This is a genomic window from Natrinema pallidum, assembly GCF_005890195.1.
Lineage (GTDB): Archaea > Halobacteriota > Halobacteria > Halobacteriales > Natrialbaceae > Natrinema > Natrinema pallidum.
The window spans coordinates 2294229-2750996 of sequence record NZ_CP040637.1; the positions used below are offsets into that span (position 1 = coordinate 2294229).

At 63.9% G+C, this 456768-nt stretch carries 422 protein-coding genes, 6 tRNA genes, 1 other RNA gene and 6 pseudogenes (2 of these 435 running past the window's edge); 194 read left to right on the forward strand and 241 right to left on the reverse strand.

Annotated elements, in window-relative coordinates; all coding sequences use genetic code 11:
- Positions 1–74 carry the 5' portion of a phosphoribosylamine--glycine ligase gene (purD, locus tag FGF80_RS11445; protein WP_138654098.1) on the reverse strand. The gene continues 1219 nt to the left of window position 1, outside the view, so only the first 74 of its 1293 coding nucleotides appear in the window; its start codon is at positions 72–74; the stop codon falls past the left edge of the window.
- Between the two features lie 139 nt (positions 75–213).
- Between purD and FGF80_RS11450 the strand changes: the two genes are divergently transcribed.
- Positions 214–1041: a hypothetical protein gene (locus FGF80_RS11450; RefSeq protein ID WP_175417026.1), complete on the forward strand. Its 828-nt coding sequence runs from the start codon at positions 214–216 to the stop codon at positions 1039–1041.
- A gap of 210 nt (positions 1042–1251) precedes the next feature.
- Here FGF80_RS11450 and FGF80_RS11460 read toward each other — a convergent pair.
- Positions 1252–2111 (reverse strand): annotated as a pseudogene (locus FGF80_RS11460) (Zn-binding domain-containing protein); the annotation flags it as partial.
- Between the two features lie 69 nt (positions 2112–2180).
- Between FGF80_RS11460 and thyA the strand changes: the two are divergent.
- The 4 genes from thyA (at position 2181) to FGF80_RS11480 (ending at position 7263) form a co-directional block, all read left to right on the forward strand.
- On the forward strand, positions 2181–3197 hold the full coding sequence (gene thyA, locus FGF80_RS11465) for a thymidylate synthase (protein ID WP_138654102.1): 1017 nt from the start codon (positions 2181–2183) through the stop codon (positions 3195–3197).
- A complete protein-coding gene (locus tag FGF80_RS11470) occupies positions 3194–3739 on the forward strand; it encodes a dihydrofolate reductase (protein ID WP_138654104.1) in 546 nt (181 codons plus the stop codon). Before thyA ends, FGF80_RS11470 begins: the two co-directional genes overlap by 4 nt.
- Before the next feature lie 703 nt (positions 3740–4442).
- The gene (locus tag FGF80_RS11475; RefSeq protein WP_006186647.1) at positions 4443–4970 is read left to right on the forward strand and encodes a twin-arginine translocation signal domain-containing protein; all 528 of its coding nucleotides are present in this window, start codon (positions 4443–4445) and stop codon (positions 4968–4970) included.
- Between the two features lie 109 nt (positions 4971–5079).
- On the forward strand, positions 5080–7263 hold the full coding sequence (locus tag FGF80_RS11480) for a thioredoxin domain-containing protein (RefSeq protein WP_138654106.1): 2184 nt from the start codon (positions 5080–5082) through the stop codon (positions 7261–7263).
- Between the two features lie 82 nt (positions 7264–7345).
- On the opposite strand, the gene FGF80_RS11485 is transcribed toward FGF80_RS11480, so the two are convergent.
- On the reverse strand, positions 7346–7720 hold the full coding sequence (locus FGF80_RS11485) for a thioredoxin family protein (RefSeq protein ID WP_138654108.1): 375 nt from the start codon (positions 7718–7720) through the stop codon (positions 7346–7348).
- Positions 7721–7818: 98 nt separating this feature from the next.
- Complete coding sequence (locus FGF80_RS11490) at positions 7819–8148, reverse strand: VOC family protein (protein WP_138654110.1); 330 nt, start codon at positions 8146–8148, stop codon at positions 7819–7821.
- A gap of 190 nt (positions 8149–8338) precedes the next feature.
- On the opposite strand from FGF80_RS11490, the gene FGF80_RS11495 reads away from it, so the two are divergent.
- Both FGF80_RS11495 and FGF80_RS11500 read left to right on the forward strand, forming a co-directional pair.
- Positions 8339–9322, forward strand: coding sequence for a PLP-dependent cysteine synthase family protein (locus tag FGF80_RS11495; protein ID WP_138654112.1), 984 nt, complete (start codon positions 8339–8341; stop codon positions 9320–9322).
- Between the two features lie 124 nt (positions 9323–9446).
- Positions 9447–10130: a hypothetical protein gene (locus tag FGF80_RS11500; protein WP_006186642.1), complete on the forward strand. Its 684-nt coding sequence runs from the start codon at positions 9447–9449 to the stop codon at positions 10128–10130.
- Positions 10131–10189: 59 nt separating this feature from the next.
- On the opposite strand, the gene FGF80_RS11505 is transcribed toward FGF80_RS11500, so the two are convergent.
- The 6 genes from FGF80_RS11505 to cyaB all read right to left on the reverse strand — a co-directional run bounded on the left by FGF80_RS11505 (position 10190) and on the right by cyaB (position 15898).
- Positions 10190–10795 (reverse strand): DUF5804 family protein, encoded by a 606-nt coding sequence (locus FGF80_RS11505; protein ID WP_049908186.1) that lies wholly within the window; start codon positions 10793–10795, stop codon positions 10190–10192.
- A 187-nt stretch (positions 10796–10982) separates the two neighbouring features.
- A complete protein-coding gene (locus tag FGF80_RS11510) occupies positions 10983–12161 on the reverse strand; it encodes a tRNA sulfurtransferase (protein WP_138654114.1) in 1179 nt (392 codons plus the stop codon).
- Positions 12162–12232: 71 nt separating this feature from the next.
- A complete protein-coding gene (locus FGF80_RS11515) occupies positions 12233–13486 on the reverse strand; it encodes an MFS transporter (RefSeq protein WP_175417027.1) in 1254 nt (417 codons plus the stop codon).
- Between the two features lie 125 nt (positions 13487–13611).
- Complete coding sequence (locus FGF80_RS11520; RefSeq protein WP_138654116.1) at positions 13612–13896, reverse strand: hypothetical protein; 285 nt, start codon at positions 13894–13896, stop codon at positions 13612–13614.
- 79 nt (positions 13897–13975) lie between these two features.
- On the reverse strand, positions 13976–15181 hold the full coding sequence (locus FGF80_RS11525) for a methionine adenosyltransferase (protein WP_006186638.1): 1206 nt from the start codon (positions 15179–15181) through the stop codon (positions 13976–13978).
- A gap of 171 nt (positions 15182–15352) precedes the next feature.
- Positions 15353–15898 (reverse strand): class IV adenylate cyclase, encoded by a 546-nt coding sequence (gene cyaB / locus FGF80_RS11535; RefSeq protein WP_138654120.1) that lies wholly within the window; start codon positions 15896–15898, stop codon positions 15353–15355.
- Between the two features lie 88 nt (positions 15899–15986).
- Here cyaB and FGF80_RS11540 point away from each other — a divergent pair, with 88 nt between their 5' ends.
- Positions 15987–16946, forward strand: a complete 960-nt coding sequence (locus FGF80_RS11540; protein ID WP_138654122.1) for an FKBP-type peptidyl-prolyl cis-trans isomerase — start codon at positions 15987–15989, stop codon at positions 16944–16946.
- 270 nt (positions 16947–17216) lie between these two features.
- Here FGF80_RS11540 and FGF80_RS11545 read toward each other — a convergent pair whose 3' ends face one another.
- Entirely contained in the window at positions 17217–17843 is a 627-nt protein-coding gene (locus FGF80_RS11545; protein WP_138654124.1) for an RAD55 family ATPase, read from the reverse strand.
- 148 nt (positions 17844–17991) lie between these two features.
- Here FGF80_RS11545 and pyrB point away from each other — a divergent pair, with 148 nt between their 5' ends.
- The 4 genes from pyrB to FGF80_RS11565 all read left to right on the forward strand — a co-directional run bounded on the left by pyrB (position 17992) and on the right by FGF80_RS11565 (position 21953).
- The gene (gene pyrB, locus FGF80_RS11550; RefSeq protein ID WP_006186634.1) at positions 17992–18936 is read left to right on the forward strand and encodes an aspartate carbamoyltransferase; all 945 of its coding nucleotides are present in this window, start codon (positions 17992–17994) and stop codon (positions 18934–18936) included.
- Positions 18929–19417, forward strand: a complete 489-nt coding sequence (gene pyrI, locus FGF80_RS11555) for an aspartate carbamoyltransferase regulatory subunit (protein ID WP_006186633.1) — start codon at positions 18929–18931, stop codon at positions 19415–19417. The genes pyrB and pyrI overlap by 8 nt, the downstream gene beginning before the upstream one ends.
- A 250-nt stretch (positions 19418–19667) precedes the next feature.
- The gene (locus FGF80_RS11560; RefSeq protein WP_138654126.1) at positions 19668–20513 is read left to right on the forward strand and encodes a hypothetical protein; all 846 of its coding nucleotides are present in this window, start codon (positions 19668–19670) and stop codon (positions 20511–20513) included.
- A 258-nt stretch (positions 20514–20771) separates the two neighbouring features.
- Entirely contained in the window at positions 20772–21953 is a 1182-nt protein-coding gene (locus FGF80_RS11565) for a hypothetical protein (RefSeq protein ID WP_138654128.1), read from the forward strand.
- A 152-nt stretch (positions 21954–22105) separates the two neighbouring features.
- On the opposite strand, the gene FGF80_RS11570 is transcribed toward FGF80_RS11565, so the two are convergent.
- The 18 genes from FGF80_RS11570 to FGF80_RS11655 all read right to left on the reverse strand — a co-directional run bounded on the left by FGF80_RS11570 (position 22106) and on the right by FGF80_RS11655 (position 42895).
- Complete coding sequence (locus FGF80_RS11570; RefSeq protein ID WP_138654130.1) at positions 22106–22552, reverse strand: hypothetical protein; 447 nt, start codon at positions 22550–22552, stop codon at positions 22106–22108.
- A 96-nt stretch (positions 22553–22648) separates the two neighbouring features.
- Positions 22649–23413: an enoyl-CoA hydratase/isomerase family protein gene (locus tag FGF80_RS11575; protein WP_138654132.1), complete on the reverse strand. Its 765-nt coding sequence runs from the start codon at positions 23411–23413 to the stop codon at positions 22649–22651.
- A gap of 193 nt (positions 23414–23606) precedes the next feature.
- A complete protein-coding gene (locus tag FGF80_RS11580; protein WP_006186627.1) occupies positions 23607–24275 on the reverse strand; it encodes a helix-turn-helix domain-containing protein in 669 nt (222 codons plus the stop codon).
- 132 nt (positions 24276–24407) lie between these two features.
- Positions 24408–25280 carry an ABC transporter permease gene (locus FGF80_RS11585; protein ID WP_138654134.1) on the reverse strand — a complete coding sequence of 291 codons (873 nt, stop codon included), beginning with the start codon at positions 25278–25280 and terminating at the stop codon, positions 24408–24410.
- Positions 25277–26230 carry an extracellular solute-binding protein gene (locus FGF80_RS11590; protein ID WP_138654136.1) on the reverse strand — a complete coding sequence of 318 codons (954 nt, stop codon included), beginning with the start codon at positions 26228–26230 and terminating at the stop codon, positions 25277–25279. Before FGF80_RS11590 ends, FGF80_RS11585 begins: the two co-directional genes overlap by 4 nt.
- Positions 26231–26372: 142 nt before the next feature.
- Positions 26373–26921, reverse strand: a complete 549-nt coding sequence (locus FGF80_RS11595; protein ID WP_138654138.1) for a molybdopterin-guanine dinucleotide biosynthesis protein B — start codon at positions 26919–26921, stop codon at positions 26373–26375.
- A 104-nt stretch (positions 26922–27025) separates the two neighbouring features.
- Positions 27026–28303, reverse strand: a complete 1278-nt coding sequence (locus tag FGF80_RS11600) for a P-loop NTPase (RefSeq protein ID WP_138654140.1) — start codon at positions 28301–28303, stop codon at positions 27026–27028.
- Position 28304: 1 nt separating this feature from the next.
- The gene (locus FGF80_RS11605; RefSeq protein ID WP_138654142.1) at positions 28305–28970 is read right to left on the reverse strand and encodes a hypothetical protein; all 666 of its coding nucleotides are present in this window, start codon (positions 28968–28970) and stop codon (positions 28305–28307) included.
- Positions 28967–29863, reverse strand: coding sequence for a HEAT repeat domain-containing protein (locus FGF80_RS11610; RefSeq protein WP_138654144.1), 897 nt, complete (start codon positions 29861–29863; stop codon positions 28967–28969). Before FGF80_RS11610 ends, FGF80_RS11605 begins: the two co-directional genes overlap by 4 nt.
- A complete protein-coding gene (locus FGF80_RS11615; RefSeq protein ID WP_006186620.1) occupies positions 29860–30897 on the reverse strand; it encodes an ethylbenzene dehydrogenase-related protein in 1038 nt (345 codons plus the stop codon). Before FGF80_RS11615 ends, FGF80_RS11610 begins: the two co-directional genes overlap by 4 nt.
- A complete protein-coding gene (locus FGF80_RS11620; protein WP_006186619.1) occupies positions 30894–31595 on the reverse strand; it encodes a TorD/DmsD family molecular chaperone in 702 nt (233 codons plus the stop codon). Before FGF80_RS11620 ends, FGF80_RS11615 begins: the two co-directional genes overlap by 4 nt.
- 7 nt (positions 31596–31602) lie before the next feature.
- Positions 31603–32784 (reverse strand): 4Fe-4S dicluster domain-containing protein, encoded by a 1182-nt coding sequence (locus tag FGF80_RS11625; RefSeq protein ID WP_138654146.1) that lies wholly within the window; start codon positions 32782–32784, stop codon positions 31603–31605.
- Entirely contained in the window at positions 32784–35945 is a 3162-nt protein-coding gene (locus FGF80_RS11630; protein WP_138654148.1) for a molybdopterin-containing oxidoreductase family protein, read from the reverse strand. The genes FGF80_RS11625 and FGF80_RS11630 overlap by 1 nt, the downstream gene beginning before the upstream one ends.
- Before the next feature lie 289 nt (positions 35946–36234).
- Complete coding sequence (gene hemA / locus FGF80_RS11635; protein WP_138654150.1) at positions 36235–37536, reverse strand: glutamyl-tRNA reductase; 1302 nt, start codon at positions 37534–37536, stop codon at positions 36235–36237.
- A 4-nt stretch (positions 37537–37540) separates the two neighbouring features.
- A complete protein-coding gene (locus FGF80_RS11640) occupies positions 37541–38761 on the reverse strand; it encodes a radical SAM/SPASM domain-containing protein (protein ID WP_138654153.1) in 1221 nt (406 codons plus the stop codon).
- A complete protein-coding gene (locus tag FGF80_RS11645) occupies positions 38758–39897 on the reverse strand; it encodes a YncE family protein (protein ID WP_138654155.1) in 1140 nt (379 codons plus the stop codon). Before FGF80_RS11645 ends, FGF80_RS11640 begins: the two co-directional genes overlap by 4 nt.
- Positions 39894–41036, reverse strand: coding sequence for a beta-propeller fold lactonase family protein (locus tag FGF80_RS11650; RefSeq protein ID WP_138654157.1), 1143 nt, complete (start codon positions 41034–41036; stop codon positions 39894–39896). The genes FGF80_RS11645 and FGF80_RS11650 overlap by 4 nt, the downstream gene beginning before the upstream one ends.
- A gap of 26 nt (positions 41037–41062) precedes the next feature.
- Complete coding sequence (locus FGF80_RS11655) at positions 41063–42895, reverse strand: cytochrome D1 domain-containing protein (protein ID WP_138654159.1); 1833 nt, start codon at positions 42893–42895, stop codon at positions 41063–41065.
- Positions 42896–43145: 250 nt separating this feature from the next.
- Here FGF80_RS11655 and FGF80_RS11660 point away from each other — a divergent pair, with 250 nt between their 5' ends.
- Complete coding sequence (locus FGF80_RS11660) at positions 43146–43580, forward strand: hypothetical protein (RefSeq protein WP_006186612.1); 435 nt, start codon at positions 43146–43148, stop codon at positions 43578–43580.
- Positions 43581–43705: 125 nt separating this feature from the next.
- Here the strand turns inward: FGF80_RS11660 and FGF80_RS11665 are convergent.
- Positions 43706–43779, reverse strand: a tRNA-Lys gene (locus FGF80_RS11665).
- A 164-nt stretch (positions 43780–43943) separates the two neighbouring features.
- Here FGF80_RS11665 and FGF80_RS11670 point away from each other — a divergent pair.
- Entirely contained in the window at positions 43944–45404 is a 1461-nt protein-coding gene (locus tag FGF80_RS11670; RefSeq protein ID WP_006186608.1) for a DHH family phosphoesterase, read from the forward strand.
- Between the two features lie 21 nt (positions 45405–45425).
- On the opposite strand, the gene FGF80_RS11675 is transcribed toward FGF80_RS11670, so the two are convergent.
- The 6 genes from FGF80_RS11675 to FGF80_RS11700 all read right to left on the reverse strand — a co-directional run bounded on the left by FGF80_RS11675 (position 45426) and on the right by FGF80_RS11700 (position 52166).
- Positions 45426–45719 (reverse strand): PRC-barrel domain-containing protein, encoded by a 294-nt coding sequence (locus tag FGF80_RS11675; RefSeq protein WP_006186607.1) that lies wholly within the window; start codon positions 45717–45719, stop codon positions 45426–45428.
- 129 nt (positions 45720–45848) lie between these two features.
- Positions 45849–46994 carry a phosphotransacetylase family protein gene (locus FGF80_RS11680; protein ID WP_138654161.1) on the reverse strand — a complete coding sequence of 382 codons (1146 nt, stop codon included), beginning with the start codon at positions 46992–46994 and terminating at the stop codon, positions 45849–45851.
- The gene (locus FGF80_RS11685; RefSeq protein WP_006186605.1) at positions 46991–49102 is read right to left on the reverse strand and encodes an acetate--CoA ligase family protein; all 2112 of its coding nucleotides are present in this window, start codon (positions 49100–49102) and stop codon (positions 46991–46993) included. Before FGF80_RS11685 ends, FGF80_RS11680 begins: the two co-directional genes overlap by 4 nt.
- Positions 49103–49339: 237 nt before the next feature.
- A complete protein-coding gene (locus FGF80_RS11690; RefSeq protein ID WP_138654163.1) occupies positions 49340–50359 on the reverse strand; it encodes a metal ABC transporter permease in 1020 nt (339 codons plus the stop codon).
- Entirely contained in the window at positions 50359–51096 is a 738-nt protein-coding gene (locus FGF80_RS11695; RefSeq protein WP_006186603.1) for a metal ABC transporter ATP-binding protein, read from the reverse strand. Before FGF80_RS11695 ends, FGF80_RS11690 begins: the two co-directional genes overlap by 1 nt.
- Positions 51093–52166, reverse strand: a complete 1074-nt coding sequence (locus tag FGF80_RS11700; protein WP_138654165.1) for a metal ABC transporter substrate-binding protein — start codon at positions 52164–52166, stop codon at positions 51093–51095. The genes FGF80_RS11695 and FGF80_RS11700 overlap by 4 nt, the downstream gene beginning before the upstream one ends.
- A 392-nt stretch (positions 52167–52558) precedes the next feature.
- On the opposite strand from FGF80_RS11700, the gene FGF80_RS11705 reads away from it, so the two are divergent.
- The 4 genes from FGF80_RS11705 (at position 52559) to FGF80_RS11720 (ending at position 56891) form a co-directional block, all read left to right on the forward strand.
- The gene (locus FGF80_RS11705) at positions 52559–52933 is read left to right on the forward strand and encodes a cupin domain-containing protein (RefSeq protein WP_006186601.1); all 375 of its coding nucleotides are present in this window, start codon (positions 52559–52561) and stop codon (positions 52931–52933) included.
- A 139-nt stretch (positions 52934–53072) separates the two neighbouring features.
- Complete coding sequence (locus tag FGF80_RS11710; protein ID WP_138654167.1) at positions 53073–53498, forward strand: hypothetical protein; 426 nt, start codon at positions 53073–53075, stop codon at positions 53496–53498.
- An 80-nt stretch (positions 53499–53578) separates the two neighbouring features.
- On the forward strand, positions 53579–54730 hold the full coding sequence (locus FGF80_RS11715; RefSeq protein WP_006186599.1) for an acyl-CoA dehydrogenase family protein: 1152 nt from the start codon (positions 53579–53581) through the stop codon (positions 54728–54730).
- Between the two features lie 187 nt (positions 54731–54917).
- Entirely contained in the window at positions 54918–56891 is a 1974-nt protein-coding gene (locus tag FGF80_RS11720) for a PAS domain S-box protein (protein ID WP_138654169.1), read from the forward strand.
- On the opposite strand, the gene FGF80_RS11725 is transcribed toward FGF80_RS11720, so the two are convergent.
- A complete protein-coding gene (locus FGF80_RS11725) occupies positions 56876–57448 on the reverse strand; it encodes a HalX domain-containing protein (protein WP_138654171.1) in 573 nt (190 codons plus the stop codon). The genes FGF80_RS11720 and FGF80_RS11725 overlap by 16 nt on opposite strands.
- A gap of 284 nt (positions 57449–57732) precedes the next feature.
- Positions 57733–59706, reverse strand: coding sequence for a 3-hydroxyacyl-CoA dehydrogenase/enoyl-CoA hydratase family protein (locus tag FGF80_RS11730; RefSeq protein WP_006186596.1), 1974 nt, complete (start codon positions 59704–59706; stop codon positions 57733–57735).
- A 115-nt stretch (positions 59707–59821) separates the two neighbouring features.
- Here FGF80_RS11730 and FGF80_RS11735 point away from each other — a divergent pair, with 115 nt between their 5' ends.
- The gene (locus FGF80_RS11735; RefSeq protein ID WP_006186595.1) at positions 59822–60967 is read left to right on the forward strand and encodes an acyl-CoA dehydrogenase family protein; all 1146 of its coding nucleotides are present in this window, start codon (positions 59822–59824) and stop codon (positions 60965–60967) included.
- Between the two features lie 31 nt (positions 60968–60998).
- On the opposite strand, the pseudogene FGF80_RS11740 reads toward FGF80_RS11735, so the two are convergent.
- Together FGF80_RS11740 and FGF80_RS11745 are read right to left on the reverse strand one after the other, a co-directional pair.
- Positions 60999–61729, reverse strand: a pseudogene (locus tag FGF80_RS11740) (IS6 family transposase).
- A 355-nt stretch (positions 61730–62084) separates the two neighbouring features.
- Positions 62085–62711, reverse strand: a complete 627-nt coding sequence (locus tag FGF80_RS11745; RefSeq protein ID WP_138654173.1) for a hypothetical protein — start codon at positions 62709–62711, stop codon at positions 62085–62087.
- A gap of 272 nt (positions 62712–62983) precedes the next feature.
- Here FGF80_RS11745 and FGF80_RS11750 point away from each other — a divergent pair, with 272 nt between their 5' ends.
- From FGF80_RS11750 to FGF80_RS11770, 5 genes are all read left to right on the forward strand, one after another.
- Positions 62984–63733, forward strand: a complete 750-nt coding sequence (locus tag FGF80_RS11750; protein WP_006186592.1) for a helix-turn-helix domain-containing protein — start codon at positions 62984–62986, stop codon at positions 63731–63733.
- A gap of 66 nt (positions 63734–63799) precedes the next feature.
- Positions 63800–66301, forward strand: a complete 2502-nt coding sequence (locus tag FGF80_RS11755) for a heavy metal translocating P-type ATPase (protein ID WP_138654175.1) — start codon at positions 63800–63802, stop codon at positions 66299–66301.
- A gap of 276 nt (positions 66302–66577) precedes the next feature.
- Positions 66578–68458, forward strand: a complete 1881-nt coding sequence (locus tag FGF80_RS11760; RefSeq protein ID WP_138654177.1) for an L-aspartate oxidase — start codon at positions 66578–66580, stop codon at positions 68456–68458.
- 76 nt (positions 68459–68534) lie between these two features.
- Positions 68535–69125: a DNA-3-methyladenine glycosylase family protein gene (locus FGF80_RS11765; protein ID WP_006186589.1), complete on the forward strand. Its 591-nt coding sequence runs from the start codon at positions 68535–68537 to the stop codon at positions 69123–69125.
- A gap of 230 nt (positions 69126–69355) precedes the next feature.
- Positions 69356–70630, forward strand: coding sequence for a hypothetical protein (locus FGF80_RS11770; RefSeq protein ID WP_138654179.1), 1275 nt, complete (start codon positions 69356–69358; stop codon positions 70628–70630).
- A 94-nt stretch (positions 70631–70724) separates the two neighbouring features.
- On the opposite strand, the gene katG is transcribed toward FGF80_RS11770, so the two are convergent.
- The 5 genes from katG to FGF80_RS11795 all read right to left on the reverse strand — a co-directional run bounded on the left by katG (position 70725) and on the right by FGF80_RS11795 (position 77508).
- A complete protein-coding gene (gene katG / locus FGF80_RS11775; protein ID WP_138654181.1) occupies positions 70725–72863 on the reverse strand; it encodes a catalase/peroxidase HPI in 2139 nt (712 codons plus the stop codon).
- 287 nt (positions 72864–73150) lie between these two features.
- Positions 73151–73408, reverse strand: coding sequence for a PRC-barrel domain-containing protein (locus FGF80_RS11780; protein WP_006186586.1), 258 nt, complete (start codon positions 73406–73408; stop codon positions 73151–73153).
- 90 nt (positions 73409–73498) lie between these two features.
- On the reverse strand, positions 73499–74845 hold the full coding sequence (locus FGF80_RS11785) for a RimK family alpha-L-glutamate ligase (RefSeq protein WP_006186585.1): 1347 nt from the start codon (positions 74843–74845) through the stop codon (positions 73499–73501).
- An 85-nt stretch (positions 74846–74930) separates the two neighbouring features.
- The gene (locus FGF80_RS11790; protein WP_138654183.1) at positions 74931–76400 is read right to left on the reverse strand and encodes a flippase; all 1470 of its coding nucleotides are present in this window, start codon (positions 76398–76400) and stop codon (positions 74931–74933) included.
- A gap of 355 nt (positions 76401–76755) precedes the next feature.
- Positions 76756–77508, reverse strand: coding sequence for a GNAT family N-acetyltransferase (locus FGF80_RS11795; protein ID WP_006186583.1), 753 nt, complete (start codon positions 77506–77508; stop codon positions 76756–76758).
- A 182-nt stretch (positions 77509–77690) separates the two neighbouring features.
- Between FGF80_RS11795 and FGF80_RS11800 the strand changes: the two genes are divergently transcribed.
- The 7 genes from FGF80_RS11800 to FGF80_RS11830 all read left to right on the forward strand — a co-directional run bounded on the left by FGF80_RS11800 (position 77691) and on the right by FGF80_RS11830 (position 84443).
- Entirely contained in the window at positions 77691–78785 is a 1095-nt protein-coding gene (locus FGF80_RS11800) for a succinylglutamate desuccinylase/aspartoacylase family protein (RefSeq protein ID WP_006186582.1), read from the forward strand.
- Positions 78786–78947: 162 nt separating this feature from the next.
- The gene (gene sdhC / locus FGF80_RS11805) at positions 78948–79379 is read left to right on the forward strand and encodes a succinate dehydrogenase, cytochrome b556 subunit (RefSeq protein WP_006186581.1); all 432 of its coding nucleotides are present in this window, start codon (positions 78948–78950) and stop codon (positions 79377–79379) included.
- A complete protein-coding gene (locus FGF80_RS11810) occupies positions 79379–79744 on the forward strand; it encodes a succinate dehydrogenase hydrophobic membrane anchor subunit (RefSeq protein ID WP_006186580.1) in 366 nt (121 codons plus the stop codon). Before sdhC ends, FGF80_RS11810 begins: the two co-directional genes overlap by 1 nt.
- A 1-nt stretch (position 79745) precedes the next feature.
- Positions 79746–80618: a succinate dehydrogenase/fumarate reductase iron-sulfur subunit gene (locus tag FGF80_RS11815; RefSeq protein ID WP_006186579.1), complete on the forward strand. Its 873-nt coding sequence runs from the start codon at positions 79746–79748 to the stop codon at positions 80616–80618.
- Between the two features lie 2 nt (positions 80619–80620).
- Positions 80621–82459 (forward strand): FAD-binding protein, encoded by a 1839-nt coding sequence (locus FGF80_RS11820; protein ID WP_138654185.1) that lies wholly within the window; start codon positions 80621–80623, stop codon positions 82457–82459.
- Between the two features lie 81 nt (positions 82460–82540).
- Positions 82541–83845: a 5'-deoxyadenosine deaminase gene (locus FGF80_RS11825; protein WP_138654187.1), complete on the forward strand. Its 1305-nt coding sequence runs from the start codon at positions 82541–82543 to the stop codon at positions 83843–83845.
- A 352-nt stretch (positions 83846–84197) separates the two neighbouring features.
- Entirely contained in the window at positions 84198–84443 is a 246-nt protein-coding gene (locus FGF80_RS11830) for a helix-turn-helix domain-containing protein (protein ID WP_006186577.1), read from the forward strand.
- 127 nt (positions 84444–84570) lie between these two features.
- Here FGF80_RS11830 and FGF80_RS11835 read toward each other — a convergent pair whose 3' ends face one another.
- Together FGF80_RS11835 and FGF80_RS11840 are read right to left on the reverse strand one after the other, a co-directional pair.
- Complete coding sequence (locus tag FGF80_RS11835) at positions 84571–85386, reverse strand: HD domain-containing protein (RefSeq protein WP_138654189.1); 816 nt, start codon at positions 85384–85386, stop codon at positions 84571–84573.
- Positions 85387–85450: 64 nt separating this feature from the next.
- The gene (locus FGF80_RS11840) at positions 85451–85930 is read right to left on the reverse strand and encodes a redoxin domain-containing protein (RefSeq protein ID WP_006186575.1); all 480 of its coding nucleotides are present in this window, start codon (positions 85928–85930) and stop codon (positions 85451–85453) included.
- Positions 85931–86218: 288 nt separating this feature from the next.
- On the opposite strand from FGF80_RS11840, the gene tatA reads away from it, so the two are divergent.
- Positions 86219–86569 carry a twin-arginine translocase TatA/TatE family subunit gene (gene tatA, locus FGF80_RS11845; protein ID WP_138654191.1) on the forward strand — a complete coding sequence of 117 codons (351 nt, stop codon included), beginning with the start codon at positions 86219–86221 and terminating at the stop codon, positions 86567–86569.
- 15 nt (positions 86570–86584) lie between these two features.
- A tRNA-Arg gene (locus FGF80_RS11850) sits at positions 86585–86657 on the forward strand.
- A gap of 248 nt (positions 86658–86905) precedes the next feature.
- On the opposite strand, the gene FGF80_RS11855 is transcribed toward FGF80_RS11850, so the two are convergent.
- Both FGF80_RS11855 and FGF80_RS11860 read right to left on the reverse strand, forming a co-directional pair.
- Positions 86906–88147, reverse strand: a complete 1242-nt coding sequence (locus FGF80_RS11855) for an acyl-CoA dehydrogenase family protein (protein WP_138654193.1) — start codon at positions 88145–88147, stop codon at positions 86906–86908.
- 159 nt (positions 88148–88306) lie between these two features.
- Positions 88307–89074, reverse strand: a complete 768-nt coding sequence (locus FGF80_RS11860) for an SDR family NAD(P)-dependent oxidoreductase (RefSeq protein ID WP_138654195.1) — start codon at positions 89072–89074, stop codon at positions 88307–88309.
- A 187-nt stretch (positions 89075–89261) separates the two neighbouring features.
- On the opposite strand from FGF80_RS11860, the gene FGF80_RS11865 reads away from it, so the two are divergent.
- The 7 genes from FGF80_RS11865 to FGF80_RS11895 all read left to right on the forward strand — a co-directional run bounded on the left by FGF80_RS11865 (position 89262) and on the right by FGF80_RS11895 (position 99232).
- Complete coding sequence (locus FGF80_RS11865; RefSeq protein ID WP_138654197.1) at positions 89262–93146, forward strand: ATPase, T2SS/T4P/T4SS family; 3885 nt, start codon at positions 89262–89264, stop codon at positions 93144–93146.
- Positions 93143–95218 (forward strand): type II secretion system F family protein, encoded by a 2076-nt coding sequence (locus FGF80_RS11870; RefSeq protein ID WP_138654199.1) that lies wholly within the window; start codon positions 93143–93145, stop codon positions 95216–95218. The genes FGF80_RS11865 and FGF80_RS11870 overlap by 4 nt, the downstream gene beginning before the upstream one ends.
- A gap of 1 nt (position 95219) precedes the next feature.
- The gene (locus tag FGF80_RS11875; protein ID WP_006186570.1) at positions 95220–95747 is read left to right on the forward strand and encodes a DUF7287 family protein; all 528 of its coding nucleotides are present in this window, start codon (positions 95220–95222) and stop codon (positions 95745–95747) included.
- A 4-nt stretch (positions 95748–95751) separates the two neighbouring features.
- The gene (locus FGF80_RS11880) at positions 95752–96372 is read left to right on the forward strand and encodes a DUF7288 family protein (protein ID WP_006186569.1); all 621 of its coding nucleotides are present in this window, start codon (positions 95752–95754) and stop codon (positions 96370–96372) included.
- 32 nt (positions 96373–96404) lie between these two features.
- The gene (locus FGF80_RS11885; protein WP_238705282.1) at positions 96405–97745 is read left to right on the forward strand and encodes a bactofilin family protein; all 1341 of its coding nucleotides are present in this window, start codon (positions 96405–96407) and stop codon (positions 97743–97745) included.
- Between the two features lie 186 nt (positions 97746–97931).
- A complete protein-coding gene (locus tag FGF80_RS11890; RefSeq protein WP_138654203.1) occupies positions 97932–98444 on the forward strand; it encodes a DUF7266 family protein in 513 nt (170 codons plus the stop codon).
- Positions 98441–99232 (forward strand): DUF7289 family protein, encoded by a 792-nt coding sequence (locus FGF80_RS11895; RefSeq protein WP_138654205.1) that lies wholly within the window; start codon positions 98441–98443, stop codon positions 99230–99232. The genes FGF80_RS11890 and FGF80_RS11895 overlap by 4 nt, the downstream gene beginning before the upstream one ends.
- 100 nt (positions 99233–99332) lie before the next feature.
- On the opposite strand, the gene FGF80_RS11900 is transcribed toward FGF80_RS11895, so the two are convergent.
- The 10 genes from FGF80_RS11900 to FGF80_RS11945 all read right to left on the reverse strand — a co-directional run bounded on the left by FGF80_RS11900 (position 99333) and on the right by FGF80_RS11945 (position 111879).
- A complete protein-coding gene (locus FGF80_RS11900) occupies positions 99333–100622 on the reverse strand; it encodes a hypothetical protein (protein ID WP_138654206.1) in 1290 nt (429 codons plus the stop codon).
- 120 nt (positions 100623–100742) lie between these two features.
- Positions 100743–101651: a CheR family methyltransferase gene (locus FGF80_RS11905; protein ID WP_138654208.1), complete on the reverse strand. Its 909-nt coding sequence runs from the start codon at positions 101649–101651 to the stop codon at positions 100743–100745.
- Positions 101648–102163: a chemotaxis protein CheD gene (locus FGF80_RS11910; RefSeq protein WP_006186563.1), complete on the reverse strand. Its 516-nt coding sequence runs from the start codon at positions 102161–102163 to the stop codon at positions 101648–101650. Before FGF80_RS11910 ends, FGF80_RS11905 begins: the two co-directional genes overlap by 4 nt.
- Complete coding sequence (locus FGF80_RS11915; RefSeq protein ID WP_006186562.1) at positions 102160–103428, reverse strand: chemotaxis protein CheC; 1269 nt, start codon at positions 103426–103428, stop codon at positions 102160–102162. Before FGF80_RS11915 ends, FGF80_RS11910 begins: the two co-directional genes overlap by 4 nt.
- Positions 103425–104030 (reverse strand): chemotaxis protein CheC, encoded by a 606-nt coding sequence (locus FGF80_RS11920; RefSeq protein ID WP_006186561.1) that lies wholly within the window; start codon positions 104028–104030, stop codon positions 103425–103427. The genes FGF80_RS11915 and FGF80_RS11920 overlap by 4 nt, the downstream gene beginning before the upstream one ends.
- Positions 104031–104064: 34 nt before the next feature.
- Positions 104065–107856 carry a chemotaxis protein CheA gene (locus FGF80_RS11925; protein WP_138654210.1) on the reverse strand — a complete coding sequence of 1264 codons (3792 nt, stop codon included), beginning with the start codon at positions 107854–107856 and terminating at the stop codon, positions 104065–104067.
- A complete protein-coding gene (gene cheB, locus FGF80_RS11930; protein WP_138654212.1) occupies positions 107849–109066 on the reverse strand; it encodes a chemotaxis-specific protein-glutamate methyltransferase CheB in 1218 nt (405 codons plus the stop codon). Before cheB ends, FGF80_RS11925 begins: the two co-directional genes overlap by 8 nt.
- Positions 109063–109425 (reverse strand): chemotaxis protein CheY, encoded by a 363-nt coding sequence (cheY, locus tag FGF80_RS11935; protein ID WP_006181855.1) that lies wholly within the window; start codon positions 109423–109425, stop codon positions 109063–109065. The genes cheB and cheY overlap by 4 nt, the downstream gene beginning before the upstream one ends.
- Positions 109426–109560: 135 nt before the next feature.
- Positions 109561–110349, reverse strand: coding sequence for a chemotaxis protein CheW (locus FGF80_RS11940; protein ID WP_138654214.1), 789 nt, complete (start codon positions 110347–110349; stop codon positions 109561–109563).
- Between the two features lie 294 nt (positions 110350–110643).
- Positions 110644–111879, reverse strand: a complete 1236-nt coding sequence (locus tag FGF80_RS11945; RefSeq protein ID WP_138654216.1) for an RNA-guided endonuclease TnpB family protein — start codon at positions 111877–111879, stop codon at positions 110644–110646.
- Positions 111880–111933: 54 nt separating this feature from the next.
- Here FGF80_RS11945 and FGF80_RS19220 point away from each other — a divergent pair, with 54 nt between their 5' ends.
- Positions 111934–112071, forward strand: a complete 138-nt coding sequence (locus FGF80_RS19220; RefSeq protein ID WP_006182022.1) for a hypothetical protein — start codon at positions 111934–111936, stop codon at positions 112069–112071.
- Positions 112072–112137: 66 nt separating this feature from the next.
- The gene (locus FGF80_RS11950) at positions 112138–112593 is read left to right on the forward strand and encodes a chemotaxis protein CheW (RefSeq protein WP_138654218.1); all 456 of its coding nucleotides are present in this window, start codon (positions 112138–112140) and stop codon (positions 112591–112593) included.
- A 151-nt stretch (positions 112594–112744) separates the two neighbouring features.
- Here the strand turns inward: FGF80_RS11950 and FGF80_RS11955 are convergent, their stop codons facing one another.
- Genes FGF80_RS11955 through tfe form a run of 3 tightly spaced genes read right to left on the reverse strand, consistent with a single transcriptional unit; the run spans position 112745 to position 114727 of the window.
- A complete protein-coding gene (locus tag FGF80_RS11955; protein ID WP_138654220.1) occupies positions 112745–113515 on the reverse strand; it encodes a DUF5803 family protein in 771 nt (256 codons plus the stop codon).
- Position 113516: 1 nt separating this feature from the next.
- The gene (locus FGF80_RS11960) at positions 113517–114203 is read right to left on the reverse strand and encodes a DUF2110 family protein (protein WP_006186555.1); all 687 of its coding nucleotides are present in this window, start codon (positions 114201–114203) and stop codon (positions 113517–113519) included.
- Positions 114203–114727 (reverse strand): transcription factor E, encoded by a 525-nt coding sequence (tfe, locus tag FGF80_RS11965; RefSeq protein WP_006186554.1) that lies wholly within the window; start codon positions 114725–114727, stop codon positions 114203–114205. Before tfe ends, FGF80_RS11960 begins: the two co-directional genes overlap by 1 nt.
- A 243-nt stretch (positions 114728–114970) precedes the next feature.
- On the opposite strand from tfe, the gene FGF80_RS11970 reads away from it, so the two are divergent.
- On the forward strand, positions 114971–115981 hold the full coding sequence (locus FGF80_RS11970) for an MBL fold metallo-hydrolase (RefSeq protein ID WP_138654222.1): 1011 nt from the start codon (positions 114971–114973) through the stop codon (positions 115979–115981).
- A 21-nt stretch (positions 115982–116002) separates the two neighbouring features.
- Here the strand turns inward: FGF80_RS11970 and FGF80_RS11975 are convergent, their stop codons facing one another.
- Positions 116003–117580: a class I adenylate-forming enzyme family protein gene (locus FGF80_RS11975; RefSeq protein WP_006186552.1), complete on the reverse strand. Its 1578-nt coding sequence runs from the start codon at positions 117578–117580 to the stop codon at positions 116003–116005.
- Positions 117581–117711: 131 nt separating this feature from the next.
- Here FGF80_RS11975 and FGF80_RS11980 point away from each other — a divergent pair, with 131 nt between their 5' ends.
- Positions 117712–118368, forward strand: coding sequence for a hypothetical protein (locus FGF80_RS11980; protein ID WP_138654224.1), 657 nt, complete (start codon positions 117712–117714; stop codon positions 118366–118368).
- 53 nt (positions 118369–118421) lie between these two features.
- Here FGF80_RS11980 and FGF80_RS11985 read toward each other — a convergent pair whose 3' ends face one another.
- On the reverse strand, positions 118422–118979 hold the full coding sequence (locus tag FGF80_RS11985) for a tRNA (cytidine(56)-2'-O)-methyltransferase (protein ID WP_138654226.1): 558 nt from the start codon (positions 118977–118979) through the stop codon (positions 118422–118424).
- A gap of 161 nt (positions 118980–119140) precedes the next feature.
- Here FGF80_RS11985 and FGF80_RS11990 point away from each other — a divergent pair, with 161 nt between their 5' ends.
- On the forward strand, positions 119141–119623 hold the full coding sequence (locus FGF80_RS11990) for a cupin domain-containing protein (protein ID WP_049908181.1): 483 nt from the start codon (positions 119141–119143) through the stop codon (positions 119621–119623).
- Positions 119624–119709: 86 nt separating this feature from the next.
- Positions 119710–119937: a hypothetical protein gene (locus tag FGF80_RS11995; RefSeq protein ID WP_138654228.1), complete on the forward strand. Its 228-nt coding sequence runs from the start codon at positions 119710–119712 to the stop codon at positions 119935–119937.
- 54 nt (positions 119938–119991) lie between these two features.
- Here the strand turns inward: FGF80_RS11995 and FGF80_RS12000 are convergent, their stop codons facing one another.
- The 31 genes from FGF80_RS12000 to FGF80_RS12150 form a co-directional block, all read right to left on the reverse strand.
- On the reverse strand, positions 119992–120210 hold the full coding sequence (locus FGF80_RS12000) for a hypothetical protein (RefSeq protein WP_006186547.1): 219 nt from the start codon (positions 120208–120210) through the stop codon (positions 119992–119994).
- An 85-nt stretch (positions 120211–120295) separates the two neighbouring features.
- Positions 120296–120757 carry a universal stress protein gene (locus FGF80_RS12005; protein ID WP_006186546.1) on the reverse strand — a complete coding sequence of 154 codons (462 nt, stop codon included), beginning with the start codon at positions 120755–120757 and terminating at the stop codon, positions 120296–120298.
- A gap of 2 nt (positions 120758–120759) precedes the next feature.
- Complete coding sequence (locus FGF80_RS12010; RefSeq protein ID WP_138654230.1) at positions 120760–122505, reverse strand: sodium:solute symporter family transporter; 1746 nt, start codon at positions 122503–122505, stop codon at positions 120760–120762.
- On the reverse strand, positions 122502–122954 hold the full coding sequence (locus FGF80_RS12015; protein ID WP_138654232.1) for a DUF4212 domain-containing protein: 453 nt from the start codon (positions 122952–122954) through the stop codon (positions 122502–122504). The genes FGF80_RS12010 and FGF80_RS12015 overlap by 4 nt, the downstream gene beginning before the upstream one ends.
- 68 nt (positions 122955–123022) lie before the next feature.
- Positions 123023–125002, reverse strand: coding sequence for an acetate--CoA ligase (gene acs / locus FGF80_RS12020; RefSeq protein WP_138654234.1), 1980 nt, complete (start codon positions 125000–125002; stop codon positions 123023–123025).
- 267 nt (positions 125003–125269) lie between these two features.
- Positions 125270–127483: a bacterio-opsin activator domain-containing protein gene (locus tag FGF80_RS12025; protein ID WP_138654236.1), complete on the reverse strand. Its 2214-nt coding sequence runs from the start codon at positions 127481–127483 to the stop codon at positions 125270–125272.
- Positions 127484–127616: 133 nt separating this feature from the next.
- Positions 127617–129617: an acetate--CoA ligase gene (gene acs / locus FGF80_RS12030; RefSeq protein WP_006186541.1), complete on the reverse strand. Its 2001-nt coding sequence runs from the start codon at positions 129615–129617 to the stop codon at positions 127617–127619.
- A gap of 102 nt (positions 129618–129719) precedes the next feature.
- Entirely contained in the window at positions 129720–130220 is a 501-nt protein-coding gene (locus tag FGF80_RS12035; RefSeq protein ID WP_138654238.1) for a universal stress protein, read from the reverse strand.
- A 50-nt stretch (positions 130221–130270) separates the two neighbouring features.
- Positions 130271–130693 carry a universal stress protein gene (locus FGF80_RS12040; RefSeq protein WP_138654240.1) on the reverse strand — a complete coding sequence of 141 codons (423 nt, stop codon included), beginning with the start codon at positions 130691–130693 and terminating at the stop codon, positions 130271–130273.
- Positions 130694–130807: 114 nt separating this feature from the next.
- A complete protein-coding gene (locus FGF80_RS12045) occupies positions 130808–131515 on the reverse strand; it encodes a TOBE domain-containing protein (RefSeq protein WP_006186538.1) in 708 nt (235 codons plus the stop codon).
- Between the two features lie 63 nt (positions 131516–131578).
- Positions 131579–132382, reverse strand: a complete 804-nt coding sequence (locus FGF80_RS12050; RefSeq protein ID WP_138654242.1) for an ATP-binding cassette domain-containing protein — start codon at positions 132380–132382, stop codon at positions 131579–131581.
- 49 nt (positions 132383–132431) lie between these two features.
- Positions 132432–133103 carry an ABC transporter permease gene (locus tag FGF80_RS12055; protein WP_006186536.1) on the reverse strand — a complete coding sequence of 224 codons (672 nt, stop codon included), beginning with the start codon at positions 133101–133103 and terminating at the stop codon, positions 132432–132434.
- A 36-nt stretch (positions 133104–133139) separates the two neighbouring features.
- Positions 133140–134057, reverse strand: coding sequence for a substrate-binding domain-containing protein (locus tag FGF80_RS12060; protein ID WP_138654244.1), 918 nt, complete (start codon positions 134055–134057; stop codon positions 133140–133142).
- Between the two features lie 300 nt (positions 134058–134357).
- On the reverse strand, positions 134358–135209 hold the full coding sequence (locus FGF80_RS12065) for a hypothetical protein (RefSeq protein ID WP_175417028.1): 852 nt from the start codon (positions 135207–135209) through the stop codon (positions 134358–134360).
- Between the two features lie 69 nt (positions 135210–135278).
- A complete protein-coding gene (locus tag FGF80_RS12070; RefSeq protein WP_175417029.1) occupies positions 135279–136022 on the reverse strand; it encodes a hypothetical protein in 744 nt (247 codons plus the stop codon).
- Positions 136023–136051: 29 nt separating this feature from the next.
- Positions 136052–136495, reverse strand: coding sequence for a hypothetical protein (locus FGF80_RS12075; protein WP_138654246.1), 444 nt, complete (start codon positions 136493–136495; stop codon positions 136052–136054).
- The gene (locus FGF80_RS12080; protein WP_138654248.1) at positions 136492–137580 is read right to left on the reverse strand and encodes a hypothetical protein; all 1089 of its coding nucleotides are present in this window, start codon (positions 137578–137580) and stop codon (positions 136492–136494) included. Before FGF80_RS12080 ends, FGF80_RS12075 begins: the two co-directional genes overlap by 4 nt.
- A gap of 103 nt (positions 137581–137683) precedes the next feature.
- Positions 137684–138961, reverse strand: a complete 1278-nt coding sequence (locus FGF80_RS12085; protein WP_138654250.1) for an outer membrane protein assembly factor BamB family protein — start codon at positions 138959–138961, stop codon at positions 137684–137686.
- A 2-nt stretch (positions 138962–138963) separates the two neighbouring features.
- Complete coding sequence (locus FGF80_RS12090) at positions 138964–139335, reverse strand: DUF3209 family protein (protein ID WP_138654252.1); 372 nt, start codon at positions 139333–139335, stop codon at positions 138964–138966.
- Positions 139336–139378: 43 nt separating this feature from the next.
- Complete coding sequence (locus tag FGF80_RS12095) at positions 139379–140611, reverse strand: CbiX/SirB N-terminal domain-containing protein (protein ID WP_138654254.1); 1233 nt, start codon at positions 140609–140611, stop codon at positions 139379–139381.
- Positions 140612–140642: 31 nt separating this feature from the next.
- Positions 140643–141335 carry a hypothetical protein gene (locus FGF80_RS12100; RefSeq protein WP_006186527.1) on the reverse strand — a complete coding sequence of 231 codons (693 nt, stop codon included), beginning with the start codon at positions 141333–141335 and terminating at the stop codon, positions 140643–140645.
- Complete coding sequence (locus tag FGF80_RS12105; protein ID WP_006186526.1) at positions 141332–141598, reverse strand: ferredoxin; 267 nt, start codon at positions 141596–141598, stop codon at positions 141332–141334. The genes FGF80_RS12100 and FGF80_RS12105 overlap by 4 nt, the downstream gene beginning before the upstream one ends.
- A 37-nt stretch (positions 141599–141635) precedes the next feature.
- A complete protein-coding gene (cobJ, locus tag FGF80_RS12110) occupies positions 141636–142670 on the reverse strand; it encodes a precorrin-3B C(17)-methyltransferase (RefSeq protein WP_138654256.1) in 1035 nt (344 codons plus the stop codon).
- A gap of 18 nt (positions 142671–142688) precedes the next feature.
- Positions 142689–143585: a precorrin-3B C(17)-methyltransferase gene (locus FGF80_RS12115; RefSeq protein WP_138654258.1), complete on the reverse strand. Its 897-nt coding sequence runs from the start codon at positions 143583–143585 to the stop codon at positions 142689–142691.
- A complete protein-coding gene (gene cbiG, locus FGF80_RS12120; RefSeq protein ID WP_006186522.1) occupies positions 143582–144571 on the reverse strand; it encodes a cobalt-precorrin 5A hydrolase in 990 nt (329 codons plus the stop codon). The genes FGF80_RS12115 and cbiG overlap by 4 nt, the downstream gene beginning before the upstream one ends.
- Positions 144572–144574: 3 nt before the next feature.
- Positions 144575–145495: a cobalt-precorrin-4/precorrin-4 C(11)-methyltransferase gene (locus FGF80_RS12125; RefSeq protein WP_138654260.1), complete on the reverse strand. Its 921-nt coding sequence runs from the start codon at positions 145493–145495 to the stop codon at positions 144575–144577.
- Positions 145492–146298 (reverse strand): cobalt-factor II C(20)-methyltransferase, encoded by an 807-nt coding sequence (locus FGF80_RS12130; protein ID WP_138654262.1) that lies wholly within the window; start codon positions 146296–146298, stop codon positions 145492–145494. Before FGF80_RS12130 ends, FGF80_RS12125 begins: the two co-directional genes overlap by 4 nt.
- The gene (cbiT, locus tag FGF80_RS12135; RefSeq protein WP_049908179.1) at positions 146295–146909 is read right to left on the reverse strand and encodes a precorrin-6Y C5,15-methyltransferase (decarboxylating) subunit CbiT; all 615 of its coding nucleotides are present in this window, start codon (positions 146907–146909) and stop codon (positions 146295–146297) included. Before cbiT ends, FGF80_RS12130 begins: the two co-directional genes overlap by 4 nt.
- A 227-nt stretch (positions 146910–147136) precedes the next feature.
- Positions 147137–147919 (reverse strand): 3-oxoacyl-ACP reductase family protein, encoded by a 783-nt coding sequence (locus FGF80_RS12140; RefSeq protein WP_006186517.1) that lies wholly within the window; start codon positions 147917–147919, stop codon positions 147137–147139.
- Between the two features lie 259 nt (positions 147920–148178).
- Positions 148179–148529, reverse strand: a complete 351-nt coding sequence (locus FGF80_RS19610) for a hypothetical protein (protein WP_238705283.1) — start codon at positions 148527–148529, stop codon at positions 148179–148181.
- Positions 148530–148609: 80 nt separating this feature from the next.
- A complete protein-coding gene (locus FGF80_RS12150; protein ID WP_138654264.1) occupies positions 148610–149926 on the reverse strand; it encodes a cobyrinic acid a,c-diamide synthase in 1317 nt (438 codons plus the stop codon).
- 423 nt (positions 149927–150349) lie between these two features.
- On the opposite strand from FGF80_RS12150, the gene FGF80_RS19225 reads away from it, so the two are divergent.
- Positions 150350–150517, forward strand: coding sequence for a hypothetical protein (locus FGF80_RS19225; protein ID WP_006186512.1), 168 nt, complete (start codon positions 150350–150352; stop codon positions 150515–150517).
- Positions 150518–150545: 28 nt separating this feature from the next.
- Here the strand turns inward: FGF80_RS19225 and FGF80_RS19785 are convergent, their stop codons facing one another.
- The 4 genes from FGF80_RS19785 to cobN form a co-directional block, all read right to left on the reverse strand.
- A complete protein-coding gene (locus FGF80_RS19785) occupies positions 150546–150680 on the reverse strand; it encodes a hypothetical protein (RefSeq protein WP_006186511.1) in 135 nt (44 codons plus the stop codon).
- Positions 150681–151052: 372 nt separating this feature from the next.
- A complete protein-coding gene (locus FGF80_RS12160) occupies positions 151053–151955 on the reverse strand; it encodes a cobalt-precorrin-7 (C(5))-methyltransferase (protein WP_138654266.1) in 903 nt (300 codons plus the stop codon).
- The gene (locus tag FGF80_RS12165; RefSeq protein WP_138654268.1) at positions 151952–152701 is read right to left on the reverse strand and encodes a precorrin-8X methylmutase; all 750 of its coding nucleotides are present in this window, start codon (positions 152699–152701) and stop codon (positions 151952–151954) included. Before FGF80_RS12165 ends, FGF80_RS12160 begins: the two co-directional genes overlap by 4 nt.
- Positions 152702–152761: 60 nt before the next feature.
- Positions 152762–156715, reverse strand: a complete 3954-nt coding sequence (cobN, locus tag FGF80_RS12170; protein ID WP_138654270.1) for a cobaltochelatase subunit CobN — start codon at positions 156713–156715, stop codon at positions 152762–152764.
- A gap of 34 nt (positions 156716–156749) precedes the next feature.
- On the opposite strand from cobN, the gene FGF80_RS12175 reads away from it, so the two are divergent.
- From FGF80_RS12175 to FGF80_RS12210, 7 genes are all read left to right on the forward strand, one after another.
- Positions 156750–158984: a VWA domain-containing protein gene (locus FGF80_RS12175; RefSeq protein ID WP_138654272.1), complete on the forward strand. Its 2235-nt coding sequence runs from the start codon at positions 156750–156752 to the stop codon at positions 158982–158984.
- Positions 158985–159049: 65 nt separating this feature from the next.
- A complete protein-coding gene (locus FGF80_RS12180) occupies positions 159050–160633 on the forward strand; it encodes a uracil-xanthine permease family protein (RefSeq protein WP_138654274.1) in 1584 nt (527 codons plus the stop codon).
- A 99-nt stretch (positions 160634–160732) separates the two neighbouring features.
- The gene (locus FGF80_RS12185) at positions 160733–161560 is read left to right on the forward strand and encodes an alpha/beta fold hydrolase (RefSeq protein WP_138654276.1); all 828 of its coding nucleotides are present in this window, start codon (positions 160733–160735) and stop codon (positions 161558–161560) included.
- 210 nt (positions 161561–161770) lie between these two features.
- Entirely contained in the window at positions 161771–162418 is a 648-nt protein-coding gene (locus FGF80_RS12190) for a MaoC family dehydratase (RefSeq protein ID WP_138654278.1), read from the forward strand.
- Positions 162419–163212: 794 nt separating this feature from the next.
- On the forward strand, positions 163213–164226 hold the full coding sequence (locus tag FGF80_RS12200) for a tyrosine-type recombinase/integrase (RefSeq protein WP_138654280.1): 1014 nt from the start codon (positions 163213–163215) through the stop codon (positions 164224–164226).
- A 214-nt stretch (positions 164227–164440) separates the two neighbouring features.
- Positions 164441–165946 carry a ParB N-terminal domain-containing protein gene (locus FGF80_RS12205; RefSeq protein WP_138654282.1) on the forward strand — a complete coding sequence of 502 codons (1506 nt, stop codon included), beginning with the start codon at positions 164441–164443 and terminating at the stop codon, positions 165944–165946.
- Complete coding sequence (locus FGF80_RS12210; RefSeq protein WP_138654284.1) at positions 165946–166779, forward strand: HNH endonuclease; 834 nt, start codon at positions 165946–165948, stop codon at positions 166777–166779. Before FGF80_RS12205 ends, FGF80_RS12210 begins: the two co-directional genes overlap by 1 nt.
- 2 nt (positions 166780–166781) lie before the next feature.
- Here the strand turns inward: FGF80_RS12210 and FGF80_RS12215 are convergent, their stop codons facing one another.
- From FGF80_RS12215 to FGF80_RS12225, 3 genes are all read right to left on the reverse strand, one after another.
- The gene (locus FGF80_RS12215) at positions 166782–167927 is read right to left on the reverse strand and encodes a tyrosine-type recombinase/integrase (protein ID WP_138654286.1); all 1146 of its coding nucleotides are present in this window, start codon (positions 167925–167927) and stop codon (positions 166782–166784) included.
- A gap of 260 nt (positions 167928–168187) precedes the next feature.
- A complete protein-coding gene (locus tag FGF80_RS19415; protein ID WP_202978775.1) occupies positions 168188–168394 on the reverse strand; it encodes a hypothetical protein in 207 nt (68 codons plus the stop codon).
- The gene (locus FGF80_RS12225; RefSeq protein WP_202978776.1) at positions 168384–168866 is read right to left on the reverse strand and encodes a hypothetical protein; all 483 of its coding nucleotides are present in this window, start codon (positions 168864–168866) and stop codon (positions 168384–168386) included. The genes FGF80_RS19415 and FGF80_RS12225 overlap by 11 nt, the downstream gene beginning before the upstream one ends.
- 362 nt (positions 168867–169228) lie before the next feature.
- Between FGF80_RS12225 and FGF80_RS19935 the strand changes: the two genes are divergently transcribed.
- Positions 169229–169426: an ADP-ribosylglycohydrolase family protein gene (locus FGF80_RS19935; RefSeq protein ID WP_394348253.1), complete on the forward strand. Its 198-nt coding sequence runs from the start codon at positions 169229–169231 to the stop codon at positions 169424–169426.
- A gap of 204 nt (positions 169427–169630) precedes the next feature.
- Here the strand turns inward: FGF80_RS19935 and csa3 are convergent, their stop codons facing one another.
- Positions 169631–170290: a CRISPR-associated CARF protein Csa3 gene (gene csa3, locus FGF80_RS12235; protein ID WP_138654290.1), complete on the reverse strand. Its 660-nt coding sequence runs from the start codon at positions 170288–170290 to the stop codon at positions 169631–169633.
- 439 nt (positions 170291–170729) lie between these two features.
- On the opposite strand from csa3, the gene FGF80_RS12240 reads away from it, so the two are divergent.
- The 7 genes from FGF80_RS12240 to FGF80_RS12270 are packed head-to-tail and all read left to right on the forward strand — an operon-like array spanning position 170730 to position 189450.
- A complete protein-coding gene (locus FGF80_RS12240; protein WP_138654292.1) occupies positions 170730–171596 on the forward strand; it encodes a hypothetical protein in 867 nt (288 codons plus the stop codon).
- Positions 171593–172519, forward strand: coding sequence for a hypothetical protein (locus tag FGF80_RS12245; protein WP_138654294.1), 927 nt, complete (start codon positions 171593–171595; stop codon positions 172517–172519). The genes FGF80_RS12240 and FGF80_RS12245 overlap by 4 nt, the downstream gene beginning before the upstream one ends.
- Entirely contained in the window at positions 172516–175641 is a 3126-nt protein-coding gene (locus FGF80_RS12250) for a hypothetical protein (RefSeq protein ID WP_138654296.1), read from the forward strand. The genes FGF80_RS12245 and FGF80_RS12250 overlap by 4 nt, the downstream gene beginning before the upstream one ends.
- 1 nt (position 175642) lies before the next feature.
- Positions 175643–176473: a hypothetical protein gene (locus FGF80_RS12255; RefSeq protein ID WP_138654298.1), complete on the forward strand. Its 831-nt coding sequence runs from the start codon at positions 175643–175645 to the stop codon at positions 176471–176473.
- A 2-nt stretch (positions 176474–176475) separates the two neighbouring features.
- Positions 176476–182004 (forward strand): DEAD/DEAH box helicase, encoded by a 5529-nt coding sequence (locus FGF80_RS12260; protein WP_138654300.1) that lies wholly within the window; start codon positions 176476–176478, stop codon positions 182002–182004.
- A gap of 26 nt (positions 182005–182030) precedes the next feature.
- On the forward strand, positions 182031–187481 hold the full coding sequence (locus FGF80_RS12265) for a DEAD/DEAH box helicase (RefSeq protein ID WP_138654302.1): 5451 nt from the start codon (positions 182031–182033) through the stop codon (positions 187479–187481).
- A complete protein-coding gene (locus tag FGF80_RS12270) occupies positions 187474–189450 on the forward strand; it encodes a phospholipase D-like domain-containing protein (RefSeq protein ID WP_138654304.1) in 1977 nt (658 codons plus the stop codon). The genes FGF80_RS12265 and FGF80_RS12270 overlap by 8 nt, the downstream gene beginning before the upstream one ends.
- A gap of 1084 nt (positions 189451–190534) precedes the next feature.
- On the opposite strand, the gene FGF80_RS12275 is transcribed toward FGF80_RS12270, so the two are convergent.
- Together FGF80_RS12275 and FGF80_RS20000 are read right to left on the reverse strand one after the other, a co-directional pair.
- Complete coding sequence (locus FGF80_RS12275; RefSeq protein WP_238705284.1) at positions 190535–190822, reverse strand: hypothetical protein; 288 nt, start codon at positions 190820–190822, stop codon at positions 190535–190537.
- A 233-nt stretch (positions 190823–191055) separates the two neighbouring features.
- On the reverse strand, positions 191056–191316 hold the full coding sequence (locus FGF80_RS20000; protein WP_455429715.1) for a DUF7344 domain-containing protein: 261 nt from the start codon (positions 191314–191316) through the stop codon (positions 191056–191058).
- Positions 191317–191795: 479 nt separating this feature from the next.
- Here FGF80_RS20000 and FGF80_RS12280 point away from each other — a divergent pair, with 479 nt between their 5' ends.
- From FGF80_RS12280 to FGF80_RS12300, 5 genes are all read left to right on the forward strand, one after another.
- Entirely contained in the window at positions 191796–194699 is a 2904-nt protein-coding gene (locus FGF80_RS12280; RefSeq protein WP_138654306.1) for a DNA ligase-like domain-containing protein, read from the forward strand.
- Between the two features lie 97 nt (positions 194700–194796).
- Positions 194797–195831, forward strand: a complete 1035-nt coding sequence (locus FGF80_RS12285; RefSeq protein WP_138654308.1) for a tRNA-guanine transglycosylase — start codon at positions 194797–194799, stop codon at positions 195829–195831.
- Positions 195828–196724: a hypothetical protein gene (locus FGF80_RS12290; RefSeq protein ID WP_138654310.1), complete on the forward strand. Its 897-nt coding sequence runs from the start codon at positions 195828–195830 to the stop codon at positions 196722–196724. The genes FGF80_RS12285 and FGF80_RS12290 overlap by 4 nt, the downstream gene beginning before the upstream one ends.
- Positions 196724–197881 (forward strand): BREX system ATP-binding domain-containing protein, encoded by a 1158-nt coding sequence (locus FGF80_RS12295; protein ID WP_138654312.1) that lies wholly within the window; start codon positions 196724–196726, stop codon positions 197879–197881. Before FGF80_RS12290 ends, FGF80_RS12295 begins: the two co-directional genes overlap by 1 nt.
- Positions 197882–198126: 245 nt before the next feature.
- Positions 198127–198510 (forward strand): DUF7344 domain-containing protein, encoded by a 384-nt coding sequence (locus tag FGF80_RS12300; RefSeq protein ID WP_138654314.1) that lies wholly within the window; start codon positions 198127–198129, stop codon positions 198508–198510.
- A 72-nt stretch (positions 198511–198582) separates the two neighbouring features.
- Here FGF80_RS12300 and FGF80_RS12305 read toward each other — a convergent pair whose 3' ends face one another.
- A complete protein-coding gene (locus FGF80_RS12305) occupies positions 198583–200151 on the reverse strand; it encodes a pentapeptide repeat-containing protein (protein ID WP_175417030.1) in 1569 nt (522 codons plus the stop codon).
- Positions 200152–200928: 777 nt separating this feature from the next.
- Here FGF80_RS12305 and FGF80_RS12310 point away from each other — a divergent pair.
- The 5 genes from FGF80_RS12310 (at position 200929) to FGF80_RS12330 (ending at position 204101) form a co-directional block, all read left to right on the forward strand.
- Complete coding sequence (locus FGF80_RS12310; RefSeq protein WP_138654318.1) at positions 200929–201168, forward strand: hypothetical protein; 240 nt, start codon at positions 200929–200931, stop codon at positions 201166–201168.
- Entirely contained in the window at positions 201168–201512 is a 345-nt protein-coding gene (locus FGF80_RS12315) for a hypothetical protein (RefSeq protein ID WP_138654320.1), read from the forward strand. Before FGF80_RS12310 ends, FGF80_RS12315 begins: the two co-directional genes overlap by 1 nt.
- A 38-nt stretch (positions 201513–201550) precedes the next feature.
- Positions 201551–201850, forward strand: coding sequence for a hypothetical protein (locus FGF80_RS12320; RefSeq protein ID WP_138654322.1), 300 nt, complete (start codon positions 201551–201553; stop codon positions 201848–201850).
- Between the two features lie 112 nt (positions 201851–201962).
- A complete protein-coding gene (locus FGF80_RS12325) occupies positions 201963–203249 on the forward strand; it encodes an MBL fold metallo-hydrolase (protein ID WP_138654324.1) in 1287 nt (428 codons plus the stop codon).
- A 132-nt stretch (positions 203250–203381) separates the two neighbouring features.
- On the forward strand, positions 203382–204101 hold the full coding sequence (locus tag FGF80_RS12330) for a hypothetical protein (protein WP_138654326.1): 720 nt from the start codon (positions 203382–203384) through the stop codon (positions 204099–204101).
- A gap of 475 nt (positions 204102–204576) precedes the next feature.
- Here the strand turns inward: FGF80_RS12330 and FGF80_RS12335 are convergent, their stop codons facing one another.
- The 3 genes from FGF80_RS12335 to FGF80_RS12345 form a co-directional block, all read right to left on the reverse strand.
- Complete coding sequence (locus tag FGF80_RS12335) at positions 204577–205680, reverse strand: tyrosine-type recombinase/integrase (RefSeq protein WP_138654328.1); 1104 nt, start codon at positions 205678–205680, stop codon at positions 204577–204579.
- Positions 205673–206017: a hypothetical protein gene (locus tag FGF80_RS12340; RefSeq protein ID WP_138654330.1), complete on the reverse strand. Its 345-nt coding sequence runs from the start codon at positions 206015–206017 to the stop codon at positions 205673–205675. The genes FGF80_RS12335 and FGF80_RS12340 overlap by 8 nt, the downstream gene beginning before the upstream one ends.
- Positions 206018–206682: 665 nt before the next feature.
- Positions 206683–206757, reverse strand: a tRNA-Arg gene (locus FGF80_RS12345).
- A gap of 147 nt (positions 206758–206904) precedes the next feature.
- On the opposite strand from FGF80_RS12345, the gene FGF80_RS12350 reads away from it, so the two are divergent.
- From FGF80_RS12350 to FGF80_RS12365, 4 genes are all read left to right on the forward strand, one after another.
- A complete protein-coding gene (locus FGF80_RS12350; protein WP_138654332.1) occupies positions 206905–207087 on the forward strand; it encodes a DUF7511 domain-containing protein in 183 nt (60 codons plus the stop codon).
- A 157-nt stretch (positions 207088–207244) separates the two neighbouring features.
- Complete coding sequence (locus tag FGF80_RS12355) at positions 207245–208099, forward strand: geranylgeranylglycerol-phosphate geranylgeranyltransferase (protein WP_138654334.1); 855 nt, start codon at positions 207245–207247, stop codon at positions 208097–208099.
- 172 nt (positions 208100–208271) lie between these two features.
- Positions 208272–208904, forward strand: a complete 633-nt coding sequence (locus FGF80_RS12360) for an RAD55 family ATPase (RefSeq protein WP_006186498.1) — start codon at positions 208272–208274, stop codon at positions 208902–208904.
- A 79-nt stretch (positions 208905–208983) separates the two neighbouring features.
- Positions 208984–209394: a CoA-binding protein gene (locus FGF80_RS12365; RefSeq protein ID WP_006186496.1), complete on the forward strand. Its 411-nt coding sequence runs from the start codon at positions 208984–208986 to the stop codon at positions 209392–209394.
- A 39-nt stretch (positions 209395–209433) separates the two neighbouring features.
- On the opposite strand, the gene FGF80_RS12370 is transcribed toward FGF80_RS12365, so the two are convergent.
- Together FGF80_RS12370 and FGF80_RS12375 are read right to left on the reverse strand one after the other, a co-directional pair.
- Positions 209434–210414 (reverse strand): PLP-dependent cysteine synthase family protein, encoded by a 981-nt coding sequence (locus FGF80_RS12370; protein ID WP_138654336.1) that lies wholly within the window; start codon positions 210412–210414, stop codon positions 209434–209436.
- 95 nt (positions 210415–210509) lie between these two features.
- Positions 210510–210833 carry a DUF5798 family protein gene (locus tag FGF80_RS12375; protein ID WP_138654338.1) on the reverse strand — a complete coding sequence of 108 codons (324 nt, stop codon included), beginning with the start codon at positions 210831–210833 and terminating at the stop codon, positions 210510–210512.
- On the opposite strand from FGF80_RS12375, the gene FGF80_RS19790 reads away from it, so the two are divergent.
- Together FGF80_RS19790 and ffs are read left to right on the forward strand one after the other, a co-directional pair.
- Positions 210832–210954 carry a hypothetical protein gene (locus FGF80_RS19790; RefSeq protein ID WP_269150329.1) on the forward strand — a complete coding sequence of 41 codons (123 nt, stop codon included), beginning with the start codon at positions 210832–210834 and terminating at the stop codon, positions 210952–210954. The genes FGF80_RS12375 and FGF80_RS19790 overlap by 2 nt on opposite strands.
- 144 nt (positions 210955–211098) lie before the next feature.
- An RNA gene (gene ffs / locus FGF80_RS12380) (signal recognition particle sRNA) lies at positions 211099–211410 on the forward strand.
- Between the two features lie 801 nt (positions 211411–212211).
- Here ffs and FGF80_RS12385 read toward each other — a convergent pair.
- The 3 genes from FGF80_RS12385 to FGF80_RS12395 form a co-directional block, all read right to left on the reverse strand.
- Positions 212212–213129: a mechanosensitive ion channel family protein gene (locus tag FGF80_RS12385; protein WP_006186492.1), complete on the reverse strand. Its 918-nt coding sequence runs from the start codon at positions 213127–213129 to the stop codon at positions 212212–212214.
- Positions 213126–213374, reverse strand: a complete 249-nt coding sequence (locus FGF80_RS12390; protein ID WP_006186491.1) for a YhbY family RNA-binding protein — start codon at positions 213372–213374, stop codon at positions 213126–213128. Before FGF80_RS12390 ends, FGF80_RS12385 begins: the two co-directional genes overlap by 4 nt.
- Before the next feature lie 96 nt (positions 213375–213470).
- Positions 213471–213749 (reverse strand): ribonuclease P protein component 4, encoded by a 279-nt coding sequence (locus FGF80_RS12395; protein WP_138654340.1) that lies wholly within the window; start codon positions 213747–213749, stop codon positions 213471–213473.
- Between the two features lie 202 nt (positions 213750–213951).
- On the opposite strand from FGF80_RS12395, the gene FGF80_RS12400 reads away from it, so the two are divergent.
- From FGF80_RS12400 to FGF80_RS12410, 3 genes are all read left to right on the forward strand, one after another.
- Entirely contained in the window at positions 213952–215751 is a 1800-nt protein-coding gene (locus FGF80_RS12400; protein WP_238705285.1) for an ABC transporter substrate-binding protein, read from the forward strand.
- 5 nt (positions 215752–215756) lie between these two features.
- Positions 215757–216620 (forward strand): phosphatase PAP2 family protein, encoded by an 864-nt coding sequence (locus FGF80_RS12405; RefSeq protein ID WP_006186487.1) that lies wholly within the window; start codon positions 215757–215759, stop codon positions 216618–216620.
- 221 nt (positions 216621–216841) lie between these two features.
- Positions 216842–218548, forward strand: a complete 1707-nt coding sequence (locus FGF80_RS12410) for an ABC transporter substrate-binding protein (protein WP_138655529.1) — start codon at positions 216842–216844, stop codon at positions 218546–218548.
- Between the two features lie 90 nt (positions 218549–218638).
- On the opposite strand, the gene FGF80_RS12415 is transcribed toward FGF80_RS12410, so the two are convergent.
- Complete coding sequence (locus tag FGF80_RS12415; RefSeq protein WP_138654342.1) at positions 218639–219010, reverse strand: hypothetical protein; 372 nt, start codon at positions 219008–219010, stop codon at positions 218639–218641.
- Between the two features lie 136 nt (positions 219011–219146).
- Here FGF80_RS12415 and FGF80_RS12420 point away from each other — a divergent pair, with 136 nt between their 5' ends.
- On the forward strand, positions 219147–219833 hold the full coding sequence (locus FGF80_RS12420) for a hypothetical protein (RefSeq protein WP_138654344.1): 687 nt from the start codon (positions 219147–219149) through the stop codon (positions 219831–219833).
- Positions 219834–219895: 62 nt separating this feature from the next.
- On the opposite strand, the gene FGF80_RS12425 is transcribed toward FGF80_RS12420, so the two are convergent.
- A complete protein-coding gene (locus FGF80_RS12425) occupies positions 219896–220651 on the reverse strand; it encodes a DUF2797 domain-containing protein (protein WP_138654346.1) in 756 nt (251 codons plus the stop codon).
- 211 nt (positions 220652–220862) lie between these two features.
- On the opposite strand from FGF80_RS12425, the gene FGF80_RS12430 reads away from it, so the two are divergent.
- The 4 genes from FGF80_RS12430 (at position 220863) to FGF80_RS12445 (ending at position 225756) form a co-directional block, all read left to right on the forward strand.
- Entirely contained in the window at positions 220863–223097 is a 2235-nt protein-coding gene (locus FGF80_RS12430; RefSeq protein WP_138654348.1) for an alkaline phosphatase D family protein, read from the forward strand.
- A 67-nt stretch (positions 223098–223164) separates the two neighbouring features.
- Positions 223165–223509, forward strand: coding sequence for a BsuPI-related putative proteinase inhibitor (locus tag FGF80_RS12435; protein ID WP_138654350.1), 345 nt, complete (start codon positions 223165–223167; stop codon positions 223507–223509).
- Positions 223510–223667: 158 nt separating this feature from the next.
- On the forward strand, positions 223668–224585 hold the full coding sequence (locus tag FGF80_RS12440; RefSeq protein ID WP_006186480.1) for a CbiX/SirB N-terminal domain-containing protein: 918 nt from the start codon (positions 223668–223670) through the stop codon (positions 224583–224585).
- Between the two features lies 1 nt (position 224586).
- Positions 224587–225756 carry a DR2241 family protein gene (locus tag FGF80_RS12445; RefSeq protein WP_138655530.1) on the forward strand — a complete coding sequence of 390 codons (1170 nt, stop codon included), beginning with the start codon at positions 224587–224589 and terminating at the stop codon, positions 225754–225756.
- An 83-nt stretch (positions 225757–225839) separates the two neighbouring features.
- On the opposite strand, the gene FGF80_RS12450 is transcribed toward FGF80_RS12445, so the two are convergent.
- The 3 genes from FGF80_RS12450 to FGF80_RS12460 form a co-directional block, all read right to left on the reverse strand.
- On the reverse strand, positions 225840–226430 hold the full coding sequence (locus tag FGF80_RS12450) for a DUF7524 family protein (RefSeq protein WP_138654352.1): 591 nt from the start codon (positions 226428–226430) through the stop codon (positions 225840–225842).
- Between the two features lie 15 nt (positions 226431–226445).
- Positions 226446–226640 (reverse strand): methytransferase partner Trm112, encoded by a 195-nt coding sequence (locus FGF80_RS12455; protein WP_006186475.1) that lies wholly within the window; start codon positions 226638–226640, stop codon positions 226446–226448.
- Positions 226641–226765: 125 nt separating this feature from the next.
- Positions 226766–228130 carry an adenylosuccinate synthase gene (locus FGF80_RS12460; protein ID WP_007108200.1) on the reverse strand — a complete coding sequence of 455 codons (1365 nt, stop codon included), beginning with the start codon at positions 228128–228130 and terminating at the stop codon, positions 226766–226768.
- Positions 228131–228510: 380 nt separating this feature from the next.
- On the opposite strand from FGF80_RS12460, the gene FGF80_RS12465 reads away from it, so the two are divergent.
- Positions 228511–228816: a hypothetical protein gene (locus tag FGF80_RS12465; protein ID WP_006186473.1), complete on the forward strand. Its 306-nt coding sequence runs from the start codon at positions 228511–228513 to the stop codon at positions 228814–228816.
- A gap of 239 nt (positions 228817–229055) precedes the next feature.
- On the opposite strand, the gene FGF80_RS12470 is transcribed toward FGF80_RS12465, so the two are convergent.
- From FGF80_RS12470 to FGF80_RS12490, 5 genes are all read right to left on the reverse strand, one after another.
- On the reverse strand, positions 229056–231818 hold the full coding sequence (locus FGF80_RS12470) for a DUF7527 domain-containing protein (RefSeq protein WP_006186472.1): 2763 nt from the start codon (positions 231816–231818) through the stop codon (positions 229056–229058).
- Between the two features lie 48 nt (positions 231819–231866).
- Complete coding sequence (locus FGF80_RS12475; protein WP_006186471.1) at positions 231867–232145, reverse strand: UPF0058 family protein; 279 nt, start codon at positions 232143–232145, stop codon at positions 231867–231869.
- Between the two features lie 69 nt (positions 232146–232214).
- Positions 232215–232859 carry a DUF998 domain-containing protein gene (locus FGF80_RS12480; RefSeq protein ID WP_049908169.1) on the reverse strand — a complete coding sequence of 215 codons (645 nt, stop codon included), beginning with the start codon at positions 232857–232859 and terminating at the stop codon, positions 232215–232217.
- A gap of 193 nt (positions 232860–233052) precedes the next feature.
- Positions 233053–234219, reverse strand: coding sequence for an ABC transporter ATP-binding protein (locus tag FGF80_RS12485; RefSeq protein WP_138654354.1), 1167 nt, complete (start codon positions 234217–234219; stop codon positions 233053–233055).
- A gap of 99 nt (positions 234220–234318) precedes the next feature.
- Positions 234319–234789 carry a DUF5793 family protein gene (locus FGF80_RS12490; RefSeq protein WP_006185244.1) on the reverse strand — a complete coding sequence of 157 codons (471 nt, stop codon included), beginning with the start codon at positions 234787–234789 and terminating at the stop codon, positions 234319–234321.
- Between the two features lie 331 nt (positions 234790–235120).
- Here FGF80_RS12490 and FGF80_RS12495 point away from each other — a divergent pair, with 331 nt between their 5' ends.
- From FGF80_RS12495 to FGF80_RS12510, 4 genes are read left to right on the forward strand one after another with little or no spacing between them, the layout of a single operon-like run.
- A complete protein-coding gene (locus FGF80_RS12495; protein ID WP_006185245.1) occupies positions 235121–235594 on the forward strand; it encodes a 30S ribosomal protein S15 in 474 nt (157 codons plus the stop codon).
- Between the two features lie 6 nt (positions 235595–235600).
- On the forward strand, positions 235601–236818 hold the full coding sequence (locus tag FGF80_RS12500; protein WP_138654356.1) for an exonuclease: 1218 nt from the start codon (positions 235601–235603) through the stop codon (positions 236816–236818).
- The gene (locus tag FGF80_RS12505) at positions 236815–237129 is read left to right on the forward strand and encodes a KEOPS complex subunit Pcc1 (RefSeq protein WP_138654358.1); all 315 of its coding nucleotides are present in this window, start codon (positions 236815–236817) and stop codon (positions 237127–237129) included. The genes FGF80_RS12500 and FGF80_RS12505 overlap by 4 nt, the downstream gene beginning before the upstream one ends.
- Positions 237122–237760, forward strand: a complete 639-nt coding sequence (locus tag FGF80_RS12510) for a 30S ribosomal protein S3ae (protein ID WP_006185248.1) — start codon at positions 237122–237124, stop codon at positions 237758–237760. Before FGF80_RS12505 ends, FGF80_RS12510 begins: the two co-directional genes overlap by 8 nt.
- 106 nt (positions 237761–237866) lie before the next feature.
- Here FGF80_RS12510 and FGF80_RS12515 read toward each other — a convergent pair whose 3' ends face one another.
- Positions 237867–238298: a cupredoxin domain-containing protein gene (locus tag FGF80_RS12515; RefSeq protein WP_006185249.1), complete on the reverse strand. Its 432-nt coding sequence runs from the start codon at positions 238296–238298 to the stop codon at positions 237867–237869.
- Positions 238299–238405: 107 nt separating this feature from the next.
- Here FGF80_RS12515 and FGF80_RS12520 point away from each other — a divergent pair, with 107 nt between their 5' ends.
- The 3 genes from FGF80_RS12520 to FGF80_RS12530 all read left to right on the forward strand — a co-directional run bounded on the left by FGF80_RS12520 (position 238406) and on the right by FGF80_RS12530 (position 242458).
- Complete coding sequence (locus FGF80_RS12520) at positions 238406–239131, forward strand: protein sorting system archaetidylserine synthase (RefSeq protein ID WP_138654360.1); 726 nt, start codon at positions 238406–238408, stop codon at positions 239129–239131.
- 66 nt (positions 239132–239197) lie between these two features.
- On the forward strand, positions 239198–240538 hold the full coding sequence (locus FGF80_RS12525; RefSeq protein ID WP_138654362.1) for a HEAT repeat domain-containing protein: 1341 nt from the start codon (positions 239198–239200) through the stop codon (positions 240536–240538).
- Between the two features lie 117 nt (positions 240539–240655).
- Positions 240656–242458: a phospholipase D-like domain-containing protein gene (locus tag FGF80_RS12530; protein WP_138654364.1), complete on the forward strand. Its 1803-nt coding sequence runs from the start codon at positions 240656–240658 to the stop codon at positions 242456–242458.
- A gap of 292 nt (positions 242459–242750) precedes the next feature.
- On the opposite strand, the gene FGF80_RS12535 is transcribed toward FGF80_RS12530, so the two are convergent.
- The 6 genes from FGF80_RS12535 to FGF80_RS12560 all read right to left on the reverse strand — a co-directional run bounded on the left by FGF80_RS12535 (position 242751) and on the right by FGF80_RS12560 (position 251729).
- Entirely contained in the window at positions 242751–243185 is a 435-nt protein-coding gene (locus tag FGF80_RS12535; protein ID WP_006185253.1) for a metal-dependent transcriptional regulator, read from the reverse strand.
- Between the two features lie 133 nt (positions 243186–243318).
- The gene (locus FGF80_RS12540) at positions 243319–243813 is read right to left on the reverse strand and encodes a tumor suppressor TSBF1-like protein (protein ID WP_006185254.1); all 495 of its coding nucleotides are present in this window, start codon (positions 243811–243813) and stop codon (positions 243319–243321) included.
- A gap of 91 nt (positions 243814–243904) precedes the next feature.
- The gene (sufD, locus tag FGF80_RS12545; protein WP_138654366.1) at positions 243905–245125 is read right to left on the reverse strand and encodes a Fe-S cluster assembly protein SufD; all 1221 of its coding nucleotides are present in this window, start codon (positions 245123–245125) and stop codon (positions 243905–243907) included.
- 1 nt (position 245126) lies between these two features.
- A complete protein-coding gene (sufB, locus tag FGF80_RS12550; RefSeq protein WP_006185256.1) occupies positions 245127–246557 on the reverse strand; it encodes a Fe-S cluster assembly protein SufB in 1431 nt (476 codons plus the stop codon).
- 60 nt (positions 246558–246617) lie between these two features.
- Positions 246618–247529 (reverse strand): ABC transporter ATP-binding protein, encoded by a 912-nt coding sequence (locus FGF80_RS12555; RefSeq protein ID WP_138654368.1) that lies wholly within the window; start codon positions 247527–247529, stop codon positions 246618–246620.
- Between the two features lie 225 nt (positions 247530–247754).
- Complete coding sequence (locus FGF80_RS12560) at positions 247755–251729, reverse strand: DNA polymerase domain-containing protein (protein WP_138654370.1); 3975 nt, start codon at positions 251727–251729, stop codon at positions 247755–247757.
- Between the two features lie 134 nt (positions 251730–251863).
- On the opposite strand from FGF80_RS12560, the gene FGF80_RS12565 reads away from it, so the two are divergent.
- From FGF80_RS12565 to FGF80_RS12575, 3 genes are read left to right on the forward strand one after another with little or no spacing between them, the layout of a single operon-like run.
- Positions 251864–252049 carry a DUF7331 family protein gene (locus FGF80_RS12565; RefSeq protein WP_081603331.1) on the forward strand — a complete coding sequence of 62 codons (186 nt, stop codon included), beginning with the start codon at positions 251864–251866 and terminating at the stop codon, positions 252047–252049.
- Between the two features lie 50 nt (positions 252050–252099).
- Complete coding sequence (locus FGF80_RS12570; RefSeq protein WP_138654372.1) at positions 252100–252627, forward strand: DUF7322 domain-containing protein; 528 nt, start codon at positions 252100–252102, stop codon at positions 252625–252627.
- On the forward strand, positions 252624–253085 hold the full coding sequence (locus FGF80_RS12575) for a DUF7346 family protein (protein WP_006185261.1): 462 nt from the start codon (positions 252624–252626) through the stop codon (positions 253083–253085). The genes FGF80_RS12570 and FGF80_RS12575 overlap by 4 nt, the downstream gene beginning before the upstream one ends.
- A 272-nt stretch (positions 253086–253357) precedes the next feature.
- On the opposite strand, the gene rad50 is transcribed toward FGF80_RS12575, so the two are convergent.
- The 3 genes from rad50 to FGF80_RS12590 all read right to left on the reverse strand — a co-directional run bounded on the left by rad50 (position 253358) and on the right by FGF80_RS12590 (position 258258).
- The gene (gene rad50 / locus FGF80_RS12580; RefSeq protein ID WP_138654374.1) at positions 253358–256042 is read right to left on the reverse strand and encodes a DNA double-strand break repair ATPase Rad50; all 2685 of its coding nucleotides are present in this window, start codon (positions 256040–256042) and stop codon (positions 253358–253360) included.
- Positions 256039–257379 carry a DNA double-strand break repair protein Mre11 gene (gene mre11, locus FGF80_RS12585; protein ID WP_138654376.1) on the reverse strand — a complete coding sequence of 447 codons (1341 nt, stop codon included), beginning with the start codon at positions 257377–257379 and terminating at the stop codon, positions 256039–256041. Before mre11 ends, rad50 begins: the two co-directional genes overlap by 4 nt.
- Positions 257380–257988: 609 nt before the next feature.
- Complete coding sequence (locus tag FGF80_RS12590; RefSeq protein ID WP_006185266.1) at positions 257989–258258, reverse strand: MarR family transcriptional regulator; 270 nt, start codon at positions 258256–258258, stop codon at positions 257989–257991.
- 126 nt (positions 258259–258384) lie between these two features.
- Between FGF80_RS12590 and pan1 the strand changes: the two genes are divergently transcribed.
- Positions 258385–259602, forward strand: coding sequence for a proteasome-activating nucleotidase Pan1 (pan1, locus tag FGF80_RS12595; RefSeq protein ID WP_006185267.1), 1218 nt, complete (start codon positions 258385–258387; stop codon positions 259600–259602).
- A 224-nt stretch (positions 259603–259826) separates the two neighbouring features.
- On the opposite strand, the gene FGF80_RS19230 is transcribed toward pan1, so the two are convergent.
- The gene (locus FGF80_RS19230) at positions 259827–259964 is read right to left on the reverse strand and encodes a hypothetical protein (protein WP_006185268.1); all 138 of its coding nucleotides are present in this window, start codon (positions 259962–259964) and stop codon (positions 259827–259829) included.
- Between the two features lie 215 nt (positions 259965–260179).
- Between FGF80_RS19230 and FGF80_RS12600 the strand changes: the two genes are divergently transcribed.
- The 3 genes from FGF80_RS12600 (at position 260180) to FGF80_RS12610 (ending at position 263665) form a co-directional block, all read left to right on the forward strand.
- Positions 260180–260734 (forward strand): GMP synthase subunit A, encoded by a 555-nt coding sequence (locus FGF80_RS12600; protein WP_006185269.1) that lies wholly within the window; start codon positions 260180–260182, stop codon positions 260732–260734.
- Positions 260735–260829: 95 nt separating this feature from the next.
- Positions 260830–261336, forward strand: coding sequence for an LUD domain-containing protein (locus tag FGF80_RS12605; RefSeq protein ID WP_138654378.1), 507 nt, complete (start codon positions 260830–260832; stop codon positions 261334–261336).
- A 1-nt stretch (position 261337) separates the two neighbouring features.
- Entirely contained in the window at positions 261338–263665 is a 2328-nt protein-coding gene (locus FGF80_RS12610; RefSeq protein WP_138654380.1) for an LUD domain-containing protein, read from the forward strand.
- Between the two features lie 51 nt (positions 263666–263716).
- Here FGF80_RS12610 and FGF80_RS12615 read toward each other — a convergent pair whose 3' ends face one another.
- From FGF80_RS12615 to FGF80_RS12675, 13 genes are all read right to left on the reverse strand, one after another.
- Entirely contained in the window at positions 263717–263965 is a 249-nt protein-coding gene (locus tag FGF80_RS12615) for a DUF3194 domain-containing protein (RefSeq protein WP_138654382.1), read from the reverse strand.
- Positions 263966–264361, reverse strand: coding sequence for a prefoldin subunit beta (locus FGF80_RS12620; protein ID WP_006185273.1), 396 nt, complete (start codon positions 264359–264361; stop codon positions 263966–263968). It lies immediately after the preceding gene.
- A gap of 65 nt (positions 264362–264426) precedes the next feature.
- Entirely contained in the window at positions 264427–264969 is a 543-nt protein-coding gene (locus tag FGF80_RS12625) for a DUF2243 domain-containing protein (RefSeq protein ID WP_138654384.1), read from the reverse strand.
- 106 nt (positions 264970–265075) lie between these two features.
- A complete protein-coding gene (locus tag FGF80_RS12630; protein ID WP_138654386.1) occupies positions 265076–265342 on the reverse strand; it encodes a KEOPS complex subunit Pcc1 in 267 nt (88 codons plus the stop codon).
- A gap of 5 nt (positions 265343–265347) precedes the next feature.
- Positions 265348–265482, reverse strand: a complete 135-nt coding sequence (locus FGF80_RS12635) for a DNA-directed RNA polymerase subunit P (protein ID WP_006181151.1) — start codon at positions 265480–265482, stop codon at positions 265348–265350.
- Positions 265483–265500: 18 nt separating this feature from the next.
- Positions 265501–265764 (reverse strand): eL43 family ribosomal protein, encoded by a 264-nt coding sequence (locus tag FGF80_RS12640; protein WP_006185277.1) that lies wholly within the window; start codon positions 265762–265764, stop codon positions 265501–265503.
- Between the two features lie 97 nt (positions 265765–265861).
- A complete protein-coding gene (locus tag FGF80_RS12645; protein WP_006185278.1) occupies positions 265862–266068 on the reverse strand; it encodes a hypothetical protein in 207 nt (68 codons plus the stop codon).
- A 239-nt stretch (positions 266069–266307) separates the two neighbouring features.
- Positions 266308–267069, reverse strand: a complete 762-nt coding sequence (locus tag FGF80_RS12650; RefSeq protein ID WP_138654388.1) for a DUF2103 domain-containing protein — start codon at positions 267067–267069, stop codon at positions 266308–266310.
- Between the two features lie 132 nt (positions 267070–267201).
- On the reverse strand, positions 267202–268809 hold the full coding sequence (locus FGF80_RS12655) for an Ig-like domain-containing protein (RefSeq protein WP_138654390.1): 1608 nt from the start codon (positions 268807–268809) through the stop codon (positions 267202–267204).
- A gap of 2 nt (positions 268810–268811) precedes the next feature.
- Entirely contained in the window at positions 268812–271025 is a 2214-nt protein-coding gene (locus FGF80_RS12660) for a type II secretion system F family protein (RefSeq protein ID WP_138654392.1), read from the reverse strand.
- A gap of 3 nt (positions 271026–271028) precedes the next feature.
- Positions 271029–272870, reverse strand: coding sequence for a type II/IV secretion system ATPase subunit (locus tag FGF80_RS12665; RefSeq protein WP_138654394.1), 1842 nt, complete (start codon positions 272868–272870; stop codon positions 271029–271031).
- Between the two features lie 82 nt (positions 272871–272952).
- Positions 272953–273792, reverse strand: coding sequence for a 5'/3'-nucleotidase SurE (surE, locus tag FGF80_RS12670; protein ID WP_006185283.1), 840 nt, complete (start codon positions 273790–273792; stop codon positions 272953–272955).
- Between the two features lie 68 nt (positions 273793–273860).
- Positions 273861–274292, reverse strand: coding sequence for a zinc ribbon domain-containing protein (locus FGF80_RS12675; protein ID WP_138654396.1), 432 nt, complete (start codon positions 274290–274292; stop codon positions 273861–273863).
- A 98-nt stretch (positions 274293–274390) separates the two neighbouring features.
- On the opposite strand from FGF80_RS12675, the gene FGF80_RS12680 reads away from it, so the two are divergent.
- A complete protein-coding gene (locus FGF80_RS12680; protein WP_006185286.1) occupies positions 274391–274912 on the forward strand; it encodes a hypothetical protein in 522 nt (173 codons plus the stop codon).
- 13 nt (positions 274913–274925) lie between these two features.
- Here the strand turns inward: FGF80_RS12680 and FGF80_RS12685 are convergent, their stop codons facing one another.
- From FGF80_RS12685 to FGF80_RS12705, 5 genes are all read right to left on the reverse strand, one after another.
- Positions 274926–275252 carry a hypothetical protein gene (locus FGF80_RS12685; RefSeq protein ID WP_138654398.1) on the reverse strand — a complete coding sequence of 109 codons (327 nt, stop codon included), beginning with the start codon at positions 275250–275252 and terminating at the stop codon, positions 274926–274928.
- Between the two features lie 86 nt (positions 275253–275338).
- Positions 275339–275635, reverse strand: a complete 297-nt coding sequence (locus tag FGF80_RS12690) for a hypothetical protein (protein WP_138654400.1) — start codon at positions 275633–275635, stop codon at positions 275339–275341.
- 146 nt (positions 275636–275781) lie between these two features.
- Positions 275782–277143: a tRNA pseudouridine(13) synthase TruD gene (gene truD, locus FGF80_RS12695; protein WP_006185290.1), complete on the reverse strand. Its 1362-nt coding sequence runs from the start codon at positions 277141–277143 to the stop codon at positions 275782–275784.
- Between the two features lie 88 nt (positions 277144–277231).
- Positions 277232–278005 (reverse strand): ABC transporter permease, encoded by a 774-nt coding sequence (locus FGF80_RS12700; protein WP_138654402.1) that lies wholly within the window; start codon positions 278003–278005, stop codon positions 277232–277234.
- The gene (locus FGF80_RS12705; protein ID WP_138654404.1) at positions 278002–279000 is read right to left on the reverse strand and encodes an ABC transporter ATP-binding protein; all 999 of its coding nucleotides are present in this window, start codon (positions 278998–279000) and stop codon (positions 278002–278004) included. The genes FGF80_RS12700 and FGF80_RS12705 overlap by 4 nt, the downstream gene beginning before the upstream one ends.
- A gap of 183 nt (positions 279001–279183) precedes the next feature.
- On the opposite strand from FGF80_RS12705, the gene FGF80_RS12710 reads away from it, so the two are divergent.
- Complete coding sequence (locus tag FGF80_RS12710) at positions 279184–280140, forward strand: TIGR03557 family F420-dependent LLM class oxidoreductase (protein ID WP_138654406.1); 957 nt, start codon at positions 279184–279186, stop codon at positions 280138–280140.
- Positions 280141–280200: 60 nt separating this feature from the next.
- Here FGF80_RS12710 and FGF80_RS12715 read toward each other — a convergent pair whose 3' ends face one another.
- Positions 280201–281829, reverse strand: coding sequence for a potassium channel family protein (locus FGF80_RS12715; protein WP_138654408.1), 1629 nt, complete (start codon positions 281827–281829; stop codon positions 280201–280203).
- Positions 281830–282092: 263 nt separating this feature from the next.
- Here FGF80_RS12715 and FGF80_RS12720 point away from each other — a divergent pair, with 263 nt between their 5' ends.
- Positions 282093–283112: an aldo/keto reductase gene (locus tag FGF80_RS12720; protein ID WP_138655531.1), complete on the forward strand. Its 1020-nt coding sequence runs from the start codon at positions 282093–282095 to the stop codon at positions 283110–283112.
- Positions 283113–283197: 85 nt separating this feature from the next.
- Positions 283198–283662 (forward strand): cupredoxin domain-containing protein, encoded by a 465-nt coding sequence (locus FGF80_RS12725; protein WP_394348240.1) that lies wholly within the window; start codon positions 283198–283200, stop codon positions 283660–283662.
- Between the two features lie 115 nt (positions 283663–283777).
- On the opposite strand, the gene FGF80_RS12730 is transcribed toward FGF80_RS12725, so the two are convergent.
- The gene (locus FGF80_RS12730; RefSeq protein ID WP_138654410.1) at positions 283778–284974 is read right to left on the reverse strand and encodes a M24 family metallopeptidase; all 1197 of its coding nucleotides are present in this window, start codon (positions 284972–284974) and stop codon (positions 283778–283780) included.
- A 101-nt stretch (positions 284975–285075) separates the two neighbouring features.
- Here FGF80_RS12730 and FGF80_RS12735 point away from each other — a divergent pair, with 101 nt between their 5' ends.
- From FGF80_RS12735 to FGF80_RS12745, 3 genes are all read left to right on the forward strand, one after another.
- On the forward strand, positions 285076–286221 hold the full coding sequence (locus tag FGF80_RS12735) for a LolA family protein (RefSeq protein WP_049908036.1): 1146 nt from the start codon (positions 285076–285078) through the stop codon (positions 286219–286221).
- Between the two features lie 120 nt (positions 286222–286341).
- The gene (gene aroA, locus FGF80_RS12740; RefSeq protein WP_138654412.1) at positions 286342–287646 is read left to right on the forward strand and encodes a 3-phosphoshikimate 1-carboxyvinyltransferase; all 1305 of its coding nucleotides are present in this window, start codon (positions 286342–286344) and stop codon (positions 287644–287646) included.
- A 353-nt stretch (positions 287647–287999) separates the two neighbouring features.
- On the forward strand, positions 288000–289142 hold the full coding sequence (locus FGF80_RS12745) for a thiolase family protein (RefSeq protein ID WP_138654414.1): 1143 nt from the start codon (positions 288000–288002) through the stop codon (positions 289140–289142).
- 205 nt (positions 289143–289347) lie between these two features.
- Here FGF80_RS12745 and FGF80_RS12750 read toward each other — a convergent pair whose 3' ends face one another.
- Positions 289348–289923: a DoxX family membrane protein gene (locus FGF80_RS12750; RefSeq protein WP_006185301.1), complete on the reverse strand. Its 576-nt coding sequence runs from the start codon at positions 289921–289923 to the stop codon at positions 289348–289350.
- Positions 289924–290154: 231 nt separating this feature from the next.
- On the reverse strand, positions 290155–290988 hold the full coding sequence (locus tag FGF80_RS12755) for a ZIP family metal transporter (protein WP_006185302.1): 834 nt from the start codon (positions 290986–290988) through the stop codon (positions 290155–290157).
- A gap of 356 nt (positions 290989–291344) precedes the next feature.
- On the opposite strand from FGF80_RS12755, the gene aroC reads away from it, so the two are divergent.
- The 10 genes and pseudogenes from aroC (at position 291345) to FGF80_RS12805 (ending at position 303362) form a co-directional block, all read left to right on the forward strand.
- Complete coding sequence (gene aroC / locus FGF80_RS12760; RefSeq protein WP_006185303.1) at positions 291345–292496, forward strand: chorismate synthase; 1152 nt, start codon at positions 291345–291347, stop codon at positions 292494–292496.
- A gap of 906 nt (positions 292497–293402) precedes the next feature.
- Positions 293403–294707, forward strand: a complete 1305-nt coding sequence (locus FGF80_RS19615) for an eCIS core domain-containing protein (protein WP_238705287.1) — start codon at positions 293403–293405, stop codon at positions 294705–294707.
- Between the two features lie 68 nt (positions 294708–294775).
- On the forward strand, positions 294776–295663 hold the full coding sequence (locus FGF80_RS12770; protein WP_006185308.1) for a hypothetical protein: 888 nt from the start codon (positions 294776–294778) through the stop codon (positions 295661–295663).
- Between the two features lie 88 nt (positions 295664–295751).
- Positions 295752–296972: an eCIS core domain-containing protein gene (locus FGF80_RS19620; protein ID WP_238705288.1), complete on the forward strand. Its 1221-nt coding sequence runs from the start codon at positions 295752–295754 to the stop codon at positions 296970–296972.
- Between the two features lie 2 nt (positions 296973–296974).
- On the forward strand, positions 296975–297934 hold the full coding sequence (locus FGF80_RS12780; RefSeq protein WP_138654416.1) for a hypothetical protein: 960 nt from the start codon (positions 296975–296977) through the stop codon (positions 297932–297934).
- Positions 297935–297955: 21 nt separating this feature from the next.
- Entirely contained in the window at positions 297956–298696 is a 741-nt protein-coding gene (locus FGF80_RS19235; protein ID WP_175417031.1) for a hypothetical protein, read from the forward strand.
- Between the two features lie 164 nt (positions 298697–298860).
- Complete coding sequence (locus tag FGF80_RS12790; RefSeq protein ID WP_138654418.1) at positions 298861–299658, forward strand: hypothetical protein; 798 nt, start codon at positions 298861–298863, stop codon at positions 299656–299658.
- Between the two features lie 122 nt (positions 299659–299780).
- A pseudogene (locus FGF80_RS19420) lies at positions 299781–300127 on the forward strand (eCIS core domain-containing protein); the annotation flags it as partial.
- A gap of 392 nt (positions 300128–300519) precedes the next feature.
- The gene (locus tag FGF80_RS12800) at positions 300520–302424 is read left to right on the forward strand and encodes a 2-oxoacid:acceptor oxidoreductase subunit alpha (RefSeq protein WP_138654420.1); all 1905 of its coding nucleotides are present in this window, start codon (positions 300520–300522) and stop codon (positions 302422–302424) included.
- Between the two features lie 2 nt (positions 302425–302426).
- Positions 302427–303362: a thiamine pyrophosphate-dependent enzyme gene (locus FGF80_RS12805; protein ID WP_006185315.1), complete on the forward strand. Its 936-nt coding sequence runs from the start codon at positions 302427–302429 to the stop codon at positions 303360–303362.
- A 185-nt stretch (positions 303363–303547) separates the two neighbouring features.
- Here FGF80_RS12805 and FGF80_RS12810 read toward each other — a convergent pair whose 3' ends face one another.
- Both FGF80_RS12810 and FGF80_RS12815 read right to left on the reverse strand, forming a co-directional pair.
- On the reverse strand, positions 303548–304714 hold the full coding sequence (locus tag FGF80_RS12810) for a LolA family protein (RefSeq protein ID WP_138654422.1): 1167 nt from the start codon (positions 304712–304714) through the stop codon (positions 303548–303550).
- A 109-nt stretch (positions 304715–304823) separates the two neighbouring features.
- Positions 304824–305138: a hypothetical protein gene (locus tag FGF80_RS12815; protein ID WP_006185317.1), complete on the reverse strand. Its 315-nt coding sequence runs from the start codon at positions 305136–305138 to the stop codon at positions 304824–304826.
- A 153-nt stretch (positions 305139–305291) separates the two neighbouring features.
- On the opposite strand from FGF80_RS12815, the gene lrpA1 reads away from it, so the two are divergent.
- The 6 genes from lrpA1 (at position 305292) to FGF80_RS12845 (ending at position 310075) form a co-directional block, all read left to right on the forward strand.
- On the forward strand, positions 305292–305720 hold the full coding sequence (gene lrpA1 / locus FGF80_RS12820) for an HTH-type transcriptional regulator LrpA1 (protein WP_006185318.1): 429 nt from the start codon (positions 305292–305294) through the stop codon (positions 305718–305720).
- 79 nt (positions 305721–305799) lie between these two features.
- A complete protein-coding gene (locus tag FGF80_RS12825) occupies positions 305800–306279 on the forward strand; it encodes an SRPBCC family protein (RefSeq protein ID WP_006185319.1) in 480 nt (159 codons plus the stop codon).
- An 81-nt stretch (positions 306280–306360) separates the two neighbouring features.
- Positions 306361–306966 (forward strand): nitrous oxide reductase accessory protein NosL, encoded by a 606-nt coding sequence (locus FGF80_RS12830; RefSeq protein ID WP_138654424.1) that lies wholly within the window; start codon positions 306361–306363, stop codon positions 306964–306966.
- A gap of 55 nt (positions 306967–307021) precedes the next feature.
- Complete coding sequence (locus tag FGF80_RS12835) at positions 307022–307921, forward strand: DMT family transporter (RefSeq protein WP_138654426.1); 900 nt, start codon at positions 307022–307024, stop codon at positions 307919–307921.
- A 56-nt stretch (positions 307922–307977) separates the two neighbouring features.
- Entirely contained in the window at positions 307978–308610 is a 633-nt protein-coding gene (gene mobA / locus FGF80_RS12840; RefSeq protein WP_049908033.1) for a molybdenum cofactor guanylyltransferase, read from the forward strand.
- Positions 308611–308848: 238 nt separating this feature from the next.
- Entirely contained in the window at positions 308849–310075 is a 1227-nt protein-coding gene (locus FGF80_RS12845; RefSeq protein WP_138654428.1) for an iron-containing alcohol dehydrogenase family protein, read from the forward strand.
- Between the two features lie 90 nt (positions 310076–310165).
- On the opposite strand, the gene queC is transcribed toward FGF80_RS12845, so the two are convergent.
- The 4 genes from queC to FGF80_RS12865 form a co-directional block, all read right to left on the reverse strand.
- Positions 310166–310900 (reverse strand): 7-cyano-7-deazaguanine synthase QueC, encoded by a 735-nt coding sequence (gene queC, locus FGF80_RS12850; RefSeq protein WP_138654430.1) that lies wholly within the window; start codon positions 310898–310900, stop codon positions 310166–310168.
- 35 nt (positions 310901–310935) lie between these two features.
- Complete coding sequence (locus FGF80_RS12855; protein ID WP_138654432.1) at positions 310936–311730, reverse strand: 7-carboxy-7-deazaguanine synthase QueE; 795 nt, start codon at positions 311728–311730, stop codon at positions 310936–310938.
- A gap of 1 nt (position 311731) precedes the next feature.
- Positions 311732–312199 carry a 6-pyruvoyl trahydropterin synthase family protein gene (locus FGF80_RS12860; protein WP_006185326.1) on the reverse strand — a complete coding sequence of 156 codons (468 nt, stop codon included), beginning with the start codon at positions 312197–312199 and terminating at the stop codon, positions 311732–311734.
- Positions 312200–312521: 322 nt separating this feature from the next.
- Complete coding sequence (locus tag FGF80_RS12865) at positions 312522–312878, reverse strand: winged helix-turn-helix domain-containing protein (protein WP_006185327.1); 357 nt, start codon at positions 312876–312878, stop codon at positions 312522–312524.
- A 187-nt stretch (positions 312879–313065) separates the two neighbouring features.
- Between FGF80_RS12865 and FGF80_RS12870 the strand changes: the two genes are divergently transcribed.
- The gene (locus tag FGF80_RS12870; protein WP_138654434.1) at positions 313066–313767 is read left to right on the forward strand and encodes a competence/damage-inducible protein A; all 702 of its coding nucleotides are present in this window, start codon (positions 313066–313068) and stop codon (positions 313765–313767) included.
- Here FGF80_RS12870 and FGF80_RS19795 read toward each other — a convergent pair.
- Positions 313764–313898: a hypothetical protein gene (locus FGF80_RS19795; protein WP_006185329.1), complete on the reverse strand. Its 135-nt coding sequence runs from the start codon at positions 313896–313898 to the stop codon at positions 313764–313766. The genes FGF80_RS12870 and FGF80_RS19795 overlap by 4 nt on opposite strands.
- A 152-nt stretch (positions 313899–314050) precedes the next feature.
- Here FGF80_RS19795 and FGF80_RS12875 point away from each other — a divergent pair, with 152 nt between their 5' ends.
- The 6 genes from FGF80_RS12875 (at position 314051) to FGF80_RS12900 (ending at position 318476) form a co-directional block, all read left to right on the forward strand.
- On the forward strand, positions 314051–315229 hold the full coding sequence (locus tag FGF80_RS12875; protein ID WP_138654436.1) for an ATP-NAD kinase family protein: 1179 nt from the start codon (positions 314051–314053) through the stop codon (positions 315227–315229).
- 150 nt (positions 315230–315379) lie between these two features.
- A complete protein-coding gene (locus FGF80_RS12880; RefSeq protein ID WP_006185331.1) occupies positions 315380–316411 on the forward strand; it encodes a phosphate signaling complex PhoU family protein in 1032 nt (343 codons plus the stop codon).
- A 99-nt stretch (positions 316412–316510) separates the two neighbouring features.
- On the forward strand, positions 316511–316696 hold the full coding sequence (locus tag FGF80_RS12885; protein ID WP_006185332.1) for a DUF7525 family protein: 186 nt from the start codon (positions 316511–316513) through the stop codon (positions 316694–316696).
- A gap of 113 nt (positions 316697–316809) precedes the next feature.
- Positions 316810–317034: a DUF7123 family protein gene (locus FGF80_RS12890; RefSeq protein ID WP_006185333.1), complete on the forward strand. Its 225-nt coding sequence runs from the start codon at positions 316810–316812 to the stop codon at positions 317032–317034.
- A 125-nt stretch (positions 317035–317159) separates the two neighbouring features.
- Positions 317160–317594 carry an SRPBCC family protein gene (locus FGF80_RS12895; RefSeq protein WP_138654438.1) on the forward strand — a complete coding sequence of 145 codons (435 nt, stop codon included), beginning with the start codon at positions 317160–317162 and terminating at the stop codon, positions 317592–317594.
- A gap of 27 nt (positions 317595–317621) precedes the next feature.
- On the forward strand, positions 317622–318476 hold the full coding sequence (locus FGF80_RS12900; protein WP_138654440.1) for a carbon-nitrogen family hydrolase: 855 nt from the start codon (positions 317622–317624) through the stop codon (positions 318474–318476).
- A gap of 390 nt (positions 318477–318866) precedes the next feature.
- On the opposite strand, the gene glmU is transcribed toward FGF80_RS12900, so the two are convergent.
- Together glmU and FGF80_RS19625 are read right to left on the reverse strand one after the other, a co-directional pair.
- Positions 318867–320048: a bifunctional sugar-1-phosphate nucleotidylyltransferase/acetyltransferase gene (gene glmU / locus FGF80_RS12905; RefSeq protein WP_138654442.1), complete on the reverse strand. Its 1182-nt coding sequence runs from the start codon at positions 320046–320048 to the stop codon at positions 318867–318869.
- A 92-nt stretch (positions 320049–320140) separates the two neighbouring features.
- Positions 320141–320313 (reverse strand): annotated as a pseudogene (locus FGF80_RS19625) (aldehyde dehydrogenase family protein); the annotation flags it as partial.
- 194 nt (positions 320314–320507) lie between these two features.
- Between FGF80_RS19625 and FGF80_RS19245 the strand changes: the two are divergent.
- Positions 320508–320681, forward strand: a complete 174-nt coding sequence (locus tag FGF80_RS19245) for a hypothetical protein (protein WP_006185338.1) — start codon at positions 320508–320510, stop codon at positions 320679–320681.
- Positions 320682–320853: 172 nt separating this feature from the next.
- Here FGF80_RS19245 and FGF80_RS12915 read toward each other — a convergent pair whose 3' ends face one another.
- Complete coding sequence (locus FGF80_RS12915) at positions 320854–321663, reverse strand: RIO1 family regulatory kinase/ATPase domain-containing protein (RefSeq protein ID WP_138654444.1); 810 nt, start codon at positions 321661–321663, stop codon at positions 320854–320856.
- Between the two features lie 154 nt (positions 321664–321817).
- Between FGF80_RS12915 and FGF80_RS12920 the strand changes: the two genes are divergently transcribed.
- Positions 321818–323077, forward strand: coding sequence for a DUF7544 domain-containing protein (locus tag FGF80_RS12920; RefSeq protein WP_138654446.1), 1260 nt, complete (start codon positions 321818–321820; stop codon positions 323075–323077).
- 89 nt (positions 323078–323166) lie between these two features.
- Here FGF80_RS12920 and FGF80_RS12925 read toward each other — a convergent pair whose 3' ends face one another.
- The 3 genes and pseudogenes from FGF80_RS12925 to FGF80_RS12935 all read right to left on the reverse strand — a co-directional run bounded on the left by FGF80_RS12925 (position 323167) and on the right by FGF80_RS12935 (position 326550).
- Positions 323167–323979 (reverse strand): DUF6517 family protein, encoded by an 813-nt coding sequence (locus tag FGF80_RS12925; RefSeq protein ID WP_138654448.1) that lies wholly within the window; start codon positions 323977–323979, stop codon positions 323167–323169.
- Between the two features lie 126 nt (positions 323980–324105).
- Positions 324106–325362 carry a Glu/Leu/Phe/Val family dehydrogenase gene (locus tag FGF80_RS12930; protein ID WP_138654450.1) on the reverse strand — a complete coding sequence of 419 codons (1257 nt, stop codon included), beginning with the start codon at positions 325360–325362 and terminating at the stop codon, positions 324106–324108.
- Between the two features lie 574 nt (positions 325363–325936).
- A pseudogene (locus FGF80_RS12935) lies at positions 325937–326550 on the reverse strand (HD domain-containing protein).
- Positions 326551–326810: 260 nt separating this feature from the next.
- Between FGF80_RS12935 and FGF80_RS12940 the strand changes: the two are divergent.
- On the forward strand, positions 326811–328097 hold the full coding sequence (locus FGF80_RS12940) for a Cdc6/Cdc18 family protein (protein ID WP_006185346.1): 1287 nt from the start codon (positions 326811–326813) through the stop codon (positions 328095–328097).
- Between the two features lie 235 nt (positions 328098–328332).
- Here FGF80_RS12940 and FGF80_RS12945 read toward each other — a convergent pair whose 3' ends face one another.
- Entirely contained in the window at positions 328333–328545 is a 213-nt protein-coding gene (locus FGF80_RS12945) for a hypothetical protein (RefSeq protein ID WP_138654452.1), read from the reverse strand.
- Between the two features lie 464 nt (positions 328546–329009).
- Here FGF80_RS12945 and FGF80_RS12950 point away from each other — a divergent pair, with 464 nt between their 5' ends.
- Positions 329010–329639: a PH domain-containing protein gene (locus FGF80_RS12950; RefSeq protein WP_138654454.1), complete on the forward strand. Its 630-nt coding sequence runs from the start codon at positions 329010–329012 to the stop codon at positions 329637–329639.
- An 86-nt stretch (positions 329640–329725) separates the two neighbouring features.
- On the opposite strand, the gene FGF80_RS12955 is transcribed toward FGF80_RS12950, so the two are convergent.
- On the reverse strand, positions 329726–330076 hold the full coding sequence (locus FGF80_RS12955; RefSeq protein WP_006185353.1) for a DUF5658 family protein: 351 nt from the start codon (positions 330074–330076) through the stop codon (positions 329726–329728).
- A 790-nt stretch (positions 330077–330866) separates the two neighbouring features.
- On the opposite strand from FGF80_RS12955, the gene FGF80_RS12960 reads away from it, so the two are divergent.
- Positions 330867–332117, forward strand: a complete 1251-nt coding sequence (locus tag FGF80_RS12960; RefSeq protein ID WP_138654456.1) for a hypothetical protein — start codon at positions 330867–330869, stop codon at positions 332115–332117.
- Between the two features lie 53 nt (positions 332118–332170).
- Entirely contained in the window at positions 332171–332407 is a 237-nt protein-coding gene (locus FGF80_RS12965) for a hypothetical protein (RefSeq protein ID WP_006185356.1), read from the forward strand.
- 37 nt (positions 332408–332444) lie between these two features.
- Here FGF80_RS12965 and FGF80_RS12970 read toward each other — a convergent pair whose 3' ends face one another.
- From FGF80_RS12970 to FGF80_RS12980, 3 genes are all read right to left on the reverse strand, one after another.
- Complete coding sequence (locus tag FGF80_RS12970; protein ID WP_006185357.1) at positions 332445–333314, reverse strand: class 1 fructose-bisphosphatase; 870 nt, start codon at positions 333312–333314, stop codon at positions 332445–332447.
- A 1-nt stretch (position 333315) separates the two neighbouring features.
- A complete protein-coding gene (locus FGF80_RS12975; protein WP_006185358.1) occupies positions 333316–334110 on the reverse strand; it encodes a class I fructose-bisphosphate aldolase in 795 nt (264 codons plus the stop codon).
- 260 nt (positions 334111–334370) lie between these two features.
- Positions 334371–335102 (reverse strand): hypothetical protein, encoded by a 732-nt coding sequence (locus tag FGF80_RS12980; RefSeq protein WP_138655533.1) that lies wholly within the window; start codon positions 335100–335102, stop codon positions 334371–334373.
- 207 nt (positions 335103–335309) lie between these two features.
- Between FGF80_RS12980 and FGF80_RS12985 the strand changes: the two genes are divergently transcribed.
- A complete protein-coding gene (locus FGF80_RS12985; RefSeq protein WP_138654458.1) occupies positions 335310–336620 on the forward strand; it encodes a hypothetical protein in 1311 nt (436 codons plus the stop codon).
- Positions 336621–336656: 36 nt separating this feature from the next.
- On the opposite strand, the gene FGF80_RS12990 is transcribed toward FGF80_RS12985, so the two are convergent.
- Both FGF80_RS12990 and FGF80_RS12995 read right to left on the reverse strand, forming a co-directional pair.
- Positions 336657–337076: a thiol-disulfide oxidoreductase DCC family protein gene (locus tag FGF80_RS12990; RefSeq protein ID WP_006185361.1), complete on the reverse strand. Its 420-nt coding sequence runs from the start codon at positions 337074–337076 to the stop codon at positions 336657–336659.
- A gap of 61 nt (positions 337077–337137) precedes the next feature.
- Complete coding sequence (locus tag FGF80_RS12995) at positions 337138–338184, reverse strand: phytoene/squalene synthase family protein (protein WP_138654460.1); 1047 nt, start codon at positions 338182–338184, stop codon at positions 337138–337140.
- Between the two features lie 130 nt (positions 338185–338314).
- On the opposite strand from FGF80_RS12995, the gene FGF80_RS13000 reads away from it, so the two are divergent.
- From FGF80_RS13000 to FGF80_RS19250, 4 genes are all read left to right on the forward strand, one after another.
- Positions 338315–338983, forward strand: a complete 669-nt coding sequence (locus tag FGF80_RS13000) for an SDR family oxidoreductase (protein WP_006185363.1) — start codon at positions 338315–338317, stop codon at positions 338981–338983.
- Positions 338984–339273: 290 nt separating this feature from the next.
- On the forward strand, positions 339274–340926 hold the full coding sequence (locus tag FGF80_RS13005; RefSeq protein WP_006185364.1) for a long-chain fatty acid--CoA ligase: 1653 nt from the start codon (positions 339274–339276) through the stop codon (positions 340924–340926).
- A 200-nt stretch (positions 340927–341126) separates the two neighbouring features.
- The gene (locus FGF80_RS13010) at positions 341127–342272 is read left to right on the forward strand and encodes an acyl-CoA dehydrogenase (RefSeq protein WP_006185365.1); all 1146 of its coding nucleotides are present in this window, start codon (positions 341127–341129) and stop codon (positions 342270–342272) included.
- Positions 342273–342396: 124 nt separating this feature from the next.
- The gene (locus FGF80_RS19250) at positions 342397–342558 is read left to right on the forward strand and encodes a hypothetical protein (RefSeq protein ID WP_175417033.1); all 162 of its coding nucleotides are present in this window, start codon (positions 342397–342399) and stop codon (positions 342556–342558) included.
- Between the two features lie 39 nt (positions 342559–342597).
- On the opposite strand, the gene FGF80_RS13015 is transcribed toward FGF80_RS19250, so the two are convergent.
- Positions 342598–342885, reverse strand: coding sequence for a PadR family transcriptional regulator (locus FGF80_RS13015; protein WP_006185367.1), 288 nt, complete (start codon positions 342883–342885; stop codon positions 342598–342600).
- 46 nt (positions 342886–342931) lie between these two features.
- Positions 342932–343834, reverse strand: a complete 903-nt coding sequence (locus tag FGF80_RS13020) for a DUF3267 domain-containing protein (protein WP_138654462.1) — start codon at positions 343832–343834, stop codon at positions 342932–342934.
- A gap of 104 nt (positions 343835–343938) precedes the next feature.
- Here FGF80_RS13020 and FGF80_RS13025 point away from each other — a divergent pair, with 104 nt between their 5' ends.
- The gene (locus tag FGF80_RS13025) at positions 343939–344235 is read left to right on the forward strand and encodes a DUF7111 family protein (RefSeq protein WP_049908040.1); all 297 of its coding nucleotides are present in this window, start codon (positions 343939–343941) and stop codon (positions 344233–344235) included.
- A 33-nt stretch (positions 344236–344268) separates the two neighbouring features.
- Here the strand turns inward: FGF80_RS13025 and FGF80_RS19630 are convergent, their stop codons facing one another.
- Complete coding sequence (locus FGF80_RS19630) at positions 344269–344619, reverse strand: DUF7410 domain-containing protein (protein WP_138654464.1); 351 nt, start codon at positions 344617–344619, stop codon at positions 344269–344271.
- A gap of 116 nt (positions 344620–344735) precedes the next feature.
- Here FGF80_RS19630 and FGF80_RS13035 point away from each other — a divergent pair, with 116 nt between their 5' ends.
- Positions 344736–346157: a heme o synthase gene (locus FGF80_RS13035; RefSeq protein ID WP_138654466.1), complete on the forward strand. Its 1422-nt coding sequence runs from the start codon at positions 344736–344738 to the stop codon at positions 346155–346157.
- Between the two features lie 184 nt (positions 346158–346341).
- Here FGF80_RS13035 and FGF80_RS13040 read toward each other — a convergent pair whose 3' ends face one another.
- Together FGF80_RS13040 and FGF80_RS13045 are read right to left on the reverse strand one after the other, a co-directional pair.
- The gene (locus tag FGF80_RS13040) at positions 346342–347853 is read right to left on the reverse strand and encodes an SLC13 family permease (protein WP_006185372.1); all 1512 of its coding nucleotides are present in this window, start codon (positions 347851–347853) and stop codon (positions 346342–346344) included.
- 164 nt (positions 347854–348017) lie between these two features.
- Positions 348018–348263 (reverse strand): hypothetical protein, encoded by a 246-nt coding sequence (locus FGF80_RS13045; protein ID WP_006185373.1) that lies wholly within the window; start codon positions 348261–348263, stop codon positions 348018–348020.
- A 160-nt stretch (positions 348264–348423) separates the two neighbouring features.
- On the opposite strand from FGF80_RS13045, the gene FGF80_RS13050 reads away from it, so the two are divergent.
- The 3 genes from FGF80_RS13050 (at position 348424) to FGF80_RS13060 (ending at position 351293) form a co-directional block, all read left to right on the forward strand.
- The gene (locus tag FGF80_RS13050) at positions 348424–349479 is read left to right on the forward strand and encodes a M20/M25/M40 family metallo-hydrolase (RefSeq protein WP_138654468.1); all 1056 of its coding nucleotides are present in this window, start codon (positions 348424–348426) and stop codon (positions 349477–349479) included.
- A 258-nt stretch (positions 349480–349737) separates the two neighbouring features.
- A complete protein-coding gene (locus tag FGF80_RS13055; RefSeq protein ID WP_006185375.1) occupies positions 349738–350904 on the forward strand; it encodes a thiolase C-terminal domain-containing protein in 1167 nt (388 codons plus the stop codon).
- The gene (locus tag FGF80_RS13060; protein ID WP_006185376.1) at positions 350901–351293 is read left to right on the forward strand and encodes a Zn-ribbon domain-containing OB-fold protein; all 393 of its coding nucleotides are present in this window, start codon (positions 350901–350903) and stop codon (positions 351291–351293) included. The genes FGF80_RS13055 and FGF80_RS13060 overlap by 4 nt, the downstream gene beginning before the upstream one ends.
- 71 nt (positions 351294–351364) lie before the next feature.
- Here the strand turns inward: FGF80_RS13060 and FGF80_RS13065 are convergent, their stop codons facing one another.
- The 4 genes from FGF80_RS13065 to FGF80_RS13080 form a co-directional block, all read right to left on the reverse strand.
- Positions 351365–352309, reverse strand: a complete 945-nt coding sequence (locus FGF80_RS13065) for an alpha/beta fold hydrolase (RefSeq protein WP_138654470.1) — start codon at positions 352307–352309, stop codon at positions 351365–351367.
- A gap of 67 nt (positions 352310–352376) precedes the next feature.
- Positions 352377–352589 carry a hypothetical protein gene (locus FGF80_RS13070; protein WP_006185378.1) on the reverse strand — a complete coding sequence of 71 codons (213 nt, stop codon included), beginning with the start codon at positions 352587–352589 and terminating at the stop codon, positions 352377–352379.
- A gap of 122 nt (positions 352590–352711) precedes the next feature.
- Positions 352712–353803 (reverse strand): methylmalonyl Co-A mutase-associated GTPase MeaB, encoded by a 1092-nt coding sequence (meaB, locus tag FGF80_RS13075; RefSeq protein WP_138655534.1) that lies wholly within the window; start codon positions 353801–353803, stop codon positions 352712–352714.
- Positions 353804–353805: 2 nt separating this feature from the next.
- Positions 353806–354222 (reverse strand): cobalamin B12-binding domain-containing protein, encoded by a 417-nt coding sequence (locus tag FGF80_RS13080; protein ID WP_006185380.1) that lies wholly within the window; start codon positions 354220–354222, stop codon positions 353806–353808.
- A 229-nt stretch (positions 354223–354451) separates the two neighbouring features.
- Between FGF80_RS13080 and FGF80_RS13085 the strand changes: the two genes are divergently transcribed.
- The gene (locus FGF80_RS13085) at positions 354452–355126 is read left to right on the forward strand and encodes an HD domain-containing protein (protein ID WP_083864560.1); all 675 of its coding nucleotides are present in this window, start codon (positions 354452–354454) and stop codon (positions 355124–355126) included.
- Positions 355127–355621: 495 nt separating this feature from the next.
- On the opposite strand, the gene FGF80_RS13095 is transcribed toward FGF80_RS13085, so the two are convergent.
- The 4 genes from FGF80_RS13095 to FGF80_RS13110 form a co-directional block, all read right to left on the reverse strand.
- Positions 355622–356155 carry a hypothetical protein gene (locus FGF80_RS13095; RefSeq protein WP_138654472.1) on the reverse strand — a complete coding sequence of 178 codons (534 nt, stop codon included), beginning with the start codon at positions 356153–356155 and terminating at the stop codon, positions 355622–355624.
- 370 nt (positions 356156–356525) lie between these two features.
- Entirely contained in the window at positions 356526–356975 is a 450-nt protein-coding gene (locus FGF80_RS13100) for a DUF5518 domain-containing protein (protein ID WP_138654474.1), read from the reverse strand.
- A 693-nt stretch (positions 356976–357668) separates the two neighbouring features.
- Positions 357669–358349, reverse strand: coding sequence for a LysE family translocator (locus FGF80_RS13105; RefSeq protein ID WP_049908042.1), 681 nt, complete (start codon positions 358347–358349; stop codon positions 357669–357671).
- 105 nt (positions 358350–358454) lie between these two features.
- Positions 358455–358637 carry a hypothetical protein gene (locus FGF80_RS13110; protein ID WP_238705290.1) on the reverse strand — a complete coding sequence of 61 codons (183 nt, stop codon included), beginning with the start codon at positions 358635–358637 and terminating at the stop codon, positions 358455–358457.
- A 369-nt stretch (positions 358638–359006) separates the two neighbouring features.
- Between FGF80_RS13110 and FGF80_RS13115 the strand changes: the two genes are divergently transcribed.
- Positions 359007–359627 (forward strand): TlpA family protein disulfide reductase, encoded by a 621-nt coding sequence (locus tag FGF80_RS13115; protein WP_138654476.1) that lies wholly within the window; start codon positions 359007–359009, stop codon positions 359625–359627.
- A gap of 63 nt (positions 359628–359690) precedes the next feature.
- Here FGF80_RS13115 and FGF80_RS13120 read toward each other — a convergent pair whose 3' ends face one another.
- Positions 359691–362222, reverse strand: a complete 2532-nt coding sequence (locus FGF80_RS13120; protein ID WP_138654478.1) for a DNA topoisomerase I — start codon at positions 362220–362222, stop codon at positions 359691–359693.
- 379 nt (positions 362223–362601) lie between these two features.
- Here FGF80_RS13120 and FGF80_RS13125 point away from each other — a divergent pair, with 379 nt between their 5' ends.
- Positions 362602–363531: a sulfide-dependent adenosine diphosphate thiazole synthase gene (locus FGF80_RS13125; RefSeq protein ID WP_138654480.1), complete on the forward strand. Its 930-nt coding sequence runs from the start codon at positions 362602–362604 to the stop codon at positions 363529–363531.
- An 859-nt stretch (positions 363532–364390) separates the two neighbouring features.
- Here FGF80_RS13125 and secY read toward each other — a convergent pair.
- The 6 genes from secY to rdfA all read right to left on the reverse strand — a co-directional run bounded on the left by secY (position 364391) and on the right by rdfA (position 371124).
- The gene (secY, locus tag FGF80_RS13130) at positions 364391–365854 is read right to left on the reverse strand and encodes a preprotein translocase subunit SecY (RefSeq protein ID WP_138654482.1); all 1464 of its coding nucleotides are present in this window, start codon (positions 365852–365854) and stop codon (positions 364391–364393) included.
- A 212-nt stretch (positions 365855–366066) separates the two neighbouring features.
- Positions 366067–366753 (reverse strand): hypothetical protein, encoded by a 687-nt coding sequence (locus tag FGF80_RS19855; protein ID WP_006185390.1) that lies wholly within the window; start codon positions 366751–366753, stop codon positions 366067–366069.
- Between the two features lie 121 nt (positions 366754–366874).
- A complete protein-coding gene (locus FGF80_RS13140) occupies positions 366875–367771 on the reverse strand; it encodes a DUF106 domain-containing protein (protein WP_006185391.1) in 897 nt (298 codons plus the stop codon).
- Positions 367772–368209: 438 nt separating this feature from the next.
- The gene (locus tag FGF80_RS13145; protein WP_006185393.1) at positions 368210–368428 is read right to left on the reverse strand and encodes a hypothetical protein; all 219 of its coding nucleotides are present in this window, start codon (positions 368426–368428) and stop codon (positions 368210–368212) included.
- A gap of 153 nt (positions 368429–368581) precedes the next feature.
- Positions 368582–370369, reverse strand: coding sequence for an archaea-specific SMC-related protein (locus tag FGF80_RS13150; RefSeq protein WP_006185394.1), 1788 nt, complete (start codon positions 370367–370369; stop codon positions 368582–368584).
- Positions 370366–371124, reverse strand: coding sequence for a rod-determining factor RdfA (gene rdfA / locus FGF80_RS13155; protein ID WP_138654484.1), 759 nt, complete (start codon positions 371122–371124; stop codon positions 370366–370368). Before rdfA ends, FGF80_RS13150 begins: the two co-directional genes overlap by 4 nt.
- Positions 371125–371833: 709 nt before the next feature.
- Here rdfA and FGF80_RS13160 point away from each other — a divergent pair.
- Together FGF80_RS13160 and FGF80_RS13165 are read left to right on the forward strand one after the other, a co-directional pair.
- Positions 371834–372601 (forward strand): DUF7001 family protein, encoded by a 768-nt coding sequence (locus FGF80_RS13160; protein ID WP_138654486.1) that lies wholly within the window; start codon positions 371834–371836, stop codon positions 372599–372601.
- Positions 372602–372663: 62 nt separating this feature from the next.
- A complete protein-coding gene (locus tag FGF80_RS13165) occupies positions 372664–373074 on the forward strand; it encodes an acyl-CoA thioesterase (protein WP_138654488.1) in 411 nt (136 codons plus the stop codon).
- Between the two features lie 28 nt (positions 373075–373102).
- On the opposite strand, the gene FGF80_RS13170 is transcribed toward FGF80_RS13165, so the two are convergent.
- The 5 genes from FGF80_RS13170 to leuS form a co-directional block, all read right to left on the reverse strand.
- Positions 373103–373828, reverse strand: coding sequence for a class I SAM-dependent methyltransferase (locus FGF80_RS13170; RefSeq protein ID WP_138654490.1), 726 nt, complete (start codon positions 373826–373828; stop codon positions 373103–373105).
- A gap of 20 nt (positions 373829–373848) precedes the next feature.
- Positions 373849–374748: a thiamine-phosphate synthase family protein gene (locus tag FGF80_RS13175; protein WP_138654491.1), complete on the reverse strand. Its 900-nt coding sequence runs from the start codon at positions 374746–374748 to the stop codon at positions 373849–373851.
- Between the two features lie 135 nt (positions 374749–374883).
- Positions 374884–375489: a DUF420 domain-containing protein gene (locus tag FGF80_RS13180; RefSeq protein WP_138654493.1), complete on the reverse strand. Its 606-nt coding sequence runs from the start codon at positions 375487–375489 to the stop codon at positions 374884–374886.
- A gap of 161 nt (positions 375490–375650) precedes the next feature.
- Entirely contained in the window at positions 375651–375944 is a 294-nt protein-coding gene (locus tag FGF80_RS13185; RefSeq protein ID WP_006185401.1) for a HalOD1 output domain-containing protein, read from the reverse strand.
- Positions 375945–376062: 118 nt separating this feature from the next.
- The gene (gene leuS, locus FGF80_RS13190) at positions 376063–378810 is read right to left on the reverse strand and encodes a leucine--tRNA ligase (RefSeq protein ID WP_138654495.1); all 2748 of its coding nucleotides are present in this window, start codon (positions 378808–378810) and stop codon (positions 376063–376065) included.
- Between the two features lie 217 nt (positions 378811–379027).
- Here leuS and FGF80_RS13195 point away from each other — a divergent pair, with 217 nt between their 5' ends.
- Positions 379028–379753, forward strand: a complete 726-nt coding sequence (locus tag FGF80_RS13195; RefSeq protein ID WP_138654497.1) for a cell surface protein — start codon at positions 379028–379030, stop codon at positions 379751–379753.
- A 117-nt stretch (positions 379754–379870) separates the two neighbouring features.
- Positions 379871–380857, forward strand: coding sequence for an SDR family oxidoreductase (locus FGF80_RS13200; RefSeq protein ID WP_138654499.1), 987 nt, complete (start codon positions 379871–379873; stop codon positions 380855–380857).
- Positions 380858–380896: 39 nt separating this feature from the next.
- Here FGF80_RS13200 and FGF80_RS13205 read toward each other — a convergent pair whose 3' ends face one another.
- A complete protein-coding gene (locus tag FGF80_RS13205) occupies positions 380897–381358 on the reverse strand; it encodes an SPW repeat protein (protein ID WP_006185405.1) in 462 nt (153 codons plus the stop codon).
- 600 nt (positions 381359–381958) lie between these two features.
- Here FGF80_RS13205 and FGF80_RS13215 point away from each other — a divergent pair.
- The gene (locus FGF80_RS13215) at positions 381959–382951 is read left to right on the forward strand and encodes a carboxypeptidase regulatory-like domain-containing protein (RefSeq protein WP_006185407.1); all 993 of its coding nucleotides are present in this window, start codon (positions 381959–381961) and stop codon (positions 382949–382951) included.
- 481 nt (positions 382952–383432) lie between these two features.
- Here FGF80_RS13215 and glmS read toward each other — a convergent pair whose 3' ends face one another.
- The 3 genes from glmS to FGF80_RS13225 form a co-directional block, all read right to left on the reverse strand.
- A complete protein-coding gene (glmS, locus tag FGF80_RS13220) occupies positions 383433–385244 on the reverse strand; it encodes a glutamine--fructose-6-phosphate transaminase (isomerizing) (protein WP_138654503.1) in 1812 nt (603 codons plus the stop codon).
- A complete protein-coding gene (locus tag FGF80_RS19255; protein ID WP_175417034.1) occupies positions 385244–385387 on the reverse strand; it encodes a hypothetical protein in 144 nt (47 codons plus the stop codon). The genes glmS and FGF80_RS19255 overlap by 1 nt, the downstream gene beginning before the upstream one ends.
- A gap of 471 nt (positions 385388–385858) precedes the next feature.
- Positions 385859–386506: a helix-turn-helix transcriptional regulator gene (locus tag FGF80_RS13225; RefSeq protein WP_138654505.1), complete on the reverse strand. Its 648-nt coding sequence runs from the start codon at positions 386504–386506 to the stop codon at positions 385859–385861.
- A 348-nt stretch (positions 386507–386854) separates the two neighbouring features.
- On the opposite strand from FGF80_RS13225, the gene FGF80_RS13230 reads away from it, so the two are divergent.
- From FGF80_RS13230 to FGF80_RS13245, 4 genes are all read left to right on the forward strand, one after another.
- Positions 386855–388258, forward strand: coding sequence for a nucleotide sugar dehydrogenase (locus tag FGF80_RS13230; protein ID WP_138654507.1), 1404 nt, complete (start codon positions 386855–386857; stop codon positions 388256–388258).
- A gap of 117 nt (positions 388259–388375) precedes the next feature.
- Positions 388376–389446, forward strand: a complete 1071-nt coding sequence (locus tag FGF80_RS13235) for a DUF354 domain-containing protein (RefSeq protein WP_138654509.1) — start codon at positions 388376–388378, stop codon at positions 389444–389446.
- Positions 389446–390408, forward strand: coding sequence for a glycosyltransferase (locus tag FGF80_RS13240; RefSeq protein ID WP_138654511.1), 963 nt, complete (start codon positions 389446–389448; stop codon positions 390406–390408). Before FGF80_RS13235 ends, FGF80_RS13240 begins: the two co-directional genes overlap by 1 nt.
- Positions 390398–392374 (forward strand): glycosyltransferase family protein, encoded by a 1977-nt coding sequence (locus tag FGF80_RS13245; protein WP_138654513.1) that lies wholly within the window; start codon positions 390398–390400, stop codon positions 392372–392374. Before FGF80_RS13240 ends, FGF80_RS13245 begins: the two co-directional genes overlap by 11 nt.
- A gap of 322 nt (positions 392375–392696) precedes the next feature.
- On the opposite strand, the gene FGF80_RS13250 is transcribed toward FGF80_RS13245, so the two are convergent.
- Both FGF80_RS13250 and FGF80_RS13255 read right to left on the reverse strand, forming a co-directional pair.
- Positions 392697–393281 (reverse strand): metal-dependent hydrolase, encoded by a 585-nt coding sequence (locus FGF80_RS13250; RefSeq protein WP_138654515.1) that lies wholly within the window; start codon positions 393279–393281, stop codon positions 392697–392699.
- Complete coding sequence (locus FGF80_RS13255; protein WP_138654517.1) at positions 393282–394271, reverse strand: DUF1616 domain-containing protein; 990 nt, start codon at positions 394269–394271, stop codon at positions 393282–393284.
- Between the two features lie 389 nt (positions 394272–394660).
- Between FGF80_RS13255 and FGF80_RS13260 the strand changes: the two genes are divergently transcribed.
- On the forward strand, positions 394661–395272 hold the full coding sequence (locus FGF80_RS13260) for a DUF7344 domain-containing protein (RefSeq protein ID WP_138654519.1): 612 nt from the start codon (positions 394661–394663) through the stop codon (positions 395270–395272).
- 53 nt (positions 395273–395325) lie between these two features.
- Here FGF80_RS13260 and FGF80_RS13265 read toward each other — a convergent pair whose 3' ends face one another.
- Complete coding sequence (locus FGF80_RS13265) at positions 395326–395691, reverse strand: hypothetical protein (RefSeq protein ID WP_238705291.1); 366 nt, start codon at positions 395689–395691, stop codon at positions 395326–395328.
- A 241-nt stretch (positions 395692–395932) separates the two neighbouring features.
- A complete protein-coding gene (locus tag FGF80_RS13270) occupies positions 395933–397645 on the reverse strand; it encodes an asparagine synthase-related protein (RefSeq protein ID WP_138654523.1) in 1713 nt (570 codons plus the stop codon).
- Positions 397646–397868: 223 nt separating this feature from the next.
- Here FGF80_RS13270 and FGF80_RS13275 point away from each other — a divergent pair, with 223 nt between their 5' ends.
- Positions 397869–399197 (forward strand): polysaccharide deacetylase family protein, encoded by a 1329-nt coding sequence (locus FGF80_RS13275; RefSeq protein WP_138654525.1) that lies wholly within the window; start codon positions 397869–397871, stop codon positions 399195–399197.
- A 38-nt stretch (positions 399198–399235) separates the two neighbouring features.
- Here the strand turns inward: FGF80_RS13275 and FGF80_RS13280 are convergent, their stop codons facing one another.
- Both FGF80_RS13280 and FGF80_RS13285 read right to left on the reverse strand, forming a co-directional pair.
- Positions 399236–400378 (reverse strand): PKD domain-containing protein, encoded by a 1143-nt coding sequence (locus FGF80_RS13280; RefSeq protein ID WP_175417035.1) that lies wholly within the window; start codon positions 400376–400378, stop codon positions 399236–399238.
- Positions 400379–400527: 149 nt separating this feature from the next.
- Positions 400528–401502 (reverse strand): glycosyltransferase family 2 protein, encoded by a 975-nt coding sequence (locus tag FGF80_RS13285; RefSeq protein ID WP_138654527.1) that lies wholly within the window; start codon positions 401500–401502, stop codon positions 400528–400530.
- Positions 401503–401678: 176 nt separating this feature from the next.
- Between FGF80_RS13285 and FGF80_RS19260 the strand changes: the two genes are divergently transcribed.
- Positions 401679–401819, forward strand: coding sequence for a hypothetical protein (locus FGF80_RS19260; RefSeq protein ID WP_175417036.1), 141 nt, complete (start codon positions 401679–401681; stop codon positions 401817–401819).
- Complete coding sequence (locus FGF80_RS13290) at positions 401819–402877, forward strand: glycosyltransferase family 2 protein (RefSeq protein ID WP_138654529.1); 1059 nt, start codon at positions 401819–401821, stop codon at positions 402875–402877. The genes FGF80_RS19260 and FGF80_RS13290 overlap by 1 nt, the downstream gene beginning before the upstream one ends.
- A 107-nt stretch (positions 402878–402984) precedes the next feature.
- Here the strand turns inward: FGF80_RS13290 and FGF80_RS13295 are convergent, their stop codons facing one another.
- From FGF80_RS13295 to ribH, 8 genes are all read right to left on the reverse strand, one after another.
- Positions 402985–404607: an oligosaccharide flippase family protein gene (locus tag FGF80_RS13295; protein ID WP_138654531.1), complete on the reverse strand. Its 1623-nt coding sequence runs from the start codon at positions 404605–404607 to the stop codon at positions 402985–402987.
- Positions 404608–404779: 172 nt separating this feature from the next.
- On the reverse strand, positions 404780–406288 hold the full coding sequence (locus FGF80_RS13300) for a right-handed parallel beta-helix repeat-containing protein (protein WP_138654533.1): 1509 nt from the start codon (positions 406286–406288) through the stop codon (positions 404780–404782).
- Between the two features lie 425 nt (positions 406289–406713).
- On the reverse strand, positions 406714–407376 hold the full coding sequence (locus FGF80_RS13305) for a helix-turn-helix domain-containing protein (RefSeq protein WP_138654535.1): 663 nt from the start codon (positions 407374–407376) through the stop codon (positions 406714–406716).
- Positions 407377–407484: 108 nt separating this feature from the next.
- Entirely contained in the window at positions 407485–409170 is a 1686-nt protein-coding gene (locus FGF80_RS13310) for an alkaline phosphatase family protein (RefSeq protein WP_138654537.1), read from the reverse strand.
- 255 nt (positions 409171–409425) lie between these two features.
- Positions 409426–410763, reverse strand: a complete 1338-nt coding sequence (locus FGF80_RS13315) for a phosphohexomutase domain-containing protein (protein WP_138654539.1) — start codon at positions 410761–410763, stop codon at positions 409426–409428.
- Between the two features lie 625 nt (positions 410764–411388).
- Positions 411389–411491 (reverse strand) — tRNA-Gln (locus tag FGF80_RS13320).
- A 158-nt stretch (positions 411492–411649) separates the two neighbouring features.
- Entirely contained in the window at positions 411650–412795 is a 1146-nt protein-coding gene (locus FGF80_RS13325) for a pyridoxal phosphate-dependent aminotransferase (RefSeq protein WP_138654541.1), read from the reverse strand.
- Positions 412792–413226, reverse strand: coding sequence for a 6,7-dimethyl-8-ribityllumazine synthase (gene ribH / locus FGF80_RS13330; protein WP_006185416.1), 435 nt, complete (start codon positions 413224–413226; stop codon positions 412792–412794). The genes FGF80_RS13325 and ribH overlap by 4 nt, the downstream gene beginning before the upstream one ends.
- Before the next feature lie 279 nt (positions 413227–413505).
- Here ribH and FGF80_RS13335 point away from each other — a divergent pair, with 279 nt between their 5' ends.
- The 17 genes from FGF80_RS13335 (at position 413506) to FGF80_RS13415 (ending at position 430027) form a co-directional block, all read left to right on the forward strand.
- A complete protein-coding gene (locus FGF80_RS13335; protein WP_138654543.1) occupies positions 413506–414669 on the forward strand; it encodes a 5-(carboxyamino)imidazole ribonucleotide synthase in 1164 nt (387 codons plus the stop codon).
- A 77-nt stretch (positions 414670–414746) separates the two neighbouring features.
- A complete protein-coding gene (locus FGF80_RS13340; RefSeq protein WP_006185418.1) occupies positions 414747–415385 on the forward strand; it encodes an AIR carboxylase family protein in 639 nt (212 codons plus the stop codon).
- 291 nt (positions 415386–415676) lie between these two features.
- Positions 415677–416081: an NADH-quinone oxidoreductase subunit A gene (locus FGF80_RS13345; RefSeq protein ID WP_006185419.1), complete on the forward strand. Its 405-nt coding sequence runs from the start codon at positions 415677–415679 to the stop codon at positions 416079–416081.
- The gene (locus FGF80_RS13350) at positions 416078–416785 is read left to right on the forward strand and encodes an NADH-quinone oxidoreductase subunit B (protein WP_006185420.1); all 708 of its coding nucleotides are present in this window, start codon (positions 416078–416080) and stop codon (positions 416783–416785) included. Before FGF80_RS13345 ends, FGF80_RS13350 begins: the two co-directional genes overlap by 4 nt.
- Positions 416782–418437, forward strand: coding sequence for an NADH-quinone oxidoreductase subunit D (locus FGF80_RS13355; RefSeq protein ID WP_138654545.1), 1656 nt, complete (start codon positions 416782–416784; stop codon positions 418435–418437). The genes FGF80_RS13350 and FGF80_RS13355 overlap by 4 nt, the downstream gene beginning before the upstream one ends.
- 1 nt (position 418438) lies before the next feature.
- Positions 418439–419560, forward strand: a complete 1122-nt coding sequence (locus FGF80_RS13360) for a complex I subunit 1/NuoH family protein (RefSeq protein ID WP_138654547.1) — start codon at positions 418439–418441, stop codon at positions 419558–419560.
- Positions 419557–420018: a NuoI/complex I 23 kDa subunit family protein gene (locus FGF80_RS13365; protein ID WP_006185423.1), complete on the forward strand. Its 462-nt coding sequence runs from the start codon at positions 419557–419559 to the stop codon at positions 420016–420018. Before FGF80_RS13360 ends, FGF80_RS13365 begins: the two co-directional genes overlap by 4 nt.
- Before the next feature lie 39 nt (positions 420019–420057).
- Complete coding sequence (locus FGF80_RS13370) at positions 420058–420330, forward strand: NADH-quinone oxidoreductase subunit J (protein ID WP_006185424.1); 273 nt, start codon at positions 420058–420060, stop codon at positions 420328–420330.
- Positions 420327–420764, forward strand: a complete 438-nt coding sequence (locus FGF80_RS13375) for a hypothetical protein (RefSeq protein ID WP_006185425.1) — start codon at positions 420327–420329, stop codon at positions 420762–420764. The genes FGF80_RS13370 and FGF80_RS13375 overlap by 4 nt, the downstream gene beginning before the upstream one ends.
- Positions 420761–421066 (forward strand): NADH-quinone oxidoreductase subunit NuoK, encoded by a 306-nt coding sequence (gene nuoK, locus FGF80_RS13380; RefSeq protein ID WP_006181260.1) that lies wholly within the window; start codon positions 420761–420763, stop codon positions 421064–421066. The genes FGF80_RS13375 and nuoK overlap by 4 nt, the downstream gene beginning before the upstream one ends.
- Before the next feature lies 1 nt (position 421067).
- On the forward strand, positions 421068–423116 hold the full coding sequence (nuoL, locus tag FGF80_RS13385) for an NADH-quinone oxidoreductase subunit L (protein ID WP_138654548.1): 2049 nt from the start codon (positions 421068–421070) through the stop codon (positions 423114–423116).
- Complete coding sequence (locus FGF80_RS13390; RefSeq protein ID WP_138654550.1) at positions 423113–424636, forward strand: complex I subunit 4 family protein; 1524 nt, start codon at positions 423113–423115, stop codon at positions 424634–424636. Before nuoL ends, FGF80_RS13390 begins: the two co-directional genes overlap by 4 nt.
- On the forward strand, positions 424636–426174 hold the full coding sequence (locus tag FGF80_RS13395) for an NADH-quinone oxidoreductase subunit N (protein WP_138654552.1): 1539 nt from the start codon (positions 424636–424638) through the stop codon (positions 426172–426174). The genes FGF80_RS13390 and FGF80_RS13395 overlap by 1 nt, the downstream gene beginning before the upstream one ends.
- A gap of 46 nt (positions 426175–426220) precedes the next feature.
- On the forward strand, positions 426221–427720 hold the full coding sequence (locus FGF80_RS13400; RefSeq protein WP_138654554.1) for a DHH family phosphoesterase: 1500 nt from the start codon (positions 426221–426223) through the stop codon (positions 427718–427720).
- A 155-nt stretch (positions 427721–427875) separates the two neighbouring features.
- Positions 427876–428259, forward strand: a complete 384-nt coding sequence (locus FGF80_RS13405) for a DUF4870 domain-containing protein (protein WP_138655536.1) — start codon at positions 427876–427878, stop codon at positions 428257–428259.
- A 97-nt stretch (positions 428260–428356) separates the two neighbouring features.
- Positions 428357–429184, forward strand: a complete 828-nt coding sequence (locus FGF80_RS13410; protein ID WP_006185431.1) for a CBS domain-containing protein — start codon at positions 428357–428359, stop codon at positions 429182–429184.
- 102 nt (positions 429185–429286) lie between these two features.
- Positions 429287–430027 carry an NAD(P)-binding oxidoreductase gene (locus FGF80_RS13415; RefSeq protein ID WP_138654557.1) on the forward strand — a complete coding sequence of 247 codons (741 nt, stop codon included), beginning with the start codon at positions 429287–429289 and terminating at the stop codon, positions 430025–430027.
- A 266-nt stretch (positions 430028–430293) separates the two neighbouring features.
- Here FGF80_RS13415 and rpl12p read toward each other — a convergent pair whose 3' ends face one another.
- Positions 430294–430632 (reverse strand): 50S ribosomal protein P1, encoded by a 339-nt coding sequence (gene rpl12p, locus FGF80_RS13420; RefSeq protein WP_138654562.1) that lies wholly within the window; start codon positions 430630–430632, stop codon positions 430294–430296.
- A gap of 194 nt (positions 430633–430826) precedes the next feature.
- Between rpl12p and FGF80_RS19265 the strand changes: the two genes are divergently transcribed.
- Complete coding sequence (locus tag FGF80_RS19265) at positions 430827–430970, forward strand: hypothetical protein (RefSeq protein ID WP_006185434.1); 144 nt, start codon at positions 430827–430829, stop codon at positions 430968–430970.
- 16 nt (positions 430971–430986) lie between these two features.
- On the opposite strand, the gene FGF80_RS13425 is transcribed toward FGF80_RS19265, so the two are convergent.
- From FGF80_RS13425 to FGF80_RS13440, 4 genes are all read right to left on the reverse strand, one after another.
- Positions 430987–431247 (reverse strand): DUF6684 family protein, encoded by a 261-nt coding sequence (locus tag FGF80_RS13425; RefSeq protein ID WP_049908046.1) that lies wholly within the window; start codon positions 431245–431247, stop codon positions 430987–430989.
- A 65-nt stretch (positions 431248–431312) separates the two neighbouring features.
- Positions 431313–431711 (reverse strand): DUF7541 family protein, encoded by a 399-nt coding sequence (locus FGF80_RS13430; protein ID WP_138654564.1) that lies wholly within the window; start codon positions 431709–431711, stop codon positions 431313–431315.
- Between the two features lie 36 nt (positions 431712–431747).
- Complete coding sequence (locus FGF80_RS13435) at positions 431748–431987, reverse strand: HAD hydrolase-like protein (protein ID WP_238705292.1); 240 nt, start codon at positions 431985–431987, stop codon at positions 431748–431750.
- 234 nt (positions 431988–432221) lie between these two features.
- Positions 432222–433286 (reverse strand): polyprenyl synthetase family protein, encoded by a 1065-nt coding sequence (locus tag FGF80_RS13440; RefSeq protein WP_006185439.1) that lies wholly within the window; start codon positions 433284–433286, stop codon positions 432222–432224.
- Between the two features lie 138 nt (positions 433287–433424).
- Between FGF80_RS13440 and FGF80_RS13445 the strand changes: the two genes are divergently transcribed.
- Entirely contained in the window at positions 433425–434735 is a 1311-nt protein-coding gene (locus FGF80_RS13445) for a M28 family peptidase (protein ID WP_138654567.1), read from the forward strand.
- A gap of 78 nt (positions 434736–434813) precedes the next feature.
- Entirely contained in the window at positions 434814–435626 is an 813-nt protein-coding gene (locus FGF80_RS13450) for an NAD(+)/NADH kinase (RefSeq protein ID WP_138654571.1), read from the forward strand.
- Between the two features lie 38 nt (positions 435627–435664).
- On the opposite strand, the gene nth is transcribed toward FGF80_RS13450, so the two are convergent.
- Positions 435665–436348 carry an endonuclease III gene (gene nth / locus FGF80_RS13455; protein WP_138654574.1) on the reverse strand — a complete coding sequence of 228 codons (684 nt, stop codon included), beginning with the start codon at positions 436346–436348 and terminating at the stop codon, positions 435665–435667.
- A gap of 218 nt (positions 436349–436566) precedes the next feature.
- On the opposite strand from nth, the gene mvaD reads away from it, so the two are divergent.
- Complete coding sequence (mvaD, locus tag FGF80_RS13460; protein ID WP_138654577.1) at positions 436567–437550, forward strand: phosphomevalonate decarboxylase MvaD; 984 nt, start codon at positions 436567–436569, stop codon at positions 437548–437550.
- A 236-nt stretch (positions 437551–437786) separates the two neighbouring features.
- Here mvaD and fen read toward each other — a convergent pair whose 3' ends face one another.
- Positions 437787–438764, reverse strand: coding sequence for a flap endonuclease-1 (gene fen, locus FGF80_RS13465; RefSeq protein ID WP_006185444.1), 978 nt, complete (start codon positions 438762–438764; stop codon positions 437787–437789).
- A 123-nt stretch (positions 438765–438887) separates the two neighbouring features.
- Between fen and FGF80_RS13470 the strand changes: the two genes are divergently transcribed.
- Together FGF80_RS13470 and FGF80_RS13475 are read left to right on the forward strand one after the other, a co-directional pair.
- A complete protein-coding gene (locus FGF80_RS13470) occupies positions 438888–440279 on the forward strand; it encodes an outer membrane protein assembly factor BamB family protein (RefSeq protein ID WP_138654579.1) in 1392 nt (463 codons plus the stop codon).
- Positions 440269–441126 (forward strand): hypothetical protein, encoded by an 858-nt coding sequence (locus FGF80_RS13475; RefSeq protein WP_138654581.1) that lies wholly within the window; start codon positions 440269–440271, stop codon positions 441124–441126. Before FGF80_RS13470 ends, FGF80_RS13475 begins: the two co-directional genes overlap by 11 nt.
- Positions 441127–441139: 13 nt before the next feature.
- Here the strand turns inward: FGF80_RS13475 and FGF80_RS13480 are convergent, their stop codons facing one another.
- A complete protein-coding gene (locus FGF80_RS13480) occupies positions 441140–441688 on the reverse strand; it encodes a GNAT family N-acetyltransferase (protein WP_138654583.1) in 549 nt (182 codons plus the stop codon).
- A gap of 119 nt (positions 441689–441807) precedes the next feature.
- On the opposite strand from FGF80_RS13480, the gene FGF80_RS13485 reads away from it, so the two are divergent.
- Positions 441808–442356, forward strand: coding sequence for a DUF6789 family protein (locus FGF80_RS13485; protein ID WP_138654585.1), 549 nt, complete (start codon positions 441808–441810; stop codon positions 442354–442356).
- A gap of 88 nt (positions 442357–442444) precedes the next feature.
- On the opposite strand, the gene FGF80_RS13490 is transcribed toward FGF80_RS13485, so the two are convergent.
- From FGF80_RS13490 to FGF80_RS13500, 3 genes are all read right to left on the reverse strand, one after another.
- Positions 442445–442515, reverse strand: a tRNA-Gly gene (locus tag FGF80_RS13490).
- Positions 442516–442678: 163 nt separating this feature from the next.
- A complete protein-coding gene (locus tag FGF80_RS13495; RefSeq protein ID WP_138654587.1) occupies positions 442679–443623 on the reverse strand; it encodes a beta propeller repeat protein in 945 nt (314 codons plus the stop codon).
- A gap of 298 nt (positions 443624–443921) precedes the next feature.
- Positions 443922–444608 carry a class I SAM-dependent methyltransferase gene (locus tag FGF80_RS13500; protein WP_138654589.1) on the reverse strand — a complete coding sequence of 229 codons (687 nt, stop codon included), beginning with the start codon at positions 444606–444608 and terminating at the stop codon, positions 443922–443924.
- Positions 444609–445290: 682 nt separating this feature from the next.
- Between FGF80_RS13500 and FGF80_RS13505 the strand changes: the two genes are divergently transcribed.
- Positions 445291–445362, forward strand: a tRNA-Ala gene (locus tag FGF80_RS13505).
- 115 nt (positions 445363–445477) lie between these two features.
- Here FGF80_RS13505 and FGF80_RS13510 read toward each other — a convergent pair.
- Both FGF80_RS13510 and FGF80_RS13520 read right to left on the reverse strand, forming a co-directional pair.
- Positions 445478–446485, reverse strand: a complete 1008-nt coding sequence (locus FGF80_RS13510; RefSeq protein WP_138654591.1) for a tyrosine-type recombinase/integrase — start codon at positions 446483–446485, stop codon at positions 445478–445480.
- Between the two features lie 189 nt (positions 446486–446674).
- Positions 446675–447031, reverse strand: coding sequence for a helix-turn-helix transcriptional regulator (locus FGF80_RS13520; RefSeq protein WP_331250835.1), 357 nt, complete (start codon positions 447029–447031; stop codon positions 446675–446677).
- Positions 447032–447482: 451 nt separating this feature from the next.
- Here FGF80_RS13520 and FGF80_RS13525 point away from each other — a divergent pair, with 451 nt between their 5' ends.
- Positions 447483–447794: a winged helix-turn-helix domain-containing protein gene (locus FGF80_RS13525; RefSeq protein ID WP_049890508.1), complete on the forward strand. Its 312-nt coding sequence runs from the start codon at positions 447483–447485 to the stop codon at positions 447792–447794.
- A 286-nt stretch (positions 447795–448080) separates the two neighbouring features.
- On the opposite strand, the gene FGF80_RS13535 is transcribed toward FGF80_RS13525, so the two are convergent.
- Positions 448081–449082: a hypothetical protein gene (locus tag FGF80_RS13535; RefSeq protein ID WP_138654599.1), complete on the reverse strand. Its 1002-nt coding sequence runs from the start codon at positions 449080–449082 to the stop codon at positions 448081–448083.
- Positions 449083–449236: 154 nt separating this feature from the next.
- Here FGF80_RS13535 and FGF80_RS13540 point away from each other — a divergent pair, with 154 nt between their 5' ends.
- Entirely contained in the window at positions 449237–450328 is a 1092-nt protein-coding gene (locus tag FGF80_RS13540) for a hypothetical protein (protein ID WP_138654601.1), read from the forward strand.
- Positions 450329–450331: 3 nt separating this feature from the next.
- On the opposite strand, the gene FGF80_RS13545 is transcribed toward FGF80_RS13540, so the two are convergent.
- Positions 450332–451315 carry a hypothetical protein gene (locus FGF80_RS13545; protein WP_138654603.1) on the reverse strand — a complete coding sequence of 328 codons (984 nt, stop codon included), beginning with the start codon at positions 451313–451315 and terminating at the stop codon, positions 450332–450334.
- Between the two features lie 279 nt (positions 451316–451594).
- Here FGF80_RS13545 and FGF80_RS13550 point away from each other — a divergent pair, with 279 nt between their 5' ends.
- Complete coding sequence (locus FGF80_RS13550; RefSeq protein WP_138654605.1) at positions 451595–451873, forward strand: hypothetical protein; 279 nt, start codon at positions 451595–451597, stop codon at positions 451871–451873.
- Positions 451874–451877: 4 nt separating this feature from the next.
- Here FGF80_RS13550 and FGF80_RS13555 read toward each other — a convergent pair whose 3' ends face one another.
- The 3 genes from FGF80_RS13555 to FGF80_RS19640 all read right to left on the reverse strand — a co-directional run bounded on the left by FGF80_RS13555 (position 451878) and on the right by FGF80_RS19640 (position 454251).
- Positions 451878–452552, reverse strand: coding sequence for a hypothetical protein (locus FGF80_RS13555; protein WP_175417037.1), 675 nt, complete (start codon positions 452550–452552; stop codon positions 451878–451880).
- Between the two features lie 114 nt (positions 452553–452666).
- Positions 452667–453323 (reverse strand): tyrosine-type recombinase/integrase, encoded by a 657-nt coding sequence (locus FGF80_RS13560; protein ID WP_238705293.1) that lies wholly within the window; start codon positions 453321–453323, stop codon positions 452667–452669.
- A 754-nt stretch (positions 453324–454077) separates the two neighbouring features.
- The gene (locus FGF80_RS19640; RefSeq protein ID WP_238705294.1) at positions 454078–454251 is read right to left on the reverse strand and encodes a hypothetical protein; all 174 of its coding nucleotides are present in this window, start codon (positions 454249–454251) and stop codon (positions 454078–454080) included.
- Between the two features lie 35 nt (positions 454252–454286).
- Here FGF80_RS19640 and FGF80_RS19645 point away from each other — a divergent pair, with 35 nt between their 5' ends.
- The 3 genes and pseudogenes from FGF80_RS19645 to FGF80_RS13575 all read left to right on the forward strand — a co-directional run bounded on the left by FGF80_RS19645 (position 454287) and on the right by FGF80_RS13575 (position 455151).
- Positions 454287–454598 (forward strand): hypothetical protein, encoded by a 312-nt coding sequence (locus FGF80_RS19645; RefSeq protein WP_238705295.1) that lies wholly within the window; start codon positions 454287–454289, stop codon positions 454596–454598.
- A 66-nt stretch (positions 454599–454664) separates the two neighbouring features.
- Positions 454665–454751 (forward strand): annotated as a pseudogene (locus tag FGF80_RS13570) (IS6 family transposase); the annotation flags it as partial.
- 55 nt (positions 454752–454806) lie between these two features.
- Positions 454807–455151: a hypothetical protein gene (locus tag FGF80_RS13575; RefSeq protein WP_006187144.1), complete on the forward strand. Its 345-nt coding sequence runs from the start codon at positions 454807–454809 to the stop codon at positions 455149–455151.
- Positions 455152–455185: 34 nt separating this feature from the next.
- Here FGF80_RS13575 and FGF80_RS13580 read toward each other — a convergent pair whose 3' ends face one another.
- The 3 genes from FGF80_RS13580 to FGF80_RS13590 all read right to left on the reverse strand — a co-directional run.
- Positions 455186–455791, reverse strand: a complete 606-nt coding sequence (locus tag FGF80_RS13580) for a trimeric intracellular cation channel family protein (protein ID WP_138655538.1) — start codon at positions 455789–455791, stop codon at positions 455186–455188.
- A gap of 104 nt (positions 455792–455895) precedes the next feature.
- Entirely contained in the window at positions 455896–456564 is a 669-nt protein-coding gene (gene rnhB / locus FGF80_RS13585) for a ribonuclease HII (protein ID WP_138654609.1), read from the reverse strand.
- A gap of 188 nt (positions 456565–456752) precedes the next feature.
- Positions 456753–456768 carry the 3' end of a tRNA pseudouridine(54/55) synthase Pus10 gene (locus FGF80_RS13590; protein ID WP_138655539.1) on the reverse strand. The gene runs 1334 nt beyond the window's last position, so 16 of the gene's 1350 nt are visible here — the last part of the coding sequence; its start codon lies off the right edge, out of view — the gene reads right to left on this strand; it ends in the stop codon at positions 456753–456755.

The following is a 456768-nucleotide window of genomic DNA, read 5'->3' on the forward strand; positions in this document are numbered from 1 at the left end:
TCGCTGTCCTCGAGCGCACGGGCGATGGCGTGTTCGCGGCCACCGCCGCCGATCAGGAGCACGGTCTCTCGCATGGTCGATAGCGGAACGCACGAACCTGTAAGCGTTGCTCTTTCCTCGAGTCGAAAGTATACACGATCATGGCTACGCGACCGATCGCGTTCCGCTCGAATCGATAGAAAATATATGCCGCTTGGTTGTGATATCCCGTTCATGAACCGCCGCCCGTTCCTGCAGGCCCTCGCCACTGGTGGTACCCTCCTCTCGGCCGGCTGTACCGAGTCGCTTCCGCTCACTCGGTCGGGGTTGGAGACCGACGACGTGTTCGAAGAGTACTGGTACGAAGAGACGGATCTCCGCGTCCAGTTCCGCGATGACGTCGACGTAGAGCGGGCGATCCTCGTCGATTCCACGACCGACGAGGAATTCGATCGCGTCGAGGGACCGGGCGGAACCGTTCGCTTCCCCGTGATCTTCCCGAATCGGCTCGAGACGGTCTCCTCCAGTTACCCGGGACTTCGCGTCCGAGCCGAGACGCCGGACGGGACGGCGCACCTCTCCGTCTGGGAAGTGATCCACGGCGTGACGAGAGCCGTCGAACCGCTCCCGGACGGTCGCGCCAGGTTCACGCTCGAGAAACAGGGCGATGCGCCGCTTCTCGCGCGCTTCGTCGCGATCTACGGCGACGTTCCGAACCCGACGGTCGATCCGCAGGCCGACTCGTTCGACCCGTCGACGTTCGACCCGGGGCCGGGCGTTATCGGTATCGAGGAGAATCGACCGCTCTCACCGTCGAGAACCGATCTCGTCGTCCCGCCGGGCGAGACGAAACCGTTCGAAACGACCTACGCGCCGTTCGCGTTCCCCGACGGTGTCGACGCGGCCGACTGTGCCGGGGACGAGCGAACCGGCAAAATCACCGTCGTTCCCGGTTCCGGCGGCAGCATGGCCTACGACTTTACGTATCGCCTCGAAGGCGAGCCGGTCAACCTCGAGGGACGAGCGGCGGCCTGTCCCGACTCCGTCGTCGACTCGAACTGACGCACACGCGGCTTCAGGTCCTGAAGCTGCGGGGGCTACCTTACGGCATCCGAAACGGAGTGTCACGTATGGGCGAGGATTGCGACGTCGAAACTATCAGGAGCGTTCTGGAAGACGCCGTCGCCCGGTCGATCCTCGTTCACGCTCACGGGGTTCGAAGGATGGAAACTGCGGGGCGCATCCTTGCCGTACCGCGGTCGAACGATCTCGTCAGGCGTAGAACAGCGGCGGTCGCCGATCGCCTCCGTACTCCTCGTCGGGGAGGTGGGACTCGAGCGCCCCCTCGTCCGCGTCGCCCAGCAACTGATCCAGCACGTCCACGGCCGCGTCGCGGTGTAGCGGCTGGTTGTCGTTCCCACACTGGTCGTCCATCACGCAGGCCGGACAGCCGTCGACGTTCCCGCAGTCGCAATCCGCGATGAGTTCTCGAGCGCGCTCGGCGACGGCCTCGTAGTTCTCGTAGATCGCCCGTGCGAAGCCCAGTCCGCCCTCGATGCCGTCGTAGATGAACCAGCCACTGGCGGGGGGACGCTCGAGACCGCTCGCGATCTCCCGTACCGTGGCCTCGGCGGCGGCGATGTTTCGCGGCGCACCGTCGCCCCCACTGCCCGCGGTTCCGAACTGGGACCTCGCGTCCGCATCCGTGTCTGTCTCCTGATCGAGATGCGAGTCGATCGTCAGGGTCGCGAGCCCACCGAGGTCGCGCTTGTCGACCATCAACTCGAGGGGTGCAACGCCGATCGTCGCGTGCTCGGCGGCGTGGAGCCCGCCCGCGTAGCCCAGATGGGCCGCCCCGCCAGCCCGTCCTCGAGTTCGGGCACCTCGAAGCTCCGGTATTTCTCTCTCAGCGCAGCCTCGACGCGCGAGGGTACCTCGAGCCAGCACAGTTGCGTCTCCATCTCGAGCGGCGGGTTCTCGGTTGGGATTCCCTGCTCCGTGCGCTTGCCGCCGTGAACCGCGACCTTGTCGTAGCTGCCGTGATAGACCAGCACCCGGCCGCGGCCGAAGTGCAGCGTGAACTCGCCGATGTCGCGGGACTCCTCCGAGACGGCGTCCAGCACCGTCACGTCTCCGATTATCTAGCTGACGACTTCCGGATCGTGCGTTATTATAGTCGTTCGGTCGCTACAGTACGGGTAATGCGACAGTATCTCGATCTCGTCGAGACGGTCCTCTCCGAGGGCACGCACAAGCCCAACCGGACCGGCGTCGACACGATTTCGTCGTTCAGCGAGCATTACGAGGTCGATTTGCGGGAGGGGTATCCCCTGCTCACGACCAAGGAGATGGACGGCTACCGCTGGAACTCGATGCTGCATGAAGTCTGCTGGTATCTCTCCGGCGCGGAACACATCCGCGACCTCCGCGAGGAAACGAAAATCTGGGACGCCTGGGCCGACGACGAAGGACGGCTCGACACCGCCTACGGTCGCTTCTGGCGGCGGTTCCCGGTTCCCGAGGACGACGCCCGCCTCGAGGGCGAGTCCTGGCCCGACGAGACCCACCAGTGGGTCACCGAGGAGGGAGACGGTCGGAAGACGTTCGATCAACTGCAGTACGTCATCGACACGCTCTCCGACTCGCCGAACTCCCGGCGGCTGGTCGTCAACGCCTGGCATCCCGCCAACGCGGCCGTCTCGACGCTCCCGCCCTGTCACTACTCGTTCGTCTTCAACGTCCAGGGCGACCGGCTGAACTGCCATCTCACCCAGCGCTCGGGCGACACCGCACTCGGCATCCCGTTCAACATCGCGGCCTACGCGCTCCTGACGAAAGTGATCGCCCAGCAGACCGGCTTCGAACCCGGCACCTTCGCCCACACCGTCGTCGACACGCACGTCTACTGTGGCCGCGGCGAGCGCGGCAAGTGGTACGCCGACAACCTCGCGGCGCTCCAGTCGAGGCTGGCCGACGTCGACGACCGCGATGAGTACCGCGAGGTCCGCGAGTGGCTCGAGTCCGAAGCCCCGCCCGAAGCCGAGGGCGACGAGCGACTCGATCACGTCCCCGGCCTGCTCGAGCAACTGTCGCGAGCGCCGCTCGCACGGCCCACGCTCGAGGTTGCGGACGTCCCGATCGACGAACTCTCGCCCGAGGACGTCGAGCTTCGGGGCTACGAGTCCCACGACGACCTCACGTTTTCGGTGGCCGAATGAGCGACACGCGGGACGCGACCCTGGCTTTCGAGACCGACTGCGAACTCGTCGGTATCGTCGCCGTCGCGGACAACGGCGTCATCGGACGCGACGGCGACATGCCCTGGCACGTTCCGGCCGACCTCCAGCACTTCAAGGAGACGACGATGAACCACCCGGTCATCATGGGCCGGGTGACCTACGAGGGGATCCTCGAGACGCTGGGGGAGCCACTGCCAGGGCGGACGACCGTCGTGTTGACGAGTCGGGACCTCGAGACGCCCGACAACGCCGTGGTCGCGAACGGACTCGAGGAAGCCGTCGATCGGGCCGACACGGCCGCGCAGGAGCACCACGGCGACGCCGATCGGATTTTCATCGCCGGCGGGGCGACGGTCTATGAGGGGTTTTTCCCCGTGCTCGATCGGCTGGTCGTGACCGAAGTCCACGACGAACCTGACGGCGACACGTTCTTCCCCGCCTGGGATCGGGGGTCGTGGAGGGAGGCGTCTCGAGACGAACACGACGGGTTCGCGTTCGTGGAGTACGTCCGCGAGCGGTAACCGGACCCGCTGGCCGCGACGACGGACTCGCGACGCGTTTCGGCGGCGGTGTGTCCACACTGCCGACCCACGCGTGCTCTTTCCGGGGACATAATGCGATGTTTCACGACCGGGCCCCTCGACCCCCGGCACATGCTCGCGCCTCGAGCGGCTCCTCGAAGGGTATGCCCCTCGTCGGCGGCGGACCAGGACGGGAAGGCGCTCGATGTGGCCACTGAGAGAGTGAAACGACGGGCGCAAACCGTTGCTCGGGCGCGGAACCGGACCCGGGATTCGTCGCTCGTCTCGCGGCGTTCACGTTCGCTGAACTGTCCGGCGAAAGCACCTCTTGGTCCCCGAAACGGTCCGACCGAATCGTGACGGTGACTACAGGTGCTGACTCACCTGCCCCGTTCGAGGAGGGGAGACCGGCATCGATCCTGCTCTCGACACCGATGGGGCAGTCAGAGCGTCTTTGCCCGGTTTCTCACGGGACTTATCCAACTTTGATGAGACCTCTCTCGAGGGTCACGTTCCTGTCGGTGCCGCCGTCTTTCAGCACAGTCCGACATCGATAGCGACCGCTTCAATATTCCGGTGTTTGAGCCCCAAAAGGGGCTGTTTCTGGAGTATAGGCCACCATAGAATGTGAAACGATCGGGCTCCCTTTTCCGATACTCCGGTCTACGGTCATGTGCCCCGATCGAGGGGACAAGTGAGAGACATGACAGACGAAACCGATAGCGGACTATTCGACGACTCGCGGCGATCGTTCATGAAAAAGAGTGCCCTTACTGCGGGCGCAGTAGCGCTCGGAACCGCAGGTGCGGGGACTGCAGCAGCTCAAGACGGTGGCAGTGTCGTCGTCTTCGGAGACGACTACGAGCCCGGCGTCGACCTCACCGTTGTCTCGGCGCTGAACGACGGAACGAAAGACGAACTGTTCAGCGAGGCCGGTCTGGAAGACGAGTTCGACACGCCGGACGACTGGGATGTCTACATCATCAACTACGACGTTGGCGGCTCCGCCCCGTCGCTGGGATTCCTGATGTCGGAAGACGTCGACCTCAGCGCCGGTGATAGCGAGACGATGGGCGCGGACGGGCAGTTCCGCGATTCCGAACTGAGTCTGGTCGAGGCTACCCCCGGCGAGACCGGCGGCGGTGGCGATGGCGGTGGCGGCGGCGACAGCGAGACCGAATCGGATGAACCGATGGGAGACGGCGGCAACGAGAGCGGCGGCGGCAACTAGAGCGCGGTTTCCGTTTTCTCCGTTTTGATCGCCGTCGACAGCGAGCAAGTAGCGGTGTTCGGTGCCGGATCTCCTGTTGTTTTTAGCCGCGTCGGCCGTAGGTCCGTCCATGACCGATCCGACCCGGCGCAATCGGCTCGACGAGGAGGAGAGCCCGTATCTGCGCCAGCACGCGGACAACCCCGTCAACTGGCAGCCCTGGGACGAAACTGCTCTCGAGGCGGCCCGCGAGCGCAACGTACCGATTTTCCTCTCGATCGGCTACTCGGCGTGTCACTGGTGTCACGTTATGGCGGAGGAGAGCTTCGAGGACGAGGCGGTCGCAGAGGTGATAAACGAGAACTTCGTCCCGATCAAGGTCGACCGCGAGGAGCGTCCCGACATCGACAGCATCTACATGACCGTCTGTCAACTCGTGCGCGGACAGGGCGGGTGGCCGCTCTCGGCGTGGCTCACGCCCGAAGGCAAACCGTTCTTCATCGGGACCTACTTCCCTCGCGAGGGCCAGCGCGGTCAGCCTGGCTTCCGCGATCTCTGCCAGCGCATTAGCGACTCCTGGGAAAGCGAGGAGGACCGCGAGGAGATGGAGAACCGCGCCCAGCAGTGGACCGACGCCGCGAAAGACCAACTCGAGGAGACCCCGGACACCGCGGGAGTCGGTGCTGAGCCGCCCTCGAGCGCCGTGCTCGAGACGGCCGCGGACATGGTGCTCCGCAGCGCCGACCGCCAATACGGTGGGTTCGGCTCCGGCCAGAAGTTCCCCCAGCCCTCGCGACTGCGCGTCCTCGCACGGGCCTACGACCGCACCGGTCGCGAGGAGTACCGCGAGGTCTTCGAGGAGACGCTGGACGCGATGGCCGCGGGCGGGCTCTACGATCACGTCGGGGGCGGGTTCCATCGGTACTGCGTCGATCGGGACTGGACGGTCCCCCACTTCGAGAAGATGCTGTACGACAACGCCGAGATCCCGCGGGCGTTCCTTTCGGGTTACCAACTGACGGGCGAAGACCGCTACGCCACCGTCGTCTCGGAAACGCTGGAGTTCGTCGATCGGGAACTGACCCACGACGAGGGCGGCTTCTTCAGCACTCTCGACGCCCAGAGCGAGTCGCCCGAAACTGGCGAGCGCGAGGAGGGGGCGTTCTACGTCTGGACGCCCGCGGAGGTCCACGAGGCACTCGACGACGAGACCGACGCCGCCCTCTTCTGTGCCCGGTTCGATATTTCGGAGTCGGGCAACTTCGAGGGACGGAACCAGCCCAACCGCGTGGCTACCGTGTCGGAACTCGCCGACCAGTTCGACCTCGCGGAACACGAAATCCTGAAGCGACTCGACTCGGCCCGCCAGCGGCTGTTCGAGGCCCGCGAGGAGCGGCCGCGACCCAACCGTGACGAGAAGATCCTCGCGGGCTGGAACGGGCTGCTGATCTCGACCTACGCCGAGGCGGCGCTGGTACTCGGCGCGGACGACTACGCCGACACTGCCGTCGACGCACTCGAGTTCGTCCGCGATCGCCTCTGGAATGAGGACGACCAGCGGCTCTCGCGGCGCTATAAAGATGGAGACGTCAAAGTCGACGGCTATCTCGAGGATTACGCCTTCCTCGCCCGTGGCGCACTCGACTGCTACCAGGCGACCGGCGAGGTCGACCACCTCGCGTTCGCCCTCGAGTTGGCTCGCGTCATCGAGGCCGAGTTCTGGGACGCGGACCGCGGGACCCTCTACTTCACGCCCGAGAGCGGCGAGTCGCTGGTCACCCGGCCGCAGGAACTCGGCGACCAGTCGACCCCCTCGGCGACCGGGGTCGCGGTCGAAACCCTCCTCGCCCTTGACGAGTTCGCCGCGGAAGACTTCGAGGACATCGCCGCGACCGTCCTCGAGACCCACGCGAACGAACTCGAGTCGAACGCGCTCGAGCACGCGACGCTCTGTCTCGCCGCCGACCGACTCGCGGCCGGCGCGCTCGAAGTGACCGTCGCGGCCGACGACCTGCCGACCGCGTGGCGCGACCGCCTCGCCTCGCAGTACTACCCCGACCGGCTCTTTGCGCTGCGGCCGCCGACCGAGGACGGACTCGAGGCGTGGCTCGAGACGCTCGGCCTCGAGAACGCGCCGCCGATCTGGGCGGACCGGGAGGCCCGTGACGACGAGCCGACACTGTACGTCTGTCGGGAACGGACCTGCTCGCCGCCGACTCACGACGTGGCCGACGCGCTCGAGTGGCTCGGCGAGAACACCGATGCCGGTGGCTCGAACGAGACGACGGCCGACGAGTCGGGCAGCCCGTTCTAGGGCCGGGACTCGAGGGCCGACGCGGATGGACGCGTGGAGAGCGATTCAAAAGACGATCCGTTCGAGGCTGACGCCGGCGGCGTTACGCGAGTTCGTCCTCGAGTCGATCGGCCAGCCAGACGGCCGGTGGCACGTCCTCCTCCTCGACGAAGCGGACGAGTTCCTCGCCGTCGTCGGTTTCGACGACGATCGTCGGAATGTACTCGATGCCGTATTCCTCGACCCCCGGCCCTTGTTTGTCCTGATCGACGCTGACCTCCTCGATACGGTCCTCGGGGACCGCGGCGGCCTCGAGCGCCGCGCCGAAGTCGGGCAGGAGCGCGCGACAGTCCGTACACCAGTCGCCGCCCCAGACCGTGTACATCAGTTCGTCGCTATGGGCCGCGAGCGTGTCGACCGCGTCCTCGTAGCTGGCCGCATCCCACGTGGGGTTCGGCCGCATGGTCTCGAGACTCATGTGAACGGCTTGCGTCCGGGCGGGCTTAACGGCGATGCTTCGACGGCGGTCCGGCTCGGGCCGCTTGCCGACCGCCGGGATTCGTGGCGGGGCGGCGATCACTCGAACGTCTGGAACTCGACGGTTCGCCCCTCGGGGTCGGACGCGAAGAACTGGTAAATATCGTACGTGTCGTTGAACCGTGGTTCGCCGTCCGCACGGGCCTCCAACTGCGCGTACAGTTCGTCGACACCGTCGCGGTCGTCGAAGACGAACGTGATGATCCCCTCGGTATCCGCCTCCGAGCCGGCGCAGAAGCCAACGCGGAACGAGCCCGCTTCGAGGATGGTACATCCCGGCTGCTCGAGCCAGATGTCGGCACCGAGATCGCGATAGAACTCGATCACGTCGTCGTGGTGTGCCGTCCGAAAGAACACGATACCGTCCATACCGGCTACCTGTGTCACAGTGACACAAATCGGCTGCGGTTGGCGGGCGGTCATCGCCGGCCGTGTCGGGCCGGGGCGCGAGCACCGACCGCCGTCACTCTCCGGCGGGTTCGACCGGTCGCGCCGATACACCGGCACGTCCTGCCTCTGTCCAGCATGGGTTTACGTCTGGAAACCGTATCGCGGGCCAATGAAAGGGAGCATCCTGGACACGATCGGCTCGCCGCTGGTCCAGGTCGACTCGCCAGCGGGTGCGACGGTCGCCGCGAAGATCGAATCGTTCAACCCTGGCGGCTCGGCGAAGGACCGGCCGGCCCGCGAGATGATTCGGGCCGCCGAGCGCGACGGGCTGATCGAACCCGGCGACTGGCTCGTCGAGCCGACGAGCGGCAACACCGGCATCGGACTCGCGCTCGTCGCGGCCGCCCGCGACTACGACCTGACGATCGTCATGCCGGCGGACAAGTCCACCGAACGCCAGCAGCTGCTGTCCGCTTACGGAGCCGACCTCGAACTCGTCGAGGGGGAGATGGCCGACGCCCGCGCTCGAGCCGAGGCACTCGAGGCCCAGGGCGCGGTCCAGCTCGGGCAGTTCGAGAACCCCGCGAACCCTAAGGCACACTATCAGACGACCGGCGAGGAGATCGTCGAACAGGTCGGCGACCGCGAGGTCGACGCCTTCGTCGCCGGCGTCGGAACCGGTGGCACGATCTCGGGCATCGGCCGCCGGCTCCGCGAGGAGTTCCCCGACGTCGAGATCGTCGCCGTCGAACCCGAGCGCAACGCCGTCCTCTCGACCGGCGAAGCCGGCGGCGACGAGTTCCAGGGGATGGGGCCCGGTTTCGTCAGCGACAACCTCGACCTCGAGCTGCTCGATCGCGTCGAGACCGTGCCACTCGAGGACGCCGAAGACGAGTGTCGTCGTCTCGCTCGCGAGGAGGGTGTCCTCGTCGGTCAGTCGAGCGGTGCGACGAGTCTCGTCGCCCAGCGTGTCGCACGCGAGATCGCCGAGCCGGACCTCGACTGTCCGGAGGTCCCGACCGCGTTCGACGAGGGCCAGCGGCCGGCCTCGCCGGAGACCGACGGCGGACGGACGGCCGACGACTGCCCGCTCGTCGTCACCGTCTTCTGGGACAGCGGCGAACGGTATCTCTCGACCGGCCTCTTCGACTGACGCCTCGGCCTTGCGGCCGTCAGTGACGCACGGAAGCGCGGCCGAAAACGCACCCGCCGTAACGAAAACCTTTCTTTCAGCTAGCCGAATGCCTTTTACTTACGAGTGCGTATTGGGTAGTACTATGACAGCCCCCTCGAGACGCGCCCTGCTCTGTGGAACCGCATCCGTGATCGCGCTGTCCGCCGGTTGTCTCGGCGACGACACCGAGGACTCGCCGTCGAACGAGACCGAACCCGACGACGGCGATCCCGGAACGCCGTCGGGCGATGACGACGGCCCCGAGGACGGTGACGACGCCGACGGGAAAGCCACCGAGTTGGCCGGCTCCGACTCCCGAACGTACCGGTACTCGAAGCGGTCGACGTCGCCCCGGCTGAACATGCTCGGGGACGATGCAGCAGCCACCGACTGGCTCGCCGAGCACGATCGAACCGGCGACTCCCTCGAGACGTTCGTCGACGAGACCGATTTCGAGACATCGGTCCTCGTGTCACTCGAGGCCGGCGCTCCAAACCCCTGCCACGAACTGGCGCTCGAGTCGATCGCTGCCGAGGACGAGCAGGTCGTCCTCGATGGGGCAGTCCGCGAGACGAGCGACGACGACGAGGCCTGTATCACTCAAGAGACGACCGTCGGACGCCTCGTTCGGGCGACGTTCGATGGACAGCGCCTGACGAACGTCTCGGTGACCATCGTGGACCGGAACGGCGAGTCGCACCAGGTGTCTGTGTCGCACGATACCGCGTCCGAGAGCGCGGGTGCCGAGTCGTCGAATAGCTCGACCGAGACAGCCGACGACGAGTAGGGTCGCACGTCACCGAGACAGTCGTCGGGATGTCCGTCGAGACCGGCCTCGAAGCCGACTTACGAGTATTCGGCTTCGGTCACCCGGACGACGAGGGTGTCCTCGACGTCCCGGAGATCGTACTCGGGGACATCGCCGTCGACCCGGCGTACGTACAGCGGTTCGACGAGTCTGTGTGTCGGCTCTGCGACGCCCGCCCGCTCGGCCTCGCCCGGGTCGCCCTCGGTCCCCGTCTCGGGGCCGACGGACGCCTTCGCGCCGCCATCGGCGTCCGCCCTCGAGTCGCCGGTCCCGGTAGCGTCGTCGGCAGCCGGCTCCGAACCCGCGCCCACTCGCTCGAGGCCGTAAACCTTGCAGAATTCGGCGGTGGCCGCGGGCTCGAGGTCGCCGTTCCGGAGCTGCGTGGCCAGCGACCGCGAGAGCCAGTCCTCGTCGCTGATGCTGGGGTCCTGAACGAGCGCCTCGTCGACGAACCTGGTGAGATACCAGTTCAGGTCGTTCAGCAGCGAGACGGCAGCGCCGATACTGACCGTCCGGACGGCCAGCGAGTTCTCGACGGGGCGCTCCAGGTCGTAGGTCGACAGCGCCTCGCGAGCCGTTTCGCGCGAGAGGAGTTCGTACTGGAGGTTGGTCCCGGCCTCGCCGATGAGACAGACGCGAGTCACTATCATGTGGTGGGAGCGACGACGTAATGTCGGTTTCGGCTTGTAAACGGGGCCATCGCGACCACCGCTCGCTGCGGAGCGACGGGCTCCCTGACTGCGACGGTGATCGACGTCCTCTTCGGTCCTATCCCGGCAGTGGCTCGTCGGGCTGTCTCCGAGCGGAGGACACGGCGTGTCGCGGACCGGTTCAGGGGTCGACCAGTTCCGCAGCCGCCGCCGCGTCTTCGGCGCGCTCGAGCAGGTCGTCGGGCTCGGCGTCCAGCAGCGGTTTCAGTCGGGCGTTGGTCTCGACCTGATCGGGAGTGACGCGGTTGCAGCCGGCGTCGATCGTCGAGTCGGTGAAGGTGCCGATCTCGCGGGCTTGGGCGACGATGTACTGTTTGTCGCTGGTCAACAGCGGGCGGTGGATCGGAAGGCGGGTCGCACGGCTTGTGACGCCGAGATTGCGGATCGTCTGGCTCGACTTCTGGCCGGCCGCCTCGCCGGTGACGATGCCGTCCGCGTCGATGCGTTCGGCCAGCGTCTCGGCGGCGCGGTAGAAGAATCGCCGCAGGGAGAGCATACGACCCTGTTCCATCTCCTCGACCAGCAGAGCCACCGTTTCGCCGCCCGGAACCCGATAGACCTGCATGTCGAAGTTCGGCGCGTACGCAGAGAGGATGCGCACCGTTTCCATCGCGCGGGCCTCGTGGTCGATCCCGCCGTAATCCCCGAGGGCGACGTACGCCGGGACGACCGGACTCCCGCGTTTCATCATTTCGTAGGCTGCGACCGGCGAGTCGATCCCGCCGCTGACCAGCGCGATGACCGGCTCCTGGGAACCAAGCGGGAGCCCGCCCGGCCCGTCGACCTGCTCGAGGTAGACGAACGCGATGTCGGCGCGTACCTCGATGCCGAACGTGAGATCGGGATCGTCGAGGTCGACCGCGGGCTCGAACTCGTCGTCGACGGCCTCCCAGATCGCGTTCCCGGCGTCGCGAGCCAGATCCTCGCTGTCGTAGGGCAGACTCTTGTCCGCCCGGCGGGCGTCGACCGCGAACGTCCCGCCGTCGTAGTGTTCGCGGGCCGTTTCCACGACCGCCTCGAGGATGCGCGCCTGCTCCGTGCTGACCGTCAGGGCGGGGCTGGCGGAGACGACGCCGAAGGCGTCCGTTGCGGCAGCAGTCGCCGCTTCGACGGCGTCCTCGGTCGTGTGGATCAGCGGCCGGTTCCACCGGCGCTCGACCTCGCCCGGAACCGACCGATCCGCCAGCAAGGCCTCTATGTTCTCCGCGAGGAGGTCCTCCATGTACCGCTTGACAGTATTGCTCTTTGTGTTGAGGTCCCCGTGGCGGATGAGGACGGTGTCGGCTCCCGGTGGGTGCATGGACTGTGATAGATGGTTGAGGCTATAAGGGCATTACGAGGACGGGATTCGGCCGAGGAGCCGCCAGCAACTCAGACGATGGAGTCGTCGACCGTCGGGCTCAGGTGGCCGGTGTAGGAGTAGATACCGGCGACCAGAACGGCCCCGGCCAACAGCGGGATGAGCGCGCTGAGCGCGTACAGCACGTCGTACCCGACCGCGGTAGCGAAGGGGAGCGATACCAGCGGCCCGAGACCGCCGCCGACGTCGCCGAAGATGTTGTTCGTTCCCATCGCCCTGCCCATCCGATCCTCGGGCGTGAGGTCGGCGAGGAGGGCCGTCAGCGGGCCGCCGACGCCGCCCTGTCCTGCCCCGATAAGGGCACACGCGAGGACGACGGCTCCGAACGAAGGGGCGACCGTGAGCACGGCGAACCCGGCACAACTGATCGTCAGAAAACCGATCAGGACGGGCACGCGGGCACCGACGACATCGCTGAGCTTGCCGCCGACGATAGTAAAGGCCGCACCCGAGAGCGCGGAGACCGCCATCAGCAGCCCCGAGGTTCCCTGTTCCCCGTAGTCGATGCCGTGGCCCGCGACCGCGAGCGACAGCGTCAGCGACTCGGCCTCGAGATAGAGGACGAGCGTCGAGAAGAGGACGCCGATGTACGCGAAATAGAGCCCGAAGTTGACCAGGCCGACGGTGAGTGCGGGGAGCGTCGTCTCGAGGTCCCAGGGGCTGATCGACGACCCGGCGGCTTCGACGTGGGTTTCCGGAACGATGAAGAAGGCGATGACGCTCGCGAGGGCGGCGAAGGAGGCCGCGAGAACGAACGCCGTCGCGTTGCTGTAGGCCTCGCTGACGAGCCCGCCGAGAACCATGCCGGCGGGGAAGCCGAACGTGATCCCGGCTCGGACGATGCCCATGCTCGTCCCGCGCGAACTGGCGTCGCTGATGTCGGCGGTGATCGTGTAGGCCGTCGCGAACACGAGCGCGCTCCCGACGCCCCAGCAGACCCGCGCGAGGACGAACCAGAACTCGGGCACCGACGACGTGATCGCGACGACGTAGCCCGCGGTCGCGGCCCCCTCGATCGCCAGCCCCGCGACGAACGGTTTCCGGGTCCCGATCCGGTCGACGAGCGCGCCGGCCGGGCCGTTCGCGACCAGCCGCGTCCAGCGATTCGCCGAGAGGATGACGCCGACCATGAACGCCGAGATGCCGAGCACCTCGCCGAGGTTCGGGAGGATCGGGAAGACGACGCCGCCACCGAAGCCGACGAAGAAGGTACTCGCGACGACGGCGTAGACGATGCGGTTCGAACTGGCAGATATCCGTGACATCGGTGATCGTTCTCGAGTACTGTTTCGAAACGGCAATCGCGACGGCAAGAAATGTGTCGGTACATAAATACATGACCGAATCCGACAGTTCTGTCGCCGCTCGAGTTATCACTCAAAACCGTGGCTCACGTTGGATCGCTGCTCGGCAGTCCGAGCACGAGCGATGAGTGAGATCGGGTGACCTGTATCCCCGTACAATAGAGCACGTACGCAGAACTGAAGAAGAGAAGCAGCCCGAAAAGAAGGAAAAGCGTATGGATCGTTCCTCCCGCGCTCAGACCGCTGCCGACAGTGAATACGAATCCGATACATAGTCCGAAAGCGCCGAGAATGGTTTTGAATACCACTGCAAAACGGGTTCCATTGCCCTGTGGTGGTTCGTCTCCGCCGGTTGACTCTGCTGAATCCATCCAGTGATACGTATTACTACAGCGATGAAAGACTTTGCCGAGAAGGGGGTGTGTTAATAGGCGGCCAACAACTACGTTCTCAGAACGTCGAGAGGTCGCCCTCGATCACGCTACGCGTGATTTCGGTCACGTTCGCGAGTTCCCGATCGACGATCGCGGCGGCGTCGTCCTCGACATCCGACACCGCGACGCCCTCGTCGGTGACGACCTGCACGTCGGCGACGTGGGGCTGGTCGATCGGCCGGCCGATCTGTGACAGGAGCCGCACGCGCAGGTCGCGGATGCCGTCGACCTCGCTGACGACCTCTTCGGCGATCTCCGTCGAGAGCAGGTTGTAAATCTTCCCGATGTGATTGACCGGGTTCTTGCCGCTGGTCGCCTCCATCGACATCGAACGGTTGGGCGTGATGAGTCCGTTCGCGCGGTTCCCGCGGCCGACGGAGCCGTCGTCGCCCTGCTCGGCGGACGTTCCGGTGACCGTGAGATAGATCGACCCCTCGTCGTAGTCGTCGGCCGTGTTGACGTGCACGTCGACATCGCGGTCGGTGTGTGCGCGCGCAACGTCGTCGACGAAGTCCCGGACGGACTCGACGGCCTCGGCGTAGTCGTCGAGATCGGCGACGTACTCGTCGACCATCGCCGCCGCGACGGTGACATCGATCTCGTCGCCCTCGCGCTTGCCCATGATCTTCACGTCCGGGCCGAGTTCGGGGTTCTCGTCGGCGTACTCCCCGTTCAGTCGTCGCTCGGCCTCGAGAACGATCCGTTCGGTTTCGGTCAGCGGCGCGTGGCCGACGCCGAAACTCGTATCGTTGGCCATCGGGACGCTCACTTCGTCCTCCCCGAAGACTTCCTGCAGGTCGCCGCTCCCCTCCCCGAGTTTGACGTCGACCACGACGTCCTCGCCGACGGTCAGTTGGGGGATGTTCTCCTCGAGGTACTCCCGTGCCGCCCGCAGGGCGATGGTTTCGGCGGGGATCGTCTGGCCTTCGTAGTGTTTGGTCGCGCGGCCGACGATCAGCAGATAGATCGGGTCGACGACCTCGCCGCCGCCGAAGGCGGGCGCTGCCTCGCCGGCGACGAGTTGCGTCTCGTCGGTGTTGAAGTGTAGTACTTCACCGACGCGATCCAAGTACTCGCGTGCGAGCGCCCCCGCGACGCTCTCGGCAATGCCATCACAGATAGAGTCGGGATGTCCGATCCCCTTTCGTTCGACGATTTCGACCTCCTGATCCTCGACCGCTTGCCGATCGATAGACTCGATCCGGATATTCCGCTCGCTCATTGGCGGCTCTAAACGGAGCGAGGTGGTATAACTTGCGAAAACAGACACGAGATGGAAAATGCTTATCGGTTATGTATCTGTCGGCGAACGGTCGATAGCAACTGAAACGATTCACATACTGATCGTAACACCGTCCTGCGATCAGGTGTGCATTGACGTTCAGTTACTACTCTATTCGGCCCCCAGCAGCAAGCCGAGATAGGACGTCCGAAGCTGGTCGTCTGGCTCCAGTTCGAGCCGCTCGAGTACGTCGTAGGCACCGTCGCGAGCCGCCTCGAGATCGGACTCGTCCGCGACGTCGGTTTCGACTTCGACGTACTCGCCGACGTCGTCGACCGAATCGAGGGTGACGGTGTACCCCTCGAGCGCGAACCGTTCGCGCTCCTTGCGGACCGTCGCGGCGGCCTCGAAGCCGAGGTTCGTCAGGATCGCGTCGGCCGTCTCGCGATCGCCGACGGCGGTCTCGAGTTCCTCGCGGGTCTTGGACTCCTCGTCGACGAGCGGACCCTTGTAGGTAATACGGGTGTCCGCGGACCCGCTGTCCGGCCGTTCCGATCGAATCCGCAACGCCTCGTCGGTCTCGGTGAACTCGCGGTGGGGGGCGTCGTAATAGGTGTCGACTTGCACGACGCTCCCGCGAGACTGCGCCTCGATGGCCGCGAGGCGGTCGCGGACGGCAGCGAGATCGGCGGGGACCTTCACTTCGACCTCGTACATGCCCGGGGGGACGGCCGGCGGTCGTAAGTATCGGTCGCTCTCGTTCGAAAACGTCGTACTTAAATGTCGACGGCGGGACGTACAACGTATGACTGAGGATCAAGAGGCCGAGCTCGAGGAGCAGGCCGATGACGTCGACGAAGCAGGAGCCGAAGAAGACGCCGACGGACTGCAGGAAGGCGACTTCGTCGAACTGGAGTACACCGCGTACACGACCGAGGACGAACAGCTGGTCGATACGACCGACCCCGAAGTCGCCGAGGAGGAAGGCGTCGACGAGCAGGGCCAGGAGTTCAAGCCGCGAACGATCGTCGTCGGTGAGGGCCACATCTTCGAGGCCGTCGAGAACGACATCGTCGGCTCCGAGCCCGGCGACTCCGGAACCGTGATCGTCCCCGCCGAGGACGCCTTCGGCGAGTACGACCCGGACGACGTCCAGACCGTCAGCGCCGAAAAGATCGACGAGGACGACCGCTACCCCGGTGCGAACGTCCAGATCGACGGCCAGCAGGGCTACATCAGTACCATCATCGGCGGGCGCGCCCGCGTCGACTTCAACCACCCGCTGGCGGGTGACGATGTCGAGTACGAGTACACGATCGCCGACGAGGTCGACGACCGCGAGCAGCAGGCCGCCGGCCTCTTCGAGATGTACCTCGGGATGGAGCCCGAACTCTGGATCGAGACGGACGAAGTCGAGGAAGAGGTCCCCATCGAGCCCGACGACGACGAGGACGAAGACGCCGAGCCCGAGTTCGAGACCGAAACCGTCGAGAAGGAGACGCTCTATCTGGAGGCCACGCCCCAGATGACGATGAACCAGCAGTGGATGATGGGCAAACAGCAGATCGGCCAGGACATCATCGAGAAGGTCGGCGTCGACCGCGTCATCGTCCAGGAAGTCATCGACGGCATGGGTGGCATGGGCATGGGCGGTATGATGGGTGGCATGGGCGGTATGGGCGGCGGCGATATCGAGGAGGCTCTCGAGGACGCCGACGTCGATGCCGACGAGATCGTCGACGAACTCGAAGGCGCAGAGGAGTAACACGCCGCAGTCGCCGGCCGGTTCGGCTCGGAGACGACCACGAGCGTGCGTTCGCGACTTTTTCCCACCCCACTCGTGAGGCTAGCCGATGATGGGCAGTTCGATAGGCGACGCTCCGGGGCCGGGGTCACCCACTGAGACCGGCGAGTTCAAACAGCGACGCCGCCTCGACGGTCACCGAACGGACCGCTGCGATCACGCCGTTTCACGCCCGAACAGGAGGGCCGACGGAAGCGACTGGTTCCGTCCGGCGGCGTCGAGTAGTCCCACTCACGCGATGTCGCGGCTCGTGTCGATCGCGACCTCCTCCGTCAACTCGAGTTTGATCGCGTCGGTCGGTTGGCTGCCGCCGCGGAACTTGGGGATCGTCAGGTGGTTCTCGAGTTCGGTGCCGGCGATCTCGGTTCGGAGATCGAAGACGGCGTCGGCGGCGTGGTAGGTCCGGGACCGGTTTTCGGGTTCGTCGTCGGCTTTCAGGCAGTGGAGGACGGCGATGCTCCCCGTCTCGAGCATCTTGGTTTTGAGTTCGTTGAGGAAGGTGACGTACGCGTCGGTCTCACACCGCTCTAAAACGTCCATCGTGTCGATGATGAGGTTGGCCCCGTCGGGGAGGGCTCCGATGAGCCGGGTCGCCTCCTCGAGCGGCGTGTCGCTGGTGACGTGTCTGACCGTCGGGCTTCCGACCGAGGACGGCGAGGCCTCGATGGCGTGGCGGACGGCGTCGTCGGAGCGTTCCGTCGAGAGGTAGAGCGTCCCGCGGGCGGCGGTGAGTTCGTAGAGAAGGAGCTCGGATTGGCTGGCCGGGTCGGCCGTGTAGGCGACGATACACCCCGGCGGGAGCCCGCCGTCGAGCTTTCGATCGAGGACGTCGATTCCAGTGTCAAGCCGGCCGACCATACAGTTGTTTCCAATTGCTGCAGTGTCTGTATAACTCTTTGCCTTAAGTTTTGCTCCCTGACATCGGCGCTGACGGCGCGCTCGGGCACCGCGAGTCATCGCATCGAATGGAGAGATTCAAGGGGCACGCCACAGCCTACACGAACGAATGCGTCACGATCACCTCATCACGAGCAAACAACTCTCGCGGGGGGACATCGAGACCGTCCTCGACTACGCGGCCGAGATCGACGCCGATCCGTCGGCGGTCGCCGACCGCCACGCCGACACCCTGCTCGGCCTGCTCTTCTTCGAACCGAGTACGCGGACGAAGATGAGCTTCGAGACCGCGATGAAACGACTCGGCGGCGATGTCGTCGACATGGGCTCGGTCGACTCCTCGAGCGTGAAGAAAGGAGAAACGCTCGCCGATACCGTCCGGGTCATCGAGGGGTACACCGACGGACTCGTCCTGCGCCATCCCAAACAGGGCGCGGCGACGATGGCCAGCGAGTTCGTCGACGTGCCGCTGGTGAACGCGGGGGACGGTGCCGGCCACCACCCTACCCAGACGATGCTCGATCTCTACACGATCCGGGAGAACGCCGGCCTCGACGACCTGACCATCGGTATCATGGGCGACCTGAAGTACGGCCGGACCGTCCACTCGCTGGCCTACGCGCTGACGAATTTCGACGCCCAACAGCACTTCATCAGTCCGGAGAGCCTCCAGTTGCCCCGCGAGGTCGTCTACGATCTCCACCAGCAACAGGACGGCACGGGGATCAAGGAACACGACTCGCTCGAGGGGGTGCTGCCCTCGCTCGACGTGCTCTACGTCACGCGGATCCAGCGCGAGCGATTCCCCGACGAAAACGAGTACCAGAAGGTCGCCGGCGAGTACCAGATCGACGCCGAGACGCTCGCGGCCGCGAGCGACGAGTTGACCGTAATGCATCCGCTGCCCCGCGTCGACGAAATCGCGCCCGAGATCGACGAGACGCACCACGCGGCGTACTTCGAACAGGCGCACAACGGCGTCCCGGTCCGGATGGCGCTGCTCGATCTCCTGTTGAGCGACGACACGCGTATCGGCGGTGATAGCAATGAGTGACGATCACGATCACCACGACGGGAACGACGACCACGAACTGCGGGTGAGCAAGATCCGCGACGGCACCGTCATCGATCACGTCCACGGCGGGCAGGCGCTGAACGTCCTCGCAATCTTGGGTATCGACGGCACCGAGGGTGAGGAGGTCTCCGTCGGGATGAACGTCCCCTCGGATCGGCTCGCGCGCAAGGACATCGTCAAGGTCGAAGGTCGGGAACTGAGCCAGGACGAGGTCGACGTCCTCTCGCTGATCGCGCCCGACGCGACGATCAACATCGTCCGCGACTACGACGTCGTCGAGAAACACCGCGTCGAACGCCCCGACATCGTCGAGGGCGTCCTCTCGTGTCCTAACGCCGGCTGTATCACGACCGGCGACGAGCCCGTCACCTCGCGGTTCTCGGTGCTCGAGGACGGCGTCCGGTGTTCGTACTGCGGGACGATCGTTCGCGACGAGATCGCGTCGCTGATCGATACCTGATCCGGGGGGTCGCGGCCGACGGGTTCGATTCTCTCGCCGAGACGAGTATCCAGAATACATAAGTATTTGCCGGCCGTTTTTCCCGACGTACATGTCACGTACCGCCAAGATTGCGCTCGCCCTGTTCGTCATCGCCGTCCTCTACAAGGTCGCGTTTAGCGGCTCGTCGGACGTCGAAGTCGACTACGAACCGACCGAAGAATAGCACCGATTCCGAACGGCTTACGGGGACGGCGGCGTACACTGAGCTATGTACGGCGTCGTCACCCGGAACGCCGAAGAAGTACGGTGGCCGGAGTTCGACCGCGGCTTCTACGAAGTCAAGGACGTGACCGGCCGGTCCGCCGAGCCGATCGCCGACGGGGTAAACATGGTCTCGTGTTTCGGCGACAACGCTGCCGCCGACGCCGACCCGTCGCTGGTGCCCGTCGACGACATGGGTCGGCCGGCCGACCGCGAACGGTCCTATTTCGACTGGGCGTATATCTGTCCCTCCCGCGAGGACTACCGGCAGGGCCTGTTCGAGGTCATCGACGACTGCGTCGCGGAAAACGAGGACGTCCGCCTCGACGACATCGGCTTTCCCCGCGCGGAGTACTGCCGGTGTGGCGTCTGCGAGCAGGCCTTCGACGCCAGCGAGTACGACGACCGCATGGCGTGGCGGGCGAGCGTCATCACCGATTTCGTCGCCGCGGCCGCCGACCGGATTCCCGGGACGGTCTACATGACGCTCTACCCCGACCCGTACCCCGGCCACCTCTACGAGCGCGCCGGCATCGACCTCGAGGCGATCGCCGACCACGTCGACGAGTTCGTCGTCCCGTTGTACGATACGGCGTACGGTACGACCTACTGGCTCGAGACGATCGCGAAGGGGTTCGAGAGTGCGCTCGAGACGCCGTTTAATATCGAATTGTACGCCGTAAACGTCGATGTGGATAACCTGATCCACGCGCTCGAGGTCGCCGAGGAGTACGCCGAGGGCGTCTTCTTCGGCTACGAGGCGAGCAACGGGCGCGCGGCACTGCGCCGAATGCAGGCCGACCAGCGCGACGGCGTGACACACGGCGACCCGGGGACGGAATCGGACCCCTGACCGGGGCGAGCCGCTTACGATCGGTCCGACGCTCGCTCGAGCCGATCGTAAGCGGCTATTACACGCCCGTGGCCGGTCGTATCACGGATTACTCTGGCACGATGCGATGGGATCGCCAGCCCGGTTTTTCGATCCGGCGTCTGTCGGTTACGAGTGATTGGGCCGGCCGAGCGACTGCAACCGACGACGCCCTTTATTTGCGTCTCGGTCGCCTGCAGTCGTGACCGAGGATCGGCGCTCATCGTGGATCCTCAGGTGATGACTATGAGAGAGCAACAAAGCCAGCAGTCGACGGACACGAACGCCGAACGGATGGCGGAGTCGACGATGAACCAGAGCCAGCAGGCCATGGAACAGCTCTTGGACCTCCAGCGAAACGCGGCTCGGATGACGCTGAGCGCGCTCGAGTGGCAGGAGACCGCCCAGCAACAGGGTCTCGAGATGACGAAATCGATGCTCGAGAGCGTGCCGGGGCCGCAGTTTACCGAGTCGATGATGCAGAGCTATCTGCAGGGTATGGAGGCCGTCATGCCGGAGATGGAGCAGGTGATGGAACAGGGGATGCAGGCCGCCGCTCAGCCACAGATGGAACAGATGGAGCAGATGGGGACTCGGATGCAGGGGATGGGGTCGCCGAGCGGGATGGCAGGGCAGGAGGGTCGCCAACAGGGACCGCAATCACAGCCGCAGACTCGAATGCAGCCACAGCCACAAGGCGGGCAACGGTACCCACAGCCGCAAACGGAACAGGGGCCGAGCGGCCGTCCGCAGCCTCAACAGTCACAGCAGTTCCCACAGACGGGTGAGTGGGTTACGCCACAGGAATACGGCGGCGAGTCGACCGGCACCGCCGCCCCGCAGCAACAGCCGCAGCAACAGCCGATGGCGGCTGCACCCACACGCTCGAGCGATGTCGGGACCGGACAGTTCGGCGGCCAGTCACAGGGTGGCGAACCCGACCGGCCACAGCGGGGAGCCGAAGAGGGGCGGGGCACCGGACAGGGCCAGTTCGAGGGGGAACGACAGCCCCAGCCACAGGAGTCACAGCCGCGACCGGGGGCACAACAGGGCTCCGGACAGCCCGGGGGGCAGCCCCGCAGCGGTGCCCGGACACAGCGCGGGGGCGAGCACGAGCGCCAACAGTCGCCCCCGGGACGGACCGACCAGGGCCGTTTACGGGACCAGTATTCACAGCGAATCGATACTGACCGGCCCGAGAGAGGGGAACGAGGCCGCCAACGGCGCAGCGGCCGATCGGCCGCGCGCGAGCGACCCGGCCAGGAGCCGGAAGCCGATACCGGCCGCGACCGGGACCGCGATGAAACGACCCGATCCCGCGAGCGGCGGGCGAGAGAGGAGACCGACGTGACGTCGGAGCAACCCCGGCGGCGGACCGAAGAGAACAGCGGGAACGAAACGCGAGGCTCGAATCAGCAGTGAGTCACGGGGTCGACGCTTCCCGGTACCCAGTCGCCGCTCGAGGAGCGTGACACCGACGTGTACGGCGAGGTCACTCGGATCGATGGTGTCGAACCGAAAACGGAAACGGAGCAGGGTCGCGATCGCCGGCTCGAGGGGGCGGAAGGAACGAGTTACCGGGTGTCGTGGCCGCTCGCGCCGTCGTCATCGTCGTCGCCGATGAGCTGATCGTCGTCATCGTCGCGGATCACGCCCTCGTCGTCCCGGCCGCTGATATCGGCTTCGTCCCGATCGATGCCGCGGTCCTCGGTGCCGGTGTCAGCCCCGGTCCCGCGCCCCATCTCACCGCCACCGGTGGCTCCCGTATTGCGGCCGGAGGGGTCGGTCTCGAGATGGATTTCGTCGTCGGTCACGCGACTGACTGCCTCCGTCTGGAGCGGATAGGTACGCTCGCCGCTATCGCTCCAGCCGAGTGTCGCCTTGATCGAGTCCGTGATTCCGGGGTCCGGTTCGACGTGGGCCGTCCCGTGTTCGATGTCGACGACCATCCCGACTTCGTCACCGTTGGCGTTGACGACGCGTTTGCCGATGTCGTCGTCGTCGGTAAACTGTGCGGACATTGCACGTCGGTTGACGGTCGATTCGCGCAAGGTCGTGGTGCTTGCGGGTGCTTGCGGCCGGCTACGTGTGTGAGTGACCGAGACCGACGCGCGGCGTTACTCGAACGCCGGGTCGCGCCCCGCCAGGAAGGCGGCGACGCCCTCCTCGTGGGCGTCGGACGTCCGGGCCTGGGCCTGGAGCAGGTTCTCGTAATCCAGGGCTTCGTCCCAGGAGCGGCCCAGGTTCTCGTGCATGGCCTGTTTCATCATCCCGATCGTGGCCGTGGGACCGTCGGCGAGTCGCTCGACGGTCTCGGCGACGCGGTCGTCGAGCTCCGCCGCAGGGATCGCCTCGTTGACCAGGTCGAGGTCGGCCGCGCGCTCGGCGTCGAAGAACTCGCCGGTGAACGCGAGTCGTTTCGCGGCTCGCAGCCCGACGATGTGGGGGAGCATGACAGTCCCGCCGGTGTCGGGCACTAGACCGACTCTGACGAACGCGCAGGAAAACGTCGCGTCGGCGGCGGCGTAGGCGATGTCGGCGAGTGCGACGACCGAGAGCCCCGCACCGATGGCGTCGCCGTTTACCTTCGCGACGATCGGCACCCGACACTCGAGCATCGCCTCGACGACGCGGCCGAAGGTCTCGGTGACATTTTCGTAGGCGTCCTGTGAGCTATCGGGGGTCTCCGACAGCATCTCGAGGTCGCCGCCGGCGCTGAATGCCTCGCCCGCGCCCGTGAGGACGATCGCGTCGTGCGCCTCGGGGGTCGCGTCCGCGATCGCATCGGCCAGTTCGGCGGCCGTCTCCCCGGTGAGCGCGTTGAGCGCGTCCGGTCGATCGAACGTGAGTCGCAACACGCCATCGTCGTCAGTGATTCGCATGCCACACACATCGGCCCCCCGGATAGTAACTGTGGGCGGTTCGCTGGCGGGCCGCCGTGCAGCATCGCTCGCGGGGCGTAGTAGGCGTGGCGCTCGAGCGGCGACCCACGAACGGCGAGACCGTTCGGGCTCGCTCGAGCGGGACACAAGCATCGAGTCGGCCGTCCGGCGGGACGAGGGGGGCGGAGCGGAGTCAGTTCGAGGGGATCGGCGGGGCGGCGGTGTCCTCTTCGGTCACGTTGAGTTCGGCGGTAACCAGCGCGCGGTAGGCGCGGCGCAGCCGTTCGGAAAGCGCCTGATGGGAGATATCCAGTTCCTCGGAGAGTTCCTGCATCGAGACTTCGCGAGGGATCTCGAAGTAGCCGTGGTCGATCGCTGCGACCAGCGTCTCGTACTGGCGGGCCGTCAGGCCACACTGGGAGTGACTCTCCTCGGCGAGATCGAACAGGCGGACGATCGTCGGCGTGACGTCGTTATCGTCGAGCCGATCGTACAGCGAACTGACGCTCTCGCGGTCGACCACGCGGACGCTGAGCAGCCACGTGCCGTTCGACGCTGAGGCGCTCAGCACCGTGCCGTTCTCCTCGAGCGTGAGCTCGAACGGGTCGACGGTGTCGGGTTTGAACTCGATGTCGTAGAGCCAACGGTCCTCGTCGCTGCTGATCAGGGAGTAGGTGCCGATCGCCGAGGCCTCGTCGAGGGCCGATTCGATCTCCGCCTGGGAGGGGCCCGACAGCCAGAGTCCGTGGCCGCTCGAGGCGATCACCCGTTCCATTTCGCACGTGAGCGAAGGGACGGCCTCGAACAGTTCGCCGGTACCGGTTCCGTCGGCCGGAATCTCGATGTCTGCGATGGATGTCATGAGTCTCACCCGTTGATTGAACCACCATGTCCATAATCCCACTTCCAAACCACTTAGAGACGGTTAGAGCGAATTACACGCGTTCTGATCGGTTCGAACGCGAGCGTGCGACAGCGTCGCGAACGCGGCAGTTCAGCGGCGACGGGGGGTCCCGACCAGCAACTGGACGGCGACGACGACGATCACGGCGACGGCGAGCAGGGCGAGCGCGATCGGCACGATCGCGTCGATCCCGCGGGTGATAAACGAGACGCGAATCTGGGTCGGCATGGTACGTGGAGTGTACGCGACCATCATCGTCGCGCCGAACTCGCCGAGCGCCCGGACGAACGTCAGCACGATCCCGGCGGCGATGGCGTTGCGCGCCAGCGGGAGCGAGACCAGCCACACCGTCCGAAGGCGGCCGTATCCCATCGTCCGCGCGGCCTCCTCGAGTCGGGGATCGACGCCGTCGAAGCCCGCGCGGGCGGTGACGACGAGAAACGGGGCGGCGACGAACGTTTGGGCGAGGACGACGCCGGCGCGGCTACCGGTCAACGGCAGTCCGACGGCTGCGGCGGCTGCACCGATCGGCGTGTATCGACCGACGACGGTCAGGAGCATCACGCCGCCGACGATCGGGGGGACGACCAGCGGGAGCAAAACGAGCGCTTCGACCAGCCGCTTGCCGCGAAAGGACGCCCGTGAGAGGACGTACGCCAGCGGTACGCCGAGGACGGTCGCGATGGCCGTCGAGATCGGTGCCGTCAGCAGCGAGGTCCCGATCGCGTCCCGAACCGCCGGGTCCGCGAGCCCGGCACCGACAGCGACGTCTCGCATGCGGAGCAGAAAGACCGCGAACGGGACGACGAAGTAAGCGAGCAACAGCGCACCGAGCAACGCCGGGACGGCGAGCCCGCTTGGCAGCCACTCGCGGCCCGCGCGATATCGGGGGTCCGCATCGGCTCCTGCCGCGTCCCCGTTTCGATCCGGTGTATCGGTCCGGGTACGGTCCGTGTGACTCATGGCTCGATCGCCTCCGGGGGAGCCCCGTGAAACCGGGGCAACGAATCGTCGACGCGCAGACCGTGCTCGGTCAGTAGCGTACCGTTCTCGAGCAGAAAGGAGACGAACTCGCGGCCCGCAGCCGGAGCGTCGGCGTCGGAGCACACCGTCGCGTTGTAGACGACCGGCGTCCCCTCGACCGTGTGGCCGCCGTCGGTGGTGTAACTCGCCCGCGCGTATCGGTCAGCGAACGCGGCATCGCCGAAGTTGTAGGCATCGTCCAGCCGCCGGACGGCGACATCGCGCTCGGCCGCCATGTTGCTGTAGGCGACCGCACACGCCCGATCGCCGTTCTCGAGGCCGGCGAGCAGTTGGGGTTCGTCGGCGACACGGGCGACTTTGTCGGCCATCGCGTCGCGAAAGCCCTCGAGTTCGTGTGCGCGTTCGGCGAGTTCGAACAGGAGGAGCGCCCGGTAGCCCAGCGGGTCGAGGTCCGGGTCGCTGATCGCGATCGCGCCCTCGTCGGCGGTCGCGAAGACCTCGTACCACGGCTCGCCGGCCGCGAGCCGCGAACCGAGGGCGGTCTCGGGCGCGTAGGCGATCACGACTTCGTTGGCCGCGAACTCGGCGTCCCAGTCGGCGTGGTCGGGATAGAGGCGCTCCCGCAGGAGTTCGACGTCGGCACCGATCACCACGTCCGGATGCTTCGTCCCGTCTTCGACCAGCCGCAGCACGGCGTTGGTCCCGTAGTACTCGCCCTCGTACCGCAGACCGGACGCGGACTCGAACGCCGGGCCGATGCCGTTCTCGAAGGCGGCGGCCAGACTGCCGGCGGCGAGCACCCGAACGCCGTCAGTGCTGCCGAGACAGCCCGCGACCCCGACCAGCCCCGCCGCGAGTCCGCCCGTCGCGGCGAGGACGCGCCGGCGGCTCCGCGGGCCGGACTCGATGCGGCCGTCGCGACTGTGCATACGTCCCGTTGGAGGAAGCGCACAAATACAACTGGTTTCGGTTCCTATATCGTGAGAATACAACCGGGAGTAGTTACTCCCGACGGACATTGCCGTCTCCGTCCGTCGCTCCGCCAGCGTCACCTCCGGCCGGTCGGTCGGTTCAGTCGTCCGGATCGTCGCCCGGCCGGTCATCGGTCACTCCCTCGAGTCCGTCGAGCGAGCGGATCGTTTCGACGAGGTCCTCGATCGGGTCTTCGCCGCGCCCGACGATCGGGCCGCCGACGGCGGCCGGCTCTCGACTCCCGACGAGGATCGTCGGCAGCGGCGACTCGGCGAACCCTTCGACCAGGACGGTGTCGTACCCGCGTCGGGCGAGGCGCTCGAGCGTACTCGCGAGCGCCCGTCCTTCCGGATCGTCGGACTCGAGGAGCCCGTCACCGGCGGGTTCGGGCGGGTCCCGCTTGCCCCGCGTCGTGATATCGAAGGTCAACGCCGGCGTGATACCGACGACGGTTTCGGCACCCGCGGTCCGGTGGCGGTGGGTGTCGCTGCCCGGTGTATCGATCTCGATGTCGTGGTGGATCGACTTGACGGTCGCGACGCGGCCATCGGTTGCCAGCCGCTCCACCAGTTCCTCGACGAGCGACGTTTTGCCGGCGTCGCTCGGTCCCGCCAGACAGACGGCACGCAGCCTCGCGTCCTGACTCATACGTGTCCATCGTCGGTTCGTGGGGAAGACCCGTTCGGATGGCGCGTCGCGGCGTGCCGACTGTGGCATCCCGCGTCGCCGCTCCCGGTCGACTCACGGCCCGGCTACCGTGTGACGGCCAACACCCACTCGTCGGGGGCCCGTCTGTGGACCTCGTACTCTTCGAAGGCGGCACCGGGCGGTCCTTCGCGACCGACCGCCTCGACGAGCTCCGCGGCGAGCGGCGAGGGGTCGTGGTCGTTGAGCAGGTAGAACGTCTCGCCGGGCTCGGTCGCGCGGAACTCCTCGGTGGCCTGCTCGTGGCGGATCGGTTTCGGCAGCCCGCGCAGATCGAGCGCGTGGTCGGGCACCGAGAGGTCGCCGACCGCCGCGAGTCGCTCGCGAACGGCGTCGGCCAACTCGAGCGCTGCCGGCGGGACGTCGTCGCCGAAGTCTCGGACCCGTTCGTCGAACGGAAGGTCACACAGCACCGGCTGGTCGAGTGCGGCCTCGACGTCGGTGTCCGGGAAGAGATCGTGTTCGCGGCCGCACTCGCAGGTGAATCCGCGCATGTTGACGACCGTTCCCAGTAGCGGGACGCCGTTTTCCTCGAACAGCGTGGCGCTGCGGGACGTGTCCCCGACGCTCGTAGGATGCGGCGTACTGACCAGTACCGCCCCGTCGATCGGGAGCGACTGCAGCGCCGTCAGGACGATGTCGCCGGTCCCCGGCGGCAGGTCGACGACTAGCGTGTCCAGATCGCCCCAGGCGGTGTCCTCGAACAGTTCGCTGACGGCTTCGTGGGCCATCGCACCCCGCCAGGCCAGCGGCTCGTCGTTCGCGATCAGGCCGACGCTCATCGCGGTGAGGTCGCCGGCAGCGATCGGCTCGGCGTCGCCCGCTTCGGTGGCCGACACCGGCCCCTCGAGATCCAGCAGTTCCGGCACGTTCGGTCCGTAGAGGTCGGCGTCGAAGATGCCGACATCGTGGTCGGGATCGGCGGCCAGCGCGCGGGCGAGTTGGGTCGAAACCGTCGTCTTGCCGACGCCGCCTTTGGCGCTGGCGACGGCGATCACGGTATCGACACCAGTCGGCCCGTCGATCGCGTCGGCCGCACCCGCGTCGGGCGTCTCGCCCTCGATCGTCGCCCGCTCGACGCCGGGCGTCGAAAGCGCCCGTCGGCGGAGCGCCTCGGTGACGTCCTCCGCCGTCGGGTCGTCGAGCCCGGTGAGATCCGCGCCGATCCGCACGACCCGCTCGTCGACCGAGACGTCGGTCACCAGCCCGGACTCGAGCACGTCGCTTCCCAGATCGGGGTCCGCGACGGCGCGCAGGCCGTCCCGAACGCGCTCCGCGAGGTCGTCAGTCGGTACGTCGTCCGGAACGATGTCGTGTTTTGCCATGTTACCAGGCCTCGAACGATTCGGCGTCGTCGTCGGGTTCGCGCTCGGTCATCAGGGTCCCGCCGTAGGGCCGGAACTCGAGGTCGTACGCGTTGGCGACGGCGTCTAACGCGTCCTCTCGCGCGGCGATCGTCGCGGTATCGAACTCGAAGGCCTCGACGGCGGCGACCAGTTCGTCGTCGCTGACTCGGCCCTCGGCGTAGCCCGCCGCGATCCCGTCGCGGAGGATATCCGCGTTGCGACGCAGCCGCTTTGCCTCCTCGAACCGCTCGCGCAGGTCGTCGTCGAGCCCGCCCCGATCGAGGGGAATCTCCTCAAGCAGCGCGGTCGCTTGCTCGTCGAACCCGTCGGCGATCGTCAGCAGTTCGACGACCTGCTTCCGCGCCGAGAGTGACCGCCAGGCGTCGCGGGCGTCGTCGTCGACGACGGCGTCGATGGCTTCGGTCCACTCCGTCGAGCGCTCGACGTCCTCGAACGCCTGCGCGACGAACGCGCCCACGTGGTCGTCGGGGATCGTCACGCCCAGCGACTCCTCCGGGCTCGAGCCTGCAGCGCTGTGTTCGGTCGTACAGTCCGCAGCCGACTCGTCGTGGTCGTGATCCGCGTGCGATTCGTCCCGCGCCTGCGATCCGTCGGCCGTCGGTGTGCTGTCGAGTTCGTAGGTCATCGTCGATCACGCTGTCCCTGTGTGAGTCCGTCGATCGAGCCGGCCGGCCCCCGATTCGGCCCGGGGCCCTGCCGTTGCCGTTCCCTTTCCCGTTGCGATCCCGGTCCGCCCCCGGGCGCAGCGTCGCCGTCCAGTCCGGCGTCGATCTGCTCGGGATCGACACCGCGAGCCGTCGCGAGCGCCCGCTTTGCCGACCGTCGAACGTCGTCGCTGCGGTCGTTCAAGCCGTGGCGCTCGAGGACCGCCTCGGCGCGGTCGGTGCCGAGATCGCCGAGGCTGGTCGCGGCCTTCGCCCGAACGAACGCCTCCGGATCGCGAGCCAGGACGGCCGCGAGGATTCGGACCGCCGCTTCGATCTCGTCAGCGTACTCGCGGAGGTAGTCGGCCGCGTACTCCCGGACGCCGGAGTGTGGGTCGTTCTTGATCCGTTCGATCAACAGTTCCTGTGAGGCCGCCCCGGTCTTCGAGAGGGCGATGACGGCGTTGCGCCGCACCCAGCCGCTGTCGTCCTCGAGGGCCCCGCGAAGCGGCTCCTCATTCCCGGGTTCGGCCCGCGATTGCGCGACGACGGCCTCCGCGCGGACCCACTCGTGGTCGTCGGCCAGCGCCGTCCGGATCGCCTCGGCGGCCACGTCCGAGTCGGAGACGCTCGCGGCGAGTCCGAGCGCTTCGACGGTGAACTGTCTCACGTCCGCCGCCTCGTCCTCGAGCGTTCGCTCGGCGAGCCCCGCGATCGTCGCCGGTTCCAGCCCACCCTCGTCGGCCAGGTCGACCAGCCCGAGCGCCCCGCGCCGTCGGTCGCGTTCGCGATCGGACTCGAGTCGCGATCGGAGCGATGCCTCGTCGTCGTCGGGTGCCCGGCCGCGGGCACTTCGGTTCGCGTAGTCGGTCATTCTCGGAGCCTCCAGTAGCTGACGAGCCACGCCGCGATCGTCGCGATCGCGAGGAGGGCTGGCCAGTTCGTCGCGGCCCCGACCAGCCAGAGCGCCGAGTCGGTGACACCGGCCACGGCACCGCCGTCGGTACCGTCCGTTTCGTTGCCGCTACCGTCGTCGGAATCGGCCGCACTGAGCGTCCCGTCGTCGGTATCCAGGGTGAGGAACTGGTACGACAGCGACTTCTCACCGTTGACTTCGTCGGCATCGCCGTCCCAGATCGCGTACGTGAGATACATCTGTTCGCCGTCCGTGAACGCGGCGTCGTACTGGCCGCTGGCCTCGTGCTCGCGCTGGAACACGACCGCCCAGCCGTCGTCGGTCCGCTCGCCGTTCGCCGCGACGGGCTGGGTTTCCGCGTTGGTCAGCGAGCCGTAGCCGGTGGCATAGTAGTTCTGTGCGTATCGGTTGTAGCTCGACTTCGAGAGCGGGTTGCCGGCCGCCTGCCCCGGCTTCGTCTCGTTGTCCGGATGCGGGTACGAGTACATGTCGCCGCCCGGATCGGACTCCGAGTGCTGCCAGCTCGAGCGCCAGTACCAGATGTTGACCGGGTCGCCGCTGGCACCCATGGCGACCGGCGGCTGGCTCCCGCTACGGAGCATGATCGCCGCAGCGTCGCTGTAGGCCTTTGGCTCGTTGATCTCCGTGTCCGCGGTCGGGTCCTCCCATTCCATGCGGAAGGCGACGTGCGTGTCATTGGTCACCGCCTGAACCGTCACCTCGTCGACGCTCCCGCCACCGTACGGCAGCGCCATCTGTTGTGGGTCAAGCGACACCGTCTCGGTCGGCGCGTCGTCCCACGCCGCGGCGTCCGGCTCCGCGGGCACCTTGTCGACGGAGCGCAGCGGCTGCGGGCCGACCGTGAGGACGGCGACCACCGCGACCTGAAGCACCATCATCAGACACAGCACGATAACGGCCAGTTTCGTCGCGCCACGCGCCGCGTTGCGGTCGATCGAAACCGACCCGATCTCGATGGACTGTGAACTCACGGGGCTTCACCTCCGTTCGCGGCGTCCGCCGAGACGGTCGGATCGGGATGTTGCCCGTTGTCGTAGCTTACCAGCGCCTCGACGAGGTTCGCCGCGGCGACGTACGCGTCCTCGTCCGTCGCCCGGCGCAGGTCGTGGGCGAACGCCGGCACGAACTCGACGAGATGTTCCGCGAGCACCGTCGCCTCGGCCTGGCCGACGCGCTCGGCGGCGACCGACTCGCCGGAGTCGAGCGCGACGGCCCGCTGGCCGGCGAGCACCTGCGCCAACTCGAGTTCGGCGGCGACGTGATCCTGGCGCTCGGCGAAATCGTCGCTGGGCTCGAGGCCGAATTCCTCCATCAGCCCGACGACGGTCGCGATCCGGCGTTGCTCGCTGCTGATCTCGTCGCGGGTCGTGTAGTGGGCCTCGTAGGGGATCACGGGGTACGTGCCGTCGTCGCTCGGGAGGCCGAACAGGCGGTTGTATGCCGACTCGAGGTCCTCGACGGGGGTCTCGGCGAGCGCCTCGAGCAGTGCAGTCGCCTCCTCGGCGACGGTGAGTCGCTCGGCGGCGCGCTCGATTCCCTCGCGGGCCTCGGGGTCGAGCAGTTCGCGGACGGTCTCGTCGGTCGGGTAGGTGAACACCGCGGCGGCGGCACAGTACAGCGTGGCCCGCGCGGCGTGGTACTCGGACTCTGGTGTGGCGTTCGGTGTCATTGGTCTGTTAGGGCTGATTGGTCCACATCTCGCCCTCGCGGACCTCCATCTCTTCCTCGAAGGGCATGTCGACGACCTTGTTCCCCTTGCGGTCCCACCCCTTCACGCGGTGTTCTTTGACGGTGTAGGTCTCGATGAGGCGGGTGGTCGCGCCGAACAGTTGGAGGATACCGAGCGTGTGGTGGCTCGGGTTCCGGACGCGGTCCTGGACGATCTTGATCGATTCCTCGAACGTGTCGCCGGGCCAGTCGTTGCGCTTCTCGTCGGTGTTCGGCGTGAACATCTGGGTGAGGAACTCCGGTGGCACGTGGTAGGGGGGCATGTAGAACACCTGCGGCCGGGTGCCGAACTGCGGGTACAGCGGGAGCGCGATCTTCTCGTCGCTCTTCGCGAGGTAGTTGACCGGGCTCCGGCCGGCCGCCGCGGACGCGTTTCCGCCGGGATGGCCGGCGTCGGGGCCGCGATTGATGTTGCCGTGCAGACGCGTTTTCCCGATACAGGAGGATACACACCGCGGAACGTTGCCCTCCTCGATGCGCGGGAAGCAGCCGACCGGCTTCTCCGAGACGCCCGTTTCGGGGTTGTACATCGGCTTGTGGTACGGGCACGACTTCACGCACTTGCGGTAGCCCCGACACCGCTCCTGATCGAGCAGGACGATCCCGTCCTCCTCGCGCTTGTAAATCGCCTTCCGCGGGCACGCGGCCAGACAGGCGGGGTTCTTGCAGTGGTTGCAGAGCCGCGGCAGGTAGAACTGCCACATGTCGTGGTACTCGTCGTTCTCGAGGTCGCTCTCGACGACGTCCCCGGTGGGATACTCGCCGTGGACCTGATCGTCGCCCAGCGCGGGATACTCCCACTCTTCCTTCTGAGCGACGTAGCCTTTGACCCGTTCGCCCTCCTCGGCGGCCTCGAAGATCGTCTCGTCTTGTCCCAGGTCGTCGAGCAGCCGCATATCCCACCCCATCGGATAGCCGCCGTAGGGCTCGGTCTCGACGTTCATCCACCACATGTACTCCTCGCCCTCGCCGCTCGTCCAGGTGGACTTGCAGGCGAACGAACAGGTGTTACAGTTGATACACCGGTTGATGTTGATGATCATCCCCCAGTGCCAGTCGCGTTCCTCTTCCTGGTGCTCGTAGGGGTAGCTGTGCTCGCGTCCGAGTTGTGGGTTGTACGTTTCCGGCATCAGCTGTCACCTCCCTGCAACGAACCGCCGATGTAGTCCTGCACCAACTCGTCCTTCCGCGCGTCGCCCGGCCACCAGTCGGCCTCCTCGTACTTCTCGACTTCCACGAGGTCGTCCCGGTTCGTGCCGGTCGGTGCCCAGACGGTCTCTTCGTAGCCGTGCTCGAGTTCGGCCCCCTGCCAGACGATGTCGTCCTCGACGTGCTCGGAGATGTTCGGATCGCCGAAGACGGACTTGTGGACGAGGTCGTCGGTCTCCTGGGCCGGATCGAGCCAGATGTTCGTCGTCACGTTGTACCCCTTGACGCCGTCCCCTTGCTCCTCGTCGTCGGGGAACTGCTGGGGCCACCAGCCGTGCCAGAGGGTCAGTTGACCCATGTCGCCGGCCGAGCGCGGCCGCTGGCGTTCACTGACCATCACACGGACGACGAGGTCCCCACGCTTGCCGGTGATCCGGACGTAATCGCCGTTTTCGACGTCGATGTTCGCGGCGTCTTCGGGATGCATCTCGACGAACGCCTCGCCGAGCGGCGGCATCTCCTCCGTCTCGCCCTCGCCCTGCGGGAACGAGAAATCGTCGACCAGCCGCTCGGTCCCCTCGGGATCGGCGTTGGTCGAACCGAAATCCCGCGACGACCAGATCAGGTTCCAGTCGGTCATCCCCCACGATGAGTGGGTCCGATACTTGGGGTGAGGCGTGTTGTAGTAGAACTGGTACTCCTCGTCGTGATACAGCGGGTTCTCCTCGTCTTTCGCCTCGTCCCACTTCTTGTTCACACCGTAGGGCGTCCCCTCGGGGCTCTCGATGTGGTCCAGATCGTCTCGACCGAGCTCGAGGAACCGATCCTCCTCCTTGTGGAACTCCATGCGGCCGGTCTTGGTGTAGAACGGCCGGTCCTCGTTGATCTGGGAGTAGAAGGGGATCCGCGGGTACGTCTTCAGCTGGAGCCGCTCGGGGCCGTCCTCGATGTCCTCGACGTCGATGTCGCGGGTCGTCATCCCCGCGTCCAGCGTCTCCTGGATGTAGTCGCGGACGTCCTTGTCGTCGTCGAGGAACTTGTCGAAGTACGCTCGGTAGGAGTCGACGTTGCGCTCCTCGGGCGGAATCTTCTCGTCTAACTTTTCGGCGACGAGCGCGATGGCCTCGCCGTCCTGCTTCGTATCGTAGAGCGAATCCATGACCCCGTGGTCCATGTGGATGAACGGGTTCTCCGGCCCGACCGTGATGTCGGGGTACTCACACTCGAGCCAGGAGGGGACCGGGAGCACGATGTCCGCGTGGCGCGCGGAGTAGGTCATGTGCATGTCCGAGACGATCGAGAGTTCGTTGCTCGTGTCGGGGTGTTTGACGAAGTTCTCGATGACGTGCTCCTGATGTTTGGTCTGATTCAGGAGATTGCAGTTCATCGTCCACAGGATCGTCGGCTTCGACATCGTGTACGACTCGGCGTTCGTCGGCATCACCGGCTCCTCGGCGTCGCCCTGTGGCACGAGGTCGAGTTCGCGGTCGAAGTCGCCGCGAATCTCGTGGGCGTCCAGCTGCTCGCCGCCGAAGAACGCGAACGCGTAGCCGGGATACATCCCGTGGGCCGCGTTGCCGTCGGGGTTGACGTAGGAGGGGTAGCCGTCCAGCAGTTCGATCTTGTACTGGCCGGAGTAGTTGTAGTAGCCGGCCCCCCGCTCGCCGATGTTGCCCAGCATCGACTGGACGAAGAAGATCGTCCGCTGGAGCGAGTCGTTCGAGTGGAACCAGTGGTTGATCCCCTCGCCGGTGAACCACTGGGCCTTCTCTGCGTCGGCGAACTCCCGGGCGGTTTTCCGAAGCGCGTCGGCCGGAATCGTCGTGATGTCTTCGACCGTCTCCGGATCGTAGTTCGCCATGATGTTCGACCGCTGCCGGACGAAATCGGTGTGGACGCCGACCGACTCGCCGTTTGCCAGCTCGAGTTCGGTGTCGACCTCGAGCCGGGGTGTCACGGGCGTCTCGTCGCCGACTTCTTCGCGAGTGACGGGGACGGGGTTGCCGTTCTCGTCGAGGGCGACGAAGTCGCCCCAGTCGTTCTCCTCGTGGCGCTGCTCGCTGTCTTCGGCGGGCGGCTCGTGATCCGCGAAGACCTCGTGGGCGCGGAGGTACTTCCCGTCGTCCTGCCGGATCAACAGCGGTAGGGTCGTGAACTTCCGCATGAACTCCTCGTCGTACAGGTCCTCGTCGATGATGACGTGAGCCACGCCCAGGGCGAACGCGGGGTCGCTGCCCGGGCGGACGGGGAGCCAGCGGTCGCACTTCTGGACGGTCGGCGAGTAGTCGGGGTAGACGCCGACCATCTTGCCGCCGCGCTCGCGGGTCTCCTGGAGGAAGTGGTTGTCCGCGAGCTTGTTGTGGATCAGGTTCTTCCCCTGAATGATGGTGTAATCGGCGGCTCGCCACGCCGATGCGTCGGCATCGCTGGTCTGATAGCCCGTCGTGACGACGTGGCCCGGCGGCAGGTCGGCGTACCAGTCGTATTCCGTCCACTCGCAACCGCCGAAGACCGACGCGAGCCGCCGGCCGGCCCCGTGGCGGGTGATCAGCCCGTCGGCCTTGATCGCGTTGAAGATGTGGAACCGTTTCTCGTCTTCCAGACTCGCCATCTTCTCGGCGATCAGATCGATCGCCTCGTCCCAGGAGACGCGCTCGAACTCGTCCTCGCCGCGGCCCTCGGGGTTGGGGTCGTCGGGGCTCCACCCCTTGCGAACCATGGGATACTTGATCCGACTGGGCTCGAACGTCCGGCGGTGAAGCGTCAGCCCCTTCATGCAACCGCGCGGGTTCCAGTGGCGGCTGACGCCCGCTTCCTCGTAGCCGCCGGGGCTCCCCGGGCCGGGGCTCCCCTCCTCTTCGTGGTAGATCTGCTCGGCCCTGATCGGCACGCCGTTTTTCATGTAGAAGTTCAGCGCACACGACTGCGTACAGTTGGGGTGACAGACCGTCCAGTCGACCCTGTCGTACGAGTAGATGTCGTGGTAAACCTCTTCCCAGTCCCGGTTCGGATAGGACTTGAGGGGATTGTCGACCTGCGTGATGGTGTCGACGGATTGCGTCGCTCCCCACGCGGACCCGAGCAGGGCACCGACTGTCCCCGTCCCGGCGGCCGCCAGGAAATCGCGTCGCGAGAGACTCATCGCCGACCACCTCGTGTGGCGGAGCGTTTCAGTAGCATACACGGTGACCTTGTCCCTCTCATCTTTAACCGGTCCCCGGCTGTTCCCACGCTCTGAGGACGCTACCGCCGAAATCCGGCTAATGGCGGGTTTTCAAATGGGGGCCGAAACACGCCGATCGCCGGCCGTACCCACCCTCTCCCGCCGCTCGAGGACGGAGACACGGGCAACGGACGGCGAAACCGACGGCTGCCGGGGCGGACGACACGCGATCGGAGACCGCCGCGTGGCCGGATACCAACGGACGCAGTCACTCCGACCGTTCGCGATCGCCGTCCAGGTCGAACAGCCGGTGGGTGGCGTCGATGACTGCATCGTCGCCGTCGCGCGCGGCCGTCCGGAGGCGTTCGGTCGGCGTGCCGAGGAGCGAGCCGGTCAGCGCGCTGGCGAAGTCCGCCAGGACGATCTCGGGATCGGCCCCGTTTTCGAGTCGGGTACGGGCCTGTTCGAGTTCGCTCTCGCGGATCGCGGCCGCCGCCCGGTGGAGTTCGCGGAGCGTGTCCTCGGCGCGGTTCTCGCGTTCCCGGTCGACGAAGGCCGCGACCGCGTCGGTGACTGCATCCTCGACAGCCGGGACCGCCGCCCGCCGATCCGCCACGGCCGCCTCGATCCGACGCTGGATCACGTCGAGGGCCACGACCGGTACGGCCGATCGCCGAACGGCCTCGGCGACATCGGGCGGGCTCGCCAGGTCCACGACCGGCGTCTCCGGCCCGACTCGCCGCATCGCCTCGGTGGTCACCACCGGGTTCGGCGCGCCCGTCGCCGTCACGATCGCGTCGGCGTCGGCGAGCGCCCGTTCGAGGGCCTCGAGCGGCCAGTCCCGACCGTCGTCAGTCGGCAGCTCCGGGGCGGCCGAGCGGTTGACGGCGTCGACGCGGCAGTCCCAGCGGTGGCCGGCGGCGTTCGCCACCTCGGTCGCCATTTCGCCGGCACCGACGACGACGAGGCGATCGGGGACATCGCCCTCGTCGGCGATGGCCTCGCAGGTCGCGCTCCCGTAGCCGACCGTTCCCTCGGCGATGCCGGTTTCGTCGCGACAGCGCCGTCCCACCGAGACGGCAGCGTCCGCGGCCCGGGTCACCACCCCGCCGGCGAGGTCCGCGTCGAGCGCCGTCTCGAACGCTCGACGGACCTGTCCGAGGACGTGTGCCTCGCCGATGACGGCGCTCTCGAGGCCGCAGGCGACGCGAAACAGGTGGTCGACGACTGCGAGTCCGGTCTCGGTCCACGCGCCGTCGGGATCGCCCAGCACCTCGCGTGCGGCATCGAGCCCCGCGTCCCGGTCCGCCGGCGTGCGCGTGCTGAGATACGCCTCGACGCGGTTGCACGTCGAGAGCACGACCGCCTCGGTAACACGGTCGTGGGCCGCGATCCGCCGGGCGGCGGCGACGGGGTCGTCCGGAGCGACCGCGCCCAGTTCCTCGGTCGATCGGGTCTCGTGGTCGAGCCGATAACACGCGAGTCGGCGGACGCTCTTCGGCACCGCCGCGACCGGCGACGGCCCGGGCTCGGGTCTCGCATCCGGTGGCGCTGCGTCGGGTACGTGCATCGGCCTACTCGAGTGCTGCGGTCGCGTCGACCGGTGGCGCGTGGTCGGTCGGCAGTTCGTCGGTGCTGTACTCGGCCTCGGTGAGGTAACACCGGGGGTCTTCAGCCCAGAGGTCGTCGTGGACCGCCGCGGCGCGGGCCCGGGAGTTCCCGCCACAGACCTCCTTCCAGGGACAGCGACCGCATTTCCCCTTCAGGTGATCGGTCGGTTCGGCCAGTTCGTCCCAGAGGTCGCTGTCAGCGAGGATCTCGTCGAGGCGGCGATCGCGGACGTTCCCGAGCGTGTACTGCGAGAGGAACATGCTCGGGTGGACATCGCCGCGGTGGTCGACATTGACGACCTTGGGACCGGCGTCGCCGTTCTTGACGACGCGACCGGGGCCGTCGTCGAACAGGAGTTTTCGCGCCCGATCCGCGTGGGCCGGCATGTCCTCCCGAATGCGGTGGTAGAGGTAGACCGCGTCCGCGTAGTTGCCGGCGGTCAGGAGCTGCATGTCGGGATGGGTTTCGGCGAGCGTTTTGGTGCGCTCGTAGAGGGAGTCGACGACCGCCCGCGTCCGCTCGACGGAGAGGTCGGCGTCGGTGATGTCCCCGCCGCGACCGGAGTAGATCAGGTGGAAGACGTTCACCCGATCGATCCCCTCCTCGACGGCGAGGTCGATCACATCGGGGACGTCGTCGACGGTCCCCTCGGTCATCGTACACCGAATGCCGGTCCCCATCCCGGCGTCGCGGGCGTTGCGGAGCCCGTTGCGGGCCCGTTCGAAGGCCCCATCGACGCCGCGGAACTCGTCGTTGGTCGCCCCGACGCCGTCCAGCGAGACGCCGACGTACTGCATCCCCGCGTCGGCGACCGCTTGCGCGCGCTCCTCGGTGAGGAACGTACCGTTGCTCGAGGCGATCGGCCGGATTCCCCGCGCAGATGCGTGCCGAGTGAGTTCGGCGATGTCGTCGCGGAAGAACGGCTCGCCCCCGCTGAACACGAGCACCGGGACGTTCACCGCGGCCAGCGAGTCGATGAACGCCTTGGCCTCGGCCGTCGACAGCTCCTCGCTGTCGCGCTCATCGCAGGCCCCGAAGTAGCAGTGTTTGCACCGCAGGTTGCAGGCGGGAGTCGTGTTCCAGACGACCAGCGGGACGAGCGCGTCGCTCGCGCGGCGGTTCTCGTATCGGATCTGTTCCGGTCGGTTGTCGAGGCCTCTGATGAGTCGCGTGAGATCGATCATTGGTCCACCTCCGGGCGGAAGATACCGCTCGGTTTCTCGCCGAGTCCGTCGATTCGGCGGTCGACGGCAACGTCCGCCGGGCGACCGTCGGCGAGCGGTCGCGCGTCCAGTACCGCGATGTCAGTCCGCGTCATGTTCCCGACGTAACACTCCTCCCCGTCGGGGCCGAAGACGACATGGAGCGGTTCCCCGCCGACCTCGACGCGGCCGGCGACCGCGAGGTCGGCCAGGTCCAGGATCGTCACGAACGGCTCCTCGTAGGAGTCGACGATCGCGTAGCGGCCGTCCGGCGTCGTCGCGGCGAAACCGGTCGTCGTCCCGACATCGAGCAGCCGGTCGGTCGGCGAGTCGTCGCCGGCCGCGACCGCCTCGAGGTCGACGACGGCGACGCGGTCGTCCTCGCGGGCCGGAAACAAACCATACCGGTAGTCGGGGCCGTCGGCGACGGCGAACCCGTGGGGGTTCGCCCCTGTCTCGGCGGTACAGCGAACCCGCTCGGCGGCGGGGTCGACGAACGCAGCCGACGCCCCGCCGGCGTGGTTGGCGACCACCAGCCCCTCCGCGAGGACGTACAGGTCGTGTGGCTCCGGCCCGACCGGAATCTCGGCCGCGAGGTCGAGGCCGGGATCGGCACCGAGGACGGCGATCTCGTTTTCGGTCTTCTGGCCCACGTAAAGCCGCTCGTCCGGGCCGATTCGCATGCCGGAACTCCGCGAGAGCGGGCGCGTTCCCGCGGGCTCGAGTCGGCCATCCTCGCCGATCACGAACGCGAGGACGCCCGGCTCCGACGACGCGGGCAGGTCGACTGCGGTCCCGACGAACAGCACGTCGCCGCCCGGGCCGAGCGCGCTCCCGACGGGCATCGTCCCGAGCCGGTCGATGCGCTGGACGGTCTCGAGCGCCTCGAGATCGACCACTTCGAGGTGGGCGCTGGCGATGTACAACAGGTACGCGACCGGTTCGTCGGGGTGGAACACTGCCGTGTGCGGGTATCGGCCCTCCCCGAACTCCGCGACGACCTCGCCCGCGGCGAGATCGACCGCGCTGAAGTGGCTGCTCGCGGCGTTTTTCACGATCGTCGGCGCGCCGGACGAGCGGTCGCTCGCAACGGTGTCGGTCTCAGTCTCTGATGTCATGTGTCTCTCCCTCTATCGGTACGAAAACAGCCCGCAGGGGCGGCTCCCTCGGGTACGTCGATGCTCGTTACGATCGGATCGGGTTCGTCGGCTCGAACGTCGTCGACGTCGATGACGGTGACCGCGTCGGCGTCGACGCTGGGGACGTAACAGACCCCGCCGTCCGCGCTGAACCGTGGATGACGCGGCGTCGCTCCGGTCTCGACCCGTTCGAGGACATCCAGACTCGAGGGGTCGAGGAACGTGACCCGGTCGTCGTCGTACGCGTCGACGGCGAGGACGGCACCGTCCGGGGTAACGTCGGGAAAGGCCGTCGGCGTTCCCAGCGAGACACGGTCGGCGACCGCCCCCTCGCCGTCCCCGCGTCGGACCGCCTCGAGATCGATGACCGTGAGGCCATCACCCGCCGTGTCGCCGACGACCCAGCGGTCGCTGCCCGGCACGGCGGTCCCGCCCCTCGGGTTCGGGGCGGGGACCGTCCCGAGGACCGTCGCCGCGCGCGTATCGACGACGGTCACGCTGTCCCCGTCGGCGTTGTTCACGCCAAGCAGTCCTCGGCTCGATTCGGAGGCCAAGTCCTGCGGACCGGCACCGACCGCGAACCGATCCAGGACGTCGAACGGGGGCGTTCCATCGATCCGGAGCAACTCATCGTCGTCTCGCAGCGCGACCCACACGTCGTTGCCGGCGTCAACGGCGAGGCCGGCGGCCTTCCCGACGGGGCGTCGCGCGATCAGCTCGACCCGCTCGCCGGCCGTCCGAAAGACGGCCAGTCCCGGGCGGTCGTTGCCCGGGAGATCGCCGTAGGTACTGATGAACAGGTACCGCCCCGTTCGGCTCAGCACCGCTCCCACGGGCGCGGTCCCGACCTCATCGACGCGACCCGCGACGGACAGCGTCCAGAGGTCGACGATCTCGAGCGCGTTCGACGCCATGTACGGGACGTACGCCCAGCGGCCGCCGGGACGGACGGCGAGTGCGTGGGGCTGGCGACCGTCGCCGATCCGACCGAGCGGTTCGTGGGCGGCCGCGTCGATCACCGTCAGCCCCGTACCGCGGAGGTGCTTGACGAGTGCGAGCGGTCCCGGTCCTCGTCGCGCCGGTGTCGTCGTCATCGCGTCGGAATGTCTCTCGGGCATGGGCCTGTGGGAGCGATCGACCGCGATCAGTGCCCCTCCGCGCGGACGCCGAGGAACTTGCCGGTCGGTGCGAGCAGGTCTTCGATCTGGGTGAGCAACTCGCCCGTGTTCGGATCGAACACGAGGATCGATTCGTTCTCGCCCTTCCAGACGCTGATATAGACCTTCTCGCCGTCGCGGCTGAACTCCGGATGGATCGCCGCCGCGGCTCCCCACTGGCTACAGTCGATCTCTTGATCGACCTCGAGAGTATCGGGATCGATGGTGTAGACGTAGGCGTCGTCCTCGGTATCGGTGAGGATGACGTCGGCCCAGACGTAGTCGCTGTGCTCGTGTTTCCGGATGAACAGCCCGGAGCCCCTGACATCGATCATTGTCTCCGCCTCCCAGGTCTCCGTGTTCCAGACGCCAACGCTCGACGAACCGGCGTGGGTGGTGAAGGCGAGATCCTCGTCGGGGTACAGCGCGCCCGGACCGGGATGGGGGACCCCGTTCATCGGGATCGCGGCGACGTGGCTGCGCTCCTGCGTGTCGATGATGTCCATCTGGTTGTCCGTCTGCGAGGCGATCATGAAGTAGCGGCCGTCCGCCGTGAAGAAGCCGTCGTGGAGGGTCCGGCCGCACTCGATGGTCGCCACGACCGGGAAGTCCTCTTGGGTATAATCGATGAGCCACACCTCTCCCCCCTCTTTCAGTCCCGCGAGGAACAGCCCCTCCTCGGGGACATCGTACAGCGAGCAGACGCGACTCCCCAGGCTCTCGCCGTCCGGATTGACGGTGTGGGTCGGAATCCGCTTGATCGGCTCCATCGTCTCGGCGTCGCAGATGACCAGATGGTTCGGGTTGTAGAACCCGCCGATCACGTAGTTGCCGTCCCGGGAAACGGCGATGTCCCGGGCGTCCGTCCCGGCGTCGGCGACGGCGACCCGTTCGAAGTCGAACAGGTCGATTTTGTACATCTCACCCTGCCGGGATTGCGTGTACACGTACGCGCCCTCCCGAGTCTGCTCGGGCAGTTCCGGATGAAAGTCGTGGACGTGGATCGCCTTCCCCACGTTCTCGACGCGCTCCATGAGCCGATCGTTGACCGTATCGATCATCGCGACCGAGGCGTTGTTGCGCTCGGTGACGACCATGATGTCCCGCAGGTCGAGGTCGTGTTGGGGCTCTTGAACCAGTTCGCGTTCCTCTTTGAGGATCTCGTGGCGCTCCTTCAGCGTCCCCATGTCGGTGAAGTCCACCTCGTCGACGGACTCGCCCTCCGGGACGACGTACAGTTGGCCGTTCATCTGTGCGTGACCGTCCCCGCAGTAGGCGCTACACTCGAAATCGAACGTCCCCTCCTCGTCGGTGACGAACGTGACCGAATCGATGGGGCCGTCGTCCGTGTTCTCGGGGAGTTCGATGGGGCCGATGTCGTACGGGTCCTCGAGGTAGAACGTATGCATCGTGAACTCCTCGTTCTTCTCGAAGGTCGACTGTGTGAACTCGATCGTGAGTTCCGTGTTCGGCGGGACCCGGATCTCCTGTGGCTGGAACTCGTACTGCTTGGCGGTCAACTGCACTGTTTCGCTCCGTTCGGCCTCCGGCGTTTCCTCGTCGGGCGACTCCTCGTCGTCCGTCGACTCCGGCCCGTCGTCATCATCGTCGCCGGCACAGCCCGCCAGTGCTGCCGACGCCGCCACGACGCCACTGGTCTTGATGAACGTCCGACGGCCCGGACTGGGCAACCCCATCTCGAAGCTGAGTTCGTCGTCGAACTCCAGACGCTCCGCGATCTCCCGCGACGCGCTCAAGTGGCGCTTGATTCGCTCCTCCTGCTCCGCAATCGACTCGGCCGGTGACTCGGGTCGTGACATTGTGGGCACCTCTTCAATCGACCCTCTGGAGCACGCACCTATAACCGGACCACAACGTTTCGAGTTCGTGAGAGATCACGGGAAGATGTTCGTCGCGGGGTTTTTCCGTTCCGCGAACACCTACTCCGGGTGGAAAATTCACCCTCTCAGACCTCAAAAGTCGGTCTCAGATCAGCCACACGCAGCTGCGGTTCCCAGCGCATAGGAGTCGTCGGTACAGCCTTCTATAACTCACCCGATAGTTGGACCTATGTCGCCTGATCACTCGGACTCGAAACTGCGAGGCGATCGGATGACGACCGATTTCTTCGAGGATGTGCTGGCGGAGTATCTCGAGGCCGACCGCATCGACGCGGGCGTCGTCAGACTCCGACTCGATGACGGACGCACCCGCCGGTTTGTCATCGGCGACGAGACCGAGTCGATGGCCCCCTACGAGTACGTCCGTCGCGAACTCGCCGAGGTCAAATCCCTAATCGACGGAAATGAGGACCGCTTCGACCAGCCGGTCGAGTTCTCGGTTCCCGTCCGCGACGCCGAGCGGGTCATTACGGAGGCCGAAGACGAGGGGGCGGTCACGACCTGGATCAAGCCGGAGGGGGTCGGCCTCCTGCTCGAGCACCTTCACGCGATGGCCGACGAAACGGATGTGGACCCGCCCGCGGAGACGAACACGACGGAGTGAGACCGACGGCGAGGCCGGGCGCGATTGTGAGCTCCGCCCAGAAATGCTCGCTTTGCTGTGCCTTTCTGGTCCGGTTCAAATCGCCGTCGCCGCTTCGCTCTGTACGAAACCGGTCGTCGAAAAAGCGGGCCGGGCGCGATTTGAACACGCGACCGTCTGATTAAGAGTCAGACGCTCTGCCGGACTGAGCTACCGGCCCTGTACCTCCGACTTTCCCTCGGTCGTTCAAATACGTTTCCCTTGGCAGCCGCCGTGACAGTAATCCACGCGGGACGGGCATCGCCCTCGAGTCGTGGGGCCGCCGCTCTCATCGCATCGGAGCCTTCGGGAGCGTTAAGTGCGACCGGTCCGACCACTCGGGCAATGAGCACGGGGGTTACGATTTCGTCAATTTCTGACTACGCTATCTTAGGCTGTGGAAGCGTGGGATATGCGGTTGCAGAGGAACTCGTCGAACAGGGTAAAGACGTCTCCATCATCGACCGCGACGACAGCCGCGTCGAATCGCTTCGGGATCAGGATCTGGACGCCAAGACGGCCGACATTCGCGACGCCGAGATCGCCGATCTGGTGGCCGACCGCGATGTCGTCCTCATTCTCGCCTCGAACGTCGAATCGAACAAACGCGCCGTCGGACACATCCGCGAGAGCGGTGCCGACCAGTTCATCGTCGCCCGCGCGAGCGATCCCGTCTCCGGCGACGAACTCTCGGAGCTCGGTGCCGACATCGTCATCAACCCTTCCTCCGTCATCGCCGAATCCGCACTGCGAGCCCTCGAGTCGGGCGAACTCGAGTACAACGCCGGCAAACTCGCCGATCTGGTCGAGGAGACGGCGACGCGGCTGGCGATCATCACCCAGGACAGCCCCGATCCGGACTCGATCGCCAGCGCGGCGGCACTGCAGGCGATCGCGACACACCTCGGCGTCGAATCCGACATCATCTATCTCGGCGATGTCGGCCACCAGGAGAACCGGGCGTTCGTCAACCTGCTCGGCATCGATCTCGTCCAGTGGGACGAGGTCGAGGACCACTCCGTCTACGATACCGTTGCCCTGGTCGATCACGCGACCTCGGGCGAGATGGAACTCCCGGTCGACATCGTGATCGATCATCACGAAACGGAGACCGAGGAGGGGGTCGAACCCGAGTTCGTCGACATCCGGCCGAACATGTCCTCGACGTCGACGATCATGACGAAGTACATTCAGGAATTCGACATGAACGTCTCCGAGGAGGTCGCGACCGCCTTGCTCTACGGCATCCGCGCGGAGACCCTGGATTTCAAACGCGACACGACTCCCGCCGACCTGACCGCCGCCGCCTATCTCTACCCCTTCGCCAACCACGATACCCTCGAGCAGGTCGAATCGCCGTCGATGTCCCCCGAAACCCTCGACGTGCTCGCGGAGGCGATTACGAATCGGGACGTCCAGGGGAGCCATCTCGTCTCCAACGCCGGCTTCGTCCGCGACCGTGAGGCGCTGACCCAGGCCGCAAGCCACCTCCTGAACCTCGAGGGCGTCACCACGACCGCGGTGTTCGGAATCGCCGACGAGACGATCTTCCTCGCCGGCAGGTCGAAGGACATTCGCATCAATATCGGGAAAGTGCTGGCCGACGCCTACGGCGAGATCGGCGAGACGGCCGGCCACTCGACCCAGGCCAGCGCGGAGATCCCGCTGGGTATTTTCACCGGGATCGAGATTTCGGAGGATACGCGGGACACGTTGCTCGAACTGACCGAAGAAGCGGTCAAGCGGACGTTGTTCGACGCGATGGGCGTCGAGGGAAGCAGCAGCGAAAGCTCGAACGGGAGCTAAATCGCGAATTCGGGGCCGCAATCAGGCCAGCAGTTCGTCCTCTTCCTCGTCGGGATCGCGGACGCGCTCGACCACGTCGTTGATGAGAATGACGTCGCCGACGGCGCGGACCCAGCGGTAGGGCACGATGATACCCTGTCCGCTGCGGGCTTCCTCCGCGAACAGTTCGCCGTTCAACTTCGCCAGCGCCAGGCCGGTGACGGCTTCGCCGTCGACGTTCAGTCGAAGGTCCTCGACTTCGCCGACGAAGACGCCGTTGTTGGAGTACACCTCGCGGCCGACGAGAGACGTGATTTCTTGGGGAATGTCGTCCATAACTGGCCTCATGCGTGGCGGACTCTTAACTTTTGGTCAGACACGACAGTCAGCGGCGCGAAGACGACGCGGCCGACTCGCCCGAGGGGCGGCCCGGACCGGGTCGCGTCCCGGCTCGGGACGCGAGCCCTACTCGAGAATCGAGTCGACGGCCGCGTGATCGGACAGCAGCCGTTCCATCCGGTCGACGGTCTCGGCGTCCCGTGTGCGCCCGCTGCGAACGATATCCTCGGCGCGCTCGACGGTCGTGAGCGTGTCCGTCTGGACCGACAGGATCGGCACGTCTTTCTCGCTGGCCTGCCCGAGGATCGCTCCCGACGGCCGGTGGCCGCCGGTGAGGATGAGACAGCGAATGCCGGGGGCCTCGAGCGCGGCAGTGTGGATCTCGGCACGGTCGCCGCCGGTGATGACGGCGGCGTCTTTCGTCCGCCGGAAGTGCCGGAGGGCGCTGTCGGGCCCCATCGCGCCGACGGTAAACCGTTCGACGTAGTTGTCCTGTCCATCGTCGACGAGCGTCGAGGCACCGAGTTCGTCGGCGAGTTCGGCGACCGTCACGCCGGACAGCTCCCGCTCGCTCGGGAGCACGCCGTAGACCGGGATGTCCCGGCCCTCGAGGAACGGGACGATGTCCGTCTCGAGGCTGTCGTAGACCGCGTCGGGAACGTCGTTGAAGACGACACCGGCGAGGCGGTCGCCGAACGTCTCGGCGGCGGCGACGATGTCGTCGATGTCCGATGGCATCTCGTAGGGCGCGACCAGCAGGACGCGCGCGTCCAACAGATTCGCGATGTCGGCGTCGGCGAGGTCGACGATCCCGCCAATGTCGTACCGGCCGCCGCCCTCGACGAACAGCCGGTCGTGATCCGCCGCGAGCGTCTCGAACGCCTCGCGGACCCGGTCGCGGAGTTCGGCCGGGTCCTCGCGGCCGCGGATCGCCTGCTCGACGAACGTCGGCGAGTAGACCACCGGCTCGAGGTCGTGCATTTCGGCGTCGAGGTCGAGCAGTTCCCGAGCGAGCAGCGGGTCCTCGTCCAGGGTCTTCCCGACGTTGCTCTGCAGTCGGGTGCCTTTCGGTTTCATGTAGCCGACGCGCTCGCCGTCGGCGGCCGCGAGGCGGGCGAGCGCCAGCGTAATGGCCGTCTTGCCGGTGCTCTCCTCGAGCGAGCTAACGAGCAGCGTCTCGGAGTCACCGCTGGCGGCGACGGGATCGCTGTCGGCGGTGTCGGTACTGGGTTCGGCGTCCGTGGAGTCGGGTTCTGAGTCGGTGTCGGTCATGGTTCCTCCGTGTCGAGTTCGTCCGGATCGACGGTGAGTCGCAGGTCGATCGCCTGTACGCCATCGGGGCCCGCCACGAGCGGGTTGATATCGAGTTCGAGGATCGACGGGAAGTCAGTCACCAGCTGTGAGAGTCGCTGGATCGTTTCGACGACGCCGTCGACATCCGCGGGTTCGCGGCCGCGAGCACCGCGCAACAGCGGGGCGGCCTGGATCTCGTCGACCATCTCGCGAGCCGTTCCCTCGTCGACCGGGGCCACGCGAACCGAGGTGTCCTCGAGTATTTCGACGAAGATGCCGCCGAGGCCGAACAGCAAGAGCGGGCCGAACTGCGGGTCGCGGTTCATCCCGACGATGGTCTCGGTCGACGCCTCGAGGTCGAGCAGTTCCTGTACCTGGACGCCGGTAATCGTCGCATCGGGCTGGTAGTTGCGCGCTCGAGCGACGATATCCTCGTAGGCGTCGTAGACGTCGGCCGCGGCCACGCCGACTTTGACGCCACCGATGTCCGACTTGTGGGTGATGTCGGGACTGACGATCTTCATGACGACATCGCCGTCGATGCTCTCGGCGACCTCGCGCGCGCGGTCGGGATCGTCGACGATCTCCCCCTGTGGGGTCGGGATGCCGTAGGCCTCGAGCAGGTCCATCGATTCGACCCCGAGTCGGTTGTCGTTCCGTCGTCGCGCGCGCTCGAGCACCTCGCGAGCGCGCTCGCGGTCGACGTCGAACGTCCGAGGGTCGGCGACCGTCCGCTCGCTGCTGTCCCGGTACCGGGCGAGCGCGTCGAGCCCCGAGACGGCCCGCGAGGGATCGAAGTAGTTCGGAATGCCGGACTCCCGGAGCGTCGTCTCCGCGTCGCGAGCGCGTTTCCCGCCCATCAGGCAGGTGACGACCGGCGTATCGTGCGCCTCGACGTTCTCGATCACCGTCTCGGCGAGGTCGTCGTAGGGCAGTACCGCGGTCGGGGCGGCGACGACGACCGCGCTGCCGACGTTCGGGTCTTCGAGTGCGATCTCGAGGGCCTCGCCGAAGCGCTCGATGTCGGCGTCGCCGATCGCGTCGATCGGGTTGTAGACGTTGGCCTCGTCGGGCATCGCCGCAGCGAGTCGGTCGATCGTCTCGTCTGCGAAACTGGCCATCTCGAGGGTCGAATCGCCGACGGCGTCGGTCGTGAGCACGCCGGGACCGCCGGCGTTGGTCACGACGGCGACGCCGTCCGACTCGGGTTCCGGTAGACCGGCCAACGCCCGCGCGTAGTCGAACAATTCCTGCACCGAGCGGGCGCGAAGCACGCCGGCCTGCTCAAGTCCCGCCTCGTACGCCCGTTCGCTGCCGGCGATCGCGCCGGTATGTGAGGACGCGGCCTGGGCACCGGCGTCCGTACGGCCGGACTTGACGAGGACGATCGGCGTCTCCGCCGTCACCTCGCGAGCGGCCTCGATGAACCCCTGTCCGTCGTCGATGTCCTCGAGGTAGCCGATGATGACATCGGTCTCGGGATCGTCGCCCCACTCCCGGACGAAGTCCGTCTCGTCGAGGACCGTCTTGTTGCCGAGCGAGACCACGTCCTGAAAGCCGATCCCCTGTTCGTTGGCCCAGTCCAGTACGGCGGTGATGAACGCGCCGGATTGGCTCATAAAGGAGATCGAACCCGAACGGGCGTCCTCGGGGCCGAACGTGGCGTTCATGCCCGTCGGCGTCGACATGATCCCGAGGCTGTTCGGGCCGACGACGTTGAGGTCGTTTTCGGTGGCGATCTCGCGCAGTTGCCGTTCGCGCTCGGCACCGTCCCCGCCCGTCTCGGCAAAGCCGGCGGTGATGACGACGATGTCGTCGGTGCCCGCCGCGGCGAGTTCGCGGATCGAGTCGAGTACGATATCGGGCGGTACGACGACCACCGCCAGATCGATCGGCGGCGCGTGCTGCACATCCTCGTAACACTCGAGCCCGAGCACCTCGTCGCGCGAGGGGTTGATCGGGACGACCTCGCCGTCGAACCCCGCCTGGAGGTTTTCGAGGATCGCCCGTCCGACTGCGCCCTCGCGGTCGGTCGCACCGACCACGGCGACGGTCTCGGGATCGAAGAGTGTGGATAACCGTCCCATCGGGCTATAGTTGATCGAGTAGGCTGTTAAGGATGTACCATGTTCCCGCCGTCGGGGAAACCGAATCGGGGTTCACGTGACCGCCGACGGTTTCGGCCGGGATCGGGTGCCGGAAAGCATGGCTCGGGGTCGAGCCGTCGCTGTCGTCGGGTGTGAGCACGAACGGCAACCGGACGGTGGCGTTCGATGTATCGCCTGGATCGACGGTTACGAACCGAAACCCGGCCGTGCCGGGACTCAGTGCGTCGATATCGGTGCCGTCGACCGACTCGAGGCGAGGATCGCGAGCAGGTAACAGGCGATGGCGACGACGACGATCGAGCCGCCGGTGGGCAGCCCCTGGGAGATCGAGACCACGAAGCCGCCGATAACCGACACCTGCCCGAAGAGAATCGACAGCGAGAGCGTCTCTCGGAAGCTGTGGGCGACCTGCGTGGCCGCGGCGACGGGGACGACGAGCATCGCGGCGACGAGGATGACGCCGAGGATCTGCATCGCGCCGACGACGACGATCGCCGTCATCACGATCAGCAGCGTGTTGTACCAGGTGACGTTGAGCCGCGCGACGCGGGCGGCCTGCTCGTCGAACGTGATGAAAAGCAACTGTTTGTACGTCGCGACGATGACGCCGACGACGAGGACGCTGATGACGGCCATCAGCCGTGCCCCCGACGGAGTGACGACCGAGATGTTCCCGAAGAGGTAGCCCTCGACGTTGAACCCGCTCATCCCGCGGCCGTAGCTGATGATGAGCGTCCCGACGGCGAAGCTCCCGGTCAGCATGATCGCGATCGGGACATCGCCGTAGGTGTTGGTCCGCTCGGCCAGCCACTGGACGCCCAGGGCACCGAGGATTCCCACGACGAGCGCGACGAGCATGAGCGATCCTTCCCAGCCGGTCGTCGCGCTCACGAGGAGACCGACGGCGACCCCGGCGAAGGCCGTATGCGCCAGCGTCTCGCCGATCAGGGCCATCTCGCGGTGGACGAGATAGGTGCCGACCAGGGGCGCGACGACTCCGATCAGGATTCCGGTCGCGATCGATCGCCACATGAACGGATGGGAGAAGACGTTCGTCCCGAGGAGGGAGTCGAGCAATCGACCCGCGATCCGAGCCTGATCGTAGAGGCCGCCAACGAGGGGGTACGATCGCAGTGCATCGACGGTCAGCAGGCCGATCATCGCGACCGCGAGGATCGCGGTCAGTCCGAGCCCGATCTGCTCGAGTCGGCGGCGGAGAGGTCCGGTCCGTCCCATTAGTGGTGGTGATGAAGGACCTGGCCCGTCGCACCGTAGGCCTCGGTCAGGGCGTCGCTTTCGACGAACGATTCGGTGTCACCGTGGTGGTAAAGCTCCGTGTTGATGCAGGCGATCCGATTTGCGCGATCCGTGACGACGCCGATGTCGTGTTCGATCAGAATGATCGTCATCCCCGACGCGTTGAGCGACTCGAGCAACTGGTAGAACGCGTCGCGGGATTCGGCGTCGACGCCGACGGTCGGCTCGTCCAACGCCAGCAGGTCCGCTTCGGAGGCCAGCGCGCGTGCGATGTAGGCCCGCTGGCGTTGGCCGCCGGAGAGTTGGTTGACCTGTCGGTCGGCCAGGTCGGCGATGCCGACCGTCTCGAGCGCGTCGTCGACGGTCGCGCGGTCCGCGTCGGTCAGTCGCCCGTGGCCCGCGTGCGCGAACCGGCCCATGGTGACGGCCTCGCGGACGGTGACCGGCATCGAGCCGCCGCGGCTGGTCGCCTGTTGGGAGACATAGCCGATCCGCTCGCCGTCGTCGAACGCGGCGACCGGTTCGCCGAAGAGTTCGATCGAGCCGCTGTCGGGACTGTGCAGGCCGAGCATGAGATGCAGGAGGGTCGTCTTCCCCGACCCGTTGGGTCCGACCAGCCCCAAAAAGTCACCCTCCTCGACCGTCAGCGAGACGTCTTTGACGGCCGGCTGCTCGGCGTAGGCAAACGTCACGTTCTCGAGGTTGACGACGGTCACTGTGCTCCTAGTGCCTCTCTGAACGCGGGGAGGTTTATTTCTTCCATCTGGGTCCGGTAGCCCCAGCCCTGCTCGTGCCACTTCGCGAGGGTACCCGAGAGATGGGTCAGCGGCATCGCGTCGGTGGCGTTGCTCCCCTCGAGGATGGTATCGACGAGCGGCGGATACTGGCTGTTGGGTGCCTCGAAGGGATCGTAAAGGATCGTCTCGATCCCGTCCGAATCGACCAGATCGATCGTCTCGGAGATTTCCTCGGCGGACGGGTTCTCCTGGGGCGAGACCCCGACGGGCGTGTGAAGCTCGAACCCGTATCGCTCCTGAAGGTAGGTAAAGGAGTCGTGGCCGGCGAAGACGGCGGTCCGTCGATCCGCCGTCTCGAACAGTTCGCGAAGCGTTCGGTCGAGGGACTCGAGGCCCGACGTGTACTCGTCGGCGTTGGTCTCGTAGGTCTCGGCGGCGTCCGGGTCCGCCTCTGCGAGTCCATCGGCGATGGTGGTGACGATGTCCTGTGCGAGGACCGGATCGAGCCAGGCGTGGGGATCGATCGACGACCGGTCGTGGTCGTGTCCATCGTGAGCATCGGCTCCGTGGTGATGCCCATCGTGATCGTCGTGCTCATGGTGATGTCCGTCGTCATGGTCGCCGTGGCCGTCGGGATGAGCGCCGACATCGACCTCGTGATCCCAGCCGAGGAGTCGGTCGTCCAGCCCGTCGAGCCCGTCGATCACGGTGACCGTGTCGTAGTCGGCCTCGAGCGTCGCCGCGATATCCTGCGCCCACGAGAACTCGGGCGTATCGAAGTAGACGAACACACCGGAGTCCGCGATGTCTCGCGTGAGGTCGCCGCTGGGTGACCAGCCGTGTCCGGCCTGGCCCGTTCCGATCGGATTCCGGAAGTCGACCGCGTCGCCGCTCACTCGGTCGGCCCAATCCCACAGGGTGAAGAAGGCGGCGTAGCCGCTATCGAACGCCGCATTCACGTTGCCGACGTCGTCGAGGCAGCCGGCGAGTGCTCCAGTCGCAACTGCGCCGGTCCCCCCTTTCACCAGCGCACGTCGTGTCAGCTTCATACAGGTGAGTCGTCCCAGCGGAGTATAAGAGTTATTATCTCGTTAGTGGATATTATTAATTCTGGGCGCTGGATGGCCTCTCTGTTAATAACATGTCGTGCTATAGCGAGCCGAGTTATTACCGCACTCGAGAGAACGGGAGGCGAGTCGACCCAACGGGAGCGGGAGCGTGTTCCCGACGCGAGTGCACGCGTGCCGCGGCCGACCTGCGATGGATGCCACCACGTGCGACGTGGACTCCCATCGAAGAGGCCGGGACGCTACCGTCCCGCGGAGGGCGTCTCGATCGTCTGCTACCGGCCGCGTGAGCGATTCGTCGACCTGCTCGTCGACCCGCTACCTGATTGCAGTCGATAGTATGGTTTTACTGTTGTCCTCGCGAATGTGGCAATATGACATACCGAAAGGTCAACTACGAGGAGGTCGAGCAGGTCTCGAGCGCGATGCACGTTCTCAGCGATCCCCTCGAGACCGAGCAGGTGGGGGTAACGGTCGCCCGCTGCGATCCCGGCTGGAACAGCAAGCCCCACGACCACACGGACAACGACCACGAGGAGGTCTACGTTCTCATCGAGGGGACGGCGACGGTCGTCGTTGACGACGAACCGGTCGCGATGGAGACCGGCGACGCGCTGTGGATTCCGCCCGAATCGACGCGCCAGATCCGCAACGGCGACCGCGAGAGTGCGTTCGTGCTCGTGAGCGCGCCGAGTATCGCGGACGAGGACGGCGACGAGGAGTGGTCGCTGTCCGGCTTCGCCGGCTAGTCGAGTCGTCGACGGGCCGATTTCGGGCCACGGGACCGACCGACTGCGTGACGACTTAGTAGTCACACGGTGTCGTCACCGTGGGTGACTCCCGATTTACTCGAAACACCACGCAGCGATCTCGCTGGTCGTCGCCGGCGTGCTGGTGGTCCTGCTCCCGCCGGTTTCCGTGCTTGGCCACTCGATCCCGTCTGCGGCGGTCGTCGCCTACGGCACCGCCGTCGGCGTCTGCATCGATTTCGATCACGTCCTCATCGCCCGGTTCAAGACCGGGCGCTGGGACGCCGTACGGTTCTGTCTCTCGAACCCGCGTGCAGCGGTCACCGATCAGTCGGAAATTTTCGAACCCGGCGATGTGGGCGTCCTCTCGCGACTGTTGAGCCACGTGGTGATCGCCGGCGTCGTCGTTCCGGCGACCGCCGCCGTCAGTCTCCCCCTCGCGATCGTGACCGGCGTCGTCCTCTATACCCACCTGCTGGCCGATCTCGTCTGGGACATCCACCTGCTCGAGGCGCACGCGGATCGGGCGGTTTCGACGGACGACCTCGTCCGCAGGCTCCGATAATGGGAGCGCGCCGCGAAAGCGCGGGTTCGGGTTGCACTATTCGCCCCCGACTATTTCCACCGCCGGTCCGTCTTGCGAGTATGGAACTGCTCGACGATAGCATCGTCCCGGAACACGCACGCGACATCAAGGCAGAGGCCCGCGAGTTCGCACAGGACCATATCAAACCCAACGCCCAGGAGTACTTCCAGTCGGGGGACTATCCCGAGGAGATCCTCGAGGCGGGTCGCGAAGCGAACCTCGTCGCACAGGATATCCCCGAAGAATGGGGCGGTCGGGGACTCGATCTGGCCCAACTGCTCGCGATGACGGAGGAGTTCTACCGAGCCGACGCGGGGATCGCACTGACGCTGCAGTTGGCGAGTTTCGGCTGTGAGATTACCTACGAGCACGGCTCCGAGGAGCAGTGCGAACGATACGTTCGACCCGTTGCGGAGGGTGAGCAACGGTCCGGTCTGGCGGTCTCGGAGCCGGAGACGGGCAGCGACCTCGCGGGGATGCAGACCACGGCCGAGAGAGACGGCGACGAGTACGTCATCAACGGCGAAAAATACTGGATCGGCAACGGCGTCGAAGCGGACTGGATAACGCTCTACGCGCGCACCGGCGACGACGAGGACAACCGCTACGGCAATCACTCGATGTTCATCGTCCCGACGGATACGGACGGCTACGAGGCCGAACACATCCCCGAGAAGATGGCGATGCGCGCCTCGAAACAGGCACACATCGAGTTCGACGACTGCCGGATTCCCGCGGCGAACCTGATCGGGTCGGAGGGTGACGGCTTCATGCTGCTCGCGGACTTCTTCAACCACGGCCGCGTCGCCGTCGCCGGCCACGGCATCGGTATCGCGGCGGCCGCCATCGAAGAAGCCTGGGAGTTCACTCACGATCGCGAGGAGTTCGGCCGGACGATCAGCGACTTCCAGTCCGTCCAACACGGCCTCGCGGACATGTTGGTCGAGTTCGAGAGCGCCCGGACCCTCGTCTGGCGCGCCCGCGAGAAGGTCGCCGAGGCGGACAACGCGGGCTACTGGGCTGCGATGGCGAAGACGAAGGCGACCGAGACGGCCGTCGACGTCGCGGAGCAGGGGATGCAGTTCCACGGCGGCCGATCGGTCCTCGACGAGCGACGGATCGCCCGCGTCTACCGCGACGCACGAATCCCCGTCATCTACGAGGGTGCAAACGAGATTCAGCGCAACCTGATCTACGGCCAGGCTCCCTGAGCGAGCGCGAGCGGCGGCCCGTCGCCTGTTCTCCCCGGACGTTCGCCCCGTGAACCGACCGGGGCCGAGCCCCGAGCCGTCCGGCGATAGACCGATCAGCCGAAAGAACGATCCCGTTCGGGGTCATGTCCCTCGTCAAACACGCTATCGTCGCGCTAGAGATGTTTCACGCCAGCTTTCCACCGATATGAGTCGGTCACGCGTACTCTGTGTCAGTGCCGATCGCTCGACGCGGGCGTCGCTTACGCTGTCGCTGACGGACGCACCCGTCGATGTCATCATCGCACAGCGATTCGTCGACGCGATCGACCGGCTCAATCACGAGTCGATCGACGCAGTCGTCATCGATGCGAGAACGATCGCAAACACCGCCGCGCTCGTCGATGCCGTCGAGTCGGGGACGCCGACGTTCGTCTACCAGGAGACGGATGGCGATACCGGCGCCGTGCTGGCACGGGTCACCACTCCGGCAGCCGACGACGAGTCGGCGACGCGCCTCTCGAACACGATCACCGAACACATCGCAGCAGGGACGGATGCCGAACTGCCGACCGAACCCGAGGGCGACGCCGGCGGGAGCGCCACGGCCGACGGGACCGTCGCCGCGGAGCGGGACCTCCCCGACGACCTCGAGCGACTCGTGAGTCGCGTCCGGAGTCGGTTGGTCGACGCCACATCGTTGCTGACCGTCGAACGCGTGCTCCGCGAGGAACTGACGGACGGCGATCGATTCGCGTTCGTCTGGCTCGGGGAGTACGACCGCCGCGAACGGGCGATCATTCCGTGGCTGTCCGATCCCGACGCCACCGAGTGGCCGCTCCAGCAAACGTTCGATATCGGCACCGGCGACCACCCGCTGCTCGAACGCGTGATCCGAACCCGAACCCTTCGGACCCACCAGTACGACGCGGACACCAGCGGTGCGGTCCCCTTCGACGATCGTGCGTTCGAGCGGGGTGTTCGGTCGGTCGCAGCCATCCCACTCGCCGCAAACGGCGACCTGTACGGCGTCGCCGTCATCTACGCGACGGAACGACTCTCCGAACACGAACGGGACGCGGTTCGGGCGATCGCCGAGGCCGCGTCCCACGTCCTCGAGACGATCGCCGTCCGGGGGCGGCTCGAGCAACGGGAACGAACGCTCAACCGGTACGAGCGACTCGTCGAGACGGCCGGCGACGGAATGTACGTGCTCGACGACGCGGGCCACCTCATGACCGTCAACGACGCGCTCGTCGAGATGACCGGATTCAGTCGTGAAGGGCTACTCGGCGAGCACGTCTCGATTCTGTTCGATCCCGAGGATATCGAGGCCGGCAAGACGATCATCCGTTCGCTCCTCGCAAGCGGCGAGAGCACCGACACGCTCGAGTTGAGCGTGGAGACGAAAGCCGGAGCAACGATCCCCTGTGAAGTCCAGATTGCCGTTCTGGTTCCCGACGGCGAGTTCCGTGGCTCGGTCGGCGTGCTTCGCGATGTCACCGAGCGGAAACGGCAGGAACGGAAGCTTCGCGAACGTAACGAGCGACTCGATGCCTTTGCACGGATCGTCAGCCACGACCTCCGGAACCCGCTCGGCGTCGCACAGGGCTATCTGGACCTGTTCGAGGAAACCGGCGACTCCGGATACGCCGCGAAGACTCGCAACGGACTCGACCGGATGGAGTCGATCATCGATGACGTCCTGGCCATCGCCCGCGAGGGGGAGTGGGCCGCCGACACCGAACCCGTCGACCTCGAGTCGGTCGCTCGCGAGGCGTGGGCTCACGTCTCGACCGCCGGGGCGACGCTGTCGGTCACGGAAACGATGACGCTCTCGGCCGACCGGTCGAGACTCTTGCGACTTCTCGAGAACTGTTTCCGGAACAGTATCGAACACGGCGAGACGACCGAAACCGTTCGCATCGGTCCCCTCGAGAACGACGAGCGGCCGGACGCGGCGCGGGGGTTCGTTATCGAGGATGACGGTGAGGGACTCCCCGCGAAACTCCGGGACGAACTCTTCGATCCGTCGGCATCCACGTCGACGGAAGGGTTAGGGATCGGCCTCTGGATCGTCAGAGAAGTCGCTACCGGGCACGGGTGGTCGGTCGTCGCGACGGAGAGCGAGAGCGGAGGAGCACGCCTCGAGTTCGAACTCGACGCTCAGTTCTCGGACTGAAGGTCCTGAAACGCGCCGACGAAGTCGTCGTGGGTGGACATGTCCGAGACCGTCTCGTCGACTCGCTGCTCGAGCGCTTCGACCTGGTCACAGAGGTCCTGATACTCCGTGTTGTCCGCGAGTTCGCGGTCGGCTTTCTCGGACTCCAGTAACGCCTTCTTCGAGACGAGGGCGTAGTACTCCTGAATGTCGGCTTCGTAGTCCGATCGATCGGCCACATCCGCGACCATCTCGACGAGTTCGTCCTTCGAGACCGGTTTGACGAGGTAGTCGTCGAAGCCCATCTCGATGATATCGAAGTCGGGGTCGACCGCCGTCACCATGACGACCCGCGAATCGTATCCCTGCCCGCGGATTTGCTCGAGTACTTCGTCACCGGAGAGTCCCGGCATCCGCCGGTCTAACAGGACGACCTCGACGGAATCGGCCATCTTCTCGAGTGCCTCCTCGCCGTCGTACGCCGTCTCGATGACCCACTCGCCCTGCAGCCACGCGGCGAACAGGTCCGCAAGTCGGGCTTCGTCGTCGACGACGAGCACCTCGGGCCCGTCATTCATTGGGTTCCCCCTCCGTTCTCTTCATCGATTACAGCCACGCGTCACCAATGGTACCTCTGGGTGATAAATCTCGCGACCAACCATCAGATTTTGTTGGTGGAGATGATATATAGTCGACACGGACGCGAGATCGTTCGGCAAGCGGCGTCGCGTTCACTTCGAACGCTGACATATCGTCGGAGCGGCGGCCGGTTGCCGACGGCCGGACGGGGGTACCAACGCGACGAACTCGGTCGGACGGTTCGGACCGACCCCGCCGTTCAGTCGCGATCGGTCGGCATCGCTTATTTGCCTTCGAACTCCGGCTCCTCGTCGCCCATGAAGGCCGTAATACCCTCCATCAGGTCGTCGGTCGCCATCAGGTGCCCGAAGGCGGACGCCTCGTACTCGAGGCCGGCCGCCGTGTCGTCGCGGCCGGCGAGCATCGCGCGCTTGGTGAATCGCTGGGCGATCGGCGGGCCGCCGGCGAGTTCGGTCGCCATCTCGAGCGCGCGGTCCTCGAGTTCGTCGTTGCCGACGCGTTCGTTGACGAAGCCGTAGTCGGCCATCGTTTCGGCGTCGTAGCGCTCCGCGGTGAGGATGATCTCCTTGGCTCGCCCCTCGCCGACGATGTGCTTGAGCCGCTGGGTGCCGCCCCAGCCGGGAATGAGTCCGAGATCGAGTTCGGGCTGGCCGAACTCGGACCGGTCACTCGCCACGCGCAGGTCGGCACACGTTGCGAGTTCCATCCCGCCGCCGAGACAGAAGCCGTCGATGCCGGCGACGACGGGCATATCGCAGGCCTCGAGTTCGCCGAACGTCGACTGCCCCAGCCGCGAGAGTTCCTGTCCCTCGATCGGATCGGCACCGTCGCCGGCCATGCTCTGGACATCCGCTCCCGCCGAGAAGGCCTTCTCACCCTCGCCGGTGACGAGGAGCGCTCGAACCTCGTCGTCGGCCTCGAGGTGCTCGATCGCCGTCGACAGTTCCTCGAGGAGGTCGTCGCTGATGGTGTTCATCCGGTGGGGTCGGTCGAGGACGACGTGGCCGACCATGTCACCGGGGTACTCGACGCGGATCGTCTCGAAGTCCATCGCGTCCGCGTCCTCCTCGTCGTCGTAGAACCCGCCCGCCTCGGCCCGGTCCGCGAGGTACGACGCGGGCGCGTACCGCTCGTGGCCGGTCTCCTCGTAGGCCTCAGTGAGCGTTTCGTGGAGCGCCTCGAGACCGTAGTCGTCGACCATTTTGACGGGCCCGTCGGGGAAGCCGGCCCCGAGCTTGACGGCCTCGTCGATCGACTCCGGCGGGGCGACGTCGCCGCCGATCAGCTTCGCGGCCTCGTTCGCCATCGTCGCGAGGAGCCGTTCCGTGACGAACTCCGACTGTTGGTCGGTCGGGATATCGACGCCGTCGCCGTCCTCGTAATCGTAGAAGCCCTTGCCCGTCTTCTTGCCGAACTCCTCGTTTTCGACTTTCTCCGCGAGCAGCGGGGCCGGCTCGTAGGCCTCGCCCAGCACCTCGTTCATGTACTCGAGGACGTGGTAGCTGACGTCGTTGCCGACCTGGTCGCCGAGTTCGAAGCTCCCCATCGGCAGGCCCATGTCGTACTTCGTCGTCGAGTCGACCTCGGCGATGGTCGCCTCGTCCTCGCTGACGAGCCACGCAGCCTCGTTCATCAGGGGAACGAGAATGCGGTTGACGATGAACCCGGGCGAGTCCTTGTGGACCCGCACCGGCGTCTTACCGAGGTCCTCGGCGAGCTCCGCCGTCAGATCGAGCGTTTCTGCGGCGCTCTCGGCACCCGCAATCACTTCCACGAGCGGCATCCGGACCGGTGGGTTGAAGAAGTGCATCCCGCAGAACTGCTCGGGACGGTCGGTGAATTCCGCGAGATCGGTGATCGAGAGGCTCGAGGTGTTCGTCGCGAAGATAGCGTGCTCCGGCGCGGCCTCCTCGAGTTCGGTGTACACGTCACGTTTGATCTCCATCTGTTCGGGGACCGCTTCGATGACGAAATCGGTGTCGGCGACGGCCTCCTCCATGTCGACCAGCGGCGTCACCCGCTCTTTGGCGGCGTCGGCCTCCTCGTCGGTGAGCTGGTCGTTCTCGGCGAGCTTGTTCAGCGACCACTCGATCTGTTCGTAGCCGTTCTGAACGAACTCGTCTTTGATATCCCGCATGTTCACGTCGTAACCCGCCATCGCGGCGACCTCGGCGATACCGTGACCCATGTTGCCCGCACCCAGAACTGTGATGGTGTTGATGTCCTCGATGTCCATGGTCAAAAATCCTATTCGAACCCGTTTCAACGTTTCCCTCTCACAGAGTAGAAACGATAATTCGGTTTACTACCGGTTACAAAGCTCTTTATCGTTTGCATCGTAACGATTGTCCATGGAATTCGGACTCAGCGAAGAACAGGAACAGATCCGCGATGAGGTTCGCCGGTTCGCCGAAAACGAGATCGTTCCGAACGCCGAGGAGTACGACACCGAAGAGAAGTTCCCCCACGAGATCGTCGACAAGGCCGCCGAAATGGGGCTGGTCGGCTCCTCGATCCCGATCGAGTACGGCGGTGCCGGCTACTCCACCCTCGAGTCGGCCATCATCGCCGAGGAACTGTTCTCCCACGACCCCGGGATCGCGCTCTCGATCATGGCCTGTTCGTTCGGGACCGAAGCCATCCGCGAGTTCGGGACCGAAGACCAGAAAGAGCGGTTCCTCGAGCCGGTCGCGACGGGCGAGAAGATCTCCGGCGCTGCGATCTCGGAACCCGATACCGGCTCGGACGTCTCGTCGGTCTCGACCCGCGCCGAGAAGGACGGCGACGAGTGGGTGATCAACGGCAACAAGATGTGGATCACCAACGGTACCGTCGGCGACTTCTTCGTCGTCTTCTGTAAGACCGACCCCGACGCGGACGGCCGCTACGACGGCTTCAGCCAGATCATCGTCGAGGCCGACCGCGACGGCGTCAGTTCGGACAAGATCACGGGCAAACTCGGCATCCGCGCCTCCGACACCGCCGAACTCATCTTCGACAACGTCCGCGTGCCCGAGGAGAACCTCGTCGGCGACCGGGACGCCGCGTTCCTCCAGCAGATGCATTTCTTCGACGCCACCCGAACCGGCGTCGCCGCACAGGGGCTCGGGATCGCCAAGGGGGCGCTCGAGGCGGCGCTCGACTACGCCGAGGACCGCGAGCAGTTCGGGCAGTCCATCTCCGAGTTCCAGGCCATCCAGCACAAGCTCTCTGAGATGGCCACCGAGACGGAGGCCGCGCGGAACCTGACCTACAAGGCCGCCTGGAACGTCGACCAGGGCAACGACATCACCAAGCTGGCATCGATGGCCAAGGAGTACGCCTCGCGGATCGCCGTCGAGGTGTCCAACGAAGCCGTCCAGATCCACGGCGGCTCCGGCTACGTCAACGACTTCCCCGTCGAGCGCTTCTACCGTGACTCGAAGATCACCCAGATCTACGAGGGCACCACCGAGATCCAGAAGAACGTCATCGCGCGGGAACTGCTAAACGACTAATTCCGGAGGTGCTACTCGAGATGGGCACTGTCTAGTTTAGCACCTCCGCTGGCGTCTGTCCGTTGAGTGAGTGGTGCGGTCGCTGTGTGTTGTAGTAGTGTACAAATTGTTCAAGCCATTCTCTGACGCTCGCCCGACTTCCCACCCACGAATTATGGAAGCGGTCGGTCCGCATTTTGAGCGTGTGAAACCACTTTTCCATGTGGTTTCGATCGACATAGTCGAGGAGACCGCTCAATCCCAATCGAGAGAGGGCAGTCAGATAGCCAGCACCATCGACGAGAAACTCAGCGTCGGAGAGATCGTGTTTCTCGGTGAGTCCATGCAGAAACGCAGCAGCTGGATCGGTGCCTCGCCGCCCAAAGAGCGCGACATCGAGAATGAGTTTCGTGTCAAGGTCTATTGCAGCGCACATCCAAGATCGATCGCCGTTAATCCTGACAACAGTTTTATCTACCGCGACCCGCGACGGCTTCGCCGTCCTCAGAACGCGAAGCGTTCTGATGGGCCGCACGAGAACTGTGTTCTCGTGGACGTCGGCGGGTCTGGCACACTGTCAGCTAGCCGATGCACCCAGTGCCAGATTGCTTGATGAGAGCGTTCAATGCCGAGTGAGCGAAGAATCGCTTGTGTCTCTCGGAGCGAACAACCAGCCGCGTGGAACTGGACGGCGAACGCCCTGACGGGCGTCGCCGTCCGCTCACGCTCCCAACATTCATCAAATTCCGCCGCGTAGCTCTCGCTGAGCAGGTCTGCGAGCATTGATCCAAACTAACTCTACGACCTGCTCGTTCCTCAAACTGTGCTAACTAGACGGTGCCCCGAGATGGGTAATGTATTCATTCAATGGCGAGGAAAAATATTGCAAGAATAATAGTTATAATTGTCAATAGAAGACCAAAAATATAATATATATTCTCAAAATTTGGATTTGATATGAATAAAAGTAGAATAAATATTGAACTGATAGCAATGATCTTCAGTGCTTGAGGATCGGGATTATACATCGTATGGAAATATTCCCTGATCTGGTTTAGCATGATTCACAATACTGTAAGATAGGTAATAAAACCTTGTGTGTGGTTAAAATACGGACTTTTGAATGGGTAGCATAGCCTCACTGTGGGTCAATACCTGGAACACCAATAACATTAGGGAGGAAGAAGACAATTTCAACGCCTTCTCCCTCCGCATTGTTGTCAAGTATCTGCCACCCTGTAGCTAGAAGGACGGCAGCACATTCGCTAATTACGAAGGCAGGTGCATTTACTGGTCCACCAGTGAGGATTGCAGCGATTTGAGCGGCACCCGCCCCAGCAAGCATTGCATCAATAACATCATTAGTAAGACAATGATCTATTTTGATAGTGTGCTTTACTCCATTTAATTGAGCAGAATTAGAGTAACTATTCTCACCAGGGCAGTCATCAGAAGTTGTGAATTGCGATTGCTGCTCGGATTGTACTACAACTTGACCGTCCTCGATCGTAAAACTAGCCTCACCAGTTTGTTTAGCCTTGTTCATCCCCTCAACCGCTTTCTTGATGTACTTCTCGTCTTTATCGCCCTGGTACTCCATGTATCCATCTTCATTAATTACGTAACCTTCACTGCCAGATGTTATCGTTTGAGCGCTTCCAACACCTGTTGCAAACAATGAGGCCACACTCAAGCCCCCAACACCGGTTGCTGCTTTTAGAATTTTTCTACGTCCACATCCATCATCGAATTCGTTGCTTTTCATCTGCGATTATATCTATATTAGATATGTATAAATAACTTATGTATATTCCCATATATAAAGAGAGAAGGCAATTCTTCACTCACTCGGTGCTGAACTCTCTCATCAAGTGTCGTCGCGAACGTCGAACTAATTCGCCCAGTCAGGCGATCACGATCGCCACCGATAGCGCGACGAAGACCACGTGCGCGAAGACGTGTTCGAACATCGCGGCCCCGGGTCTGACGATGGAAGCGAGCGGGAAACCCTTTGTCGCAGCGGTCCCTACCGTCGGTATGCGAGAGTTCGTCTTCGCCCTCGAGTACGAACCCGGCTGTAACAGGGTGGCGGACGCGCTCGCCGACCATCCCGACGCCAGAATCCGGTCGCTATCGCTGCACGCCACCGACGAGCGCCTCTGGCGGGTCGACCACGTGACCGGCACGGCGGCGGCCCTCGCGGATATCGAGGAGGCCTTTCTCAACAGCGACTACTACGCCGACTGTCTGGCGACCGACGACTGCGGCGCGACCCAGGCCACGCAAGTCCTCGACCGCACCGACGACACGCTCGTCCTCTACTCCGACTGGGAGCGCACCCCGACCTGTGCATCAGTCCCGCACATCGCCCGCGATCACCTCGGCGACGGCGTGCTGTTCGAGACGCGGCACGAGGGCCGCCACTACACGTGGCGGGTCGTCCACTCCGGCGAGGGCGACGCGGCGGGGTTCTTCGACGCTCTCGAGGCGGCGATCGGCGACAGCGCCCGGATGGAGATGCTCCGAACGGCCGACGCCGCCGCGTCGACGGGCGAACCGAACGACGGGGCGAACGGCCTCGCCCCCGAACAGGAGGCCGCGCTTCGGGGCGCGGTCGAACACGGGTACTACGAGTCGCCTCGAGAGATCGATGTCGGCGACCTCGCCGCCCATCTGGACGTACCCCGGTCGACGCTCACCTACCGGCTCCGCCGGGCCGAGGAACGGTTGGCCAAACGGTACGTCGCGGACGACGGATTTGCCGACGGGACGTCGACGCCACTCTAGCGGTGCCGCAGCGTCTTGGAATATTCCAACCAAGGCTTATCGAACTGACGCCCGTACCTCGACGTAATGAGTACTGAATCGGACGCGACGAGGGAGTCGGACGGTGGCGGCCAACGACGGGAGTTGACCGCCCGGCTCGCCGTCCCCGAGATGGACTGTCCGTCCTGTGCGGGGAAGGTCGACAAGAGCCTGGGACGAGTCGACGGAGTCGTCGACGCCGACCTCAATCCGACAACCGGGACGGCCACGGTCACGTACGATCCCGATCGAGCCGCCGAGGCCGACGTGGTCGAGGCGATCGAGGGTGCCGGCTACGAGGTCACCGGGGGAACGGACGGCGGTGACGGGGCGACCGAGTCGGACTCGAGCGCCGGCAGCGTCAACGTCGCGCCGCCCTCGGAGGTCTGGACGAGTCCCCGCGCGAAGAAGACGTGGCTCGGCGCGGTGTTCGTGGCCCTCGGGCTGAGCTTCGAGTTCGTCCTGACGGGCGGGAACGCCGCGGTAGCGAGCGTTCTCGAGTACCCGCTTCACGTCGCGGACCTGCTCTTCCTCGGGGCGGTCGCCGTTAGCGGCGTTCCCGTCGTTCGGAGCGGCTACTACTCCGCGACGAACCGGAGCCTCGACATCGACCTCCTGATGGGAACGGCGATCATCGCCGCGACCGGCATCGGCTACTTCGTCGAGGCCGCGACGCTGGCCGTCCTCTTCAGCATCGCCGAACTGCTCGAGGACTACGCGATGGACAGGGCCCGAGACTCGTTGCGCGAACTGCTGGAACTCTCGCCGGACGAGGCCACGGTCGTTCGCGACACCGGGTCGTCGGAGACGCCCCGAGCAGACGGCGAAGCCGTCGACGGCGCGGAGGTGACCGTCGACGCGGACGACGTGGCGGTCGGCGAGACCGTCGTCGTCCGGCCCGGCGACAAGATCCCGCTCGATGGCACGGTCCGCGAGGGCGGAAGCGCGGTCGACGAATCGCCGATTACCGGCGAGAGCGTCCCCGTTGACAAGTCCGAGGGCGACGAGGTGTACGCCGGTTCGATCACTGAGGATGGCTATCTCGAGGTCGAGGTGACCTCGACGGCGGGCGACTCGACGCTTTCGCGGATCATCGAGATGGTCCAGGGCGCACAAGCGAAGCAGACCGAGACCGAGCAGTTCGTCGACCGGTTCGCGGGGTACTACACGCCCGTCGTGGTCGTGCTGGCGATCCTGACCGCCGCCGTGCCGCCGCTGGTGATCGGCGATCCGGTCACCGCGGGCGTCGCCGGCTACGAGATCGCGTTCGCCGGCGACTGGGGGACGTGGTTCGTTCGCGGACTCACGTTGCTGGTGATCGCCTGTCCCTGTGCGTTCGTCATCTCGACGCCCGTGTCGGTGGTCTCGGGGGTCACGAGCGCCGCGAAGAACGGCGTCCTGATCAAAGGCGGCAACTACCTCGAGGCGATGGGCGAGGTCGATGTCGTCGCCGTCGACAAGACCGGGACGCTCACGAAAGGTGAGCTGGCCGTCACCGGTGTCGTCACGGTCGGCGACACCGACGAAGCGACGCTGCTGCGCCGCGCTGCCGGACTGGAGCGACGCAGCGAGCACCCCATCGCAGACGCGATCCTCGCCCGCGCCGACGAGGCGGGCGTCGGCGATCTCCCCGAACCGACGGGATTCGAGAGCCTGACTGGCAGAGGAATCCGCGGGGAGATCGACGTCTCCGGCGAAGCCGGAGGCTCGGCGGACGCGTCCGACGGTGGCGAGACCTACTACGTAGGCAAGCCCGCGCTGTTCGAAGAGTTAGGCTTCGATCTGTCGCGGGCCCATGCGGCCGCTGACGGCTCGTCGGACCCGCGGACTGACGGTGGCGTCGCCCCCGAGGGTGCGGTCGAGGCCGTCGAGGCGACGTTCGACGAGGGAACGCTCGCCGCGCTCGAGCGGGAGGGCAAAACGGTCGTCCTCGTCGGAACGGAGACGGCGTTGCTGGGCGCGATCGCGATCGCCGACGAGGTCCGACCCGCCTCGCGATGGGCGGTCGAGCGGCTCCACGCCCTCGGTGTCGAGCGCGTCGTGATGCTGACCGGGGACAACGAGGGGACGGCGCGGGCGATCGCCGAACAGGTCGGCGTCGACGAGTACCGCGCCGAACTCCTGCCCGACGAGAAGGTCGCGGCCGTCGAGGAACTGCAGGCGGCGTCCGGCGAGGTGGCGATGGTCGGCGACGGCATCAACGATGCGCCCGCGCTCGCGACCGCCGAGGTCGGCATCGCGATGGGCGCGGCCGGCACCGATACCGCCCTCGAGACGGCGGACATCGCACTGATGGGCGACGATATCGGGAAGTTACCGTATCTGTACGACCTGTCTCACACGGCCAACGGCGTCATCCGGCAGAACGTCTGGGCGAGCCTGGCCGTGAAGGCCCTGCTCGCGATCGGCGTGCCGCTGGGACTGGTGAGCGTCGCGCTGGCTGTCGTGGTCGGTGACATGGGGATGAGTCTCGGTGTCACTGGCAACGCGATGCGCCTCGCAAGCGTCGACCCCGAGCGGCCCGCGGATGCCGCGAGGGACGATCGGTAACGCCGCATCGTCCGGTCCGGAGTGAGGGGTGGCAGGCCCTCGAGATGCCCGGCGACACGATTGCCGTGGCTCGCGTCTCCGTGGACGGACGAGCCGATCGGGCGCGTCGAGTGTCGCTGACGGGCCGTCGCAGTTGGGTGATCGGTACGCGAGTCGACTTTCTCCGCAACGCTTGGCGACGATCGAAACACGAAAGTCGGCTCCAGAGTCGTTGAGGCGCGCGTTCTGCATCGTTCGGGACGATGCCTAAATCCGGCCGGCGGGTACGTTCACTCGATGACAAAAACACCAGCGAACGGTAACGGGACGACGGGCGATGAGCGCCGACCGACGAGCCACGACCCGTCGACCGCGGGCATCGAGAACCGCATCGAGACCGAGGGTGACCCCGGGTCCGGCGGTGGCCTCCCGTACGAGACGGTGACGACGCCCGTGCTCGTTGTCGGGGCGGGTGCGGCGGGCGCTCGCGTCGCGATCGAACTCGCCGAATCGGGGATCGATCCGCTCGTAATCGGCAAACGCGATCACGGCGATGCACACACGACGTGGGCGGCCGGTGGCATCAACGCCGCGCTGGGCTCGCTCGATCCCGAGGACGACTGGACGATCCACGCGGCGGACACGTTCACCGAGGGCCATCACCTGAACGACCCCGAAGCGGTCGAGTTGACGACCCGAGAGATGCCCGACCGCATCCGCGAACTCGAGGCGTGGGGGATGCCGTTCGACCGGACCGCGGACGGCGACATCAACCAGCGGTACTTCGGCGCGCAGTCCTACCGGCGGACCTGTTTCGTCGGCGACCGGACCGGCGAGGCCATGCTCGAGACGCTCATCGAGCGCGCGCAGGCCCTCGACGTACCCTACCGCGAGAACGTGCTGATCACGCGCTTGCTCTCGGACGGGGAGCGCGTCGACGGTGCCGTCGGCTTCGATATGGAGTCCGGCGAGGGACTGCTCGTCCGAACGAATCACGTCGTCCTCGCGGCGGGTGGGTTCTCGGCGCTCTATCACCGCCACTCCTCGCGGGACGACGAGAACAACGGCGACGGGCAGGCGCTGGCGCTCGAGGCGGGGGCGCGGCTGGTCGACCTCGAGTTCGTCCAGTTCCACCCGACCGGGATGGTCGGCGACCGCTACGGTGAGGAGTGGGACGGCCGACTGGTCACGGAGGCGGTCCGCGGCGAAGGCGGGCGACTGTACAACGCGCAGGGCGAGCGGTTCATGGAGCGATACTCGCCCGACCAGATGGAACTCGACGCCCGCGACGTCGTCGCACGCGCCATCGCACAGGAGGTCCGCGAGGGACGAGGCACCGACGACGGTGGCGTCTTCCTCGATATCTCCCACCGGGACGCCGCGTACATTCGCGAGCGGCTGCCGTCGATGGTCGAGCGCTTCGAGTCGCTGGGCGTCGACATCACCGCGGAACCGATGACGGTCGCCCCGACGGCCCATTACACGATGGGCGGCGTCGACATCGACTTCCGGACCGGTGAAACCGGCGTCGACGGGCTCTACGCCGTCGGCGAGACGGTGGCGGGCGTCCACGGCGCGAACCGCCTCGGCGGGAACTCGCTCGCCGAGACCGTCGCGATCGGCAAGCTCGTCGGCGACCATGTCGCGAGCGCGGTGACCGATGGCGACGCTGACCCCACCGTGACCGACGGCCAGCGAGCGCTCGCCGAACGTGAATTCGGCGCGCTCCGAGCGCTCGCCGATTCGGACGGGAGCGTCGCGCCGACGGCCCTTCTCGCGGAACTCGGCGACCTGCTGTGGGACCACGCCGGCATCCTCCGCGACGAGGCAGGGCTCCGCGAGGGGCTCGCGACGCTCGCGGACCTGCGGACGCGAACGGCCGACCTCCGCGTCGACGGCGACCTCACCTCGAAGTCCGTCGAGTACGCCGTCGACCTCTCGGCGAGCCTCACCGTCGCCGAAGCGATGCTCCAAGCGGCGCTCGAGCGATCCGAATCCCGCGGCGCTCATTATCGGACGGACGCCCCCGAGACGGACGCCGACTGGCGGGCCAATCTGGTCATCGCCGCCGGCACGGACGGCCTCTCGATCGGTCGGCGCGGCGTCGGCGAACCCAGCCCGGCCGTCCGAGAGGCGCTCGCGGAGGGGTACGAACTCGACTACCACCACCTCGAGTGAGCCGTCGGTTCGACCGTCCGTCCAACCGAGACGCATATGCGTTCGCGGCTCCCTACTCCCGTATCCACACCACCGTATGAACGAAGCGGCACACGCCGTCCTTCGCGACGATCCCGTGATGGCGGCGCTCGTCGATCGGCACGATCCCTACGTCGAACCGGACTGGAACGAGTACGAACGGCTCTGTATCTCGATCATCAACCAACAGCTCTCGACGGCGAGCGCGGCGGCGGTTCGAGAGCGCGTCTTCGACTTGCTCGAGGGGGACGTAACCCCGGCAACCGTCCTGGCTGCGGACGAGGCGGCGCTCCGCGATGCGGGCCTCTCCCGAAGCAAGGTCGAGTACATCCGAAACGCCGCGCGGGCGTTTCAGGAAACCGACTACACGCGGGCGGGGCTGGCCTCCTACGCCAACGACGAGGTCATCGACCTGTTGACCGAGATCAAGGGGGTCGGCGCGTGGACCGCACGCATGTACCTCCTGTTCGTCCTCGAGCGGCCCGATGTGCTTCCTCTCGGCGATCTCGCCGTTCGGCGCGGAATCGAGGAGTTGTACGCCGACGGCGACGAGTTGACCCGGGCGGAGATGCGCGAGATCGCCGAGCCGTGGCGGCCGTATCGGAGCGCCGCGACGCGATACATCTGGGCCGAGTACGAGTCCGATTGAACCGGGCGGGAACACGTCTCGTTCACTACGCGAGATGCGGACCGACCCCCGCAAGCGGTAAGCACGTGCTACGCGCGAGTCGAGCGATGAAACGGTTGCCAGCGGAGACGGCAATAGCGGATTACGACCCGGCCCGTGCCGGCCGCCAGCGGGGGGTCGAGAAACGAGACACTGACCCGACGGGACGGCCCTGGTGACTCAAGTGCGGGTCGGTCACATGGTCTACCGAGATGGCAGACGATACACCCCCGTCCGAGACACCGGCGCAGCGACGACTGACGACCGATCCCGAGCGCATCAGGGAGTGGGCCGAGGCCCGCGACGCCGTCCCGGTCAGGGTCCGGGACAGCGAGGGGCACGGCCACTCCTTCGCTCGCCGCGACGAGATGGGCGAGCGACACGAGGAGGCCACCTGGGACGAGTTCACGGAGCGGTTCGAAGACGACGACCTCGTATTCGTCTACCACGAAGAGGAGCCGGCCGGAGAGGGGATGGGCTTCTTCGAAATCGTCGAGCGCGACCGGGCGTTCGAACGCGCCGACCTCGGCCGGGACGAACTCGAGGATTCGCTGCGACGCGGCGAAACGGTGACGACGGAGATCGTCGAGACGCAGGTCGTCGAGACCGAGGTCGTCGAGCGGGACACGATCGAGAGCGAGGTGATCGACACGGAACTGGTCGAACGCGAGGTCATCGACTCCGAACGCCTGTCCCGCGACATCGTCGACACCGAGTTCGTCGGCGACGACACCATCGAGGTAGCCGTCGACGAGACGCGCCTCGATACGATCGAGGAGATCGAACGCTACATCGTCGAGAGCCGCATCATCGATATCGATATCGAACAGGATCAGGAGATGGAACGCGATGTCGTCGAAACGGATATTCAACTCGAGAGCGTCCAGCGGTCGATCCTCGAGAGCGATGTCCTCCGGTCCAGCGTGGCAGCCGACGACGTCCTCGAGCGGGAGGTCATCCAGAGCCAGCGGACGGAAGGCGACGCCGTCCGAAGCGAACTCATCGAGCGGCGGACCGTCGAGGAGGAACTCGACGAGCGGCGACGGCTGGTTTACGTGTTCGAGGAGTCGGAACTGCTCGAGTCCGAGGTCGTCGGCAGCGAGGTGCTCGACGGGGAGATCATCGATATCGAGGAGTACGACAGGCTGGAGGCCGGCGAGATGGAAACCGGAGCCATGGGCGACGAGTCGACGGCGAGTCCCGAGTCCGAGGCCGGCGTGGGGTCGACGAACGAACCGGCGGACGCGTCGCCGATCGAACTGTCACACCACGAGCAGGGGAAAGACGTCGTCGACGAGTCGGGCCAGCAGATCGGCATGGTCGCCGCGGTCGAGGGCCAGACCGCGTACGTCGATCCGGAGCCCGGACTAACGGATCGGCTCAAAGCACGTCTGGACTGGGGCGGCCACGGTGACGAGGACTATCCGGTCGACTCCTCGCAGATACTGGAGATCACGGACGACGCAATCGTCGTTCGGAGCGAGTAAGGCGGGACACCGGTCGGAGCCCCCGACCGAGCGAGACGTCGTCCAGCGAAAACGGTCGCAGTAGGCCTTCAGCGATCGTGTCGTGTCGGCGCGATCACTCGAGGTCGAAGCGGTCGTTGGTCATCACTTTGTGCCACGCGTCCACGAAGTCCTGGACGAACGTCTCCTCCTCGCTCGCGTAGACTTCCGCGATGGCGCGGAGTCGGGAGTTCGAACCGAAGATGAGGTCGGCACGGGTCCCCGTCCACTCGACCTCGCCCGTTTCGCGGTCGCGCAACTCGTAGAGTTCCTCGGACTCCGACGCCTGCTCCCACTCGTAGCCCATGTCGAGCAGGGTCACGAAGAAGTCGTTGGTCAGCGTCCCCGGCTCGTCCGTGAAGACGCCGTGGTCGGAGGTCTGATAGTTCGCGTTGAGCGCGCGCATGCCGCCGACCAGCACCGTCATTTCCGCGGGCGTCAGGTCCAGCAGGTCGGCGTGGTCGACCAGCAGGTCCTCGGCCGGCTGGTCGTACTCGCCGCCGAAGTAGTTACGGAAGCCGTCGACGGCCAGCTCGAGCGCCTCGAACGACTCCTCGTCGGTCTGTTCCTGCGAGGCGTCCGTCCGTCCGGGTTCGAACGGGACCGTCACGTCGTAGCCGGCGTCCGCCGCGGCCTGTTCGACGGCCGCGTTGCCGCCCAGCACGATGAGGTCGGCGAGCGAGACCCGAACGTCATCGGATCGCGAGCCGTTGAACTCCTCCTGGATCGCTTCGTAGGTCGCCAACACCGTCTCCAGTTGCTCCGGCTCGTTGACCTCCCAGCTCCGCTGTGGCTCGAGGCGGATGCGAGCGCCGTTCGCGCCGCCGCGTTTGTCGCTGTCGCGATAGGTCGACGCCGACGCCCAGGCGGTCTTGACCAGCTGGGAGATAGACAGCTCCGAGTCGAGGATTTCCGCCTTGAGGTCGGCGGCTTCTTCCTCCCCGATCAGCTCGTAGTCGGCATCGGGGACGGGGTCCTGCCAGACGAACGTCCCCTCGGGCACGTCCGGGCCGAGGAACCGCTCCGGCGGGCCCATGTCGCGGTGGATCAGCTTGTACCACGCCCGCGCGAAGGCGTCCAGGAACTCCGGGGGACGCTCACGGAAGCGCTCGATGATCTCCCGGAACTCCGGATCGCGCTTGAGGGCGATGTCCGTCGTCATCATCATGGGGGCGTGCTTCTCCGACGGATCGTGGGCGTCCGGCACGGTGTCTTTCGCCTCCTCGTCTTTCGGTTCCCACTGCTTTGCGCCGACGGGACTCTCCGTCAGCTCCCACTCGTAGTCGAGCAGGTTGTCGAGATAAGAGGTGTCCCACATCGTCGGCCAGGCGTTCCACGCACCCTCGATGCCGCTGGTAGTCGTTTCCGAACCCTTGCCGGAGTCGGGCCAGCCAAGCCCCTGCTCCTCGATGGGTGCAGCTTCGGGCTCGGGACCCATGTCGTCGTTGGCGGCACCGTGGGCCTTGCCGAACGTGTGTCCGCCGGCGATGAGGGCGGCGGTCTCCTCGTCGTCCATCGCCATGCGGCCGAACGCCTGCCGGATCCGCGTCGCCGACTCGAGGGGCTCGGGGTTGCCGTTCGGTCCCTCGGGGTCCACGTAGATCAGCCCCATCACGGTCGCCGCAAGCGGCTCGTCGAGCTCGTCGTCCTCGCCGAAGCGTGCGTCTTGGGGCGCTTCCCACTCGCTCTCGGGCCCCCAGTAGACGGCCTCGTCGGGTTCGAACTTGTCCTCGCGTCCGCCGGCCCAGCCGAGGGTCTCCATGCCCATCGACTCGAGGGCGGTGTTCCCCGCGAGGACGATCAGGTCGCCCCACGAGAGCTTGCGGCCGTACTTCTGCTTGATCGGCTCGAGCAGGCGTCGCGCCTTGTCGAGGTTCCCGTTGTCGGGCCAGCTATTGAGCGGTGCGAAACGCTGGGTCCCGCCGGAGGCACCGCCGCGGCCGTCGGTGGTGCGGTACGTGCCGGCGCTGTGCCAGGCCATCCGGATGAACAGCGGACCGTAGTGGCCGTAGTCGGCAGGCCACCAGTCCTGCGACGTTGTCATCAAGTCCTTGAGGTCAGCCTTTACCTCTTCGAGGTCGAGTTGCTGGAACTCCTCGGCGTAATCGAAGTCCTCGCCGTACGGACTGACATCGGTCGCGTTCTGATCGAGAACGTCAAGGTTTAATTGATTCGGCCACCACTCGTGGTTCCGATTCCGTTTGTTGTCGCTCATAGATGGTTCGTACGTGTGGGAAAACGGATTGAGTAATAATATATGTACCGATCACAACCTCATCTTCAGGTTTCGGACACTATATTTTCGATAGCGGAAAGGGACGTGGCGTGTCCAGAGAAGTGCGGCGGCAGACGGACGATAGCATGCGAGCACGTCAATCCGAGAGCGCGAGCAATACGCTCCCGTCACCACCGCCACCCCGATCGCGGCGGCTCTCAGTCCCGAGTCGGGACGGACCGGTCGGTGGCGTCCCGAGACGGCGGGGGATAGACCGTAACAGCCGATTACGTCCCGGACTTTCGGCTCGTCAGATCGACGATCAGGTAGTCGTCAATGTCGTTCATACGGCTGGCCGGGACGACGAGTTTTCCGTCGTCGTTCGTGTCGAACCCGCGAACGTCGTCGGTCGTCGGGGTAACGAGCAGTCGTTGGAGCTCGCCGGTTTCGACGTTCATGGTGATATTGTGAACCGTTCCGATTTTCGTCCCGTCGGAGCCCATTACCGGCGTGTCGGAGAGCGTGGAAGCGAGAACCGTCGTCATGTGAGTCGCCTTTCGCAAAACAGATCAATAAAATAACCGGAAGCGGCGGCGACGGACGACGGCGCACGGGGAGCGGTCCGTCCCCGCGGCTTACTCTTCTTCCTCCTCCGGCGTCTCGGCGGCGTCGCTATCGATCCGACGGCTGACGTCGACCTGATAGTTCTCGAGGATGTCACGGCCGAGCAAGACGGGGTAATCCATGTGACTGCGGTCCTCGACGCTGGCCGTGACGGTGTGTTGGTTGCCGCCGACGCCGACGACGACGTCGACGACCGGTCGGCTCTTGGACTGTTTGCTGCTGCCGGAGCGAATCCGAGTGATGGACTTGATCGGCCCGGCACCGATATCGGCGGCGAGGCTGGTATCGATGCTCGTCCGCGTCGCGCCCGTGTCGGACTTCGCGAGCACCGACTTCGAGCCGCTCGTTCCGGAGAGCACGACCTCCTCGGTATATCCGATGACCGCGGGCTCCGTATTCTGGGACACCGATTCCGGGGGCTGGGCGGTCGGTCGGGAATCGTCGAGGACGTTCGCGATGTCGCGCACGCGGTCGTCGTCCACTTCCCCGCCGGCGCGTTCGATCGCCAGCTTTGCGATGTAGGGTGCCGGACTCACCTGCGTCGCCTCGTACAGCCCTTTGAACCCCGCAGTCGGGTTGACCTCGAGAACGAACCATCCCTCGTCGCCCTCGACGAGGTCGACGCCGGCGTAGTCGAGGTCGACGACAGCCGCCGCTCGCTTGGCCATCTCGCTTGCTTCCGCGGGGAGGTCCTCGGTCGCGTCCTCGACGGAGCCGCCGAGAGCGACGTTGGTTCGCCAGTCGTTGTCCGGCGCGTAGCGGTACATCGCGGCGACGATCTCGCCGCCGACGACGTAGACCCGCAGGTCGCGGTGGCGAACGTCCTCCTGATCGACGAGTTCCTGCAGGAAGGCATAGCGGTTGCCGACCTTCGCGTTGACCGGATCGTCGGGCCCCACCTTCCAGGTGCCGCCGCCGTGAGTGCCGATCGCCGTCTTGTACACCGCTTCCTCGCCGTACCGTTCGCGCGCGGCGTTGAGCTTCTCGCCGCTGAGCGCGAGGGTCACGTCCGGCGTTCGAACGTCGTTCGATGCCAGCGCGGTCGCCGTCGAGAGCTTGTGCATCGCCGTCATCACCGCGCTCGGTTCGTTGAGCGTCGGCACCAACTGCGAGAAGGCGTTGACCAGCCCGAGTTCCTCGGCGGGCTGTTCGGTGTTCGACAGCAACATTCGGTTCGCGATCACGTCGACCTCGGGCTCGAGGAGCGGACTCCCGTCCGCGACGCTGATCGACGTGTTTTCGTTCCGGAGCCACTCGCTATCGTGCCCGAGCTCCTCGACGGCATTGAGAATCGCTTTCGTTTCCTTGCTCGTATGCAGACTCAGTACCCCGACGGTCACGGGATCGGCAACAGCCATACGAACTAGACGCCCACTCCCCGGATAAGTATTGGCAGTTCGTTCAGTTTCGGTTGCGTCACTGATAGGCCGACGGCCGGACCGCTCAGCCGATGACGGACCGCACCTGCCCCGGATCGACGAGTCCGCTCAGTACCGCCAGCGCACCCCACGTGATCGCACCCACGGCGATCGCGCCGCCCAGCATGAGCAGACTCGAGACCAGCGGCGTCACGAGCAACACCGTAACCGCCATCACGCCCGTAATCGCGCAGATCAGCGCCGTCGTCCGGGCGATCCGTATCACGTTCAAGCCGAGTTCGGTGTGGACGATATAGAGGTTCACGGCGACGTACACCGAATGCGTCGCGACCGTCGCGATCGCAGCGCCGACGACGCCGATCGTCGGAATCAGCAGGACGTTCAACCCGAGGTTGGCCAGCGCCGTCCCGCCCTTCGCGACGGCGCGCGCTCGAGCGCGTCCGAGATAATCGAGGCTGTCGCTGGTCAGGTTCGTGATCGCCTGGAGGACGACGAAGCCGGCGAGCACCTGTAACACGGGGACGGCCCCGGCGTAGTCCTCCCCGATGACCATCGTCAGGAACGGCTCCGCGACGATCGCGAGGCCGACCGCCGCCGGAATATAGAGCAACAGGACGTTCGTCAGCGACGTCTGATAGATCCGTCTGGCTTCCTCGAGTTCGCCGGCCGCTTTCTGTTCGCCGAAGTTCGGCGAAATTGTGAAGCCGAGCGACTCCGCGGGCGCGAGCACGAAGTCGGTAATCTGCTTTGCGAGGGTGTAGAAGGCGACCGCAGCGGGATTGAGAAACACTCCCACCAACACGATATCGATCTGCTTGTCGATGACGTTCGCGCTTCGGGTCGCCGTCAGCGGAATGCTGTACTCGAGCAGCCGACGCGAGAGCCCGGCTTCGTACTCCACGGCGGTCTCGTATCGCCTGTAGAACCCGTAGTAGAGGATGCCCATGCCGACGGTGGCGGCGATGGCGTAGCCGACGATATAGCCGAAGAACGCGCCGAGGGCACCGAGGCCCGCCAGGACGAAGGCGACGGCAAAGAGGAGCCGACCGGCCCCGCTGATCGCCTGGACGATCGCGCTGTAGCCGAGGTGGTTGAATCCCTGCAACGCCACCTGTGCGAAGGTGCTGCCGGAGAAGGCGACCAGATAGAGGACGCCCGCGGCGAGAAACGGGGCCGCGCCGGGATCACCGAGCGTGGCCGCGATCTGCTCGTGAAAGAGCAACAGGGCGTAGCCGACGACCGTCAGCAGGATGATCTTGGCCGTGATCACCGATCCGAGGAGGTGTGGTACCTGCCCCGGATCGGACTCCCGGTACTCCGAGATGTACCGCGCGACGGATCTACTGAGCCCGAGGTCCGCGAACAACTGGACGATAGCCAGGATGCCGATCGCCCAGTACAGCGCGCCATACCCGTCCGGATCGAGCAAGTACCGCGCCAGCACGAACATTAACAGCGCGCTCGAAAGCATGTAGATGGCGCGCGCAACGAGCGTTGCTTTGAAGCCGTGGATGATGTGGTCTTCCCTGTTCATGGTAGACGCGGACGGTGTGACACTCGTGACTGACCGACATCGAGAGCGACCAACGTGGTCGGAAACTCGCGGTCTCGGTCAATTGTAATGGGGAGACAACAGCCCGAAAGCGGCCACAACAGAATCGGTGGGGGAGTTCGGTCCGGGACGTGGCTCCATCGACGGCGACGGTCCGACTGCATCCGGAGACGGACTCCCTGTAATGCCACTCAAATGGCCGAAACATGCCCGTACAGGTAACTGAGACAATGACTCCGCCGTCGCGAACAGAGACGCGGGTTGAACGGAACGGCGAGGAGAGCGAAGGAGCGATCGCGTCCGTGTCCCGTCCGTGACGTGCGACGGGGACGCCGATCTACAGGTACGAGGCGTCCCACCGCGTCGCTTTCCGCCGATTGCCACACTCGTTGCACTCGATCCGTCCCATCGCGTCCATCGCGTTGTCGATCGAATCACAGTTCCCACAGAACCACGCGTACAGTTCGTGTCGGTCCGGGCTCTCGTAGGCCGTGTAAAACGGGGCGCGCGTCCCGCGGGTGGCCTCGCCGTAGCTCACGTAGAGCGTCCGGCCGTCGACCGTGACTTCGTCGATCGCGCCCCACTCGCCGTCGTCCTCGAGATCGGACTCGACGTAGACGTTCTCGGTGAACGTTTCGTCACCGATCTCGACCTCGCGCTGGCCGGCCTGTTCGAAGCCGTGGCTCCGGTAAAACTCGTTGCCGCCCTCGTTGTCCTCGAGGACGAAACAGCGAATCTGATCCGCGCCCGTCTCGAGGAGTGCCTCGCGAGTGCGGACGAGCAGTCGCACGCCCGTGGCGTCGCCGCGGTGGTCGGGATGGACGTGCAGCCAGAGGAGGCGTCCGGTCTTCGACTGCTGGCCGACCAGTTCGCTCTGGGAGAACGCGACGACGTCGCCGTCGCGTTCGACGATCAGGAAGAGCGAGCGGTCGTCCGTGAGTTCGTCGGAAAACGCGTCGCCGTACCATTGCTCGATCGCGTCGTCGATGGTTCCTTCATCGATGAAGGCCGTGTACGTGGAACTGAGCGAATCGCGGGCGATCGAGCGAATCGCATCGGCGTCCGAACGGGTCGCTTCGCGGATGTCCATGCGTGTCCATATCACACCGAGATACAAAACGTATGCCCACGGCCGCAAATTTTGATCGCCGTTGTTCGAGGGAACGCCCCGTTCCCCGCGAAAAGTACCACCGACGACTCGGAAGCGGGTCGGACACTCATCGTGGACGGTGAAGGGAGAAGATTCACGGTGATGCCCCCGGAGAACGTCATATGAGCGACGACGCGGCGACCGAACCGCCCGACCGGGCAGCGGATTCCGAACCGATGGCCGAAGCGTTTACGTACAACGGCGGCCGGGTCGACCCCGGCGAGTCGGCGAACATCCGCTACGGCATCAGTGAAACGTATCTCGGGGACCCGGTCAGGATTCCGGTTACGGTCATCAACGGCGAGCATCCGGGTCCGACGGTCTTTCTCTCCGCGGCGGCACACGGCGACGAACTCAACGGGATCGAAGTCGTCCGTGAGGTGGCCCACGACTGGGACCACTCCGTACTCCACGGAACGCTGGTCTGTCTCCCGGTGATGAACGTACCGGGCTTTCTCGCACAGGAGCGCTATCTGCCGATCTACGACCGCGATCTGAACCGGTCGTTTCCCGGCCGCGAGGGGTCGACCAGCGCCAGACGGATGGCCCACCGGATCTACACGAACTTCATCGAACCCTGCGACCTCGGGGTCGACTTCCACACGTCGACGCGCGGCCGAACGAACATGCTCCACGTCCGTGCGAACATGGAGCAGTCGGGCGTCGCCAGGCTCGCGAAGGCGTTCAGTTCCAACGTCATCATCGCGGGCGAGGGGCCGTCCGGGACGCTCCGGCGGGAGGCGACCGAAGACGGCATCCCGACGATCACCGTCGAAATGGGCGAGGCCCACCGGTTTCAGCGCCGCCTGATCGACCGCGCGCTCACCGGCGTCGCGAGCGTCCTAGCCGAATTCGGATGCCACCGCGAATCGTCGGTCCACTGGCCCGGCTGGCGGACCATCATCGACGACGACAACGAGAAAACCTGGCTCCGCGCGGACGCCGGTGGCATCGTCGACATGAAACGCGGCCGCGGCGCGCTCGTCGAGGCCGGCGAAGCGATCTGTACCATCACCAACCCGTTCAAGGAAGAGGAAGACATCGTCACTGTCGAGGCTCCGTTTACCGGCCTCATCGTCGGCGTTCTCGAGAACCCAGTCGTCTATCCGGGGAACCCCCTCTGTCACCTCGTTGGGCTCTCGCCGGACACGCTCACTGCCCTCGAGCGCGAGCGGACGACTGAGAGTTCGCGATCCGACCTCCGGCAGAACGACTGACGGTCCCCGGCGATAGACCTGGCGGTAACTGCCGCCCGAACGACTTCGGGAATCCGCCGCAACAGTGGTTCCGTCCCGTCTCTGGTGGACCGAACCGAGGCTGCGAGCGGAGCGATAAAAGTAACTTCTATACCCCCACGGTCAAACGGTCCACATGAGCGCATGAGTCAGTCTTACAATCGCGGTCTCGTCGAGGACTTCGGTCGCTGGAAGGAGTTCTCGGCCGGCATGTGGGCGTGGATCTTCCACAAGTTCACCGGGTGGGTGTTAATCGGCTACTTGTTCACCCATATCGCCGTGCTGAGCACTTCTATCGGTGGCGCACAGGGCGAAACGACGATGGTCGGCGGCGAGGAACTCAACGTGTACACTGCGACGCTGCAGGGACTCGAGGGGTTGTTCCTCATCCGACTGCTCGAGGTCGGCCTGCTCGCGGTCGCCGTCTTCCACATCCTGAACGGGCTGCGCCTGCTGATGGTTGATCTCGGCGTCGGGCTCGAGGCCCAGGATAAGAGTTTCTACGCCTCGCTGGTCTTGACGGGCGCGATCACCGTCGCGAGCGTCCCGACCTTCCTGACGGGGGTGACCATCTAATGGCGGAACGATACTCCTCGTTTACCCCGGGCGGCACCGGCTGGTTCCTCCAGCGGATCACGGCGGCGTTTCTCGTCGTCGTTCTCGCCTTCCACTTCTTCCTCCTGCACTTCGTCAACCACGCGTACGAGGTAACCTTCATGGGGACGCAGACCCGAATGCAGAACGTCGGATACTTCCTGACGATGGTCCTGTTCCTGATTACCGCCACGTTCCACGGCGTCAACGGCGTCTACAACGCCCTCGTCAATCAGGGACTCGAGGGGGGACGAAAGAAGGCCGTGCTGGCAGTACTGACCCTCGCCAGCGTCGCACTCGTCGCACAGGGTATCTACGTCGCGCTCGCGATGCGAGGAATGATCTAATATGAGTACACAACAAGCCGAACCCGAAAGCCAGGAGGCACCGGAAGACCCGGCGATGAAAGGGGCAGAATCGCCGGCGGCCGACGAACAGACCGGCGGCGGTATGGTCGACGACCACGCCGAAAAACGAGCGGAACTCGAGGGGGAGACGGTCCACATCAAGGTGTTCCGGTACGACCCCGAAGTCGAGGGCAAGCAGGAACCCCGCTTCGACGACTTCCACGTGCCCTTCGAAAAGGGGATGACCGTTCTCGACGCGGTCATGTACGCCCGCGACGAGTACGACTCGTCGCTGACGTTCCGCCACTCCTGTCGGCAGGCCGTCTGTGGCTCCGACGCCTTCTTCGTCAACGGCAAACAGCGACTCGGCTGTAAGACCCAGATCTCCGACTTGGAGCAGCCGGTTCGCATCGAGCCGCTGCCTCATCAGGAGGTCGTCAAGGACCTGGTCGTCGACATGGACCACTTCTACGACCAGATGCACACCGTCGAGCCCTACTTCCAGGACGAGGACACGCCCGCGACCGAGGACCTCGAGGAACAGCGCCAGACCCCCGAGAACCGCGAGAAGATCAAGATGTCCTCGCGGTGTATCTGGTGTGGCGCGTGTATGTCCTCGTGTAACATCGCGGCCGGCGACAACGAGTATCTGGGCCCCGCGGCGATCAACAAGGCCTACAAGTTCGCGATGGACGACCGCGAGGACGAGCAGATCAAGGAGCACCGACTCCGCATTCTCGAGCAGGAACACGGCGTCTGGCGGTGCCAGACGCAGTTCTCCTGTACCGAGGTGTGTCCGAAGGACATTCCGCTCACCGAGCACATTCAGGAGCTCAAGCGGGAAGCAGTCAAGAAGAACCTGAAATTCTGGTAATCATGTACGAACACGACGTTATCGTGGTCGGCGCCGGCGGCGCCGGCCTCCGGGCCGCGATCGCAGCGCACGAAGCAGGAGCGGACGTGGCGATGGTCTCGAAACTCCATCCCGTCCGTAGCCACACCGGCGCGGCGGAGGGTGGCATCAACGCCGCCCTCCAGGAGGGAGACGACTGGGAACTCCACGCCTACGACACGATGAAGGGGTCGGACTACCTCGGCGACGCGCCGGCGGTCGAGACCCTCGCCAAGAACTCCCCCGAGGAGACGATCAACCTGGAGCACTGGGGTATGCCGTTCTCCCGCGAGGAAGACGGCACCGTCTCCCAGCGGCCGTTCGGCGGACTCTCCTATCCCCGGACCACGTACGCCGGAGCCGAGACGGGGCATCACCTGCTACATACGATGTACGAGCAGGTCGTCAAACGGGGCATTCAGGTCTACGACGAGTGGTACGTGATGAACCTCGCGACGACCGACGAGGCCGACCCCAACGACCGCGAGTGTCACGGCGTCGTCGCCTACGACGTTCAGTCCGGTACTATCGAGGGCTTCAAAGCGAACCAGGGCGTCGTCCTCGCGACCGGCGGCCCCGGTCAGGCCTTCGACCACACCACCAACGCCGTCTCCTGTACGGGCGACGGACACGCGATGGCCTATCGCGCCGGCGCACCGCTCGAGGACATGGAGTTCATCCAGTTCCACCCCACGTCGCTGCCGTCGACGGGTGTCCTCATCAGTGAGGGTGTCCGCGGCGAGGGCGGTATCCTCTACAACAGCGAGGGCGAGCGGTTCATGTTCGAGCACGGCTACGCGAACAACTCCGGCGAACTCGCCTCGCGCGACGTCGTTGCCCGGGCCGAACTCACCGAAGTCGGCGAGGGCCGGGGCGTCGAGGACGAGTACGTCCATCTGGACATGCGCCACCTCGGCGAGGAACGCATCATGGATCGGCTCGAGAACATCCTGCATCTCGCGGAGGACTTCGAGGGCGTCGACGGACTCGTCGAGCCCATGCCGGTCAAGCCCGGACAGCACTACGCGATGGGCGGCATCGAGGTCGACGAGAACGGCCAGACCTGTGTCGACGGGCTCTACGCGGCCGGCGAGTGTGCCTGCGTCTCGGTCCACGGCGGCAACCGACTCGGCGGGAACGCCCTGCCGGAGCTGATCGTCTTCGGCAAGCGCGCCGGCCGCCACGCCGCAGGCGAGGATCTCGGCGAGCCCGAAATCCGGACCGGCTACGGCGACGATGTCGAGGACGAGACCGAGACCGAGCTGCCGGTCACACCGGGCGACGCGGGAGTCGACACGGCCGGCGGCGTCGCTGCGGACGGCGGCGTCACGGCCGACGCCGAGGGGGTCCTCGAGCGCACCGTCGAGACGGCCCGCCAGCGCGTTGACCATCTGATGGACAAAGAGGACGGCGTTCAGCACGCCGAAATCCGCGCGAAACTCCAGAAGGCGATGACCGACTACGTCAACGTCTTCCGGACCGAGGAGGGCGTTAAGAAGGCGCTGCGGCTCATCCGCGAGTGCCGCCAGGAGTATCAGGACGTCTACGTCGACGACCCGTCGCGGACGTTCAACACTGACCTCCAGCAGACCATCGAGACGCGCAACCTGATCGATGTCGCCGAAACGATCGCGCTCGGCGCGCTCGTCCGCGACGAGTTCCGCGGCGCACACTGGCGAAAGGAACACCAGGAACGCAAAGACGAGGAATGGCTGAAACACACGCTCATCTCGTGGGACGACGGCGAACCCTCGATCTTCTATCGCCCCGTAATTCTCGAGGGCGAGAACAAGACCTACGAGCCGAAAGAACGTAGCTACTGACGCCGTGGGCCGGCCGTTCGGCCGGTTCCGCCCTGCCGTACCAGCAAAGCTAAACGTTATGCCACGCTATCGTGGCTCGGTATGTTATTGTCGGGGACGGTCGTCGCCGATGCCGAAACCGTGATTCACGACGGTGCTGTCGTCGTCGAGGACGACCTGATCGTCGCCGTCGGAGACCGGTCGACATGTCTCGAGGAGTATCCCGATCACGAACACGACTCGTACGACGTGCTCGCACCGGGTACCGTCGGCGCACACGTCCACTCCGTCCAGAGTCTCGGACGCGGTATCGCTGACGATACCGAGTTGCTCGAATGGCTTTACGAGTACGTGCTGCCGATGGAGGCGTCGCTGTCACCGGCCGCGATGCGCACTGCCGCCGAACTCGGCTACCTCGAGATGATCGAGAGCGGGACCACGACCTGTATCGATCACCTTTCCGTCGATCACGCGGCACAGGCGTTCGAGGCGGCTCGCGAACTCGGCATCCGCGGCCGCCTCGGGAAGGTCATGATGGACAAGGAAGCGCCGCCGGGGCTGCTCGAGGACACCGACGAGGCGCTCGCGGAGAGCGAGCGGCTCGTTCGCCAGTACCACGGCATCGATGGCGGCCGCATCCGGTACGCCGTGACCCCACGGTTCGCCGTGAGCTGTACCGAGGCCTGTCTGCGCGGGGCTCGGCACCTCGCCGACGACTATGACGATGTAATGATTCACACGCACGCGAGCGAGAACCGGGGTGAAATCGAGACCGTCGAGGACGAAACCGGCTGCCGGAATATCCAGTGGCTCGACGAGGTCGGGTTGACCGGCGAGGATGTCGTGCTCGCACACTGTGTCTGGACCGACGAGTCCGAACGCGAACTGCTCGCGGAAACCGGAACGAACGTCACCTATTGTCCCTCTTCGAACATGAAACTCGCCAGTGGCGTCGCACCGGTGCTCGACTATCTAGATCGGGGGATCAACGTCGCGCTGGGCAACGACGGGCCGCCGTGTAACAACACGCTCGATCCGTTCACGGAGATGCGACAGGCGAGCCTCCTCCAGAAGGTCGATCGACTCGAGCCCCGGGCGCTGCCGGCGCGGACGGTGTTCGAAATGGCGACGATCAACGGCGCACGGGCAGCGGGATTCGATCGCGTCGGGAAACTACGCGAGGGCTGGAGCGCCGACATCATCGGCCTCGAGACGGGGATCACCCGTGCGACGCCGATTCACGATGTCCTCTCACATCTGACGTTCGCCGCACACGGCGACGACGTGCAGTTCACGATGGTCGATGGAACCGCGTTGATGCGCGATGGCGAGGTACTCGTCGCGGACGCCGCGGCAATCAGATCACGAGCCCGCGACTTCGCTTCCGAACTGGACGTCACCTGCTGACGAGACCCGATTCGACGATCGACGTTTGGTGGTGGATAGCTCCCGGTACCGATGCTCGCGCCGGTCGCCGTCCGTCCGATGTTGGCTCCTGGAGCGATACCGACGATCCCTAACCCTCCGATAGCGCCGGCAATACCGCAATCAGACCGTCGAAAAGGGAGAGAAGACGGCACTGGGCGTGCCGATCAGTGTCATGAGTACGATCGGTTGGTGCAAGCACTTACGCGGAGCAGACCCGAGTGTCGCGGTCCGATCGAGTCGCGTTTCAGCCGGACGGAACCGGTACCGGGCACCCGATTTCGACAAATGACGATGCGCAATTTTAATATCGTCGAACCATCGAACCAGTAATATGACTCAGAGCGGAACGTCACGCTCGACGGTATCGATTCCCGACGACATCGAGTCCGCACAGGCGAAACTCGTCTACCTCTACGTCTCCGTGTGGCCGGCCGCGACGCCGGGGGATATCTGTACGGCGCTCGCACTCAACAAGGGAACCGTTCTCTCGATCGCCGGCACGCTTCGGGACCGCGGCTACCTCGAGCGGCGGGACGGGGGGTACGAACTCGCTCGAGAGAGTGCCGCCTCGTCGTGACCGGCGGGAGTTCGATCGCCGTTTAGGGGTCCCGACCGACGGGAAACGGTCAGCTACTGTGTGACTGTTGTGGTCCGACGGCCCCGCACTCGCTTTCGAAGCAGACCGCGGGCAAAGGCGAGGGCACTTAGAGTTCGATTCGCTCGACCAGTTGCTCGCGGTTTTCGTTCGTGTTGAGCGCGACGATCCGGATCTGGTCTTCGAGTCCGGAGTCCTTGAGCTTGGCCTTGAGCAGGTTGTCGACCTGGTAGACGCCCGCGGCGTTGGTCATCTCGATTTCGACCATGACGGGGGTGGTGTCGCCCCCCTGGAGCGAGACGCGACTGATAGCCTGACTCGAGAGGGTGTTGATCCCCCGGCCGCCGGACTCGTAGGGGATTCGGGAACGGCCTCGTTCCATGTCGAGGGCGTCGGCGACGCGGATGACGCCGGCTTCGGTCGTCAGGGGCGTCTCGGCGGTGTGATGACAGAGGATCGCATGGAGGGTCTCGCCTTTCATCCGGACGGTGTCGGCGGCGTCGTAGAACTCGGGGAGGATCCGCTCGAGGATGTCCGCGGCCAGCGGGATCGAGTAGTAGGCGTGGCTGTCGCGGTGGACGACGTGGCCGACGTCGTGGAGGGTCGCCGCAAGCGCGATGATGACCGATTCGTCCGCCTCGTCGAGACCCTGCTGGCGCGCCCCGTTGAAGTCGACGTCACCGGCCTTGAGGAGGTCGTACAGACACAACGCCCGGTTGCGAACGATCTCGATGTGCTTCGTTCCGTGATCGTTGTACCGCATCCGGTCGACAGCGTTGACGTTCTGCGCCTCGAGATAGGCCGTGATCTCGGCGTCGTCTTCGATATACTCGAGGACGGCGTTTAGTTTCTCGTCGGGGAAATTGTGGTGGTCGTCGGGAACGTAGACGCGGCGAGGGTCTTCGTCGGCGGCGGAATCACTCATACCGGAACGTGGGTTGCGGACTAAAAAAGCCCTGCGGCGGTCGTCTCGGCAGTCTCGAGGCGAGTTAGGAGAGGTCTTCGACCGCGGCCTCGACCTCGTCGTAGTCGGGTTCGACGCCGGGGTCGTCGCTGACCCAGGAGTAAGCGACCTGGCCGTCGCCGTCGATGACGAACACCGACCGCTTGGCGACGCCGTGGACGCCCAGGTCGGCGAAGTCCATCGAGAGCCCGTAGTCGGCAATGATTTCCTTGTTGTAGTCGCTGATGAGATCGAACTCGAGGTCGTTCTGTTCGCGGAACTCGTTCAGCGTGAACGGCGAGTCGCGGCTGACCCCGTAGACGGCGGCGTCGAGGTCGTTGAACGCGGCGAGTCGGTCCTGGAACGTACACATCTCGGTCGTGCAGACGCCGGTAAAGGCGCCGGGGAAGAACGCGAGGACGACCGGTGCCTCGTCCGCGAGGCGCTCGGACAGCGTAAACTCCTCGATGTCGCCGTTTGCGAGCGGTGCAGTGAAGTCGGGTGCGGCATCTCCGGTTGCTACCATCGTCTCAGTATTGCGTGTAACGCCGAAAGACAGTTTCGTTATCGGAACCGACGGAGGCCGGGACGTCGGGGCCGGACGACTCGAGACGGCCGCCGGCGACGACCGCGCGGCCGCGTTCACGGTCGCGAGAGTGCCGGGCGGCGGGGAAAATCAGGGGTCGCCGTCGGATAGCGAACAGTTCGCTGTCCAGCTGGACGAATTTCCTCCACAAACGGACTGTCGCGGCCGCTTGCTTACCTTAGTGGTCCAAAAAGGTTATAATTGCCAGCGGATAAGCCACGTATAGAGATGGTAGCCGAAACCGCACCGCTGTTCATCCCCGGCGGAATGGGGCCTCCCGAGCTCGCGATCATTCTCATCATCGCGATTTTGCTCTTCGGGGCCAACAAGATCCCAAAACTGGCACGCTCGACCGGCGAGGCCATGGGTGAGTTCCAGAAGGGGCGCGAGAAAGTCGAATCGGAACTCGAAGAAATGCGCGACGGAAGCGGCAACGTCAGCGAAGGTAGCGTCAAGGACGACGAGGAGTTCGTCGACACGGAGCCCGTCACCACCGAGGAGGAGACGAGCACCGAAACTGGAACCGGAACCGAAACCGAAACCGGAACCGGAACCGAAACTGAAACGGAAACCAACTAAGTTCTTTTTGCGGCGGGGCGTGTGGCCTAGCGGACAGGGCAGGAGGTTCCTAACCTTCTGATCGTGGGTTCGAATCCCGCCACGCCCGTGCAGCGAACCCAGTGAGCGAACCGGCATGGCGGGATTCGAATCAGGGAAGACACGCGCAGCGAGCACGTCTGAGCGCGGCTCGAATCCCGTCACGTCCGTGCAAGGAGGAGCGACTCTCGAGGCGGACCGACGCCGGACTGATTCGGCCCGTGACCGACGTCGCTGTCCGACCCGATCGGCCACTCGAGCCATCGGAAAGCGGGCTTCTTCGGGAGCCAGACGAAAAGCGGCGCGGCGAACGGTCCGTCAGTGGTTCGCGCTTCGGTCCCGGTTCGGATCGCCGAAGCGGGTCAGCGGCTCGAGTTCCTCCTCGGGGACGTCCTCGAAGGCGGCGCGGGCGATGACGCGGCGGTGGACTTCGTCGGCACCGTCGACGATGCGGAACTGGCGGACGGATTCGTAGAAGTCCGACAGGGGGAGGTCCTTTCCGATGCCGTTGGCACCGCAACATTGGACTGCGAGGTCGATGGCGTCCTGGGTGATGTTGGCGGTGAAGACCTTACACATCGAGACGGGGACGCGAGCCTCGTCGCCGGCGGCGATCCGGTCGGCGGCGTCGCGGATGCCGGTTCGGGCCATGTGGAGTTTCGTCTCGGCGTCGGCGATCCGATGGCGTAGCGACTGCTTGTCCGACAGCGTCGAGTCGAAGCCGCGTCGGTCGCTGATGTAGGCCTTCGCGATGTCCAACGACCGCTGCGCCATTCCGGAGTAGCGCATACAGTGGGTAAGCCGGGCGGGACCGAGCCGTGCCTGCGCGTGGGTGAAGCCTTCGTTCAGTTCGCCCAGCAGGTGTTCCTCGGGAACGCGGACGTTCTCGTAGCGGATTTCGGCATGGGACACGCCGTGATTGCCGCCGCCCATGTGGGGGACGTCACGGATAACGTCGACCCCGTCGGCGTCGGCGGGTACGAGGAAGAGCGAACAGGCCTCGTAGGGGTGGGCTTCGGGATCGGTTCGAGCGAGGACGATCAGGACATCGGCCTCGACGCCCTGTGTCGTCCACCACTTGTGGCCGTCGATGACCCACTCATCGCCGTCTTTCTCGGCGGTTGTCCGGATCATCTTCGGGTCCGAGCCCGCACCCTGCATCGGCTCGGTCATCGAGAAGCCGGACTTGATCTCACCGGCGACCAGCGGCTCGAGATAGGTCTCCTTCTGCAACTCGTCACCCACCAACTCGAGCAGGTGCATGTTCCCCTCGTCGGGGGCGTCGACGCGCATGGCGACCTGTCCAAGGAGACTGCGACCGGCTTCCTCGAACGCGGGGAGCGACTCGCGGAAGCTCAATCCCATCCCGCCGTACTCGTCGGGGATCTGTGGAGCGTAGACGTCGTACTCGCGGGCCGCCTCGCGAAGGTCCGTGACGGTCCCGCTCGAGACGGTCATCCCGCCGGCTCGCTCGCGCTCGAGCGGCAGGACGACCTCTTCCATCAGGTCGGCAGCACGGGCGGCGACCTCGCGGGCCTGGTCACTGTCATTGTAGCGCATAGTGGGGGTACTCCCGATCGACGGCTAAGCGTTCGGAGAACGCCCACGCGATCGCAACTATCCCCGTGATTTTTGCTGCTGAACGAACACGACCGAACCTGATCGGTGCGGGACGGCATCCCGGTGTGGAACGGAGAGTCGGCAACGATCGGCAGTAGCCTACCGTGCCGTCCATCCCCCGTCGGCCGCGAGTACGGAGCCGGTCACGTAGGTCGCGGCATCGCTCGCGAGGAAAACGACGGGGCCGGCGATCTCCTCGGGGTCGGCAAACCGCTCGAGCGGGGTCCGGTCGATGATCGATCGACGCAGCCGCTCGTTGTCCTCGAGGTCCTCGGTGAGTGCCGTCGAGACGTAGCCCGGCGCGACGGCGTTGACTCTGACCGCGGGTGCCCAGTCCAGCGACATGCTCTTGGTGAGGCCGACGAGTCCGTGCTTCGAGGCGACGTAGGGGTGTTGCCGCGGCAGGCCGACCAGTCCGCCGACGCTGGCGACGTTGATGACCGACCCGCCGTCGCTCGCGAGGAGGTGGTCCGCGGCAGCGCGGGTGACTTCGTACGCACCGTGTAGGTTGACATCGAGCACGCGGTCGAGACTCTCGGGTTCGACCGCCTCCGGTCGGCCGAGCGCGTCGTCAGGGTTGAAGCCGGCGTTGTTGACGACGATATCGATGCCGCCGAACTCGTCGGTGGCGCTGTCGATGACATCGCTGACCGCGTCGCCGTCGGTCACGTCCGCGGGGACGGCGATCGCGTCGCCGCCGTCGTCTTCGATAGCGGCGGCGACGGCTTCGATTTCGTCGCTCGAGCGGGCGCTCGGAACGACCGCAGCCCCCGCGTTTGCCAGTTCCACTGCGATCGCGCGACCGATCCCGCGTCCCCCGCCCGTGACCACTGCGACCCGCCCGTCGAGATCGAATAGTTCGCTCATCGCTCCCCCGTTTCGTCGGTAGCGATGTCAAGGTTTTCGCGCCCTCCCCCTGCAATATCGTATCAATTTTAAAACCAATAACGTCCTGCCGAGTAGACGAATCGATCGAAAACGAGCGGGCTCTGAGTTATCAGAAATAGTAATCGGCGGATGAATTTTTTGAGGGGTGAACGTCAGGGTGGATGCAATGGCTATTGACGAGGCCGACCAATCGGATGCTGGGGACTTTTCTGAGGGGGAGGCATCCGACCCTGCGTCGGAAGGCGAGCGGTCTCAAGAAGCTGACCTGACGTCGAATTCGGCGATCAGCGTTGGTACGTACACCTGGGAAGAGTTCATGAACGAGTACGGGTACGGCGACGAAGTGGCCGACCTGTACCCCGACGACGGGACCGAGGGGGACCAACTCGGACTCGATACCGGCGAAGACGTCGGATCGAGCCCGAGCGGGGACGACTGGGACCGAGTGACGTTCGATCCGGAATCGTACCTCGGGTATCATCCCGACGACCTCGAGGAGCAGGTCCTGCCGACCGCCGGCGACAGCGCTGCCACGCTCCGATCGATCGTCGACGAGTACCTCGATCCGGAGACGACGCCGGTCGTCAAGGACATCTGGACCTGGGAACACTACAAGCGGGCGTACGGTCACGACGACTCGTCGCCGCTAGACAAATCCGACGCGCTCGGCTTCGACCCCGAGACGTTAGAGGGTCGTCTCGCCGCCGCTAACGACGTCGCCTTGGAACTTGACGATGTCGTGGAAGAACGCACCGTCAACGTTCAGGAGGACCTCGATGAGGACGAATTCTTCTCGACGGCCGGGGGAAACACGACCGTCTCCAATCGCTACGATCTCGAGAAGGCGGTCCCCTTCGAAAAGAAGACCCACTTCCGGGAGGTCGAGCGCTACTGGGTGAACAAGCCCTACGCCTACGTCGTCATCTTCCACTCGGAGAAGGAAAACGAGAAGAAGTACTACATGATCGAGCCCTACCAGAACGAGATCGAGGCGGAGCTCAAGGAGTTCCTCTCGGGTAAACTCAGGAAGGCGATCAAGTACTCCGAGGACGGTATCAAGGAGAAGGCGACGGAGGGCGGTCGCCGAACGGTAATCGAGGACGAAACCAGACGGTTGTTGAAACGGTACGACCTCTTCGAAGCGACGTCCGGCAGTACGTCGGAAGGCGTCGTCGAGACGATTCGGGGACTGCTCGACGATGACGAGTCGACCGTGGTCGAGGCCGAGGACACCGGGCCGAGCCGACTCGGCGGGATCGAAGCCCGACCCGAACCGGCCATCCTCGCGGACGATCCGGACACGCTGAGCGAGTATCAGGTCGAAAAGCTCCTGTACCTGCTTACGCGGGACTTCATCGGCTACGAGCGTATCGACGGGATCAAACACGACATCAACGTCGAAGACATCTCCGTCGACGGCTACAACTCGCCGGTCTTCGTCTATCACTCCGAGTACGAACAGATCATCTCGAACATCTACCACGGCGAGGACGAACTGGACGACTTCGTCGTCAAACTCGCCCAGCGGTCGGGCAAAGGGATCAGCAAACGGCTCCCGCAGGTCGACGCGACGTTGCCCGACGGCTCGCGTGCCCAGCTGACCCTCGGCAAAGAGGTCTCCGATCACGGGACCAACTACACCATCCGTCAGTTCAAGGACGTTCCGTTCACCCCGATCGACCTCATCAACTGGAACACGTTCTCGCTCGACGAGATGGCGTTCCTCTGGCTCGCCATCGAGAACCACAAGAGCCTGATCTTCGCCGGCGGTACAGCATCCGGGAAGACGACATCGCTGAACGCCGTTTCGCTGTTTATTCCCTCGAGCGCGAAGATCGTCTCCATCGAGGACACCCGCGAGGTCGAACTGCCACAGCGAAACTGGATTGCCAGCGTCACCCGCCCCTCGTTCTCCGACGACGAACAGGGGGACGTCGACGAGTTCGACCTGCTCGAGGCCGCACTGCGCCAGCGCCCCGACTACATCGTGATGGGTGAGATCCGTGGTGAGGAGGGCCGAACGCTCTTCCAGGTCATGTCGACGGGGCACACCACCTACACGACCTTCCACGCCGACTCTGTCGACGAGGTGCTCAAGCGGTTCACGACGGACCCGATCAACGTCTCGAAGACGATGTTCACCGCGCTGGATCTGGTGTCGATCCAGACCCAGACCCGCGTCCAGGGTCGGAAGGTCCGCCGGAACAAGTCCCTGACCGAGATCAACCACTACGAGGCCGAACACGACGAGATCAACGTTCAGGACGTCTATCAGTGGCAGGCCGAGACCGACGAGTTCCTCAAGATGGGGGATTCGAACACGTTAGAGGAAATCCAGTTCGATCGCGGGTGGAGTCGGGAGAAACTCGAGGACGAACTGTTCAAGCGGGAGGTCATCCTCGCGTACCTCATCAAAAACGGACTGAACACGTACGCACAAGTCGCCGCAACCGTACAGGCGTTTATCAACGATCCGGAGACCATCCTCACGCTCATCGCGAACGGTCAACTCGAGGACAGTCTCGAGGACCTCCGGGAGATGGAGAGCGTCCTGATCGACGTCGATCCGGAGAAAGAGGAACTCGTTCCGCGACCCGAGGCGACGAGCGAGACGTACAACCTTTCGACGGACATCTTGGAACGGGCCGAGGAGTCGCTGTTCGAGGAGTTCCGCGGAGAGGTTCCCAGCGGACTCGCGAGTTCGCTCGGCGATGTCGAAGCCGAGAGCACGATCGAGGTCGACCGCGCCGACAGCGACGAGTTCGAGTTCGGCGGCGAGGTCGACGAGACCGTCGACGAAGACGAGTGGGAACTGGGTGACAGTTCGACCGCGTTCGCCATCGACGGCGACGACGGCGGCGGTGACGAGCCAGCGTGGCTGAGCGAAGGGGCCGAGGCCGGCGTCGCTACCAACGCCGATACCGGACCGGGACCGGAGGGAGCCGACGAACGCGCGCCTGCCGGTGAATCGCCCGCAGCGAGTAGTACGCCGGCGGAGACGACGGCCCAGGACGCCCCGCCGAACGCGGGCGACCGGCTCCCGGCGGACGAGACAACCGACTCGAGCGACGGGACGGGATCGACGGCGAGCGATGCGACGATACTGCCGTCCGACGACGCCGGTGACAGCGATCTGGGTGGCTTGTTCGACGATATGGGAGAGACGATCGACGGGATCGACGATCCGCAACCGGGGCAGACGGCTGGCGGCCCCGAACCGACGGCGAGCGATCACGGGGAAACGTCAGGATTCGATTCGATGTTCCCGGACGGCGATCTCGATTCCATCTTCGATCCCGATTCGGAGGACCGCACATCGACGGCTGCGTCCGGGACACAACCCGCAGCCGAGACGGATGCGGCCCCGGACGACGAACCGGAGCCGCCGACGATCGACCTCGGGACCGGGTCGGCCGATTCGGATGTGGCGGAATCCGATTCCCCTGCGGCGGACGGGACCTCGGACGATGATCCGGAACCACCGACGATCGATCTCGATAACGGGGCGACGGACTCGGATGCAGCGGATTCCGACACGCCTGCGGCGGACTCGGCTGCTGACGACGAACCGGAACCACCGACGATCGATCTCGATGACGGGACGACGGACTCGGATGGCACTGAATCGGGGTCGCCTGCGGCGGGCGCAACGGAGTCGGACGGTTCGCCTGCCGGTCGTCGGGACGACGGAACCGACGACACGGACACGGGAAGCGACGACCAGTCGGCAACACCCGAAGCCGGGAGCACCGACCCGCCGACGATCGATATCGACGACGGGGGTGTCGACTCGTCGGCCGAAACCGCCGCCGATGACGAGCCGGAAGCGGACTCGGACGACGAAGCCGGCGACGACTCGATATTCGGCGACGATTCGGAGTCGGTCTTCACGGACGATGAGACCGACAGGGTCGACGATGACGGATCACTGTTCGACGCCGACTCGAGCGATGACGAGTCGATTTTCAAAGGTGATGATGACGGAAACGCGGCGGACGGAAACGGCGGCATCTTCGACGCCGACGAAAGTGACGAGGAGACCGACTCATGAGCCTCCAAACGAAGGACAGCGGCGGCTCGGGCATGTCGGGAAGCTCCGACGTACTCGGTGATCGGTTCTACCCGCTCTACGATCGGCTGTTCGGGGACGACAGCGAGTTCGTCGCCGATGTCGAGACGAAACTCGCGCAGGCCCGGATGACGGATACGGTCGAACTCTACCTCTCGCGAGCGCTCGGGATCGGATTCATCAGCGGTCTCACCCTCTGGCTGATCGGACTCATGCTCGGCTACGGCGTCTTCGCCATCGGGCTCCTCTCGAACGAGACGCTCATCGGTATCCCGGTCGGCAACGGACTCCTCCTGCAGATCATCGAGATGCTTCGGGTCCCGGCCATCGTCTTCTTTACCGGGCTGATACTCGGTACGATCGGCTTCGGGATCGGCTTCGGATCGATGGTCGCGATCCCCTACTCGCGTGCGTCCTCGCGCAAACGCGAGATCAACATGCTCCTGACCGACTCGGTCTCGTTTATGTACGCCCTGTCGGTCGGTGGTCTGAACCAACTCGAGATCATCGAGGCGATGGCCCAGGCCGACGACACCTACGGCGAGGTCGCAAAGGAGTTCCAGAGTATCGTCAAGGAGACCGAATACTTCGACATCGACTACCGAACGGCCATTCGGAAACAGGCGCTGGAGACGCCGAGCGACGACCTCGCGCAGTTCCTGACCGACATGCTCTCGATCGTCAATAGCGGCGGTGACATGCAGAGCTTCCTCGAGGACAAGAAAGAAAAGCACATGCGCACCGCAAAGCAGGAACAGGAACTCACCCTCGAGACGCTCGAACTGTTCGGGGAGATGTACATGACGCTATCGCTGTTCCCGCTTCTCCTGATCATCATCATGGTCATCATGCAGATGATTCCGGGCGCGGGCGTCTCGAATCAGATGCTCTACATGACCGTGTACGGTTTGATCCCGATGATCGGGGTCGCCTTCATCGTCCTCGTTTCGACGGTCAAACACGACGAACCCGGCGACGGCTTCCTCACGATGGGGAACACGGACCAACGGACCGAAACCGGCAAGGAAGACGGCCTGTTGGGCCTCGGGCTCGTCGAACAGTTCACCGGCGATCACAGCGTTTTCGATCGAATCAAGAACCGCGAGGGGACCTACGAGACGATCGAGGTTCTGCGGAAGCCACATCACTTCTTCAGGGACAATCCGCTGATCACCCTTGCGTTGACCGTACCGATGGCACTCGTCGTCGTCGTTACGGCCGTGGTAAACGGGGCGACACCGATGTCGTGGGAGGAACTCCTCGAGAAACCGATCTGGGGAACGGTCATCTACCTCTACGTCCCGCTGTACATCGTCGCCCTGCCGCTGGCGATTTTCCGCGAGTGGAACTTCCGCCACCGAACCGCCGTCGTCAACAAACTCTCCGAAGACCTCCGGAAACTCTCGAGTTCGAACGACACCGGGCTCACGCTGCTCGAGTCGTTCAAGGCCGTCTCCGACACGACGAGCGGCAAGTTGGCCCGCGAGTTCGAGATCGTTCACACGAAGGTCAACTACGGGACGAGCATGAAGGAAGCGCTCATCGAGTTCAACAACAAGTACCACATTCCGCGCCTCGCCCGAACGATGCGCCTGATCACCGAAGCACAGGAGGCGTCAAACGAGATTTCGGACGTCCTCCGAACGGCTGCAACCGCGAGCGAGAACCACGACGATATCCAGCGCGAACGCAAGTCCCGAACCCGGATGCAGATCGTGATCATCATCATGACGTTCATGACGGTGCTCGCGGTGATCGCCATTCTCAAAACGCAGTTTATCGACACGATGGCGGGTCTCGAAAGCAGCAGCGGTGGTGGTGGCGGCGGTGGCGGAGCTCCCGGCGGTGCCGGCGGTGCAATGCAGGGTGCGAACCTCAGCGAGAACATCAACGTCGACATGCTGTCGGTGCTGTTCTTCCACGCGGTAACCCTGCAGGCGATCATCTCCGGGTTTATCTGTGGATATATGCGCGACGCCAGTATACTGAGCGGGTTGAAATACGCGGTCGGACTGTCCGCGATCGCACTCATCGGCTGGACCCTGGTGGCCTGACATGAGCGACCAACGCCCATGCGACCGAAAGCAGGATCGACAACGACGACCCCGTACGATCTCGATCTCCCTCGCGGATCGGGGCCAGACCACGCAGGATTTCGCCGTCGGGATCGGTGTGTTCCTGCTAGCGATCGCCTTCGTCTTCTCGTTTCTTCCGTCGCTCGTAACCCCGTACGAGTCGTCGAACGGTGCGAAGACGGCACAGGCCGACCGGATCGCGGACCGGATCGTCGACGATCTCGGAACGGGATCGGGTAACGAGATCGACTTTACGGAGTATGCCGGAGAGGAGAACCTGACCCACCAGCTCGGACTCCGGGCGAGCGGTGACCAGGATCACGTTTACGATAGCCTGAACGTGACGATAAAATACGTGAACAATAGTACGACGCTCAAACACCCCGATACCACCGCCGGGGAACCGTATAGCAACCAGTCGGCGGCCAGTTCGGCACGGATCGTGACGCTCGAAGGTGATGTCGACGAGTGTGACCCCGCCTGTCGGCTCGTCGTGAGGGTCTGGTGATAGCATGGCTGGAACTGATATTCCATCCGGCGGCGATCGCGGACAGGCCTACACGCTCGAGGGGTTCATCGGCGCGATGGTCGTACTGATGGCGACCCTGTTCGCACTGCAGTCGGTCGTGATCATGCCGTCGACCGGCGGGATCGACCGCTCCGACCAGGCACAGAGACAACAGGAAGCACTGGACGCACTGGTCGTCGCAGCGGAAGACGGAAACCTCTCGGAGACGCTCCGTCGCTGGAACGGTGAGGGTGGATTCGAAGGTACCGACGGCCAGTTGGCAGAGAGCGGGGACTATCGGCAGTACCATCCCGATACCTTCGCCAACAAATCGACGCTCGGGAGCATATTGGACGATCGATTCAACGAGCGTGGTGGCGGATACAACGTCGAGATACATCCGAAAGGGAGCGAGAACAAAACGCTGGTTCACCAGTCCGGGCCCCCACCATCGAGCGTCACGGCCAGTTATACCGTAACGCTGTACGACGATCAGTACGTGACTCCGGACCGGGAGCGAACGCTGAGCGACCTCAACGAGAGCGAGTCGGCGATTTCGGAGTTGAGCAACGGCCCGAATAATCCGGTCTACAACGTCGTCGAAGTCCGGGTGGTCGCATGGTAACCATCTCCCACCGACACCGCGATCGCGGGCAGTTGCTCCTCGTCGGCGCGATTACCCTCGCGTTCATCATTCTGGGTGCCGTCGTCGTCTACAACGGTGTGCTCGCCACCGAAACCGTCGCCTCCGGCCCGACCGGCCAGACCGGCCCCGGTGCCAAAGTGACGAACGATGAACTCGAGGACGGACTCGGGGGCCTCGCCCATCGCGGAAATGTCAACTGGGACAACAGCAGCGGCGGGAGCTATGGCAACGCTCTCGAGACGGCGATCACCGGAGATTCGGAATACGCGGACTCGTACCTGAACACGACGGTGAGTAGCCGTCCGACAGCCACGCGGATCGAGACCGTCGATGTCGTCATGGAGGCACGGGTTGCAACGAACAGCATCGGTAACGAATCCGTCGACTTGATGAACAACGAGTCCGCGATCAACACGACTCGACACGTCGGTCACTTCGCCCTCGAGTTCGATCCGGACGACAGTGACGGTGACATAACCGTTCGATCCGTTAACAGCAGTGGCGGAACGAAGGAGGTGACGATCGCAGACTCCGGCAGCGACTATACGATACAATCCGAGCCGTGTTCCATGTCTCAACCCGTTCGAATCGACTTCGTTCGTGGAACGATCAACGGAACCGAACGGGAGTGCGGACTCGAGTTGATCGACCCGGACGAGTCGTACGACGAAGTCGAACTATCTCAGGGGGACGACGCCGACGGCTCGTACGAACTCGTGGTCAAAGGGGACCAGGATATCGACGGAATCGTCGATGTCGACTACGGCGCGTGGGATATCGCGGCGGACGTCACGTATACCTCGAATGAGGTTTCGTATACGCGGTTACAGCGAGTTCCTATCTACGGTGAAGGGAGTCAAAATCCCTTCGGGCTAGTTCCAAACGGGTTCTGCGATAATCTCAATCTTACTGGTGGTTCGACGACGATTGATGATGGTAAGATAACTGAGTGTGATATCAAAAAGGCCGATGGAAGCGGCTTTACGGTCGATATTGCTGATGAAAGTACCCTCGTTGGGGAAGTGGAGATCGATGGTGATCTGGATATAACCGATGAAAGCACACTCTATGGTCGTGTGATCCGGGCACAGAATATCGATATTGATGATGGAAAGCTCATCGGCGATATCAACAATAAAGAATCCATAACTATGGACAATGGGGCGAAAGTAAGTGGAGATATATCCAGTGACAAGACCATCTCTATGGGAACAAACAGTGTTGTTCGTGGGGATATATACTCGAAAAAAGATGTTGACATTGACGGTGGCAGCGTCGTCTACGGTGACGTGACTGCTGACGGAACTGTTACTGTCAACGACGGAACCGTCCACGGAGAGATCAACGATTGAGAACAAGAAACAGCAACCACATGAAAATACCACTCGAAACAACCCATGCGTATGTTCGAGACACTATAGTTGAATCCGGACTAATTCATCTTTCCGAAACGAACCCGATTGAAGTCATATATCGAATTATATCAGCAACTCATCGATTCGGATGTGTTACTCTCCGCCGGTCGGAGGTGTCGGTCGATGCGTGACCGGTTCCGTCGGGCTGACCGCGGCGTTTCGATCACGGTCACGCACGCGCTCACCATCGCCATCACGACGGTCCTCATCGCGATGCTCCTGATGGCCGGTGGCACGCTCCTCGAGAACCAAAAGGAAAACAGCGCGCGGCTGTCACTCGAGACGGTCGGCGAGCGCCTGAGCGATGAACTGTCGAACGTCGACCGGGCGGCGATCGGGACGAACGACGAGGTGACCGCTACTGCCGACCATCCGCAAACGGTTGCAGGCTCGTCGTACACGGTCGAATTGCTCCCTGCGATCGAATGCGGGGACGGACGGTTTCTCGATGGCTCGACCGAGTGTCTGAAACTGACGGCGACGGACGCCGATACCGTCGTCTACGTCCCGGTCAAGATCGACGCGGAAATCGACGACGACTCGAAGACAGTGTCGGGCGGCACGATCGAAATCCGCCATCGGTCCACCGGTGACCCGACCACCAGTGAAATATCGATCCACGGAGGAACACGATGAGACGAAACCGAAACGGCGAGCCGAGCGCTGGACGTGCCGGCCCCGATCGTGCAGTCTCCGATGTCCTCGCGTTCATCCTCGTCTTCGCGACGATCATCGGCTCCGTCATGTTGCTGTCCATGACCGGATTCCAAGCGATGACCGATTACAGCGACGGCGAGCAGCTACGGAACTCCGAGCGAGCGATGGAGGCACTCACGGAGAACTTCAACGACGTGCTGCGATACGACGGGATCGACAAGCGACGCGGCGAACTATCGCTTCGCGAAGGGACGTTTGCGGCCGGCTCCGACGGGACGGTACTCGAGATCGAACTCGATACCGGTGCCGGTACCGCTTCCGCTGACGCCAGTCCCGTGACGCTCGGCGAATTCGCGTATACGACCGGGTCAGATCGGATTATCTACGAGGGTGGCGGCGTCGTTCGCTCCGCCGAAAACGGTGGTAGCGTCGTTCTCAAACGACCACAGCTGGCGTGTGACGAGGGGAACGAATCGGTCCTTATTACGATTCCGTCGGTCCAGGCCACCAACGGGTCGATCCAGAGTAGTGGCACGCTCGAGGTGACGATGAACGAAACGGAGCGCAAGACACAGATCGAAAGCGGTGTCGATGAAGTGACGGTAACGGCGAATACGGACTACGACAACGCCTGGAACGCGACGCTCGAACGGTCCGGCTGGGAGCGCGACACAGCCAGTCCGACCCCCAAAGCGACCTGTGGTGAAAGCACGGGCAGCGACCTCCAAGTCGTCATAACGGTCGTCGAGACCCACGTCAAGTACTGACCGCGCCGTCACTTCTCCGAAGAGTCGTCGAGAGCGATCGGCCATTGAACGTCACTGCACACCCGATCCAGACGGCTGGCCGATCGGCGTCGCAATCGCTTCAGGAGGTTCGACCGTCCCAGTCCCCCGTGAGCATCGCCCGCAATCCCGCTCGAGCGGCGAGCGCCTCGACGCGTGCGGCGCGTTCGTCCGGCTCGCCCCCGGTCGCGAGATAGAGCCCGTTCGAGAGCTGTGTCGGGGCGGCCATCGGCGAGCCGTCGGCGTGAGTGGGGGCGGAGTTCAGAACCGTGCCGTCGGCGTCGTCGGGGCTCCACGGGACATCGATACCGGAGAGGCCGCGCTCGAACAGGTACTCGGCGGCCTCGACCAGTGCCCCCGCCGCCGTCGAGTGGCCGATCGCGCCGATCGAACCGCGATCGTTGAAGAATCGGACGACGTATTCGCCGTCGTCGGTACCGGTGTCGGCGTCAACGGTCGATCCGTCCGATCCGTCGTCGGGAGTCGACGCCGACGGGTCGTCCGATTCCGTCCCACTTGCGTCTCCCGCACCGGTTTCGCGGGCAGCGTCGGCGTTCGAGCCCGAAGCGCTCCCGCGTTCGGCTCGAGTCGCGTCCGTTCTCGGGTCGGTAGCGTCGCCGCCGGAGTCGGCGGGCAATCCGGACCGAGAGTCGGATGCACAGGTCTCATTCGTCTCCCCGTCTCCGGTTACCGCCGATTCGTTGAATCGAATCGAGACGTCCGTCCGGCTCTCCCCCGATTCCGGCCTGCCATCGGCGAACGCGACGACGAGCTGGTCGAGGAGTCGGTCGACCGCGGCGTCGAACTCGTCGGCATAGGCATCGCCCTGCACGGCGGCCGTCGTCAGTTGCTCGACGATCGAGTCGACGAGACATGGCCGCTCGAGTGCGAGTCGCCGGGCGACGTGGTCCCGGGAGTGGTGCTCGAGTCGGCGAGCCAGGGCCGCCCTCGAGTAGTTGTCCAGTGTCGACTCCGCGTCGGCGAGTTCGGAGAGGGTGAGGGCGTGGTAGTCGACATCGGACGCGCCCGCGAGCAGGAGATATTCGCGGCCGTTCGTGTAGATCGCACGGTCGATACCCGTCCAGGTCATCGCCCCCCGCAGCGCGGTGGCACGTGACTCTTCGAGGGACGCATCGTAGGCCTCGACGGCGACGAGCAGCGCGGGCACCGAATCGATCATCGGCACGTATTCGACTCGCGTCCCGTCGACGGTCCGGTCGGTCACACACGAATCGGCACGACAGTCCCAGCCGAGGGCCTCGAGGAAGGGCTCGACGAGCCACGTGCGGGTTTCACCGCGGGACGTCGGCGGCGACGAGTCGATCAGCGCCGCAGTGCGGGCGACGAACGGTCGAAGGTCGAACGGAGGCATTCGTCGGGAGTATTCGGCGAACCGTCATGTAACGAGTGGTTGTTCTCCGCACTGTGAACAGACCCAACGGGTTCTCGCGGACAGCCCGATAACCGCCATCGTATCCTCCGTTCGTCGCCGCTACGACGTGAAGTTCGGGTCCGTGCGGCGGTCGGTCGTCCCGCCGCCCGTGTTGCGTCCGTCCCGCTGGTAGATTCGCAAGCGAGCCTCGCGGACGGCGAACGCCGACTGGAGCGACGGCGGGATCGTCTCGGCCTTGCCGATGACGAGGTAGCCGTCCGTTCGAAGCGACCGGGCGATCGTTTCGAGCATCGGTCGTTTGTACGCGTTGTCGATATATATGAAGAGATTTCGGCACGTGACGAGATCGAACCCCGACTTCGGGTCGTCGTTGATCAGGTCGTGGCGCTGAAAGCGTACGTTTCGCTTGATTTCGTCGCTGATACGGTAGGTCCGCCCGTCGACATCGACGTACCGCCGGTAGTTGTCGAGAAAGGAGAGTTGGTCGTCGAAATCAACCGTCCGGGATTCCTCATAGACGCCGTTCCGAGCCGTTTCGAGCGCCGGTGTACTGATGTCGGTCCCGAGAACGTAGACGCTGGACTCGTCGATCTTGGGATCGTCACGCGCGAGCATTGCAAGCGAATACGGCTCTCGGCCGTCGGCACACGCGGCACTCCAGACTCGGACGGTCGTCTCTTTCGCGGACAGTTTCCGGAGAACGGTCCGGATCCCCGACCAGACATCCGGGTTCCGAAAAAAGCCGGTTACGTTGATGCTCATCGCCTCGAGCAACGCCTCCTGTTCGTCGGCATCAGTTCGCAGGTGCTCGAAGTAGTCCTGGTACGTCTCGTTTCTCGTCCGCCGCATCCGGGAGGAGATACGCCGGTCGAGGTAGCTGTCGTTGTAGTGACTGGTCGCGAACGACAGTTCGTCTTCGACGAACGCGAGGAGGTCGGCGAACACCTCGTCGTCACGGTCACCGTCGTCGGGGTCGGTGCCGGCGTCGCCAGCGCCGTTGCCGATCACAGTTCCATCACTCCGTTATCTCCGTCGGACGTTTTCACCACGAGCGTCCCCGTCCCGGGCGTGAATTCGACGGTTCGACCGTATTCGCCGCCGACGTCTTCCGCCTCGAGCGGGACGCCGAGTTTCTCGAGTTCCGTCTTTGCGGCGGCGATGTTTCGCTGTCCGACGCCGTCGCCGAAACTCTCGAACTCGAACATGTCGCTGCCGCCGGCGATTTTCGCTTCGACGGCGGTGTAGTTTGCGCCCTGCTCGACCATGCGCCGGAGGAGCGCACGGATCGCCGTATCGGCGTACTTGCCCGGTTTGCGCTCGCTGTTGTCCGCAGTGTCGCCGTCGGGCAACATGACGTGTGCCAAGCCGCCGATATTGGTGTTTGGGTCGTACAGGGCGATGGCCAGACACGACCCGAGGCCGTAGGACTTGAGCGTGTCGTCGCCGTCGCTGACGACGAGTTCGGAGATGCCGACCTGGACCGGCGTCGGTGCGCCCGGTTCGGTGCCGTACGTTTTCATGTGTTATCGACTTCCTGGAACTCCGCCGTCGTCGGCGTCTCCTCGATCCGATCGACGTCTAAATTGTTCAGCGCCCGCTCGAGATCGGACTCGTCGGGGATCGCGTACACTTCGCAGTCGAACTCCCGACCGTCGGCCATAACGACCGTGTCGAAGACGAACGCGAAGTCCTGATTCTCTCCGAGCTGGATGATGACCGGGTCGACGGCCGCGGCACCGATGTCGTGGATGAACTCCGGCGTCGAATGGTCGATCGTCGTATCGAGGACGTTCGCCCAGCCGTCGAGGAACCCGCTTGCCATGATGTTCCCGAGCTCCTTGATCGCGCTGGTGCCCATCTCGCCGAACCCGTCCTCGTCGACCTCCATGGGAACCATCGCGTCGACGATCTCGTGGGCCGACTCCTCGTCGAACAGGAAGAGGAGATAGCCGCTTGGCATGCCGTCGAATTCGAAGGCGACCCCGACGAGTTTCTCGTTTGCCACCTGCTCGGGAATCGCCTCGAGCGAGACGAAGTTCAGCCGGCGGATGTCGACGCTGGTATCGATGCCGGTCAGCGTGGTCGCCGTCTTGGCGACCTCCTCGGCACCGCGTTCCGCCATTCGATCGAAGCCGTCGAGTTTGTCGTACTCGATGCCCTCGCTGGTGCGCAGTTGCTCGAGGAGCTTCGACATCGACTCGCGTTTCGGGAAGAGGTAGTGACTGAAGCCGACCTCGGTCCCGACGGTCTCGATCTGGCTCTGGAAGAGCAAGGCGAGGTCGTCGTCGGCCGGTGCCTCGTCAATGTCGCCGAAGAAGGGCTCGGCGGTCTGTCCCTCGACGAACTCCGGCGTGGAGACGTCGATGACGGTCTCCAAGACGTCGGCCCAGCCATCGATGAAGCCGCTGTTCATGATGTGGCCGACTTCGGTGGCCGCGCTCTCGGTCATCTCGTCGAAGCCGTCGATCTCGTCGACATCGGCGTTGACATCCGCGTCGGGACCGGCTTCCGCGAGCAGGGTTTCGACGATTCGAAGCGCGTTCTCGCGCTCGAAGACGACGACCGAGTAGCCCTCGATCCCGCCGGTCAGCTTGACGCGGACGCCGACCTTCTCCGTCGAGTCCTCGAAGTCGCGCCGGATCTCCTGGCCGCGCATGAAGTTGAGCTTCGTTACGCCGACCTTCGTCTCGACGCCCAGCATATGGGTGAGTCGGCCCGCCGCCAGTCCGGCCCCCTCTCGAGCCATCCGGTAGAACGTGCCGAGTGCGTTGACGTCGAGTTTCATGCGGATTGGACTTCGATGCCGTTGACCATTTCCACGAACTCTCCCAAGTCGGGGAAGGCGTAGATCTCGGCTTCGATCTGGTAGCTGGGGACCGACAGATCGGAGTCGAAGAACAGTGCCAGATCGTCGCCGCCGAGACTGGCCGTCCGGGTGACGATGTCACCCGTTTGCGCGTAGACGAGCTGTGGCGCGGCGATATCGATCGCGCGGCCGAGCACGTCCGCCCAGCCGTCGATGAAGCCACTTGCCATCATGTTGCCCATCTCTTCGACGGCGCTGCGGGCCATCTTCCCGGAGACATCGCCCATGTCGTCGACGACGTCGCGAAGCATGATCGCCGTGATCTTCTTCGCGCTCGCCTCGGGGAAGAGGATAAGGATGTGCCCGTGTGGTGGGTCGAGCAGCCGGACGCGGACGCCGACCCGTTTCCCGGCATCGAGCTGTGACTCGATGTCGTCGACGTCGATGAAGTTGGTCTTGGTCACCTCCATCTGGGCGTCCTCGCCGGTCAGTTTGCTCATGTTGTCGGCGACGCCGTTCGTCCCGACTTTCGCCATCTCGTTTATGAAGCTCAGCTTTCGTATATCGACCATCATCGTCATGAATTTCTCCGTAGGTGTGGGTGTTCGCGTTCGTTCATAGTGTCGTCACGTCCAGGATGTTGACTACTTCCCCTCTCCCCCGCACCGTTGCACCGCTGAGCCCCGGGATACCGCTCATAACGCCCTCGTAGGGCTTGACGACGACCTCCTGTTGGCCCTGCACGTGATCGCAGTGCAGCGCTACCTCGCGGACCTCGTCGCGAATGCGGACGACCATCCCGTCGCCGTTCGCACCTGGAGCCGGCGTCTCGAGAACGTCGGCCAGTTCGACGACGGGATAGTCGCCGTCGTCGCCGTGGAGCGTGGGTTCGCCGGCGGCCGTTTCGATCGCGGTCGCGGATTCGATGTCCTGCACGGCCTTCGTCGGGATACCGAACTCCTCGCCACCGCTCTCGACGAACAGGATTTCGTCGATCGCAACCGTCACTGGAAGCGTCATGGTGACGGTCGTGCCCTCGCCCTCGTCGCTGTCGATCGAGACCGTCCCGTCCAGGTCCTCGATCGTCCGCTTGACGACATCCATGCCGACGCCGCGGCCGCTGACGTCCGTCACCTCGTCGGCCGTCGAAAGGCCGGGATGGAAGATGAGGTCGTACGCCTCCCCCTCGGAGAGGGCGTCGGCCTCGGCCGCGTCGAGAACCCCCGCGTCGACTGCTTCGTCGCGAAGCCGATCCGGATCGAGTCCGTTCCCGTCGTCCGCGACCGTGATCGTCACGCGGTCGCTCGAGCGATCGGCGTGGACCTCGACGGTCCCTTCGCGCGGTTTGCCGATCTCCTCGCGCCGCTCCGGGGCTTCGATCCCGTGGTCGACGGCGTTGCGAACCAGATGGATCAGCGGATCGCCGATCCGATCGAGGATACTCCGGTCCAGTTCGACGGTTTCGCCGCTCATCTCGAAGGCGACCTGCTTGTCCTGATCGCGAGCGATATCGCGAACGACCCGCGGCAGGCGACTCGTCACCGTCTGGAGCGGCACCAGTCGGATGTCCATCACCGTCTCCTGCAGATCGCCCGTCAGATCCGACAGCGCGTCGAGTTCCTTGTCGAGAGCCGTGCCATCGTCGTCCGCATCGGCCGCGTGGCGGAGGCGGACGCGACTGGTTACCAGTCCCTCCACGAGCGTGAGCAGGGAGTCGACTTGTTCGATGTCGACACGAACCGACTGGATCTCGTCGTCCTCGTCGGCGGCGTCCGACCGGTCGCTCGTCTCCGGAAGCGAGACATCCGGAATCTCCATCTCGGGCTCGTCGATGGTCCGGACGATGTCGGCGGAATCGTCGGTTTCGGGCCCGCTCCCGTCGTCGCCGAACGATGTGGCAGCCGACAGGCTCGAGTCCGACTCGGACTCGACATCCGACGCGGGTTCCCCGAAGCCGGTCTCGTCGGTATCGAACGCGGAGGCTTCGGGGAACGCCTCGTCGTCGGACTGTCCGTCGGGTTGCTCGTCGAACCCGCTGTCGAAGCCGTCGACCGGCTCCGGCTCGGAGTCGGTCGCATCGGCCGAGAAGTCCGCGAACGAGTCGTCGACATCGGCCGCGAAGCTGCCGTCGTCGAAGGGGTCCGACTCGTCGTCGGCCGTCCCGAAGTCGTCATCGACGGCCGGCGTCGGCTCGACCTCGTCGTCGGCCCCGCCAAACGAGTCGGCCGTCGCCGCGTCGTCGGTACCGGACCCCGTACCGTCGTCGGGTCCATCGGCGACAGCCCCGTCTCCCGCGTCGGCCATCGCATCGTCGGCCTCGAGATCGGTCTGCGGGGACGAGTCGTCGGACGCTGCGGGTGCATCGGCTGCAGGGGCAGTTGCGTCCTCAGCCGACCCGGCGTCGTTCGAATCGGGACGCTCGTCGACAGCGACCGACTCGTCCGAACTGACCGCATCGGTGTCCGTCTCGCCGGTATCGACATCGTCAGAGTCGGTTGCAGCGACATCGTCGACAGCGCCATCCGCTACAGCACCGTCGTCGGTGGCCGGCTCGTCGGGACCCGCTTCGTGGGTTCCCGTTTCACCGTGCTCCGCTTCGGCCACCGCCGAATCGTCGACACCGTCTTCGGCGGTCGTCTCCGCATCCGGATCGGGCGCGGCGGTCGCTTCATCGCTCGGTCCCGCGTCGTCGGCCATCGACGCCGCAGTCTCGTCGGAATCGGCTCCGATCTCGTCGACTGCCTCGTCGAGCGCGGTGTCGGCTTCGGAATCGGCTCCGATCTCGTCGACTGCCTCGTCGAGCGCGGTGTCGGCTTCGGAATCGGCTCCGATCTCGTCGACTGCCTCGTCGAGCGCGGCGTCGGCTTCGGAATCGGCTCCGATCTCGTCGACGGAATCGTCGAGCGCGGTGTCGGCTTCGGAATCGGCTCCGATCTCATCGACGGCATCGTCGAGCGCGGCGTCGGCTTCGGAATCGGCTCCGATCTCATCGACGGCATCGTCGAGCGCGGCGTCGGCTTCGGAATCGGCTCCGATCTCGTCGACCGCCTCGTCCGTGTCTGGCTCAGCGTCCGCCTCCGAGCCGACCAGGATATCGTCGACCGCATCCGCTGACGGCTCCTCGTCGTCGAGGAACGAGTCGTCGTCGGCGTCCTCGCCGAGGAGTTCGTCCATATCGACTTCCTCTTCTTCGTCGAACTCGTCGAACTCGAGTTCCTCGAGTTCGTCCTGGAGCTCGTCGAACCCGACCATCTCGACCTCGTCTTTGAGTTCGTTGAAGACCGCGCCGGCATCGTCGACTTCGTCGTCGGCGTCGGTGTCGGCCGAAGACGATGCGTCGCCTCCGGCCGCGTCGTCGGCCGTCGACGCCGCGGTCCCGTCGGTCGGGCTGTCATCCGCATCGCTGGCCCCACCTGGCGGTTCGCCCGGATCGGCATCGAGTTCGTCGATGTCCTCTTCGTCCAACAGATCGTCGAACGACCCGGCTTCACCCATGTCCTCGAACGCGTCGAGCTCCTCGTCCTCGACGTCGTCGACCATCTCGTCTAAGTTATCGAACTCGTTGAATTCGTCGAGGAGATCGTCGACTTCGAGGTCCTGGGCCTCATCGGAAGAGATCCCGTCACCCGGCTCGGAATCGGCCGCCGACTCCGCCCCGGGCGCGCCTGCGACTGCGTTTTCGCCCTCGAACCGATCGGAGACATCGACGATTTCGAACTCGTCGACCTCCTCGACCGGGTCGAGTCCCGAGGCGATCGCAGCCTCGCCGACCGCGGTCCCGAAGACCGCGTCGAAACTCCCGCCGTAGTCCCCGGTCTCGATCGTTTCGCGGGGCGGGTCGGTTCCGATCAGATCGAAGGCGTCGATCAGTGCATCGACGACCAGTTCCCCGTTGTTGATGCCCGCTTCCTGTGCGATCACGAGGCGGGCGAGATAGACGTCGTGGCCGTCGTCGGCCGGCGGCTCGAATCGGGCACAGACGTCGTCGATTTCGTCTGCCGTCGGCGGTTCGACCCCTTCGCTCGCCCCGTCAGCATCGGGGAGGTGTTCACGAAGCGCTTCGATCGTCGCCGACGGATCGGTCCGGATCTCGCCGGTCTCGGCGACCTCTCCGATCATCGTCTCGAGTTCATCGACGCCGTCGAAGACGATGTCCATCAACGACGCAGTCACCTCGAGATCGTCGCGGCGGACGGCATCGAGCAGATCCTCGATCGCGTGGGCGAGGTCGCTGGCCGATTCCAGCCCCATCGCCCCGCAGTTCCCCTTGAGGGTGTGTGCGATCCGGAAGATGTTCTCCATCGCCTCCTCGTCGTCGGGCTCGCGCTCGAGGGTGAGCAAGGCGTTGTTCAGTTCGGTAATCCGTTCTTCGCTCTCCTGAACGAAGTCTGTCAGATAATCACTCATCGTTCTCACCGTCCGTCGTGAACGCGTCGACGATCGCCTCGGCGATGCCGTTTGCGGGCGCGATGGTATCGACACAGCCCGTTTCGATTGCCTGACAGGGGATGCCAAAGACCGGACTCGTCGCCTCGTCCTGTGCGATGGTCCGACCGCCGGCGGCCTTGATCGCCTCGATCCCGGCCGCCCCGTCGCGGCCCATCCCAGTCAGGACGATGCCACAGAGCGCATCGGAAACCCGCTCGGCGGCACTCTCCATCGTCACGTCGATCGACGGCCGCACGCCGTGGACGCGCTTGCCGTCGTCGAGTCGCAGCCGAAGGGCACCGTTGACGTTACGCGCGACCTCGAGATGGTGGTCGCCCGGTGCAACCGCGGCCTCGCCGGCCCGGACCCAGTCCCGATCCGCCGCCTCGCTGACGTCGTACGCGCTGTTCGCGTCGAGTCGGTCGGCGAACCGCTCGGTGAACCCGGGTGGCATGTGCTGGACGACCAGCACTTTCGCCTCGAGATCGGCCGGGAGTCGTTCGAACAGTCGTTCGACGATCTTCGGCCCGCCGGTCGACGCGCCGAGGACGACCGTCGGTGCATCGGCGCGATCCCCGTCGACGGCGACGGGAGTCGCGTCCTCCTCCGGAACGACGGGAGCGCCGATCTCCGGTCCCGTCTCGGGACCGATTGTCCCGGAGTCGGGGTTCAGTCGGGCCTCCGCCCCGCCGCCGGCGACCGCGTTACCGGTCGTCGATCCACGTCCCGCACTGTCGGCGCGTCCCGAGCGAGTCGCGTAGGCCGCCGCCGAGGCCCGCGCGAGTGCCACCGACGAGACATCGGCCTCGGCGAGTTCGCCGACTGCGTCGACGACATCGTCGCTGAGGTGGGCGATGTTTCGCGAGTCCGAACCGTCGGGCTTGTGCAGGAAGTCCACGGCTCCGCGCTCCAAGGCATCGAGCGTCGCCTCAGCGCCGCGTTCGGTGTGGACGCTGAGCATGAGAATCGGAGTCGGGTTCGTCGCCATGATTCGCTCGACGGCATCGATACCGCCCATCTCGGGCATCTCGACGTCCATCGTCACGACATCCGGATCGAACGTGGCGACGGTCTCGACGGCCTCGGAACCGTTCGAAGCCGTTTCGAGATCGTAGCCAGCCGCCTCGAGCGCGTTGCCGATGACTGTCCGCATAAACCTCGAGTCGTCGACAACGAGTACTCTCGTCATGCAGCGACGACGTCTGAAAGGGCCTTTCTGACGCTGGGTTCCTCGAACGGTTTCGTGACGTAGCCGTCCGCGCCAGCTTTCACGGCGAGTTTCATTTTCTCACGCTGTCCGACACTCGTACACATGATGACGCGGGCGTCCGGGTCGATCTTCTTGATCGCCGCGGTCGCCTTGATGCCGTTGCATTTGGGCATCACGATGTCCATCATCACGATGTCGGGATCGTGTTCTTTGTACAGTTTAACGGCCTCAGCGCCGTTGGACGCCTCTCCGAGAATGCGGTAATCTTGTTCCAAGATCTGGCGCAATAGATTCCGCATAAAATGAGAGTCGTCCACGATGAGCACCCCTGTCGACATTCAGTAGTACACCAAACTCTCGTAGAGATACAACTACCATAAATGCTGTCTCTCGATTATCAGACGTGATAAGCGTTGAATACGCCCCGGAGAGCCCAGTCACCGTGGGGGATCCCGATCCGCAGGTTGCGGCAATTATTGCGACTGCCCGGACACTAGTAACAGTTTGTTGACATCGATCAGTGCAGTCGCCTCGACGACGACTTCCCGCGTCGAATCGTCGTCTTCCTCTTGGGCCGGTTCGGCGGCCGCGTCGTCGGTCGGTTCGACCTCGAAGGCCTCCCCCATCGACTCCTCGATGCCACCGCTCATCCCGCGTGCCGACGACAGCGCCGTCGATCCGCCCGTCCCCGCAGGGCCGCCGAGTGCGGGTCCGGCCGTCGTGTCGGTGGCGTCGTCCGTTGCGCCATCGTCGGCATCGGTGTGTAGTTCCCGTTCCTGTGTAACGAGCGCGGCGATCAGGGGATGCTCGAGGACATCGCCGGAGAGATCGCTGTTCTCGATGGTGTCCTCGTCGAAGATGTTGCTTTCGGGGACCGACTCGACGCCCATAACGTCGTCGACCCGGATCGCAACCGATTGCTGGTCGCTCGCCCGGTCGAGCACGAGGAGTCGCTCACGCCCCAACCGGGATTCGGTGACGGGAAAGTGAACCGAGGGGTCGATAACCGCGGTGACCTCCCCGCGGAGGTCCATCAGTCCCTCGATAGCCGGGGGTGACCGCGGGACTCGAGTGAGTTCCGTCGGCGGTTCGGTGATGGTCCTGACCGCGCCGACCGGCAGCGCGAGCCGGTGTTCGCCGAGGCCGACGAAGAGAAACTGGAGATGGAGTTCCTCCTCGCCGTCGCCGGTGGCTGCATCGCCGCTCCGATCGGCGTCGTCGATATCGAGTCCGAGAAGTTTTTCCGAGAGGTCCGGGGCCATGGTCCTGTTCGTGTATCAGGTTCCACCAATAAAACGTTGACTCCACCGTGATTGTTCCGTTCGTTGATAGCTTCGGTCGCGGACCGAACCCGATCGCACGCGTTTCGTCGCTCGACGGGAACGACGTCGCCGGTCGGCGCGATCGCTCACTCGGGGCTCTCAAGTGTATCCCGCGCGAACATATTGCCTATCAGAACGCTTATTTCCCGTCCACCCATCCGTTAGGCGAAGTGACATCCTCCCCGCCGTGAACGGCGGGGCTTCCCACACGGTGGGAATCCAGCTTGGCAGGTTTCAGTCCGAGTACGCCGAGAGCGTCATCTGCGAGGATTTCTCGCTCGTCTCCCGGTGGACTGTGGCGCTGTCACAGGCGCTCCTATCCCGAGGTGAGTCATCGCGTTCCGGTTCCCAAGGAACGCTCTCTCCCCACGGGTTAGCGCGACCGGCGATGTTCGCCGCCGCGTTAATATCTGCTTGGAACTCAGAAACGTGGCAGTCGTCGTGCGGACACACGAACTCCGCTTGCTCTTTCCGCCGACCGAGCCGGTTGCAGGCGTAGCAGGTTTGTGAAGTGTACGCCGCGTTGATGTACTCGACGCGAATGCCTGCCTCGGTCGCTTTGTCCTCGATTCGACCCTGTAGCCGGGCGAACGCCCACGCGTGAAGCCGCCGGTTCATGAACTTCCCGCAGTCCAACCGCTCTCGGATGTACGACAAGTCTTCGAGGACGATAACGGGATTCTCGAACTGTTGGGCGTATTCGACGGCCTGCCGAGACGCCTTCTCGACAACATCCGTCAGGGAGTTTTGGTAGTGATCGAATCGTTCGTCCACGCGCCACTCGGCGGCGTCTCTCGACTGTAGCCGCCGGAGCGTGGTGAACATTTCTTTGCGAAGGTGTCGCGCTCGACTGCCGCTGACGAGCATCGGCTTCCGTGGCACGTCGCGTTTGAGGGCACAGCCCGTAATCAACGCGCTCTCGCCTACGTCGAAACCGATGTACGTCGGGTCGTCCGAATCGGTCGGTTCTTCGACCGGGTACTCGGCGGTGACGTGCAACTCCCACGACATGCGGTGTCGCTGTAGCCGCAACTCGCCCACCGTCGCATCTTCGGAGAGCAGGTCGAACCATAGGGATTCTTGCTCCGGGTTGATACGGAGTGGAATCCAGAAGTTCGTCCCGCGTCCGGGTTGCGGGGCCTGCCACACGAAGCCGTGTTCGCGCTCGTCGGAGTAGTCGAACTTCGCGGCCCGATTGACGAGTCGAAGCGGATGCTCGTCGTCCAACTCCTCGGCGTTGTACGTCGAACGGAGTTTCGGGACGTAGGATTTGAGCGCGTCTTTTGCTTGGTACGGCAGGTCGTAGGGCGTCACAATGTCGTTGACGGCTGACATTGTGTCAGCCTTGTTGTCGAAGGCGTCGTGGAGCGCTTCGCGGTAAGTGTCTAAGAGTCGCTGTAGGCGTTGCTCTTTGCCCGTGGTGGGTGTGACGAGCGTGGCCTGTAGCGTCTTCGTCACCGTCTCGGACACACCCGTAGATAGAGCGTAGACAAAGTTAAGTGTGCCGGAGTGCGAGAATGACTTATGCCACACATCAACTTCGAGGTAGACGAAGAACAGTACGAGTCGCTGAAAGAGACGAAGAAGCGCCACGGGCTGACGTGGAAGGGTATGCTACTCCACGCACAACGGGAGTTGGATTCCGGCCCGGCCACCGAGTAGCCGTTGGTCAGCACCGTGTCGCATTCCCTCCCGCCCTAAAGGGCGGGATTCCCTGCTTGTAGAAAGATGGATCCGGTTTCGACCGAACGGACCGAACGCGACGAGCGCGTCACAGTCCTGACGTTCGCCCTCGAGGACACACTGTACTGCGTCGCGGCTGCATCGATCACCTCCGTGCTCGGCATCACGGAGGACGATTCCCTCGTCAACGCCGACGATCCGTGGAACGCGGGGACCGTCCACGTCGCCGGCGAACGGATCAGAGTCGTCGATCTACCGCGGGTGTTCGGGTCGTCGTTCGAAACGACGGCTCGCGTCGCCCATCCGAAACTGCTCGTCTTTTCGACCACCGACGGCGACGGCCGCAACTACGGCTGGCTCGTCGATGGCGTCGACGTGACCACGGATATCCACACCGACTCGCTCGAGCCCCCACGGATACGGACGCGCCACGTCAGGGGACGGCTCGAGATCGACGAACGCGAAGTCATCTGGCTCGACGAGCAGGCGATTCACGGGTAACGTCCGGGTGCCGGGCCGAGGACCGGAACCGACGAGCGATCGCCCGGGTTCGACGGGCAAAACGAGAGTGGTCTCTCGGGGGCGGGCGGAAATCGATGCGATCCGTCACACTGAGACCCGCAGCGTCTCGATCCGCTCGTCCCCGCGGGCTTCACAGGAGTCCGGGTGGGCCGCCGTCCGAGTCATCGTCGGTGTCGATATCGAGACCGAACTCCTCGCGCTCCTTTTGGAGTCGCTTGACTTGGCGGTAGTAGTAGCCGATGCCAACGCCGCCGAGCAGGACGACGACGCCGATGAGGCCGAGGAACAGGGGTACGTCCCGCGCGAGGTAGTACCGGAGCGAGATCGTGCTGTCGAGGTCGTCCCAGGAAAGGCGCTCGCGGCCGTCGACGACCTCCCGTTCGTACTCGTTGGGCGAGACATCACCGAACAGGAAGTTCGACGTCCGATGCCCCTCCGGAACCGTCACTTCGTACGACCCCTCGACGTAGGCCGGCAACTGGAACGTCTTCCGGCCGGCGTCGCCGGAGAACGCGAGCGTCCCGTTCTCGTCGGGTACCTGGACGGTCGTCTCCGACCGACCCTGTTCGACATCGAGTTCCGAGCCCGTGAGCTCGGTCCCGTTGGGATACCAGTAGCGGACGCTGTTGATCTCCAAAGGTTCCTCGCGGAAGAGCGTAGACCGGTACAGCGACAGTTCTTCGGACCCGTTGAGATCGTAGACCGCCCGGAATTCGCCGTCGCTGATCAGATTGCCGTCCTCGAGATCGATCGCGACATCCGCCTCGCTGTCACGCAACTCGCTGTAGTTCCCGTCCCGATCGAGCTGTTCGTCCGAAATGTCGCCGGAAAGCGCCGAACAGCCCGCAAGCGTCGCGAGCAGCGCGATCGCGAGTGCCGCGAGAACGAGCCGTCGATTCATACTAGGGAACGACACAGCGGAGTTCGGCCGGGAGATACTCGCCCACGCTCGCGAGCAGTCCGGGCGGATCGGTGTTTTCGGTACAGATGACGCTCTGCTCGAGCAGCCCGAGTCGCTCGACGGTGACGTAGTCCTGTGCGTGCCCCGCACGGTTGAGCGTGGCGCGGACTTCCGCCCGCGTCGCGCTGTTGACGTTGAGCCGACCGTCGCCGCGGGTCCACTCGTAGAGACGATCCTGCTCTGCCTCGGCGAGTCGCGACGGCTCCTCGCCGTCGTCACCGCCGTAGACGAACTCCAGGGGCAGGTGCTGGACCAGTCCGTAGCGCTCGCGGATCTGCGTCGCCGACCCCGGGCCGAGCCCGAGTTCGTCGGTCGGGATCCGGACGCCGTCACCCTGTCCGGCGTCGAGAACGAACCCGTCTTCGTCCCAGGACTCGAGGGTGCCGACGTAGGTGTCGCCGGCCTGCAGATCGGGGACGATCTCGCCGAACTCCTCGCGGAGGACGTTACGCGCGACGGTGGCGTCGTCGCCTTCGATCGTTACCGACGGGAAGTCGTCGTGACGAATCCCGATCTCGAACTCCGCGTCGAGTTCGCCGATCTCGTTGGTCACCAGCGAGCGCAGCGAGTCCAGCGATCGCTCGCGGGCCTCGCCTTCGACGTAGAGTTTCGTTGCAAGTACGACCATTAGGCGTCCGCGTCGATGTTGAGTTCGTCCTCGAGGGCGTCGAGGCGGTCGTCCATCGCGTCGACCAGGCGGTTGTTATCCATCGATTCCAGCGGCGAGCCACATTCGGGACACTCGAAGTTGAAGTCCATCGCCTCGCCGAACTCGAACCGGATAGAGCAGATCTCACAGAGGTAGAACTCGTGGTTGCGCTCGTACTCCCGGCGCTCGTCGAGGGCCTCGTGGAGCCGATACATCTCCTCTTCCAAGTTCTCAGGGATGTTGTCGTACTCGAAGGTCCAGAGATAGGTTAGCCACCCCGAGTCCTCGTCGCGCAGTCGCCGATACGTGGCGAGATCGTTCTCATAGAGAATGAACAGCGCGCGCCGCACGTCGTTCAACTCGAGGTCGAGTTCCTCCGCGAGCTCCTCGTCGGTCACCTCGCCGTCAGGGGGGGCCGCCGCGACGGGCATCCCCTTGGGACCGACCAGCTCGTGCAAATATTTCTGGATCACCGGGTCCTCGAGCAGGTCCTCAAAAGCCATTACCCGAATGTAACGGCATGGAGCCATTAAAGCTTGCCAAGTGGACCCGCCCCCGTGACACGCGTATCGGTCGCCTGCATAGAACCGACGGCAGCCACCGCTGCCGAAAGCCATACCCGTCGGCGGAAGGCGGCAAAAGCAGTCCGGAAGGCCCTCTCGCCAGGTCGGGAAGGGGCTGACCGACACGACCGCCGGCGCGTTCGAGCGCGATGCTTATGATGCTGGCTCGGCGTTTTCGAGACAATGACTCCCGATGCTTCCTGCGGTGGCGCTCGTCTGGAGACCGCCTGCTCGCGGATCTATCGCCTCGAGTTCGACGTTCCCTGGCCGCCCAAACACGTCGCCGCCTACCTGCTCGAGGGACCCGAACCGATCCTGATCGACGCGGGCGCGCCCGACGAGACCGGCGGCTCGGACCGCGTCGGCGAGACGGAGCTGCGCGAGGGACTCGCCGCAGTCGACGCCGTCCCGGCCGACATCGACCACGTTCTCGTGACCCACATCCACAGCGACCACATCGGCCAACTCCCCACGCTCCGGGCGGCCGGCGCGACGGTTCACGCACCGAAAGCGGGGCTCGCCCGGCTCGAGACCGATCTGGACAGCGTCCGCGACGGCCTCCGGGAGACGGCACGATCGGCAGGGTACGACGACGACCTCGAGACGGTACTCGAGGAGGAACTCGACTCGCGTCGCCGGGACCGCCGACTGGTCGACGGCGAGCGCGCCCGGCCGATCGATCCGACCGAACCGTTCATCGTCGGCGGTCGCGAGTTCCGGGTCTTCGAAACGCCGGGCCACGAAATCGATCACCTGTGCTTCGAGACGACCGTCTCGGGGACTGACGTGCTTTTCGCCGGCGACGCGCTCATCGAGCCGTTTCGCGCTGGGGCCTTCCACGTCGGCTTCGACCGCGGTGCCTACGAGGCCGTCGACGCCTACTACGAGGCCATGGACCGACTACAGGGAACGTCCGCGACACACGTCTTCCCCGGCCACGGCCCCGTCTTCGAGGACCCCCAGCGAGTCGTCGAGACGACGCGGGACCGGTTGGACACGTTGCTCGCGGAGACGCGGACGGCGCTCGAGGCGATCGAGCCGGCGACGCCATGTGCGATCGCCGAGGAACGCGTCGGGACCGTCCGCTATCATGCGCCGGTACTCGATACGCTCGGGGCGCTGGGGACTCTCAAGCGGCGGGGGGCGGTCACGTTCGAGACGGCGAACGGCGTCCGGCACTACAGAACGGCGTAGAACCTCGAGACAACCGGTGTCCTACTCCGCTCGCTCCTCAAGTTTGTACTTCTGAATCTTGCCGCTCGTCGTCCGGGGCAGTTCCGCGACGAACTCGACCTCGCGGGGATGTTTGTAGCTGGCCACCGCCGCCAGACAGAACTCCGTGATCTCCTCGGCGGTGACGTCGCTGCCGGGAGTAACGCCCTCGGACGTAACCACGAACGCCTTCGGCACCTCGTTGCGCCGCTCGTCCGGAATCCCGACGACGGCGACGTCCGCGACGGCCTCGTGTTCCAGGATGAGCTCCTCGAGTTCGCTGGGATAGACGTTGTAGCCGGCGGTGTTGATCATGTGTTTCTTCCGGTCGACGATCTCGTAGTAGTTGTTCCTGTCGCGACGGGCGATATCGCCCGTGCGAAGGAATCCATTCTCGGTGAAGGCGGCCGCGGTCGCCTCGGGCAGTTCGAGATAGCCCGCCATGACCTGCGGGCCGCGGACGAGGAGTTCGCCCTCCTCGCCGGAGCCGACGTCCGCACCCGAGTCGTCGACGATCTTGCAGTCGGTCATCCGGAGCGGTTGGCCGATCGTCCCGTGTTTCAGCCCAAAGGTCGACCCCGACTGCGTGTGGGTCGCGCCGTGGGTCTCGGTGAGACCGTATCCCTCGGCGATATCGACGCCCGCGGTCTCCTCGAATCGCTCCTGAACTGCCGTCGAAAGCTTCGCACCGCCCTCGGAGGCCGACTCGAGGCTGGTGAGATCGTACTCGCCGAAGTCGTCGAGTTCGACCATATCCGCGTACATCGTCGTGACGCCGACGAAGTGAGTGATCCCCTCGTCCTCGATGAGTTGCAGACACTCCCGGGCGTCCCACTCGAGTGCGCTCCGGAAATAGAGCCGCCCGCCGCCGACCAGCGGCTGGAGGGCGGTGTGGGTGAAGCCGGTGATGTGGTAGAGGGGGAGCCAGGTCAGGCTGCGGACGTCCGCTGGCTCGACATCGACGTTCGAGGCGGTCAGCGGCCACATCAGCTGTGCGCGGGTATTTTCGTGGGTGAGCTTGACCCCCTTCGGATCGCCGGTCGTCCCCGAGGTGTACGGTAACAGCGCCACGTCGTCGTCGGCCCGCTCGACCAGCGTCGGCTCGCCACGCAGCTCCTCGAACGCGTGATCGTCCGGATCCCGCTCCCAGTCCTCGCTCCGGATGGTGATCACCGCAGGCTCCATGTCGGCGTCCGCGGTCGCCTGGGCCACGACATCCCGGAGTGCGGGGTGGGTGATGACCGCGCTCGCGTCCGTATCCGCCAACTGATAAGCCACTTCGCGGCGCTTGTACTGGGGATTGACCGGCGAGATTTCGACGCCGGCTTTGAACGCGCCGATCGAGGCGATCAGGTACTGCGGACAGTTCGGCAAGAAGAGCAGGGCACGATCGCCGGGCTCGAGGCCGATCCCGTGGAACCCGCCGGCGAGTTCGGCGGTCCAGTCGCGGACGTCCGCGTGGGTCCAGCGCCGGCCGTGATGTTCCATCGCCTGTGCGTCCCCGTGGTGGGCTGCCGTCCGATCGAACAGGTTCGCGACGTTGCCCGTTCGCGCAGCGTCGTCGATCGCCGTCAGGTCCATGTATTGTGGTACCGCCGGCCACGTTTAAAACATTAGCTCTCTAACACCCGCCGGTCGGAAGCAAGCCGGGGAGCCGAGCCGGTCCGTGACGAGCGATACACTTAGGGGCGGGACTATTATATCTCTGACAGATGGCTCTCGAGTCCGTAACTCGACTGCGTGACTGCATCGACTCGGTCGATGTCGCCGTCGCTGCCGTCGACACCGGAGCGGCCGTCGATCTCGGCGTAGCGCCGAGCGTGATCGGATCGATCCTCGGGATCGTGGTCGGTAGAGCGGTTTTCGAGGCCGCGCTCGACGAATTCGACGTCGATCCGGCGCTGTGCTGGCTCGCCTTCGGGATGGTCGCCGTGGCGGCGGGTATCGTCCAGTTACGGGCGGGAAACTGCTGGGTCGGTCCTGCGCTACTGGCGGCTGGCTGCTGGATCTGCCTCGACGGCCTGGCCGCGCGGCGGATGGACGACGACACAGCAGAGACCGACGAGCCCGACCTGACGAACGACGAGTACCACCTCGTCACACTGCACAGTCGCTGGCTGCTCGCGGCACTGCGCGAGGCCGACCGGCCGCTCACGAAGGCGGAACTCTGTGATCGGACCGGACTCATGGAGCCCGATTTCGATCGGGTCCTCGAGACCCACGACGGCTCGAGCCCGATCAAACGGGTCGGCAACGGCTACGTCCTGAACGAGGATGAGACCGGCATCCTCGCGGCCGTCCGGACAGCGCTGGGACCGGTATGGGGGCGGCTCGTCCGACCGGTTCGGTTGCTCAACTCGAGCGGCTGAGGCGGCGGCCAGGCGGTGTCACGGCTCTCGCGGGCGGTCGGCGCTCGGCTGGCTCACTCTTCGGCGTCCGAATCCGCCGATTCCACGCGCTTGCCCGTTTCCGTGGGGATCACGCGCCGGTCGGCGTCTTCCCACTCTTGCTCGAGTTCCCGCCCCTCGAACAGGCGGTCGAGGAAGACTGCCAGTCCGGCCACTTCGGAGTGGGGCTGATTCGTGACGCCGACGTTCCAGTCGGCTTCCTCGTAGACGTCGAACGGGACCTTCTCGGAGCCGACGACGAGCAAGAGCGGCTCGCCCGCGTCGACGTGAGCCGCCCGGATGTCGTCCTCGATGTCCTGGACGCGCTCGCCGTACATCGTGAGGTGGACGACGCTCCCCTCCCAGTTGCGGATGATTCCCTGTGGCCCCTCGATGAGTTCAGCCTCGAAGGGACCGCCGAAACGGTCGGTGATATCCGCGACGGTCTCGAGCGATTGGCCGGCGTTGTCGGGAAAGAGCACGCGGTCGGCCCCCAGCGCCCGCGCGGTCAGTCCGACGTGGGTCGTCATCCGGTCGTCCCGGCCGGGGCGGTGGCCGAGTCGAAGGACGGCGACCTCGGTGTCGTCGTGCATGCCCGTATTCACTCTCGGGCGAGGTTAGGGGGTTTCGTTTTCCGCTGCCGACGATCGGTCGAGCCCGCTCCGTGCGACCCCCAGCGCGGACGGCCCACGTGTCGCTCGAGACCGGACTCGTCACGGAACGTTCACTACGCGAGGTGACGGACAGCCGTGGGATGGAGAAACGCAACGAGGCCGCCATCGAGTGGGATGAGTACGACCGCGAGGAAACCGCGTTCCGCCGGACGGAACTCTCGAACGCCGTCGACGCTTCGGCCCTCGGCTGTAGCCTCTATGAACTCCCGCCCGGCGCTCGCTCCTGGCCCTCCCACTACCACACGGCAAACGAGGAAGCGCTCTACGTGCTGGCGGGCGACGGCCGACTGAAAACGGCGGACGGCCTCGAGCCGCTGACGGCCGGCGACTACGTGACCCTCCCGGCGGACGAACGCGGCGGCCACAGAGTCGTCAACGACGGCGCGGCACCGCTCCGGTATCTGGCGATATCGACGATGAACGAGCCGGACGTGACGGTCTACCCGGAATCGGACAAATTCGGCGTCTTCGTCGGCTCGCCGCCGGGGGGCCGCGACGAACGGCCGCTCGAGGGCTACTATCGCATCGACGATGAGACGGACTACTGGGACGGGACGGAATAGTGCTACGCCGCTCCGACCGAGCACCTGCCCCGCAACCGCCACTGGGACACCCATAGCTATTTGATAGCATCCGACTAACCGCCGGTATGACCAACGAGGGGGACGACGACCGATGGGCGACGTTCACCGACGGGTTCGTCGTTCCGATCGCCGGCCTGTTGGCGCTTCTGTTCGCCGTCATGGCCGGCATGACCGTTCGACCAGCCCTGTCCGGCTCCGCGTCGGATCTCTCGACGCCGCTCATTTTCGCCGGCGGAGCCCTCCTGTGTTTCCGTCTCCGCCAGCGGGCGGTTGCGGCTCGAGACGACGACTGAGACGGGAGAAACGACGCCGGCTCCGTCGACCCGGGTTCACGTCCGGTCCCGCCGTCACTGCCGGGTGACCTGCTCGAGCGAGAAGAAGAAGCCGAAGTAGGCGACGATGCCCGCGAGCATGAACATGTAGAAAGCCCATCTCGGAGCGTCGACGAAGACGAAATCGAAGAGGAATCGTACGAGCGCGACCCAGACGACGGCGAACAGCAGGTCGTAGATCATTCCGGTCCCGTTGTCCGCGATGTGTTCGCGCACTCGATCGATGACGCTCATCGCGGCTGCCCTCCCGAACGCCGTGATACTGATTGGCTCATGGTGACGAATCGTGTCGATGGTGTCGCGGTCGTGTGTGGCCGCGTCAGTCCTCGGCCGTGTAGTCGACGACCAGGACGGGAACGTGCGTCGAGCGGAGCACGCGCTCGGTGACGCTCCCGAGTAACGCTCGGCGGACGCCGGAGCGGCCGTGACTGCCGATCACGATGAGGTCGATATCGTTGTCCGCGGCGTAGTCGGCGATCATCCGGTGGGGCTGGCCCCCGGCGTGACGCTCGGTCGCGGTCAGGCCGGCTGCCTCGGCCGCGTTCGTGACGTAGCCGGTCGCCTCCTCGGCGTCCTCGCGTAGCTCCGTCATGCCCTCGAACTGGCCCTGTCGGATTCGGTCGACCTGTTCGGCCCCCAGTCCGTACGCGATCGCGTCGGTGTCGGCAACGAACAGCGCGTGAATCTCCGCGTCGTACTTCGTGGCGATATCGATCGCCTGCTCGACCGCTGCTTCCGCAACGTTGCTCCCGTCCGTCGGCACGAGTATGCGTTCGTACATGGTTAGTCGTCCGCAGGTGCGCTTCCGTCTCGGTTCTTCTCGGCGACGATGTCCGCCGCAGTCTTATCACTTGGCATCGGATCGGGACTGTGACACTGTCGGACCATCCGTTTGGTCCGCAGCGGCGGTTCGGTGGTCACGAGCGAGACGGCGATCGTCACCGCGAACACGATCGGCGTCCCGACGAGCGCCGAGCCGATGGCCGGCATCCACGTCGAGATGACCTCGATACCGAGCCCTGCGCCACCGTTGACGAGACCGAAGTTCCCTTCGTTGATCATGGGAACGAACCAGACGACCAGGCCGGTCACCATGCCGCTGAGCGCACCCGGGCGGTTCGTGTTCTCCCACCAGAGCCCGAGGAAGAACATCGGGAACAGCACGATGGCCGCAAGCGAGAAGGCGAACCCGACTAGGGCTGCGATCGGCTGCTGGGGGTTCAGCGCGAAGACGATCGTGAGCGCGCCGATCAGGATGATGCTCAGGCGGCCGACGAGAACCTGCTGTCGCTGCGTCGCGTCTTCGTTGATGATGTTCGCGTAGATGTCGTGGGAGATCGCGGATGAGGCGGCGATGAACAGCCCAGCCGTCGTCGCGACGGCCGCGGCGATACCGCCGGCCGCGACGAATCCGACGAACCACGACGGTAAGTCAGCGAGCTGTGCGGCCAACACGACGAGCACGTCGCCGGCGGCGCTGGTCATGCCCGGATCCCCGTACACGGCACCGATCTCGTCGCCGTACAGCGCGGTTCCGATCGCGGCGAAGGCGGGCGCACTCAGGTACAGCAGCGAGATGAAGAACAGCCCCCAGGTACACGACCAGCGGGCCACACGTTCGTTTTTGACGGTGTAGAACCTGACCAACACGTGGGGGAGCCCACACGTCCCGAAGACCAGACTGAAACACGTCGCGACCCACAGGTAGTAGCTCCCGCCAGCGAACGGGGCCGAGAACTGCGTCCCGAGGCTGTCGATCATCATCCCGTACTCGAGTTGGGGCAACACGGTCGTGTACCCCGCGGACCAGCCCGTGACGACCAGTCCAAGCAGGAACGCGACGATGAGGATGACGTACTGGAGGACCATGTTCTTCGTCGCGCCGAGCATCCCCGACAGCGAGAGGTAGCCGACGGTGATGACCATAAATATCACCATCATCGTTTGGTACGCGGTCAACAAGCCACCGGTGAGCGCCGACCAGTCACCGAGGATGTACAACCCGACGAGCCCCATCCCGCGAGCCTGTCCGAGCGCGTAGACGAACCCGATCAGGAACGTGGTCACCGCCGCGAGTGCGCGTGCGGTATCGGAATTAAAGCGGTCGCCGACGAAGTCCGGCGCGGTGTACTTCCCGAACCGGCGCATCTGGGCGGCCATGAAGATAAGCAGGATGAAGTAACCGGTCGTCCAGCCGATGACGTACGCCAGGCCGTAGACGCCCGAAATGGCGACGGTCGCTGCCACACCGAGGTACGTCGCGGCCGACATCCAGTTGGCCCCGATCGCCATTCCGTTCTCGAGGTTCCCGATCGACCGGCCCGCCACCCACATGTCGTCCGTGTCGGCGACCTTGAACATGAAGCCGGCCACGATGAACAACAGCATCATGCCGATGACGATGATCGACGGGAGGAGTTTGAACGAGACGTGCAGGTTCTCCGGGAGTAATTCGGAACCCGCCTGTAGCGGCATCAATTCCGCCGCGTCGATCGCGAGCGCCGCCGTTAGTGGGGCAGCGTCGATCATTCGTCGACACCTCCATCAGTCGCGGCCGCGTCGTCCGGGACGGTGTCGGTCGTCTCCGGTTCGGTAACGCCCTGTTCCATACCGTACTTCTCGTCGATCTGATCGCGCTTCCGTGCGTACCACACCGAGAGGACGAGCGCCGCTCCCGGCCCGACGATGGCAAGCAAGAAGTAGTGTAACGGGAACCCAATCAGCGGCATCGACTGCGTCATCAGATCGGGCGCGAGACGTGTCGCCGTGATCGGTGCGAACGTCGTCAGAACCCAGATACCGAAGCCGATCCAGATGATCCGCAAGTGATCCCGCATGAACGGGGTCGCCGGCTTGAGTAGGTTGATCTCGACGTTCATGTAGTCGATCTGTTGTTCGCGCTCAACGTCGCTTATCCCGCCGTCGGTCGCGACGTCGCGGGTATCGTCCGTCGTATCGTGATTGTTGTTATCTGCCATGGGTCTGTCAATCTCCCTCGGTTAGCGTGTCGGTTCGAATCGGAAAACGTCAGTTCCGATCGGCGGTCTCAGTCCGTGTCGACCTGTGCTGCGATGTCGTCGACTACATCGGGATTGCGCAGCGTCGAGGTGTTCCCGAGTTCGTTCCCGCTCGCGATGTCCTCTAACAGCCGGCGCATGATCTTGCCCGACCGCGTCTTGGGCAGTTCGTGCGTGAAGACGATCTCTTCGGGCTTGGCGATCGGTCCGATGGAGTCGAGGACGGCCTCCATGGCCTCCTCCTCGAGTTCGGCGTCACGGTCCTCGTAGCCGTCTTCGGGGATGACGTAGACGTAGACCGCCTCACCTTTGACCTCGTGGTCGCCGCCGACGACGGCGGCTTCGGCGATCCCCTCGACGCCGACGACGGCCGATTCGATCTCCATCGTCCCCAGTCGGTGGCCGGAGACGTTGATCACGTCGTCGACCCGACCGAGGATGGTGATGTAGCCGTCGTCGTCGATCTTTGCGCCGTCCTCGGGGAAGTAGACCCACTCGTCGGTCTCCTCGTCGGAGTACTCCTGCCAGTACTCCGAGATGAACCGCTCGTCGTTGTCGTACAGCGTGCGGAGCATGCCGGGCCACGGGTTGTTGACCGTGACGTAGCCGGCCTGTCCGGCGTCGACTTCCGCACCCTGTGCGTCGACGACGCGGGCGTCGATCCCCGGAAGGGGTGGTCCCGCCGAACCGGGTTTCATCGTGTTGATCCCCGGCAGCGTCGTGATCATCATGCCCCCGGTCTCGGTCTGCCACCAGGTGTCGACGATCGGGCACTCCTCGTTACCGATGTGTTTGTAGTACCACTTCCACGCCCGCGGATTGATCGGCTCCCCGACGGTGCCGAGCAAGCGCAGCGAGGACAGGTCGTGATTCTGCGTGTACTCCTCACCCCACTTCATGAACGCGCGAATCGCTGTCGGCGCGGTGTAGAAGATGTCGACCCCGTTCTTTTCGACGATCTCCCAGAGCCGGTCCTTATCGGGGTAGTCGGGCGTGCCCTCGTACATCACGCTCGTCGTCCCGAGCGCGAGCGGGCCGTAGACGATGTAGGAGTGGCCGGTGATCCAGCCGATGTCAGCCGAGCACCAGTAGGTGTCGTCGGCCTCGATGTCGAGGACGGCGTGGCTCGTCCAGGCACTGTAGGCGAGGTAGCCGCCGGTGGTGTGTTTGACTCCCTTGGGCTTGCCGGTCGTGCCCGACGTGTACATCAGGAACAGCATGTCCTCGGCGTCCCGGGAGACCGGCTCGACCGTCGACCCCTCGTGGTCGGCCACGAGTTCGTCGTAGTCGTGCTGGTTGTCCGCGAGGTCGTGCTCGAGATCGTCGCCCAGTCGGTCGACGACGACGACATCGGAGACTTCGTGGTCGACCCCCGCGAGCCCTTCGTTGGCCTTCGAGATGTGATCGAGGGCATCGCCGCGGCGATAGTAGCCGTCGCAGGTGACCAGATACTCGCTGTCGGCCGAGTTCATTCGGGTCGCCAGCGCGTCGGCCGAGAAGCCGGCGAAGACGACGCTATGGGGTGCGCCGATGCGGGCACACGCCAGCATGGCGATCGGCAACTCCGGCACCATCGGCATGTACAGCGTGACGACGTCGTCCTCTTCGACGCCGAGGTCGCGCAGCGTCGCGGCGACAGCCTCGACCTCGGCCAGGAGTTCGTCGTAGGTGTACGTACGCGTCTCACCGAGTTCACCCTCCCACTCGAGCGCGACGCTGTCGCCGCGACCCTCCTCGACGTGCCGGTCGAGGCAGTTGTACGACGCGTTGAGTTCGCCGCCGGTGAACCACTCGTAGAACGGTGCGTCGCCGTCCTCGAGAACGGTATCGTACTCTTCCTCCCACGAGAGCAACGCGGCTGCACGCTCCCAGCACTCCGGCCAGTTCTCCTCGAACTCGTCGTAGATCCCCGGATCGGTGACGTTTGCCTGCTCGACGAACGACTCGGGTGGCTCGAAGGCCGCCTGCTCCGCGAGTCGTGCCTCGAGGTTGGCATCCTCCTGTGACATGGTACACCCACTCAATCGGGTACCCACATAGTAAAGCCGGCCTCTAGCTGTGCAAAACCGACTCGAGACTCCCGGCGATCCTTCGTCTCTATTGACTCTCGACGGCCGTGACAGGGGGTTCGTCGACCGGTCGGCCCCCCGGTATCGGGGCGCGACGCGTTGCGGAACGACGGCATATGAGTTTCAATTGACTGGTGTGCCAAACGAGATGCCCGGATCGGGCGGACCGTCTAGAGACTTAGTCCCAGTCCCCACGTGATCGGCCGCCTACTCCTCAGGATCGTCGAGGAACGTTCGGAGCAGTTCGTGTTGGCCTTTCCGCAAGTGATTGTGCAGCGTCGGGGAGGAGACGCCCATGGCGTCGGCGACTTCCTCGGCCGTGCTCTCCCGAGGCCAGTCGTAGTAGCCGCCGAAGTAGGCCGCGCGGAGGGCGGCCTCCTGGCGGTCGGTTAACCGATCCTCGAGCCCTTCGCGGAACTCGCGGGCGGTCTGGACGGTCCGCTCGGTCTCGCGTTTCCCGACCAGTTCGGAGTCGGGGAACGCCGAACGGAGACCGTCGAGGATCGTCCTGAGGTCGGCGTCGGCCGCGCAGTCGCCGGTGATCGCCGCCGACCCGCCCTCGAAGAGCGCCTCGTGGACGGTCACACCGTACTCGGTCAGCGTGACGATCGGACAGGAGCCCTCGACGACGAACTCGACGCGCCAGCCGTCCTCGTCGGTCTCGATCAGCCGGCAGTCCTCGATCCCGGCGGCGGTGTCGGCGAGATCGAAGACATCGGCCGGCGACGCCCCCTCGAGTCGAACGTAGTAGAGGTGGGTCGATTCGTCGATCGGAACCAGCGAGTCGAGCTCGAAGCGGCAGTCGAGTCGACGCGAGGTGTCGACGAAAAAGGAGCGCTCGTCCCGACAGGCGACCTCGAGTTCGAGCAGGCGGTCGGACAGCAGCAGGTTCCGGCGACGGATGGCACCGATCGCGTAACCGACTTGCCGGCCGATCGTCGCCAGCCACGTGCGTTCGTCGTCCGCGAACGCATCCGTGCGCTCGGTCGCGACCGATAGCGTTCCGTAGACGGTATCACCGTACTCGAGCGCGACCCTCGCGACGGCTCCCTCGAACTGGTTGTCTGCCTCGAGCGTCGCCGTGACATCGTCGGCGACCAGCACCGTCCCCTCCTCCGGAACGGCCTCGGCTGCCGACGCCGAGCGCTCGAGTGGCGCGGTCGGATCGGCCGCTTGCCAGTCATCGGGGACGACGCGCTCGATCGCATCGGGATCGATGCCGCTGGACGCGAGTCGTCCTCGTCGGTCCGCGATCGTCGCCCGGTCGATCCAGGCGAACTCGTAGGCCCGGCCGTCGGCGAGCGCGTCACATGTCCGCATCTCCACCCCCTCGTGATCCGTCGATTCGAGCAACGCTGCGGTCAGGTCCCGATGTCGCCGGGCGACGGCGTACAGCCGGTCGAGTTCGTCACGGCGCTGGCGGGCGGCCTCGAGTGTCTCGTGTGCGGCCGTCCCGTCGCGGACGAAGACGGCGAAGCCGCGGTGGCGGCCCTGATCGTCCCGGAGCGGCGAGACGACTTCGGTCGCGCGAAACCGCGAGCCGTCCTCGTGGACGCGCCACCCCTCGGTTTCGCAACCGGATTCGTCGAGCGCCGTCGAGAGCGTGCGTTCGGGAGCGCCCGATTCGACGGCGTCGTCGGTGTAGAACGCGGAGACGTGGGTGCCGACGATCTCGCCGGCCCGGTAGCCGAACAGTGCGGCCGCGCTGCGGTTCCAGCGCTCGACGTAGCCGTCCGCGTCGAGACGGACGAGCGCGTACCGATCGCTGGCGGCCAACAGGAGCCGCACGACGCTGTCGTCGCTCACGGCGGGTCCGGACTGGGGGTCGCCGGAGCGAGGGCCGGACGGCCCCTCGACGGCGTCGAAGGCGTCGACGATCTCGGTGTCGGTCGGCTCGGGCAGATAGGACTCGAGGGCTTCGAAACTGCGCCAGCCGCCCGCGGTTTTGACCACGCGAGGATTGACGTTGTGGTCGACCAGCGCGGTGTGGGCGAAGTACCGGCGGAGATCGCTCGTCGAAACGTCGGCGAGTGCGGACTCGTCGAACAGCTCGCTCGCCCGATCGGCGACGTCCGAGACCAGCATCTGGAGCCGACGGGGCGTAACGGTAAACACCCGGTCGTCGCTCGAGAGATCGTTGCTCCGGGCGTATCGGCGGAGCTCCCGTTCGACGCGGGTCGGGAGGTACGCGGTTCGAGTTCCCCGATCGTCGGCAGTCGGCACGCGGATCAGGTATCGCGGCGGGTCGATCCGTACCTGCTCGATGTCGTCGATCGAGAGCCGGGTCAGTTCGGTCGGTCGAAGCCCGACGTCACCGCAGAGTCGGATCACCAGCGCTTCACGGTAGGTCTCGGCCGCATCGAGCAGCGACTCGTACTCCCGCCGGGTGAGTACCGCCCCCACAGTCCCCTCGAAGCCCATCGAATCTGATTCGCCTATTCTGGCGACGCGAACATAATTGTATCGTCTATTGCGGTCAGTCGCGGGAGAGCGACGGGTGGAGCGGCGGCAGCCGGTGTGCGACCGGTTTCGCATTCGTGATATCCGCGAACCGCTACCGGTCCGCGTCCTCGCGATCGTCCGCGTCGCCGATCTCGGCCTGGATTTCGCCGACGATTTCGGGATTACGAAGCGCCGAAGTATCACCCAGTTCCTCGCCGTTGGCGACGTCCTCGAGCAGGCGGCGCATGATCTTGCCCGACCGCGTCTTGGGGAGTTCCGGGGTGAAGATTACCGCTTCGGGCCGGGCGAGCGGTCCGATCGCGGACTCGACGTTGTCGCGGATCGCCCGTCGAATCTCCCGGCCGGAGTCGTGCCCGCTCTCCGTGCTGACGTAGGCGTAGATATCCGTCTCGCCGGTCTCGCTCGAGCGGCCGACGACGGCGGCCTCGGCGACGCCGTCGGCGTCGGCGATCGCGCTCTCGATCTCCACGGTTCCCAGCCGATGGCCCGAGACCGAGATCACGTCGTCGACCCGCCCGAGAACGGTGATGTAGCCGTCCTCGTCGACGCGGGCCGTGTCACCACTGAAGTAGCGCCAGTCGTCGGATGCGGGCTCGGAAAACCGCCGCCAGTACTCCGCGACGAAGCGCTCGTCGTTGTCGTACAGCGTCCGGGCCATCCCGGGCCAGGGCCGGCCGATCGTGAGGTAGCCGGTTTCGCCGGGCGCGACGTCGTCGCCGGCCTCGTCGACGACCCGGGCGTCGATCCCCGGTAGCGGCGGGCCGGCGGACCCGGGTTTCATCGCGTCGATGCCGGGGAGCGTGGAGATCGTCACCGCGCCGGTTTCGGTCTGCCACCAGGTGTCGACGACCGGGCAGTCCCCGCCGCCGATATGTTCGCGATACCAGTTCCAGGGGCGCGGGCTGATCGGTTCGCCGACGGTCCCGAGCAGGCGCAGCGAGGATAGATCGTGGTCGCCGGGGTAGTCCGACCCCCACTTCATGAACGCGCGGATCGCCGTCGGCGCGGTGTAGAAGACGTCGACGGCGTTGCGGTCGACGATCTCCCAGAGCCGATCCCGGTCGGGATAGTCCGGCGTCCCCTCGTACATCACCGTCGTCGTCCCGAGCGCGAGCGGGCCGTAGACGATGTAGGAGTGGCCGGTGATCCACCCGATGTCGGCGGCACACCAGTAGGTATCGTCGGGCTTGACGTCGAGAACGGCGTGGCTCGTCCACGCGACGTGGGCGAGGTAGCCGCCGGTCGAGTGGACGACGCCTTTCGGCTCACCGGTCGTTCCCGACGTGTACATCAGGAACAGCATGTCCTCGGCACCTCGGGACACCGGCGCGACGGTCTCGCCCGCGAACTCATCACGGAGATCGTGGTAGTCCCACTCGTCGTCGCCGAGAACGTGGGGCAAGTCGTCGCCGAGCCGATCGACGACGACGGTTCGAACGTCCTGCTCGAGGGCGATGCGGGCGTTGTCCGCCTTGCTCTTCTGGTTGAACGCATCGCCCCGTCGGTAGTAGCCGTCGCAGGTGACCAGATACTCGCTGTCGGCGGCGTCCATCCGCGTCGCGAGCGCGTCCGCCGAGAGCCCGGCGAAGACGACGCTGTGGGGCGCGCCGATCCGGGCGCAGGCGAGCATCGCGATCGGCAACTCCGGGATCATCGGCAGGTAGATCGTCACGACGTCGTCTTCCTCGACGCCGCGGTCCCGCAGGGCCGCCGCGAACTCGTTGACCTCGACGTAAAGGTCCCGGTAGGTGTAGGTTCGGCGCTCGCCCCGTTTGCCCTCCCAGCGGATCGCGGCGTGGTTCTTTCGCCCCGACTCGAGGTGCCGGTCCAGGCAGTTGTACGAGGCGTTGAGCCGTCCGTCGGCGAACCAGCGATAGAATGGGGCGTCCCCGTCCGCGAGGACCGTCTCGTAGGGCTCGTCCCACGAGAGGAGAGCGGCCGCACGCTCCCAACAGTCCGGCCAGTTCGTCTCGAACTCGTCGTGGACCCCCGGATCCGAGACGTTCGCCTGCTCGACGAACGACTCGGGTGGGGCGTGGGTGGTGCCGCTGGACGTGGACGCGTCTCGACCCCACCCGTTCCGATCGACCATGTCTCGTCCGAACCGTGGATGGTCAGGGGAATAAACGTTCCTCCGAATCGCCGTGCAGTGGACGTGTCGCACCCGGCCGCCCCGGGGCGGTCCTCGCGTCGATCAGAGGCCGCCCTGCGTCGAATCGATGTCGGCTATCTCCTCGGGATCGACCTCGTGTTCGGGTGCGCGAACGACGTAGACGTCGTAACGGTGATCGCTCGCGACCGGCCCGCCGACGCTCGACTGCGGCGCGATGACCGAGCCCGCGTTCTCCGAGCCGATGAACACGACCGACGCCTCGATATCGGCGGCGACGCGTCGTATCTCGCGGACGACGTTCGTCGTCGACGTCGCGGTCGGTTCGTCCGAACTGACCCGCTCGGTCCGGACCGTCGCCGCCGGCGCGACCTCGTCGGCACGGCGCTGCATCCCCGCGGCGATCGCTTCCGTATCGAACGGCTCACCCTGCGTGATCCAGCCTCGGTCCCGCGCGTAGTCGGCATCGTCCGGAATCACCGTCAGAACGACGACCTCCTCGTCAAGCAGGTCGCCGAACGTCGACGCCCGTTCGAGCGCTTTCGTCGCCAGTTCCGACCCGTCGAAGGGAACGAGCAGTGACATACGACTATGTCACACGACAGGAGAGGTAAACGTTCGACCCGTGACACCGGCTAGCCGACGACCAGTACCGGCCGATCCGCGATCCGGACGACCCTGTCGACGGTACTGCCGAGCAACGCCCCCTTGAACGACGACCGGCCGCGGGAACCGAGCACGATCGCGCTCGCCTCCCGTTCGGCCGCGTACTCGAGGATTTCCTCGTGGGGGACGCCCGATCGAACCGCCGTTTCGACGGCCACGTCGGCCGCTGTCGCCGCCGACTCGAGGGCCGCGAGCCGGGCCGCCGCGCGCTCTTCGAGGTGCTGTCGTACCTCGTCGGGATCGACGATGCCGGTATCGTACGCAGTCCGTTCGTCGATGACGGCGATACCGTACAGCGGCGCGTCGAACCGGTCCGCGAGCGCGATCGCGTGCTCGACCGCGGTCGCCGCGGCCTCGCTCCCGTCGGTCGCGACCAGAACGGAATCGTACATGGGCATCGATACGAGTCCCCTCGAGAAAGGGTTATGGCTCGGAACGGTGACGGACACCGCGGGTCCCATATGGTCACCGAACGCGGGTTCGTTCGTCCCCTCGCCGTCCGTCGCTCACTCTTCGGTCCGCTCGTCCCTCGCGACGCCCCGCGCTGCCGTCGCCTTCACCGAAGCGACGATCGACCGCCCCGGCTCGAGTCCCAGGGCCGCGACGCTCCGCCGCGTAACCAGCGCCACGAGGTCGCTCCCCTCGTCGCCGTCCGCGAGCGTGACGCCCACTCTCGCGACCGCGTCGCCGGTCTCGAGCCACGAGACGGTCCCCGGAAACCGGTTCCGGACGCTCGTCCCCTCGGCTCGAGGGACATCCCTCGGCGCGTGCAAACTGACCGCGTCGGAGCGGATCGTCACGGACGCGGTGGCGGCGTCGGTCGGGACGACAGCCAGCACATCGCCGGCACCGGTTTCGACGGTCGCGAGTTCACCGTCGCGGTCGACGACCGGTCCCGTGAGCACCGTCTCGTCAACGCGTGCGACGCCCTCGTAGGCCGCGACCAGCCGATCGAACCGCGCCAGCAGGTCCCTGGCGGTCCCCGTCAGGGAACTCCCGCCGCCGTCGGCCCCGCCCCGGGTCCGCTCGACTAACGGTCCGGCCGCCGCCTCGAGTTCGACCACCCGCTGCTGGAGGCGCGGGTACGACCGTTCGAGGGCCGCCGCCGCACCCGACAGCGAGCCACGATCGTCGATCGCGCGTAACATCGCGACATCGCTGCGGTCGATGCTTACGTCGTCGATCCGTAGGTAGGGGTCGAACTCCTTTTCCATGGGTATCGGTCGCCGGTGGGAGCCCCGTCGAGGCCGACGGGGGTCTCGAGTCCCCCTTCGCGGTCAGACGAGAAGTTCGTTGTCATCGTACAGCAGATCGCCGCGGACGAACCGCGCGGTCCGTTCGTCCCGTGGGTCCTCGAACACCCGCTCGGGCGGGCCGATCTCGATCAGTTCGCCGTCGAGCAGGAAGGCGACCCGATCCGAGACCCGCTCGGCCTGGTGCATGTCGTGGGTCGCGAGCAACACGCCGTGATCGCGGTCGCGTGCCTGCGCGATCGCCCGCTCGAGGATGGCCGTGTTCCGCGGGTCGAGATCGGACGTCGGCTCGTCGAGGACGAGCAGTTCCGGGCGGGGTGCGAGCGCGCGGGCGAACGACACCCGCTGGGCCTCCCCGCCCGACAGCGACGCCGCGTCCCGGTCCCACTCGTCCCCGAGACCGACGAGTTCGAGCGCCTCGAGCGTCCGATCGTCGACCGTCGGCGACCCGTGAATCCAGCGGGCCGCGAGCCGCTCGGCGAAGCCCCGGAGCCGGCTGGCCCACGGCCGGCGAATCCGCCGTCCGGCGTCGACGTTGCGCGCCACCGAGGTCCCGAACAGGCTCGCCTGCTGGAAGACGACCCCGATTCGCCGCCGGAGCGCGAGGCGATCGTCTCGCGGGAGCGACCACGGCTCCGTCCCGTCACAGCGGACCGCGCCGTCGGACGGTCGCTCGAATAAGGCGGCCAGCCGCAAGAGCGTCGACTTGCCGGCTCCCGACGGGCCGATCACCGTCACGACTTCGCCCGCGCCGACGGTCAGCGAGATGTCGGTCAGAATTGGCGTCCCGTCGACGCCGTAAGACGCACACTCGAGCTCGAAGTTCATGGCCGTCTCACCGTGATCGTGGTCGGGGCGACGGGGTGCGCTCGCACGGTCATCGGCCCCCGAGCCGCAGGACGATCCCGTTGACGAGCAACACGAGGACGAGCAACACGGCACCGAGGACCAGCGCCGTCTCGAACTCGCCTTTCCGGACCTCGAACTGGATCGCGGTCGTCAGGGTCCGGGTTTTCGAGGTCCCGTCGGCGTAGGCGATGTTGCCGCCCACGATGAGGACGGAGCCGACCTCGCTGATCGCGCGGCCGAAGCCCGCGAGAATACCGGTGATGACGCCGTATCGTGCCTCCTTGAGCGTAATGAGGGCGACGTCCGCTCGAGTCCCGCCGATCCCGTAGGCTGCGTCTCGAACGGCATCGTCGACGCTCTCGACCGCCGAGAGGGCGACGCCGGTGATCACCGGTGTGGCGAGCACGAGTTGCGAGATGATCATGGCCTCCGGCGTATAGATGAGGTTCAGCGTTCCCAGCGGGCCTCGATTCGAAAGGACGTACCAGACGAGGAGCCCAACGACGACGCTCGGAAACCCCATGCCAGTGTTGATGACGGCCGTGACGAACCGCTTTCCCCGGAAGTCCGCGAACCCGACGGCGAAGGCGATCGGGAGGCTCACGGCGGTGCTCAGCAGGATTGCGAACAGACTGACCGTCAGCGATAGCCGGATAACGCTTCGGAGGTAGGTCGGATCGGAGAGGGCATCGATTGGCATTGGTAAGTCCCCGGAGGCGGTCGGGTGGCGGCTACGTCACTCGTCCGCGGAGTCCGGCTGCCATCCCTCCGGAACGTACTGCTGGAAGTTCGGTTCCGCGGACAGCGCCTCTGGATAGAACAACTGCTCCCCGTTTGCCGTAAACTCCGCGATGATCTCCTGTCCCTTGGGGCTCGTCACGAAGCCGATGTAGGTCATCGCGAGCTGGTAGTTGACGTTCGAGTGAATCTCGGGATTGACCGCCATGATCCCGTACGGGTTCGCGAGCAACTCCGGCCCGTCCTCGATCGGGCCTTGAACCAGAATCTCGAGGTCGATGTCGTCCCGCGAGAGGTACGTCCCCCGATCCGCGAGCGTGTAGGCTCCGGCCTCGTTGGCGTGGGTCAGCGTCTCGCCCATCCCCTGGCCGAGGCTCCGATACCACTCGCCGCCGGGTTCGTTGTCCGCGTGCTCCCAAATGACGAGCTCTTTCGTGTGTGTCCCGGACTCGTCTCCGCGAGAGACGAACGGCGCGTGCGCACTCGCGATGGCGTCGAAGGCGGCCGCCGCCCCCTCGGTGTCGCTTGCACCCGCCGGATCGTCGCTCGGACCGACGATCACGAAATCGTTGAACATCAGGTCCCGCCGGTTGACGCCATACCCCTCCTGCATGAACTCGTCCTCGCGCGACCGGGCGTGGACCAGAATGACATCGGCGTTCCCGTCTCGAGCCGAGCGGATCGCGGCTCCCGTCCCTTCCGCGTTGGCCGCAACGCGCGTCCCGAAGCGCTCCTCGAACGCTACGTTGATCTCGTCGAGCAGTCCCGTCGCTTCCGTGCTGGTCGTCGTCGCGAGCGCGAGTTCCTCCCCGGCGATCGATCCCTCGCCCTCGGCGTCCGATCCGAGGCAGCCCCCGACGGCCGCGGCGATCCCCGCCGCACCCGCTCCGAGTAGCGCCCGCCGTCGATATTCCATCTATGGAACAACGATGGAATACAGTGGGATAAACGTACCGCCCAAGGAACCCGTCGATGGTTACGAACCGCTCTCGAGGACCCACTGCGGGCGAACGCGTAATGGGATTCGGTTACCCGCCACCGCGATCACGACGTTCTGGACGCACCGTCCTCGTCGAGGAACGGGTGAAATCCCGGCGTCGCCGCCAACATCGGATCGATGTCTGCGAGTAATTCGCCGCGTTGCTGATCGTCGCGACGCAGGGTCCTGGCTCGTTCGGTGTCGACTCCGCTTCGATCGACGATTCGAACCGATCCGCTACCCGTGCTTGTCCGGCATCGTCGAGTGACGCGTGACCCCGCGCATGTCCGCCCGCTCGGACGGGGGCGGTGCCATCGTCGAATGGCGACTCGGACCGCCCGCCGTTCCGTGCGCCCAGTCACCGCCGAGCCCCGATCCCAGAACCCCCTCGTCTTCCGCTTCGTCCGCCGTTTCTTCCTCGTCCGCCACTTCCGTTTCGTCCGCTGCTTCTTCGGTACCACCTTCGTCCGCGGATCGAGCGTCGGCAGCCGTCCCGTCGGCCGCCGACGTGTCGCTGCGGGCGGGTCCCTCACTCGCGGATTCGAGTCGGTCTCTGAGTTGCACGACATCGTCGCCGAACCGCTCGACGGAGGACCGCATCGACGAGCGGAGCCGATCCCCGAGGTCGTCGGCCGTCTCCGCCGCCGCGTCGCCTCCGGATGCCGCCGTGTCCGCATCCGCTGTGGTGTCCGCGTCCGTCCTCGCGGATGCCTCCCGGTCACCGATCGTCCCCCGAAGGCCGTCGGCGGTCGCCTCGAGATCGCGGTCGTTCGCCCGGTCGGCAAGTTTCGCGAGGTGAAGCAACCGCTGCAGGTCCTCGAGGTTCTCCTGGTCGCCCCGGGCGATGGCCTCCGGAATCGACTCCGGTTCGGTTCCGTCCGCGAGCGTGTCCAGCCCCACCGCTGCGAGCAGGGCGTCGGGGTCGGCCGTCTCGAGTAGCTCGTTTGCTTCCGCGGCGGCCTCGAGCAGGGTCGTCTCGGGGGACTCGTCCCCGTCAGCCGAGCCGTCGTCGGCGATGATCGCGGTGCTCGACGCGGCGGCCTGGTTCAATACCTCGTCCACTCGATCCCGTCGTTGTGCGTCGGTCATAGCTGTCACCTGGTGTGACTACACCGGCGTCGGTCCCGCGATCCGTGGTTGGGGGCGCGTGTCGGTCGACTACTCGGCTGCTGCCTCGGCTTCTGACTCCGAATCCGAGTCATCGCCCTCCTCGTCGATCACTGCCTCGATGATCGCGTCGGTCATCTCCTCCCGGCTGAGGTTCGCCTTTACGCCGACGTCCTTCGCGACCGACTGCAAGTCGCTGTAGGACATCACTCCGAGGAAGTCCTCGAGGGTGTCCCTCCTGTGGTCCGCGACGTCATCCATCGACGGCTCCGCCTCGGTCTCATCGGGCGCATCGCCTTCATCGTCGGCGTCGCTCTCGGACACGTCCTCCTCGGGTGCCGCCCGCGCATCGCTCTCCGCCTCGTCTTCCGCAGGTTCGTCGCGTCCGTCGCCGCCGATGCTATCGAGGACCCCCTCGGCGCTGCTGCCGTCGGTCACGCTCCTGGCTACCGACTCGAGCGAATCGCGACCCGTGATCTCCGAGACCGAATCCCCGAGCGCGTCCCGAATCGCCGCCGCTAATTCGGTTCTGATCTCGCCGAGGTCGTTCCCCTCGTCGACGCCTTCGGCGATCGTCTCGTGGACTTCTCGGCCGACCGCCGCCCCGACTTCCCGTCCGAACTGTTCGCCGAACTGTCGACCGACCGCTGCGCCGACCTCGCCGCCGTCGATGCCGTCCTCGATGGACCCGTCGCCGAGCATATCTGCGGCGTCGAGTTGATTGCTCACCTCGTTGGCCACCATCCCCTTCAGTCCGGACCCGTCACTCACGGCGACCACCTCGAGCCGGGTCATCGAACGAGAGCGTGTGTTGCATCACAATATTACTCCTCGGCCGCCTGTTCCGAGTCTTCGTCCGCCGATGCTTCGCCTTCCTCGCCCGATTCGGCGTCGTCTTGGGCCTCGCCTTCGCCGCTCCCGTCGTCCCCCTCGGTCTCGGGCTCGTCCGCTTCGGTAGCCTCTTCGTCCGCTTTCGCACCTTCCGCAGCCGTTTCCGTGCCCTCCTCGGCAGCCTCCTCGCCTTCTGCCTCGTCCTCGTCGCCGGAACTGAGCAGTTCGTCGACGACCATGTTCCCGATCGTTCGACCGAGGGATTCGCCGATCGCTCGCCCGAGGATCGCGCCGATCTGTCCGCCAAGCACCTCTCCGAGTGGCTTGCCCCCGTCGATCTCCTCTTCCCACTGGGTCCCCTCGACCAGCTCGTCGACGTCGACGTTTTCGGTGATCTTCTCGGTATCGATCCGCTGTGTGAGTGAATCGTCGCTCATGATGATGCCTCCGCCTGTGACGGCTCCGCCTGTCCGCCGGCCTCTTCCTCACGCTCCGGCTCGAGCCGTTCGATCAACTGTTCGATGACTTCGCTGACGATCATCGCCACGATCTCCTCGGTCGGGAAGCTGGGAACGAGCCCGGACAGCTTCCCGCTGAGCCAGCTGGCCACTCTGGAGATGCGGCCCGGCGTCTCGTCGCCCTCGCTCGGTTCCGCTTCCCCGTCGTCGGCTGCTGCTGGTTTCGCTTCCTCGGCGTCCGGTTCGTCAGTTTCCGCCGGCTCGCCAGTATCACCGCCAAAGCGTCCACTGAGCCACGCCCTCGGCTTGCCGAGTGCGCTACTGAGCCACTCTCTGGGCTTGCCAAGCACGTTGCTGAGCAGTTCTTTTGGCTTGCTAACCAGGGAACTGAGCACCTCTTTTGGGTCGCCCAGTAGCGACTGGACCTTGTCCAGCACGGCACCGGGGCCGTCGAGAAGTCCCGTGACTGCCGACAACACGTTCCCGAGCAGGTTGTTCCCGCCGGGCCGCGCCGAGACGTCGAGCGTGACCGGATTCAGGTTCACCTCGAGGCCGAGCAAATCCAGGAAGAGGCCGTCGAGATCGAGGTGGAGGACGCCGGCCGTTTCGTCGCCCTGATAGACGTCGTCGGCGTCTTCGACGTGGTACTCGTCCTCCTCGCCGTCCGCGTCCGCCCCGTCCGTTGCAGTTTCGTCGTCGCCCTCTCCCACCTCAGCTTCCGTTTCGTCCTCGCTCTCCCCGTCCGTGACTTCCGCTTCTTCCTCGGCGTCTCCTTTTTCCTCCTCGTCTTCGCTTTCGACTGCCCCTTCGGATTCGTCGTCCCCTCCCTGGACCTCCTCGCTTTCGGCAGGGTCCGTCTCCCCCTCCCCGGGGGCCACGTCGGCGTCGCTCGCGTCCTCGGGCTGGTCGTCGACCTCATCCATCCCCGCCTGTCCGCCGTCGGTTATCACCCGGGGTGGCGGTCCCGTCGTCCGCCCAGTTTCGTCGAGACGGCTCGAGGAGCGTTCGACCCGCCCGGGATCCGAACGCACCTCGCGACCGTCGCGTGCAGAACTCGCGGTCATTATACGGGAACACGGACGCTCGTGAGCGTTGTGGGGGTTGGCCTTGCGTATGCGACTAGCCAACGCGCCGGCGAACCGTTCCGAAAACGACCGATCGACGACGCTACTCGAGCGAGCCGGCCCAGAGTGCGTACTCGCCGCGCGTCTCGCCGTCGTCGTGGTATGCAACGGGCTCCTCGATGGCTACGACCGTGCCGTCCTCGACAGCGGCCGCCGTCGCGATTCCCGCGAACCGCTCGTACCCGCCCGCGCCGGACTCGAGGTCGTACCAGCGGACGGCGTGGGTGCTCGGGTCGCGAACGCGGAAGTTCTGGGCGCAGGGAGCGACGAATCGTCCCCCGTCGGCGGCGAGGCCATGGACGAAGCCCCGAACCTCGTCGTCCCATAGGTGGTCACCGTCGGCGTCGAACACGGCGACCCGGTGTTCGTTCGGATGGCGATGCTCCGTCTCGCGGCTCTCGATCGCATAGGTGTTGCCGGTCACGAACGCCACGCGGCCGTCGTCCGCGTAGGTGTGGTTCGGATAGGCGTACAGCGTCTCGTCGTCCCGTTCGGTCTCGACTGCGAGGTCGACCCGCCAGCGCTCGGCACCACCGGGACCCAACAGGTAGCCGCGTTTGTCGCCGTGACTCGAGACGGCGATCGAGTCCCCGTCGAACGATAGGTCGCCGACGCGGCGGTCGCCTTCGGTCCCGGGGTCCCAGGTCCACTCGAGGTCGCCCGACTCGGGGTCGAGGACGACGAGACCGGTGTCGTGGTCGCCCAGACAGCGGTTGTAGCCGACCGCGAGGCGCTCGCCGTCGGCGTCGAGATCGAGCGCGATGGGCGAAGCGTCGGTCTCGTAGGTCCAGCAGACAGCGCCGTCGGCATCGAACGCGTAGACCGTGCTGTGCCACCGTCGGATCTCGCCGTCCCGCTCGTAGCGCCGCGCAGCGGCGTAGAGCCGCTCGTCGCCGTCGGCGTCGGGTCCCGTCTCGCAGGCGACGACGTAGGGCAGGTAGAAGACGGTGTCTTTGACGGCCTCGCCGACGTCGTCGACGGTGTCGTAGCGCCACCGTCGGTCGCCGGTCTCGGCGTCGTAGGCCGCGATCGTCCCCGTCCGGCCGCGGCCCGCGACGACGATCGTATCACTCGCCGGGAGCGACGCGATCCCGACCGCGTGATCCGGATGGGCGGCCGACCAGCGGGTCTCGAGCGAGTCGACATCGCGGGCGGTGACGGTGCCGTCCCACTCGCCGGTGACGACGAGATCGCCGGCGGCGGCGAAGCCGACCGCGGATCGGTTCCACATGTGACGGCTCCGGGCGGTTTCGATCTCGCCGAGCGGAACCGACCGGAACTCGAGGGCGTCCTCGCGTTCGGTATCGGCAGTTTCGGCCATCGTTACTCCTCGATCGGGAACGTCTCGTGGAGGGTGTCGTGAGCGTCGCCGAGCCCATCGACGATGCTCTCGCCTTGCGCGTGCAGTCGCTGGACCGCCCGCTCGGCGTCGCGGACCGCGAGCAGTCGCCCCCGCGTGTAGTCGTACTCGGGGTCGTCGCTGTCCATCGATGCGACCTCCTCCTCCAGATCGACCAACGCCGCGTCCAGATGGCGTTCTACTTCGGCGAGGCTATCCGCCTCCGAGAGGCCCTTGATCGGCCCCTCCAGGTGGCCCTCGAGTTCCTTCTCCGCGTGATCGCGGGTGCTGTCGTCCCCGACGCCGAGGACGTTCATCAGTCCGAGTCGTAGTGCTTCGATTTCGTGGCAGCTCATGGGTTGCTGTATGATGTGTCGAATTCGTGTGTTTCGGTCAGCGTTACAGCGTCTGATCGACGAGTTCGCTCACGATACGGTCCCGATCGAGGTGGTCGCCGACGATCCGTTCGGCGTCATCGTCCTCGACGCCGCCGTACCAGATTCCGTCGGGGTAGACCGCGACCATCGGCCCGTCGCCGCACCGACCCAGACAGGACGACCGCGTGATGCGGGCGTCGCAGTGGTCGGAGTCCCGCACCGCCTGGCGCAGGCGTTCGAGGACCGCCGGCGACCCCATCTTGGCACAGGTCTGGTTGGTACAGACGGCCACGTGCTTTTCCGGGGCGTCGTGGCTGTCGGGTTCCTCGTCGATGTCGTCGCGGTCGGCGTGGGCCTCCTGATGGGCCAGCGCACGGAGCATGGCCCGCGCCCCGCCGACGTCCTCCTCGTAGCCCTCGAGATCGACCTTGTACTTGCACGTGTCACAGGACATCTCCACGCTCTCCGTGCGGGCCTCCTGCCAGCGGTCGGCGAAGACGTCCAGCAGCCGCGAGTCCGTTCCGAGCGGATCGCCGGCCAGCGCGTCGACGTAGGGATAGTCCGCGTCGAACTCCGCCGTCCAGTCGCGGACCCGCTGGGTGAGGACGCCGTCGCCGAGCATGTACGGCAGGACGACGACCGCGTCGGGACGGTGTTTCGAGAGTCCGTGGAGCGTCTCCTCGAGCGTCGGTTCGGTGACGCCGATGAACGACGCCTCCACGCGGTCGAACTCGCGACCCTCGTAGAGCAGTCGGGCCAGCTTGTGCACGTCGCCGTTGGCGTCCGGGTCGCTCGAGCCCCGGCCACAGACGACGACGGCCACGTCGTCGGTCGCCCGATCGACGCCGAGGTCGGCCTCGACCGCGGCGGCGCGGTCGTCAAGCAGGTCCAGAATCGCGGGATGGACACCCAGATGCGCGCCGTTGTTGATCTCCAAATCGTGTTCGGCGCGGGCCTGCTCGATCGCCAGCGGGACGTCGTTTTTGACGTGGCTCGCGGCGAACAGCGAGCAGTGGACGACCGTTACCTGCGACGTGACGGCCGCGAGTCCCGCGAAGGCCTCGTCGATCGCCGGCTCGGCGAGTTCGAGGAACGCGGCGTCGACCGGTATCCCGAGTCGGGACTCGAGGTCGGCAGCCAGTTCGCGGACCTGTTCGTTGGACTTCTCGCGTCGGGAGCCGTGGCCGATCAGGAGGACGGCCTCGTCGTCGAATCCGGCTGTCGGTGCGGGCGTGGTCTGGTCGGGTGTGCTCATCGGTATCGTGGGGTGTCGATCTGTCGGGTGGTTACTCGTCGTACGCCTCGGCCTGCTCGAGGCTCCGCTCCAATTTGCGACGGCGGCTCGGCGCGAACAGCCCCGTTTCGTCGCAGTTCTCGTAGAGCCACGCGCCGAAGTCGGGCGCGGCGTCGTCGTCGACGCCGAACCAGTAGCCCCCGGCGGACGTCTCCGACAGCTCCCCCATCGGGGCATCGACCGGGCACTCGGCGATCAGTTCCCGTGCGAGTTCGAGCAGGTCCGCGTCGTCGTGGACGAACGAGATGCCCACCGTGCCGCTCGAGGATTTGAAGCAGACGGTGCCACAGCCCTCGAGCAGTCCGCGGAGCAGTTCCCGGTCGTAGTTCGAGAACGCGCCGAACCGGTAGTTCCCGCGGCCGTCGACGGGGAGCCCGAGTGTACCGCTACGGCCGAGGAGGCCCGAGTCGTCGTCACCGTCGATCGAGAGCGTGTACTCGTCTTCCGTCCGCGTAATCGACGTATCGTGGGCGTACTCGCGGCTGGTCGTGTCGTGCTCGAGGTCGCCCCCGGCGACGGCGGCCAGCACCTGTGCGGACGCCTCGTCGTTGGCGACGATCTCGATGCCGTCGTCCGAGACGTCGCCGCTGCCGGCGACGTGGCCCCAAAAGTACGCGGTCGCGGCGTGGCCGGCCAGCGGGTCCGACGGAACCTCGATCTCGGTCGCGGATTCCGCGTCGCTCATTCGCCCACCTCCTCGACGACGATCGCGTCCGTCGGACAGGCCGCGGCGGCCTGCCGGGCTTCGTCGATTCGGTCGTCGTCGAACGTCGCGACGACGCGCTCGGCATTGTCGGTGACCTCGCCCTCGCAGTCGTAGACCGGGTCCGCGCCGGGATCGATCGTCGCGAGACCGTCCCCGCCCTCGACGAAGCGCGGGTCGCGGGTCAAACAGGCGAAGATGCCGTCGCAGGCGTCTTTCTCGATCGTAACTTCGTATCGTGACATTGGTGAATTGCGGCTGGTCGGCGGTCGGTCGAACTGGTCAGTAGTCGTACTTCGTCTCGTAGCCACGCGGCGTGACCATCCGGTCGTCCCAGACGTAGGTGTCCTCGTTGCCGACGACGATCGTCGTCGTCATGTCGATGATCTCGTCCTCGCCTAACTCCTCGAGTTCGCCGAGTTCGGTGATCATCACCTGCTCGTCCTCGCGGCCGGCACCGTGGACGATGCCGACGGGCGTGTCCTCGTCGCGGTGAGCCAGCAGGATCTCGCAGGCCTTCTCGAAGTTCTCCCGGCGCTTGCGGCTCCACGGGTTGTAGATCGTGATCGTGAAGCTCTCCTTGGCCGCGGAGTGGAGCCGCGACTCGATCTCCGGCATCGGGACGAGGTGGTCCGACAGCGAGATCGAGACGGTGTCGTTGACCAGCGGTGCGCCCAGTCGGGCCGCACAGGACTGGGCCGCCGGGACGCCCGGCACGGCCTCGAAGTCGACCATCGACGCCGTCGCGCCCTTGGACTCGAGGATCTCGAGTGCCAGCCCGCCCAGCGCGTAGACGTTGGGGTCGCCGCTGCCGACGATGGCGACATCGTTGCCCGCCAACGCGCGGTCGATGGCTTCCTCGGTGCGGGAGACTTCGCCGCACATCGGCGTGTCGTACAGTTCGTCGGCTTCCTCGGTGATCTCGTCGGGAATGAGGTCGATGTAGGTCGTGTAGCCGACGATATGCTCGGCCTCGAGCAGCGCCGACTTCGCGCGGTCGGTCATCCCCTCCGGATGGCCAGGGCCGAGGCCGACGGCGCTCAGTTTGCCGGGATCGGCGTCGAAGTCGTCGACGGTGGAGCCGACCTCCTTCTCGTTCGAACTGTCGTCGTCGGAACTCGAGGCCCCGCAACTACTCGAAGACGAGGAGTTCGAGGACGCCCCGCACTTCGAGCTACTCGAGTCGTCGCTGCCGCTCGATGCGCCACAGCTACTCGAGCGGTCGGTGCTCGCCTCGCTGGTGCTCTCGCTGCTCGAGGAGGCTCCGCAGTTGGAACTCGATTCGGCGTCGGCGTCCGCGTTAGTGTCCGTACTCATGGTTGTGTAGTATCGATCTCAGAAGTCGTCGACGTCACGCCCGCCGCGCGGGGTGACGAGGTACGTTCGGTCGTCGTTGCGCCAGGTCTCGGTCTCGTGGTTGCCGATGATCAGCGAGGTGCCCATCCCGGAGACCTTGTCGTCGTGGTCGACGGCCTCGCCCAGCGTCGTAATGTGTTTGCTCTCGCCGTTTCGGCCCGCATCCGCGCGGCCCGCGTCGTTGACGATGGCCACGTAAGCGTCGTCGGTCCGTTCCTCGCGGACGATCTCGACGGCCTTCTCGTAGTTGCGCCAGCAGTTGTAGAGGACGATCACGAAGTCACTGACCGCGGCCGCGCGCAGTTTCTCCTCGATCTCGTCCCAGCCGCGCCACTTGTCCGACAGCGAGACCGTACAGAAGTCGTTGCACAGCGGCGCGCCGACGTTCGCCGACCCGCCGAGCGCCGCGGTGATGCCGGGGACGATCTCGATCGGAATATCCGTCGCGTCGTCCTCCTCGGCCATCTTGAATATCAGGTCGGACTTACCGTAGACCGACGGATCGCCGCCCGAGACGTGGGCCACGTCCTTTCCATCGCGGACGTGGTCGAACGCCGCGCGGGCGAGTTCGATCTGTCGGCCCATCGTCGAGCGAACGATCTGCTGCTCGAAGCCGTCCTCGCGGGTTGCAATGCCGTCCTCGTCGGTTTCCTCCTCCGGCAGCAGGGTGCCGTCGTCGCGCAGGAACTCCTGATAGAGGCTCGAGGCGATGACGACGTCCGCGGTCTCGATGACCTCCTTCGCCCGCTTGGTCATGTGGTCGGGCAGCCCGGGGCCGATGCCGACGACGTAGAGTGTGCCGTGGCCGTCGGGCGTGCCGCCGGCCGTCGCGTCCGCAGACGTCTCCGTCTCGGCGACTTCGTCGCCCGAACTCATCGACCGATCGCCACCGTGACCTCGTTTTCGTAACTCAACTTCTCGAGGAGCAGTTCCTGCTCGGCCCCGCCCGCAATCGCACTCGCTTCGGAGACGCCCGGCCAGCCGATCAGCTCCTTCGACTTCGAGGGCGTCGGGCCCTCGTGCTCGAGCAGGGTCTCCTTGTCGAAGGCGACGACGCCGAGATCGAGTTCCTGCGCGGCCTCGAGCAGCCCTTCCTCGTCTTCTTTCCGGGTCGCGGTCCCGACGAACTCCACGTCGTCGATATCGTAGTCCGTCCGCTCGAGGGCTTCCTCCCACGCCGCGAGGAAGGCCTCCTTGCTGGCCCCCGAAACGCTACCGGTCCCCAGGACGACGCCGTCGTCCTTGTTCCGTTTGAGGACCGTCACGTCGTCACCGACGAGGACGGCCTTCGGCCCGTCGAGTCGGGCGACGGGGCCGAGGTTCTCGTCCAGTACGGCGAGGTTCGTCTTGACCGTCGAGTCGCCGTTGACGACGTGAGTGTCCATGGCCTTCGCGCGGGACTCGACGCCCTGCTTGCCCGCGGCCTCGCTCGCGGTTGTCATCGCCGGGACAGCGCCCATCGTCGCCAGGTCCTGTGCGACTTGATTCGCGCCGTGGTGGCCGCCCGTGATCGGGATCGCCCACGTCAGTTCCTCGTCGACGACGCAGATCGCGGGGTCCTCCCACTTGTCATCGAGCAGGTGGGCCGTCTTCCGCATCGCGATACCCGACGCCATCAGCCCGATGAAACAGTCGTACTCGCCCCAGTGCTCCTCGAAGACGTCGCCGTGGTACTCGATGATGTCGATCGCCTCGTAGCGATCGCCGATCTCGGCTTTGATCTCCTCGGCGGTGTCCATCTTCCGGCCGAAGGAGATGATCGCGATCTCCTCGGCGACCTCGCCGTCCGAATCCGCCGTCGAACAGTGGCCGCCGTCGGAATCCGACTCGTCGTTCGCGTTGTCAGCGTTGTCCGTACTCATGTGTCAGTCGTCTCCCGCTTGCGTTTCGTTCGCCTGTGCGTCCGATTCGTCCGCGTCGCTCGAGTCGGGGCCGCGGTCGGCCCAGTCGCCGTAGAGGAACGAGCGCTCGTAGCCCGCGCCAGTCACGGCGTCGCCGATAACGACCAGCGCCGAGGCGCGATAGCCCGCCTCCTCGACCTTGTCGGCGATGTCGCCGATCGAGCCGACGATGACGTCCTCGTCCGGCCACGAGGCGTGGTAGATCACCGCGACCGGCGTCTCGGGGTCGTGGTCGTCCTCGAGCAGCCGGTCCATCGTGTCCCGGACCGCGTGGGTCCCCAGATAGATGCAGGTCGTCACGTCACCCATCTCGACGAAGTCGGAGATGTGGTCCTCCTCGGGCGTCAGGGTCTTGCCCTGCGGCCGGGTGAACGCGACGTGGTTCGAGACCTCGTTGAGCGTCAGCTGCGTCCGCAGCGTCGCGCTGGCTGCGAAGGCCGACGTGACGCCCGGGACGAAATGCGTCGGCACGCCCTCGTGTTCCAGCGCGTCCATCTGTTCCAAGGCGGCACCGTAGATCGCGGGGTCGCCGCTGTGCAGGCGGACCACGTTTCGGCCCTCCTCGTAGGCATCCCGCATCAGCGGGATCAGCTCCTCTAAGTCCTTCCCGACTGAGTTCACCAGTTCGGCGTGGGCACAGTACTCGTCCAACAGTTCGCTGTTGACCAGCGAGCCGGCGTGGACGACGAGGTCGGCCTCCTCGAGCAGTTCCTTCCCGGCGACGGTTAGCAGCCGCGGGTTGCCCGGGCCGGCACCGACGAAGGGAATTCCGGCCTGTTCGTCGCCGGCGCTGTGCTCGAAGATCCGGTCGTCCAGTTCTTCGCGGCGCCGTTCGCCCTGCGAATCGATCGCGTCCTGTGGGTCGTTCCCAGTTTCGTCGGTCATCGGTGGCCTCCACGGTCGCCGCCGTCACGACCCTCGGCGCGCTCGCTGGCTCGTCGCTCTCCACCGTCAGTCACCGGCTCCCCGTCCGCGGTCGTCTCGTCCGCCCCAGTCTCCTCGTCGGTCTCGAACGCCGCCGTCGCCTGCTCGACCTCGAGACCCTCCTTCTCGGCGTAGGCGAGCGTGTAATAATCGCGCTCGTCGATATCGTCGGGGTCGTCGGTGACGATCGTGTCGCCCTGCTCCATGAACAGCCGGCGGCCGTATGTCACGTCGTAGCCGGCCTCGACGAGGCCCTCGTGGGTGGCCGGCGCGTCGGTGACCTTGAACAGGATCATCCGGTCCGGGCCGGTCGGGCTGTGGCCGGCGGCGGCCTCTCGCAAGGAGAGCCCCGCGCCGGCTTCGATTTCGACTCCCATCGCGGTCGCAAACGCCGTCACGGCGCTCACGCCGGGGACGATCTCGAGGTCTACGTCGGAGTGGAAAGCGTCGATCGTCCGGCGCAGGTGGCCGAACGTCGAGTAAACGTTCGGATCGCCCAGCGTGACGAAGGCGACATCGCCGTCCCGTGCGTTCGGGGCGATCTCCGCGGCGGCCTCCTTCCACGCCGTTCGCAGTTTCTCCTCGTCTTTCGTCATCGGGAAGTCCAGATCCCCGATCTTCGACTCGTCGACGTGTTTCAGCGCGACCGTCCGCGACAGGCGGCCCGGGGAGTAGACCACGTCTGCGTTCTCGAGAACGTCCTTCCCGCGAACCGTGACGAGATCGGCCTCGCCGGGACCGAGTCCGACGCCGTACAGCGTCATTGGGCAGTGCTCCCTCCGTCGGCGGCGACGGTCTCGCCGTCGCCTTCGTCAGTCTCCTCGTCGGGCGTCGCACTCCCGACCAGCATGTAGACCGGGTTGTCCGAGTTGAAACTCGTCGCCCCGGCGAGTTCGTAGCCGTGGCTCACCTGAAACTGGACGACCTCCTCGAGAATGTCGCGCTCGCGGAAGGCCTTCGTGGCTTGGCCAGCGACCTCGAGCCGCGAGACGTTCATCACGACGCGGTCGATTTCGGTGTCGACGGCGTGGTCGAGGACGGCTTCGAAATTCCGACTGCCGCCCAGAAAGAGCGCGTCAGCATCGTCGGGCAGTCCGTCTGGCGCTTCCGCGTTGCGTAGGTCGACATCGGCGCGTACCGACGCCTCGTTCGCGGCGAGGTTCCGCTCCGTCGTCTCGAGTCGCTCGGGTTTCCGCTCGACGGCGGTCACTCGCCCGGCTCGCTGTGCGGCTTCGATGGTGACGGCCCCCGTACAGGAGCCGACCTCCGCGAAGTGGTCGTCCGGCTCGAGCGCGAGCTTCGAGCGGACAACGGCCCGGACCTCGGACTTCGTCGGGCCGGCCTTCGCGTCGTGTGGAAGCGCGATGGGTGGCATCATCCGTTGGAACAGAGTCCGTCCCTAAAACAATTTTGTTTGGGGTAGAACAACTGCGATTGCCCACATTGGATTGGAGTAAAACAACGAGAATTGTCGAACGCGAGCGGACTGTCAGTTCGGCCCAAACGGTATATCACGCTGCGTCGGTTGCTACTTCGAACCGGAAAAGCCGCGAAACGGAAGCGTAGCTAAGGGGTGGCTCCAGTCGGGTTAACAGCGATTCGTTACCACTCCAGCCCGCCGTTGATGCCCAGCACCTGCCCGGTCATGTACTCCGCCTGATCGCCGGCGAGAAAGCGGACCATGCCGACGATGTCCGCGGGGTCGGCGAACCGGCCCAGCGGGATCTCCTCGCGGAGCTTGTCCTGTACTCGGTCGGGAACCTGCTCGAGCATCTCCGTTTCGGTAAACCCCGGTGCGACGCAGTTGGCCGTGGAGCCGTGGCTGGCGAGTTCCAGCGCCAACGTCCGCGTAAAGGCAAATAGGCCGCCCTTCGAGGTCGCGTAATTCGCCTGGCCGTAGTTGCCCTGCTGGCCGACGACGCTCGAGATGTTGATGAGTCGGCCGTGGTCGGACGTCTTGATGTCCTCGTAGAACGCGTTCGTACAGTTGAACGTCCCGTTCAGGTTAATATCGATGACCGTCTGCCAGTCCTCGTAGGTCATCTCCTCGAACGTGCGATCGATGGTGATCCCCGCGTTGTTGACGAGCACGTCGATTTCGCCGAGTTCCTCGCGGACTTCCGCTGCCATCCGCTCGACCGCCGCCGGGTCCGAGACATCCGCCTGTACAGGGACGGCCGTGTCGCCGTTCTCCGTGATCGTCTCGGTGACTTCGCGCGCCAATTCATCGGACGAGCGATAGTTCACGGCTACGTCGGCCCCGCAGCGGGCGAGTTCGAACGCGATTTCGCGACCGATGCCCCGGGAGGACCCCGTCACGAGACAGGTGCGATCGGTCAGTGGACGACGCGACAGCGGTTCGAGACGCTGAACTGTTTCCGACATACGAGGGCTGCTACCACGAACATCGTGTTAAATACTTGTTCGGTTCGCATCGAGATCAACACCACTCGAGGAGCGCGAGCGGCACGACGACTCCGCGGAATCGGTCACCCGCTCGCGTTTCACCATGATCGTCCCGGCCGCGATATCGCCGAGTCGCTGGCCGTAGTCGGTCGTGGCGGCGACGATGGCACCGAGGGGAGACCTGCCAGGAGGCACCCGAGTGGGAGCAGTGCCGGAGCGGAGAACGCGAGCAGCGCGATCACGACCAGTCGATTCCGGTCGCCACGAGTCGGCGGCGGAGCACCGTTCCGGCCGGTTCCATGTTCAGCCGAACATCGGCATCGTCGCGGTCGAGGACTGCGTTCGGCTCGAGGACCTCTCCCGACGCGCGCCAGTGCGGTTCGAAGACGTCCGCCGTCAGTAATCCGTGTTCGGACGCACGCTCGACCATTCCTGGCAGGTGTTTGGACCCGGTCGCGAGACAGACTCGATCGTAGTCGTTGGCCGTCCCAGCGCGGCGACCGCCGCGAGCATCGCCTCGTTGCGTGCCTCGAGCGTGCTCCTGCTGAGGAGGTCCCCCGTCCCAGATAGAGCAGGACGACGCTTCCAACGGTATCGGATAGGACAGCGAGCGGATGACGGTCGACCTCGTGGACCGGCCGCTCCCCTGCCACCGAGCGCTGCGGGTCGTCACCGGCCGAGACGCGCGAGGAACCGATCGAACGCCCCGCTTTCCGCGTGAACGTGGACGTACGTACCGAGCGACTCGTACTCGGTCAGGCCGTCGTGATCCCCGTCGATGCCGTCGCCACGAACCGTCTCGAAGGCGAAGCGAGCGTCGCCGTCGACGTCGGCGCTCGAGTAGTGGAACTCGTGGCCGCGAATCGTCTCCCCGGCAGCCGCGGTCAGCGTTCCCTCGGTGGCCTCGAGTTCGACGTGATCGAGCGCCTGATAGCGGTCGTGCATGGTCACGTCCGCGGGGAGGATTCCGGCCAACTCGTGGCGCTCGCCCTCGGCCGTCGTCAGCGACTGACTCATAGCCATCAGGCCCCCGCACTCTCCCAGTACGGGCAGTCCGTCGCTGGCCCGTTCGCCGAGTGCGTCCAGTGTGCCGGCCGACTCGAGTGCGTCGGCGTGGAGTTCCGGATAGCCGCCGGGCAGATAGACCCCGTCGCAGTCGGGGACGGAATCGCCGGCGACCGGCGAGAACGTGACCAGTTCGGCCCGTTCGCGGAAGCACTCGATCGTCGCCGGATACCGGAAACAAAAGGCGGTATCGCTGGCAACGGCGACGGTGGCGTCGGCCGGATCAGCCGGGTCGACAGCGGGTGACGGAGCGTCGGGAGCCGATGGTTCGCTCGCGACGGCGGCGAGCCGTTCGGCCGCGAGCGACTCGGCGGCCTCCCGTAGTGCCGCCTTCGGCAGCGCCGCTTCCCCTCCCATCTCGAGGCCCAGATGTCGATCCGGAATCTCGAGGTCGTCGTTCGGCGGGATTCGGCCGAAGAACGCCATGTCGTCGGGCAGGGCGTCCCGAATCCCCTGCTCGTGGCGACCGCCGTGGGCGCGCTGGGCGACGACGCCGGCGACCTCGATGTCGCGACCGATGGTGTCGGCGTACTCGCGGAAGCCGAGGGCGGTCGCCGCGACGCTTTCCATCCCGGCTTTCGCGTCGACCACGAGAACGACCGGGAGGTTGAGGGCTTCGGCGACCATGGCGGTGCTCGAGCCGTCGCCGTCGTACAGGCCCATCACGCCCTCGATGACACAGATGTCGCCCTCACCGCGGCGGTAATTTCGTCGGAGGCCGTCTTCCCCCTCGAGCCACGAGTCCAGCGTGCGGGACGGCCGACCCGCGATCGCCTCGTGGTGGCTCGGATCGATGAAGTCCGGCCCCGCCTTGGCGGGCTGGACCTCGTGGCCGGCGTCTGCGAGTGCCTGAACGATCGACAGTGTCGCAACGGTCTTCCCGACGCCGGAGCTGACGCCGCCGAGGACGAATCCATTCATGGTCCGTATCCCGTGTTCCGACCCGCTGCTCCGGCGAGCCGTTCGTCTCGGGTCGACGTCTCGAGGTCGTTCATCACTACGATTGAATTAGAACAACTGAACTTGAATCCATCGGTGGCATCGGCCGGTCAGAGCACCGCTCGTGGCAGCGATGATACACCCTGATCGGGGGCAACCCCAGGACGGAGGGCCAGCGGCACCCAAGCGACGGACCCTCATATCCGATACAAAAACCGTGTTTTGGAAATCGGGTTACAAAACATCGCTTTGGCGATTGTGTTAGGAGTACGCTTGATGGCGGGCTGTCCGTCGTCGAGACGCAGCGACTCCGAGTCGTCGGCAGTCCGGAACGCCCTCGAGTGACGGGGTCAGACCACCGACGACCTTAAGCGCTCGAGTCGGTTACGACCCGCCGCTCGAACTATGAACGACCAGAACGGGAGCGACACCGAACGCCACCTTCGCGAGGCGCTTCGACACCTGGGTGAGGCACGAGATGCCGACGACCTCAGGAAGACCAACGCCGTCGCGCTCGAGGAAGTATCGAACACCGTCTCATCGGTGTTGCGGGAGTACGAAGGCCACGAGTGACGGCCGTACTGGTCCGGCAGGGGGATCGTCACCAGAGACCGGGAACGAGGCGATACGGCGTTCGGTTCGCATACGCTTCGGAGGGTGCGCCCAATTGTTCCCGCAGGACGCGCCCTTCGACGCGGATGCGATAGCCGTAGCCGGTCAGGCCGGCGAGAGCCACAGTGTGATCCCGATCCAGAACGCGGCCGGCGGACGTGGGAGTTCCGGAGCGGGCATCACTTCGGGAAGGAGTGCAGCGCCAAAAGTACCGCCAGAGATGGCGACGGCGATCGCGAGTTTCGATCCCCGACCCTGCGAAGCAGTGGCTCTACCGCGAGACCGAAATCCGACGCTCAGGTCCGATACGGCCCAGACAGCGAGCGCCCCGATGAAGACGTACAGGTACGGCCGTTGCGAATAGAACGGCATCGCTGTATGCGCGAGTCGGTTCCCAATAATTGTTTCCAAACTGTCTATTTCGGACGATTCAACCCCGTACGAGAACGGTGGAGGGCCGCTCGAGTATCGTTCGAAACGCGGATGCTACACCTGCCTATTCCTCGGCGACCGGCTGCCGAACCGCGAGCACGACCAGATCGGAGAACGGCGTGTCGTCTGTCCCGTTCCCGCCAGCGTGCTCTGCCAGTTCCGCAAGCGTGAACCGATGGGTCTGCTCGTCGTCGTGGGTCAGCTTCTCGAGCACCAGCACCTCGAGTTCGGGGTCGGCACCCTCCTCGAGCAGGAAGGCCGCGATGTCGCCGGGCATCCGGTCGTACGGCCGCGGGAGCACGAGCAGGTGCCGTTCGTCGACCGTGGCCGCGGCGGCGAGGCGGTCCATGTCCGACTCGAGGTCGCCGCTCTTGTGCAGCGTGACGAACTCGGTGTCCTCCATCGGCGTCCGGGCACGGCTCGCCGCCATCTGGATCGCGGAGATGCCGGGAACGACGCGAACCGGAACGTCGGAATCGTGCTCTTGGACCGTGTCCTGTACTTTGCCGACGAACTGGTAGCCCGAGTGATTGGGGTCGCCCATCGCGACGGCGGTCCCCGACTCGCCGGCGGCGACGCGCTCGCCGAACTCCTCGAGCGCTTCGGCCTCGTCCTTGTAGCCGCAGGTCAGCAGGTCGGCGTCCGTCTTGTCCTCGACAAACTCGACGACCGTCGTGAAGCCGACGACGACATCGGCCTCGCGGATCGCCCGTTCGCCACGGGGCGTGAGATACTCGGGGTTTCCGGGGCCGACGCCGACGGCGTAGACTGGATCGTCGGCCGCTCCGGCGGTTTCACCGTCCTCTCGCGGGCTCTGCCCGCTCGAGTGGTCCGCGGAACGTCGTTCCGCGCTACCTTCGCCGCGCTGCCCCTGCGGCGCAGCGCCCTCGTCGATGTCGGGCTCCGCCGCTGCCGCCGCGAACGTCGCCGGGTCCGGCCCCGAATCGAGGTCGTACTCGCCGCTCATCGGTTCCGGCCGTCCGCGGCCCGGGTTTCGGCGTCGAGCTCGAGGTCGATCTCGTCGGTCCGGACGTCTTTCGCGACGTGGATCAGTTCGTTCGTCAGCGCAGCGGCGAGGCCGCTCCCGCCGCGGCGACCGACGTGGGTGATCGCCGGCACGCCGAACTCCTCGCTGACCTCGCGAATTCGCCCGCGGCTCTCCTCGGCCTTGACGAAGCCGACCGGGTTCGCGACGACGACCGCCGGCCGGGTCCCCTGCTCGATGCAGTCCGCAAGCGCCAATGCGGCCGTCGGCGCGTTCCCGATCGTGACGATCGATCCCTCGAAGGCGTCTTCCTTGTCCAGCTCGAGCATCGCCGCAGCGGTCCGGGTCATCCCGGTCTCGGCGGCGAGTTCCTTCCCGTGACCGATGGCTTTCGAGACTTCGCAGTCGTGGCCCCGGCCCGTGACGCCGGCTTTCACCATCGTGATATCGGTGAAGATGTCGGCCTCCTCGAGGACGGCCCGCGCGCCGGCCCGGACCGGCGCGTCCTCGTCGTCACCGATCTCGTCGCCGCCGGTGAACTCGATCAGGTGCTGGAACTCGATGTCGCCCATCGAGTGGACCGACTTCTGGCGCACCCGGTCGGCCAGCGTCTCGTCGGGCGTGAACCCCCGGACGATGTCCATGCTCGTCTCCGCGATGTCCATCGCGTTCTGCGTCGTTGCTCCCAGATCGGCGTACTCCTCCTCGAACTCTTGGCTGTCGCTCATTTGGTATCACACTCCGGGCTCCGACTATCGATCGTCGGGCGAACCCGTTCGCTCCCGTCGTCAGTCATCGGTCGATACCTCCGTACCGACGGCCTCATTGGTCGTCCGCGCCTCGAGGTCACCCTCGACCGCGAGGTTCAGATCGCGCAGTTGGTCGACCGTCTGGTCGTCGGCGTCCCAGAGGTCCCGCTCGATCGCCTCGAGTAAGGTGTCCGTGATCGACTCGAGCGCCCACGGGTTCACGTCGCGCATCCAGTCCTGTCGGTCCTCGTCGAAGGCGAACTTCTCGGCGACCTCCGCCCAGAGCGTATCCGAGACGACGCCGGTGGTCGCGTCCCAGCCCAGCGTCACGTCGACCGTCGTCGAGAGGTCGCCCGCACCCTTGTAGCCGTGGTCCTCCATGGACTCGAGCCAGTCGGGATTCAACACGCGCGAGCGCATGGCCTTGCGGACCTTCTCCTCGTTCGTGTAGACGTCGACGTTGTCCGGGTCGGAAGAGTCGCCGACGTAGGAGGCGGGCTCCGCGCCCGAAATCTCGCTCACGGCGGAGATGAAGCCGCCGTGGAAGGCGTACCAGTCCGAGGAGTCGAACTCGTCCTGTTCCATCGTGTCCTCGATCTTCACCGTCGCGTCGACGGACGAGAGGCGACGCTCGAAGGCGTCGTGGGCGTCGGAGACGCGCCCTCTCGAGCCCATCGCGTAGCCGCCCCACTGGACGTAGACATCGGCGAGGTCGGCGCGGTCGTCCCAGTTGCCCTCGTCGACCGCCTTGTTCGTCCCGGCACCGTAGCCGCCGGGCCGGGTCGTGAAGACGCGGTGTTTGGCCGCTTTGCGGGCGTCCGATTCGTCGAGACCATCTTCCGCCTCGAGTTCCGCCTGCTCTTCCTCGACGTGCTTTTTGACGTAATTCATTTCGTGGGGCTCGTCGAGGTCGACGACGGCGTCGACGGCGTCGTGGATGACCCCCGCCGCGGCCGGGAAGGCGTCACGGAACAGACCCGAGACACGGGTCGTCACGTCGATGCGGGGCCGGTCGAGGTCCTCGAGCGGGATCGGCTCGACGTCGTCGATCCGGCCGGCGTCTGTCCACTGCGGTTCGACGCCCATCATGGCAAGCACCTGCGCGATCGTCTCGCCGCGAGTGCGGACGGTCGGGGTCCCCCACGCGACGACGCCGATCTCCTCGGGGTACTCGCCGTTCTCGTCGTGGTGGCGCTCGAGGACCCCCTCCGCCACTTCGCTCCCGACCTGCCAGGCGGCCTTCGCCGGCACCTTGCGCGGGTCGAGCGTGTAGAAGTTCCGCGCGGTCGGCAGTAGATCGACGCCGCCGCGGGTCGGCGCGCCGGAGCCGCCCGGGGGCACGTACTCGCCCGAGAGGGCGTCGGCGGTGCGGGGAATCTCGTCTTCGGCCCCCTGCACGCGCGGCTGGGCTTCCTCGCAGATGTACGCGAGTGCCTCCCGCAGGTCGTTGTGCGCACCGGATTTCGCGCGCCCGTCGCCGATCGTCTCGAGGTCGACGACGAGGAGGTTCATATTCACCTCGTCGTCGGGGCCGGCCTCACGCTCCGAGACCGGAATGTCGAAGTCGTGTTCGGCGAGCGTCTCGATCAGGGCGACGCTGGTCTCGTAGACCTCGTCGGCGGCCTCGGCGTAAGTCATCCCGAGGGCGTCGTCGTACTCGCCGGGCGCGTTCAGCATTTTCTCGTAGTCGACGCCCAGGACGCCGGCCACGCTCTCGCGCAGGCTCGGCGCGCCGGGGTTCTCGAGTCGCGTCAGCGCGACGAGGTACTCCACGAGGCGCTCGTCGGCCGGCGGCTCGGACATGGTGTGGAGTCCGAGCCGGATCTGGGTCGTCTTGACATCAGTGAGGTACTCGTGGACGCGTTCGACGAGCTCATCGATGTCGACCTCGTCGCCGTCAACGTCGCCCTCCGCAGGTGTCGAGCCCGCCTCGTCGGGGCCGCGGACATCGGCTTTCTCGTCGATAGAGCCCGTGATCCCCAGCTCGACGGCGAGATCGAGTTCGTCGACTTTTTCGCGGATGAGGGCTTCGAGGTGCTGGCCGTCGTCGGCGCGGGCGTCCTCCATCCCGGCCTCGCGGTATTGATTCGCCAACTCCTCGAGTTCCGAGAGTTCGTCGTAGGTGCCGGCCGATCGCATGACCGGCGTCAGATAGTCGACGATAGCAGCGTAGGAGCGGCGCTTGGCCTGGGTCCCCTCGCCGGGGTTGTTGACGATGTAGGGGTAGACGTTCGGGATGTCGTCTATCAATTGATCGGGCGCGCTCTCGCCGTCGAGCCCGACGGTCTTGCCGGGGAGCCACTCGAGGCTGCCGTGGGTGCCCAGATGGACCACGGCGTCGCTCTCGAACGTATTGCGCAGCCAGCCGTAGAACGCATAGTAGTCGTGTGGCGGCTGCAGGTTCGAGTCGTGGTAGACCTTCGAGGGGTCCATCCCGAACCCGCGCGGCGGCTGGACGGTGACGAGCACGTTACCGAACTCGACGCCCGGGATCGCGAACGGGCGGTCGGGGACCTCGCCCCACTCCTCGATGATGTTCTCCTGAAAGCGCTCGTCGGTGTCGGCGAACCACTCCGCGTAGGTGTCCGGCGAGACCACGTCGACGGCGAGGTCGCGGACGTCTTCCGGCGCGACCCAGCGGTCCTCGAGCGTGAGCTGGGCGGTCAGTTTCTCGACGAGGGACTGTCCGCTGTCCGGCATGTCGTCGTCTCGCGGGTCGCTCTGCTCCCCGCTCGACGTTTCCGAGGCGCTTCGCGCCTCGCCGCCCAGATCGTAGCCGCGAGCCTCGAGTTCCGCGAGCAGGTTGACCGTCGATTCGGGCGAATCGAGTCCGAACGCCGTCCCGATGCCGTCGTCGCTGGGCGGGTAGTTGTGGAGGACGACGGCGATCTGCTTGTCCTCGTTCGGCGTGTGTCGGAGTTCGGCCCAGTTGACCGCCAGCCGGGTCGCGTGGTCGATGCGGTCTTCGATCGGGAAGTGGTGTTTCGGCGCGGAGCCGATGCCGGCCTCGTCGTCGGTGCGTTCCTTGCCCGAGATCGGGTGCGTAATCACGTTGCCGTCGAACTCCGGCAGCGCGACCGAGAGCGCGAGTTCGAAGCCCATCACGCCCGTGTCGCTGGACTCGTACCGGGAACGCGAGCGCATCGTGGTAACCGTCTGGAGGACCGGCACGCCGAGCCGATCGAGAAAGACATCCTCCGCGGAACTGCCTTCGTCGTCGGCGCTGCGGCCGCGCTCGTCCATCGAGAGGGAGAACATAAAGGAAGAGAGTACGGCGTCGACGTCCGGCCGGCCTGCGTCGTCGAGCAGCCAGTTGTCGGTGACCCACTCGGCGTCCTCCTGCTCGTCGGTGTCCGTGGCCGGATTACAGAAGATCGGCAGGGCGTTGGCCCCCTGTTCCTCGAGCGCCCGGACCTGTGCGTCGACGTACCGGGTGTTCTCGTGGGTCCAGTGGGACTCGTAGAACCAGACCGCGACCGTCGGCTTGTCGGGGTCGTGGGTCTCGAGCAGGTCCTCGTACTCGATGCCCGGATGATCGGGGTGGTAAACGCCCTCCGTGGGGAGTTCGGTTGGCTCATCGTATTCGATATCGCGGCCCTCGTACTCCGCAGCGAGAAACCGACACAGGTTCGCGACGTTGATCGTGCCACCCTTTTCGAGGTAGTCGTAGACCCGGTCCCGGTGGGCGTCCGCGACCGTCGTATCTTCGAACGCGAAGGCGTCGCCGGTCGCCTTGACGATCAGCGGGACGCCCGCCTCGGCGAGCGCACCCGTCGCGTAGTCGTAGCCCGGCATGCTGTCTTCGGCCCCGTGCAGCCAGAAGATCGCCGCCGCGGCGTCGTGCAATTCCTCGACGAACTCCTCGACGTCGGCCTCGTCCTCGAGGTCGCTCTCCGAGCGGACGACCAGTTCGACGTCCTCGAGTCGCTGGGCGGCCCGGCCGATCGAGCCGAGTTCGTTCTCCGTCGCAGTATAGATCCCGATCCGTGTCATCGTACTTTTAAACCTCTGTTGTATTAGCTCAAGCATGGTTGTAAACGCCGGGGGCAAAAAGCTATCGTCACTCCCTTTTCCGGCGATCGTCGGACAGAACGAGCTAAAGCGCGTGCTGCTCGCCGTCGCGGCCAACGACGGTCTCGACGGGGCTCTGATCGTCGGCGAGAAAGGGACCGCGAAGTCGACCGCGGTTCGGGCGCTCGTTGATCTCCTGCCCGACCAGCGGGCCGTGGCGGACTGTCCGTACGGCTGTTCACCCGACGACCCCGACCTGCAGTGTGCCGACTGCCGCGAACGTGATCCCGCGGACCTGCCGGTCGAGACGCGACCGGTCCCGCTCGTCACGCTTCCGCTCGGGGCGACCCGGGACCGCGTCGTCGGCACCCTCTCGGTCGAGGACGCGCTGGCCGGCGAGGCCGACTTCGATCCCGGCCTGCTGGCCCGCGCCCATCGGGGCATTCTCTACGTCGACGAGGTCAACCTGCTCGATGACCACCTCGTGGACGTCATCCTCGACGCCGCCGCAAGCGGCGTCAACACCGTCGAGCGCGACGGGATCAGCGTCTCCCATCCGGCCGAGTTCACCCTGATCGGAACGATGAATCCGGAGGAGGGTGACCTGCGCCCGCAACTGCGGGACCGCTTCGCCCTCCAGGCCAGCGTCGAGGGCTGCCGGGAGATCGACGACCGCGTCGAGATCATCGACCGCGCGCTCGAGGCCGACGGCGGCACCGAACCGGGCCCGGACCGGGAGTACGCCGACGCAGTGGAGACCCTCCGAAACGATCTGGCAGCGGCTCGGGACCGCCTCTCGAGCGTCGACCTCCCACCCGACTTCAAGGCCGAGATCGCCGAACTCTGTCTCGAGGCCGGCGTCGACGGCCACCGCGGCGACGTGGCGACGGCTCGAACCGCGATGACGCTGGCCGCGCTCGAGGGCCGCGAGACGGTCATCGAGTCCGACGTCCACGAGGCGGCGACTTACGCCCTCCCCCATCGCCTCCGGAGTACGCCCTTCGAGGACGAACCCGATCTCGACGACCTGCTCGAGGATCGGTTCGACGAGGAGTCGCCGGACGAGGCCGACGGGGAAGAGAAGGGTGACGCGGACGACGGTGACAGCGCGGAGGGAACGGACGGCGAGGACGGCGACGCCGAGTCCGATCCGGGCGACGGTGCCGACCGCGGTGATCGCGACGAGGGAAACGGGCACGGGGGAGACGACGGCCCGGACGGTGAGGACTCGAGCGACGGTGCGGGTCCCGATGGCGACGGGGACAGCGCCGGCACTGACCGCGGTCCCGAGCACCGCCCCGACGACGGTGACCGCCCCGACTCGGTGGACCAGTCGCCCGCCGAAGCCGGCGACGGCGGGTCGGATGACGGCTCGAGCGACGGGGAATCGGATTCGGAGGCGTCGCCCGATGACGAGGTCGAGGAAACCGCCCAGCCGCTCGTGCCGGGCCAGCGGCGGGCCGGCATCGGCGAAGCACGGGCTCCTGACCTCGAGTCGCCGACCGTCGACGGCGACACGGCGACCGCGACCGGAACGCGTGCGAGTTCCTCGCCGAGCACGGCCAACCGGGGCGCTCGCGTGCGCACCGAACCCGCCTCGGGCGAGGGCTCGATCGACGCCGCGGCGTCGGTCCGGTCGGCCGCCGCCCGCGGGGCGTCCCGCGTCGGCGAGGACGATCTCCGGCAGTCGGTCCGGACCGGCGACACCTCGGTGACGATCGTCTTCGCCGTCGACGCCAGCGCCTCGATGCGGCCGGCGATGCGCACCGCGAAAGGGGTCGTGCTCGAACTCCTGCGGGACAGCTACGAACACCGCGATCAGGTCTCGTTCGTCGCGTTCGCCGGCGAGGACGCCGACGTCTTGCTCCCGCCGACCGACAGCGTCTCGCTGGCGGCTCGGCACCTCAAGGACCTCCCCTCCGGCGACCGCACGCCGCTGCCGACCGGCCTCGAGACCTCGCGCCGCGTGCTCGAGCGCGCCGATACCGACGCCTCGGTCGTCGTCCTCGTCACCGACGGCCGGGCGAACGTCGCCGACGGGAGCCCCACCGAGGCGACCCGGACTGCGGCTCGAGCGCTGGCGTCCAGCGATACTCGAGTCGTCGTCGTCGACGCTGGCGACGATTCCCGGGCCGGCCTCTCGGAACTGGTTGCGACCGAAACCGACGGCGAACTCGTCGATCTCGCCTCGCTGTCGGTCGAGACCGTTCGGGCCGCCGCCGAGACCGCCGCGGACGAGACCCGACGGTAGGCGGGACTGCCAGGGACGGACCAACACCCCTTTGAACACCCTCCGCCGTTATCCGACGAGAATCGATGACGGGGGACGAGCCAGTCGCCGACGGGGCCGTCGGCGACGATATCGAGTATGGAATCGACGAGCAGCCGCCGCTCGGCGAATCGATCGTGCTGGGTATCCAGCACTATCTGACGATGGTGGGTGCGAACATCGCGGTACCGTTGATCCTGGCGAGTGCCATGGGAATGACGGACTATCCCGGCGTGACCGCGCGGTTCATCGGAACGTTCTTCGTCGTCTCCGGGATCGCGACGCTGGCGCAGACGACGTTCGGCAACCGGTATCCGATCGTCCAGGGCGCGCCGTTCTCGATGCTCGCACCCGCGCTTGCGATCGTCGGCGTCGTTACCGCCGGCGGCGTCTCCGGGGGCGCGGGCTGGGAAGCCGCATTGCTGCAGTTACAGGGAGCGATCATCGTCGCTGCGGTCGTCGAGGTCGCAATGGGATACTTCGGGCTGGTCGGGAAACTCCGACGGTTCCTCTCGCCGGTCGTCATCGCCCCGACGATCGCACTGATCGGGCTGTCGCTGTTCAGCGCACCGCAGATCACGACACCCGATCAGAGCTGGTGGCTGCTCGGCCTCACGCTCGGCCTCATCCTGCTGTTCTCGCAGTATCTCGACGTCAAACACAGGGCGTTCCGTCTGTATCCGGTCATTCTGGCGCTAGTCATCGCCTGGGTCGTCGCAGCGGCGCTCTCGGTCGCCGGCGTCATCGGGGGGAGCCATCCCGGCTTCGTCGACCTCGAGCAGGTCGCGGACACGCGACTGCTGTTGCCGATCTACCCCTTCCAGTGGGGCGTTCCGCAGGTGACGACCGCCTTCGTCATCGGGATGTTCGCCGGCGTGCTGGCCTCGATCGTCGAGAGCATCGGCGACTACTACGCGGTGGCCAACATCACTGGCTCGGGCGCGCCGAGCGGGAAACGGATCAACCACGGCATCGGCATGGAGGGGTTGATGAACATCTTCGCCGGCGTGATGGGAACCGGCGGTTCGACCTCCTACTCCGAGAACATCGGCGCGATCGGCCTGACCGGCGTCGCCTCGCGGTACGTCGTCCAGATCGGGGCCGTCGTCATGCTGTTCGTCGGCTTTATCGGCTACTTCGGCCAACTGATCGCGACGATCCCGGACCCGATCGTCGGCGGCCTCTTCATCGCCATGTTCGGCCAGATCGTCGCCGTCGGGGTCTCGAACCTGCGCCACGTCGATCTGGACTCTTCGCGCAACACGTTCGTCATCGGCTTTGCCCTCTTCGTCGGGCTGGCTATTCCGGCGTACATGGGCAACTTCGAGAGCACGCTCGCGTTCCGCGAGGCCGTCGGGCTCGAGGCGACGGTCGACTCGCTGGTCGGCACGGGCGGATCGAGTGCGATCTGGATCGAAGCCGCCGCACAGGCCGTCGTCGACACCGTCTTCATCATCGGCTCGACCGGCATGGCCGTCGGCGGCCTCGCCGCGCTCGTACTCGACAACACGATCCCCGGCTCCCGAGAGGAACGCGGGCTCGCGGAGTGGGACCGGCTCACCGAGGACGAGACCGATTTCGACTCGTTTTGGGACCGCTGGGTGCGGACCGAGACGGGTACCGAAGACTGACCGCGTCGCCGCTCGCGCGACCCCGATATTCTTTTGGCACCCTCGCAACACGTCGAACGCAACCCGGTATTGTAAGAGCGCGCGCGTTCCAGAGGGCGTATGGCGGAACTCGAACTCGCGGACGGGACCATCTGGTACGAGACGAGCGGCGACGGCCCGCCGCTGGTGTTCGTCCACGGCGGCTGGATGAACGGCCGGGCCTGGGACCCCCAGGTCGAACGCTTCGCCGACGACTACCGCGTCGTCACGCTCGACGTTCGGGGCCACGGCGAGACCGGCAGCACCGACCCGGACGAGTATTCGATCGGCCTCTTCACCGACGATCTCGAGGCCCTGCTGTCGGCGCTCGACCTCGAGCGGCCGACCCTCTGTGGCCTCTCGCTGGGCTCGATGGTCGTCCAGGAGTATCTGGACCGCCACCCGGACGATACGGCGGGCGCGATCCTCGGCGGCGCAGTGCGGTCGATGCCACCGATCGAGTTGCCGGCGGGACTGAAGTCGTTCTGGTCGCCGCTGCCGGCGCTGTCCATGTCGCTGTCGGTCTCGGGCTCGAAAGGGACGTTCCGGTCGATGCTGTCCTCGATTCAGGCGACGACCGGCCAGCGGTGGCTGGCAGTCGATCCCGCGGTCAGAGCCGAGGCGATCGAAGCGGTCGGCGACATCCCGTCGACCGAATTCCGGAAGATCTTCGACGCGCTCTATCGGTACGACCCGCCGGCGCTGACCGGTGTCGAAACGCCGACGCTCGTTGTTCACGGCGAACAGGAAGCGCCGCTGGTCAAGCGACAGGGCCGGCAGATCGCCGCGGCGGTCGCCGACGGCGACCAGCGGGAACTCGCCGGCTCCGGCCATCTCGTCAATCAGGACCGGCCGCTGGCGTTCAACGCGATCGCGGCCGACTTCCTCGACCGGCTCCCCGCGGCCTAGCTCCGGTCGCGCCGCCGCGAGGGAACGCTGCCCGGCGTTACGGGACGGCTCGGATCGGCCTCCTCGGGTGTTCGACGCCGAATCAGTCACCGCTCGAGAGAGCTCCCGTTGGTCGCCCAACATGCTTTGGCGACACGCCAAAGACGGGGACCGTACTAGCTGTACGCGGAATCGACCCCCGTCGATCGGGACGGTCCCAGATTCACACCTATGAGCAGCCAATGTCCGGACACCGACAGCGCCACCGCCACGCCAGCGGCCGAACAGTGGACCAGCATCTCGAAACACGTCGTCAATAGCTATCTCGAGGCGAACAACGCGCTCCTCGCCGCGATGGGGTTCAGTTCCGCGGGGATGGACGCGTCAGCGGCGGCCGAAACGACGACGCCGTCGCCGACCGCCGATGTCTCGTTCGGCGACGAAACCTGGGTCATGGAGCGCTCGACCGACGACTACGACTCGCTCGGCGTCGGCGACTACGTTCGGTTCAGCAAACTGATCGCGGATACCGACGTGACCGCGTTCGCACAGGTCTCCGGGGACACCAACCGACTCCACCTCGAATCGGACTTCGCCGAGGACACCCAGTTCGGCGGCCGGATCGCCCACGGCACGCTCGTCGCCGGAACGATCAGCGCTGCGCTGGCCCGACTCCCCGGCGTGACGGTCTACCTCTCCCAGACCCTCGAGTTTACGGGTCCGGTCCGAATCGGTGGGCGAGTCACGGCGGAGTGCGAGATCGTCGAGGACCTCGGTGGCGACCGCTATCGGTTGCATACGCGGGTCGTCGACGAGGCCGACGAGACGGTCATCGATGGCGAGGCAGTCGTCATCATCAACGAACTGCCCGAAACGTAATGTCAGGCGTTGGATCGCCGTTTCCCGGGGTTAGCGGCTGCGACACGCATTGCGTCCGGTCTCTCGAGATGTCCCGCGACCGCGGCGCTTCGGTTCCCGCCGCTCCCTCGTGTCCGGGAGGATCGCAGCCCTATTACCGCTACGTCCGGTGTCGGATCATGACCAACCGGCCGCCGTCCCGGCCAACCCCGTCATCGGCCCACAGACTCACGATATCGACCGCGAAACCGGCATCGTCGCCACGACTGAGCAACTGGCCGCGGCCATCGAGGACGCGCTGGGCTGTCGCCCCCGACGACGCCGTGCTCGAGTCCCTCCTGCTCGAACTCGACCGCCACGGCTACGTCGACTGGATGACCGTCACCCGAACCGGAGCCCACGTCTGGGACTGCTCCGAATCCGCCGACCGCATCGGCGCGGCCATCGCAACGGCCGTCGCCGATCGACTCGCGTCGTGCTCGAAAAAGTCGACTGCACGCCTAACAGCGTCTCGAGCGTCACGGCGACCACCCCTCGTTTGCGAAGGAAAACGCCCGACGTAACGGGTCCGCGAGTGGTTTCCGTCTTGTATCCGATTTAGACCCCTGATTTAGAACAGGCTGAAATGTCGGATAATGAGGTATACAGGACCGATATTGGCTGATTAAGATTAGTCCCGAAACGGGCGGGAACAGGATGGGCGCTACAGGCTCACAGGCACTCAGATGCCCGCAGAATTACTCTCGTTCGGTCTGACGAACGCGGGGAAATCGTGGTGCTCAGATCGACCCGTTATCGGTTCGCGACTCACGACTATGAGTCTCGAGCCAATCGATCCGGAGACAGCACTCGAGCTGTACCTCACGGACAAGGAAGCCGAACTCGCTGAGAGTTCGATTCAGTCGCACAGGTACCGCCTCAAGCACTTCCTGCGCTGGTGCGAGATGGAGGACATCGACAACCTCAACGACCTTACCGGTCGCAAACTTCAACAGTACCGCCTCTGGCGGCGCGACGACGGTGATCTCTCGGTTGCCAGCGAGAAGACCCAGATGGACACGCTGCGCGTGTTCATCCGCTGGGCCGAGTCGATCGACGCCGTCGAGCAGGACCTCTCGACGAAGGTCCGTTCGCCGTCAATGACGCCAGAGCAAAACACCCGCGACGAGATGCTTGAGACCGAAGAAGCCGAAGCGGTTCTCTCGTACCTTGCCAAGTACGACTACGCATCCCGTGAACACGTCACCGTCGCGCTGATGTGGCATACGATGATGCGTGTCAGCAGCGTCAACGCCCTCGACATCGACGACTACAATCCTGGCGAGCAGTACATCGAGGTCCACCATCGCCCAGAGACTGACACGCCAATCAAGAACAAGAAAGATGGTGAGCGCATGGTCGCGCTATCGGATGACATCTGCATGCTGATCGACGACTGGATCGAAGAGAAGCGTCCGAACGTGACCGACGACTTCGGGCGTGAACCGCTTGTCGCGACGAGGGAGGGTCGCGCGAACAAGACTACGCTCAGGAAGTACGTCTACCAAGCAACCCGGCCGTGCTTCCGTGGGGCAGAATGCCCCGAGGATCGGGACCCAGAAGAGTGTGAGGCTGCTGTCAACGACCAGGAGGCATTCAGGTGTCCTGCGAACGTCAACCCCCACGCCATCCGCAGAGGCAGCATCACGCACTCGCTCAACAGTGACCTTCCAGACAACGTTGTCAGCGATCGCGCGAACGTGAGCCCCGCAGTCATCGAACAACACTACGACCGGCGTACTGAGAAAGAGAAGATGGAACAGCGGCGGGACTATTTGGATCGACTCTGACCCCAGCATAACTTTACGCCCTCACTTTATTTCTGCTGTATAATAGCCGGATCCGTATCGGTGGGATCCACTGTAAGCTAATATAGTATTTGACAATATGATTGCGATGCTCGGAAACGAAGATTCGCTAGCAGTTGGCGGCTGAAGATTGCTTGAGTATCGTAATTTAGCAGACCCAAAGACCTTTATCGCTTTTCCTGCCAGTTAACCAATAATGCCAGACGACGATAGCGAAACCACGGAATATCACGGTCTGGACGTGGACCACCGAGAGAACGATGATGCACCAGACCTCTATGTCCTGACCTCTGGGGCCTCTGAGTTAACTGATTGGGCAGAAGTTCCCCGTTCTAACGCGGACTTCATGAATGGGTATCAAAGACAACTCAAGGAGCACAGATTAGAAGAGATTAAAGACTTTCTATCAACAGATATTAATATAATTCCTGGTGCTATTCTTGTAACTGTCAACGAAGAATACCTTGAAATAGAAGAGCAAGAGGGGGACAGAGTAGACATAACAATTTCTTCCCCACCGGAGCGAACAGTCAAAGAATTGCTCGAGGAGGCCTATGAGAATCTTTATCACCGACTTGAAGAGACTGGGCAGGAGTATGTAGATCAGGTGGGTGAGGATTATGAGCCCGATGCAGAGGATGGGGTTGATGAGGAAGACATGTCGGATGGAAACGGTGAGGATCCTGTTTCATACTTAGCAAGAAAAACTGGCGAACTTAAAAAGTCTCTAAATAATTGGGACCATATAGATCAGGATAAAAAAGACCTACTGGGTGAATATGCCGAGAGAGTACACAAACCAGGGTTAATTATCGATGGTCAACATAGAGTATTTGGGGCAAAAAAGTATCAAGAGGAAATTCGCTATCCGATAGTTCTCATCCCTGGTCTTGAAGAGAAAGAGCAGGTCTATCACTTTTATATAATTAATGACAAGGCAGAACCGATTTCTCAAGAAGAACTCCTGATTACAGTTGCGACTGCTCTTTCAGAGAAAGAGTCTAATGAACTAATGGATCGACTTCTTAGGGCGGGTGTAGATGTTGATAAGGCCCGTTATCCTTACATGGCCGATGTGGAAGAGCGATCTCCTTTCCACCAGATGATAAATTACGAAGAGAAGGTAGGTGAGCAAACAGGTGCTATTGATTTCAAAGATATGTATATGCTTATGAACCGATTTGTAGAGATGAAGGGAGGCCATGATGCCCTCTATGAAAACATAGAGGAGTGGGACGATGTGTCCTATAGAATAAACAAATTCTATACTTTCTGGTCTGCAATTAAGGACCACTATGATGATCTTTGGGAAGATGCAGAAGCAGCAAGAGAAGGAAGAGAAGATTTCGATGAGGAATATCCAGAACAATTCTTCCGGAAGGATCCTATGCGAGTCCTCCAAGAATATATTCTTGAAGAGTTGGCAGATAAGCAGGAAAATAGACAGGAGTTCTTAGATGAACTCGAAGAAGATGTTAGAGATTCTTTGTGGGAATACGTTTTGGAAGATGATGAGGTGTTTACTGAAGAGATACAAAATATAGTTGATGATATTCCTGAAAAATTCTACCGTGACAAGTGGAATACCGGTGGTCTAAGTACCAGCGAAAATCGACGGAACTTCCGAGAAGAATTAGAAAAGGCAGCAGATACTAATGAAAAAGGCCTCCCTCGACTGCGAATTTTCAATAAAGGGTTCTAATGTCAGGTGATGAGGTGTTCTCTCGTCTTCATGAGAAACTTGGAGGTGATCTCACTGACTATTCAGTAGATGATTTAGCTGCATTTGATCGCTATCTCTCTTTGACCGACCACCAAAGAGTAAGGGAGTCAGTCCTTCGAATAGCAGCACATCTGACACCAAGAGATGCTCTGGCGAAACATAATGGCGAAGCGCTAGTAAGTGGACAATTTGATGAAGAATATGAGCCTTATGAGATGATTATTGAATATTTGGAACAGGATTTTGATTTAGAGGATAACCTCGCAAAGAGTTTAGGGCAGAATTTGGGCCGACTTTGGGACGACTGGGATGAAAGTAGCAGAAGCATCTCGTATTCAGACACGATCAAGAAGAAACTTCTGAAAGATCAGTCAAATAGATGCGAGAATTGTAATGTAAGGATAGGAAATGAGAATAATTCAAAAGCCTTCGAGAATAGGGATGAGTACAAACCAATACATGAATATTCACAGAAGCAAACCGCACCAGAATTAGATCATATCGAGCCTCTCTCGCATTTTGGAGATAATTCCTTAGATAATTTCCAAGTATTGTGCAGATTTTGTAATCAAGGAAAAGGGAACAAGAAGAGTGTCGATATTGTTGACCAACTTGAATTAGCGACGTCCCCTATAGAAGATATTGATAGAGCACATCGTCGAAGAATATTCTTCGCTGTAACGGCGGACACAGAAGAATGCGCTCGGTGTGGGGATATGAGAAAGGAACTTACAATACGAAAGGAGAATCCCTTGGGATGCTATATAGTATCAAACCTTCAGCCAGTGTGTGTCGAATGTGTGTATGGCTGAATTCAGTACGGTCCGATACCTAACTTGAAGACGTTCTCACGGTAGATGTCCTCGATGTCGTCGTAGTACGTGTGGAGATACACGTCGATCGCTTCACCGTAGTCGACTGCTGCGTCGCCGATCGCGTCTCCGCGCATGTACTTTACTAGCTCTCGGTTGAGATCCTGGTCGATACGCCAGAAGCTGGAGAACCAGTGTCGTCCGAAGTGACTCGTCACTGCTTCGTGGTGCTCGGTTTCGGCGTACTCAGGATGGAACCCGGTCTTCCACGCCTCGTTGATCCTTTTCGGCCACAGTTGGTCGTGGCGCTGGTCGGAGAGGAACAGCCATGGCTCACCGTTGTCTGGTCGAATGAGCAGCCACTGGACTAGGAGTTGACGCATTTCGTCGTCCAGCGGTAGGACGCGCCCTCGTTTGGACTTGTTTCCATCCCGCTCGTCTGCGGGCGGGATGTAGATCGCATTTTCGTAGTCACGAATCTGGGGATGAGTTCCCAGTTCCGGATAGCTCTCCTTGATGTCTGGATGCTGGATGCTCACGTCTTTGAGCTTACTGTTGCAGACAGCTTCTGCTCGCATCCCGAGTTTGAGTTGCGTGCCGACAAAGCATCTGTCTCTGATGTACTTGATCGTCCTGACTCCCTCTTGCAGGTCTTCGAGGGGAACATTTGGATGATCTATGTCGGGTTCTTCACTCTTCCACTCCCGGAACGGGATCTTTTCACGAGCGGCCTCGATCGGGTTGAAGTCCTCACCGTGAGGAAACACCGATTCGCGCTGCCAATACTGATAGGCGGGGTTCAGCGAACGTAGGTGTGATTTGATAGTTCCGACATCATGGCCTCGATCGGTCCGCTGCGCTTCGGCGAAGCTCGTGATGTGGCCTGTGTTTGCACACGTGTAGTGCCGACCCTGCTGCCACATGTGCTCTTTGAACTGCCGGAAGATCCTGCGATAATCGTTCTCTCGACTCGTCGAGAGCCCTCGCGACTCCAAAACCTCCGTCATGTATACCTCCAGAGGGTCGACATCGAGGGTCTGAAACTGTTCTTCGTACTTCGCGAGCGGATCAGCTTCCAGGTCGAACGCGTCAGCGAACGCCTGGCGCTGTGCGTCGATACCGTCGTTGTTCCTGTTTTCATTACTCATGGGTGTTTCCTCGAACTGACTTTTGCGTCCCAAATTCGGCTAGCGGTACCGTACTCCACCGCAGCCATCAGGAACGGCTGGTAAACATGTGGATGATCAGTTCGTGCGAGCAGCCAGTTGTAGAACCGCTCTAAACGAACCCAGTAATGGTTGTACACCGTCCTGACGTTCCGTCGGTCCAGTAGTGATTTACACCACTGGTTGACGTCAGTAGGGGTCGCGAGTGCGTGGTGTCGACCACGATCGGCCACGTGTTCCTTTCAGAGCTGTCCCGCACGGCGAGTGTCCTGCTGGTACCGATCACTCGAATACTGCGGGAACAGATGGTCCTCGAGGAACGTCTCCCAGACGTCTTTGTCGCGATACGCAGCAGCGTGCTGGTTCAGGCGGTACCGCGAAGGTACCTCCTCGAGTCGCTTGTAGACGCCGAGGCGGTCTTTCGGATCCTCGGAGAGTTCACGCGGCATCTGCGACCTCCTCCCGTGGCTTCATCGTTGCAGGATAGTACCGATCACCGACGGTCTCTATCGAGTCGCCCTGCAACGCATCCAGATGCCCGTTTACTCGATCGGGAGCAGTGTCGATGATATGCTTCGTGACATCCTCGTATGTTGCTCCAGGGTGTTTCTCGACGTAGGTCCGGATCGTCTCGCGTTCCGTCCCATGGAGTTGATCCTCTAGCGTGTCGATGCGGTCTCGGGCGCGTTCGAGTTCGTCTTTTATATCGTTACGTTGCTCTCGCAGCTCACGATGAGATTCGTCCGGTTCAACGCGAGCATCGAACTTCTTCAGTCCAGCCTCCACCATCGCTTGAATGAATTCGCTGATGCTCATCCCGTACTCTTCCGCACGGTCTGTCCATCGATCGTACTGCTCTTCGGTCGGATATGCGGTAGCGGGTTGCGACTCAGACATCCTTCCGAGGTTCTGTACTGGCACGTGACGATCTCACTTCGGCAAATCGAAGTTGGTCGTTCTCTATCCAGTAATCGAGGGCGTAGACGCCGTCAAGATCGACTCCAAGCAGACGCAACTCGGCAGCACTCAGCATAATCGCGATACCGAGAGGATCGCCGTTCGCGTCTCGATTTACGGTTGCTTGCCGTTGGTCCGAGCCGTTTCCGATGGCCTGCACTTTAGACCAATCGTCTGGGTCGCCGTAGGGACTGTTCGTGCCCTTGTCACTAGGTGACCACTCTGGCCAAGCTACCTGTTCCTCCGTATCGCACCAGGTCCCAGACGAGCCGATTTCACTTCCCACAGCCTATTCCACCTCTATTCAGGGCGCATCGATGATCTCCATGCATGAGCAAGCGCTGTGTATCGCAAGTAGTCTTGCTGAGCAGGGAGTGTTCGGTCCAGCCGATGTCGCTGACCGGTTCGTCGCGTGGTTCAATTCTGGCCCATTCGACGTCGGCCAGATGACTGCAAAGGCACTTCGCGGTCTCGACCGCGGTGCGTTTTGTGAGGAGGCCGGTCAGTTTGGGGAGCAGCGCTGAGGGGGCGACACTGCAAACGGCAGCGTCATGCGGTGTCCACTACTTGCTATCGCGGTTGCAGTCGCTGGCGCTCGGTTCGGGATAGATTCTCTCCCGCTCTCTAGTTTAATTTTTATACTATTAAGAAATGAACAACTCGGCTGAACAGTTGTCGGACGTGTAGACAGTAGCAGTTGGTCCATTATCGAGAATATGGTATTACACCTAGTGTAGCCGATGATCTGATCCTCTACTACTCAGAAAAATTCGACCGCTGTCGGTCGGTTCTACGGTTTTCGTTCGGCCCTGTTTTGCAGTCGTGACAAACCCTTCTGATTCTAAACTATCGACGTGGCGAGCAACAGTGCTTTTCGATTTCTCAATCTCGGTAGCTATGTCGCTGATGGATAACGGTGTATCTAATTCTGTGAGATCCGCGAGCAACGTTGCTTCAGCATTGGAGATATTCCCCTGGAGGTTTAAACGAGGAATTCGTCGTACACTACTGTCAATATCACCGATTTGGAGGACGGTGTCGATGTGATTCTCGTTGGAGAACGTGGCAACCGTCAACGGAAGTAAAATTTCTCGCGCACCGCCACCGAGAATGACGATCGTTTCACCTTCCGCCGCCTGTATGAGGTCTGCGCAGAGAAGCGTCGTTTCTACAAAATCTGTATACGGAAGATGCTCTGATTCCAACTCGAGGTCTGGGACGACCTGCGTCAACACTTCTGCCACCTCTTCGAATGCGTCCTCGCTTTGGTCGGAACTATTCGTGGGTTGGAGGAGTACAACCCGATCCGATTCGTCTAATCCTTCGCTCAATACCGGTCGAACGACACGCCGACTATCGAACCCTAGTGGCGCGAGGTACGTCCTCATGCATGAGACACTAGGTCGAACCTCCGTTACTGTTCCGGAATAGTGCAACAGTCTCCACGATATTAGGATAGAAATGCGGTTCAGAGGCGTCTAACTCAGCAGTTCCCTGGACGGGCCTCTGAACTGTCCCAGATCAATGCAATCAATGGAGAACTATTTCATCGACGATAATTATTTTATGCCCGGCTATAAACTGGTGGTCGTTCGCACACTTCGTGCCGGGTGATGGCCACCACCGGCACAAAGAGAGGCATCCCTGTAATTATAATATATCCGACACATTTATGGTATCGGGAGCATGATTAGTTCACAGAAGCATTCATCACGAGCAGGCCGGAGAAGGTCTGTATCCCGTAGCTACGGCTATGGGGATGAATGTGAACGAACGGCGACAACCATCCCACACAGACGCCGCTAACAACCCAAGCATCCCAGAAGAATGACAGACCCACCCGACTCAGAGACGTCAGCACTCGCAGATTTCATCGGAACACGAGATTCGTTTCTCGTGGTTCGGGATTCACAACTCTCGAAGACTGGCTCACAGGCCCGCGCACAACTCAGGTCACTGCCGTTCCTCGCGCAGTTCGGTCTCCGGCACGTCGCCCACCCCGGCATCTACGATAACGGCCTGCGACTCGTCGAATACGACCTCGTGGCGAACGAGAACCTACGGGCGAACGGGGTGAGGGACGTCGAGTTTCCCTTAATTCACTACGTCAGCCAAGAGATGCTGACTGGCGAGTTACGGGATAGGGAGAGTACCTTCGACGATCAGGACGTTGTGCGGCGACTCCTTCGGGAGCGACCCGAGGGGATCCCGTATGTACTTGTCACCGACACCAGCACTCCCAGGATGCCCCGTCACACGCAGAAGCCCGGCAAGTCGTTTATCGACGAGTTCGAGTGCACTGTCACCGAGTATAAAGGGTTGCTGAAGCGCTATCTTCAGTACAATCTCCACTCGGACTTACCGCTCTCGTCGACGCAGAACCTGTACTTCCACCAAATTTCTGCTCATCACAAGCAGGCCGGTCTCAAAGCGAGTTCCATCCCAGACCTCTTCGACTACACAGAAATTCCAGCGGACAGCCCGGCGTGGGACCCGCTGTACTACCTGATTCGGGAGGATGTCGAACAGGTGCTTGAGGACTACTCTGAGCGCATTCGGGAGGCGCTTCGTTCATGGACCGAGTGGGGACCGACACAGGAGATCGCGAACAGCATGCTCGACGCACTTGAGCGGGTGGACTTCGAGGAAACCCGGCTCGACAACTATCGCTACCGCCACCAAGAGAACATATGAGCACGACATACACACCAGCTAACTCGAAGCCAGACCAGCTACTCACCGGGTACATCTCGGTGCGGGCGCCCGAGCTCAAACACATCTACAACGCCATCCAGGGTACCACCAGCGTCAACGAACTAACGAACAAGTTTGGGCGTCCGACCACGGAGGGACTCCAAACCGACCACGTGGAGGAGACGGTTCGATTCCTGAATGCGGTCGATCTGGTCGAAAGCCCGTCAGGTGACATCAGAAGCACTGTTGAACGAATCAATCAGGATCATTTCAGGGAGCTTCCATTCGAGGCTCGTCTACTGTATCACTGTATCCAGCAAGATGGACGGCAGACGCATTTTGCTGCCGTCTACCGCGCTCTACTGAGTGAAGGGAGTCGAACGGTGAGTGAAGGCCGGGACGACTTGAAAACCGTCCTGAAGCGTGAAACAGATTACAACTTTAGCTGGACTAAAAAGAAAATCGACATGTGGGTGACGCTGTGTGATCAATTGGGCCTGATAACGGAAACCGATCACGACCTCATCCTGAGTCCCTGCCGTGCTCTGCTCCATGACGCACTCGTACTCGCCCCAACTGAAGCCAACGAAGAGCCAGACTACAACACCGTCGAAGTCGAGAACGGCGAGTTCCGCCGCGTGCTCGACTGGATCAACGACAACCTGTTCGCCGTATACGAGGAGCGAGCAGGCACCCCCCACGTACACCCGGCCATCGCGGACGTCCTGCGCAACATGGAGAACGTCGGCGTGATCTCCCTGTCAAGTCCCGGCGATTCGCAGAACGCCGTGGAAATTCCGCCCGAAGACCTCGATGACGACGTTCGCGGAAACCGACGGGACGCGACACGCATCTCAATCCACTCACGGCCCGACGAAACAGCATACCAGTACCCCCTCACTCAGCACCTCACCCGACAATGAGCCAGAACGTTCAGAAACCCTCGACCGGCGGAGAGATGCCTCATCACTGGGACGACGATGAGGTCGATCACTTCATCACCTCGGAAGCCCACACGGCGAAGAAGACGCCAGAGCAGTTCAGGGAGACCCACGTCGACATCGACCGGATATACGCGGATACGCTGACTCCGTTAGGCATCTCTGGCGACTTCGTCACCCAAGAGGATGTCCTCAACTCTATCACAGCCTCTACTGTCGGAGGGCCTGATAGTGATGATGACCCCGATCCGAACCGCATCTTCATCGTCCGCGGCGAACCCGGCTCGGGGAAGAGCCAGCTCTGTGAGTGGACGAAGTACCAGATCAACGGCTACGGAGAGGACGACGAGGGCATCGAGGACTACGTGGCACTTCACGTATCCCGCAGTCAGACTCGGATGGACCAGATTATCGACGTCCTCACCGACCCGCTCGAGGTTGATCCTGATGTTCAGAACATCGATGACCTTGACCCGGACGACGCCGCGAGCGCCATCGTTGAGTACATGCGTGGCATCTGGTCGACCGACCACTTCACCGATCAGGAGGTCCGGGAACTCACCGAAAAGCGCGGCGATAAGAGCGACCTGCGCAGCATTTTCGCGAAGAACATTCAAGAGTACCAAGAGGCTCTCGAATCCCGCGACGAAAACCCCGATTTTAACCTCCTCACCCGTTCTGACTTCCGGGATTTCCGGCTCCAGATGAGCTTCAGCGGCAAGCTCACCGAAAACAAGGATCTACTCTACTCAGTCCTCAAGAACGAAGCCCACGAGTACCTCTCGCGCAACCTCGTGGGCGACTTCAAGGAACAACTCCAGGAATACTCGGAACTGTATCAGGAGAAGGGTATTCGGCCAGTCCTCATCTGTGAGGACCTCACGACGTTCAGCGTCCTGAAGGAGCAACTCCTCGACCATATCTTTGAGCTCAGTAGCAGTCACTACGACATCGTCCTCGGCTGGACGATCGGGTGGGAGCAGGACAACATCGACGACGCGATGACCCGCTCGGACGCGGCCACGTACATGAAAGGTCGCTCCGAGGGGTATTTGACGATGACCGACGAGAACGGCGAGGCCTACTTCTTAGACGACGACGCCTCTGTCGAGCTCACTCGCTCCTACCTCAACGCGATCAAGCGGCACTCTAGCGCAGACGCAGCACCGGGCAATGTCGAGGACGTCTTCGACGGATTGTACCCGTTCAACGAGCGGTTCGTCCACGTCGCCTACCGCCAGCTGAACGACGAGGGGAGTAACCGCAAGACGCCCCGGTTGCTCCTCCTGCGGGTCGTGAAACACTGCCTGAAATCGACGTTGCCCCCCTACGAGGCGATGAAGTCGAACTCGTTTGTCGATCGGCCAATGCTGGACATCGACTCCGAGTACCAGCAAGTACATCAGGACATCAGTCGCTGGTATGGAGTCTCTAAGAAGGGAGGTGTTGGTGTCCAAAAGGACATATTCGAGGCCTTCGACGTTTCGCCCCCGAGCGAGAATGTTGAGGAATCGGGCGACTATATCATCTTTGAGAAGGGCCAGTGGAGCGGACTCGAGAAGAAAATCAATCCGGACCTGGACGAACGAGAGGTGAAATCGGACGACGATACGGAAGACAGCGGAGAAGAAGATAGCGACGAAGCGCAGGAAGGTGATGAAAGAGAGGAATCGAAGGAAAGTGACGAAACAGAGGAAGAACAAGATTCGGGACCTGAACTCACCGAAGAGCAGCGGGAGAAGCGACGGAAGGTACAGGAATTCCAAGACTGGGTAACTAACGGCGAGGAGTATCCGAGCTCTGACACACTTCACGACGGAGCCGTCGAAACCCTCGAGCGCTGGCACGAGCCAACTCGCCTTGGGAACCCGAACGCGTCAACCCGTTACACAGGCGGTATCTACTACACCAGCGGTGACGAAATTCCGGTATCGATTCAGGGGGATCAACAGCGGCAGGCGAATATCGACATCGAACTCGAATGGGGGCCCGAGCACGCTGACCTCTACACCCCGATGCTCGAGTACGGACTCTTCGGTACGTTCGAACCCACTGACACCAACTTCGACCAGTTGCGAGCGTGGGCTGACACCAATGTTGCTCAGTTCAAACGGGAGATGCGCGAGGAGATCGAAGACGCACTCCCTCCCGAACTTGACATTGAGAAGACGCTGGTGTTAGCACAATTCTTCCTGATTAACGCCGCCGACGGGGTTGAGGAGGATGATCTGTCCACAGAGCTACTATTTAGAGAATACAATGCCAACTGTGACTACGAGAATCCGATTGGAGAACACTTTGATAAAAACAGTGCGTTCGTGCAAGCGTTCAATGGATTAGCTACCAAGAGTTCCGATGTTTCTGACCTAGTTGAGGGATTCTTCCTCCTGAAGGAAAAGGTCGTAGACTATAACCGTTTATCTGAGGCACGCCGAGAGGTCGCATCTAACTTCGAAGACTATGTCGACGCTGCGATGATGATTGATGGTGCTGAGCTACCAGCCGCCTACAAAGTTGGAACCACACGGAGGCAAGCAGGTACCTCACTTGGGACCTACAAGAAAAGTGACGATGAGAAAATCACTGGTCTTCTCGATAGAATATCAAACTACGCAGCTGAGATCCAGCGTCTCACCGCTGAGGAAGACGCTTCACACATTCAGGAAGCTCTTGGACCCGTCGAGACTTGGTACGACAGTAGTCATACAGTGAATGAGCTCGCTGGATGGTTCGAGACCCTACACAAGTGCGCCGGGGCGATGGACGTCCCAATAAAGTCGAGTTACGAAGATGCCTATGAAACGCTCACTGAGTCGCCTGAAAAGGTAAAACTCACGGCCTTTCAGGAGGACGTTGAGCGGTTCCAAAATATGGACGGTGCCGACGGTGTGACATTCATTGCACGCCTGCATGACTTCGCTCGCAGTCAATACGAACAAGCAGCCTGGGAAATCTACGAGGCCCTCGATTCCCTGATCAACGACCTTCAGGACCAGGAGCATTCGACCGGTGTTGACCTTGAACACAGGGTCAAGCAACTCAGTGAGTTCACCGAGTACGAACAGAAGCGGCAGGAAGTCACCGACATCACGGAGGACCTGTAAAATGTCCAGCACTCAGTCACTACCTACGGTCGTCAGGGCGCTCGAAGACAAGGCCAAGGAGCACAAGCAGGCGGAGAACACCCAGTTCCACGTCTCGGTGGCGCGGCACAACATTAGCGAGGTCAACGGGGAACTTGACGATCTCGTCGAAAGTCTCGAAGACCTACGGTACTATAAGACCGTACTCGAGCAGGCCTTCGACGGTTCTGCCCCGACGATGACCAGCAGTGCCGTACAGGCCGCTGAGAAGGCAGTCAAGACGACACAGGACGATCTGCTGGAGAATGTTCAGAGTGGCGAAGTGGGCGATGACGAAGCTGATCTCGACTCGGACGAGGACCAGAGCGATCTCGAGGTTCAGTTGACCTCCGAGGTCCAAAAGCAAATTCAGCAGATTCAGTCAGCGAAGCGGCAAGTCGATAACGTCAGAGAGACCATCGAGGGCGAACTTGAGACCGAGCAGGATGAGTGGAACGAGAAGGTCAACGCTGCCGAGGAACTCCAGAAGATTCTGGGGGGCCAGAATGGCGACTTCTCGCGCACGCTTAACCACATGCACAAGCTCCTAAACCGGAAGCTAATGAAGCCGACCGGCACAGGTTCAGCATTCGTGTCCAAGTGGGAAAACGCAGTCAGCAACTGGGAGGAACACCAGTCGCTCCAGAGCTTCGAGGATTTCCAAGAGAAACACGACCTCTCCGACTCGACTGTTGAGGACGTGAAGACGCTCAGCAAGTCTCAGCAACTCACGCTAGCTGACGTCTCCCTCGACTCTCTCGAGGAGATGAAGCGCGTCGACGAACTCGAATCGGCGGTCGAACTGAGTCTCTAACCATGAAAGACCCCGTCGCCCGCGCGGAACAGATGCAAGAGGCCTACCACGACTACTTCATCGGTCGTGGTGGGCGAGCAGCGCGCAGCGTCGCCAACCGACTCGTCGACGGCGAGGACGACCTCACGGGGATGCGCGGACCGTACCTTCAGGCGCTCGACATCCCGAACTGGAGCGGCCGTTCGTGGGAGGCCTTCGCCCGGTCGGCACGTCTCGAGCCACACATCCGTCGTGCCTTCACAAAGATCGGCTTCGAGCGGCTCTACGACTTTCAGGAGCGCAGCATCGAGGCCATCCTCGACGGTGACGACACCGTCATCACCGCCGCAACGGGGCGAGGAAAGACCGAAGCGTGGCTCATCCCCATCCTCAACCGTATCCTCGAAGACAAGCGGTACGGCGAGGATGGCGACGGCACAAGCGTCAAGGCCACGCTCATCTACCCGACGAAGGCGCTCGCACAGGACCAGCTGAAGCGCCTCCTCCAGTACCTCTATCTGATCAACAAGCAACTGACATCGGAGCAACAGATAACGGTCGGCATCTACGACGGAGACACACCACGGAACGTCGGTGAATCTGGTTCCGAGGGATACCTCAATGCGACGTTCCGACACTTCGAGTGTCCAGGGTACAACGACGAACTCGACAAGTGCCAGGACTGCGGTGGTGGCGTCCGGATCCGAAACACCGGCGCTCGGTTCAAGCTCATCCCAGAGAAAGCGCACTGTGAAGACGACGATCCGCACGACGTTCCGCTCGATTTCCTGCGGCTAACGAAGAACGACATCCTCGAGAACGGCGTTGACATCCTGCTCACCAACCCGGACACGATCAACTACCGACTCATCAACACTAACGCCGAAGACGAACACGAGCGGTTCGTCTACGAACCCGAGTTCCTCGTCTTCGACGAGGTCCACACCTACGACGGCCTGTTCGGGAGCTACACGTCGACGCTGATGAAGCGAATCCAGTCGCTCCGCGAGGAACGCGGCCTCGACGACTTGCAACTCATTGCGAGCAGTGCGACCGTCGAGAACGACGTCGAGTTGTTCCAGAAGGTTAGCGGTGCCGTCGACGTCAAACAGGTGAGTGAGTCACCACGCGACCTCGATGGGGAGATTCCGGACGATGTTCCGGAAGAGCTAACGTCACACAGTCTGTCCGTCGACCGCATTCTACGTGCGACGGCCGCGCCGGACGACGTTGTTCCGGGCCTCGATGCGTTCGACTACACGCTGGAGGATGCATCGAGTTACGACCGTGACCGCCGGGAGACGCTAGCGAGTGACGCCCTCTTCGATTATCTCACTGAAGCCAGGGACGACCCCGGCGCACAGGTCGTTCGCTACGTTCACCAGTTGCTGTACGACGAGCCGCTCACACGGTCCCAGCTACACGACGAGTTAGCGACGACGCTGAATCTCGACACCGATGAAGCATCGAAACTGGTGTCGAACGTCCGGACCCTCGGTGAGTTTTCCGGCATGCTGGAGAACCGAAGTCACGTGTTCTCTTGGCCGATCGACGGCTTCTATACGTGTCCATCGTGTGACGCAACGTACCGCTCCCCACAGGACGACTGTAACGAGTGTGGATTCGACTTCGTCACGCGCTCTACCTACTGCCGACACTGTAGCGACGAACACCTTGTCGGATGGTACTGTCCAGGCTGCGACCAACTAGAGCCGTACACGCCGACCGAACACGGGACGATCGACCAAGACGAGGAACACGTCTGCCGCCGATGTGAGGAAGCGCGCGACGATGTCGTCCAGATGGTTCGTACGACGTTCCAGCCGTTCCTCGAGTGCCTCGACTGTGGACTCCGAACCGAGCGAACGACGACCCGTGACTGTCCCGAGTGCGGTTCCAAGACCGTCAGGACCGACGATGAGACGTTCACCTGCGTTAATCCGAAGTGTGAGTCGGCTCACGAGATCGAGCGAGTCTGCGACAGCTGTGACGGGACCGACTTCGGACTAGCTACTGTTGCGAATCGATTCGATTGCCCGGAATGTGGCGCGACTTACGAACACCCCGAGCAGGCCCCTGACCAGTGTGTCGATTGTGGTTCCTCACTCACCTCGACGAGGTTCCTTCCCTGGGTCTGTGGGAGCGACGATTGTAGCCGGGTCCTCTTCGATGATTCCCCCGATCAATGCGACTGTGGCTCATCGTCGTTCGTAAAGCGCGGACTCTTCGAGATTCACGACGACCACCACTGCCGTTCGTGTGAGACGGCATTCCTCGGCGACGAGGGTTGCAACTGTGACGATCCGGACATCCATCCGCGGACCGGCCACCATCAGGCCTACAAGACGATCGACACCAGTGGGTGGATTCACACGATGAGTTCGCAGCCGTCGGCTGTCCCGTGCCCGCATCCGTATGCCCGGTACGAGATTGACCGCCGGTTCGACGAACTGATGCGAGGTCCGAGCAACCTCGCGGTGACCACCTCGCAGTACATGTTGCGCCGCGTCGCGGACGAGGAGGGCCAACAGGCGGCGAAGCTCCTGTCGTTCGCTGACTCTCATCGTGACATGAAGGAGCTCAGTCGTGACTTCTCGGAACCAGAGGTCGAGACCCTTCTTGATCAACTGTTAATCGAAAGTGCGTCGTCCCGTAATGACGGGAACGACTGGACACCGTTTAATCAAGTCCTCGAGGACGCGGCGAACATCGTCGACGAGGTAAACGATGCACTGGAACCGCCGCGAGTCGCGAGGAGTGTCGAGTTTGACCTGAAGTCACGATTGAAAGATCAGCCCCGAAAGCGCTGGGACGACGATGACGCGCTTCGGGATCGACTCACCCGACGCGCACTCGAACACACCTACAGCCAGCGTTTGGGCGAGCGGGACGGCTCCCTCACCGAAGAAGGACTGCTCGATGTCCGCTTTGTCCCAGGTCTCGACGAACTCGATGGTGATGAACGCGCTATCGTCCGCGAACTCGCCGACGATGGCAATGACTATCGTGTCGCAAACTTCGACCATCCAAGTCCCGACAGGCCCGCCGAAGCAGTCGTCGACGAACTGGTCGACCGAAATATCCTCTCCTACGGGCACTCTGATGACTACGTCTCGTTCGATCCGTCGGCGCTCGCTGTTACGGTTGCAGGCGACGGTGATGGTATTCGGTTCGACCCTGATACTGAGCGGTACTACACGACGCTCCAGCACCAGTTTGGTCTGGATACGCAGTCCACTGTTCAGTCCGGAACGTCGCTCGCCGAACGTGCCTCAACCTCCCATCCCCGGTTCACACAGCGTGCCCACCGTGCCGAATACTCAGAGACGCGGATTCTCATCTCTGAGGAGTATCTCGGGGCGACGAATAAGCGCAAGCGTCGGGAGTTAGAGTACCTCTTCCGCGAGGAGAACTACCCCCACCACCTCTCTTCGGGACCGACGATGGAACTCGGGGTCGACATCGGCGACCTCGACGCACTCCTTCTATATGGGACGCCGCCGAACATGAACGCGTACCTCCAGCGGGTCGGGCGTGCAGGGCGTAGCTCCCATTCTTCGATGGTTCACTCGGTCAGTCAGCGCAACCCGATCGACTACTACTACTACGACCACCCGGACGAACTCATCGACACCGACCCGACTCCAGTACCGCTCAACGAACACAACGAGGAGGTCCTACGCGTTTCGCTGTCGTGGGCGATCTTCGACTACGTGGCGGCTAACTTCACCATTCCGTGGGACGTCAGTCGACACGGTCGCGCGCGGTCGATCGATGGTGGAGATACCTATCACCGTCGGAGCATGCTCGACGAGAGCGAACGTGACGACGCCAGTAAACTTACCCACGTGATGTCCCTCGGTGCCGACACGCTGTCGCTCGGCAGCGACGACTCAAAACTCGACGTACTCGGCGAAGTCGTCGACGACTATGAACGAGACATCGCCGACTACCTTGAATCTCTCCTCGACTACCGCTACTGCGAAGAATGTGAGCGACGGTATGCTACTGACGACGACCGCGAAACGTGTGCCAACAGTGACTGTGATGGAGAAATCCTGCACGCTCAGAGCGAGTTCGGCCACCTTGTCAACGACGTTCTCGCGAACTTTGACGAGCGCTACATCACTGGATACCGCGAATACAAACGGGGGCTGGAAAGTGAGTTGTCCGATCTGAAACGACGTAACTCTCGGTTGCGTCGTGACCAGCAGCGGGCCGAGTCAGACGAAAGGGCACGCATCATGCGCAAACGCCGGGGCCTCAAGGACCGCATTGAGGTTCTCGAGGACTACCTCTCTGATCTGGGTGGTGCGAGCTACTTCGACTTCCTCAGAGAGTCCCGTGAAAGCAAATACGACTTCTCGATGCGGAGCGTCGCCACGACGGCCGGTCTGTCCCTGGTCGACGAAGGGTACAACCGCCGGAACGTCGGCGATCAGGGGAGTGGCCGCGCGATGCAGATGGCGCTCTCAGAACTCCACCCCGGTGCCGCCTACCTTGACGGCGGGGAGACGTACACCGTCTCGCGCGTCCGACTCGACGACAAGGCCAGCTCGGATCTCCGTGATACCGTGAGCGAAGCCGTCGACGGAGATCACCTGGCCGAGGAACTCGTCTGTCCGGCGTGCCACACCTCGCACGATCTTGACGCTGACGGGTGTGATTGCGATAACGATGTACCGCTCAAGCGACGCCGACTGGCGGTACTCGATTCGGTCGATGCCTACCACGACAACCTTAAACTGACCGCAGAGGGTGATGAAGCACGCTATCTCCACGACGAACCGAACAAACCGATCCAGAACACGTACGCCGAGCGGGAGACATCGATACTCGAGTTCGACTCTGAACGGACGTTCGAACTCCAGGATGCCGATGGCGATCCTCTCGGGACGATCGAGTACGGCGATTACTCGGTTCTGCTGCACACGAAGGGCTACAAGACGAAGTACAAGTCCGGTGAGGCTGATCCGAGGCCGACATCCTTCGAGGTATGCGGTGAAGAGAACTGTCCAGGCGTCATCTATCGTGACGATGACGACGAACGTCGGTGCAGTGCCGACCCCGACCACTTCCCTAACGGCCGCGGTGCTGACTCCGAGTTCATTCGCCTTGGATACCAGTACGACACTCAGGGTGTCCGAGTTGACCTCAACGACCGCGACCTGTCGCACACGTTGGCTCACGGCCTCCGAGTTGCGCTGCAATACCTCGGCGGCGTCAACATTCGTGACCTCGCCGAATATGTCGGCGAGGATCATGTATACGTCTTCGAGTCTCAAGAGGGAGGATCCGACGTCGCGCGACTCCTCTTCGAACGGACGGACGGAGAGTTCCGGGCCTTCCACCGTGCAGTCGGGCTTATGTGCGATCAGTTCGACTGTGACTGCGAGAACGGGTGTCCGTCCTGTCTCTACCAATACGGCTGTGACATCAGAAACGACCAGCGGTCGTTCGACCGAGAACGTCTTCGAGACATCCTCGCCAACGGTAGCGTGATCATTCAGCCGATCACGAACCACGAAATCGACGAACAGCTCACCGACTGACCAACATCCCACACAAATTGCCACCGATGGATTTCGACCCACTCGAACTCGCGAACTCGATGCGCGAATCGTACGCTGAACACTACGCCGGCTCCCAGCCACAGCGAGCCGTCAAGAACCTCGTCTCGCGGTACCACGACGGGTCTGGCGAGTCACTGGAGGACGACCTTCCTGAGTTCATCCGGACGAAGGGACCCTACCTCCAGGTGCTGGACCTTCCACGGATGAGCGACACCTCTTGGGAGACGTTCGCCAGCAACCATGGCCTCCACGACGATGTCACCGAAACGTTCTCTGAGGCCGGGTTCCGATCGCTGTATGAATTTCAGGAGTCAGCGGTCGAATCGGTTCTCGAGGACCACCACACGCTCCTGACCGCAAGTACGGGTCGGGGAAAGACCGAGGGATGGCTCATCCCCATCCTCCAGTTCATTACTGAGGCAAAAGCGGGCCAGCACAACGACCATCCACCGGACAGTGTCAAGTGCGTCCTCACATACCCGACAAAAGCACTCGCACAGGACCAGTTGAAGCGATTGATCGATTACCTCTTCACGCTCAACCGCGATCGATTGCCGGACGAGCAAGTGACCGTCGGTATCTACGACGGCGACACCAAGCGTCGTGATCCCGACGAGCTCGCGTACCTCCAGACCACGTTCCAATACTTCGACTGTCCGTGCGACGAGTGTGACTCGTCACTGACGGTCCGCCAGCGTGACGACGACTCATTCGTCGTTGAGCCGATGGTGGAACATGAAGACGATCTCACCTTCGATTTCATCAAGGTCACCCGTGACGCCATCGTCGAATCACCAGCGGACATCCTGTTAACAAACCCGGACACGATCAACTACAGACTCTTCAACGTCAACGGTGATGAGGAACAGCAGCGGTTCGTCGCCGAGCCGAAATACTTCGTGTTCGATGAGATCCACGAGTATTCCGAACTCTTCGGTTCGTTCACGTCGACGCTCATGCGACGGTATATCCGGGAGCGACAGGAACTCAACGGGTACGAAAGTGAGGCAGACGACGATCTCACCATCGTTGGTGCGTCGGCGACCGTGGAGAACAAACGGACGGTCTTCCAGCGCATCAATCCGTTCGTCGACCCTGACATCGAAGTTGTCGAAGAAGACGAGCGTACCCTCGACGCACCGTTCCCCGTCGACATCCCCGACGAATTTGTTTCGGCAGAAATGAGCGAAGAGGAGTTACGTGCCGGGGACACCGATGCCGCGAGGCAAGCACTTGACGCCGCTGCCGTAAAGGATGGTAGTGAGGACGTTGATGATGCGCTCTACGAACATTTAGTTGAGGACGAAGGTGGGCCCCTTGAGTTCGTCCGCGGGATCTACGCGGCGCTCCGTGAGACCCCACTTCGGCCAGTCGGTCTTCGGGGCCGCCTGATCGACGAGGCTGGGCTTTCTGAGTCCCAGGCGGAGACAGTCGTAGCGAACTTCATGACTATCGGCGAGGTGTCGGGCATTCTCGAGCGCCGCGCCCACTTGTTCAGCTGGCCGCTCGACGGTTACTACACGTGTATTAACTGTGGGACAGTCTACGACACCCCGCAGTCGTCCTGTACTGAGTGCGGCCACCACTTCGTGACGAAACTCTCGTTGTGTAACGAGTGTGGTGAAGAGTCGCTTGAATCGTGGTTCTGTCCGAACTGTGAGCGCCTCGCACCTCATACCGTCACGTCGGAAGAAGGCCGTTTCGAGTATTTCCAACGGAGAGAATGTCAGTGTGAGACCATCGACGGCGAAACACCGGAGATGGTTCGAGTTTACTGGCGACCGTACTACGAGTGTACGGACTGTGGCAAGCGTCAGAAGATTGACCACCAGCATGACTGTCCCGACTGCGACGCCTCGATGGTCCTCGACGATTCGATGGAGAAGCACGTCTGCACCAACCCAGACTGTGACGGCGAACTCACGGTCGAGGAAGCACGGGAACCCGAATGTCATTCCTGCCGTTCCACTGCGTTAGAGCCGCTTGCAGACGAAGATGTTCAGTATTGCACCGAGTGTGGAGAAGTCTACGAAGATCCGGAGGGTCAGGAGTGCACTACGGACGACTGTGACGGCGAACTCACACCCAAACGGTTCCTCGGATGGACGTGCAGCGACCCCGGGTGCGACGAAGTGTATTTCGGTAATCCACCCGCGTCGTGCAGTTGCAATAAACGGAAACTCGTTCGATCCGCGCTGTTCGACATCAACATGGTCGACGAGTGTCAGTCCTGCGGGCACGAGTTCCTTCCTAACGGTCCACACAACTGCAACTGCGACGATCCCGAGATTAGCCGCCGGGCGAAGGGCTACGGGAACTTTCGGATGGTAGACGATAACGGACGAATCAGGGAAGCGAGTAACTTCCCCGGCGGACTGCCGTGTTACCACGAAGATCGGCGAGAAACCTACGCGAAGAACCGGCGATACGACTCGATGCTCCGTGGTCCGGCCAATGCTGCTGTGACGAGCGGGCGCTATTTGTTGCGTTCACTGGCAGATCGTGACGATTCCAGTACCTTCGGAGAATCGAAGATGCTCTCGTTCGCGGACAGCCAGTCCGACATGAAGGAACTCGAGCGGAACTTCCGCGAACCCGAAGAGTCGTTCTTCTTCGACCAGTTGTTCGTAGATAGCGTCAGTTCGGAGGCTGACAAATCGGGTTGGGCAACACTGTCCGACGTCGTGGAGTGTGGAGTAGACGATGCTCACCAGTACGAAGGGCAATTAGTCGGTAAGGACGGTAACGCCCCGCGGATGTACGAACATCTGACCGGCTACGACCAGTCGGTCGACGAATACCTGACGGAAGAATTGCTGTCTCGCGTCTTTGAAGGGAAGTACAGTCAGCGTTACCGCAGTAACCAGCTTAGCGACGAGGGGCTGGTCGACGTTCGACTGGACGCCGAAATTGACGAACTCAGCGAGGGCGAACGTGAGTTACTCGTAGAGGCAATCGGTCAAAACCACCATTACGAGCCAAATCTGGTGGACGAGATCGAGGACGGACACGATCATCTCGATTCCCTCGTCGATCGCGGTATTCTACGTCGCGTCGAAGAGGATGGAAGTCGGTACGTCATGGTCGACGAAGATGCGGTCGAATGTGCTGTCGTCGACAACGAGACGCCGACGAACTACAGTCCGAGCCAAGAGGAATACGCGACCTCGCTCGAAGTCACTCTAGGGCTCGCACCGGATGATGTCATCGAGTTCGGAACGACGATAGAGGACCGGTCGGAGTTCTCTCACTCCCACTACTCCCTGACTGCTCAACAGGTTTCGACGTCCGACCCGATGATGTTGCTCGCGCGGGCATACTACGGTGAGACCGATCGCGACGAGCGGCGAAAACTGGAGTACCAGTTCCGACAGGGGCGGTATCCACACTTCCTCTCGTCTGGGCCGGCGATGGAGTTAGGTGTCGACATCGGCGACCTCAACACGCTCCTCCTGTACGGGACCCCGCCGAACGCCAACTCGTATCTTCAGCGAATCGGCCGTGCGGGTCGGGCTTCGGGCAATTCCCTCATTCACTCGGTCAGCCAGCGGAACCCCATCGATTACTACTACCACGAACACCCAGAGGAACTCATCGCGGCCGACCCCCAGCAGGTTCCGCTCAACGAGGTGAACCACGAAGTGCTCCACCAGTCGCTTTCGTGGGCCGTCCTCGACTGGGCTGCGACGACCCGATGGGTCCCATGGCGCCGCGAACAGAGCGGTCTCGAAGACCTCATCGTCTGTGACAACGAGCCAGTACCGCGAACGGAGCCCCGACCGAACGACGTGATGACGTTCACCGGGGTGCTTTCGTCCACGAACTTCCAGGTCCAGAGTTGGAACGATGATGCTCCGCTCGAAGCACTTCGGAGGCTTCTCGACGAGAACCGGGACGAAATCGAGCAGTGGTTGGAGGACCTCCTGTCGTTCAGCGTTTGTTCAGCGTGTGGACGAAAGCACGCCGCTGGCTACGGCGGGGAGTGTCAGCGTAACGACTGTGACGGTGTCGTCGAGTCGGTTCTCGATAAGCATGGGGACATCGTCGAAGGGATCCTCGCCGGAACCGAGGACAAACAGAGCTTCGAGGAGACTATCGTCGATCTCTATCGCGACCAGCAAGACAACATCTACGACGACATCGATGAACTTGACGAGGAAGTAAGCGATCTACGGCGAGAAGAACGGAACACTCGCGACCGCGACGAAAAGCGCCGCCTACGAGAACAGCGAGAGCAGGTCGAGCGTCAACTCGACCAACTGAACGACTATCTCGACCGACTCGAGGACATGGACTTCGGTAGCTATCTGAACCGGGAGAGTCCTGCTGCGTTCGGATTGCGGTCGGTTGGTAGCTCGGTCGATTACCAACTCGTCGGTGAAGACTTCGAGCACGTCAGCGACGGGTCACGCGAGCGCCGCATCGCTCTCTCTGAACTCCATCCTGGTGCTGCGTATCTCTACGACAGCGAGACTTACGTCGTGACACAGGTGTACTGGGAGCCACTGGAATCCGCACGCATCACTGACGACCTCGAAGATGCGGCTATCTGTCCGACGTGTGCTTCCGAGTACGATAGCGACACTTCCAACTGCGAGTCGTGCGGGACGCGACTGAAGCCGCTCGTCACTCAGGTCCCGGAAAGAGTGATTGCGTACCAGCACGATCTCCCGCTCAGTTCGACGCCGAGTACCCAGCAACTTCAACCCTCGACGGTCTACCAGAACGATACGGAACCCCAGAGCACGTACGCTCCCGTCGAAACCGATGCAGGCGATTCGTTCGAGGCGACGTTCTCCCGGGACATCGTCGACGAAAACGGGACCGTCCACGGACAGTTCGAGTACGGTGACGTCACGCTACTCGCCTCGGCGAGCAAATACTGGGCGACCTACAAGGACGGTGGAGCGGATCCGTTACCGAACGTATTCGAGATGTGCGGTGTCGAGGGGTGTAACGGAGCAATCGCAAAAACGGGAGACTCGGCATACTGTACGAACAACGTCGAACATCCCGTCGATGAGAGCGAGGCTGTCCGGCCTGCAACGAAGTTCTCTACGAAGGCGGCCCGAGTACGCTTCGATAGCGAAGAACTCGAACACGGCTTCGCTCACGGCCTCCGAGTCGCACTCCAGTACATCGGTGGCGTTAGCGTCAGGCAGGTTCCCGAATCCATTGAGGACGAAGGAACGCTGGTCTACGACTCCGACGAGGGCGGAAGCGGTATCACCGTGCTGCTGACCCAAGATGATGGGGAGAAGTTCGAACGCGCCGTCGAACTCATGCGTGAGGCGTTTTCGCCGGATGAGTCGAAGTGCAACTGTGAGAACGGATGTCCGTTCTGCCTCTACCAGTATGGGTGTGTAGAGCAGAACGACCCCGAATCGTTTGCGAAGGACGAACTGCTAGACCTGCTGTCTCACGACCTTCACCTCGAATCGAGGAAAGATGAGTAAGCCACTCAACGCCGCGAACGAACTCCGAACGCAGTCGCCTGAGCGCCTCTGGGCGCTTTCAGCGGAGAGCATGTACTCTGCACTTGCTGCAAAAGCAACTGGGGACTCGATACAGGAACGGCTCGAACCGCACGTTCGGACTGAAATAGTCAGAACGAATGACGAACGAGGCCGCGATCCCGTCATCTCGATACACGAGTGGCTGCTCGACGAACTCGGTCTCGTCGACAACGGCACCATTTCCCTACTGGGAATGGTAGTGCTAATCTCGGACGAGCCACAGCCGTTCATCCGAACAGCTACTGTCGCTCGGCTTCAGCCAGCTGAGATGGTGCTTCGCTCGTGCAACGAGATCGAGGAGGACAACGTCCCGAGACGCGAACTCGACAGCCTGCTCGCCGACGAGTGGGATGAGACCGTTCTCGCTCCCCTCTTAGGGTCACTCGGGTTCATGACTATCTATCCCGACAGCGTCGACCTCAATCGAGAACGGATCGGCAGTTCGTTGTCGGCCCAGCAGACAATGTCTACTGAGACCGTTATTGCAGAATCCTATCGCGACATCTTCTCTTGCGTCTTCGAGTCTGCGGACGCAGCCTGTCTAGAAGACCTCGTGCAGCGGTTGATTGGAACAACTCCGACGAAGGGAGAACTGGAGATGGCCGAGGTAGCAAACCTCGCCAATACGGAAGCGATCACAGTCGATGAAACGGAAGTCGAAGACGCAGTCCGTAACCAGCGGCAGGAATACAAGGACGAATTCGACCAGGTACGGTCACTGCTGGTGCCATCAACTGAGGCCGACTTAGAGAGAGTCAACACGGACCAGTCGGTCGGACTCGACGATGTGTCGGAAGATGCGGATCTTAGCGCTGATGAACGGGAGGCAGCTCTCAAAGTCGTCGCTACTGTTGCGGCATACCCTGTCCTGGCGACGTTCGACGTGCACTTCGTTACTGAGCGGTGGCCGAGCGTAACACCGTACTCTCTCTACCAAGCACTTTCATCAGTTCCGGGAGTGGAGTGTGAGGTCAGCGATGGCCTCGTCGAATTTGAGACCGTACCAGAAGCTGTCGATGTCGAGGCTGTACGAGACGAATACACGAAACACCTCGTAGAACGCTGTTCGGACCTTCAGAGTCGTATCGACACCCTCTCTCAAGAGACGGTGTCACTCCCACCAGATCCCGTTGCGACCGAGTCAATGGTGGTTCAAGACTACGAGTCGATCGACAGCGGGGCGATCGCGCCGACCTACTTCACCTACACGCTCGTCGATCCGGACGCTCTCGGAGAACAGAAGATGGACGCCTACGTCGGAGACTCACGAGGACTCGGCAGAGAACGGGCGCGTCTCCGCCGCTGGCATGAGAGGCGCTCGTCGGGACTGGAATCGTACACTGCAATGACCGACCGCTTGTTCAGCCTCGGCCTCGAGCGCGACATCGAGGACAAGGTTTTGCGCATCATGACACCGTTCGACGACGATACGTTCAATGAGTATGTGGCCCAGATTCGTCGTCTTCTCGAACATGGCTTCGAGTTGCGTTTGCTCACTCGCCATACGAAGGAACCCTGGGAGTGGCGGCGGCTTCAACGAAACCTGCTGAGCGAGATCAAAGAACATCGTGATCGAGTGACGGTGCGTACCTATTCGCGGTTCAAGAAACATCAGCATGTGACGCCCGATATGGACTTCCGCGACCTCAATGAGATCGGGATTCATGGCAAACTCCAGACGGTCGGTGCACCGGAGGAAGGGGCGGCGCTCCTCGGGTCTGCGAATTTCATGGAAAACAGTTACGACTGGAACCCCGAATGTGGGATCTACACCGAACGAACGCAGTTTGTCGATGCCGCGATCGAATTCTTCGACATCGTGTGGGACATCTCGGCGGCTGACGAATTATCGATTGAGCGGTTGCAAGAGATTCCCGGTCACCAGCTAGTACCAACGTACTATAGCTAGACTTGTTCGGCCTGAAAGGCGCATTCGGACCCCTGCCTAAGAAACATACGTTGGTATACAAGTGGTGCAAATATGTAGATAGCCCAACTGGCGGCTGAAGTTCTTCGCAAGTTGGCTCAGTCGGTTCGTCGCCTTAATGGCTCATAGGCATGGGTTCTTACGGACTCAAAACCACCCTCACGACTCCATTTTTGCTATATAAGCGCATTAGAAACGATAATATCTCATCTAATGGCGAGAGAAAGCGTGAGAGGTTTCGTCGATTTTCGCCATTGCTGACCTCACACTTTCTAAGAGGTTTACAGGAACCGAAATAGGATTTAGAATTTTGTTTCTCGCTGAAACTACCGAAAGACGGTGCTGGTGACAAATATAGCTTCTCGGGATAACATAAATGTGTGCAAACTGCCCACATCGGTCTAAAAATCGCAGGCCGTCGAGACGACTCTGAAATCATCCAAATGATATTCTGTGTATCATCCTCCGTATTATAAATAATATCACTATTATGCAGCACACTTGGTACACATTATGAGAGAATTTTTACTGTAATGTGGGCAGATTGCCCACAGAGTTCCAGAAATCGCAAGACGAAATCCGAAACACAATATTCAAAATCAGACATGTGCTAGGTAACCCACTACATATGAGATAGTTTTTATAACCCAAATTTAATTCACGCTCGGAATAGTTTGACGGATTATCCTAATGTGGGCAGGTTGCACACATTCCTTGAGAATTGGGGGACGTGGCAAGAGGTATCGTATGAAAATTCTGGCATTAGGATGTTTGTCAGCTTTACATAAATCTACATACACTATTGGCCACCAAATTGAACTCCATCTGTTATTTCTGCGTTTTCAGACCCCACTGCTATTATTAACTCGTAGGTTCTGGCGAATCGCCATACTGCAAGGTGTCTAGTGTGTTGGAGTCATCGTGAGAACGTCTAATTGGTTCGCCAACACGGATCCTTCGAGATTGCACACAAGAGTGTTCCAGCGTGACGCCTTGAGCGACGTGGTTTCCTACCGAAAGTCGCCGCTGCCCAGTGATTCATCAGAGCCAACTCGTACAAAACTGGTCATTCGCACCAGCAGCGAACTCGACTCCCATCCTCTTCGGTTTCGACCTCACACGTGAATGAATCTCCTTCAGGGAACATGATGAACCGATCTTCTTCAACGTTTTTGACGCAGTCAACGTCCTCTATCTCCCAATTCGCATCTTCACCATCCTCCCACGTGTAGTAGTCATTCTCGCCTTCAACTGCAAAATCAAGGATCCCAGATCCACTCCCGAGAATGTGTTCAACTTGTTCCAGCGTGGTTGACTGAGAGATTCTTGGGATGGTTGAGTGTTCTGTGTTCACACAAATTAATACCGGCTACTTTGGCGGCGCTGTGTCACTATTTCAAAAGGGAAGTTCGTGCCACCGATGGAGGATGGCAACTCCCAAGCTTCCCAGGTGGGGACGACGTAATTTCAGAGCATACCACGCATCCCACTACGCGGTAGGCCGTCGTCCACTGGACCAAACGCGGTCAAGAGATAAAGATATTGGCCGCATAGACTGGTGACTGGCTTTATTCTGAAGAGGAGACTTTAGACCGAGATAGCGAGTTGAGCGAGCACAGAGATCGATGCGTACCTCTGGAGACGGGTAGTTACTACTACCTCTTTCGCTGATTCATCGTACTCAATCAAGCCCCTCGCGCTGAGTTTCGGAAGGTGCGTTTGGATCAGTCCGTTGTAGGCTGATTCGTAATCGCCTGTACTGACCTGTGTGGGCGGCGTTCCGGTCTCTATCCCTCGAATGACCCTCGCGATGTGACGGACTGTTACGGAGGCGTTCTCCTCGAACAGAGAGAGGTACGAATGAGCAGGTTACGCCGTTCGTTGCCGAGGAGTTCGTGAATCTGAGCTGGTCGGGTGTCGACGTCACTCGTAGCTGCCATTCTTTTCCACCCCCGTTGAGAGCACTTCGATAGTTGCGTCTACTATTCCATCGTCGGACTTTTGCGAATCGTCCTCAATTATGTACATGCTGTCTGCTCCAGACAGCGCGGGTTCGGTGTCTCCGCACCGGGCCCACTTCTGTGGACCGCCGCGCGTCAAGAACGTGTAGGGCGAGAATCGTCTTAACCGTGGGTAAATCGGCTCAGCGAGTGTCAAGCAAGTAGCTATTTTGGGAGAGTTGGTCGTCTCCTCGAGAAAACTCGCCTTGGGATGGACGCGTCCTATCGTGATAATATTTTCATCCGTTCCGGAACTACACTTCGACGAAGCGGAAAGGGAGATTCATAAGGAGGAACCAACTTAGCGTAAGACGGTGAATAGAATCTGTGAGATTTTACGTTCCTGAGTGGGACGACGCGGTCGATTCCCACTACGATTTCCGACACGACGAACTCTCTACTCTCGACCGTCAGGAGCGGGATCTAGATTACATCTGGGATATTTTCGAGCGCGACACAACCCCGATCGATGGCGTGCTAATTTCGCGTGAACAAGTTGAAGAGACGACTCGCAAAGCAAATCGTCTCGCCGAGTACGGGGTCTACGATGACCCGGTGTTGTCCGTTCCAGAATGGCTTCCTACGATCAGCGACTGCGGCGCGTGGGGCTACAAGTCACTCCCGTTCCCTCCGTACGGGAATGCCGAGATGCTTGACTTCTACGAAACGCTGGAGGTCACAGTCGGCGTTACTATCGATCACCTCGTTTTGGGTTCGGGGAAAGACAAGGGTCGTCTGTACCTCGACGAACGCGCCTTCCATACCGATTTCAAGAAGAGTGACATCCCAGACGCACTGACTGACGTCGTCGATTTGATGGTCGACGAGTGGCCCAACGAATGGCCTACTTACGTCGAGGAGTACGAACCGTCCATCTGTACTCAATCAAAGAAGGAGGTCGAGGCCTTTGCTCCAGAAGACTTCCAAGGTGACGTCGATACGGTACTTGCGCGATTGGCTCGTGATCCCAGAGCGGTGTACCGAGAGGACGACGCAGCATTCCGCTACGAGCTTACTCTCCGGAACGCTCAGGAGATGTACGACCTGTACCACCGAGGTAACTACCCGTTCCGGCTAATGGTAGCGATCCAGGGCTGGAACCCCGAGACGTATATCGAGGCCACGGAAGAAGTGCTCGATATTGGATACGATTATCTCGGTATCGGTGGCGTCGCTGGCAGTCCCATCCACGACGTCAGGCAAATCGTGAAGGGCGTCGGAAAGACTGTAAAGGAGTTTGAACGCGAGAATAACACTCGCATTGACTCGCACGTCTTCGGGTTTGCGAAGAGCGAAGGATTCGAGACGGTCGGTCGATCGGGGATGTCCAGTTTCGATAGTGCGAGTATGCTCCGTTCGGCATGGACAGGAGGGCAGAATTACCGGCTTGACAACAACGAGCGATACGACGCGATTCGGGTTCGTTACCCATCTAACCGCGATTCTCTTGCAGAGGCCGTGGAGAAGTCCCTTCGAGGCCGCGAGACGCTAGTTGCGTTGAGAGCCTTCGATTCTGAGGAACCCATCGTTGACGCGCTCTATGAGTGGGAGAAGAAAGCAGAAAAGGTCCTTCCAGCCACTAGAGAATATCTACGTGAACACCGTCACGACGAGCAATACGACGCTTCGCTACTCCAAGAAGTTGAAACCGCTTTTAGAGACGATTTCGAGTACGCCCGAGAGCTCCAAGCAAGCTTCAGCGACAATCTTCGAGGAAAGCTGGTCAAACTTCTTCGGAAAGACGATCCCGAAGACCCGGTTAGCTTCGAAGAGTATTCTGATCTACTAACCGTCGCACAGCAGGAGTTCGAGCCTTTCCCGCGTATGACTACCATCCTTGAAAACGACGATCCTGAAACTACTTATGACGCGATTTGGACCGTCGTTCGAGATTATGCGACGTGGATCGGCGACGAAGACCTCTTAGAAGAGTACCAGCGTACACTGCAAAACCGACCTTGGGAGAAGTGCGATTGCTCGATCTGTACCGAGAACAGTATCGAGGTCTGTATCTTCCGTGGTAACGACCGCAACCGTCGACGTGGATTCCATAACACCCGACGGTTCTACGACGAGTTCACCGACGAACTACCGAAAATCCTCATCGGAACTCGAGGTACAGCATCTCTGAACGGCTACGAAACTATCGAAGACTACCTTCGAGCCGAGCATCCTGACTTCTGGCAGCAGGTGCATGATCTCCCAGTTGCCGAAGTTGGCGTTTTGAACGCCGGCGGTGTACGGGAATGGTGGGACGAGACCCCCGCCGGCGTTTCGCTTGCCCGGAGTCGCATGGCTGAAAACCTTGGCCAGCAAGCAGAGCGATACCAGAAGGTGTTCCTCCACACACCTGACGGAGAAATCGACGAGCACATCGTAGATGCCGTGGAGGAAAGCAACTGCACAATCCAGACGTTCCAAGATCCATCGAAACTGCGCCAGAATGCTTTGGAAGCGTGCGGAGAGAATTATATAGCTGGGGATGACTTCCTGCCTCACCCACCCAAAATCAACGTCCAGGATGGGCTCGACATTTTGGTTATCGACCAATGTTCTGGCTCGAAGGACATCCCCGAAGGTGCACCCGTCTTCGATGATAAAGAGACGCTCCAATTCTCGAGAGAAGAGCTCTTGGAGCGCGATAATGTTCCCGGAATCAACGCCAAGGATCTCTACACGGGCCGACAGCAGGAGTTCGTGAAGGAAGCGGTTAGACGACTCAAAGGAGAAGGTCACGATGTCGAGCGGTACTTCATAAGTGCAGGCTTCGGCCTCGTTTCCGAGGACGAACCGTTGCCACCATACGAAGTGACGTTCAGCTCGATGGGCGTTGCCGACATCAGGGAGCGATCTAAACAACTCAGCATTCAGGCCGACTTAGAGCAGGTGCTGAACGAATCAGACTACGATGTAGTCTTCTTCACTCTCGGGAAGGATTACTACACCAGCATTGACATCGATAATATGGTCCAGAACGTTCGTTCTGACCGTATTGGAGTCGTCTTCAACCGGGAACTCGTCGACGACCAGTTCGATAACATCGTGTCAGTACCTGCGCGCACAGAAGACGCGAAGAACCACGGCACAATTGTGGTCGGATTGAAAGGACACTACATGAAGAATTTCGCAAACCGTATAGACAGTGTCGAATCACTAGAACCAGAAGCGATTGAGGGTCTCTGTCGTCGTGTAGAAGAGGAACCGACTCAGATTGCCTTCGAGAAGTATTAGACGAGAAATTACTAAGGCGGACCTCTACACTTCACCTCATCTGACCGTCTATCGCCCCATTATCTAAGTAAGATAACAGCCTATCCGAGCGGGAGGGATGCTGTACAGACAACGGAAACTCGATCTGCCCCACGGAGAACTGGATACACCAGTTCTCTTCCCAGTTAGGAACGTGGGGAAGCGATCGAGTGATAACACTCCCAAGTACGTCGGCACTATCCCGGAGTTTTCCGCGGCGATGATTAACGCTCGATCGATACGGAACCGGGACCCGATGTGGAATCGGCTAACGAATGGTGTGACCCTCCGCGAAGAGATGAACGTTCCAGAAGACACCATCATCTTCGCTGATAGCGGTGGATTCGATTTTTCGGAACAGGAGATCGACACTACGCCGGAAAAGACGATCAAAACTCAACAGAAATTAGATAGCGACATACACGGGACAATTGACATCCCTTTGTCCAGAGAAAACCGTGCAGCAGAGAATCAACGGCGTATCGACCGAAGCATCGAGTTTGCTCTCGAGGCAAGTGATCTCCATACTGGCGATGCTCTACTCTTTGCGAGCGTTCACGGGTACGATCCAGAAACGATTCGGAACAATATCCAGTACCTGGAGAACCACGGAGATTTTGATGGATACGCACTCGGGAGTATGGTCCCGATCCGGACAGACTACAAAAAGGTAACAAAGCTGGTACTGGCTGCAAGAAATGCGACGGAGAAACATCTACACGTCTATGGCCTCGGTGGATTAGTCTATCAACCACTTTTACTTTATCTCGGTGTCGATAGTTTCGACTCGTCAGCGTTCATCAGAAGCGCCGGCAATCGCAACTACTTGATACCTGGTTTTGGAGGGGAAGAACTCCACAACATTGAGGACTTAGATCGGTTGCCTTGCCCCTGTCCGACCTGTGGGCAACAGAGTTTGGAAGACATCCGGGAAGATCGAACTGCGCTCACTCAGCATAACCTCTGGGCGCTTGCAACGGAACTTCGACGATTTAAATACATAGCTGAGTCCGATCGAGACATCGAGAATTATCTCGATCTTCGCTTCCAGGGTAATGAAGTTACTAGACGGGCCTATGAGACCGCAAAACAGCAAGTGAGGAGGCTGACATGAGTGACGAACGAGCGACAATCCGTCCAGTCACACTGAGTCGTCTGGTCGAACTCACAGACGCCTGTGAAGACGAAGAGAAAGCGACGGAGGATCTCGAGACTCCCCTCGATGTAAGTCATCGGCGAGCGCGGGAAACGATTCTGGAAGCGAAACGTATCGATCTTCTGGACGAACGCGAGTCCGATGACGATTCCTATTACGAGACCACTGCTATCGGTGAAGCATTCTTAGAGGCGATTCGGGATGAGGACTGGCAACAAGTAAGTTCAATCCTCGCGACTCGTAGTCCTCACTACGGAGCATTTCTCGAGGTTTTGGAGCAGCTCGAACCGACAGACCTCGATACCCTTCTGGAGAGCCTGGAAGAAGACCAGAAGTATACACCCTATTCCTTCAACCAGACCGGCATAGAGGTCGTCGGTGACTGGGCCGAACGATTAGGCCGCGTTCAGCGGAATGCCTTCACTGGTAGCTACTATTTGACCAGCGAATCCAGCATTCCGGACAACTTCCCTTTCGTGGTGCTTGACGCTTATGACCACCTCGAACAGACAGCAGGCGTAGATTTGCGACAGCGCTATCTATCGATACCGCAACTTCGGGAGGAAGTCTGTGAACGAGTCGGATGTTCACGTGCGGGTTTCGATGAGGCGCTAGCCGCTCTCTGTCAGCAGAACGTCGGCAAACTCGAGCTTTCGGGAGCTCCGATGGATACGGAGGCTAAAGATTCCGCTCTCGGGATCAAGCGGATTTCCTTAGCGGATGAGGGAACGTTGGTCTCCACGTCGCAGTCGACCCAGCAGGTGATGTCTGGCGTTGAATTGTACGATAAACAATACTACTACCTCGCGGTCCACGACCGCGACATCACGTTCCACCAAGGGGATACATAATGTCCGACGCATTCGATATTTCAGACGAACAGCAAGACTACTCACAGTACGGTCTCGAGGCCAATCCGTTTCCGTATAGCCCGGTTCCCGCAGAGGACCCCGAAATATACTGTGGACAACAACACGTCTCCGAAAAGATTAGCTCCACAGTCTCCACGATGCTTTCGACTGGAAAGTCCAAGCATCTTGTTATCACTGGTAAATACGGCAACGGAAAGTCGCATACGCTCAAATATACCCGGTCACTGTTACGAGACCGTGACGATGTCGTCGTTGGGTACGTCGCTCAACCGGGAGAGGGCTTTCTCGACATCTATCATGAGTTCGTGTACGACCTAGGTTTCAATCGAGTCCAAGAGTTGGCCTACGAGTACCTCGCCTCGGTTGCTCATGATGTCACGGATGCAAATCCAATTAGCGCGAGCGCAATGAAATCGCTCATCGATGAGGGAGACGTCCTTCTCTCTGAGATCGTCCCGGAGGCAGTCCGACGGTTAAGCGATGTGACTCACTTTGCCGACTTTGCTCGCGCAATCGTTCACATGGTGTACGAAGACACCAACCTCTATGCTTGGCAGTGGTTGACCGCAGAGGGCATCCGGTATGAGCAGCGCAAGGAGATGGAGATCCACAGCGCACTCGATGACGATACCATGGGCGTCCGGGCGTTTACCGCTTTCAAGAATATGCTACTTGAGCTCGGTTACACTGGCGTATTCGTTTTCGTCGACGAGTTCGAGAGTATCGCCCGTCTCAGCCCAAAAAACGAGCAGGCTACGCTCAACAGTATTCGACATCTGATGGACCAGAATAGTTCCGGGCTGTGTATGTTGTTTGGCTGTGCTCCCGAAGTCTGGCAAGACATCATGAGTGAGTATCATGCTTTTAGCGAGCGAATCGGAGAGGAGGTCGCTCTGAAACCCCTCACAAACGAGCATCTGAACGATCTGGTATCAGACTACCTCAGCCGAGAGCGCAATGGGCTAAACGAAGATTCTTCAATAGACCCGTTTACTGATGAAGCGTTGGACGTGATTCTACAACGTTCTCAGGGTAACGTTCGCCAGGCCCTGGCTATCTGTAGCCGCGTGCTGGACTCTGCTATTGAGGAAAACCGAGAGCGGGTCACACCTGAATTCGTTCAAGAATCGATGTGAAAAGTGGTCTACTGAACGAACATCCCACTAGTTATGGGGCTTCTATCCCTCAAGCCATCTTGAACCGCGTCGGGGAATACTCGTCTCGAATGAGGCGAGCGACCCACGCTGGCTCGTGGGTGCTCTAACCTCGATGCGGTCAGACTAGACCGACCGCATGATCCGATACGTACGCACACGTCCTGAATCCTACGTTCGAAGTTGGACGTATCGTAGTCAAAAGAACTCAAAGCAGGAGGGGTCCGATGACCTCTGATGACGAAGATAAACAAGACAGGACTGGCCCGCTTGGCAAGGACCAACGGTACTTCGATAACAGTGCCGAGGTTATCGCTGATAAAGCCAAGTTATGGACAAATTCCCGCCGACAGCACGTCGTACGGCAGGTACTAGCTGCTCCGAACAGAGAGATGTCGCTTCGACAACTTGCACAGAATCTTCGAGACTACATCGATGAACGTTCCGATCAAAATCCGGATTACGATGACGTTCGGCAGACTCTTCGTCGCCGTCATCTCCCCCTCCTCTCTGAGCACGATGTTATCGACTTCGAAGACAATATGATTCGGCCTGGACCGGAATTTGGCGCCGCAGTAGAACTGTTAGTTCGCAACGATCCTCGAGTATAATGACGTAGTTAGCGAGTCATCTCCTTTGTTTTGGTTATTACTTGATAAAAACTCCCAATAGAAAGCGTTAGTCTAATGAGCAGCTCTTCGTCCTAAGACGAAGACGAGTAGAGCAACCACGATAGCTCCAAGTAGAGTTTCTGTGATCGCCAAATATTCTGCGGCACCGATGGGTTGAACCTCCCCATATCCAGGATATATAAACGAGGTTATGCTGAAATACAGGCTCTTACCAAAGGTTGACCATATACTTGTGGAGGCATCATAGGCAACCTGACATGATTCTCCATCTCCTGTTCTTACGAGGAGACCGTAGTATGGATACAGCAAAGAAAAAATGCCGATAATCGCGCCTGATAAAATCCCAAGTCTCCAAGGGCTTTCTCCATGGTATGTAGTCCAACGAGCTAACGACAATTTCAACCATTGCCATACATCTCCAGACGACCATGCCAACTTTCGTCGTGCAGCTTTTTCACGCAGGCTGAAATTAAGTTTCGCATCTCTTTGTGGCGTTCCATCTAAAATTGATTGATAATTGCGATAAGTCCGTTCTGCGGCCTTCAACTCTCGTTTGTCGTCGCTTTGAAATGCTATCTCTGGGGACAGTCGATTATAGAATCGCCAGGCAGCACGCAGTCTGTTTTCAGCATACTGTATTATGGGCTGAAGCAATTTACCCTCTGTATCAAAAACCAATTCTGATGCCGAGTCACTCAGGTCACGATTCCGATCTATATGCGGCGGGCTTGGAAGGGCCCCTGGTATTTTACTATAATATGATAGTATGTGTAAGGGGAATTGATGCCGATACTTCTTTGACTCACTATCGAACCGTCTTCTGAGCCATAAATACGGAGAATATAAGATGAATGAGATGAGTCGTTGAATATCCAATATTAATTTAGCTACAGGAGAACTGTTCTCAGCTTTCCTGTCCGCGAGGCGTTCATACGCTACCACCTCTCCAAAATCGGTAGTGGTCGAAATACGAGCATCAGCGAAATACGCACCATCTAACTTACTATGTGTGAAATCTGCGTCACGGACGTCTGCACCATCGAAATCCGCTTGTTCTGGTACTGCATCGACGAAGGAGACGTGTGTAAGTCTTGAATCAGAGAAGTCCGCCTGTTGAAGATAGGTATTACGAAATGTTGCATCAAATAAGTCTGATTTGTTAAATTCTGCATAGGCCAAACCGCCTGCTATTTGATTTTCCGTCGAAAAGTTCGCGTGAGCCAGGGATGCATTCGTGAAATATGCCCCTCTTCCCTCGATATTCTGAAAATCAGCGTGATCAGCATGACAATCTGTGAAGTTAGCACCATCTATATGAGTGCCCGTGAAATCCGCCCCGTGGAGATAGCAACCAACAAAGTTCGCGTCTGAGAGCCTTGATGGATTAAAATCCGCTTTCCATAAGGTACAATCTTTGAAACTAATTTTATTCCCAGGAGTTATTCCGCAAAGATAAGCTTTGTCAATCCGTTCAGGCTGATTCGATCGCGCATCTACAAGTTCCTCATTTGGTTTACCATATTCTTCTGCGTGCCAAATACAATAGTTCGTTTCATTCCAAGTCTTGCGCCAACAACACACCCCACCTAATTCATCTGGAGCGTCGTCATTGGTGGTCACATAGTTGCACCGATTTACTGGATTAGAAGTGCAGTTAGAGGGAGCATCTTCTGATTTTGTATTCTCAGATTCATGTGGGTTCTGACTATGCCATTTCCACAGTCTCTTGAAGAATTCAACTATTTGATGAACTATTAGTCTGCATCCACTAGGTAAGAAACTAGATGCGCTACCCATGCTAATAGCGTGTTATTGATGAAGTATTAAATTGTGGAAACAGTAGCAAGCTAGAACTGAGACGATTTCTACTAATGAAGGCTAAACTAGTTGGCGCGGTTGTCGCTATTGTTAGCTACTTCGTGGCTTGTGCGCGGAAATCAGCTAGGACGACACATCGCTGGGATGAAGATGTTGTAACGGGTTGAATTTGTACCTGCCATCATACAAATCTGTTAACCAACACAGAGCTAAATCTGAGAATTTCGATGGTTTCCACATGTTTAGTCCGTTGCTGGGTAGATTTCTCTACACCCTCCTGTGGGCGGGACCAATTTTGAATTGCCGTGTTTTGTATCGTAGAGGCAATAGAGTCGCTATGACGCCGGTTGGAAACTGTGGACGTCACTGTTAATGCTACTTCGTTCCACTAATGAGTTGGAACAGCAGTGGTTCTCGAAATTCGACATCCACTGCAATCGCCAGACTATGACACAAGCTACGCAATCGCCTTCACTTGACGATCGACAGTACAAACCTCGAAAGACGAAAATTTACTCCATACTAGGGGACCCAGAACATCGGATCATTTTCCGAGTTCTTGCAGACGCTGATGAACCAGTGTCCCTCGAAGAACTCACTCGCGAAACGCTCCGTGACGAAGAGTATGACAGAGACGTTAGCGTGTCGATCCTGGAAGGTCTGATGGTGGACATTTACTTGCCGGTTCTGGACTCGGCAGGAGCCATCGAAACCGATGCAGGGTACAACAGGATTGGTCCGGGCGAAGATCACGAAGCGTATCTCCAAATGGCTGAAGCCCTCGATGAGGTCTACGAACAGCATTTCGGAGGTGTCTAATGCTCGGAACGCCCGTCGGACTCTACGAACTTTCCGACATTCATCTTGATGTCGATGAGTTTGGAGTCCACATCGACAATCCGGTCGTTCTCCTCGGAACGCGGCATGGCAGTACAAGTCGTCACAAGCAGGGGTCGAAATCGGTGATCAAGCTCGGACCTGTCCATTATCCCGAATCTATTTTCCGGAATGACGGCTGTGACGCTCTCGACAATGCAAATGACATGCTGTACGGCGCTGTTGTCGTATCAGAGGATGATCTGACAGACGATGCGATCACTGCTCTCCAGCAGAGTGGGGGTTCAGTATTCTCAGACGTTTCTGACCCAAATGTGCTCTACTGACCCTAGTGAACTTCTCTGTCACTAGAATACGACTAAGCATGAGCTTCAGGGATTTTGCTTCCACCATCGATAACGTATTTGACCGATTCGAAGTGGTCGGGAACCCTCTATCAGATTACGAGCGACCACTTGACGAACTGTTCGAAGATCCAACTGTAGTCATTCGCTGGTCTGCTGATCCCCGCGAACAGATACCAGACATCTCTCCGGTGCTAAAGCTTGCTGCACAGGAAAATATGCTCCTCGTCGATCGTACTCTCGAGTATGACGAGGGCGATGGAAGCCCAAGTGAAACGCCACAGCTGAGCGAATCCTTAGAGTTTGAACACCGTCCTTGATTACTGCTACCAGAGAAGCTTCTGTAAATCGGTTTTATTGATGTTAGCTACTTTTACAGATAGCTTCGGGTAAATTGACCAAGAAAAGCGGTTGGCCAGTATAAATCCGATAATGAATATTCAGTTTCTTGGCGGAGCACGCGAGATCGGCCGAAGCGCCATTCTCGTGGACGATTCTCTCCTACTCGATTTCGGGATGGTGACGGACACACCGCCGCAGTTTCCGGTACAAACACCGACCCCGGATGCAGTCGTTGTTTCGCACGGACATCTCGATCACGTCGGGACGATACCGTCCCTGCTTTCCGGTGACGCACGGCCGTCGATTCATTGGACCCCCCCGACGTACGAGCTGACGCTGACGCTCGCGCGGGACACACTCAAACTACACGGGGGATCATACAACTGCCCGTTCACCGAGACCGATCTCAAGCGCGTTACACAGGTGTCGAAAACGCACGGGTATCAGGAAACCTTCGAAGCGGTTGGCTATGACGTGACATTCTACAATGCAGGACACATCCCAGGAAGTGGTCACGTACTCGTTGACGATGGGGATACACGGCTGCTCTACACGGGAGATTTCCATACTGACGACCACCGTTTGGTTTCAGGGACGACTGCGCGACCCAAGGCAGACGTCGTCATTTGCGAGAGCACCTACTCCGATGTTGAGTATGAGGACCGATCCGTGGTGGAAGAACGATTCGCTGAGAGCGTCGAGACGACACTCTGGGAGGGCGGTACGGTTGTTGTCCTCGCATTCGTAATCGGACGAACGCAAGAGATGATGCTCATCTGTGATGCCTACGACATCCCCTGTTACGTCGACGGGATGGGGAAGCAGGTAACCGAGATGCTTCAGCAGTATCCCGAGTTCCTTCGCGATGCAGATGCGTTTCGACGAGCGAAATCCCATGCACGGTTCGTCACCGGACGAAACGGTCAACGAAAGCGGATTACTGACCAGAAAGCAGCGATCATCACTACCAGTGGTATGCTATCTGGTGGCCCTGCTATGACTTATATTCCGGAAATTCGAACGAATCCGATGAACAAGATCACCATGACTGGCTATCAGGTCGAAGGGACACCCGGTCGCGATCTTCTCGAGACCGGCAGCGCCGAAATCGATGGACAGATTATGCCTGTTAGTGCTCAAGTGGAGCAATACGACTTCTCTGCACACGCTGATCATGATGGCCTTCTGAGTTTCCTCAAGTCGTATAACGATGCCTCAATTCTGATAAATCACGGAGACAAGTGTGACCAATTTGCTTCTGAACTACGGGACGACGGTTTTGAGGTTACGACACCACGATCAGTTCTGAATATGTCATTTGAACCATGCGTCAATTGGATATTGTCTATCTGGAGACTGGGAGGGCAGATGACCTAGGTGTTTATGCACTCACTGGATTGTTCTCAGAGCGCTTTGTTGTATAGAATCGAGATGGAAATTATACCTGTACGGCGTATCTGTCTGAATGGGAAAAATTTGTATTCTTCAATTGGTCTCCTTTAACAGTAAATGCCTATTCAACAGCTGACCACATATGATATTATTGTCGATACACTCCCAGGTGCTTTCCTTTTGCTACTCTTAGTCCCACTCCTCCCTGAGGAAGCAGTTGAGGTGATCTCAGGAACTAAAATCGCTGCAAGTGTGATTATTGTTGGCGCTGGTTATATTGTAGGTCGATTAATCCATACAGTTGGTCCAGGGTTTGATGACGTGGACATTCCCAAGAAATCCTCTACAGATGATGAGATAGCTTGGTTAGTAGTCTCTAAGTTAGCAGATCGGATATTTGTACCACCGGAGAATTTGAAAGGAAATGAGCTGGAAAAGGAACGACTCGACTTTATTGAGGAGAATATAGATGATATTGTTAAATACGGGCAGTCACTGCTATACTCAGAAGAAACGCTATACGGTCGATACGAGATGCTTTCTACATTCTTCAGAAACCTACACTACTCTTTCTCGCTAATTGCGCTATTATATCTTGTTTGGGGACTTTCTAGTTCCATATCTGGAACATATTCAATACAGTTCACAGAATACTCTACAGCTGTACCGACCAAATTCTACTTTTTAGGGTTCATATTGGGTGCTACAATAGCGATAATATGTAAAGTGGGATGGGATACCTTTATAGATAGAAAATCCGATGCGTTTGTGCATGATATTCATCAAAAGTTAGACCTCCAGCATTCATCGGGTGCAAAAGCTACTAACTCGAAATGATTATTATTGCTGTCCAACGGCTAAGCAGCCGACATGAATCGTTATAGGTACTAGCACATTCTCGTTTCCGATGCTCAGAGTAGTATCATTCACAACTACACTACGTAAGCAGTTCCAAGTGTACAAACGGGTTAGGACGGAAATGATCAGTAGAGGTGGTTTGAAGGCGTGTTTGCTCGCTCAGAGGGAGACAAAATAACCCAATGGAGCTTTCTTATACGCATTTGTAGATGAAGTACGGTGTGTTACCTATGTGGATTGATGTTTCATCCCTTCTTAGGAGAATCTTCCAAGATAAATAACATACTCTGACTGCGCTCTCCACTTCCAATTTGTCTAAATATCTAGATAAATGTCTGGGGATTGAGTTTAGCAATCGCTAACAGACAATCAGTTTGAGACGGCAGTCGACTATTATATCGGGATCAGCGGAGGAAGGAAGAGGTAGCCCAATCCCAGGTGGACCAATTCATCCCTAGTAGTTAACCTCTTCTTCGTCCTGCATGATGCGCTCTATGAGCTCTTTGCGAGGTTCCATTTTTTCCTCGTCGTTGTTCTTGTCGTAATACTTTTCTAGCGTTTCCGGTTCAGCGTCGACGCGGTCACTCAGGACTCGAGGAGGTACTCCACCGCCGCTGACGTGAGTAATGTACCCACGTCGGATGTCGTGTGGCGAGCGAGTCGATGGACAGTCCGATGGCTTGTCCCGATTCTCCGCTGTTTCACAGGTGCTGGGCTGCTTACCGTGAGGGCACGTTTCCCCGAGTTCACAGGGCCGTGTCCATTTGTAGACCATCCCACGGATGGTGGAAGGGTTTGCTCGACCATGGGACGTCCCTATGAGCGGCATGCGACCGTAGTCGTCGGTGACCTTGGGATGATTGTACTGGAGATACTGTTCGATGGCTTCAGCGGTTTCCTCCGTAATGAAGACGCGCCGTTCGGAGTCGTCGCGATTTTTCAAGTTCGTTCCTTCTTCAGGTCGGTTTCGAAGTTCGATGTGGGGAACCTCTGCATCGAGATGAACGTCAGGTATGTCGATCGAGTGAACGCTACCGAGTCTCAGACCGCTACCCACGAACAGTCGCCAGACGACCTCCTCTGCTTTTCCACTTTCGGCTTTCGCGATGTGGCTCAGGATCTCCTCTGCACGGTCATACTCGAGGATGTCATCACTCGTCTCATCTTCGTCTTCGATTTCCGGCACGTACACGCGATCGGCCATTCCTGGCGTTACATACTCCATCGACTCCATCGCGCGCATGAAGACACGAATCGTCTTCATGTGCTCTTGGAGCGTCTTAGGAGCCAACACATCGACCTTTTCGGTAGCCTCGGTCCGTCGCCATTCGCGGTACTGTTCGATGTCGTGCCCGCGGAGATCGCTGACGTACTCGATTCCCTCGAGTTCGCAGTATTCAATGAGATGGTTCAGCCGCTTGCGATGAGTGTCGACGGTTCCTTGCATTGTCTTGCTCTCCGTCTCGCGGCGACTGAGATACGCTTCGACGGCCTCGTCAACGGCGATCTGGACTGGCTCCCGAGGACTTGATGGCTGTCGTTTGTCCGACTTACTCATTTTCCGCCTCCACGTAGGCGACGAACTTGTCGACCGTTTTCATGTGCTCGATGATGGTCGATTCAGCAAGCTCCTCGACTTTCAGAGGCGCTTCAGATCGACGCCAGGTACGATACTTGTTGAGGTCGTGGGATAACAGCTCGCGCGGCGTCTCGATACCCTGCTGTTCGCAATAATCGACAAGGTACCCGAGTCGTCGCTTCTCGACTTCCACCGTGCTTTCCATGAGCTCGGACTCGTTCTTCCGGTGATCGAGGTAGCTATCTACAGCTTCTTCAATCGTCGAATGGTCGCGGCTACCTCGTTCAAAGGCGTCGAGTCGCTCTTGTTCACTCATCGCCACTCACCTCTTCGTTCTGCCAAGGCGTTGAGGCTTGACTATCAGCAGCGGTGTTCAACCTACTGTACGATCCCGAGCTGTGGTTGGTCTCGGTTCGACTTTGGCGCTGGCCGATCAGCGCTATCTTTGGTTCTCGGGGATACCGAGCGTAGATAGCGCGTATTGAGGCCGTTCCTTTCTGATCTCGCATTGCACCTGAACCTCGTTAGTCACATTGACTTAAGGGTTAGTCTCAGAGATATGATAGGAATTGCCCGAGATAGCTACATAAGATAGCCCTCACCTGTCTCTACTCTCCGGATTTTGCTCGAAAGATAAAACGCACCAATATTTGTTTGATAAGTGGTAGTTCTCACGCACAGTGAGCGTGACTCACTGAGCGTTAGACGAACACGGGGTTTGTCGCACGCTCAGTGAGAACGGCGCACGCTGCGTGCGACAGCGAGCCAGTTAGAGTTGGCGCGCGCTCCACCACTTACTCGCGCGCAGAACTGAGTCGATTCGCAAACATTTAACATGGTTCTACACGTTTGGTATTCTGCGAACCGCATGACGGCGTCGACCCGCATCACGGAACATGATGGAATCTACCTCGGCCGACGGGGGGTTCTTTATAAGCAACCCTCCGCCGTCTGTGGAATCCTAACCATCATGAAAACGAATGGGCGCTACAGGATTTGAACCCGTGACAGCTTGGTCCGAAGCCAAGTACTCTGTCCAGACTGAGCTAAGCGCCCGCATCGTGTTGTTCCGGCCGGTTCCGTATAAGTCACTCGATTCGGACCAGTTTCGACAGGGAACGACACACACCGTCCGGCTGTTCTCAGCCGATGATAATTGGCGTCAGAGGTCTTTGTTATGTAGTTCCAACGACTACGCGTGTCATGACGAACACCGACGCCACCGTTTCGGACGAGGCGCAGGCCGGCGCGACGCCCCTCGAGCTCCTCTCGGACGACGAGGGGAGCTGGACGGCCGTGCCCGCGGACGCCAGCGGGGACGAGCAGGTGAGCAAGTGGCTCGAGGTCGAGGGCGACGTGCTCTGTGATCTCGAGGAGTGGCGCTGAAACGCCGGCAGGTGATGGCCGGTCGCGGCGGGCGGCCCACGCGAGCCGTGTTCTCGTCGCTGTTCGATCGGTCTCGAGCGTCGTGTGAACGCTGGCCGTCCAAAGCCCACGACGGCGGACCGGACCGTTTAACCACCACGCATGATCAGTCCCGCGTATGACTGTCGGCGAGACGGGTCGCGGGATGCTCGAGTTGACGCGGCCGGTGAACGTGATCGCGGCGAGCGTGTTGACGTTTATCGGGGCCTTCGTTGCGGGCGGGGTGGGAGAGGAACCAGTGGCGGTCGTCGCGGCGGTCGCCGCCACGGGGTTGGCGGTCGGTGCCGGAAACGCGATCAACGACTACTTCGATCAGGAGATCGATCGGATCAACCAGCCCGAGCGGGCGATTCCCCGCGGTGCGGTAAGCCCGCGCGGTGCGCTCGTTTTTAGCGTCGTCCTCTTTGCCGGAGCGGTCGCGCTTGCGCTCACGCTGCCGGGGCTGGCGATCGCCATCGCGGCCGTCAATCTCCTCGCGCTGATCGCGTACACCGAGGTGTTCAAGGGGCTGCCCGGTCTCGGAAACGCGCTCGTGGCCTATCTGGTCGGAAGCACGTTTCTATTCGGGGCCGCGGCGGTCGACGAGATCGGCCCGGCGGTCGTCCTCTTCGTACTCGCGGGGACTGCGACGCTGACTCGGGAAATCATCAAAGATGTCGAGGACATCGAGGGGGACCGCGAGGAGGGATTGAACACGCTCCCGATCGCGATCGGGGAACGTCGCGCGCTCGGCGTGGCTGCCGTTCTCCTCGTCCTTGCAGTCGTTGCGAGCCCGGTCCCGTTCCTCCGCGGGGAGTTCGGTGTCGCCTACCTGCTGCTCGTCGTGCCGGCCGATGCCGTCATGCTCGCTGCGGCCTACGAGAGCTTCGAGGACCCGACCGTCGGACAATCCCGTCTCAAATACGGGATGTTCCTCGCCTCGCTGGCGTTTATCGTCGGCCGTGCCGCTCTCGAAGTGTCGCTAACGATGTAACATGAAAAATGACAGTGCCGACGAAAGACGGGTTCGCTCCGCCCACATCCGTGCTCGGTGTGTTTTATAATCAAAAGTACTATAAGCCGCTTTGCGTATTTCCATACAACGCGCCGGCTTTCGGAGTGGGCTGTGGTACCAGCTCGTCGCCACGGCGATGTGAGTATCCCGTATGTATGACCTCGCAGATGTCCTTCCGGACGCCGAACTCGAGCCGGGGACAAACGTACTCGTTGCGGGCCCGCCACTGACGGGGAAACGACGGATCGCGTTCGATATCCTCGGGAGCGGCGCAAACCGCGGTGACGGTTCGATCGTCGTCACCACGAAGGACAGCGCCGACAAGGTTCTCGGGAGCTTCGACGACCACGTCGCCGAGGGCGTCGAACCGGATATCGGAGTCGTCGACTGCGTCACGAAACAGCGCGGCATCGGAACGACGGACGACGATCCGCGAATCAAGTACGCCTCCTCGCCCGTCGACATGACCGGCATCGGGATCAAGCTCTCGGAGTTCCTCCAGGAGTTCTACGAGACCCGCGGCCACACTGAAAACCGCGTCCTCCTCCACTCCGTCTCGACGCTGCTGATGTACTCCGACCTCCAGACCGTCTTCCGGTTCCTCCACGTGTTTACCGGCCGTATTCAGAGCGCCGATGCGCTCGGCATCTACGTCATCGACTCGACGTCTCACGACGATCAGACGATGAACACGCTCAAACAGCTTTTCGATGCCGTCATCGAACTCGAGGAGACGGCCGACGGCGACGAGCCCGCGATCCGGACCGCCGGCCTGTCGACGTAAGATCTGAGACGGGAGTCCACGGCCATGCGATCCCGTTCGCACCCCGAGACGTTTAGTCCTTGAGCCCGTACGCCCGCGTATGCCAGTCGAATCCGCGGCGGAGATAGCGGACATCCTCGAGTACGAAACGGTCGCCGTCGTCGGCTGCTCGAGCACGCCCGGGAAGGCGGCCCACGACGTACCGAAGTACCTGCTCGATCACGGCTACGACGTGATCCCGGTCAACCCCTACGCGGACGAGATTTTCGGCCGCGAGGCCAACGACTCGCTGGCCGATGTCGAGGCGGCGATCGACGTGGTCTGTATCTTCCGTCCCAGCGAGGAGGTCAGCGGGATCGTCGACGAGGCCCTCGAGCGCGATGATGTGGCGGTCATCTGGACCCAACAGGGGATTCGCGACGACGAGGCGGCGGCCCGCGCGGAGACCGAGGGTCGGACTGTCGTCCAAGACCGGTGTATGAAAGTCCAACACCGGCGGCTCGTCGCCTAGACGGGTGGTCGGCACCCGGCCGACGGTCGCCCGGTGACTCTACGACGACCACTCCTCGAACGAACGATAGATGCCCTTCGAGAGGTAGCGTTCGCTCGAGTCCGGGAACAGCGTGACGACCGTCTCGTGGGGGACATCGAGGTCGCCGTCGTCGATCCGGCGGGCGACTCGTTTCGCGGCCACACTCGCGGCACCTGCGCTCGAGGCGACGAGATGACCCTCCTCGCGAGCGAGGCGTTTGAGTTCGTCGTGAGCGTCCCGGTCCGGGATGGCGTCGACGTCGTCGACCAGTTCCGGGTCGAACAGTTCGTTGGTCTCGGTATCGTGCGTGCCGATCCCTTCGGTCTTGTACTCGCCCTCGTCGCGGCCGTCACCGATGAGTTCGCCGTAGACGGACCCCTCGGGCTCGACGGCGACGACGTGGGTCTCGGGGTCCTGTTCGAGGGCGTAGCGGGCGATCCCCATGAGAGTGCCAGCGGTCCCACAGCCGGCGACGACCGCTCCCACCTCTCCGTCCAGCGCGTCGAAGATTTCGGGAGCCGTCAGTTCGTAGTGTGCCTCGGTGTTCAGCGGGTTCGAGAACTGCTGGGGAACGGCCGCATTATCGAGTTCCGACGCGAGTTCGTGTGCGCGCTCGATCGCGCGATCCATCCCGTCTTCGGTGGGGGTGTTGATGACCTCGCCGCCGAGTGCCGACATCAACTGCTGTTTCTCCAGACTGAACCGCTCGGGGACGACGAAGATCGCATCCAGTCCCAGTTGTCCGGCCGCGACCGCCAGCCCGATACCCGTGTTACCGGCCGTCGGCTCGATAATCGTCCCGCCCGGCGAGACATCGCCGCGCTCGAGCATCCGTTCGAGCATGTACTGTCCGATCCGGTCTTTGATGCTCGCGCCGGGGTTGAACGACTCGAGTTTCGCGTAGATCGGTACGTCCGTGGGGCCGTCCTGGAGCCGAACAAGCGGCGTTCGGCCGATCGTCTCGAGCACCGAGTCCACCGGCTCGTCGTGGGTCGTCATCGATTCGGCAAAAGTTGCCCGCGTTGTTAGGCTTTTCGCAGCGGGAAATTCGGGGACACAACCGGGGTCGGACGGCGCTCGACGCGGTGCGAACGCTATTCGGCTGTGGCGTCGGTCGCCCCGTCTTCGGCGGCCGCCGACCCGTCGTCGGGCTCGGTTGCGCCGTCGCGTTCGGCGTCCTCGATCGCTGCGTCGGCCAAAATCTGCTCGCCGTCGAGACCCTGCTCGTCGGCGAGCGCGAGCAAGAGCGCGCGTTGCTCGGTGAGCTGGTGGTCCATGCGCGTGACCGTGGTGTGGGTTTCGTCCATCTCCTCTTCCAGTCCCGTGATCCGCTGCTGGAGTTTCTTTACCTGCTTGTACATCGCTTCGGCCCGATCCGAAAGGGTTTGAATCTTCTTCGCAGTGCTGCCGAGTCCCATGGATAGACGATGTGTCGACGTACTAATGGGCCTTTTCCTCCACCGCCCTCGAGTCGGAGCGGGCGCGAGCGACTTCGACGAGGGTCTCGAGGGTGCCGGGACCGAGACTGAGGCGGAGTAAGCGGCCGACACGCAACCGTGTGGCGATCACTCGCAGTATTCGGTCAGCGTCGGGAACTCTACGGCCCGCCGCTCGTTCACGTTCCCCCGTGCCGTCGGGCGATCCGAGAGGCGAAAGGCCCTTAAGTCATAACCGTCTACCATAGAGTGGACTAGGTCGGGCAGTTTGGCCCTGCTCGTTACCCGCGCTATGGTCATTAGCGGGGACCGAACACCGCGGGCGTCCGGTCAGACCGACCGGGGCCTCGGGAGCCAACAGAGAAGCCTCGTCCGTCGGGGACAGCGGTCCACGATGGCCGTCCGCAGGGACGACCCACCGTGGTTAGTCGGCGACAGCCCATCAGGCGCGGAAGCGAGCAGTGGACCGCCGGACACCTGTCGCTCGACGGGTCGCGGGGTGGAGAAGGCAACCGAGATTCCCCCGGTCGGAACGCCGGGCAACCGCGGCCGTCCGCATTCATACCACATTTCACTCTGCGCGAGCGGCAGCGCTACGCGCTTGCTCGCTCGATGAGAGTTTGATCAAAAGCGCTCTTCCTGCCGTTCGTTGCCCTGCCAGTCCTCACTCACCGTCGCCGTCAGCCCGCTCGCTCCCGCCGGTCGCTCGCGGTTGAGTACGGGCATAGCCTGCCCTCCCCCGGTTCGCACTGCTCTCACTGTCGTTCGAGCCGTGTTCCCGGCCAGCGATTGAGCGTCCCGATCTTCGAATCTTAGCACAACAGTCGGAGTCGAACCTGCTACTATTGCAGGCCGGAATCAATCCTCTAATGGCAGTTGGAGGATCGACGGCCGTTCCACTGCATTCGTCGTATGCGCCCTTCTGAGCGGTTGTGCAGTGCTCGAGTCCTCCGAACCCGAAGATGGGAGACAGTAACGACTCGAACGACTCTGGGTCGTGGTGGTACGGCGCAGCCTCGCGAACTGCGAGTTACTACGAGGCCGAGCGACAACTCGTGTTATCGACCTCGACGACAGCGGCACCGAACGAATCGCGGAGCGAGAAGCCCACGCCCTCGCAGTCGAGGCGAACAATGAGACCGTCGAGCAGACACTGGGCTCGATACGGAGTACGACTCCCCGTTCAAGGAGCATGCCAGGAGTTCGATGGCGAGCGCATCGTCATGACCGAGCGCTTCGAGTCAGTCACGTTCGATGCCGATTCGGCGATGATCCGTTCGTGTTCGATCCGCCGAAAAACGCAGCGATCGAAAAGTCGACCGCCGTCAACGAACCGATCCGGCGGTCCCTGCGAGGCGCGTTATTCGGCCGGTTGCACGACGCCTTGGCCGCTCTCGAGGGAGAGACCGCCCTCGAGCGTGCGAACGGGGTAGGGGATGTCGATCCCCTCCTCGTCGAAGCGCTGTTTGACCGCGGTAACGTACTCGCCTCGCGTCCGGACGAAGTCGGCGCGGGACGGGTTCGAGATCCAGAACCGCGACTGGAGGCCCACGTCGGAGTTGCCGAGTTCCGTCAGTCGTACCGACGGTTCAGGGTCGTCCATGATGTCGGGGTGGCGCGTGGCTTCCTCGACGATGATCTCGGTCGCCCGTTCGATGTCGTCGTCGTAGCCGATCCCGAAGACGAACTTCAGCCGCAGCTTGTCGGCGTCGACGGGGTTTTTGAGGACGCCGTCGGTGAGCGCCGAGTTGGGAACGGTCAGCAGTTCGTTGTCGAACGTTCTGACGCGGGTCACGCGGAGGCTGATGTCCTCGACGGTGCCCGAATAGGTGCCGTCGTCCCACTCGATCCAGTCGCCGATACGGAACGGCTTGTCGGTGTAGATGAACACGCCGGCGACGAAATTCGAGATCACGTCCTGCATCGCGAGCCCGATGGCGAGCGCCCCGGCCGCCGCGATGCCGGCCATCGAGACGAGGAAGTTCCCGTAGTCGGCGAACCCGAAGGCGACCGCGACGGCACCGAAGCCGATTCCGAACCGTGTCAGCATCAACAGCGGATTCTGGGCGTGCTCGTCGATCTCATGTCGGTCGAGCGCTCGGCGAACGAGCGGCAGGAGGACGATTCGGCCGACGAGCCAGATCGCGACGAGCGCCATGACGAACTTGATCGCGCTCTCCGCCGCGGCGGCCTGTGCGGCGGTGAGCCCGAACCCGTCGAGTCTGCGACCGATCGGTCCGAGGGCCTGTCCCGGGAGCAGTTCGACCCAGCCGCTCATCGATGGAGGACTGCCGTGTGACCGCGCGTCTCGATCAGTTCGGCGTTCACGCGGTCGGCGAGATCAGCCGCCTTCTCCTCGGTCGAACTCCCCGCACGAGCGGCGCGGAGGAATTTGACCTTCACGAGGTCCCGATTCGAGAGTTGATCGTCGAGTTCGTCGACGACGGCGTCGACGCCGCTCTTGCCGACCCAGACGGTCACGTCGAGATCGTGTGCTCGCTGCTTGAGTTCCTGTGTATCCATGGCCTCGAGTAACGAACCGAGGCGCTTCAATCTTCTCGATTCGGTAGCGACCGGAGAACCGGGCGGTTGGGACCGACCTCGAGCGTGGAACGGCGATCACCCTTCGTAGGGATACCGGGCGTGTGCACCGCAGTCGCAGGTGATTACGACGTGGCCGTCCCGGGCTCTCACCCGGGCGTTCTTCCCCGGGCGAAGGTACGCGTCACACCGGTCACAGGTAAACTGGCGAAACGCCCGTGGCAGCGTCAATCGGTTTCGCTCCGCGACCCGCCGCGCGAGCCGAACGTAGTATCGAGCCCGGTCGTCCGCGCCGTCCGCCGCCGCCGCTCGAGCCAGACTGTGCAGACGCTCGATCCGTTCGGCGGCGATATCCATACCCGCCTTTTCGTCGGTCGGCCTATTGATGTTGCGCTCCGACGACGGGATGAGAGTGCGACCCCTCGCGGACGGCCCGCGAGTGAATCCCACGGCTGTGGCGACTGTGCTGTTGATTGAAAAGATTCTTTACTCACCCTCGTGTTCAATGGAGTACGCAATATTGTTATATATCAGATGAGATTGGGTGTTACATAACAGTATGAATTGGAATTCCTCCCCGCCCGACGACGGCGTGAGCAGACGGTCGTTTCTGGCCGCCGGCGTAACCGGTGCGACCCTCGCGACGAGCGGCTGTATCGACCGCGTCCAGAGCGTCGTCGATCAGGGCGGCGACGAGCAGTTCTCGCTGTCGATCACGACGGTCCCCGCGGACGCGGATCGGCAAAACGTCCGGATCGCCCGTCGGCTCGAGGCGAGCCTCGAGAAGGTCGGTATCGACGTCTCGCTCGACATGCGATCGCAGTCCGAACTACTGGAAGCTGTCCTGATCGAGCACGATTTCGATTGCTACATTGGCCGTCATCCCGCCGACTACGATCCCGACTTCCTCTACGAAGCCCTTCACTCCACGTACGCAAACGAGGCCGGCTGGCAGAACCCCTTCGGGTTCACCAACATGGCCTTCGATACGCATCTCGAGCACCAGCGTCGAACCGACGGCGACGAGCGCAAGCGACACGTCGAGGCCGTCCTGACGGGATTGGCACGGGCGAAGCCCTTCGACCCGATCTGTATCCCCGAAGAGCACCGCGTCGCTCAAGCGAATCGGTTCGACGGCTGGGACGAGGGCCACCTCGCGACTCGCCACGGCTATCTCGGCCTCGAGCCGGCCGCGGGCGTCGACCGGTTGCACGCGCTCGTCACCGACAGTCGGATCACCCGAAACCTCAACCCGCTTTCGGCGACGTTCCGGAATCGCGGGACGACCATCGATCTGCTCTACGACTCCCTGGGGACCGAACACGGGGGCGACGTCCAACCGTGGCTCGCCGAGTCGTGGGACATCGCGGAGACGACGGCGGAGTCGGGCTCCGAGACGGCGGACGGAGAGACGACGCGAACGGCCACGATCACGCTCCGAGAGGGGTGTCACTTCCACGACGGGGAGCCCGTGACCGCCGCGGATGTCGCCTTCACGTATAAGTTCCTCAACGATACGTCGTGGGGACGAGCACCGGTTCGGTCGCCGGCACCGCGGTATCGGGGCCGGGCAGACGTAATCGAAGCCGTGAGCGTCGACGGGGACTACGAGGTCACGATCACCGCGTCGGGCGGTCGGGAGGCCGTCAAGCGGGCGTTTACCGCACCGGTCTTGCCCAGACACGTCTGGCTCGAGTTGCTCGATCAGTACGCCACGGGCGACGATTTCACCGCACCGCAGGGGCGGTGGGCAGTCGTCTCGGGTAACAACATCCCGCCGGTCGGGAGCGGCCCCTTCGAGTTCGAGAGTCGGTCCGAAGACGAGTCGCTCGTCCTCAAACGATTCGAGGACCACTTCACGCTTCGGGACGGCGTCGACCTCCCCGAGCCGACGGTCGACGAGGTACAGTTCTCCGTCGATCCGTCGAGCAACTCGTCGATCACTCGCATCGAAGACGGCGGCGCGGACGTCACGGCGACGATGCTCAGTCCGCATTCGTTACCGACGATTCCGGATTCGTCGGACCTCGAACGGCTCCGCTCCCCATCGCGGACGTTCTATCATCTCGGGTTCAACGTCCGGAACGCACCCTTCAGCAATCCGCACGTTCGCAGGGCGGTCACACAACTGATCGACAAGGAAGGAATCGTAACGGACGTGTTCTACGGGAACGCAACGCCCGTGGCAACGCCGGTCAGCGACGAGTGGGTCCCGGAGCGACTCCAGTGGAGTGGCGACGATCCAGTAACGCCGTTTGCCGGCGCTGACGGCGATCTCAACGTCGAAGCCGCGAAAGTGGCCTTCGAACGAGCCGGGTTCCGATACGATGATAACGGGCGACTGCTTGGGGGCTATTAGGAGCGATGCTCGCCGAGGTGCTGATTCAGCTCGTCGTCGTAGTCGGGATTCTCCTCCCGGTCTCGATCGCTCTCTTCGTCGGTCGTGAGCGCCTCGTACGGACACGATCGGAGTGGCGGACTCGCCTCAAAACGGCAGCACCGACGATCGCCGTCTTGCTCGTGGTCTTGCTGATCAATCGCTTTGCCAGACAGCGTGCACCGCGTCTCTCGCGGGAGATCGGGTTTCACCTCACCGCGAGCTTTTACAACATCGAGGGGGAGTTCATCCTGCTCTTCCAGTCGATCGCAACGCCGGAGACGACGGCGTATTTCTCGTCGATCTACGTGTACGGCTACGTCTTCCTGATCGTCTTCCCGGTTCTGGCGTACTTCACGCTGCCGGACACGCGGATGTTCCGCCGGCTGTTAACGGCGTACGCGCTCAACTACGTGATCGGACTCGTCCTCTACATCTTCGTCATCGCGTACGGCCCTCGAAACGTGATGCCGGCCGACGTGGCGGCAACGATGCTGTTCGAGAACAATCCGCAGTACCAGTACCTCACCCGCGAGGTCAACAGCAACACCAACGTCTTCCCATCGCTTCATACATCGCTCTCGGCGACCGTCGCCACGTTCGCTGCGATAACGCGCTCGACGTTTCCGAAGTGGTTCCCCGTCGCGGTCGCGCTGGCGGCCAGCGTCGCGATTTCGACGATGTTCCTCGGCATCCACTGGGGGATCGACGTCGTCGCGGGAATGCTGCTTGCAGCGCTCTGTGTCGTTCTCTCCGACCGACTCGTCGGTCGCTGGGCGGTCTCGGAACTCCTCGGCGAGCGACTCGAGCGGTTCGAGGACCGGATACCGTGGCTGGAACGAAGCGAGTAACGACGAGTCACACGTCCGGCCGGTGACCGTGTGCCGGGAGCCACGGCACAGCCCTGACCCGTCCGGTACTGCGATCACGGCGGTCGCGTGCTGTTGGAGGAGCACAATACTGTTATAAGGTGGCTCGCCAACTATGATAGACGAACGAAATGAACAGGAGACGGACCGCTCCAAATCGAGAGCGCCGCGGCGGCGACAGCAAGTCGCTCAGTCGGCGAGCCATGTTGGCGACGGCCGCGGGACTGACGGTCTCGAGCAGCGGCTGTCTTCGTCGGGTCCGGAACATCGTCAGAACGGACGACATCCAACAGCTCTCCGTGACGATCACGACGGTCCCCGCGGACGCGGACAGACAGGCCATCCGCATCGCGCGGCATCTCGAGGAAAACCTCAGGGCCGTCGGAATCGACGTGTCCCTCGACCTTCGCTCCGACATCGAGTTCCGCCGAGCGGTACTGTACGACCACGAGTTCGAGATCTGTGTCGGCCACCATCCGGGCGGGACCGATCCCGACTTCCTCTACGAGGCGTTGTACTCGCGGTATATCGACGAGTCCGGGTGGCAGAACCCGTTCGGATTCACCGACCGGAACATCGACACCCACCTCGTGGCGCAGCGAACCGCCGAGGGCGACGCGCGCCGCAAGGCGGTCACGGCGATGCTCGAGGCGATCGCGACCGAGCAGCCGTTCGTCCCGCTCTGTGTCCCCGAAGAGCATCGGGTCGTCAGGACGGACCGGTTCGACGGCTGGGACGGGGGTCACCCCGCGACTCGCCACGGCTATCTCGGCCTCGAGCCGGCCGCGGGCGTCGATACGCTTCGATTGGCCCATCTCGACGGCAGGCTCACGGAGAACTGTAATCCGATCGCGACCGACTATCGTGATCGTGGCACGATCACGGATCTGCTGTACGACTCGTTGGCGACCAAGAACGGCGACGGCCCTATCGAACCCTGGCTCGCCGAATCATGGGCGTGGAACGATCGGACCGTCGACATCACCCTTCGGGACGGTTGCGAGTTCCACGACGGGGAGCCGGTGACCGCCGACGACGTCGAGTTCACGTATCGGTTCCTCCAGGATACCTCGCTTGGCAACCACGGCACGCCCTCGCCGGCTCCCCTGTATCGGGGTCAGGTCGACGCCGTCGAGTCGGTCAAGAGTCGCACCGACCACCGCGTCGAACTCTCGGTCGAAACGTCGCCGGCGGTCGGTGCGCGTGCGCTTCTCGTCCCGATACTTCCTGCCCACCACTGGCGCGATCGGGCGGTCGACGTCGTTGGACCCGGCGGCCCCAGCGTCGCCCAGGGAACGACGGAGGCCGTCGCCACGAACAACATCCCGCCGATCGGGAGCGGCCCCTTCCAGTTCGGCGGGCGAACCGAGGGTGTCCAGCTGGTCCTCGAGCGGTTCGACGATCACTTCACGCGTCGCCCGGGGGTCGATCTCCCGGCACCGACCGTCGACGAGTGTCGTATCGACATCCACCCGAGCGGCGACACGGCGGCACAGGTAGTCGCGAACGGCGACGCCGACGCGACGAGCCTCCCGCTCGGCGCGGCCGATATCGACGGCGTCGAGACCCCCGCCGGAGTGGCGATGCGCGACGCGTCGTCGTGGACGTTCTACTGTCTCGGATTCAACACCCGCGACGCGCCGTTTAGCAACTACCGGTTTCGGCGGCTGCTCGCGCAGTTAGTCGACAAAGAGTGGCTCGTCGACGAGGTGTTCCACGGGCACGCCCGTCCCATCGCGACCCCGGTCACCGACGACTGGGTCCCCGAGAGCCTCGAGTGGCATGGCACCGATCCCGAAACACCGTTCCTGGGCTCGGAGGGCGAGGTCGATGTCGACGCGGCGAGGGCCGCGTTCGAAACCGCCGGCTTCCGATACGACGATTACGGCCGGCTTCGGGTTAGACAGTAACCAACCGATCACCGCGCTCGAGACGGAACGGGTACGCCGCGGCTGGTCGACTCGGCGTGGAGACAAAAACGAGACGAACGGCCGGTACCGTTAATCCTCGAGTGCGTCCGCGATGCGCTTCAGTGCGCGGGTTTGGTCACGGAGTTCGTCGCGCATCTGTCGGACCTCGCGGACGAGTTCCTCGTTGCTCTCGTCCTGACCGCCAGCGCCCGGCCCGCCGGGACCGGCACCGGGGCCGCCACCGCCCATCATGCCGCCCATCATCTGCGCGAACGGGTTGCCGCCCATGCCACCGGGGCCGCCGGGACCGCCACCGCCGCCGAACGGGCTCTCGGGTGGCTCACCCTCGCCGTCGCCTTCCTCGGCTCGCTTTTCGCGAATCTCCTCGACGCGTTCGCGGAAGGATTTCTCCTCGCTGTCCTCGCCTGCATCTCCGTCAGGGGAGTCGTTTTCGTCCGTCATACCATCGGATTCCGGTGCGTGAGGGAAAAGGGTTGCCATGTTTCGAATGCCCGCACCGACCGGCTTCCCGATTCCGCGATCGCCCGGCGAGCAATGCCTGCACAAAACCGACCCGAGACGAACCGGTAGCTGGCGTATGGACGATAATCGTTCCCACCACCCCCCGATTAGCGGAGGCCTCGAGAGCCGATGGGATCACGACTGCGAAGCCACCCCGACTGGAAGCGGCGTCGCCGGGTCGGAGCGAACGGAGCAGCGTGAATCGGTGGCCGCGGGACCGGGGTCGCCGCCCGGTCTCGAAACGGAACGTGAACGCGCGTATCCCCACTGTGTCTACCAGCCGGACGGTGACGGCGGCTGGAGCGTCACGATGCCGATCAATATGCACGTCACCGCCCCGGGTGAGCAACGAGCGCTCGCCGCGATCGACGCCGAACTGGTCGGCCTCGAGAACCCGCGCTGGACCCGCGTTCTTCCGGACGCACCGATCGCAGCGTGGGACAGCGACGACGACCAACTCGTTGCTCCGGACCGCTCGGTTCGCCGGCCGCGGCTGGGCGACGCGTGGACGCACGTCCACGTCTGGGAACTCGACGCGGATCGAGTGGCGCTCCACGCACACCTGGACGTCATCGACCTCGAGTACGCGTATTTGCACCGCGGCGACGGCTATCACGTTGCCACGCGGCGGGTCCGCGAGCACCTTTCGGGAGATAACTGGAGACGGGAAACGCCCTACCGTATCGAGTACGGCATCGAGGCGGAAACCCGAGCGGACTGGGGTCCGACGGGGGATACGAAACTCGAGTACGCCCCCGACTGATCGGGCCACGCACGGCCGTCGAGTCGCCGAAACGGCGCTCCGAGTGCGCCGCCGAGCGAGCGTTAGCCGAAGGAGCCGAGCGATGACTGAAGGCTCCGGTCCGACCTGCCCGTCTCGAGGTCGTAGCCGACCAGATCGCGCATGTCGACGGCATAGGTCGTCCCGCCGTTCACGAGGACCAGCAGTCGACCTTTGACGCCGACGACGGTCCCCGAGGCGATCGTCTCGCGGACCGGGCGGGTCTCGAGGGCCATCCCGTAGTCGAACTCGAACCGGTCGATCACGTCGAACTCCCGGAGAGCAGCTGCCCAGGCGGTTTCGTCGACCGCGGCCGCGAGCGCGGCGACCTTCGGCCCGGTTCGAACGCGGTCGACGAGCCGGGTCGCGATGTCGGCCTCGAGTTCGCGGGCGACCCGACCGTTCGAGACGGTGTGAACGTGGGCCGCGCGGTCGGCTCCCTGCTCGCGCAGGCGGGTCTCGAGCCGTCGGCGTTTCGTGACGCCGACCTTGAACGTCTCCGGGGCGAAGGCCGCGATGTAGACCGCGTGTTCCTCGTCACAGTCCATCTCGTCTTTCAGGCAGGTCCCGGTACAGCGCGCACAGACCCACGTGTTCGTGTGGTAGTCGCAGTAGGGTGCCGACGGCCGGTCACAGGAGACGTGGGTGCCGTCGGCGACGGCACCGGCACAGTGGCGGTCACCGAGCGCGTACGCGAGGTCGTCGCCGGCCGCGAGCGGACGGCGGTCGACGTCGCCGCTGCCGTCGCTGAGCAGCAGCGCCGAGCCCCGTCCGCTCGGTTCGTAGCCGACCAGTTGCACGGACTCGAGTTGGAACCCGACTCAAATAGACGTAGCGCTCTCGGGACGGACCCACTCCGTTCGGGTTTCGGCGTCAGGGGTGTATTTCCCGTCGCTCCCATCGCATACATACTGCTACGACGGTGACGGACGTCGGTCGTGCTGTATTCACGCCAACTTATGTAAAATATATAATATTTTGTGGCAGGTCGGGAGTGATCCTCTCGGAGCGATGAAAGACACACACTCCAACGGACGAGCGGATTCGATGGCGAACGATCGGCGAGCGGTTCTGCGGACGATCGGGCTGGCTGCGACATCGACCGGTCTCGTCGGCACGGCGGCCGCGGGTTCCGAGTCGGACGACGCAACCGATGCCGGACGCGACGGGACGGCCGACGCCCTCGTCGCGCTCACTCACGGCGTCGCGACCGGTGACGTCACGGCGACGACGGCGACGGTCTGGGGGCGGACGGCGGACGATGCGACCATCCATGTCGCATACGGTCATGCCGAGTCGTTCGACGACATCGGCTACGATCGGACGACGGTCGACGCCGAGACCGATCACACCGGCCACGTTCGACTCGAGGGACTCGAGCCCGGAACCCGGTATCGGTACCACGTCTGGGCAACGCGCTCCGAGACGACGTATCGACCGTTTCGCGGCGGGAACGTCGCCCGAGGAGGGCATTTCGAGAGCGGACCCGGGACCGAGCACTCGAACCGAAGCGATCGCGGGTCGGATGGAACCGACACCGCGGGTCACGACCCTCGAGAGAATCCGGGGGCGAGCCGTTCGGGCGACGACCCCCCGGCCGGTGGTGACGTGACCGGCGACCTGCTCCCCGACGCGATCGAACGCGGGATCTTCGTCACGGCACCGGCCCCCGACGACGATGCGAGCGTTACGTTCGCCTGGAGCGGCGACACGTGGGGGTACGGCGACGACCCGGTCGAGCCGCCGTTCCCGGGACTGCAGGCCATTGCAGACCGCAAGCCGGACTTCTTCCTCTATCACGGCGATACCATCTACGCCGATGCGGAGACGCCGGCCGGGACGATCACCAGACAGACCCCGCTCGACGATGCCCTCGAGATCTATCGGGCCAAGTACAAGGAAATGCGCGATCCGCCCGCGGAGGTCGCAGATCGGACGGGTTTACGCGAGTTGCTCGAGACGACATCAGTGTACACTGTCTGGGACGACCACGAGGTCGTCAACAACTTCGCGGGACCGATCGAGCCGCTGATGCCCGAGGGACGACGGGCCTTTCGCGAGTACTGGCCGCTCGATCGAGACGACGGGGCCGAACCCGGCGAGTCGAATCAGTTCTACGACTCGTTCCGCTGGGGGAGCCACGTCGAGTTGTTCCTCATCGACACTCGCCAGTACCGCGATCCGAACGTCAAACTCGAGTCGAAGACGCTGCTCGGCGCGACACAACTCGAGTGGCTGAAAGACGCGCTCGCCGACTCCGAGGCGACGTGGAAGGTCCTCGCCTCGCCGGCCCCGCTGGGATATCCGTCGGACTCGTGGGTGACGCCGGCCGATCGAACCGGCTACGAGGCGGAACTGCTCGACCTGCTCGAGTTCGTTCGGACGGAACCGATCTCGAACCTCGTCGTCGTCGCCGGCGACGTCCACAAGTCGGTCGTGGGGGCGTTCGATCCGGACGACGACGGCGAGTTCGAGTTCGTCGAGGCCATCGCGGGTCCATTGGGTGCGCCCGCGGGTGAGCCCGACGACCTGTATCCGCCGTTGAACCCGACGGAGTTCTTCGCCAAGGGCGAATACGCGAACTTCGGCACCGTCGACGTCGACGAATCAGGCGAGACCCTGACGATCGGCATCTACGACGAACAGGGGACTGAACAGTTCACCGAAACGTTCCGCGCTGCCGATATCGACGCCGGTACCGGACCTGAGCCGCCCGAGCGCATCGAAAGCACGTTCGACGAGGACGACGACGGCTGGCTCATCTCGCAGAACGGCGGGAGCGACCGTCCCGTGTACCGCGAGAGCGGCGGCACCCCCGGCGGACACGTGAGCGACGAGGAGAACCAGGGCGGCATCGCCTGGTACTATCAGGCTCCGTTCAAGTTCCTCGGCGACCGCGAGGCGTTCTACGGCGGCTCCCTCTCCTTCGACCTCCGGCAGGCCCGGGCTGACCGCCAGTTCGACGCCGAACCCGTCGAGGGCGGGGACGTGCTGCTCGCGGGCGGCGGCGCGAAACTCGTCTACGAGTTCCGCGGCCCCGAGCGCACACCGGGGACGGAATGGACCAGCTTCGAGGTGCCGCTGTCGGCCGATGCGACCTGGATCGATCTGACGAGCCAGGAACCGCTCGCGACCGAGGAACGGTTCCGAGCGGTCCTCGGAACCCTCGAGACCCTCCGAATCCGCGGCGAGTATCGGTCCGGCGACGATACGAGTTTCCTCGACAACGTCGTCCTCTCGAAGTAACGCGCCACCGCGATCGAGCGCGGGTCACGGAGAAGACCTATGCGTCACGGGGCCAAACCCCCCGTTCATGACCCTCGAGGGTGCACTCGAGACGACGGCGGACGGAGCCAGAGACGCTGTACTGTTCGTGTTTACCGTCACCAATACCGGCGATGAGCCCGTCGAGCTCTCGTTTACGGACGGCTGTAAGGCGGAGTTCGTGCTCGTCGACGACGGAAACGAGGTCTGGCGGTTCAGCGACGGACGCATGTTCGCGCAGGTGCTCAGTTCGGCTGAACTCGACCCCGGCGAAACAACGACTTACGAGGCGGAGTGGTCCGACCCCGACCCGGGCGAGTACACTGCGATCGCGACGTTGCAGGCTCGGAAGCGGGACTGCGAGGCGACGACCACGGTCACCGTCGTGGAATGAGCGGCCGGGACACGCCGGTCGGAACGACGACTGCGGCTCGCATTGGTTCGTCTTTACGGAATCAGTTTTAGAGAAACAAAAACTCTGTTTCAGCCGTCGAAGAGGAACTATTGTGCTTCTCCATAGGGTATATACCGGCCCCGTCCGAACGGTCGATCATGCAAGCGCTGGTCATCGCGGCACACGGATCGCATCTGAATCCGGATGCTTCGGACCCGACCTACGCCCACGCGGACACGATCCGCGAGACGGGCGCGTTCGACGAGGTCCGCGAAGCGTTCTGGAAGGAGGAACCCCACTTCCGCGAGGTGATCCGAACGCTCGAGTCCGACGAGGTGTTCGTCGTTCCCCTCTTTATCAGCGAGGGGTACTTCACCGAACAGGTCATCCCGCGAGAGCTCCGGCTCGACGACTGGGACCCAGACAAATGGGAGTCAGACGGTACCAGCGCCTCCCAGGCCACGCTCGAGGCGACTGACGTCGGGAAGACCATCCACTACTGCGGGCCGGTCGGGACTCACGACGCGATGACGGACGTGATCGTCCAGCGGGCCGAAACCGCGATGGAGGACCCTAACGTCGGGGATGGCGTCGGTCTCTCGGTCGTCGGCCACGGCACCGAGCGCAACGAGAACTCCGCGAAGGCCATCGAGTACCACAGCGACCGTATCGCCGAGCGCAACCGCTTCGACGAGGTGAAGGCGCTGTTCATGGACGAGGAACCGGAGGTCGACGACGTCACTGACTACTTCGAGAGCGACGACATCGTCGTCGTACCCCTCTTCATCGCCGACGGCTACCACACGCAGGAGGACATTCCCGAGGACATGGGCCTGACTGAGGACTATCGGCTCGGCTGGGACGTCCCGGCCGCGGTCGACGGCCACCGCATCTGGTACACCGGTGCCGTCGGGACCGAAGACCTGATGGCTGACGTCGTCCTCGAGCGGGCGGCCGACGCCGGGGCCGACATCGGCGATGCCCGCGAAGCGGTCCGCCGACTGGCCGCCTCGGCCGCCGAGGCCGGAACTGACTCGAGCCCGGAGCCGAACGCGGGCGCAGGCGCGGGTGACTGACGTGTCGGTGGCGACCGACGATATCGAGGCGCTGCTCGAACGCGCGTCCGACGGCGTCGCGTTCGACGGCCTGCACGTCACGGAAACGGACGGCGAGTACGCACTCGAGACGCCGGGCAACGAGTGGACCGGTCTCGACGACGCCGCGCTCCGGCGGGCGCTCGACTCCGTGGCGTCGTACGTCACGAACTGGCGCTACTGGCAGGAGACCGTCGGCGGTGAGGGGACCGCCCGCCGGGCCTTCCTCCGGTGGTGCGAGCGCGCGCCGTTGGCGGACGCCGACCCGGACGCGGCTCCGACCGGCCCCCGGACCGGCGGAGCCGACGATGCGGACGACCGCCCGAGTCCACTCGCCGTCACGGACCGGTACGACGCGCTCCGCGACGGCATCGACCGCGAGTGGGGGCAGCTCTCTATTACGGCCCGCTTCGTCGATATCGACGCTCCCGACGGCGAGCGCGTCTACGATCTCTGGCACGTCGAGGACGCCGGCAGCGATCTCGCCGACCTCGAGATTCACGACGACCCACGCGACGCACGCGAACTCGCGACGTACGACGAGGACGGCCGCTACCGCCCACTGAAGACCGCGCCGACGCTGCCCGGTGGCTGGGCCTTTACCGGCCTCTCGGGCGCGGAACTCGTCGAGACGGTCGAGTTCTTCTATCCCGCGACGGTCGCCAACTGGCACCGCGAACTGAGCGGGAACCTGGACGTCGACCACTGGCTCGAGACCGCCGAGCGACAGACGGGCATCTACGACGTGATCGACGAACTCCCCCGCGAGGCCGTCGAATGGATGACCGAGGCCTGCTGTGTGGATTCCCAGTGTCTCCGCCGCCGAGAGTGGCAGTACGAGGCGGGCGACGACCTCGCCGTCGACGGCGGCGACGGACCGTTCCCCTGTCGCGAGCCGTGTTCACTCGTCGTCGCCGCCGCCCGCAAGTGGGCCACCCTCGAGTCCGAGGACGAGCACACCTACGAACTCGAGTTGACGACGAGCGAACTGAACCAACTCGAGGAACTCATCGATGCAGTCGCGGAGGGCCGTACCGACGAGATCCGTGAGGCCGATGTCTACGACGGCGCGAACCGCTACCGGGCGCGATATCTCCGCGCCAAACGGTTCGACGACGAGGGCGATCTCGAGGCGACACGGGTCGACGACTGACGACCGATCGGTGCCACCGCGACTCCGACTCCGGTTCTCGTCCGCCGGCCACGAACGTCATTTCACGTCCGGGAGCCGGCGAGTTACTGTCCCAGCAAGAACAGCGCCACGAGAACGCCGCCGCCGACGATTCCCAGGCCGGCGGTCGCGACGGGACCGCCGATCATCGCCGTCGTCAGCCCCGCGACGCCGACCGCGACCGCGCCGAGTGCGAGGACGACGAGCGTCGCCGGCTCGACCGCAGTCACAGCGGCACACCGGTCGACGGCTCGGTCGAACGCCGTCGGCTCGGGGTCCGATCGCGCGGGTTCGGCGAGGGATTCGTCGACGTCGACGCCCGGCGGCCCGGGCTCGACGGTGACGGCGATCGAGACCGATTCGGAACCGTAGCCGGTCAGCACCTCGAGACGGCCATCGACGGGGCAGTCGATGGCATCGGCGGCGACGGTGATCGGAACGCGCGTGACGGTCTCGGGTTCGACGTAATAGTTCGATTCCCCGAGCGATGCGATCCGTTCGAGGTCACCGTCGAGACGGCAGTGGACGTGTGCGGGCGTCTCGTGGCCGTACAACAGGACCGAAAACGACGCGCTGGTTTCGAGCGTTCCGCTCGTCGCCTCGAGCGCCTCGGCGGCCCCACGGTTGACGTGGACGGAGACCTCGGTGCCGGACATAATCAGTGGGGCCGCTCAGGCCGGCGTCTCCTCTCGCATATCCGGCGGCAGCAGGTTCGGAATGCCGTCCTCGATCGGGTAGGCTTCGCCACACTCGGTACAGACGAGATCGCCGCCGACGACCTCCTCGCCGTCGTACTCGGCGTCCTCGAGTTCCAGGTCGTGTTTGTCGAGCGGGCAGCAGAGAATCTCCAGTAACGACTCCTTCATACTACGTAGGCTTGCCGCCGACAGCAAAAGGTTTCGGGAACGACGTGAGCGGATCGCTCGCGACCCGTCGCCGGAGCCTAGCGGTAATCAGCGGAAGAATCCCGGCGATTACGCCGGAGAGAACGTTACTCGTATGGGTTCTCGACGACGACGGTCTCCTCGCGGCCGGGGCCGACGCCGACGGCGTAGATCGGGGCGTCGAGTTCGTCGCTGATGTACTCGAGGTACGTGCGTGCGTTCTCCGGTATCGCCTCGTACCCGTCCTCGGCGACCGCAGTCCAGTCGACGTCGGGCCAGCCGTCGAACGACTTGAACGTGGCTTCACAGCGGCCCCACTGTTCGGTCGTCGGTGGCATGGTGAAGATTTCCTCGCCGTCGAACTCGTAGCTGTGTCCGACTTCGACCGTGTCGAGGCCGGACAGGACGTCGATGTGGTTGACCGCGAGTCCGGTAAAGCCGTTCGCGCGAGCCGCGTGGCGTAGCATCGGCATGTCAAGCCAGCCGACCCGTCGCGGGCGGCCGGTGACGGTGCCGTACTCCCCGCCTTCGTCGCGGATGGCGGTCGCGAGCGCCTCCTCGTCCGCGCCCGCGCCGTCGGCCGCGTCGTAGTCCGGCGTCTGTCCCTCGACCCCTCCGAGCTCGGTCGGGAGCGGCCCGGTCCCGACGCGCGAGAGATAGGCCTTGACGATGCCGATGACCTCGCCGTCCCCGATGACGGTCGGTCCGAGTCCGGTGCCGACGGTCGCGCCGCCCGCAGTCGGGTTCGACGAGGTGACGTAGGGGTAGACCCCGTGGTCGATGTCGAGGGAGGTTCCCTGTGCACCCTCGAGCATGACGTTGTCGCCGGCGTCGATCCGGTTCTGGAGGAAGGTCCCGCAGTCGACGGTCATCCCCTCTTCGGCGAGGCGCTCGCCGTACTCGCGGTAGGTTTCGTAGAGGTGATCGATATCGAACTCCTCGCCGGTCTCCTTGTCGAAGACCTCCTCGGCGAGGGCTTTCTTCTGGGGAACGACGTACTCGAGGCGTTCGCGGAGCGTGTCGGGATCGAGCAGATCGCCCACACGGACGCCGCGACGGCCGGCCTTGTCCTCGTAGGTCGGACCGATCCCACGCTTGGTCGTCCCGGCGGCGAGGTCCTCCTTCTCTTCCTCCTCGATGCCGTCGAGCGCGCGATGATAGGGGAGAATGACGTGGGCGCGCTCGGAGACCCGGACGTCCGGCTCGAGACCGCGTTCGCGGAGGGTATCGATCTCGTCGAACAGCGTCTCGGGGTTGACGACGCAACCGTTGCCGAGAACGCCGATCTTGCCGCGAACGGCTCCCGACGGCACCAGCGACAGTTTGTACTTCTCGCCGTCGTGGACGACGGTATGTCCAGCGTTGTCGCCGCCCTGATACCGGGCAACGACATCGGCGGCGTCGCCGTAGAGGTCGACGACCCCACCCTTGCCTTCGTCGCCGAGTTGCGACCCGACGATAGTGACGGTCATAACAGCGGCGGATTCTTCCCGGGCCGATAAACAGATTTCGGTATACGGGTGACTGACAGGCAGCATCCGGAGTCGGCCGGGATATGCCACGTCGCTCGGTCCGATAGCTACCAGTATATATGGGTGCAGGCACAAGGGGGAGTACACGATCCGGACAACCGTTCCACGGTCGACCCCGGAACCGACCGACAGCGCAGTCCGCTGCCCCCCGTGACCGGGTGCGGACCCCTGCCGGACGGAGCCCAACCGGCCGGCCGATCCCGTGAATCGCCGGGATCGGAAATGTTAACTACTGACAGGAACGGACTGCTAGTCGAGACCGGTCCGTTCAGTTCCCGAGAGTAACTTTTAAAAGGCCCAAAGACAAGTTAACAAATGCCATGATAGATAGGCTTGAGAAGGAAGTCGATATGCTGGAACGTCATCTCCAGGTCCTGAAGATGGTCATCGAGAACGAACCGATCGGGATCGTCAAAATGTCCAACGAGACCGGATATCCCCACCACAAGGTTCGTTACTCGCTTCGGGTCCTCGAAGAGGAGAACCTGATCGAACCCTCGAGTCAGGGTGCGATCAAGACCGAGCGGACCGTGGAGTTCGTCGACGAACTCGACGGCAAGATCGACGACATCGTCGAGAAACTCGACGGGATGAAGATCGAAGACGTCGCGGAGATCGAAGGGTAGTCTCTCGTCCAGTTCGGACGCTGTCGCCCGTCCCCGAGATCGGCAGCCCGCGCGTTGCCGACTCGCTGACGACCGTCTCGCGTTTTTCTTCCCCTGAGCGCCCGCTTTCGTCTCGGTTTCGTCGCCACGGGCCACCGATCGAGACGGCCGCGTCAGCCATCGGACACCCATCGCTCGAGCGGCGTTCGCTGCCGTCCTACTTGTCCGAAACGCCGGCAATCAGAGTCCGTGCTCGCCGACTACAGTTCGGGGACGTTCATGTGGAATCCCTCCGACCGTGATTCGACGAGACAGAGGTGGTAGCCGTCCTTGCGCGAGAGGTTGACGTAACTCAGCTTCGAGCCGCGGCTGAGGAAGCCGCCGCTGGTCGCCTCCTCGGCCACCTCGAGCGCGCCGGGCTCGAAGTAACTCGAGGTGACGGCGAACGCCGCCGCGAGGTCCGGGTAGTTGGCCTTGATCGCGGAGGCGGCCTCCTCCAATCCCTCGAGCATTCCCTTCGTCGCCGGTTCCCGTGAATCGTTGAGCGTAACGAGGACCAACGGATTTCCCATCTTGTCGAACGCGACGATATCGAAGGTCAGTTCGTCGGGCACGTCCTCGGTGTCGTCGTTCTCGAGCGAGATCGTCGCGTCGAGCTCGGCCCGATCGATACGGGGAATGGCGTCGTAGAGGTCGCCCAGACTGTCCGCGTTACCGGTATCACGAATCTCGTAGAGGACGACCTCGGTGAGCCAGTCGACGAACCGAAACTCCATCGAAGACGGGAGGAAGTCCGCGTACGGCTCCCCGTCGACCGCGGTAGCGGCCGAGTCGAACTGCGTGTGATGCTCGAGTCGGAGGTTCGACGCGACCTCGCTGTGGTCGGCGTCGCCGTCGTGAGCCGTCTCGAGGGTCGGTCGACTCTTCGAGGCGTACCGCACGAAGAGGTTCGTCCCCGAAAGCGCCTGCTGGGCCGAGAGCTGCGTCTCGGCGGCTCCCCCGGAGTCCGCGGCGTCGGCGGTCCGCTCGCGTTCGCGTTCCAGTTCCGTCTCGAGGTCCTCGATACGGGACTGGAGGCGCTCGACCGTCGCGGACAGGTCGTCGTTCGTCGACCGCAGCCGGTCACGTTCGGCCTCGAGTTCCTCGGCCTTCGTCGCGAGGGCGTCGCGTTGCTCCTGGAGCGTCTCGAGTTTCTCGGTGAGCGCGTCGATCCGCTGTTGCTTCCGATCGGCGGCCCGTCCGTCGGTCGACGACTCCGACTGGGTGGGTGACATCCGCTGGCGGCCCCCCGTCTGGGAGCGCTCCGCGTGCGTCTCGGCCGTCGTCGACTCCGCCGTCCGGCCCCCGTTTCGTGAGCCGGTCCGTTGTCCGTCCGATGTGGGGGCGTTCGTGGCGTCCGTCTCCGCCGACGATGCGGCCGATCGACCCGTCCGCGTCCGACGGCTGTCACTGCTCGAACCCGTTTCAGCCGCCGACTCGCTGTCGTCGGGATCGATCGACGGAATGCGTCGCGTCTCCCGCCATGCTTCCTCGCGTTCGAGCTGTTCGTCGAGATAGCCGTCCTCGTCGTCCTCGGAAGTGGCACCGGAATCGGCGGTGGATTCCTCGGTCGTCGGTCCGTCCGCCGGCCCGTCGTCCCCGTCCTCGTCGACCCAGGAGATATCGTTGCGCTCTAACTCCTCGGCCGCCGCCTCGACCTCCGCGAGGTCGGGACTCGAGTCCGACGCCGCCTCGCCGTGGGCGTCGGTCTTGGATTCGGACTCGGACTCGGGTTCCGCCTCGTCGGCGGGAGTGACATCGATGCTGACGTTGGCTCCGCCGTCGTCGGCCGCGCTCGACGCGGTATCGGCCGTCCCGGACTCGCTTGTCGGCGAGTCAGTCCCCGCGGAGTCGTCAGTCGACGGCTCCGGCGCGTCGTCGGTCGCGGGTGCGGTCGTGCCGTCGGCGGTCGCTCGCGCGTCCCGTTGGACGCGTTCGGTTGCCCCCTGCTCCCGGCGATCGACGGAGCCGTCCGACGGCACCGACCCTTGGGATTGACCGGTCTCGGAAGCCGTGTCCGTCCCGGCAGATGGGTCGGTTTCAGAAGCCGTCCCGGCGGAGGAGAGGTCGGTCTCGGTGATTCCGCTCGAAACCGAGTCGGGCTCCGTCGCGGCGTCGTCGGCCGCCGTGATCCCCGATGCGTCGCCGGTCAGATCGATCTCCCCCGTCAGCGAGGACGGATCGTCCGCGGCCTCATCCTCGATCGAATCGCTTCCCGTCGCGCCGACGGTATCGGTCGACTCGGTACTCGAGATGTCGATCGGGTCGATCGCCGAATCCGCCGCACCGACGCCGGGTTCGGACTCGGGACTGTCGCCGCCAGGCGTGTCCTTCCCGGCGGCGGACGCGGCCGGATCGGTCCCCGGAACCGTTCCGGTCGCCGGACTTGAGTCGGAGCCGTCTGTCGACCCGTCCATGGGTTCGGGACCGGCGTTCGCGTCGTCCGTACCCGGCACGTCGGTCACCTCGATATCGACGTCGGTCACCTCGTAGATGCCGACTTCGTCGGCCGCTCGGTCGAAGGCCTCGTCGCCGGTGAGCAGCCGTTCGGCGTTGCCGATATAGGCGGCGGCCATCCGCCGACCGCCGTAGTAGACGGCGTAGTAGTCGCCGCTGAGGACGTTTTCGCTCAGTTCGACGTAGCCGGTAAACGAGCCGCTCTGGAGGGTGTTGTCCACCTCACGGAGCGGCGTCTCGTTCGTGTAATACTTCGCTCGTGGGTCACCGCCGCGTTCCTCCATTGCACAGAGCAGAGGAAGCGACGGGTGGGGGGCCTCGTACTGCGTGCCAGAGGCGGTTTCGAAGTCCTCGATATCGCCGTCGATGATGCCGATGATACGGCCGTTGAGCATGAATAGCCACGTGCCGACAGCCGACACGGCACCGGAGAAATCAGCGGCAGCGAGATCGGAGAGACCATCGAACCCACCGTTGAACGGGCGGGAGTCCCACTCCTCGACGCGCTCTTGCGTGCGCGGGTCCATAGTTCAACAAGCGAGAACCACACTAAATACGTTTCGCCTAGATACTGTCTATATTTTCGACTCCGCGTCCTCGGCGAGTTCCTTCATGCGTTTGCCGATCCGCCCGGCGCTCGAGAACTCGTCTTCGCTCATCGCGCTCGCGAGCGCGTTTCCGAGGACGAAGACCGCGTGTTTGTGTTCGCTTTTCGACTTGTGAACATGGGACGGATCGACATCGAGTTGACGATAGGGATCGAACAGCGTTTCGTCGACCTCCTCGCGATCCGAGAAGTACTCCATGATGACGACGAGTTCTTCGTGGAGCTCGAGGAGTTCGTCTTTATGCATACGTCCCGTTAGGGACGGTTTCGATTTAAGCGTTGTGTGGCCGAGTATCGCAAAAGCGACCCAATCCGTTCAGCGGTTCGGTCCGTCCGGTTCGCTGTCGTCACGATCGCGGACGGTGATGGCGAGCACGAGGACCCAACCGCCGAACGCGACGGCGGCACCGAACTCGGGTACGGCGAACCACGCGCCGGTGTCCGCCTCCCCGCCGAGCGACAGCAGCCACCCGAGCCAGACGAGGGGGTGGACAGTACCGAGTCCGACCGATGCGATCGCGAGACGGCCGTCGCCGGCCATTACCGCTCCGGTGCCGTAGACCCATCCCGCAAACGGGGCGATCCCGAAGACTGTCAGCGCCGCGATCCCGTGGAGACTCGTCTCGAGGTAGACGGCCGTATGCTCGAGAAAGAAGACACCGACACCGATCTGTCCGACGACCGCCGTCGCGAGCAGGACGACGCCGATGCGCTCGAGGACGTTCCGGCCCGCGATCCAGCACCGCCAGGCGAAAGGAAGCCCCAACAGCCCGCCGACGATCAGCCCGCCGTTGAAAAGCGGAGACGTGGGCGTCCCGTAGCGACCCATATCCGAGAGGGCGTGCTCCTGCCAGGTGAACGTCTCGGGCGACGCGACGATCGTCGCGATCGTGATCGCACCCAGCGAGACGATCGTGCCGGCGATCCCACAGTACGTCGCAAGCACTGTCCGCTCGGTCACACGTGATCTGGTATGGACACACGTATCAATATTTGGGACAGTGGCTCGAACGCGACCGCGTGTCACGGCTGACCGACGGAGAAACTATCGTCGCAACTGAACGTCAGTGCACACCTGATCGCACGACAGCGTTGCGATCAGTGTGTCAATCGGTTCAGTCGCGACTATACAGTCGATGGCGTTTCGAAACGGATCAGTCGGCACCCACGGGGGCTTCGTCCGTCTCCGGGTCCTCGCGATGGTCGGCGGGGAACCACGCGAGTTCGTGGTCGGCGGTGACGCGGACGACGACGCGCTCGTCCAGGTCGATCCGGTCGGAGTGGTTGTGCATGCACTCGATGGTCTCGCCGTCGTCGAGTTCCACGCGATAGAGGACCGTCGGGCCGAGATACCGACGGTACACGACGCGGCCGTCGGCCTCGGCTTCCGCGGCTGGGTAGGCCGTCACGTCGTCGGGTCGGACCAGCAGGTCGACGATGCTCCCGTCGTACTGGTGGGCGAGCCCGTGGACATCGTCGCGGAGCACGCGGCCGAGCGCGGTCTCGACGTGGTCGCCGTGGACCTCGCCCGGGAGGAAGCTGGCGTGACCGAGGAAGCCGGCCACGAACCGTGATTCGGGCTGCTGAAAGACCTGTTGTGGGGTGTCGATCTGCTCGATATCGCCGTCGTTCATCACGGCGACCCGGTCGGAGATCGATAGCGCCTCCTCCTGGTCGTGGGTGACCGAAATGGCGGTGACGCCGGTTTCCTTGATGATGCGACGGACCTCCTCGCGCATCTCGACGCGCAGATCCACGTCCAGGTTCGAAAACGGCTCGTCGAGCAACAGCATCTCGGGTTCCGGGGCCAGCGAGCGCGCGAGCGCGATCCGCTGTTGTTGCCCGCCCGAGAGTTCGTCCGGATAGTCATCGCCGTGGTCCGCGAGTCCGACGAGTTCGAGGAGTTCGTCGACGCGGGCGTCGCGTTCGGCGTCAGCCCACTCCTGAAGGCCGAAGGCGACGTTCTCGTGAGCGGTCAGATGGGGGAAAAGCGCGAAATCTTGAAAGACGACGCCGACGCCGCGTTCCTCCGGCGGGACGAACCGCCCATCACCGGCGACGGTCTCGTCTTGCAGTCGGACTTGTCCGGCGTTCGGCTTCTCGAGGCCGGCGATCAGGCGCAGCGTCGTGGTCTTCCCACAACCCGACGGGCCGAGCAGCGTCAGAATCTCGCCGTCGCGAACGGCCAGCGAGAGGTCTCCGATGACGTCCTCGCTACCGAACCGTTTCGCGATGCCGTCGAGTTCGAGGACCGACTCCGCGGTCGTCGGTGCCTGCGCTTCGTCCTCGACCGCCGTCGTGAGTAGTTGTCCGTTCGCCATAAATCGACTCCGGCGTCTGCCGGCGTATGTTCCTTTAGGCATGCCTAAATGCTTATAACTGCCGGTCCGATCCTGGGCGATGAAAACGAACGGAGACGGCTACAGTTCGACGCCGCTGGGGATCAGGCTGTGCTGGCGGAGCAAGCTTCCCTCATCGTCGTAGACGAGAAACGTCCCTTTGTCGTAGCTGACGAACGGGTCCCCGTCGAGCGTAATCGCGACCTCGTAACGACCCTCATCGTCGGCGGCATCCTCGCCGTACCCCCGTGCCGCGCGGATAAACTGGAGGACATCGTCGGCGTCCTCGTTGAGTTCGAGTATGAACTCGCCGGTGATGCGGTTGGTCACGCTCACTACCCCCGTGGTGTCGTCCCCGAGCGGTCCCTGCAGGCGGAGGGCCGCGTCCGTTTCGTTCGCCTCGAGAACGTCTCCGTCGGGACCAGTGAGGCGCTCGCGAAGCATGGTCGCCGGGCCGGTGAAATCGATCGATACCGATGGCTTCGCCGGCTCGCCGTCGGTTTCGACCCAGTCGATGTTGGTGACGTCTAACGTGAAGTGCTCGCGCCTCATTCCGTACCCGTCGCTTCGGACTCCCACGGTATGAACGTGACGCACGAAAAAAGACGGTCGACGGACAGTTCATCGAACGGACGGGTGGACACGGTCGCCCTCGAGCCGTCGGCGAGTCGAGAGCGGAACCGGCCGACCGTGCGCGGTGGGATGGCGATGTAGAAACCCTTTAGTCCCCGACGCGGGAAGTGAGCATGGGAAGCGCACGGCCGCAAATCCGACTGCGTCACCCCCTCTTTCGGGTGACTTGGGATTGCGGAAGTGCACGGCGAGAGCCAGTACTGTCGTTCGACAGTACACTGAGCGGTCAGTGCGATTCCTATCCTCAACAATGGCACGAATGCACACCCGCCGTCGCGGCTCGTCCGGTTCGGACAAGCCGTCGGCAGACGAACCGCCGGAGTGGAGCGACGTCGACCCTGAAGACATCGAAGACCGGGTCGTCGAACTAGCACAGCAGGGCCACGATCCCAGCCAGATCGGGATGAAGCTGCGTGACGAAGGCGTCACCGGCACCCCCATCCCCGACGTCAAGCTGGCAACCGGAAAGAAGATCACCGAGATCCTCGAGGAGAACGACGCGCGATCGGACATCCCCGAGGACCTCTGGAACCTGATGGAGCGCGCCGTGCGTCTGCGCGAGCACGTCCAGCAGAACCAGCAGGACCACCAGAACAAGCGCGCCCTGCAGAACACCGAAGCCAAGGTTCGTCGCCTGGTCAAGTATTACCGCGGCGACGAACTCGAGGCGGACTTCACCTATACGCCCGAGTTCGCGAAGGAACTCATCGAAGACGCCCAGTAACGTCAGATGTCCACCGAGGGTCGACCCGCCGAGCCGGCGTCCGCCACGAACGTCCTCGAGAGCGCTGGCTTCGTTCGCCTGATCGCTCGCGCCGACGGCGACGGGCTCGCGGCGAGCGGCCTCCTCGCGACCGCGTTGGCCGACCGCGGGACGCCGTTTCAGGTGACCGTCGGACGGACGGTCACGGAGCGCTCCGCGCGTGCTCGGACGCCGACGAACGAGGGCGACATCACGGTCGTCGTCGGCACCGCCGATACGGCAGCGGAGACCGACGACATCCGCCTCGCGGGGATCGACCGCCCGTCGACCCTCGAGGCCGTCGATCTCGTCCGCGAACTCGGCGCGACGCCGGACCCGGTGCTCGCGCTCGCCGGCGTCGTCGCCGGCGGGAGCGACCCCGGTGCGGGCGAGACCGAGTGGCTCCTCGAGACCGCGCTCGACCGCGGGCTCCTCGAGCAGCGGCCGGGCGTCGCGGTACCGACCGCCGACCCCGTCGACGGGCTCGCCCACTCGACGCGCGTACGCGCGCCGTGGTCGGGGGATCTCGCTGCGACGCGCGATGCGCTTTCGGGCGCCGTCGACGACGAACCCGACACGCTCGACGCGGACGATCACCGCGCGATCGCCTCGCTGGTCGCGCTCGACGCCGTCGGCGCCGCGGAGGCGACCGACGCCGCGGCCACATCGATCGGCCGACTACTCCGCCCGTACGCCACACCCAGCCATGCCGTCGCAACGCTCGGCGGCTTGGCCGACGTGCTCGAGGCGCTGGCTCGAACCCAGCCCGGTACGGGAACGGCGCTCGCGATGGGACACGATGTCCGCGACGCCGCACTCGACGCGTGGCGTGAGCGCGGCCGCCGCGCCCATGCGGCGCTCGAGGGCGCGTCGACCGGCCGCTACGACGGTCTGTTCGTCGTCGGCATCGACGACGGTCCTGTCGAGGCGGTCGCGGCGATTGCAGCGGCCTACCGGTCGCCGGAGCCGGTCGTTCTCACCGTCGGAAACGGCGAGGCGGCGATCGCGACCCGCGAACCCGACCCCCTCGGCGCGACCGTCGAGGGAATCGCGCGCGATCTCGAGGGGACGGAGCCGGATGCGGACGCGGCGGACGCCGACGGTACCGATGTCGAGTACGACATCGGCCGGCGGCGTGGCTACCTTCGGTACGACGGAGGCGTGGACGACTCGACGATCATCGCGGCAGCGAGGGACCTACTATGAGCCGGCGAGCGACGATTCGGACGGACCACGACGATGCGACGCTCGTCGCACGGGCGCTCGACCCGGACAACACCGACGAGATGACGACGACCGTCGAGCGCGACGGCAACGACCGCACAGGAACGGTCGTCACGCGGATCGACCGCGAGACGACCAGCGGCCTGCAGTCGACGGTCGATGACTACGTCGTCAACCTCACAGTCGCGATCGACGTCGCGTCGCAGGCGCGATCCGTACAGGACGACCGACCGACGGACACGGGACCTGTGTCCGACTACGATACCGACTCAGACACAACACACAATGAGTGAACGATCAGTTTCACGTGCGAAACAGGAAAAGCGGTGGTACACCGTTCTGGCACCCGAGCAGTTCGATCGCCAGGAACTCGGCGAAACCCCCGCTGACGAACCGGACAAAGTCTACGGCCGAACGCTCGAAACGACGCTCGGCGAACTCAACAACAACGCCAGCGAGAACAATACCAAGCTGACCTTCAAGATCACCGATGTCGGCAGCGACAGCGCGTACACGGAGTTCGTTGAACACTCCCTGACGCGGGACTACCTGCGCTCGCTGGTCCGTCGCGGTGCCTCGAAGATCGAGGCCTACGTCACCGTCCTCACGACGGACGACTACCGCGTTCAGATTCAGCCCGTCGCGTTCACGACCAAGAAGGCCGACGCGAGCCAGGAGAAGGCCATTCGCGAACGGATGGTCCAGATGATCGAAGAGGCGGCCGAGGAGCGTTCCTTCGAGGAACTCATCGACAGTGTCGTCGAGGGACGGCTCTCCTCCGGCATCTACGGCGAGGCCAAGACGATCTACCCGCTGCGCCGCGTCGAGATCCAGAAGGCCACCCTCGAGGCGCACCCCGAGGAAGTCGCCGAAGAGGAAGCGACCGCGGTCGACGTCGACGAAGACGACGTCTCCGCGGACTGATCGCGATCCGCGAGCCGACTCGAGTCTCGCCGGGGCGCGATTCGTTCTTTTGCAGTCGAACGCCGCGTAGCGCTCGCTGTCTTCGTGCGGGGACTCGACTGGGGAGTTACTCGACGACGATTTCGCCGATCATCTCGGCACCCTCGTGTGGGATACAGAAGTACTCGTAGGTCCCCGGCACCTCGAAGGTGTGTTCGAACGTATCGCGCGTTCCGAGGCGGCCGCCGCGGTCCTCCCAGGCCTCGTACGCGGCCGCTTGACTTTCGTAGCCGCCGGACGCGAAGTACTCGGCCTCGTCCGGAATGCCGCTCTCGTAGGCCGTGACGGTGTGGTCGGCCTCGCTGGTGTTCTTCCAGACGACCGTATCGCCGGCCGACACTTCGTAGACGGCGGGCGTGAACTCGGTGCGGTTCATACCGATGTGACACTCCTCGCCGCCACAGGGGTCGTCGTCGAACGCGCTGAGGACGGACGAACACCCGGCCAGGGTCGTTGAGAGCGCGGTTCCGACGGCGGCGAGACAGGCGCGCCGTTGCATACCGAAGCGTACGGAGAGTCGTGGTATAACCGCCCCGGTTCGGCTCTCGAAAACGCCGCCTGCGGAAACGAAAACACGTAAGGTAACGCCCCGCCGAATCCGGGCATATGCTTCCCCGGTTCGTCGGTCGGCTGGGTGTCGCCGACGCGGTGACGATCGCCAACGCCGCTCTGGGGTTCGTCGCGGTCGTCGTCGCGGTCGTCGACATCGATCTGGCCGCCCGCCTCATCCTGCTGGCGGCGATCGCGGACGGCCTCGACGGCATCCTCGCGCGTCGCTACGGCGGCACCGATGCCGGCCCCTATCTCGACTCGCTCGCTGACGTCGCCTCCTTCGCCGTCGCCCCCGCCGTCCTCTCCTTCGTCGTCGTTACCGACGGCTTCGGGATCGGGTTCGAGTCGATTACGCCCGAACTCCTCCTCGTGACGGTCGTCTGTGCACTGTTCGTCGCCATGGCGGTCACCCGCCTAGGGATGTATACCGCCTACGACATCGCCGGCAGCCACACCGAGGGCGTCCAGACGACGCTGGCCGCGACGGTGCTCGGCGCGGCGATTCTCGCGGGCGAGCTTCGGCCGTGGCTTGTCCTCGCAGTGACCGGTGCGTTCTGTTACCTGATGGTCTCGCGAATTCGGTACCCCGATCTCCTGGCTCGAGACGCCGCGATCATGGGTGTCGTCCACGCGCTCGCGATCCTCGTCCCCGATTTCGCCGGTCGAACGTTTCCCTACGCCCTCCTGACGCTCGGGCTGGCGTACATGACGTGCAGTCCCTGGTTGTACTGGGGCGACGCCGAACGGACCGGCGAGGTCGACGTGCATGGAAACGCTTAGGGCCGTGCTGACACGACCGTAGAGTATGTACACAGTCACGCGTCGGCGTCGTCCCGAGGTGGGACCATGAGCGAGGACGAGGCGAACGGTGACGACGCGGCCGACGAGGCCGAGCCGGACGGAACCGCCGTCGATCTCGACGCCATCGGCGAACGGCTCGACGCCGTGGCGGCCGACATCGAGGAACTCGAGTCGACCCTCGAAACGGCCGAGACCGAGGACGACTTAGACGTCGTCGAGGCCGATCTCGACTCCCTCCGCGCCGAACTCGAGAGCGTCGAGGTGCCGGAGCCGCCCGAGACCGACGAGGAGGAAGACGAGGACGAGGAACCCGCCCCCGAAGAGGAGCTGCAGGAGGAGTACGACGAACTGGAGAGCGATCTTTCCGATCTGGAGTCCGAACTGGACGACCAGCGCGGCCCCTACGGCGAGGACGTCGTGAGCGAAATCGACGACGCGAGCGACACGATCACGAGCACTCGCTGGACCGAAGAGGGCAACGCCGAACTGATCGAAGCGGTCGACGGCTTCCTCGACGAGGTCGCGGGACTGCTCGGGACATCAGTGGCGCTGGTCGACGAGGACGAGGCAGTCGCCGCCCAACTCGAGGCGACCCTCGACGACGCGGCCGACGCCGTGGCGGACGCTACCCTCGACGCCGACGACGACGCCGAAACGATCGCCGGACTGCTCGAGGCGACCGACGACCTCCAGAGCGAGATCGACGACGCGACCGAGTGGACCGACCTCGAGGTCCGCGAACAGCTCCGCCGGGAGGGCTACTACGACGTGCTCGACCACGTCAAGGACTTCCCGCCGGAGTGGCACGCACTCAAGGTCCACGAGAAGCAGGGCAACGTCGACCAGATCCTGCTCGCGCTCGAGACCTTCGACTCCGACTTCATGGAGGAGCACTGCATGGAGGCCTTAGAGCGGATGGGTCCCGAGGAGGCTATCGACCCGATGCTCCAGAAGGCCAACCGCCGCGATCAGGCCGCGATGCGTATCCTCGGCAAGATCGGCGTCGACGACGAAGAAATCGTCGACACGCTCGTCGACTACGTCGACTCCAACCCGAACCTCCAGCGGCCGGCGTTCCGCGCGCTCGGCGAAATCGGTGCCACGGACGCGGTCGAGCCGATCGCCCACCAACTCGTCGCCGACGAGGACGACGTCCGCAGCTGGGCTGCGCGCGCGCTCGGACTCATCGGCGACACGCGCGCCATCGACCCGCTCGCGGATGTCCTCGAAGACGACGAGGCCGACCGCGTCCGGGCCAGTGCCGCGTGGGCGCTCAACCGCATCGGCACCCAGGACGCGCTCGAGATCGTCGCCAACTACGACGACGATCGGGTCTATCTCGTCCAGGCCGAAGCCGAGGGCGTGGATCTCGAGCCCGCGGCCTGACGAACGACGGGCCGGAACCGATTCGATCCGCCCAGTCCGACCCACTCGTCCGCAGTTAGCGCGAGACGGTCGAATTCTCCCGCGGGTTTAAGTACGAAAGGGCGGCCAGACGGAGCGATGAACCTCCGGCGTGTGGCCCTCGTCGCGGCGTTCGCGTGTGGTCTCGTCGCCAGCACCGCGCTAGTCGCGGGCTTCGTCGCCGACGGAACGACGGTGGACGGCCGGCCAATCGCTCAAGCACCTGCCGGCCCGGGCGCGAACGCAACCGCCCTCGACTGTCCGTCCCGAGCGAGCGACGCGACGGCCACGAGCCCGACGACGACCGACACACCGGCACGACCGCGGATCGCCGCTCTCGCCCCGAATCCAGCGACCAACGGCAACGTCGGCGAGTTCATCGTCCTCGAGACCCCGCCCGATACGCGACTCGAGAACCTCTCCCTCACTGATGGCCACACGACGGCACCCCTCCCGAACGAGACGGTTTCCGGCCGCATCGCGCTGAGCACTGCCCCGAACGTCACGCGGACGCTGACCGACGCACCCGTCCTCGCACTCGCGGGCCGTCTTCGGCTCGCGAACGACGGTGACGAACTCCGACTCCAAAACGTCACGACCGAGATCGATTCGGTCTCCTACGACCGCGCGCCGACGGCAGCGCGGTGGTACCGAACGGAGCCGACTACCAACGGAGCGGGCGGCAGTAACGGCGGCCAGTGGTGGCCCACCGGCGCGACCTGTCTTCCCGTCGCGAGCACCGCGGTCGACGAGGCAACGGCGTTCGTCCTTCCCGACACCCCCGAGGTTCCGCGAGCGACGATCCGAACCGCGGACGACCGACTGCTGCTGGCGGGATACACCGTCACCTCCGACGCGATTGCCGCCGACCTCGTCGACGCGGCCGAACGCGGCGTCGATGTCGCCGTCCTCTTCGAGGCGAGCCCGGTCGGCGGCACGCCCACACCGACCGAGAGCGTCCTCGAGACGCTCGAGTCCGGTGGCGTCGACGTCCGGGTCATCGGCGGCGAGAACGCTCGCTACCGGTATCACCACCCGAAGTATGCCGTCGTCGACGACCACGTGCTGGTCACGACCGAAAACTGGAAACCCGCTGGCGTCGGCGGCGAGAGCAGTCGCGGCTGGGGGGTCCGTCTCGAAAGCGAGACGCTCGCAGCCCGACTCGCGACGGTTTTCAGCGCCGATTTCGAGGGCCGAGACACGACGGCCGGCAGTGCCTACCGCGCGAATGCCACGTTCGTCGACGATGAACCGCAGGGGCTCCCATCGGCGGAAGCCGATCCCGAGTTCCCGACGGCTCACGATCCGGCGACGGTCACGGTCGAGTCCGCCGAACTCCTGCTCGCGCCGGACAACGCCGACGCCCGGATGCAGGCATTGTTGGCCGACGCCGACGACGAGATCCTCGTCATCCAGCCCAGTATCAACGCCGACGTCTCACTGCTCGAGGCAACCCTTGCGGCGGCCCGCCGCGGCGTCGACGTCAAACTCCTGCTCGGCTCGACGTGGTACAACGCCGACGAAAACGAGGCGCTGGCCGCCGACCTCGAGCGAGTCGCCGACCGTGAGGACCTCCCGCTCGAGGTCCGCCTCGTCGAGGACACCGATCGGTTCGAGAAGATCCACGCCAAAGGCGTCGTGATCGATCGGGAGACGGCGATCGTGGGCAGTGCGAACTGGAATTCGAACTCGCTCGAGAACAATCGCGAAGTGCTCGTCGTGCTCCACGGTGTGGCGGCCGCGAATTACTATGCCGACGTATTCGACGCGGACTGGGCGGGCGACTCGTGGTCGCTCCCGATCGGCCTCGGCGTCGCGGTCGTCATCGCCCTCGCGGCCGGGGCGATCGTCGGCCGACGCTACGTCCGATTCGGTGATCGGGACGGGGCCGACGACCCCTGACCGGACGTGTCGTGCGGTGCAATCCGTTATTTCGGCGGTCGTTCTACCGAGTTCGGTTCAGCAGTCGCTCCCGATATCGCGCTGCAGCACGTATCTCTGTAGTAGTCAATACGGCCCGCCGACCACGATAGCAATCGCTCGTGGGTATTTGAGAGACGGGGTAGGTCAGTCAGGTGAACACACGTGGAAACCACGCCTGCTGAAAGGTAGCTGTCTGACCGTGCCGTCTCCTAGTTCTCCCCGCTCCCCCTACAAAACAGCACCGGTATACGGGTCCGGTAACCGACCCGACTCAGTCGGCCCGACCGCTGGCCTCGAGTTCGAGCAGTTCACAGCAGTCCTGCTCGGCATCGAAACAGTCGGGACACTGGGCGGGCCGGTCGATGATGGTGTCGAGGCGTTCCGCAACGGTATCGTCGATGACGCTTTCCAGTGCGCGAGCCTCGTCGCGAAACTCCTCGACCTCGAGGACGTTCGCGAGGAATCGCTCGATGATACAGTAGGTCTGGAGGGCGTTGTGTGCCCGTTCGAGTCCGTCGTCGGTCAGACTGGCACCTTTGTATTTCTCGTGGTCGACGAGTTCCCGCTCCTCGAGTTTGCCGATCATCTCGTTGACGCTGGCCGGACTCACCTCGAGGAGGTCCGCGAGCGTGCCGGTCGATGCGGGGCCGTCCTCGATGCGCTGGGCCAGATAGATCGCTTTGAGGTATTGATCTGCAGTGTTCATGCCATCCCTCCGTCGGTCGCGTTCCGTGCGGTGTCGGTTCCTCGCCGGCGTGCTCGCGGCCGGGCGTCGATGCGTGTCGCGGACGGTGTCAACGCGGTAACTGCGGTGGCCGCAATCGTGGCGCTCACCCCGATCATGCTCGCTGCTCCATGACCTCGGTCACTTCCTCGACGCCCTCTTTCTCCTCCTCGCGGATGCTGTACAGCGTCTCGAGCAGCCGCTCGCGGTCGACGGCGAACTCGGACTCGGAGGCCTCGATCGCTTCGATCAGGTCGTCGTAGAACTTGTAGGCCGTTTCCTCGTTAGCCAACTGGTCGTAGAGGACGCCGTCCGTATCCTCCGGCGGCCCGTACTGGGCGTCGACCAGTGCGTTGATCTCCTCGTATCCGACCGTTTCCGCCTCGAGATCGTCGATCAGCGCCTCGAGTCGCTCGCGGTGGTCGGCCGACTCCGTGGCGGCCTCCGCGAGTAACTCTTCCACCTCCTCGTCGAATTCCGCCCGCTCGTCGGGGGGCAGGGACTCGATGTGGTGGGCGGCGCGTGACTCGACGAGTTCCTCCAGCACGACCCCGATCTGGAGCAATCGGGTCAGCTGGTGGTCGCTCGAGACACGCTGTCCCAGGCTCATATCACGACAAGGGAGCCGTGGTTACTTAGTCGTCTCGGAGCACGGACGGGGACAACGCGAAACGGCGGTCGGGACAGGGAACCGACAGCGATCAGTCGCGCTGTCGGAGTCGAGCGCCGATCAGCTCCTCGAGGTCATCGCGGAGCTCGTCGACGTCGACCTCCTCGAGAACGGGCACGAAAAAGCCCTCGACGAGCATGTTACGCGCCGCTCGCGGGTCGACACCGCGGGAGGTCATGTAGAACAGATCTTCCGCGTCGATCTGACCGACCGTCGCGGAGTGGCTGGCCTCGGTGTCGTGGTTGTTGATGATCAGCTTCGGGGAGGCGTCGGCCTCGCTCTCGTCGCTGAGCATCAGCGTATTCTCGCGCTGGTAGGAGCTGGTGTCCCAGGCATCGGCACCGACGTCCTGGACGCCCTCGTAGACCGAGCGGGCGACGTCGTCAGTGACGCCGCGGGTGACGAGATCCGCGGTCGTGTGCTCGGCTCGGTGCCAGACCTTCGCGTCGAGATCGAAGTGTTGGTCGTTGTGGCCGTAGAACGCTCCGACGATCTGTGTCTCGGCGCTATCGCCGCTGAGCGTCGTCGAGACCTCCGTCTTCGTGAGTTGGGTCCCGAGGTTGCCCTCGATCCAGTCGATCGTGGCGTAGGTGTCGGCGACGCCGCGCTTGACGGTGAAGTTGTAGGCCTCCTCCGAGAGGTTCTGGAGGCTGCCGTACTGGACGTAACTGTTCTCGCCGGCGGCGACTTCGACGACGCCGCTGTAGTACTGTTCGTCCTGCTCGGCACCGGTCGACTGTCGCTCGAGGATCGTGACCGAGGACGATTCCTCGGTGACGACGAGCGTGTAGTTGAACAGCGAGCGGGAGTTCTGCTCGGTGCGGACGGTAACGTCCTCGGCGTCGACGCCTTCGGGGACGTAAATGACTGTCCCGGTGCTAAACAGTGCCGTCGAGAGCGCGGTTAGATAGTTCTCCTGCGGGTCGACGATACTGCCGAAGTGCTCCTTGAGGAGCTCCTCGTGCTCGGCGACGGCGTCGCTCCAGGCCAGGACCTCGGCCTCGTCGGGACCGACCTGATCCTTGTCCTCGGCCGCGTTGAGCGGATCGACGAGGGACTCGAAGTCCAGGTCGTGGAGGTTCGTCCAGTCCCGCCCCGGCGTCCGGATGACGTCGGGCATGTCGAGTTCCTCGAGGGCTTCGAGGGCCTCGAGACGGGTCTCCGTGAGCCAGTCGGGCTCGTTGAGGTCCCCGCTGATTTCGCGTACCTGTTCTTCGGTCAGATTGGCGTGTACCTGTGTTCCTGCGCTCATATTATCCGAGGCTCCCCTCCATCTCGAGTTCGATGAGACGGTTGAGTTCGACCGCGTACTCGATCGGCAGTTCCTCCGTGATCGGCTCGATGAAGCCGGCGACGATCATCTTCTTGGCGTCGTCGTCGTCCAGTCCGCGGGACTGGAGGTAGAAGATGTCCTCGTCGCCGATCTTGCCGACGGTCGCCTCGTGGGCGACATCGACCTTCGACTCCTCGATCTCCATGTACGGCATGGTGTCCGACGTGGACTCGTTGTCGAACATCAGGGCGTCACACTCGACGGCAGTGCTCGAGTTCTCCGCGCCGTCGGCGATGTGGACGAGCCCGCGGTAGTTGGTGCGGCCGCCGTCCTTGGAGATCGACTTGGACTCGATGGTCGAACTGGTCTCGGGCGCGTTGTGGTAGACCTTCGCGCCGGTGTCGATGTCCTGGCCCTCGCCCGCGAAGGCGATGGTGATGTGGGTGTCGGTCGACCCGCGGCCCTTGAGGATCGTACACGGGTAGAGCATGGTCGCTTTCGAGCCCATGCTGCCCGAGACCCACTCCATCGTGCCGTTTTCCTCGCAGATGGCGCGCTTGGTGTTGAGGTTGAAGGTGTTCTTCGACCAGTTCTGGACGGTCGAGTACTGGACGTGAGCGTCCTCGCCGACGAAGACCTCGACGCCGCCCGAGTGCAGGTTGTGGGTGCCGTACTTCGGCGCGGAACAGCCCTCGATGTAGTGGACTTCCGACCCTTCCTCGGCGATGATGAGCGTGTGCTCGAACTGGCCCATGCCCTCGGAATTCATTCGGAAGTAGGCCTGGACGGGCATCTCGACGGTGACGTCCTCGGGGACGTAGACGAAGCTCCCGCCGGACCAGACGGCCCCGTGCAAGGCGGCGAACTTGTTGTCGCTCGGCGGCACGCAGGTCGTCATGAAGTGCTCTTTGACGAGTTCGGGATGCTCCCGAACGGCCTCATCCATGTTACAGAAGATGACGCCTTTCTCCTCCCACTGCTCTTGCATGTTCTGGTAGACGACCTCGGACTCGTACTGGGCACCGACGCCCGAGAGGGCGTTCTTCTCCGCTTCCGGGATGCCCAGCTTGTCGAACGTGTCCTTGATCTCGTCGGGCAGCTCCGTCCAGTCGTCGACGCCTTCGCGCTTGTCGACGTCCGGTCGGATATACGGGATGATCTCTTCGACGTCGAGTTCGGAGAGATCGGGCATGCCGGGCCAGTCGGACGGCATCGGCATGTTGTGGTACTGCTCGAGCGCACGCAGGCGACGCTCGAGCATCCAGTCGGGCTCGTCCTTGTCCTCGGAGATCATGCGAATGACCTCCTCGGTCAGGCCTTTCCCGGATCGGACCGCGGCGTTCTCTTCCTTCTTGAACTCGAACCGGGCCTCGGTGTCTGTCTCTTGTAGGTGGTCTTGATCGGAACTCATTGGTTGATGTAGTTGTGGTTACGGCTGTAGCGTTATTACGGTTGTTCTAGTCGAATCCGGTTACGCGGTGCCGTAGACTTCCTCGCGGACCCAGTCGTACCCCTTGTCCTCGAGCTTCTCGGCGAGTTCGGGCCCGCCGCTCTTGGCGATCTGGCCGTCGAGCATTACGTGGACGTGATCGGGCTCGACGTAGTCGAGGATGCGCTGATAGTGGGTGATCTGCAGGACGCCGGTGCCTTGCTCGTCGCGCAGGGCGTTGATCCCGTTGGACACGTCCTGCAGGCGGTCGATGTCGAGCCCGGAGTCGATCTCGTCGAGGACGGCGATCGAGGGCTCGAGGATGGCGGCCTGTAGCACTTCGTTCTGTTTCTTCTCCCCGCCGGAGAACCCGGCGTTGAGGTAGCGCTGGGCGAACTTTTCGTCCATCTCCAGTTGCTCCATCTTCTCCTGGAGAATTTGCTGGAACTCGGCGACGCCGATTTCGCCCTCATCCGCGGGGCCTTCCATCGGCGAGGACTCGAAGCCCTCGTCGTCCGCCGCGTCGGACTCGTCATCCTCCTCGTCCTCGAAGAGTTCCTCGCGCTCCTCGATCTTGGCGTTCAGCGCCGTTCTGAGGAAGTTCGTCATCGTAACGCCCTCGATCTCCGCGGGATACTGGAAGCCGAGGAAGATACCGAGCGCGGCGCGTTCGTTCGGCTCGAGATCGAGGAGGTTCCAGGTACGCTGATCCTCGTCGATCTCGATATTTTCGCCGAACTCGTCGTCTTCGAGGTGAAGCAGGACGTCGCCCTCGGTGACCTCGTAGGCCGGGTGGCCGGCGATGACCTTCGCGGTCGTCGACTTCCCGGAGCCGTTCGGTCCCATCAGCGCGTGGATCTCGTCCGACTGAACCTCAAGGTTGACGCCCTCGAGAATGGTCTCGTCGCCCTCCGCTACTTCCGCATGCAGATTGTTGAGTTCGAGGCGTGCCATAGTATTCTGTCGTCTGGACAGTGGGTCGTATGACTGATAACGGTTTCGTATCCAATTGGATACAGTCCCGCAGAGTCAAAATAAGTTTTTGATTCGGAAACCACGGTTCGGGTAGTCCGATACGGGACCGTGATACGGCATCCGGATTTCGTCGGAGAAGCGGGCTTCAGATCGGCGTTACGTACCGATTCCCCGGATCGGACCGGTCGCAGTCAGTCGTTTAATTCACATGAACGAGTCGAGCCCCTTCTGCTCCTGCCCGCTTTTCACTTCGTCCCACGAGATATCCAGTGCTTCGAGGATGCGCTCGATCGGCCCCTGCAGCGTCTTCTCGAGCATCTTGTCGTAGTCGACTTCGAACGCCTCGGGGATCTGGTCTTCGTACTCGAAGCAGATGACATCGGGGTCGCGCTTGAACGCACCGTAGCGGGGGTCGGTGCGGGCGTCGAATCCCTCCTCGGCTTCAAGGCGTTCGAAGAAGGACGGATCGACGCGGTCGAGATAGAGTCGCTTGGGTTTGCTCCCGCGCTGGAAGTTGGTTCCGAGCAGGAGGTTGGCGTACTTCGCGCCCCGGACCTGGGCCGTGTCGGTGTCGTAATTGTCGAGTCGTTTCCCGATCCCGCCGGGAATCGCGATCTCCTCGAGGGAGATGTCGCCCGCCAACACGTCTTCGATGACGCCGTTGACGTACTCCTTGGCACCCTCGACATCGCCCTCGCGGACGATCATCTCGATGACGCGGTGCTGGACCTCCTTGGTGATCGGCGCGATATCGGACCGCTGGTACTCGAAGCCGACGATGTCGATGTCGTTGACGTCCTTGCCCTCCTTCCAGGTGATGTGGCCCGCGTAGCGTTTCTTTTTGCCCGCCTGGAAGAACCGCCGGTAGAGTTTTTCGAACTCGATCTGGAAGCGATGGAACTCGGCACCTAGTTCTTCGCGCGCAAAATCGTCGTACCGACCGTTGATGTGGTCTTCGAGGTCGAACGACGTTTCGATAGCTTCCGCTTTCGATACGTCGGTACCGAGTTCGAGCATGACGCTGTCGGTGTCGCCGTAGGTAACCTCGTAGCCTTCCTCGGTAGCGGCGGTCTCGGTAAACTCGATGACTTCGCGACCAGTGGCAGTGATGGCAGATGCTGCTTCCTTGTCGTACAGGCGGAACTGCTCCCAACCCGAGACGCCGTACAGCGATTGACCGACGAACTGGAACTTCCCGTTTCGGCCGGCGAGCAGCGTGTGGTTGTCCTCGACGGTAACGCAGTAAACACCGTCGTCAGCAGTACTTCGAGACGCACTTCGGTGCATTCGAAGCGTGTTTTTCGAGCCCTCAGTGACGTAGATGCGCCACGAGCCGCTATCACGATTGTAGTTTGCTGTTACGCCGAGATGTGCACAGAGACGGAGAACGTCGTCCCGAAGCCGGTCGCTCGAGGTCGTATACCGCCAGGAGTTTGCCTGCCGATCGCCATCGCCGTTGATGAGTACCTCGAGGAACCGTCGTTTCTGTTGGCTGCTGCACTCGAAGACAAACTCGGGGATTCGCTTCTCGAAACTGCCGTCGCCACAGTGCGACGTCAATAGATCACCGAGGAGTTTCGATGTGACCGTGTAACATCGATCATCGACGTAGTAGTCGAACTCCATGTCATCGAGCAAGTCGCCGATCGTCGCGTGGTGGTCAACGCCGCCGTCGGCAACCGGCAGTTTGTCCTGTGCCAGGGTTACCGTCGTTGCCGAACCGCGGAAATTCTCGCCGAACTGCTTGTCTTCGGACGTATAGACGTTTCCTTCCGTTACGAACCATGCAAGCAGGTCGAGGAAATCGTCTCCATCGTAGGTCCGGGGAATCCATTTCCGTCCGGATTCCCGGTGAATGAAACTCATCTCACAGACCTCTTCGATGTACTCTCGGTGTTCCTCGAACTCCTCGTCCGTGAAGACGTACCCCGTTTTGCCGACATCAGCTTTCGGGACACGACGCGGCGTCCAGCCTAATTCCGCCGTGAACGTACGGCCGTGAACGGACGGCCTGACCCACACTTCGTATTCGCCGTCGATCAGTTCCGTGAGATCGACCTCCTCGAGCGTGTCTCCGTCGGGGCCCGCCCACCCGTGAGGGAGTTCATAGTTCGTCGCTCGGTCGAGGTTTCCGGCCTCGACAAAGCTGTACTCGTCGTCCGTGATCCCGTTTGTCTCGTTCTTTCGGACGAGCATGCGGTGATTCGGCGTGACGCGGAAGTCTATCTTGCTCGTCTCGATATCGATCAGATCGCCGTCGTAGTCGGGATAGTCGTGGGTTTCGACGACCGGCTTGATCTCCAGTTCTTCCGTCTCCGGATCGAGCGAATACACGTCGTCGCCGATCTCGAGATCGGTGATCTCGCGCACGCCACTAGGAGTCAAAACCTCCGTATCCGGCGTAAAGCAGTTCATGATAACCTTTACCGCCCCCTGCTGGCGGTCGTACTGCTCGTACTCGAGCGATCCGGGCTCGTGTTCGTTTCGCAGTTCCTTCTTCTCCTCGCGCTCGGCGAGCAGTTCCGTGATCATCTCGCGCATGACGCCGTCGGGTTCCTTGCGGAAGTGAATCTCATCCTCGCCGACCGGCGCGACGTAGGTGTCACCGTCGTACTCGTCGGGATCGACCCTCGTCTCGGGCGAGGCGTTGATCGTCGTCATGCACATCGGGTACAGCGACTTCAGGTCCAGTACGGTGACGTTCTCCTTGACGCCCGTGATGGGCTCGAACACCGCGCCGCCCTCGTACTCCTCGCCGGCCTCCTGTTGCCCCTTCGATGGCAGCGCGAACCGCCCGTAGGCCTCGTGGAGGACGTACATGTCGACCGCATCTCCCGGCGTCGGCGCGTCCTCGAGTTTGCAGCCGACGAACGAGCGCACCTCGTCCCAGAAGGGGATGATCTCCTGTTGGCGGTCGAGTTCGACACAGAGTTCGACGTCCCGCAGGTTGTACTCGAGCAACTGCGTGGGGTCGCCCTCCCAGAGGTCGCCGATATCGCCGGCGTAGCGTTCCTTGCCGACGCCCAGCTCCGCCTCCCCGACGGCGTCGAGCCGGTACGAATCCAGTTCGGAGAAGACCATCCGCTGGTAGCCATAGAGGAGATCGAAGACGACCCGACCCTTGATGTCCGGGCCGCCCCAGTTGCTGCGCCAGACCTCGTCGACTCGCGAGAGGCGATCGATCGAGAGGTCGTAGTCATGGTGAGGGCCCGAAAGCTCCTCGAGTCGGTCGAGGAAGTACGGTGCGTCGAAATCCTCGAAGTTCCAGCCCGTGAGGACGTCGGGGTCGGTTGCCTCGATATACTCGATGAAGGCCTCGAGCATGGCCTCCTCCTCCCCGAAGCACCGCACGTCGTGGTCGATCTCGCCCTCGATCGGTTCGTACTCCGTAATCTCGGTCGGAATTTCGCCGTCGCCGACCGGGGCCTCGTAGAGCCACATGACGTACTCGTCGCGGTAGGAGTCGTGGCTGGTGAGACAGAGAATCGGCTCCTCGCCGTCCTCGGGAAAGCCCGAGCGGTCGTCGACCTCGATGTCGAAGGTATTCACGCGCGGAGCGGCGTCGACGTCGACCGCTTCGACCTCGTCGTGGGGGACGACCAGTGAGCCGTCGTCGGCGCGGCGTTCGGGGACCCGAATCCCGCTGCGAACGTCCTTGTCGATCAGAAGCCGGTTGGGAAACAGAATGTCGGCCTCGTAGTGGTCGAAGTCGTCGCGGACCTGCCCGACGTCACGGGGTGTCTGGCCGAAGATCTTGGTGAGTTTCTCGCCCCGAATACTCTCGTAGGGCTCGCCGTCCTCGTCGTACTCCCGACTACCAGTCAACCGGTCGTACTGTTCCTCCGGCGGTCGCTCTAAACTCTCCGTCGGCGCGTAGAAATACGGTTTGAAGCCGACGACCTGTACGTGCTCTAGCTCGCCGTCGGGCGTCCGTCCGAAGACGTGCATGATCGGCCGTTCCTCGTCGCCGTAGCCGGCGATCGTGTAGTCGACCTGCATCACGGCGAGTTCGAGGGTGCCCTCGGATTCGGGCAGCGTTTCCTCGACGACGTCGATAACCTCCGCGGCGTCGGACCCGCCGTTACCGGCGATGGCAACCGCCTCTTCGTCCGGCCGGTCGTCGGTCTCCGCGGAGTCGCCGCCGAACTCCGTGAGTCCGGTCTGGCCCGCCTCAGTCATGATGCCGAGATTCGCAGTCGGCGGATAAAAACCCCTGCAATCCCCGTCTGCGATACCCGCCGACAGGAGTCCGTCAGCGGACGCTTGCGGGAGCAACAAGACATATAAAGTGGTAACACATAGCATGCGCTCAGGTGATCGACGTGTCCACCCATGTGAACGACGACGCGACGGATCGGAGCGAGCCGAGTAGTGAACCCGCGGGGACCGCAACGATCGAATCGTACGAGACCGAGGACGGCGTCGTCTTCTACGACGCCCAGAACCCGCTCGCGTGGGTCGAGACCTCTCGAACTCTCACGCTCGAGGATCTGGCCTGACGACACTCGCGAAGCGAACGTTTTTCCCCTCCCTGGGCATCGACCCGCATGTGGTATTCGACCGGCCCGAAGACGAGCCCGACGAGTGGGACCCGGAAGTGGACCTCTACGACGAGGAGAGCGACGGGCTCACGATCCCACAGGTGTCGACCGAGGACGACGTTCCGGACAACGACCTGCCCGATCTGTCGGACGGGATCGACCCGCCAACCGTGTCCATCGACGAGACTGACGTCCCCGGCGACCTCCTCGAGGCGTTCTGGTCGCTGGTGTTGGTCATCAATGCCGCCGTGCTGGCCGTCTCGCTCGGGGCGCTATTGGTCGTGTTCGAGGGCGATCTGTCCCGCGGCGGCATCCTCGTCGCCGCCGGGGCCGTACTGTTCGGGTTCGCCGGCCGTCGATACAGAACGCTCAAGCGAGACCGCGACGCTAGTCTCGCCGACGGTTCAGAGGCCGACGACGGAGCCGATACCGACACGGGAACGGCTACACCGCGACCGACCGACGGTTCAGAGGCCGACCCGACGGCGGGGGACGTTCCCCGCTCACGATCACCGGAGCAAAACGACAGCCCATGAACACAGTCGAGGACGACACCGGCAAACGGTACCTGCTTCTCAAGCGATCGGACAGCGCGAGTCTCGTCCGTGACCCCGAAACCGGCAACGAGTGTTACATCCGCAACGACCGTCTCGAGGCCGTCGACGAGGGGTCCGTCCTCGAGACCGCGGCCCGAAGCGTTCCGGACCCCGTTCTCACCCTCCTGACGAACGTTCACGACGCGGAGACGCTGGGCCTGCTGATCGAACTCGCCGACCGGGGGCCGCTCGGGGTCCGGACCCTGCTCGACACCTACGACTGCTGCGAGAGCGATCTGCACGGCCGCCTAACGATCCTCTCGGCCGCCGACCTGCTCGAGGAAGCCGAAGTCGCGGGGGAACGCGGGTATCGAGTGACCGAGGACTGTGAGACGGCGCTCGAGACGCTCCGAACTGAAACGCCGGGACTCGACGAGTCCCCGTCGGACGATCCATGATGCACCTCTCGCCTCGACTGCAGTAATTCACGAATCGCGATAGTGATGCACGGAAGCGAAGTATCGACCATCCGGGACGGATTAGCGTGATACTGGTCGGTCAGTTACTGATCGGTGTTGTGCCGGGTATACTGGGACGATTCCGCTATTTGTCCCTCCGAGAGTCGATCGATGAGTAACCGAGAGCGGACCCCTCAATCGAACAGTCTCCCCCAGATCAGCATAACGTATCGTGGTCGACCACCGTCTAGAGACGGTTCCAGCGAACGAGTCTAGTCGGACGCGAGTAGTTCTACGTCCGGCGGTTCACCGTGTTCGAGCCGCGAGCGGTTCGACGTGGCGTCTTTCTCGACGCGGACGAGCGAGTCGGCCGCGCCGACGAGTTCCTCGTCGTGGCTCACGACGACGATCTGTTCGACGCCGAGCTCGCGCATCGACTCGATCAGTGAGACGAGTTGGGTCACGTGACCCGAATCGAGAAACACCGTCGGCTCATCGAGAATCAGCGGCGGCATCGGTGCCGATCCGTCGACGCCCTCGGCGAGCAGCCGGTAGATCGCACACCGCAGGCTGAGGTTGAACAGTGCTCGTTCGCCGCCGGATAGCTGTTCGGGCTCGAGCGCCTCGCCGTCTTTCTGATACACCGTCAGCCGGTAGTCGCCGTCGAGATCGATCGCCGCGTAGGAATCGTTCTGATAGACCAGTTCGAACGTTTCGTTGAGCAGCCGCTCTAAGGTCTCGACGTTGTGTTGGCGCAGTTCCGCCCGCAGGTCACCGTACGTGGTCTGGAGGGTCTCGGCCTCCTCGTAGAGGGATTCGAGTCGCTCACAGCGATCCTCGACCGACTCGAGGCGGTCGCGAAGCCGCTCGAGTTCTTCGAGTTCGTTCTCGGCGGCACCGATGGCGTTTTGCATCTCGGTCCGCTGCTCCTCGAGTTCGGCGAGTTTGTCGTCGACCTGTTCGATGTAGCGCTCGGCGTTGGCCTTGTCCTCGCGTGCCGTTTCGATGCGGTCCTCGTCGAACTCCGACTCGAGATCGCGTTTGCGGTCGCGCTTTTCGGAAAGGGTCTCGCGGCGCTCGTCGTTCATGTCCTTCCAGTCTTGCCGCCGTTCGCGGAGGGTTTCGATCTCGCTCTCGAGACTCGCCCGCTCGTCGGCGATCGCGGAAATGCGTTCGAGGGACTCGAGGGTCTCCGTGAGCTCCCCGCGCTCGGTGTTGATCTCGCCGAGTTCGGCCCGTGCGTCTGCCACCTCGTCCTCACGGTTGGCCGCCGCGGATCGCTTTTCGTCGGCGTCGGCGTCGTACTCCGCGGCGTCCGCTCGGAGCTGATCGCGCTGGTCGCGCCGGTCCGCGAGACGTTCGCGTTTCTCGGCGAGTAACTGTTCGATGTTGTCGCGATTTTCCGCGAGTCGCTCGACTCGCCGTTCGGCCTCCCGGAGCGCCTCGGCGCGGTCGATCCGGTCGTCGAGGTTCTCACGCTCCGCGTCGAGGTCCTCGCGGTCGGCCTCGAGGTCGGCGAGTTCCTCCCGGCGGTCATCGAGCACGTCGACGTGGGGCGAGTCCTCGACCGGCTGGCCACACTCGGGACACTTCCCCTCCTCGAGCAGCCGTTCGCCCTCCTCGATCGCGTTCTCGGCGGTGCGTATGTCGGCAGTGATGTCGTTGATCGCCGCGTCCAGCTCCTCGCGTTCGGTCTCGAGGTCGTCGAGGTGGGACGCCGCCTCGCCGAACGTGATCGGCGCGTCGTCGAACGTCGCCCGCGCGGATTCGATCTCCGCCTCGAGGTCCTCGAGTTTCGCCTCGCGGTCCGCGATCGCCTCCTCGTCGGCCTCGATTCGCTCGTCGAGGTCGTCGGCCTCCTCGCGAGCGCGTTCGGCCTGCGCTTCGCAGTCGTCGGCCGCCTCGCGGAGTCGCTCGATCTCGTCGGTCCCGGTTTGAATCGTCACCGTCAACTCCTGTAGCTCGTCGCCGAGTTCCTCGTCGCGAGCCTCGAGTTCCGCGATGCGGTCCCGGACCACATCCTCGTCGGGGTCGTCGCTCTCGAGGTCGACGGTCTCGAGGAGGTCGCCGCGTTCGGCCGCGAGTTCCTCGCGGCGGTCCCGAACCTCGCTGATCTCGTCGCCCGCCGCCTCGCGCTTGCGCTCGGTCTCGGAAATATTCGATCGGAGGGCCTCGATATCGGCAGTCAGTTCCGCGATCTCCTCACGGGTCTCCTCGTGGCGGTCGAGGACGTCTTCGGCCGTTTCGAGCGTCTCCGTGGCCTGCTCGCGCTGTGTCTCGTAGTGATCGATCTCCTCGACGACGTCAGTTCGGCGGGACTCGAGGCTGTTCAGCCGCTCGTGGAGGTCCTTCGCCTCTTTCTGCTCGACCTGAGTGCGAACGTCCTCGAGGACCTCCCGCTGGCCGTCCAGCACCGCTTTGACGCCGAGGCGGGCCTCGCTGGCGCGCTCCCGGTAGTCCTCAAGCGCGCCCAGCTGGAGGAGGTCGTCGATCATGTCCTGGCGATCGCTCGGCGAGGCGTGGATGAGCTTGTTGACCTCGCCCTGCCGGACGTACGCGCAGTTGACGAACGCGTCGGCGTCCATCCGCAGGAGCTGCGTGACCTCCCGACGAACGTCGCGAGCGCCCTCGATCGTCTCGGTCGGCGTCTCGAGTACGCACTTCGTCGTGGCCGCGCGGTCGCCGCGCAGTTTGAGCCGGCGCTCGACGTGGTACTCGCGGTCGTCGTGGGTAAACCACAGTTCGACCGCCGCTTCCTCCTCGCCGGTCGTGATGACGTCGTCGAGCGTGCGGTCGTCCAACGCCTTCGAGCCGTAGAGCGCGAAGAAGACGGCCTCGAGCAGCGTCGACTTCCCGCTGCCGTTGACGCCGTGGACGACGGTGACGCCGCGCTCGAGCGTGAGATCGGCGTCGCCGTAACACTTGAAGTTCAACAACTGAACGCGATCGACTCTCATGCGAAATCACCCAGCGAGGCGGTGTCGGCGTCGGCGGGCTCGTCGGGGTCATCGGTGCCCGCAGTCCCGCCGTCGTCGACCGCGTCGGCGCTGTCACTCGCCGCCCCTTCAGCGGGCGCATCGTCGGTCGACTCGGGGGCGGGCTCCGCACCGTCAGCGAGGTGGTCGGCAACGGTCGTCACGTCCTCGTCGCCCGGGTGGCGCTCCGGGGCAGGCTCGAACGCCGAGTCGTCGTCCTCGAGCAGGTCGCGAACCCGCCGCTCGACGGCATCGCGGACGTTCGAGTCGGCGAGATCGCCGCTCCGGACGGTCTCGTCGATCTCGAGGGCGGCGTCGCTGAGACCCATCTCTCGCACCCGTTCGCGGACCGCATCGTCCGGGTTGGCGAAACTGACCGACACGTCCTCGTCCTCGTCCGGGAGGTCCCGGCGATCGTTCACGCGAGCGACGAGCGCGCCGCGGTCGATTGCGAGTTCCTCGACGGCCGCCGGGGCGATGGGTCGTCCCTCGCCTTCGACGGTGACGATGACGACTGTGTCCGCGAGGTCGTGCTGGCGGACCCGTTCCTGGACGCGGTCGATGCCCTCGTCCGCGGCGAGGGCAACGTCGACGAAGACGAACTCGCGGGTCGAGGGCAGGCCGCGGCGACTGATACCGACCGTCCCGTCGTCCGCGAAGTCGACGAGGTTGTAGCCTCGGTCCGCGCGCTCGCTGGCGCTCGCGCGCTCGGTCGAACCGCAGTAGGTGACCCACGTGTCCAGTACTTCGGCGGTGTCGGGTTTGTGGTTGTCCCCCAGCAGAACGGCGTCGAAATCGACCGTCGACTCGGCGAGGACGGTTTCGGTGTCCCAGTCGGCGTGTGCGAAGGGTTCGAAGAGACCGTGACTCACTAAACTCGCATGAGCAGCGTCGGCCGGCAGCGCGTCGAAATCGTAGGTGAGATCGTCCCGACGAGATCGAGGGACGAAGTCGAGTCCGTAGAAGGCGGTGTCGTCGACAACGACCGGCTCGGCCCCGAGCCGTGTCGCCAGACCGAGGTCCGCGAAGAGATCGAGCCACTGTGCGTCGCGTTTCGATTCGTGGTTGCCGACGACGGCGAGAAAGGGGATGTCGGCGTCGGCGAGCGTCCGGAGGATGTCGACGGTACCCTGCAGGTCGACGAGGCTCGGCCGGCGGTCGTGAAAGAGGTCGCCGGCGTGGATCACCGCGTCGACATCGTCGGTGACGGCATCCTCGACGACCGAGCGAAAGGCCTCGAGAAAGTCCTGGCGTCGCTCGGGCGAATTATACTGCCGATACCCGATATGAGTGTCGCCCGTATGAATAACCCGCGTCATTGTCCCCTCGTTGGCAGGCGCTCCCTAAAGGGATTCCGTGACCGAAGTGAAAGTGAACCGGATGGGTCGCGTCAGTGGCAACCGAGGCGAATCGGGCTTGTGGTTATGAACTATCCCACAATAATCACAGCACCAATTGGTTGGAGACGAAACATGCGTGAGTAGTGGGAGAGTTGCGTTGCATGAACGACACGACCGCGAAGACGTTGGTGTTGTTGGTCCTCGTGATCGGGCTCTTGCTGAATCCGCTCTCTCTATCCGGACGACCTCGTCGGCTCAGGAACGGTATCAATGTATGACATCGAGCGGGTACCGAACGAAAGCGTCGCAGAAATGGCCGGAGTCCGATCCGACCGAACGCTCAAATGCGGAACGGAGCGAGCCTGTGCCCCTGAGCGGGAAATCACCGAGAACGTCTCGAGCGAGTCGGATCGATCGGAACTCCTGTGTTCCCGACTACTACTCCGGTCGATCGGGATGGTGTGTACCGCCGTCGACTGACATCGCCGTGGACAGCAGTCGCTCTCCTGACTGGTGGGCCGGAAAACGACGACTCGAGCCGCTGACGGTGGAATCCATCCGCCGCGAGAAACGACGATTAGATCGCGCTTACGAGTCAATCCCGAGGCTGTAGAGCCGCTTGCGAGCGTCGGAAAACGAGAACCGGGAATCGATGACGTTCTCCTCGTCGAGACGGTTCAACGCGTACCGGACCGTCCGGGACGGCAGCAGCGTCTCGTCGGCGATCTGTTGCTGGGTCATCGTGTCGTTGTATTCGAGGACCTTCGCGACGAGTTTCGCGCTCGGCGGCAGGTCTCGGACGTCGTCCCACGTTCCGCGCTCAGTAGTCTCCTGTCGAAGCCGCTCTGAAGCACTCATCCTACTCCCCCATTCCGAATACAGAGTAATAATATTTGCTATTCGGTTTAATATCCTACGGTTATATTTCGAGGACGAATGCACCTACCCGAAGTCTCTTATGAACCAGCACCCAAAGGGCGGGTAATGAGCGACACCGCGGACGACGTCGACCTCCCATACGACGAGGACGAGGCGTCCCAACAGGAGAAAATCCAGGCGCTCGAGGAACGGCTGGAGATCCTCGAGGCGCAAAACGAGGAGATGCGCGACAAACTCCTCGACGCCAACGCCGAGAACAACAAGTACCAGCAGAAACTCGAGCGTCTCACACACGAGAACAAGAAACTCAAACAGTCCCCGCTGTTCGTCGCCACCGTCCAGGAAGTCACGGACGAGGGCGTCATCATCAAACAACACGGGAACAACCAGGAGGCGCTGACGGAAGTCACCGACGAGATGCGCGCGGACATCGAACCCGACGCCCGGGTCGCGGTCAACAACTCGCTGTCGATCGTCAAGCCCCTCTCGAACGAGACCGACGTCCGCGCCCGCGTGATGGAGGTCACCGAGAGTCCGGACGTCAGCTACGAGGACATCGGCGGGCTCGAAGAGCAGATGCAGGAAGTCCGAGAGACCGTCGAGATGCCCCTCGAGAAGCCCGAGATGTTCGACGACGTGGGGATCGATCCGCCCAGCGGCGTCCTCCTCTACGGGCCGCCGGGCACGGGGAAGACGATGCTCGCCAAGGCCGTCGCCAACCAGACCGACGCCACGTTCATCAAGATGGCCGGCTCGGAGCTGGTGCACAAGTTCATCGGCGAGGGCGCGAAGCTGGTTCGCGACCTCTTCGATGTCGCCCGCGAACACGAGCCCGCCGTCATCTTCATCGACGAGATCGACGCCATCGCGGCCAAGCGAACCGAATCCAAGACCTCCGGCGATGCCGAGGTCCAGCGGACGATGATGCAACTGCTCTCCGAGATGGACGGCTTCGAGGAGCGCGGCGAGATCCGCATCATCGCCGCCACCAACCGCTTCGACATGCTCGACCGCGCCATTCTCCGTCCCGGCCGGTTCGACCGCCTGATCGAAGTGCCCAAGCCGAACGCGGAGGGTCGCGAGATCATCTTCGAGATCCACACCCGCGGAATGAACGTCGCCGACGACGTCGAGTTCGCCGAACTGGCCGCCGAGGCCGAAGACGCCTCCGGTGCCGACATCAAAGCCGTCTGTACCGAGGCCGGCATGTTCGCCATTCGCGACGACCGCACCGAGATCCGGATGGAGGACTTCCGCAGCGCCTGGGACAAGGTCGAGGCCGAATCCGACGAGTCCGAAGAGGTCTCGAAGACGTTCGCCTGAACGCACCCCGACGTCGACAGCCGTTCTCCTCTTTCGGTTTTCCGCCGCTCGAGCGACGGCGATATCGTCGATGGGCGGTCGCAGTGTGGACCCACCGCCGCGTTCTCTCTACCGGGATCGCTGCGGCCGCAATAGCTGACGGCCGGCCGCACCGCTCGGCGCTCTCGACAGGGACCGAGAACATCGAGTGGCAACGCGTTGTCCGTCGGAATGCCGGGTCGACGTTACAGCGACGAGAAGACGAGCCACGGAACGACGAACATCAGCAGTGTTAGCAGCCCGAGAATGGCGACATACCCGATACCCGTTCCTGCCGCAGTGAGCCACGACGGATGCTCGAATTCGCTGAGATCGACTGCCATGTCAGTTGTAACCGGTGACGAACGCATAAACATACCGGAACACCGAGTCGAAACTCGCCGTTTCCGTCGGGATGTGTGCCCTGCTTCCTGATCCTCCTCGTCACACCCATCCTCGGGCGGGCACTATCCGTAAGCCTCGCTGCGATCGCCGTCGTCACCGACGCCGAGAGCGGTTTTCGGACCGCTTTTACCGGGTGGGCCGCTACGGGCACCCAATGACGAAGATCGTCGTGGTGGACAACCACGGACAGTTCACCCACTTGGAGCGCCGAGCGCTTCGCGACCTCGGCGTCGACACGGAATTGATCGATAACGAGACGCCGCCGAAAGACGTCGACGCCGACGGCGTCGTCCTCTCGGGAGGCCCGGACATGGATCGGATCGGGGAGTCGCCGGCCTATCTCGAGGCGGACGTGCCGGTTCTGGGCATCTGCCTGGGAATGCAATTGATCGCCGCTGAACTCGGCGGTAGCGTCGGGAGCGGCGAGTACGGTGGGTACGCCGACGTGACCGTCGACATCGTCGACGACGACGACCCGCTGACCGGTTCGCTGCACCCCGAAACCCGCGTCTGGGCGAGTCACGCCGACGAGGTCACGGAACTGCCGGCGGGCTTCGAACTGACGGCGAAAAGCGACGTCTGTAACGTCGAAGCGATGAGCGACACCGACCGCGATCTCTACGGCGTCCAGTGGCACCCCGAGGTCGCCCACACCGAGGAGGGCGACGAGATATTCGAGAACTTCCTGGCGATCTGCGAATCGCGGTAGTCACGCGGCCGTTCCGAGTCGCGCCACCGTACCCTCACGACATGACAACGGGCCGACCGTCACTGTCTTTACCGTTCGCCCGGATGTGAGACGCGATGACAGTCGACACTGTCGGCCGGTTCGAACGCGCACTCGAGGGACTCGAGGTTGAACTCGAGCGCGTGGCGGCCGCCGACGCGAGCGAGCGGATCGGAACGATCGCTGCGGAACCAGCGATCGGTGTTCCCCTCCCCTTCGACGGCGTATCGCTCCCGGCATCGGTGACGACCGAGCCGACGGCCGCCGAGCTAACGGCTGCTCGAACCGGCGTCACCCCGGTCGGGTTCGCGATCGCGGAGTACGGCACGGTCGCCGTCGAATCAACGGCCGGCGGCGCGGAACCGATCAGTCTCTACCCGGAGCGACACGTCGCCGTCGTTGCCGAGAGCGATATCGTCCCCGACCTCAGCACCGGCTTCGACCGACTCGCCGACGGGTTCGATGCGGGTCGTGACAGCGTCGTCTTCGCGACCGGCCGGAGCGCGACCGCCGACATGGGCGACCTCGTCCACGGCGTCCATGGGCCCGGCGATGTTCACGTGATCGTCCTGGAGGATCGATAGGATGGCCCAACGCACGCGCTCGGACCGAGCGGACCGGATTCGGCACCTGCTCGAGACCGAGGGACCGGCGATCCACGCCCAGGCGAGCGCCTCGAACGCCCGCCGAAAGGAGACCTACGGCGGGACCGACGACCTCGAGGAACTGCGGACGGAGGCGCGATCGATCAAGGAAGCCGCCATCGATCGGCTCCCCGAGTTGATCGAGACGGTCCGCGAAGCCGTCGAGGAAAACGGCGGGACCGTCTACGTCGCGGACGACGCCGCGGACGCGAACGCGTACGTGGCCGACGTGGTCAACCGCGAGGCCACGAACGGTACCGACGGCGCGACAGCGGCCGCGTCGCCGTCGGTCGTCAAATCGAAGTCCATGACGACCGAGGAGATCGAACTCAACGACGCGCTCGAGGCCGACGGGATCGATGTCACCGAGACCGATCTGGGCGAGTGGGTCCTCCAAATCGCGGACGAGACGCCCTCCCACATCGTCGGCCCGGCGATGCACATCTCCCGCGCGGAGATCGCCGAGTTGTTCAACGAGCGGTTCGACCCCGACGAGCCGTTCGAGACCGCCGAAGAACTCACGCGGTTCGCCCGGGACCACCTCGGCGAGATCATCACCGACGCCGATGTGGGAGTCACCGGCGCGAACTTCGTCGTCGCCGACAGGGGGACGATCGCGCTCGTCACGAACGAGGGCAACGCCCGGAAATGTGCGGTCACGCCCGACACGCACGTCGCGGTCGCGGGCGTCGAGAAACTGCTCCCGACGCTGTCGGACCTCGAGCCGTTCGTCGACATCATCGCCAAGAGCGCGACCGGCCAGCCGATCTCCCAGTACGTAACGATGCTGTCGCCGCCGACCGACTCGCCGACGCTGGACTTCGACACACCGGACGAGCCGATCACGGCCGGCGAGGGAGCGGCGGCCGACGGGACGGGAGCGGACGGACCCGGAGACCAGGACCGCGACTTCCACCTCGTCCTGCTGGACAACGGCCGCATGGACATGTGCGAGGACGACCAACTCCGGGAAACCTTGTACTGCATCCGTTGTGGCGCGTGCTCGAACTCGTGTGCGAACTTCCAGTCCGTCGGCGGCCACGGCTTCGGCGGCGAGACCTATTCGGGAGGCATCGCCACCGGCTGGGAGGCCGGCGTCCACGGTCAGGCGTCCGCGGCCGAGTTCAACGACCTCTGTACCGGCTGTACGAACTGCGTCGACGCCTGCCCGGTGAAGATCGACATCCCGTGGATCAACACCGTCGTCAGGGACCGGCTCAACCGCAGCGCCGAGGCCGAATCGTACGACTTTCTCGTCGACGGCCTCACCCCCGACGCGGAGTCGGGCGGGCTCGACCCCGGCAAACGCTTCTTCGGCAACATCGGCGCGGTCGCGAAGGCCGCCAGCGCGACCGCCCCCGTCTCGAACTGGCTTGCCGACGCCGGCCCCGTCCGCGCGGTTCTCGAGCGGACCCTCGGTATCGACCGGCGGCGCGACCTGCCGACCTTCCGTCGACAGTCGCTCGTCGATTGGTTCGAGGGGCGAGGCGGCGCGGACGCGTCGAGCCAACGGGCAGCACGAGCGAACTCCCGAGATGGGAGCACCGATGTCGACCGCGAGGTCGTTCTCTACCCCGACGTCTACACGAACTACGTCGACGTCGACCGCGGGAAGGCCGCCGTCCGCGCGCTCGAGGCGCTGGGGGTTCCGGTGCGAGTCCCCGACCTCCCTGAAAGCGGACGTGCGGCCCTTTCCCAGGGAATGATCGCCACGGCGGACCGGCAGGCAAGTCGCCTCTACGCCGCGCTGGCCGAGGACCTCGATGCCAGCCGGGACGTGGTCGTCATCGAACCCTCCGATCTGGCGGCCATGCACCGCGAGTACGAGCGCCTGCTGCCGGAGCACTCGTTCGAGCGGCTTCGGGACGGCAGCTACGAACTCTGCGAGTACGTCTACGGACTCCTCGAGAACGGGGCCGATCCGACGGCCCTGTCGACCGGCGACGGCGCAGCACCGGTCGCCTACCACTCCCATTGCCAGCAGCGCACGCTCGATCTCGAAGCGCCAACCGTCGCCGTCCTCGAGCAGTGCGGGTACGCGCCCGCGACCTCCGACGCCGAGTGTTGTGGCATGGCTGGCTCCTTCGGATACAAGCGGGAGTACTACGAACTCAGTCTGGACGTCGGCGAGCGGCTGGCGACGCAAGTCGATGGTGCCGAGACCGTTGTCGCGTCGGGGACGTCCTGTGGCGACCACCTCGAGACGCTACTCGAGCGCGACGTTCCGCATCCGATCGAGTTGCTCGCCCCTGGTGGCCCTCGGACGTAGCGGTCGCTCTCGGTCGGTGTGCCGGGGAGAAACGACGTTCGGACGGACCGGCTACGCCTCGAACAGGTCGTCGACCGCGTGTCGCGCCGCGAGCGCGGCGTCGTCGGCGACCTGTTCGGGATCGGCCTCGTCCGCCGGCGCGTTGAGGTAGACGTCGACCTCGAGGACGCCGTCCTCGAAGACGACGGTCACGTCGTAATCGCGCACGTCGGACTGTTTGTACTGTGAAAAGATAACGCCTTCCGCGGCGTCCGAGGCCGTCTGAACGACGGTCTCGTCCGTCGGCTCGTCAGTCGGCATTTACGCGCCGCCAGCGCCCGGGCCGCCGGGACCGGCCGGACCGCCGCCCATGCCGCCGCCGAGCAGGTCCTCGAGCTCCTCCTGAAGGCTCTCGAACTGGTCCTGGACGCGCTCTTCCTGCTTCTCGAGGGTCTCGAGGCGGATTTCGAGGGAGTCGACCTTGTCCTCGAGGTCCTCCTCGGCCTGGTCGTAGTCGGTCTCGACGAGGAGTTCGCCGACGTTCCGGTACATCGTCGTTCCTTCGTCGATGTTCTCGAGTTCGTCGAGGGCGTTCTGTGCCTCGGTGAGACCCGATTCGGCTTCCTGTTTCTGGACGGCGACTTCCTGTGCCGTCTCCTGCAGATCCTGTAGCTGCTCGATTTTCTCTTGTGCTTCCGGCGGCAGGTTTCCTTGCATATCTCGACCGTCGCCCTCCGGACTGATAAAGCCAAGCTTTGTCTTCCGTCCGGGGGATCGGACCCCTAGCCCCGTCCGTCCGTCGCGACCGCGTCGTCGCCGGCCGTCGGCGTCGCCGCGCTGTCGGTTCGGATCACGAGATAGCCGCCGCCGAGGAAGAGCACGCCCCAGAGCAGGAAGCCCGCGTCCCAGAGGACGACCGGTCCCGGGCCGGCGGGCCAGACGTGGTGAATTCCGAGCAGGTGGTGACTCACCAGTCCTTCGATGAGATTGAAACCGCCCCAGCCCATGATCACTGCGCCCAGTAGCGTCCGCCCGGAGTTCGGCACCGGATGAAAGCGCCACGCTCGCGAGAGTAACACGACGCCGATGACGGTGAACACGTACGTCGCGAGGTGAAAGAGGCCGTCGGCCAGCACGTTGAGTTCGAGGTCGGTCGCGATACTCGAATCCGGATAGGACGAGAGCATGTGGTGGAACTGGAGGATCTGGTGGAAGACGATGCCGTCGAAGAAGCCGGCAAAGCCGAGCCCGAGCGCGAGGCCGGCGAGCACCAGCGGCTTGGCGTCCCGCCGCAGTCCGAACCACGTTTCGTTCCGGTCGGCCATACGACGGGTTCGGCGACGACGATGAAGACCGCGTTGCCTGCCGGTACAGGGCGGGCTCGCTGGACTCGCCGCGAACCGACCCGGTCGCTCGGCTCGAGCAGCGTGGCTACTGGGACGTGAGAACGGCCTCGCCGGCGTCAGCGGTCCGTTCGGCGACATCGACCAGCGAGAACCAGGTGTTCAGCGCCGCTCGGAGCGCGACCACGTCCTCGGCGTCGATCTCGATACGAACGCACGAGCCGTCCCGCTCGAGGGTCGTCCGCGAGCGCTCGTCGTCGATCTCGCCGATCTCGCGGGCGACGCTCGCGGCGACGAGTTCGGCACGCGACGGCGTCTCGTAGTCGAACTCGAGTGTCGCGTCGTGAGAAGACACGGCGGTTACTGGACGTCGACTTCCTTGACGTCGCGACTGCGTTCTTTCAGGAGCACGCGGTGGCCGCAGTAGGGACAGCGGACGCCGCCGTACTCGTCGAGTTGGACGTCGCGTTTACAGCGGGAGCATTTGTAACTCATACTGGGTCTCGGAACGCGTTAGTCGTCGTCCTCTGCGAGGGCAGCACGGATGGAGCGCTGGACGGTACGGCCGGCGGGGGTCTCGGGGCGGTACGCGCCGCCGGTGAAGACTTCGCCGGTTTCCTCGTTCTTCCAGATGCCGGTGCCGACGCGGGTGACATCGTCGCCGTCGACCTCGGCGTTTTCCATGTCGTCTTCGATCTCGCTGACGCGACGTCGGGCGACGCGGCCGTAGCGGGCACCGAAGCGGCCAGCGCTACCGACCTGTCCTTTCTTGGCCATAGTGGTCCACTCTATCGCCAGCGGATTCTTAAACCTGTTGAGTCGCGACGCCCTCCGGTTCGGATCGCGCCGTGGACCGGTCCGTCGACGGGCCCGATCAGGAGTCGCCGATCCGCTCGGCGATCGGCCACGCGAGCAGTTCCAGGAAGACGAGCGCGAGCGCGGCGAGGTAGCCCGCGACCGCGAGCGGGGCAGTGAGCAGTCCCGTGCCGACACCTGGGGCCGCAAGCAGCGTTCGAACCGCGAGGCCGCTTACCGCCAACAGCGGGATCAGGGTCAGGACGGCGTCCGGTCGCTCGAGCATGGCTAATTATATCTCATTACGACCGGGGGGTTAAGACTCACACAACCAGCAGCACCTGACACTGCCATCGACTCGACACAATAGTTGCCGTGGGACGCTCCCGCTGACACTACTATAGTAGCAACTGAAAGTCAATGCACACCTGATCGCACGACGGCGTTGCGATCAGTGTGTCAATCGTTTCAGTTGCTACGATAACAGCAGCGGTTGGCAATTCGAACCGATGACCGAACGGGACGCTACTGAAACTCGGCGTCGGCAAGCACGTCGTTGAGGTCGTCGCGGATGCGCTCGCCCATCTCCCGGTCGCGAGCCGTCGTCACGACTCGGTTCTCCTGAACGCTCGAGCCGTTGCGTAACAGCATGCGGACGTTGCCGCCGTCGTCGGCGCGGGTCACTTTCGCGCGCATGCCCGATTGTGACCCCTTCCCGCCGGCGTCGATGGGGCCGGGGATCACCTTCTTGACGTGGGGGTGGTCCGCGACGGTATGAATGGCCCGCATCCCCGTACGGCCGCCGATGAGCGTCGAGTGACTCCCGCTGATCTTCTCGGCCGGCGGCGTCTCGACGACATCGAGCGCGCGGTTACCGCGGCGCTCGAGGACCGCCCGGACGGGATCGTCGTCGTCGACGCGATAGAAGGGATGGTGAACGTCCTCGCGAACGGCGCGAATCACCGCACGGACGCCGCCCGCGTAGACCTCTTCGGGACGCTTCCGGCGGATTTCGTCGCCGATCAGCCCCGCGAAGTTGCGGAGTTCGATTGGCTCGTTCTCGCCGTCTTCGGGCGTCGTCGTGATCGTCGTCTCGCCGAGTACCTGCTCGTCGGCATCGATATCGTCGTCCCTCGTCGTCGGGTCGTCTGGTTCGCCGGCGAGCATCGTGATCGTCGCCCTGTCGCGTGCCGCATCGAGGACGATCGCCTCGGTGTTGGCCTCCCGACAGACCAGACAGAAGTCACCGGGTTTCTCGAGCGGCGATGCACAGTGGCGACACTCCATGGGTGGGCTTGTCGGGACGGATGTAAAACAGGTCTGTTTCCGACCGACTGCGGTCGTCGCCGATCGGACGCCGTCCGAACGGATCGAACGCCGGCCCCGGAGAGCACGACCGGGATCGATGTCCAGTCCGGGCTACCCGCTCCCGCGAACCACGACCTCGTCGCTCCCCGTCTGTCCGTCCGCATCGACGACGGTCGCGACGATTCGATACGTCGTGCGTCGCTCGCGCCCCTTCGCTCGCAGCCGTCCGGTCGCGGTATCGCGGTCGCCGCCGAGGTCCGCCGTCACCGTCCGGATGGGAGTCCCGGTATCGGGGTCCCGGAGTTCGAAGTCGACCCGCTCGAGATCGCCGTTCCCGTCGGTCGCCTCGATGGAGGTCCGGTAGCTGTCCCGCGGGTTCGTCGCCGTGACGTCGGTGATCGACACGCCCGGCTCGGTACCGGTTGCCTCGTCACCGCCGTCCGAACCTCCGCCGGGACTCGACGTCCCGCTGCCGCGATCCAGCACGCGAATATCGTACCGGACTTCGCGGTGCGCGCGCTCGCCGAACCGAAGCGTCGGCTCGACGTCCCGCGTCCCGTTTACGTCCGGCGGAGCCTCGTAGACGAACGTCGCCCGTCCCGCCGCGTCGGTCACGGGCTCGACGGCCCGAACGGTCCCGTCACCCCCGACGCTCCCGGTCACGGGAACTCCACTGACGGGGTTATCGAACCGATCGCGGGCTTCGACGACGAGCCGCTGGCGGCCGCTCTCGGGGACGGCCGTCGCGTTGCCCTCGAGATCGGTGAGATACGCCGCCGCCTCCTCGGTCGCGCCGCCGAGGGCGACGGCCCCGAGTCGAAGTTCGTAGGTGACCCCGCGCTCGAGCGTGAGCGTCAACTGGCCGCAGGGGTCCGGCGGCGCTCGCTGACAGTCGAGCCCCGTCACGTACCGGTCGTCGTCGGGATCGCCGTCCGGGTCGCGTTCGTCCGCGAGGAGGGCAGCCCACTCGTCCTCGGTGAGCCGCGTCGGGACCGTCAGCGTGACCGGCTCGCCGTCGCCGCGGATCGTCACCGTCCGACCCGGCGCACTGGTCGGCTCGAGGTCGATCGCGACGTCGGTCGCCCCCGACGCAGAGCGATCGCCCGCCAGCGCGACGAGATCGAGCCGGCGGGCGTCGACGAGGTCCTGGTCCCCCCTCGCGACCGCCGTCCCGTCGAAGCGGTCGTAGACGACCCACGGCTCGGCCACCGTCACCGGCGCGTCGCCGTACTCGTTGTAGTCGGGCACGTACTCGAGCGACCGCGTCTCGAACGTCCGCGTGGTCCCGTTCCAGTAGTCGCCGGTCTCGCCGGCCGCGGACGCGTTGGCGATTTCGACGCCAGCGGGGTCCGTCGTCCGAACCGTCCCCGCTGCTGGCGGCGGGTTGACGAAGAACAGCCGGGGCGGGTAGCGCAGGCCGGCCTCGATGGAGACCGTCTCGCCGTTCCCGGTCGCGGCCACCCGATCGACGGCTCCGTCGACAGCCTTCACGTCAGTCCGAACCCGCTCGTTGTGCTGAAACTCGAGGCCCTCGTTGACCGCGGGAATCGCGGTCGTCTGGAGGATCGCCAGCAAGGCGAGGAGGAGTGCGAACATGAGTATCGCGCCGATGACCGGCGAGACCGCTCGTTCGGAGCCGCGGAGCGCTCCGGTCCCGTCGAGTCGGGTCGTCGGCTGCGTCTCGGTTCCGTTCCGGCCGTGCGGATGCGAGTCGACCATGGTTACACCAAGAGGAAGAACGCGATGACGGTGAGGGCGATCAGTGCCAGTCCGTACTTGAGGCCGCTGAGGATGTCGTTCTCGGCCAGTTTCCCGGCGATCAGCCCGCTGCCGAAGCCCTGAATGAGCGCCGAGTGGAGGAACAGCAGCTCGTAGGTGTCGACGGGAATCGCGCCCAGCGAAACCGGTCCGCTGGCGGCCGCTGGATCGGTCTCGGCCGCCACCTCGGCGATCGGGGTGAGATAGCTCGCGCTGACCATGACGATGACCAGCAGATAGACGAGGAAGCCGATCACGACGATCGCGACGTACGAGCCGACTTCGCGCCGTCGCTCGCGGGCCAGTTTCGCCTGCGCCCGCGTGTTCGTCGCCGCGATTTCGAGCAGGCCGTGGAGATCGCCGCTCGAGCGGCTCCCCTCCGCGACGAGCGTCATCGTCCGGGTCAGTTGGGGCACGTTCAGTCGGTCGGCGAAGCCGAGCAGGGCGCGGGTCAGGTCGTGGTTCCAGGCCACGTCGTTGCGGACCCGGCGGAGTTCCGCGGCGAGGGTCCCGCTGGCCCACCGCGTGACCAGATCGAAGGCGTCGACGATGTCGACGCCCATCCGGTTCGCGCTGGCGAGGATGCTCAGCACGTCCGGGAACCGCTCGGTAATGACGGTCATCCGTCGGCGCTCGCGCTCGTGGAGGAGCGTCAACGGCGCGGTCGCCGTCACCAACGGGACGACGGCGAGCCCGACGGTCGTCCGGAGCGGGGCGGCGAGAAACGCGGCGGCGGTCGGCTCGACGAGTCCGGTCCGGATCGCGAGCCCGGCGACGGCGAGGGCGGCCGGCACCGTCACCCCGAGCGAACGGACGGGACGGCGGGTGATCGCCCGCAACGGGTCGGCGAGGAACGCACGGATGCCGGTCTCGCGTTTCGACCGCTGGTAGGCCAAAAACCGGGGATCGTCGACCACCTGCTCGAGGTCGACCGTTCGCTCGTCCGCGACGGCGAGGCTGGCGGTCGGCTCCTGGTACGGGCGCGAGAGCACGTCGACGAGGAGCAGGAACCCTCCCATCGAAAGCGGGAAGACGACGTAGACGAGCCCGGCGATCAGGCCGACGGTCTCCGCGCCGAGGAAACTCACCACCATCAACACGACGATCAGGAACAGCGGCGCGGCGACGAACGCGACGACGAACACTTCGCTGAGCATGCCGAGCGTCTCGATGAACGACGACTGCTCTTCAAGCGCGTCTTCGAGGGCTGCCTCGGATTCCGCCTCGAGGAACGTCTCGAGGTCGCCGCCGGAGTCGAGGACGCCGAGCAGGTCGTCGAGGAACCGCCGAAAGTCGTCGCTCGGCGTCAGCATCCGGACGTTATCCAGCGCCTGCAACAGGTCGTTGCCGAACAGGTCGATCTCGCGGACGACGAGGTCGAACTCGTTTGCGACCTCGCCGTAGACCGCCTCGCTGTTCCCGAGTCGGCGACACACCTCGATGACGTTCATCCCGCCGCTGGAGAGCGCGTACATGAACGTGATCGCGTACGGGAGGTTGAGCGCGATGCTGCGTCGCCGCGCCGCCACGACGCTGCGCGGGTAGTAGTAGTTCCGACCGACCCAGACGGCACCGCCGGCGGCGAGCGAGCAGAGCGGGGGAACGAACAGCGCGGCCACGACCAGCGGGTGCGTCAGGAACGCGTCCCGTGTCCGGCCGGACAGGCCGAACAGCGGTTCGAGCACGCTGAATAGCGTCCCCGTAAACACCAGCGCGACGAGTGCGACAGTCGCGAGGAGTCCCGCGGCGACCGCGGCGATCCCCGCCCATTTGGCGCTGTCGGTCAGGTACGTATCGTAGGTGTCCCGGATCCGGGCCTGCTTGAGCAGCCGCTGGAGCCCGCGATATCGCTCCGGTCGCGTCTTGAAGAACGCCCGCGTCCGGCCGTACGCCTCCCGGAATTCGAGTTGCTCCGCGGCACCGAGGTGGCGCTCCTCGACGAGCGGCTGGCTGAGCACTTCCTCGGGTTCCGGCTCCGCGTCGGCCACCGCCGCCCGTCGGTCGTCGGCCGCCGCGAACGGATCGGACGCCGCAGGTTCGCTCGAGACCCCCGCATCGTCGCCGAACGCGTCCTCGAGGACGGCCTCGACCGTCGCCTCGTCGAGCGCCGGGTCGCGGAACGCCGGCTCGTCGGGCTTGCGATCGGCGTCGTCGCCGGATGGATCACGGTCGGTCACGGGTCAGTCGTCGGCCTCCGTCACCGCGATCCGGTCGGGGTCGAGGTCGCCGGCACGAACCTCCTCGAGGACGTAATCCGGATCGCGAATGAATCCCTGGATGACGCGGGCGACGCTCTCGTAGTCGGTGATACCCGCCTCGAGCAGGTACTCGAGGACCGCTTCGCGGTGGTCCAGTTCCCGTTCGATGCGGCCCGGCGTCCAACCCCGTTCGTCGGCGATGGCACCTAACACGCTCGAGCCCGTGGTCTGCTCGAACCCGTCCGAGTGGGGATCGTACCGAAACACCTCGTGTGGCTCGAGGTCGTCGGCGTCCGCGTCGCCGGCACCGAATTCGACGAGTCGCCTGTTGCGCCGAACGCGTTTGCCGTTCTGGGTCGTCTGTTGCTGGATCGAGACGATATCGAGGTTGGCGATCATCTCGGACGGGACGTTCAGCGGCTCGTTACTGAGTCGGCTCAACAGTCCCCTGACGGAGTCGGCGTGGAACGTCGTGTACGCCGTGTGCCCGGTGGCGATCGACTGGAAGAAGGTAAGCGCCACGTCGCTTTCGGTGCGGATTTCGCCGACGACGAGGTACTCCGGTCGCTGGCGCAGGGCCGCCTGGAGGAGGTCGAACATTCCGACGGAGCCACGCCCGCCGGCGGTGACGCCCGTGCGCGTGACGCTTTGAATCCAGTTGTCGTGGGGCAGCGTCAACTCCGGCGTGTCCTCGATGGAGACGACCTTGCTTTCGGGCGGCACGAACATGGAAATCGCGTTGAGGCTAGTCGTCTTCCCCGACCCGGTGCCGCCAGCGACCATCAGCGAGGCGTTGTTTTCGACGGCCACCCAGAGATAGGCCATCTGCGCGATGCTGAACGTCCCCCAGTTGATGAGGTCGACCGGCGTGAACGGCACCTCGGAGAACTTCCGAACGGTGAAGTTGGGTCCGCCGGTCGTCACCTCGCCCCCGAGCGTGAGTTGGACGCGTGACCCGTCGGGGAGCGAGGCGTCGATCAGGGGGTCGGCCACCGAGAGGTGTTTGCCGGCGCGTTGGGCGAGTCGCACGACGTACGCGCTCAGGCGCTCGTCGCTGAACGCGAGGTTCGTCCGCAGGTCGCGGTAGCCGTGGTGGTAGACGAAGACGGGTTTCGCCGCGCCGTCACAGGAGATGTCCTCGACCGCCCGGTCGCGCATGATCGGGTCGATCTTCCCGTAGCTCACGAAGTCCCGGCGGAGGTAGTAGCGGAGTTGCTGGAGGGAGCCGTCGCCGACGGTCGCGGCGTGTTCGCGCATCACCCGCGGGACTTCCTCGTCGAAGGTCGCCGCCCGATCGATCTCGCCGTCGAACTCCTTGTACAGCAGATCGCTGCGCAGCGACCGGATGAGGTCCTCGCGGACGTACTCCTCGAACTCGTCTAAGTCGGGTTCGACGACGTGATACCGGTTGGTGTTGGTCGCCTCGTCGTAGAGGATCGTCACGTAGGCGTAGGGGCGGTTCACCCAGTAGCGCTCGACCTCCTCGTAGTCCTCGAGATAGCCGAAATCGAAGAACTCCGCCTCGATGAAGGTATCGGACGGGCGACCGGGGAACGCGTCGTCGTCTCGGTCGTCGAACGACGCCTTCACGTCCGCGAGGACGGCGTCCCTGATCGCTTGCGTCGACTTCGAGTCCGGCGGAGCGATAGCCGACATCGACTCGGGATCGGCGTCGTCGCTCCCCGTCGTCCCGTCACCCGTCGGAGCGACGACCGAATCGGCCTCGGTCCCGAGACTCGAGGCCGGGCCGACGCCGCTCGGCGGCTGTGAGGGGATCTCACCCCGGTTGTCGTCGGTCTCGTCCGGTGGATTCCCGTCCGACATCGATCGATTGGCTGCCCCTTGTGAGCCGACTCCCTAAATTGTGCTGGCTCGTAACCCGACAGCGAACCGTGGCTGCCGGCCGTTACAGAACCCGATCGAAGACGGTCCGTACCGGCTCCGTGTCGACGACGTCGTACGGGACCCGAAGCGGGGAGATCGAGACTGCCTCCTCGAGGACGGCGTGGCGGTCGGTATCCTCGTCGTCGGGGATGTCCCGGTTGGACATCTGCTGCCAGAGGCGGTTCGTCAACTGGAACCGGCCATCCTCGAGGGCGGCGTCCATCTCGTAGACCTCGGTCGGGCGCGTGATCGCAAAGCCGTCGGGGTCGGCCGCTGGGCCGGGGACGTTGACGTTCAGGTAGTCGACCCGATCGAACAGACCGGTCCCGGGCGCGCCGGCCACGAGATCGGCGGCGATCTCGCCCGCGCGCTCGAAGTCCGCGGGCTCGAGATCGTCGTCGTAGCCGAGCGTGTCCATCGAGACGGCGATCGACGGGGTGCCGAGGAAGGCCGCCTCCATGGCGGCGCTGACGGTCCCCGAGCGTGAGAAGACGTACGCACCGAGATTCGCGCCGTCGTTACAGCCCGAGACGACGATATCGGGGGCCGGCTCGAGCCCCTTCGCACCGACGATGGCGCAGTCACAGGGGGTGCCGTCGACGGCGTAACCCAGGTCGTGATCGGTGTGGGGGACCAGCGAGGTAAAGGAGTCGGCCTCGAGGTCCAGCGAGAGATCGCCGCCGTCCGAGGAGTTCGTCCGGCCGTAGGACAGCGACCGACCGACGGCGCTCCGGTTCCGGTCCGGCGCGATGACGGTCACCTCGCCGACCGCCGAGAGCGCGTCGTGCAGCGCCCGGAGGCCGGGCGCGTCGATCCCGTCGTCGTTCGTCAGGAGGATGTGCGGGTCCGAGTCCAGTTCCATTGGCTGGTCGATCGATCGGGGGCGAGCCACGTAGCTGTTCGGTTCAGCGAAGACGACATCGCTGCCCCTTACGACGGACTGCCGCCCGTCTCCGCGAGCCGCGTCCCGCAGGCCGGACAGTACCGCGAGCCCTTGGCGGCGACCGCGTCGCACTCCGGGCAGACGATTCCACCGTCCGGCTCCGGGGGCCGCTCGAGGCCGTCGCCACAGGCCGAGCAGTAGTCGACCGACGCCGGGATGTCCGCGCCGCAGTGCGGACAGCCGACCGCGTCTTCCCAGAGAACTCGCCGCCGGGAGTTCGAGACGTAGTTGTACGCCCCCCAGACGACGTTGCCGAGCCCCATCGAGAACCAGACCGTCAGGACCGCGACGAGGACGTGTGACAGCACCGAGCCGAACTCCCGGTCGACCATCACGACTCGGTCCGGCGTCTCCTCCTCGATCGTCCAGCCCCGAGACACGAGGTCGTCGATCTCCCGTTGCAGGCGGTTGCTTCGCATGGACGGGATAGGTCGCGGGCGGCCAAAAGGCTGTCAGCGAAGCCGGGCGACGGCACGTCGACATCGCCGTTTATGTACCGGCCGGGCCTTCAGGAATCATGATCGGACTCGACGGACCGACACTCGCAGTCGCAGTGGTCACACAGGTCGATCCCGGGACCGAGATCGAGATCGGGACGACCGACGGCCTCCTCGGGGGTGCGCTCGGGGCCGCCCTGACGACGCTCGTCGTCGGCGCGATCCTGATCGCGATCGCGCCCGACTACACGGACCGGATGATGGACGACGTCCTCGCGGACCCGTTCGGCTCGTTCCTCTACGGCATCGCGTCGCTGCTCGGAATCGGTCTGCTGACGCTGCTCCTTGTCGTCACGCTCGTCGGGATCATCGTGGCGGTTCCGCTGTTCCTGCTGGCGTATCTCGTCTGGGCGATCGGAGGTGCGATCGCGTATCTCGCCATCGCCGATCGGCTGGTCGGGCACGACGACGAGTGGCTCAAACGGCTGCTCGTCGCCGCGGCGATCAGCGGCGCGCTCGCGGTCACCGGCGTCGGGGGCATCCTCGCGGTCTGTATCGGTGCCGCCGGTTTCGGCACGGTGCTTCGGAGCTCCCTCGAGTGAGGCCGTCTCTCGGTCAGTGCAGGCGCGTCCTCGCCCGCTCGATGAGCGGGCTTTGTGAGACGCCGATCGATCGATACAGCCAGCCCTGGACGAGGATCGAAACGAGGAACCCGAGGGACAGCATCGTCGGATACCACACCGTCGGGAGGCCGTTCAGTTGCACCCACGACGCGCTGGCAATGCCGGCGACGAGGAACACAACCGAACTGCCGAGATGCACGCTCGCGGCCGGTCGTGCGCGCGATCGCTGTTCGTCGGTGAGGACGCGCTGATCGGCCAGTCCCAGCAGGCCCTGCACGACGTACAGCGCCGAGGTAAACAGCGAGAACGGCTCGAACATACGACCCACGTCTCGTGACAGCCTCATACCTGTTTTGACGATCGATACCGCTTGCGGTTCGAACGCGGCCGAAACGGGCAGCCTCGTCACCAGGGCAAGTAGCGTCGCAGTCGATCGATCACCGACCGCTCGCGGCGGACCCGCAGCGTCGTGCCGTCGGCGTCGAAGGTAGCCTCGGTCGCGGGGATGCGCGTGCCGTCGGGCATCTCGAAGGACTGGTCGCCGGCGGGGACCGTTCCGCCGCTGCCCGCGCCGAACAGCGTCTTCGAGCGGCCCGTCGGCTCCGGGACGGGTTCGGTGTACTCGATTTCGTACACCGGTTGTCCATCGTCGGTCGTCTTCTCCCAGTCGACGATCTCACGGCTCTCGCTCGTGCCAATCATGCGCGGGCCCTACCTCGGTTCGATTCCTGCTCGGGTGCGGGGACCATTCCCTCGAGACTACTCGTGACACGGTGCTAAAACCTTCGCCGCGATACGTCGAGCGGTGACGGTCGCCTCGAGCGGTCGGGTCCTTCACGGGCGTCGTCTCAGCCGAGGTCGATCGGATCGACCTTCAGGAACTCCCGGGAGACGACGGTCGCGTACGACCCCTTCGGCAGTGCGAACGTCAGCGTCAGCGGATCGGGTTCGAGCGAGAGGTCGGTCCGCAGAAGGACCGCCCGCCGGGTGCCGGTCGAGCCGAACTCCCCGGGCAGATCGAAGTCCGCCGGCTCGAGGCCGAGGTCGTCGAGGACGGCGCGTTCGATCGCGCCCTGCTCGCCGTCGGCGAGTTCGGTCTCAGTGCCGACCAGCGGCGCGGTGACGAACGCCCGGCCGCGCTCGCAGTGGCGGGTCACCGAGTCGACCCGGCGCTCGTCGACGCGCTGGAGGCGGTCGGTATCGGGGAGCGCGAGCCCGTCAGGCGCGTCGGTATCGGTGAAACAGACGACATCGCCCTCGACCGGGCGATCGAAGGGGAGCCCACGCTCGAGGCGCTCGGAGAGCATCAGGTTGAACGCGTACGACTGGGCGGCGTGGACGAACAGCCGCTGGAGGTTCGAGGGGACCCGTTCCAGGGCCGCTCTGAACTGCTCGGGGCCGGGCTCGCCGTCGTACTCGGCGAGCGCGTGGAGCATCGAGCGCTCGTAGCGCAGGCGATGGGGCATCCGCTCGAGGGCGTCCTGCCAGTCTCTCGTCTCCTCCACGAACGCGCGAGCCTCCTGCGTCCCCTCCGGCTCCGCGTCGGTCGGGTTTCCGAGGTAGGCCATCACCGCTCCTTCCCAGTCGTCGCGGGCGATAGCGAGCCCGACCTCGTGCGTGACCGGCCGCCGACTGCCGAAGCGCTGCTGACCGAAGAAATTGGGGACGCCGATCGACGTCTCGGTCCCGCTCGAGTCCGGTTGGTCGGTCTCGAGTCCGCCGAACTCGGCCAGCTCCGTCGTGATCGCGTCGGCGTTGTCCGGCCGCTCGGGATCGGTGACGACGAGTGCGAACTCGTTGCCCGCCAGATCGCCGAACTCGAGGTTTCGGCCGGCCCGCCCCAGGACCTCGATCTCGACGCCGTCGATTGCGGGCAGGTCCGCGGGATCGGCCCCGTAGACCGAAAACAGCTGCGTCGTCACGGCGTATTTGTCCTTCGTGCCGGCCCAGTTGACCCGCTCGCGGGAGATCCCCAGCGCGTCCGAGACCCGCGCGGCGAAATCGTTGGTGTCCCAGCCCCGCAGCGTCGCTCGAAAGACGAGGTGCGGGTAGGCGTCCGTCGGCGCGTCGACGGGTTCGGTGTCGAAGCGCTCGAGTTCGCGCACTCGGAAATCGGCGTCGTCCTCGCGGAGACGGCCGCCGACGCCGTCCGCGTCGCTGACGTAGTACTCCATGCCGACAGCCTGCTCCGTGGGGTGTCCCGAGCGCATACTGGTTGCCGTCGATTCGAGTGCCGCGCGTAAATCGGTTCGTTCTCGCGGCGACGGAGCCCGCATCGCAACGATCCGGCCGCGACGGTTAGTCCGTTCGCGGGATCGACCGCGCGCCCAACGCGAACGCGAGGACGGCGAGGACGGCGAGGATGCCGAGGTTCGCGAGCGCGGGATCGACGCCGGCGACGGCTGCCGTGTCCGCCCCCGCGTAGGTCACCGCCCGCACGCCCCGCGCGAAGTACGTCAGCGGCGAGAGGTTCACCAGCGGGCCGAACCAGCCGGGGAGGAGCGCGGGCGAGACGAACGTCTCCGAGAGGAACAGGAGGGGAAGCCCGATCCCGTTGCTGGCGGCGACCGCGCCGTCCTGTGAATCGGTGTAGCTACCGAGCATCGCGCCGACGCCGCAGAAGCAGACGACGCCGACGAGGACGTAGGGCACTAACAGCGGCGAGACGACGATCTCCGCGCCGGTCAGCAGAATCACCAGCCCGAGGATGAGCAGGCTCGCCAGCCCGATGATCGCGGCGTTGACGACCGTCTGGGCGAGTAACCACTCGCCGCGGGTCAGCGGCGTCGTCGCGAGCTTCTCGAACCGGCTCCCCTCGCGGTGACGCGCGACCTCGCTCCCCATCCGCGACAGCGGAGTGAAGAGCACGACGACGGCGAGATAGCCCGGCACGTAGTAGGCTGCCGGCTCCGTGAACAGCCCGCCGCCGGTCGGGTCCGTCCGCACGAGCGCCCCGAAGATGACGATCAGGATCACGGGGAAGAAGAACGTGAAGAAGACCGCCGTCCGCCGGCGGACGAACGACCGCCAGCCGGCGCTGGTTTCGGCACCGACGCGTCCCAGCCGACTCATGCTGTCTCACCCGCCTGCGCGAGGTCGGACTCGTCGGCCACGCCATCCCCGGTCCCGCCGCCCGCGAGCCGATCCGTCCGCGCCCGCTCGGTCCCGTCGGCCAATTCGAGATAGACGTCCTCGAGATCGGGTTCGGCCCACGAAAGCTGCGTGTACTCGATCGCGTGGGTCTCGAGATAGTCGACGACCGACCCGATCGCGGCGGGGTCGATCTCGCGGACGACGACCGCGCTGTCGGGGTTTCGGGTCCGACCGCGCTCGGGGCGTTCGACCGGATACTCGAGGGCGTCGAACGCGGCCGGGTCGGCCACCGTCTCGATCGTGAGCCGGCTCGAGCCGCCGTGGTCACGGACCAGCCGCTCGGGCGGCCCCTGTGCGACGAGCGAGCCGTCGGCGAGCAGGCCGACGCGGTCGGCCAGGCGCTCGGCCTCGGCCATGTCGTGGGTGGTCAGGACGACCGTCGTCCCGGCATCGGCGAGGTCCTCGATCAGTCGCCAGACGGTGCGGCGGCCGGCAGGGTCGATGCCGGTCGTCGGCTCGTCCAGGAAGAGCAGATCGGGGTCGTTGACCAGTGCGGACCCGACGCAGACCCGGCGTTGCTGACCGCCGGAGAGGTTCTCGTACCAGGTGTCGCCGGTATCGACGAGGCCGACGTCGGCGAGCACGTCGTCGGGATCGCGCGGGTCGTCGTAGAGGCCGGCGTAGTACGCGAGCAGTTCCCGCGCGCTGAGCCTGTCGGGTGGCGAGAACGACTGTGGTAACACGCCGAGCTGGGCGCGGTCGACCGTCGACGGTGACGCGCCGAGAATCCGTGCCGTCCCGCCGTCCGGCACGGTCGTCCCCGTCAGCGTGCGGACGAGCGTCGTCTTGCCGGCACCGTTCGGCCCGATCAGGGCGAAGACCTCTCCGCTGCCGACCGACAGCGAGGCCCCGGACAGGGCGACCGTCTCGCCGTAGGTCTTCTCGAGGTCCGTCGCATCGACTACGGCTTCCATACGGATCGGTTCCGGCGCGGCGTGGGTAAGGGGTTCGGTTCGGCACAGTTCAGCGCGCGCCACGCAGGTCGGAGACGCGAGTCGCAGTACCCGGCCGGGGTCGCAGTCGGAACGCGGCCGCGCTCGCGCTCTTGCCCTCGCAGGTGCAACCGTTACCCGCCGGTTCGTGGTAGCGGGCCGGGAATGACGGAGTTGGGATACACGCTCTCGAGCGAGGAGTTCGGGCCGACTGAACTGGTCGAAATCGCCCGTCGCGCGGAGGCGGCCGGCTTCGACTTCTGCTCGATCTCGGATCATTTCCACCCCTGGGTCTCGGCGCAGGGTGAGTCGCCGTTCGTCTGGTCGACGCTGGGAGCGATTGCGGAAGCGACCGACGAGATCGAGATCGGCGTCGGCGTCACCTGCCCGACGATCCGGGTCCATCCGGTCACCGTCGCCCACGCGGTCGCCACCGTCGCCGAGATGCTCGGCGATCGCTTTACGTTCGGCGTCGGGACCGGCGAGAACCTGAACGAACACGTTACCGGCGAGCGCTGGCCCGAGCACGACGTGCGCCTCGAGATGTTGGACGAGGCGCTGAACGTCATGCGCTCGCTGTGGACCGGCGAGACGACGAGTCACCACGGCGAACACTACACGGTCGAAAACGCGCGGCTGTACACCTGCCCCGACGAGCAGCCGACGACGATCGGAAGCGCGTTCGGCCCGCAGACTGCCGACTGGGTGGCCAAGAACGCGGACGGGCTCTGGTGTTCCGGGCCGAAGTCCGAACCGGTCAAGGCCTACGAGGACGCCGGCGGCGACGGCCCCAAGTACACGCAATTGCACGGCTGCTACGCCGACAGCGAAGCGGAGGCGATCGAGACGATCCTCGAGCAGTGGCCCAACGGCTCGCTTCCGGGCGAACTCGGACAGGAGTTGCCGACGCCGGCTCACTTCGAACAGGCCGCGGCGCTGGTCGAGAAGGAGGACATCGCCGCGGCCGGTACCACGACCGAACCCACCGCGGAGGCCCACATCGACAGCCTCGAGCGGGCGATCGACGCCGGTTACGATCACGTCTATGTCCATCAGATCGGACCCGAACAGGAGCAGGCGCTCGCGTTCTACGAGGACGAGGTGTTGCCGTCCTTCGAGTGACGCGGCCGACGCCGGATGGCGATGCGGCTACCGCTCGAGCCGACCGCCGGCACCGTGGTGTCAACACGCGAATGCGACGAACCGGTTGACCGCCTCGTCGCTTCCCGCGACGATCAGCATGTCGTCCTCGTGGACGACGAACTCCGGGCCGAGGTCGGTCAGCAGTTCCTCGCCGCGTTCGACCGCGACGACGGTACATCCGGTTCGCGCTCGCAGGTCGACCGCACCGAGGCTTCGTCCAGCGATTCCCGGCGCGGTCGTCCTGATGAGTTCGAACTGGGTCTCGGGCGTGAGGATTTCCTCGCCCTCGATCAGGATGGAGCCGAGCATCCGACCGGTCACCGTCGAGAGCGAGAGGACGTACTCGGCCCCCGCGCGGTAGAACTTCGGAATGTTCTCGGTTTCGTTCGCTCGCACGATGATTTCGACCTCGGGGGCGACCTGCTTGAGGACCAGCGTCGCGTAGATCGTCGTCGAATCGTCGTCGAGAGTGAGAATGATCGCCCTGGCGTCGTCGACGGCGGCCGCCTCGAGAGCCGATTCGTCGGTGACGCTCCCGACGATATCGACCCCCGGCTCGTCCGCGAGGTCGACGACACAGGTCGAGACGCCGCCGGACGCCAGGGTCTCGACCGCGGTCCGGCCGACGACGCCGTAGCCGCCGACGACGATGCGGTCCGGGTTGTGCCGCAGCGCCGACACCGTCCGCGATTTCAGCTCCGTGAGATCGTCGCGACGCCCCGCGACGAGCAGGACGGTATTGCCGTCGATCACGTTTTCGGAGCCGGGAACGGGAACGAACTCCCCGCTAAACCAGGCTCCGATAACGGTGATTCCCATCCGATCCCGAATGCCGGATTCGGGAATCGTCTGCCCGACGAGGTCGCTGTGCTCTTGAACGAGCAGTTCGGTCACCGCGAGGTCCTCGCTGAACTCGATCGTATCCCGGAGTTCGGCCGAGACCGTCGTCGTGGCCTTCGTTGCGAGACTCCGTCCGAGGACGTGCCGCGGCCGGACGATCTCGTCGGCTCCGGCGTAGCGGTGGTAACTCGCGACCTCGTCGTCCTCGACCACGCTGACGATGGTGAGGTCGCTCGAGAGTTCCCGCGCCGTGAGGATCACCATCGCGTTGGTCTCGTCGTCGATGTCGGTGACGAGCGCGTCGGCCCGCTCGGCGTTGGCGGCCCGCAGCGTCTCCTCCTGGTCGAGTTCGCCGTAGATAGCGTTGGTCCCCTCGTTGTTGAGGTCGACGACGAGTTCGGCGTCGTCGTCGACGAAGACGTAGGGGACGCCCGCCGCCTCGAGTTCACCAGCGAGAACGTCCGAGCGCGGCGTGTACGAACAGATAACGACGTGATCGGTGAGATCGGTCGACTCCGGCGGCCGGTCCTCGAGAGCCTGCTGAAAGAGCGGGACGACGATTAGCGGCAGGGCGAGAAAGACCAGCAGGACGCCCGTGAGGTTCATCACGATAACGATCAGGTTCATCGGCGTGCTCTGCCAGTCGTCCGCGTCGCCGCCGAAGCCGGCCGTCGTCAGCGTCTCGATGACGGTCCGGATCGCCTGGGCGTACGTCCTCGGCTCGTCCTCGAACGTGGCCATTCCCAGCCGATAGAGCCACGCGTAGACGAGGACGAGAACGAGAACGGCGACCAGCGAGAGGGCGATCCGCCGCCACCAGTGATTCATTATCCGTACGAGACTGGCAAGTGATTTGTAGCTTCGGAAAGCCCGGAGGCGGTCCCGTCGCAGTCTCCGCTCCGTCGTCGAATCGCTTCGTCGTTTCGCGTCCGACGTTGACGAGTAGCCGACCGCGCGTCGCTCGAGCGTGTGCGATGACCGCCGGGGAGATCAACGCGACGCTGCAGTGGGATGAGATCCCGATCGAAGACGTGGCCGCGGTGATCGCCGCTTCCGAACTCGTTTTGCCCCTCGCCACTGAACCGGCGACCATGGAGTACACGACGCTCGGAAAGACGGGTACGAGGGTATCGAAGCTCTGTTTCGGAACGTGGCGCTTCGGCAAGGAAAGCGACGGCACCGTCGAAACGGACCGCGAGGAGGCCTACGACCTGCTCGACGCCTGCTGGGAGCACGGTATCAACTTCATCGATACGGCGAACGTCTACGGCAATCCCAACGGGAAGAGCGAGCGCTGGATCGGCGAGTGGCTCGCGGACCGGGAGGACATCGACCGCGAGGACCTCGTCCTCGCCTCGAAAGTCTACTTCCCGTTCGACGGCCGCGGCGAGCCGGGACCGAACGATTCCGGACTCGGCCGCAAGCACATCCGGGCCCAGATCGAGGGCACGCTCGAACGACTGGGCACCGACTACCTCGATCTATACTACATCCACCGCTGGGACGAGGACACGCCGATCGAGGAGACGATGCGGACGCTGACCGAACTCGTTCGCGAGGGGAACGTCCACTATCTGGGTGCCTCGAGCATGGCCGCCTGGAAACTCACCAAGGCGCTGTGGACGAGCGACGCCGAGGGCCTCGAGCGGTTCGACGTGACCCAGCCGATGTTCAACGCGGCCGATACGGACGACGTGAGCGACTATCTCGAGGTCTGTGCGGATCAGGACATCGCGGTCTGTCCGTACTCGCCGCTGGCCGGCGGCTTCCTCACCGGGAAGTACGAGCGGGCCGACGACGGCACCGTGATCGCGCCCGACGGCGCTCGCGGCAGCCTCACCGATCTGTTCGAGGACCGCTACACGAGCGACACCGCATGGGAGGTCCTCGAAGCCGTCGAGGGCGTCGCCGACGAAATCGACGCCACGCCGGCACAGGTGTCGTTGCGCTGGCTAATGGAGCAGGACCGCTTTACGTGTGTGCCGATCGTCGGCGCGCGGACGCCTGACCAACTCGCGGAGAACGTCGGCGCGGTCGACCTCGAACTGTCCGACGCGCAGTTCGAGCGGATCGACGCGGCCCGCGGCCCGGACGACGACGGCTATCGCTGAGTCCGAATATCGTCGCTGGGGCCACGTTCCCACCCGTTCGGAACTACCCTGGTGATTATTAACAATACCAGACCAACCGAAGAGCATGGTACGAGATGGGGCTGTGTCCCGACGGCGGATGCTCGCGCTAACAGGTGTCGCAGCGTCGACGGCATTCGTTGCCGGTTGTGGTGGTGGCGGGAACGGTGACAGCGGGAACGGCGACGGCGATGGTGGTGTGGAGATCGATCCCGAAACACGGATCGAACTCGACGGACAGACGCCCGGTTGGGTGGGCATCAAACCCGATTCGATTGCGGACGAGACGAACCCGACGCTCATTCTTCAGGAGGGGGAATCCTACGAGATCGGCTGGACAACCGGCGATGGCAACCAACACAACATCGCGATCTACGACGAAAACGACGACGTTGTCGATGATCTCGTGACCGAGCAGGTCACTGAGCCCGGCGACGATCAGTGGTTGGAGTTCGAGGCCAGCAGCGCGATGGTCACGTACATCTGCGAGGTCCACCCGAATTCGATGGTCGCCGATATCCAGGTCAAATAGCAGTACCGGCGACGACACGGTCGAATACCACCCACGATTCGACGTCACTCATTTTTGCCGGCTTCCGTGCGACGCCACCGGACTGGTCACGGGAGTCGCGATCGTCCGTGCGACGTCACTCCCGGGCGTCGGTCGTCGGCTCGAGCCCGATCCGATACTCGGTGAGGTTCTCGTAGCCGTCCTCCGTGACGACGATCAGGTCCTCGATGCGGACGCCGCCGACCGCGGGGTCGTAAATCCCAGGCTCGATCGAGATCACGTGCCCGGGCTCGAGGTCGCCGCCGGACGGCGAGACGCTCGGCTCCTCGTGGATGTCCAACCCGACCCCGTGGCCGGTGCTGTGGATGAAGCCGGTGTCGGTGTTGGGATCGCTGCGCAGCGTCTCGTAGCCCGCGTCCTCGATCACGTCACAGGCCGCGGCGTGAACGTCGGCCCCGGTCACGTCGGCCGCGACCGTCTCGAGGGCGGCCTCGTAGGCGTCGCGGGTGACCTCGTAGCGCCGTCGAGCCTCCTCGCCGGGGTCGCCGCGGGCGAAGGTGCGGGTCATATCGGCGAAGTAGCCCGTCTCCTTGTCCCGCGGGAAGATATCGATCACGATCAACTCGTCAGCCGCGAGCGGCCCGCTGCCCCGGTCGTGGGGGTCCGCGCCGTCGGCCCCGCAGGCGACGATGGTCTCGTCGAGGGCACAGCCGTGGCGTAGCAGGGTGACCTCGATCTCCTCGGTGACGCGTTCGCTGGTCAGGGGGTCGCCGTCGTGAACGAGCGTGCCGTCCTCGATGTCGGCGGTGGCGATCAGTTCCTCGGCCCGCGCCATCGCGGCCTCGTTGGCCCGCTGGCTCGCCCGGATCCGCTCGACTTCCCACTCGGTTTTCGTCGCACGGATATCCGTCACGATGCCCGTGCGTTCGGCCGTCACCGCGACCCCGTGCTCGCGAAGTCCGTCGGCGGTCCCCGTCGGGAACGTTCGGGGCACCGCGAGCGCGTCGACATCGTGATCCTCGAGAAAGGCCACGAGCGTACGGATCGTCCCCTCGTACTGGCCGTGTTCGGCCACCAGTCGCTGGTAGTCGTAGGCGGCGCGGCGGCTGACCGAGTCCGCGTTGGCCTGGGCCGTCGCGCGCCCGTACTCGAGCCCCGAGACGAGCAGGTGGACGCCGTCGGCCGTCACGAGCGTCTGATAGGGGTCCGGCGCGGTAAAGCCCGAGACGTACCGCTGGTCGGCGTCCGAGGCATCGTCATCGATCAGGTAGCCGTCCAGGTCCTCGGCCGAGAGATACTCGCGCAGCGGGGCGAGATCGACGTCGACGTTCATACCCGAATCTCTGACAGCGGGCCACATAATCCCGCGGATCGCGACCGGGTGGGTCGGTTCGAACCCGCAAACTTATCACTGAACGTGGTAATTCCCCGCGTATGAACCGTCGCCGGATCCTGGCAACGGGAGCCGCGGTCGCATTCGCCGGCTGTGTGAGCTATCCGTCCGACAGCGACGAGCCACCCTCGAGTCGGGCCCTCCTCCGGGACGCGATCGAGACGCGTCGCCACATGACCGATCTCACGGCCCGGCGGGTCATGACCGTCGAAACCGGGGACGAAACGGTCGAGCGAACGGAGCGGGTCGCGTTGCGGCCGCCGGCAAAGCAACGACGCGAGGTCGTCGAGTCGACCGATCCGGACGTGCCGGCCGGCTCGGTCACGGTGACGAACCGGACGACGACGTGGGAGTACAACCCGGCGACCGAGACGGTAGAGAAACAGTACCATCCGAACAAGACCGACACCGACCGCACGCGACTCGTCCTCGAGACCCTCCGCGACGACCACCGGCTCAGTTACCGGGGGACGGAGACCGTCGACGGTCGCGAGACACACGTCGTCGAGACACAGCCGCCGGCCGAGGATACCGGGCCGGCGATCGGCCTCGTCGTCGGTGATACGGAGTTCCTCGTCAAGCTCCGGGCGACGAGCGATCCGGAGGCGCTCTCCGCGACCCGAACCGTCTGGATCGACGACGAGTACCGGTACCCGATCAAGGAGCGGAACACCACCAGGATCGACGGCGAGGTCTACCACGAACTGACCGTCACCTACGAGGACCTCGCGCTCGATACGGGGCTCGAGCCGGGGACGTTTACGTACGACCCGCCGGCGGACGCGACGGTCACCACGGAGGGTGTCGGCCCGGACGGCGTCTTCGAATCGCGGTCGGCCGCCGAGGAGTTCGCGCCGTACGACCTGCCGGAGCCGACCGTTCCGGACTCGTACGTGCTTGATCGGATCACCGTCGTCGAGACGGCAGAGCGGTTCGGAACGACCACGACGCTGTGGTACACCGATCCGAACGTCGTCGCGCGCGAACTCTACGTTGCGGTCAAGGAGGTGCAACGGATCGATACGGCCGCGTTGGAGCCGATCGAGTTCGACGGCCACACCGCCTATCGCCGCGACGGCGGGAAACGGAGCATCTTCTGGCAGTGTGACGGACTCAACTACGAGGTCACGTGTCTGACCGACGACACACCCCTGCTCGAGATCGCCGCGTCGATCGGGTGTTCATAACCGGTCGGTGACCGGCGGGAGCCGCGAGCGACGAGCGAACCGGCCGAGGAGGGGCCGGTCGTCCCGTCGGGGACTCGTGGGATCGGTATCGGTAAGGCGAGGCCACCCCACAGAGCCATCATGAACGTCACGATCACGCCCTCGACCGTCGAGGGGACGGTCCGCGCACCGCCCTCGAAAAGCTACACGCACCGGGCGATCCTCGCGGCGGGATACGCCGACGAGGCGACCGTCCGCGACGCGCTCTGGAGCGCGGATACGCGGGCGACCGCCCGCGCGGTCACCCTGTTCGGCGGCGACGTAACACGGACCGACGACGGAGCCCTCGAGATCGACGGCTTCGACGGCCGTCCGGACGTGCCGGCGGACGTCATCAACTGCGCGAACAGCGGCACGACGATGCGCCTCGTCACGGCTGCGGCCGCGCTCGCGGACGGGACCACGGTGCTGACCGGCGACGAATCGCTGCGCTCGCGCCCGCAGGGCCCGCTGCTCGAGGCGCTTGCCGATCTCGGAGCCGAGGCGGACAGTACCCGCGGGAACGGGCAGGCTCCGCTGGTCGTCACCGGCCCGTTGTCGGGCGGCGACGTATCGATTCCGGGCGATGTCTCCTCCCAATACATCACCGCCCTGCTGCTGGCCGGTGCGGTCACCGAGGACGGGATCGCGATCGACCTCGAGACCGAACTCAAGTCCGCGCCGTACGTCGATATTACGCTCGAGGTACTCGCCGACTTCGGCGTCGACGCCCGCCACACGGACGCCGGCTTCGAAGTCGACGGTGGGCAGTCGTACGCGCCCGCCGGCGGCGCGTATGCGGTTCCCGGGGATTTCTCGTCGATTTCCTACCCCCTCGCCGCGGGGGCGATCGCCGGCGACGACGGCGCGGCCGTCCGAATCGAGGGCGCACACCCCAGTGCGCAGGGCGACAGCGCCATCGTCGAGATCGTCGAACGGATGGGTGCCGACGTCGACTGGGATCGGGACGCGGGGACGATCGATGTCGCAGCCGCCCCGCTCGCCGGGATCGAGGTCGACGTCGAGGATACGCCCGATCTGCTCCCGACGATCGCGACGCTGGGCGCGGTCGCGGACGGCGACACCCACATCACGAACGCCGAGCACGTCCGGTACAAGGAGACCGACCGCGTGAGCGCGATGGCCACGGAGTTGGGAAAGTTGGGCGTCGAGACGACCGAAGAGCCGGATTCGCTGACGATCCACGGCACGGAATCGACGCTCGAGGGGGCGACCGTTCGCGGCCGATCGGACCACCGCATTATCATGGCGCTCGCGCTCGCCGGTCTCGTCGCCGACGGCGAGACCGTCATCGAGGGGGCCGACCACGTCGCCGTCTCGTACCCCGGGTTCTTCAGCACGCTCGAGGAGTTGGGCGTCACCCTCGAGCGCGACGACGGACACTAGACGGGACCGGACGGAAGGGAAACGGTCGTCGGTGCGGTCGCCGACGACGGATCAGTCGGGGATTCGGAAGCGATCGAGGACGATATGACGTTCGTGGGTCGGTCCGAGCCAGGAGACCGCGAGGTATTCGCCGGGATCAGCGTTCGGAACGCGACCGTGAGGGCGTCCCCAGCGGTGATCTCGCCGGAGAACTGTGCCTTGCCTCGGAACTGACCTGCACGTGCTCGCCCTGGAACGTGGGGCCGTCCTCGTGGCCGATCGCTCGAGACCGCCACCGATGGATGGGCGACGGGGCCGCCCGTCGCGTTCCGGAGGGCGCAGCTATTTATGGCTACGAAAAATTGTGGTGAACAATGTCAGGCAACACGCCAGTAATCGTTAGCGCTGTTAGGACAGCCCAGGGGAAAGAGGACGGCGCGCTCGCGGGCGTCCGCAGCGAGGATCTCTCGATCCCGCTGGTCGACGAAATGCTCGCGGAGACGGGCATCGAGGGCGACGACATCGACGACCTGATGTGGGGGTGTGCCCAGCAGCGCTCGGAGCAGCGGACGAACATCGCGCGACAGATCGCGCTCTTCTCGGAGCTGGGCGAGTCGGTCCCCGCGACGACCATCGACCGTCAGTGTGCCTCCTCCGCCCAGGCGATCATCAGCGCCGCGGACTCGATCGCCGCGGGCCGCCAGGACGCGGTCATCGCGGGCGGCGTCGAGAGCATGAGCCGCGTCAAGATGGGGGGCGGCGACGCCGGCGACATGTACCCCAAGCTCGACGAGAAGTACGGCATGCGGAACCTCCAGATGGGGATGACCGCCGAAAAAGTCGCCGAGGAGTACGACATCAGCCGCGAAGAGCAAGACGAGTACGGCGCGCGCAGTCAGCAGCGAGCGGTCGAAGCCACCGAATCGGGCCGGTTCGACGACGAGATCGTACCCATCGAGACCGACGACGGCGTCCACGACGAGGACGAGGGGCTCCGTCCCGGCACGACCCCCGAGAAACTCGCCGAATTGCCGACCGTGTTCACGGAGGACGGCACCGTCACGCCCGGCAACGCCTCGCAGATCGCCGACGGCGCGGCCGGCGTCATGCTCACCAGTCGCGACTTCGCCGACGAGAACGACCTCGAGGTCCTCGCGGAAGTCGGCACCAGCTACGTCGCCGGCGTCGACCCGACGATCATGGGCGTCGGCCCGGTCCCCGCGACCGAGGGGCTCCTCGAGCGCGCGGACCGCGAGATCGACGACTACGGTCTCGTCGAGATCAACGAAGCCTTCGCCAGCCAGACGCTGTACTCCCAGCGCGAACTCGGCATTCCGGACGATCGGCTGAACGTCAACGGCGGCGCGATATCGATCGGTCACCCGCTGGGCTGTTCCGGCGCGCGCCTGCCGGTGACGCTCGTCCACGAGATGAATCGCCGGGGCGTCGACCGCGGCATCGCGACCGAGTGTGTCGGCTTCGGACAAGGTGCGGCGATCGAGTTCGAACTCCCCTGACCGGACCGGTCGGGGCGTTCCGGTCCGAGTGTTGCGATCGGGAACCGCGTCGACGCGAACGGAGAGCCGAGCGATCCGCGAGCGGACGACGAAACGGACGAGACAGAAGGCGGTCGAGGGCGTCGGGTCGCGCCGCGCGGAAGGGCGGGACGGCGACCCGAGGATCGGGAACGGCGACCACGACAGTACCGGAGAGCGAAACCCCTTAGCCGAGGATGTACTCGAGGCGGGGGTAGCGCTCGAGGAGGGGTTCGCCGCCGAGGTCGTAGCTCTCGATCCAGGCGTCGAGCCCGAGGATGCGCCCGGCACCGAAGGCGGCGACGGCGAGGAAGACGAGCATGTACGCGAAGTCGCCGTTGATGACCCCGTGGGCGATGTCCCAGTTCCCGAAGTAGAACATGAGCATCATGAGCGCGCCGAAGAACGCCGCGAGCCGGACGAGCGCGCCGACGAGCAGTCCGAGGCCGATCAGGAGCTCGCCCCACGGGACGGCGACGTTCGCGAACTCGACGAACCACGGCGTCGAACCCATCCAGGCGAAGAGGTCCGCGAGCGGGTTGCCGTTGGTCGCCGCGACGGCGGTCAGGTAGCCGCCGGCGCTGAACGGTTCGGCCGCGACGAGCTTCGTGAACCCGGAGTAGGCGAACGCCCAGCCCATCATGAGCCGGAGCGAGAGGACGAACCAGGCCGAGAGGCTGTGGGCGCGGCCGCCGACCGTGTAGCCGCCGATGGTGCTTTCGAACGTGTTGCGCGTGTCTGTGACGAGAGTGGGTGCAGTCATGGTAGCGGAAGAAAACTTCCTACTGCCTAGAAGGACGGGATAGTATATAATCTTATTCTGATATGCAGTATCATGGATATTCGTAAGTTATGTAGATATAACGCATCAGTTCGTGAGGTGCGATCGCCGCGGGAACCGATCGTGCACGGGTCGTTCGGACGGGAGCGCGGTTCGTCACGGGGCGGGGGTCACCGCCGTCTCCGGCCGACGGTCGCTCGAGTCGGGGAGTTGCTATCCGAAACTGACATCGAGGTAGAGCATTACGATCACGCCGGCCATCAGTCCGAGCGTCGCGGTCCGTTCGTATCCGTGGATGTGGGTTTCGGGGATGATTTCGTCGGAGATGACGAAGAGCATCGCCCCTGCAGCGAACCCCATCGCGTAGGGAAGGATCGGCTCGACGGCGCTCACTGCGAGCGCCCCCAGCACCGCGAGCGGAATTTCGACGAGCCCCGAACGCACGCCGGCGACGGCCGCGTAGAAGCGTCGGTCAAGCCCGGCGTTGATCGCGGCCACCGAGACGGCGAGCCCTTCGGGAACGTTCTGGATGCCGATAGCGAGCATGAGCGGGATCGCGTTCTCGACGTTGCCCGAGCCGAAGCCGACGCCCACGGCCAGTCCCTCGGGCATGTTGTGAAGCGTGATCGCCAGGATGAACAGGACGACGGGAGCCAACCGATCGCGATCGAGCGGAAGGGACGTGCTCGGATTCGCCTCGTCCGCCCGCCTGTTCCCGGTCAACAGATAATGTGCGTGCGGGACGAGCCCATCGGCCCGATCCAGAAAGATCGCCCCGAGCGCGACGCCCACGAGCGTCGGAATCGGGTTCCCGCCGGAGTACTGCTCGATTCCCGGGACGATGAGGCTCGTGAAGGCCGCGGCGAGCATCACGCCGGCCGCGAACCCGAGCGCGCCGTCGAGTGCGCGCTCCGATGGATCGCGCCAGACGAGCACCAGCGACGCCCCGAACAGGTTCAACGCCGCGATAACGATCCCGCCGAGGAGCCCCTGGATCACCGGGTCTTCGCCGGCGACTCGAACGAACAGGTCGATTACCGAGGTCATGCGTTCATCCCTCGAGTCATCGAAACGCGGCCGCGTCGTCTCCCGCGTGGTTCATTTCGACACGCTACGCTATGGGCGGTGAAATAACTCATCGATGGCGTGCGGCGGGCCGCGACGACGAGGAGGAGAAAGGCGGCCCGGAGAATCGCACCCACGATGTCGAACCGCAGCCACTTCGTCTGGGGGGCCGTCACCCGAGGCCCTTCCGTCGGGTCCGTCCATCGGTGCCGAACGGTCGCGGAGGGTACTCGATGCTGCGACGAGGGAGCGACTTTCTCGAGCGAGGGACGGACGCTCGATCGCAGTTCGTGCGCGAACCTGCACCGCTAAGTGGCCCCGTCTCCGAAGACGTGGTAATGAACGGCAACCGCTTCGGTCGCCTCTTTCAGGTGACCACGTTCGGCGAGAGCCACGGGGAGGCGATGGGCTGTACCGTCTCGGGCTGTCCCGCCGGCCTCGAGCTCTCGGCGGAGGACATTCAGGAGGACCTCGACCGGCGAAAGCCGGGCCAGTCGATGATCACGACCAGCCGCGGCGAACCCGACGCGGTCTCGATCAAGTCGGGGATTCAGGACGGCTACACGACGGGGACGCCGATCGGCCTGGTCATCCAGAACAAGGACGCCCGCTCGGGCAAGTACGAACCCTTCATCACCGCGCCACGGCCCTCGCACGGCGACTTCACGTACTCGGCGAAGTTCGGCACGCGAAACTGGGGCGGCGGCGGCCGTTCGTCGGCCCGGGAGACCGTCAACTGGGTCGCCGCGGGCGCGATCGCGAAAAAGATTCTCGCACGGGAGGGGATCGAACTCAAAGCTCACGTCAATCAGATCGGCGACATCGAAGCGCCCGACGTGAGTTTCGCGGACATTCTCGAGCACTCGGAGGAGAACGACGTCCGCTGTGCTCACCCCGAGACCGCCGAGCGGATGCAAGAGCGGATCGCGGAGTACCAGGAGGCGGGCGACTCCATCGGCGGCAGCATCTACTTCGAGGCGCAAGGCGTTCCGGTCGGCCTCGGCGCACCCCGGTTCGACTCCCTTTCGGCGCGGCTCGGGCAGGCGATGATGGCGGTGCCGGCGACGACGGCGTTCGAGTTCGGGCTTGGTACCGAGGCGGCGGAGTGGACCGGCACGGAGCGAAACGACGAGTGGGCGTTCGACGACGACGGCGATCCGACGCCGGTCGAGAACGACCACGGCGGGATTCAGGGCGGCATCTCGAGCGGCGAACCGATCTACGGCGAGGTCACGCTGCACGCACCCACCTCGATTCCCACGTCCCAGCAGACTGCGGATTGGGAGACGGGCGAACTCAAAGAGGAGCAGGTCATCGGCCGCCACGACCCCGTGCTCCCGCCGCGGGGCGTGCCCGTCGTCGAGGCGATGCTCGCGCTGACGCTGGTCGACTTCATGCTGCTGTCGGGCCGGCTCAACCCCGACCGCGTCGACGACCGGCCCGGCGAGTACGACACCGAGTACCACCCAAGCAGCCCGCGCAACGAGTAGTTCGACGGGCCGCGCGTTCGTCTTCTCGGATCGACCCGCAGTCGGTATCGGTAAGCGACATCCCGGCCCGCACTGGCCACTCCGCACGCGGTGACCCGTGTGGATGCCGCCCCGCTCCCACCAGAGTCGGTCGGCCAACCCGACATGAGGGGACAGGGGTCGTCCTGTTCGATGGGACCGTTCGACGCCGGACCCGTCTCCGACGGGGATGGTTCCAGTCGGTCGCCACTAGATATAAGTCACTATAGGTAATAGCCCCTGGTGGAAGCTGTCGTCTCCAGAACAGTCGCGGGGGGCATGCGCTGAAATGCCCCGGGTGCTAAGGACACCCGAGACGTGGCTTCCAACCCGGTGAGGTCGAAGCCATGATTGCGTATCCGCTCCCGAGACATAAACGTCTCGCCCGACAGTCCGTTCGCTCGAGACGAAGAGCGGTGCGTCCGAGGTGCGTTTTCGAGTCATTTCCGACCGGGAGCGATAGCCCTGTCGGCTGGCTCGGACGACGGCGGCACCGGCGAGGGTGCACCTCGCCGCGCTCGCTCGAGCGGCCGCGTCATGGCGGCGACCGATCCGGATCGCTGCGCTGGACCGCGACCCACGGCCGGACCCGACTCCTCCTCCCCCGTCGACATCGATCCCGGCCGTGACGATCGCGGACGCTTCCAGCCTTCCCCGCCGTCGTTTCGACTGCTGACGCCTCACACGGCGGATACGACCCCGTCCTCGCCTCGAGTCGGTGGTGTCGACGGAGTAACGTCTCGGCGTCGATTCTTCAACGGGTGTCGCCCCGTGTACTACGCGGAGAGAAAGTGTTATACTATGATAGGAGCAAGTGGAAGCAAATGAGCCGTCGATTCCACGACGGACCCGCGATGGTCCGCTACGGCGGGCGGGGAGGGAACAGCGATGGGACATAAGAAGCACACCCGGTCGAAACGCGAGTCCGAGTCCGAGTCTGAGTCCAAATCATCGAGCAGGACCACAACGACGACGGGTCCGGTCCAGCGGACGCGCAAGCAGCACCCGGATGCGGTCGACCGGCCGGATGTCGTCGAGCATTCGGCCGCCGTCGAACATCCAGGTGCAGTCGAGCATCCGGGCGCAGTCGAGCACCCGGCCGCCGTCGAACATCCAGGTGCAGTCGAGCATCCGGGCGCAGTCGAGCACCCGGCCGCCGTCCCCGCTCTCGGGGACGACGACTTCTCGATCCGCGAGGAGAACATCCAGCGCGCGCTCAAGGGTGCGGACACGACCGAAAACGAGGTCCCCGACGAGGTCGTGGACGTCATCGGCAGCGGCGGCATGCCCCTCGATTTCTCGATCCAGCGCAAACTCGGCGAGCGGATGGACGCCGACTTCTCGGACGTACGCATCCACACCGGCGGGAAAGCCGCTCAAGCGGCCGAATCCATCGACGCGAAGGCGTTTACCTGCGGCAACGCGATCGTCTTCAATTCGGGCGAATACGATCCCCGGTCAGCCGACGGCCAACACCTGCTGGCCCACGAACTCGCCCACGTCAAACAGCAACACGGCGGCGCGCCGCTCTCGATGATGCCCCAAGAGGACGCCGACCTCGAGATCGACCCCGACCCGCAGTTAGAGCGGGAAGCCGACGAGGCGGCCACCGAGGCGTTGGCGGGTGAGCCACTGACGATCAATCGGATGGGGACCGACGTTCACGTCCAGCGAGTGGCGAAGAGCGCCGAGTCGATGACCTATGAGGGGCTCGATACGCTTACTGACGCGGTGGTCGACCTGCAGGAAACCGTCACTCAAAATCAGCGGGAGATTCAGGACACGAAATCCAACCTGCGTGCGCTCGAGGACGAAGTGCACAGTGGCTGGACGGACAAGACGGCCGGTGCCGTTGCAGCTGTCGGGGCCAGTGGGATCACCGCGGGGACGCGAGCGGCGACCGAGACTGATCTCGGTGACGCCATCGCGGGCAACGAGATGCTGATGGAACTCTTGCCGACGCTCGCTCAAAACAGTGATGTCGTGGCCGCTGCCGGCCTGACAGCGGTTCTCGCTGGTGGCACCTACGGCCTCCAGCAGGCCATCGACGGCGCGGGAATGCTCGAGAAACTGGGTGACGGATTCAAGAGTCTCAAAGATCGACTTTCGATCTTCAACGACGACGAGAAAGGACAGCGTGAAGAGGCGGAAGAATCAGACGAAGATGGGCTGCTTGGGAAGGTTGGGCTGTAATCATGGAAGGGACTATAAAAGATGAGATTGCTGAGGGAGTAGGGCTGAAAATTATCGATGATCGTGAGATGGAACATAGAACGGTTGTTGGGTTTAATGGAGAAATAAAAGCCCATAAATCAGATACATATCCGAAGCCATCAGAACGTACAAATGAAGAGGATGAAAGTTTCTCGCAAGCCCGCCGCTTCGCCCGATATCACGTTTATCGAGAGCTAGATTACGATACGATCCCGAATACGGAGAATCCTGACCGGATCGCGGCCGTCCTGCTAGCGATCCTCGATCTGGGTGAAGAGGCGTTCGATCGCCACTTCCGGACGCTGTTCGAGCAGGTCGCGAGCCACGATTTCCCGGAGATCGAGCCACCGCTGGACCTCCCCCCGGAGGTCTACAGTCAGGAGGCACTCGTCTACAAACAGCACGTCTATCTCGAGGAAGACTTGGAGACGTTCCGCAAGGAGTTACAGCAGCCGGCGAGCGAGATTCTCGACGAGAATGCCGTGGATGACCTCCTGAGCGGCGGGAACCCGATTTCGGGAACTGGAAGCGGTGGCTTCATGTCGTCGGTTCACTCACTGCTGGGTGGTACCAGCGATTCGGTTGATCTCACCATCGAGGGTGTCTCCGGGATCGATACGATGTACTACGAAGACACCAACGATGATCGGACGATCGAGGGACCCGACCCCTTCGACCGCGACCCCGACGCGACGATCGAACTCATTCCGGCACAATTTGACGAGGACGTCTTCGGATTTTACCTCTGTCACAACCTCCTGTGTCAAATCCGAGACTGTTTCATCGGAATGGGTCTCGAGCCGCCACGTCAGTATCGGACGCTCGGCCACGGCAAGTACAAATACACCGGGAAATACCGCCACTTCGATTTCTATCCGGACTACTGGGACCCGGAAGCCGACATCCCCGGCTACCGCGCGCCGGTTCCGCTCTAACTCCAACCTCGAATCGTCGAATACTGTCTCCATTCACTCGAAAACGATCCCCTGCTCGAGCACCGTTCGGTCGACGATATCGCCCACGATGACCAATCGGCCAACTTCCCCACGGAACGCACTCGCTGGCACTGCCTCAACAGCTCCTACGCTGATCGACGAAAACGACCTACTCAGTCTCGGTCCGATTTCCCAGCCTTCAACCGAACAGCAGAATCAGAGCCCGCTCAAGGGTGCGGACACGACCGAGGACGAGGTCCTGGACGTCATCGGTAGCGGCGGTATGCCCCTCGATTTCTCGATCCAGCGCAAACTCGGCGAGCGGATGGACGCGGACTTCTCGGACGTACGCATCCACACCGGCGGGAAAGCCGCTCAAGCGGCCGAATCGATCGACGCGAAGGCGTTTACCTGCGGCAACGCGATCGTCTTCAATTCGGGCGAATACGATCCCCGGTCGGCCGACGGCCAACACCTGCTGGCCCACGAACTCGCCCACGTCAAACAGCAACACGGCGGCGCGCCGCTCTCGATGAAGCCAAAATCGAATGCGGACCTCGAGATCGACCCTGATCCACAGTTAGAACGAGAAGCCGACGAGGCCGCAACGGAGGCGTTGGCGGGTGAGCCACTGACGATCAACCGGATGGGTGCAGAGATTCAGATTCAGCGGTCCACTGATGATGGTGCCTACACACCGTCACAAATTAAGAAATTGGTTGGCCAAGAACTCGGGAAGAAGAACATCGACTCCCGGCTTGAGGACGTCGAAGAGGAGATCAAAGACGTCAAAGGGACCGTCAATAATCACGACGAGAGGCTATCGAACCTCGAAAACGGGCCGATCGATGTAAATCTCGAGGAGACCGCCGAAGGGTCCCAGTCACTCACGGAGCGACTCCAGAACGCGGTCACAAATCTCAACCCCCTCGATGAGAAGGGAGCGAAAAATGCAACCGAGGGCCTCGTTGCGAGCGGACTGGCTAGTGCGGGGGTACTGGCAACGGTTCTGAGTGGCGGCACCGTCGGGGCAGCCGCACTGACGGGAATCGCGACGGCGACCGTCGCACCGATGCTCCGCGGGGCTGCCTCTGACGGAATCGTCGGCGACAACACCAGCGTTCCCGACGCCATCGCCGGCAAACTCGGGACGGCACTCGCCGACAGCGAGGAGTTCGCCGAACGACTTGGCAAAAATCCTGCACTTGCCAAGAAAATCTCCCAACAGCTCAATGGCGCAACGCACGATGATCAGACTGGTGACAATGACTCGAGAGGGCTCTCTAACAGTACCACGGGTGGTGACTAAGGATGGAGGCAACTATCACTGGTGAAGACGATATCGCCGTTGGATTAAGTGTTATTGATAATAATGGAGAAGAGCACTTGATAGAGATGGAAATGGATGGTGAGATATATCATCATAATCAAGATGCTTATGCCGACGACCCGGATAAGCGCTCTTCGGAGGGGAAGAAACACGTTGGTCATGCTGCTCGGTACGCAAAATACCACGTGTATCGAGAGCGCGGGTACGACACGTTCGACGTCAGCGAGAACCCGGATCGCCTTCTTCAGACTGCAATCATCGTGGGAGCACTCTCGAGGGAGGAGTTCGAGGAGTATTTCGGAGATCTCTACCAGCAACTGAAGAGTCATGGGACGGATCAGGACCCGGTCGTTGACGTGATGGACGAGGTCAGGGAGGATGCGTTTTTTGTCTATGCCAAAGAGATCTATCTGGGGCTTGACGACTCCGAGATAGCAGAACTCGCAACGTCGCTGACGGATGCTGACGCCAGAGCATATCTACAAGCGGCCGCATCGTTACTTGACGATGCATCGGCTGGCTCCCCGGAACTTATCGAGGAGTTCGCTGATCTCGCGGCCGAGCATGGAATCGACCCCTTCCACGGCGTCGACGAACCCGGTCAGTGGATTCGAGCCGCACCGACCCTGTATCCGAAATGGCGAATCGGAACGCAACTCCACGAAGATCCCGACCAGTTGCCGGATATCGACGGTGATCCGGATTGTCGTCTCGAGATCGTTCCGTACGACCCCGACTCGATTGAGGCCCTTCAAGAATATGTCGTCCAGCACATCAAATGCCAGATTCGGGATTGTTTCGTCGGGATGGGCATCGTCCCACCGGAGCCGTTTCGAGTACAGGGACCGGGAACTGACTTCTATACGATGCAGTTCCAACACTACGACTTCTATCAACCGTACCATGACCCCGACGCTGATATCGACTGGGAGAGCGTCTAACTAACACTCCCCATGTCTCTGGTGGCTCCTCCTCTCGAGATCGACCCCGACCCGCAGTTAGAGCGGGAAGCCGACAAGGCGGCAACGGAGGTGTTGGCGGGTGAGCCACTGACCATCAACCGGATGGGTGCAGAGATTCAGATTCAGCGGTCCACTGATGATGGTGCCTACACACCGTCACAAATTAAGAAATTGGTTGGCCAAGAACTCGAGAAGAAGAACATCGACTCCCGGCTTGAGGACGTCGAAGACGTCGAGAAATCCGTCAATGATCACGACGAGAGGCTATCGAACCTCGAAAACGGGCCGATCGATGTAAATCTCGAGGAGACCGCCGAAGGGTCCCAGTCGCTCACGGAGCGACTCCAGAACGCGGTCACAAATCTCAACCCCCTCGATGAGAAGGGAGCGAAAAATGCAACCGAGGGCCTCGTTGCGAGCGGACTGGCTAGTGCGGGGGTACTGGCAACGGTTCTGAGTGGCGGCACCGTCGGGGCAGCCGCACTGACGGGAATCGCGACGGCGACCGTCGCACCGATGCTCCGCGGGGCTGCCTCTGACGGAATCGTCGGCGACGACACCAGCGTTCCCGACGCCATCGCCGGCAAACTCGGGACGGCACTCGCCGACAGCGAGGAGTTCGCCGAACGGCTTGGCAAAAATTCTGCACTTGCCAAGCAACTTGCCACCCACTTCGATGATGTAACGTACGGGAGCCAGACTGGTGATACTGAGGATCCCTATAACCAAGGTGATGAATGATGGATGCAAAAATTGAGGGAGAAGATGAAGATTATGTGAAAATATATGTGAATGACCACACCGGAATAGAGCATGATATCACGATTGAAAAAGAAACTGGGGATATTCCCTATCATGATCAGGATGGGTATGCCGACGACCCGGACGAACGCTCACCAGAAGGGATGAAACACGTCGGACAAGCACAACAATATGCGAAGTACTACGTCTATCGGGAACGAGGATACGATACTTTAGATGTCGACAAGAACCCGGACCGGCTTCTCCACGCTGCTATAATTGTTGCGGCGCTTTCGACGAACGCGTTCGAAGATCACTTCGGTGATCTCTATCGCCAACTGAAGAGTCACAACACCGATCAAGAACCGGTCGTACACGTCGAGGACGACGTTCGAGAGGACACGTTTTTCGTCTACGCTAAGGAGATCTATCTCGGTCTCGAGGACGAGGAGTTGGCCGAGTTGGCGACATCGCTGACGGACGAGGATGTCATCGCCTACCTCCAAGACGCTGCCGAACTCCTCGAGAGCGAACCGACAGGATCGGTCGGTCTGCTCGAGAAGTTCCCGTCGCTAGCCGAGGAGTACGATTTAGAAGGGTTCATCGATGAAACCGATCCCGAGCAGTGGATTCGTGCAACGCCGACGGTCTATCCGAGATGGCGGATCGGCAAGGGAATTCACCAGGACCCTGATCAACTGCCGGACATCGATGACGATCCGGATTGCCGTCTGGAAATCGTTCCGTACGATCCCGACTCGATCGAGGACCTTCAGGAGTACGTCGTCCAGCACATCAAATGCCAAATACGGGATTGCTTTGTACATATGGGAATGGTGCCACCAGAGCCGTTCCGTGTTCAGGGGCCAGGTACTGATATCAACACGATGCAGTTCCAGCGCTACGACTTTCTCCAGCCCTATCACGATCCCGACGCGGAGATCGACTGGGAGAACGTCTAACCAGAACGGTTCGCCACCAAGTCACCGGCGAGACGCAGACGCTGGCGTCCGTCCCCGAGCAGTGCGGTGCGTCACTGTTTCTAAACTATCTTTCGAAGCAAGTAGATCGGTAGTAGAGCGGAATGACAATAGTGCGAATTAAACACCCGACAGACGCTACAAGCCACCCTCCCCAGAACGAGCGATCCGATCAGATACTCGTCGCTATCGGCAGCGGCAGCATACCCCTCGAGCCGAACCCTCGGCAGTCGCTCAAGGAGCGGATGGACGCGGACTTCTCGGACGTGCGCATCCACACCGGCGGGAAAGCCGCTCAGGCCGCCGAATCCGTCGACGCGAGGCGTTTACCTGCGGCAACGCGATCGTCGCCAATGCGGGCGAGTACGATCCCCGGTCGGCCGACGGCCAACACCTGCTGGCCCACGAACTCGCCCACGTCACACGACAGAACGACGGCGCACTCTTCTCGAGGAGGGTTGCCGAGTGCGACACGGTCGTCGACGGCTACGTCGAGCGATTCGTCGCATCGGAACTGGTCGATATCGCGGCGTCTGTGGACCGACTCGAGCGGACGCCGTCGTGTGGGGGTTGGCGACACAGGACCACGACCGGCGAGTGGCGCGGGCGGTTGGCGATTCGCGGCCGGTTCTCGAGCACAAGTCGGTCGGAACTGACGACATCGTCCGGCGCGCGAATGTGGGCAATTATGAACGCGTCTCGTAAATATAGTAATGATCGTTCATACATATTCTTCAAAGGATGTCCATTCTTCACGAAAGTTCCTTGGTAATCTATAGCAAAGTCTTTAGGTTATGTGGAGCAAATTCCGAGTACGGTTGGCCACTGGCCACTGATCCACCTATGAGCAGCGACGAACTTATCTGGCGAATCGCGGGCGGTTCCGGCGACGGGATCGACTCGACGAGCCAGAATTTCGCCAAGGCGCTGATGCGCTCGGGACTCGACGTATTCACACACCGCCACTATCCGTCGCGGATCCGCGGCGGCCACACGTACGTCGAGATTCGGGCCGCGGACCACGAAGTACAGTCACGTGGTGACGGCTACAACTTCCTGCTCTCGCTGGGTGACTCGTTCGCCCGCAATCCGCAGGAGGAAGCCTACTACGGGAACGAAGAGATCAAACCCCTCTCGGAGAACCTCGATGATCTCCGCGAGGGTGGGATCATCGTCTACGATGAGGGTCTCATCGGCGAGGACGACATCGAGGCGATCGATCTCGAGGCCCGTGCCGAGGAGAACAACTGGCACGTCTTCCCGATGGACTTGCGCGGACTCGCGCGGGAACACGGCCGGGAGGTCATGCGCAACACTGCCGGCGTCGGCGTAACCGCGGCGCTGCTCGATATGGATCTCGAGCACATCGAGGACCTGATGGCCGACGCCATGGGCGGGGATGTTCTCGAGTCCAACCTCGAGATTCTCCACGAGGCCTACGAGACGACCCGGGAGGAGTACGAGTTCGAGCACGACCTGCGTGTCCCCGAGGGAACCCACGATACCGAACAGGCCCTGCTGTCGGGTTCGAACGCGATCGCCTACGGTGCGATCGACGCCGGCTGCCGGTTCATCTCCGGCTACCCGATGACGCCGTGGACAGACGTGTTCACAATCCTCAGCCAGAACTTCCCCGACATGGGTGGCATCTCCGAACAGGTCGAAGACGAGATCGCTGCAGCCGCGCTCGCGGTCGGCGCGAGCCACGCCGGCGTCAAGGCCATGTCCGGGTCCTCCGGCGGCGGCTTCGCGTTGATGAGCGAGCCGCTCGGACTCGCCGAGATGACCGAGACGCCCGTCGTCCTGATCGAGGCGATGCGGGCCGGCCCCTCGACGGGGATGCCGACGAAGCCCGAACAGGCCGACTTGGAGCACGTGCTCTACACGAGCCAGGGCGACTCCCAGCGGGTCGTCTTTGCACCGGGCAATATCGAAGAGGCCTACGAACAGACACGACTGGCCTTCGACATCGCCTGGGACTACCAGATTCCGGCGATCATCATCTACGACCAGAAACTCTCCGGCGAGAACACCAACGTCGATGTCGAGTTCTTCGACCGCGAGGTCTCGCCGGATCTGGGCTCGACGCTGACCGAGGACGAACTCCGCGAGGCCGCCCACGACAACTCCGGGAAGTTCAAGCGCTTCGACTACGAGAACGCCGAGAACGGCGTCGCGTCGCGGTCGATCCCCGGCCAGAAGGGCGGGCGCTTCCTCGCGACCGGCAACGAACACAGTCCGGTCGGCCACATCAGCGAGGACCCCGACAACCGCGTCGCCCAGATGGACCGCCGCCTCGAGAAGCTCGAGTCGATCCGCGAGGAACTCGACGAGGAACGCGAGTCCACCCAAACCTACTTCGGCGACGAGACGGCCGAGTACGGCATCATCACCTGGGGCTCCTCACAGGGTGCGGTCGAGGAGGCCATCGAGCGGCTCAACGCGAACGGCCACTCCGTCAAGGGGCTCAGCGTCTCCGATATGATGCCGTTCCCCGAGAAAGAGGTGACCGAGTTCTTAGAGAGCGTCGACGAGGCGCTGGTCGTCGAGATGAACGCCACGGCGCAGTTCCGCGGCCTGCTCCAGAAGGAGCTGGGGCGGTTCGGTGAGAAGCTCACGAGTCTGCTGAAGTACAACGGCAACCCGTTCGAGCCCGCCGAAATCGTCGAGGGCTACGAGGTCAATCTCGCCGACGAGGACCGCGAACCGACCGCACAGGTACGAATCGAACCTGCTGCAGGTGACTGACAATGAGCGCATTCAACGCAATCGGAGAGGAGCGAGAGATCGACCGGGACGAGTTCACCCCCGGCGTCGAACCACAGCCGACCTGGTGTCCGGGCTGTGGCGACTTCGGCGTCCTGAAGTCCCTGAAACAGGCCTTGCCGGAAGTCGGCAAGACCCCCGAAGAGGTACTGACCGTCACCGGGATCGGCTGTTCGGGCAAGCTGAACAGCTATCTGGACACCTACGGGTTCCACACGATCCACGGGCGTTCACTGCCCGTCGCCCGCGCCGCCAAGCTCGCCAACACCGACCTCGAAGTCATCGCCGCGGGCGGTGACGGCGACGGGTACGGCATCGGCGGCAACCACTTCGTTCACACGGCTCGGGAGAACCACGACATGACCTACATCGTGTTCAACAACGAGATCTTCGGCCTGACGAAGGGCCAGACCTCGCCGACGAGCCCGAAGGGGCACAAGTCCAAGACCCAGCCCTCGGGTAGCGCGAAGACGCCGATCCGACCGCTGTCGCAGTCGCTGACCTCCGGTGCGAGCTACATCGCCCGCACCGCCGCGGTCAACCCGAACCAGGCCAAGGAGATCATCGCGGAGGCCATCGAACACGATGGCTTCGCTCACGTCGACTTCCTGACGCAGTGTCCGACCTGGAACAAGGACGCGCGTCAGTACGTCCCGTACATCGACGTTCAGGAGTCCGACGACTACGACTTCGACGTCACCGACCGACAGGAGGCCGCCGAGATGATGCACGAGACCGAGGACGTCCTCAACGAGGGAACCGTCCTGACCGGTCGCTACTACGTCGACGAGGACCGGCCGTCCTACCAGGAAGAGAAAGCCGCCGTCGGCGAACTTCCGGAGGAGCCGCTGGCCGAGCGCTACTTCGACGACGACGCCGAGTGGGAACGCAGCTACGACCTGCTCGAGCGCCACACGTAGACCAGCCGCCGACTGTCCCGCGGTTCGTCTTTTGCACGCGTCACATCCCGTGGACGGGTGCGACCGGCTCAGGTCGAGATCCAGCCACAGTCGATCGATTGCGAGAGCGCCAGCGCCGGACTCAGTCGGATCAGTTCAAGAGACGTTATCCGCGACGGGCATCGTCGATCGGATACCGGACGGACTCAACAGTCGGTCGAAAGCGCCTTGCCGATCCGAAGCGCCGTTCCATCCTTGAAAGCGTGGCTCACTAACACCGAGTAGTACCGATCGCCACAGGCCCACTGCAGTTCGGTTGCCTCGTCGGTTTCGGCAATCGTCCCCGTCACGGTTCCGAGCGTGACTGCATCACCGCCGATCGCCAGTCGCCGCGGCCCGTCGCTCGTCGACACCGAGAGCGACTCGTCGTTCGGCAGCCGATACCGGACGGAGACCTGCGTTCGGTTCTCGTCGGGGAACTCGTATCTGATGATCTCATCGCGTTCGATCGTCTCGGTTACCGCGTCGGCCGGCAGATCGGCAACCGCAAACGGGACGCTCCGATTGGCCGCCTCGAGGCTGTCGTACGAGTCGATCGACGGCATGACAACGTCCCGGACTGCAGTCCCATTTCCGTCGGTTGCCGGGTCGAACGTGAAGCGGTCGTCGTCGATCCCGGGGTCGATCGAGAGGTTTCGATAGGTCCGCTCGAGTGTCACCCCGTCGCCCTCGACGGCGTGCTTGATGGGGAACATCGTCTCCCGGTCGTACCAGACCTCGACGTGATCGGCGGCGCGCTCGACGGGGGCCCGCTCGCTGGTCGCCAACGGCACGACGTACTCGGTGTCGTCGATCAGGACGTTGATCGACCGCTCGATCGTCTCGTTTGCGGGGAGATCGAACGTGACGTGATAGGTGTCCCGGCCGTCGAGCGACGTTTCCTCGACCGCCGTGATCTCGTAGCGCTCGAGGTACCGCGCTTGCTGTGCATATACTCCCTCGAGATACGACATGGCCGCGGGATCGGTCTCGAGGCGCGTCGCCCAGTCATGGGTGGCGTCGTAGTGCCAGCGACGGTCGCCATCGTCGACGATGACCGTTTCGGTCCCGCCGGCAGTGGTTTCGATCCGGCTCGCACCGTCGGCACGAAGCCAGACGGCTTCCGTGTACTGCGATGTCTCGCCGTCGACCGTCCGGCGAACGTCGACCGTCGCAGTGATGTCGGCTGGAGGATCGGCCGCGGTGATCTCCCGCTCGAGATCCGACGGCGCGGGGTCGTCACTCGGGAGTGCAAGGCACCCCCCGAGTACGAAAACGAGTACCAGCGCCACGGCGGGGAGGGCAGTGGCAAAGTCACCATCGCTGTCGAACATGTTATCTAGTTCACCTATCTGCCATCATTAACTCGTCGGTCCGTTCCGTGTCACCGCCGGCGGGTCGCGACCGTCGCCGCTGACTCCGCGACGGAGACACGCCGATCAGTTAGTCGCCAGCGCCGAACCCGCCGGCGAACAGTTTCGAGAGGTAGCTGAGGACGAGCAAGGTGACGACCAGCCCGGCGAGCAAGCGGGGCTGAAAGCCGTACCTGATCTCGCGCACGCCGTAGGCCACGACGAGCACCCCCATGAGCAGGGCTGTCCCGCCGGCCCACCGGGACACGTGTGCCGGATCGACCGACTCGTCGTAGTTCGCATGCAGGTCGACCCGGCCGCGAAAGGCGATCAGCGAGCCGAGACCCAGAATTGCGAGTCCACAGAGGACCCAGACCACGCCACTGACGAGATTCGGATCGACCATTCCGTGTCGGATCTGGGCCCACCGGGCGAATAAGTCCGCCGATTACCGATCCGAACGACCGGCTCCACGTCCGTTCTCGCGCCGTCTTCCGTTCGGATATCCGTCGTTTTCGTATTCAAAAGATATTTTTCCGCCGGAGCAAAACGTATACGCATGAGTACCCAGGCGACGGAAGATCGCATCCTCGAGGTTCTCGAGGAGGACGCCCAGGCGTCCTACGCCGAGATCGCCGAGCGGGCGAACGTCTCGAAACCGACCGTGCGCAAATACATCAACCAACTCGAGGAGGAGGGCGTCATCGTCGGCTATTCGGCCGACATCGATCCGAAGAAACTCTCGAGCAAGACCATCGCACTGGTCGGGCTTGACGTCGCGAGCGAACGCTACGTCGAGGCGACGCAGGCGATCAAGGACCTCTCGGAAGTCGAAGCGCTGTACAGTTCCAGCGGCGACCACATGCTGATGGCCGAAGTGCGCGCCGAGGACGGGGACTCGCTCGGCGAAACCATCTCCGAGGAGTTGCTCGAGATCGACGGCGTCACCGCGGCCCATCCCTCTTTCCTGCAGGAGCGACTGAAGTAACCCGCTCGGCCGTCGCCCCACCGTCGCCCGTCGTTGGGAGTCACGTTTTCACGCTGGCCGTCGTAGACCCGGACGGTTCATGCAGACGTACGATCGCGAAACGACCGTCGACTCGCCGCTCGAGGAGGTCTGGGCGTTCAATTCGCGGATTTCCGGGCTCGAGGCGGTGACTCCGGACTGGATGCACCTGCGCGTCGAGCGCGTGATCGGCCCGGACGGGGAGCCGGACCCGACCGTGCTCGAGCCGGGTTCGGAGGTCGCGCTGTCGATGCGGCCGTTCGGAGTGGGACCGCGCCAGCACTGGACCTCGATGATCACCGCTCGGGAGCGCGAGGACGGCTCGGCGTACTTTCGCGACGAGATGGTCTACGGGCCGTTCGACCACTGGGAACACACCCATTCCTTCTTCGCCGACGGTGAGCGAACGATACTTCGGGATCACGTGGAGTACGAACTCCCGGTGGGCGGACTCGGCGACGCGATCGCGCCGCTCTCGCGGCTCGGGTTCGAAGTCATGTTCCGGGCGCGCCATCGGTTGGCGAAAGCACAGTTAGAGTGAGCGGTCGAGGCCCGTGCCGCGCCGATCGGCTTCGAGAGGTGTACCAGGCTCGTTTTGCCGATCCGGTTGGTAGAGTCGGGCATGGCTGACTACGAGGGGCTGGACCGCCGGGGACTGCTGGGCGTGCTCGGCACGGGCGCGGCGGCGAGTATCGCAGGCTGTCTCCGGGGCACCCAACCCGGCAGCGGCGGGACGGATACCGATGACTCGCCGGCACACGTGTACGAACCGACGCTCAAGGGCGTGGCTGAGGGTCCCGTCGAAATCACGGACGAGCATACCTGTGCGGTCTGTGGCATGGGACTGACTCAGTATTTCGGGAACGGGCAACTCGTCCACGAAAACGGGCTGGCGGCGACCGTCGAATCGCCGGGCTGTCTGTTCGCCTATCTCGTCTCGTCGACGCCGGACTCCCCGATCGTTGATGCCTGGACGACCGATTACGAGACCGGCGATCTGATCGATGCAACTGACGCCCATTTCGTCCTCATCACCGACAAGCAGGCCGCCGATGATCCGATGGGGATCGACCCGCGTCCCTACGCCGACCGCGAGGACGCCGTCGCGTTCCTCGAGGGATGGGAGGCCGAGGACCTCGATCCGGATGCGGACATCATCGTCGGACTGGACGCGGTCGACCTCGAACTCGCGTCGATCTACCGCGGCACCCGGCTGCCGGACGAGTAGCGACCGGCAGTCCGTTTCGGAACCCGTTTGATCCCTCAAGCGAGTCGGAACGGACGTGACCCGAACCCTCGAGGCGACGCCGGCGGTCGCGCTCGCCGTCGCGGTGTTCGCCGCAAGTACGAGCGCGATTCTGGTGCGCTGGAGCGCGGCCCCGAGTTCCGTCGCGGCCTTCTACCGGGTGCTCTTTACTACGGTACTGGTCGCACCGATCGCCGTCACCCGTCACCGCGCGGCCTTCGCGCGACTCTCGCGACGCGACCTCGTGGGGGCCGTCGCGGCCGGCGTCGCGCTGGCGATCCACTTCGCGGCCTGGTTCGAGAGCCTCGGTCACACGAGCGTCGCCGCGAGCGTCACGATCGTCCAGGTCCAGCCGGTCTTCGTCGCGCTCGGGGCCGCCCTCCTTTTGAACGAACGGATCAGCCGCGTGACGGGAGTCGGGATCGTCGTCACCATCGCCGGGGCCGCTGCAATGTCGCTGGGCGACGCCGGACGCGGGGCCCTTACCGGCGCGACGGCCTACGGCAACGCCCTCGCCTTGCTGGGCGCGGTAACCGTTGCCGGCTACACGCTCGCCGGTCGTTCGATCCGTCAACGCGTTCCGGTGTTTCCCTACGTGACCGTGGTCTACGGTGCCTGCGTGATCGCCCTGTGTCTCTTGGTCGGTGTGCAGGGTCATCCCTACGTCGGCTACCCCGCTCGCGAGTGGCTGCTCTTTCTCGGCCTGGCCGTCGGCCCCGGCGTCCTCGGCCACACGGTGAGCAACTGGGCCCTCGCCCACCTCGAGTCGGTCGTCGTCAGCGTGGCCTGGCTCGGCGAGCCGGTCGGCGCGACCCTGCTCGCGTTCGTCGTGCTCGCGGAGGTCCCCGACGCGATCACGGTCGGCGGCGGCCTCGTCGTGCTCGCGGGCGTCGCCGTGACGACGCTCGAGCGGGAGCGCCGTCTCGGGAGTGACTGACACTCGCCGGCGAGCGCGTCCGCACCCTTTTCCCACCGGTGGACGAACGGTCGACCATGTCCCGCGAAACCGGCCGCGACGAGCGTACGGGCGTCGTCCTCGCCGGCGGTTACTCGACCCGCTTCGGCGAGGCTGACAAGGCGGTCGCCGACCTCGCCGGCACGCCGATGATCCGCCGGGTCGTCGACCGGCTCGAGTCGGTCGTCGACGGTCTCGTCGTCAACTGTCGGGAGGAGCAGGTCCCGGCGATCGAGGACGCGCTCGAGGGTGGCCCCGACGCGACGTTCGCGGTCGATCCGGTGCCGGACCGGGGACCGATGGCGGGCATCATGACCGGCCTCCGGGCGGCGACCGGAGCGTACGCCGTCGTCGTCGCCTGCGACATGCCCTTCGTCGAGCCGGCGCTCGTCACGTCCCTCTTCGAGCGGGCCGCCGGCCGCGAGGCCGCAGTGCCGCGGCTCGACGACCGATGGTTCCAGACCACCCAGGCCGTCTATCGAGCCGCGCCGATGATCGACGCCTGCGAGCGTGCCCTCGAACGCGGGGAGCGCAACATCACCGAGCCCCTGCTGACCCTCGACTACGTCGTCCTCGACGAGGACGAACTCCGCGAGTACACACCGCTCGAGACCTTCAAAAACATAAATACCCGCGCGGAGCTCGAAGCGGCGAGCGACCGACTGGAGTGAGCGACCGCCGCCTCGAGGACGTGCAGAGCGATACCACCGCGGAGTCGTCCTACTCCGTTGGGTCGCGCCGCGTGCGGGGGTCGAGATTCGCGGGATGTCGCACACAGCCGGCGGGGATCGCGCTCACGCGGCCGCGTTCCCGATGCTCGGCTCAGCAAAACCGACACGGACCGGTATCGAGTGCCGTCAGGCTGCCGGGGCTCGAGCCTTTACCACCACTGGAGCCGTACGGCCGGCCATGACAGGTTCCGACGCGGGCGACCGCGATCCGGCCGTCCGGTTCGAGTACGATCCCGCGACGATCAGGTTCGGCCCCGGCTGCGTCGACGGCCTCGCCGCGGAACTCGAGGCGCAGGGTCTCGAGCGCGCCCTGATCGTCTGTGGCTCGACGGTCGGCACCACGCCGGCGGTGATCGATCCCGTCCGAGCGGGACTGGGCGACCGGCTGGCGGGCGTGTTCGACCGAACGACGCCGAAGAAGCGCCTCGAGACGGCCCTCGACGGGCGAGCGCGACTCGAGGCGGCCGACGCGGACGTCCTCGTCAGTCTTGGCGGGGGCAGCAGTCTCGACATCGCAACGGTCATCAGCGTCCTCGCGGCGAGCGACCGCATGGGGGCGGACGTGGCGACGGAACTCGCCGAGAGGGGAACGATCACCGTCCCGGAGGACGGCCTGCCCCCGATCGTTACGGTCCCGACTACGCTGGCCGGGGCCGATCTCTCGACGGCCGCCGGCGTCACCGCCGCACCCGCGTCCGGGCTGGTCGACGAGGAACTCAGCGGCGGCGTTTCGGACCCGGAATTGATGCCCGCGGCCGCGGTCTACGATCCGGACCTGGTTGCGACCACGCCCGACTCGGTGCTCGCGGGATCGGCGATGAACGGCTTCGACAAAGGGATCGAGACGCTGTACGCGAGCACTGCGACGCCGGTGACCGACGCGACGGCGAGACACGGCCTCGAGACGCTCAAGCGCGGACTCGACGCGTTCGGCGACGGAAAGCGCGATAGCGACACGTTCGAGACGATCCTCGAAGGGATCGTACTCGTCCAGTATGGCATCTCCCGGCCCGGCGAAACCACGCTCTCGATCGTCCACGCCTTCGGCCACGCGCTCACGCGGACGGCCGACATCCAGCAGGGAGTCGCCCATGGCATCGTCGTCCCCCACGTCCTCGCGTATCTCTTCGACGAGGAGGGCGTCGACGCCCGGCCGGCGCGGCTCGCGAACGCGCTCGGCGTCGACGAGGCCGCGGACCACGAGGCCGCGATCGTCGACGCGGTAACGGCAATCCGGGACGGACTCGGTCTCCCGTCGCGACTCCGAGACGTCGACGGCCTCGAGCCGGACGGGTTCGCCGCCGTCGCGGCAGCGATTCTCGACGATCCGTTAATGGCCAACGCGCCGTCGGGGCTCGATCCCACCGCCGACGAGATCGCGGGCGTACTCGAGGCGGCGTGGTAGCGATGACCGTCGTCATCGATCGCCGCTCCCGGTCAGGCGTCGCGTTCCGGTTCCCTCTGGGATCAACTCGCCCTCGGAAGGCGTGGGCCGCTACGCGTCGTCGACGTACGACGGTCGCTCGGCGTACTCGATCGGGTCGCGAACCCCGATGTTCTGGAACGCTTGCAGCCGATAGGCACAGGCGTCACAGGTACCACAGGCCGGTTCGTTCTCGCGGTAGCAACTCCATGTGTGTTCGTAGGGCACGTCAAGTTCCATCCCGCGGTCGGCGATATCGGTCTTCGACCACTCCACGAACGGGGCTTCGATCGAGACGTCGGACTCGGGTTTCGTTCCGACATCGACGACAGCCTCGAAGGCCTCGAAGAACGCGGGCCGGCAGTCGGGATATCCGGAGAAATCCTCGCTGTGTGCGCCGATGAACACCGCGTCACAGTCGTTTGCTTCGGCGTAGGAGACGGCCATCGCGAGCAGGTTCGCGTTCCGGAAGGGGACGTACGACGAAGGAATCTCGTCGCTCTCCATATCGGCGTCGGCCACGGGCATCTCGTCGTCCGTGAGACTCGAGGCACCGATCGCCGAGAGATGCCCCGTCTCGATCCGCAGGAAGTCCGCCGCGTCGAACGCCGCGGCGAGTCGGCGAGCGCACTCGAGTTCGCGGGCTTCGGTGCGCTGGCCGTAGGATGTATGTAGGCAATAGAGTTCGTAGCCACGGTTGCGGGCCTCGGCGGCGGCGGTGGCGCTGTCCATCCCCCCCGACAGGAGGACGACGGCGCGGTTGGCAGTCGATGCGTCGGTCGGCGCGTCGGTGGTTGCATCGGTCATAGTGATCTCGAGTTGTGGTGATGGGGGTGTCGTGATTACGTCTCAGGTGCGTCGTTCCAGAGGTCGACGTGCAGTCGCGGCGTGTAGCGGAAGCCGTACTCCATCGCGAGCTCCGCGACGCGAGCACGGGTTTCAGCGAGGCGGTCCCGGGTCGCCCCTTCGGGCATCAGGAGTACGTCGTCGTCGCTGACCGGAACGTCGGCAGCGGCCCGGAGATCCGCGAGCAACTCGCTGATCTCCGGCATGTCGCCATCGTCGGTCACGACGAACTTCAACTGGACGTCGTAGCGCTCGACGAGTCGGGCGAGGGCATCCATATCGATCCGGTCGGTTTCGTGGCGCGTTTCCCACTCGCCGTCGCCGGTGGGGTCGCGGTCGGGCGTCGGCGTACTGCTCGCGAGTTTCGGGCTCACGGACGCGAGATCGATCGGTGCGTCCCGGTAGATCGTCCCGTTGGTTTCGACGGTCGTGTGATAGCCGCGCTCGTCGAGGGCCTCGAGCAGCGTCATGCTCCCCTCGTGGAGCAGCGGTTCGCCGCCGGTGAGGACCACGTGATCGGCGTCGTAAGACTCGATCTCGGCGAGGATCTCCGCGAGGCGCATCCGGGCGTGGGTCGGCTCCCAGGAGGTGTGGTAGGAGTCACAGAACCAACAGCGGAGGTTACAGCCGCTCGTGCGGACGAACACCGACGGAACGCCGGCGAGGGTTCCCTCCCCCTGGAGGGAGTAGAACAGTTCGTTGATCGGCAGACTCTCGTCCGTTTCGTCCGCGGTTCCGGCGGCGTCCGTCTCGATGTCGGCCGCTCGGTCGGCGGAATCGGACACCGGCATCTCAGACCTCGCTGCCGCCGCAGAGTTCGCTCGTCTCGTTCACCCGGACGGCGACTTCGGTGACCGTCTCGGGCAGGGCCGCCTCGAGTTTCCGTTCCAGCAGCACGCTCATCACCTCGGCCGTCGGCGGCTGCTCGAGGACGACGATGCCGTCGGCATCGCCGGCCGCCTCGAAGGCCTCGACGAGGGGGTCGCCGGCCTCGAGCAGGAACATATGGTCCCACTCGGATATCACGTCGGTAATATCCCCTTTGTCCGCGACCCAGCCCTCCTCGGACAGGTGGCCCACGATGGTGACGGTGATCTCGTAGTTGTGGCCGTGAGGTCGCGAACACTTGCCGTCGTGGTGTCGGATTCGGTGCCCGGCGCTGATCCGGATCGGCCGGTCGCGACCGACGTGGAGGACGCGAGGGGTCCCAACCACTGCATCGTCCGTCGCCGCATCGCGGTCCGTGGCTGCTTCGGTCATATCTTTGTATTCCCTCGAGAATACTTAAGGATGGCCGAACGCCGATGGCTACGAACCGGACCCGGTGGCAGCGAGCGGAGCCGAAACCCGACCGCTGGCGACGGACAGCAACCGGCGGTGACATCCTCGCCCGCCGTAAACGGCGGGGCTTCCTACAAGGGAAGCCTCGCGTCGATGATCGACGCACAGGAGACTGGGACGCGCCGTGACGGCAATCCGACTACGCACCGAAATGGGATCGTCGGAAAACTGGCCGCCGATCGACAAGTGTTCACCCTCACTTGTGCACACGGCGAGCGAGCGCAGTCGGAAAGGAGGCCGGTCAGTCCTCGAGTTGATCCTGAAGCCTGTTTTTGGCCTCGGTGCGGTGTTTCCGCGAAAACGCGGGAACGTCGTCGGAGAAGTCGATTTCGATCTCGTCCAACGTCCGTCGATAAATGTTGGTTCGCCGACCTTCTTCCGAGAGCTGTCGCCCTTCGCAGGTCAACAGCCCGGCGTCGACGAGTTCTTCGATCCGGCGGTAGCAGGTCGCGATCGGAATCTCGATGTCCTCGCTCAGTGCCTGCGCGGATTTCGGTGTTCCCGCCGCACAGAGAATCTCTGCGCTGTACTTACTCCCTAACGCAGAGAGAACGACGGTCGAATCCACCTCGTTGTATTCCGTCCGACTCCGAGACATACTCTCCCCCTTACCAATTATCAGGATTGAATCTTATGGTTACTGCGAGTACTCGAGAATATGACAAGCATTGTAAACTATACGTCTCTACAAGCAAAATATCTTTGATTGATGGTACGACCGCGACGCCGGCGGTGTCGGAACCGAGGGCGAGACCCATTTGAGGACCGGGCTCGAACGGGGCGATATGAACGTCGCGGTCGTAACCGTCGGGGACGAACTGCTCGCCGGACGAACGACGAACACGAACGCCACGTGGCTCTGTGAACGGCTCGACGATCGCGGTGTCGCCGTCGAGCGAGTAACCACGGTTCCGGATCGTATCAGCGACATCGCCCGCGTCGTCAACGAGTACCGCGCCGAGTACGACGCCGTCATCGTCACCGGCGGGCTCGGACCGACCCACGACGACGTGACCATGGCCGGCGTCGCGGCCGCGCTCGGCCGCTCGGTCGAGGAACACGCGGTCGCCCTCGCCTGGCTCGAGGAGGACGGGTACACCCGCGACGACCTCGCGTCGGGAACGGCGGACCTCCCGGCGGGGGCACGAGCGCTGCACAACGAGGCGGGCGTCGCCCCCGGCGCGGCTCTCGAGGGCGTCTACGTCCTTCCCGGCGTTCCCGCGGAGATGCAGGCGATGTTCGAATCGATCGTCGAGGAGTTCACCGGAACACGGACGTATCGGGAGGCGGTCGTGGCGGACGAACCCGAAAGCGCGTTGCTCGATCGGATTGCCGACCTCCGCGAACGGTTCGACGTCTCCGTCGGGAGTTATCCGGGCGAATCGGTCCGGATCGAACTCACGGGAACTGACGAGGCGACCGTCGCGGAGGCGGCCGCGTGGCTCCGCGAGCGGGTTGACTCACCGGAACGCCGCGATCGGAGTTAGCGGTAGAAAGAGACCAGCCAGGCGACCGTCACGAGCAGGCCCAGGGCGAGCGCGCCCCAGCCGACGAGTTGCATCGGCAGTTGCGGTTCCGTTTCCGTCGTGAGAACGGCGGCGTCGATCAGTGCGGACATGGTCTGCGATCGGTTCGCATCCCTCTTAACCTTTCAGAAACCGCGCCGATCCCTCGACCCGGTTCACGCCGCGGGCGGAGCCGATTCCCGAGAGACGGACCCGACGGCCGGTCTGCGATACGGCTTTCCCATTGGCGTCCCCACGTCCCCCCATGGAGTCCATCGGCGTCGTCGTCAACCCGATCGCGGGGATGGGGGGTCGGGTCGGGCTGAAGGGAACCGACGGAAACGTCGCGGAGGCGCGTCGCCGCGGTGCCGAGCCGCGAGCGCCGGCCCGTGCGCGAGAGGCGCTGCGATCGGTCCACCGGCGTGCGCCCTCGCTCACCGTCTACACGGCCGCGGGCGTGATGGGCGAACGCGCGGCGAGAGACGCCGGCTACGAACCCACCGTCGTCTACGATCCGTCCGAAAGCGACCGCGACACCGCGTCGGACGGGGCCGCGATTGCCAGCGATCCGGCGACCACAGAGACGACGGCGGCCGATACCCGCGCGGCCGTTCGAGCGCTCCTCGAGCGCGACGTCGACCTCGTCTTCTTCGTCGGCGGCGACGGCACCGCCGTCGACGTCGCCGAGGTGCTCGAGGCGGAGGGCGACGAGACCGGGGAGACGCCGATGCTCGGCGTGCCAGCCGGCGTCAAGATCTATTCGTCCGTCTTCGGTGTGACGCCGGCCGACGCCGGCCGGATCGCCGCCGAGTTCGACCGCGTCGAACCGCGCGAAGTCAACGACATCGACGAGGACGCGTACCGCGAGGGGGAGGTTCGAACGGAACTGAAAGCGGTCGTCCCCGTCCCCGTCGCTCCGGCCGTCCAGTCGGGCAAGCAGGTCTCGAGCGGGAGCGTCGACTCGCTGGCCGCGGGGTTCGCTCGTGAGATCGAACCGGGACGGACCTACGTTTTCGGCCCCGGCAGTACCGTCGGCGCGATCGAGACGGAACTGGGGATCGACCCCTCCCCGCTGGGCGTCGACGTCTGGCGAGCAGCGAACACGGCGGGAGACGACGAAACGGCCGCTTCGGCGTCCGACGGGGAGCTACTCGCCCGCGACGCCGCGGAATCGGACATTCTCGACGCTCTCGCGGACCCAGTCACGATCGTCGTCTCGCCGATCGGGGGACAGGGGTTCGTGTTCGGTCGCGGCAATCACCAGATCTCCCCGGCGGTGATCCGGCGAGCCGACGACATCGCGGTCGTCGCCGCCGGCGAGAAACTCGACGACATCGAGTCACTGCGCGTCGACACCGACGACGAAGCGGTGGACGACGACCTCCGCGGCTGGCTGCGAGTGCGGACCGGCCGGTTTACGACCCGACTCGTCACCGTCGTCTAATGCACCCCGCCGCGACGACGGCGCGGCCCCTTGCTCGAGATTATATAAGGAGGGAGTCAAATCCGGCAGTATAATCAACCGTATAACGATTTCCCGCGCGATAATGAGTGTATAGTCAGGACTAAGGTCGAGTCCGTCATACGATCTTCCATGGAAACGCGGAAAGTGCAACGACTCGGTCCGTCGACGCTCGCGATGACGCTCCCGGCGGAGTGGGCGTCCGAACACGGCGTCGAGAAAGGGGACGAAGTCTCGCTTCGAACCAGCGGCAAAGGGACGTTGACCGTGATGCCCGAGTCCGCCAACTCGGAGGAAACGGAAGCGATCATTCACACCGACGAGCTCGACGCCGACGCCGTCGAGCGCGCGATCGTCGCACAGTACGTCCTCGGCCGGCGCATCATCCGCATCGAACGCGAAGACGGTGCCCTCGAGTCGGACCACATCAACGCGGTCTATCAGGCCGAAACGCAGCTGATGGGGCTTGGCGTCATCGAGGAAACCCCCGAGAGCATCTCGATTCGCTGCTCGGTCGATCCCGAGGACTTCACGCTCGATAACCTCCTCGAGCGCCTCGAGCGGACCGGCCAGACGATGCGCGGCGAGGGGATCAAGGCCTTAGCCCACGGCAACCCCGATCTCGCTCAGCGCGCCCTGAACCGGGAGCGACAGGCGAACAAGATCTTCGTCCTGTTGCTGCGCCTGATCTTCACTGCGTACCAGAACCCCAACCTCGCGCGGGCGGTCGGCCTGAATACCGGCTTCCCGCTGATCGGCTACCGCTCGATCGCGAAGAACCTCGAGCTCACCGCCGACAACGGCGAGGACATCGCCGATATCGTCATCGAGACCGAGGGACACACCCTGAACGTCGACAGTTCGGTCATGCGCGAGATCCGAGAGTTGAACGAACTGGTCGACGAGATCACGTCCCGCGCCGTCGAAGCGGCCGTCGAACGCGACTACGACAAGTCCAACGAGGTCCGGGCGCTGTTCCACGATATCTCCGACCTCGAGCAGGAGATCCTCACGGGGCTGCCGGAGATGGACAACGAGGACCTGCTGCGGATCCGAGAGGTACTGGTCAGCCTCCAGCAGACCGCCCAGTACGCGATGCGAAACGCCGAAATCGCGGCCAACCTCGCGCTCAACGAGGAGTCCATACACACCACGATCAAGTGAGATCCTCCGCGCCGGTCGACCGGGCGGTCGTCCGCCGGTCGTGCCGGCAGTCGCTCAGCAATGAGTGAAGTTAAGAGACACCATACACAACGCTCGAGCATGGCTACGGAAACCGAGGCGACGGACAAGGGCGTTGGACTGGCGCTTGCACTGGGGGCACTCGCGGTGATCGGCGCACTGTTGATGTACGCCGGTGCACCGGATGTGACGGCGGCGTGGGGCTTCGCCGCGGCCGTCCTCTTTAGCTCGCTAGCGGTCGTCGGCATCCACCTCTACTGGCACTGAACCGGCAGCAGCGACGATCGATCCGCTGATCGAGTGGTAAGCCGCGTTCGATCGGGACCGTATCGGGCCGTTAAGAGTTAAGACCAGCGACTCCTTACAGAGACATACGGACGATGACCGATTACTCCGACGAAGAGCAGCGAATCATCTCGTACCTCCGCGAGAGTGCCGCCCGTGGCGAGCAGTACTTCCGGGCGAAGAACATCGCGAACGCAATCGGACTCTCGTCGAAACAGGTCGGCGTCCGCCTTCCCCACCTCGCGGAGAAGGCAGACGAGGTCGACATCGAGAAATGGGGTCGGGCACGGTCGACGACCTGGAAAGTAACGATCAGTTGACCGGTGTCGGCGGACGACGACCGGTCCGGCTTCGTTCCGACCGGGACCCGACAGCGCCGTTCGCATCGGACGGCGCTCGCACGCGGTCCACGGTCTTTTTATCCGACAATCGCGCACGTAGGGCCATGACTGTACGGGTCGACCGGTCGTTCGACGTGGCGGCGTCGCCTGAGCGGGTCTGGGAGTTCATCGCCGATCCGGCGAACCGCGCGCGGGCGATCAGTGTCGTCCAGGAATACGCCGTCGACGATGCCGACGGCCGACGGGTAACCTGGCACGTGGAACTGCCCATCCCGCTCGTGCGAAAAACCGTGACCGTCAACACGAAAGACGTCACGCGCAGACCGCCCGAATACGTAAAATTCGTCGGGAAATCCAAAGTGATGGACGTGACCGGCGAACACGACATCGTCGACACCGAGGACGGCACTTGCCTCGAAAATCACTTCGTCGTCGACGGTAAACTGCCGGGCGTCGAGAAGTTCTTCAAGCGAAATCTCGACGCCGAACTCAGGAACCTACAGCGTGCGCTCGAGCGGGACTTGCAGACGACACAGTAACGGTGGTGGGGCGGCGACTGTGCGACCATGACGTTCGATACGGACGCCGACGCCGCTGGTGCCGATAACGGGGACGCGCTGACGCTGGCGCTCGCACAGCTCCACATCGAGGCCGGCGAAGTCGAGGCGAACGTCGACCGGGCGCTCGAGGCGGTATCACGAGCCGCCGATCGCGGCGCGGACCTGGTCGCCTTGCCGGAGCTGTTTACCGTGGGCTACTTCGCGTTCGATCTCTACGCGCGCAACGCGGAGCCGTTCGAGGGCGACACGTTCGGCCGGCTCCGGGAAGCGGCGGCCGAGCACGGGATCGCCGTGCTCGCGGGCAGCATCGTCGAGGATCTGTCGGCGACCGAGCGCGTCGATACCCCCGCCGACGAGGGGCTCGCGAACACGTCGGCGCTGTTCGATGCCAGCGGCGATCTACAACTGATCTACCGGAAACACCACCTCTTCGGCTACGAATCCGCGGAATCGGAACTGCTCGTTCCCGGCGACCGGATCGACACGGCGACGATCGGCGACGTCACCGTCGGCGTGACGACCTGTTACGACCTGCGGTTCCCCGAACTCTACCGGCAACTGGTCGACGACGGCGTCGAACTGGTGCTCGTCCCCAGCGCGTGGCCCTACCCGCGAGTCGAACACTGGACGACGCTTTCGCGAGCCCGCGCGATCGAGAACCAGGCCTACGTGGCGACGATCAACGGGGCTGGGACGTTCGACGAGGCCACGCTGTTGGGTCGCTCGAGCGTCTACGACCCCTGGGGCGTGTCGCTGGCCTCAAGCGGCGACGGGCCGGCGCTGGTCACGACCGAAATCGAGCCGGAGACGGTCGCGGCGGTCCGCGAGGAGTTCCCCGCGCTTCGGGACCGACGGCTGTAATCGACGCCGGTTCGATACCCTCGCCGACCGCTGACTTTTTATTTCGGCGCGCCGTTGGTACGGCTGCCGGCACAGACGCTTTTCACGTCTCCCCGGCATTGCGCGTCGCTCCGGCCCGTCGCGCGCTCGGTTTCCCGCGGGAACCGAGCGACCACGCCCGCATCCGTCTCCTCGTCCCACCTTTCGCCTCGTTTCCACCTTTCGACCGTCTCCCTCGAGACCCGTCTCGGAACTGGCTCCGTCTCTCGAGTTCGGAGCCCGATCCGGCTCGACGGGCCGGGACCGGCCGAACGCATCTCCCAGTACAGCCGGCGCTCGCCGGGTAACGGGACTCCGAAGCACTGGGCCGAGCGGATCGTGACGATGCGGAGCGCCGACGGTGGCCGACGATTACCGATCCCGCTCGACGGTTTCGCCAGGCATGGTCGTCGCGCCGGACTCGAGTCGCAGTCCGGGCGTCAGACTCGTGTTGATACCGGTCTTGACCCCGTCGCCGGCGACGACGCCAAACTTCCGCCGCCCCGTCGAGACGCGGTCGCCTTTGACGGTGAACTCGATGTCCGCGTCGTCGTGGCGGAGGTTCGCCACGTTCGTCCCCGCGCCGACGTTGACATCCCGACCCAGGACGCTGTCGCCGATGTACGAGAGGTGACTGACCGACGTCCCGCGCGAGATGACGCTGTTTTTGATTTCGACCGCGTGACCGATCTCCGCATCCCGGCCGATCAGCGTCGCGCCGCGGACGTAGGCGTTGGGCCCGACCTCCGCACCCTCGCGGATCAGAGCCGGCCCGTCGATCACGACGCCGGGTTCGACCGTCGCACCCGCCTCGACGACGACCTCGCCCTCGAGGTGGGCGTCGTCGCTCACGTCGCCGTCGATCCGGCCCTCGAGTTCGGCGAGGTGCCACTCGTTGGCCGCGAGTAACTCCCAGGGGCGGCCGACGTCCAGCCACCGCTCGAGGGTCACCGGCGTCACGTCGTACTCGTCGATCACCCGCGCGACGACGTCGGTGATCTCGTGTTCACCGCGCTCGCTCGCGGGCACCGCGAGCCACTCCCGGGCCTCGGCCGGGAACGCGTAGGCCCCGGCGTTGGCGAGGTTCGTCGGCGGTTCGTCGGGTTTCTCGACGATCCCGGTGACACTGTCGTCGGCGGTGCTGAGGACGCCGTAGTTGCGCGGCTCGTCGACCTCGATCGCGCAGACGGCCGGACAGGCGTCGAACAGCCGGTCGATCGCCGCCGGATCGTAGAGATTGTCGCCATTGAGAACGGCGAAGGGCCCCTCGAGAGCGGCGCTGGCGGCGTCGACGGCGTCGGCGGTCCCGGCCTGTTCTTCCTGGACGGCATAGGTGACCGGGACGCCCCGGTACTCGGGGCCGAAGTAGTTACGGACCGTCTCGCCCTCGTAACCGATCACGAGGACGATTTCGTCGGCTCCAGCGTCGATCGCCGCGTCGACGGTGTGGGCCGCGAGCGGTCGGTCGGCGACCGGCAGCATCGGCTTCGGCACCGATTCCGACAGCGGTCGCATCCGCGTTCCCTGACCCGCCGCGAGAACGACTGCCTTCATGTACTCACCCCTTCCACGAAACGTCTGATAAGCGGTTCGTTCGCGAGTAGAAACTGAGAGTGCCGCGGGAGTCAGGGCTGTGTCACGACGAGTCAGTCCTCGTCGGTTTTGATGGCAGCCGACAGCCCGCGGCCACCTCGATCTCCGTGGAGTTGTTCATCGTCCAGGCGGTGCGCTCGGTGACCGCCTCGATGGCCTCGCGGGCGCTCGAGTAGCCGTTGCCGGACTTCTTGACCCCGCCGAACGGCAGCTGAACCTCCGTGCCGCGCTGGAACGTCGCCAGCGTCTCGCCGGTCGCGGGGCTTTCGCTCTCGAAGATTCGACCCGCTCCCGTCGGGCGATCGACAGTCGATTCGGAGGCCGATCGCCCGACGGGAACGCCAACGAACGTCCGTGACAGGCTCTCTCGGCCCCGTTCCGAATCGTGTTCGTTATCCGCTGGCGGCCCCGAAGACGCGTGTGACCTCCCCTGAACCCCGCACCGACGAGAGCCAGCCGCTGACGAGTCGCGGGTACCGCATCACCGTCGACGACGGCCGGGACTCGTTTTTCGCGATCTGTCTCGAGGAACCGGACAGCGAGACGGCCTGGATCATGTCGGATACGGTTCGAACGCTGGACGGCATGCGATAAGCCACACGCCGACATCGACTCACACCCGGACCGGATACTGACTCCAACGGCGGCCGGGCGGGCTATCCCGCCGCCGGTCACCGGTCCTCCTCGCCGCGCTCTTCGGTGACGATCCGCTCTCCCTCCGGCGGAGCGTCCGCCATATCGGGATGGCGCTCGTCGCCGGTTGCCGTCACCCACTACCCAGATCGGCCGCCTTCTCGAGTTCGCTGCGCAAGGTCGTCGAGTCGAACTCGTGGTCGGGACGGAGCCGGACGAAGTCGAGGAACTCCCGCGCGGCGAGCAGATGCGAGGGCTCGTAGGCGGTCGCGGCCGCGTCGACGGCTTCCCGCGGCCCGATCCGTGGCTCGAGAATGGCCAGCGCACAGGCCAGATCGTAGGCGGTCGTCTCGTCGACGCGGTCGTCGTGGACGCTGGTCGCGTCGATGAAGTAGAACTCGTCGTCACAGAGCAGGACGTTCTCCGCCCGCAGGTCACCGTGGGCGAGCCCGTGCTCGTGGAGCGTCGCGAGCATAGCGAACAGTTCGGGCGCTCGCCTGACGACCACGTCGTTGGAAACGTCGTCGAGCGACCGGAAATCCGGGAGATACTCGAGGACGAGGACGCCCAGCCCGTTGACCTCGAAAGCATCGATGGGCCGGGGCGCGTTGAGACCGATTTCCCGCATCCGTTCGGTCGCCGCGTACTCGTGTTCGACCATCTCGCGGGGCGTGTCGAACCGATCGAAAAACCCCTCGGTGCCCGAGGAGAAGGCACCCACGTTCCGGCCGGTCGTCAACACCGCGTGGACCAGGGCGTTCTGTCTGGAGACGATTTTGACGAACCACTCGTCGTCGATGACACACGGCGTCGACAACCAGTTGTCGGCCTCGAGGAACTCGACGCGGACCTCCTCGCGGTCGTAGCGATCCGCCAGCGTACGGACGACACGCTCGATGCGGTCCCACTCGACCGATCCACGTGCGAGCCGGCGGATGTCCATACGGGACCTGTCGACGGTCGGCGTTAAATGCCCCTCGAAGTGTTACCGGGTGAACGTATTCGCGTTCGGTCGGACGGGCCCGCAATCGTTTACGTCCCGGATTGGTCCGTCAGAACAGTAGTATTATCGCTGTGTCGATGCTAGCGTGAGTACTATGGACGCCATCGACGATCTCGGGGATGCCATCGACGTTACCCGGACCCGGCTGACGCCGTTTCGAACGGGGACGTGGCTCAGGCTCGCGCTGATCGTCTTCTTCGTGAGTTCGCTCGGACTGGGCGGGCCGACGATTCCGGGCGGGGACACCGGCACGGTCACCGACGACCCGGCCGTCGAAGAGCAGCCACAGGAATTCGGGGAAGTCGCCGGCGAGGAACTGCTCTTCTGGGCGCTCGTGATCGTCACAGTCGTCCTGTTACTCTGGCTGCTCTACGAGTTCATCGGCGCTGTCATGGAGTTCGTCTTCCTCGAGTCACTTCGTTCGTCCGAGGTCCACGTGAGGCGCTATTTCTCCGCAAACCTCCGCAAGGGACTGTGGTTGTTCCTGTTCCGACTCGGTCTCCGGATGCTGCTGGCGGTTGTCGCCATCGCTCCGGCCGCGGTCTTCCTGCTCTCGATAGGATCGGGCCTCGACGGTCTTTCGATGGGGGTGCTCTTACTCTACCTCCCCTACGTGATCGTCCTGGGCTTGCTCTACGTCATCACGATGCGGTTTACCACCGAGTTCGTCGCACCCATCATGCTACTGACGGATCGCGGCGTCCGCGACGGCTGGGGTCGGTTCTGGTCGACGATGACGGCGAACTGGAGCGACTACGTCGTCTACCTCGTGCTGGTTTGGATTCTCCAGTTCGTCATCGGCATCGCCGCCACGGTTATCATCGGCCTCAGCGGACTGCTGTTGGCGATCCCGTTCGTGATCGTCGGCATCCTGTTGCTGATCGCGTTCGATGCCGCGGGAATCGTCCTGGCCATCCTGCTCGGCGTCGTCGGACTCGTCCTCTTTTTGCTCCTGGCGTTGCTGCTCTACGTCCCGGTCGAGACCTACGTCCGCTACTACGCGCTGTTGCTGCTCGGCGATACCGACGCTGATCTCGATCTCATCCCCGACCGACGCGGGGCGGTCCGCGGCGGCGGGCCGGTCGATGGCGGCAATCGCGGTGGAAACGGCCCCGCCGGGTTCGGGGGCAGCGATCCGGATTTGGACCGCTCGAGCGATCGGGACGATACGACTGGCTGGGACGATCCGAGCGGCCGGAATGACGACCGCGACGATACGAGTGGGTGGGACAGTACAAGCGCCTGGGACGACGACCGCGACGAGACAGATGGCTGGAACAATGACCGCGACGACACCGCGTCTCGAGAGGATCGGTCGGACGACCGCGACGAAGACGACGAGTACGGCTGGTAAGCGGACGGGTCCGGGGCTCGGAGACAGTCGAAGCCGAACCCCTCGACGGACCTCGAGTACGGTCGCGATCCGAACAAGTTCGGCCGAGATCAGCTAAGCAGGTCGTCGTCGCTCCCGTTGCCGTCGAGGTCGATGCCGCCGCTTCCGTTGCTAGTGTCATTTCCGCCGTCGTCGTGGGTGGAATCGGTTCCGTCCGTCCCCTCGGAGTCGTCGGTACTCTCGGCTCCACCGGCGTCGGACCCGCCGTCGTCGCTCGAGGCCCCCTCGTCCACATCGGTAGTCACCGACTCGGCGAGCAGCGTGGCGTTCGGGTCCTCCCGGCGCTCGACGTACTCGGGATAGACGGCAATCGTCACGAGCAGGTCCTCGTCGGCCTCGACGGCCTCGGTGATGGAGATGATGACGGGTATGTCCGCGCCGTCGAACTCCGCGTCGGCGGTGAACTGCGACCGGGTCGTCGACTGCTCGAGGATCGTGATATCGGAGTCCGCGTCGTGCGAGATGTTCTCAATCCCGTCGTAGTTGCTCCTGACGAAATCCATCAACTCCTGCGTGGACATCTCCCCGACCGGGTTGAGTTCCTTGCCGAAGATGCTCACCTGTGGCGTCGTCAGGACGTTGAACACGGCACCGCGCCGACTCCCGAGCGGCCCCATATCGACGGCCTTCTCGTGTTTGGTCATGTGATTGGAGACCGTGACGGTCTCGTTCGTCGGTCCGACATCCCGTTCGATGGAGAGCGTTTCGATAGCGGACTGCTCGTAGCCCGTCTCCGCGCGGGCGTCGGCCTCGACGCCGGCGGGTGACGATTCGTGTTCGGCCATTCCGAGCAGTCCGAGACAGCCCGACAGGCCGGCGAGGCCGGCAGCCCCGAGTCCCGCGATGACGGTTCGTCGATTCATTTCCCTACAGATGTCGATTCGGGTACTAAGTGTTTGTTGAATCCGCGATCGTTTGTCAATAGAAGGACGTATCGGTGCCCGATTGTCGAGTTTCGGTCGGTCGCGACCGACGGCGACGGGTCCGACTCAGGGCCAGCTACCGGCTTCCTCGAAAGCGTCGGCGACGCGCTGGATCGCGACGACGTACGCCGCGGTTCGCGGGTTCTCGAGGTCGTGGCGCTCGTAGGTCTCGACCAGCGCGTCGAACGCGTCGACGATGATCGTCTCGAGTTCCTCGTTGACGCGCTCTTCGGCCCAGTAGAAGCGCTGGCGGTTCTGGACCCACTCGAAGTACGACACCGTGACGCCGCCCGCGTTCGCGAGGATATCCGGGATGACGAAGACGTCTTTCCCCTCGAGCACCTCGTCGGCGGCGGGCGTCAGCGGTCCGTTGGCGGCTTCCGAGATGACATCGGCGTCGACGGCTTCGGCGAGGTCGGCGTCGATCGCGTTCTCGAGTGCCGCGGGAATCAGGAGGTCGACATCGAGGGTGAGGACGTCGTCGTTAGTGAGTGCCGCCTCGCTGTCCTCGAAGCCGACGACGCTCCCCGTCTCGTTTTTGTGCTCCTTCGCCGCGACCGGGTCGAAGCCGTCGGCGTTGTAGATGCCGCCGCTCGAGTCGCTGGCAGCGACGACGGTCGCGCCCATCTCGTCGATCAGTTTGGCGGCGATCCAGCCGGCGTTGCCGTAGCCCTGCACCGCGACGGTCGCACCCTCGAGATCCTTGTCGAGGTAGTCGAACGCTTCGCGGGCGGCGATGACGGTCGAGCGACCGGTCGCCTCCACGCGCCCCTCGCTCCCGCCGGAGTCGAGCGCCTTGCCGGTGATGACGCCCGGTTCGGTCGTGTTCTCGATGGTCTCATAGGTGTCTTTGATCCAGTTCATTTCCCGCTGGCCCGTGTTCACGTCGGGCGCGGGAACGTCCCGGTCCTCGCCGATCAGGGGACGCAACTCCTTGGCGAACGAGCGGGTGAGTTGCTCGAGTTCCGCTTCGGAGTAGTCGTCGGGATCGACGACGATGCCACCCTTACCGCCGCCGAGGGGAATGTCGACGATCGCGGTCTTGTACGTCATCCAGCCGGACAGCGCCTTGACTTCGTCGCGGGAGACCTGTGGGTGATAGCGGATACCGCCCTTGTAGGGACCTCGATCGCCGTTGAACTGCGACCGGAAGGCCGTGAATCGCTCGAGGTCGCCGTCGTCGCGTTCGATCGTGAGGTTCGTCTCGAGGACGCGTTCGGGGTGTTTGAGTCGCTCGATCACGTCGTCGCCGACGTCGAGGTACGCGGCGGCGTCGTCGATCTGCGATTGCAGACTTTCGAACGGGTTGACTTCGTCGGACATGGGAGTAAGTTCCGAGGAAACCAAAATAAACGTGGCGGTGCCCTTCATATGCCATATATTCCAATATAAGGACACCAGACATGATTATATAGTGAACGACTATCATATCGGCTGCCGGCCTCCGAGCGACGGTACTGCCGCGACGACGACGGAAGCGACCGCCCTCGGGAGGGATGTGCCGGCATGGTGACGGACACCCCTCGTTCAGAGTGAAACCCAGTCGACACGCGTAGGGTGGAGTCGATGCCGCGACCGGCTACGGGACGTGAAATCGTCCCTCCCCTCGTTCAGACTGAAAGCGGTTCGGTTTCGGCGACTGCGTTTCAGTCTGAACTGGGGGTGGGACGACGGGTATCGGCATCCCGGAGTGGACGACGGGGCCCACACTCCCTGTTCAGAGTGAAAAGCATCCGAACGGAGGTGGGGTGGTAGACTGGCAGGCGGTACTGGTATTGAGATAAGCAACCGTGCGGTGGGAAACTCGGACGAAAACTCTCCACACGACAGTTCCGTCCTGATTCGACAGAGATACAGCGAGAGTGCCTCGGGGCTTGTCCTCGAGGTCCTTCACGGGTTATTCCGTCGATTCGATGTGATATTCCGCCGGTTCGATGTCGAGTTCGCTCGCAAACTGTGTGAAGAACTCGTCCATGAAACGCCAGCGGGACGTCCCGAGGCGGCGTCCGGGTGACGTGTACAACTGCTCCAACCGCTCTTCCGCCCACTCTCGAAGGAGCGTGATATCCGGAAGCTCCGAGGAAACACCCCTCTCGACTGCCGGAGTATCGATCACCGCGTGCTTCTCGCCCGCGCGTCCCGATCTACCGACTGCTGTGCGTCCGAAGACAGTGCTGGATCGCATCGATCCGATCAGTTGCTACCGATTCGGCCTCGAGCAGGTCTTTCGCTTCCGTCGCGGCCCAGTCGCCCTGGTTTTCGATCGTCCCCCGTCGTTCCAGTGGGCGGCCGATGTCGTGCAACCACACCGCTGCAGCCAGCACGCCTCTATCGACAGGTCGCTCGTGCTCGTCCGCTATTCGATACGGAGCGGGCACAAACTTCGGAGCGGGCACAAACTTCGGAGCGGGCACAAACTCGACCGGCATGGAACTGATCGTGTGCCGGGAGGGCGTCGTCGTAATACGGCAGCGCTAGCGCTCGATCGAGGGACCCGAACTCCTGTTTCATAGCAAATCCGCCCTCTCCAATATTATACATCCCATGAGTAATTCAGCCGACAGGACGGAAACCGGCGGCCGCCGATACCGACCGATTTCAGTCTGCACGAGGGGTGAAGTCATCATCGGACGGGATTTCAGTCTGCATCCGGCAGCGTCTTCGAGAACCACGAACCCGTCCGGGAACGGCTACGGACGGTTGCTACCTGCCCGTTATCAGTCTGAACTACCTTCCATAGTTTTATAACGAGTGTCTCCCAGAACAGAACTATGGCTGAGCAGACGGGTGGGGACCCGCTCTTCGAATCTCACGACCCCATCTTCGATCGAAAGGAACTCCTCCACGTCGGTCACGTGCCCGACGAGGATCGGATCGTCGGGCGCGACGACGAGATCCAGTCCGTCGCCGCCGAGGTCGGCGCGATCACACGAGGTGATCCCCCGAACAACGTGATGATCTACGGGAAGACCGGAACCGGAAAGAGTCTCATCTCACGGCACGTCGCGACCCGGGCCCAGGACGCTGCACAGGGCAACGACATCGATTGTGGCGTCCTCTACGTCGACTGTTCTGAAGCGAACACGGAAACCCGGACGACGCGACAGTTGGCGCTGAGTCTGAAAGAGCAGACCGAGTATCAACAGAACATCCCGCTTCGGGGGGTCGGGACCATGGAGTACTATCAACACATCTGGGGCATTCTCGAGGACTGTTTCGACGCGGTCATCGTCATCTTGGACGAGATCGACAAACTCGACAACAGCAATATCTTGATGCAACTCTCCCGCGCTCGCGAGGCGCGAAAGACCGACGCCTACATCGGCGTCATCGGGATCAGCAACAAGGTCCAGTACCGGGAGACGCTCGACGAACGCATCGATAGCAGCTTCGGTCATCGGGAGCTGTTCTTCCATCCGTACGACGCCTCGCAGCTCCGCGAGATCATGCGCAACCGCGAGGACGCCTTTCAGCCCGACGTTCTCGAGGACGGAACGATCGAACTCTGTGCCGCTCTCGCGGCCAAGAAACACGGCGACGCGCGGAAGGCGATCGAGATCCTCAAGGAAGCCGGCGAACTCGCTCGACGCATCGGTAGTGAGACGGTTTCGGAGGACCACATCCAGCAGGCCCAGGAGGTCGCCGAAATCAATCGTATCGAGGAACTCACCAGCGGGGCGACCGTCCACGCGAAACTCGCCCTGTACGCGCTCGCGAGTTGCATCATCACCGGCGATCGGGAGACGTACAAGACTCGAGAAGTGTACGAACGCTACGTCGGGATCTGCGAACTGGTCGCCACCGATCCGATCACCGAGAACGGTCTCTATCGACAGCTGAAGGAACAGGCGTTTCTGGGCGTCATCGAATCGGAGAAAACCGGCGGCGGACGATCACAGGGGAGTTATCTCTTACACCGTCTCGTTACCGATCCGAAACACATCGTCAAGGCGGTTCGTCGGGACGCCTCGCTCGAGGATCTCCCGACGTACGATCGGCTCCGCGAGACCAGTCCGTCGACAGGTAACCGTGATATCGATCTCACCAGCTTCTCGTGAGGGACCCGGTCTTGGTAACGGAGCCGGTCTCGAGAGCGGCGCGTCCTGTGAGTGGAGTCAGTGGCCTATCCGAGCCGGTCCCGGTACCGGAATCGCCACCCTAACCGAAGCAGCGAACAATGGGGGCACCCTCGCACCCACGCTTTCACTCTGAATTGGGGGTGGGGGCCCGTGGGTCGAAACGAACCAGCCGGTCTCGAGTCGGACGCCGTGATAGAAGGCCGTCGGTCTCCGGTTACGCTGGTTCGACGAGTTCGGACCCGTCTCGAGACCGGCGGTCGACGACGGAGCCGCAGTCGGTACAGACGAGCAGTCGCTCGTCGCCGACGGTCATGGTCTCCCAGTCGCCGGCGATCGGACTCTCGTGGTCACATTCCGGACAGAAGAGGACGGCCTTTCGCTGCGCTGGCGGCGGGTACGAATCGTCGTGACACGTGTCGGTTGTCATTACCACCAGTAGGGGTTCGACGTGAATAGGAGTTGCGTGAGACGATTGCCCGTGCCGAACTGTCGCCGTCCTCTGGTGGGCAGCCCCGGCCTACTCAGCGGTTCAGTCATTCCGTCGAGACGGTTCCCCAATCGAGAACGACGGTCTCGAGGAAAACGGCTATTGGAAACACAGCTATGGACACACTACTGCTGGTAGAGGGCAGTGACGGGCCAGTAAGCCAGTCAGGGGGTCGATACGTCGTACACCGACTGCAGTACGTCCGTAGTATATCGGCTGCAGTACATCCGACCGCAGCACACGTGACTTTCGTCGCGTTTCAGAGCGTGCTCACGGTAGGCGGTGGCGCACACTGGAGCGCGGTGAGCGAACGGCGAACCGCGGTCCGACCGTGTGCGAGGGATGAGTGAGCGACGAGGGGGAGCGAACGAATCGGTTGGGGAGGCCGTGGCGATCCCCTGTTGATGACGAGGACCAGTCGCTCTGAGGCCGGCGGGCCGGACGGAGGGACGGACGAGTCGACGCCGACCGCCGATCCGTCCGCGTCGACTCCTCCATGGCTCCCACTCGAGGAGGGCGACCGCGTCCGCTGGCAGGCGGGACCACGAACCCAGACCGTCCTCCCGTGGATCGCCGTTGCTGCCGTCGGGACGGGAGTCCTCTTGGCCGCCATCGCCGTCGAGGTGCTGCCGATCCTCGCGATCGGCGGCGTCCCGGTCGTTCTCACACCGGCGCTGTGGCAGTACGCCCGCGTCTCGCGAACGGCGTTCGTCGTCACGAACGGGGTCGCCGCCACGCGGCGTGACGTCCTCGGGCGAACGGTCAGGATCGTCTCTCTCGAGCGGGTCCAGAACACGACCGTCGAACAGGGCCCGATCGGTCGCTACGTCGGGTACGGGACCGTCACGATCGAGACCGCGGGCGGCTCGCCGCTCCGGTTCCGGCATATCGAGCGGCCGGGCGAAATTCGCAGCCGACTCGAGGCGGAACGCGACCGACTGACCGGCAGCGAGGTCCCGGGGGGACGCGACCAGTGGGAGGCGGTCCTCGCCGAGGTCCGGGCGTGGCGACGCGCCCTCGAACACGACGCGTAGCCGACGCGCCCTCGAACACGACGCGTAGCCGACGCGCCCTCGAACACGACGCGTAGCCGACGCGCCGGTCGACGAAGGACCCGCAGTCAGAGCGCGCTCGAGATGGTATACACGTTGAGAACGGCGGCAGCCAGCCACGGTACTGCGAGTCCAGCCGGCACGATCGGGCGGTACTCGCGCTCGAGGAGGAGCCGACAGAGCAGTCCGACGCCGACCGCGAAGGCCTTCAGGGCGAGCATGCCGGCCAGGCCGTGGCCCTCGATCACCCCGCGAGCCGCCGGGTTCGATTCGGAGAGCCCGATGCGGAGACCGACGAACGTCGTGACGATGTCGGCGGCCAACGCCAGGAAGACGACCATCCAGAGCAGTCGCTCGAGGTCGACCGGCGTCACGTCGCCCGGGAGGCGATGGCCAAAGAACGCACCCTCGGAACTCATAGGCTCCCCGCCGGAGTCGAACCGGACCGTTGCGCCCCTGAGAGCACGCGTCGGTTCGCTCACGCGGGGTATTGTTATGCCAGGCGTAGGATGATCCGGACCTCGAGTAAGTGCTCGTAACTTCCCACCCATTCGCTCGACGCGAGCGAGACGGGGCGAAAGACAGCGGCGGACGGTCGGAGACTCGTTTGGGCTCCCATCCGGCAGGGATGCCTCGATGTCTTCGTCGCCGTCGAACCGAGCGGTCGGTTCTCCGTCCGAAATCGGCGGCGCATGGTGAGTAAGGAAACGTTGAACGATGTGGGGACGACTTCCGCGACTCGTTCGGCAGCGTCTGGACCGATCGCTCCGGTTTGGTAGGCGGGTGGGCTGGCGCGATTCCGGGCGCGGCGGCGACCGCCGATACGGGTGTTGGCTGTGACGATCGTCGACCCGTAATCGGGGCGTAACTCGAGCGAAGGGGTGTCGTCGACCCTGTCGGTGGACCGACGGGACTCGGCGGCGAGCGGAGAGGAGGAACGAACGATCGGTTCGCGCCCGCGAGTCGCCGTCCGATCACGGCGGTCGCTGCGAGGGAGGAGGATCGCTGCCGTGGCGCGGACCGATCGACCGTGTTTGTCTCCGTGATCACCGGCACGGAGACGACACGTACTGGGGCGGGGACCGACACGAACGCTCGGGTACAGTCGGACAGCCATTATACCGCGGTCCCGGCGTCGTTCCGGAGGGCTGATATCCTCGGCGGCACCTGCAGGCAGAATCGCTTTGATCCGATTTGTCGTTTCCTTCAATGGTTATCGATCCCGTGTCCGTGCACAGACGCGTTGGCGGAACGGGGCGCAACGCGACCGAACACCTGCAACGCGGCATGTCTGAGGTCCGCACCGAGCGTCTCGTCCGGCGACTCGGGGCGCTTCGCGACCAGGTCGAGACGGGAATGGACCGGCGGGAATTCCTGCGAACCGTCGTCAGTGGCGGGTTCGCCGTCGGGATGGCCCAGTGGCTCGGCGTCGACGACTTCCTCGCCGCCGACGACGGCGAGGTCCCCGTCGTTACCGCTCTCGTCAGGGACGATCCAGACGATCCATGGTCCGTTCGGGAACGGACGCGTTCCGTCCCCGCCGAGTGGTACGCCGCGGTGAAAAAGGCCTTCGAGCTAAACGACCTGCTCGCCCGAACCGCATTCACCGGCTACCTCGGTAGTGCGGTCGTTCCGGGGGACTACGAGAGCGGCACTGCGACCGTCTCCGTCGGCCTCTCGAGCGACGGCCACTCGCTGAGCGAACTGCTCGGAGAAGTGGCAGCGGGGATCGACATCGACGCCGAGACGATCATCGATATCGAGGAGATTCAGGACGGACCCGAGTCCCGGGAGCCGACCTTCGTCGACGCCGCGATCGACGGCGGCGTTCCGAGCGGCGTCGCCTGCGAAACTCCCTCGAGCATGGCCACGCTCGGGCCGGCACTGTACGACCCCGACAGTCGGCAGCGGTTCTTCGTGACGGCCGACCACGCCTTCGGCGAGGACCACGGCGCGGCCGACGATGCCCTCCTGTTACCCCGAGCGGGTGACGATCCCGTCGAACTGGGCACCGTCGTCCGCTATCACCCGGTCGAAGACGTCGCGGCGGTCGAACCCAACGGCTGGCTCGAGCCCACGAGCAGGATCGCAGCACCATCACAACCCCGCGTACGCGGCCAGTTCACCAAGTTCGGACTGGCCGATCTCGTCGCCCGTGACGAGGAACTCGAGAAGGTCGGTGCCCTGAGCGGCCACACCACGGGAAAGATCCAGGGGATCGATGCGGTCACCTGCTTCACCGACGAGTTCTGTCGTCGCGGACAGATCCGGTGGGGCGGCGAGATGGACCTGACCGACGGCGACAGCGGCTCCGTGAGCTACCACCGTGACCCCGACGGCGAGGACGGCGACGTGCTCGTCGCCGGGTTCAACAACGCCCGCACCTGGTGGCCCGGACAAAGCTACGTCTGGGGCGTCGGTGCCTATCGACTGACCGAAAACCATGGCTACCACTTCTGACCGGCGGTCGCCTCGGTTGCGGGTCGACGGCCGATCGCGATACCCTGTTACCAATGAGTAACGATACGCAACGATCCGCCCGTTCCGGCCGCGGTCTCGTCCGGACCGTCGTGAGCGGACTCCTCAGGATTCTCACCGACCTGCTCGCCATCACGCTGTGGGTGCTATTTCTGACGCTGCTCTTTCTCGAGACCGGCTGGCCCCGCTGGGCGTTCTACGGTCTGCTCGTGGTCGGCGTCGGGGGGTACGTGACCGTGACGGCGGCCTGGACGGACGACGGCGACCAGTGACCGCCGGAATTACCCAACGGCCCGCCGGCCGCAGCGACTACGCGAGCGCCGCCTCGAGTCGGTCGATCAACTCGCCGTTCCCGACGTGGAGCGGCGTTCGATCGTGGAGGGCGTCGGGTTCGACGGTGAGCAACGACTGCGTCCCGTTCGAGGACCGCCCGCCGGCCCGCTCGACGACGTAGCCGATCGGGTTCCCCTCGAACTGGAGTCGGAGTTTCCCATCCGGTCGGGACTCGAGGGCGGGGTAGCCGAAGGTGCCGCCGTAGGTGAGCACCTGGTTGACGTCGCCGATCAGCGCGCCGCCGTAGCGGAGTTTGAGTTCCGATTCGATCTCGCGAGCGTACGCGCGGAAGTCGTCGGGCCAGTCGGGAACGCGACCGCCGAACCCGTAGACGACGGGCTCCGCGGGGATGGTGAGATCACGCTCGACGACCGTTCGCTCGCCGCCGGAGAGTTCGTACTCGGTGACGGTCTCGTCGGTCGCGAGCACCATCGTCGTGATCGGGCCGTAGAGGACGAACCCGGCCGCGACGAGCGCGTCGCCGCGGGCCGGAAGCGCAGCGTCGTAGACGCCGAAGATCGTACCCATCGTGTTGTTGGACGTGAGGTTCGAGGAGCCGTCGAGCGGGTCGACAGCGACGGCGTACGCGTCGGTCGCCGCGGGATCGTCGCCGCAGTCGACGACCGCGGCGCGTTCCTCGCTGGCGTACTGACCGACGCCGCCGATCCCGGTGAGACGATCGCCGAGCAGTTCGTCGGCCCAGACGTCGGCCTCGGCCTGGGTCTCGCCGCTGGGGTTCTCCTCGTCGACCGTCCCGCGGCGTCCGATCAGCCCCTGCCGGATCTCGGTCGCCGACCGGCCGATCGTCGCCACGACGGTCTCGACGACTGGGTCGGACACCGTCATCCTATTCGGTCGCCTCGAGCGCGGCGTCGGCGGTCGCCTCCTCGTAGATGACGTCCTCGAGCGCGTCGAGGATTCGGGTCGGGTCCTCGCGCTGCCAGATGTTGCGGCCGACCGCGAGCCCGCTCGCACCGGCGGTGATGGCGGCCTCGACGGTCGAGCAGAAGTCGTAGTCGGACGTCTTCGAGCCGCCACTCATGACCACTTTCATGTCGCCCGCGGCCTTGCAGGCGTGTTCCATCGCGTCGGCGCTGCCGGGGTACTTGACCTTCGCGATGTCGGCCCCGACCTCGAGAGCGATACGGGTCGCATAGGAAATCGTTCCGGGCTTGGTGTCGTTTTTGAGCCCCTGACCGCGGGGGTACGACCACATGACGACCGGAAGGTCGTACTCGCGGGCTTTCTCCTGTACTCGACGGAACTCCTCGTACATCTCGACCTCGTGGTTCGAGCCGCTGTAGACGGTAAAGCCGACCGCGTCGGCACCGAGTTCGGCCGCGTAGTCGACCGAGCAGTTGATCGCGGAATCGGGCTCGCCCATCCACATGTTCGACGTCCCGTTGAGCTTCAGGAGGAGGTTGACGTCGTCCTCGTAGCTGGGGTAATACCCCTCCGCGATCCCCTTCTGGACGGCCATGGTGGTGACGGCGTCGTGGGTTGCCGTCTCGAAGACCGTTGCCGGATCGAGTTTCTCCGGTACTTCCTCGAAGTCGACCGGGCCGTGCTCTAACCCGTGGTCCATCGCCAGAATCAGTGACTTGCCGTCGCGAACGATCGGAGAGTCGTCGATCGGAATCATCTGTTAGACGGTCCAACGGGTCGCTATAAATCTCTGATGGTCCGAGTTATTGAAATTGAGTATAAAAGTAGTAATTGATGGGGTTTCGACCGACGATAGTGACGCGAGACTGAGTAATCGGGCCGGAATCAGTCCGGTAAAGCGACGGATCGATACCAGTCGAATCGACTCCGGTGTCGACTCCTGCCCGTCGATCATCCAGTCGCGGCGTGAACCGCTCGAGTACCGTGTCGAGCCACGTCGCGGCCGCGCCGGTTCGCTCAGTTTCCGAGGAGTTCCCGCGCGTTGTGTCGCCACGTTCGGACGTGGAGGACGTTCAATTCGAGGACGGTGGCGACCGCCATCGCATCGATCGTCGCGAGCCGCTCCGCCGAGCGGATGCCGGCCTCGGCAAGCGCCTCGGCGTCGTCGGGGCCGACGCCCGTGACCGCCGTGACCGGCGTCGGTCTGGGGTACGGCCGCTCCGACGGGCGCTCGCGCTCGACTGCAACGGGTGCCGAGTGCTCGTACTCGAAGGCCTGCCAGTCTTCGCCGTCGCTGACGGCGATCCACTCGCGTTCGGCATCGCCCAACCCTCGCACTTCGCTCGAGCGCCGGTCGAGGTCGCCCTCGCTTTCGAACGACCAGGGCAGCGAGTAGCGCCGGCGGAGGGTGTCCGCGATCGGTTCGTCGACGCCTGCGTCGAGTAACATGCGGTAGGAGTACTCCTTGTCGGCGATCGTGGCCGGATCGATATCGACCGTCTCGAGAACCTCGCGCTCGTCCGGTTCGATCGCTTCGGTCGTCGGCTTGGCGTCCGTGTCCGTCGCGGTGTCGGCCGCTTCGAACAGGTCCGCCTCGTCGAACTCGAGTTCGACGGGAGCGTCGGCAGCGGTGGCCGAGTCACCGTCGTCGCTGACATCGACGGTGATCCCGATATCGACGACACGGCCCCCCTCGTCGCTCTCAGTCGTCCCCGTCTCCGTGTCGCTGACGGCGTTTTGTTCGCTCACGCGGGTCACCGGTTGTCCGTAGCTCACACTGTCTCGTCTTGAAGCTTATCCTCGACCGCCGCGTCCGGAGCGACCGGCGGCGGAACCCGGCGGCGACGGACATCGGCGCGAGGAATCGAACTGGGCGATCGACACTCGTCTCTCACGCCGAGAGGTGGGACTACCCTGGAATAAGTTATTTAGTATTGATGCACGAGGTCCGAAACGATGCGACCTGCTCGACTCGCGTTCGCCCTCTGTTGGTGTCTCGTCGTCGGTGCCCTCTGTGTCACCGCCGTCGCGGGCGCACCCCCTCCGGAACAGATCTGTGGCGTCTGTGGGCCCAGCACCGCCAGCGACGCCGAGGTTACGGGTGCAACGGATCGCGGCGTGCTCGACATATACATCGATGACAACGGGGATTCCCGGTGGCAAGCCCGCGTGCCGGTTACCGAGACTGCCGCCGAGCGCTACCGGACGAACGCGACCGCGCTCGAGGGCGCGGTCGACGACGCCTGGGCACGGTACCACGCGGCCGACGGTGATGTTCGAGACGTGAGATCGAGCGTCCGGGGCGAGACGGTCGTCGTAAACTACACTGTCACTGACGTTGCCAACCGCGGCGTCGGCGATAGCTGGCTCATCGATTACTTCGCGACCGGGACATCGCCCACGCGCTACGAGATGGCGGCCGATCGGGTGACGATTCACACGCCCGCGGGAACGGTCGTCACGAACCATCCCGCCGACGCCACTGTTGACGACAATACCGTGACGTGGGCCGCCGAGGGGACAGCGGGCGGTGACTTCGACGACCAGACCTACGTCACGTACGGCAATGACGGCGTCCGCGGCACCGCGAGCGGGTACGCTACGCTCGGCCTCGAGATCGGTCCAACGGCACTCGTCCACGGCGTAAGCGGCGGGCTCATCCCCGCGATACTCCTCGGGATCGTCGGACTCGCGATCGGTCGCAGCGACTTCGGCCGCGACGCGTTCGATGCCGCGGCGCTCGAGCGACTGATCGTCGCCGTCGGTGCCGTCGGCGCGGGTGGTTTCCTCGTCGTCGGCGTCGCCGCGACCGGTGCCGACCCCGCGTCGGGTGCCGTCGCACTGGCCGCACTCGGGGTCGGCTACGCCCTGCTCGGGAGTACAGCCCGCCGGTTCGGGGCCGGACTCGAGACTCGCGGGCTGGTCGGGCTGGCACTCCTCGCGACGGTCGTCGCCGCGGGGGGACCCCTCCTGCTCGTCGGCCCGCCGGTGTACGCGTTCCCGCTCTGTTTCGGCGCGGCCACTGCGTTCTGTCTCCCGATGGGGTACGCCGCCGAACGGGGGCGGTTCCCACTCGCGCTCGTCGCGGTCGCCGCGCTCGCCGCGCTCGCGCCGATCGTTGCGCTCGCGAGCATCGCTCCCGTCTCCGTGTTCGGATACGGGCCGGTCGTCTACGGTCTCTTGCTGCTCCCATGGGTCGGCACCGTCGCCGTGTTCGGCTATCCGCTCGCACTGCTGGGTCGACGGCTGGCTATCGGTAGCAACTGAAGACGCAAAAGACGCAAAGCGCGACGGAGCGCCGACTCACTCGAGGAACCGTGCACTGGCGTCGACATCGGCCGGGGGCATCGCACACTGGTCTTTCTTGCCGAACCAGCGGTAGCGGCGGGCAGCGACGAAATCGTAGACGCCGTCCCGGAGTCGTCGCGGGAGGAAGCGAAACGGTCCGAGCAGCCGATAGACGCCGCCCAGCCGGTTCGCGATGCGGATGACGGCGGCCGATTTCACGTAACAGTCCTCGCCCTCGATCAGGACGACGGACTCGAGGTCGTCGGTCGGGAGGTCGTGTTCGGCGAGCAACTCCGTACCGATGTCTGACTGGAGGGAGGCAAAACGGAACTGACCTTCCGTATCCCGGGGAAGAACGAACTGGACGAACCCGTTACAGAGGTTACAGACGCCGTCGAAGAGGATAATCGGGCCGTCCGGGGCAGCCGAACTCATTGGACACGTATCAGTACGTCCCGGCGCGAGTTCAACGTACCGGTCGGCGAGGTCCCGCCCGCTACTGGTGGAGCGGCTGTTCCGCCATCTTGCTGCGGAGTTCCTCGAGCCGAGAGCGGGAGACGCCGTCCTCGAACTGCTGGAGAAGGGCGAACACTTCCGCTCGAGAGACCTTGACATCGCCCTCGCGGACGACGTCTTCGGGGCGCTCGCGCAGTTCTCGGAGCGTGCCGACGGCGAGCAGGTAGGGGATCGCCCACGCCGAGAGACGGTTGCCGTTGTGTTCGGGGACGACTTCGAGGTAGCGCTGGGCGTCGTCGAGGTAGCTCTCGGCGCGGCCTGTCACCCGCTTGATGACGTTCGTGACGCCACCGTGGTGGGCCTCGTCGGTGACTGCCTCGATGTCGACGTCCTCCGCCGCGAGCCACTCGGCGGGGAGGTAGACGTTGTTCTCCTCGTGATAGTCGTCCTCGACGTCCTTGGCGATGTTGACCAGTTGCAAGAGGAGGGCGAACGACCGGGCGTTTTCCCGCATTTCCGTCGCCCGTTCCTGCGAGGTGCCGCGAGCAACCAGCCCCGTGATCAGAGTGCCGACGGTCCCGGCTGCGTACCAGCAGTACTCCTCGAGTTCCTCGATCGTCTGGAGCCGCAATCCGCCCTCGGTGGCGTACCGGTCGGTGAACATCGCCATGCCGTCGACGAGTTCGCGGACCGGTTCGCGCATGATTTCGCGGGGCTCCTCGTCGAGCGACTCGAAGGTTCGCAGTACCCGCGGCGTCTCGGCGACTACGTCCCAGTCGTCGGTTCGGTCCTCGGGAATCCACGGCTCGACGTCGTCCATGAAGGCCGTGATCGATTCCTCGGCGTCCGGATCGAGCAGTCGGTCGTACTCGGCGAGGAGTTCGGTCTGTGAATCCGGCGGGATATGCCCCGCATCCTCGACCGTGTCCGCAATCCGACAAAGGAGGTACCCGATACAGATGTGTCTCGCCATCGGCTCCTCGAGCCGATCGATCGTGATCGAAAAAGTCCGCGAAACGCCGTGAACCGCGTCGTAACACCACTCGAGATCGGCGTCGGTGGGAGGTTCGGGCTGGCCCGTGGTCATCTACTCGAGTTAGTTTCGTGACCCCTGGGGAAAAACACCGCGGTCGCGGCGTGCTCTTCCGGCCGGCGGAAATCCGGACGGCACGGCGACTCGCAGCACCCACTCTTCGGCGGCGAACGACACAACCGGTATGTGGCCGAGCGACGAAATGACGGCCATGAGCCAGCCAATACTCATCGCCGGTTCGCACGGTCAGGTCGGACAGCACGTCACGGAACTGCTCGGCGAGAGCGAGCGAACCGCTCGAGCGATGATCCGAACGGAATCGCAAGCCGACGAGATGGCCGCCCTCGGCGGGGACCCGGTCGTCGCGGACCTGACCGGGGATGTCGAGCACGCGGTCGAGGGCTGTGATGCCGTCGTCTTCGCAGCCGGCTCCGGCGGGGACGACGTCTACGGCGTCGATCGCGACGGCGCGATTACCCTGATCGACGCGGCCAGCGAAGCGGGCGTCGACCGGTTCGTCATGCTCAGTTCGATGGGTGCCGACGAGCCGGCGGCGGGACCCGCGCCGCTTCGGGACTACTTGATCGCCAAAGCCGAAGCCGACGAGTACCTCCGGGCGAGCGCTCTGACGGAGACGATCGTTCGCCCGGGCGAACTGACCACCGACTCCGGAACCGGCGAGATCCGAGCGGGCAACGGACTCGATCCGGATTCCGGTTCCATTCCCCGCGAAGACGTCGCACGGACGCTCGTGACCGCGCTCGACTTCGAGCCGGTGTACGGGGAGACGTTCGAAATCCTGTCGGGAGCGACGCCGATCGAGGACGCGCTCGAGACTGTCGGCTCGAGTTGAGGCAGGGACTCGAGCGACGGCACAGCGTCGGCATATCGGCAACGAACGCCGCCCGCACGGATCGCCCGGAGGGTTGACTGCTGTCGTGGGACGTTTCGCCGTCGAATGTCGGCTCCGTGGGGCTGGCGGTCACACTATTGTTCTCGTTGGTTCGCGTATCTGATCCGAATTGGTTATTTTTGTCTAGATGTCCATTCATCCTACTCGGGTCGGAACGATCGGAAATCCGGTCATAATACTGTGTGTATGAAAAGAATAATACAGTCATTGTGCTACAGTAGAACACGAAGATGCCAGGCGGAACAGATCAAACACTTCGGCCGTTCTTGTGGCGTGCGACAAACCTCTATTCCGACACGGAAATCGTCTCCCGGAACCACGACGGGATGCAACGATACACCTACAGCGAGTACGAGGGGCGAACGAGCCAACTCGCGAACGCCCTCGACGAGTACGGGATCGAGAGCGGCGACCGGGTCGGGACGTTCTGTTGGAATCACTCGCGTCACTTCGAGACGTACTTCGCCGTCCCCTCGATCGGCGCACAACTCCACACGATCAATCCCCTGCTTCCCGACGCCCACATCCAGTATATCGTCGACAACGCCGACGATGAACTGATCTTCGTCGACCAGTCGCTCGCGCCGAAACTCGCCGGTGCCGTCGCCGACGCCGACGACGAGTTCGACGGCGTCGACTTCGTCGTCATGGGACGCGAGACGGTCGACGACCTCGAGGCGACGCCGTACGAGTCGTTCATCGAGGGCCACGCGACCGAGTACGACTGGCCCGATGTCGACGAGGACCAGCCCGCGGGGATGTGTTATACCTCGGGGACGACCGGGAATCCGAAAGGCGTCGAATACACCCAGCAGATGCTCTGGAGCCACACGATGGCCTCCCAGACGCCACAGGGCATCCCGATGGCCGACGACGACGTCGTCATGCCCGTGGTGCCGATGTTCCACGTCAACGCCTGGGGAATGCCGTTTACGGCGACCGCGGGCGGAGCCAAACAGGTCTTCCCCGGCCCCTCCCCGGAGCCAGAAGACCTCGCGACCCTCATCGAATCCGAGGGCGTGACCATCAGCGCGGGCGTCCCGACCGTCTGGCTGGGACTGATGGAGTACTGCTCGGAGCACGACGTCGACCTTTCGACGCTCGAGACCATCATCGTCGGCGGCTCGGCGGCACCGAAATCGATGGTCGAATGGTTCGACACTCAGGGCGTCGAGGTGCTTCACGCCTGGGGCATGACCGAGATGGCCCCGATCGGCTCGGTCTCCCACCTCAAATCCGATCTGGCGACTGCGGACTACGACACCCAGGTCGAAAAGCGCAGCAAACAGGGCCTCGTGGTCCCTGGCCTCGAGTTCAAAGTCATCGACGACGACGGCGAGGAGATCGAGTGGAACGGACAGGAGTTCGGCGAACTGTGGATCCGCGGGCCGTGGGTGACGACGGAGTACTTCGAGCGCCCCGAGGCCAACGAGACGGACTTCGAGGACGGCTGGCTCAAGACCGGTGACGTCGTCACCGTCGACGAGGACGGCTACATCAAGATCGTCGACCGGGAGAAGGACGTGATCAAATCCGGCGGCGAGTGGATTTCCTCGGTCGAACTCGAGAACGCGATCATGGCCCACGACGGCGTCGCCGAGGCGGCCGTCGTCGGCGTGCCCCACGAGCGGTGGCAAGAGCGACCGGTCGCGTTCGTCGTGCCCGCGGCGGGTGCCGATCGCGAGTCGCTCGTCGACGAGATCAACGAGTCGCTCGCCGGCGAGTATCCGAAGTGGTGGCTGCCGGACGAGATCGAGTTCATCAAGGAAGTGCCGAAGACGGCGACCGGGAAGTTTTCGAAGAAGGATATCCGTGAGGAGTACGCCGACCAATCCCTCGTCGATGGACAGGTTCCGGACGAGGCCGCCCCGGACCGTAACTGACTGTCGTCACGACTCGTTTTCGCCGGGAGTCACGACACCGGTCGTCAGCGGCGGGACGCCGACGGCTCGGCGACGCAGGCGGGGGAGCCGAGTTCGCTGCTGCCGGCCGTGGCCCACGAGTGACTGGTTTCCCTCCCGCGACCGAGACGGGACGGACCGAAGAAAGAACAGTAAAGGGTAATGATTCCTAATGCGGCGATATGGACTTTGGACTATCGGCCGAGCAGCAACAGATTCGAGACATGGTGTCGGAATTCGTCGACGAGGAGGTCGTCCCGGTCGCCGAGGAGATCGACCACGAGGACGAGTTCCCCGCCGACCTCGTCAGTGAGATGGCCGACCTGGGGCTGATGGGGATGCCCTTCCCCGAGGAGTACGGCGGTGCCGGGCTGGACTATCACTCCTATGCGATCGGGCTCGAGGAGATCGCTCGAGGCTCGGGCGGTCTGGGGACGATCGTCGCCGCCCACACGTCGCTGGCTGGGAACATGCTCTACGAGTTCGGCGACGAATCCCAGAAAGAGGAGTATCTCACCCCCGTCGCGGCGGGCGAGGACATCGGGGCGTTCGCGCTCTCGGAGGCCGGCGCTGGCAGCGACGTGCCGGCGATGGAGACCGTCGCCGAGAGAGACGGCGACGAGTACGTCATCAACGGCGGGAAGCTCTGGATCTCGAACGGCTCCGTGGCGGATACGGTCACGCTCTTCGCCAAGACCGACCCCGATGCGGGGAACAAGGGCATCTCGTCCTTTATCGTCCGCCCCGAGGAGGACGACGGCTTCATCGTCGAGGGCACCGAGGACAAACTCGGCGACAAGGGCTGTCCCACTGCCGAACTCCGATTCGACGACCTCCGCGTTCCGGACTCGCGATTGCTCGGCGAGGAGGGTGACGGCTTCGTCCACGCGCTGAAAACCCTGAACGGCGGCCGCATTACGATCGCCGCCCGCGGGGTCGGCATCGCCCGCGCGGCCTTCGAGGAGGCCCGCGACTACGCCGGCGAACGCGAGCAGTTCGGCCAGCCGATCGGCGAGTTCCAGTCGATCAAGCACAAGCTCGCGGACATGGACACCAAGATTCAGGCCGCGAAGATGCTCATGCACAAGGCCGCCGACAAGAAGATCCGCGGCGAGAACTACATCAAGGACGCCGCCCAGGCCAAGCTCTACGCCTCCGAAGTGAGCCGGGAGGTCGCCAACGAGGGCATCCAGATCCACGGCGGCTACGGCTACACCAAGGACTTCGCCGCCCAGCGGTTCTACCGCGACGCCAAACTCAACGAAATCTACGAGGGCACCAGCGAGGTGCTGCGAAACACGATCGGCGACCAGTTGCTCGAGGAGTAGCTCCTCGACGCCCCGCGCGAGTCGATATTCGGCTCGTGGATCGGTTGCTCTCACTCTTTGCCGCCCGGCTTTGTTTCTCCGCCATCCATTCGACACTTATGCCAGTGTCGGGCGCAGTGAGCCTATGGACCGAACGGAATTGTTCCTCGCGATCATCGCGTACACACTGATCGTCCGAACGTTCGGCGAGGATGGCGGGGGCGCGATGATTCCCCTGTTCGTCTTGCTGTTCGCGCTCCCGATCTACGTCGTCGTCCATCTGTACAGGACCCCCTCGCTCGAGTGACGACACGGCGCGCCGATCGCGGCCGCCACCCTGCTGTCGTCAGTCCCCGTCCTCGAGACAGTCCCCGACCCAGTCGTAGTGGTCTCGGACCCGCCGCTCCCCGCCGTCGGTCAGCGCGTAGACGTCGTGCAGTCCCTCGGTTCGCTTTTCGACGACGCCCGCGTCGACCAGCGCCGACAGCGAGCCGTAGAACGACTTCGGCTCGAGCCGATCGTCGTAGTGGGACTCGAGGCGCGATTTTAGCTGTTGCCCCCGCAGTTCGCCGTCGGCGGCGGCAAGCAGGAAACAGATGTCTCGGCGACGGCCGCTTCGAAGCCACTTGGGCATACGGTCCGTCCGTGCGACGGGTGCTCGAACGTTACGGTTGCCGCGTTCACGCGGCCTCGAGACGCCGCCGAAGGGTCGCGACGACCGTCCACGCGAGTCCGCCGAGGGCGGCCGTGCCGAGTAGCGGGCCATCGCCGAGTTCGAGGACGGCGGTCCCGCCGGGCCGGTAGTCGTGACGGACGAGCAGCCAGCCCCGCTCGGGGTCTCCGAGGACGACGTCGCCGGAGCCGAAGGCGAGCGAGAGCAACACCGCGAGGAGGGCGTAGACCGCGACCGCCGCGAGAGTGCCGACGCTGCCGGTCAGGAACCGCGAGAGCAGCGTCGTCCCGGGGAACCGACTCACCTGCTCGTCGGTGCCGTAAATACCGAAACCCTGAACGCCGTCCGGTGGGTCGCCGACGCGAACGTCGGCGGGGTACTGACAGAGGGCGGCGGCCATCCAGAGATCGCCGATCGATCCGGCCGCGTTCGCCGCCAGGGGGACGATCAGCAGCGGCGTGGGGACGACGACCATCGCGGCGAGACCGACGGCTGTGATCACGACGAACGGCGCAAGCAGGGCGACGAGCAGTTGGTTCCGCGTGTAGTTCGCGCCGCTGGTCTCCGCGTAGGCGTACGGCAACACGAAATAGGAGACGCCGATCCCGTATCGCGGAGTGTCACCGTAGCGGGCCATGAACACGCCGTGAAGCAGTTCGTGCGGGACGACGACGCAGACGAGCAGTCCGATGGAGACGGCGAGCCAACTCACGACCGTCGGCGGCGAGGACGGCGCGATCACGATCGGCTCGAGCGAGGTCCCGCGGAGCCACGCGAGGACGTGGCCGAGCGCGTAGGCGAACCCGAAGAAGCCGACCCCGGAAACGACGAGCCACTGGAGGGCGACCGACCGCGTGAGTCGAAACGTCGCGAGCGGGCGACGGACCGGGAGGGAATCCGAACGGCTCACTGGTCGGACCCTCGAAGGCAACCGAAAAATCGGTGTCGATGTTCGGCCTTGACGCTCCGACCGGAACCGACAGTTTCCCGGTGGGCGCGCCCCGAGTGACGAGTATGACCGACGATCGGACGACGGCAGCCAACGGGATCAGGGCGACCTACGAGGAGACCGAAACCGAACGAATCCTCGCGTTCGAACGCGACGCCAGCGAATACGGGACCGGCGGAACCGCCGCGATCGCCCAGAACCGCGAGGGATACGCGATGTTGAAGGTGCGACCGTCCGCCGACGGTGACGAACTCGAGCGCTACTACGGCTTCGACATGGCGCTCGATCACGTCGGGGAACTGCTGGGCGTCTCGCCCCACGAGCTCCCGATTCCGGCGGCCGCCGAAGACATGGGGATGTAGTCGAACACGGCCGACGAGACGCGGCCGAAGCGTTCAGACCACGAAAGCGGCGATGATAAGGAGGCCGAAGTACAGCACCACGAGAACGCCGAGCGCGTACAGTCGGAAGCGCCGCAGCTCCGCGCACTCGTCGCGAGCGGCCCGCTCAGCGGCCGCTCGTTCGCGATCGGAGAGACGGTCGTAATGTGCGAGACCGCGGTGGAGCGACTCGAGCGTCGGTCGCCGAAACGGTCGCTTGCAGTATGGGCACCGGGCCGACGGCGTCTCATCCCGAACGTCGATGGCGGGAGCACTGGACGAGGGGGGTCCCGACGTATCGGCGGCGGTCCCAGGGACGCGACGGCGCGAGTCGCCGGACACGAAGCGTGCTACGTGATCGAGCACAATCCCTTTTCGGTCGCTTCTCGAGGACTGCGGTACCGGCCGATCCCGTCCGCGACGGGTGGGAAAAAGCGAGAGCCCTAAATACACGGAGTCGAACGATGTAGACGAGAATAGTCGTGGCAAGAGAGTCGTTTCCCCGCCCGATCGGCACGCGACGCCGTTTTTCCGCACTGCTCACAGCGACCGCGCTGGGCGTCTATCTGCTGTTGATCGTCGGCGCGACGACTTCGCTGACGAACGCGGCCGCGTCGTGTTCGACGTGGCCGACCTGTCACGCCCCGGTCGACCCGTTGAACCAGACCGAGCTCGCGATCGCGTGGGGCCATCGGCTCACCGCCGTCGTCGTCGGCCTGCTCGTCGCCGTCACGGCGTACGCCGCCGCCTTCGGTGACGCCTCGCGGCGCGTCCGGGCGACACTCGTCGCCGCCGCCGCGCTCTACGTCGTCCAGATCGGCGTCGGTGCCGCCACCGCGACGATCGGTCCCGAGGCGATCCTTCCCGGTCTCCACCTCGTGCTCGGACTCGTGATCTTTTCGGGAGTCGTCCTCGCGCTTGCCTGGGACCTCGAACTCGCGACCGGCAGCGCGGACGAAGACGGCATCGACTCGCCGGCCCCGCTCGAGGAGTCGACGCCGACCGCCTCCGAACGCACGCTGCCCGCGAGTCGGGTGGCCCGCGCCCGACTGACCGCCTTCGCCTATTTCCAGATGATGAAGCCGCGCCTGATGTGGCTGCTCTGTCTGGTCGCCGCCGCCGGGATGGCCCTGGCCGCCGGCCCCGGCCTCGAGAGTACGACGATCGTCGCGACGCTTGGCGGTGGCGTCCTCGCGATCGGCGCGAGCGGGACGTTCAATCACGTCCTCGAGCGCGACGTGGACCAGAAGATGTCCCGCACCGCCGACCGGCCGCTGGCGGTCGACCTGATTCCGGTCCGCAACGCACTGGCGTTCGGACTCGCGCTGACCGCGGCGTCGCTGGCCGCGTTCCTGACGATCAACCGGCTCGCGGCGGCGCTCGGACTCGCAGCGATCGTGTTCTACAGCGTCGTCTACACGCTCTTGCTCAAACCGAACACGGTCCAGAACACGGTTATCGGCGGCGCTGCCGGCGCGTTGCCCGCACTCATCGGCTGGGCGGCCGTCACGAACGAGATCGGTTGGCCGGGACTCGCGCTTGCGGCGGTCATCTTCCTGTGGACGCCGGCGCACTTCTATAACCTCGCGCTGGCGTACAAGGACGACTACGCTCGCGGCGGGTTTCCGATGATGCCCGTCGTCCGCGGGGAGACCGAAACGCGAAAGCAGATCGTCTACTACATCGCCGCGACGCTCGTGAGTTCGATCGCGCTGGCATGGATCACCGACCTCGGCGCGCTGTATGCCGGGACCGTCGTCGTCTTCGGCGGGATCTTCCTCTGGGCCGCCGTGCGACTCCACTTCGAGCAGACCGAGGCCGCCGCGTTCCGGTCGTTCCACGCTTCGAACGCCTTCCTCGGGGCCGTGCTGGTCGCGATCCTCGTGGACGCACTCGCGTTCTGACGGTCAGCACCGCTCTCGAGAACGGATCGAACGCACCTGGTTTGACAAATCGGCCGAGCACACCAGTGTGACCACGTTCGGATGCCAACGGGCAGTCACTCGAGTCCACGGCGGGCGATCGAACGGCCCAGTTAGAATTCGGCTGGGACGCCACGAGCACACGCCGGCGTCGCAGGTCCGGTGCTCACCACAGCAGGTGTGGCCAGACGAACGTGAACAGCGCCCAGATAACCCCTGTCAGAACGACGGTCATGACGGCGTTCAGGACCAGCCCCGCCCGGAGCATGTGGCGTTGTTCGACGTAACCGCTGCCGAAGACGATGGCGTTGGGTGGCGTCGCGACCGGCAGCGCGAAGGCGAAGCTCGCGGCGATCGCGCCGGCGACCGAGAGGAAGAGCGCGGTCGAGAAGTCGGTCAGCCCGAGCGTCGCCGAGAAGACGCTCCCGAGGCTGATCAGAATGGGAACGATGATACTGGTCGTCGCGGAGTTCGAGGTCATTTCGGTGAGGAAGATGACGACCAGAACGACCGCACCGATGACGAGGACGATGGGCGCACCGACGAGCCCGCTGAACACGGTGTCGGCGATCCACTCCGTCGCGCCCGTGTCCGCCAGCGCGTTCGCGAGGGAGATGCCGCCGCCGAACAGCAACAGCGTCCCCCAGTCGATGTCGACCAGTTCGTCCCACTCCATCGTGTCGGCAAGCACGAGCGCGGGGACCGCCGCGACGCCGACCATGACGTAGTAGAGCAGTCCCTGGTGGCCCTCGACGCCGAATATCGTCATGCCCTCGCCGCCGAACACGGTCGTCATCCAGACGGCCGAGAGATACGGCTCGAAGAGGTCGCCGAGTCCGCCGAGCATCCAGAGTCCCGCCGTCACGGCGAAGATCGCCGCCACCCGTTTCCCGCGGGGGTCGAGGTCGCCTTCGGCCTCGAGTTGCTCTCGAGCGGTGGCTCGCGCCCGCTCGACGTCCGGTACCTCGGGCGGGTACAGCACGTACGTCAGGAGGAACCAGACGAGCGGCAGCGTCACGACGACGACCGGGAACCCGACGATGAACCACTCCGTGAACCCGATTTCGTAGTCCAGAATGGCGTTGAGTTGGCTCACGAGGATCGCGTTCGGTGGCGTCCCGATGATGGTCCCGACGCCGCCGACGCTCGCGGCGTAGGCGGTTCCGAGCAGCATCGAAATCCGGAGGTTCGTAAACGCGGCCGTCGACTCGACGGTCCCGCCGTCGGAGACCGTTTCAGTGGTGTCGCTCGTCCGATCCTGTTCGTCCGAGGACATGAGATCGTCCCGGTCGAGGATCTGGCTGAGGACCCCGACTGCGATCGGCGTCATCATTGCGGCCGTCGCGGTGTTGGAAACCCACATCGATAGCAGGGCGGTCACGATCATGATCGCGAAGATCAGCCGCCGCGGCGAACTGCCCATCTTGGCGATGGAATACAGCGCGATCCGCCGGTCGATGTCGTACTTCTGGATCGCGTTGGCTAGCATGAACCCGGCCAAAAACAGGAAAATTATGTGATCGGCGAACCCGACGAGGGCGGCGTCCATCGAGTCGTAGACGCCGGTCCCCGTGAGCAAGACGGGGATCGTCAGCGCGGTGACCGCGAGCGGTAGTGCGCCGGTGACCCAGAGGAACCCGGCGAAAAACATCGTCGCGAGCGCGTACTGGCCAGTCATCGACAGCCCCGACGGCGACGGTGCGGCTGCGATTGCGACCGTTCCGATCCCTGCGAGGGCGAACAGGGCTAATCGGCTGCTTGAGGCACCCATGAGGCGGTGTATCATTGATACACACAGGAATTATCATTACAATCCTTAAACGCTTCTATTCGTGAACGTCCCTAGAAATGATCGACGATCGCCCGCACCTGTTCGGCAGTGAGTTCCGCGGCGTAGAGTTCCAGCAGCGTCTCCCGGCGCGCTCGAGAGAGCGAGCGACTCCCGCTCTCGAGCATCGAGAGGTGTGCCTGGATGAGGTCGTCTATCTCTCGCTCGACCGCCCGCTGTTCGTATCCGGCCGCGACGCGGAGAAGCCGCCACGACAGCGGTGAGATGCCCTCGGGGTCGGGGAGGTCGGAAGCGTCCATGAACGTTAGTGGTGATATAGATGTCAAGGTGACCTGAAATGCGTTCCGTCTGGCAGCGGTGGACCCGTCGTTTCGGGCCGGCGATCACTACAGCAGTCGCGACGGGCGTGTCCGCGAGATCATGGTCGAGTTTTTCACCTATCGGGCACCACGTCGGTGCATGGAGCAACAACGCCGTCGGTTCCTCGAGGAATTACTTACCACAGCGACGCCATCCGGGTTCGAGACACCGGGTCAACGCCGCTGGATAGCGTACGTCGAGGAGTTTGCCGACGAGGTGCGGACCGACAGTTACGGAAACGCCGTCGCCGTGCTGGAGGGAAACGATACGTCGGTCGCCCTCACCGGACACAGCGACGAAATCGGCTTCATGGTTCGGGATATCGAAGAACGCGGTATCCTCCGAATAACTCCTGTCGGGGGTTCGGACCGTACCGTCTCGAAGGGCCAGCACGTCCGTATTCATACCGACGCTGGGCCGGTTCCGGGAGTGATCGGTCAGACGGCGATTCATCTCCGTGATCACGAAGACGAATCGCTTACCGATATCGACGAGCAGTATATCGATATCGGCGCTGAAGACGCGGCCGAAGCCGAGGAATTGGTCGAACGCGGCGATCCGATTACGTTCGATCAAACGATCTCCGAACTGGAGAACGGACGGATCGCAGCACGTGGGTTGGACAATCGTATCGGTATCTGGGCTGCGGCGGACGCACTTCGACGGGCGGCCGAACGCGACCACGAGGCGACGATCTATGCCGTCTCTACGGTCCAGGAGGAAGTCGGGTTACAGGGCGCGAAAATGGTCGGCTTCGATCTTGCACCTGATGCAGTCGTCACGATAGATGTGACTCACGCGACGGACACACCGGATATCACGGCAGGTCAAAAAACCGGTGTCGAACTCGGTGAGGGCCCGGTCGTCGTACGCGGAAGCGCAAACCATCCGCGACTCGTTGATGCAGTTCGACGGACCGCCTCCGAGGCCGATATCGATATCCAGTTACAGGCATCAGGAACGAACACTGGGACGGATGCTGATGCGTTCTATACTTCACGCGGGGGGATTCCATCGGTGAACGTCGGCGTCCCAAACCGCTATATGCACACGCCCGTCGAGGTCGTGGACCTGGCGGATCTCGAGACAGTTGCCGAACTTCTGAGTGTCGTCCCATCCACTGTTGCTGACTGTGAGCTTTCCACTAGCATCTAACCGACAGTCGTTGCGTACGCCCAACTACGTGGGAACCGATGAGACGTCGCCAGGGAGAGCCGGTCACCTGTCCGCCATTGCCGGTTGGGCCGCGGCCACCTTGCGGGTCCCCCGTCATCGGTCATCAGTACGCGGCAAGAGCGTCTTTCGCCGCCGGCAAGGGCGATATCGATCGATCTACCGGACATACCAACGAGCTGCCACGTACGCAGCCGTAACCGCGGAGTATTAACGGGTTCGCACACTATACGTGTGTACATGAGTGACGTACGTGTCGCAGGCACAGGGCTGACGTCGTTCGGTAACAGTCCCGAACGGACCAGTCGAGATCTCTTTGCCGAGGCGACCATCACGGCGTTCGAAGAGAGCGGCGTTCCCCGAGACGACGTAGAGGCCGTCCTCTACGGCAACTTCATGGGCGAACTCTCCGAGCACCAGGGCCACCAGGGGCCGCTGATGGCCGAAGCGGCGGGGGTCCAGGCCCCCGCAACCCGATACGAGTCCGCGTGCGCCTCGAGCGGCACCGCGGTCCGCGAGGCGGTCAAACGGATTCGGACCGGCGAGAACGACGTGATTCTCGTGGGCGGGGCGGAGCGGATGACCAACCTCGGTACCGCGGGCGCGACCGAAGCGCTCGCGATCGCCGCGGACGACCTCTGGGAAGTGCGCGCCGGCGTGACGTTCCCCGGTGCGTACGCACTGATGGCCCAGGCCTATTTCGACGCGTACGGCGGCGAGCACGAGGACCTGGCCCATATCGCCGTCAAGAACCACGAGAACGCACTCTCCAACGAAAAAGCCCAGTACCAGCGCGCGATCGAGGTCAGCGACGTTCTCGAGGCCCCGCCGGTCTCGGAGCCGCTCGGCCTCTACGACGCCTGTCCGATCTCGGACGGGGCGTCGGCGCTCGTGCTGACGAGCGAGGCCTACGCCGAGGACCACGATCTCGAGGCCCCGGTCGCGATCACGGGTACCGGTCAGGGCGGCGACCGGATGGCCTTACACGACCGCGAGCACCTGGCGCGCTCGCCCGCCGCACGCGAGGCCGGTGCGGAGGCGTACGCCGACGCCGGTGTCGACGCCGGTGACGTGGACTTCGCGGAGGTTCACGATTGCTTTACCATCGCCGAAGTGCTCGCGCTCGAGGCGCTCGATCTCGAGCCGATCGGCGAGGGGATCTCGGCGGCCCGCGACGGCCGGACGACCGCGGACGGCGAGATGCCGATCAACCTCTCGGGCGGATTGAAAGCGAAGGGCCACCCGGTCGGCGCGACCGGCGCATCCCAGATCGCCGAGGTGACCGAGCTGCTAGCCGGCCACCATCCCAACAGCGACCACGTCGCGGACGCGACGACCGCCGTCGCCCACAACGCGGGTGGCACCGTCGCGAGCGCGACCGTTCACGTTCTGGAGGTGGACCGATGAGCGATTCCGATCCCGTCGCCGACGCCGGCTTCGACGAGTGGCTCGCGGCCGCCGCGGAGGGCGACGCCTACTACCTCGAGTGTGCGAACGGCCACGGCTCCCTGCCGCCGCGCCGCGTCTGTCCCGACTGCGGCTCGACCGACATCGCCGAGGCCGACCTCTCCGAAACGGGCGAGATACGGACGGTGACGGTCACGCACGTTCCGACGCCGGCCTTCGAGGACGACGCTCCCTACGCGACGGCCGTCGTCGACTTCGGCCCCGTTCGCCTGACCGGACAGGTCATCGGCATCGACGTCGCGGACGTCGAGACCGGACTCACCGTCGCCCTCGAGATCACGACCTCGGAGACGACGGGCGAGCGCGTGATCGGCCTCCGGCCGGTCTAACGGTTCGGGAACGACGATCGCACTCGCTTTCACGCGCGACCGCGGGAACCGGGAACCGGGAACCGACTCGACTACTTGCGTGAGCCCGCGTCGGCACGCGGGAGTTCCGCGCTCAGATACTCGACGAACGTGTCGGGGTGTTCGGCGTGGGGTAACTGCGTCGCGTAGTCGATGACGACCAGATCGAGGTCGGCCGCCTCGGCGAGGGTCCGACCCTCGCGGAGCGGGACGAGTTCGGCGTCGCGGCCCCAGACCAGCGTCGTCGGTATCTCGAGGGCGGCCAGTTCCGTCGCGAGATCGAAGTCGGGATCGAGGGTACCCGCGGCGAAGGAGGCCGGGGCGTAGCGCGCGCCGGGCTGGTGGGCGCTGTTCCAGGCGGCGTCGACTTCCGCGGCGCTGATCCGATCGGCGTCGTAGTAGCCGTCCCGATCGTAGAAGTATCGGATCGAGGGTTTGCTCGCGAGCAGGTTGTACAGCGCCGTTCCCACGATCGGGGTTCGCAGGAGGGTCCGGACCCACGGCCGCTCGTCGGCCGTCTCGTCGACCGGACAGATCAGGACGAGACGCTCGAACGCGGTCTCGTCGGCGGCGTCGACGGCGAACGTCCCGGACAGCGACGAGGCGACGACGATCGGCTCGTCGGTGATCTCGTCCGTGAAGTCGCGCACGAACTCGCCGTAGAGGGCTCCGGAGTAGACCAGGGGTGGCCGCTCCGAGCGACCGAACCCGGGAAGGTCGACCGCGTAGACGTGGTAGTCCTCGGCCAGTTGTTCGACGATCGGCTCGAACTCGTGGCTGCTCGCGCCCGCATAGACCCCGTGGAGCAGCAGCATGTCTGGATCGTTCGGATCGCCGGCAACGGTGTAGGTCGTCTCGATCCCGCGCCAGCGATACGTCCGTTCGATACCGACCAGCGGGTTCTCGAGGTCGCGTGCACGTCGCTTGAGGAGGCGGTTCCCGAGGACGACACCACCGACGGTTCCGAGGGCTGCACCGAGGACTGTTCGGGCTTTCATAACGGGTTGTTAGGTGGCAACTGTCTTAGACCTCCGGTCTTGGTTCGCGCCGAGCGATGCAGCCATCTCAGACGGCGTGACCGCGACTCCACCGGACCCAACGGGCCTCGATGGCGTGCAAAACGAGATACAACAGGAGAAACATGCCCAGGAATATCGGTCCGACGGAGCCGACGGCCAGCGTTGCGATCGCCCACCCTATCGGGCAGTCGGTTTCTCGCCTCGTCGCATCGACGTAGACGGCATACACTCCCATAATCAGCAACAGGAAACTAATCATACGACAAGGTTACATCTTATACATATATAATGTATTTGCAATTGAACTATATCTCCAGTCGTCATTTCTGGCGAGCGACGTCACGCTCGAGCGACTAGCGAGGCTGAAATTGATTGGTACCGCTACTCCCGGCTCGAGCCGTCCGCTCGCGTTTCGGTCTCGAGGTTCTCGATGCAGGCCTCGACGGGGGCGAGCACGTCGCTGGCGATCGAGTACGGGTCCGTCTCGCCCAGCCGGACGGCCTCCGCGAGCCCGTCGATCCCGCCGCTGTCGGCGAGTTCGTCCTCGAGTAGCGAGTGGACGTCCTCGCGCAACAGGGTGCGAATCTCTTCGGCGTGGCGCTGGCGGACCTTCTCGGCCAGCGTACCGGAGTCGACGAGGTACGCGTGGTGGGCCGCGAGTTCGTCGATGAATGTCTCGACGCCGGTCCCTTTCGTCGCGACCGTTTCGACGATGGGCGGGCTCCAGCCCTCGTCTTCGTCGTCCGTCTCGTCGACGGCGGCGTCACCGCCGCTCATCACGTCGGCACCGTGGTGACCGCCACTGCCGCCGGCGAGGCCGCTTTCCTCGCCGAGATGAACCATCTCCCGGAGCTCCTGAACGGTGCGGGCCGCGCCGTCGCGGTCCGCCTTGTTGACGACGAAGACGTCGGCGATCTCGAGGATGCCGGCTTTCAACGTCTGGATATCGTCGCCCGAGCCCGGCGGGACGAGCACGGCGACGGTGTCTGCGGTCCGGACGATATCAATCTCGTTTTGGCCCGCGCCGACGGTCTCGATGATGATCTTGTCCTTGCCGAAGGCGTCCATCGCTTTGACGGCGTCCGCGGTCGCCGTCGAGAGTCCGCCGAGCGTGCCACGGGCGCTCATCGAACGAACGAAGACGTCCATATCGCCCACGGCGGAGGCCATCCGAATCCGGTCCCCGAGGACGGCACCGCCGCTGAACGGCGAGGAGGGATCGATCGCGATGATCCCGACCGTCTCGCCGCGGTCGCGGTACGCCTCGGCGAGCTTGTCGACCAGCGTCGACTTGCCCGCGCCCGGCGAGCCGGTGATCCCGATCACGTCGGCGTCGCCGGTATGTGCGTAGAGCGCCGACACGAGGTCCCGATAGCCCGGCGACCGGTTCTCGATCTTCGAGATGATCCGGGCGAGCGCACGGTGTTCTCCCGCCAGTAGCGCCTCGAGCAGCGACTCGTCGTCGGCGTCCATGGTCATCGCTGCGGCGCGTTCTCGCGAACGAACTCGATGGTCTCTTCGATCGAGGTCCCGGGACCGAAAATCGCCGCCACGCCGTCCTCCTTGAGCCCCTCGCGGTCCTCCTCGGGAATGACGCCACCGGCGAGAACGAGCGTGTCTTCCTTGGCACCGTACTCCTCGAGGCCGTCCATGATCTTCGGGAGGAGCGTGTCGTGGGCCCCCGAGAGGATGGAGATGCCGAGCACGTCGACGTCCTCTTGGACCGCGGCCTGAACGATCTCCTCGGGTGCTTTGTGCAGTCCGGAATAGATGACCTCGAAGCCGGCGTCCCGGAACGCGCGCGCGATGACGTGCGCGCCGCGGTCGTGACCGTCGAGACCGACTTTGGCGACGAGACACCGAATCGACTCCGCTTCCTGTTCGCTACTCATACCCACTCATACCCGAGCCGACTGTTTGACTTTAACGGAAGTTGGTGGGGGTTGAACCGTCAGTGACGAAACTCGCCGTTCCGATCCGACTCGAGCACGACTTCGGTCGGTCCATAAAATACCGTGACTGTCAGTTCTCACCGAAACCGGTCCGAACCAAAGGCTAAAGAACGAAACGACCGAACATTCCGGTAATGACTATCATTCGTCTATTGCGGAGGGATCTATCGTGGGCGTTGAAATAAAGGAAACGCGAGTGACCGACGCGGAGTTCGAGGAGATGAAGGGTTTCGTCTTCGAGTATCTCGCCGCCAGCGTCGAGAAGGAAGAGGAAGGCGGTCGCATGCGCTGGTACCCCTGGCACTCCGCCGAGTACCGGCACAACCACATTCTCAACGTCGTCGAGCTCGCGACCGATATCGCCGAGGCGGAGGGCGCGGATGTCGATGTCACCCGCGTCGCCGCCCTCTTTCACGATGTCGCCAAACTCGAGACCGACCAGGAACTCCACGCCGAAGCCGGTGCTCACGTTGCCCGCGAGTACCTCGAGTCGCGCGCCGAGTTCCCCGAGTCGTTCATCCAGCAGGTGTGTCGCGCCATCGAACACCACTCCTACCAGGGCGACCTGACGGATCTCGCCCTCGAGACCCAGTGTCTCATCGAGGCCGACCTCCTCGACAAGGTCGGCGCGAACGGCACCGCCCTGATGCTGTTGCGGATGGGCTACGAGGCCCGTACCCACATGGACTCCGACGAGATGGTCGAGCGCGTCCTCGAGCGAGGGTACGACGCCGCCTCGCGCGTCCAGAGTGAGACCGCCGAGGGCATCGCCCACCAGCGTCTGAAACGCGTCAAGTGGTTCAGAGAGTGGCTCGAGGACGAGATCGCCGCGCTGGGCAACTAAGGCGGGTCCGTACCGGTCCGGTGTCGCCCGCTCGAGACCAGTGTCTCCCGATCGGCCGGCGAGGCCGACGGACAACCGGATCGGCCAGTGCGTTCATACTGGTCTGCTCTCGAGACGAGTGTAATGCAACTCCCACGTCGACCGAGCGCCATCTCGGTTCTCATCCTCTGTTGTCTCGTACTTCTCGCGACGGTCCCCATCGCGACGGTCGCCCAACAGTCTCCGTCTCAGATCGGAACCGCCGCCGACTCGAACAGATTGACACCGATAGTGTGCCAGAAACCGATCTGAGTGGGGTTGTTTAGCGAGAGCGCAAACGGTTTTAGAAAGCATTTGATGGCATCTCAGTCGCCTTCGACATTAGTGAAGGAGGCGTCTGTGGAATAGTTAATATCAGCCAGGTCTCATAGGTGGGTGATGGTGGCACTATGTAACATATAATAATAAAATAAAGTTTGTATGAATAGTGAATAACGACAACCGGTTTATATAGTATTATCTTGTGATTTTTATCTCATCGCTCACATCCTTGGTTCCAGTTCCATGCCAAACCCACCCATCATATGAAACCACAATGTCGCCATCTGGTTCCTGACAAATCTCCCAGCCAAGTGTACCAAAACCAACATCATATTCTTCTTCTTTACACTTAGTTTCTCCGCATGGGAGGTCAAATGATCCTGTTGCAACACTAAGATCTAGTTCAACCTGTGCGCCACATTCATAGAGCGTGAAACAAAGATCGACAGGTATTCCTTTATAAATATCACGAGTTACACAGAAATCTCTAACGACCTCGGAGCTTGCAGTTACTGTAGAAACCTTTGGTCCTTGATTATCATTCTCAGCGATCTCGTAGGTTGTTCCTGCCTCTTCAACGGTGAACGAACTTTCATCATCTAGCTTTTCACTTATAGTCGCTTCAGAAATAGTAAGACCGCCGGTATTAGTATTGTCCTCACTTGAGCCCAATTCGCCATTGTCATTTTTATCACTTTGTGAACTATCTGTGCTACTTGCAGTTGCCACTCCAGTAGATACAAGAGTAGCGGTTCCGATTCCGGCGACTAATTGAAGAGCTTCTCGTCAGGAACTGATCGAATTGTTTTATCTCCCATCGAATAGATAGCTAACCAATCTAATCATATAAATCCGCTGTATATTATTTGGTGTTAAAAAGTCACTCCATGCGAGCGTTCAACGCCTAATCCAAGGAAATCGTTTTTATCTCTCTGAGTGGACAACGTTTGATGGAAGCAGACGACGAAGGCCTCTCCGGGTGTTTGCCCTCCACTTGTTCTGCTAATATTCTTCTAAATCCCTGCATAGGTCTTACTGAGCAGGTCTACGAGTGTGAACAAGAGACTCAACAATATGTATACTCCACAAACTGATTTGACTATACAGTGCCTGATCTCCCTGTTTTTCCGAATTTTTTGGTTAACCATCCGCCAAACAGACCGCCTATGGAGCCAGTTATCCCACCCATTGCGAATATAACCATAGTGAATAAAATTGTGAAAAGAGCAAGCACGATTGAGGAAGACGTATTGGTAGTTGAAGTAGTGATATCTGAGATACCGAGAATATACGCTGGTAGTGAACCAATTAAACCAGCATAAAACCCAGCCATTGATGCGCGTAAGGATGTTTCGTTAGCGAGGTATCCTGAAACAATCCCCCCGAAAAAGACTAATCCGAGTGTGAAGGATTCTCCCGAAGTATGATATATGTTATACACTATGGTCAATGGAATTGAGATAAGTCCACCAACGAGGGCGCACTTCAATATTTCATTTATCTTTTTATAGAATGGGGGCATTCCAACCATTTTCTGTGTGTTCTCCAATAATGTCCTATAGTATAAATCTTAGTCTCCATTCAGCAAAACTGAATCCATCGGTATCACGTAGAACAGTCAGTTATAACCACGATTGGCCGAATTTATATAATATGGTTTAAAACTAGTAGTTCTGGGAATATAAACATTCCAATACTTATTAGAATAACAGCGCTCCAGCGGTGAACGGCACTTTCTCTCGGTGATTATCGTGTTTATCGGCCTCGACGGTACCGCGAACGCGACCCCGAGGATCACGCCAGCCAATGCTGTAACGACGAGTGATGCCACGCGTTCTTGGTCGTAGCGAGGCGAATTGGTGTGAAAAGCGTAGTGACTTCGGCCGAATGGAGAGACGGCGTAGCCGGTCGACCGACCCGCCTAACGAGATTTGAATTTCTTATCGAGAAACCCATATTTCGGACCGTGTCTCGCCCCACATCGGGCCGCCTTGTTCCGTTGAAGATAACGTGCGAACTGCTAGTACCACTGATTATTTGCTGTGTACTCCTAATAGCACGTATAAACGAGACTCGAGCGGCTGTTGTGACGGGCGGCGGTCGCTCACCACAGTTGTGACTCGAGCAATCGGTCGGGCCGGGACGGGAACGCGATGAATCATCGAACGCTCCTCGCGCCGGCCGTCGGCATGCTGGCGCTGGTCGGCTGCCTCGACAGCGGTACCGAGAACGGCGAGACCGCTCAGACGAACTGGAGCGACCCCATCGCGAGAAAGAGCAGGCCGAACCCGACGAGGACGACCGCACTCAGTGTTGCGATCGCGGGTGCGAAGGCGTCGACGCGCTTCCCCGCCGCGACCAGCGCCGCCGGATAGGCGACGACCCAGATCGCGATCCCGCCGAAGAACCCGAGTAGCAGCGCCGGTGACCCGGTCTGAACGACTAACGTCCCTCCGAGTGCCTCACCCACGACTGGGGCGTACGATAACACGTCGAGCGTTCCCGACTCGAGCAGGCCGACGCCGACGGTGAGCCAGAAGCCGATCTGATAGGGGTTGGTCAGAGAGAGGACGAACGTTTTCCGGAATCCCGTGGCAGCGGCCCGACTGGCGTCGGTAAACGACGTGGTGGCCCGCGCGTCGTCGATCGCACCGCTGGCGAAGTACAACATCAGACAGCCGCCGGCCAGATAGAGCGCCGGGCGGACCGCCGGGACGCTGTCGAGAACGGCGACGAGCCCCGCAAGGGTGAGAACGAAGAAAATCGCGTCCGCCAGCATCGCGCCGAGTCCGGCCCGGAACCCGGCCGCCCAGCCGCGGACCACGCTCTCCTCGGCGATGATCGCGTTCATCGGTCCCGGCGGAGCCGCAAGCGCGAGTCCGAAGACGACGCCGGCCAGTGTAGTGGTAACGGGCGAAGCCACGAGTCTCAGTCTCGACTGGGCGCGCCGCCGTCAAAAGCGCAGTGATCGACTCGAGCCGGCGGTTAGCGGTGCCGACCGCCGGTGCCGGTTCGACGGACCGTCCGATCACTCCGACTCCGTCGTCGGTTTCGTCGGCTCCTCGAGTGCGCCGGGCGCGATCGAACACCCACAGGGCGTCGCGATCCGTTCGAACGGGCCGCGCATCGTCACCTGTGAGACCGGGGTCCCACAACGAGGGCAGTCGGGAAGCGACGGCCGTTCATCGGTATCGCCAACTGAGTCGGTCATCGATGCCACCTCGAACCGGTGGGACGAAGCGGGCGTTCGTGGACGTGGGTGCTCGAACACGGCCGTCGAATCGATCGAGCGGTCAATATGACGGTAGCGTTCCGTTGCTGATACTTATATCTATTGAATACTAGCCTAGAAAATAATCTCGGCCCGTTCGCCCCCCGATTAGGGGTCCGTATCGACAGCCGCCGAGCGTGTTGGGCCCGACTGCGTCCCGTTGCTCGAGGGACTGGACCCGGTTGTTCGACGCGCGGACCAGTGTTTTCTTTTCGTTTCGGATCGTGGGCTGACACGTAATGAGGGACCGGACCCGGTTCGAAACGCCCGAACGGAGTCCCCGTGCCCGACCCGTGGAGGCGTATCAGAATGAGACGACGCGAACTACTCACTGGCATCGGTAGCGTCGGCGTTCTCACCGGTGGAGCCGGTGTCGTCCTCGGCGGACTGCCGTCGTTCGGGGACGAACCGGCCGCCGAGTCGGAACCCGACGAGGGATCGGAATGGCCGATCGAGATAGCGACGCTCGACGCTCGAGGGAGCGAGGCCGGGACGATAGTGGTCCCCAACGACGGGATCACGGTCGCCGAGTTCTTCGTCACGGGCTGTGGCCACTGCCAGGCACAGATGCCACGCCTCGCCGAGGCCCAGTCGCGACTCGTCGACGACTACGGAGAGGACCTCACGGTCGTTTCCGTCACCTATCAGTCGACGGACTCGCTCCCGGACGACGAACTCCGGACGTGGTGGCGAACCCACGACGGCAACTGGGCCGTCGCGCGCGATCCGGAATCGTCGCTGGCGGCACACTACGGCATCATCGGCTATCCGGTGACGGCCGTCATCGACGAAACGGGCGAGAAACGCTGGGAGAAACTCGGCGTCAAGTCAAGCGACGCCATCGTGCAGGCGGTCGAGGCAGCCTTCGAGTCGTTCGAACGGGATCACGGGCCCTCCGGAACCGCGTCGAACGACTCGACGACGGCCTGATGGGTCGTTTCGGCGTGACTTCGAGCCCGAACGACGGGTGCGCCGAGAGCCCGACCGAGGACACTACGCCTTCGCCTGCCAAGTCCGGATGCGATCGGCGCTGACTCCTTCAACGTCCTCAGCGACGGCATCAGGGTCGGCGTCGGTCAGGTCCTCGAGGTCCTCGATCCCCGCGTCGGCGAGTTTCTCGACGGTCTTCGCGCCAACCCCGTCGAGCGCCTCGAGATCGGATCCCGACTCGCTCTCGCGGGCCTGGAACTCCTGATAGTTACAGATCGGGCAGCCGAGTTCCCAGGGGTCGTCGCCGCTGTGGACGACGAGTTCGGGCAGGTCGTGTTCCGCACAGCGCTCGTCGGTGACCTCGATCTCGCCGCGGCGGGGCAGGGGCAGCGAGTACTCGCAGTCGGGGTAGCGCGTACAGCCCACGAGGCGGGAGCCGCTCTGGAGGGTTTTGACTGCTAACTCGCCCCCGTGTTCTTCCCCGCAGTCCGGACACTCGCCCAGCACCGGCCCTTCGCCGGCGTCTTCGGCCTTACAGAGCGGGCAGCCGTGGACGAACGTCTGGCGGCCCGCGAGCATCTTGACCTCGTGTAGGTCGTGCTCCGCACACTCCTCGTCGAGGATGAGCGGTTTGCCGGTCGAGGGCAGCGGCAGCGTGTGCTCGCAGTCGGGGTAGCCGTCACAGCCGATGAAATAGGAGCCGTGGCGGCTCCGGCGCACGAGCAGGTCCTCGCCACAGTCGGGACACGGTCCCAGCCGCTTGTCGTCTTTGAGCGACTTCCGGAGGTGATCGCCGATCTCCTCGCGCGAGTCCGCGAGGTTCTCGAAGATTTCCTCGAGCATCTCGCGAGACTCGTCGGTCACGTCGTCTAAGGTCGCCTCGCCGTTGGCGATGGCGTCCATGTCGGCCTCGAGCTGGGCGGTCATCTCCTCGCTGACGATCCGATCGGCGTAGCTCTCGGCCGCGTCGACGACTGCCATCGCGAGCTTGGTCGGGCGCGGCGGGTCGCTCTCGATGTACCCCCGATCGTAGAGCTTCTCGAGGGTGTTATGGCGGGTCGACTTCGTCCCGATCCCCATCTCCTCCATGGTCTCGATGAGCCGCGACTGGCCGTAGCGACGGGGCGGCTGGGTCTGTTTGTCCTCGAGTTCGACATCGGAGAGCGCCAGAGTCTCGCCCTCGTCGACATCGGGGACGTAGTTCTCCGTCGTACTGAAGTACGGGTAGACGTCGTGGTAACCGGGTTCGACGAGGCGTTTGCCGTTCGCCTTGAGCCGGTGGTCGTCGGCCTCGGCAACGACCTTGAGGTGTTCCCAGACCGCGGCGTCGGCGACGGTCGCGTAGAACCGCCGGACGACGAGTTCGTAGACCTCCCACTCGTCGTCTGAGATGTCGCCGCGGCTCGGGATCTCGCCGGTCGGGTGAATCGGCGGGTGGTCGGTCGTCTCCTCGTCGCCCTCCGTCGGCGTGATCTCGTCGGCCTCGAGCAGCGACTCGGCGCTGTCCCCGAGCGACGGATGGCTGACGAACTCGTCTAAGAGCTCTTCGGGATCGAGGTCGTCGGGATAGACGGTGTTGTCGGTCCGCGGATAGGTAATGTAGCCGGCGGTGTAGAGGTCCTCGGCGATCGACATCGCCCGTTTGGCCGAGTAGCCGATGGCGCTCGCCGCGCGGATGAACTGGGTCGTGTTGAACGGCTCCGGCGGCGTATCGGTGCGGGTTCGCCGGGTGACGTCGACGACGGTCGCGCTCTCGCGCTCGGCGAGCGTCTCGTAGACCTCGTCCGCGATATCTTCCTCCCAGACGCGCTCGGCCTCGTTGTCGTCCTCGTCGCGGTAGAAGTACTGGGACTCGAAGGCGGTGTCGTCGTCTCGCGGTTCCTCACCGCTCGACGTCTCCGAGGCGCGTTGCGCCTCGCTCTTCGTGAGGTCCGCGAAGATCTCCCAGTAGTCCTCCGGATCGAAGGCTTCGATCTCGCGCTCGCGATCGACGATCAACTTCAGCGTCGGCGACTGTACCCGGCCGACGGAGATGAAGTCGTCGCCCAACTGGCCCGCGGACAGTGAGAGATAGCGAGTGAGCGCGGCCCCCCAGACGAGGTCGATGATCTGGCGGGCCTCGCCGGCGGCCGCGAGGTCGAAGTCGAGGTCGTCGGGTTCGTCGAACGCGTTCTGCACTTCGTTTTCCGTGATCGAGGAGAACCGAACCCGGCGGATCGGTACGTCTTCGTCGACGTTCCGGACGATGTCGTAGGCCTCCTTGCCGATCAGTTCCCCCTCACGGTCGTAGTCCGTCGCGATCGTCACGCGCTGTGCCCGACGGGCCAGGAGTCGCAGCGTCGCAACGATGTTCTCCTTCGTCGCCGTCTTCTCGACGTCGGCACCGATCAACTCGACCGGTTCGACGTCCCGCCAGTCGGAGTACTCCGACGGGAAGTCGACCCCGACGACGTGGCCCGACAGCCCAACACAGCGCTTGCCGCCCCACTCGTAGACGTTGACGCCGTTCTCTCGGCTCGAGTCGTAGGTCCCGCCGGAAAGGATGTCGGCGATCCGGCGGGCCGCGTTGTCCTTCTCCGTGATGATCAGCTCCACCGGGGGTCACCTCCCGCTTCGCGAGCGTCCGGCTGCCGTCGTCGCGGACGAGTGTCGGTCATCGTCGGTCGGTACGATTGAGTCGCTGATAACGCTTTCGCCAAAACCGACCGACAGCGCGGGTGTGCGTGTGATCGCGGGCTCGCGTGGGCGTGTGCGCGAGGTCCCTGCGGAACGACCACCCTGCGCCAGCGAGCCGAGGCTGGTTCGACGCGCGAACGAGAACGCAAGAGTGAATTAGCCGAAATCAGACGGAACAGGACCTCGAGGCCGAAATCCCCACCGAACGTGCGTTTCCGTGAGACTCCCACGAAAGTTGCATGAGTTCCGATCACGGCTGCGATAGGCTTTTCACTACCAAGTCATACCACCTAGTTGTATGAGCGAATTCGAGCAGTTCAGTCAGGTCGGCGAAGCCGACGTCACCCGCGCGATCGGACAGGAGTGGACCGAGGAGTTCATGGATTTCTCGGACTCGGACGTCATCATCGTCGGCGGCGGCCCATCGGGGCTGACCGCGGCGAAGGAACTCTCCGAGCGCGGCGTCCAGACGATGGTCGTCGAGAAGAACAACTACCTCGGGGGCGGCTTCTGGCTCGGCGGCTTCCTGATGAACAAGGTCACCGTGCGTGACCCCGCACAGAAGATCCTCGAGGATCTCGACGTGGACTTCAAGCAGTCCCAGGACAGTGAGGGGCTGTACGTCGCGAACGGGCCCGAGGCCTGTTCCGGACTCATCAAAGCCGCCTGCGACGCCGGTGCGAAGATGCAGAACATGACCGAATTCACGGACATCGTCATCCGCGAGGACCACCGTGTTGGAGGCATCGTCATGAACTGGACGCCGGTCCACGCCCTGCCGCGCGAGATCACCTGCGTCGACCCGATCGCGGTCGAGGCCGATCTGGTCATCGACGCGACCGGCCACGACGCGATGGCGGTCAAGAAACTCGACGAGCGTGGCGTCCTCGACGCGCCGGGCATCGGCGACGCCGAGGCGTCGGCGACCGGTATGGACCAGACCGGCGACGACTCCTATGGCGCGCCGGGCCACGACTCGCCGGGCCACGACTCGATGTGGGTCGGCAAGTCCGAGGACGCCGTCGTCGAACACACCGGCCTCGTCCACGACGGCCTCATCGCCACCGGGATGGCTACCGCGACGACCTACGGCCTGCCGCGCATGGGGCCGACCTTCGGCGCGATGCTCGTCTCCGGGAAGCGGGCCGCCCAGGAGGCGCTGGACGAACTCGAGATCGATGCCGATCCCGTCGAACTGACTTCGCGCGCGGCTCCCGCCGACGACTGAGCAGCGACCAGTTCGGACGTGTGGGTTCGCGGCCGAATCGAACGCCGGGAAGCGAAACCGCGCCGTTGGTTTCGCGGCCGGTCGACTGAGTGAGGTGTGACTGGTTCGAATAGGACTCCTCGAGAACCCGCGTCACCGTTCGCTAGCCCCGCATGAAACGAGTAACACACTGCTTGCAAACCGTCGTCGATGGGGCGGGTGTGACGTCTCAAAAGAAACTCAAACACTGTTTCCGAGCGATCTCGCTAGCCGTATCTGACTGATTATTTGCTGAGATTTACTATCTGTCTTATCGACATATTCACCTCTGTATAATTCAGCCGACGATCCGTCCCGGGATTCGTGACGTGGAGTGAGGCCGGACTGGAACCAGAACCCGGCTCACGTCGCGATCGACGAGCGCGTGCCCGGTTCGACGGCGGTCGGGAGCCTCTGTGCGCTGTCGCCGACTCCGGTCCGAGCAAGCGACTGGCTGCGAAATACGAGCCGACACCGGCGTCACTAGCCGTTCTTCACTGGTTGTCACGGGCCACACAATCGCTCCGATACCGCGTTATACAGCGCCATGGTGGCATAGTTCGCTGACCGACGCCGTCAACGACGTGTGACTCCGCTTCCAGAGACGACCGACACGGAGATCGGAACGACTCCATATCAGATAATAATTCTGGGAATAAGGCGATCATCGACGTCTTCGAACTGTTTCGGTACCTCTCGAGAAGAAACTACTAGATGGTTTCTCTGCTGTTCTCGTTCGCAGTCTCAATCGACGGATGAGTGTCAATCGGCGTCGGTTCGCCGAACGGAACGTCCCCGGACGATCACGGTGTGGACTGCGAGCCGACGCAGCGTCGGCGGGTCAGCCGAAGAGTTGACGCATCATCGGATGCATCTCCATGAGTTGCTCCTCGGCGATTTCCTCGTAGAGTTTGTACGTGATGCTCACCGTGAGCAGCAGTGAGGTTCCCGAAATCCCGCCGATGGTGCCGAGCATATTCGCGAGCACGGCCAGGATACCGACGAGCAGGCCGCCGAGGACGGCGACCTGCGGGATGTACCGTTCCATGACCTGCTCGATGACGCCGACGTTCTGGCGGAAACCGGGGATCTGCATTCCGGAATTGTCGATCTGTCGAGCCGTCGATTCGGGCCCCATATCGGCGGTTTCGACCCAGAAGACCGAAAACACGATCCCGCCGCCGAGCATGAACACGAGGTCGATCGCCACGCGGAGGATGACCTGCCAGGGATGCTGTGTCACGTTACCAGTCCACCACATCCACTGCCGCGGGGTGTGGATCGGGTTCAAATAATAAAACAGTCCATCGACAGGGCTCCCGTTCGCGTAGACACCGAGCCACGCGGGGAGGGCGTCTCCGAACTGCCGGTACAGAATGCGTCCGAGGAACTGGATATTGCCCTGTAGCGCGCGGACGAAAATCAGCGGGAGGACGCTCGCATAGATGAGTTTGACCGGGAACCGTCCGCGAGCGCCCTTGACTCGAGCATGCGAGAGCGGAATCTCGACGCGAACGCTCTCGGCGTAGACGACGATCGCAAAGATCAGCAGCGTCGTCAGGAGTCGAACGATGTTGCCGACGCCGAACAGCAACGACTGGAGTCCCGCTTCGGTGAGCGGCGAGCCGACCTGAATGTCGCCGAGCAGGATTTCGACCCAGGCGGTCACGACGCCGGGTTGCTGGCCGGTGAGTCCGGGAATCGAGAGCAGCCCGCCGATGAGTTTTTGACTCACGCCGGCGACGATAAAGAGCCCGACACCGCTCCCAACGCCCCACTTGCTGATGACTTCGTCCATGAGCAAGATCAGGACGCCGCCGACGAATATTTGAGCGAATATGAGCCACTTGACGACGCTCTGTGGAACGCTCAGTGCGTGAGCGATGTTCGGATCGACCGGCAAGAACCCGCCCGCGAACACCATCGGAAGGCCGGTCAGGCAGATCATGACGATCACCAGTAGCTTCTGTAGTCCCTGATAAAGCACCTGATCGCGCGGATCGTCGGTATCGAGCCCCAACAGGTTCGCGCCGCCCAACAGCTGTAAGACGATACTCGCAGTCACGATCGGACCGATACCGAGCTGGAGGATCGTCCCCTGTCCACCCGCCAAAATCGATCGGAACTGACCGAAAATATCGCTTCCCTGATCAGCGCCGAAGAGGTAGACATTGGACAGGAAGAAATACAAAACGAGCGTGCCGGCCGTCCAGGCGAGTTTCCGACGGAACGGGACGTGTCCCTCGGGGCGGCGGACGGTCGGCATGCGAACGAGGATCGGTTCGGCTGCTTCTTTCCAACTCATCGGTACCACGTCGGCGTCGAATGTAGTCGACAACGATACCCGCGGCCGATAAGAACGGGAGTGTCAGTATGGTATCTCATACGCGTCTCTGGAGTTGATACTCACGCCGCAACCGGGCGAATCCGCGTCGAAGCGAGCGTCTCGACTCGACGTAGACTGCCGGCTGCCGACTGAGTGCTCGTGTCCGACTTGAGCGAGAGTCGATAAAAATACTAGTGATTCGCATCCGGCAGCGACTCGTCGGGCGGTACCGCATCGATCACCCGCATCGGACATCGCCGTCCGAACCGATCGAAGGCCGCAATCGAGTCCTCGTCCCACGGAGGCACGGCGACGAAGACGATCCCGTGGAGATCGTCGCGTTTCGTAAGTCGAAGCTCCGAGAGCGGATGGGTAACGAATCGACCGTGCGTCCGTGTCGGTGGGATCTGCAATTCCATTCCGAAGACGGTACTGACGGAGTTCCGGCCTTTGGGCAGATAGAAATGCGTGAAGACGGGCATCGATTCGGGGATGTCCGCGCGACTCGAGATCCGACTGGCGGGCGTCACGGCCAATCCGATCGAAAGCGACTCCGGTTCGGCGCGGCGAGCCGTCTCGAGCAGCGTTTCGAGGAGCGGCCGCGTGATGTACACCTGATGCCGGTCATCCGTCGGCGAGACCGGCTGTGATGAGAGTGCTGCCGAAACGCCCGTCCGATCACTGGCAACCGCGCCGAGTCCGGCGACGACGCCGAGGAACTCGAGGTCCAGATCGATCGCGATCCCCGGACCGGACACCGGCACGTTCGAGAGGAGATCCATCGTACTTCCGACGAGGCCGACCGCACACAGACAGACACCGATCGAGAACACTGCACCTGAGAGCCGAGAGTCGAAGTCGATGCTCACAAGCGACATGGTTGAGTGACTCCATCGGCCGACGGTCGTGCGTCCCGGTCGTCGTATCGACGGACCCGCGCCCGCGGATGCGGTGACCGACCGGAGTCCGATCGGCGTTGTAACAATGACTTAGCCATTGTTACGAGGATGGGGATGCCGGCTGGATGGCGAGCGTTTTCCGAATGATCTGCCGGGACGCCATCGAGCACAGGAAGTACCAGACGATCCACGTCGCCATCGGACCGACGAGGGGGTCTTGCCACGAGACAGCGCCGGCAAGCGGAACGACGAGTCCGGTCTCGCCGGCTCCGAGGTGTCCGCCACGGACCTTCCAACGGAGCCAGAGGAACACCGGAATCGTCAGCAACATGATCCAGACCATCGGTCGGAACTGCAGTTTGAACATGCCCAGTTGATCGCCGGCGGCCGCCATCTGTTCTTCCCGAATCCGCTCGAGCGCTTCTTCATCGCCCCGTTCTTTGGCCGCTTTCTGTCGCTCTTGCAGGTCGCTCATCCGCTCCTGATACGCCTGTAACTTCTCGGTGTTCGTGAGCCGCGCCTGTAGAACGGTCGAATAGAGGCCGGTCACGATCGCGAGGAGGATGATGACCGCGTAAAACGGGAGGGCATCGGTGATCGGTGCGAGAACGAGATCGTCGACCGACGCGACCGTATTCCGAATCCCCGTGTTCCAGTATCCCATAAAGAAGGCGAGTGCCGTCAGCCCGACCGCCTTGTCGTACCAGGCCCACGGTTCGGCTTCGATCTCGTCCTCGTTTTCGTCCGGTCCCGAACCTTGGTCGGTGTCCTCGAGTTCTCGCTGGATGCGGTTCGGGTCGGCGAGCACGAATCCGCTGCTCTCCGCCACGAGCGTCCCGGTTCGGATCAACCGTCCCCACTGGTCACTCGATAGCGCGTCACTCACGTCGGCCCACTGCAACTCCTCGCGTCCACTGTCGCTCCGTTCGAACACGACTGCGATGGCGTCACGCATCGCTGGCTCCTCGAGAAGCGACGCTAACTGCGGTTCTGGCATAGCCGTACGTAGACGTTATCTCAGAGAGTTATCAACGCTTCCCATCGTCGGCGACCGAGAACCGAAGCGACTGCGAGTCGAATCCGCCAGCGAGACACGCACGACCGATACGGGAGTCAGCAACGACACCGTACGGTCGCTGGGACCGAACTCGCGAGCAGGACAACAGGGTTGGAACCGAAGACCGTCGGCCGGCGACGACTCGTGGTTCGGCACTCTGGGCAACGGTTACCGAGCCGACGTGGTGAGACGGAGCCGTAACAACCACTAAGTCATTGTCAAGGCAGGATCGGGCTGGACCGGGACCAGGGGTACTCCTCCGATCGGAGCGCGTCGGTCCGCAGGCCGCGGCACGACGTGTCGTCCGACTCGTTCCAGCTGAGAACAGGGGGACGCGACCTGTCGTGTGCCTCGCGGGTAACACCGACTCTCCGCGGGTCAAATATCGATCTCGACGGTTTCGGTTTCGGTACAGTTCGGACACGTTAACCGATAGAGGATGTGGCCGGACCTGGGTTCCGTCTCGACGTGTGTTTGCCACTCGCTGTCGAGGACGGTGTCTTCGAAGCCACAGCCGTGACACGTCTGTCGCTTGTGTTCCAGACTCTTCGTAAACGCGTCGACTCCCTTCTGGTGGTGCTCGGTGAAGTCGCTCATCACGTGAGTATATCAGCCCGACTCACTTAACCATATCTAAAAATATACATTGATATACTAGACGGTCGTCCCGACTCTCCTGTCCGCACCTGTCCATGGGGCGCGCATTCACGGCGGACCCGGCAGCTTGCCCACGGAAGCGGCGGACCTGACTCAGGACGCTGTCTCGGCGTCGATGTCGTGGGAGACGACCTGCCAGTCGGCCGGCGACAGTTCGTGACCGTCGAACCCCTCGTGTTCGGGATACGCCGTGAGGACGAGATACTCGGCTCGGTCCCGCAGATAGTCGACCAACGTTCGGAGGTTGTCGCTTGCCAGCCCACCGAGACCGTCGAGGAGCAACACCGGAACGCGCTCGTCGACGTCGAACGCGTCGTGGCCAGCGACCGCTGCGACGAGTCCCAGGACCTCCCGTTCGCCCTCGCTGAGCGCGTCCAGTCGCGCTTCGCGGCCGTCCCGGGCGACGACGAGGTCGAACCCGCTCGTAAGACGGGCCGTCTCGAATCCCGTGTCGAATCGCTCCAGGAGGTCGTTGAGCGCGGTCGAAAACGCCTCGCGGGTGCGCCGTTTGATCTCCGTCTTGCGACCCCTGAGTTCGGATATCTCCGCCGTCAGCGACGCGTACTCGTCGTCCAGCGTCGACAACTGGTCCGCCTGCGCCTCGGCGTCCTCGAGATCCGCACGAACCTCCGCTAACTCCGTTTCGGTATATTTGATCTCGCTTTCCAGTTCCAGCACTCGCTCTTCGGTCGCGTCCACCGCTTCGGCGAGTGTCTCGATACGCGACGCCAGTTCCGACCGCCGTTCCCGGGCGCTTTCCAGACTCTCTTCGGTCTCTGCCAGTCGCGATTCGAGAGCGCCGATACGATCGGTGAGTTCCGTCTCACGCCGGCGAGCCTGCCGAATCTCGTCGCGTTTCGCTTCGAGCGTTGCGACTCGCTCCCGGTACTCGTCGGCTTGCGAGTCGAGTTCCCCGATCCGCTCGTCGAGCGCCGCTAACTGCGCCTCGATCTCGTCGCGTGTGGCATCCTCGCCGCAGAGCCAGCACGTTACCGTGTCCGCGAGCACGTCGTGGGAAACGTCGGTCAGCAGTTCGGTGCGACCCTCATCGAGGACGCGCTTGTTCGCCTCGTAGACCGACTGCAACAGTTCGACGTCCCGCTCTACGTCACGGCGATCCTCGTGGAGCGTCTCGAGTTCGCGTTCGATGTCCTCGCTCGATGGAACCGAGAGCGCCTCGAGTTCGGCTTGCGTCTCCGACAGCGTCTCGCGGACGCGCTCGGCAGTCGTCTCGAGGCGGTCGATGCGGGAATCGATGCGATCGCGCTCCACGCGCAGTTCGCTCAACTGGTCTCGGGAGTCCGAGCTACCGCCGGTCTCGTCGTCGAGATCGGCTCGCTGGGCGTGCAGTTCGTCGAGCGTCGACTCGAGGTCCGTTACTCGAGTCCGGAGCTGTGGCAGTCGGTCGGCGGCGTCCGCCGCTCGGTCGCGTTCCGTCTCGACCCGTTGTCGTTCCGCTTTCAGGTCGGCGATCCGTTCGTCGATGTTTTCGAAATCCAGCGGCCGCGTGAGGAGGTGGTCGATGGTCTCGCCGTTTCGAACGGCCCGTCGGATCTCGTTGGTTTCGTCGAGCGACGCGAACAACGTCGCGCACACCCGATCGTATTCGTCGTGGAGATACGGGGTTCCCGTCCGGGAGACTGACCCGTCCGTCCGCTCGAGGGTGACGGCGATCTCGTCGTCGGCCGTGGTGACGGTGACCCGACCGGTCGCCTGCCCCTCGGTGAGCGGCGTCGCCGTGCCGAGCGCCGTTTCGATGCTCGCGAGAAAGCTGGATTTCCCCTGCCAGTTGGACGCTCGGACGACGTTTACGCCCGGTTCGATGCGTGCCTCTCCCTCCCGAATACCGGCGATGTTCTCGATGGAGAACTGCCACGTCATAACGGGATGGCAGCGGTCGCGACCGCCTCGACGAGGTACGGGTCTTCGAGAATGGCCGTCTGAATCCCCTCGAGGAGTCCGTACGGAACCGCGAGGAGGGACAACGCGTTCCGCCCCTGCTCCCGCATCGACTCGTCCGGCTCGGCGTCGACGTGCGTCTCACAGACGTACCCGCGTTCGACCGCGTCCGCGAACGGGACCCGAACCGAACACTCCGGACAACTCAGTTTGACCTGCACGTCGACATCCGCTTGCTCCCCGTTCCGGAGACGGCCCTTCGAGGCGAGCGACGACAGTACCGACTGGGCCTTTTCGGTGGCCCGTTCGCGAGCCATCCGGACGGTGTCCGTCTCCCAGTCCGTGTCCGCCGACTGCGTGTCCTTTTCGGCCTCGAGACAGTCCTTGAGGTGGTGACGCATCGTGCTCCAGGAGGGCAGTTCGCTATCGATCTCGTCGATATCGAGCCCATCCGTGGCGAGATCGGCCGCGAGTTCGTCGCGGTGGAGCGTTTCCTCGCCCGTAATGAGTTCGTATTCGCGGTCCAGATGGACGGTGACGGTATCTCGGTCGTGCTCCTCGTAGAGCCGTTTCAGGAGCCGTTTGTTGAACCACTCCGTGAGGGCTTTGTATCCGTCGGCGGACCGGCCGTCCGAACCGGTCCAGCGCGCCACCAGATACTCGTTGACGGAATCGTACTCCGGGACGGGGACGGTCAGAGAATGGCGTTCGATAAGGGTATCGACCTTACATCCCATCGTTGTGGTCTGTTCGAACGGAGGGTCCGACCGCTAATAAACGTGATTACTACACGCCCGGACCGTCCGGAAACGGGGCAATCGCGCTGACGGCGTGGCCTCCGGGAACTCTCGCCGCCAGTCCCGCGCAGCTACGGCAGTTTGCTTGTGAACCGCGCCTTATAGTAGGTGGTATGATGTAACACTCATAGAGGTATTCATGGAATCATATGATTTTGGGGCAGGAGACCGGAACCGGGATACTAGCAACCGATACAGCGGTCATGATCGTCCTCCGGCGGTCGTCTTCGTACAACCTCCAACCGGTCGCCGAGCCCATTGTTCGCACACACATCGCGTTCAACTGGACTAGCGGCGCGTAGTCGGTTTCCCCCGAGAGGGACAAACCAACTGTCGGGCGGTCTCGAGTCGTCGGACTGGGTTCGATGGAAGCGGTCTCATCCGAACTGCTCTCGTCTCGGCGTACGGATCGCCGAACGCAACTAACCATAGTATATCATATCATTCGGTGAAATAGTACTGTTATTTATGTATCGGGTCTCTGAGTGAGCGGCCGGTTTCGGTTGTGAGACACCGATCTCGACCCAGCCGTCGGTACGCGGACCGGCCCGCGATTCATGCCGCTCGAGGCGACGGCTCCCGTCCCGCCGTCGATGGGGCGACCGATCGAACCACAACTGTTTCACCAAGTGGTACCACTAGTTTGTACATGGTCGAACGTCTCATCTGCTATCGATCACCCTCGACGACGGCCGCGGTCGACGACATCGCAGCCTGGCTGCGGGCGCGGCTCGACGCGACTGTGGCCGTCCGCGATCGGTTCCTCGATGTCCACCGCACGGACGACCTCGCCGAGCGGTTCGCCGAGGCGCGAGTTCCATCCCCCTACGAGCGCGAGACGGGCAACACGATGCTCGGTACGATCCGATACGAGGAGCGGGCGCTCGAGACTCCCGATCGCGAGGGCGGGGTTCTCTACGACGGCGTCGGGGTACAGCGCGCGCTCAACGCCGCGCTCCCCGCCGACGAGCGCGGACTCGAGACGCTGCACGTTGCGATTCTCGACCGCGCCATCGGGACGTGGGGCGACCACGACGGGCGCTGGCACAAGCGCGTGACCGTCCCCGGCCAACCGGCGCTGGTATCGGTTCCGGGGCTCTACGAGGCCCCCGCCAAGCCCGAGGCCTACTATAAGGAAAAACAGCGCCACGCCCTCCTCTCCGGCGACGCGCCGCCGCGGGAAGTCCTCGAGAATCAGGTCGACGGCGACTTTCTGGTCGCCGACGACCCGCGGACCACCGAGGCCCTGAAGGGGTACGTGCTGCAGGCGTTTCATTACCTCGAGACCGGCGAGGCGTTCTGCGACCGGGAGGACTGTCGGCTCTTCAACGCCCACCGGCAGCCGGAACTGATCGATGCCCAACTTCGTGACCCCGCGTTCTGTGCCGCCCACGCCGACCTGTACGATCGGCCCTGAGTCGGTGCCGGGACGACGAACCGGTGCGTACTTTTGTGCGAGTCCGCGAGCGACAACACACAATGAGTACGGAGTTCACTCACGAGGTCCCCGTTCGCTTTCGGGACCTCGACCCGTTAGATCACGTCAACCACGCCGTCTACGCGAGCTATCTCGAGGCGGCCCGGACCGCTTACATCGAGGAGGTGCTGGGCGTGCCCGAGGCGGACATCGCCTTCGTGGTCGCGACGCTCGAACTCACCTACGAGCGACCGATCACGTACGACGACGAGCCGGTCGTGGCCCTCGCTGTCGCCGAACTCGGCGACTCGAGTTGTACCATGGAGTACGAGATTCGCGTCGACGGTGCGGTCGCCGCAACGGCCGAGACGACGATCGTCCACATCGATCACGAGACCGACGAGCCGACGCCGATCCCGCCGGCCATCCGCCGACGGCTCCGCGAGTACAGCGACGCCGAAGCGCCCGCGTAATCGCCGCCGATCGACATCGACCCCCGGCTCACGGCTGGGGATCGATCGATCGCTCCGGGAGTGTTCCGCCGGTAAGCCGGACGACCCCGAATACGTGGGTCTCGTCGGCGACGGCAACCGCGCGCTCGCGGAGGCGGGCGTGTGCGACACCGATCTTCTCGTCGAGCCGACGATGCGGCTCGCTCTCGTAGCGGAGTTGCGTCGTCGGCGGCGTCGAGAGGACGACGATCGCCCGGAAAACGGCGTTGACCGGCGGGGCGTACCACTCCCCGCTTCTGGCGGCGTTGGCGAGGACGACGGTCCCGTCGGCTCCGACGAGGTCACACCAGTCGTCGACCGCGCCCGCTGGCTCCGCGAGCATGCCGACGACGAACGTCGCGAGGACGGCGTCGACATCCCCGGCGGTCGTGTCCAGCACGCCGGCTCCGTCACGCCCTCCACCGACCGGTGGCTGCGTCGCATCCCCCTGTAGGACGTGGACGTTGTCGTACGCCGCCGTCGCCGCACGCGCCCGCTCGAGTACGGGTCGCGTAACGTCGAGTCCGATCACGGTCCCCTCGGGCCCGACCCGCTCGCGGAGGACGGGGAGGTTCGCGCCCGTTCCGCAGCCCATCTCGACGACCGTATCGCCGGGCTCGAGGCGGCAGGCGGCGGCCGCCCGATCTCGGAGGCGGGCGATACCCGGCGTTCGTCGCGCGATCAGATCGTAGAGGCGTGCCCAGCGACCGTAGAACTCCCGTGCTGACTCCGTCATGCTTCGTTGTCGGGGGCCGTTCAGACGAGCGATCGAAGCGTGTCCGCGACCGACTCCGCGTCCGGGCCGAGGACGTAAATCAGCGGTTCGATTCCCATGCCGCCGGTCTGGTAGAGTACCGTCGCCTCGGGTTCGTCCTCGATCGACGCGCCGACGCTCGAGGCGACATCGCCGGATTCGTCGAACTCGGCGGCGACGTGGCCCTGCTCGGTCAGGTCATCGACCAGGCCCGGCTCGTACGTGATGTTGATCGCCGCCGAGACGTCCGCACCGTGGCGGCGAGCGGCCAACAACACTCGCGCGACGTGCTCCGAGACGCCGAACTCGGGGTCCGCGGGGACCGTTGCGCGACCTTTCACGTCGAAGATCCGTCCGGGGACGCCCGCGACGTCGTCGACGTCCTCCGCGTCGGGCGTACAGGCGACCAGGTTCGAGCCGACGGCGGGGATCAGGCTCGTAAACCCGCTTGCGGTCTCGAGCATTCCCAGGCCTCGTCGCAGCGACGAGAGTACCCGCTCGCTGGTCCGAAGGTCGCTTTCGGGATCGTGGACGCGGAAACTCGCGCCGTGATCGGCGAGTTCCGGCACGGCCTCCTCGTGGAGTTGGGCGAGCAGGTCCCCGCCGGACTCGAGGTCGCGGATCAGGACCTCGATCTCGATGAGCGCTTGTACCGGCGAAATCTCGCCGGCCGCCAGTCCGGTGCCGAGTTCGTCGACGAGATCCAGCACCCGGTCGTCCGCGGCGATGCGGTCGTTGACCGTTACGTCGCCGTGGGCGTACTTCGAGACGGCGCTCTGGCTGATGCCGAGCACGTCGGCGACCTCGCTTTGCGTGAAGCCTCGCTCTCGGAGATCACCGGCGAGCAGCGAGCGGACGGTCGGAAGGAACTCGTCTACGACGATTTCTTCGACGAATTGCATTCGTTGCCCGACGGTACGGCGGGCGACGGGATAACTTGTGGGTCCCGCCTCGAGGGGACCAACGGCGGGACGGCCCGCTCTCTCGGGCGATCGTATCGAAACGGGCGCGACGCGATAGCGGCGCTATGCGACGCCTTAGACGGCGACGGGGACGATCATCGACGCGAACTCGTAGGCGAAGACGTGGTTGAGCAGGACGTAGGTGACGACGCCGAGGAAGAGGCTCAGAATCCACGCGCCGGCGGCGATACGGCCCACTCTGGCGTGTGGCGTCTCCCGGAGTTCCGCGGGCGTGTGACTCAGCCCGAGGATCAGGGCATAGAGGACGACCGGGACCGAAACGATCGAGAGGAGGATATGGATCGCCAGCATGACGAGATACGGGTAGTAGGCAATCTTGGGGCCGACGAACTCCTTGGTCCCGCCGCCGCCGACCTTGAGCAGGTAGACGACCAGAAAGCCGAGGATCAACACGAACCCGCTGACCATCGCCAGCCGGTGTTTCTCGACGTTGCCGGCGCGGATCCAGTACCAGCCGAGCAGCAAGACGACCGTCGCGGTCGTGTTGATGACTGCGATCACGTGAGACAGCAGATTGACCTGTGCGTTCGTCAGGTCGGGATAGATCGGAACGTCCAGCAGAAACGTCCCGAGCACCAGCGCGTACCCGACGATCGTCAGGAGGATCGTTGCGCCCACCGGTTGCTGCCGGAGTCGCCGTTTGGCGTCAGCGGTTGCCATTATCGGACGTTAGGAACACCGCCGTATCATGCTTGCTGTTCCGGGTGCGATCCGATAGAGGCCGCTCCGGATCGCGATCGTACCTGGTCGATCCCCCGCTGAAGCGTTCGCTGCGGGCGAACCGGATCGCGGACAGCCACGACCATCCGTCGAGGGGAACGTCAGTCGGCCGAGTCAGTCGGCTCGCCGAGCGTTACCCGTCCGTCCTGATCGACGGTTACATCGTAGCTACAGAAGGAAAACGAGACCGTCCCTCCGGGCCTGCTCGCACCGTTGGACCGGTCCGCGAAGAGCGCGTCCAGTGCCGCCGGATCGATGACAGCGTGGAGGGATTGGTAGTCCGGTGGCGAGATCGCCGCCGGCGAAACGCCTTCCGCCTCGGCGACCGCTTCGATCACTGCTTGGCTCGGTGCTCGTCGGGACGACGAGCCGACGCTACCGTCACCCTCCACCATCGTGTTTGCGTCTTCCGAAGCCGATTGAATAAAACTGTCCTTCCCGAGTTTCCGGAATTGCTCACGCGGACCGCATCCGCGCCGCCGAGTAGCGGCGCATCGCCCCGGCCGGCGGCCCCTAACTGATTCGAATCGCGGGTTTGCCGGGTCGGGCTTTGGCGGCCTGCGCGTCGTCGCCGGTGGCCCGTCGAACGGTGACGGCCGCATCGAACTCGTCGGTGACGAGCCAGGACGCGCGGTCGAGAACCGCCAGTTCGTGATCCGCGCTTCGTCCCTCCTCGCCGTCCTCGCCGTCGCGTCCGACGAGTTCGCCCGCGAACGCCGCGACGCGAGCGGGATCGGGGGCGGCGACCGACTCGTCCGCGAGAACCGCGTCGACGATCGAGTCGACGGGGTCGGACCCGTCGTCCCCGCTGGCGGTCCGGCCCGCCAACTCGGCGGCCCGGTACTTCCAGTCGGGTGCGACGATCAGTTCGATCCGTTCGGGGTCGTCGATGTCGGCGATGCCGACGATATCTCGAACGTCCTCGAGCGTGCGATCGACCAGTCGGCGCTCGAGCCGATACCGCGAGGCGTCGCGGTTTGGCTCGGGCCAGTCGGCCTCGACGGCGAGCCCGTCCCCGCGGAGTTTGTTCCAGAGTTCTTCGCCGAGGTGGGGTGCCATCGGGGCGATCAGCGCGGCCAGGGTCAGCAGGCCGCGCCGGTAGACGTCACCGTGTGGGCGGTCGTACTCGCGATAGCGCCGGAGCAGACGTGCCAGCTCACGGATCTCGGTCGCGGCACGGTGGAACCGGTACCGGTCGTACTCCGCCGTGACCGCGGCGATGGTTCGGTCGATCTCCCGAGCGACGTACTCGTCGTGGTCCCGTCGCTCGACGCGGGCATCGCCTTCCTCGACGAAGGCAGTCGCCATCCGGTAGAGGGTCTGCTGGAGATCGTAGGCTCCGCGGACGTTGTTGGCGGTCCACTCGAAGTCCTGTTCGGGATGCGCCGCCGAGAGGACGAACAGCCGCGTCGTCTCCGCGCCGTACTCCTCGGGGGTGACGACGTTGCCTTTCGAACTGGACATCTTCTCGCCGTCGTACAGCACCGTCCCCTGGCTCATGAGTTCGCGGATCGGTTCCCGCCGCTCGAGGAGATCGAGGTCGGCCAGCGCCTTCGTGAAGAAACGAGTGTACAGCAGATGCAGGCTGGCGTGCTCGTCGCCGCCGACGTAGAGATCGATCGGCAGCCAGTCGTTCGCGATGTCGGTCTCGAACGGCGCGTCCGCGAGAGTCGGCGAGAGGAAACGCAGGTAGTACCACGAGGAATCGACGAACGTGTCCATCGTGTCCGTTTCTCGCTGAGCGGGCCCGCCACAGTCCGGACAGGTCGTCTCGGTCCACTCCTCGGCCGCGTCCAGCGGGTTCCCCGTGGTCCGGACGAACTCCGGTAGCTCGATCGGGAGGGCCTCGTCCGACACCGGAACGCGTCCGCACTCGTCACAGTGGACCATCGGGATCGGCGTCCCCCAGTAGCGCTGGCGGGAGATCAGCCAGTCTCGAAGCCGGTAGGTGACATCGTCCGCGAGCGCGTCGTGGTCAGCGACGATCCGCTCGCCGGCCACCCCGCTCTCGAGGCCGTCGTACTCGCCGCTGTGCTCGAGGACGCCCGCGCCGGTGTACGGGTCGCCTTCGTCCGTTTCGGTCCCACTACCGCCGTTGTCGTCGGCGTCGGGAACGATCACGCGCTCGATCGGTAGGTCGTGCTCGCGTGCAAACGAGTGGTCGCGCTCGTTGTGGCCGGGAACGCCCATCACGGCACCAGTGCCGACGTCTTCGAGGACGTAACCGGCGACGTAGACCGGAAGTTCCGCGCCTGTCAGCGGGTGGACCGCGGTAGCGTCGGTCTCGACGCCGGCAAAACCGACCCGGTCGGGGGCCTGCTCGCGAACGGTCGCGATGTACTCGGCGACGGCGTCGTCGTCCTCGGCCAGCGCTCGAGCGAGGTCGTGACCCGGCGAGACGGCGAGATAGGTCGCGCCGTAGATCGTCTCCGGGCGGGTGCTGAATACGTCGACGGCTCGGTCGTCGTCACCGTCGCCGCTCCTGCCAGCGCCGCTGTAACCGGCCACGTCGAACGTGATCCGTGCCCCTTCCTGCCGCCCGATCCAGTTGCGCTGGATCTCGCGGACGCCCTCGGGCCACCCCTCGAGATCGTCGAGCCCTTCGTGGAGTTCTTCGGCGTAGTCGGTGATCGTAAAGAACCACTGATCGAGTTCCCGTCGCCCGACTGGGGTCTTACACCGCCAGCAGACGCGATCGCCGTGGCCGCTCGCCTGATCCGAGGACTCGCTGCGTTCGTCCTCGTGATCGACGACCTGCGCGTCGGCCAGTACCGTCTCGCAGTCGGGACACCAGTTGACCGTCGCCGCCTCGTACTCGACGAGCCCCGCCTCGTAGAGGCGCTTGAACAGCCACTGATTCCACCGGTAGTACTCGGGCTCACAGGTCGTAATCTCCCGTGACCAGTCGTAGCCAAAGCCCATCGTCTCGAGTTCCTCGCGCATGCGCCGGATACACGCCTGGGTCCAGGACTCGGGGTCGGTCCCGCGGTCGAACGCCGCGTTTTCGGCGGGGAGGCCGAACGCGTCCCACCCCATCGGGTGGAGGACGTCGTCGCCCCGCATGCGGCGATAGCGCGAGTAGGCGTCGGTGATCGCGTAGTTGCGGACGTGCCCCATGTGGAGCGTGCCCGACGTGTAGGGAAACATGCCGAGGACGTAGGTCGGGTCCGTGGCGTCGGCATCGAGCGCGTAGACGTCGTCGCGCTCCCAGACGTATTGCCAAAACTCCTGAACCTGTGCGTGATCGTAATGACTCGTCATTGTCGGCGGTGTCCGTTGTTCCCACTGGACGGGCCGGCTATATCATTGTTCGGCCGCCGCGGCGGCTTCGTCCCGCGTCGCGACCGACGCCGTTCCTCGAGCCCGAAGCGAGCCGATACGAACGGAACGGAGCGCGTATCAGCCGCCACCCGTCGGTTCGATCCGCTGTGGGCCGAGCGTAACAAAGCGGGTGGGTCGTCTACGATCGAGCCGTCAAATGGCACGCCTTCCAGACGATATCCCATCGGCGTTCGCGCTGCTGGTTCCCATCGTGGCCGTCCTGCTCACGTTCGGCGTCCTGACGGTCGTCGTCGCCCCGGATCTGCGGGCGGACGAGACGAATTCGTCCGCCGCTGCAGTGGAGCGCGACGACGCGTCGGCCGCTGAGTCAACCGCACCGACCGACGACCGCGACGACGCGATTGTCCCCGAAACCGAGCCCGACTCGAGCCCGGACGGGGACGACAGCAGTGCGACGGAACCGCCAGCCGACCCGGTGCCGTCGACCGATTCCGACCCGTCGACCGACGACTCCGACGGAGACGACACTACAGCGGACGATGCCGCCCGAGCATCGTCGGACGGCCCCGCCGAACCGGCCGAACCAGCCGACTCGGACGACACCGCTGCTCCTGCTGAACCAACCGAACCGGACGGCTTGGACGAATCAGTTGCTCCGGATGCCCCCTCCGAACTGGACGACCCCGCTGCTCCGGACGACCCAATCGAAACGGACGCTTCCGACGACGCGGACGACGACTTCGGCGGCGATTTCGAGCGAGCGCTCGAGGACGCCGGGCTGGTCGACGATGCGGACGATTCGGCGGCGAGCGACCGCGACTCGTCAGCAGCCGACGAGCGAGGGCCATCGACCGGGATCGAACGAGGACCGCTGGAGGACCCACGACGCCCGTCAGACCCTGTTGCTCCGTTCGGCGACTGACGGTACCGTTCCCCCGCTCAGGGATCGCCGGCCACTCCCGGAGCCGTCGATAGCCGTGACAGTTCTCGAGTGCGACACCTGGGGACTGCCTTCTACGAGGCCATCGTAGAACGGCGCATGGCGACGACCGCACTCGTGACCGGCTGTTCGTCGGGCATCGGCTATGAAACGGCGCGCGCACTGCTCGCGGCGGGGTGGCGGGTTTATGCGACCGCCCGTGATCGCGATCGGGACGGCCTCGAGCGACTGGCCGACCGCGGGGCCGACATCGTGGCCCTGGATCTGACCGCTCCCGACGATATCGACCGCGTCGTCGAGCGCGTCCGCGACGAGGCCGGCGGCGTCGAGTGCCTCGTCAACAACGCCGGCTACGGGCAGTTCGGCCCGGTCGAAGACGTACCCACGAGGCTGCTCGAGCGCCAGTTTTCCGTTCACTGTTTCGGGCCGCACCGACTGATTCGGGCGGTGCTTCCGGGGATGCGCGAACGCGGCAGTGGTCGCATTATCACCGTCACCAGCGCCGCGGATCGGCTCGCGCTCGCCGGGATCGGTGCCTATACCGCCTCGAAGTGGGCGATGGCGAGTCTGAGCGACGCGCTGCGACAGGAGCTGACCGGCTCCGGGATCGACGTCGTCGTCGTGCAACCGGGCGTCGTACGGACGCCGTTCTACGACCGCGCCGTGACGGCGGTCGACGACGCGGCCGCGACCGCCCGACCAGCCTCGAGCCCTATCGACGGCGCGGCGGCGATGGAGCCGGACCGGCACGGGTCGAGCAGGAACATGACTGTCGTCAGCCCCGCGGGGTACGACGATCTCTACCGCATCCTCCGGCGGCTCCGCGCTGTCGAAGGCGGCGGTCCGTTCATCAACGATCCCGACCGGGTCGCCGCGACGATTCGGGAGGCCGCGACCGTTCCGAACCCCGACACGCACTATCGCGTCGGTCCAGTCCCCGTTCTCGGATCGCTATACGGCACGCTCGTTCCGGGCGCGGTACGGGATCGGCTCACCGCGCTCGGGATTCGACTGGCCGCGAGCGAGCCCGTTCTCGACCTGCTCGAGCGGCGCGCAGCGGACGCACCGCCCGAACGATACCCCTGATCGCGGCGAACAGCGACGAAAAAAGCCGCCTCCGGGTCGTTATCGCGTCCCGGCGGCCGTTCCGCGAGGGACGCCGCGACCGGCGGCGTAGGCGATATACGCCGACAGCGCCGCGGCGATGAGTCCCGAGACGATGTTGCTCCAGGCCAGGCCCGCACTGGCGACCTCGAGACCGCTGATCGCGAACTGCCCGCCGATCGCGAAGTGGGAGACGACCATCCACAGCGCGAGCAGGGCGACGAGCGACATCACGCCGGTACTGGTCGGGTGGGCGGTGATGATCCGGTAGTAGTTGTATCCTGCCAGCAGGAAGATCGCGCCCCCGACCAGCAGGTTGTTCCACAGCATGGACTGCGCCGGGCCATAGACGAACGGTGACGCGGCCAGCCACAGGCCGATCAGCGAGACGAAGCCGCTCAGCCACTTCTGGCTGTCCGGCTCGCCCTGGTCGCGGGTGTGCGATTCGCCGGCCGCCGGGTCGTTTGTCGTGGATTCGCTCATGGCACTCTCGACCGGGATTCCCACAGGAACACTCAAAAAGCGCGCCGACCGTTCACGCTCCACTCTCGAAATCCGTCCGGAGATCACGTGTTCGGCGATCGGTCAACGAGCCGTGAGAGCGGCCAAAACAGCCGTTACGACTCGCCAATCGGCGACTTGCGCTCCCCCGACGGACTGGGTAATACTGTATTACCGGCCGCTCGATTGCACAGCCGAGTTCTAGTGACGGTATCGCCCCACAGTCCGCCGTCGAAGACGGTTTTCGGTAGTGAAACGGTTTTATCGTCGGTATAGTGAACCCCCGAACCGGGGAAGAGTCATGTAATGAATTCACTCGGACATGACCGATCGAACTCCCGGGCGACTGGACGCTGTCGGCAGGTGATTCGCCAGCACCCCTCGGCACGGGGCCCGGCCCGAGACTCGTCGGACGCGGCAGCCACACCAGCAGCGTCCGGGACCGAACGTATCGCGACCGGCACCCGCTCGAGCGCTGGCCGACCGAAAGCGGACGTGTCCGATGGAGAGCGGAACGCGTCGGTCGCGGACGACGGGACGACGCGCACGTAACAACCGATCACGACTCACAATTCTTCACGTATGCGTCGCAATGTCCAACGACAGCGAACGGAGACCAGATCGATTCGGAGCAGCGTCCAGATTTTGCTCACCGTCAGTGGGATCGTGTTCCTGCTGGCCGGGCTAGTACTCGCTGCGAGCGGTGCGTCCGTCAGTAGCGCCGTCGGATCGGTCACTGACCGATTCGACGACTCGGATCAGCCGGCCGACGACGGCATCGAGCCGTCGGATGACAGCGCTGCGGACGCCGGCAGCGGGAACGAAACCGACGAGACCAGCGGCGAGAACGACGAAAGCGGGGATGGGACCGTTACTGACGGCGAAGGCGACAACGGTGACAGCGACGAGAGCACCGCTGACGGTGGGGAGAGCACCGACAGCGATGACGGCGAGACGGACGGGGATCGCAGCGACGGCGATACCGATGGCAACGAGACGGACGGTGATAGCGACGGAGGCAGTGGCGACGGCGATGATGGACCGCACACGGTGACCGTGACCGTGGAAGATCGGGACGGGAACGCGATCGCCGGGGCCAACGTCAGCCACAATGGGACTGTCGGCAATGGACAAACGACCGACGGCAACGGCGAGGTTGCCTGGGAGGTCGAGAACGGAACCTACGCCGTATCCGCGAACGCGGACGGGTACCTGTCCGCGGAAGACAGCGTCGACATCGACGGCGGCAACGCGTCGCTCACGCTGACGCTCGAGGAGGAACGCGACGGGTCGGGAACTGACGACTCGAGCGACGACGGGAGCACGGTGACGTTCGTCGTGGAAGACGGGAACGGCGAACCGCTCGACAACGCGACCGTTGCGCTTGAGCGGGAATCGCCGAGTCTGCAGGGGAACGAGCGGAAGACCGTCGATCGGAACGGTGAGGTCGACTTCGAGCGCGAGGACGACGAGTACACGTTTACCGTGATCGTAGACGGGACCGAGTCGGACGAGCGGACCGTCGATGTCGATGGTGACACGAGACGGCGCGTGACAGCGACGACTGATCGCTAGGGACGGGTCGGTCGCGGTTCGCTGCTCGTTGTCGCGGTTCGGAACGCCGGTCGTCCCGTCGGCATCACCGACCGCCTCGAGCGCCGAGTGACGCCGGCCCGTTTCCGTGCCGACGGCACCGCCGTCTCGAGCCCTAGTTCGTCAGCCCATTACTGTCCTCTCGGCGAGCGCGTTCGCTGAACGGCGATCGCCGGATCGACCGTGCGGGCGTCGCCACCGAGCGCGCGGCTCCGCCCCGTGGGATCGCCCGGCGTTGACTGTCCGGCCGCGGTCGCAACCACGACACTCCCGCCCCCGCGAAGCGGGATACCGCTGATCTCTCGAGCGGTGTGGTATCGTGTACTCGCTGTACGAGTGGGGGCCTCGGTTCGGAAGAGCAACGGCAGCGCTCGGGGTTCGGCCGTCACGGTACCGGTTCGAGAATCGGCGTTCTTCGTTCGAACTGATGCGTCAAAAAGGCGTTATCCGGCGGGCGGGACGGTCATTCGACCGTGACGCTCTTCGCGAGGTTGCGCGGTTTGTCGATCGGGCGCTCGAGTTGCGTCGCGGCGTGATAGGAGAGCAACTGGAACTGGACGTTCGCGAGCAAGCCCGCCCAGACGGGATGGGTGTCGGGAACCGGCAGGTGCGCGTCGGCGACATCGGCGAGGGGCTGCTCGTCCGGACCGACGGCGACGATCGGCGCACCGCGAGACTGGGCCTCGATCGCGTTCGTCTTCGTCTTCTCGTCGTCGTCGCCGCCGGTCGCGACCGCGAACACGGGCGTGTTCTCGGTCACGAGCGCGAGCGGCCCGTGTTTCAGCTCCCCGGCAGCGAACCCTTCGGCGTGCTCGTAGGTGATTTCCTTGAACTTCAACGCGCCCTCGAGCGCCACCGAGTGTCCGAGTCCGTGCCCGATGAAGAAGTACGAGTCGCTGTCGAGCAGTTTCCGTGCGAGCGTTTCCGCCCGTCCCGTTTCCAGGACGGTCTCGACGTGCGCTGGAAGGGCTTCGAGCGCCTCGAGCATGGCCGCTCGGTCCGCGACGGGAGTCGCGTCCGGAACGTCGTCGGCGAGACGTTGGCTGAGCAGGGCGAGCGTGACCGCCTGCGAGGAGTAGGTCTTCGTCGCCGCGACACCGACTTCCGGGCCGGCGCGGATGTAGACGGCGTCGTCGGTTTCGCGTGCGGCGGTCGAGCCGACCACGTTAGTGACGGCGAGCGTCCGCGCGCCACGAGCAGCCGCGTTCCGGACCGCGTCGAGGGTGTCGGCGGTTTCGCCGCTCTGCGTGACCGCGACGACGAGCGTGGTCTCATCGACCGGTCCGGCCGTGGATTCGTACTCGCTCGCGCGGAGGACGTCGGCCTGCACACCCGCCTCCCGCACTAACTGCCCGCCGTACATCGCCGCGTGATACGACGTCCCGCAGGCGACGAACTGAACGGACTCGATACCGTCGAACGAGCCGGGGGGAAGGTCCTCGAAAGCGACGTTCCCATCATCGATCCGACCCTCGATCGTGTTCGAGAGGGCCGTTGGCTGCGTCTCGATCTCCTTGCGCATGTAGTGGTCGTACTCGCCTTTCCCCGCATCGTCCGGGTCCCAGTCGACGGTGTCGACGGATCGCTCGATCCGTGTGCCGTCGAGATCGGTGATCCGGTAGGCGTCCGGCTCGAGAACGACGAGATCGCCGTCCTCGAGATAGATCACGTCGTCGGTGTGATCGAGGAACGCCGGCACGTCACTGGCGAGATACCACTCCTCGTCGTCGAGTCCGAGGACGAGCGGGGAGCCCTTTCGCGCCGCGTAGACGCGCTCCTCGCCGTCGACGATCGCGGCGATCGCGTAACTCCCCTCGAGCGTGTCGACGGCCTTCCGGACCGCCCGCTCGGTGTCGTCGGTCGACTTCAGGTACTCGTCGATAAGGTGCGGGATGACCTCCGTGTCGGTCTCGCTCTCGAACTCGTGGCCCCTCGCGGTGAGGTCCGCCCTGAGTTCGTCGTAGTTGTCGATGACGCCGTTGTGGACGACCGCCACGTCACCTGCCGTATCCGTGTGCGGATGGGCGTTCTCGTCGGTCGGCGGGCCGTGGGTGCTCCAGCGGGTGTGTCCGATCCCCATGTTCCCGTGGGGACGGCCGTCGAGCGACGACTTGAGGTCGGACACTTCGCCGGACGTCTTGTGGACCGTGACGCCGGACCCGTTCTGGACCGCGATCCCCGCCGAGTCGTAGCCGCGGTACTCGAGGTTCTCGAGGCCCGAGAGGAGCGTCTCCGCCGCGCTGCCGCGGCCGATACGCGCGATAATACCGCACATCAGCGCAGCACCTCCCGGGCAGCGGCCGTCGACCGCGATGACCCGCCGACCGGACGGCGGCCGACATCGCCGCCGATGGTCGTATCGGTCGTTTCGAGCCGGTTCGAGACCGCTGCCTGAACTGCAGTACTGGTTCGTGTCATTGGTATCTCGACCCCGTCCGACGGTCCTGTCGACGGCCGGGGCGTCGTTCCCACGACGTGTGACAGCGGCCATTACTATAGCACGAATAAGTCGGTACTGCGAATACGACGGTCGCTACCGGCCGTATAATCCCGCGTTCGACCCTCGGAACGCCACGTTCCGACGCGACGGGTGCGTCCGACGTGCCAGCCTTCTCGCCGTAAGCGGCGGGATTTCCGACTCGAAGAGACCGAGCGGCCGCCCCGGTCCGATGCTCGAAGGGTGGCCAGGGACGGCTGACTGCCCCCTGTGGAGACGTTTCCAGGGTCGCCATAGCGTTCCTGCTCCATTGACCGTCGTCCGACGATCGACTCGAGACGGGCCAGCGGCGGGGATATTCCTCGCCGACGAGAACTGCGCTGGATGCGAGCGATGTGGCGGTGGGTAAAAAAGGCGATGTGACTGGTGGGTGAACGGCGGTCGGGTCGTGCCTACTGAACGCGGGCCTCGATTTCGTCCGTCGCCTGCTCTCGAGTCGCCGGCCGATCGGCCAGCGTGATGACGTTCTCCCGACCGACCGAGCGTTTCTCGATCGTGCCGTCGGCGTGCATCCGCGAGCAGATCCGGCTCACTTTCGACTTCGACCAGCCGGTCCGCTCGGTAATTCGATGCTGGCGAATCCGACCGTGATTCGCGATGAGGAGTCGGACCACCTCACCCTCGTCGCTCAGAAGCCGCGATGGCGTTTCCGGCGAGAGATACGACTCGTACGCGCGATGGGTGTCCGCTGATGGCTGCTCGGAGTCGTCCCGATCGCCGATCGTGTCCGCCACCAGCGGCAGCGACGACACGTCGATATCGCGATCCGAGAGCGCGGCGGCCATCCGGAGCCCGACGAGTCCGCTGATCAGCAGGAACAGCGCCGCGATCAAGGCGGACTCCCAGAACGACGTCACGCGAAGCAGTTGTATCCAGGACAACGCTCCGCCGGACCGATCGCCGATCCGCGGAACGACCGTTCTCGATGCCATCACGTGCACGTCGTACTGCTGTGTCGGAGCCGGACCCGGATCGGCCAAGACGGTGCTCCGCATCGATGCGATCCGGGCGCTGACTCCGATCTGAGGCGTGGACACCATGATTCGCGTGCTGCAGTCGGTACGCGATCGAGTCACGAGCGTCGCGACGTCGCCGACCGCATCGGGGATGCGATTCACGCCACCTTCATTATACAGCAGTACAGGCGGGGTTAACAACGTTCTAAGCGCTTGGTCGGCCGCTCGTCCCCGGACCGCCGACTCCGCCAGCGGCGCGTCCGCCAGCCACGAGCCGATCGGGTTCGCTCCCGCACTCGTTTATTCGCGGTATAGTAAACCACCGCCACCGACTCGTCGGTTCCACGGGACGCCCCGCCGATCGCGGGTGCACCGATTCCGGAGTGACCGTTGCACGCGGTTGTGCGACGGGGCAGCGACAACGCATCACCCATGACCACGATAATCAGCGATACGGAGACGCGAGCCGACGATCGGGAGAGTGACCAGGACGCACGACAATCGAGCCCCGGCGGCGGAACCGCCCTCGAGCACTCGAGCGCACAGTCGACGCATGCGGCGACGATCTGCGTCGTCGGATTGGGATACGTCGGGCTCCCGCTCGCAGTCGGGTTCGCCCGGTCGGACTACCGCGTCATCGGCTACGACGTCGACGACGTGACGGTGGGTCGACTACAGGAGGGTATCGACACGACCGGCGACCTCTCCGACGACGCAATCCAGGACGGTGACATCTCGTATACGACCGATGCGACCGAGATCGGCGCGGCCGACTACGTCATCATCGCCGTTCCCACCCCGATCGACGACGATGATCGGCCGGACCTCGGCTACGTCGAGAGTGCGGCGACCACCGTCGGATCGAAGATGGATCCCGGGACGACGGTCGTCCTCGAGTCGACGGTCTACCCCGGCACGACGCGCGAGACGGTCGTGCCGGCGCTCGAGGACGCCTCCGGACTGACCGCGGGTACGGACTTCTTCGTCGGGTACTCTCCCGAACGCGCCACGCCGGGCGACGCGGACCACGGTCTCGAGGACGTCGTCAAAGTCGTCAGCGCGCAGAACGAGGCGGTGCTCGAGGACGTGGCGACGTTGTACGAATCGATCGTCGACGCGGGCGTCCATCGCGCTCCGTCGATCGAGGTCGCCGAGGCCTGCAAGGTCGTCGAGAATGCCCAGCGGGACCTCAACATCGCGTTCGTCAACGAACTCACGATGGCGCTCGACACCATGGACATCGACGGCCGGGCCGTCCTCGAGGCCGCGGGTACGAAGTGGAACTTCCACGACTACCAGCCGGGGCTGGTCGGCGGCCACTGCATTCCGGTCGATCCGTACTTCTTCGCGTACCGGTCGGCTCAGGAGGGGTTCGACCCCGAACTCATGCAAACGGGCCGGCAGGTTAACGAGTCGGTCCCCGACCACGTCGCCGAGCTGACGATCAAGGCGCTCAACCAGTGTCACAAGACGCTCCGCGAGAGTCGCGTCCTGGTGTTGGGGCTGGCGTACAAACCGGACGTCGGGGACATTCGAAGCTCGAAGATCGGCACCGTCATCGACGAACTGCAGGAGTACGACATCGACGTCGAGGGGTTCGATCCGTTCGCTGACGACGAGGCGGCCCGGGAGTCGTTCGGCATCGAGATCCAGGATCGACTCTCGTTCGAGGGCTTCGACGCCGTCGTGCTCGCGACGCCTCACGAGGAGTTCGACCACCTCGATCTCGAGGAGGTCGCCGACCAACTCGCCGACGAGCCCGCACTGATCGACGTGACCGGCGCGATCGACGACGGTATCGCCGCCGACGCGGGACTCGCCTACCGGAGGTTGTGACGCGATGCGAGCCCAGCGACGTGTCTCCGACGGATCGGTGGCCCGGGCGGAACATCCATCGCCGTCGCCGCCGGCCGCCGTCTCGAGCCGCCGGCCTGTCGCGGAGGTGGGTCGACGATGCGGGTAATGATAACGATCCAGCACCCAGGTCACGTCCACTTCTTTCGAAACCCGATCGCGGAGTTGAACGCGCGAGGCCACGACGTTCACGTCTTCGCTCGCGAGAGCGGCGTCGCCGTTCGGCTCCTCGAGGCGTACGACATCAATCACGAGGTCGTGGCCGGCGACGCCGACTCGCTGGCCTCGCTGGCGGCGGTGCAGGCGACGTACGAACTCCGACTGCTACGGCGAGCGCGGCGGCTCGATCCCGACGTGATTACGGCGATCGGCGGCGTCGCCGCCGCCCACGTCGCGTCGCTGACGGGAGCGACGAGTCTCGTCTTCTACGACACCGAGCACGCGACCCTCATCACGAACCTCGGCTACCCGTTCGCGGACGTGATCGCCACGCCGGCGTGTTATCGGGACGATATCGGCCCGAAACAGGTGACGTACCCAGGCTATCACGAACTCGCCTATCTCCATCCCGAGCGGTTCACCCCCGATTCGGCGGTGCTCGAGGAGGTCGGGCTCGCCCCCGACGCACGGTTCGCCGTCGTCCGACTCAGCAGTTGGGACGCCACCCACGATGTCGGCCACGGCGGTTTCGACGATCCCTGCGAGGTGGTCGACCGACTCGAGGACGCGGGCCTGCAGGTCCTGCTCACGGCGGAGGGAGAGCTCCCGGCCGCCCTCGCGTCGTACCGGTTCGAGACCTCGCCGACCCGGCTGCACGACCTGCTCGCGAACGCCAATGTCGTCCTGAGCGAGGGGGCGACGACCGCAGCGGAAGCCGCAGTGCTCGGCACGCCCGCGGTCTACGTGAACCCGCTTTCGCTCGGCTACACGACGGAACTCGAGGCGGAGTACGGTCTGCTGTTCGAATACGACGGCGATGCGAGACACGCGCGCGGGCTCGAGAAAGCCGTCTCGGTGGTCGAGGAACCCGCCGACACGTGGGGACGGCGTCGCGAGCGCCTGCTCGCCGAACGGATCGACGTCACGGACTACGTCGTCCGGCAACTCGAGACGCTCGCGCAGACGCGTCCCGCGGGACGATCGATGCCTGGAGCAGAGGGAGATCACTGATGAAGGTCCTCCAACTGGTCACGTCACCGCGGCCTTTTTTCGACCAGCAGGTAGCCGCTCTCGAGGCCCGCGGCGTCGACTGTACGGTCCTCGAAGCCCCTGGCGAACACAGCGGGGCGTCGGGCCGGTCGGCGGTGGAGTACGCCCGCTTGTATTCGAAACTCCTCTCAGAGGTCCGATCGACATCGTACGACCTGGTGCACGCGAACTACGGGCTCGTTGCCCCTTTTGCGCTTGCCCAGCCGACACGACCGGTCGTCGTGACGCTGTGGGGAACCGATCTCATGGGCGAGCAATCGTGGCTCCGATCGGTCAGTCGCCACGGTGCCCGCCGGTCGGATGCCGCGATCGTCCCGAGCCGAACCATGGCACGCGAACTCGCGGCCGACCACCGACTGATCCCGTTCGGCGTCGACACCGATCTGTTCCGACCGATGGCTCGAGTACGCGCGCGCGAGTACGTCGGCTGGGAGACCGACCGTCCGGTCGCACTCTTCCCGTACGACCGGACTCGATCGGTCAAGGACTTTCCACGCGCTCGCCAGCTCGTCGAACGTGCGGACGTCGATGTCGATCTCCGAACCGTCTCCGGCATCGCCCACGAGACGATGCCGTACTACATGAACGCGAGCGACGTCCTGCTGGTCACGTCGAAACGCGAGAGCGGCCCGATGGTCGTCAAAGAAGCCGCCGCGTGTAACCTGCCGGTCGTCTCGACGGACGTCGGCTTCGTCCGCGAAACGGTCCGCGGCGTAACCAACTGCGTCGTCAGCGACAACGACGGGGCGCTCCTCGGCGGGCTCGAGCGGGCCGTCGAAGACGGGGGGCGCTCCGACGGCCGCGATACGGTCGACGGGCTCGCCGTCGAGTCCCTCGGGGAGCGCCTCCACGGACTGTACCGCGAGCTGTTGGGCCGAGAGGAAGCGCTCGGGAATCCGACGGAGGTCAGCAATGACGTATAGATCGCTGTCGGAGCTGCGACCGCTGCGTCTCGACACCGTCGCGGCGATCGGCGGCGTCCTGCTCGCGGCGGTGCTGTTTCCGCTGCGGTTTCTCACGTCGCAGATTTATCTCAACACCGTTCCGGTAATCCTCGGCACCGCGTGTACGTTGTATCTCCTTTCCCTGTATCAGCGGGACGACCCCGGGGCGTTTCCGACCCTGCCGTCGGCGATATCGATGGCGCTCCCGAGTGCCGTCCTGGTCGGACTCACGGGGCTCGTGCTGCTGACCGTCGTTCAGGGGGCGCGAACGCACCTCTTCTTCGGACTGGCGAGCGTCGTCGGGACGCTCGTCATCGGCCAGATCGTTTTCGTGAGCGATCGCGACCTCCATCCCGGCCTGCTGCTCCTCCAGATCGTCTGCTTCGCGTTCGTCTTCCGGTTCACCGCGCTGTACGCGACGCCGGGATACATCGGGATCGATATCTGGACCCACCACGAGTTCATCGACGCGATTCTCGCGGACCAGTCCCTCGGCGCGATCTCCCACGACAAACACTACGGATCGCCGTTTTACCACCTGTTGGTCGCCGCTTCGTCGCTGCTGTACGACGTTCCGATTCGCGCCGCGCTGTACCTCTCCGTGGGCCTCGTGATGCCGCTCTCGGTCCTGCTCGTCTACGCGACCACGAACCTACTCGTCTCGCCGCGATGGGCGGTGCTGGCAACGGCATTGTACGCCTTCGCGAGCCACGTCGCGAGGTGGGGAATGCACCTCATCCCCACGAGTCTGGGGCTCGTCTTCTTCCTCGCGATGTTGTACGCGTTACTCCGAGTGATGCGGATCGAGTACACGATCCGGGACTTCTCGCTGCTCCTGCTGTCGAGCATCGCCGTTATCCTTACCCATCAGGTCTCGACGTTCATCATGCTCGTCCTGTTGCTCGCGGCGTTTCTCGCACAGTTCGTGTTCGTGATCGGCCCGCTCGGGCTCACGCGCCTCGACGCGAGCGTCTTCCGGACGAAAAAGCCGGTCAACCTCGTCGGGCTCGTCGTGTTCAACCTCGGCCTGACGATCTTCGTCTGGTCGCTGACGCCGTATCGACAGGACTCGTTCCTGGCGACGGTCCTGAGTTACTTCACGCAGACGCTCGAGGAGAGCGCCGGATTCCTCAATACCGCGGGCGACTCGTCCGACGGGGCCAAAGCGGGGGCCGAGGCCGCGCCAACGCTGATCGAACAGCTCGTCCCCTACGTGGACACCCTCGGGTTCCTGCTCCTGCTCGGTGCGACGTTCGTGGGCTGTCTGTACGTCGTCCACAGGCGACGCGCCGAACAGTCGGTGTTCACCCTCCTGCTGGCGGCGGCGTTCATGCTGGTGTTCATCCTCGGACTGCCGATGTTCGGCATTCGGAGCTTCATTCCGACGCGCTGGTTCGCGTTCCTCTACGCACCGATGGCAGTCCTCGGGGCGATCGGCGTGCGGACGCTGCGGGGGAACATGACGCCGGCGCTGGTCGCCGCCGTGTTGCTCGTCGTCGTGCTCGTCTATCCGGGCGCGATGGTCCTCGCCGCCGAGAGCAACGCCGAAAACCCGGTCTTTTCGACCCAGCACGAGCGCCTCGCGTACGACGAATCGGAACTCGCCGCCGCCGAGTCGATCGGTGAACTGACCGGTTCGCCTCAGGGAGAGGAGATCCGTCCCGATCAGCAACTCCACACCGATCATCCGTATCAAACCCTGTTCAGTCGGACCGGCGCGTATCCGTCGACGACGACGGCTACGGTTCCCGAGGACGGCGTCGCGAACCACGGCTACACGGTCTATCGATCGGCACAATCGACCGAGGCGACGTACGTCACGGACGGCGACGGGAACACGCGGATCGCACACCTCTCTCGAGGCCAACTCTGTCGCCCGGATCAGGCCACGGTCTACACGAACGGGGACGTGACGATGTGTACGCCCTCGCCGGCGAGTAACTGATCGGCCGTCGGCCTCGACGTCCGGCCATCGTTTTTCGGACCGCCGTGGTCGATTCCGATCGTGAGTGGCCCGATAGAACTGTCCCGACCCGTGCAGGTCGCCGACGACCGACCGTCGCTCGGTTGTCTCCTGCCCTCCGTCTGGATGTCCGGGTGACTCCTCGATGCTGACACGCCAGCCACGCATTCTTGTGTTCGAGACGACGACCGCCACCGTTCACCGTACGGTTCTCGAGGCAACCACGGTCGGAGCCGCGTCACGGCTCGGCCGAGACCGTCATTCCGACCGTATAAATCCCGCTTCGACGGCAGTTAGTCGCCGATCAGCGGTGCTGTCGGGCGCGCAGCAGCCGCCAGGCGTCAGCGAGGATGGGCGCGCCGTCGAACAGCCACAGCGCCAGAACGGCGAGCCCCAGCAGGGACTGGAACACGATCTGCACCGTCAGCCCACCGGTGAGGAGTTGGTGCACGTATCGGACGAAGTATCGAACGAAGTGATCGAGGAACCCACCGTGAGACGTCGCTGGCGGCGATGCGATCGGCCAGAGGACGGTCCGAAGGTCGACGCCCCGTCCCCTGAGCAACTGGCTGAGCATGTCCGCGATCGGGTGTGAGAGGTACGCGAGCGCGAAGGCACCGCCAGCGGATCGGACCCGCTCCCCCCGCCAGGCGGCCACCGCGTATACCGCGAGGCACACGAACGGAGCGACGAACAGCGAGTGTCCGACCGAGTAGCCGCTTTCCGTGAGGCCGGCCGTCCAGGCGAGCGGTTTGTCGACGAGATCCGGGAGCTGTGACCCGACGGCGACGGCGATTGCCTCGCGGGCCGAGGGCGACGTTCGAACGACGACGTTCGCCGTCAGCGAGTACAGGACGTACGCGAACGCGAGATGTTCCCACGGCCACATCTATTCCACCTCGATCGGAAGCCGGACGACGCGATACGCGTTGTCGACCGTCGGCTCCGCTGGCGGCTCACCGTCGTACAGCAACAGCGTCAGCCGAAGGTCGTCCCCCCGCATCGTCGGCGTGATCTCGAGGGACTGTCGGTGTGCGACGCCATCGGGAACCGTTGCCGTTCGTCTGTCTACCGCGGTCGATTCGCGGACCGTCACGCCGGTCCCGTCGTCACTCACCCGCTGGAGCAGTACCACGGTCGTGTAGGTCACTTCTTCGTGTTCCCGGTTCGTAATCGTCGCCTGCAGTTCCTGCCGTTCTCCCGCGGTATAGGTCGCATCGTACATCGTTTCCGTGTCGCCGGTAACGGTCCGTGAGTCGACCGACAGTTCCGTGAACCCGTCGTGCTGTGGCGGGTTCGCAAGGGCGAAGCCACCGCTTGCGAGCAGGAGGACCAACCCGAGTCCGATAGCGACGTTGTACGGTCGGTAGCCGGATCGCTCGTACGGACTCGGACGCCCTCGAGTGAAGAACGGAGTGACCGACGAGAACGAGGGAGTGAACCGCCGGGCCGGCGGACAGCGGTACCGAGCGCCGATCGCGAGGAGAGCGAGGACGACAGTGATCACCGCCAGCCCGGAAAGGACCGGTTCAAGCGTCACACCCCAGGGAGTAACGGTTGCAAAAAGGGTGATCGCGGGCACGATCGCGACACTCAAGACGACTGAAAGGACCGTTCGCTCGATCGCCTCGAGTCCACCGCTGACCAGTACCGGACTGCCCAGGCCGGCCTTCTCCTCGTCGAAGCTCCGGTAGTCGTCGTTCGGTTCGTCCGGAAAGAGGGCCGAGACGAGTGCATACCCGGGCAGAAAGAGAACGAGCGGAATCGTCACCGCTATTCTCACCACCCCATGGCCGCCTGCAAGAATGCCGAACGTGAGGACGCCAGTGACTGCGATGGCGACTGCCAGGTCGAAGAACCACCAGTGGGTGTCGCTCATTTCGTCGTCCTAGGGGACAGTGGCGGTTTATTATCGCCGAGATAAGCCCCGATTCCACGGGTCGATCCGACGGCCTGCTGACGGCGAATTATAATGATCTCGACACAGATTCCGCTTAAGTCACTTTCGCCCGTTCTTGAACGTCATCGAATCCGGAATGATCGTAAACTCGGAATGAACGTCTGAAATACACACTGGTACTTTTCTCGAAATAAATGCCCTATCTGATTTCCTCGAATCGCTTTCTAATGCACTATAGCTCTCGATATCCGGAGATAAAAATAACGAAAAGGAAGATCAGATATCGTGAAAATATCTAAACCGTATCGTTCCAGAATACACGATATCTATCCTTTATTACCCACTTCTGAATAGGGGGGATTGGCGCAATGAAAGCGAAACATATCAGCTCCGAAGAGAAGGACGAGGCGGATGTGATCGACGACGATCAGGGCGCGGATGAGGACGCCGATTGCCTCTCCGAGGAGCCTGCGTTTTCGAAGGACGAACTCTTTCATCTCCTGCAGAACGAACGCCGTCGGATGGTTCTCCGATATCTCAGGGGCACTGAAGGGCCCGTACGCATGCGCGACGTTGCGGAACAGGTCGCGGCGTGGGAGCACGAAACCACCGTCGAAGATCTCACCTCGACACAGCGCCAGCGCGTCTATATCCCTCTCTATCAGTCACACCTCTCCAAACTCGACGAGGCGGGCCTGATCGAGTACCAGCAAAACCGCGGGATCGTCGAGCGAAAACCTCCCGCCGATCGAGTCGACAAGTACCTCGAGGGGGAGTCGACCACGGAGTCGGCGGACGAGGAGCGATCCGAGAACCCGCAGTGGGACGATTACTATATCGGCGCGACGGTCGTCTCCTACGCCATCCTTCTCGGTGCAGTGATGGAATTGCCGTTCACCTCGTTGCTCTCGGGGATCGGCCTGAGCGCGCTCATCCTCGCGCTCTTTACCGTGCTGACGATCAGACGCCTCGTCGATTGACGGCCGCCGCGGTTGTCCACCGACGCAGAGAAATCAGCAAGCGAAGCCGTCCGTTACGAAATCAAGACGGAAACCGAGACGAGCGTGAGAAAGACGAGCAACAGTCCGATCGAAATCGTTGCGAGCATGGCCGGCGAGACGCGTCGTTCCTCGCCCGTCCGAGCGGTGGGCCGCTCGATCAGGCCTTGCGTTTCGTCGAACTCGATGGCCCCCGACGCGTCGAGTGCCGGCAGGCGGTCCCGATGCAGTCGCTCGTGGACGAGTGCCCACGTCTCGATCGGCGGGTTGGCCGGCTCGATCAGCTCGTCGGTGACTTCGTCGACGGTCGCGGGCGTCCGCATCTCGTCGAGGATATCGACGAGGGCGTCGTCGGAGTCCGGAACGAACGCCGCGACTCGAGTCTCGATGTCCGGTTCCACCGGGATCTCCCTCCCCGGGTCGTGGACCATCGTCACTCCGGGGTCCGTATCGGAACCCACAGGACACGCATCGTCGGAATCGGACGAAGAGTGCAACCACGGCGGCGTCAGACGCATATTCCGCGGTTAAACACCATGGTATATAAGACTTCCCACGGTTTATCGCCTGTAAACGGAATAAATGCCACGGAGAGCGGTTTTCGCGGACGACGCTCACGTCACCGCTCGTCCGAGTCGCCGACTACCCGAACGTGTTAGCGGCCGTCCGTTTCGGCGACCGGAGCCACGGCTGGAGTCGCGCCTGTGAGTCCCAGCACTCGAGCCATCCGCGCAGGTCGGTGAGCCTGAGTTTGTACCTGGCTGGCAGGCGATGGACGTGCTCGAGGTCGCCCAACAGCCGCCGATCGAAGTCGTGGCGCTCGAAGAGCGCCTCGCGGTCCGGCCACGGCGGTTCGAACGACGGGAGAAACGGCGTCTTCCGACGAACGAAGCCTTCGATCTCGTTGAGCAGCGTCGAATCGTGCGGGCGGTCGGGCGGGCGGTGTCGCAGGATGTCGTCGTCGATCCGGTTACACGCACGGAGGAACGTGTCCGTCGTTCGGTCCGCCGGCGGCGTCAGGAGGTGCCAGTCGATCAGGTCGCGGTCCGCCGCCAGAAACGAGGTTACGAAGTGATCGGACAGGTGCGTATGGAACGGCATCGACGGCTGATTCGCGATGCCACAGCAGGAGAGTGCGTTCTGGACCGACCCCGCTCGATCCCGTCTCGCCGCGAACTCGTCGGCGAGAGCGTCCCTGACGAACGCGTCCGGGTCCGCGTCGAACGACGTTCGCTCGGCGAGTGCACGGCTGGCCTCGCGGCTGTAACCCACCTTCTCGAGGAGCGCCTCGACGGGGGCCGGGTCCGGATCGAGCCGCCCGGTTGGAACGCGTTTGTCGAGGACATCGACGGTCTCCGAGGCCGTGAAATGGCCGCGGAAGAACGTATCACAGAGGAGGCCGTGATACATCGTGTCGACCTCGATTTCGTCCGTGTAGCCGGCGTGGTGGATATGCAGGGATTCTTTGATCCCCTGTGAGTAGCGAACCTTCGACTCGTCGGGCCGGAGATAGCGCTCGTCCGGCGGGAAAGCAGTGTGGCTCGTACCGTACTGGGCGGCGACCGATCGCGCGCCGCGGACCTCCTGTGCCTCGAGTGAGCCCACCGTGTAACTGCGGTCGATCGCGTCGACTCGCGAGAGGAGGATTCGCGAGTCATAGCCCGCCGAGAGGAGCACGCCCGCTCGACCTGGGAGCGCCGCCCGCCGTCGAAGCGCCCCCTCGAGTCGCTCGGCGAGTTCGTCGACCGGATCGAACTCCGCGGTGGACTGCGGATCGTAGACGAATCGATCGAACGACTCGACCGACGCGGACGTGAGCAGGCTGTCGATCGGGAGTCGACGGAGTTCCGCGACCGCAGTCTTCTCGCCCAGGATCACCCCGAGATGGAGGAACTCGAGGACGCCGTCCCGGGAGAGCGTCGGCTCCGCGATCGTACGGCCGATCGCGGCGGCGTCGGTGCCGAAGACGCGGGTCCCCGGATCGTCGGTATAGAAACACTCCCGGGACCGAACGGGGTCAGTAGCGACGAACGCATCGTCGCTCGACTCGGCGTCGACCACGGCCAGATATGACCCGTTGAGGCCCGTCAGCGCCTCCCGTCCGTCCACCGCGTAGCGCTCGAGGAGCCAACGCGCGGCGTTGGATTCGTCGCCGGGGACGTACGCCTCGCCCCAGACGAGACAGCACCCCTCGTCGCCGGTGTACGCGGCGCTCCACCCGGGTGCGCCGAGATCGGAATCCCTGATGCCGACCGTCAGCGTCGGCCCGGCGAGCACCTCGTCGAAGTCGTCGCTGGACCTGAGCCGCTCGAACGCGTCGATACCCCCGAATACACCGAAAAGTTCCCTGTTCATCGTCGAAGACAGCCTCACGGACGGCGTCCGGACGGCGGACCGCGTCGAGCGCCGACCGCTCGTCGGTGCCGTACGCCGCCGTGGATTCCCCACCGACCGAGCACTCAATTACTATGCGACCGTTAAGCCCCGAACCGACGGATTCGGGCCCAGTCGGCCGATCACCGCGCCCGACTATCGGATCTATAATAATGGGATCGCTGTCGGTAGCTTCGGAGCGTCAATGTCACGGAAACGCGCGACGCGACGTCGGTTCCTCGCACTGTCGGGTGCGACCGGAATCGCCGGTATGGCCGGCTGTGCGGATCGGATCAAGTCGGCGGCCGACGAGGTCGGCGGCGATTCATCGGCCGAGACCCCGGGTGGTTCGGACGGCTCCACCCCGGGACTTACCGACGGGGTACCGCCGCTCGAAACCGCATTCGACAGCCGAGACCGGTACCGCAAGCCGGGCGAGTCGTTCGACGACTTCGCCGATCTCGACCGCTGGACCGTCAGCCAGGGATCGGGCGACGCGGACACGGACGTGGTGTTCGACGGCGAACAGAGTTTCAAGCTCCGATCGAACGGCAGCGAGAACATCGTCGCGGAGCGGAGTCTCGAGGGCGAGGACCTGACGGAGACGGATCTCTCCGTCGCGATTCGGACGACGACGCCCCAGCACATCGCGGTCAACCTGCGTCTCGTCGATCAGTTCGGCAGCGAGAAGGTGTACTCGCTCCGGGAGATCAGGTATCGTGCGCCCGATGTCGGCTGGTTCCGGACGAGTCCCGGCGTCTTCCAGCAGGATGACGTCGATCCGTCGCTGGACTATCTCGATCGGCTCGAGATACAGGTGCTCCACTCCATGCCGGAGGCCGAACTCTGGGTCGACGATCTGCGGACCCACGGGACGCCCGAGCAGGGGTACGTCATGCTGAGCTGGGATGACGGGATGCGCGACTACTACGAGACGGCCGCGCCGCTCCACGACGAGTACGGGTTTCCGGCGGTCCAAGCGCCGATCCCGCGATGGGTCGCACAGGGCCGGGACGGAGTCATGTCGCTCTCGGAACTCCAGGAGCGCCAGGACGCCGGCGACCAGATCGTCGTCCACGGAACGCACGACCCGATTCACGAACTCGACGACGAAGACGCGCTCGACGAACGGCTCAGGAACGACAAACGGTGGTATATCGACAACGGCTTCGAAGGGGCGAACTACATCGTCCATCCGCACAACAGTTTCGACCGGACGAGCCTCGAGCGGGCGACCGATTATCACTACTGCGGCGGCTTCAACCAGGCCGGAAACGTCAATACGACGAGCGTCTACGGCTTCGACCCGTTGGCGTTGCCGCGGACCATCGGCCACGATCTCGGGATTTCGAAACGGTGTGTCGATCTCGCCGCCCGGCACAACCAGTGTACGATCCTGAACTTCCACACGTTCGACGCCGACAATACGATGCCCACGGACGACTACGAGGCGTTACTCGAGCACATCGACAGCGCCGACGTCGAGGTCATCACCTTCGACGATCTCTGGCGGCTACGAACGAACGACCGCTGATTTTCGGCCACATCCCCCGTTCGCAGCCCGCCGACGAGTCAGCAGTTCGTCGAGAGCGTGAGCCGATCGGTGGCGGTCGCTCCCTCGTCGTCGACGACGCGTAACGCGACCGGGTGGTCGCCGGTCCCGTTGATCGGCACCGCGATCGTCTCCCCGGCCTCCTCGAACGGGCCGTCGTCACCGACACGCCACTCGTAGGCCACCAGTTTGCCGTCCGGATCGTGCGACTGCGAGGCGTCGAGCGTGACCGTTGTCCCCGGCTCGAGGGGCGCTTCCGCGGCCGACGGCGGCTGCGTCTCGATCCGGGCGATCGGTGACGCTGTCGGGCTCTCGGCATCGCCATCGGAGCCGTCAACCGGCTCTTCCGACGGCTCGTCGTTGAGCAGGCGTTCCCGCTCGAGGAGTCGGTCGACGATCGCCGTGTGCCACTGGACGCGGGTCTCGAGCGCGATGTCCGTCGAACGGGTCTCCACAAGGAACCCGTCGGCGTCCAAATCTCGGGCGGCCTTGTGGGCGAGCAGGCCGGTCGGCTCGGTATCGGGTTCGGAGAAGGGACCGGTCTGAAAAGCGAGGGCGGGATCGTCGACGCGGGTTTCGGTGACGTACTCGGCGGCGTCCGCGGCAGCGGCGGTCGCGTCGTCGCCGGCCGAGTGGAATATCGCCTGTCCGACGCCGTCCACGGGATCGCCCGCGTAGAGCCCCGTCGACTCGTGGAGATCGATCAGGATGTCGGGATCGGACTCACTGACGACGTCCCAGAGTGCCCGCGCGAGCCGCGTGCCCGGCGTCTCCCCGTCGGGGAACTGCCGATTGAGGTTTGTCCCCTCGTCGTCGGTTCTGGTGCCACGCTCGATCGCGACGGTGTTGGCCTCGGGAATCGTCACGAGCGTCCCGGCGTCGATCGACCAGTCGGCGATCCGACCCGCGGCCGTGTAGCCCGCGACCTCGTTTCCGTGCATGCCGCCGACGACGACGGCCGTCGGACCGTCGGCGGCACCGGTCGTCACGGACACCGTGGTCTCTTCGGCCGTTCCCCCGCGAACGACGATGGAATCTCGACTGCTGTCCCCGGAATCGTCCCGTGCCGTGTCGCTGACAACGCTGGCGACGCCGGTGGTGATAAGCGTCAAACCGCCCGTGGCAGCCAGTACGGATCGCCGTGAGAGTGTATCGCGTCTCATCCGTCCGCCCTATCGTCGGCGGTCGGTTTTACTACGGGAGCGATAACCGGCGAAACCGCGACCGTTTCGCTTCTGCAACGGTCCGCGCCGATGGACTCGGTCACTCCGATCGTTCCGGGTCGGGGTCGATCGGCAGCCGACCGGTGTCCTCACCGTGACCGGACACGCCGACGGAGCGGAATCGCGACGAGTAAGACGGCGAGCGCCGCGACGATCGGTCGCGAGCGCCGCCGAACGCCCGTCCCGACCGCCCAGCAGACGCCGGGATACGCCCGCGGTGACACCGTGGCAGCGCGGACGTGCCACGCGCCGCGCAGGAACCGTCCCTCCGCGAAGTACCGCTTCGCGAGGACGAGTTCGTGACTCGAGTGGATGTCGTACCCCTCGTCCTCGAAGCGATCGATCTCGGCTTCGTACGCCGAACGGTACTGCTCGCTCGCGTTCGCGACGACGGCTGCCGACGGGTGGCCGGTCTCCGCCCGGCGGACGAGCACCTCGTCGACGTAGGCGAGGCTCCCGTGCTCGAGCACGCGCAGACAGAACTCCGGGTCCTGAAACCGGTCGAGGTCCGGGTCGAAGCCGCCGGCGGCCCTGGCGACCGCGGTCCGGACGAGCAGCGTCGAGCCGGCTCCCGGTTGGACGTTGTCCGCGAGGAGTTCGCCGATCAGGTCCTCGTTCCCCTCCCGCGTCGGCTCGTCGTCCCCGCGAGCGAGGACGGCCGCGGCGGCCGACCGGAGCCGGCCGCTCGCGCCGGACAGGTCGTACGCCGAATCACAGTAGACACCGACCCAGTCGCTCGAGCGCTCCTCGAGAACCGCGAGCTGGCGCTCGAGCTTTTCGGGATGCCACTCGTCGTCGGAGTCCAGAAACGCGACGTATTCCCCGCGTGCGTGCTCGAGGCCCGTGTTCCGGGCGACGTTTGCGCCCCGATTGGTCGCGTGTACGACCGGCCGAACCCGCGGGTCCTCGTAGGCGGCCAGCACCGCCTCGGTGTCGTCGGTCGAGCCGTCGTCGACGACGACCACGTCTATGTCGTCGACCGTTTGCTCGAGCGCGCTGTCGATCGCGCTCGGAAGCGTCGCCGCTCTGTTGTACGTCGGGATGATGACGCTGACGCGAGTCATGGCGGCACTTCCGACCCGGCCGGGTTTATTATCGCCCGGCTAAGCGTCGAGGGCCACGGCGACCGGTCGCGTCATCGACCGGTGGCGTCGCCGCGGTCGCGAGTTCGGCGGCCGGTTCGGCGACGAACGCGCTAACGGCCGTATAAGCAAGGGCGAACGGAGCGTCGACGCGGTCGATGACGAATCGAAACCGACGACCGGTCGGAATCGCGGTCGCATCGGCCGGCGCGTTCGAACCGATCGATCGCGTCGAGCACCGCGACGGCTGGATGGCGGCGATCGACGCCGGCGACCACCATGGTGGAGGGGACCGCTGATGTACCGGGGCGCGAGCGTCGGCGTCGTGATACCCGCCTACAACGAGGAGGGGTTCGTCGGCGACGTGATCCGCGAGATGCCCACGTACGTCGACCGAATTTACGCGATCGACGATCGGTCGACGGACGGGACCGGAGCGGAGATCCGCGAGGCTGCGCGGGAGGACGCGATCGAGAACGCTGGACGCGGCGACGAGGTCGGGAAGCGACTCGCGGCCGACGGCGGTGCGTCCGCACTGGCGACCCGGGCGACGGTCGGCGACGCCATCGGTCGGGTCGTCCCGATCGAGCACCGCGAGAACCGCGGTGCCGGCGGCGCGATCAAGACCGGCTATCTCGCCGCGCTCGCGGACGGCGTGGACGCGACGGTCACCGTCGACGCGGACGGCCAGATGGACCTCTCCCGGATGCAGCGGCTTCTCGATCCGATCGTCGCGGGCGACGCCGAGTACGCCAAGGGCAACCGACTCCTGTCCCGGGAGTACCGGGCGGCCATGCCGCGGTTTCGGCTCGTCGGTAACGCGACCCTGACGTTCCTGACGAAGATCGCGTCCGGCTACTGGAAGACGATGGACCCCCAGAACGGGTATACGGCGATCTCACACGACGCGCTCGCGGCGATCGACGTGCCGGCCCTCTACGAGTATTACGGCTACTGTAACGACCTGCTGGTCAAACTGAACGTCCACGGGATGCGCGTCGCCGACGTGGCGATGCCGGCCGTCTACGGCGAAGAAGAGTCGAGCATCACCTACTCCCGATACGTCCCGAAGGTATCGCTGCTGTTGCTGCGCGACTTCCTGTGGCGGTTGCGAACCAAGTATCTCGTACTCGACTGCCACCCGCTCGCGTTCCTCTACCTGTTCGGGGCTGTGACGGTCGCGACCGCCGTTCTCGGTGCCGGGACATCGCTGGGCTCAGCGCTCTCGAGCGGCGGCGTTCCGGCCGTCCGGGTTGCGACGAGCCTGCTGTTGCTCGTCGCGGGAATCGGGTTCCTCCTGCTCGCGATGGTCTTCGACATGGCGGAGAGCGAACCGCTCGAGACGCAGGTTCAATAACGAGACGCGGACACCGGACCGTCCGGTTCGGGCGCTTCGATCCGTCCTTTCGTCCCGCGTCGCGGCGTCGTCGCGAACGCGGACTCGTCTCGCTCGAGAAACGGCACTCACACGCCGGGATCGAGCACGCCCAGTGCGAGCCCCGAGACGAGCAGGGACAGGCCGACGACGAACAGGAGGAGTTGCAACCAGTTACGCGTCGCGCCGTCGCTCCTGCTGCCCGCGATCCGATCGTGGATCGCGTCCGCCGTCGATCCGACCGGGTCCGGAAACGCGGACAGCACCTCGAACGGTTCGGCCGGATCCAGTGCACCGATCAGGAGCGCGAACGTGACGAAGATCGCGAACCCGGCGGGCGGGACGACTGCGAGCGCGAGCCACGGGTTCGAGATCGCCGTCGAGAGGGCGACGATGGGAACGGCCGCGAGGACGGTCGTCAGAACTGCGCGACCGAGCCGGGCGTCCGCGAGCGGATCGAACCCGACGAGTCGAGCGCTCCAGCAGTGGCAGACGAACATCGACCCGTATCCGACGCTGGTCGCGACGGCCGCACCTCGCATCCCATAGCGCGGAATGAGGGCGAGGTTGAGTCCCAGATTGAGCAGCGCCGCGCCGCCGGTGGCCGCGACCGGGTATCGAAGCGTCCCCTCCCCCTGCGAGATCGCGAGAATCGGTCGCGCGAGGGCGAAGCCGAGCGCGCCGGGGAGCAACAGCAACAGGGGCGTGATCGCCGGCTCGGCCTCGGCACCGAAGTAGATGGGAACGGCGACGTCCGCCAGCGCCGCGAGCCCGACCGCCATCACGCCGGTCAGCAGAAACGTATAGCGCGTCGTCCGCGAGGCGAGCGCGGAGATCTTTCCGTAGCGGTTCCGCGACCACAGCTCCGACGTCGAGTGGACGAAGACCGTCTGAATCGCCATCGGGACGAACCAGAGGAACTCGGCGAGCGTCAGCGCCGCCCGATAGTTACCGACCGCCGCGTCCGTCCGGAACCGGTGGAGCATCACGACGTCGATGTGATAGAGCGACATCAGCAGGAAGATCAACGCGATACTCATCGAGTTGAACGCGAACATCTCCTTCCGGGGAAGCTGCGCCGACGGCCTGACGAACACGCACGACAGCGAGACGCGTCGATGGACGAGAACGAGTCCGACCGCGGCGACGAGTACGCTCGCGACCACGTGGCCCGCAAGCGCCCCCATCACGCCGACGCCGACGTAGGTCAGCGGGATCGCGACCGCGACGAAGCCGAGCTTGTCGAGGACCTTGAGCGGTTCCGAGTACCGCTCGAGGCCGAATCCCATGAGCGTCTTCCGTGCGTAATCGCGAAACTGTGCCGAAATCACGAGCGCCGCGAGGACGTAGAAATACGTCGTTAGTTCGGCTCCGAACGCCAGGGCGACGATTCCGGCCCGGGTCGCGAGGACCAGCAGGAGGGCCCCGACGACCGAGAGGGAGACCGCCAGCCGAAAGTAGAAGCCGACGACGTGTTCGCTCCAGTTCGCCGCGGCGCGGTCCTCCGCGAGGAACTTCCGGACGCCGTCGGTGACCCCGGAGCTGACGAAGATCATGTAGATCGCGAAGACGGACAGCAGAAACGCGTACTCGCCGAACGCCGACGCGCCGAGAAATCGGTAGAGCAGCGGCGTCGAAAGTGCGGTGACGACGAGCACGACGACTTTCGCACTGACGACGGAGACGACGCCGCTCGCAATACTTCTGTTCACGGGTTCGCCCCCACACGTTCGAGTCGCCGATCGACAGCACCGTTCGCCGCCGATCGGTCGCGATCCGACGGACTCACTGTAGCAGTACCGGGGCGACAGCGAGGCCTTATTATACAGGAGGTAAACGGCCCCGAAGCGCGATCGAGCCAAGCGCGGGCGCGCGATCGGGAATCTACTCGTACGTGTTCTCCCAGGTCGTAACGCCGCTCGCGCCGAGGTCGCGAATCCCGCCGACCAGCCGGTTCTTCTTGAAGGTCGGATTCGTCGACGACGAGTAGAGGCAGACGGCCTCGTGGTCGGCCGACGACTCGAGCGTCGAGTCACGGACCAGCGTGCCGGACCCGAGGTCGATGTACGGATACTGACTGGCCCGCAGTTCGCTCTGATAGACGGTCAGATCAGCGCCCGTGTTGACGATGGCGTTTCGATCCACGCCGTCGCGGCCGTGCTGTGTGATATCGACGTGACTGAACCGGCAGTCGTCCCGTTCACAGCGAATGCCGTCCCGGAACCCGCCACCATCGCCCGCCCGTCCCGAAATCGTGAGGTGCTCCGCGAGCACCTGTCCGGCACTGCCGCTGTCCCGAATCCAGAGCGGATAGCCGCCCGCGCTTTCGTGGGTGATCTCCGTCTCGACGATCGTCGCCTCGCCGCACTCCGGCGAGATGACGATTCCGTGGTTCACGTCCGGACCCTGCAACTGGAGGCGAGTCGTATCGATCCGCGCGCTGTCGCAGGTGTTCATCACCGAAATCGCATGGCTGGTCGGTTTTGGAGCGGTGATCTCGACGGCGGCACCGTAGATTTCGATGTTGCGGCCGTTCTCGATCCGAATGCCGCGCTGGGACACGTCCTCCGGTCGCGTCGAGTCGACTTCGACCGTCGGCCAGCGAATCTCGCTGTCTCGACCGCCGACGCGGACGTTCGCACCGTTGCTGTTCCGGTAGCGTCCCCCGTGGACGATGATCGTCCCGTCGCCGCCCGCCGCATAGAGACCGTTGTTCGGAAAGCCGCCGAGCCCACAGCGCCTGAACTCGAGTCGGCCCCGGTTCTCGTTCGCTTCGATGCCGATCGGGCCACGCCAGCGGTTGCCCGCGTTCGGTGTGTTGTTCACCCACGCGCCGCCGTCGGGCGCGCGGAACTGTTCGACGACGCCTCGCCCGTCGGGGTCAGTGACGTTGAACAGTCCCGGCCCCCACGTCCCGCTGTCGTGGTAGCCGTTGATCGTCACGTCGCGCACCTCGAGCCGGTCGGCGGTGTAGGCCTCGATCGTCCTGATCCCCGTCTCGGGGGCCGTCTGATCGACGTCGAACCCCTCGAAGCGGAGATGCCCCCCGGGACTGTACGCGACGCCGAGCCGGAACAGTCGATACTGTGGCCCGTCGAACTCGTGGTAGTTCGCCGGGATCAGCGTCGCGTTCTCGCCGACGACGCCGAAGTTATCGAACCCCGTGAACCGGAACTGTTCGTCCATGTAATACTCCCCCTCGGGGAACACGAGCAGCGTATCGTCACGGCGGAGTTCTTCGAGTACGGGCGTGATCGATTCGGTACCGGTGTCGTCCGCTCCCGCCTCGGTGACGTCGACGACGGTGTCGTAGTCGTCGTAATAGTACCCGTACGGGTCCGTGGCTGCGCTGGCGGTCGCGGTCAGCCCGACACCGGCGAGACACGCTGTCACGGCCCCTCCCAGGAACGACCGTCGTGACCGCCTCCACGATATCGATTCGTCGAGAGATGGCCGCCGATTCCGCTCCCCATCCGGCCGAGAACGACCAGCCCCCGTCCCATCCGAACGCTGCAGATTACGTCGATCCGACATTGAGAATCACATCATTGTGAGCCATTCCGGGGTCCAGTATCTACGGATTCGGATAGCAAGCCTTTAAGATCGACAGACGGATCAGCGGTCTCGAGATGGCAGTCACGGTCTCGCGTCCCGGAACGGTTGCACGAACCACAAACGGCGGGTTCGCTCGCGATCGCGCCGGTTTTTCACCGGCCCGGTTCGGTGTTTAACTCCGTGGTAAGCGCCTGCAGTTCGGGAGCAACTGCCTGGGAGCGGCGGTCCCGGCGAGGGCTCGAGCGACCGCGGGCCGGCCGTGCTCATCCGTCCCCGTCGGGCGTTCGATCGTTTTCCAGGGTCGTCGCGATCAGTTCGGAGACGGCGCGCCGAATTCGCTGGGAAACCGCCGAATCCGAGATCCCGAGCCGGTCCGCGAGGTCGTCCTGGGTAGCCTGCCGCGGCACCTCGAAGTAGCCGGCGTAGTACGCCATCGTGAGGATCTCGTGCTGTCGTTCGGTCAGGGAGTAGGTCCGATCGTCGGTCGCCGACGAGTCGTATAACTGAGTCACGCGAAACGAGATGCCGCGATCGCGACAGTGCGTCCGGAACGCGGACAGCGCGTCCCGATCGGGGAGGTGAACTCGTGCCAGCCACCCCCCATCGTCGCTCGTGACCGTGAAGACGAATAGCCCGTCCTCGATACAACGGTCGGGCACGATTTCGAGGTCGCTGTCGACGGCGACGCGATAGATCGCCCGGTTCTCGAACGCCGCGACGCGAGTCGGGTTCGAGACGGTCGGATCGGCGGTCATCGCGTTCTCGAGGGCCGCGCGCTCGTCGCCGAAGGCCGATACGAACCGGAGGCGTCGCTTCCCGGTCGTCGCCCCGTACTCGTATCTGAGCGTCGCGTCCGCACAGCGCGCTATCGTCGGGACCAACGGAAGCTCGTCGTGGACGAGGTGGACTGCTGCGATAAATCCCATTGCGAGATCGATGTCGTACTCCGTCGTCGGGTCCGGTGACCCATACTTATACCGCGGCTAAGCAGGTTGCAACGGTGCGAACGCACCCTCGCCCCGCGATTCGGCGAGTCAGTTCATGTACCCGAGATCGGCCAGTCGATCGGTAACGGCCTCGTCGGTCGCCGGTCGGCTCTCGCCGGTTTCCTCCTCGTATGCGGGGTAGGCCATTGGGTCGATCGGATCGACGATGGGCATGATGCTGCCATCCATCCGGTCGCTGTAGGGGACTCCCATCGCGGCCATGATCGTCGGCGCAACGTCGAAGAGGTGTGCTCCCTCGAGCGCGGCGTCCTCGTCGATCCCATCGCCCGCCGCGACGAAGACGCCCTCGAGCTTGTGGTTCCAGGGCTCGGCTGGGCCGAAGTACTCCCCGTCACCCAACTGTTCGGAGAGCATGTGGTCGAAGTCGGCGGGGATCGTGACGATATCGACCGTCTCCTCGATGTGCTCGCCGTGGAAGTACTGCTCGCGGGGCGCGACCGTCTCGAAGAACGGCTCGCCGTCGGGCGTTTCGACCGCCTGCAGCGCCCGCATGAGTTCCTCGCGGCGTTCCTCGTACTCGTCCGGGGGAACGACGCCCATTGGCTCTCGCCCCTCGAGATTGAGCCGGACGCCGAGCTCGGTTCGCGCACGGACGTACGCTTCTGATTCGGCGAAATCGACCTGTTCGTTCGCCGTCCGGGAGACGCCGCTCGGCGCGTACTCGATCGCGAGGTCGGCCAGTCCGACCCGCTCGAGGACGGTCCGTATTCGTCGCGCGGTGACGCCGAACCGCGCGGCGACCGACGCCGCGCGTGCGATCGGACCGGGCTCCCACGTGTCGTACGCCTCGCCCTCGCGGAGGCGTCTCCGCATCGGCGTCCACGACGGCATGCCCTTGCCGCCGGTCGTCGTCTCGAGGAAGCCCATGTCCCGGAGGTACTCGTTGACCCGGAACTCGTAGCCCTCGTACTCGCCCATGCCGTGATCGCTCACCAGGAAGACGCGGTCCGGATCGCAGGCCGCGAGGATCTCACCGATCTGGTCGTCGGTCGCCTCGTAGACGCGATCGACGTGTCGTTGCTCACCGCTGAACTCGTGGAAGACCGTATCCGTCTTCTGGAACTGAACGAAGCCGAAGTCCGGATCGAACTCGTCGGCGAGATACCGGAACGCCTCGCCGCGCAGTCGGACGAGTTCGCGGTACTCCGCGATCTTTTCGCGGTCGGAGAGCGAATCGTCGTCGCGCGTGTAGGACGGATAGACGCGGTACTCCCCGATCGCATCGCGGACATCGTCGAGAACCCCCGCGGGATGACACGGCGGTTGCTCAGGGCCGAGAAAGCCGGGTATCACCGCCCCGTCGAACTCGTCCGGCGGATGAGTGACCGGTGCGTTGACGATGACGCTCGAGCGGTCGTGGCGGTCCAACAGCGTCCACAGCGGCTGCTCGCGGACGTCGTCGTTGCTCGTTACGTGCCAGTCGTAGCCGTCGTAGCCGACGAAGCCGACCGCGCCGTGCTTGCCGGGATTGACGCCGGTGTAGAGCGACGGCCAGGCGCTCGGCGTCCACGGCGGAATCTGTGACTCGAGCGGGGCGGTTACGCCCGTCGAACAGAGCCGCTCGATGGTCGGAATCCGATCCGCCTCGAAGAGCCGCTCGAAGACCGGCAGACACCCCGCGTCGATTCCGATGAGGAGCGTGTCCAGCCCGTCCGATTCGCTCTCGGTACCCCCGGTCGATGTCGCGTCATCACGGCCAAACCTCCGAGTCATCGTTGTAGTTGTCGTTTCGTAACCCGCATTCCCGTTCGGCCGCTGCCGACGTGCCACGACAGCGGTATCGTTCGTTGCACCACGTCTCTAGACCCAGCGAGGCTGACGGAACACTTCATTATCGCTCCGTTAAGGCCACCAGCGGTTCCCGAGCGTCGCGCTCTGTCGGGTACTGGGGTCGCCGACCTCGCGGCCCCGGGCCAGTGGGTGCGCGGTTCGATTGCTCGGGCTCGTAGCGGGTCATCGGACCACCGGTCACGGTCGAAGTCCCGATACCGTCGCGATCGCCTTTTCGAGGAGTCCGATCGCGTCGGCTTCCAGTCGCTCGGCCCGAAACTCGTCTCGTGCCTCGACCGTGAGATGGATCACCGGCTCGGTATCGCTCGCACGCAGGAAAAACCAGCCGGCACCGACATCGACGTAGACGCCACCGAGCGTGTCGACATCGTCGTACCACTCGTGGGCACACTCCCGAACCTGGTTCATCACGGCGGTTTGCTCCTCGACCGCGACCGACGCTCGGCGGTTGGGGTACGATTCGATGGCCGCGACGAGCGACGATAGCGGCCCGCGATCGGCGACGAGTTCGACGAGTTTGCACGCGGCGAGCGGCCCGTCGGGATACGGCGTCTCGTCCGGCCAGATCCACGCCCCGATCAGATCGCCGCCGAAGACGACGTCCGGCCACGTCGTACAGTCGGCGACACGTTCGTCGCCAACCCCCGTTCGACTCACTGTCGCGCCGACGGTCGCGAGCGCGTCGTCGACGGCCATGCTCGTCCCGACCGGCGCAACGACGATATCGCCGTCGGTCGCAGTTGCCCGCGCGAACAGCGCCAGAAGCGCGTCCCTCGGGACGGCGGCCCCCGTCTCGTCGACGGCCAGCATTCGATCGGCGTCACCGTCGTGCGCGATCCCGAGCCGCGCGTCCGTCGCTTCCACGAGCGACGACAGCGCTCCGAGCGTCTCTCCAGCCGGCTCGCCCGGCCATTCGGGAAAGAAACCCTCTCGCCGTCCGTGTAGCGTCCTGACGTCACAACCGAGCGCCGAGAGCACGCGCGCCGTGATCTCGCCGGCCCCGTCCCCGACATCGACGACGACGCTCGGCGGGTCGGTCACCGAGACGCTCCCGACCAGTTCCGTCGCGTGCCGTTCGATCGCGTCCGCTACCGTCACCGTCGACCCCCTGCCGTCCCGCGGGTGGAGATCGTACCCGTCGCGTTCGACTCGAGCGGCGATCGCAGCCCGCTGGTCGGGATCGAACGCCTTCCCGGACGCCGTCCGGAATTTGAGCCCATCGTCCGGTGTCCGATCGTGAGCCGCCGTGACGACGATCCCCGCGTTCGCGTCCGTTCGCGAGACGGTCCGCGCGATCGTCGGCGTCGGTGCGACGCCGACCGCGAGAACGTCCGCACCGCACTCTCGAAGACCGGCGATCACCGCATCGACCAGTACCGCCCCGCTCGCTCGAGCGTCGCGGCCGACGACGACGCGATCGGAACCGTCGGACGCGACGGCGCGACCGACGGAGAGCGCGCGTGCGGCCGTGATCTCTGTCCCGCCCGATCCGTCGATACCGCTTGGACCAACCATAGCGGCCAAATCTGATAGTGAACTGATTATTATGGGGTTGTTAGAACGGGCACAGCGGTGGTTTCGCCCTGGTTCGCACAGTGGCCGCGCGGCCCTCGAGACAGCGTTCGGTGCAGCCCGCCGGTTGCGGCACCCGTCACGCCGACGTGGTCGGCGGCGAAGCGCGGATGACCGTACTCACCGACCCGTCTCGCGCGAGCGGCCAGCCGTCGAACCACGACCCGATTTCTCACCGCCCCTCGATCGGTTCGGGTCCGATACCGATGTCGCCCACTCGTTGGTAGACAGGAGACTCGAGGCAGTAACCGACGGAACGCGGGACGAGGACTGTTCACGTCGTCGGGGCTCGGCGCTGTTCGGGATTCGGTAGGCGTGTGGCACTCATTCGCGCCTCGAGACGTGAGAACCAGCGAGGCGAGTAGTCGAGTGCACGGACACTCGGACCGCCAGTGGACTGTGGCCGGGGACGCGACGATCGAATGGGATCGTCTCGCCGAGAACAAACTGTCGCTTCTGGTGACTGCAGTCGCGGTTGGAGTCGACCCGCGAAGGCTCGAATTCTCACCCTTCTGGGCTCGAATCCGCTGGACGGATTTGTCGCTCGCGGTATTGCTCGCGGCAAAAATAGTCCCGGGCGGATTCGAACCGCCGTCATGGGCTGTCTTCCGTGACGGAACGAACCGAACACGTCCAAAGGCCCATATGATTGGCCACTACACCACGGGACTGCTTACTTCATCTACCGGATAGACTGCCACCGCACAATAGTGTTACTTTTCGTCGTGAGGTGGTGGTGTGTTTCCGATCACCGATGTCAGCCGCGACTCGGACCGAAAACGCTACTCGTCGCGCAGTTCGAAGCGGCGCGTTCCGTCGTGGACACGCGTTACAGGTAGCCTTCCTCGGCCAGCCGTTCGATACCTTCCTCGAGTCGCTCCTCGCTCGCGGCGTACGAGATTCGCGCGTAGCCGGGGGTCCCGAACGCGCTGCCGGGGACCGTCGCGACGTGGGCGTCCTCGATCGCGCCCTCGCACCACGCTTGATCGTCCTCGGCTACCGGCAACATCATATAGAACGCACCCTCGGGGACGGCGACATCGACATCGTGTTCGGCGAGCAGGTCGACGACGAGGTCCCGGCGCTCTTCGAAGGCCGTGACCATCTCCGTGACGGCGGCTTCGGTTTCGAGGGCCTCGAGACCGGCGTGTTGGACGAAGTTGACGGCCGAGGAGACGGAGTGGCTGTGGAGTTTACCGGCCTGATCGATCAGCTCCTCGGGGCCGGCGAAGTAGCCGAGCCGCCAGCCGGTCATCGAGTAGGCCTTCGAGAAGCCGTTGACCGTGACGGTGCGGTCGGCCATCCCCTCGAGCGTGCCCAGGCTCGTCGGCTCGACGCCGTAGGTGATCTCCTTGTAGATTTCGTCGGAGATGACGGTGAGGTCGTGCTCGACGGCGAGATCGCGGACGCCCTCGAGCGCGGCATCGGAGTAGACCGCCCCGGTGGGGTTCGACGGCGAGTTGACGACCAGCAGTTCGGTCTCGTCGGAGACCGCGGCCGCGAGCTCGTCGAGCGCGGGCTCGAGCTGGAAATCGGTCTTGGAGAGGTCGACGCGGGTCAGATCGCCGCCGGCCATCTTGACCATCGCCTCGTAGGAGACCCATGCGGGGTCCAGCAGGACGACTTCGTCGCCGTCCTCGACGAGCGCCTGGACGACCTCGTAGAGGGCCTGCTTCGCGCCGGGCGTGACGATGATCTCGTCCGAGTCGTGCTCGAGGCCGTCGTCGGCCAGTTTGTCGGCGATCGCTTCGCGCAACTCGAGGATGCCGGCGGAGGTGGTGTAGCCGGTGTGGCCGGCGTCCATCGCGTCCTTGCCGGCCGCGACGATGTTCTCCGGGGTCGGGAAGTCGGGTTCGCCGACGCTTAAGTCGACGATGTCTGCGCCCTCGGCCTCGAGTTCGGTGGCGAGCGCGGAGATCGCAAGCGTTGCGGACGGTTCGACTCGGCTGACGCGGTCGGTGAATTCCATCGTCATTGGTGGGAATCTACGGCGGAACTGGGGTCGGGTAGTTCGTCGACGAGATCGAGCGCACCGTCGACGGCGTTCGCGGCGTTCTCGACGCGCTCGCGGGCTTCGGCGGCGGACATGCCGGGGCCGGTCACGCCGAGGGTGACCGGCGTGTCACGCTCGAGACTCACATCGGAGAGTCGCTGTGCGGTGGCATCGGTGATCACCTGATCGTGATCCGTGTCACCGGTGATGACGGTGCCGATGACGACGACGGCATCGACGTCGTCGAGGCGGGCGAGCCGATCGGCGGCCAGCGGCGCGTCGTACGCCCCCGGCACGTGGACCGTCTCGTGCACCTCGGCACCCGCGGCGGTAGCCGCCTCGAACGCCTCCTGCTCCATCTGCTCGGTGATCGGTCGGTTGAATTCCGCGACCACCAGTCCGAGCGTGGTCATAGGCGAGCGGTAGGGAGGACAGGTAAAAGAGGTACCGTTCTCGTGTGACCGACGCGCCCCGTAACGACACACCGCGGTGTCCCGTACGACGCTCGGTCGTCGGGAACGGACGCTCCGAAATCGGGCACTCGGACCACTGGACGGGGCAATCGAGGACGTTCGAGGACGAGTGTCGGGGCGACGGCGGACGCGCGAGCAACGGGTTGAGACGGTTCGAGTCAGCCTCGAGAGCGGGCCGTTTGGGAATTCTTAAGCGCGGGTGTCGACAATCGCCACGCGATGACGACGCTACGAACACCGGGACCGACGATCGGCGTAGTCGGAGGGGGACAGCTCGGGCGGATGCTCGCCGAGGCGGCCGCGCCGTTGGGCGTCGAGGTTGTCGTCCTCGACCCGACGCCGGACTGCCCAGCCGCGCCCGTGGCCCGCGACCAGATCGTCGCCGGGTTCGACGACGAAGCGGGGATCCGCGAACTCGCCGCGCGTGCCGACGTGCTCACGTTCGAAATCGAACTCGCCGACCAGGACGTGATGGATCGGGTGAGCGAGGCCACCGAAACGCCGGTGCACCCGAAGCCGTCGACCCTCGAGACGATCCACGACAAACTCGTCCAGAAACGCGAGCTCGCCGACGCCGGGATTCCCGTCCCGCCGTTCCGCGCGGTCGAGGACGCCGCCGACATCCGTGCTGCGATCGACGACTACGGCGCGCCGGTGATGCTCAAGGCTCGAACCGGCGGTTACGACGGCCGCGGCAACGTTCCCGTCGAATCGAAAGCCGAAGCGGACGAGGCCCTCGAGTCGGTCGCCGGCCCCGCGATGGTCGAATCGTTCGTCGACTTCGAGCGCGAGGTCTCGGTCATCGCGGTCAAGGGCGACGACGAGATCGCGACCTTCCCGATCGGGGAAAACGTTCACGAGGAGGAGATCCTCCGGGAGACCGTCGTTCCCGCACGCTCGAGCGAGACCGTAACCGAGCGCGCTCACGCGGTCGCGCGCGACGTGCTCGAGGTGATGAACGGCCGCGGCGTGTACGGGATCGAACTCTTCGAAACGACGGCTGGCGAGGTGCTCCTCAACGAGATCGCGCCGCGTCCGCACAACTCCGGTCACTGGACGATCGAGGGCGCGCAAACGTCCCAGTTCGAGCAGCACGTACGGGCCGTCCTCGGCTGGCCGCTCGGCTCGACGGCGCTCCGTTCGCCGACGGTGATGACGAACCTGCTCGGCGATGTGGACGACGAGCGGCCCGCACAGCTGCGTGGGCTCGACGAAATCCTCGAGACGCCCGGCGCGAACCTCCACTGGTACGGCAAGCGGCAGGTCAGACCCCTCCGGAAGATGGGGCACGTGACGCTCTCGGCGGGCGATGCTGACGCCTCGCGCGAGGATTTACTCGAGCGTGCGCGCGATCTCGTGGCCGCCGTCACGTTCCGCGCGTAACGCCTTCGGTCCCGGTCGTCACGCTTTCTCGCCTCGGATACCACCGTTTCAAGTCGCTTCCCCGATGACCACCACCCATGAGCGACAGCGTTACCGACCTGATCGACCGACTCCACGACGAAGCCGAGCAGGACCGTCCGACCGAGGACACGCCGGACGTCGGGATCGTCATGGGAAGCGACTCCGATCTCGAGACGATGCTGACCGGCGGGACGCGCCGCGGCGCGTACGATGCCTTCGTGGATGAACTCGGCTTCGCCGAGCAGACCGAGTACGAGTCCCCGCCTGCGGCCCGGTTCACGTTCGAGACGTATGTCACGTCGGCACACCGGACGCCGGACTTAATGACGGCTTACGCCGAGACCGCCGAGGAGCGCGGGCTCGAGGTGATCATCGCGGGTGCGGGCGGCAAGTCGGCTGACCTGCCGAACATGACCGCCTCGATCGCGTACCCGCTGCCGGTGATCGGCGTCCCGGTCCAGGAAAAGTCGGTCGACAGCGTCATCGGGATGCCGACGGGCGCGCCGCTGGTCGCGGTCGACGCGGGCAAATCGTTCAACGCGGCGCTGTCGGCCGCACAAATTCTCGCCCGGCAGCACGAGGCCGTTCACGATCGGCTGGTAGCCTATCACGAGAGCCTGCGCGAGGGCGTGGGAGCGGTCTCGCGAGAACTCCACGACGGCGGCACACCGGCGTTCGGGGATCGAGATCGCTAATTCGGTGCGGTCACGAGCCGCCGGCGGTCGACGGTCGAGAGCCGGCCGGGCAGTCGTTTCGATCCGCCCGTGAAAAACGAATTACCGCCTCGAGGGCATTTCGCGGCCGGTTTCGGGCTCGAATAATAGCGTATTACTGCTCCGTTCACGGCCCGGACGGAGACGGCTAGTATACGGTGATTATTTACGAGGGTCTCCGTTCGCTGAAGTCGCGTCTCGGCCCGTGTTTCCCCGAAAAACAAAGAATCAACCCTTATGTGCGTGCGGTTTGAACCCTCGAACGTTACGGAGATGAATGATTGGATCGCCATCGGGGCGCTGGCGCTCGTCGGGGTACTGATACCGTTCGGGATGATGGCGGTATCGTATCTCCTGCGGCCCACCGTGCCCGAAACGAGCAAACGCGCCACTTACGAGAGCGGCGAGATTCCGACCGGCGGAACGCGCATCCGATTTAATATCCAGTATTACATGGTTGCGCTGCTGTTCGTCGTCTTCGATATCGAGACCGTCCTCCTCTTCCCGTGGGCGGTCGCCTATCAGGATGCGCTCGCGGCGGATATCCCGCTCGTTCGCGCGCTCGGGCCGATGCTGTTGTTCGTCGCCATCCTGCTCGTCGGTCTCGCGTGGGCGTGGCGTACGGGCGCAGTACAGTGGGCACGGACACCCCGCCAGCTGGAAACTGACAGACCATGAGTAGCGAACAACCACGCCAACAGATCTACGACAGCACCGCACCGTCGACCGACACCCGCGACTCGCGTATCGGTGAGGGTGCCGACGATCGCTTCAACTCGAAGCTTCGGGAGGCCTTCGGCTCGACGCCGTTCATTCTCACGAAGTTCGACAAGTTCATGAACTGGGTACGGGGCAACTCCATGTTCATGCTCCAGTTCGGGATCGCGTGTTGCAGTATCGAGATGATGCACACGTACGCGATCAAACACGATCTGGATCGCTTCGGAGCCGGTGTCCCCCGGGCCTCCCCCCGACAGGCCGACGTGATGATCGTCCCCGGGACGATCGTCTCGAAGTTCGGCCCCCGCATGAAGCGGGTCTACGACCAGATGCCCGAACCCAAGTTCGTCGTCGGCATGGGCTCGTGTACGATCTCCGGCGGCCCCTTCCAGGAGGGGTACAACGTCGTCAAGGGTGCCGAGGAGATCATCCCCATCGACATCCACGTCCCCGGCTGCCCGCCGCGGCCGGAGGCGCTCGTCTACGGTATCGCCAAACTCCAAGAGCGGATCCGCAACGGCGAATCCACGCCCGTCGTGGTCAAGCCCTACGAACTCGAGGAGTTCGGCGAGCTGCCGAAAGACGAACTCGTCCAGACGCTCGCCGACGACATCGACGAGGAAGACCTCGTTATGCGCTACAACTGGGCTGATTCACCATGAGTACGGGACTCGAGCGAGAGCCATCGGTCGCGGTGACGGAGGACGAACTCGAGGCGCTGGTCGGTGACCGCGCGCTCGCGCGTGACGATCACCTGAACGCGCCGGGATTCGTCATTCGGCCGGATGCTGTCCAGGACGTGCTGACGGACCTGCGCGACGAGGCCGGCTTCGACCACCTCGCGAACCTCACCGCACAGCAGTACGCCGACCGCTACGAGTCGATCTATCACCTCCGAAAATACGCGGACCCGACCCAGGAGGTGTCGATCGTCGTCCCGACGACGACCGACGACCCGGTCAGCCAGACCGCCGAACCGGTCTTCCGGACCGCCGACTGGCACGAACGGGAGGCCTTCGACCTCGTCGGCATCGACTACGAGGGCCACCCCGACCCGCGCCGCATCCTCCTGCCCGAGACCTGGCAGGGCCATCCGCTCTCCGAGGGGTACGACCAGGAGAAGCCCCAGCTCGTGACCCTGACCGAACACGCCAACCCGGTCCAGCCGGACCACCACGACGACGAGTCGGATACGATGTTCCTGAACATCGGTCCCCACCACCCGGCGACCCACGGCGTGCTCCACATCGAGACGGTGTTAGACGGCGAGACGGTCGTCGACGTCGACCCCGATATCGGCTATCTGCACCGCTGCGAGGAGCAGATGTGCCAGCAGGGGACCTACCGACACCAGATCATGCCCTACCCCGACCGCTGGGACTACGTCTCCGCCGGTCTCCTCAACGAGTGGGCGTACGCGCGCACGGCCGAGGATCTCGCGGACATCGATGTCCCGGAGTACGCGCAGGTCATCCGGACGATGGGCGCGGAGCTGTGTCGGATCGCCTCCCACATGCTCGCGCTTGCGACCTTCGCGCTGGACGTCTACGGCGACTTCACGGCCATCTTCCAGTACGGCATGCGCGACCGCGAGGTCGTACAGGACATTCTCGAGGATCTCACCGGCCAGCGGCTCATGTTCAACTACTTCCGGCTGGGCGGGGTCGCCTGGGATCTGCCCGACCCCCGCGAGGAGTTCATCGAGAAGACCCGCGACTTCCTCGACGGCCTCCCCGCGAAGGTCGACGAGTATCACGACCTGCTGACCGCCAACGAGATCTTCCAGGTTCGGACCCACGACACGGGTATCCTCGAGCCCGAGGTGGCCAAACAGTACGGCTGTACGGGCCCCGTCGCCCGTGGCTCCGGGATCGACTACGACATCCGACGGGACGACCCCTACGGCTACTACGACAACCTCGAGTGGGACGTCGTGACCGAGGACGGCTGTGACAACTACAGCCGCGTCCTCGTACGTATGCAGGAAGTCGAGGAGTCGGCGAAGATCATCGAGCAGTGTCTCGACTTGCTCGAGGACTGGCCGGAGGACGAACGAACCGTCCAGAGCAACGTCCCCCGGACGCTCAAACCGGACGCCGACACGGAGATCTACCGCAGCGTCGAGGGCGCGAAGGGCGAACTCGGCATCTACATCCGTTCGGACGGCACCGACAAGCCGGGTCGGTTCAAGATCCGGAGTCCGTGTTTCCACAACCTCTCGGCGCTGCCAGAGATGTCCGAGGGCGAGTACATCCCGGACCTGATCGCGTCGCTGGGGAGCCTCGATATCGTGCTCGGGGAGGTGGACCGGTAGTATGATCGGTGGCCAGATCGCAGGCGCGGCCACGTTGCCGTCCGCACCGCCGGCGGTGCCGCTACAGGATACCGTCTTGCTTCCCGAACGGCTCGGCGAACTGACCGGCCTCGACGGGTTCGGCCTCGGCGGCGAACTGCTCGCGACCTTCATCGCGGCCTTCATCGTCGGCAACCTGATGCTCGCGATGACCGGCGTCGCGGGGCCGTGGGCCAAACGGAAGATCACCGCCGCGTTCACCGACCGGATCGCCGTGAACCGACTCGGACCGGCAGGGCTCTTCATTATCCTCGCCGACTCGGTGCGGCTCCTCTCGAAGGAACTCGTCGTTCCGGAAAACGCGGATCGGCCGGCGTACGACCTCGCGCCGATCGTCGTCGCGTCGTCGGCGCTGCTCGGGTTCGCCGTCATTCCGATGGGCAGCGGGATTCACCTCGCCGACCCGGAGGTCGGGCTGGCATACGTCTTCGCGATCTCGGGGATCGCCAGCCTCGGGTTGGTGATGGCCGGCTACGCGTCGTCGAACAAGTACTCGCTGCTCGGCGGCCTCCGCGCGGTGGCACAGAACATCGCCTACGAGATCCCGCTGGTCATCACCGGGATGTCGATCGTGATCTTCGCCGGCACGCTGCAGATGGGCGAAATCGTCTCGGCACAGGCGAAACCGCTGCTTACAGTCGCGGGGATTTCGATTCCGTCGTGGTACGCGCTGGTCAACCCCTTCGCGTTCGTCCTCTTTCTGGTGGCGAACTTCGCGGAGGTCGGCCGCAACCCGTTCGACACGCCCGAGGCACCGACCGAGATCGTCGCGGGCTATCAGACCGAGTACTCCTCGGTCTACTTCGTCTTGATCTACCTCGGGGAGTTCCTCCACATCTTCCTCGGCGGGGCGATCATCGCGACGATTTTCCTCGGCGGCCCGGCCGGGCCCGGACCGGCGGCGCTCGGCATCGTCTGGTTTATCATCAAGATCTGGGCGGTGTTCTTCGCGACGCAGTGGCTGCGTTCGGCGGTTCCCCGCGTCCGGATCGACCAACTGATCGAGATCGGCTGGAAGGGCCTCCTCGTCCTCTCCTTTGCCAATCTCGTCTTGACCGCGGCAATCGTGGGGCTGATAGCATGATCGGGATACTCAAATCGATGGCAACGACGATGAAACACGCACTGGACGGCTCCACCTTTACCGTGGAGTATCCGGAGACCGCACCCGACGTCTCGCCGCGATTCCGCGGCGTCCACAAGTTCAGTCAGGAGCGGTGCATCTGGTGTCGCCAGTGCGAGAACGTCTGTCCGAACGATACGATCCAGATCGTCACGAACGATCAGCGACAGGGCGAACAGTACAACCTCCACATCGGCCAGTGTATCTACTGCCGGCTCTGCGAGGAGGTCTGTCCCGTCGACGCCATCCTGCTCACGGAGAACTTCGAGTTCACCGCGGACACGAAACACGACTTCGTCTACAACAAAGAGCAGCTGAAAGCGGTACCGTGGTACAAGGACATCGACCCGCTCGCCTCCCGCGAACCCGACCGGGACGCGTGGGTCGGTGAGGGCGACGGAGAGGTCGACTATCAGTAACGGGTCCGCCCGTCCCGCAAACGGGCACTACCAACAACCATGAACTACGAGCTGATCGCGTTCGCGCTGTTCGCCGTCGTAACGCTGGCCAGCGCGGTGGGTGTCGTGCTCATGCAGGACCCGTGGCATTCGGCGCTCCTGCTGGGCGTGGCGCTGCTCAGCGTGGCGGTCCACTACGTGATGCTGGCGGCGGAGTTCGTCGCCATGATGCAGGTCCTCGTCTACGTGGGCGGGGTCCTCGTCCTCATCACGTTCGCCGTCATGCTGACCCAGCGCGACGACACCGACGCAGACGAGGTGGTACAGGCATGACGACCGGTCCGAAACTCCGACTCGGCAAGACGCTGGTACCGGGACTACTCGCTGTCGGACTGTTCGGTGTGATGGCACTGATCACGCTGAACACGGCTTTCGAGCCGATGACGACGGCTGCGGGTGCCGGCTTCCCCAGCGACGTCTCGATCACGGCCGAACTCGGCTACGCCCTGTTCGGCTTCGACGAACTGCAGACGATCGGCGGCACGGAACCGTTCCTCGCCGCCGTCTTGCTCGTCGCCGTCGCGCTCGACGCCGCACTCGACGCCTCGCTCGTCCTCGCGAAACGCGAGGAGGGCGGCGAACCCGTGTCCGCGCTCTCGAGCACCGGCGAGGCCTCGAGCGACGAGGGCCGGGAGCCGGCCGTCGCCGACGGTGGGAACCGCTCCGATGGCAGCTTCCGGACCCAGACGGGAGGTGAGAACCGATGACCGTCGACGTGCAGTACTACGTACTGCTGTCGATGGCAGTATTCTGTATCGGACTGTTCGGGGTCCTGACGCGTCGCAACGCACTGTTGTTCCTGATGTCCGTCGAACTCATGCTGAACGCGGCCAATATCAATCTGATCGCGTTCGCGTTCTATCACGGCAACCTCACGGGGCAGTTGTTCGCGCTGTTTACGATGGCGCTCGCTGCCGCAGAGGTGGCCGTCGGACTGGGGATCATCTTGGTGCTGTACCGAAACTTCCGTGATGTCGATGTCACGGTTCCGACGACGATGAGGTGGTAAGATGGCAGCAACAGCAACAGGACCGTTCGGATTCGCACCGGCGATCGCAGTGTTCCCGCTCGTGGCGTTCGTGATCACGCTCGTCTTCGGGAGGCATCTGCCGAAGAAGGGAGCGCTCCCGGGCATCCTCGCCACGGCAGGCTCGCTCGTGGTCTCGTTGGTGATGTTCGCGGCGGTCGCGGGCGGCGACGAGCATCACACGACGCTGTACGAGTGGACGTCCGGCGCTGCCACCAGCGAAACCATGGTCGAGGGGATCGAATTCACGTTCGGCATCCTGATCGATCCGCTCTCGGCACTCATGCTCGTCATCGTTTCGCTGGTCGCCCTGCTCGTTCACGTCTTCAGTCTCGGATACATGAACGCCGAAGGGGAGACCGGGCTTCGACGATACTACGCCGAACTCGGCCTCTTTACCTTCAGCATGCTCGCGTTCGTCTTCGCGGACAACCTGCTGATGGCGTTCATGTTCTTCGAGCTCGTCGGCCTCTGTTCGTACCTGCTGATCGGGTTCTGGTTCCGCACGGAATCGGCCCCTTCGGCCGCGAAGAAGGCGTTCCTGGTCACCCGTTTCGGTGACTACTTCTTCCTGATCGGCGTCGTCGCGATCGCGGCGACGTTCGGGACGGTCGGCTTCGCCGGCGAGGAGTCGTTCGTCACCGCCGCCGAGACGGCGATCGAGGACGGGACGACCCTGTTCGGCTTCGACGCCGAGACCTGGGTGACGATTACCGGGCTGCTCGTGCTGGGCGGCGTCCTCGGCAAGTCCGCACAGTTCCCCTTCCACACCTGGCTGCCCGACGCCATGGAGGGCCCGACCACCGTCTCCGCGCTCATTCACGCGGCGACGATGGTCGCGGCCGGGGTCTATCTGGTCGCCCGGATGTTTGGTTACTACGCGCTTTCGCCGACCGCGCTGGCGATCATCGCCTTCGTCGGCGGCTTCACCGCCCTGTTCGCCGCGACGATGGCCGTCGTCAAAGACGACATCAAACAGGTGCTGGCGTACTCGACGATCAGCCAGTACGGGTACATGATGCTCGGGCTCGGCGTCGGCGGCTACGTCGCCGGGGTCTTCCACCTGATGAACCACGCCTTCTTCAAGGCGCTCCTGTTCCTCGGTGCCGGTGCCGTCATCATTCTGATGCACCACGAACAGGACATGTGGGAGATGGGCGGCCTCAAGGACAAAGCGCCCGTCACCTACTACACCTTCCTCGCCGGCGCGCTCGCGCTCGCGGGAATCGTCCCCTTCTCGGGCTTCTGGTCGAAAGACGAGGTGCTGTTCGACGCCCTCGCAGTCGGGCTGGAGCAGCCGGTCATCCTCGCGGCCTACGCGATGGGGCTGCTCGCCGTGTTCTTCACCGGGTTCTACACGTTCCGGATGGTCTTCCTAACCTTCCACGGCGAACCCCGGTCGGAGGCGGCCGAGGACCCACACTCGGTCGGCTGGGCCGTCAAGGTCCCGTTGCTCGCGCTCGGGACGCTCGCGGCCGTCGCCGGCTTCGTGAACCTCGCGCCCGTCGCCGAACTGCTCCACGCCGACATCACCTTCCTCGAGTTCTGGCTGGACGGCGAGTACGGTGCCGTTGAAGGGCTGACCTACCACGCGTACCACGAAACGGTCGCCTTCGAGGAGGGTGTCATCGGGTCCGAGACGACGACGATGCTGCTGAGCGCGGGACTCTCGCTCGGGCTCGCACTGGCCGGCGCGTTTACGGCCCATACGCTGTACAACGTGCCCGACCCGTCCCGTCACACGACGAAACTCGGCGGTGCGTACCGCGTCCTGAAGAGCAACTACTACCAGGACGAGTACCAGGTCTGGCTCGCGGAGGGCCTGACGCTGCCGCTGGCTCGAGCGGCCGACCGCTTCGACCAGACGGTCATCGACGGGGTCGTCAACGGAACCTCGACGATCAGTTTGTTCGGCAGCGATCGATTGAAGCGGATACAGACGGGTATCGTGACTAACTACGCGGCGCTGTTGGTGGGCGGGTTCATCGGCTTACTGCTCGTCCTCGGCTATCTTGGAGGGTGGTTCGCATGATGATAGAAGCGCTTATCGCTGTCGCACTGATCGGCGCGTTGGTGACGTTCGTCGCGCCGAATCGCATCGCCGGCAAACTCGCGTTCGCCATCAGCCTCGTGCCGGCGGCGCTCAGCCTGTGGCTGTTCGCCGCCTTCGACGGCAGCGGAAACGCGTTACTCGACGGTGAGTTGGCGTTCGAATCGCAGGCAGCATGGCTCGAGATCGGTGACCACTCGATCTCGTGGTTCGTCGGCCTCGACGGGATCAGCCTACCGTTGGTCGTCCTGACGACGATCCTCTGTACGCTCGCGATCGTCAGCTCTTGGACCCCGATCGACGACCGGGAATCCCAGTTCTACGGACTCATCCTCTTCATCGAGGCGAACCTGATCGGCGTCTTCTCGGCGCTCGATTTCTTCCTCTGGTTCGTCTTCTGGGAGGCGGTCCTGATCCCGATGTATCTGCTGATCGGGATCTGGGGCGGTCCGCGCCGGAAGTACGCCGCGATCAAGTTCTTCGTCTACACGAACGTGGCGTCGCTGGTGATGTTCGGGTCGTTCATCGCGCTCGTCTTCGGGCTCGGGGATTCGGTCACGTCCTTTGCCCTCCCCGAAATCGCGACGGCGATGCGAAACGGGGGGCTCGATGGGCTCTTCGGGCTCGGTGGACCCGCCCTGGCATCGGTCGTCTTCATCGGGATGTTCCTCGGGTTCGCGGTGAAGGTCCCGATCGTCCCCTTCCATACGTGGCTGCCGGACGCCCACGTGGAAGCGCCGACGCCGGCCTCCGTGCTGCTGGCGGGCGTCCTGCTGAAGATGGGGACCTACGCCCTGTTGCGGTTCAACTTCACGATGTTCCCCGAGCAGGTCGAGGCCTACGCGATTCCGATCGCCGCGATCGCCGTCATCAGCGTCATCTACGGCGCGATGCTGGCGCTCGCCCAGACCGACCTCAAACGGATCGTCGCCTACTCGTCGGTCTCGTCGATGGGCTACGTCATCCTCGGGCTGGTCGCGTACACCACGTTCGGCGTCGGCGGGGCGACCTTCCAGATGGTCTCTCACGGCCTGATCTCGGGACTGATGTTCATGGCCGTCGGCGTCATCTACAACGCGACGCACACGCGGATGGTCACCGATATGTCGGGGATGGCAGACCGGATGCCGATCGCGGTCGGAATCCTCATCGCCGGCGCGTTCGGTTACATGGGCCTGCCCCTGATGAGTGGGTTTTACGGCGAGTTCACGATCTTCTTCGGGACCTTCGGCTCCGAGTTGCTCGACTACTCGCCGCTGTTTACCTCGCTGGCGATGTTCGGTATCGTCATCGTCGCGGGCTACCTGCTCTTTGCGCTCCAGCGGACGGTGTTCGGGCCGTATCGACTCGAAACTGACTACGAAGTGAGCCGCGCACCCGTCCACGACATCGCGTCGATGGGCGTCCTGCTGGGACTCATCATCCTTCTCGGTGTGGCTCCCGCACTGATCTTCGACATGATAACCGACGCAATCGAACCGATCATCGGAGGTGGTCTCTGATGGCGGTTCTCGAACTTCCCGACTGGATGGCACTCGCACCGGCGCTGATCCTGGCGGGGACGGCGCTCGTCCTGTTCCTGATAGACAGCATCGAGCCCCACTCGACGAACCGTACGCTGTTGTCCGGTACCGCCGTCGCCGGCTCGCTGTCGTCGCTGGCCGTCGCCGTCTGGTTCACCGTCGCCGGCGTCGGCGCGACGGGAATCGAGAACTACGGCGTGATCGATATCATGGACGGCCAGTTCGTCGTCGACCAACTGGCGCTGTACTTCATGATCATCATCGCGGTCGTCACGGCCCTCGTCACGGTCGCGAGCTACGACTACCTGCAGGACCACACCTACCAGGCCGAGTATTACTCGCTGGTCGTTCTCGCAGCGACCGGGATGTCGATGATGGCCGCCTCGAACAGCCTCGTGACGATCTTCATCGCCCTCGAGCTGACGAGCCTGCCGTCGTACGCGTTGGTCGCGATCCTGAAGGACAACCGCGGCAGCGTCGAAGCGGGGCTGAAGTACTTCCTGATCGGGGCGCTGTCGTCGGCGATCTTCGTCTACGGCGTCTCGCTGGTCTACGGTGCAACCGGCTCGCTGCAACTCACGCGTATCGCCGCGGTTCTCGAGAGCGGCGACGGAGCCGTCGCCGAAATGGGGGGACTCCTCGGACTCGGCATCCTCATGTTGATCGGTGGGATCGCGTTCAAGACCGCGAGCGTTCCCTTCCACTTCTGGGCCCCCGAGGCCTACGAGGGCGCGCCCGCACCGATCTCGGCGTTTCTCTCCTCGGCCTCGAAGGCCGCCGGCTTCGTGCTCGCGTTCCGCGTGTTCACGACCGCGTTCCCGCTCGAGGCGACGACCGGCATCATCGGCATCGACTGGACGCTGGCGTTTGCCATCCTCGCGATCGTCACGATGACGCTCGGGAACTTCGCGGCGGCGACCCAGGAGAACGTCAAGCGGATGCTCGCCTACTCCTCGATCGGCCACGCCGGCTACGTGCTGATCGGGCTCGCGGCCCTCTCGGCCGACGGCGGGGACCTCGTCATGGGTGCGGCCATGATGCACCTGCTGGTCTACGGCTTCATGAACACGGGTGCGTTCCTGTTCGTCGGACTGGCCGAATACTGGGACGTCGGGCGGACCTTCGAGGACTACAACGGCCTCGCCGAGCGAGCGCCCTTCGCCTGCGGCGCGATGGCGGTCTTCATGTTCAGCCTCGCGGGCGTCCCGCCGTTCAGCGGCTTCTGGAGCAAGTACCTCCTCTATACCGAACTCATCAACGCGGCGGCGGACAACACGGCCTTGCTCGTCCTCGCGGCCGCGCTGGTGATCAACAGCGCGCTCTCGCTGTACTACTACTCGCGGCTGGTCAAAGCACTCTGGATCGAGGAACCGCTTCTCGATCGCGACCGCCTCGCCCAGCCAACCGGCCTCTACGCGGCGATCATCGCCGCGGCCGTCATGACCATCGTCCTCCTGCCGGCGTTCGGCCCGGTCGCCGACGCCGCGCTCGAGGCGGCCGCCGCGGTCGTCGCCTGACGCCGACCCGGTAGCTTTTACCCGTCGCGGTCGCAAGCGCCGATACATGGTTTTTCGGCTCGTGCTCGGCTGCGGGACCGTCTGCCGACAGGTCACCGAACGACTGTCCGAGCGCGACGGCGACCGACTGCTCGTCATTACTGCCACCGAGAGCGTCGTCGAGACGCTGCGTGACGAGAGCGTGCCGGCTCGCAGTGCCGATCCGGCCGATCCCGCCGCCATCGCGAACATCGAACCGCCGGACGTGATCTTCGTCGGCAGCGACCGCACCGACATCAACCGGGCCGCACTCCGGGGGGCGCGGGATCGCTTCCCCGACGCGTCGATCGTGGCGTATCTGGGCGGGAACGCGACGGCGGCGGACCGCGATCGGTTCGACGAACTGGCGGACGGCGTCGTCGATCCGACGGCCGCGCTCGCGGATCGAGTCCTCGACGGGACGGCCAGTCCGTCGGCCGAAGCCGCCATCGAACTCCGGGAGCAACTCGCGAGCATCGACGGCCGGCTGGCGGTCATCGCCCACGATAACCCCGATCCGGACGCGCTCGCGAGCGCCGTCGCGCTCGTCGCTCTCGCGGAGTCGGTCGGCGTCGACGCCGACGCCTGTTACTTCGGCGAGATTTCCCATCAGGAGAACCGGGCGATGGTCAACCTCCTCGAGTTGAACCTGCGAAACATGGCTCCCGACGACTCGATCGCGGAGTATTCGGCGTTCGCGCTTGTCGATCACTCCCGGCCCGGGGTCAACGACCAGCTTCCGGGGGACCTCCACGTCGACATCGTCATCGATCACCACCCGCCTCGCGGCCCCGTTCCCGGCGAGTTCGTCGACCTCCGACAGGGTGCGGGCGCGACCAGCACCATCCTGACCGAGTACCTCGAGCGGTTCGATCTCGAGATCGACGCCGCGACGGCGACGGCGCTGCTGTACGGGATTCGGGTCGATACGAACGACTTCACTCGGGAGGTGTCCCCGGCCGACTTCCGGGCCGCATCGGCGCTGTGGCCCCGGGTCGATACGTCGCTCCTGCGTCGAATCGAACAGCCTTCTCTGGAAGGTGAGACCCTCGAGACGATCGCCCGAGCGATCAAGAACCGAATTCAGCGCGATTCGGTCGCCGTCGCCAGCGTCGGCCGGATCGGCGACCGGGATGCGTTGCCCCAGGCCGCCGATCAGTTACTCGCAATGGACGGCGTCGACACGACGCTCGTCTTCGGCTTCGCCGACGAAATGGCCTTCCTGTCGGCTCGGTCGCGGGCGGCGGACATCGACTTGGGCGAGACGCTTCGGGACGCGTTCGACCGGATCGGCAGCGCCGGCGGCCACGCCGACATGGCCGGCGCACAACTCGAGGTCGGCATTCTGGGCAGCGCCGACGACGAGGCGGAGATCGAGTCGATCGTCAGTGTCGTCGAGGAAGTGATCACGAACCGATTTCTCGAGGCGATCGAAACGCAGCCGGGGGTTCCGGTCGGAGCCTACACGCAGACCAGCGAGTGGCTGTTCACCCAGCGCGGCAAGCCGGACGACGGCGAGTCGGTCTGACGCGATAGCCACGAGCCGATCGTCAGCGTGTCTCGCGACGAACGTGGAAGCGTCCGAGCCGGCAGCGGGTGGTCCGGGCTCGCTCGGGCACCGTTGCGATGCGTCGGGGTGCCGGTGGACTTACGGTTCCGAAGCGAAAACATGTCAATAGAGCCATGTCAACAGTGATCGATCCCGAGCGGAGAACGTGGCTAGGTGTGGGCGTCCACGGTATTGGTCTGTTATTCTCAGTTCTCGGGGTGGGACTGGCATATCTCGTCTCGAGTACCGATTTCGAGAGACGGAACGCGAAAAACGCTTTGAATTGGCATATTCCGTTCTTCATCGCGTGGAACGGGAGCGCAGTCGTTGCATTTATCGGCGTCGGTCTCGCATCCGCCGGCACGGCCGGGTCGGTCGTTCCTCGACTCTTGATACTGCTCGGATTGGTCGGGTTTCTGCTCCTCGGTATCGCCAATCTCGTCGTCTGCTTCGTGGCGACGGGGAAAGCACTCGACGGAGACTCGTGGGAGTATCCCCTCGTCCCCGAACTCGTTTAACGAACCCCCTGCCGCCTGAAGCTCGACTCCGGGTGCGCGAGTCACGACCGGCAGCCCGGAAGACACGCTTTTCCACGCGGGGGTCCTCGACTCATCCATGGAGGTCGTGTCGGACCGGACGAAGCCCACGGTCAAAGACTACATGACACGCGACGTGGCGACGGTCTCACCCGACGAGACCGTCGGTCAGGTCGCGACGCGGATCGCCGAGAGCGAGCAACACAGCGGTTTTCCCGTCTGCGATCGACGCCGCGTGGAGGGCTTCATCAGCGCCCGCGACTTGCTGCTCGCCGAGGACGACGACCCGATTTTCAAAGTCATGGCGACGGAACTGCTCGTCGCTCATCCCGACATGAAAGTAAACGACGCCGCACGCGTCATCCTTCGGTCGGGTATTCAGAAACTCCCGGTCGTCGACGACGCGGGCAACCTCGTCGGAATCATCTCCAACGCCGACGTCATCCGCAGCCAGATCGAACGCGCGACCCCAGAGAAGGTCGGGAAGCTGATGCGAACCCTCGAGCAGATCCACGGGATCGAACTGACGGAGGAGCGCCGGACCGTCCCGCTCTCGGAACTCACGCCCACGCAGGGTCGGGTCTACGCCGACGAACTCGAGGGGCGGCGCTACGAACTCGAGCGGGGACTGGCCGAGCCGCTGGTAGTTATCGACAACGGCGGCACGCTTCTGCTGGCGGACGGCCACCACCGCGTGCTGGCGGCCGACCGGTTGGAGATCGACGAGATGGATGCCTACGTTATCGTTATCGACCACGAAATCGAACTGGGGATGGCTCGGACGGCCGATAAAGAGGGATTAGAGCGGATCGACGACATCGATGTCGTCGACTACGCACGCCATCCGCTGGTTCAGACGACCAAGCGGCTCCAATCCGACGACGGACGCGAAGGCGAAGCCGAATAGGGGGCTCGACGGCCCGACGCGGCCACACAGTCACGGCGGGCCGACAGTCGCCGCGCGCGAATGCTGGTGAGCGTTATCCGTGTCCGCACGGTAGCTCGCTCGATGACTGACTCACCGACACCCGACCGCGTCCTCGTCGCCGGTGCCAGCGGGGCGACCGGCGAGGAGTTGCTCTCCGTCCTCCGACCGACCGATCTCTCCGTTCGCGCGACCACGCGCTCGTACGCTACCGTCGACACGCTCGAGCGCCACGGTGCCGACGAGGTGGTCGTCGCGGATTTCTTCGAATCGGCGGACGCCGTCGAGGCAGTCGAAGACTGTGATATCCTCTACTGTGCGGTCGGATCGCCGCCGGGACCGCGCCACGTGATCGGCGGCAAACTGGTCGATCGAACCGGGGTCATCAACCTCGTCACTGCCGCCATCGGGGCCGACGTGTCCTTTTTCGTCCTCGAGAGTGCGATCGGCGTCGGCAACTCGAAGGGGGCGCTCCCGCTGCCGACTCGACTCCTGATTCGTGGCTCGTTACGAGCCAAACGCGACGCGGAGTCGGCGCTTCGCCGGTCCGGACTGGCATATACGATCATCCGGCCCGGGAAACTGACGACCGAGCCGCCGAGCGGTGATGTCGTGGTCGGTACGGGCGGTGCGTCCCTCTCCGGATCGATTCCGCGAGCCGACGTGGCGCGAGTGATGGCCGCGTCGCCGTTCACACCGGAGGCACGCAACCGGACCGTCGAAATCGTCAGTCGCGACGGCATGTCGAACGCGCCGGCCGACCGCGTCGATATCGAGTGGGCCGACGACCGCCTCACGACCGGCCACGAGCACCGCCGGGTCTGACGACTTCGCGCCGGCGACCAGCAGGCTCGGTTCGCGACGGTGACCCGCTCGAGGGCGGTTCGGACGGATAGGGCCGCTCCGAGCAGTTCCCGACGGCGGTAGTCGCGACGATCAGCCCGAGACCGGCCATCGCCCGCGGTCCGATACCCGCTCGTCGTCGAACACGGTCGTCCGTACGCGCTCCTGTGCATCGGCTCTCGTATGGGTGCCGTTACAGCGGCGTGACGCCGTTCAGAATCGAATCGCTCGCGAAAAAGATGGCAGAGTTAGCCGAACAGTTCGCCGAGGCCTTCGCCCGTCGTCTCGTCCTCGTCGTCGTCCTCCTCCGGTTCGGGTTCTGCCTCCGCTGCTTCCTCTTCGGCCGATTCCTCCGCCCCTTCTGCCGGTGCTCCCGCAGCACTGTCCGCTGGCACCGGCGCGCCCGCACCGAACGCGGTGTCTGCGATGGCGTCCTCGATGTCGACATCCTCGAGTGCGGCGACGAGCGCTCGTACGCGGGACTCCTCGATTTCGACAGTGGCAGCCTCCAAGACGTCGCGAACGTTCTCTTCGGAGATTTCGCTGTCGGCTTCGTGGAGTATGAGGGCTGCGTATACGTATTCCATCGATCCCACCCGTTCGACCGATACGCTAGCAACACACAAAGGAACACCGTTGGTCAGTGAGAACGACTTATTCGCCTGGGTTCGTGTATTTCGGAACCCGAACGAGACCGTTCGACAAGGACGCGGCGAACGCCGAACGAACGGGAGTCACACCTCGGGAAACGTTCTTCCGTGATTGCGGTGTAGCACCGACAGTGATCCCCGTGAGCACCGATGAATCCGAGTCCGACGGGCTGGTGTTGCACCGACGACTATCCGAAAAGGAGCTGTGCTTGCTGCTGTTGATCGGGATTGCAGTCATGATGTCGGTGACCGGCTTCGTCCTCATACTCAATTGATTCCGACGGCTGGCAGTTACCGATCGACTTCCGTCTCGGACGTCTCGTGTCGCGTCCGTTCGTCGGTTTCGATCACCCGGGCTGCAAACCAGGTCACGACCCCCAGCGCGCCCATCGTCACCAGCAGGATGGCAAATTGGATCGTCGACTGAAGCGGGTCGAACCCCCACGGATTGAAGACCGCAAAAACGGCGACGAAGAAGCCGATGATCGCGAACGGGATCAGATTGACTGCGAGGTCGAGCGTGATTTCGGCGTCGAAGGCACGTCGGCTCATTCGTGTGACAGTGTGGCGGTGTTTCGAGGTGGCGTCCAACCCATTCCTGCTCGTTCGATTCGATGTTATCGCTGTGGGGACCGTCGACGCTGCAGCAGGCCAGCACCGACGATCGTCACGAGCCCGCCGAAGACCAGCGCGGTACCGCGATTCGTCAGTCCAGAGAGCGGCTCGAGGAGGCCGATCGTGAGTGTGCCGGTTCCGTGAACGGCCAGAACGACACCGATGAGGACGAAGACCGTGCCGAGCGAGGCGGCGACCGGTAGCGGCTGGTCGACGTAGTCGGCCTCCGCTAAAAGCCCGGCGACGCTCGCGGCGAACACCACGAGCCCAGCGACGGCGATCGGGACGAGGCCGACGATGATGCCGACTTCTGAGCCGGCGAGCCCGACGGCCACGAGAAGCGGCCACGGTCTCGCGGCGTCGGTCCGATCGCCGTCGATCCCCCTCGAGTGGTCGACCATACTCGGCGTTCCACGTCGAGGGGATAGTATCTGGCCCTACCGTTCGGTTCTCGGAACACTCTCGAGAAACCGAATTTCGAGCCACCGAGCGGCTCGATCCGATCGGTTGGGGGCGGGTTCGTCGCCATCGCTATTATCGGACACCCAGACAGTGCGGACTCCTGCGTTCGTCCCACCCTTGATGTCCGATTCGAGCGCATCGCCGACGTGAACGGACGTCGCAGGGCTCGCATTGAGCGACTCGAGCGCGCGTTCGTCACGATTCCGACCGCGCACTGTCGGCTGATCGTCGCTCGTCTCGAAGGCGGGTTCCGTCGAAATCGAAGAAGACCGCCTCGATGCGACTCATCGCGTGTTCGATAGTAGCAACTGAACGTCAATGCACACCTGATCGCAGGACGGTGTGGCGATCAGTATGTAACTCGTTTCAGTTGTGACTATAGTCCGTCTTTTTCGTTGAAACCCCGTTGTACACGCCCAGCACGCGAACGATCTGATGTCTGCGACGCGCTACTCGTCGCGTTCGATGACGAACTCCGTGAACTCGTTCAACTTCCGGGTCGTCTCGGCGTCGAAGTCCAGCCCGTCGATCGCACCGCGAGCCTGGGCCGCCAGCTCGAGGGCCTGCTCGCGAGCGTACTCGATACTGCCGGCCGCTGCGAGTATCTCGAGAGCCTCGAGAATTTCGTCGTCGGTGTTGTCCTCGGCCTCGAGGAGTTCCTGTAGCCGTCGGGCGCGTTCGGGCTCGCTTTCCTGGATCGCGTGGATGACCATCAGTGTCGTCTTGCCCTCGCGGATGTCGTTGCCGAACTCCTTGCCGAACTCGCCGGCCTGGCCGAGCGAGTGCTCGATGTCCAGGATGTCGTCGCCGATCTGGAAGGCGACCGCGGTCAGTTCCGCGTACTCGGCGACGGCCCGCTCGACTTCGGGTGGCTGGTCGGTGATGATCGCGGCGAGGCGGGCCACGATCCGGCCGAGACAGCCGGTCTTACACGCACACATCTCGAGGTACTGGTCGGTGGTGATTCGAACCTCGCGTTCGTTGTGCCAGCAGATGTCCATCCCCTGCCCGAGGTGCGTGCGGTTGAGTTCGTGCATCAGCATCTCGTAGGCGGCCAGTCGGCGGTCGGCCGGAAGCCCGGCGGGGTCCTGTGTGAGGACCTTCAGAGGTAAGAAGTACATCGCGTTGCCGGCGTTGAGTGCAATATCGCGCCCGTAGACGCGGTGGAGTGCCGGCTCGCCGCGACGGATCGTCGCTCCGTCTTCGACGTCGTCGACGATGATCGTCCCATTGTGCAGAATCTCCGGAATACAGGCGTACGGCAAGTACTCCGCCGGGTCCTCGCCGAATTCCTCGACGAAGACGAGAAAGAGCACTGCGCGCCACCGTTTCCCGCCGCGGTCGAGGAGATCCCACAGCGGCGTCGCTAACGCACGCTGGATACCGGTCGGATCGTACTCGTAGGTGGGCGTCCCGAAGAAAGACTCGAGGTAGTCGGTGTCGATCTCTCGTGGGACCAGGTCGGCGATCGCCTCGTCGACGGCCGGCCGCCAGTCGGCAAGCGTCTCCCGCATATCGAATTCGAGTGCGAGCGGGGTAAAAAAGATTCGCAGTTTGTCGTGTCAACGGGTGGTACCAACCAACGTATCGGGTCCGGCGGGCCGAGCCGAGCGAGCGATACAGTTACCAGCCCGTCGGCCCACGGTCCACTCATGTCCGACTGGATCGGAACCGTCTTTCGGAGCGATGCGGGTTGGAATCACCTCGAAGGACTGGTCGATATCGGCAACCGGATGGCCGGCAGCGAGGGCGAACGGGAGGCCGCGGAGCTGACGCGGGACGCGCTGGCCGATGCCGGCGCGCGAAACGCCCGACTCGACTCCTTCGAGATACAGGGTTGGACGCGGGACGACAGCGCGATTATGGCCGGCGACACGACACAGGACTGCATCGCGCTGCCGCGCAGTCCCGACGACCGCGTCGTTGCGCCGCTGATCGATCTCGGCTACGGGCTCCCCGCCGACTTCGAAGCGACCGATGTCGAGGACGCGATCGTCATGGTTCGCAGCGACGTTCCGGACTACTACGACCGATACATCCATCGCCGAGAGAAGTACCATCATGCGGTCGAGCAGGGGGCGGTGGGGTTCGTCTACCGCAATCACGTCGAGGGCTGTCTTCCGCCGACCGGGAGCGTCGGCTGGCACGACGAGCCGATCGGTCCGATTCCGGCCGTCGGCGTCTCGAGCGAGGTCGGCGCGCGGCTCGGCCGTCGGTTCGACGGCAAGTCGATCACGGTCTCCGTCGAGGCCACTATCCAGCCCGCGGAAAGCCAGAACGTCCACGCTGAACTCGGCCCCGACACCGACGAGCGCGTCCTCGTGACGAGCCACGTCGATGCCCACGATATCGCGGAGGGGGCGATGGACAACGGTGCCGGCACCGCGATGCTCGTCGAACTCGCGACCGCGCTCGCCGCCCGCGAGGACGATCTCGAGACTCGCGTCGAGTTCGTCGGCTTCGGGGCGGAAGAGGTCGGCCTCCTCGGCTCGAGGCGGTACGCCGAGCGGGCGGATCACGACGCGATCGAGGCGGTCGTCAACAGCGACGGGGTCGTCCGCGATCGGACGCTCTCAATCGTTACCCACGGGTTCGACGCCTTGGCCGACGCCGCAAACGAGGTCGCGGACCGGTACGATCACCCGATCGGAATCGTCCCCAAGCTCGGCCCCCACAGCGATCACTGGTCGTTCGTCAAGTGGGGCGTCCCGGGCTGTCACGTCAAGTCGGTGTCGGACGGCGCGGGGCGAGGCTGGGGGCATACCTTCGCCGACACCATCGAGAAGCTCGAGCCCCGGACCCTGCGCGAACAGGCGATCCTCCTGACCGACTACGTCATGACACTCGCTCGCGAGGACGTGACGGTCGCCCGCCGCGATCACGAGGAGATCGCGGCCGATCTCGAGTCACAGGACCTCGCCGAAGGCATGCGGATCACCGGCGACTGGCCGTACGACGACTGAGACGCAGTCGGGGCGATCGACCGCCGGCACGCGATCGACAACCGTACGCTTTTGAGCGGGCCGTGTGAACTGACGGCCATGAATGCCGCGTGGGACGGGGACGACTCCCCCGTCGTCGGCGTCGTCGATCCCGAGACGGATGCGATCGACGCTATCGAAATCGACACGGCCCTCGAGTCGGTGGTGGCCGACGTCGACGGGACGATCACGAGCGGCACGCTCGAGACCGTGCTCGCGGCGGAGCCGTCGGTGCTGGTGACGGGCGGCGAGGCGACGCTGTCGGCCGTCGCTCGCGCCGGCGTCGACACCCCCGTGGTCCCGGTCGGCCCGCTTACCGGGATCGAATCGGTCGACCGCCGGCGGCTTCCCGCCGCGATCGAGGCCGCCCTCGATGGGCGTGCCGTCCGCCGCAAACGCCCCGTTCTGGGGGTCGTCCTCGAGTCAGCGGACGGCGACGAGTGGGACGTGCCCGCGATCCGGGAGCGCGCCCTGTTCGACGTGACGCTCGTCACCGACGAACCCGCTCGAATCTCCGAGTATAGCCTCCGGGATCGAGGGTCGGACGTCGCGACCTTTCGTGCCGACGGCGTCGTGGCGGCGACGCCCGCGGGGAGCCACGGCTACGCGAGCGCGGTCGACGCCCCGCAGCTCTCGCCGGCCGTCAACGCCGTCGCGGTCGCCCCGATCGGCCCGTTCGTCACCCAGACCAGGCAGTGGGTCCTGCCAACTGCTGCGCTGACGTTCGCGGTCGAACGCGAGGAGAGCGACGCGAGCCTCGTCGTCGACGGCCGCTCGGTCGGGACGGTCACCATCGGCTCGCAGGTCAGCGTCTCCCGCGCCGACTCACTCACGATGCTGGCCGTCCCGGACGATCGACTCGAGAGCGCGTAGGATCGAAATACCGGTTCGCTCACCCCGCGATCCGCCAGTTACCAAGGGTCACCGGAGGCCAGATCGATCTCGCTGTCGCCCTTTGCAGACGGGCAGAGATCCGCCAACACGCAGTCGCGACAGTCGGGATTCTGTGCCGTACAGGTCGCTCGACCGTGATCGATGCAGAGGTGCGTAAATTCCTGCCAGCTGTCTTCGGGCACGATTTCCATCAGGTCCGCCTCGATGCGGTCGGGGTACTCCTCCTCGGTCAGCCCGAGCCGACGCGAGAGCCGCTGGACGTGCGTGTCGACGACGATCCCCTCGACGATGTCGTGGCCGTGCTGGAGGACGACGTTCGCCGTCTTCCGGCCGACGCCCGAGAGATCGGTCAGTTCGGCCATCGTATCCGGTACCTCGCCGTCGTGGTCCTCGAGGATCGACTCGCAGGCGCTACGGATGTATTTGGCCTTGTTGTTGTAGTACGTGATCGAGTCCAGATCCGCGGCGAGTTCGTCCTGCTCCGCGTTGGCGTAGTCCTCGGCTCCATCGTATTTCTCGAAGAGGTGTTCCGTCTCCTGGTTCACCCGCTCGTCCGTACACTGCGCCGAGAGGATCACCGCGATCAGTAACTCGAGGCGATTCGAGTACCGCAGCGAGATCGCCGAGTCGGGATACGCCGCCTCGAGACGATCGATGACCGCCTCGGCCTGCGCCTGCGTGGTTTCGTGTGGAGTTCCCATAGGAGGGTGGTGGGAACCGGTTCGGTTTAGCGTTCGGGTTCCGGATCGGGAGCGCAGCCGGGCGGACACGATCCGCTCCCGGCGTTCGGCCCGCGACTCGAGTGCCGGGCGTAGACGGCACCGGCAGTGGCCGTTCCGGACGCGAATCGGTGTCCGGTCCCGAAGCCGGTCGGCCGGATGCCGTGAGCTTTAAGCGGGCTTCAACCACCTATGTGCGTATGAAAGCCACGGCGATGGCCCACCCCATTCAGGGGCTGGTCAAGTATCACGGGATGCGTGACGATATCGAGCGACTCCCCTACCACGACAGTATCAGCGTCTGTACGGCCCCCAGCCACACGCGAACGACCGTCGAGTTCTCGATGGACTACGACGAGGACACCTTCGTCGTTGACGGCGAGGAGCTCGACGGGCGCGCGTACGAGCGGGTCGAGGCCGTCGTCGAGAAGGCCCGGTCGAAGTCCGACGCCGCACACACGGTGTATCCGGTTCGCCTCGAGAGCGAGAACAGCTTCCCGACCAATGTTGGGCTGGGATCGTCCTCGTCCGGTTTTGCGGCCGCGGCGATGGCCCTGGCCGAGGCGGCCGAACTCGACGCCTCGAAGGGAGAAATCTCAACGATCGCCCGGGTCGGGTCGGCCTCGGCTGCGCGAGCGGTCACCGGTGCCTTCTCGCATCTCCGTACCGGGATGAACGACGAGGACTGTCGCTCCGAGCGGATCCCCTCGAACCTCCACGAGGACCTCAAGATCATCGTCGGCCTCGTCCCGTATCACAAGGACACCGACGACGCCCACCGCGAGGCCGCCGATAGTCACATGTTCCAGGCCCGCAACGCCCACATCCACGAACAGATCGCGAAGATGCGCGACTCCCTGCGCAACGACGATTTCGAGGGCGTGTTCGAACGCGCCGAACACGACTCGCTGTCGCTGGCCGCGACGACCATGACCGGCCCCTCGGGGTGGGTCTACTGGCAGCCGGCCACCCTCGCGATCTTCAACAAAGTCCGCGAACTCCGCGAGGAGGAGGACATTCCAGTCTACTTCTCGACGGACACCGGTGCCAGCGTCTACGTCAACACCACCGAGGAACACGCCGAGGAAGTCGAGGAGGCCGTCGCCGACTGCGGCGTTTCTACCACCGTCTGGGACGTCGGCGGTCCCGCTCGACTGTTGGACGAAGACGACCACTTGTTCTGAGACGGAGTTTTGCTTTGCGGGCCGCCTTTGGCAGCCCTCGGCACAAATTCGATTGAAGACATCCTCCCGTCATCCCGCACACACCTATCGCGCTCGAGCCCATACGCCGACCCATGTACGTCGTCGTCCATCGGGAACTCGTCCCGGAGCGGTTCCAGCGCGCTCGATTCGGCCGAACGAGTCTCGCTCGGTCAGCAGCGACCCGCGGCCGGCCGTGAGACGACCAGCGGACGGGCCTACGTCCAGCGATCCAGTCCCGTCTGCGTGACGCTCTCCTCGATGCGTTCGAAGCCGCGTTCGACCTCGCCGGCGTCGACGCCCCACTCGTCGGTCACGTACGACTTCGCGGCCTCGAGATCCGGGTCGACGGTCGACTCGAACTCGTAGTCGTCGGTCACGTCGGGGTCCCGGAACAGCTGTCGGACGCGGTCGCCGTGTTCGACGTGGTCGCCCCGCGCCTCGAGCGCGCTCCAGAGGTCCCCGTGTTCGGTGATCGCCGAAATCGCCGTCTTCGGCCCGATGCCGGAGACGCCCTCGTTGAAGTCGGTCCCGATGAGGATCGCCGCGTCGATGAGCTGCTCGAGGGTCAGGTCGTGCTGTGCGAGGGTCGCCTCGAGATCCATCAGTTCGGGGTCACCCTTGCTCGTCAGTTGGCGCAGCGTCAGCGGCGAGCCAAAGAGCAGGGCGTCGTAGTCCTCAGACCCCACGTAGTCGGCGTCGCCCCGTTTGACCATGTGGGCGGCCTGGGCCTCGCCCTCCGCCGGGGCTTCGACGATCGGCACGTCGAGCAATCGGAGGAGGTCGCGGCTGGTTTCCTGGATCGTCGGCGTCAACCGCTGGGTTCGGGACTCGAGTTGGGCAATTGCGACAGCGTCGCCCTCCTCGCGAGCGGTCTCGAGTTGTGCCTCGTAGCTGCGGCGCTGTTCGCGCCGGGATTCGATCTCGTCGTCCTTGAGCTCTGAGGGGCCGCCGTCGAAGACCATCACCGGCGTGATGTCGTGTTCGAAGAACTTGGGCAGTCCCTGTACGATTCCCACGAGATTGGCGACCTCGGTCCCGTCGCCGGTCGTGTACTTCGCGCTGTCGGTCCACTTGACCGTCGTCGTCAGATAGCGGTAGAGCCAGTTGTGCGCGTCGACGGCGACGGTCCCCTCGATGTCGTCGAAGGGAATCTCCTCGATGACGGCGATGTCCCGAAGTGCGGCGTTTCCCATTGGCCGCTCATTGGGCCGACCGGGATTTGAATCGTTGGCTTCGGCCGCCTGCGGTACCGAGTCGATCAGCGTCGATACGAACCTTTATTCCGGTTACGAAATGAATATACACTAATTAATAACATGAATAACGCCTCGAGCCCTCGCCGTCGAGCAGTACTCGCCGGCGTCGGAACGCTACTCGGCGCGGGCGCGGGCTGTCTCGGCGCCGATCGGACGCCCGCCGCGAGCGAGGCCGACTGGCGAATGTACGGCCGCGATCCGGGCCGGACACGGTTCGTCCCGGACGCCACCCTGCCACGGGACGGCGTCGAGGTCGCTTGGTCACGCTCGGTCAGTGCGTCCGGGTGGCTCCCGCCAGTCGTCGCGAACGGGACCGTCTACTGCCAGTCAGCCAACGGCCTGTTCGTCGTCGACGCGGAGACCGGCGACGGTGACGTCTCCAATACCTACGGTGGCTTCGGCCGGAGCGCCGGCCCGATGGCGTTCGCCTCGACGACGGTCTACCGGGACGGCGTGTTGCTCGTCCCCTACGGTGGCGTGATCGCCGGCTACGCCGCCGACCCTGACGGCTGGCCCGAGAGCGTCTCGGGACTCGGCGATGATCTGGCTCGCTGGTGGATCGACGATGAGGGGGTCGATGTGGCACCGCCCGGCGGATTCGGTGCGGATGCGACACTGTCCGGTACACCGGTCGTCGCGGACGGGACCGTCGTTAGCCTCCATCCGCAGGGAACCGTTTCGGCCGTCACCCCCGACGACGGCAGTGAGTGCTGGCGATACGCCCTCGCGGCCGCCAACCCCGACGACGAGTACTCGCTCGTTCCCATCGACCACGTCGTCGACACCACAACCGGGACCGTCGTCGTGAAAGGGCGCGTCCTGGGCGGACCGGTGCTTGTCGGACTCGACCTCGTGGACGGCACTCGCCAGTGGACCGTCGGCGAGGGACGGACGCTCGAGTGGCGGGTCGAGGCCGGCAACAGCATGACGGCACGCGGCGGGACGGTCTACACCGTCGGATGGACGGAATCGGACTCGGGACGGGCGGTTCGGATCCGCGAACTCGACGCGGCATCGGGGGATCGCGGCTGGACTCGCCCGCTCGACCGCGGCGCTCACGTCGGACTCGCCGTCGACGAGACGACCATCTATCACGTCGGCACGATCGAGGCGGACGAGGGATCGGACCCGATCGGCGTCGCGGCCGTCGACCGTGAGGACGGCGCCGTTCGGTGGACGGAAACCCTCGACGACGCGCCCGGCAGTACCCTGACCGAGGGGGACCCGCCGCCGACGGTCGCCGGGGATCTCCTGCTCGTCCCTGGCAGTGCGGGCCTCCACGCCCTCGCGACGGCGGACGGCGAACGGCTGTGGACGTTCACGGAAACAGTCGGGACCTCGGGCGGCGGCGAAATCGAACGCGCCGCCCTGACGCCGGCGATCGTCGCCGGCGACCGTATCGTTATTGGGACGACACTGATGCTCTACGGGCTCGGGGACGATGGCGACTGACGACTCCGATTCCGACACCGTAACCGAGGGCGAGACGAACTCGGAGCCACTCGTCTCGAACCTCGGGGCCGGTCCCGGTCTCAGGTCGATTCTCGCGACCGCGTTCGCCCTGCTCCGCGGGCGGCCATCGCTGGCCATCCCATTCGCCGTCGCCGGCGCGCTCGGAGCCACAAGCACGGTCGCCAGGCTCGAGTCGCCCTATCCAGTCGGCCTCGCCCCGTTTCCCGAGGGCGGCCTGGTCCGGCTCTCGCTGCCGTTCGTCCCGCGGCTCGAGCCGACGGTCGAGATGAGTCCCGCGATTCTCACCGGAATGAAACCCCGGTTTCTCGTCTCCTTCGTCGGTTGGCAGGTCGCGATAAGCGCCGCGACGGCGGTCGCGTTCGCCGGCTGCCTGTGGCTGGCGGACGCCGACACGGACGGGCTCACGCCGCCGCTCGATCGGGTCGCCTGGCTCGTCGCGTACGTCGTCGTCATCGATAGCGTCCTGTTCGGCGCGCTGTTCCTGTCGAACCCGGCCAGTGCTGGCGTCGGACTCGCACTCGTGGCGCTGTTCACGCTCGCTCCGTTCCTCGTCTGGCTGTTCGTCGCTCCCGCAATCATCGTCGTCGGCGGGAAACGACCCATCGCGGCCGTGATCGAGAGCCTCGACTACGCGGTTGCGAGTCCCGGCACCATTCTAGCGATACTGGTCGGCCTCGGCTACGTCGGCTACGCACTAACCGGCGTTTCGCGGCTCGCGTCGTCGACGACCGTCGGAGCCACGCTGGCGACCGTCCTCAGCGCGACCGTCACGGGGACGGCCCACGCCGTCGCGGTCACCGCGCTGTATCGGATCCGACTGCAGTAGCCGCGCTATACACTCACTCACAGCCGATCTCCGGCGGATCGCACCCTGCCCGCGACTCGAGGAACTGCTCCTCCGCTTCGGAGAGGTCGCGATCGCGGTACTCCTCGAGACCGGCTTGGTACCGCTCTCGATCGGTCCACGCCGCGGTTTCGGGATCGTCCGGCGTCGGATACTCGAGGATCAGTTCGGCGATTCCGGTCGTCTCGCCGGTGTAGGTGAAGCCGGTCCGGTAGAGCGCCTCGTAGGCGAAGGGGTTGTTGACGGCGATCCGGAGTCGCTCGTAGCCGCGTTCGACGGCGCGGTCCCGAACCAGCCGACAGAGCCGAGGGCCGATCCCCTCGCCGCGGCGCTCGCGGTCGACGGTCACATAGCGCAGCCACAAGGTGTCCTCGTCGGTCCGATCGGCGTTGAACGCGACGGCCGCGACGAGCCGGCCGTCGGCCGTCCGCGCCACCGCCTTGCCCGTGTTCGTCATGACGAACTTGCCGGCGTAGCTGAACCGTTCGTGATCGAGTCGGAGTTTGGGGCCGTCCGGTGGCCACGCGAGCAGTTCGTACTCCACGGGAGTGCTTCGCGAGCGAGCCACTACAATGCACGGGATCGAACCGTCCATCCGTCCTGAGATGCCGGTCTGCTAACGTAACCAACCCTTTTGGACCCGTTCGTGGTACCGATGGCACGATGAGCGGCGACTCCGAAACGATGGCTGCAACCGGACTCAGCGGCCACACCGACTGGCTCGTCGGCGGTGCACTGGGCGGCACGATCGGCGCGGTCGCCTTCGGCATCGTCATGTGGCTGCTCGATCCGAACGTGCTCTCGGCCGCGATCCCCGCGATATACGGCCTCGAGCCAGTCGGACCCCTCGGCTGGGGGATTCACGTCGCCCATGGGATCGGTCTCGGGGTCGTCTTCGGCCTGTTGATTACGCGGCCCCTGTTTCTCGGCATTCTCCGGAGCGACGCCGAGACGGACGCACTCGCCCGAACCAGCCTCGTCGTTCGAACGATCGCTGCCGGGTTCGTCTTCGGGCTCGTCGTCTGGGCTGTCCTCCCGCTGCTCGTGCTTCCCGTCTGGATGGACACGTTCGGCGGTAGCGGCGGGGCCAACGCCCTCACGTCGGCTGTCGCGGGCAGTCTGTTCGGCCACCTCCTGTTTGGAACCGTCCTCGGGGCCGTCTTCGCGGCGACCGTCGACCTCCACGACAGAACGGCCGAAATCCCGTTTTGAACCACTATGGGACCGCAACCACAATCGAAAATCTAATTTAAACACCGCTTCCGATTGCTGTCGCTCGCGAATTTGCTCGCGACAGCAATGCGCGGACCGGGATTTGAACCCGGGCCATGAGCTTGGAAGGCTCAGGTCCTACCACTAGACCATCCGCGCTCATCTCCGTTTTTCCGTTCCATGTTTAAGGCTCTTCCTTTTCCGATCGATCCTCGGCTAGCGATTTCGTCTCGGTCCCGTTGCCGCGCCGAAAAATAGCGGGTCGGTCGGTATCGGTCACTCCGCGATAAGCGAGTAATCGCCGCGACGACGATATTGGACGTTACTGCTCGAGAAGCGTGCCGGCGGAGCCGACGGCGATATCGACGGGGCCAGTTGCGATAGCCTTCAGGTTCTCGCCGACCGGGGTCTTGTTCCGGGCCCACTTGCCGCCCTCGAGTTCGAAGATCGCACCGCCGCTGCCGACGGTGTAGCCGGTGCCGCCCTCAGTTTCGATGTCGAAGAGGGTGGCGTCGCCGAGGCTCTCGGAGACCCACTGACTCCCGTCGTAGGTGAAGACGGACGCGTTGCCGCCGCTAACGCGGACGTCGTCCTTCGCGTCGCTATCGAGGCCGTAGTAGGCGACGCCGGCGTCTTCGATGCCGATCGGGTCCCAGGTGACGCCGTCGTCGGTGGCGAAGACCTTGCCGTTCGTATCGATAACGTGGCCCGAGCGCGTGTCGTAGAACTCGATGGCCTTCAGCCCGGAGCCGCTGCCGGGCACCTCGTAGTTCCAGGTGCCTTCCTTGCCGTTGTCGAAGCTGTAGTGAATCGCGCCGGAGTCGTCGGCCACGTACACGTCCGCCTCGCCTGCGGGACCGGTAACGGAGATGTCGTTGAAGTTCGCGGTGAAGTCATTGGGTGCCGAGCGGTCGATCAGGTTGCCGGTGGTAACGTCGTACTCGCCGGCTGCACCACTCGAGCCGACGATCCAGAGTCGTTCGCCGTCGTCGGTGGTGTCGACGCCATAGAGGTCGTTCCCGTTGCCGGAGGGACCGCCCTGCAGGACGACCTCCCAGCCGTCGGCGGTGCGTTCGATGACCAATCCAGCGCCCGCGACCGCGTGGGGGTTCGTGGCCGTGGCCGCGACATCGTAGAGCGTGGTGTCGACCGGGGTCTCGATGACCGTCCAGTCGGATTCGGCGGCGGAAACCGTCGCGGGGACGGTAGCTGCGGCAAGCGATGCGCCTGCGACCTTCAGCGCCGAACGTCGGGTGAAGTCCGTCATAGCGCATCCGAGGCTGGTGGTGAGATGTACATAAAAGCTGGACGTTCTTCAGACGATTAACGTCCATTCCGGACGTTTTACTCCATTTCATCCCGTTCTCACTGACTGGTACTCGGCCGAAAAACAGCGTCGTCAGCGGGCTAAAAATAGCAATCCCCATTCTCCATGGTGATTAGGAACAAGACGCAACACAATTCCTACTGCGGAGAGACGACATGCCGAGCGGCGCTCCGCTCGGCTCGCGAACGGTGATCGGCGACCGGGTCTCGAGTCGCCCGCGGCCCGTGCTCGAACTCGACTACCCGGTCGGTTCCGCGCCCGCGACCGTCGCATAACAGTTGCCACTCGAGAGTTCCGACGCGCGGAGCGCGAGGCCGCTGTCGGTGAGGTCGGCTTCGAACTCGTCGGGAGCGTAGATGTGATAGAATCGGTCGACCGGTTCGCCGCCGGGGAGGGTCCACTCGACCGTCGTATCGAACCCCGCGGTCGCGTCGAACCGGTCGTGTGCGGTCGACCACGCGCTGACGAGCGCGCGGCCGTCGGGGGAGAGCACCCGTGCGAGTTCGTCGAGGCTGTCCCGCCGGGCCGCCCGGGTCGGCAGGTGATGAAGCGTCGCAACGTAGACTGCGATATCGACACTGTTCTCGGCCAGCGGCAGCGTTGTCGCATCGCCCTGAATCAACTCGACCTCGAACGCGCGCTCGCGAGCGCGGTCCCGGCCCGTCTCGAGCAGGCCGCGGCTGACATCGAGGCCGACGACCGACTCGCAGTCGGCGGCCAGCAGTTCGGCGTGGCGGCAGTTGCCACAACCGAGATCGAGACCGACGCCGTCGCGCGTGTGGGCGTCGACGAAGGATTCGACCTCGGGCCAGGCGTACTCCCGCGTGGACGCGAAGTGAGTCGCGATCCGGTCGTAGGTGTCGCGTACGTCCTCGCGTCGGGCGACTTCGTCTCGGTTCGATTCTCGGTCCTGGTCGCCGGCCATCGTCGGCTTTCCTCGCGGCATGCGCAAAAAGCGTTCGCAAAACGACCCCGATTCCGGTCTCGGTCACGATGCCCATCACGAGAATCCCCACCTCACTCTCCCGTTGCTTCGGAACGCTGTCCGTGCTGCCCGTCACGCGCTGTCGGTCACAACTGCCGCGCTTCGTGGGGCGTGGGTCGACAGCCACATGCCCCGCCGATATCGTCATCGGCCCCCGAGTCGTGACCGTGACCATCCGACTGTCACAATGAGGACACGGCGAACAGCTCGAGGGGCCGTCCGACTCGGCGTCGGTCATTGTGACATCCCGTCGGGGAGCAGTCGCTGGCTCGAGCGCGGACGGCGCTGGCGATACTGCTGTCGTGCGAGACGGTTATGTCTCGGTGGAGTGAATTGGACATGGCTTGCAAACGGCTCGTGTTTGGAAGCTACGCCCCGGGTGCTGCCACACCCAGGGCATTGCAACGCATGCCCCTCGCAGTGGTTTCGAAACCGTAGCTTCTAGCCGGATAATGTCCGTACTGTAACTTACCGGTGCTAGAATAATCGGCTTCCGAGTTTCCGAACGGCTCCGCTCGAGGCCAGTCCGGGAGTTCGCCGGCTCGAATGTGGGTCCGTACCGGGGTCTCGAGGAATTCGAGGGGTTTATCTACTCCCGTCGGGAACTGTGGGATGCGTACGAGGGCTCGTAGATCAGGGGTAGATCACTCCCTTGGCATGGGAGAGGCCCCGGGTTCAAATCCCGGCGAGTCCATCGCTGTTTTGCCGTTTCAGTCCTTCTACTTTCCGGATACGCACGTTTGAGGGTGTTCTGAAGACTATCCGTGAGTCGATGCTTTCAGCCGCTTGTTCGTGGGTCATGTTCCTATCTATAGATCTTCGATGAAGTCACGTCGTTGTTCCATCTTCTCGCGGTCTGTACGGCGGTCGTAGTGGCGCTCGAGGACTTCTGAGGAAACGTCACAGCGGTCGCTGACGATTTTCTCAGGGATGTCCTCGCGGAGCTGGTGCGTGATCGCCCCGCGCCGGATCGTGTGCGGCGAGAGACTGCTCGGGCACTGGGAGTAGTGGCCGTACTCCGTTGCCTCACAGCCCATCGGCTCGCGGCCGTGCGGACAGTCCTCGATCATGCAGGGCTGCGTAAGCCGATACACCTCCGAGCGTATTTGTCCGGAACTCAGCCGACCCTGCGTACTCGTTACGAGTGGCTTGCGACCGTACTCGTCGGTCACATCGTTCCGGTGGAATCGGATGTACTCGTCGAGGACATCGCAGTAGTAGTCGTCCAGCGCGATCGCCCGCTCGGCTGGTTCCTGATTCTTGAGCGGTGTGTCGGTATCCGGCCGGTGACGGAGCCAGAAGCATTGATCCTCGGGCTCGTAGTCCTCGAGGTCGACCGCTCGGAGACTCCCGAGGCGGATCCCCGTGTGCCAGAGGATGGCCATGATCACGTGCTCTCGGCTCGCGCGCTTGTACCGCTCGAGATAGCCGATAATCTTCCGGGCACGCTCGGTATCGACCATTTCGTCGCGAGCTTCATCACCGCGGTCGACATCCGGTAGTTTCACCCGCTCGCGCATCCCCGGTTCGACGGCGTCGATCGATGCGCAGAACTCGAGAAAGACACGCAGCGTTGCGAGCTGGCCGCGGAGGGTGACGACGTTCACGTCCTGCTGTCGCCATACTCGGTAGCGGTGGAGGTCCCGGCCCGTGAGGTCGTTGAGATTGTCGATACCGACCTCGTCACACCACTCGACGAAGGCGTTGAGTCGGTACTTGTGGTTCTGCAGGGTCTTCGCGCTCACCTCGAGTTCGCGGTGGGAGACGTAGAGATCGACCGCCTCTCGTGGAGAGATTGGCTCGAGATCGTCGCTCATGCGCTGACCCTCCGTGTCGCGTAGTTCCGGAGCTGACGAAAGACACCGCCTCGCCGGAGTTCTCTGCCGTCTTCGGTACGGATGATGTGCCCGCCAGCGTGACACCCACTACAGCGGTAGCAGGACGCCTCCGTTGCGCCCCACGCGATCCGTCGGGCGGGCCCGCCACAGGTTCGACAGGTGACCGCTTCAGGGTCGTTGCTCATCGTTCACCTCGTCACCTTCGTCGGTCGCGGCGATCTCGATCCCACAGGCATCCGCGCGTCGGTGAACGCTTTCCTCGAGCAGTGCCTCAGATTCGGGCGTCAGCGTGTAGCTGTTCGTCCGCCCGTCGAGTTCGCCGCGATCGATGAATCCGTCGTCAGTTAGTCTATCGAGGTTCTGGTATAGTCGGCTGTGGCCGATCTCACCGTAGTACTCCTCGAGATCCTCTTCGATTGCGAGCCCGTAGGGATCGATCCCGCCCGCCTCGAGCCCAGCGATCGTCTCAAGGATGTCTCGCTGGAAGCCGGAGAGTTCTCCCCAGAAGGTTCCGCCGTCGGCCACTAGCTCGGACTCGGCTTCGTAGTCCTCGGCGAGTTCGTCCGCTTGCTGCCGACCTTCAGGCGAGCTCGATGCAGGGCCACCGTCAGCTCGGAGAAACGCACAGGAGTGACAGGCCGGTTCGTTGCTCCGAGCGTCGTAGCCGTCCGCTCGAGCGCCGCAGGCGCACCGAGCGTCAGACCTTTTGGGTGGCGATGCCTCTTGCCGTGCGTGGGGTACACGCCCCACGAGAGTTCCGCAATTCATTGTGGATTCCGGAGCTACCTTCTGGGCGGCGTGCCAGCGCCGCCCGGTCTCACATACCAACAAGAGTCATCTTCAGCCGATTTGGTAGCTCCGTGGTCAGTCCAAAGAACGCCAATTACATATATGTAACGGTGGAACTGATATGGAGCGATGCCCCTATTAAGCATAATTCCAAACAAAAAGGGGAACGTCGTACTAAGAGGAGGTAATGAGAGAGTCGGGGACGTGGATGACGATCTGGGATGATCGCATCCTTGAGTACCTCCGCGAAAACGACGGAGCGACAGTTGGCGAACTAACCGATAGTGAAAGCATCCGAGTCTCGAACGCACATGTCTCTCGACGGTGCAAAAAGCTCGCAGAGCATGGAATGCTGACTCCGATTGGAAACGGTGCATACGTCATCACGGAGAGAGGAGAAGCCTACCTCCGTGAAGAGTACGATGCCGAAAACGAGACCTACCTCAACGGCGGCGACTCAAGAGACGGTCCAAGCGCCAGTGGAACCACCCAACCCTAATGAGCCGAAAACCCGCTCGCTGGATGTGTACGCTTGATGAACGGATTCTCGAGCATCTCTCCGAGGATCCCTGGTCGACACCGCGGCATATGTCTCAAGCTGTCAAACTTACTGCGTCACGTGGGCGGGTTGAGGAGCGATGTCTGATGCTTTCTCAGGTCGGGCTAGTCGCTCCAATCTTTGAGGATAGCAACATGTACGAAATCACCTGTGAAGGACAGAGGTACCTCGATGGCGAGCTTGATGTCGAGAATCACCCAACACCGTCGATTCAGCCATTTTAAATTCAAACTGCAGATCCGATCGGCCGAATATACGTTAGATATTTCTCCCTAATATAATCCATAAGATGCAAGCCCCTCTGGTGATCTTTGATACCATCTATTCTTGCATATCCCATCATTGAGGTACCTGCAATTGTAACTTCGAAGGAAGACTGCCTAAACATAACCTCTATTGATATTTTGTCAATTTCACATCCATTCTCTAATAGGGTGTTGACCTGCGGATGACTCCTGAGTTCACCGCCATCTATTATTGCCCCCTCGATATTCACCTCTTCATTAGTTGATGGGTTATAGAGTCCGACTTCCGTTACTGATATTAGGGTTGGAACAGGGCTATCAGGTCTAATATTCGTGTCAAAAGAATTTATGAACTCAATGATTCTATCAGTAGCTTGGTCGGGGACTGCAGTTAATTGGCCACATACGCTGATATCAAAGCTTGTTTCTTTGGCGAAGATGGCTTTTGTCTTTTGTACATCAACAACGCTTGTACTCTTCAATACAAGGAGATTTTCTTCAGGATAAATTGAAAATTCAATAGCACCTTCGGATATCATTCGTGTTATTTCGCCAGAATATGAGAGATCTATATCCACATCTGTGTATATGTATCTACCATTTATCTTGCCATTTTCTACAACGTATTCAAATCCATTTCGGTTTTTTCGAGAAGCATTAGATTGGTAGGGGTTATTTGATAATTCTTCCTCGATAGATGCTATTGAAACGTCCTCCTGATGAATATCGAAATAGGACTCGGAAAGGCTATAAGATTCTTGTTCAACTATTTGCTTTGCCACCTTTCCAAATTCTCGAACCTTATCATCGGTCCAATCCTTCCTCATATATAACTGTCTTATTTCAGACCAAGATTTGGCAGACATTTTCTCGCCAGTGAATACCTCATGAATACGCTCCATGGTGAGGAGATGCGAATTTGGCCGAATATATTCCTCAATTATTCTCTCTACAGTCTCTTGAGGACCTTCGCTGTTATTCATCGTCATGTCCTTCCTGTGTACTGGCAATGAGTACTGTGGGGCCCTAAAGTATAGGATTGACAATTGTGAAGAGTCATGCGTGATAGTCGACCTCGGTAGTCACATTAATAACGAGTGAATTATTATGCTTTCAGTTAGAGACACCGTATAAAGAATGATCGGATTTTACCAACGGATCCACATATATTTCAATACTATATCGCCATCATTACAGAATGAATATTTCGTTATTCTGCTAGCAGTAATTGCGTTCTGGGCTATCTGTATTGGATTCGCAGCTTGGTACCAGATCCTTCTTCTTTTTGATCCAGATCCAGTTATTTGGCGCAATATTCCTTGGCGAATCTGTGAGCACTTTGGATTGTCGCGCAGTAAATACCAAATATTTAAAACAATCTCTCTGCCTACAGTCTTGATATTGTTGTTTATTCTTGTAGCATTAGTTAGAAAAATACCTCCAATAATTATCGGATCATTCCTTGGTGTGTTGCCAGCCTTGATTATCGAATGGAACAATATTTGTAAGAACCCGTATGTGGTTTTATCTGAAGTAAAAGTAACAAAATACCCAAAGGAATGGTACACATTTGGGTCAATTAAGTCTGCAGGGTCGGCTACAAATAGTATAGGCGTACATGCCATTCTTCGTAATGAAGGACGTGGTGTTGCGGAAGATTGTGTTGTTAAGCTTGGAAGCAATAGCATATCTGAACAAGAGTATCATACTCGATGGGAGGATGTCAATCCGGTCAAAATGGATCTTTCACCTGGCGAATCACAAGTTGCGGATCTATTTTGGGTAGACCTCGAGTATGAACACGTCCAGACCGCAAACCCGAATCGAGATCGAGAAAACGAGGAACACTACCCACCAGGCACATATGAGTGGATTGAACGTCCAGAATTATCAATCGGGGATCATAGGTTCGATGTGTTAATTTCTGCTGCAAATATGAGACAGAGACAGGAAAAAGTCACAATCAGCGATTCTACTACTGTCTCTATCCCTGATGCTGTGATGTCTGCAGCTGATGAGTGGAGCGTAATTCAAACACTGAAAGAACATGATGAAGGATTTGCGATAATATATAATAAATATGGCAAAGAGGTAATGGAAATACCTCGCTCGGTACGTTTAGTAGAACTTCAGCGAATAGATGAGCTTAGTAAAGAGAGGTTCGGAGTGAAGACAGATTCAGAGTATGAGGAATATCTTAAGGACGAATACACTATTGATCGAGTGTGAAAATCAAAACGCCAAATGCTCTAAATATCTTTCTCTCAGATCGGTCATCAGAGGTTCTATTCGCTCGAAATTCCTTACCCCATCTAATTTTGCATAACCCATCGTACCTGTACCGGCAACAGTCATTTCATAGGTATGGTCGTCATAGTTTAGATCGGCAATAGCGCGAATGATAATCCGTCCATCTTCTCTTTGGCTTTCAACCTCCGGCAAATCTACAATATCTCTTCCTTCGAAATTTATGTTTTTAATGCTCTGTTCTTCCTCCTCGCTTCTAGGATTATAGAAACGGAGTTCATTAATCTGCAATATTGAGGGTTCACCTTCAGTCACTTCATTTGGAAATGTAGAACAGAATTCTAATACTTTCCCTTTAGCTTCTTGGGGATAGCTTGTCAATGGTCCACAAACGCTAATATCGAAATTGGTTTTATCAGACATTATTGATTTTATCTTTTGTACATCAGTCACCTTCGTGCTGTGAAGAATTAAGAGTCCCTTCTCAGGATCCATACTAAATTCTATTGCACCCTCTTGGACAATATAGTTGAGATTTCCGGAGTAAGAAAGTTCGGTGTCGACATCAGCATAAACGTATCTTCCTCGGACTCCATTTTCGCTATATTCGTAATCAAAGCCCTCTCGATCTTCCCCTTCTTTTGAATCGTCATATGGTGTTCTCTCTAATTCCTCTTCTATCGTAGACAGGGTGAACTCATCCGGATGATTTAGGTGAAAATAGGTCTCCGGGACTTGATAACTACCACTCTCAACAATCCTCTTTGCTACCTTCGCGAATTCGGAGACCTCGTCTGCCGTCCATTCCTTTGTTTTGTACTCATCTCGAACAGCGTTCCAAGTTGTGAATTCTCGATCTTCATTGAAGAATCCTTGATGGATCCTTTCCATAGTGAGTAGATGACTATTTGGAATTATGTACTCTTCTAAGATCTTTTGTACGTTCTTCTTCGGTCCCGTCTCTCCCATCGATATGTCGAAGTTATATCTAATGAGTATAAACCTTTAGGATTTTACGACCTATAGAACTATTATTTCTATCGGATATCCTCTTATTCAACTCTAATACTAATTGATTGGTTGAATTCATGGATCTAATAGGGTACAAAATATTTCCGAAATCTACATCCCTTAGCAGATTCTATACTAAGTAGAGTAGTTAGGCCGTCCTATGGAATGAGTAGTATTAGTACAAAATCTACACGCGGTGAAATATACCCTCGGTTAGGGCGGTCTGGGTCTGATGCTGTGATTAGACTAGAAAATAGTTCAGAACAAATAATCAATTCAGACAATATTTCTATTAACGTCCAATCACCGTCTGGAATTCAAGTTGAAATTGGCCAAGCGTTCCACCAAGAAGATGGTTCGTGGAAACCAATTAGAGAAATAAAACCAGAACACTATGTTAGATTACCCATACATATTAATCCTGAACCATGGGTAGAAGACCTCAGAGAGACCATTATAATCGAAACGGAAATAGATGATCAGCACTTCAGAGATGAGATTCAAATAAGTATTTGATCAGTCAAGGCCTCTGAACGTAGGACAGAAGCTCATCTTTAAAGTACCGTAAAAATTCTTCAGATTCATAATTCGAAGGGTCATATACGTTCACGTAGCCGCTTTCAGTAACTGTAATCTTAATTGGTTCGGTCTCATAAAGATGCTCGAGACCTATCTGGTTTATTTTAGAACTTTCTAAAACACCACCCACCTCGCCGTCCTTTTGCACATTATCTCCATAGACTACACCTTTATCTGCATTCCCACCGGTCCCGTAGAACCCCATTTGCCAAAAATTATCTCCCTGATGATGATCAACAAACGACTCCAAATCAAACTTTGCTCGCTCAACAACAGTACCAGTTTGGCTACCGATTAGGTCAAAAGCAAAGGTCCCAGCGCTACTCTTTACTATTACTATTTCACCAGGTAGAGCTAGAAATTCAGTATAATTTAGATCTTTTTCACGAGTTGAATACGTTCCTATTGAACCATCTCGAATTTGTACATCCTCTCCTTCCGTAATCACTTCTTCTGCTGCTCGACCGGATATTGCAGTGCTACCATCAGGAAGCTCTACTCGGTCAGTTATTTCTATGCATTTTGTTAATTCAAAACCCTCTAATGATACAGTTCCTTCAAATGGCTCAATATCCGAAAAATCACTGCTGACAACACCTATGACACCTGATTTCATGCATCTGTATTTATCAACCATCCATACTTAAAATCTACCACTAGTATTGAGAGAGACTATTGGTACTAATCTAAGACGATAAATTGTAATTTAAACTTACTTCATATAAGTTCTTTATCTCCCAATTTCTGCATCTCGTATGCCATGATGGGTTGATTCTGACTGAATAGTTTCTCTTTCATCAAGATAGCTGACTTTTCCACGTTCCCGGCGAATCGCTTCTGGTGAGAACTCTCCAAGGTAGTGCCGACGGAACGTTTCCCAGTCCTCCCAACCGCCCCAATCCATCACGACCGATGGTAGGACGCCCTGTTCGAGCAGGTTCGTCCCCCAGGTCCGCCGCAGGTCGTGGACATCGAGGAACGACCAGCCGCGATCGCCGCTCTCGGCGTGGAGTCGTTCGGCAGCTCGCTGCACCCAGCGGTAGACCGTCTTGGCGGTCACGTCGACAATCGGTTCGTCCGGTGCGATCCCGGCGGCGTCGGTGTGTGCGTCGATGTATGTCGCCAGTTGGTCGGGGACCGGCGGTTCGCGGTAGTGTTCCTGTTTCGCGACGTCCTCCCAGACGCGCAGGTGCGTCCCAGTCGGTATCTCAACGACATCGGCGGGTGTTATCTGGACGATCTCGCAGCGGCGGAGTCCACATCGACCGGCGAGCAGGAACGCGATCATCTGGCGGTTGTCCTCCGCCTCGTCGATCACGGCCTGCAGTTCGTCTTCACTCAACCACACGCGCTTCCCTTCGCGTTGCGGGTAGGGCTTCAGTCTCATCGGTGTCCTCGATACTCAGTTTTAGCCCAACAAACCATGAAGAATGGGGATATCAGTACGGCATTCGACCCCGATCTCGGGGCGAATCGTCCTCGAAGACCGGCTTCGCGGACACGGTACTCGCAGTAAGTACGTGACTACCTTGCGGTATGATATCTGGCCAAGCTTCATATAGTTGGATTATACTGATTTAACTGTTAGAAGACATGGATTGGGGCTTTCGAATTCGCAAGGACGTTGATCCAAAGATACAGCTTTTGATACTGCTTTTAGCAATTGCAGTTATTGCATCGTTGCAGTATTTCAACATACTCTGATTTTGGAACCACTTCTCTGGACCGACTGGTCTCGTTCTACACTGACTGAGGTTGATCTTCCCTGTACTTACCGCTGTCCTTGAGGATCGACTTCGCGGACACCACGGAACGCTAAGGTCAACGGATATATCCGTTCCTCCGTGTAGTAGTTACTCAACCAGATGCCGACTCGAGTTGTCCAGCAGCACCATCCGGTCGATATCAACTATTCGCGCGAGGATGTCAGTACGGATCCGGATGCGTTCGAGGACGAACTCCGCGACCCGACGGCCGATGTCAAGGTGATGGACTACTCGCTCCCGGACGGAGACGTGCGTGTTCTCTATACGCCGGGCGTATCGGGAACGGCTGACGAGCTCGATCGGGAAATCAGCCCCGCTCAGTTGGAAGAAGACTTAGAACCGATGGACCCGACGAGCCGGGTCATCGCGATCTGGTTACTCCAGTTCTTCGCCGAGATGCAACAGGAAGAACAGGAGAACGGGAGTGAACTCGCGATCTACAAGGACCTCGAGATCGAGCGAGTCCCCGAAGCGGTCGATCACGTTTCGTGGGACGGATCGGCGACGGACGTTGCCGGAAGCCTGATGTCGAACCTGATCCTGCGACACTCGCTTCCGAACGCGAATCACCGACGGGGATCACGATGGCACAGACCTATCTCGAGGCGGCAGGGGCCGAGTTTGAAACCCCGAAAACGCACACCGAAGAGTACGAATGGCGTGAGTGGGTCGACCCTTATATCGTCGAATCAAAGCGGCTGCTGACCGTTCGACGACACAACCTGTACTTCCTCACGTTGAAACAGAACGGGTGCGAAATCGTCCGCCGAAAGCACGATATCGGGATTCCGCTCGACGAGTACGACCTCGATATGCACTACTACGAGGCGTGGGAGGAATACGCCGACCTGCACGAGACACACTGCATCGAGTTCGCGGAGGAGTTGGCCACTTGAGGTGGGGAGTCAAAGGATTTATCGACTTCTTGCGGACCGAAAACGGAAGTTCTGAAACGGAATAAGATCTCGAACTGTTGCAGCCATGTCAGGCCATCAACTGCAGAATCGTGGCTCCGAGCCTTCGCTGTCTGGCAGGCTGCTACAAACTAAACACGACCCACTGCTCCGTAACAACTGCTAAGGGTCGGGAGTGGGTTGATGACGCATGGAGCTGACTGCCGGACCGACGACCCGCTCTCGAGCGGTTACCGGCCTCATTCTGGGATACTTCGCCGTGTTCGCCTACGCGACGATTACGAACGATCCGCTGGCGGCGACCGTCACGCAACTCGGCTTCGGGATCGTCGCGATCGCCGTGGGGGCGATGCTGTACGGGCAGCGGTCGGCACCGTGGGCAGCGCTGACCGCGGCCGCGGGCTGTCTCGTCGCGGGCGGCGTGTTGACCGTCGGTGCCGTCCTCACGCAGTCGGCCGTCGTCGACGGCCTCTCGTCGCTGCTGGTGCTTCTCGGACTCGGCTGTTACGGCTATGCGATCTGGCGTGCGAACTGACCGGCTGCCCGCCGGATGGACCCGCGTTCGTCGCTCACGCGCTCGTCCGGAGCACCTGCGCCGTCGGGAGCGTCCAGCCGTAGGTGACGGCGGCCATACGCGTTCCGACCGTTACCGCCGCGCAGATCGCCGCGGCGACGCTGCCGGAGCCGCCCAGCAGGGTGATGATCCAGTACGTCCCGCCGCCGAGCACCGCGCAACTCGCATAGAAGTCCTCGAGCAGAATGAACGGCGACCGGTCCAGCAGGATGTCCGCGAACGCCCCGCCGCCGACCGCGTTGATCGTCGCGATCGTGACGACGCCAAAGCCCGAGACGCCGACGCCGGTCGCGACGATGGCCCCGGTCGTCGTAAACGCGGCGAGTCCGACGGCGTCGGAAAACAGCGTGATCGGATGGTCGTCGGCCGACTCGAGGGCGACGCTCACCCCGATCGCCAGAGCGACGCCGAACACGCCGAGGGCGATCTCGATCGGCGACTGGAGCGCCAACGGTACCCGATTGACCAGGATGTCCCGCGTCGCTCCGCCGGCGAACGCGGTAACGAGCCCGACGACGGCGACGCCGAACAGGTCGAACTCCTCGCGGATCGCCTTGGTCGCCCCGACCAGTGCGAACGCGACGAGCCCGATCGCGTTCATCACGGCGAACGGATCGACGAACAGCGCGACAGCCAACTCTCGTCCCACTGGTCTGCTACAGGTCGGCGATCGTCTTGAGCGCTACGGGTCGGACCGAACCGGCACTAAAACTGCTCGAGCCCGGTCTGTTCGGCCGCGGCGAGCGCGTCCTCGCAGGTCGACCACGATTCCCGTGCGAACGGCGGGAGGGAGCCGTGTTCGTCGACGTATGACGCGAGGAACTCGCGGGTGGTCGCATCGCCGGGATAGCCGCTGCCGATCGGGCCGTACTCATCGGCCAGCGCAGCGATGTGTGCGTCGCGGTCGACCTTGGCGATGATGCTGGCCGCGCCGACCAGCGGTGCGTCGTCATCGGCACCGTGACGGGCGTCGACGTCGACCTCGAGCGAGCAGGCGTCGGCGACGCGCCTGGCGAACCGGTCGGCGTCGGTGTCGCAGGCGTCGCAGAGCCCCGATGGACGATCGCCTGCGGCTGCAGCCGACTCGAAGCTCCCGATCGCGTCGTCGATCGCGGTCGCGTGCGCTTCGACCGCAAGCGAGTTCATGTCGGTCCCCGGCCCGTCGATCCGGGCGGGCGTGATCTCGGCGACGCCGATCGCGATTCGATCGTCGGTGCGGAGGCTCGCCGCCAGGTCCTCGCGCCGGTCGGGCGTGAGCCGTTTCGAGTCCCTGATCCCGTCGGGAAGGGCGGCCGGGTCCTCGAGGTGGACGGCCGCGGCGAACATCGACCCTAGGGCCGGGCCTTTTCCCGCTTCGTCGACGCCGAAGGGCATACCCGTCCGCTCGAAGGGCGAAGCCAAAACGGTTGTGACTCGGCCGGGTGGCCGCACGCGGAGCTCTCAGCCGCGTGGTCGCACGTCTCGCCGTCGACTGTGAGTCGTCGTCGGCGATCGCTTCGATGTCCGCCCAGTCGAACGCCGAGACCGAGCGGTTGGCGTGAACCGCGGAGAACGCGCCTTCGTCAGCGTTCGCTCGGC

Bases quoted from the DNA above. Each gene is read 5' to 3' on its own strand.
- cyaB (WP_138654120.1), bottom strand. From the start codon at position 15,898: ATGTACGAGGTCGAAGTGAAGGTCCCCGCCGATCTCGCTGCCGTCCGC.
- FGF80_RS12540 (WP_006185254.1), bottom strand. From the start codon at position 243,813: ATGAGCCTGGGACAGCGTGTCTCGAGCGACCACCAGCTGACCCGATTG.
- FGF80_RS11760 (WP_138654177.1), top strand. From the start codon at position 66,578: ATGACAAAAACACCAGCGAACGGTAACGGGACGACGGGCGATGAGCGC.
- FGF80_RS12330 (WP_138654326.1), top strand. From the start codon at position 203,382: ATGCCTATTCAACAGCTGACCACATATGATATTATTGTCGATACACTC.
- FGF80_RS13450 (WP_138654571.1), top strand. From the start codon at position 434,814: ATGAATGCCGCGTGGGACGGGGACGACTCCCCCGTCGTCGGCGTCGTC.
- FGF80_RS12575 (WP_006185261.1), top strand. From the start codon at position 252,624: ATGAACACAGTCGAGGACGACACCGGCAAACGGTACCTGCTTCTCAAG.
- FGF80_RS12520 (WP_138654360.1), top strand. From the start codon at position 238,406: ATGCTTCCCCGGTTCGTCGGTCGGCTGGGTGTCGCCGACGCGGTGACG.
- FGF80_RS11500 (WP_006186642.1), top strand. From the start codon at position 9,447: ATGACAGCCCCCTCGAGACGCGCCCTGCTCTGTGGAACCGCATCCGTG.
- FGF80_RS12055 (WP_006186536.1), bottom strand. From the start codon at position 133,103: ATGCCAATCGATGCCCTCTCCGATCCGACCTACCTCCGAAGCGTTATC.
- FGF80_RS13405 (WP_138655536.1), top strand. From the start codon at position 427,876: ATGTCAACAGTGATCGATCCCGAGCGGAGAACGTGGCTAGGTGTGGGC.
- FGF80_RS13140 (WP_006185391.1), bottom strand. From the start codon at position 367,771: ATGCCAGAACCGCAGTTAGCGTCGCTTCTCGAGGAGCCAGCGATGCGT.
- FGF80_RS12270 (WP_138654304.1), top strand. From the start codon at position 187,474: ATGAGTAAGCCACTCAACGCCGCGAACGAACTCCGAACGCAGTCGCCT.
- FGF80_RS12200 (WP_138654280.1), top strand. From the start codon at position 163,213: ATGAGTCTCGAGCCAATCGATCCGGAGACAGCACTCGAGCTGTACCTC.
- FGF80_RS12680 (WP_006185286.1), top strand. From the start codon at position 274,391: ATGATCGGACTCGACGGACCGACACTCGCAGTCGCAGTGGTCACACAG.
- FGF80_RS13445 (WP_138654567.1), top strand. From the start codon at position 433,425: ATGTCCGACTGGATCGGAACCGTCTTTCGGAGCGATGCGGGTTGGAAT.
- FGF80_RS11980 (WP_138654224.1), top strand. From the start codon at position 117,712: ATGGCTCTCGAGTCCGTAACTCGACTGCGTGACTGCATCGACTCGGTC.
- FGF80_RS11910 (WP_006186563.1), bottom strand. From the start codon at position 102,163: ATGAAAACGTACGGCACCGAACCGGGCGCACCGACGCCGGTCCAGGTC.
- FGF80_RS13335 (WP_138654543.1), top strand. From the start codon at position 413,506: ATGACGACGCTACGAACACCGGGACCGACGATCGGCGTAGTCGGAGGG.
- FGF80_RS12955 (WP_006185353.1), bottom strand. From the start codon at position 330,076: ATGAGTTCCGAGGGTGCGTTCTTTGGCCATCGCCTCCCGGGCGACGTG.
- FGF80_RS12025 (WP_138654236.1), bottom strand. From the start codon at position 127,483: ATGGGCTTCGAGGGGACTGTGGGGGCGGTACTCACCCGGCGGGAGTAC.
- FGF80_RS12900 (WP_138654440.1), top strand. From the start codon at position 317,622: ATGACGTTCGATACGGACGCCGACGCCGCTGGTGCCGATAACGGGGAC.
- FGF80_RS11490 (WP_138654110.1), bottom strand. From the start codon at position 8,148: ATGGACGGTATCGTGTTCTTTCGGACGGCACACCACGACGACGTGATC.
- FGF80_RS12210 (WP_138654284.1), top strand. From the start codon at position 165,946: ATGTCAGGTGATGAGGTGTTCTCTCGTCTTCATGAGAAACTTGGAGGT.
- rpl12p (WP_138654562.1), bottom strand. From the start codon at position 430,632: ATGGAATACGTATACGCAGCCCTCATACTCCACGAAGCCGACAGCGAA.
- FGF80_RS13065 (WP_138654470.1), bottom strand. From the start codon at position 352,309: ATGAAAGCCCGAACAGTCCTCGGTGCAGCCCTCGGAACCGTCGGTGGT.
- FGF80_RS12045 (WP_006186538.1), bottom strand. From the start codon at position 131,515: ATGGAAAAGGAGTTCGACCCCTACCTACGGATCGACGACGTAAGCATC.
- FGF80_RS12160 (WP_138654266.1), bottom strand. From the start codon at position 151,955: ATGAGCGGCGAGTACGACCTCGATTCGGGGCCGGACCCGGCGACGTTC.
- FGF80_RS13080 (WP_006185380.1), bottom strand. From the start codon at position 354,222: ATGAGTAGCGAACAGGAAGCGGAGTCGATTCGGTGTCTCGTCGCCAAA.
- FGF80_RS12115 (WP_138654258.1), bottom strand. From the start codon at position 143,585: ATGAGTTCGGGCGACGAAGTCGCCGAGACGGAGACGTCTGCGGACGCG.
- FGF80_RS13510 (WP_138654591.1), bottom strand. From the start codon at position 446,485: ATGAGCGACGATCTCGAGCCAATCTCTCCACGAGAGGCGGTCGATCTC.
- FGF80_RS12395 (WP_138654340.1), bottom strand. From the start codon at position 213,749: ATGGATATCGCCGCCGAACGGATCGAGCGTCTGCACAGTCTGGCTCGA.
- rdfA (WP_138654484.1), bottom strand. From the start codon at position 371,124: ATGGGATGTAAGGTCGATACCCTTATCGAACGCCATTCTCTGACCGTC.
- FGF80_RS12075 (WP_138654246.1), bottom strand. From the start codon at position 136,495: ATGAGCGACGATTCACTCACACAGCGGATCGATACCGAGAAGATCACC.
- FGF80_RS11655 (WP_138654159.1), bottom strand. From the start codon at position 42,895: ATGTCACGACCCGAGTCACCGGCCGAGTCGATTGCGGAGCAGGAGGAG.
- FGF80_RS12250 (WP_138654296.1), top strand. From the start codon at position 172,516: ATGAGCCAGAACGTTCAGAAACCCTCGACCGGCGGAGAGATGCCTCAT.
- FGF80_RS13200 (WP_138654499.1), top strand. From the start codon at position 379,871: ATGGCGACGACCGCACTCGTGACCGGCTGTTCGTCGGGCATCGGCTAT.
- FGF80_RS19855 (WP_006185390.1), bottom strand. From the start codon at position 366,753: ATGTCGCTTGTGAGCATCGACTTCGACTCTCGGCTCTCAGGTGCAGTG.
- meaB (WP_138655534.1), bottom strand. From the start codon at position 353,803: ATGGACGCCGACGACGAGTCGCTGCTCGAGGCGCTACTGGCGGGAGAA.
- FGF80_RS11685 (WP_006186605.1), bottom strand. From the start codon at position 49,102: ATGGGACGGTTATCCACACTCTTCGATCCCGAGACCGTCGCCGTGGTC.
- FGF80_RS12405 (WP_006186487.1), top strand. From the start codon at position 215,757: ATGCTCGCCGAGGTGCTGATTCAGCTCGTCGTCGTAGTCGGGATTCTC.
- FGF80_RS12650 (WP_138654388.1), bottom strand. From the start codon at position 267,069: ATGGAGTGTCGCCACTGTGCATCGCCGCTCGAGAAACCCGGTGACTTC.
- FGF80_RS12525 (WP_138654362.1), top strand. From the start codon at position 239,198: ATGAGCGAGGACGAGGCGAACGGTGACGACGCGGCCGACGAGGCCGAG.
- FGF80_RS11620 (WP_006186619.1), bottom strand. From the start codon at position 31,595: ATGACACCGAACGCCACACCAGAGTCCGAGTACCACGCCGCGCGGGCC.
- FGF80_RS12945 (WP_138654452.1), bottom strand. From the start codon at position 328,545: ATGACAACCGACACGTGTCACGACGATTCGTACCCGCCGCCAGCGCAG.
- FGF80_RS12460 (WP_007108200.1), bottom strand. From the start codon at position 228,130: ATGACCGTCACTATCGTCGGGTCGCAACTCGGCGACGAAGGCAAGGGT.
- FGF80_RS12205 (WP_138654282.1), top strand. From the start codon at position 164,441: ATGCCAGACGACGATAGCGAAACCACGGAATATCACGGTCTGGACGTG.
- FGF80_RS12825 (WP_006185319.1), top strand. From the start codon at position 305,800: ATGCAGACGTACGATCGCGAAACGACCGTCGACTCGCCGCTCGAGGAG.
- FGF80_RS11675 (WP_006186607.1), bottom strand. From the start codon at position 45,719: ATGGACGACATTCCCCAAGAAATCACGTCTCTCGTCGGCCGCGAGGTG.
- FGF80_RS12335 (WP_138654328.1), bottom strand. From the start codon at position 205,680: ATGAGTAAGTCGGACAAACGACAGCCATCAAGTCCTCGGGAGCCAGTC.
- FGF80_RS19790 (WP_269150329.1), top strand. From the start codon at position 210,832: ATGGATAGACGATGTGTCGACGTACTAATGGGCCTTTTCCTCCACCGC.
- FGF80_RS13185 (WP_006185401.1), bottom strand. From the start codon at position 375,944: ATGGTGGAGGGTGACGGTAGCGTCGGCTCGTCGTCCCGACGAGCACCG.
- FGF80_RS11820 (WP_138654185.1), top strand. From the start codon at position 80,621: ATGTACGAACACGACGTTATCGTGGTCGGCGCCGGCGGCGCCGGCCTC.
- FGF80_RS19935 (WP_394348253.1), top strand. From the start codon at position 169,229: ATGCATGAGCAAGCGCTGTGTATCGCAAGTAGTCTTGCTGAGCAGGGA.
- FGF80_RS11485 (WP_138654108.1), bottom strand. From the start codon at position 7,720: ATGAGTCTCGAGACCATGCGGCCGAACCCCACGTGGGATGCGGCCAGC.
- FGF80_RS12180 (WP_138654274.1), top strand. From the start codon at position 159,050: ATGACGGGGGACGAGCCAGTCGCCGACGGGGCCGTCGGCGACGATATC.
- FGF80_RS12555 (WP_138654368.1), bottom strand. From the start codon at position 247,529: ATGGCACGCCTCGAACTCAACAATCTGCATGCGGAAGTAGCGGAGGGC.
- FGF80_RS12400 (WP_238705285.1), top strand. From the start codon at position 213,952: ATGAATTGGAATTCCTCCCCGCCCGACGACGGCGTGAGCAGACGGTCG.
- FGF80_RS12125 (WP_138654260.1), bottom strand. From the start codon at position 145,495: ATGACCGACGAAACTGGGAACGACCCACAGGACGCGATCGATTCGCAG.
- FGF80_RS12340 (WP_138654330.1), bottom strand. From the start codon at position 206,017: ATGAGTGAACAAGAGCGACTCGACGCCTTTGAACGAGGTAGCCGCGAC.
- FGF80_RS13230 (WP_138654507.1), top strand. From the start codon at position 386,855: ATGACCACGATAATCAGCGATACGGAGACGCGAGCCGACGATCGGGAG.
- sufD (WP_138654366.1), bottom strand. From the start codon at position 245,125: ATGAGCGCAGGAACACAGGTACACGCCAATCTGACCGAAGAACAGGTA.
- FGF80_RS11650 (WP_138654157.1), bottom strand. From the start codon at position 41,036: ATGCCCGAGAGACATTCCGACGCGATGACGACGACACCGGCGCGACGA.
- FGF80_RS11960 (WP_006186555.1), bottom strand. From the start codon at position 114,203: ATGGTCGTACTTGCAACGAAACTCTACGTCGAAGGCGAGGCCCGCGAG.
- FGF80_RS13495 (WP_138654587.1), bottom strand. From the start codon at position 443,623: ATGACGGACTTCACCCGACGTTCGGCGCTGAAGGTCGCAGGCGCATCG.
- FGF80_RS11545 (WP_138654124.1), bottom strand. From the start codon at position 17,843: ATGGTCGGCCGGCTTGACACTGGAATCGACGTCCTCGATCGAAAGCTC.
- FGF80_RS11855 (WP_138654193.1), bottom strand. From the start codon at position 88,147: ATGCGCTACAATGACAGTGACCAGGCCCGCGAGGTCGCCGCCCGTGCT.
- FGF80_RS13270 (WP_138654523.1), bottom strand. From the start codon at position 397,645: ATGAACAGGGAACTTTTCGGTGTATTCGGGGGTATCGACGCGTTCGAG.
- FGF80_RS11920 (WP_006186561.1), bottom strand. From the start codon at position 104,030: ATGACGATGATGGTCGATATACGAAAGCTGAGCTTCATAAACGAGATG.
- FGF80_RS12530 (WP_138654364.1), top strand. From the start codon at position 240,656: ATGAACCTCCGGCGTGTGGCCCTCGTCGCGGCGTTCGCGTGTGGTCTC.
- FGF80_RS12805 (WP_006185315.1), top strand. From the start codon at position 302,427: ATGAGCGCATTCAACGCAATCGGAGAGGAGCGAGAGATCGACCGGGAC.
- FGF80_RS13275 (WP_138654525.1), top strand. From the start codon at position 397,869: ATGTCACGGAAACGCGCGACGCGACGTCGGTTCCTCGCACTGTCGGGT.
- FGF80_RS12365 (WP_006186496.1), top strand. From the start codon at position 208,984: ATGCCAGTCGAATCCGCGGCGGAGATAGCGGACATCCTCGAGTACGAA.
- FGF80_RS12065 (WP_175417028.1), bottom strand. From the start codon at position 135,209: ATGACCGACGCACAACGACGGGATCGAGTGGACGAGGTATTGAACCAG.
- cobJ (WP_138654256.1), bottom strand. From the start codon at position 142,670: ATGAGTACGGACACTAACGCGGACGCCGACGCCGAATCGAGTTCCAAC.
- FGF80_RS12485 (WP_138654354.1), bottom strand. From the start codon at position 234,219: ATGGCGAACGGACAACTACTCACGACGGCGGTCGAGGACGAAGCGCAG.
- FGF80_RS11790 (WP_138654183.1), bottom strand. From the start codon at position 76,400: ATGAACAGGGAAGACCACATCATCCACGGCTTCAAAGCAACGCTCGTT.
- hemA (WP_138654150.1), bottom strand. From the start codon at position 37,536: ATGCACGTACCCGACGCAGCGCCACCGGATGCGAGACCCGAGCCCGGG.
- FGF80_RS13115 (WP_138654476.1), top strand. From the start codon at position 359,007: ATGAGACGACGCGAACTACTCACTGGCATCGGTAGCGTCGGCGTTCTC.
- FGF80_RS13325 (WP_138654541.1), bottom strand. From the start codon at position 412,795: ATGACGATGGAATTCACCGACCGCGTCAGCCGAGTCGAACCGTCCGCA.
- FGF80_RS12325 (WP_138654324.1), top strand. From the start codon at position 201,963: ATGAATATTCAGTTTCTTGGCGGAGCACGCGAGATCGGCCGAAGCGCC.
- FGF80_RS12140 (WP_006186517.1), bottom strand. From the start codon at position 147,919: ATGTCGGAAACAGTTCAGCGTCTCGAACCGCTGTCGCGTCGTCCACTG.
- fen (WP_006185444.1), bottom strand. From the start codon at position 438,764: ATGGGAAACGCCGCACTTCGGGACATCGCCGTCATCGAGGAGATTCCC.
- FGF80_RS11640 (WP_138654153.1), bottom strand. From the start codon at position 38,761: ATGATCGATCTCACGCGACTCATCAGAGGCCTCGACAACCGACCGGAA.
- FGF80_RS12645 (WP_006185278.1), bottom strand. From the start codon at position 266,068: ATGCTCGAGCGACCGGACGCCGTCCTGACCCTGATCCCGCTGTTGGCG.
- nuoL (WP_138654548.1), top strand. From the start codon at position 421,068: ATGGCAGCAACAGCAACAGGACCGTTCGGATTCGCACCGGCGATCGCA.
- FGF80_RS13415 (WP_138654557.1), top strand. From the start codon at position 429,287: ATGACTGACTCACCGACACCCGACCGCGTCCTCGTCGCCGGTGCCAGC.
- FGF80_RS12265 (WP_138654302.1), top strand. From the start codon at position 182,031: ATGGATTTCGACCCACTCGAACTCGCGAACTCGATGCGCGAATCGTAC.
- FGF80_RS12615 (WP_138654382.1), bottom strand. From the start codon at position 263,965: ATGCCGACTGACGAGCCGACGGACGAGACCGTCGTTCAGACGGCCTCG.
- FGF80_RS13305 (WP_138654535.1), bottom strand. From the start codon at position 407,376: ATGGGATTTATCGCAGCAGTCCACCTCGTCCACGACGAGCTTCCGTTG.
- FGF80_RS19220 (WP_006182022.1), top strand. From the start codon at position 111,934: ATGCCACACATCAACTTCGAGGTAGACGAAGAACAGTACGAGTCGCTG.
- FGF80_RS13315 (WP_138654539.1), bottom strand. From the start codon at position 410,763: ATGGTTGGTCCAAGCGGTATCGACGGATCGGGCGGGACAGAGATCACG.
- FGF80_RS13000 (WP_006185363.1), top strand. From the start codon at position 338,315: ATGTGGCCGAGCGACGAAATGACGGCCATGAGCCAGCCAATACTCATC.
- FGF80_RS11835 (WP_138654189.1), bottom strand. From the start codon at position 85,386: ATGAGTGATTCCGCCGCCGACGAAGACCCTCGCCGCGTCTACGTTCCC.
- FGF80_RS13485 (WP_138654585.1), top strand. From the start codon at position 441,808: ATGAGCGGCGACTCCGAAACGATGGCTGCAACCGGACTCAGCGGCCAC.
- FGF80_RS12590 (WP_006185266.1), bottom strand. From the start codon at position 258,258: ATGAGTGCTTCAGAGCGGCTTCGACAGGAGACTACTGAGCGCGGAACG.
- FGF80_RS12435 (WP_138654350.1), top strand. From the start codon at position 223,165: ATGACCCTCGAGGGTGCACTCGAGACGACGGCGGACGGAGCCAGAGAC.
- sufB (WP_006185256.1), bottom strand. From the start codon at position 246,557: ATGAGTTCCGATCAAGACCACCTACAAGAGACAGACACCGAGGCCCGG.
- FGF80_RS11540 (WP_138654122.1), top strand. From the start codon at position 15,987: ATGACTGAGGATCAAGAGGCCGAGCTCGAGGAGCAGGCCGATGACGTC.
- FGF80_RS13040 (WP_006185372.1), bottom strand. From the start codon at position 347,853: ATGACTGGCCAGTACGCGCTCGCGACGATGTTTTTCGCCGGGTTCCTC.
- FGF80_RS12515 (WP_006185249.1), bottom strand. From the start codon at position 238,298: ATGCAACGGCGCGCCTGTCTCGCCGCCGTCGGAACCGCGCTCTCAACG.
- FGF80_RS11810 (WP_006186580.1), top strand. From the start codon at position 79,379: ATGGCGGAACGATACTCCTCGTTTACCCCGGGCGGCACCGGCTGGTTC.
- tatA (WP_138654191.1), top strand. From the start codon at position 86,219: ATGGTAGCCGAAACCGCACCGCTGTTCATCCCCGGCGGAATGGGGCCT.
- FGF80_RS11600 (WP_138654140.1), bottom strand. From the start codon at position 28,303: ATGGCAAAACACGACATCGTTCCGGACGACGTACCGACTGACGACCTC.
- FGF80_RS11585 (WP_138654134.1), bottom strand. From the start codon at position 25,280: ATGAGTCACACGGACCGTACCCGGACCGATACACCGGATCGAAACGGG.
- FGF80_RS13215 (WP_006185407.1), top strand. From the start codon at position 381,959: ATGCGTCGCAATGTCCAACGACAGCGAACGGAGACCAGATCGATTCGG.
- FGF80_RS13225 (WP_138654505.1), bottom strand. From the start codon at position 386,506: ATGGTGTCCACGCCTCAGATCGGAGTCAGCGCCCGGATCGCATCGATG.
- FGF80_RS11690 (WP_138654163.1), bottom strand. From the start codon at position 50,359: ATGGGACGGACCGGACCTCTCCGCCGCCGACTCGAGCAGATCGGGCTC.
- glmS (WP_138654503.1), bottom strand. From the start codon at position 385,244: ATGTGCGGTATTATCGCGCGTATCGGCCGCGGCAGCGCGGCGGAGACG.
- FGF80_RS13285 (WP_138654527.1), bottom strand. From the start codon at position 401,502: ATGACTCGCGTCAGCGTCATCATCCCGACGTACAACAGAGCGGCGACG.
- FGF80_RS12090 (WP_138654252.1), bottom strand. From the start codon at position 139,335: ATGAGCTGCCACGAAATCGAAGCACTACGACTCGGACTGATGAACGTC.
- FGF80_RS13045 (WP_006185373.1), bottom strand. From the start codon at position 348,263: ATGGACGCTTCCGACCTCCCCGACCCCGAGGGCATCTCACCGCTGTCG.
- FGF80_RS13145 (WP_006185393.1), bottom strand. From the start codon at position 368,428: ATGAGCGACTTCACCGAGCACCACCAGAAGGGAGTCGACGCGTTTACG.
- FGF80_RS19645 (WP_238705295.1), top strand. From the start codon at position 454,287: ATGGCACAGACCTATCTCGAGGCGGCAGGGGCCGAGTTTGAAACCCCG.
- FGF80_RS11495 (WP_138654112.1), top strand. From the start codon at position 8,339: ATGAAAGGGAGCATCCTGGACACGATCGGCTCGCCGCTGGTCCAGGTC.
- FGF80_RS19225 (WP_006186512.1), top strand. From the start codon at position 150,350: ATGAACGACCAGAACGGGAGCGACACCGAACGCCACCTTCGCGAGGCG.
- FGF80_RS11880 (WP_006186569.1), top strand. From the start codon at position 95,752: ATGGCTGGAACTGATATTCCATCCGGCGGCGATCGCGGACAGGCCTAC.
- FGF80_RS12930 (WP_138654450.1), bottom strand. From the start codon at position 325,362: ATGTCCGACGAAGTCAACCCGTTCGAAAGTCTGCAATCGCAGATCGAC.
- FGF80_RS11750 (WP_006186592.1), top strand. From the start codon at position 62,984: ATGCGAGAGTTCGTCTTCGCCCTCGAGTACGAACCCGGCTGTAACAGG.
- FGF80_RS12185 (WP_138654276.1), top strand. From the start codon at position 160,733: ATGGCGGAACTCGAACTCGCGGACGGGACCATCTGGTACGAGACGAGC.
- secY (WP_138654482.1), bottom strand. From the start codon at position 365,854: ATGAGTTGGAAAGAAGCAGCCGAACCGATCCTCGTTCGCATGCCGACC.
- FGF80_RS11950 (WP_138654218.1), top strand. From the start codon at position 112,138: ATGGATCCGGTTTCGACCGAACGGACCGAACGCGACGAGCGCGTCACA.
- FGF80_RS13255 (WP_138654517.1), bottom strand. From the start codon at position 394,271: ATGAGCGACACCCACTGGTGGTTCTTCGACCTGGCAGTCGCCATCGCA.
- FGF80_RS12730 (WP_138654410.1), bottom strand. From the start codon at position 284,974: ATGAACGTCGACGTCGATCTCGCCCCGCTGCGCGAGTATCTCTCGGCC.
- FGF80_RS11865 (WP_138654197.1), top strand. From the start codon at position 89,262: ATGGCTATTGACGAGGCCGACCAATCGGATGCTGGGGACTTTTCTGAG.
- FGF80_RS13160 (WP_138654486.1), top strand. From the start codon at position 371,834: ATGGTCGAACGTCTCATCTGCTATCGATCACCCTCGACGACGGCCGCG.
- FGF80_RS13365 (WP_006185423.1), top strand. From the start codon at position 419,557: ATGATCGGGATACTCAAATCGATGGCAACGACGATGAAACACGCACTG.
- FGF80_RS11830 (WP_006186577.1), top strand. From the start codon at position 84,198: ATGACTCAGAGCGGAACGTCACGCTCGACGGTATCGATTCCCGACGAC.
- FGF80_RS13180 (WP_138654493.1), bottom strand. From the start codon at position 375,489: ATGGCAACCGCTGACGCCAAACGGCGACTCCGGCAGCAACCGGTGGGC.
- FGF80_RS12080 (WP_138654248.1), bottom strand. From the start codon at position 137,580: ATGACCGCGAGTTCTGCACGCGACGGTCGCGAGGTGCGTTCGGATCCC.
- ribH (WP_006185416.1), bottom strand. From the start codon at position 413,226: ATGACCACGCTCGGACTGGTGGTCGCGGAATTCAACCGACCGATCACC.
- FGF80_RS12815 (WP_006185317.1), bottom strand. From the start codon at position 305,138: ATGGTCGATCCGAATCTCGTCAGTGGCGTGGTCTGGGTCCTCTGTGGA.
- FGF80_RS11700 (WP_138654165.1), bottom strand. From the start codon at position 52,166: ATGAAGCTGACACGACGTGCGCTGGTGAAAGGGGGGACCGGCGCAGTT.
- tfe (WP_006186554.1), bottom strand. From the start codon at position 114,727: ATGGCTTTTGAGGACCTGCTCGAGGACCCGGTGATCCAGAAATATTTG.
- FGF80_RS11940 (WP_138654214.1), bottom strand. From the start codon at position 110,349: ATGGCCCCGGACCTCTCGGAAAAACTTCTCGGACTCGATATCGACGAC.
- FGF80_RS11745 (WP_138654173.1), bottom strand. From the start codon at position 62,711: ATGAAAAGCAACGAATTCGATGATGGATGTGGACGTAGAAAAATTCTA.
- FGF80_RS11590 (WP_138654136.1), bottom strand. From the start codon at position 26,230: ATGCACAGTCGCGACGGCCGCATCGAGTCCGGCCCGCGGAGCCGCCGG.
- cheB (WP_138654212.1), bottom strand. From the start codon at position 109,066: ATGACGAGAGTACTCGTTGTCGACGACTCGAGGTTTATGCGGACAGTC.
- FGF80_RS12285 (WP_138654308.1), top strand. From the start codon at position 194,797: ATGCTGTACAGACAACGGAAACTCGATCTGCCCCACGGAGAACTGGAT.
- FGF80_RS11725 (WP_138654171.1), bottom strand. From the start codon at position 57,448: ATGAATGACGGGCCCGAGGTGCTCGTCGTCGACGACGAAGCCCGACTT.
- FGF80_RS12860 (WP_006185326.1), bottom strand. From the start codon at position 312,199: ATGACCGAAGCAGCCACGGACCGCGATGCGGCGACGGACGATGCAGTG.
- FGF80_RS12770 (WP_006185308.1), top strand. From the start codon at position 294,776: ATGGAACATAGAACGGTTGTTGGGTTTAATGGAGAAATAAAAGCCCAT.
- FGF80_RS13175 (WP_138654491.1), bottom strand. From the start codon at position 374,748: ATGCAATTCGTCGAAGAAATCGTCGTAGACGAGTTCCTTCCGACCGTC.
- FGF80_RS11610 (WP_138654144.1), bottom strand. From the start codon at position 29,863: ATGACCGACTACGCGAACCGAAGTGCCCGCGGCCGGGCACCCGACGAC.
- acs (WP_138654234.1), bottom strand. From the start codon at position 125,002: ATGTCACAGGAGGATGCCAACCTCGAGGCACGACTCGCGGAGCAGGCG.
- FGF80_RS12685 (WP_138654398.1), bottom strand. From the start codon at position 275,252: ATGTTCGAGCCGTTCTCGCTGTTTACCTCGGCGCTGTACGTCGTGCAG.
- FGF80_RS11510 (WP_138654114.1), bottom strand. From the start codon at position 12,161: ATGCACCCACCGGGAGCCGACACCGTCCTCATCCGCCACGGGGACCTC.
- FGF80_RS13355 (WP_138654545.1), top strand. From the start codon at position 416,782: ATGAGTACGGGACTCGAGCGAGAGCCATCGGTCGCGGTGACGGAGGAC.
- FGF80_RS12465 (WP_006186473.1), top strand. From the start codon at position 228,511: ATGATAGATAGGCTTGAGAAGGAAGTCGATATGCTGGAACGTCATCTC.
- FGF80_RS12500 (WP_138654356.1), top strand. From the start codon at position 235,601: ATGTCCACCGAGGGTCGACCCGCCGAGCCGGCGTCCGCCACGAACGTC.
- FGF80_RS12890 (WP_006185333.1), top strand. From the start codon at position 316,810: ATGACCGATTACTCCGACGAAGAGCAGCGAATCATCTCGTACCTCCGC.
- FGF80_RS13195 (WP_138654497.1), top strand. From the start codon at position 379,028: ATGGCACGCCTTCCAGACGATATCCCATCGGCGTTCGCGCTGCTGGTT.
- FGF80_RS12035 (WP_138654238.1), bottom strand. From the start codon at position 130,220: ATGTCACTGCTCGTTCCCTTCGACGGGTCGGAACTGGCGACGAAAGCG.
- FGF80_RS12505 (WP_138654358.1), top strand. From the start codon at position 236,815: ATGAGCCGGCGAGCGACGATTCGGACGGACCACGACGATGCGACGCTC.
- FGF80_RS12300 (WP_138654314.1), top strand. From the start codon at position 198,127: ATGACCTCTGATGACGAAGATAAACAAGACAGGACTGGCCCGCTTGGC.
- cobN (WP_138654270.1), bottom strand. From the start codon at position 156,715: ATGACACGGATCGGGATCTATACTGCGACGGAGAACGAACTCGGCTCG.
- FGF80_RS12605 (WP_138654378.1), top strand. From the start codon at position 260,830: ATGACAGTCGACACTGTCGGCCGGTTCGAACGCGCACTCGAGGGACTC.
- FGF80_RS12245 (WP_138654294.1), top strand. From the start codon at position 171,593: ATGAGCACGACATACACACCAGCTAACTCGAAGCCAGACCAGCTACTC.
- mvaD (WP_138654577.1), top strand. From the start codon at position 436,567: ATGAAAGCCACGGCGATGGCCCACCCCATTCAGGGGCTGGTCAAGTAT.
- FGF80_RS12925 (WP_138654448.1), bottom strand. From the start codon at position 323,979: ATGAATCGACGAACCGTCATCGCGGGACTCGGGGCTGCCGGCCTCGCC.
- lrpA1 (WP_006185318.1), top strand. From the start codon at position 305,292: ATGAGTACCCAGGCGACGGAAGATCGCATCCTCGAGGTTCTCGAGGAG.
- FGF80_RS11660 (WP_006186612.1), top strand. From the start codon at position 43,146: ATGTCGCCTGATCACTCGGACTCGAAACTGCGAGGCGATCGGATGACG.
- FGF80_RS12455 (WP_006186475.1), bottom strand. From the start codon at position 226,640: ATGAAGGAGTCGTTACTGGAGATTCTCTGCTGCCCGCTCGACAAACAC.
- FGF80_RS11680 (WP_138654161.1), bottom strand. From the start codon at position 46,994: ATGACCGACACCGACTCAGAACCCGACTCCACGGACGCCGAACCCAGT.
- FGF80_RS12105 (WP_006186526.1), bottom strand. From the start codon at position 141,598: ATGTCACGATACGAAGTTACGATCGAGAAAGACGCCTGCGACGGCATC.
- FGF80_RS11470 (WP_138654104.1), top strand. From the start codon at position 3,194: ATGAGCGACACGCGGGACGCGACCCTGGCTTTCGAGACCGACTGCGAA.
- FGF80_RS12960 (WP_138654456.1), top strand. From the start codon at position 330,867: ATGGTTATCGATCCCGTGTCCGTGCACAGACGCGTTGGCGGAACGGGG.
- FGF80_RS12690 (WP_138654400.1), bottom strand. From the start codon at position 275,635: ATGATTGGCACGAGCGAGAGCCGTGAGATCGTCGACTGGGAGAAGACG.
- FGF80_RS12040 (WP_138654240.1), bottom strand. From the start codon at position 130,693: ATGTACGATTCCGTTCTGGTCGCGACCGACGGGAGCGAGGCCGCGGCG.
- FGF80_RS11780 (WP_006186586.1), bottom strand. From the start codon at position 73,408: ATGACGACGGTTCTCGCTTCCACGCTCTCCGACACGCCGGTAATGGGC.
- FGF80_RS13260 (WP_138654519.1), top strand. From the start codon at position 394,661: ATGAAAGCGAAACATATCAGCTCCGAAGAGAAGGACGAGGCGGATGTG.
- FGF80_RS12880 (WP_006185331.1), top strand. From the start codon at position 315,380: ATGGAAACGCGGAAAGTGCAACGACTCGGTCCGTCGACGCTCGCGATG.
- katG (WP_138654181.1), bottom strand. From the start codon at position 72,863: ATGAGCGACAACAAACGGAATCGGAACCACGAGTGGTGGCCGAATCAA.
- FGF80_RS12085 (WP_138654250.1), bottom strand. From the start codon at position 138,961: ATGGCCGAAACTGCCGATACCGAACGCGAGGACGCCCTCGAGTTCCGG.
- FGF80_RS12350 (WP_138654332.1), top strand. From the start codon at position 206,905: ATGACGAACACCGACGCCACCGTTTCGGACGAGGCGCAGGCCGGCGCG.
- nth (WP_138654574.1), bottom strand. From the start codon at position 436,348: ATGGGAACTCCACACGAAACCACGCAGGCGCAGGCCGAGGCGGTCATC.
- FGF80_RS13580 (WP_138655538.1), bottom strand. From the start codon at position 455,791: ATGAACGCGATCGGGCTCGTCGCGTTCGCACTGGTCGGGGCGACCAAG.
- FGF80_RS13560 (WP_238705293.1), bottom strand. From the start codon at position 453,323: ATGAGACTGAAGCCCTACCCGCAACGCGAAGGGAAGCGCGTGTGGTTG.
- leuS (WP_138654495.1), bottom strand. From the start codon at position 378,810: ATGACGAGTCATTACGATCACGCACAGGTTCAGGAGTTTTGGCAATAC.
- FGF80_RS11705 (WP_006186601.1), top strand. From the start codon at position 52,559: ATGACATACCGAAAGGTCAACTACGAGGAGGTCGAGCAGGTCTCGAGC.
- FGF80_RS12510 (WP_006185248.1), top strand. From the start codon at position 237,122: ATGAGTGAACGATCAGTTTCACGTGCGAAACAGGAAAAGCGGTGGTAC.
- FGF80_RS11785 (WP_006186585.1), bottom strand. From the start codon at position 74,845: ATGGCTGTTGCCGATCCCGTGACCGTCGGGGTACTGAGTCTGCATACG.
- FGF80_RS12370 (WP_138654336.1), bottom strand. From the start codon at position 210,414: ATGACGACCCACGACGAGCCGGTGGACTCGGTGCTCGAGACGATCGGC.
- FGF80_RS12355 (WP_138654334.1), top strand. From the start codon at position 207,245: ATGACTGTCGGCGAGACGGGTCGCGGGATGCTCGAGTTGACGCGGCCG.
- FGF80_RS13400 (WP_138654554.1), top strand. From the start codon at position 426,221: ATGGTTTTTCGGCTCGTGCTCGGCTGCGGGACCGTCTGCCGACAGGTC.
- FGF80_RS12385 (WP_006186492.1), bottom strand. From the start codon at position 213,129: ATGAGCGGCTGGGTCGAACTGCTCCCGGGACAGGCCCTCGGACCGATC.
- FGF80_RS13250 (WP_138654515.1), bottom strand. From the start codon at position 393,281: ATGTGGCCGTGGGAACATCTCGCGTTCGCGTACGTCCTGTACTCGCTG.
- FGF80_RS12710 (WP_138654406.1), top strand. From the start codon at position 279,184: ATGACGGAGTTGGGATACACGCTCTCGAGCGAGGAGTTCGGGCCGACT.
- FGF80_RS11925 (WP_138654210.1), bottom strand. From the start codon at position 107,856: ATGAGTGATTATCTGACAGACTTCGTTCAGGAGAGCGAAGAACGGATT.
- FGF80_RS12215 (WP_138654286.1), bottom strand. From the start codon at position 167,927: ATGAGTAATGAAAACAGGAACAACGACGGTATCGACGCACAGCGCCAG.
- cbiG (WP_006186522.1), bottom strand. From the start codon at position 144,571: ATGAGTACGGACAACGCTGACAACGCGAACGACGAGTCGGATTCCGAC.
- FGF80_RS12715 (WP_138654408.1), bottom strand. From the start codon at position 281,829: ATGAATCACTGGTGGCGGCGGATCGCCCTCTCGCTGGTCGCCGTTCTC.
- FGF80_RS19255 (WP_175417034.1), bottom strand. From the start codon at position 385,387: ATGACACGAACCAGTACTGCAGTTCAGGCAGCGGTCTCGAACCGGCTC.
- FGF80_RS11595 (WP_138654138.1), bottom strand. From the start codon at position 26,921: ATGAGTCAGGACGCGAGGCTGCGTGCCGTCTGTCTGGCGGGACCGAGC.
- FGF80_RS12700 (WP_138654402.1), bottom strand. From the start codon at position 278,005: ATGAGTCGGCTGGGACGCGTCGGTGCCGAAACCAGCGCCGGCTGGCGG.
- aroC (WP_006185303.1), top strand. From the start codon at position 291,345: ATGAACGGCAACCGCTTCGGTCGCCTCTTTCAGGTGACCACGTTCGGC.
- FGF80_RS11870 (WP_138654199.1), top strand. From the start codon at position 93,143: ATGAGCCTCCAAACGAAGGACAGCGGCGGCTCGGGCATGTCGGGAAGC.
- pyrB (WP_006186634.1), top strand. From the start codon at position 17,992: ATGCGTCACGATCACCTCATCACGAGCAAACAACTCTCGCGGGGGGAC.
- FGF80_RS13410 (WP_006185431.1), top strand. From the start codon at position 428,357: ATGGAGGTCGTGTCGGACCGGACGAAGCCCACGGTCAAAGACTACATG.
- FGF80_RS12655 (WP_138654390.1), bottom strand. From the start codon at position 268,809: ATGGTCGACTCGCATCCGCACGGCCGGAACGGAACCGAGACGCAGCCG.
- FGF80_RS13005 (WP_006185364.1), top strand. From the start codon at position 339,274: ATGCCAGGCGGAACAGATCAAACACTTCGGCCGTTCTTGTGGCGTGCG.
- FGF80_RS13500 (WP_138654589.1), bottom strand. From the start codon at position 444,608: ATGGCCGGCGACCAGGACCGAGAATCGAACCGAGACGAAGTCGCCCGA.
- FGF80_RS11825 (WP_138654187.1), top strand. From the start codon at position 82,541: ATGTTATTGTCGGGGACGGTCGTCGCCGATGCCGAAACCGTGATTCAC.
- FGF80_RS13390 (WP_138654550.1), top strand. From the start codon at position 423,113: ATGATGATAGAAGCGCTTATCGCTGTCGCACTGATCGGCGCGTTGGTG.
- FGF80_RS12725 (WP_394348240.1), top strand. From the start codon at position 283,198: ATGGTACGAGATGGGGCTGTGTCCCGACGGCGGATGCTCGCGCTAACA.
- FGF80_RS13475 (WP_138654581.1), top strand. From the start codon at position 440,269: ATGGCGACTGACGACTCCGATTCCGACACCGTAACCGAGGGCGAGACG.
- FGF80_RS12260 (WP_138654300.1), top strand. From the start codon at position 176,476: ATGAAAGACCCCGTCGCCCGCGCGGAACAGATGCAAGAGGCCTACCAC.
- FGF80_RS12410 (WP_138655529.1), top strand. From the start codon at position 216,842: ATGTTGGCGACGGCCGCGGGACTGACGGTCTCGAGCAGCGGCTGTCTT.
- FGF80_RS12190 (WP_138654278.1), top strand. From the start codon at position 161,771: ATGAGCAGCCAATGTCCGGACACCGACAGCGCCACCGCCACGCCAGCG.
- FGF80_RS12940 (WP_006185346.1), top strand. From the start codon at position 326,811: ATGGCTGAGCAGACGGGTGGGGACCCGCTCTTCGAATCTCACGACCCC.
- FGF80_RS11995 (WP_138654228.1), top strand. From the start codon at position 119,710: ATGACCAACGAGGGGGACGACGACCGATGGGCGACGTTCACCGACGGG.
- FGF80_RS12865 (WP_006185327.1), bottom strand. From the start codon at position 312,878: ATGTCTCGGAGTCGGACGGAATACAACGAGGTGGATTCGACCGTCGTT.
- FGF80_RS13425 (WP_049908046.1), bottom strand. From the start codon at position 431,247: ATGAGCCGACGTGCCTTCGACGCCGAAATCACGCTCGACCTCGCAGTC.
- FGF80_RS11525 (WP_006186638.1), bottom strand. From the start codon at position 15,181: ATGAGCGAGCGGAATATCCGGATCGAGTCTATCGATCGGCAAGCGGTC.
- FGF80_RS13280 (WP_175417035.1), bottom strand. From the start codon at position 400,378: ATGAGACGCGATACACTCTCACGGCGATCCGTACTGGCTGCCACGGGC.
- FGF80_RS13360 (WP_138654547.1), top strand. From the start codon at position 418,439: ATGATCGGTGGCCAGATCGCAGGCGCGGCCACGTTGCCGTCCGCACCG.
- nuoK (WP_006181260.1), top strand. From the start codon at position 420,761: ATGACCGTCGACGTGCAGTACTACGTACTGCTGTCGATGGCAGTATTC.
- FGF80_RS13070 (WP_006185378.1), bottom strand. From the start codon at position 352,589: ATGATTAGTTTCCTGTTGCTGATTATGGGAGTGTATGCCGTCTACGTC.
- csa3 (WP_138654290.1), bottom strand. From the start codon at position 170,290: ATGAGGACGTACCTCGCGCCACTAGGGTTCGATAGTCGGCGTGTCGTT.
- FGF80_RS13310 (WP_138654537.1), bottom strand. From the start codon at position 409,170: ATGACTCGGAGGTTTGGCCGTGATGACGCGACATCGACCGGGGGTACC.
- FGF80_RS12720 (WP_138655531.1), top strand. From the start codon at position 282,093: ATGGAGTACACGACGCTCGGAAAGACGGGTACGAGGGTATCGAAGCTC.
- FGF80_RS11815 (WP_006186579.1), top strand. From the start codon at position 79,746: ATGAGTACACAACAAGCCGAACCCGAAAGCCAGGAGGCACCGGAAGAC.
- FGF80_RS12665 (WP_138654394.1), bottom strand. From the start codon at position 272,870: ATGTCGGACGGGAATCCACCGGACGAGACCGACGACAACCGGGGTGAG.
- FGF80_RS13050 (WP_138654468.1), top strand. From the start codon at position 348,424: ATGGAGCAACAACGCCGTCGGTTCCTCGAGGAATTACTTACCACAGCG.
- FGF80_RS12995 (WP_138654460.1), bottom strand. From the start codon at position 338,184: ATGACCACGGGCCAGCCCGAACCTCCCACCGACGCCGATCTCGAGTGG.
- FGF80_RS11565 (WP_138654128.1), top strand. From the start codon at position 20,772: ATGACTATGAGAGAGCAACAAAGCCAGCAGTCGACGGACACGAACGCC.
- FGF80_RS12965 (WP_006185356.1), top strand. From the start codon at position 332,171: ATGAGTAACGATACGCAACGATCCGCCCGTTCCGGCCGCGGTCTCGTC.
- FGF80_RS12430 (WP_138654348.1), top strand. From the start codon at position 220,863: ATGAAAGACACACACTCCAACGGACGAGCGGATTCGATGGCGAACGAT.
- FGF80_RS12855 (WP_138654432.1), bottom strand. From the start codon at position 311,730: ATGCCGGTGTCCGATTCCGCCGACCGAGCGGCCGACATCGAGACGGAC.
- mobA (WP_049908033.1), top strand. From the start codon at position 307,978: ATGTCCCGCGAAACCGGCCGCGACGAGCGTACGGGCGTCGTCCTCGCC.
- FGF80_RS11975 (WP_006186552.1), bottom strand. From the start codon at position 117,580: ATGGACCTGACGGCGATCGACGACGCTGCGCGAACGGGCAACGTCGCG.
- FGF80_RS12470 (WP_006186472.1), bottom strand. From the start codon at position 231,818: ATGGACCCGCGCACGCAAGAGCGCGTCGAGGAGTGGGACTCCCGCCCG.
- FGF80_RS12990 (WP_006185361.1), bottom strand. From the start codon at position 337,076: ATGAGTTCGGCTGCCCCGGACGGCCCGATTATCCTCTTCGACGGCGTC.
- FGF80_RS13370 (WP_006185424.1), top strand. From the start codon at position 420,058: ATGAACTACGAGCTGATCGCGTTCGCGCTGTTCGCCGTCGTAACGCTG.
- cheY (WP_006181855.1), bottom strand. From the start codon at position 109,425: ATGTCGACAGGGGTGCTCATCGTGGACGACTCTCATTTTATGCGGAAT.
- FGF80_RS11475 (WP_006186647.1), top strand. From the start codon at position 4,443: ATGACAGACGAAACCGATAGCGGACTATTCGACGACTCGCGGCGATCG.
- FGF80_RS12255 (WP_138654298.1), top strand. From the start codon at position 175,643: ATGTCCAGCACTCAGTCACTACCTACGGTCGTCAGGGCGCTCGAAGAC.
- pyrI (WP_006186633.1), top strand. From the start codon at position 18,929: ATGAGTGACGATCACGATCACCACGACGGGAACGACGACCACGAACTG.
- FGF80_RS12060 (WP_138654244.1), bottom strand. From the start codon at position 134,057: ATGGAATATCGACGGCGGGCGCTACTCGGAGCGGGTGCGGCGGGGATC.
- FGF80_RS12885 (WP_006185332.1), top strand. From the start codon at position 316,511: ATGGCTACGGAAACCGAGGCGACGGACAAGGGCGTTGGACTGGCGCTT.
- FGF80_RS13395 (WP_138654552.1), top strand. From the start codon at position 424,636: ATGGCGGTTCTCGAACTTCCCGACTGGATGGCACTCGCACCGGCGCTG.
- FGF80_RS12625 (WP_138654384.1), bottom strand. From the start codon at position 264,969: ATGGCCGACCGGAACGAAACGTGGTTCGGACTGCGGCGGGACGCCAAG.
- FGF80_RS12415 (WP_138654342.1), bottom strand. From the start codon at position 219,010: ATGACGGACGAAAACGACTCCCCTGACGGAGATGCAGGCGAGGACAGC.
- FGF80_RS11915 (WP_006186562.1), bottom strand. From the start codon at position 103,428: ATGAAACTCGACGTCAACGCACTCGGCACGTTCTACCGGATGGCTCGA.
- FGF80_RS12150 (WP_138654264.1), bottom strand. From the start codon at position 149,926: ATGAATGGATTCGTCCTCGGCGGCGTCAGCTCCGGCGTCGGGAAGACC.
- FGF80_RS13015 (WP_006185367.1), bottom strand. From the start codon at position 342,885: ATGCCCAAGTGGCTTCGAAGCGGCCGTCGCCGAGACATCTGTTTCCTG.
- FGF80_RS11840 (WP_006186575.1), bottom strand. From the start codon at position 85,930: ATGGTAGCAACCGGAGATGCCGCACCCGACTTCACTGCACCGCTCGCA.
- FGF80_RS11985 (WP_138654226.1), bottom strand. From the start codon at position 118,979: ATGCACGACGACACCGAGGTCGCCGTCCTTCGACTCGGCCACCGCCCC.
- FGF80_RS12635 (WP_006181151.1), bottom strand. From the start codon at position 265,482: ATGAGTTACAAATGCTCCCGCTGTAAACGCGACGTCCAACTCGACGAG.
- FGF80_RS13575 (WP_006187144.1), top strand. From the start codon at position 454,807: ATGGAGCTGACTGCCGGACCGACGACCCGCTCTCGAGCGGTTACCGGC.
- FGF80_RS13535 (WP_138654599.1), bottom strand. From the start codon at position 449,082: ATGAATAACAGCGAAGGTCCTCAAGAGACTGTAGAGAGAATAATTGAG.
- FGF80_RS12560 (WP_138654370.1), bottom strand. From the start codon at position 251,729: ATGACTGAGGCGGGCCAGACCGGACTCACGGAGTTCGGCGGCGACTCC.
- FGF80_RS19260 (WP_175417036.1), top strand. From the start codon at position 401,679: ATGACGAATCGAAACCGACGACCGGTCGGAATCGCGGTCGCATCGGCC.
- FGF80_RS13060 (WP_006185376.1), top strand. From the start codon at position 350,901: ATGAGCGATTCCGATCCCGTCGCCGACGCCGGCTTCGACGAGTGGCTC.
- FGF80_RS12000 (WP_006186547.1), bottom strand. From the start codon at position 120,210: ATGAGCGTCATCGATCGAGTGCGCGAACACATCGCGGACAACGGGACC.
- FGF80_RS13240 (WP_138654511.1), top strand. From the start codon at position 389,446: ATGAAGGTCCTCCAACTGGTCACGTCACCGCGGCCTTTTTTCGACCAG.
- FGF80_RS12675 (WP_138654396.1), bottom strand. From the start codon at position 274,292: ATGCGAAGCAACCGCCTGCAACGGGAGATCGACGACCTCGTGTCTCGG.
- FGF80_RS12915 (WP_138654444.1), bottom strand. From the start codon at position 321,663: ATGGACATCCGCCGGCTCGCACGTGGATCGGTCGAGTGGGACCGCATC.
- FGF80_RS19795 (WP_006185329.1), bottom strand. From the start codon at position 313,898: ATGTCCGCACTGATCGACGCCGCCGTTCTCACGACGGAAACGGAACCG.
- FGF80_RS13375 (WP_006185425.1), top strand. From the start codon at position 420,327: ATGACGACCGGTCCGAAACTCCGACTCGGCAAGACGCTGGTACCGGGA.
- FGF80_RS12095 (WP_138654254.1), bottom strand. From the start codon at position 140,611: ATGAGCACACCCGACCAGACCACGCCCGCACCGACAGCCGGATTCGAC.
- FGF80_RS12295 (WP_138654312.1), top strand. From the start codon at position 196,724: ATGTCCGACGCATTCGATATTTCAGACGAACAGCAAGACTACTCACAG.
- sdhC (WP_006186581.1), top strand. From the start codon at position 78,948: ATGAGTCAGTCTTACAATCGCGGTCTCGTCGAGGACTTCGGTCGCTGG.
- FGF80_RS13470 (WP_138654579.1), top strand. From the start codon at position 438,888: ATGAATAACGCCTCGAGCCCTCGCCGTCGAGCAGTACTCGCCGGCGTC.
- FGF80_RS12535 (WP_006185253.1), bottom strand. From the start codon at position 243,185: ATGAACACTGCAGATCAATACCTCAAAGCGATCTATCTGGCCCAGCGC.
- glmU (WP_138654442.1), bottom strand. From the start codon at position 320,048: ATGAAGGCAGTCGTTCTCGCGGCGGGTCAGGGAACGCGGATGCGACCG.
- FGF80_RS12755 (WP_006185302.1), bottom strand. From the start codon at position 290,988: ATGACCTCGGTAATCGACCTGTTCGTTCGAGTCGCCGGCGAAGACCCG.
- FGF80_RS13125 (WP_138654480.1), top strand. From the start codon at position 362,602: ATGAGCGAATTCGAGCAGTTCAGTCAGGTCGGCGAAGCCGACGTCACC.
- FGF80_RS19615 (WP_238705287.1), top strand. From the start codon at position 293,403: ATGGGACATAAGAAGCACACCCGGTCGAAACGCGAGTCCGAGTCCGAG.
- FGF80_RS11645 (WP_138654155.1), bottom strand. From the start codon at position 39,897: ATGACATCAGAGACTGAGACCGACACCGTTGCGAGCGACCGCTCGTCC.
- FGF80_RS13205 (WP_006185405.1), bottom strand. From the start codon at position 381,358: ATGAGCGAATCCACGACAAACGACCCGGCGGCCGGCGAATCGCACACC.
- FGF80_RS12610 (WP_138654380.1), top strand. From the start codon at position 261,338: ATGGCCCAACGCACGCGCTCGGACCGAGCGGACCGGATTCGGCACCTG.
- FGF80_RS12390 (WP_006186491.1), bottom strand. From the start codon at position 213,374: ATGGATACACAGGAACTCAAGCAGCGAGCACACGATCTCGACGTGACC.
- FGF80_RS11990 (WP_049908181.1), top strand. From the start codon at position 119,141: ATGGAGAAACGCAACGAGGCCGCCATCGAGTGGGATGAGTACGACCGC.
- FGF80_RS13540 (WP_138654601.1), top strand. From the start codon at position 449,237: ATGATCGGATTTTACCAACGGATCCACATATATTTCAATACTATATCG.
- FGF80_RS12175 (WP_138654272.1), top strand. From the start codon at position 156,750: ATGGTTGTAAACGCCGGGGGCAAAAAGCTATCGTCACTCCCTTTTCCG.
- FGF80_RS19415 (WP_202978775.1), bottom strand. From the start codon at position 168,394: ATGCCGCGTGAACTCTCCGAGGATCCGAAAGACCGCCTCGGCGTCTAC.
- FGF80_RS11955 (WP_138654220.1), bottom strand. From the start codon at position 113,515: ATGAATCGACGGCTCGTTCTCGCGGCACTCGCGATCGCGCTGCTCGCG.
- FGF80_RS13290 (WP_138654529.1), top strand. From the start codon at position 401,819: ATGTACCGGGGCGCGAGCGTCGGCGTCGTGATACCCGCCTACAACGAG.
- aroA (WP_138654412.1), top strand. From the start codon at position 286,342: ATGAACGTCACGATCACGCCCTCGACCGTCGAGGGGACGGTCCGCGCA.
- FGF80_RS11735 (WP_006186595.1), top strand. From the start codon at position 59,822: ATGGAATTCGGACTCAGCGAAGAACAGGAACAGATCCGCGATGAGGTT.
- FGF80_RS13055 (WP_006185375.1), top strand. From the start codon at position 349,738: ATGAGTGACGTACGTGTCGCAGGCACAGGGCTGACGTCGTTCGGTAAC.
- FGF80_RS12970 (WP_006185357.1), bottom strand. From the start codon at position 333,314: ATGACGGTGTCCGACCCAGTCGTCGAGACCGTCGTGGCGACGATCGGC.
- FGF80_RS11630 (WP_138654148.1), bottom strand. From the start codon at position 35,945: ATGAGTCTCTCGCGACGCGATTTCCTGGCGGCCGCCGGGACGGGGACA.
- FGF80_RS11795 (WP_006186583.1), bottom strand. From the start codon at position 77,508: ATGGACATCCGCGAAGCGACCCGTTCGGACGCCGATGCGATTCGCTCG.
- FGF80_RS13350 (WP_006185420.1), top strand. From the start codon at position 416,078: ATGAGTAGCGAACAACCACGCCAACAGATCTACGACAGCACCGCACCG.
- FGF80_RS11895 (WP_138654205.1), top strand. From the start codon at position 98,441: ATGAGACGAAACCGAAACGGCGAGCCGAGCGCTGGACGTGCCGGCCCC.
- FGF80_RS11560 (WP_138654126.1), top strand. From the start codon at position 19,668: ATGTACGGCGTCGTCACCCGGAACGCCGAAGAAGTACGGTGGCCGGAG.
- FGF80_RS11755 (WP_138654175.1), top strand. From the start codon at position 63,800: ATGAGTACTGAATCGGACGCGACGAGGGAGTCGGACGGTGGCGGCCAA.
- FGF80_RS12495 (WP_006185245.1), top strand. From the start codon at position 235,121: ATGGCACGAATGCACACCCGCCGTCGCGGCTCGTCCGGTTCGGACAAG.
- FGF80_RS12360 (WP_006186498.1), top strand. From the start codon at position 208,272: ATGTATGACCTCGCAGATGTCCTTCCGGACGCCGAACTCGAGCCGGGG.
- FGF80_RS12875 (WP_138654436.1), top strand. From the start codon at position 314,051: ATGGAGTCCATCGGCGTCGTCGTCAACCCGATCGCGGGGATGGGGGGT.
- FGF80_RS11605 (WP_138654142.1), bottom strand. From the start codon at position 28,970: ATGACCTACGAACTCGACAGCACACCGACGGCCGACGGATCGCAGGCG.
- FGF80_RS11515 (WP_175417027.1), bottom strand. From the start codon at position 13,486: ATGTCACGGATATCTGCCAGTTCGAACCGCATCGTCTACGCCGTCGTC.
- FGF80_RS12830 (WP_138654424.1), top strand. From the start codon at position 306,361: ATGGCTGACTACGAGGGGCTGGACCGCCGGGGACTGCTGGGCGTGCTC.
- FGF80_RS12320 (WP_138654322.1), top strand. From the start codon at position 201,551: ATGAGCTTCAGGGATTTTGCTTCCACCATCGATAACGTATTTGACCGA.
- rnhB (WP_138654609.1), bottom strand. From the start codon at position 456,564: ATGCCCTTCGGCGTCGACGAAGCGGGAAAAGGCCCGGCCCTAGGGTCG.
- FGF80_RS11970 (WP_138654222.1), top strand. From the start codon at position 114,971: ATGACTCCCGATGCTTCCTGCGGTGGCGCTCGTCTGGAGACCGCCTGC.
- FGF80_RS11875 (WP_006186570.1), top strand. From the start codon at position 95,220: ATGAGCGACCAACGCCCATGCGACCGAAAGCAGGATCGACAACGACGA.
- FGF80_RS12810 (WP_138654422.1), bottom strand. From the start codon at position 304,714: ATGTTCGACAGCGATGGTGACTTTGCCACTGCCCTCCCCGCCGTGGCG.
- FGF80_RS19230 (WP_006185268.1), bottom strand. From the start codon at position 259,964: ATGGCAGTCGATCTCAGCGAATTCGAGCATCCGTCGTGGCTCACTGCG.
- FGF80_RS12975 (WP_006185358.1), bottom strand. From the start codon at position 334,110: ATGATTCCGATCGACGACTCTCCGATCGTTCGCGACGGCAAGTCACTG.
- FGF80_RS11860 (WP_138654195.1), bottom strand. From the start codon at position 89,074: ATGAGCGAACTATTCGATCTCGACGGGCGGGTCGCAGTGGTCACGGGC.
- cbiT (WP_049908179.1), bottom strand. From the start codon at position 146,909: ATGCCACCCATCGCGCTTCCACACGACGCGAAGGCCGGCCCGACGAAG.
- FGF80_RS11770 (WP_138654179.1), top strand. From the start codon at position 69,356: ATGGCAGACGATACACCCCCGTCCGAGACACCGGCGCAGCGACGACTG.
- FGF80_RS12015 (WP_138654232.1), bottom strand. From the start codon at position 122,954: ATGGCAGATAACAACAATCACGATACGACGGACGATACCCGCGACGTC.
- FGF80_RS12165 (WP_138654268.1), bottom strand. From the start codon at position 152,701: ATGAGCGACAGCCAAGAGTTCGAGGAGGAGTACGCCGATCTGGGAGCA.
- FGF80_RS12920 (WP_138654446.1), top strand. From the start codon at position 321,818: ATGGACGCCATCGACGATCTCGGGGATGCCATCGACGTTACCCGGACC.
- FGF80_RS12790 (WP_138654418.1), top strand. From the start codon at position 298,861: ATGAAACACGTCGGACAAGCACAACAATATGCGAAGTACTACGTCTAT.
- FGF80_RS11720 (WP_138654169.1), top strand. From the start codon at position 54,918: ATGAGTCGGTCACGCGTACTCTGTGTCAGTGCCGATCGCTCGACGCGG.
- queC (WP_138654430.1), bottom strand. From the start codon at position 310,900: ATGACCGATGCAACCACCGACGCGCCGACCGACGCATCGACTGCCAAC.
- FGF80_RS11480 (WP_138654106.1), top strand. From the start codon at position 5,080: ATGACCGATCCGACCCGGCGCAATCGGCTCGACGAGGAGGAGAGCCCG.
- FGF80_RS12420 (WP_138654344.1), top strand. From the start codon at position 219,147: ATGGACGATAATCGTTCCCACCACCCCCCGATTAGCGGAGGCCTCGAG.
- FGF80_RS11890 (WP_138654203.1), top strand. From the start codon at position 97,932: ATGCGTGACCGGTTCCGTCGGGCTGACCGCGGCGTTTCGATCACGGTC.
- FGF80_RS11450 (WP_175417026.1), top strand. From the start codon at position 214: ATGAACCGCCGCCCGTTCCTGCAGGCCCTCGCCACTGGTGGTACCCTC.
- acs (WP_006186541.1), bottom strand. From the start codon at position 129,617: ATGGTCGATCGGAACGGGTGGGGTCGAGACGCGTCCACGTCCAGCGGC.
- FGF80_RS11625 (WP_138654146.1), bottom strand. From the start codon at position 32,784: ATGCCGGAAACGTACAACCCACAACTCGGACGCGAGCACAGCTACCCC.
- FGF80_RS12600 (WP_006185269.1), top strand. From the start codon at position 260,180: ATGACGAAGATCGTCGTGGTGGACAACCACGGACAGTTCACCCACTTG.
- FGF80_RS19620 (WP_238705288.1), top strand. From the start codon at position 295,752: ATGACCAATCGGCCAACTTCCCCACGGAACGCACTCGCTGGCACTGCC.
- FGF80_RS12440 (WP_006186480.1), top strand. From the start codon at position 223,668: ATGCAAGCGCTGGTCATCGCGGCACACGGATCGCATCTGAATCCGGAT.
- FGF80_RS19250 (WP_175417033.1), top strand. From the start codon at position 342,397: ATGGACCGAACGGAATTGTTCCTCGCGATCATCGCGTACACACTGATC.
- FGF80_RS12050 (WP_138654242.1), bottom strand. From the start codon at position 132,382: ATGAACTTCGAGCTCGAGTGTGCGTCTTACGGCGTCGACGGGACGCCA.
- FGF80_RS11570 (WP_138654130.1), bottom strand. From the start codon at position 22,552: ATGTCCGCACAGTTTACCGACGACGACGACATCGGCAAACGCGTCGTC.
- FGF80_RS12240 (WP_138654292.1), top strand. From the start codon at position 170,730: ATGACAGACCCACCCGACTCAGAGACGTCAGCACTCGCAGATTTCATC.
- FGF80_RS12315 (WP_138654320.1), top strand. From the start codon at position 201,168: ATGCTCGGAACGCCCGTCGGACTCTACGAACTTTCCGACATTCATCTT.
- FGF80_RS12745 (WP_138654414.1), top strand. From the start codon at position 288,000: ATGTCAGGCAACACGCCAGTAATCGTTAGCGCTGTTAGGACAGCCCAG.
- FGF80_RS12640 (WP_006185277.1), bottom strand. From the start codon at position 265,764: ATGGCCAAGAAAGGACAGGTCGGTAGCGCTGGCCGCTTCGGTGCCCGC.
- FGF80_RS11670 (WP_006186608.1), top strand. From the start codon at position 43,944: ATGAGCACGGGGGTTACGATTTCGTCAATTTCTGACTACGCTATCTTA.
- FGF80_RS13025 (WP_049908040.1), top strand. From the start codon at position 343,939: ATGACCGACGATCGGACGACGGCAGCCAACGGGATCAGGGCGACCTAC.
- FGF80_RS12950 (WP_138654454.1), top strand. From the start codon at position 329,010: ATGACGAGGACCAGTCGCTCTGAGGCCGGCGGGCCGGACGGAGGGACG.
- FGF80_RS11580 (WP_006186627.1), bottom strand. From the start codon at position 24,275: ATGACATCCATCGCAGACATCGAGATTCCGGCCGACGGAACCGGTACC.
- truD (WP_006185290.1), bottom strand. From the start codon at position 277,143: ATGCGCTCGGGACACCCCACGGAGCAGGCTGTCGGCATGGAGTACTAC.
- FGF80_RS12490 (WP_006185244.1), bottom strand. From the start codon at position 234,789: ATGAGGCGCGAGCACTTCACGTTAGACGTCACCAACATCGACTGGGTC.
- FGF80_RS13110 (WP_238705290.1), bottom strand. From the start codon at position 358,637: ATGACCGACTCAGTTGGCGATACCGATGAACGGCCGTCGCTTCCCGAC.
- FGF80_RS13010 (WP_006185365.1), top strand. From the start codon at position 341,127: ATGGACTTTGGACTATCGGCCGAGCAGCAACAGATTCGAGACATGGTG.
- mre11 (WP_138654376.1), bottom strand. From the start codon at position 257,379: ATGACGCGGGTTATTCATACGGGCGACACTCATATCGGGTATCGGCAG.
- FGF80_RS12735 (WP_049908036.1), top strand. From the start codon at position 285,076: ATGAACCGTCGCCGGATCCTGGCAACGGGAGCCGCGGTCGCATTCGCC.
- FGF80_RS12290 (WP_138654310.1), top strand. From the start codon at position 195,828: ATGAGTGACGAACGAGCGACAATCCGTCCAGTCACACTGAGTCGTCTG.
- FGF80_RS13165 (WP_138654488.1), top strand. From the start codon at position 372,664: ATGAGTACGGAGTTCACTCACGAGGTCCCCGTTCGCTTTCGGGACCTC.
- FGF80_RS12450 (WP_138654352.1), bottom strand. From the start codon at position 226,430: ATGTCCGGCACCGAGGTCTCCGTCCACGTCAACCGTGGGGCCGCCGAG.
- FGF80_RS12005 (WP_006186546.1), bottom strand. From the start codon at position 120,757: ATGTACGAACGCATACTCGTGCCGACGGACGGGAGCAACGTTGCGGAA.
- rad50 (WP_138654374.1), bottom strand. From the start codon at position 256,042: ATGAGAGTCGATCGCGTTCAGTTGTTGAACTTCAAGTGTTACGGCGAC.
- FGF80_RS12070 (WP_175417029.1), bottom strand. From the start codon at position 136,022: ATGACCCGGCTCGAGGTGGTCGCCGTGAGTGACGGGTCCGGACTGAAG.
- FGF80_RS12750 (WP_006185301.1), bottom strand. From the start codon at position 289,923: ATGACTGCACCCACTCTCGTCACAGACACGCGCAACACGTTCGAAAGC.
- FGF80_RS13440 (WP_006185439.1), bottom strand. From the start codon at position 433,286: ATGCGGGAGACGCTTGCCGACTGGCGGCCGGCCGTCGACGAGGCGATC.
- thyA (WP_138654102.1), top strand. From the start codon at position 2,181: ATGCGACAGTATCTCGATCTCGTCGAGACGGTCCTCTCCGAGGGCACG.
- FGF80_RS11765 (WP_006186589.1), top strand. From the start codon at position 68,535: ATGAACGAAGCGGCACACGCCGTCCTTCGCGACGATCCCGTGATGGCG.
- FGF80_RS12845 (WP_138654428.1), top strand. From the start codon at position 308,849: ATGACAGGTTCCGACGCGGGCGACCGCGATCCGGCCGTCCGGTTCGAG.
- FGF80_RS12870 (WP_138654434.1), top strand. From the start codon at position 313,066: ATGAACGTCGCGGTCGTAACCGTCGGGGACGAACTGCTCGCCGGACGA.
- FGF80_RS11520 (WP_138654116.1), bottom strand. From the start codon at position 13,896: ATGGATTCAGCAGAGTCAACCGGCGGAGACGAACCACCACAGGGCAAT.
- FGF80_RS12985 (WP_138654458.1), top strand. From the start codon at position 335,310: ATGCGACCTGCTCGACTCGCGTTCGCCCTCTGTTGGTGTCTCGTCGTC.
- FGF80_RS12475 (WP_006186471.1), bottom strand. From the start codon at position 232,145: ATGCATAAAGACGAACTCCTCGAGCTCCACGAAGAACTCGTCGTCATC.
- surE (WP_006185283.1), bottom strand. From the start codon at position 273,792: ATGGAACTGGACTCGGACCCGCACATCCTCCTGACGAACGACGACGGG.
- FGF80_RS12620 (WP_006185273.1), bottom strand. From the start codon at position 264,361: ATGCAAGGAAACCTGCCGCCGGAAGCACAAGAGAAAATCGAGCAGCTA.
- FGF80_RS13170 (WP_138654490.1), bottom strand. From the start codon at position 373,828: ATGACGGAGTCAGCACGGGAGTTCTACGGTCGCTGGGCACGCCTCTAC.
- FGF80_RS13545 (WP_138654603.1), bottom strand. From the start codon at position 451,315: ATGGGAGAGACGGGACCGAAGAAGAACGTACAAAAGATCTTAGAAGAG.
- FGF80_RS11715 (WP_006186599.1), top strand. From the start codon at position 53,579: ATGGAACTGCTCGACGATAGCATCGTCCCGGAACACGCACGCGACATC.
- FGF80_RS13555 (WP_175417037.1), bottom strand. From the start codon at position 452,552: ATGAAATCAGGTGTCATAGGTGTTGTCAGCAGTGATTTTTCGGATATT.
- FGF80_RS13340 (WP_006185418.1), top strand. From the start codon at position 414,747: ATGAGCGACAGCGTTACCGACCTGATCGACCGACTCCACGACGAAGCC.
- FGF80_RS12375 (WP_138654338.1), bottom strand. From the start codon at position 210,833: ATGGGACTCGGCAGCACTGCGAAGAAGATTCAAACCCTTTCGGATCGG.
- FGF80_RS13150 (WP_006185394.1), bottom strand. From the start codon at position 370,369: ATGACGTGGCAGTTCTCCATCGAGAACATCGCCGGTATTCGGGAGGGA.
- FGF80_RS11900 (WP_138654206.1), bottom strand. From the start codon at position 100,622: ATGCCTCCGTTCGACCTTCGACCGTTCGTCGCCCGCACTGCGGCGCTG.
- FGF80_RS12780 (WP_138654416.1), top strand. From the start codon at position 296,975: ATGGAGGCAACTATCACTGGTGAAGACGATATCGCCGTTGGATTAAGT.
- FGF80_RS12010 (WP_138654230.1), bottom strand. From the start codon at position 122,505: ATGATCGACGCTGCCCCACTAACGGCGGCGCTCGCGATCGACGCGGCG.
- FGF80_RS12100 (WP_006186527.1), bottom strand. From the start codon at position 141,335: ATGAGCGACGCGGAATCCGCGACCGAGATCGAGGTTCCGTCGGACCCG.
- FGF80_RS11730 (WP_006186596.1), bottom strand. From the start codon at position 59,706: ATGGACATCGAGGACATCAACACCATCACAGTTCTGGGTGCGGGCAAC.
- FGF80_RS12800 (WP_138654420.1), top strand. From the start codon at position 300,520: ATGAGCAGCGACGAACTTATCTGGCGAATCGCGGGCGGTTCCGGCGAC.
- FGF80_RS11800 (WP_006186582.1), top strand. From the start codon at position 77,691: ATGAGCGACGACGCGGCGACCGAACCGCCCGACCGGGCAGCGGATTCC.
- FGF80_RS11575 (WP_138654132.1), bottom strand. From the start codon at position 23,413: ATGCGAATCACTGACGACGATGGCGTGTTGCGACTCACGTTCGATCGA.
- FGF80_RS12130 (WP_138654262.1), bottom strand. From the start codon at position 146,298: ATGACGCTGTACGGCGTCGGACTCGGTCCCGGCGAGGCCGATCTCGTC.
- FGF80_RS13430 (WP_138654564.1), bottom strand. From the start codon at position 431,711: ATGGTCGACCACTCGAGGGGGATCGACGGCGATCGGACCGACGCCGCG.
- FGF80_RS13235 (WP_138654509.1), top strand. From the start codon at position 388,376: ATGCGGGTAATGATAACGATCCAGCACCCAGGTCACGTCCACTTCTTT.
- pan1 (WP_006185267.1), top strand. From the start codon at position 258,385: ATGAGCGACACCGCGGACGACGTCGACCTCCCATACGACGAGGACGAG.
- FGF80_RS13245 (WP_138654513.1), top strand. From the start codon at position 390,398: ATGACGTATAGATCGCTGTCGGAGCTGCGACCGCTGCGTCTCGACACC.
- FGF80_RS13345 (WP_006185419.1), top strand. From the start codon at position 415,677: ATGAATGATTGGATCGCCATCGGGGCGCTGGCGCTCGTCGGGGTACTG.
- FGF80_RS13525 (WP_049890508.1), top strand. From the start codon at position 447,483: ATGAGAGAGTCGGGGACGTGGATGACGATCTGGGATGATCGCATCCTT.
- FGF80_RS12895 (WP_138654438.1), top strand. From the start codon at position 317,160: ATGACTGTACGGGTCGACCGGTCGTTCGACGTGGCGGCGTCGCCTGAG.
- FGF80_RS12705 (WP_138654404.1), bottom strand. From the start codon at position 279,000: ATGGAAGCCGTAGTCGATGCGACGGACCTCGAGAAGACCTACGGCGAG.